The organism is Allobosea psychrotolerans (assembly GCF_002917105.1).
GTDB lineage: Bacteria > Pseudomonadota > Alphaproteobacteria > Rhizobiales > Beijerinckiaceae > Allobosea > Allobosea psychrotolerans.
Genome location: NZ_PQFZ01000004.1, coordinates 54584 through 437212, shown reverse-complemented (window position 1 = coordinate 437212; position 382629 = coordinate 54584). Strand labels below are relative to the sequence as shown.

Here is a 382629-nt window from a genome sequence, read left to right as displayed (position 1 = left end):
GAACGTCGAGGCGATCCTTGGATACGTCGATGCCGACGAAAACAGCGAGAGCTTCATCCATGACCCATCCTTGCAAATGCGGGCTCGGGCCCAAGCGGCTGTCCGGGTTCGGGACAAAAAGGCGGAAGCCGCACCTCGCTCATCCACGGGCTCAACTCACCCAAGGGGGGACCGGGCTGACTTCCGCCTCAAACCTCGCCGGTACAAAACCGACTGGCAAATCAAAGATACAAGGGGGCGCCGTGCCTTACCCGGCTGGCGTCGTGTTCGGTTAGTCGGAAAGCTCACAGCGCCACCTCATCCGTCTCGGCTTCGCCGATCCACCTTCTCCCGCGAGGGGAGAAGGGAAAAGGGCGCCTCTTTCTGAAGCCGCGGGAGAAGGTTCCCCGCGCTCTTTCACCCTGACTACTTGAACCCACCCAGGAACGCATCCAGACAGCCGCCGATCGCCTCGATCGCGTAGCCGCCCTCCTGCACCACCAGCGTCGGCAGGCCGAACGCCTTCACCTTCGCGCCGATCGTGCCGAAATCCGTCGCGTCGAGCTTGAGCACGCCGATCGGGTCGTCCTTGTGGGCGTCGTAGCCGAGCGCGATCACCAGCGCCTCGGCCCCGAAAGCCTTGATCGCCGCGCCGGCCCTGTCGACCGCCGCCGCCATCGCCTCTCCTCCCGCGCCATGGTCCAGCGGCAGGTTGAGGTTGAAGCCCTCGCCGGGACCGTTGCCGGTCTCGCCGGCATAGCCGGTGAAGAAGGGATAGTAGTTCGCCGGATCGGCATGGACCGAGATCGTCAGCACGTCGTCGCGACGGTAGAAGATCTGCTGCGTGCCGTCGCCATGATGGGCGTCGACATCGAGGATCGCGACCTTGCCGAAATTCGAGCGCAGGCGCTGCGCTGCGACAGCCGTGTTGTTGATATAGCAGAAGCCGGTGGCGCGGTCGGCGCGGGCATGGTGGCCCGAGGGGCGGCAGAGCGAATAGACCGCGCGCTCGCCGGACAGGATGGCGTCGGCGCCGGCAACCGCCGTCTCCGCCGAGCGCAGGGTCGAGGTCCAGCAATGCTCGCCGACCGGGACCGAAAGATCGCCGAGATACCAGCCGAGTTGGCCCATGATCCCGGTCGGCCGGCAAGGCGGCCGGACGGATTCGTCGGTGCGCCCGCTCCAATAGGGGAAGGTGTTGGGCCAGGCTTCCGGACCCCGCTCGGGCAGCTCCAGCCAGCGCGGCCAGAGCGTCTCGAGGAAGCGCACGAAGCCCTCGCTGTGGACGGCGAGAATCGGGTCGGTGCCGCTGGCCGCCGGCTGCTCGGGCGTGATGCCGTGCTTCCTCAGCGCGCCGAGCAATTGCGCCGTGCGCTCGGGCAGGTCCTTGGGCGCCACGATCTTGCCGAAGCGCATATATTGCTGCGGGTCATGAAGCGACTGGTCGGGGTGATAGAAGGCGCGCATGCGTGAGACGGTCCCTGGAACGAGCGAAGGCGGGATAGTTGAGCAGAGGGGACGGATGCTAGCAAAGCCCGCGCCGTGCCGTCAGGCCGTAACGACGCTGCCCCGCCCTGCACCAGTCGAGGGGTTCGCCCGGCATCAGGCTGGGCCGGCCGATGAGCCAGGGCACGCGGCTCGCCGCGACAGGCTTCGAACAGCGGTTGCCCTGCGCGAAGCCACAGCCACGGCCGCCGCAGGGAAAGCCTTGCTCCCGCCAAATGCCACGAAAAGCATCACGCGCGTCCAAGCCAGGCCGTTACGGCGTCGGTTTCGGCGCAATCAGCGCTGCGAATTCGGCGGCGAGTTCGGCGACCTCGTAGCGGCCGGGCCGATACCAGTCGGTCGAGCCGTTCAGCGCACCGAGCAGGAAATTGCGCAACGCCTCGGGCGCGCGCTCGGCCGGCAGCACATCCGCGGCCTGCATCTCGGCGACAAGCTCGCGCCAGACCTCCTCATAGGCGCGGCGCACCCAGCGCACGCTGTCGGGCGCGGGCGACGCGCCGAAGGTGAAGGTCTTGATGCTGGCCGAGGTGTAGTCGCCATGGCCGTGGAGCGCGGTGAGATGCGCGCCGATGGCCGCCTCCAACCGCTCGCGCGGCGTGGCCTTGGCATGCGCGGCCAGAGCCGCGACGACCGCCTCATGGACGAAGCGAACGCCGTCATTGACCACCGCCTCGACGATCTCCTCCTTCGAGGCGAAATGGTAGTAAAGGCTCGCCTTGCGGATGCCGACGGCCTCGGCGATCTCGCGCAACGTCGTCTGATGGTAGCCGCCCGAGCGCAGAAGACGCGCGGCAGTGTCGAGGATGAGCCGGCGCGAACCGCCTTCGACGGGCTCTCGGGCTGCTCGTTCGACCGCGACGCTCATTCAGCCCCCCTGTCATTCCGGGGCTTCGCGCAAGCGAAGAACCCGGAACCCACGACCGGGCGTAACCCCGCCGCCCTTCGAAATCTGCTCGTCCGGGGCCGTTCCTCGCGGTTTGCCCAGTCGTGGGTTCCGGGTTCGGCCCTGCGGGCCGCCCCGGAATGACAAAGGGCTTTCACAGCCGCTTCGCGACCTCTTCCAGCATCACCTCGGTGGCGCCGCCGCCGATCGACTGGACGCGGGCGTCGCGGGTCATGCGCTCGATCGTGCTTTCGCGCATGAAGCCCATGCCGCCATGGAACTGCAGGCAGGCATACATCACCTCGTTGACCAGTTCGCCGCAATAGGCCTTGACCATCGAGACCTCCCTGGTCGCGTCAAAGCCCTGCGCATCGAGCCAGGCCGCGTGATAGACGAGCTGGCGGCCGGCCTCGACCTTGCCGGCCAGCGTTGCCAGCTTCTGGCGGATGGCCTGCTTGTCCCAGAGCGGCGCACCGAAGGCCTTGCGGGTCTTGACGTAATCGAGGGTGAGATCGATCGCGGCCTGGGCCTCACCGATCGCCATGGCGCCGATCACCGTGCGCTCGTTCTGGAAGTTGCTCATGATCGCATAGAAGCCGCGTCCCTCCTGGCCAAGCAGGTTCTCGGCCGGGATGTGGCAGTCCTCGAAGACCAGCTCGGCGGTGTCGGAGGAGCGCCAGCCATGCTTGTCGAGCGCGCGCGAGACGCGGAAGCCCGGCGTGCCCTTCTCGACCAGGAAGATCGAAACCGACTGCGACGGTTTCGCCGCGAGGTCGGTCTTGGCGGCGACGCAGTAGAGATCGGCATGGACGCCATTGGTGATGAACATCTTTGCGCCGTTGAGCACGTAGTGGTCGCCCTCTCGCCGCGCCGTGGTGCGGATGCCCTTCACGTCCGAGCCGGCATCGGGCTCGGTGACGGCGACCGCGACGATCTTCTCGCCGGCGATGATGTCGGGCATGAATGTGTCGCGCTGGGCTTGGCTGCCGGCATTGAAGATATGGACCGAAGCCATGTCGGTGTGGACCAACGCCGTGATGGCTACGCCCGAGAAGGTCGAGCGGCCGAGCTCCTCGGCCAGCACCACGGTCGCCAGCGTGTCCATCTCCGAGCCGCCATATTCGCTGGGGTAGCGGATGCCGAAGAAGCCGAGCGCGCCCATGCGCTTCAGCACCTCGCGCGGCACGAAGCCAGCTTCCTCCCAGGCCAGCCCATGCGGCTTGATCTCGGTCTCGACGAAGCGGCGGACCTGGTCGCGCAGCGCCTCATGCTCCTCAGTGAAATAGGGCGAGCGGCGCGGCGCTTCGCTGCCAGCCTTGATCGTCCCGGCTGCCGTCATGGTCTGTTCTCCCCGCGCTTGACCTGTGCGCTTCAATCCGCCTACCTAACGGACGGTAGGTGAATGAGATGGCGAGATCAAGCCATTCCCACCACCAGCCCTCATCCTGAGGAGCCGCGGCACGCGGCGTCTCGAAGGATGTTCCAGGAGGCTCTGGTGCGCGCTGGAGCATCCTTCGAGACGCAGCCTTCGGCTGCTCCTCAGGATGAGGGCTGAGGGAGGCAATCGCCAGCAATGGCCGGGGAAGACATGACCGAGACCAGCAAGGCGAGCAGCACGCCCCCTCCCCCGCTTTCCGCGATGCTCGCCACGCTGCGCGAACGCCATGCGCTCGTCGCCGCAGGCGGCGGCGACAGGATGCGCGCCCGCCACGAGCAGCGCGGAAAAATCATGGTGCGCGAGCGCATCGATCTCCTGCTCGATCCGCAGACGCCCTTCCTCGAACTCTCGCCGCTCGCCGCCTGGGGGCTCTATGGCAACGAGGTGCCGGGCGCCGGCATCGTCACCGGCATCGGCATGGTGCAGGGCCGTGCCTGCATGCTGATCGCCAATGACGCGACGGTGAAGGGTGGCTCCTTCTTCGCCGAAACCGTGCGCAAGCATCTGCGCGCGCAGGAGATCGCCGGGGAGCATCGCCTGCCCTGCCTCTATCTCGTCGACTGCGGCGGCGCCTATCTCCCCGAGCAGGATCGCGTCTTCCCCGATCGCGACCATTTCGGCGGCTCCTTCTACAACCAGTGCCGGATGTCGGCGGCGGGCATTCCGCAGATCTCGCTGGTCTTCGGCGGCGCCACGGCGGGCGGGGCCTATATCCCGGCGCTGTCGGACGAAGTCATCATGGTCAAGGGTACCGGCCGCATCCATCTCGGCGGCCCGCCGATCGTTAAGGCGGCGATCCATGAGGTGGTGGACGGGGAGACGCTGGGCGGGGCCGAGATGCACACGCAGATCTCCGGCGTCGCCGACCATCTCGTGCTGACGGAAATGGAAGGGCTGGCCAAGCTGCGCGAGATCGTCGGCGCGCTCGGTGATGCAGGCAGGCTGGCCGAGCCGCCGCATGAGCCCACCCCGCCCAGGCTCGACCCGGCGGATCTCGTCGATCTCGTGCCGACCGACCTGCGACGCCCCTACGACGTGCGCGAGGTCATTGCCCGCATCGTCGACGACAGCGCCTTCAACGCGTTCAAGCCCGACTATGGCGCGACGCTGGTGACGGGCTTCGCCCGCATCCACGGCCATCCCGTCGGCATCATCGCCAATAACGGCGTGCTGTTTTCCGAAAGCGCGGTGAAGGGCGCGCATTTCATCGAGCTCTGCGACCAACGCCAGATTCCGCTGATCTTCCTGCAGAACATCACCGGCTTCATGGTCGGCACAGAGGCCGAGCGCGGCGGCATCGCCAAGCATTCGGCCAAGCTGGTCTATGCCGTCTCGAATGCGCGCGTGCCGAAATACACCGTGCTGATCGGCGGCTCCTATGGCGCGGGCAATTACGGCATGTGCGGGCGCGGTTTCCGCCCGCGCTTCCTGTTCTCCTGGCCCAATGCCCGCATCGCCACGATGAGCCCGGAGGTCGCGGCCAATGTCGTGACCGAGCTGCGCCGGCAGTCGCTCAAGGGCGCTACCGACGAGGTCGCGATCGCTGCGCTCGACGCCAGGACCCGCGCCCAGTTCGAGGAGCAGAGCGACCCCTATTACGCCACCGCCCGGCTCTGGGACGACGGCATCATCGAGCCGGCGCAGACGCGCGACGTGCTCGGCCTGTGCCTCTCGCTGGCCGCGGGCGAGCCGCGCGATACCTCGCCCCGCCCTGTGTACAGAATGTGATGGTGATGCTCAGGAACCTTCGCTGTCATTCCGGGGCATCGCGCAGCGATGAACCCGGAACCCATGACCGGGTGCGCCGGTCCTCCGGCCATCGGCCAAGCCTCGCCCGGTCGTGGGTTCCGGGTTCGGCCCTGACGGGCCGCCCCGGAATGACAGGGGCGCGCTGATGTTCGACACCATCTTGATCGCCAATCGCGGCGAGATCGCCTGCCGCATCATCAAGACCTGCCGGCAGATGGGGATCCGCACCATCGCAGTGCATTCGCAGGCAGACCGTGAGGCGCTGCATGTGCGCCTTGCCGACGACGCCGTGGATATCGGCCCCGCACCCGCCCGCGAGAGCTATCTGCGCGCCGACAAGATCATAGCGGCGGCGCTCGCCACCGGCGCGCAGGCGATCCACCCCGGCTACGGCTTCCTGTCCGAACGGCTCGACCTGATCGCCGCCTGCGAGGCCAACGGCATCGTCTTCATCGGGCCCTCCAGCGCGGCGATCGACGCGATGGGCGACAAGATCCGCTCCAAGCAGATCGCGCGTGATGCCGGCGTGCCCGGCGTACCCGGCTATGACGGCGCCGACCAGTCGCCGGAGGTCTTGCGCAGGGAGGCGCTGCGCATCGGCCTGCCGGTGATGGTCAAGGCCTCGGCCGGCGGCGGCGGCAAGGGCATCCGCAAGGTCGAGCACGAGGACGAGCTCGACGGCGCCATCGTCGCCGCCGCGCGCGAGGCGCAGGCCGCCTTCGGCGACGGCCGGCTGCTGATCGAGAAATTCGTGACGCGGCCGCGCCATGTCGAGGTGCAGGTCGCCGGCGACAGGCACGGCAGCATCGTCCACCTGTTCGAGCGCGACTGCTCGGTGCAGCGCGCCAACCAGAAGCTCCTGGAGGAAGCGCCGGCGCCCAATCTGCGGCCGCAGACGCGCGCGACCCTGCACGAGCATGCGCTCAGGCTCGCGCGGGCGATCTCCTACGACAATCTCGGCACGGTCGAGTTCCTGGTCGATGCGCAGACGCAGGCCGTGTTCTTCCTGGAGATGAACACCCGCCTCCAGGTCGAGCATCCCGTCACCGAGGCGATCACCGGGCTCGACCTGGTGGAATGGCAGATCCGGATCGCGGCCGGCGAGACGCTGCCCTTGGCTCAAGCGGACATCACCTGCACCGGCCATGCGATCGAGGCGCGCTTGACCGCCGAACGCGCGGATGAAGGCTTCCGGCCCGATACGGGCAGGATCCAGCTCTGGCGCGAGCCGGCAGGCCTGCGCATCGACAGCGGCGTCACGGCGGGCAGCGAGGTCTCGTCGCATTACGATTCCCTGCTCGCCAAGCTGATCGCGCATGCGCCCGGCCGCCCAGCCGCCATTCGCAGGCTCGCTGATGGCCTCGACCGCCTGAGCGTGCTCGGACCCGGCACGATCCGGCCCTTTCTCGCGGATGCCTTGCGCCAGCCCGCCTTCGCCATGGGCGAGGCGACGACGCTGTTCATCGCCGAGACCTGGCCCGGCGGCTGGACGCCCCGGCCTGTCGACGCGGCCAAGCGCAATGCCGTCGCCGCGGCGATCTGGCTCACCGCCAACAGGCCGACCCAAGGCAGCGCCCCCTGGAATGCACTTGCCGGCTTCAGGCTGCTTGCTCCGGCGGGACGCCCCGCCACGGCGCATCTGTCAGTCCAGCTGGGAAGGCAAGCGACGCAGCTTGCTGTCGAAACGCAAGACGGCTTCCTGCGCGTGGCCGGCCCCGGCAGCGTGCATGACGTCACCGTCAGCAAGGCCGGGCCGGATCGCTGGAGCGTCACGATCGACGGTGTGAACACGGCCGTGGATGCGGCCTGCGACGCGGAGGGGGTGTTCCTTCGCTACGGCGATTTCGAGGGCCGCGTCGGGATCGCATTGACTGTGATCGCTGCTGCAGCCGAGCGCGGTGCGAGCGGCGAGACCGGCGACACGCTGCGCGCCAGCATGCCGGGCACCGTCGTCTCGCTTCATGTAGCGGAGGGCGACAGCGTCGAGGCCGGGCAGATCGTCGCCGTGCTGGAATCGATGAAGCTGTTCATGGAGCTGAAGAGCCCGGCTTCAGGCACCGTCAGGCGATTGGGCACGCGGGCCGGCGCCACCGTCGCGGCCGGCGACATGCTGATCGCGATCGAGAGCGCCTGACCGGCACGGAGCTTGAAAGAACGCCGCCCATAGAGCCCATAGAAAGAGGGGCCGGTCTGCACCGGCCCCGTCCCGCCCGACCCGGCCGAAGCTGCGGCCGGGGCCGTTCAGGATCGTTTGGCTGGATCAGTTGCAGCCGCAGCCATGGCCACGTCCGAGGCCGCCGACGACCGCCTTGACCGGGGCGACGACGTTCACCTTGTTGCCGTTGCCGACATTGTTGGCGACGTTGTTGCCGCCGAGGACGCTGACATTGTTGAGCACGCTCACCTTGGAGATGCTGGTCTAATACTCGCTGGCGAGCGCATCACCACCGACACTGCACCCCGCATCGTCGCGGTACCGACCAAACCCGCCTAAGGAGCCCATGCCTTACTGGCGTCGACCTCTGAGAGGCGCGCGGCTGCCAATGAACGCCCGAGAACGCCGACGCTTCGTAACAAGGCCAAAGCCAACAAAACCGCCCTTTCGGGGCGGTTGCGGATACTTGCGAAGGTTGGATGGTGCCGCTTGAGGGATTCGAACCCCCGACCCCCTCATTACGAATGAGGTGCTCTACCAGCTGAGCTAAAGCGGCGACACGCGAGGCGTCTACCAGCCCTGCCGATTCTTGGCAAGGCGAAGCCGGAGATGATCGCCGCCCGGTTCAGGATTTCCGCAGTTTTTCCGTCTCGGGCTTTTCCTGGCCGAGTGCGACGATGCCACGGCGGATGGCGCGGGTGCGGGTGAAGTGCTTGTGCAGCGTCTCGCCGTCGCCGAAGCGGATCGCCCGCGTCAACACCGAGAGGTCCTCGCTGAAGCGGCCGAGCATCTCCAGCACCGCCTCCTTGTTGTGCAGGAAGACGTCGCGCCACATCGTCGGGTCGGATGCCGCGATGCGGGTGAAATCGCGGAAGCCGCCGGCGGAGAACTTGATCACCTCCGACTGCGTCACCGCCGCCAGATCCTCGGCCGTACCGACGATGTTGTAGGCGATCAGATGCGGCAGATGGCTGGTGATGGCGAGCACGAGGTCGTGGTGCTGCGCGGTCATGATCTCGACCAGCGCGCCCATGCCCTCCCAGAACTGGCGAGTGCGGGCAATCGCCGTCGCATCCGTGCCCTCGGGCGGGGTCAGAATGCACCAGCGATTGAGGAACAGGCTCGGGAAGCCCGCGTCGGGGCCGGAATTCTCGGTGCCGGCGACGGGATGAGCCGGGACGAAATGCACGCCCTCGGGCAGATGCGGCATGACCGCCTCGACCACCGCGTTCTTGACCGAGCCGACATCGGAGAGGATCGCGCCGGGCTTCAGCGCGGGCGCGATTTCGGCTGCTACAACACCGCAGGCTCCGACCGGCACGCAGAGAATGATGTGGTCGGCATCGCGGACGGCCTCGAGTGCCGTTTCCGCGATCTCATGGCCGAGGCCGAGTTCGCGCGCCCGGGCACGCACGGCCTCATCGCGATCGGACAACACAATCCGTCCGGCAAGGTTGAGCTCCTTGGCCGCATGCGCGATCGAGGAGCCGATCAGGCCGATGCCGATGATGGCAAGGCGGCCGAAGATCGGCTCGCTGCGGCGCGGCGCAAAACTCTCGGAGGAGGTCGTCATGCCTTGCCCGCGAGGAAATCGGTGAGCGCCGCGACGACGAGGCGGTTGGCCTCCTCCGAGCCGATCGTCATGCGCAGCGCGTCGGGCAGGCCGTAAGCCGCGACGGCGCGCAGGATCAGCCCGCGCTGGGTCAGGAAGGCGTCGGCTTCCCTGGCGGTCTTGCCGGGCGTCGCCGGGAAATGGATCAGGATGAAATTGCCGACGGAGGGTGTGACCGAAAGCCCGAGCTTCTCCAGCTCGACTGTCGTCCAGGCGAGCCATTTGTCGTTGTGCTCGATGGCCGAGGCGACATGGGCCTCGTCGGCGATCGCCGCGGCGCCGGCCTCGATCGCCGCGCCGTTGACGTTGAACGGGCCACGGATGCGGTCGAGCGCATCGACGACATGGGCGGGACCATAGAGCCAGCCGAGCCTGAGATTGGCGAGGCCGTAGATCTTGGAGAAGGTGCGCGTCATCACGACGTTCTCGCTCTCCGCGACCAGTTCGAGCCCCGAGGCATAGTCGTTACGGCGGACATATTCGGCATAGGCCGCGTCGAGCACCAGCAGCACATTGCCGGGCAGGCCGGCATGCAGGCGCTTGACCTCGTCGAAGGGCAGATAGGTGCCGGTCGGGTTGTTGGGGTTGGCGAGGAAGACGATCTTCGTCTTCGGCGTCACCGCCGCGAGGATGGCGTCGACATCGGCGGTGAAGTTCTTCTCCTTGACGACGACGGGCTTGCCGCCCGCGGCCAGGATCGCGATGCGGTAGACCAGAAAGCCGTGCTCGGTGAAGACGCCTTCATCGCAATCGCCGAGATAGGCCTTGGTGATGAGTTGCAGCAATTCGTCGGAGCCGGTGCCGCAGAGGATGCGGTTGGCATCGAGCCCGTAGCGGCCAGCGATCGCCTCGCGCAGCTTGGTCGAGGAACCGTCGGGATAAAGCTCGAGCTTGCCGGCAATCGAGCCGTAGGCCGCGACCGCCTTGGGGCTCGGGCCGAGCGGGGTCTCGTTCGAGGAAAGCTTGTGCAGCTTCACGCCGGCAGGCGCTGCGGACTTGCCCGGCACATAGGCCTGGATATCGAGGACGCCGGGGCGGGGCACGGGGCGGGAGGCGGCATTGGCCATGACGGTCGGAACCTTGCGAAAGACGGCTTTGAATCAGCGGACGGATTTGACGGCGAAGCGGGCGGCGTGGCTGCCGATCTCGGAAAAATCGCTGAGGCCGGCAGGCTCCAGCGCCTTGCGGATCGCGCTCTGGTCGACTTCGCCGGAGGCGGCGACCAGGAGCGAGAGATGCGAGCCGTCGGCGGCCGAAGCCGAGACCTCGGCCAGATGCTGGGCTAGCCCTGAGCGCAAAACCTCGGACCAGCGCTCGACACGCGCCGCGTAGAGCACGATCTCGCGCACCGCGGCATCGGCCAGGGGCTTGGCGACGCAGTAGACCGGCGTGCCGGCCGGGTGGTCCGGCCGCTCGATGAAGGGCAGGCGCGCGATGATCTTGGGCGCATCGCTGCCGATCAGGTCGCGCCACCAGATGCCGGCGCTGGCGCCCTGGTCCATGCGGAAGATGCCGAGATCGCCGGCCGAGTCGGCCACCGCCTTGATGACGGCGCGCGCATCCTCATGCGTGACGAAGGGCACGGTGAAACCGAAATGGAAGCGGGCGGAATCGCGCATCGCCGCGTCTCCGCCCGAGACATCGGCATGGACGGAATAATGCGCCTGCACATAGGTGAAGGTCGCGATGATGATGCGCCAGATGCCCTCGATCGTGTCGAGCGGCAGCAGGCCCTTATGGCGCAGCGCCAGGCGCTTCATCATGTCGGCCTCGCGGCCGGGACGGAAGGCCGAGCCCGAGACTTGCGTGTTCTTGATCGCGATCAGCGTCTCGATGATCGAGGAGCGTTCCATCAACAGCGCATGCATCTCGCTGTCGATGCGATCAATCTCGGCGCGCAGATCGGCAAGGGTGGTCGGAGCGGCTTCGGTCATGATGGCTGCGCGATCGGAGGGACAGCCCTCATCCTGAGGAGCCGCGGAAGCGGCGTCTCGAAGGATGGTTCCAGCCGGAACTGGAGCATCCTTCGAGACGCAGCCTTAGGGCTGCTCCTCAGGATGAGGGCTTTGGGTTCTGCTTAGGCTCTTAGAGCCGGATGATTTCAGATGGAATCACAAAGTGATCCGATCTGAAATCTGAATCCGTCTCTCAACCAAGAGCGCGAACAGGATCAATGCGAAAAGCCGGTGCCCAGTTTTTCGCATCCTGCTCTTGCGCCGTCGCGGGGCCTTGGCGAAGCCGCCGCGCACATCCGCGCATTGACAGAATGCTTGCATCGCGGCATCGCTAGGGTTCGATCTTTCGAACAAGTTGACCGGCAAGACAAATCATCCTGTCAAAGCGGACGATGATGAGCGATCTCTCCCCCAGCCTCGCAGATCCGTTGAAGGAGGCCAACGAGCCTTCGAGCCTGGTCGCGCGCTTCGGCCCGGACACGCCGTTGCTGATGGATTGCGGCGTCTCGCTCGACCATTGGCAGATCGCCTACCAGACCTATGGTTCGCTGAACGCATCCCGGTCCAACGCCATCCTGGTCTGCCACGCGCTGACCGGCGACCAGCACCTCGCCAACCGCAACCCGATCACCGGCAAGGGCGGCTGGTGGACGGCGATGATCGGGCCAGGCAAGCCGATCGACACCGAGCGCTTCTTCGTGATCTGCTCCAATGTGATCGGCGGCTGCACCGGCACGACCGGCCCGGCCTCGACCAATGCCGCGACCGGCAAGCCCTGGGGCCTGCAATTTCCCGTCGTCACCATTCGCGACATGGTGCGCGCCCAGCGGCATCTGATCGACGCGCTCGGCATCGAGACGCTGTTCTGCGTCGCCGGCGGCTCGATGGGCGGCATGCAGGTGCTGCAATGGGCGGCAAGCTATCCCGAGCGGGTGTTTTCGGCGTTGCCCCTTGCGACCGGCGCCAAGCATTCGGCCCAGAACATCGCCTTCCACGAGGTCGGCCGGCAGGCGGTGATGGCCGATCCCGACTGGCGCGGCGGGCGCTATCTCGAAGAAGGCACGCGCCCGGCCAAGGGCCTGTCCGTCGCCCGCATGGGCGCGCATATCACCTATCTCTCGGAGCCGGCGCTGCACCGCAAATTCGGCCGCAAGCTGCAGGACCGCGAGGCGCCGACCTTCTCCTTCGATGCCGACTTCCAGGTCGAAAGTTACCTCCGCTACCAGGGCGTCAGCTTCGTCGAGCGCTTCGACGCCAATTCCTATCTCTACATGACCCGCGCCATGGATTATTTCGATCTCGCCGACGACCATGGCGGCGTGCTGGCAAAAGCCTTCGCAGGCACGAAGACGCGCTTCTGCGTCGCCTCCTTCACCTCCGACTGGCTGTTCCCGACGGCGGATTCACGCGCCATCGTGCATGCGCTCAACGCCGCCGGTGCGTCGGTCTCCTTCGTCGAGCTCGAGAGCGACAAGGGCCATGACGCCTTCCTGCTCGAGGAGCCCAACCTCTTCGCCACGACGCGCGGCTTCATCGGCGCGGCGGCACGGGCAAGGGGAATTTGATGGCTGATGCCTTTCACCGTCATTCCGGGGCGGCCAGAAGGGCCGAACCCGGAACCCACGACCGGGCGAGCCCTAACGACCGGTCGGCCGTATTCGTCGTGCCCCGTCGTGGGTTCCGGGTTCTTCGCTGCGCGAAGCCCCGGAATGACATGGAAAGCGCGCTATGGCCCTGACCGATCTCCAGACCAACCGCATCGACCTGAAGCTCGTCGCCGAGATGGTGACCCCGGGCTCGCGCGTGCTCGATGTCGGCTGCGGCGATGGCGAATTGCTGGCCCTGCTGGCCGATAGCCGCAATGTCGATGCGCGCGGTATCGAGCTCTCGCGCGAGGGCGTGGCCAGTTGCGTCGCGCGCGGCCTCGCCGTGATCCAGGGCGATGCCGACACCGACCTCGCCGATTATCCCGACGACAGCTTCGATTATGTGATCCTGTCCCAGACCATCCAGGCGACGCGCAATCCACGCCTCGTGCTGGAGCAGATGCTGCGGATCGGCCGCCGCGCCATCGTCTCCTTCCCGAATTTCGGGCATTGGCGGATGCGCTCACAGGTCTTCTTCATGGGCCGCATGCCGGTGACGGAGTCCCTGCCCTATGCCTGGTGGGACACGCCCAACATCCATTTCTGCACGATCCGCGACTTCATGACGCTCTGCGACACGATCGGTGCGGAAAAGGAGCGCGCCGTCGCCCTCGACGCCGCCGGCGGCAAGGTCGGCGTCAGCGCGCCCTGGTGGTTCTGGAACCTGTTCGGCGCACAGGCGGTGTTCCTGCTGAAGCGGGGATAGTCCACCTCGTCATGCTCGGGCTTGCCCCGAGCATCTCCTGTCAGAAATCCCCGGGTCGCCGCTGCGCGACGCCCCGGGGATAACGCGGCTTTCGCCGCGTCAGTTCAGCGCCACGCCGGGCGGCCGCTTCTCCTTCACGGCCGCAACGTCGCCCAGCATCAGGCTGGTCGGGCCGACCGTGACGGGCACGGTCTCGCCGTCATGGACCTTCCCGGCCAGCAGCAACTCGGCCAGCGGATCCTGCACCGACTTCTGGATCACGCGCTTGAGCGGGCGCGCGCCATAGGCCGGGTCGTAGCCCTTCTCAGCCAGCCATTCGCGCGCATCGGCCGAGAGCTCCAGCGTGATCTTGCGATCGGTCAGGAGCTTGGCGAGGCGGGTCATCTGGATATCGACGATCGCGCCCATATCCGCCCGCTGCAGGCGGTGGAACAGGATGATGTCGTCGATGCGGTTCAGGAATTCCGGCCGGAAGGCCTGCCTGACCACACCCATGACCTCGTCGCGGACCGCGTCTGAATCCTCGCCCTCGGGCTGGTTCACCAGATACTCCGAACCAAGGTTCGAGGTCATGATGATCAGCACGTTGCGGAAATCGACCGTGCGGCCCTGGCCGTCGGTCAGGCGCCCGTCGTCGAGCACCTGCAGCAGCACGTTGAAGACATCGGGATGGGCCTTCTCGATCTCGTCGAACAGCACGACCTGATAGGGCCGGCGCCGCACGGCTTCCGTCAGCGCCCCGCCCTCCTCATAGCCGACATAGCCGGGAGGCGCGCCGATCAAGCGCGCGACCGAGTGCTTCTCCATGTATTCGGACATGTCGATACGCGCCATCGCGGTGTCGTCGTCGAACAGGAACGCCGCCAACGCCTTGGTCAGCTCGGTCTTGCCGACGCCGGTCGGGCCCAGGAACATGAAGGAGCCGATCGGCCGGTTGGGATCCTGCAAGCCGGCGCGGGCACGCCGAACTGCCGTCGCGACGGCTTCGACCGCCTCGCGCTGGCCGACGACGCGTGCCGCCAAGGCATCCTCCATGTGCAGCAGCTTTTCCTTCTCGCCCTGGAGCATGCGATCGACCGGCACGCCGGTCCAGCGGCTGACGATCTGGGCGACGTGGTCGGCCGTGACCGCCTCCTCGACCATGCCCGACGTGTCGCCGATGGCCTCGATCTCGCCCAATAGCTTCTCGAGCTGCGGAATCTCGCCATAGGCAAGCTCGCCGGCGCGCTGATACTCGCCCTTGCGCTGGGCCTGCGCGAGTTCGTTGCGGGCATTGTCGAGCTTGGTCTTGATCTCGGCAGCCTGGCCGAGCTTGTCCTTCTCGGCCTTCCACTTCGCCGTGATCGTGGCCGAGCGGGTTTCCAGGTCGGCGAGCTCGGATTCAAGCCGTTTCAGCCGCTCCTTCGATCCGGCGTCGCTCTCCTTCTTCAGCGCCTCCTGCTCGATCCTGAGACGCACGATCTCGCGGTCGATCGAGTCGAGCTCCTCGGGCTTGGAATCGACCTGCATGCGCAGCCGCGCCGAGGCCTCGTCCATCAGGTCGATCGCCTTGTCGGGCAGGAAACGGTCGGTGATGTAGCGGTTCGAGAGCGTCGTCGCCGCGACCAGCGCCGAATCCGTGATGCGGACGCGGTGGTGCTGCTCGTATTTCTCCTTCAGGCCGCGCAGGATCGAGATCGTGTCCTCGACCGAGGGCTCATCGACGAAGACCGGCTGGAAGCGGCGGGCCAGCGCGGCGTCCTTCTCGACATATTTGCGATACTCGTCGAGCGTGGTCGCGCCGACGCAATGCAGATCGCCGCGCGCCAGGGCGGGCTTCAGCAGGTTGGAAGCGTCCATCGCCCCATCCGCCTTGCCGGCGCCGACAAGCGTGTGCATCTCGTCGATGAAGAGGATGACGCCGCCATCGGCAGCCGAGACCTCGTTCAACACCGCCTTCAGCCGTTCCTCGAACTCGCCGCGATATTTCGCGCCGGCGATCAGCGAGCCCATGTCGAGCGCGAGCAGTTCCTTGTCCTTGAGGCTTTCGGGAACGTCGCCATTGACGATGCGCAACGCCAGCCCTTCGGCGATCGCGGTCTTGCCGACACCGGGCTCGCCGATCAGCACAGGGTTGTTCTTGGTCCGGCGCGACAGCACCTGGATGGTGCGGCGAATCTCCTCGTCGCGGCCGATGACCGGGTCGAGCTTGCCCTCGCGCGCCGCGGCGGTGAGGTCGCGGGCGTATTTCTTCAGCGCGTCATAGCTCTGCTCGGCCGAAGCGGAATCGGCAGTGCGGCCCTTGCGGATCGCCTCGATGGCAGTGTTGAGCCCCTGCGGATTGACGCCAGCCTTGGCGAGCGCCTTGCCGGCCTCGGAATCCTTCTCAATGGTTAGCGCCAGCAACAGCCTCTCAACCGTGACGAAGCTGTCCCCCGCCTTCTCCGCAGCCTTCTCCGCCGTGTCGAAGACACGGGCAAGGCCAGGCGTCAGATGCGGGCCCGAGGCGCCACCGCCCGAGACCTTCGGCAGCTTGGCGAGCGCCGTGTCGGTGAGTTGCAGGGCAAGCTTCGCGTCGCCGCCCGCGCGCCCGATCAGGCCCGCCGCCATGCCCTCATTGTCGTCGAGCAGCGCCTTGAGCAGATGCTCCGGCGTGAATTGCTGGTGGCCTTCGCGCTGCGCGATGGTCTGCGCCGCCTGCAGGAAACCCTTCGACCTGTCGGTGTACTTCTCGATATTCATTCCGTTTTCTCCGCCCGCCGGCGCGCCCCGTAGCGACGCTGTCCGGCTGCCTTTCGTCAGGATAGGACTCCCCCGGGGACGCCCTTCCCGACAGAGATAGGTGTGGCATCCGCGCAACGTAAGAGGGGATCGGACGCTAAGCATTGACGGCGATCAAATCGCGAGGGCAGCTTCGGCTCATGGCGGGCACAAAACGGCAGCAGGCGATTCGCAAGGCGCTGCGGGCGCTCGCGCCCGGCATCCCGCTATCGGACGCCGAGGCCGTCCTGGCGCTCGCCGAGCGCCGCCACATGAAGGACTTGCCGCCCGCGACCGCGCTCTGGCTCGCACTGGGCAGCCATATCCGCCATGTCCATACCGATTACGAGCAGTTGCTTGCCGACGGCTATGAGCGCGAGGCGGCGCGCTTCTTCGTCGCCGACGAGACCGACGCGGTGCTTGCGGGCTGGGGCTGCCAGCGTTCCGTGAGCGAAGGCGGAGAGGCGGAGGAGGAGGCGCTCAAGGAGCGCCTGCAGCGGTGATGATCGAACCGATGCAAGGATTTGATCTGTCATGCCGGCGCTAAGCCGTTAATCTGCCGCATCACGAGCCTTTGGACCCATCTTCATGCGCATCGCCTCGCTCTATCGCTATCCGGTCAAGGGGCTGTCGCCCGAACGCCTGCCTCGCGCCGCCCTGACGAGAGGCCAGTATTTTCCGGGAGACCGCCTGTTCGCGATCGAGAACGGTCCCTCCGGCTTCGACCCGGCCGAGCCGGTCCATCAGCCCAAGATCAAATATCTGATGCTGATGCGCAACGAAGCGCTGGCGCGACTGCGCACGCGCTATGACGACGCCAGCGGCGATCTCGTCATCGACCATGAGGGCGAGCAGGCGCTGCGCGCCAGCACGGTCACCACTGAGGGGCACGAGCGCATCACGGCCTTCTTCGAAGCGTTCATGCCCGACGAGCTGCGCGGCACGCCGCGCTGGCTCGGCGCGCCGGAGGGCTACCGCTTCACCGATTCGCCGAAGGGCTTCGTCTCGATCATCAACCTCGCCAGCATCGCCGAGCTGGAAAGCCGTGTCGGCGCGCCGCTCGATCCCTTGCGCTTCCGCGGCAATGTCATGGTCGAGGGGCTGGCGCCCTGGGCCGAGTTCGACCTCGTCGGGCAGGAACTCGCGACGAGCTCGGGCGCGCGACTGCGCGTGACCAAGCGGATCGTCCGCTGCGCCGCGACCAATGTCGATCCGCAGACAGGCTTGCGCGACCAGCAGATCCCCAAGGCGCTGATGGACGCCTATGGCCATGCCGATTGCGGCGTCTATTGCGAGGTTCTCGAAGGCGGCGTGCTGGCGGAGGGTGAAGCGTTGAATCTTGCACCCGCACCGGCGCAGCCGGTTCTGTAGCATCGGCTTGTCCCGAAGACCGGTTCCCACTTTTCGGGCCGATGCTCAGGCATCGCCTGACGACATGAAAAAGGGGCCCTCGCGGGCCCCTCAATCCTACAGCGAAGTGAGGGCAAGCCTCACTCCGTGATGTTGTCTGCGTCCGATCCGAGCGCATCCATCACCTCGCGCGGCGAACGGCGACGGCCGCGCGGGCGCTTGGCGGTGGCCTCGACGGCCGGAACCTCTTCCGCAGACGCCGGCGCGGGCGCTACCGCGACAGGCGCTTCGACAACCGCGGCCGGAACCCTGACCGGCGTGGTCAGGAAGGACGGCAGCGCGCCGGAGACATCGTCAGCCGGCTCGGCTTCGACCTCGCGACGGGGGCGGCGCTCGGGGCGCGGTGCGCGCTCGGGACGATCCGTGCGCTCAGGGCGATCCGCGCGCTCGAAGCGACGCTCGCTTGGCGCCGGAGCCGCGACCACCTCGGGCTGCTCGGACGACACGACCGGGATATCGGAGCGCGGCGCATCGGGACGCGGCGCGTAGCCACCCTGATTGCTCTGGCCGCCCTCGGGACGGTCGAACCTGCGCTCGCCACGATCATTGCGATCATTACGGTCGAAGCGGCGATTGCCGCTACGGTCGTTGTTCTGGCGATCGTTGTTCGGACGGTCCTGCTGATTGCGGGGCTGCCGATCGAAGCGCTGGCCGGTGTTCTGCTGGCCCTCGCCCTGATCGCCGTCATGGCGCGGCGCGCCATGGCCGGAGTAGCTGTTGCCGTTCACACCGGCATTGCGGGTGTCGGGCTGCTGGCCACCTGGCTGGAAGGACTGACCATCGTCATCCCCATCCTCTTCGCCTTCCTCGGAATCATCGACGAAGCCGCGATTGGGCGGGAAGCTGTGGCCGAACTGCTGCGACATCTGCTCCTGGGCGGCGAGCAGGATGCGGTAATAATGCTCCGCATGCTGGAAGTAGTTCTCGGCCGCCACCGGGTCTCCGGAGGATTGCGCGTCGCGCGCCAGCTGCAAGTACTTCTCGGCAACATGCTGCGCAGTGCCGCGAACCTTGACGTCCGGCCCGTTCGACTCATAGCCGCGCTGCAACGGATTGGGAGTTTTCCGATTGCCGCTATTGTTGCTGCTATTATTATTGTTGTTACGGCCGCGCATACGCCGGTTCTGACCTGGTCTCATTCGCGTCTGTCTCGCGCTCTGTGTTCAAAGCAACCGTTGGATCGTCATGCGCGCTCCGGCGCACAGCGGGTTGCGACGCTGCACCGGGTGGAGTTGACCTGAAGGGGCGATACGCCGTTCCTGGTCTTCACGCGCTCTTTCCAAAAGGGCCTCTCCGCCCCATGAGCCGATGGGCGTCTTGACGCCTTCGGATGTCTAATCTGGTCTGTCAGTCACGTCGATCGTCGGACGCTTCCGGAAGCTAGGCCTTGCCACTGAGGGGGCTGGCCAAGGCTCGGTTCTGACAACACCAGCTTCGGCTGCGACCTACATAGCGGTTTTCCTGCCCGCCTCCAAGCAAATTCGCACGAATGCCTGTGCATATCATTCAAGCGTGAAGATCAGAGCCCGCGGATGCCCGCCAAGATCGCGCCGCGAGCCGCGATGGATCAGCCCGACGGCTGCCATGATCGCGACCACATCCGCCTCCTGACCAGCGCCGATCTCAAGCACGACCGCACCTCCCGGAGCAATCCGCGGGGGCAGGCCGGCGGCAAGCGCCCGATATGCGACGAGCCCGTCCTCCCCGCCATCGAGCGCGCGCAACGGGTCGTAGTTCCTGACGGAGGCATCCAACCCGGCGATGTCTCCGGCCGGGATGTAAGGCGGGTTCGAGACGATGAGGTCGAAGCGTTCGCTCAAACCGGCCATCCAGTCACCCTGGCGGAAGCGCGCGCGCGCGCCGACGCCATTGCGCTCGGCATTGCCCGCAGCCGTCTCGCACGCCTCCTCCGAGAGATCGACGCCGACGCCGCGCGCCGCCTTGCACTCGCTCAGCAAAGCGACCAGCAGGCAGCCCGTGCCGGTGCCGAGATCGAGAATCGAGATGGCCTGATCGCGGCGCTCCGCCAGCACGCCAAGCGCTGCCTCCACGATCGTCTCGCTGTCGGGACGCGGCTCCAACGTTGCCGGCGACAGGCGAAAGGGCAGGCTCCAGAACTCCCGCTCGCCGAGAATGCGCCAGACCGGCTCGCCCGCCAGCCGCCGCGTCGCGAAATCATCGAGCCTGCCGAGCATGGCGACGTCGAGTGGCTGGAGCGCATCGAGATCGGCGTTCTCGCCCATCGCCGCCTCGACCAGGATGCGCGCATCCAGCGCCGCCGTCTCGACGCCGGCCGCGCGAAGACGCGCGGCGAGATTTCGCCGCGCGTCGAACATGTTGGGTCCTTTGTCGTCTACGCCAGGGGCGTCGCCGTTCACATGCCTTCCATGCGCTTGCGCATGCAGATCGCCATCTTCTGGCGGATGGCGGAGCGGCTCTCGCGCGTGCCGCGCATCTCCATCTGGCAGAGTCGGCGCGCCTGGCTCTGCGTCATGGATTTCCCCAGCGGAGCCGAGGGGCCCGCCGTCATGCGGCGAAACGTGCGTTCCTGCGCCTGCCCCGCGCTTGCGATCGTCAATGTCATCATGCCCGCCAGGGCGATGCTCGAAACGAGTTTGATCATGGTTGCCTCCCGCCGATATTTGATTTGGTACCAGATCAACGCCTGAGGGCCGCGGAGGTTTCATCGCCATGCTCAGGCGCCGTTTTCGGTGGCGAGCAACCTCGCCTGCTGCTCGGCCGTCAGCGCATCGATGATCTCGTCGAGCACGAGCCCCTGCATCATCTCGTCGAGCTTGTAGAGCGTCAGATTGATGCGGTGATCGGTGACGCGCCCTTGCGGGAAATTATAGGTGCGGATGCGCTCGGAGCGGTCGCCGGAACCGATCTGGGAGCGCCGGTCGGCGGCACGGTCGGCATCGGCGCGGCTGCGCTCGATGTCGTAGAGCTTTGCCCGCAGCAATTCATAGGCGCGGGCCTTGTTCTTGTGCTGGGAGCGCTCGTCCTGGACCACGACCGCGATGCCGCTGGGAAGATGGGTCAGGCGGACCGCCGATTCCGTCTTGTTGACGTGCTGGCCGCCGGCCCCGCCGGCCCGCATCGTGTCGATGCGGATTTCGTCGTCCTTCAAGACGATGTCGACATCGCCCGCGAGCGGCAGCATCGCCACCGTCGCCGCCGAAGTGTGGATGCGCCCGCTCGTCTCTGTATCGGGCACACGCTGGACGCGGTGCACGCCGGATTCATATTTCAGCTTCGCATAGACGCCCTTGCCCGAGATCTCGGCGATGACCTCCTTGAAGCCCCCGACCGTGCCCTCGCTTTCCGACATGATGTCGACGCTCCAGCCCTTCTGCGCGGCATAGCGCTGATACATGCGCAGGAGATCGCCGGCGAAGAGCGAGGCCTCGTCGCCGCCGGTGCCGGCCCGGATTTCGAGGATGACGCCGCGCTCGTCGGCGGCATCCTTGGGCAAGAGCGCGATCAGGATCTCGCGGGCGCGGGTCTCGATCTCACTGCGCGCGGCGTCGCGCTCCTCATAGGCCAGATCGCGGAACTCGGCGTCGGTAGCAGGATCCTCGATCAGCGCCTGCGCCTCATCCAGCGTCGTGAGCGCCTGCCGCCAGGCGGCGATGGCGGCCACCACCGGATCGAGTTCGGAGAGCTCCTTGGCGAGTTCGACGGTCCGCACCGCATCGGTCGCGCTGTTGATCTCGGCCATGGCGGCGGCATGGCGCGCCATGATGGCATCGAGACGGTCTTGCGGAAGCTGAAGGGACATAACGGAACTCGGACAGGTGACAACGTGAGGGTTCGGGCGGCGAAAGGCGTCGCTAGAGGCCGTTATGAACCATGGGGCCGATGTGATGAGGTCAAAACGACGGAGATGGGAGGAGCATCGCGCCGCCAATACGTCCGTATCGGCAAGCGATGCGACGCTGCAGCTCCGTCGTTTTCACCTCACCCGTAGGGCGCGGCGCTTTTGCGCGACTGCGGCGTCGTTCTTCGTAGCAAACCGGAAGGTTTGCGTCCTCGAACTCCTGGCATTCGCGCAAAATCGCCAGCGTCAAATCGACTCCATGGCTCATAACAGCCTCTAGACCGGAACCTTGAATTCGGCGGCGAGCGCCGCCAGTTGCGGCCGCAGGCTGGCGACGCCGTCCGGCGAGGCCAGCATCCAGTCGAGCCGCTCGCGCAGCCTCTCCACGTCGAGCGCGCGCAGCATTGCCTTGACCGGGCCGATCGAGGCCGCCGACATCGAGAAGGCGCGGTAGCCGAGGCCGATCAGCGCCATCGTCTCCAAGGGCTTGCCGCCCATCTCGCCGCAGACCGTCACCGGGCAATTCGCCTCGGAGGCGGCCTCGACGATGCTGCGCAGCGCCCGCAAGGCGCTCACGCTCAGCGGATCGAAACGGTCGGCCACACGCTTGTTCTCGCGGTCGGCCGCGAACAGGAACTGCATCAGGTCATTGGTGCCGATCGAGAGGAAATCGGCCTCGCGCGCGATTTCCGCCAGCTCGAAGAGCAGCGAGGGCACCTCGACCATGACACCGAGCTGGAGGCTGAGCGGCGGCGCATGGCCTTGCTTGGCCAGCATCGCCTGCTCGCGCCGGACAATCATGCGGGCGCGCAGGAACTCGTCGACCGTCGCGATCATCGGCAGCATGATCTTCATGTCGCGGCCGGCGCCGGCGCGCAGCAGCGCGCGCAGCTGCGCGCGCAGAAGCCGCGGCTTGTCCAGGCCGATGCGGATGGCGCGCCAGCCCAGGGCCGGGTTCTCCTCCTCGACGCGCTCCATATAGGGCAGCACCTTGTCGCCGCCGATATCGAGCGTGCGGAAGGTCACGGGCCGGCCTTGCGCCTGGTCAAGCACGGCGTTGTAGAGGGCCTGCTGCTCGCTGGTCGTCGGCATGTGCTCGGCGACCATGAATTGCAGTTCGGTGCGGAACAGGCCGATGCCCGAGGCCGCCGTCGCCTCGATATTGGGCATGTCGACGAGCAGCCCGGCATTGATCTGGAGCAGGATCGGGACGCCGTCCTTGGTGACGGCGGGCATGCTCTTGAGCTTGCGGTACTGCTCCTGCTTGCGGGCGCGCAAGCGCGCCTTGTCCTTGTAGGCGTTCTCGACGTCGGGCTGCGGCCGGATCTGGACCTCGCCTGCCTGACCGTCGACGATGACGGCATCGCCCGGCTGGACGAGTGCGGTCGCGTTGACGATCTCGCCGACGGCCGGGATTCCGAGCGCGCGCGCAACGATGGCGATATGGCTGGTGGGGCCGCCCTCCTCCAGCACCAGGCCGCGCAGATTGGCGCGGTCATAGTCGAGCAGCGCCGCAGGGCCCATCGAGCGCGCGATCAGGATGGCGTTCTCGGGCAGCTCCTCGCGGGCGACGCCGTTGGCCTTGCCCATCAGCGTGCGCAGCAGGCGGTTGGCGAGATCGTCGAGATCGTGCAGGCGCTCGCGCAGATAAGGGTCGGTCTGGCGCAGCATCTTGGCGCGCGTGTCGGACTGGACACGCTCAACGGCGGCCTCCGCCGTCAGGCCGGTCATCACGACCTCGCGCATGCGCCTGAGCCAGCCCTGGTCATGGGCGAACATGCGGAAGGTCTCGAGCACCTCCCTGTGCTCGCCGGTATGGGCGACGTCGCCGCGCTCGAGCAATTCATCGATCGAGGTCCGCATCTCGGCGATCGCGGCTTCGAGCCGCTTGACCTCGCTCGCCGGATTCTCGGCGATCAGGTTGGTGATGGCGACGCGCGGCTCGTGCAGCACGGCGTGGCCAAGGCCGACGCCATCGGCAAGCGAGACGCCGATGCCATGGATCGGGCGGTCGAGGCCGATCGAGGCGCCGGGCGGCGCGAGCGATTTCAAGCCGCCGGCCGCGATCATCTCCGCCATGATCATGGCGGTGGTCTGCAGCGATTCGATCTCCTCCTCGCTGTAGAGCCGCGTCGCGCGGTTCTGGATGACGAGGACGCCCATGACCGCGCCGCCGCGCAGGATCGGCACGCCGAGGAAGGAGCGGTAGATCTCCTCGCCCGTCTCGGGGCGGTAGGAGAAGGCCGGGTGGTTTTGCGCGTCCGACAGCGCCAGCGGCTCGGCCTCGCGCGCGATCAGGCCGACGAGGCCCTCGCCGGCGCGCATCAAGGTGAGATGGACCGCCTCGCGGTTGAGGCCCTCGGTGGCATAGAGTTCGAGCGAGCCGTCCTCACGCAGGACGTAGACCGAGCAGACCTCGGCGACGAGATTGCCTGCGATCAGGACGACGAGCCGATCCAGCCGCTCCTGCGGGCTGATCGACGCTGCCATCACCTCGCGGAGGCGGCGCAGCAGAACGCCTGGTCCTCCGAGAGCGCCTCGCATCAATCCCAGCCCTCCGCCCGCCTCCTCAGCCATTGCGGCCGATGTCCATCGCAGACCTGACACCTGTCGTGGCCGAGTCGCAAGCGAACCTCGGTTCCAGCCGCTTCTAGCGAGGCAAGGGCCTGTTCGGCAAGGGCTGTGCGCCGGGGCAAGGCCTTATCTTCGGCAAATCGTCAGTTCGGGGGAAAGAGCACGATGCAACAAAGTGGGAAACGGTTTTTCGCATTGATCCTGCTCTCACTTTCAGATGAGAGACGGATTCAGATTTCAGACGGGGTCGCATTGTCACTCCCCCTGAAATCATCCGGCTCTAGGCTGGTCCAAGCCCGGCTCCGTTGCTCGCCGGCGTGGCGGCGACGGCGGGTTTCACCGAAGCCCCGCCTTTCGGCTTCGCCGCCGGCGGGGCCGCCTCCAGAGCCGTTTTCCGAACCGTTTCCCCCTGGCCTGGGCCCTCCATCTCGGGTTGGGGCGCCGGCCTCACGACCTGCAGTCTGGGCGCCGCTTTTTTCGACGCGCTGCGCTTTGGCCCGGATTTCGGAGCGTTGTCCTGGATGGGCGCCTCGATGCCCGAGAGCGCATCGAGATAGCACTGCGTCCACCAGCCGATATCGGTCGCTTCGATGATCTCGTAGAGGCGCTCGAACCGGCGAATCCGCTCGGATTTTGGCATCGCGAGCGCGGTGCGGATCGCCTCGGCGACCTCATGGGTGTCATAGGGGTTGACGATCAGCGCCTCGCCCATCTGCTGCGCCGCGCCGGCAAAGCGCGACAGCACGAGCACACCGGGATCGGCGGGATCCTGCGCGGCAATATACTCCTTGGCGACGAGATTCATGCCGTCGCGCATCGGCGTCACCAGCCCGACCTGGGCACGCCGGTAGAACCCCGCCAGCGCATTGCGCGAATAGGCCTTCTTGACCACGCGGATCGGCGTCCAGTCGAACTCGCCGAGCGCGGCGTTGAGGCGGCCCGCGGTTTCGTCCGACTGACGGTCGAGCTCGGCATATTCGGGCACGTCGCTTCGCGAGGGCGGCGCGATCTGCAGCAAGCCGACCCGGCCACGATGTTCGGGATGGCTGCGCAGGAATTGACCGAACGCCTCGAGCCGCTGAACGATGCCCTTGGAATAATCGAGCCGGTCGACGCCGATGACGAGCTTGCGGGCGCCCAGCGATTCCCGGGTGGCCTTGATCGGACGCGTCGCTGCCCGCTCGGAGGCCGCGGCGAGCTTGCGGAAGGCCTCGACATCGATGCCGATCGGGAAGGCCTGCACCGTGGTTTCGCGGCGGCCCATCCTGACCTTGCCGCCCTCCACCCTCGCGCCGCAGAGCGAGACCAGGCCGCTGATCAGATTGCGGACATCGACCTGCGTCTGCACGCCGACGAGATCATAGGCGCCCATCGTGCTGATCAGCGTGGCGCTGAAGGGCAGCGCGCCGAAAACCTCCGCCGGAGGCCAGGGAATGTGATGGAAATAGCCGATCCGGTTGGTCACGCCGCGCCGGCGCAGCTCGGCGGCCAGCGGGATCAGGTGATAATCGTGGATCCAGATCAGATCATCGGGCTTCAGCAGCGGGATGAGCGCCTTGGCGAAGCGGCGGTTGACCGCGAGATAGCCTGCATAATCCGTGCGCGAGAACTCGGTCAGGCCGAGCCGGTAATGCATATTGGGCCAGAGCGCACGGTTGGAGAAACCGAGATAATAGGTCTGGCGCTCGCTCTCGCTGAGATCCGTGACCGCATAGGTCACCTTGCCCCGCTGAACCGTGCGGACAGCCTGGCCACCAGGGGCGTCGCTGACATCCCCGCTCCAGCCGAACCAGAGCCCGCCCCGTTTCTCCAGCGCCTCGCGCAGCGCCACCGCCAATCCCCCTGCCGCCACTTTCTCGTGACGATCTGGAATGGTGACGCGATTCGAGACGATGACGAGACGCATGGCGCGACAGCTCTCCTTTTTGAATTGCGACCGGTCGCCAGAATTTCGACACCGGTGGCAGGAACAGAACGCGGCTGAGCACGTAATGTTTCCGAGGCCTCCGTCTTCGCAGATGGCGAAGCGGTGGCAACGTCACGTCGAGAACGTGACGGTAACGGGAAGCTGGACAATAAATGTGGCGAGTTCGCGAACCGAGTCGCGATCCGCCAGGCATGGCGGCGTTTCGGCACAAGGAATTCTCAAGGTGAAGGGCCGTGTTTTCGCCCGACTCATGGCTCAGACAGATCGAGATCTCGCGCAGATAGACAAAGATGATGACACTGGCAGAAACTGAATTGCTTCACGATATCCACGACATCGATCCCGCGGAGGCCGAGATCGCCCTGTTTCTCGACTTCGATGGTACGCTTGTCGAAATCGCGCCCGTGCCCGACGCCGTGCAGCTCGACCGGCAGGTCGCTCCGGCGCTGGGGTTCCTGCGCGACTCGCTTGGGGGAGCGCTGGCGCTCGTCTCCGGCCGGCCCGTCAGCTTTCTCGATGAGATTCTCGCGCCCTACCGGTTCGATGCCGCGGGGCTGCACGGCGCGCAAATTCGGGTCGGTGACGAGATCCGTTCGCAGTTCGCGGTGCCCGACGCGATGCGCGAGGCGACCCGCGATCTGGTGCGCTTCGCCAACAGCCATGTCGGCATCATCGTCGAGGACAAGCACATTTCCATTGCCGTGCACTGGCGGCTGGCGCCCACGCTGAAGGACGAAGCACTGGATCTGATCCGCACGATTGCTGCTCGCATGGGGCCGGCCGTCCGGCTCCAGGAAGGCAAGTCGGTGGCGGAACTGGTTCCCGCCGGCGCCAGCAAGGGCGGCGCCATCGTTCAATTGATGCAGAGCGCACCCTATGCCGGACGCAGGCCCGTCTTCATCGGCGACGACATCACCGACGAAGCCGGCTTCAAGGCGGTGAACGCATTGGGCGGGCTCTCGATCCGGATCGGCGATGGCGAGACTTGTGCCGCGCACCGCATTGCCTCGCCGACCGCCCTGCGCACGATCCTTCTCACCGCGGCAGAACACGGCCGTCTGACCGCTTCCAGCTTCTCATAAGGTTACCGATGACAGTTTCGACGACGATCGCGGGACGGAACTCCGTCTCGCTCGACCTCGGCGTGATCGGCAATTGCACGATCGCCGCGCTGATCGACAGGCGCGCCCGCATTGTCTGGGGCTGTTTTCCGCGCCTCGACCGCGACCCGGTATTCTGCGCGCTGATCGACAACCAGCCGGACGATGACGGGGCGATGCCGAAGAAGGGCGTCTTCGCGATCGAGCTGGTCGGGATGACACGCTGCGAGCAGAATTATCTCGACAACACCGCGATCCTGTCCTCCGTCCTTTCGGACGATCACGGCAACGCCATCGAGATCCTCGATTTCGCGCCGCGTTTCGTGCGCTTTGAGCGCTTCTTCCGGCCGCCGCAGCTGGTGCGGCGGGTCAGGCGGATCTCGGGCCGGCCGCGCATCCGCATCGTGCTGAAGCCCTGCCTGGGCCTCGGCGAAGAGCCCGACGAGATCACGCGCGGCTCCAACCATGTCCGCTTCGTCGGCGCCGACCAGACCATCCGCCTGACCACCGACGCGCCGGTCTCCTATGTCGTCGACAGCATCCCCTTCGCGGTCGACCGGCCCTTCTCCTTCTTCATCGGCTCGGACGAGGCACTGCGCGCCGAAATCGAGACGACTTCGCGCGAATTCCTGGACAAGACGACCGATTACTGGCGCGACTGGGTGCGCTCGCTCTCGATCCCGTTCGACTGGCAAAAAGAGGTGATCCGCGCCGCGATCACGTTGAAGCTCTGCTCCTTCGAGGAGAGCGGCGCGATCGTCGCCGCGCTCACCACCTCGATCCCGGAGGCGCCCGGCACGCAGCGCAACTGGGACTATCGCTTCTGCTGGCTGCGCGACGCCTATTTCGTCGTCCATGCGCTCAACCGTCTGGGCACGACGCGAACGATGGAGGATTATCTCGGCTTCATCACCAATATCGTCGACACCTTCACCGAAAGCGGGGCCGAGCATCTGCCGCCGCTCTACCCGATCACGCGCAGCGGGGCGCTGGACGAGTTCGAGGCCCCCAATCTCTCAGGCTATCGCGGCCACCAGCCGGTGCGCTTCGGCAATGGCGCGGCGACACAGATCCAGAATGACGGCTATGGCGCGGTCGTGCTCGCGGCGACGCATTCCTTCTTCGACCAGCGCCTGATCCAGCCCGGCAAGGACATGCTCTTCGCCCAGCTGGAGCGCATGGGCGAGCTCGCCATCACCTATTTCGACAAGCCCGACGCCGGCCCCTGGGAGCTGCGCGAAAGGCAGGTGGTGCACTCCTTCTCCAGCGTGATGTGCTGGGCCGCCTGCGACCGCCTCGCCCGCATCGCCGGCACGCTCGGCCGGGCCGACCGCAAGGAGTATTGGAGATCCGAGGCCAAGCGCTTGAAGGGCATCATCGGCGAACGCATCTGGAACGAGGAGAAGGGCCATTTCGTCTCGACCTTCGACGGAACGGAGCTCGACGCGACGCTGCTGCTCTTCGCCGAGCTCGGCTTCGTCAAGGCCGACGACCCGCGCTACATCGCGACCGTCGAGGCGATCGGCCGCGATCTCACGCGTGGCGACCTGCTGCTGCGCTATGCGACGCAGGATGATTTCGGCTTCATGCACACCGGCTTCCTGATCTGCGCCTTCTGGTATGTCGATGCGCTCTTCGCCATCGGCCGGGTCGACGAGGCCAAGGAGCTGTTCGGCCGCATCCTGAAACGGCGCAACAGCTTCGGCCTGCTCTCGGAGGATGCCGACCTCACTACGGGCGAGCTCTGGGGCAACTTCCCGCAGACCTATTCGATGGTCGGGCTGATCAACTCGGCGATGCGGCTCAGCCGCAACTGGGAAGAGGCGTTCTGAGCCCGCACGTGCCGGATCAGCGCGGCGAACCGAAGCGGAAGGCGACCGGAATCACCGCGTAGACCATCACCAGTACCATCGGCGGCACGGCCACTGCCGTGACGCCGAGAGTCGGCCAGCCCTGGGTGAAGGGCGCAAGCGCCGCCAGCAGCAGATTGATGGCGGCATAAGCGCCCAGCGTCGCTACAATCAAGAAGCGCAGCCGCGCTACGAGGCGCGACAGGACTGCGGTATGCGAGGTCGAAGAAGGTGAGCCCATCGGGCAACTCCATTCATAACGAAACGTATCGTTTCTATTTGTTGATCTAAACGGGCCGTTTCGTTATGTCAAGGAGCGAGTGATGAACGCGCCGGCCTGACCGCAGCGCGGAATTTACCTGCATAGTGCCACGGCTCGAACGGCCGGCCGGCTCCCGCCTGTCCGCCACGCTAGACGGTGGTGGTCGCGCCTGCGGAAGGTGGAACGATGGAACCGAAAACGAAGCGCCGAGCCTCGATCGGCGCACGACGCAGCCCCGAGACAGAGGCGGCCGTGAAGGCAGCGGCCCGGGAGCTGCTGGCGGAGAAGGGCTATGCCGGCTTCTCGATCGAGGAGGTCGCGCGACGCGCCGGCGCCGGCAAGCCGACGATCTACCGTTGGTGGCCAAGCAAGGCCGACCTCTTCATCGCCATCTATGGGGCGGACAAGGACGCCGCAATCCCGGTGCCGGACACGGGATCGCTTCGTGATGATCTCCTGCTCTACACGAAGGATCTCTGGCGCTTCTGGCGCGAGGATACGGCGGGGCGCGTCTTTCGGGGGCTGATCGCCGAAGCGCAGACCAGCGAGGGCGCACTCGCCGCCTTGCGCTTCAAGTTCATGCCGGAAAGGCTGGCTTCACCCCGCAAAATGTTCCTGCGGGCTGCCGAGCGCAGCGAGTTCCCAGCCGACGAGATCGACGACCGTCTCGAACTCTGGGTCGGCTTCAACTGGCTGCATGTGCTGACCGACCGGCTAAGCGAGAACGAGCCCTCGTTGCCGCACAAGATCGCCCTGCTCTGCCGTTGAGCGTCGCTCACTCCATCCTGGCCGCGGTCCGCATCACCGCCAGCGCCAGGACCTGCGCGGCGGGAACGATGCTCTCGACCTCCAGGAACTCGTCAGGCGTATGGGCCAGGCCGCCGATCGGACCGACGCTGCACAGTGTCGGACAGCCCTGCGCGGCGGTGAAGCCCGAATCGGCGCAGCCCCCGGTGAACTCGGCGGCGACGCTGATGCCGAAGCCCGCCGCCGCATCGCGATAGGTCTCGAACAGGACAGCCGATTCGGGCGAACGCTCCAGCGGCACGAATTCGCCCTTGACGGTCAGGGCGCCGGTCGCGCCCGGCACCACAGGCGTCTCGACGATGGTTCGGATCGCGCCTACCAGCTCGTCGCGCTGCGCGGCCGTGACATAGCGCAGGTCGATCTCGCACCAGGCATGGGGCGCGATGGTGTTGACGGTCTGGCCGCCGCCGATCAACCCGACATTGACGGTGACGCCGCGCTCCAGATCAGTGAGGCCCTGGAGCCTGGGGATCTTGTGGCCGAGATCGACGATGGCCGAGACGCCCTTGTCGTAATTCGCGCCGGAATGGGCGGCCTTGCCGGTGAACTCGGCGCGCATGAAGACGCCGCCCTTACGGCCGGAGGTGATCGACTGCTTCTGGTCGCGGCTGAACTCGGTACCGGCCGGCAGGCGGCTCGGCTCGGCATTGAAGACGCAGCGCGCCTCGCGAGCAGCGGCCTCGATGATCGGCCGCGAGGATGGCGAGGCGATTTCCTCATCGCTCGTCGTCAGCATGAGAAGCGGCGCGGAGAGGCCGCCGCATTCGGCGAAGGCGGCGGCCACGAAAGCCTCGATGACGAGGCCGGCCTTCATATCGGCAACGCCTGGCCCGTAGGCCCGGCCGCCCTTGATGGTGAAGGGCCGGCGCGTCGGCTCGCCTTGCGGGAAGACGGTGTCGCGATGGCCGAGCAGCAGGACCGGGCGCTGGTCATTGGCTGACGGATTGGGCAGGCGCGCCTTGACGGCGTCGCCATAGCGGGCATCCGGCACGATCTCGACAGACAGCCCGTTCGCCTCATGGAAGCGCGCCAGAACCTGCCCTGCCCGGTCGACGCCGGCCTTGTCGTAGGAGCCTGAATCGGTGTCGACCATTTCGCGCAGCAGCGCGACCATCGCCTCCTTGCGGCTCGCAAGCCAGGCCGTGACCTTCGCTTCCTCAGGCGTCAAATCGCTCATCGCTCATACTCGCAATCGTTCCAGACGGGACAATGTCCCGAGCTTAATCAAGGCCGGCGCGCAGCGATAGGATCTCGAGGCGTCCGATCATATCCCCACTCAAACCCGCGCCGACATCGCCGCGCTGGACAGCCACCACCACATCCTCGAGCCGCAGGCGACCTGGCTGCGCCGAGCGATCAGCGCCGGGCTTCCATCGCCATGCGCAGGGCAAAGCCCGCGAGCACGGTGCCCATCAGCCAGCGTTGCACCAGGGACCAGAACGGCCGCGTCCGCAGAAACAGAGCGATGCTGCCGGCAGAAAGCGTGATCAGCGTGTTCACGCTGACGCTGACCGCGATCTGGATGAAGCCGAGCATGATCGACTGCGCCAGCACGCTGCCGGCGGCGGGATCGATGAATTGCGGCAGCAGCGCCAGATAGAACACCGCGATCTTGGGATTGAGCAGGCTGGTCAGGAAGCCCATCGCGAAGAGCTTGCGCGGGCCATCGGGCGCGAGTTCGCGCACATGAAAGGGCGAGCGGCCGCCGGGCTTCAGCGACTGCCAGGCGAGATAGAGGAGATAGACGACGCCCGCGAGCCGCAGCGCGTCATAGGCGAACGGCACCGCCAGGACGAAGGCGGTGATGCCGAAGGCGGCGCAGAACACATAAAACAGAAAGCCGAGCGCGATGCCGCCGAGCGAGATCAGGCCGGCGCCGGGGCCCTGCGAGATCGAACGCGAAATCAGGTAGACCATGTTCGGACCTGGCGTCAGCACCATGCCGAAGGCCAGGAGCACGAAAGCAAGCAGGTTGTGAATCTCGGGCATGAAACCGCTCCAGCAATGGCGCGCACAATGCCCGCATCCGGACGGCCCCGACAATCATCCGGCGACGCGCCCCTCTCATGCAGCGCAAGCGTAACCTGCTCGGGTCGCGCGCGGAGCGACGCTGCCGAGGCCTGCTCAGCCAGGCTTGGCGGGGCAGTCGATCGCGCCCGCGCCGGCCGGCAAGCGGAGCAGCGGCAGGCGGGCGCCGACCTCGCCGGGGAACAGGCCCGCGCTGACGAAGCCGCCGGCGGCATCAGGGTCGAGCGAGGCGACGACGAGGCCGACCAGAGGCTGCTCGACCGGGACATAGCGCGAGCCGGCCGGCAAGGTGACGGGCGCAGCGTCGCGCTCCGCCTTGGTCGAGACGCCGCCTTCGGGATTGATGGCGCGGGGGTCGACCTGCCGGCGCGCCGTCACGGTGAAGGCTTCCGCGCCCGACACCGTCGCGGGAGCCATCAGGATGCAAGAACGGATGCCGCGCCGCGCCAGCGCCTCGCGCACCGGCGCCGTCGCTTCGCCATCCGCGAGCCAGTAGCCGGCCGGGCGCGGGCGCACCACGGTCGGCTCGATATGGCGGGCGTCGATGAAAGGCACCGCGGTCGGGCGCGGCGCCGCCGTCACCGGATCGACCAGCGGCACGAAGCCCTGGACCACCGGGACGCGATGCGCAACGACGAGGTCCGCATGCGAACGCGCCGCCTCCTGGCGGCCCTCGGCAACGGCACGCCGCAGCCGGGCAGGATCGGCAGCCGCTGCCCGCAAGGCGCCGATGGCGGCAAGATAGTGAGTGGCGACACGACGCTGGAAGCCTTGCGTGCCGATGCCGACGCCGCGCGTCTCCAGCAGGATCGACACCGCGCCCATCAATCCGAAGGCGTTGCGCGCGATGCCGGCCGCATTGCCGCCGGTCGCGACGGTCTTGTCCTCCGGCCTGGCGTTCGGAGAGGTCTGATAGACATAGGCCGTCAGCCCGGCGCTTGCAGCCGCGGCCTCGATCGCAGGCAGGAAGAGCTGGTCGGCCAGCGCGGTGGCGCGCGCCGGCACCAGCGGATGCGTCGCGCGCATATAGACGAAGTCCGTCGCATGCAGCGCCTCGAACTTGGCGAGCCAGCGGCCGCCGACCGTGAACTCATGCGCGTCGATGACGAGGTCCGGCGGCAAGGTCGCAACCGCCGTCTGCAGGGCGCGGGTTTCGGGCAGGGTCAGGAGCAGGTGATCGCGGTTCGGGTCGGCCTTGGCGGCGGTGTCGCGCGTGAAGGCCGCGGCGCCGTCGGGATTGGAGCGCGGCACGATGACGATGGTCAGCGCCCGCGTCAGCTCGGCGAGCTCGCCGCCCGCGGCAAGGTCCTTCGCCAGCGCCAGCATCGCCTCGCCGCCCGCCGGCTCGTTGCCGTGATGCTGCCCGATCAGCCAGACCACCGGCCGGTCGGCGGGCTGGTTCCTGGCCGCCTCCTCCAGGCTGCGGGCACCCTCGGCCGTGAACAGAAGATAGGGAATGTTGCGGCCTTCGAGCGAGCGGCCGAGCGAACCGATACCAAGATTGGCGGCATTGCCCAGCGCCGCGATGAAGGCCTCCATCTCGGCCTGGGTGGTGAAGCCGGCAGCCTCCCGGCCCGGATCATAGCTGCGGGCGCGCGCCTGCGCGAAGAAGGGCGAGCGCAATGTCACCGGCACATCGGCATAGCGCGCAAGCACTGCCGGCGCCTGCCGAAGCTCGCCCTTTGCCGGGGCCTCCTGCGCCAGCGCCGCGGCAGTGAAGGCGAGGCCGAGCGAGATGGCGGTCAGGATACGAAGCACGGCTGAAGCCTCCGCAAGCGCCCGCAACGCTGGCAGGCAGCCGTCATCCTGCCGAGTTGGTGGGCGACTTCAAGCGAAGATCGCCCGCGGCTTCTCCGGCTCCAGCCAAGCGGCCTGTTCGTCGCCTCAGATCTTCCCGTCATAGGCGCGCCGCGCGATCCGGCAGGCCAGCACGGTGAATGCAGAGCGGCCAAGCGCGGCCTCGACTTCCCGTTCGAGCGCCCCGGCGTCGTCGACCCAGCGACCGACACCGCCGAGCGCCTGCGCCACGGCCGGGAAATCGCTGCCGGAGAAATCCACCGCCGCATTGGGGCGCTGGCTCGCGCGCTGCTTCATTTCGATCAAGGCGAGGCTCTCATCGACCAGGACGACGATGACGACGGGCAAGCCCAGCTCGCGCGCGGTCGCGAGCTCGCCCAACCCCATCTCCAGCCCGGCATCGCCGACGAAGGCGACGACCGGCGTCGTGGGCCTGGCGAGCTTGTAGCCGAGCGCCAGCGGCACAGCGCAGCCCATGGTGCAAAGCCCGGTCGATTGCAGGATCGCGTGCGGGATGTCGGTCTGCCAGATCTGAGAGAGCAGGATGCGATGGGCGCCGGAATCGATGGTGATGACGGTGTCTGCCGGCGTCGCGGCGCGCACCGTCTCGAAGACGACATCGGGTCCCCAGGCGGCCGGGGAGGCGAAGCTGTCGCGCAGCGCCTGCCGCGCCGTCGTCGGTTCGCCGCCCGGCCAGACATGGCTCCTGGCCGGTGCGACGCTCAAGCCCGACAGGCTGGCCGCGATGTCGCCGACGATGAGATGGTCGCTGCGATGCACGCCATGGAGCATCGCCTCGGCGACGATGTCGATGATCTGGGTTCCAGGCGAGAACGGATCGCGCCAGTTGAGGCGCATCTCGATTGGATCATAGCCGGCGAGCACGATCACATCCGCGGCCTTGACCAGCGGCAGCAGCAGCTTGTCCGCCTTGGGTGAGAGGCCAGCCCCGCCAAGCGAGAGCGGATCGCTCTCGGGCAGCACGCCCTTGGCCTTGTAGGTGGTGATGACGGGGATGTCGCGGTCGCGCGCGAAATCGGCGACCACATCGGCCGCGCCCTGGTTGACGACATCGAGACCGGCGATGATCAGCGGGCGCTCGGCATTCGCCAGAGCCCCGCGAGCCGCCTCCAGGCCCGGCCCCTCGGCCGGCCGCACCGGCAGAGGCAGCGGAGCCGGCGGGCGCGCGGACGCCTTGGCGGGCCCTTCCGCCACGCCGATCGGCACATCGATATGGACCGGGCCGGGCCGGCCCGACAGCGCGATGGCGAGCGCCTTCTCGACGACGAGGGCGGCGGTCTCAGCCGTGGCGCGGAAGCTCGCCTTGACGATCGGACGCAGCAGCGCCTGATGGTCGAAGACCTGATGGGTGTAGCTCTCGGCCTCGGCCGTGTCGACGCAGCCGGTGACGAAGATCAAGGGCACACGGTCCTGCAGTGCATTGGCGACGACATTGGCCGCATTGGCGACGCCCGGGCCGAGCGTCGCGTAGAACAGGCCCGGCGCGCCCGTCGCATGCCAGACGCCCTCGGCCATGAAGCCGGCCGCGTTCTCATGCTTGACCAGAATAGGCTCGATGCCGGCCGCACTGAAGGCCTCGACCAGCGCCAGGACCTCGCCGCCGGGAATGCCGAAGGCGTGGCGGATGCCAGCCTGAGCGAGGCCTCGCGCGATCAGCTCCGCGCCGGTGGTGATCGTCTCTGAGTTGGGCATGCATGGCCATCCATCTGTGGCGCAAGCGAGGGCGCCCGCGCTAGGGTCTTCCAAATCGGGCTCTACACCATCATTGGCACGTCAAATCTGCGTGACCGGCGGGCGCGGCCCAGCGTCACAGTGCCTCGAGCAGCATCAGATCGGTGTCGTGCGGTGTCGCCCCGGCGGCGGTCAGCATGGCGTGAACTTGCCCGCGATGATGGGTTTGGTGGTTGAACATGTGCATGACGAGCAACGCTTTCGGCCTGGTGAACTCACGACGGGCCATGCCCGAGACCCAGGTCAGATCGCCAGCAAGCCAGTCCGGCGAGAGCGTCGCGGCCCATTCGCCGATCAGCGCATCCGTGACTCGCCGCTCGGCAAGGAGTTCGGACCATCCCTCGATCATCCGGGCCGACTCGCTGCCCGGAACCGACGGCTTCGGCGTGCCGGCGAAACGCGAGAGCCACATCCGGTCGCCCCAGAGCAGATGGCAGAACGTGGCATGGATCGAGTTGAAGAAGGCTCCGCGATTCTGCCGGCGCGCCTCGTCGGTGAGCGACGCTGCGGCGGTATAGAGATTGTCGTTCTGCCAGGCGTTGTAGCGCGCCATGGTCTGGACGAAGGCAGGGTCGATCATCGCGCAGGCCTTTTTCAAATGATGTTGGCTTCCTTCAGCGGCCTGCCCTCGACGATGCGCTCATGGCCGAGGTCGGCAAGGTCGAGCGTGCGATAGCTGCCATGCAGGATATGCTCGGCAAGTCCGCGCCCGACTGCCGGCGACTGCTGCAGGCCGTGGCCGGAGAAGCCATTGGCGAGATAGAGATTGGGCACGCCGACTGCCGGGCCGATGATCGCGTTGTGGTCGAGCCCGTTCATGTCATAGGGCCCCGCCCAGGCGCGGCCGGGCCTGATCTGCTCGAAGGCCGGGATGCGATGTGCCAGCGCCGGCCAGACCGTCTCCTCGAAGAAGGACCAGTCGACGTCCTCGACGCCCGGATCGCTCTCGATCCATTCCTGGTCGGCCTCGTTCGCCGGCGAGGAGCTGCCGATGAAGAGCTGCCCCTCGCCGCCGCGCTTGCCCTCGGGCCGGCACCAGACGCCGGTGGTGTCGATCAGCAGCGGGCAGTTGTCGACCTCGCCCTTGCAGGTGAAGGAGAAGACATAGCGCTTCATCGACTTGACCGGGATCACCACGCCGGCCGTGGCTGCTAGCCGCGCGCCATGGGTACCCGAGGCGTTCACCACCGCGCCGCAGGCAATGCGGCTGCCATCAGTGAGCTCGACGCCGGTGACGCGACCGCCTTCGACGCTGTAGCCGGCGACCTCGCCCTGGCGGTATTCGACGCCGAGCGAACGCGCCTTCCTGCGGAAGGCCTGCAGCAGCGCCCAGCCGTCGAACCAGCCTTCGCCGCTGACGCCATAGGTGCCGCAGACAAGGTCCGACGTATTGAGCCAGCCGAATTTGCTGCGCAGCATATCCGCAGCATAAAGCGCGATATCCGCGCCCTCGGCGGCTTGGAGCGCCTGGTTCGCGGAGAGGATCGGGGCGCCCTCGTCGCCCCCGAGATAGAGATAGCCGCCCTCATGCAGATCGATGACGGGCGTCTCGCCGTCGACCGCGAGATGGGTGCCGAGATTGCGCAGGAAATCGATGCCGAAGAGCGAGATGCGGATGTTGACCGCGCTGGAATATTGCTGGCGGATCGAGGCCGCCGACAACGCCGAGGCGGCCAGGCGATAGGTCGGGTCCTTCTCGACCACCACCACCTTGCCCTTGAAGCCGGGATCGGCGGCGAGGTGATAGGCGACGGAGGAGCCGATCGCGGCACCGCCGCAAATCACGACATCGGCGCTTTCGGACGAAGACGACATGGCTGTCCCGCGGAGCATGGCCGCGATGCATTGCGACCGAGGTTGGTGAATTCAGCGCATGAATGACGCGACAATGACGCCTTGTCGAGGGCTGTCGTCGCAGGCCTCGCAAAGCAATCTCGGTGCCACCGAGCAAAGCCCCGGCAGCCTCCGAGCGCAGACGCGCCGGCAGCCGACTCTCGTCAAGACGTCAGAGCAGGATCAATGCCAAAACCGGTTCCCACTTTTTCGCATGCTGCTCTGGCTCACGCACCGCATTCGCCGAGCAGCCAGTCGCGAAAGGCGATCACCGCCGGCAAGCCGGCCTTGGCCTCGGGATAGACCAGATAATAGCCCTCGGAGCCGGTCACCGGCCGATCGACGGGGATGACGAGCGCACCCAGGCGCAACTCCTCCTCGACGAGGAAGCGCGGCACGATGGCGAGCCCCAATCCTGCGACCGCGGCCTGCGAGACCATGGCGAACTGCTCGAAGCGCGGCCCCATCAAGGCGCGCTCGGGAGGCAGGCCCTGCTGCTCCAGCCAATTGGCCCAGGCGCGCGGCCGCGTCGATTGCTGCAGCAGGGGCGCGCGCAGCATGTCCGCCGGCTCCGCCAGGCCAAGCCGCGCCACCAGGGACGGCGCCGCGACGGGGATGATCTCCTCGCCCATCAAGCGGTGCAGCCTGGCGCCGGCCCAGACGGGGTCGCCGAAATGGATCGCGGCGTCGACCTGTTCGCGCGCGAAGTCGAAGGGCACCAGCTTGGTGGTGAAGTTGATCGTGATGCCGGGATGCGCCTCGATGAAGCGCGACAGGCGCGGGATCAGCCAGCGTGTGCCGAAGGTCGGCAGGATCGCCAGATGCAGTACGCCCGCCGCGCCGCGAAAGGCCATGGCCGAGACGGTGGCCGCGGCCAGCCGCGACAGACCGTCCCGGATCTCGGCCGCATAGGCGCTGCCCGCCGGCGTCAGGCTGACGCGCTGCCTGACGCGCTGGAACAGGCCGACGCCGAGAACCTTTTCGAGATGCGCGACCTGCCGGCTGACAGCGCCTTGCGTCAGGTTCAACTCCTCGGCGGCGCGCGTGAAGCTGCCATGCCGGGCCGCCGCCTCGAAGGCGGCGAGCGCCGAGAGCGAAGGCACCGAAAGCCGGCCCGGGACGATGTCGAAGTCCATGAGAAACTCTCATCAAGTCGTGAGAACATATCGATTGCCCATGCGGGGTGGAAGAGGGCATTCTCCGCTCTTCCGGCGCGGCGGCTCGAAGTCCCGCGCCGCTTGGCGTGTTTCGCTAGGGCAGGATGCGAAAAAGCGGGAACCGGTTTTTCGCATCCTGCCCTGACTTTTAGATGAGAGCCGGATTCAGATTTCCGGCTCTAGCGACGGGTTTGGAATTCACAGATGGCTTCATCTTTGCCGCAAGACGCGCTGGCGCTGCTCAAGCGCCTCGGCGTAACCGACGCCGCCTTCGCCAAGGCAGGCCTCCCCGCCCATTCGCCGATCACGGGCGAGGCTGTCGCCACGCTCCGCGAGACGAGCCGCGCCGAGGCCGAGGCCGCGATCGGCCGGGCCCAGGCCGCCTATCTCGCCTGGCGCAAGGTGCCGGCACCGCGCCGCGGCGAGTTCGTGCGCCTGCTCGGCGAAGAACTGCGCGCTGCGAAAACCGATCTCGGCCTGCTGGTGACGCTCGAAGCCGGTAAGGTCGTTTCCGAGGGCCTCGGCGAGGTCCAGGAGATGATCGACATCTGCGATTTCGCCGTCGGCCTCTCGCGCCAGCTCTATGGCCTGACCATCGCGACCGAACGGCCGAACCATCGCATGATGGAAACCTGGCACCCGATCGGCGTCTGCGGCGTGATCTCGGCCTTCAACTTCCCGGTCGCGGTCTGGTCCTGGAATGCCGCGCTCGCCTTCGTCTGCGGCGACAGCGTCGTCTGGAAGCCCTCGGAGAAGACCCCGCTGACCGGGATCGCCGTGCAGGCGATCGTCGAGAAGACGATGAAGCGCTTCGGCCCCGAAGCCCCGGTCGGTCTCTCCGAGATCCTGATCGGCGGCCGCGAGATCGGCGACATCCTGGTCAGCGACCATCGCGTGCCGGTCGTCTCGGCCACGGGCTCGACCCGGATGGGCAAGGAGGTGGGCCAGAAGCTCGCCGCGCGCTTTGCCCGGGCCATCCTCGAACTCGGCGGCAACAATGCCGCGATCGTCGCGCCCTCGGCCGATCTCGACATCGCGCTGCGCGGCATCGCCTTCGCGGCGATGGGTACGGCCGGCCAGCGCTGCACCACGCTGCGCCGCCTGATCGTGCATGAGAGCGTCTATGACGCGCTGGTTCCCAAGCTGATCAAGGTCTACGGCTCGGTCAAGATCGGCGATCCGCGCGAGGCCGGCGTGCTGGTTGGACCGCTGGTCGATGAGGCCGCATTCAAAGGCATGCAGGCCGCGCTCGCCGAGGCCAAGGCTGCCGGCGGCAAGGTCCATGGCGGCGAGCAGGTCACGGTCGGCGCAGGCGGCTTCTATGTCCGCCCTGCCCTGGTCGAGATGCCTTCGCAGACCGGCCCGGTCGAGCGCGAGACCTTCGCGCCGATCCTCTATGTGATGAAGTACAAGACGCTCGACCAGGCGATCGCGCTGCAGAACGCGGTCGGCGCCGGCCTGTCCTCCTCGATCTTCACGCTCGACATGCGCGAAGCCGAGATCTTCGTCTCGGCCGAGGGCTCCGACTGCGGCATCGCCAACGTCAATATCGGCCCGTCCGGCGCCGAGATCGGTGGGGCCTTCGGCGGCGAGAAGGAAACCGGCGGTGGCCGCGAGGCCGGCTCCGATGCGTGGAAGGCCTATATGCGCCGCGCGACGAATACGCTCAATTACGGCACGACATTGCCGCTGGCGCAGGGCGTCAGCTTCGATGTGGATGCGTGACGATTTGAGCTAGGGAACCACGCCGTCATTGCGAGCGTAAGCGACGCAATCCAGGAGCGGCAGCGCTCTACGTCCCCCTGGATTGCTTCGTCGCTTCGCTCCTCGCAATGACGGTGAGCAGCGAACAAGAGGGAGACACACCATGGCCGAAGCCGCTCGCAGCCACTCCACCAGCCACAAGCTGGCCGAGTTCACCTGGGACGACGCCTTCCTGCTCGACGAGCAATTGAGCGAAGATGAGCGCCTGATCCGCGACACCGCCCGCGATTTCGCGCAGGAGAAGTTGCAGCCGCGTGTCTCGGAAGCCTATCTCAACGAGACCACCGACCGCGCCATCTTCAACGAGATGGGCGAACTCGGCCTGCTCGGCGTGACGGTGCCCGAGGAATATGGCTGCGCCGGCGCGAACTACGTCTCCTACGGGCTCGTCGCCCGCGAGGTCGAGCGCGTCGATTCCGGCTATCGCTCGATGATGTCGGTGCAGTCCTCGCTGGTGATGTACCCGATCTATGCCTATGGCGACGAGAACCAGCGCAAGAAGTACCTGCCCAAGCTCGGCTCGGGCGAATGGGTCGGCTGCTTCGGCCTGACCGAGCCCGATGCCGGCTCCGATCCGGCGGGCATGAAGACCCGCGCCGAGAAGGTCGCTGATGGTTACAAGCTGACCGGCTCGAAGATGTGGATCTCGAATTCGCCGATCGCCGATGTCTTCGTCGTCTGGGCGAAATCGGCGGCGCATGACAACCAGATCCGCGGCTTCATCCTGGAAAAGGGCATGAAGGGCCTCTCCGCCCCCAAGATCGGCGGCAAGCTCTCACTTCGTGCCTCGATCACCGGCGAAGTCGTGATGGATGGCGTCATCGTCCCCGAGGAGAACCTGCTGCCGAATGTCTCGGGTCTCAAGGGTCCATTCGGCTGCCTGAACCGCGCCCGCTACGGCATCTCCTGGGGCGTGATGGGCGCCGCCGAGGATTGCTTCCACCGCGCCCGCCAATACGGGCTCGATCGCAAGCAGTTCAACAAGCCGCTGGCCCAGACGCAGCTCTACCAGAAGAAGCTCGCCGACATGCTGACCGAGATTTCGCTTGGCCTGCAGGGCTCGCTCCGCGTCGGGCGTCTGCTCGACGAGGGCAAGATGGCCCCGGAGATGATCTCGCTGGTGAAGCGCAACAATTGCGGCAAGGCGCTCGACATCGCCCGTCAGGCCCGCGACATGCATGGCGGCAACGGCATCTCGATCGAGTACCAGGTGATGCGCCATGCGGCCAATCTCGAGACGGTGAACACCTATGAGGGTACGCATGATGTGCATGCGCTGATCCTCGGCCGGGCGATCACCGGCCTGCAGGCGTTTTTCTGAGACGCCATCCACGTCATGGTCGGGCTTGACCCGACCATCTCTCCCAGAACCAGACTCCCGCAGAGATGGTCGGCTCAAGGCCGACCATGACGGTCCGGATCAAGCCTGATGTCCCCATCTCCCCCTCTCGCCGGCCTGCGCGTCCTCGAACTCGCGCGCATCCTTGCCGGTCCCTGGATCGGCCAGCTTCTGGCCGATCTCGGCGCCGATGTCGTCAAGGTCGAGGCGCCCGAGGGCGACGACACCCGCAAATGGGGGCCGCCCTTCGTCGAGGGCGTCGGTGACGAGCATCTCTCGGCCGCCTATTTCCACTCGGCCAATCGCGGCAAGCGCTCGATCACGGCCGATTTCCGCAGCTCGGAAGGCCAGGCGCTGGTGTATCGCCTCGCCGCCCATGCCGATGTCGTGGTCGAGAACTTCAAGGTCGGCGGCCTGGAGAAATACGGGCTCGACGCCGCCGCGATGCGCGCAGCCTTCCCGCGCCTGATCTATTGCTCGGTCACGGGCTTCGGCCAGACCGGCCCCTATGCGCCGCGCGCCGGCTATGATTTCCTGGTGCAAGGCATGGGCGGGCCGATGTCGGTGACCGGCGAACCGACGGGCGCGCCGATGAAGGCGGGCTATGCCGTTGCCGACATCTATACCGGGCTCTACGCCTCGGTCGGCATCCTCTCCGCCCTGCGCCGGCGTGACCTGACCGGCGAGGGCGCGACGCTCGACATGGCGCTGCTCGATGCCCAGGTCGCCGTGCTCGGCAACCAGGCGATGAACTATCTCGTCTCGGGCAATCCGCCGGCGCGGCTCGGCAATGCGCACCCGAACATCGTGCCCTATGACGTCTTTCCCGTCGCCGACGGCCATATCATCATCGCCACCGGCAATGACGGGCAGTGGCGCAAGCTCTGCGACGTGCTGGGCGGCACCGAGCTCGCCAACCACCCGGACTATGCCGACAACAAATCCCGCGTCGTCAATCGCGTGCCGCTGACGATTGCACTCCACGCCCTGACCCAGCGCTACGGCAAGGCTGACCTGCTGGCGGCGCTCGAGGCGGTCGGCGTGCCGGCGGGGCCGATCAATTCCGTCGACGAGGTCTTCGCCGATCCGCAGATCATCGCGCGCGGCGTCAAGGTCGACTTGCCCAGCGCCGCCGCCAAGGGCGGGACGATCCCGACCGTCGCCTCGCCGATCGTGATCGACGGCGTCAGGCAGGTGGCGGGACGACCGAGCCCACGGCTCGGCGAACATCACGACGACATCCTGAACGACCCGGCCTGGGGAGGGCCGCACCATGGCTAATCGCACAGGCGGGCAGATCCTCGTCGACCAATTGCTGATTCACGGCGCGACCGACGCCTTCTGCGTGCCCGGCGAAAGCTACCTTGCCGTGCTCGACGCGCTGCATGATGCGAGCCTGAAGGTCACCATCTGCCGGGCCGAAGGCGGCGCCTGCATGATGGCCGAGGCCGCCGGCAAGCTGACGGGCAAGCCCGGCATCTGCTTCGTGACGCGCGGCCCAGGCGCCACCAACGCCTCGCCCGGCATCCATATCGCCGACCAGGATTCGACGCCGCTGATCCTCTTCGTCGGCCAGATCGAGCGCGGCATGCGCGAGCGCGAGGCCTTCCAGGAGCTCGACTATCGTGCCGTCTTCGGCACCATGACGAAATGGGCGACCGAGATCGACGATGCCGCGCGCATCCCAGAGATCATCAGCCGCGCCTTCCATGTCGCGACCGCCGGCCGGCCCGGCCCGGTGGTGATCGCGCTGCCCGAGGACGTATTGACCGACCTCGCCGATGTGGCCGATGCGCAGCCCTATCAGGTCACCGAGACGCACCCCTCCCTGCTCCAGACCATCGATCTGCAGAAGCGGCTCTGGGCGGCGAAGTCGCCGGTGGCGATCCTCGGCGGCTCGCGCTGGAGCCCGCAGGCGATCGAACGCTTCACCCGCTTCGCCGAGCGTTTCGACCTGCCTGTCGCGGTCTCCTTCCGCCGGCAGATGCTGTTCCCGGCCGACCATCCGAACTTCGCCGGCGATCTCGGCATCGGCCCCAACCCCAAGCTGCTGAAGCGGATCAAGGAGAGCGATCTCGTCCTGCTCGTCGGCGGACGGCTCTCGGAGATGCCGAGCCAATCCTACACGCTGTTCGGCATCCCCGAGCCCGGCCGGCCCTTGGTGCATGTCCATCCCGATCCCGAGGAGCTGGGCCGCGTCTACCGGCCGTCGCTGGCGATCAACGCCTCGCCGACCGCCTTCTGCGCCGCGCTGGAGACGGTGCATCCGCCGCAGGAGATCCCCTGGGCCGGGGCCGCGGCGGAAGCCCATGAGGCCTATCTCGGCTGGACCGAGCAGCCCGCGCCGGTGGCCGGCGCCTTCCACCCCGGCGAGGCCGTGACCTGGCTGCGGCGCTACCTGCCCGACGACGCGATCCTGTGCAACGGCGCCGGCAACTACGCCACCTGGGTGCACCGCTTCCACCGCTTCACCAAATTCGCGACGCAGCTCGCACCGACCTGCGGCTCGATGGGCTATGGCGTGCCCGCCGCCATCGGCGCCAAGCGGCTGTTTCCGGAAAGAACGGTGGTCGCCTTTGCCGGCGATGGCTGCTTCCTGATGAACGGGCAGGATTTTGCCACCGCGGTTCAGTACGATCTGCCGGTCGTCGTCGTGGTGATCGACAATGGCATGTACGGCACCATCCGCATGCATCAGGAACGCGAATATCCCGGCCGCGTTTCGGCGACGGAATTGAAGAACCCGGATTTCGCCGCCTATGCCAAGGCCTTCGGCGGCCATGGAGAACGCGTCGAGACCACGGCCGAGTTCGGTCCCGCCTTCGAGCGCGCGGTCGCCAGCGGCAAGCCGGCAATCATCCACTGCCTGCTCGATCCGGAGGCGATCACGCCGGCGAAGTCGCTCTCGACGATCCGGGCCGAGGCTTTTGCCGAACAGGCGCGGAAGGGCGCGTAGTCCTCCCCCTGAACCTCAGCCCCTGAACCACATCCGGCGCAGCAGGCCATCGCCCCAGACCAGGCGGTGGAACAGGACCGCGCCGAGATGGATCAGGCCGAGCACGATGAGCAGGTCGAAGACCCGCTCATGCAGGGATAGCATCATCTCATAGGTCGCCTTGTCCGGGCCGATGAGATGAGGCACCGCGAACCAGCCGAAATACAAGGTCGGGATCTGGATCGGCGCGGCCGAGACCATCAGCATCCCGGTCAGCGGCAAGGCAGCCAGGCAGAGATAAAGCCCGCCCTGGACGGCGCCGGCCGCAAGCCGCTGCCATGGTTCGGGCCGCGTCGGCGGCGGAGCCGGCAAGGCGAGACGCAAGGCAAGCCGCAGCAGCACGAAAACCGCGACCGTCAGGCCGATGGATTTGTGCAATTGATAGAGCTCGAAGCGGCCGACGAGGTCGCGCGTCTCATCGCCCATCAGCCTGGCGAGCACGAACTGGAGCGCGATCAGCAGCAGGGTCAGCCAGTGCAGGGCGATGAGCGCGGGGTGCCATCGCATTGGACGGCCTACCTCCGCAGCCGTCATCGCGAAAGCTGCCCCTTGATCGCGATCTCGACCAGATCATCGACGACATTGACGTCCCGTCCGATGCCGAAGGCGGGACGCATGAACGAACCGCTGGCGTGGAAAGGCAGCTTTTCGCCACGCCGCGCCTTGTCGAGATCGCCATCCACCACGGCATCGACCATGATGGGATGGGTGACTGAGCGGATGGTGAGCTGGCCGCCGATCTGCAGGCTGCGTTCGCCTGTTCGGATCACGCTGGCGGAATTGAAGCTCGCCGTCGGGCTATGGGCGGAATCCAGCATGCTCTCGCCGGTGATGAAGCCGTCCATCAGCGCCGAGCCCGCCTTGATCGAACCGGTTTCGATCGTAACCCTGATCCGGCTCTTCTCGGGCTGGTCGAAATCCAGCGCCAGCGTGCCGTCATAACGTTCGAAACGGCCCGTGGCGACGACTGCGCCGAAGCGGCGTGCAACGAAGCTGATCTCGGTCGAAGCGCGGTCGAAGCGCCATGTCGCCTGCGCCGCGGCAGGTCCGGCAAGGAACAGAGCGAAGATCGCAACGGATAAGCGGTATAGCATGGCCGCGATCTATCGCGCCTATGATGGCCGCGCCATGGTGGCGTGCCACCGCACACGCAAAGGTGATGCTGGAGCCGTTTCCGATCCGATTGGATCGTTCAGTAGCTCCAACTCCTTGCTTTAGCGCGTTTTCGTCACGCGACCCGGTGCCTACTTCGTCTAAAAGCGCTCTACGCCTCCGCCGCGGGCGTGCTCCGCTTGGCGATGACTCCATCGAAGGTCGACTGGATCGCACGGGCCAGCGTAATGGTCGCGATCCCCTGGAAGATCAACTCGATCGCCAGGAAAGTGCCGAGCACCCAGAGGGAGGATGCCGGCCACTGGATCATGATCAGCACGCCAAGAACCAGCGAGAGCAGGCCTGAGACGAGGATCATGCTCCAGGAGGGATTGGGCCGCGTCTGGAAGGCGATCACGATGCGCAAGATGCCTGTCGCAAAGAGCGCGGCGCCGACGAATAGCGTCAGCGATGCCGTGGCCGCCAGCGGATTCGAGAAGGTGACGATGCCGACCACGAGATAAAGCAGGCCGATCAGACCGTGCAGCAAACGGCTCCGCCAGCCGCCATGGCGGACCGCGTCGGCCACCAGCACGATGCCCGCCACGAGCACCATCGCGCCAAACCAGATCGCGCTGGCAATGCTGAGCGCCGCCGTCATCAGCAGGCCGAGGACGCCGAGCACGACAAGCGAGACACCCGCCGCCAGGAGCCAACCCGACTTCTGTCGCAACGAAACCAGTTTCGTACCGAATGACTCTGTTGCCGGTCGATTGGTCGTATCGGGCATTGAACCCTCCCCTGTTTCGCAGAAAGCGTATCGCACGTTACGCGGTGCGAAGCCCAACAGCTAACGACCCATACCGATCGGGCAATCCGTCGGGACAGAACTGCGCCGCTTAGCCCAGCCTGGCCGCCACCAGCTTGCGCAATCCGCGTAAATCCTTGACGAAGCCGCGAATACCCTCGGCCAGCTTCTCCGTGCCCATGGCGTCCTCGTTCATGGCGAAGCGGAAGGCCTTCTCGTCGAGGACGATCCTGCCTCCACCGGGAGAGGCCACGTGCGGCGAGGAGGCCGGCGACAGCTTGCGCGGCAGATCGCCGGTCGCCGCGGCCAATTCGTCGAGCAGGCCGGGTCCGATCGTCAGCCGGTCGCAACCGGCCAGCGCCTCGATCTCCCCGGTGTTGCGGAAGGAGGCGCCCATCACAACGGTCTTGATCCCGAACGCCTTGTAGTAAGCGTAGATACCCTTCACCGAGACGACGCCTGGATCGGTCTCGGCCGTATAGGGACCGCCACCCGCCTTGACGTGCCAGTCGAGGATGCGGCCGACGAAGGGCGAGATCAGGAAGGCCTTGGCGTCCGCGCAGGCGACTGCCTGAGGCAGAGCGAAGAGCAGCGTCAGATTGCAGTCAATGCCCTCGGCCTGCAGCACCTTGGCGGCCTGGATGCCTTCCCAGGTCGAGGCGATCTTGATCAGGATGCGGTCGCGCTCGATGTCGCGCTCCTGATAGGCGGCAATGATGGTGCGCGCCTTGTCGATCGTCGCCTGCGTGTCGAAGGAGAGATCGGCGTCGACCTCGGTCGAGACCCGGCCGGGCACGATCTTGGTCAACTCCGCCCCGAAGGTGACGGCGAGCCGGTCGCAGACCGCATGCACGGCCTTCTCGCCACCGCCGGCCTTCTTGCCCCAGCTGATCGCCTCGTCGACGAGATGGGCATAGGCCGGGGTTTCGACCGCCTTCAGGATCAGCGTCGGGTTGGTGGTGCAATCGACCGGCTTCAGCCGGCGGACCGCCTCGATATCGCCGGTATCGGCGACGACGGTCGTCATCTCGCGGAGCTGGTCAAGCTTGGAAGCGGTCATGATCGGTTCCTGGCAGTCTTCGGCTTAAGGCTAACGCCCGCAATGTGACGTCTGTTCGGCAGTCTGGCGAGGGGGATGAAGCATTTCCGGCATGCATCCCTTGTCGCTCCCGGGCTTCGCCCTCGGGTCCGACCTCCAGTCGGCCCAAAGACAAACTCGGCGAAGACCCCGGAGACCACGACCGGGTGAGCACTTTTCCAACGCATCGGCAAACGCCGCACCCGGTCTTGGGTTCCGCGGTCTTGCGTCCCGGGTTCGCGCCGTAGGCGCGCCCCGGAATGACAGCGCGCTCAGCTCTTGACGGCGCCCGCGGTCAATCCGCCGACCATGTTCTTGCGGAAGCCGTAATAGATCACCGCAGGGGGGATCGCATAGAGCAGGCCCGCCGCCATCAGCAGGTTCCACGGCGCGTCGTCCGCCGAGAGGAACAACCCCAGCCCCACGGCAAGCGGAACCGCCTTCTCGTTGGACAGCAGCAGGAAGGCGTAGAGATACTCGTTCCAGGCCAGCAGCAGCGCATAGATGCCGATGACCACCATCGAGGGCTTCATCAGCGGCAGATAGACCAGCCGGAAGAGCTGCAGCGAGGTTGCGCCGTCCATGATCGCGGCCTCGTCGAGCTCCTTGGGAAGCTTGTCGGAGGCCTGTTTCAGCACCCAGATCGCATAGGGCGAGGCCAATGCGACCATGGCCAGGATCAAGGCGGCTTGCGTGTTCAGCAGGCCGTAGGAGCCCATCGCCTTGTACATCGGAATGGCGAGAAAGGCGGCCGGGATCAGATAGGTTGCCAAAGCGAGGTTCATGATCGTGCGGCCGCCCCTGACCTTGAGGCGGGAGATCGCGAAGGCGGCGAAGGTGGCGATGAACAACGTGAGCAGCCCGGTCGTGATCGCGATGAAGAAGCTGTTGAACATCTGCCGCCAGAAATTCGTCAGGTAGTAGTGCTGCTGCTGGAAGACGATCTGGAAATTCTGCAGCGTCGGCTTGGCCGGCCACAATGTGCCCGCCAGCATCGCCTCCTGGCTGGAGATCGAGAGCACGAACAGGTGGTAGATCGGCAGCAGCGTCCAGAGCAGGACGGGAATGGCGATCAGGATCAGCTTTCCCTCGTCGAGAGCCTTTTTCATCATTCGGCTCCCTTCGAGAGACGCTTCACCATGAAATAGACCATCGGCAGGATCAGCGGCATGGCGACGATGATCGAGGCGATGCCGAGATCGAGATTGTTGTTGCGCATGTAGCGGATGCCGAGCGTCGAAAGCACGTGGTTCAAATCGCCGGGACCGCCGCCGGTGAGCAGGTAGACGCTGTTGAAGTCGCCCAGCGTCCAGATCATCGAGAGCATGGTCGAGGTGACGTAGAGCGTCGCCAGCGAGGGCCAGGTGATGAATTTGAATTGCTGCCATTTGTTGGCGCCGTCGACGCTGGCGGCCTCATAGAGATCCTGGGCGATGGCGAAGCGCCCGGTGATCAGGATCAACGTCCAGAACGGCAGCGACTTCCAGATATGGACCATGATCGAGCTGGCGAAGGCCAGCGTCGGATCCGTCAGCCAGCCCGGCCCTTCGACAATGCCGAACAGGTGGAAAAGCTGCTGGTTGATCATGCCGTTCTCGGGGTTGAGCATGACCCGGAACGAGAGAATGGTCGGAATCGACGGCACGGCCCAGGGCAGGATGAAGATCACCAGGACGATGCGAACCCAGGCGCGCTGGGCCACGAAGAAACCCGAGAGCCAGAGCGCGATCAGGAATTTGAGGTTCACCGCAATGAACAGGAAGACGATGGTGTTGACCACCGTGCGAATGAAGATCGGGTCGGCGAAGAGCGCGCGATAGGAATTCCAGTTGAGGCCGAGCCAGAGGCCGTAAGCGACGGGGTAGACCACCATCACGAGGAAAACGAGGACATAGGGCGCCAGCATGATCGCGCCCCAGAGAGCACGGTCACGGGTATGTCCTGAGACCGCGTCGCTCGCTGCCGCGACCGGTGCGGCCATCGTGGTCGCTGTCATAACCTACTCCCTCGGTCTCGCCGTCATATTGGGACGGGTCGGCGCCCCGCGGCTCTTGCGGCCGCAGGGCGCCTGTTCGTTAGGATCGGCGGCGTCAGCCGGCGATCTGCTTGATGCGGGCGATCATCTCGTCCACTGCAACGTCAGGCGCGATCTTGTCCTGAACCACGCGATTCACCGCCTTGGCCCAGACGTTCTCGGCGTTCACGGTCGTGAAGTTGTAGTTGTAGACGAACTGGAACGGCACGGTGCCATCGCTGTACTGCTTATGGACGATCGCGCGATGCGGATCCTTGCCGTCAGTCCAGAACGGGCTCTTGGCGCCCGCGATCGTCGTCGGGAACCAGCGACCGACCGAGCCTTCGACGAAGGGACGCAGATTTTCGTCCTTGAGCAGGAACGCCATGAATTCCTTGGCGCGCTTCTTGTTCTTGGCGTCGGCGAAGATCACGGCCGTCTTCACCGCAGCGAGGTTCGGCATGACGCCGCCATCGGGCTTGAGCGGGAATTCGGCGGTGCGGATGTTGTCCTCGTAGTTCTTCTTGGCCTGGGCGCGCTGCTCGGCGGTGAGCGCAGGGTTGTTCATGTCGTCGAGATGCTTGGCGGCGATCGAGATCGTCGCGTTGTGCGTCAACACGGTCGTGCGGTTGTGGAAGGCGACGTTGTTGTCGGGATCCAGCCAATTGACCGAGGATGGTGGCGTGCAGCCGCGCTGGAAGATGTTCGCATAGGACTTCACCGCTTCGATCATCGCCGCCTTGTTCTTGGGCTGGTCGAGCACGATCTTGCCGTTCTCGTCGACCACCTGCGCGCCATAGGCGTTGGCGAAGGTCAGGAAGCTGTAGAAGGTGTCGGACGCCGCGATGCCCATGGGATGGCCGACGCCGTAGATGCGCTTGCCCTTGGCGCGCAGCGAGCCTTGGACCTTGTCACACCAGAAGTCCCAATAGCCGTTCCAGCCCTTGGGAATATCGCTTTCCTTGAAGCCGGCCTCCTCCAGCATGTCCTTCCAGTAGGTGATGTGCATCATCTGCTGTTCGACGGGGAAGGCGTAATAGGACTTCTTGCCGGTCTTGTTGTTCATCAGGAAGGTTGTCGCCAGCGCCTGCGGCTGGAACTCGGCCTTCATCGGCTCGATCACGTCGGTGACGTCCTCGAGCTTGCCGTCAAAGGCCCATTTTCCGGTGGTGCGGAAGTCGTAGGTCGTGCAGAAGCCGACATCGGGCGGCGTGCCGGCCTCGATGGCGCCGACCGATTTGGTCACGCAATCCTCGGTCGCGTAGAGTGATAGATCGACCTTGACGCCGGTCGCCTTCTGGAACTTGTCGACGACGGCCAGCAGCGCGTCATCCTCGCCCTTGTAGAAACCCTTGGTGAACCAGACCGTGACGGTCTCTTGCGCGAGCGCCGCGCCGGACCAGCCCGCGGCAATCGCCGCGAAGGCCGCGCCGGTGACGAGACAACGAACCGATTTCATCGATAACCTCCCATTTAAAACGTTTAATGCCGACGATTTAGGACGTCTTGTCGAGGACACTAGTCGAAAAGCTGGGACAAACAAGCCGTTGCAATGCGGGAAATTCGGGCAGCCCCCATCACCGGCGCGGCGCAGCGGAGGATCGCTGGCGCTTTCATGGATATGTCATATAGGGGGCCTAACGGCCCTGACGGACCCGGCCGGGTCGAGGCCCATGGGAGGCGGCGATGCGCGCCAACATCTTGATCGTATTGGCTGCCGCAGGCGCGCTCGCCTCCACAACGGCGCTGGCCGCGGAGGGCAAGCTCGTCCTCTACACCAGCCAGCCCAACACCGACGCGCAGCAAACCATCGATGCCTTCAAGGCGCTCTATCCTAAAGTCGAAGTGAGCTTCGTGCGCGACGGCACGCCGCGGGTGATGGCGAAGCTGCGCGCCGAGATCGAAGCCGGCAGCCCGCAGGCTGACGTCCTGCTGATCGCCGATTCGGTGACGATGGAGGGCCTGAAGCAGGAGGGCCGGCTGCTCGCGCATGATGCAGCCGATGTCTCCGCCTATCCGGCCGGTATCCACGACCCGCAGAAGATGTGGTTCTCGACCAAGCTGATCACCACCGGCATCGTCTACAACAGCAAGGCTGCGCTGAAGCCGACGAGCTGGACTGACCTGACGAAGCCCGAGGTCAAGAACCTGCTCGCCATGCCGAGCCCGTTGAACTCGGGCGCCGCCCTGATCCACACCATGACGCTGGCCGGCAACCTGCCTGGCGGCTGGCGCTATTACGAGCAGCTGAGGGACAATGGCGCGCTCGCGGCCGGCGGTAATGGCGACATCCTGCGCCAGGTCGCCACCGGCGAGAAGCTCTACGGCATGATCGTCGACTTCATGCCGATCCGCGAGAAGGCCAAGGGCGCGCCGGTCGAGTTCGTCTTTCCCCGCGAAGGCGTCTCCGCCGTCGGCGAGCCGGTCGCGATCCTGAAATCGACGAAGAACCCGGAAGCCGCGAAAGCCTTCGTCGATTTCCTGATCTCCCGGGAAGGCCAGGCGCTGGCGCTGCGCCAGGGCTATGTCGCGGCCCACCCCGATGTCGCGCTGCCGGCTGGCTACCCGACGCGGAATGCGATCAAGTTGATGCCATTCGACGCCGCCCAGGCGCTTGCCGGCGAGGCCGCAGCGCGCAAGCGCTTCAGCGCGATCTTCGAGTGAGCCCGGCGTGACGCGCAACCCGCCTCCCACGCAATGACGCTGATCGCCCGCCCCGGCTGGCAGCACGACGCCGTGCGCCCGACCTGGCCAGGTCTGCGTCTGCCTCTGCGCCTGCCGGAGGGGCTTGGGCTGCCGACGGCTGTCACGCTCGCCGCCCTGCTGCTCGGCGCCCTGCCCTTCCTGCGGCTCGCCATCGCCGCCCTTGCACCGGGCTGGCGGTTCGCTCCCGACGCCGCGCTGGAACAGATAGGCAGCCGCGCCGCGGTCAATGCGACGCTCCATACACTGGAGACAGCGGGTTTCTCCGCGCTCGCAGCCTTGCTGATCGGCGGCGCTGTCGCGCTTGCGCTCAGCATCACCGACCTGCGCCATAAGCGCCCCCTCGCCTTCTTCTTCGTGTTCTCGATGATGATCGCGCCGCAAGTCGCAGCTCTTGCATTTCTGAGCCTGTTCGCGCCGCACTCGCCGATCCTGGGGGCGCTTGGCCTGTCGCCCGCCCCAGGCACGCCAAACCCGCTGCTCGGGCGCGGTGGCATCATCCTCGTCATGGCGCTGCATCATGCGCCGCTGGTCGCGATCACGCTCTGGACCGGCCTGCGCAGCGTGCCGCATTCGCTGGTCGAGGCGGCGCAGATGGAAGGCGCGGGACCGGCGACGATCGTCGCGCGCATCCTGCTGCCGGTGCTGCGGCCGCAGATCATCGCCGCCGCGCTGATCGCCTTTGTCGCCGGCATCGGCAATTTCGGCATTCCGGCGCTGCTAGGACTGCCGGTGAACTACCTGACGCTGCCGACGCTGATCTATCGGCGGCTGGCGAGCTTCGGACCGGCCGGACTGTCCGACGCCGCCGCGCTTTCCCTGCTGGTCGCCCTGGTCGCCGGTTGCGGCATCCTGGCGAGCGTGCTGGCGACACGGCGCGCCGGCGGCAAGGTCGAGATCGAGCGGCCGCTGCAGCCGTTCTGGACGCTCGGGCGCGCGCGGCCGCTGGTTGCCGGCGCACTGTGGACGCTGCTGGCGCTGAAGCTCGGCCTGCCTTTCCTCGCGCTGCTTTGCGAAGCGCTGACGCCGGCGCTCGGCGTCGCCCTGTCCTGGCAGAGCCTGACGCTGGATAAATTCACCGAAGTGCTGCTGCGCCAGGATGTGACGATGCGAGCCTTCCGCAACTCCTTCCTGTTCGCCGGCGCGGCCGCCCTGCTGCTCGCGCTGACCTCGATCGGTTTCGCCTATGCGCTGGAGCGGCGGATGGGCAGGTTCAGGCGCGTCGTCGAGCTCGTCATCGAACTGCCCTATGCCCTGCCCGGCGTCGTGCTCGCCATCGCCTGCATCCTGCTCTTCCTGAAGCCGTTGCCGCTTCTCGGCGTGAGCCTCTACGCCACGCCTTTCATCATCATCTTCGCCTATCTGGCGCGCTTCCTGCCGCTGGCGCTGAAGGCGCCCGTCGCGGCGATGGCGCAGATCGAGGCGCATCACGAGGAGGCGGCGAAGCTCGACGGCGCGAGCCTCTGGCAGATGCTGCGCTTCGTCGTGGCACCGATCCTGGCTCCGGCGGCAACCGTCTCGGGCCTGATGGTCTTTCTCGTCGCCTTCAACGAGTTGACCGTCTCGGCGCTGCTTTGGTCCTCGGGCACCGAGACCCTCGGCGTCGTGCTGTTCAGCCTGAAGGAGGCGGGGCTGGCCGGCGAGGCGGCGGCGGTCGCGATCAGCGCCTCCCTGATCATTTTCGCGGTGATGCTGGGACTTGACCTGTGCGGCAAGCGCTTGCCCTGCAACGTGCTGCCCTGGCGGATCTGACGGAGCCCCCGACCGATGACACGGTCCAAGCCGGCCTCGCCCTGTCGAAGCGCTCCAGCGGGTGAAACAAATGCGACCGACAACCGCAGGTTAATCAGACATTTACCCTGGTTGGCCAGTTTCGGCCGGAGCAGGAAAACGCCCTGCTCCCTGGACAACCGAGCTGGTATGCCGCCTCGAACCATGACGAGGTGCCAGTACGCGCCGTAAGGATTCTGCGCCGATGAAGTACCGCGCCGCTGATCGTCGCAAGTCCGAGCCGGTCGCCGATATGCGCAAGCTTCTCATCGTCGAGGATTCGAAGACGTTCTCGAAGGCGCTGCGCAAGCTTCTCGCCGAGGAGACGGGGCTCTCCGTCGTGACATGCGCATCGCTGAACGAGCTGCACGAGGTCGTCACCGAAGAGCCCGAGGCCTATGGCATCGCGGTGGTCGATCTGAACCTGCCGGATGCGCCCGACGGTGAAGCGATCGACTTCACGGTCCAACGCGGCATCCCGACCATCGTCTTCACGGGAAGCTTCGACCTGCAGACGCGCAGCCGGATCATGGAGCGCGACGTCATCGATTATGTCCTGAAGAACAACGAGTTCGCGCTGGACACGCTGGTCACCGCGGTCAAGCGCGCCTTGTCCAACCGCGAGATGCGCATTCTCGTCGTCGACGACCTGACCACTGCGCGCAAGCACCTCGCCAGGATGCTGGCGGTGCAGCAGTACTCGGTCATCGAGGCCGGGTCCGGCGCGGAGGCATTGTCGCTGATCGAGGCCAATCCCGACATCCAGATCGTCGTTTCCGACTACAATATGCCCGATATCAACGGATACGAACTCACGCGCAAAATCCGCCGCATGGTCGGACCGGACAAGCTGCGCGTGATCGGGGTTTCATCCACGACCGACATCGCCGTCTCCGCCGGTTTCCTGAAAGCCGGGGCCAACGACTTCATTTCGCGGCCGTTCATGCCTGAAGAGCTGCAATGCCGGATCGCAAACAATGCGGACACGCTCCTGCAACTGAAACAGCTGCAGGAACTGGCGTCCCGCGACTATCTCACCGGTCTCTTCAACCGTCGGCATTTCTTCGAGAACGGCCCGAAGCTCATCAAGACCGTGCAGGCGCGCCCTTCGAGCACGGTCGCGGTTCTCGATATCGACCACTTCAAGCAGCTCAACGACACGCACGGTCATGACATCGGCGACCGGGTGCTCGAATTGGTCGCCCGTTGCCTGAGGGATGCGGTCGAAGGCACCGGCAACCTGCTTGCCCGCCTCGGAGGCGAGGAGTTCGTCATCCTGTTTCCCGGAATGGCCCCGACCGCCGCGATGCGCTTCAGCGATCACCTCCGGTTGGATATCTCGCATGCAACCTTGCAGATCGGGGCCGAGACGATCTCCGTCACAGCCTCGATCGGCGTTGCCGAGGCCGATCCGGCGGATCGTTTCGATCATTGCCTGCGCAGCGCGGACCAGGCGCTCTACGCGGCAAAGCAGCAAGGCCGGAACCGGGTCTGCCTTGCCGCTGGCTGACGCCTCGGTCCAAGGAAAATGCGATTCTATCCCTCGACCAAGGCGGGCCGCGGTGCCGCTGCGGCGGGTTGTTCGCCCATCAGCAGCGCCCGCGACGCCTTTGCCTCGCGCACGACGAAATCGACGATGGCGCGCACGCGGGCGACATCCTTCAGATCGGCATGGACCAGGAGCCAGAAGGACCGCGTGATCGAGACAGTCTCGGGCAGGACCGGCACGAGGCGCGGCTCGCCTTCGGCCATGAAATGGTGGATCACGCCGATGCCGGCCCCGGCGACGACCGCGTTCATCTGTGCCAGCACACTCGAACTCTGGACCTGGGCGCGCAGGCCCTTGGCGACCTCGTCGAGATAGTCGAGCTCGGGCGTGAAGATCAGGTCGTCGATATAGCCGACGATGCGGTGATCGAAGAGATCTTCCGGCTTCTCGACCTTCGGCATCGCGTCGAGATACTCCCGCGCGGCATAAAGCCCGAGCCGGTAGTCGGAGAGCTTGCGCGCCACGACCTTGCCCTCCTTGGGCGGGGCAAGCGTGATCGCGACATCGGCCTCGCGCTTCGACAGCGAAAGCAGGCGCGGCATGGCGATGAGCTGGATCTCGAGGCCGGGATAGGCGCTCGCCAGCTTGGCCAGGCGCGGCGCCAGGAAGGTGGTGCCGAAGCCGTCGGGCGCGCCGATCCGGACCGTGCCGGCGAGCGCCATGTCGGCACCGCCGATATCGCTCTGGATCGCCAGCGCCTCGGTCTCCATACTCTCTGCCTTGGCCAGGAGCCGCTCGCCATGGGCGGTGAGCGTGTAGCCCTGCGGCCGGCGCTCGAAGAGCTTGGCCTTGAGCGCTTCCTCCAGCGAGGTGATGCGGCGCGAGACCGTGGCGTGGTCGGCCCCGAGCCGGCGCGCCGCCGCCGTCAAACGGCCCGAGCGCGCGACCGCCAGGAAGAAGCGCAGGTCATCCCAGTCGAACCGCTCCAAAGGCGCTCTCCCCGATATTCGCTTTTCCGCACGGCATCCTATCCATCGTCGCTATAGCCGTGCGCAAACGAGAATGGTAGGGGTGACACCGGTCTCAGGACATCACCATTCGTAGGGAGGGCGCGATGCGTCAGGTTGGGCATTTCATCGGCGGCAAGCATGTCGCGGGCACTTCGGGCCGCACTGCCGACATCTATCAGCCCATGGACGGAAGCGTCATCGGCCAGGTCGCGCTGGCCTCGGCCGCCGAATTGCGCGCAGCCGTCGAGAACGCAGCCGCCGCCCAGCCGAAATGGGCTGCGGTCAACCCGCAGCGCCGCGCCCGCGTGCTGATGAAGTTTCTCGACCTGATCGCGCAGAACAATGACGAGCTCGCCGAATTGCTCGCCCGCGAGCACGGCAAGACCATTCCCGACGCCAAGGGCGACATCCAGCGCGGCGTCGAGGTGGTGGAGTTCTCGCTCGGCGTGCCCAACCTGATGAAGGGCGAGTTCACCGACGGCGCCGGCCCCGGCATCGACATCTATTCGCTGCGCCAGGCGCTCGGCGTCTGCGCCGGCATCACGCCATTCAACTTCCCGGCGATGATCCCGCTCTGGAAGCTCGGCCCCGCGATCGCCTGCGGCAACGCCTTCATCCTGAAGCCCTCCGAGCGCGACCCCGGCGTGCCGATGCGGCTCGCCGAACTCTTCATCGAGGCGGGCGGACCTCCCGGCATCCTCAACGTCGTCAATGGCGACAAGGTCGCGGTCGACGCGATTCTCGACGACCCCGACATCAAGGCGGTCGGCTTCGTCGGCTCGACCCCGATCGCGGAATACATCTATGCCCGCGGCTGCGCGGCCGGTAAGCGGGTGCAGTGCTTCGGCGGCGCCAAGAACCACATGGTCATCATGCCCGACGCCGACATGGACCAGGCCGTCGATGCGCTGATCGGCGCCGGCTACGGCTCGGCCGGCGAGCGCTGCATGGCGATCTCGGTCGCGGTTCCCGTCGGCAAGGCCACCGCGGACGAGTTGGTGAAGCGCCTCATTCCGCGCGTGGAAAGCCTCAAGATCGGCCCCTCGACCGACACCGCCGCCGATTACGGCCCGGTCGTCACCAAGGCGGCGATGGAAAAGATCAAGGCTTACGTCGATGTCGGCATCGAAGAGGGCGCCAGCCTCGTCGTCGACGGGCGCGCCTTCAAGATGCAGGGCTACGAGAACGGCTTCTATGTCGGCGGCTGCCTGTTCGACAACGTCACCAAGGACATGCGCATCTACAAGGAGGAGATCTTCGGGCCGGTCCTCTCCGTGCTGCGCGCAGAGACCTATGACGAGGCGCTGAAGCTGACCAACGACCACGAATACGGCAACGGCACCGCGATCTTCACCCGCGACGGCGATGCGGCGCGCGACTTCGCCTCCAAGGTCCAGGTCGGCATGGTCGGCATCAACGTGCCGATCCCGGTACCGCTGGCCTATTACACCTTCGGCGGCTGGAAGCGCTCCTCCTTCGGCGATCTCAACCAGCACGGCCCGGACTCGATCCGGTTCTACACCAAGACCAAGACCGTGACGGCGCGCTGGCCCAGCGGTATCAAGGACGGGGCGAGCTTCGTCATTCCGACGATGAGCTGAGCGGACGCGCGGAGGCGGCGATGACGCGATTGCCACAGGTTCAGACGATGATGCTCGTCTTCCTGTGCTGCGCGCCTGATGCCATGGCACAGCCGGACTTTGATGGTCCGGCGATCGTCGCCTCCGATGCGAGCCGCTGCACCCCGGACAGGATCGCCCAGGCACCGCTGAGCGAGCCCGAGACCAACGCCTGCCGCAAGCTCTGGCAGGACGCCGTCGAGATGTCGCGCCGGCGCGCAGTGCTCGCGCAAATGCGGGCACAGCGCGAACGGGCGGAGATGATCGAGACCGCCCGCCTGCTGGCAACGCGCAGCGCCGTGGCGAAACGGCCACCGGCCACGCTCGAAACCTTCCTCAGCGACGGCCTGCTCGCCTATGGCGATGTCGTCGTCATCGAGGGCGGCCCGCGGGTCTTCGTCGGCCGCCCCGGCGACAGCCCCGACATCAGGGATTTCGTCTCCCTGGCCTCGCCGCGCTCTCCACACAGGAGGCGCGCGGCGCAATATGAAGGCGCGCTTCCCGAAGGCAGGAGCCTGCAACTCGGCGAAGCGCCATGGAAACCGCCCAGCCGCCAGGAGCGCCAGCCTTGACGCCGTTCTCGCTCACTGAAGACCAGATCGCCATCCAGGAGATGGCGCTTGGCTTCGCCACCGACACGCTGGCCCCCAACGCCATGCGCTGGGACGAGGAGAAGCATTTCCCGGTCGCGGAAATGCGCGCCGCCGCCGCGCTCGGCATGGGCGGCATCTACATCAACGAGGATGTCGGCGGCTCCGGCCTCTCGCGGCTGGATGCTGCGCTGATCTTCGAGGCGCTCTCGACGGGCTGCCCGACGGTCGCGGCCTTCATCTCGATCCACAATATGTGCGCCTGGATGATCGACCGCTACGGCTCCGACGACCAGCGCAAGAGCTTCCTGCCAAAGCTGTGCACCATGGAGCATCTGGCGAGCTACTGCCTGACCGAGCCTGGCGCCGGTTCGGACGCGGCAGCCCTGAAGACCAGGGCGGTTCGCGATGGCGATACCTACGTCCTCGACGGGCAGAAGCAGTTCATCTCGGGCGCCGGCGTCTCCGACATCTATGTCGTGATGGTGCGTACCGGCGAAGCCGGCCCCTCGGGCATCTCGACCGTGATCGTCGAGAAGGGCACGCCGGGCCTCTCCTTCGGGGCCAACGAGAAGAAGATGGGCTGGAACGCGCAGCCGACTCGGGCCGTGATCTTCGAGAATTGCCGCATTCCCGTCGCCAATCGGATCGGGCCGGAAGGCATCGGCTTCAAGATCGCCATGGCCGGGCTCGATGGCGGGCGGCTCAATATCGGCGCCTGCTCGATCGGCGGGGCTCAGGGAGCGCTCGACAAGGCTCTGGCTTACGCGCAGGAGCGCAAGGCCTTCGGTTCGCGCATCGCCGATTTCCAGGCGCTGCAGTTCAAGCTTGCCGACATGGCGACCGAGCTGGAAGCGGCGCGGAGCTTCCTCTGGCGAGCGGCCGCCTCGCTCGACGCCAAGGCGCCCGATGCGACGAAACTCTGCGCCATGGCCAAGCGGGTCGCCACCGACACCGGCTTCGAGGTCGCCAACCAGGCGCTGCAGATCCATGGCGGCTATGGCTATCTCGCCGATTACGGCATCGAGAAGATCGTGCGCGACCTCAGGGTCCACCAGATCCTCGAAGGCACCAACGAGGTGATGCGGATGATCGTCGCGCGCGGGCTGGTTGGACGCGCGAAGGGGAATTGAGCCTATGCAGCTAACGGCCTCACGCGCTTCTCGATCATGCGGCCGGACGCCTGCCGCGCGACCCGCAAATCATAGTCGCTCTGCAGTGCCATCCACATCTCCGGCGACGTGCCAAAAAACTGCGCTAGCCGCAGCGCGGTGTCGGCCGTGATCGCCCGCTCGCCCTTGACGATGCCGGCGATGCGGCTGACCGGCGCGTCGATATCGCGCGCGAGCCGGTTCTGGCTGACACCGAGCGGCCTCATGAACTCTTCGAGCAGAACCTCGCCGGGCGGGATCGGCGCGAGCAAGATCTCCTCCTTCCCCGTCGAGAGCAGCGGGGGCGACAGGGTCGCCAAGGGTTCAGTGATAGTCGACGATTTCGACGTCATGCGCCTCGCCCTCCTTCCAGATGAAGCAGATTCGCCATTGATCGTTGACGCGGATCGAGTGCTGTCCTGCCCGATCGCCCCGCAACGCCTCCAGCCGGTTTGCCGGCGGCACGCGCAGGTCATCAAGCCTGGCAGCGACATGCAGCAGCAACAGCTTACGCCGGACCGCGCGCTCGATCGCGGCGAAACGCCGGACAGGCCTGTCGTGAAACAGGAGTCCGGCTTCCTTGTGAGCAAACGATCGGATCAAAGCCTCGGAAAAATATTCCGCACTGAGTATTCCGTCAAGAGGAATGAAAGGGTACGACCATGACCAGAATCGCCTTCATCGGCCTCGGCAATATGGGCGGCCCCATGGCCGGCAATCTCGTCAAGGCGGGGCAAATGGTCAGCGCCTTCGATCTGGCCCAGAGCTCCAAGGACGCCGCCGCCGCGCTCGGCGTCGGGATCGCCGGCTCGGCCAAGGAGGCGGTCGCTGAAGCCGACATCGTCGTCACCATGCTGCCGGCCGGCAAGCATGTGCTCTCCGTCTGGGCCGACATCCTGCCCTCGGTGAAGCCGGGCGCGCTGCTGATCGATTCCTCGACCATCGATGTCGAGAGCGCCCGCAGGGCGCATGCGCTGGCGGCCGAGCACGGCTGCCTCTCGCTCGACGCACCGGTCTCCGGCGGCGTCGGCGGGGCCAAGGGCGCGACGCTGACCTTCATGGTCGGCGGCGCGGACAACGCCTTCGCGCTGGGGGAACCCATTCTCAAGGCAATGGGCCGGCGCATCGTGCATTGCGGCGACGCCGGCAACGGACAGGCCGCCAAGATCTGCAACAACATGATCCTGGGCATCTCGATGATCGGCGTCTCCGAGGCCTTCGTGCTGGCCGAGAAGCTCGGGCTCTCGCATCAGGCGCTGTTCGACGTCGCCTCGACCTCCTCGGGCCAATGCTGGTCACTGACGACCTATTGTCCCGTGCCTGGCCCGGTGCCGACCTCGCCTGCCAACAACGAATACAAGCCCGGCTTCGCCTCGGCCCTGATGCTCAAGGACCTGAAACTCTCGCAGGAAGCCGCACAGGCAGCCGGCGCCTCGACGCCGCTCGGGGCCGCCGCCGCACAGCTCTACGGCATCCATAATGCCTGGGGCGAAGGCGGCGCCGATTTCTCCGCCATCATCCACCTTCTGCGAGGGCGCAACCTTTCGTGAAGCGCGCTTGCTTTTCGTGAAGCGTGCTTGCGCGGCCCCGTGACGAGCAGCTAGGACGGAAGCCATGAACGATGCTTCCAACCGCCGCGAACGCTCGGCCCAGACCGGCTTCGCCACCAGCCATCTCGATCGCCGGGCCGATCTGCGCGACAAGCCGGATGCGATCGCAGCACTGCGCCATCGCTCCGATACACGGCTGACCGTGCTCGCGGGCGAGATGCCGGTGCTGAAGCGGCTCGAGGGCGAGGCGCTATCGGTCTGGTTCAGCCATGGCGAGACCGAATTGCTCGGCGCCGGGCTGGAAGAGGCCTTTCTCGGGCTCGACCCTGACGGCGCGCCGCGCTTCGCACGGTTGATCGACAAGGCGCTGGCCGACCCCCTGCGCGAACGGCCTGAAGTGCTGCTGACCGATCTGCGCTCGGTCGCGCTGAAACGGCTCGTGCCCGCCCATGAACTCGGCCCGCTCGGCGAGGGCAAGGCGCTGCTCGACTGGCATGCGCGCCACCGCTTCTGCGCGCAATGCGGCGGCCCAAGCGAACTCGACTCGGCCGGCTGGAAGCGGCATTGCACGGCCTGCGGCGCGCAGCATTTCCCGCGCACCGACCCGGTCGTGATCATGCTCGCCACGCGCGGCGACAAATGCCTGCTGGCCCGGCAGGCCCGCTTCGCGCCCGGCATGTATTCCTGCATCGCCGGATTTATCGAGCCGGGCGAGACCTTCGAGGATGCGGTGCGCCGCGAGACCTGGGAGGAGGCGGGCCTGCGCACCGGCACGGTGCGCTACATCGCCTCGCAGCCCTGGCCATTTCCCGGTTCGCTGATGATCGGCTGCCTGGTCGAGGCCCTCAACGACGACATCGTGCTCGACGGCATGGAGCTGGAGGCCGGGCGCTGGTTCTCGCGGGCCGAGGCTCTGCAGATGCTGGAGGGCAATCACCCCGAAGGCTTCACCAGCCCCCAGCATCTGGCGATTGCCAACACGATCCTCAGGGCCTGGGCCGTGGAGGGGGAAGAGGTGAATGGCGAGTAGCGAGTGGCAAATGCGCCCTGCGCCCTATTCGCCACTCGCTATTCGCCGTTCGCCTTTTTACTCGCCCGCCTCCGTGAAACTCTCCCGGAAGGCGTGCGCCGGGTAGACGCCGAGGATCTTCATCTCCTTCGAGAAATACTCCAGCTCCTGCAACGCCCGCTTCAGATGCGGATCGTCCGGATGGCCCTCGACGTCGAGGTAGAACATCGTCGCGGAGAAATGCCCATCGACCATGTAGCTTTCGAGCTTGGTCATGTTGATGCCGTTCGTCGCGAAACCGCCGAGCGCCTTGTAGAGCGCGGCCGGGATGTTGCGGACGCGGAAGACCAGGGTCGTCACCGTCTTCGCCGGGCCCTGGCGGGCGAATTCCGGATATTTCGACAGGATCACGAAGCGTGTGGTGTTGTGCTTCTCGTCCTCGATATCCTCCATCAGGATCTCGAGGCCATAGACCTCGGCGGCGATGCGCGGCGAGATCGCGGCACGGGTCAGGTCGCCGGCCTCGGCGACCTGCCGGGCGGACCCCGCCGTATCGGCCGCGACCTCGGCCTTGAGGCCGAGCTTGCGGATCATCTTTCGGCACTGGCCGAGCGCGTGAATGTGGCTCTGCACCGTCTTCAACGTGGCCAGCGTCGCGCCTTTCAGCGCCATCAGATGGAAGCGGATCGGCAGGAAGTGCTCGCCAATGATGTGCAGCCCCGAACGCGGCAGCAGATGGTGGATGTCGGCGACGCGGCCGGCGATCGAATTATCGATCGGGATCATGCCGTAGCGCGCCGTGCCGTCGCTGACTGCCGCCAGCGCGTCCTCGAAGGTCGCACAAGGCAGCAATTCGCAATCGGGGAAGACCTGCAGGGCCGCCTGCGACGAGAAGGCGCCGGGTTCGCCCTGATAGGACACGATGAGAGGCATGAAACTCTAGGCTCCGGCGCGGGCTGACAGGATCGCGCGGGCGCGGTCCAGATCATGGGGGGTATCGACGCCGAGCGGCACGTCGTCAACGACGATGATGTCGATGCGCATGCCGTCCTCGATGGCGCGCAATTGCTCCAGCCGCTCGCGCCTCTCAAGCGGCGAGGGCGGCAGCGAGACGAAGCGGTCGAGCGCTTTGCGGCGATAGGTGTAGAGGCCGATGTGATGATAGAGCGGCCCTTCCCCGCCCGGCGCGGTGACGCGGGTAAAGTAGAGTGCGCGCATGCGCCCGGGCGCGATCTCGCTGCCGATCGCCTTGACGACGCTGGGCTCGGTCTTCTCGTCCTCGCGCGTGATGATCGCGGCGAGCGTCACGATATCCACAGCCGAATCCGAGAGCGGCCCGACCGAGGCTGCGATCACGCGCGGATCGATGGTGGGCAGGTCGCCCTGAACGTTCACGATGACATCGTGCCGCCCCTGGGGATCGAGGATGTCGGCCGCCTCCTTGATCCGGTCCGAGCCCGAGGGATGATCGGCGCGGGTGAGCACGGCGCGGCCACCGGCCTTCTCGATCACGTCGACGATGCGGGCCTCGTCGGTCGCGACGGCGACAGGGCCGATGCCGGCCTCCATGGCGCGGCGCCAGACATGCACGATCATCGCCTCGCCATGGATATCGGCCAGCGGCTTGCCCGGCAGACGCGTCGCGGTCATGCGGGCGGGAATCAGGATCAGCGGGTCGGACATCGGGGCAGGCTCGGCTGGGCCGCAGGGGGTACGGCGGGAAGCGTCAAAAGGTCTCAAAGCGGAGGGTGCTTATACGAGTTGCATTGCAGCGCGCAAAGCGGTTAAGCAACGCTCGGGTGTCGGCGCTTCCAGGCCCCGGCCAAAGTGCTGTCTTGCTTCCCGCGCTACCTGCGTCGGTGGGCCGAGGGTTCGGATACGATGGATATCGAAACCAACAAGATCGCCGGAGCGGTTCTCTCCACTTTGCTCGTGGTGATGGGACTCAGCATGATCTCCGGGATCGTCTTTACGCCTCACAAGCCGGCGGTGCCCGGTTTCGACCTGCCGAGCGAGGAACCCGCCGCGGCGGGTGGGGCGGCTGCACCCGCAGCCGACGAGCCGATCACGGTGCGTCTCGCCAAGGCCGATCCGGCCAAGGGCGAGAAGGCCGTCGGCGCCTGCAAGGCCTGCCACAGCTTCGACAAGGGCGGCCCCAACAAGGTCGGCCCGCATCTCTACGACGTCTATGCCCGCCCCAAGGGTTCTGTCGAAGGCTTCGGCTACTCGGCCGCGATGAAGGGCCGGGCCGGTGAGAAATGGGAGGCCGAGCAGCTCGACGGCTTCCTGAAGAACCCCAAGGCCTATATGCCCGGCACGATCATGGCCTTCGCCGGCCTGAGCAAGCCCGATACGCGCGCCGACGTGATCGCCTATCTCGACACGCTGTCGGATTCGCCCAAGGCGCTGCCGAAGTAATCCTGCGTAAACCAGACGCATCGGGGACGATATCGAGCCGGGCCGTCGCGCCCGGCTTTTGCTTGTCGTCACCAAGTCATTGTCGTCACCAAGTTCTCATCGTCACCAAGTTCTTGCCGACGCCACGCTCTTGCCGTCACCATGACGGCAAATCCGGCAATTGCTGGCGTCCGCGCCCATGCACGACATAATGCACCGGCGAATCGAAGGGAGATCCGAGACTATGGCGATGCGCATCACCCGCCGCAGGCTGATCGAGGCCGGAGGCGCCCTGGCGGCAAGCGCGAGCCTGCCTGCGCTTGCCCTCGCGCAGGAGCCGGAAATCCATGGCCTCTCGACCTTCGGTGAGTTGGCGCTGCCCGCCGATTTTCCCTATTTCGCCTATGTGAATCCCAAGGCGCCCAAGGGCGGCACGCTGACGATGCAGATCAAGCGCGCCGGCGGCAACCAGGGCTTCGACACCTTCAATACGCTCAACACCTTCGTGCTCCAGGGCGACGGCGCGGCGGGCATGGACGCCTGCTTCGACAGCCTGATGGCGGGCTCGGGCGACGAGCCGGGCTCGCTCTACGGCCTCCTGGCCAAAAGCGTGGCGATCTCGCAGGACAAGCTGACCTATCGGTTCCGGCTTCGGCCGGAGGCAAGGTTCCATGACGGCACGCGGGTGACCGCCTCCGACGTCGCCTTCAGCATGAATCTGCTCAAGAGCAAGGGACACCCCTCCTTCCGCCTGACCTTGAACGAACTGGTCTCGTCGAAAGCCGAGGGCGACGACATCGTCGTCGTTCAGCTCTCCCCCAAGCGCAGCCGCGACCTGCATCTCATCGTCGCCGGCCTGCCGGTGTTCTCCGAAAAATACTGGTCGACTCGCAATTTCGAGGCATCGACGCTGGAGCCGCCGCTCGGCTCGGGCGCCTATAAGGTCGGCCGCTTCGAGCAGGGGCGCTTCATCGAGTTCGAGCGCGTGCCGGATTACTGGGGCAAGGATCTGCCCGTGAATATCGGCACCAATAACTTCGATCGGGTGCGCTGGGAGTATTTCCGCGACCGGCAGGTCGCGTTCGAGGCCTTCAAGAGCGGTATCATCACCTTCCAGGAGGAGTTCACCTCGCGCATCTGGGCGACAGGCTACGATTTCCCCTCGATCAAGGAAGGCAAGGTCAAGAAGGAATCCCTGCCCAAGACGGAGCCGATCGGCTCGCAGGGCTGGATCTTCAATCTGCGCCGCGACAAGTTTTCCGACCCGCGTATCCGCGAGGCGCTGGGGCTGTGCTTCGATTTCGAATGGACCAACAAGAACATCATGTTCTCGTCCTTCAGCCGGATGACCTCCTATTTCGAGAATTCCGACTGCAAGGCCGTCGGCAAGCCTTCGGCCGAGGAACTCAAGCTGCTTGAGCCGTTCCGCGGCCAGGTGCCCGACGAGGTCTTCGACGAGCCCTTCCTGCCGCCGGTCTCGGACGGCTCGGGTAGCGACCGCAATCTGCTGCGCCGGGCCGACGAGATGCTGCGCGCCGCCGGCTGCAAGCGCGAGGGCAATGTCCTGAAGCTGCCCAATGGCCAGCCCTTCGAGATCGAATTCCTCGATTCGCAACCGGCGCTGCAGCCGCACACGCAACCCTTCCAGGCCAACCTCAAGCGCCTCGGCATCAATGCGACCTCGCGCATCGTCGATGCCGCGCAATATCAGCGCCGCCTCGACGAGTTCGATTTCGACATCATCAGCCGCGCGCTCACAGGCAGTTCGATCCCGAGCGACAGCATGCGCATCGTCTATGGCTCCGAGGCCGCCAAGACGCGGGGCTCGCGCAATGCCGCCGGCATTGCCCACCCCGCCATCGACGCGATGATCGAGAAGATCGGGCAGGCCCACAGCTATGCCGAGGTCGTCATCGCCGCCAAATGCCTGGACCGGCTGCTGCGGGCCGGGCGCTACTGGATTCCGATGTGGTGGAACGCCCATGAGTGGCTGGCCTATTGGGACATGTTCGACAGGCCGCAGACCAAGCCGAAATACTCCTCCGGCGCGCCGGGGATCTGGTGGTACGACGCCGAAAAAGCCAAACGCATCGGGAAAGCCTGAACATGGCGATGCTCATGCAGGGCCATGTCACGGGAGCTCCGAATCTGCTCCTGCGTCTCGAAGGCGCCCTGCTCGGCGGGCTCAGCGTCTGGCTTTTTGCCCGCACGGGCGTTTCGTGGTGGGTCTTCGCAGGGCTTATCCTGGCGCCTGATCTCGCCATGCTCGGCTATCTCTCCGGCCCCCGGCTGGGTTCCGCCATCTACAACGCCGCCCATTGCCTGATCGGCCCGGTCCTGCTGGGCGTTGCCGCCACGGCTTCGGGATCCACCATGATGCTGGCCCTGGCCTTGATCTGGGCCGCTCATGTCGAGTTCGACCGGGCGCTGGGCTATGGACTGAAATATGCTACGCGCTTCGCTGACACTCATCTCGGCGTTATTGGCCCAGCCAGAAGGACCGAGTGAACCAGCATGCTGAGCTATATCGCGAGACGTATCGCCTTGATGGTGCCGACGCTGTTCGGCATCCTGCTGATCTCCTTCATCATCGTGCAGTTCGCGCCCGGCGGGCCGGTCGAGCGCGTGATCGCGCAATTGCAGAATCCGGCGGCCGGAAGCGCGTCGGATCGCGTCGGCGGCGGCCAGGGCGGCGATGCCGGCGCGCAATTGGGCGGTGATTCGAATTCCGCCTATCGCGGCGCGCAGGGGCTCGATCCCGCCTTCATCAAGGAGCTCGAAAAGCAGTTCGGCTTCGACAAGCCGGCGCATGAGCGCTTCCTGAAAATGCTGGGCGACTACATCCGCTTCGATTTCGGGCGCAGCTATTTCCGCGATGCGCCCGTGCTGCAATTGATCAAGGAGAAGCTGCCGGTCTCGATTTCGCTCGGCCTGTGGATGACGTTCCTGTCCTATGCGATCTCGATCCCGCTCGGCATCCGCAAGGCGGTGAAGGACGGCTCGCGCTTCGACACCTGGACCAGCGCAATCGTGATCGTGGGTTACGCGATCCCCGGATTCCTTTTTGCGATCCTGCTGATCGTGCTCTTCGCCGGCGGCTCGTTCTGGCAGATCTTTCCGCTGCGCGGGCTCCATTCGGAGAACTGGGCGCAGCTCAGCCTGTTCGGCAAGACCATCGATTATCTCTGGCACATCGCCTTGCCCGTCACCGCGATGGCGCTGGGCGCCTTCGCCACCTCCACCCTTCTGACCAAGAACTCCTTCCTCGACGAGATCAGGAAGCAATACGTCCTGACCGCCCGGATGAAGGGGCTCTCCGAGCGCGGCGTGCTCTATGGCCACGTCTTCCGCAACGCCATGCTGATCGTGATCGCCGGCTTCCCCGGCGCCTTCGTGCACGCACTCTTCGCCGGCTCATTGCTGATCGAGACGATCTTCTCGCTCGACGGCTTGGGGCTGTTGTCCTTCGAGGCGATCGTCAACCGCGACTACCCGGTCGTCTTCGCCAATCTCTACATCTTCTCGCTGATCGGCCTCGTCGTGCACCTCATCACCGACCTGACCTATACCTGGGTCGATCCCCGCATCGATTTCGAGACGCGGGAGGCCTGAGGCAATGAGCGACACGCTGATCGACGCGCCGCCGCCAGCCTTGCGCAGCCATGCGCCGCTGGCCCCGCCGGAGGCAAACCAGGGCTGGCTCAAGCTCTCGCCGATCAACCGGCGCCGGCTTAACAACTTCAAGGCCAACAGGCGCGGCTGGTGGTCGCTCTGGATCTTCCTGACGCTGTTCGTACTCTCGCTCTTCGCCGAGTTCATCGCCAACGACCGGCCCTTGATCGTACGCTACAAGGGCGAATGGCTGTTCCCGGTCGCGGTGAACTACCCTGAGGAGAAGTTCGGCGGCTTCCTGGCCACGACCGACTATCGCGACCCGGTGATCGCCAAGGAGATCGCGGCCAATGGCTACGCTGTCTGGCCCCTGATCCGCTACAGCTACCAGACGCATAATCTCGATCTGCCGGTCCCTGCACCGGCCCCGCCGACCTGGCTGCTCAAGGACGAGCAATGCCGCGTCATCGCCGAGCGCAGCGGCGGCACGGGCTGCCGCGACCTCGAATGGAACTGGCTCGGCACCGACGACCAGGGCCGCGACGTCATCGCGCGATTGATCTACGGCTTCCGCATCTCGATCCTGTTCGGATTGATCCTGTCCTCGATTTCGTCCGTGATCGGTATCGCGGCAGGCGCCATCCAGGGTTATTTCGGCGGCTGGACCGACCTGATCTTCCAGCGCGTCATCGAGATCTGGACCTCGATCCCGGCGCTCTACCTGCTGATCATCGTGGCGGCGATCATCACGCCGAGCTTCTTCGTTCTGCTCGGCATCCTCCTGCTGTTCTCATGGGTCGCGCTCGTCGGCGTGGTGCGGGCCGAGTTCCTGCGGGCGCGCAATTTCGAATATGTCCGCGCCGCGCGTGCGCTCGGCCTCTCCAACCGCGCCATCATGGTCAAGCACCTCTTGCCCAATGCAATGGTCGCGACGCTGACCTTCCTGCCCTTCATCCTGAACGGCTCGATCACCACCTTGACCTCGCTCGACTTCCTCGGCTTCGGTCTGCCGCCCGGCTCGCCCTCACTCGGCGAATTGCTGGCGCAGGGGAAATCGAACCTGCAGGCGCCATGGCTGGGCCTCTCGGGCTTCGTCGTGATCGCGCTGATGTTGTCGCTGCTGATCTTCATCGGCGAGGCCGTACGCGATGCGTTCGACCCGAGAAAGACGTTCGCGTGACCCCCGCCCCCCTCCTCTCCGTCCACGATCTCTCCGTCGCCTTCCGCCAGGGCGGGCGCGAGACGCTGGCCGTCGACCGCGTCTCCTTCCAGATCGCCAAGGGCGAGACGCTCGCCATCGTCGGCGAGTCGGGTTCGGGCAAATCGGTCTCGGCGCTCTCGATCCTGAAGCTCTTGAACTACCCCTCCGCGCATCACCCTTCCGGCAAGGTGATGTTCAACGGCCAGGATCTGATCGCGGCCGATGAGGATGCCATGCGCAAGGTGCGCGGGAACGACATCACCATGGTGTTCCAGGAGCCGATGACCTCGCTCAATCCGCTGCACACGATCCAGCGGCAGATCGGCGAGATCCTCGAGCTGCACAAAGGCCTGCGCGGTGACAAGGCGCGCGCCCGCACGCTCGAACTCCTGGCGCTGGTCGGCATCCGCGATGCGGAAAGTCGCCTGGAGGCCTATCCGCACCAGCTTTCGGGCGGGCAGCGCCAGCGCGTGATGATCGCGATGGCGCTCGCCAACGAACCCGAACTGCTGATCGCCGACGAGCCCACGACCGCACTCGACGTCACGGTTCAGGCCCAGATCCTCAAGTTGTTGAAGGAGCTTCAGGGCCGGCTCGGCATGGCGATGCTGTTCATCACTCATGATCTCGGCATCGTCCGGCGCATCGCCGACCGGGTCTGCGTCATGCTCAAGGGCCAGATCGTCGAGCAGGGACCGGTCGACGAGATCTTCGGCAATCCCCGGCACGACTACACCAAGCGGCTGCTCGCAGCCGAGCCGAAGGGCCGCCCGGCGCCCGTCGCGGAGGGCGCCGCCACGCTGCTCGAGGCCGGACCGATGAAGATCTGGTTCCCGATCAAATCCGGTTTCCTGCGCCGCACCACCGGGCATGTGAAGGCGGTCGACGGCATCGCGATCAAGGTGCGCGAGGGCGAGACGCTCGGCGTCGTCGGCGAATCCGGCTCCGGCAAGACGACGCTCGGCCTCGCCATCCTGCGCCTGATCTCGTCGGAGGGGCCGATCGTCTTCCTCGGCAGCCGCATCGACGGGCTCACCAGCGCCGCCGTCCGGCCCGAACGCCGGGATCTCCAGGTCGTCTTCCAGGATCCCTACGGGTCGCTCTCGCCGCGCATGTCGGTGGCCGAGATCGTGGCCGAAGGCTTGACCGTGCAGCAAACCGGGCTGAGTTATGCCCAGCGGCGCGAGATCGTCGCCCGGGCCCTCGATGATGTCGGGCTCGATCCGAGCGCGATGGACCGCTACCCGCATGAATTCTCCGGCGGCCAGCGCCAGCGCATCGCGATCGCGCGCGCCATGGCGCTCGACCCGAAATTCGTCGTGCTGGACGAGCCGACCTCGGCGCTCGACATGTCGGTTCAGGCGCAGATCGTCGAATTGCTGCGCGATCTCCAGGCCAGGCGCAAACTCGGTTATCTTTTCATCAGCCACGATCTCAAGGTCGTGCGGGCGCTCTCGCACCGGGTGATGGTGATGCAGAACGGCAAGGTCGTCGAGGAGGGGCCGGCCGAAGAGATCTTCGCCCGGCCTCGCGAGGCCTATACCCAGGCCCTGCTCGCAGCGGCGCTCAACCTCGAACCCGTCGGCGTCGCCGCCGTGAAGGACTGAGCATGGCTCGCGCCATCCTGATCGTGCTCGATTCCGTCGGCTGCGGCGGAGCGCGGGACGCACATCTCTACGGCGACGAGGGTGCCGACACGCTGGGGCATATCGCACAAGCCTGCGCGGATGGCAGGGGTGATCGCGCGGGCCTGCGCAAGGGGCCGCTCAAATTGCCCAATCTGGTACGCCTTGGCCTTGCCCATGCCTGCGAAGCCTCCACCGGCAGACCGCTCGCCGGCATCGTCAAGCCCATCGCTCCCGAAGGCCAGTATGGCTACGGCGTCGAGATCAGCCAGGGCAAGGACACGCCGTCCGGCCACTGGGAGATCGCCGGCTGCCCCGTGCCCTTCCAATGGGGTTATTTCACCGCGCTGGAGAATTCCTTCCCGCCCGATCTGGTCGCAGCAATCGTCAAGCAAGGCGCCCTGCCCGGCATCCTCGGCAACAAGCATGCGTCGGGCACCGCAATCATCGACGAGCTCGGCGAGGAGCACATCCGGTCGGGCAAGCCGATCTGCTACACTTCGGTCGATTCCGTGCTCCAGATCGCAGCTCACGAGGAGCTGTTCGGACTGGAGCGGCTCTACGAGCTCTGCCGCAAGACGCGCCTTCTCGTCGACCCGCTGAAGATCGGCCGCGTGATCGCAAGGCCCTTCCTGGGGACGGCCGAGGATGGCTTCAAGCGCACCGGGAACCGCAAGGATTTCGCCATCCCGCCACCTGACGAGACCCTGCTCGACCGGCTGGCGGCGCAGGCGCGCACGGTCATCACCGTCGGCAAGATCGGCGATATCTTCGCCCATCGCGCGACCGGCGAAGAGATCAAGCCCTTCGGCAATGCCGCGATGTTCGAGGCCGCGCTGAAGGCGCTGGAGCGCCTGCCCGATGGCGGGTTCTGCTTCGTCAACCTCGTCGACTTCGACAGCGAATACGGCCATCGCCGCGACGTGCCGGGCTATGCCGCCGCACTGGAAGCCTTCGACGCGGCACTGCCGCTTCTGGAGGCTAGGCTGAGGCCGGGCGATATCGCGATGATCACCGCCGATCATGGCAACGATCCGACTTGGCCGGGCACTGACCATACGCGCGAGCACACGCCGATTCTCGCCTTCGGCCCTGGCGTAGCTCCGGGTTCGATCGGCCGGCGCGAGAGTTTCGCCGACATCGCGGCGACGCTGGGAACCTGGCTCGAGATCGGCGCGGTGGGGCCGGGCCGCCCCTGGTAGCGCTCAGGCCGCCGCGACCAGAGTACAGAACGCTGCGACCTCATGGCGGATGCTGTGTGCCTGCGCGGCAAGTATATCGGCCGCCTCTTGCAGCTGTTCCGCCGCATCATGTGTGCGCACCGTCATCAGCTCGAAATTGCCGACGACGTCGACGCCACGCCTGGCGCCCTCGAATGAAAGCTGGACCTGGCGCGCGATCTCCGCGGTCGCGCGATCCTGCTCATGGACCGCGACCGCGATCGCCTCGGCCACCTTCTCGACTTCGCCCATGGCGCCAACGATGTCGCGGATGGCCTTGAGCGAGCGCTGCGAGGCGATCTGCATTGCATGGATCTGGCCTGAGACTTCGTCGGTGGCGCGAGCGGTCTGCGCCGACAATGTCTTCACCTCGCTGGCGACAACCGCGAAGCCGCGCCCCATCTCACCGGCGCGCGCCGCCTCGATCGTGGCGTTCAGCGCCAGCATGCTGGTCTGCGCCGCGATGCCGCGAATGATCTCGACGACGGCCCCGACATTCTCGCTGTTGCGGGCAAGGTCCTCGATTTCATCGCTGGCGCGGCGCGCGAGATCGGCTGCGTTCTTGGAACCGTCGGCGGAATGCGTGACGTTTCGGCCGATCTCACCGATCGATTCCGCGAGCTGACCGCTCGCATTGGCGAGCTGATCGATGCCGCGCGTCGTCGCGCCCGCGGCCTCCGAGACCAACGCCATCTGCTGGCGCGCCTGATCCGACGTGCCGGTCAGTTCGCGCGACCCGCCCTGCATGGTCTCGGCCGAGCGATCGAGCACAGCCATGGCCCGCTCCATCTGGGAGCGGAAGTTCTGGACGATCTCGCGCAGCGCCTCCGCGCGCCGCCCGAGTTCTTCCGCCTGGCGCTTTTCGCGTTCGCCCGCCATCCGCTCGCGCTCGGCGATTTCGTTGGCGCGCTGCAAGCTGTTTTCGTTGGTCGCGAACATGCGCCCCAGGATTACGGCAAGTGCCGCCAGGAACACGGTTTCGATGATGACGATCACAGCGTGCAACAGCACGCGCAGGAGGCTGCCACCCTGATAGAACACGGCCGACGGCAAGATATATTGCAGGGCGAGGTGGTGCAGCGCGGTCAAGGCGGCGCCCATCATGATGGGGCGCCAGTCGCAGAAGCCGGCGAGCAAGGCCAGCACCGCGAAATAATACATATGCGTATCGGGCTGCCAGGGATGGCCGGCGAAGCTGTAGACCAGCATCGAGACCTGACCGATCAGCACCAGCGCAATGACGAGCTGCGTGACGATGGCGACGCCGTGGCGCAGATAGAGCAGCAAAGCACCCACAGCCAGCAATAAGGCACAGGACGCAGGCAGCAGGATGTTCCCGCCGCGGAACCCGATGCTCAACGCCAGGATCGGAACGTGCAGGAATGCGAGGCCTAGCAGCACGCGCGCGACGGCGACGCGAATGCCCGTCAAGGTCCAGATCATAGGGATGGTTCCATGGACACGCGGGAATCGAGACAGCCGGCGAGTCCAGCGAGCGCCAGCATGAGCAGGGCGCCTCGCGGTCTGGCCGCCTCGGCACCGGCCTCGGCCACGATCACGATGAAAGGTGAAATGCCACCACGCAGGACGCGATGCCCGGCCGCGAGGCTTCGCGCCATCGCGTCCTGCTGCGGCAGCCATGGTGGGAAGATGATCGCCTGCGGCACGGCCCGACCGATCGAGGCCTGAGGCAAGCTGAGCACGGCAGCAAGGCTGACAGCCATGAGAGCCAGCGCCACGATGCAGCCATCCCGCAGCGCCGCAGCCCGCCCGCTATTGGCGGAGGCTCCGATCAGGCTTCCCGATGTCATGGGACGTAAGTCTCTCCGGAGGCGGCAAGGTTTCTGCGCGTTTCCGGATGAACTGGGGCCACTACCGTAAAGTTTTACTTAAAGATGAAGGCAAGGCCTAACCGCGTTGGTTCTGAGCGCTTCCGTTTACAGTTTTTAAGAGGTTGAGGATTACAACTGTAGATAGTATTTAAATACCGGAAGGCGCATCCCATGTGGACCTCAGCAAACCGGTTCCGTCGGAACGAAGCCGCCACGAGCGCCGTCGAATTCGCGATGGTCGCGCCAGTCCTGCTTCTGATGATCTTCGGCATCATCGGTTACGGCTATGTTCTGGGCATTTATCACGGCATCCAGCAAGTCGCCTCCGAAGCCGCTCGCGCCTCCGTTTCCGGTGTAACCGATGCCGAACGCGCCCAGATCGCGCGCGCTTTCGTCACGGCCAACGCATCCTCCTATGCTTTCCTCGATCCGACCAAGGTGACCGTGACGACGGCCCAGAGCGGCCCGCCGCAGCAGACCTTCTCGGTCGCGGTCGCCTATGACATGTCCGGCACGCTCTTCCAGAGCCTCGCCTCCCTCGTCTCACTGCCACCACCTACGGTTGTGCGCCAAGCTGTCATCCAGCGCGGCGGCTACTGACCCAGATCCTTGCTCTCGCCCCTCGCAGGAGGCCGTGATGAATCGCAGCTTCAAAGCCTTTGCCAAGAACGAGCGCGGTGGTGCGGCTCTGCTCTTTGCTGCCGGAATCTTCGTCCTTTTCGGCTTTGGTGCGATGGCGGTCGATGTCGGCAGCTTCTTCTATGAGAAGAGGCGGCAGCAGACCGCCAACGATCTCGCGGCACTTGCAGCCGCGGCGGATCTGCCGCGCGCCAAGGCTGCTGCGCAGGCCACCGCCGGCAGCAACGGCTACCCGGCCAACACCGTCCTGACCGTGCAGACCGGTATCTACAACGCCGACGCGACCATACCGGTCAGCAACCGCTTCACGCCCAGCACGGGAACGACCGCCAACGCCGTCAAGGTCGAGATGCGCGGCGTCACGCAGATGCTGCTCGGCCGCGTTCTCGCGGCCAGCCCGTCAAGCACGGCCCAGGCCAGCACGACGCTGGCGAGCTTCTCGAGCGGCGATGTGCCGATCGGCAGCAGCGCCATCGCGGTGCAGGATGCGCAGGCCGCCTTCGCGGTCGGCTCGCGGCTGGCGCAACTGGACGGCGGTCTCCTGAACAGCCTGCTCAGTTCGCTCCTGGGCAGCAGCGTCTCCCTTTCCGTGATGGACTACAACGGGCTGGCACAGGCGCGGATCGACCTGTTCACATTCTCCAAATACCTGGCGGTGCGCGCGAATCTGTCGGCCGTGACCTATGACGACGTGCTGAAGGCCAATGTGAAACTCGGCGACGTGCTTTATGCCGCCCAGCAGGCCGCACGCGACAACAGCACCAGCAGCGTGACGGCAAACAACGCGCTCTCGCAGCTGGCCGCGGCGACGGCCAACTCGACGCAGCGCGTCGACCTGACCAAGCTCATCTCCTTTGGCCCCGCGGGCCAGACAGCGCTGTCGCTGCCGGGGCAGATCGTGGCTTCGCTTACGGCGCTGGACCTCGTCTCGGCGGTCGCCCAGATTTCCAATGGTACGCGCTCGATCGACACGGGGCTGTCCATCAACATCCCCGGCCTCGCGGCGGTCTCGCTGAAGCTCGCCATCGGCGAGCGGCCAGTGGGTACGAGCCTCGTCAGCGTCGGACGGGCGGGCGCGACCGTCCACACCGCCCAGACCCGCCTGATGCTGACGATCAACCTCGTCGGCAGTGGACAAGCCTCGCTGGTAAGCCTGCCGCTCTATCTCGAGCTCGCAGCCGCGACCGCGAAGCTTACGAGCGTCCAGTGCACCCCCGGAGACGTCACCACCTCCCGCGTCACGCTCGGCGTGACACCGGCCGTGGTCGACGCCTGGATCGGGCAGGTCTCGCTGACGGATTTCAACAACTTCAGCACGGCGCCGAACCCGCCCGCCGCCGTGGTCCTGAACGTCCTTGGACTCAAAGTGACGCTGCGGGCGCATGCGACCATGACGAACCTGGCCGAGACGCCGGTGAGCTTCACCTATCCGGAGATCCTGCGCGGCGACAAGCGCACGACCTCGACGCAGGATTTCATCGCGACCTTGCTGTCACGCCTCTTCGGCGATCTCGTGGTCCGTCTCGACCCGCTGGGACTGGACCTCGGCGGCGTCGGCAACCTCGTCAGCGGCATCGTCACGGCGGCGGCGACCCCGATCGACCAATTGCTCACCAGTGTGCTCGGAACGCTCGGCATCGGCCTCGGCCAGGCCGACAGCTGGGTTACCGGCGTACGCTGCGGCGGCTCCCTGCTGGTGCGCTGAAAGGACTCGTCAGGCCCTCAACCTGTCCTTGATGCGTCGCATCAGCCCGTCGCGCACCTCGCGATAAGCCTCCAGCACCTGCTCGCGCGAGCCCTGCACGACCGTGGGGTCGATCGTCGGCCAATATTCGACATCGGCAGCAACCGTGCGCGTCAGATTGAGCGCCTTATGGTGAGCCTCCGGCGAGAGCGAGATGATCAGGTCGAAATTCAACCCCTCCCACTCTTCCAGCTCCTCGATCGATTTCGGCTTGTGCTTGTGCGCGTCGATGCCGATCTCGTCGAGAACCGTGAGCATGAAGCCGTCGACCTCGCCCCGTCTGGCCCCGGCCGACTGGACATAGATCGACTTGCCGAAGAAGTGCTTGGCCATCGCCTCGGCCATGGGCGAACGCACCGCGTTCTGCGCACACATGAACAGCACGCTCTGAACCTTGCGCGAGGCGGCGGGCTCCACCCTCCCTAGCCCTTCCAGTGCAATGCGTAGATCAGCGTGAAGAGCCGCCGCGCCGTGTCGAAATCGATTTCGACCTTGCTCGCGAGGCGGTCCACCAGGATGTGCGCCGCCTCGTCGTGAAGGCCGCGCCGGCCCATGTCGATCGACTCGATCTGCGAGGGCGTGGCGGTGCGGATGGCGGCGTAGTAGCTCTCGCAGACCAGCGCATAGTCCTTGATGATGCGCCGCAATGGCGTCAGCGAGAGGTGATGCGCGACGACGGGAACGCCATCTGCCTGTCGGACGTCGAAGACCAGCCGGCGCTCGACCAGCGCCAGATGCACCAGATAGGGCCCGCCATCATGGCCGGGAAGCGCGAAGCGATTGCGCTCGATCAGATCGTAGATCGCGACCGCGCGCTCATGCTCCTGATCCGGAGAACCGCGCCCAAGCGAGGCTTCGTCGAGCGTGACGCCGATCAGGCATTTCGTCTCCGACATGCAGTCTCCGATCGGACCGGACGGCCTTAGAGCCTGTCCCGAAACTTTACTCCGGCGGCCGCCTGAGCGAGTTTCGAAACGGACTCTTAAAGCCGGATCAATGCGAAAAGCCGGTTCCCACTTTTTCGCATCCTGCTCCGGCTCTTTGTTTCAACGCGTTTTCTTCACGCGAACCGGTGCCCACTTCGCTCGAAAACGCTCTGGGACATCGATTCACAGATTCAGTCTGATCGTCACGGAACGACCATGCGCCTGCAAGCCCTCGGCTTCGGCGAGCCGGACGGCAGCCGGCGCGAGCGCGCGCAGCGCCTCGGGCCCGCATTGCAGCAGCGAGGTCCGCTTCATGAAGTCGAGGACGCCAAGCCCGGAAGAGAAGCGGGCCGAGCGCGCCGTCGGCAGGACATGGTTGGGCCCGCCGACATAGTCGCCGATGGCCTCGGGCGTATGGCCGCCGATGAAGATCGCGCCGGCATTGCGGATCCTGGCGGCAAGGCGCTCGGGCTCGGCCGTCATGATCTCGAGATGCTCGGGCGCGAGGCGGTCGACCAGCGGGATCGCGGCCTCCAGATCCGCGACCAGCAGGACCGCGCCGTAATCAGCCCAGCTCTTGCCTGCGATCTCGGCGCGCGGCAGCGTTGCAAGCTGCCCTATCACCGCCTTCTCGACCTCGCCGGCCAAACCGGCATCGTCCGTCATCAGGATCGACTGGGCCGAGACGTCGTGCTCGGCCTGGGCCAGCAGGTCGGCGGCGATCCAGTCAGGATTTGCCGAACCGTCCGCGATGACCAGAACCTCGGAGGGACCGGCGATCATGTCGATGCCGACCTGGCCGAAGACGCGCCGCTTGGCTGCGGCGACATAGGCGTTGCCCGGGCCGACGATCTTGGAGACCGGGGCGATCATCGCCGTGCCATAGGCGAGCGCGGCAACGGCCTGCGCGCCGCCGATGCGATAGACCTCGTCGACGCCGGCGAGCCGCGCCGCGGCCAGCACCAGCGGGTTGGTTTCGCCGCGCGGGGTCGGCGCAACCATCACCACCCGATCGACACCCGCGACCTTGGCCGGAACGGCGTTCATCAGCACCGAGGACGGGTAGCTCGCCGTGCCGCCCGGCACATAGAGTCCGACCGCCTCGATCGCGCTCCAGCGCCAGCCGCTTGCGACCCCGGCCTCATCCGTGAACCAGGCATCCTGCGGCTTCTGACGCAGATGATAGGCCTCGATGCGCGCGCGCGCCGTTTCCAGCGCCGCAAGTTGCTCGGGCGGGCAGGCCTTGACGGCGGCATCGATCTCCGCCTCGGAGACGCGCAGCGTCTGCGGCGTCAGGTCGAGCCCGTCGAAGCGGCTGGTATACGCGATGAGCGCTGCGTCTCCTTGGGCGCGGACCTCGGCGATAATGTCGGCGACGACGCGATCGACCTCCTCCGAGACCTCGCGCTTGGCGCCCAGCAGGTTCTGGAAATCCTGCTCGAAGCATGCATCCCTGTCGTCGAGCCTGATCGGCATCGCAAAACCTTAAGAGCTATGGCGTGGAAGAGGTCAGGCGCCGTTGGGATGGTCGGGGGTCGCGACCGCTTCCCAGACCGGGCCGAGATCCTTCATCTGAGCTTCGATGCATTCGACGGCGAGCCGGATAGCGGCGCCGTCCGAGAAGTGCAATGTGACGTCGCCAGCCGGGCCGTCGCGCTCGTCGAAGGTGATCGCCAGCAGATTCAGGACCGTGCCCGGGGCGGCAGTGTCGATCCCGGTGCTGCGGGCCGTGGTGACCCGCTCGAAATGCAGCGCGGCGAGACGCCGCCGACGCTGCCCGGCCTGCACGCCCGCCCAGTCGAACCGGCGCGCCGCGAGCGCGAAACGCTTTTCGCCTGGAAGATAAGCGATATCGGCCACCTTCAGGACAGCATCCTGGAGATGAGCGGAGAGGATCGCCAGATCGTCGGTGTCGAGTGCGATCAGCTTCAGCGGGTCTGCGGCGTCAATCGGCATCGCGATGTTCTGGCGAGGCCGCGCGGTAACGTCAACTGCTGATGCGTTCGACAACGGCGCCGCAGCGCGTCAGCTTCGCCTCGAGCGCCTCGAAACCGCGGTCGAGATGGTAGACGCGGTTGATCGTGGTGTCGCCTTCGGCGGCGAGGCCGCCGATGACGAGCGAGACCGAGGCGCGCAGATCCGTCGCCATCACCGGCGCGCCGGTGAGCTTGGCGACGCCCTCGACATAGGCGGCATCGCCGTCGAGCCTGATCTTGGCGCCCAGCCGCGCCAGCTCCTGCACGTGCATGAAGCGGTTCTCGAAGATGGTCTCGCGAATGCGCGAGGTGCCCTTGGCCCGTGTCATCAGCGCCATGAACTGTGCCTGGAGATCGGTCGGGAAGCCAGGGAAGGGGTCGGTGTCGACATCGACGGCGTTCAGCGCCTGGCCGTTGCGGCGCACGCGGATACCCTCATTGGTCGAGCTGATCTCGACGCCCGCCTTGGTCAGGACGTCGAGCGCCGATTGCAGCAGGTCTGGCCGCGCGCCCTCGAGCAGCACGTCGCCACCCGTCATCGCGACGGCCATGGCATAGGTGCCGGTCTCGATACGGTCGGGCAGGACCGCGTGATGGGCGCCGCCGAGGCGGGCGACACCGGTGACGACGATGCGCGAGGTGCCGGCCCCCTCGATCTTGGCGCCCATCTTGACGAGGCAGGCGGCAAGGTCCGTCACCTCCGGCTCGCGCGCGGCATTCTCGATGACCGTCGTGCCATCGGCCAGCACGGCAGCCATCAGCGCGGTATGGGTGCCGCCGACCGTCACTTTCGGGAAGACGATCTCGGCTCCCTTGAGGCCCTTGGGCGCCCGCGCCAGGGCGTAGCCGTTCTCGATGGTGATCTGCGCGCCGAGTTTCTCCAGCGCCATCAGCAGCAGATCGACGGGGCGCGTGCCGATGGCGCAGCCGCCGGGCAGCGAGACCTTGGCCTCGCCCATGCGCGCCAGGATCGGGGCGATGACCCAGAAGCTCGCACGCATGGTCGAGACCAATTCATAGGGTGCGCAGGTATCGGTAATCTGGCGCGCCGTCAGCGAGATGGTCTGGCCGCTTTCGGCCGACTGGCCGATGCGCTTGCCCGCGACCGTCCGATCGACCCCCTGATTGGAGAGGATGCGCGACAGCGCCGTGACGTCGGAAAGGCGCGGCACATTGACCAGCGTCAACGTCTCGTCGGTCAGCAGGCTTGCGATCATCAGCGGGAGAGCGGCGTTTTTCGCCCCCGAGATCTGGATATTGCCATTGAGGCGCTGGCCGCCGGTGATGCGGATCTTGTCCATCGTGATGACCTGCTGGCCTGCCGCCGCGAAACGCAGGGCTTGCGCATGAATAATAAGAATCAGGACCGGGAGGTTTCGGCCTGGGCTTGCGATACCGGTTCCTGCGCTTTCGCCTCATCCGTGCGGCGAGCGCGAGCCTGAGCCTTGCGGCGCTTCAGGTTCTCACGGAGAGCGGCGGCCAGGCGCGCTCTCTTCTCGTCTTCTGCGGATGGTGGGCGGTTCACGGCATCAACTCGGCATCAACGTTTCAACGCTCGGATCACGGCGAATTCGCGGCGCATCGTTAGCCGTGGTTGTGGTTTTGAACAAGCGGGAGCGCGCGGCAAGACGTAAGCCCGCCGCCGGCCTTGTCCCGTTTTGCGACAGCTCTGCGTGCCGCAGCAGCTCATCCCGGCTTGTCCCTTGGCTTCGTATCGGGCTTCGCGCGGGACGATACGCCCCCTGAAAAGGAAACGATCCACCACGATCGGCAAGCCGCGAGAACGAATGTTCCGCCCTCGCGAGAACGCGCGCCCGAATCTTTCCTTCGCCGAGCGTGCGCGCCCGGCAGCACATGATTTGCTCAAGGCGAGGACGCGATCGGGATCTGTTCCACATCGTTCAAGGCCTTGTTCACGACACCGGGTCCGAGTTGACGATACGGAATAAAGCTTAACGAAATTAACCATTTCGACGGGATCTTGTTTACAGTTTCTTAACTTCAACTACCTTGACCGGGCGTTCTCGACGCGCGGCAAGCGGGAGGTCAGCGGCATGTTCCAGTCTCTTTCATCAGTTCCGAAGACTGGTTCCGTGACGACGCTGGACAGTTGCGACGTCATCGACGCCATCCGGCATCAGGCCGGCTTCCTGCCCGAGGTGCAGATCGACTACGAACCCGACATCCTGACCTTGTGGGTGACGATCCGGCCGGAGCTGAAGCCGGTTTTCACGCTTCAGCTGCTCGACAGCCTGGGCAAGATTCAGCGTGCGATCTTCGCGCTATGGGGTGCGCCGGACCAATATCACCGCGCTCCGGTCCGCTTTCTCGCCTTCCGCGGAACGGGCCCGTTCTTCACGCTCGGCGGCGATCTCGACTTCTATCTCGACTGTCTGGCCAAGAATGATCGCGCGGCGCTGGCCGAATATGCGCGGCTCTCGATCGAGGGCGCGGTCTGGAACGCCAGCGGCCTGAACGGCCTCGTGGTCACGCTCTCGACCATTCATGCCAAGGCGATCGGCGGCGGCATCGACGCGCCGCGCTCCTGCAACATCATGATCGCCGAGGAGCAGGCCTCGTTCGTCTACCCCGAAATCAAGTTCAACCATTTCCCGATCACGGCGGTCGCGATCCTGTCGCGCCGCATGGGGCCGCGCGCCGCCGAACAGATGCTGCTTTCCGGCGAGGAGCTCAGCGCCCGTGATTTCATGGCGGCGGGCGGCCTCGAGGCGGTCGTCCCGACGGGAACGGGCGAGAGTTGGATCCGCAAATACGCCGCCGATTCCTTGCCCATGCATGCCGCCAAGACCGCCCTGTTCTCGGCCTTCAACCGCCGTGCCGGCGATCTGAAGGAGGAGCTGGAGCATCTCGGGGAGATCTGGACCAACTGCATGCTGCGGCTGAACCCTAGCGCGATCTCGAAGCTGCAACGCATCGCTCAGACGCAGGACCGCATGCTCGCCCGCGTCTACCAGCGCCCACCTGCGGTTGCAGTCAGCCCTTAGAACGGTCTCCAAGTCTGTATCGAGGCCGTATGCGGCCGCTGCGAATTCGGAGAACACCCACACCAAACATTTACTTCTGCCGCCATAAAGCATTTAAACGGAGCGACTTGTGGCGAGAGATGCGCGATCTCCGCTTGTCGCCGTAAAGGGCGGGAGCGATGGCGGAAGCCCTCAGGCGATCAGCGGATGGCGGCTTGAGCGATCCGGGCAAGGACTTCGACCTGCCCGGCTATCGCCTGCTCGTCAGCTCGCTCTTCTCGTCGCCGGCCTCGATCGTCCCTGGCGGGATCGCCGGCATCCTGACGCCCTTTCTGTGCTGGCTCTCGAGCGACAAGCACCTGTTCCTGAATCTGACCGTTCTGGTCGCGCTGATCGTCTCGCTGCGACTGATGACGGTGATCTCCTATCGCCGGAAGGATCATTCCGAGGACAGCCTGCGCGAAACGCGGCGCTGGGATCGCGAGTATTTCTTCGGCGCCACCGCCTTCAGCGCGGTCCTCGGCTATAGCTGCTATGCCGCGCTGGCCCTGACCGACGACGCGGCAGCGCATATCACCTCGGTCGCTTCGACCATCGCGCTCGCCTCGGGCTATGTCTCGCGCAATGCCGGGCGGCCGAAATTCGTCGCGGTGCAGATCCTGACCTTCTGCATTCCGATGGCTGTGGGCCTGATCCAGGCCCATAATGTCTACTATCAGTATATCGGCTATTTCGCCTTTCTGTATGTCGCGGCCAATATCGCGATCACCAACTCGCTGCATCGCAACCTGCTCGCGCTGAGCGACGCGACCAAGCAGTCGAAGGCCCTGGCCTCGGCGCTGCATTCGCAGAACCTGACCCTGGATGCCGCCCTCAACACGATGATCCACGGGCTTGCGATGTTCGACCGCGATCTGAAGCTCGCGGTCAGCAACGCGCCCTATCGCGCGCTCTACGGCATTCCCGAAACGCTGGCGCTGCCGGGCACGCCATTGACCGCGATCGCCCGTTTCCTGATCGAACGCCAGATTATCGGCGCCGAGCAGGTGCGCGACGTCAGGGGCGCGCTCGTGGCGGTGCAGGACATGCAGCAGACGATGACCCGCGAGCTCCAGACCCGGGGCGGCCGCGTGCTCGTCATCACCATCGCGCCCGCGGCCGAGGGCGGCGTGCTGATGCTGACGGAGGACGCGACCGAGCGGAAGGCGACCGAGGCGCGCATCGAGCAGATGGCGCGCTTCGACGAATTGACCGGGCTCGCCAACCGCTTCGAATTCAACAACCACATCACCGAGGCCTTCGGCCGGCTGGAGCGCACCGGCGAGGCCTTCGCCCTGCTCTATGTCGATCTGGACGGCTTCAAGCAGGTCAACGACAATCTCGGCCACGATATCGGCGATCGCGTGCTGAGCGAAACGGCGAGCCGGCTGAAGAGCACCATTCGCGGCGGCGACCTGCTCGCCCGCTTCGGCGGGGACGAATTCCTGCTGATCCTGCCCTCGGCCAGCCACGCCGTCGTCACCAATATCGCGCAGCGCATGATCGACGCGATGTCCAAGGTCTTCCACCTCGACACCAAGAGCGTCTACGTCACGGCCAGCGTCGGCATCGCCATGGCGCCCCATGATGGGGCGACGCCGGTCGATCTGCTGCGGCACGCCGACACCGCGCTCTACAAGGCCAAGGCCGCCGGCCGCAACACGCTGACCTTCTTCAACCCGGCCATGGCGGAGGAGATGCTCGACCGGCACGAGATCGAAGTCGATCTGCGCAAGGCCTGCGACGATGGCGCGCTCGAACTCTATTACCAGCCGATCATCGACCTGAAGACGCATGAGATCGTGACGCGGGAGGCGCTGATGCGCTGGCACCACCCGACGCGCGGCATGATCCCGCCCGGCGTGTTCATTCCGATCGCCGAACAATCCGGCCTGATCGCGGCGATGGGGAACTGGGCGATCCGTCAGGCCTGCAAGGATGCGGCGCAATGGGGCAACGAGATCGGCGTCTCCGTCAACATCTCGCCGCTGCAGTTCCGCGAACCGCGCCGCATCGTCGAAACGGTGAAGGACGCGCTGATCACCTCTCATCTCGGCTCGCACCGGCTGACGCTGGAGGTGACGGAATCGCTATTGATCGAGGACAATAAGAGCACGCTGGCCGTCATCGACGAGCTCAGGGCACTCGGCGTGCGCTTCGCGCTCGACGATTTCGGCACCGGCTATTCCTCGCTCGCCTATCTCTCGACCTACCCCTTCGCGCAGGTGAAGATCGACCAGAGCTTCACCCGCAACGTCCATACTAACGAGGCCTCGAAGGCGATCATCGAGGCGGTCTGCCAGCTCGCGCGCCGGCTCTCGATGAATGTCGTGGTCGAGGGCATCGAGACCGAGCAGCAGCGCATCGCCGTGCAGTTGCTCGGCGCGCAGCGGGCCCAGGGCTATCTCTTCGGCCGGCCGGAGCCGCTCTCGGCGTTCTTCCCCGACAAGGGCCGCAAGATCGCCTGAGTGCAGCTCTGACGCTCTTGCGAGTCGCGCGGCCTTGATTCCGGCGGTCTCGCGACGCATCAGCAGTTCCAGGAGCATTGCTCTCAACTTTTGGAATCGACCAGGTTGCTCGCATTCGGACGGCACCGTCCGAATGCGAGCAACCTGGTCGAGCGGATCGGGAGGAGCGGCGTGAGCACGACCACAGCAACAGCGCCGGCACCTGCGCCGCTGACGCCCGATATCTGCGTGATCGGGGCGGGTGCGGCCGGGCTGTCGCTCGCCACGGCCGCGGCTGCGTTCGGCGTGCCTGTCGTCCTCGTCGAGCACGGCCGGATCGGCGGCAGCCATCTCAATGCCGGCGGCGTATCGGCCAGGGCGCTCAGTGCAGCGGGCGCGCGGGCGCTGGCCGTCCGGGAGGCCGGGCGCTTCGGTATCTCGGCCGGCGAGCCGCAAGTGAACTACGCGCAGGTCCACGATCATGTTCGGCGCGTCGTCGCCACGATCGCCCCCAATGATTCGGCGGAGCGTCTCGGTGCGCTCGGTATTCATGTCGTCAGGAGCGAGGCACGCTTCATCAGCCGCAGCACGATCATGGCCGGCAACCAGGCGATCAAGGCGCGGCGCTTCGTGATCGCGACCGGCTCGCGGCCGGCCGCTCCGCCGCTTCCCGGGCTCGACGCGGTCCCGTTCCTGACGAGCGACAGCCTGTTTTTGCTGACGCGCCGGCCCGAGCGCCTGCTGGTTCTCGGCGCCGGATCGACCGGTGTCGAGCTCGCGCAAGCCCTGGCTCGGCTCGGCAGCACGGTCACCATCGTCGAGACCGGGGACCTTTTGTCCCATGTCGATCCCGAGGCCGCGCTGATCTTGCGCCGCGCGCTGCTGCGCGACGGCATAACGCTGCACGAGCAGGCCAGGGTGCTGCGTGCAGAGACGGTCAAGGGCGGCGTCAGGCTGGTGCTGGCGGGCCCCGAGGGCGGGGCCGACCATAAGCTCGACGGGACGCATCTTCTGGTCGCGACGGGGCGCGCCCCCAATATCGAGGCGCTCGACCTCGAACTTGGCGGCATCGCCAGCGACGCCGGGGGCGTGATCGTCGACAAGGGGCTGCGCACCGGCAACCGCCGCGTCTTCGCGATCGGCGATTGTGCCAGCGGGGCAGGCGGCGGGCTGCACTCCACCCATGCCGCGCATGACCAGGCGGGTCTCGTCTTGCGCAGCGCCTTGTTCCGCCTCCCGATCAGGACCAAGGCAATAGCGATCCCGCGCGTGACCAATTGCCATCCCGAGCTCGCCAGCGTCGGCCTGTCCGAGGCGCAGGCGCGCAGGCGCAGCGCTGCGATCACCATCCTGCGCTGGCCTTATGCCGAGAACGACCGCGCCCAGGCCGAGCACGAGACCGATGGCTTCGTGAAGCTCGTCGCCGACCGACGCGGCCGCGTCCTCGGCGCCACCATCGTCGGTCCCGGTGCAGGCGAGCTGATCGCGCCCTGGTGCATGGCCGTGCGCAAGGGCCTGACGGTCCAGGACATGGCAGGGCTCGCCTTGCCCTATCCAACCTTCTCGGAGGCCTCGAAGCGGGCGGCGATGTCCTTCTACGCACCGCTGGCGGCAAAGCCCGGAATCCGCCGGCTCATCGGCTTTCTCAGCCGTTTCGGCTAAGCTCCGATTCAATGCAGCAACCTGATCTCGACACGTCGCAACTCTCGGTCAGCCTGCCGCGCAGCCTGACGCGGCTCGGCCTCTCGGCCAAGCTGCTGCTTTTGACCGTGCTGTTCGTGATGCTCGCGGAAATTCTGATCTATTTGCCGTCGGTCGCGAATTTCCGACGCAACTGGCTCAACGACCGGCTCGCCGCGGCCCAGGTCGCGGTGCTGGTCCTGGAAGGCGCTCCCGATGAACGCCTGCCCGAAGAGAGCGAAGCCCGGTTGCTGATGGGGGTCGGCGCGCGCGCCATCGCCGCCCGCGTTGGGGGAGCACGCCGCCTGCTCAGCCTCGACTCGATGCCGCCCACGGTCGCCCGCAAGGTCGATCTCCGCGATGCAAGCTGGATCACCGCTCTGAAGGAGGCCGTCGAGATTCTGGTGGCCCCGCCGCACGACATGCCGATCCGCGTCATCGGCGAGGCCATGGGCGGGGCCGACTTCGTCGAGATCGTCATCGACGAGGCGCCGCTGCGGCGCGCGATGCTGGTCTTCTCCGGCAACATCCTGCTGATCTCGCTGCTGATCTCCGTCCTGACGGCGGGGCTGGTCTATCTCGCGCTGAACTGGATGATCGTCGGACCAATTCGCCAGCTCGCCGCCAATGTGATGGAATTCGAGGCCGATCCGGAGAATCCGCACCGGATCATCCAGCCGTCGCGGCGCGCCGACGAGATCGGCGAGGCCGAACGGGCGCTGGCGCGCATGCAGATGACGCTGGCCGGCGAATTGCGCACCAAGAAGCATCTCGCCGAGCTCGGGCTGGCCGTCAGCAAGGTCAATCACGACCTGCGCAACATGCTGGCCTCGGCGCAGCTGATGTCCGATCGGCTGGTCGACACCCGCGACGCCAAGATCAGGCGCTTCGCGCCGCGCCTGATCGCGACGCTCGGCCGGGCGATCGATTTCTGCCAGGCGACATTGGCCTATGGCCGCGCAGCGGAGGCGACGCCGCTGCTGCGCGAGATTGCGCTGCGCCAGCTCGTCGCCGAGCAGGCGGAGATGCTCGGCCTGCCCGAGAACAGGCAGCTCAGCTTCGTCAACGAGGTTCCAGCCGAACTGATCGTCCGCTGCGACCCCGACCAGATGGCGCGCGTCCTGCTCAACCTGATGCGAAACTCGGTACAGGCGCTGACGCGGGAAGGAGCCGAAAGCGAGGGCCAGCCCATGCTGACGGTCAAGGCGCAGCAGCTCGGCGGCTCGGTGCTTCTGCGTGTCACCGATAACGGCCCCGGCGTGCCCCAACGGGCAAAGGCCAACCTGTTCCAGGCCTTTCGCGGCTCGGTGACGCCAGGCGGGACAGGGCTTGGCCTCGCCATCGCCGCCGAACTCGTCAGGCTGCATGGCGGCACGATCGAGCTCGAGCCCTCGGAGACGGGGGCGGTGTTCAAGGTGACGCTGCCGGCGCGCAAGCAGAACGGGAATTGAGCGCGGCGGCCGTAGCGGCCATTGCAAGCGCCACGACGAGGGCTACTGGCTCGCCCAGACCACCCGCGCCATGAAAGCGATCTCGCTCAGGCCCAGTACCCGGTCGGCTTGCTCGGGATTGAGCGAGGCGAGCTCGACGGTCCTGGCGGTCTGGCGCCTGAGCTGCTTGACCAGGACCTCGCCTTCGGCCGTCTTGACCACGACGCGGTCGCCACGCCGCACCGTCGCGTTCGGCGAAACGATGATGGTGTCGCCGTCGCGATAGAGCGGCAGCATCGAATCACCGGCGATCTCCAGCGCATAGGCCTTCTCGTCGGCGACACCGGGAAAGGCGACCTCCTCCCAGCCGGCGCCGACGGGAAAGCCATCGGCGTCGAAGACGCCGCCCGAGCCCGCCTGGGCGAAGCCGATCAGGGGAATGGTGCGTGAGGGCGCCGGCCCGCGCCGCATCACCACGCTCATGAATTCATCGAGCGAGGCGCCGGTCGCGGCCAGGATCTTGGCGATCGATTCGGTCGAGGGCCAACGTTCGCGGCCATCGGGCCCGACACGCTTGGAGCGGTTGAAGGTGGTCGCGTCGAGCCCGGCCTTGCGGGCCAGCCCCGAAGCCGTGAAGCCATAGCGCTGGGCGAGCGCATCGATGGCGCTCCAGATCTGCTCATGGGACAGCATCGCGGAGGCCTCGTTCCAGATGTTGCCGTTAGGCTGGGACATAAGAACCTTAGGAATAGGAAGTACGCCCTACCCGATAAGATTCCAATCCGCTTCTCGCGGAAACGCGGGACAGGATTTGCCCAATCCTCATGCCATCCGCGAGAGCCGGGTCGAAAAACCGGTTCCCACTTTTTCGCATCCTGCTCTATGTCGTGACCCGTGCGAATCCAGCGAGGCTGTGCGTGCCGCTCATCTACAAGATCTGCCCCGAGGCATTGTGGCGCGAAGCCGAGATGTCGGGCCGTTTCATTGGCGCGCCGATCGATCTCGCCGACGGCTACATCCATTTCTCGACCGGAGCGCAGGCGCGGGACACCGCGGCGAGGCACTTCGTTGGCCAGCGCAACCTGCTGCTGATCGCGGTCGACGCCTCACGCCTCGGCGAAGCCTTGCGCCACGAGCCCTCGCGCGGCGGGGCTCTGTTTCCCCATCTCTACGCCCCGCTCGATCCCAAATCCGTCCGCTGGATCGCGCCGCTTCCGCTGGCGGCCGACGGCACCCATCGCTTTCCGGAGGATGTCGCGTGATCGGCGCCCTGTTCAATCTCGCCCGCCCGCTGATCCACCGGCTCGACGCCGAGACGGCCCATCGCATGACGATCGCGGCGCTCGCCGTCGCGCCGGCATTGAAGCCCGCCGCCGACGACCCGGTCCTGGCGACGCAGGCCTTCGGCCTCTCCTTCGCCAACCCGGTCGGACTCGCGGCCGGCTTCGACAAGCATGCCGAAGCGGTGGACGGCGCGCTGGGCCTGGGCTTCGGCTTCGTCGAGGTCGGCGGCGTCACGCCTCTGCCCCAGCCGGGCAATCCGCGCCCGCGCGTCTTCCGATTGACGGAGGACGAGGCGGTGATCAACCGCTACGGCCTCAACAGCGAGGGCATGGAAGCGGTCGCCGCGCGACTCCAGGCGCGGCGCGGCCGTGGCGGCATCGTCGGCGTCAATCTCGGAGCCAACAAGGACTCAGCCGACCGCTCCGCCGATTATGCCGTGCTGGCGCGGCGGCTCGCGCCCGTCGCCGACTTCCTGACGATCAACATCTCCTCGCCCAACACGCCGGGCCTGCGCGATCTGCAGGCCGAATCGGCGCTCGACGACCTGATCGCGCGGGCGCTGGCCGCGCGGGACGAAGCGGCGAAGAGTGCCGGCCGGGCTACGCCCATGCTGCTCAAGATCGCGCCGGATCTAAGCCTGCCCGAGCTCGACGGCATCGTCGCTGTGGCGCGCAAGCGCGGCATCGACGGCATGATCGTCTCGAACACGACGGTGGCCCGCCCGGCAACCCTGCGCAACGCGGCGAAGGCCGAGACCGGCGGCCTCTCTGGCAAGCCGCTCTTCCTGCCTTCGACCAGGCTGCTCGCCGAAACCTTCCTGCGCGTCGAGCGTCAGTTCCCGCTGATCGGCGTCGGCGGCATCGATTCGACCGCGACCGCCTTCGCCAAGATTCGGGCCGGCGCCGATCTCGTGCAGTTCTACTCGGCCCTGGTTTTCCACGGGCCGGCGCTGGTCGCGACCATCAAGGCCGGCCTCACGGCCGAGGCCCGCAAGACGGGCGTCGGCAGGCTCAGCGCCCTTGTCGGACGCGATGCCGCCGCGATCGCGCGCGGCGAAACGCTCGCAGGCTAGAGCGTTTTCGAGCGAAGTGGACACCGGTTCGCATGAAGAAAACGCGTTAAAACAAGGAGCTAGAGCATCTCCGCGATTTGGAGAAACGCGGAAATGCTCTAGACGTGGGAACCGGGTTTTCGCATCCTGGCCCAGACGTCAGATGACGATGGTCTGAACCACGCCGTCATTCCGGGGCAGGCCGCAGGCCTGAGCCTGGAACCCAGAACCGATGCCCTCGACCTTTGAGGCTCGCCATGCGCGCGCATGATCGAGACCCCGCATCGGCTCTGGGTTCCAGGCTCGATCCTTCGGATCGCCCCGGAATGACGGCGGTGTTTTCCGAGTCAAATCATCCGGCTCTAGCGCCGGGAGGCGAACAGGCGCGAGAGCAGCCAGAGCGGCACCACGATCAGCGCACCGGCGATGACCCATTGCCCGACCTCGCGGACGGCTCCGAAGCCGAGATCCCCGAGCGAGCGGATGAAGCGCGCCACGACCTCGTAAAGCCCGCGCGGCGACAAGCCGAGAAACGCCATAGCCGCGCCCACAAGCAGCGAGATGAAGATCAATCGGACCAGAACGCTGAGCACGGAGCCGCCGAGAAAGCGTTCGATATTGCCATTCGCCATCGCGAAAAATCCCCCAGACACGAACCGATCAGACCACCGCCCGGTTGAACCGGGGCTGAATGCCGATGCGGCCCGCTTTCACGCCACAATCATATCGTCGCGGATGCGCCTGCCGTCGCCCAGGCCGTGCCGGCGATCTTGGAGGCGGCGATCACGGCCTGCGTGCGGCTGTCGACGTTGAGCTTGGTCAGGATCGCGGAGACATGCGCCTTCACCGTCGCCTCGGAGACGCCGAGCTCATAGGCGATCTGCTTGTTGAGCAGCCCCTCCGACAGCATCATCAGCACGCGCACCTGCTGCGGCGTCAGCGTCGAGAGCCGGCGCACCATGTCGGCGACCTCGACATCGACCGGCGAGGACAGGTCGACGCCCGGCGGCGTCCAGACGCTGCCGGCAAGCACGGCGCGGATCGCCTCGCCCATCTGCTCGACATCGGCCGTCTTCGGCAGGAAACCGAGCGCCCCGAACTCGATGCAGCGGCGGATCACCGTCGGCTCGTCATTGGCCGAGACCACGATGACCGGCACTTCAGGATGGTCGGCGCGCAGGAAGAGCAGGCCGGAGAAGCCCTGCACGCCCGGCATCGTCAGGTCGAGCAGGACGAGATCGGCGTCGGCCCCTTGCGACAAGGCCTCGGTCAGCGACTCCAGCGAGCCGACCTCGCTGACCTCCGCGCCCTCCAGCGCATGCGACACCGCCTGGCGCAGGGCGCCCCGGAACAAGGGATGGTCGTCCGCGATCACGATCCGCGTCGAAGGCTGCTTCGTCATCGCGCATATCCTTGTTCGTCTGCCGGTCGCGCATACTGCCTCAGGCATGACCGCGATCTCAAGCACACCGGCCTGCTGCTGTCGCAAGGCCGGCGCGCGATCATCAAGGCTCTGAACCAGATCGGCGCATGTTGCAATGCAATCAGGAGACGGCCTTTCGGCTTAGCTCCTGCCGGTTTCGGCTCAGCCTCCGGCCGGCAGGAGCCGTTCCAGCGCCTCGATCCGGTCAGCCTCTCCAGGCGGCTTGTCCCAGCGGATGCGGTTGATGCGGGGAAAACGCATGGCGAGCCCGGATTTATGCCGGGTCGAGCGCTGCAACCCCTCGAAGGCGACCTCGAAGACGAGGCCGCTGGCTGCGTCATGCGTGACCTCCCGCACAGGGCCGAAGCGGTTCAGCGTGTTCTTGCGCACATAGCGGTCGATCTCGACCAGCTCTTCATCGGTGAAGCCGAAATAGGCCTTGCCGACCGGCACGAGCTCCTGCCCCTCCGGACTCTCGCGCCAGACGCCGAAGGTGTAGTCGGAATAAAACGAGGAGCGCTTGCCGTGGCCGCGCTGGGCATACATCAGCACGCAATCGACCAGCCGCGCCTCACGCTTCCATTTCCACCAGTAGCCCTTGGGCCGGCCGGGCAGGTAGGGCGAATCGCTGCGCTTGATCATGCAGCCTTCGACGGCTTCCGCGTCAGTGCCTGCGCCGGCGGCAGCCGGATCGGCGCGGGCGGCGGCAAGGTCGTCCCAGCTTTCGAAGGGGACGACCTGCGAGAGATCGAAGCGCGCGCTGCCGAGCCTGCCGAGAAAAGCCTCCAGCCGGGCGCGGCGCTCGACCAGCGGCAGCTCGCGGATATCCTCGTCGCCATCGAGCAGCAGGTCGTAGACGCGGATATGGGCGGGGAATTCCGCCAGCATCTTCGCTGTCACCGTCTTGCGGTTCAGGCGCTGCTGCAAGGTGTTGAAACTCTGGACCGCGCCGTCGCGCATCACCAGCAACTCGCCATCGAGCGCGCCGTCGAGCGTCAGCGCCTCGACGAGATCGGGAAAGGCGCCGGCAATGTCCTCGCCGGTGCGGGAATAGAGCCGCGTCAGGCGCGAGCCGTCCGGCCTCGTGCCGCTGACCGCCTGGACGCGGATGCCGTCCCATTTCCATTCGGCGCCGAAATCGGCCGGGTCGAGCTTGCCGAAATCGCCCTCCTCGACCGGGTGCGACAGCATCACCGGCCGAAACGGCGCGGGATCGCTGGCTTCCGGCCGCGGCGCCCTGCCCTCGAGCCAGGCGAAGAGCCCGGTATAGGGCGGCTCCAGCCCATGCCAGACCTGCTCGACCTCGTCGGCCGGAACGCCTCCAAGGCTGGCGGCGGCGGTCTTGGCCAGGCGCGCGGAGACGCCGATGCGCAGCGCGCCGGTGATCAGCTTGAGCAGGGCCCAGCGCCCGGTCTCGTCGAGCGCATCGAGCCAGCCGGCAACGAGGCGGGGAAGATCGGTCTTGCCGGCCTCGCGCAGGCCGGCGACGACATCAGGCAGATGCGGCACGTCATTGGCGCCGTGCCTGGCCGGCCACATCAATGCGACCGTCTCCGAGAGATCGCCGACATAGTCATAGGACAGCGCAAACAGGACCGGGTCGGCCCGCTCGGCGATCAGCGCGCGAATCAGGCCCGCCTTGGCATTGCGGAAGACCAGCCCGCCCGTCATCGCCGCCAGCGCCAGGCCACGATCGGGATCGGGCGTCGTGCGCAGGTAATCGGCGATCAGGGCGAGCTTGGCGTTGCGGCGCGGCTCATAGGCCAGGCGGTCGAGCAGCCAGGCGAAGCGGTTCATCGCGTCGCGCTCCCGCCACGGCCGGCAAGTGTGGAGATGTTGCGCTGCATCGTTCAGCCACCATTCATGAAGGAAACCTTACCGACGAAGGCGTATCTGGGGGGACGATGCCGATGCGCGCCGCGATGCGGTTCCTTGCCTTGAATCTCTTCGCAGCGACGATGTTGGCCGGGGCCACCGCACAGGCGGGAACCTTCTCCTGCCGCGAAACGCCGATCGTGCAGCCTGTCGCCTCGCTCTCGGCCCTCTCCGCACGGATCGCGAAGGGTCCTTCGCTGACGATCCTGGCGATCGGCTCCTCCTCGACCGAGGGCATCGGCGCCTCCGCCAAGGACAAGACCTACCCGGCCCGGCTCAAGGCGCTGCTCGGCAAGGCCTGGCCCAGTCTCCCGATCGAGATCGTCAATGCCGGCATCGGCGGCGAGACCGCTCCGCAGACGCTCACCCGCCTGAAGACCGCGCTCGGTGCGCGCCGTTACGACCTGGTAATCTGGCAGGTCGGCACCAACGACGCCGTCAATGGCGGCGATCTCGGCGCCTTCAAGACCATGGTCGGCGACGGCATCGCCATGGTGAAGCAGGCGGGGGTGAGCCTTGCCCTCCTCGATCCGCAGTTCTTCCCCGGCATCCGCGAGCCGGAGCGCTATCGCGATTTCGTCTCGGCCATCGCCAACACGGCGCGCGGCCAGAACGTGCCTGTGTTCACCCGCTACGACGCCATGCGGGAATGGTATCGCAACGACGCCCAGGCCTTCACCAGCGCATTGTCCTCCGACGGCTTCCATATGAGCGATGCCGGCTATGACTGCCTCGCCCGCGACATGGCGACCGCGCTCGTCGGCATGACCGCGCCCGCGCGCGCCGTGATGGCGCAGACGGCCCGCTAACCTCATCCTAGAGACTGTTCGGACATTCCAGCCCTCATCCTGAGGAGCCGCGAAGCGGCGTCTCGAAGGATGCTCCAGATGGTTCGGGAGCCTCCTGGAACATCCTTCGAGACGCCATTCCCAAGGGAATGGCTCCTCAGGATGAGGGCTGGAATGTCCGAACAGTCTCTCAACCGGCGACGGCATTGTCCGCCTCCCCGGCCGGCTCGGCCTCGCCTTCGTCGCCATAACCGACCAGATGCAGCGGCTTGGCCTTCAGGCCAACCGTGCCGCACCAATGCACCAGCGCATCGGCCTCGCCATGCGTGACCCAGATCTCACCGGCCTGGACCTCGCGGATGGTCGCCTGGAGAGCGTCCCAATCGGCATGGTCGGAAATGATCAAGGGCAGTTCGACGCCCTTCTGCCGAGCGCGCGCCCTGATCCGCATCCAGCCCGAGGCGAAGGCGGTGACGGGATCGGGAAATTTGCGGGCCCAGAGATCCTGGACCGCGCTCGGCGGGCAGATCACGATCTCGCCGCCCAAGGATTTCCGGTCGGTCGCGGCGACCTTGCGGATCTCGCCCAACCTCGCCCCCTCCGACAGGTAGAACTCCGTCAGCGCTTCCATCGCGCCATGGATGTAGAGCGGTCGCTCGAAGCCGGCCTCGCGGATCAGCGCCATGACGCGCTGCGCCTTCCCCAGCGAATAAGCCCCGACGATATGGCTGCGCTCCGGAAAGAGCCGGACGGATTCCAGCAATTTCGCCACCTCCAGATGCGCCGGCGGATGCCGGAACACCGGCAGGCCGAAGGTCGCCTCGGTGATGAAGATGTCGCATGGCACCGGCTCGAAACCGGCGCAGGTCGGGTCGCGCTCGCGCTTGTAGTCGCCGGAGACGACGATGCGCAGGCCCCTGGCCTCGACCACGATCTGGGCCGAGCCCAGCACATGCCCGGCCGGCACGAAGCGGAAATCGACCGCGCCGATCCGCGTCACCGCGCCGGGCACGCCCTCCTGCCGCTCGCCCGTAAAGCCTTCGCCATAGCGCAGCGCCATGATGGCGAGCGTCTCGGGCGTCGCCAGCACCGCGCCATGGCCGGCGCGCGCATGATCGGAATGGCCATGCGTGATCAGCGCCCGCGCCACGGGGCGCAGCGGATCGATATGGATATCGGCCAGCGGGCAATAGAGCCCGGCCGGCGTCGGGATCAGCAGTTCCGAAGGGCGCAGGTTCTGGGAGCGCTGTCTGGCCAGTGTCATTCTCCTCAGATAGACCGACGCGCATGATCGAAAAGGGTTCCGCCACGCATTCCGCCAGTTCGGGCGATCCGACGCTGGATCGCCGCTACGCCTGGGCGGAGGCTGCGCTCAAGGAGGGCGATGCCGCAGCCTGCGTCGAGATCCTCGACCAGACCTTGGCGCAAGCCTACCACTTCACCGCCGCCTGGCATCTCTACGGGCTGGCGCAGGAGGCGCTCGGCCGCAATGAGGACGCCGCCACCGCCTGGCGGCAATGCCTGACGCTCGACCCCAACGACCATTTCGGCGCAAGGCTCGACCTTGCCCGCATCGGCGCGCTGTCGGCGGAGGAGGCGACCTCGGAGAATTTCTCCGGCGTGCTGTTCGACGGCTATGCCGAGCGCTTCGACAGCCATCTGGTCGAGACCCTCCGCTACAACGCCCCTGCCCTTCTGCAGCAGGCGCTCGCCCGCATCTGTCAGGAGGCCGGCAGGCCCTTCCGCTTCGAGACCGTCTACGATCTCGGCTGCGGCACCGGGCTGATGGGCGAGGCGATCCGGACTGAGACCGGTTTCCTCGCCGGCTGCGATCTCTCGCCGCGCATGATCGAGCGGGCGCGGGTCAAGCTGCAAGGCGACGGCACGCCGCTTTACGACAAGCTCGCGGTCGCCGGCCTGACCGGCTTCCTGGTGAGCCGGCCGGACGCCTCGACCGACCTCGTCATCGCGGCGGATGTCTTCGTCTATCTCGGCGAGCTCGCGGCCGCCTTCGCCCAGAGCGCGCGCGTGCTGAAACCCGGCGGCCTCATCGCCTTCACCGTGCAGAGCCATGGGGGCGAGGGCGTGATCGTCGGAGCCGACCGGCGCTTCGCCCATGCGGAGGGCTGGCTGCGCGACAGGCTGGCCGAGGCGAAGCTGAAGCCGCTGCTGGTCGAGGCCGCCAGCACAAGGCAGGATCGCGGCGTGGCTGTCCCCGGGCTGATCGTGGTAGCGCAGCGGGGCTGAACGCGGACGAGACTGCTAGCATCGCCGGATTTCGCGCTATTATGCGGATGAATGAAGGAGACAGCCGGATGGACGTCCCAATCGGAGAGCGCTGGCAATCTTTCGTCGCAGCTGCGGTCGAGACGGGCCGCTATGTCTCGGCCAGCGACGTCGTCACCGAGGGGCTGCGCCTCGTGCAAGAGCGCGAGGAGCGTTTGCAGGCCCTGCGCGAAATGGTCGAGGAATCCATCGCACGTGGCGGCTCGCATACCGGCGAAGACGTCGCTGCAGCCATAGAAGCGGCACTGGACGAGATCGACATCGCCGCACCAAGCCGCTGATGCGGCAGCTTCGATATAATGACGCAGCGCGAGATGACCTTCTCGCGATAGCGTGATATTTTCGCCTGAGCAGCGGCAACAGCGAAATTGCACGTTCATTCGTAAGCAGCTTACGAATTCAGTGCGAGAAGATCGCAACCTTGCCGGGAACGATTGGACGGACTCGCTCCGAACTTCGATCGGACCTTCGAAGCTTTGCCTTCAAGGGCTATGTCATCCTCTTCCGGTATGTCGAAGACACGGTCGAGGTCGTCAATATCCTCGAACGCCATCGCGATATCGCAGCCGAATTCAAGACCGAGCAGCCTTGACGCCCGCCATTCCCCTTTCGTTCTCCTGCTGCACGCTCTATCTCTGGAGCGCATGGCCGTGCCCTCCCCGCTCCCACCCGCCTTCTCCGCCTGGTTCGCCAGCCGCGGCTGGAGCGCGCGGCCGCATCAGCTTGCCCTGCTCGAGGAAGCGCGCGCCGGGCGCTCGACCCTGCTCGTCGCGCCGACCGGCGCCGGCAAGACGCTCGCCGGCTTCCTGCCCTCGCTGGTCGAGCTCACCGAGCGCGGGAGCGAGCGCGAGGGACTGCATACGCTCTACATCTCGCCGCTGAAGGCGCTCGCCGTCGACATCGCCCGCAATCTCGACATGCCGATCGCGGAGATGGGCCTCCCCATCAAGGTCGAGACCCGCACCGGCGACACCTCGGCGGCCAAGCGCACGCGCCAGATGGAGCGGCCGCCCGATATCCTGCTGACGACGCCGGAGCAATTGGCGCTGCTGGTCTCGCATCGCGACGCAGAGCCTTTCTTCGCAAGCTTGCGCCGCATCGTGCTCGACGAACTGCACGCGCTCGTCACGTCGAAACGCGGCGACCTGCTCTCGCTCGATCTCGCCCGGCTGCGGACGCTTGCACCGCAGGTCAGCGCCGTTGGCCTCTCCGCGACGGTGCGCGAGCCCGCCGATCTGCAGCGCTTCCTTGGGGGGACGCAGACCCCGGCAGGGCTCGTTACCGTCACCGGTGGGGCGAAGCCGCGCATCGGCATCCTGCAGACCGCAAGCCGGCTGCCGCTGGCGGGCCACACCACCGGCCACGCCATGGGCGAGATCTACAAGGCGATCGGCCGGCACAAGCTGACGCTGGTCTTCGTCAACACGCGCATGCAGGCGGAATTCGCCTTCCAGGCGCTGTGGAGCATCAATGACGACAATTTGCCGATCGCGCTGCATCACGGCTCGCTCGACGTCGCGCAGCGCCGCAAGGTCGAGGCGGCGATGGCGGCGGGCAAGCTCAAGGCCGTGGTCTGCACCGCCACGCTCGATCTCGGCATCGACTGGGGCGATGTCGATCTCGTCGTCAATATCGGCGCGCCCAAGGGGGCGAGCCGGTTGATGCAGCGCATCGGCCGTTCCAACCACCGCATGGACGAGCCCTCGCAAGCCCTGCTGGTGCCTTCCAACCGCTTCGAGCTGCTGGAATGCAAGGCCGCGCTCGATGCCGTGGCGGAGGCCGCCCAGGACACGGCCGAACCGCGCATCGGGGCGCTCGACGTGCTGGCCCAGCATGTGCTCGGCGTCGCCTGCTCCGACGGCTTCCAGGCCGGGGCGCTTTATGAGGAGGTCCGCACCGCCTCGCCCTATGCCGGGCTGACGCGGGCCGATTTCGACGCGGTGGTCAACTTCGTCGCGACCGGGGGCTACGCGCTGCGCTCCTATGAACGCTTCGCCAAGCTGCGGCAGGACAAGGCCGGGCTTTGGCGCGCGAGCCATGCCCGCGTGATCCAGCAATACCGCATGAATGTCGGCACCATCGTCGAATCGACCATGCTCAAGGTCCGGCTCGGCCGGGCGCGAGCGGCTAAGCCCGGCCAGCCCTCCCGGATCACCAGCGGCGGCCGGATGCTGGGCGAAATCGAGGAGTATTTCGCGGAGACGATGACGCCGGGCGACACCTTCGTCTTCGCCGGCGAGGTGCTGCGCTTCGAGGGGATCAGCGGCAATGAGGCGATCTGCTCGCGCGCCCCGCCCGGCACCGACCCGAAGATCCCCTCCTATAATGGCGGCAAATTCCCGCTCTCGACCTTTCTGGCCGCCCGGGTCCGCGCCATGCTGGCGAACCCCAGGGAATGGGCCGCGCTGCCCGAGGAGGTCTCGTCCTGGCTGCATGCGCAGCGCTTGAAATCGCGCCTGCCCAAGCCCGGCGAACTCCTGGTCGAGACCTTTCCGCGCGGCGGCAAGTTCTACCTCGTCGCCTACCCCTTCGAGGGGCGGCTGGCCCATCAGACGCTCGGCATGCTGCTGACGCGGCGGCTGGAGCGGGGGCGGATGCGGCCGCTCGGCTTCGTCTGCAATGACTATGGCATCGCTGTCTGGGGGCTCGGCGACATGACGGCCGCGATTGCGGGCGGGCGCTTAAGCCTCGCAGAGCTCTTCGCGCAGGACATGCTCGGCGACGATCTGGAGGCGTGGCTGGCCGAATCGGCCCTGATGAAGCGCACCTTCCGCAGCTGCGCCGTCATTGCGGGGCTGATCGAACGGCGCTTTCCCGGCCAGGAAAAGAGCGGCCGCCAGGTCACGATGTCGACCGACCTGGTCTATGATGTGCTGCGCCGGCACGAGCCCGAGCATGTGCTGCTCAAGGCCGCACGCGCCGACGCCGCCACGGGCTTGCTCGACATCCAGCGGCTTGGTCAGATGCTGACACGAATCAGCGGCCATATCGTGCATCAGCCGCTGGACCATGTTTCGCCGCTCAGTGTCTCCGTCATGCTCGAGATCGGGCGCGAGGCGGTCTATGGCGAGGCGGCCGACGAAATCCTGGCGGAAGCCGAAGCGATGCTGATCGAAGAGGCGATGGCGTGACCTTGGTGGCAGGATCTTGGCTGGCCCAATCCGGGACAGTGCAGACGCAAGGATCGACTCCGGCCTTCATGCTGGGGCGATTGGCGCTCGTACCCGATCTCTCGGGTGCCCTCTGGCTGCCCGACGAGCGCACGCTCGTCGTCGCCGACCTGCATCTGGAGAAGGGCTCGGCCTATGCGGCGCGCGGCGTCTTCCTGCCGCCCTATGATTCGGCAGCGACGCTGGCTGCGCTCGCGGCCGCGATCCTGCGCCACGCGCCTGCCCGCGTGATCGCGCTCGGCGACAGCTTTCACGATATCCACGCCGAAAGCCGCATCGCGCCCGGCAACCTCGCGACATTGCGCCAGCTCCAGCAGGGCCGCGACTGGCTCTGGATCACCGGCAATCATGATCGCGAGATCGGCCCCGCCATGGGGGGCGAGACGGTGGCCGGCATCGAGATTTCCGGCGTCGCCCTGCGCCACGAACCCGACCGCGACGAGGCCGGTTTCGAGATCGCCGGCCATCTCCACCCGGCCGCGAAAGTCAGGATGCGCGGGCGCGCCTTGCGGCGGCGCTGCTTCGCCTTGTCGCCGCGCCGCTGCATCATGCCGGCGATGGGCGCCTATGCCGGCGGCCTGAACCTGCGCGACGCCGCCTTCCGGCCGCTTTTCCTGGAGGGCCTGAGCGCCCATCTGCTCGGCGACGGCCGGCTCTTCCGCATTGATGAGCGGTTGCTGTTAGCTGATTGAGCTTCCCGGGTTGCATAGGCCGGGAGCTTGTGGCATCAGGACGCCGCTTCGGAACGACGCCCGCTCTGGCAATCGCTTCTCGCGACATGCTGGACGCTTCAAGGCCCATCGATCCTGCTGCGGTAGCTCAGTGGTAGAGCACTCCATTGGTAATGGAGAGGTCGAGAGTTCAATCCTCTCTCGCAGCACCAGCCCATCCCCTTGATGCGGCAAAGAAAATCAGAGAAACAACGGGTTAGGTCGCTTCTGTTGATACACAGAGGCGATACACGTGGCTCCCTACCGGGGAGCCGGCGGGATCCGCCCCGCGCACCGCCAAATGCGATTGGGTGAGGGACGTAGCCCCCACGACCGCCATCAACGCAGATTTGTTGCCAGCCAGCCGGCGGCTGCCAGAAAGGAGAATAGCGACAACCACCCGCAGACATGAGCGGCTCGAAACGTGCCATTGACCTTCTGCCCAAGCTCTTTGAGCTTCTTCGCCAGTTCGGCTTGAGTTTTAGCTCGTTCCTCCTCGTGCTGCCCGACAATGCCGAGAACCACGCCAACGTAGAACTTGTCTTGCTCGCTCCTCATGCGGGCGAGTTGGCCATGAGTTTGAAAGTTGAAGTAGACGAAGAGAGAACATAACGCCGCAAGCACGAGACCGGCAGCAAAACCTGACGCGGAAAGTCCAAGTATCCACATTCGTTCGGGGCGCGGCAACGAGCTGACGCCAAGGAAAACGGAAAGAGCTGGGAGCGAAATAAGACCGCCAGCGTTCAACACGTACAAGTTCGTCACAAGTAGCTTGGAATACTCTACCGCGAACTTCTGATACTCGACGGCCGCTTTCTCCCATGGTTCGGCGGCAGCGCGAGTTTCGCGCAGGTAGCGAGTCCACTTCTCGAAATGGGCGTCCTCGGCTCCGTCTGACATTATTCCTCACGAGGTCGCGGGTACGTCGGCCGCCTTCAAGATGCGGTGGGCTTGTATCCTGCTGATCCCCAGCGTCTTGGCAATCTCTGACGGTCCCTTGCCTCCGTCCGGAGGCTCCGCGCGCTGTCTGCGCCGATCCTGCGCTTGCCGCGTGTGCAGACCTCAGCTTCTTTGGCTTTGGCAATGCCGTAGCGCTGGCGAAACTTGATGAAGCCCCGCTCAATCTCCGCCACCATCCCTGGGACCGTCAGCACGGTCCTGCCGGTGTCTCCCTTGGTCAAGACATGGGGCTCCAGAACGATGAGTGAAGGGGCATGGGGGAACTTCGGCTTCGCTTTAGCGAGGAAGCCACCTGGGATTTTTCGGCCAAATATCGGCCTTAAATACATATCTGCTGTGCCAAGGCCTCAAGCTCCGCGCATACCTGTGACATCCATCTTGTCTGCGGAATGGCGTTCGCTTGCGCATCCCGCAGAAAGCGTCCCGGCCGGGCTGCACGGTAGCGCTTTCCGGCCAAGGCCATGGTTGCTGCGTTGAACTTTTGAGCCCCGTCCTTCTGCTCATGCGCGATCCGATGCCTTATAGCGCCAAAGTGGGCCAACCGTTGTTGAGCGGAGGCCAAGATGTTCTCAAATCGGCTATTTCTGAAATTGCCAGCCGCCCTGCCAATCACAGAACTGACGTTGTGCCAAAGAACGTACTGGCGGCCGTTCAATAACGCGGCTTCGGCATCAGAGATTTTGCTGTGGTATGCGCTTCCGGGGAGAAGTGGTTCCTGCCCTGCGGAATGCTCGTAACCACACATCAACCGCAAAAATGCCTCTTCAAGAAAGCTCTCCCAAGCCACAAAAACCCGGAGATAGGCGAGCTCGTATGCAAGCTCGACGTCAGTAAGAGTAATTAAAAGTCCATTTTGTCCACGCAAAGCTAAAGCAGCCTCTAAGCGCTGAACAAGCGCAAGTGACGCCACGATCTGCGCCGAAAAATCTGCGTCAAATCTCGGCAAACGCCTAGGCATTACCGAAATGCGTGTGAGTACAACGTCTCAAGTCGAATTCGGCGAGGACGTATATTATCGGTTTGACTCAAGCATGCCGTAATAAAATTACGGAATTGCTCTACTATCTGACCATCTTTATCTTTCGCCGCTTCAACGACGTGCGAGAGCTCGCGTACGGCTTCTTGGAGTCCGTCCATATCAGCACGCGTCAAGTGCCCAGTTGCAGGGGACGCAAGCTCCACCCCCGGAAGTCCGAACATTCTATGAGCCACCGCTGCAAACAAACTGTAGAATAAAGGCCCTCGTCTAAATTCGGTAAGAGAAATTATATCACCAACACTTTCGTTTATAGCGTCAATTACAGTTTTAAATCTTCGTTCCACAATAATTTTTTCATTAAAATTATCGTCGTTTGTCCTATAATAAATATCGATCGACTTCTTCTTGTCTTGCAATCCATTCATTATCGCAATCATTAATTCACTTGTTAGCTCAACCTCCTGCATTCGAGCGATAGCTTGCTCGCTGAAAATCTTACGGGTACGCCAAAATTCGAGGTGTTCGAAAGAGAGGCCAAATGCTGATCTCTTGAACTCTCCAAAGAACTGCCCATTTCGCAATTCTTGCGCGTTCAACTTGACAGAGTGAGTGTTTAGCCGAGCAAAAATTCGCAGTATGTCGCTATCATCAACCCCATAAAAAACCTCACAAATGAACGAAAATTGATGGATCGCGTCCTTCTGATCCTGATCTAACTCGCTGAAGCGCTTACCAATCGCAGGGCTTTCGATATTCTTAGACAGCGCGAAGCCATCATTGACGTACGACAGAACAGCGGAGAGGCGTTGCTGGCCGTCTACGACCTCACGTATCATGCCTTTTTTGGCGTCCTGAGCGACCCGCAAATATATCGGGGGCACCGGCAGCCCAAGCAAAAGCGTGTCGATCAGATAAGACTGCGCGGGTCGGCCCCAAACTCCCCTTCTTTGAAACTTTGGGGAGATGACAAGAGTATCGATAGCCTTCCACTGCATGAAGTCCAACGTCGTGTAATTGCTGCGTTCTGGCTTCTTCATGCTCGCTTACCAACCTTAGGGTTCGTTCTCGTCCGACCATACCGGCGGATATGGCTCTGCGGCAATGACCGCTCATGCCGATGCGACAGACCGTTGCCGCGAGCATTGGCTTAACGCATCGCATGGAGGCCGAGCGGCGGCGGGGTAACTGCCGATTAGCTTCGGCTTAGCAACTCGGAACTGCGGCAAACTGCGTTGCCCCCACGGGTGATACACAGACCGCAGCTCGACCTACCGGAAGCAACTGAAACGCCTACGCTTTCTCTCCGCTGCTGAGAGTTCAATCCTTTCTCGCAGCAGCAGGCCTCCGGGCTTTAACCCCTTGAAATCGCAAATATCGCTTGATTTCGGGCACTTATGCCCATTCCATTACCGCAAAAAGGGGCGCGATACGCGCTTTCGGGACCACGCCTATGTCAGGCCGCCGGCGGCAGCATGACGACCGTGCACCGTAAGGTTCGCGAGTTGGCGGTCATCGTGACCACCAAGCGCGGGCGCCACCCGCATCCCGTCGATGTTGAAATTCTGGACATGGCGTCGGCGACTGCCGATGAGGCCGAATTAAGGGAATTCGCTGACATCTTGGGAGACACGATCTCATTCGCATCGCGATCACCGATCCAAGCGATGCGCGAGCGGGCGTAAAACGCCTTTCGCGACACGTGCTTCAAGGCGCTCGTGAGCATCCGGGCGTGACGCAGCACAGCGGGCGATTTACGCCATGAGGCCCGCCGGTGCAGATCGGCGGGCCTCATGACATCCTCGGGTAACCCAGTATCAGAGACTAATCCGCCCCTTGATGCTCGCCTTGATCTGAACGGAAATTACGCGATACAGCCCCTGCCACCAACGTTCAGGGATACCGCTCTCCCATTCGAGACGGACTTCTTGCCCGCTTTGCTGGTCGTTAATATGCAGCGATCCCCTACTGTATGCATCACTGGAGCCGCGGTTGTTGCGGAGCGTATTGATGATGCTGGATAGAGCGAGGTTAGGATTCGAGACGCGAGGAACAGCCGGCTTCCTAGATTTAGGAACCCTACCCTGTGGACCTGCAACTCGACCGCGACTTGGCGTCTTCATCATGGACGGATGTCTCTCAGAACGTGCCGCGGACACGAATGCCTCACGTGGCCGGTTGATCACCGGCTCCTGATGTCAGCCCAACTCGGTTTGATGCCCCGTGGACGCCTCGGCGTTGTGTCCCGCCTCGCTTCGTCCGGTTGCGACCAGAAAAAACGCGAGCGACTTCCCGGCGTCACCGTCTCCGGAGTGCACCGCTAGATTCGCCTCGATCCGTCTGGAAACTCTTTTGCGGGTGTCGATAGGCGTTTCCGCCGTCGTCACGCGACGGTTGATATCTAGTCCCGGATAGCGCTTTCCGTCAAGGATTAGGGTCGCGCAAACCCTGTGGACACGACATCTGGTAGGCTGAGGGCGTCACGCGGATAGGCTATAGAGCGTACCCTAAGACTTGGAAATCATGAGAGAATTCCGCGAATGCTGCGGGATCACATCACCGCGGCCAAGAAAAAATGATTCGCAAGCTGAAACGTGGCGATGTCATGCAGTAGAAGCAGTATTACACGGAGCGCTGTCAGCGCTGCTCACTCAATCCCGCCCTCACCATAGCGCCGCTCAAAGCCCCGGCCATCCTTTTCGCCATTCAGGATGCGCGTCATCAGGCCAAGTGAGTGGTTGAGCGGATCCAACCCGAGATAGACCGCGCTGCCAATCGGCACCTCCGCTGCCCATGTCCGCACCTTGTGTTCGAACGCCTTTACCTCGCGCTGCATTTCCTCGATCTTGCCCGTATCGAGTGAGCGCTTCGATCTCTGGACCATCACTGATCGTCGCCAACGTCATCGCGAGGCGCCCTTGCCCCCTCAGAGAACACCGCGCGTAGGAAGCCCCGCGGCACTGCTTTGTCGGCGTCGGCAAGCAGCGCATGGAAGTCGTGCAGGAGCGCCCGCAGAGCCTGCCGCTCGCTGCCGTGTTCCTCGACCAGCTCGATCAGTTCCCACTCGATCGCGTCGCGACCATCCTCAATTTCGGCTGGCTTGGCTGACATCTCCCACTCCTCGCGAATGAGAACAAAATAGGAACATGATCTGACCGCGAGTCAAGATACTGATGCGCTCATCAACAGATCGGCCGCCGCGAAATCCACCCACTACACTACCGAAATAATTTCCTTAAATAATTGATTTACAATACTTATTTTGAATTCAATTCTCTCCCGCAGCACCAGCAAATCCCCTTTGAAATAGCTGGTACCTTTGACGCCACGGGCTTGCGTCCATTGCCTGCCCCCTTTGAGCGGCCCGGCTTCGACCGGCATGGTCGACTCGATCTGGTCCCCTTTTCCGCGCCGCCGGAGGTTGGAGCTTTCCAGCCTTTGTCACGGTGGCGGGCCGGGAGCGCCGCTGGGGCTCTGCCATGAGATCGGCGGCCTCTAGCCGATGGCGCCATGTGTCCGATGCGGCTTTGCGGTTGAGGAAGTCTTCAGCATGCCGGCATCCTGCCGCAACGACAGGTCGGAAATTTACAAGCTGCGCGCTATGGCCGACAAGACTACGTCTCCAGCCGGGCGCTTTCAGGCATGTCGATCATCCCATCTTCGGTCTTACGTCTGCTCGACCGTCTGCGCGCGTCCTATACGGCCGAGCAAGCGCGCAGCCGCATGAGCCATAAGGTGGACCTGGCGCCCCAGCGGTCCCTGCGCTCAGCGCGCGAGACCGATGCTGCCAGCATCGCCTCGCTCTGGCGGCAGCTCCACGCGGTCGGTGTCGCGACCGAAGCCGCTGAGCCCGTTCTGGCGGACACGCAGACGCTCGCTGACGCCGCGCGTTACAGCGCGAATATCGAGGCGATGATCGGGACGCTGAAGCTGCCGGTGGGTGTCATCGGTCCGCTCGTGATCAACGGCCTCAACGCCAACGGCGCCTACTACCTGCCGCTGGCCACCACGGAAGCGGCGCTGGTTGCCTCCTATGCGCGTGGTGCGGCGGTCGCGACAAAGTCGGGCGGCGTGACGACGGCTCTGTTGAACGAGGGCGTCCTGCGCAGCCCCGGCTTCAAGTTCGCCGGTCTCGTCGATGCCGGCCTGTTCGTGGAATGGGTGACGCGCAATGTCGACGATCTCCAGGCGGCGGCGGAGGCGACGACGCGTCACGGCAAGCTCATCTCGCTCGAGCCGATGATCGACAACGACATCGTCTTTCTGCTCTGCCGCTACACCACCGGCGATGCCGCCGGCCAGAACATGGTGACGATCGCCACAGACGCGCTCTGCCGCCGGATCGAGCAAACCTGCCCCATCAAGCCCTTGCACTGGTTCATCGAGGCCAATTTCTCCGGCGACAAGAAGGCCTCCTATCTCGGCCTGCTCACCGGCCGCGGGCGGAAGGTCAGCGCCAGCGTCATCATTCCAGGCCCGCTCGTCGAGAAGCACCTGCATGTCAGCGTCGACCGGATGATGGCCTATGGCGAGATGGCCAATCTCGGCGCCCTGCTCAGCGGGCAACTCGGCGCGCAGGGGCACTATGCCAACGGGCTGGCAGCCTTCTACATCGCGACGGGGCAGGACGCCGCCTGCGTCTCCGAGTCGGCCGTCGGCTTCACCCGGATGGAGCGGCGCGGCGCAGATCTCTTCATCTCCGTCACGCTGCCCAACATCCTGGTCGGTTCGGTCGGCGGCGGCACCGGCTTGCCGAGCCAGTCGGCGGCGCTCTCGCTGCTGGGACTGAAGGGCACCGGCCACGGCGCGGCGCTGGCGGAGGTCGCAGCGGCTTTGTGCCTGTGCGGGGAGATCTCGATCATGGGTGCGATCACGGCCGGGCATTTCGCCTCCGCCCATGACAAGCTTGCGAGGCGCAGGTGAGCGCCGGCCTATCGGGCGAGCAGACGCTGCCCCTGCTGCACCGGCTCTGGATCTACCAGGCCGAGCGCTTCCCGCTGGCGAGGACCTCGCTCCTGCTCGTGGTCTTCACCGCGGCGAGCATCAGTGTCTCCGCCCATCTCGGCGGGCGCACGCTGCCCGCCTGGCCGGCCTTCGCGACAGCCTTTCTGGTGACCTTGATCATCTTCTTCCAGCTGCGCGCCTGCGACGAGGTCAAGGATGCCGAGGATGATCGCCGCTTCAGGCCGGAACGCCCGGTGCCGCGCGGCCTCGTCAGCCTGCGCCTGATCGTCAATCTCGGCATCGCCGGTGTCCCCGTCGCGGCGTTGGTGACGGTGCTGTTTGCGCCAGCGCTGATCTGGCCGCTGGCTCTCGTCTGGGCCTGGCTTGCGATGATGAGTTTCGAGTTCTTCGCGCCAGACTGGCTGAAGGCGCGGCCCTTCCTCTATCTCGTCTCGCATATGGCGATCATGCCGCTGATCGACCTGTTCGTGACCGCCTGCGAATGGCTGCCACGCGCCGGTGCGCCGCCGCCGGGGCTCTGGCTCTTCCTGGCGCTCAGCTTCGTCAATGGCTGCGTCCTGGAGATCGGCCGCAAGCTCTATGGTCGTGGGAATGAGCGACCGGGCGTGGAGACCTATTCCGCCCTGCTGGGCCCCGGACGCGCCGCCCTGGCCTGGAGCGCCTGCGCGCTCCTGGCCTATGGGCTCCTGCTCGGCGTCGGCCATGCGGTCCAGGCCTTCCTGCCCGTCGCCGTCGTCGGCACGGTCGCACTCGTGGCGACGCTGGCCTGCGCCCTTCGCTATGCCCGCAACCCCGTTGGCGGCACGCAGAAGACGGTGGATGCGATGGCCGGCCTTTGGGTGCTGGTCTGTTATGGCGCGGCGGGCTTCGCGCCGCTGCTGGCCGGAGGCAGGATGTGAGCAGCTTCATCCTTCAGGCGCATGAGGCAGGCGATCCGGCTGTCGCCGGCGGCAAGGCCGCAGCGCTTTCGGCGCTGACGCAGGCGGGTTTCGACGTTCCGCCCTTCCTGGTGATCCTGCCCGAAGGCGCGTCCGCGCGCGGCCTCAAGGCGGAGACACGCAAGGGGCTCCAGGCCGCATTGCCGGGTATTGGACCCGGCCCGTTCGCCGTTCGCTCGTCGGGACGCGAGGAGGATGGCGCGAGCCATTCCCACGCCGGGCAGTTCCTCTCCCTGCTCGACATGGCCGAGCCCGAAGTCGCGGCCGCCGCGCTGAAGGTCTGGCGCTCGGGCAGCACCGACAGCCTGAAGGCCTACCGCGCCTCGCGCGGCCTCGATCCGGAGGGCGGCGCGCCCGCCATCATCGTGCAGCGCCTGGTCAAGGCGCGCGCGGCCGGCGTCGCCTTCTCCGCCGATCCGGTCGGCGGCCGGCGCGATCGCTTCGTCATCTCCGCCATCGCCGGCCTCGGCGACAAGCTCGTCGGCGGCGAGGCGGATGGCGACGACTATGTGGTCGACGCTGCGACCGGCACCATGCTGGAGGGGCCCCGGGACGGCGTGCTCGGCAGCGCGGACATCGCCGCGCTCGCCGGGCTGATCGCACGGGTCGCCACCGCGAGAGGCTCGGCCCAGGACATCGAATGGGCGTTCGAGGGCGAGCGGCTCTTCCTGCTGCAGGCGCGCCCGATCACGACCCAGCTGCGGGACCCGGCCTTGCCGGACCCGGCTGTGACGATCTTCGACAATTCGAATATCGTCGAGAGCTATCCGGGCCTCGTCTCGCCTTTGACCTACAGCTTCGCGCAATACGCCTATGCCCGCGTCTACCGGCGCTTCGTCGCGCTGCTCGGCGTCTCGCCCGTGCGAATAGCCGAGAGCGCACCGATCTTCGACAACATGCTCGGACGGGTGGACGGGCGGGTCTATTACAACCTCGTCAACTGGTATCGCGCGCTGGCCTTGCTGCCGGGCTTCAGCCTCAACCGCGCCCATATGGAGACGATGATGGGCGTGAGCGAGCCGTTGCCGGCCGCGATCAGCGCCAGCATCGGACCGGGCCCAGTGCGCGGCTTTGCCAAAGCGGCCGAATACGCCCGGATGGGCCGCGCGGGCCTGGGCCTCGCCGTCGAGGCGCTGCGGCTGAAACGGACGATCAGGGGCTTCTATGCCAGGCTCAACGGCGCGCTGCGGGTCAAGCCCGAGACCATCGCAGCCATGCCGCTCTCGGCGCTGGCGACAGAGTATCGCACGATCGAGGCCCGGCTGCTCGACCGCTGGGACGCGCCGCTGGTCAACGATTTCCTCTGCATGATCGCCTTCGGGGCCTCGCGAAAGCTGCTGGAGCGCTGGTGCGGGCCCGACGGCGTCGAGATCCACAACGCGGTCATGATCGGACAGGGCGACATCGTCTCGGCTGAACCGGCCCGGCGCATCGCGACCATGGGTGCGCTGGCTGCAGGCAAGTCGCAACTGATCGCCGCCTTGCAGCGTGGCGATCTGACGGCCAGCAAGGCCGATGCTGCTCTGGGGCGCGAGATCGATGCCTATCTCGCCAAATTCTCCGACCGTTGCACGGAAGAGCTGAAGCTGGAGAGCATCACGCTCGACCAGGACCCCGCGCCGCTGCTCGCAGCAATCGCCGCTGCCGCCCTGACGCCGCGCGCAGCCCATGCCCAGAGCGGCGATGGCATGGCGGCGCTGGAGCGCATCCTGAAGGATCGCCCGATCCGGCGCAGGATCGCACGCCTGATGCTGGGCTGGGCACGCGACCGGGTCCGCGACCGCGAAAACCTGCGCTTCGAGCGCACCCGCATCTTCGGCCATGCCAGGCGCGTGCTGGTCGCCATGGGGCAACAGCTCGCCGCGCTGGATGCGATCGAGGCGCCGCGCGACGTCTTCCTGCTGACCGTCCCCGAACTGCTCGGCGCGATCGAAGGCTTCGGCACGACGGCCGACCTCAAGGGTCTCGTCACGATCCGCAAGGCCGAGATGGCGCGGGCGACTGAGCGACGCGATCCGCCGGAGCGTGTCACCGTGACCGGCCCCGCCGGCCTCAGAGCGGACGGCGAGGCCGCCTCGGAGCCGATACGCACCGATGCATCGGAGACTGTCCGCAAGGGCACGGGCTGTTCGGCCGGCACGGTGCGCGCCAGGGCACGATTGATCCGCGACCCGCGCCGCGAAGCGCTTGTCCAGGGCGAGATTCTGGTGGCGCGGCACACCGATCCCGGCTGGATCGCCGTGTTCAGCAATGCCTCGGCCATCGTCGTCGAGCGCGGCAGCCTGCTGTCGCATTCGGCGATCGTGGCGCGCGAGATGGGCATCCCCTGCGTGGTCGGGCTCAAGGGCGCGCTCGACTGGATCGTCGATGGCGAGATGATCAGCGTCGATGGCGCTTCGGGCGAGGTGGGGAAGGCCGATGGCTGAGAGCGAAATCGCCGGCAAGGCCTCCTTCGAGGCGATCCGCTATGCTCAGCTCTGGGAGGATGCCGATGTGCTGACCGCCGCGCTCGGCACATCGCCCGGCGCCACGCTGGTCTCGATCTGCTCGGCCGGCGACAACGCGCTCGCCATGCTGACGCTCGACCCGGCGCGCGTCGTGGTCGTCGACCTGTCGCCGGCGCAGATCGCCTGCCTGCGCATCCGCATCGCGGCCTATCGCAGGCTGGATCATGCCGCGTTTCTGGAACTGATGGGCTCGCGCCCGAGCGATCGACGCGGCGACCTGCTGGACCGTGTCACGCAAGACCTGCCGGAAGCGGAACACGCGTTCTGGGCTGCAAGGCGGCCGGACGTCGTCGCCCACGGTCTGGGCGGCGTCGGCAAGTTCGAGCGCTATTTCCGGGTGATGCAGCGCTACCTGCTGCCGCTCGTCCATTCCCGCGAGACGATCGCTGCGATCTTCCAGCCGGGCAAGAGCCGCCAGGAACGCGAGCGCTTCCTCGATACGCGCTGGAACAGCTGGCGCTGGAACCTGCTGCTGCGCGGCTTCTTCTCGCGCTTCACCATGGGGCGGCTCGGCCGCGACCCCGCCTTCTTCGACCATGTCGAGGGCAGCGTCGCCGACCATGTCGCCCGCCGCATCCGCCACGCCGCGGTCGATCTCGACCCGGCCCTGAACCCCTATCTGCGCTGGATCCTGACCGGGAGCCATGGCGAGGCGCTGCCGATGGCCTGGCGAGCGGAGCATTACGAGACGATCCGCGGCCGGCTCGACCGGCTCGACATCCGCCAGGGCTCGCTCGAGGCCTTCGTCTCGACCGGCGAAAAGGCCGACGGCTTCAACCTCTCGGATATTTTCGAGTACATGAATCCGCAGGTTTTCGAGACCGTCTATGGCAGCGTCGTCGCTGCCGCCCATCCGGGCGCGAGGCTGGTCTACTGGAACATGATGGCGCCGCGCCGCCTGCCGCCGGCCCATGCCGAGCGCATGCTGCGCCGGCAGGACCTCGAGGCCTCGGGCAAGGCGGCCGACAAGGCGTTCTTCTACTCCGACTTCGTCGTCGAGGAGGTTCGGGCGTGAGCGTGGCGGTGAACCTGCTGCTGGTCGCGGGCTCGATCTCCGCCATGCTCGGCCTCCTGGCCGGGGTGAAATGGCTCGGCCGCCGCCATGGCCTGTCGGTCGAGCTGCAGCGCAAATGCGTGCATATCGGCACCGGGCTCTATGCGCTGACGCTGCCGCTCACCTTCTCCGAGCGCTGGCCGGCCGTCCTGCTGATCGGCCTGTCGCTCATCGTCCTGCTCGGCTTGCGCCTGCGCCGTTTCGCCGGCGACGGCATCAGCTCCGCCGTCCATGGCGTCGCCCGGAAATCCTATGGCGAGCTGTTCCTGGCGCTCAGCGTCGGCTTCCTGTTCTTCGCCTCGCAGGGGCAGCCGGTGCTCTACGCGCTGCCGATCCTCGTGCTGACGCTTTCGGACGCGGCCGCCGCGCTCACCGGCACGCGCTATGGCCGCAAGCATTTCCAGGTCGAGGCCGGGACCAAGACCTGGGAGGGCGTCACCATGTTCTTCCTGGTCACCTGGATCCTGGCGCTGATCCTGCTCCTGCTGATGACGGAGATGGACCGATCCAAGGTCGTGCTCTTCTCGGTCATGATCGCGGCATTTGGGGCGCTGGTGGAGGCCGATTCCTGGCGCGGCTTCGACAATCTCTTCGTGCCGATCGGCATCCATCTCCTGCTCGCCAATAATCTCGGCACCGAGCCGCTGGCGCTGGGCCTGCTCGTCCTGGCTTTCCTCGCCACGCTTGTCTTCATGTTGGCCTTCGCGCCGCTGCTCGGTCTGACCAACCATGCCGCGCGGGCCTATGCCGTGCTGGTCTTCCTGATCTGCTCGGTGACGGCGCCGCACAACGCGATCCTGCCCGTCGCAGCCGTCTTCACGCATATCCTCGCCCGCAATACGCGGCCATGCCGATCGCCCTATCCCGACCTCGACCTCATCGCCGCGTTGAGCGGAACGGCGCTGTTCTGGCTGTTCCTGGGCGACTATACCGGCCAGAACGCGCTCAACGCCTATAATCTCGGCTTCGCGGGCGCGGCGATCGGGTTCCTCGCATTGCTGCCGCGCCGGCTGATGCTGCTGAGCGCGGTCGGCGTCCCCGCAATCGGCGCGATCCTGTTCCTCGTCGCCTCGGCCAATCCGGCCCATAGCCAATGGCACGGCCCGCTCTGGCCCTGGGCACTGGGGTCGATGGCGCTGTGCTTCATCACGATCGCGACCTTGCCGGCCCGGTTCGACCGCTACCGCGCCGCACGCGTGATGGCGCTCTCGCTCGCCGTGCCGCTGACCCTGTTCCTGGCCAAGCTTGCGACGAGGACGCCGACGCTATGACGGAAACCCCCATGGAATGCGCGATCGAGGGTGCCTCCTGCCTGATCTTCAGGGACGCGCCCTCCTGGGAGGGGCGCCGCACGGCCAGCATCGGCCGTTTCCGCTGCGACAGCGCCATGGCGGGCCGCGATCTGCTCGCCCGCGCCGCGGCCGATCTGGCGACTGAGGGCTTTGAGGCGCTGATCGGCCCCATGGATGGCGACACCTGGCACAGCTACCGGCTGGTGACGGAGAGCGACGGCTCGCCGCCCTTCCTGATGGAGCCGGTCAGCGGCGCCTTCGACGCGGAAGCCTTCACGACGGCGGGCTTCGCGCCGCTGTCGGGCTATGTCTCGACGCGGACGACGCTGGATGCGGCGATCGCACCCGAGGCGGTCTCGATCGCGGGTGTTTCGGTGAAGCCGTGGGACGGCAGCGACGCTGCCGGGCTTGTGCGCCAGCTCTACGCCATGTCGGCCGCCGCCTTCCGCAACAACGCCTTCTTCAAGCCGCTCGCCGAGGACGGCTTCCTCAAGCTCTATGAGCCCGTCATGCCGCTGGTCGATCCGCGCTTCGTGCTGTTTGCGCGCAACGAAGCGGGCGCCTTGATCGGCTTCCTGTTCGGCATGCCCGACCGGCTCGAGGGCGCGGCGCCCAGGACCATCATCCTGAAGACCTATGCCAGCGCCCAGCGCGGCGTCGGTCATCTCCTGGCCGACCATTTCCACCGCTCTGCGCGCGAGGCTGGATTCACGCAGGCCATCCATGCGCTGATGCATGTCGATAACGTCTCGCTGGAGCGCAGCGCCCGGCACGCCGGCACGGTCTTCCGCCGCTACGCCCTGCTCGGCCGCCTGTTGGACGCTTGAGCGCATGAACCTGCTCGAGCCTTTCCTGCGGAATGCCGAGCAGCATGGCGACCGCAGCGCGATCGTGGCGGGAAACGGCGAGCGGACCAGCTTCGCCGACCTCATCGGGGCATCGTCGGCGCTGGCCTCGACCTGGCGCCGCGCCGGCATCGGCCGGGGTGACCGCGTCCTGATCGCCATGCCGCTCGGACCTTCGCTCTATGCAGGCCTGGCCGCGCTCTGGCGGATCGGCGCGGTGGCGGTGCTGCCGGAGCCGGCGCTTGGCCTCGCCGGCTTGCGTCACGCCGCGCGCGCGACCGCCCCAAAAGCCTATCTGAGCTCCGGCTGGTTTCGCGCGCTGCGATATCTCGTGCCGGAGCTCTGGCCGATCAGGCTCATGCTGACGCCCGACGATGCAAGAGTTTCGGGCGAACCGCTGGAAGCGCTGACGCCCGAGCATCCGGCCCTGATCTCGTTCACCAGCGGCTCGACCGGCCGCCCCAAGGCGATCCAGCGCAGCCATGGCTTCCTTGCGGCGCAGAGCGCCGTGCTGGCCGATCTGCTGGCGCCGAAGCGTGAGGACGAGACCGACCTCGTCGCCTTCCCGGTCTTCGTCGTCGCCAATCTCGGCCTCGGCGTGACCTCGGTGCTGCCAAGCTGGAACCTGCGGCGCCAGGACCGCGCTGAGGCCAGCCTCATCGCCGAGCAGATCTCGACCCAAGGGGTGACGCGCGCCCTGCTGCCGCCGTCGATCTGCGAAACGCTGGCGCGCGCCGATGCGCCGCTGAGGCTGGACGCGGTCTTCACAGGCGGCGGACCGGTGTTTCCCGACCTCCTGGAGCGCCTCTCGGCAAAAATCCCCGAAGCCGGGATCGTGGCCGTCTACGGCTCGACCGAGGCCGAACCGATCGCCCATCTACACCACCGCGATATCGGTCCCAACGATTGGAGCGCGATGAAATCAGGCGCAGGCCTGCTCGCGGGGTGCCCGGTCGACGCCGTCCAGCTCGCGATCCTGGACGATGAGATCGTGGTCACCGGCGATCACGTCAACAAGGGCTATCTCGACCCGGCCGACGATGCCTCGACCAAGCTGAAGCGCGCCGGCCAGGTCTGGCATCGGACGGGCGATTCCGGCCATCTGGATGCAAAGGGCCGCCTTTGGCTCTGTGGCCGGCTCGATGGCCGCGCCGGACAGCTGCTGCCCTTCGGCATCGAGGCCGCCTCCCGCTTCTGGCCGGGCGTGCGCCGCAGTGCGCTCGTGGAGATCGGCGGGCGGGCGCAGCTCGCGGTCGAGGGCGATCAGGACAAGATGCCGGTCTGGACGCGAGCCGCAGCACAGATCGGGGACGTCCGTGTGGTCGGGATGGACGAGATCCCTCTCGACAGGCGCCACAGGTCGAAGGTCGACTATGTCGCGCTTCGCGCCAAATTGCAGGGGCTGGCAAAATAGCCAATTCGCCCCCCTCTCACTGCGTCAGCTTAATCCCTTTGAAATCGCCGAAGACCCTGAGCGCGCGCGCGATCTAACCTAACGGCAGTTATTTTAGCGGCGACCCTTGAAAGCACAAATGACGTGCTTTATGTCTTTGGGATGAGCGGACGCTTCCAATCGACCATGAGCTACACGCTGTCGCCCTCACCCGAGGACGATCGCGCTATCCGCGCCACGCTCGACGACTACGGCGTGATGATGGGCTTGCTCGACGAAATCGGGCGCGAACGCGGGGCAAGCTCCAACCTCGTTGCACTGCATGAACAGGCCTATGCGCCGATCCGGGAGAAGACCCGTCTGCCGGCGCGGCTCGTCACACTGGGCCTGCGCGACCATGCCAACCGCCAGGGATCAGGCGCCGCAATCGACGACTTACCGCTGGACGGACGTCTCTACGCAATCAAGAGCCCGACGCATCTCAGCCTTTCCACCGTCGAGGGGCGTAGGCTGATCCCCTATGCCGTAGCCGGTTACGAACCGGGCTGGTTCGACCACGCCGAAGCCCGCCTCGTCCTCAAGGATGGCAAGACGCTGATCCTCGTCGGCATCGCCACCGCCACCAGACCCAAGGAGACCAATATGGCCACCGAAGGAATCCTATCGCGCATCGGACGCGTCATCGCAGGCCTCGCCCATGGCGCGGCCGACACGCTCGAAGGCGCAAACGCGACCGCCACCGTCGAGCAGTCGATCCGCGAGATCGACGCCGTTGCCGAGGAAGCCCGGGTGAGCGCCGGCAAAGCACGCGCCGAGGAGCATCGCATCAAGGCCAAGATCGCCGAAATCAACGACGAGATCGACGATCTTGCCGGCAAGATCGAAACCGGGCTCGCCAGCGGCCGCGAAGATCTGGTCAAGCCGGTCGTCGGCCTGCAGATCGATCTGGAGGCGCAGCGTTCAGCCCTTGAAACCGCGCTGGCCGAGGTCTCCGACCGGATCGAGGAGGCTGGCAAGGCGCTCCAGGCCGTCGCTTCGGCACGGCAGGACGCCGTCGCTCGCCTGAGCGCGCTCAAGAAGAGCAAGGGCGCAGCCAGCGCACTCGAGGGCGAAAGCGCCTCGGTCCGCAATGAGCACCGTCTGGCCCGATCGCTCGACGCCATCTCGCGTGTTACCGGCGTCCCCGGCCGCCCGGCGACCGGCGCCTCCGAGGTCGAGGAACTGGCTCGCCTGCAGCGCGAGAAGGCGATACAGGACCGCCTCGACAGCTATAAGGGAAGCCGAGGCTGATGGACGCGCTCGCGGGAGCCGGCACTTATCCCTTCGCGATCGCGGCGCTGATCCTCGTCGGCCTCGTCGCCGTCGAGCTCGTCGCGATGCTCGTCGGGATGTCGGTTTCCGCGTTCGTCGATCACGGCTTGTCCGGACACGCGATCGATGGGCATGCCGAGCATGGCCCGCTGGGGGCGTGGATGTCGTGGCTCAACGCCGGCGGCGTCCCGCTGCTGGTTCTGATCATGATATGGCTGGCCTGCTTCGCCATCGCCGGCTTCGCCATCCAGGGCATTGCGCAGGCTGTCTTTGCGATGCTGCCGACGCTCGTTGCGAGCCTCGGCGCGCTGGTGCTGGCCACTCCCGCAACGCGGACATTGTCGCGCTGGACGGCTCGCATCATTCCCCGTGAGGAAACCTCCGTCGTCAGCCAGGCCGAGTTCATCGGGCTGACCGGAACCGTCGTGCTCGGCCCGCTCGATCAGGGCATGCCCGGCCGGGTTCGCGTCAGGGACGCCCATGGCAATGTCCATCTCCTGCGAACGAAGGCTGCCGGGTCGCATATCATCGCGCTGGGTGCAGTCGTGCTCATCGTCGATGGAACGGGCGGTCTCTTCGAAGCTATTCCCGCGCCGATGGAGCTCGGCGCGGACAATTCATTGAAACCCGGGGCGACACAGTCATGAACTACGTCTCCATCCTCACCATCGCCGGCACGGCGGTCGCCCTCATCGTCGGCATCGGCGTGGCGATGGCTGCGCTCTACCGGCGCTCGACCCGCGACAAGGCCTATGTCCGCACCGGGCTCGGCGGCAAGCGCGTCGTGCTCGACGGCGGCTCGCTGATCTTGCCGATTTTTCACTCCTATGCCTGGGTCCAGCTCAGCACGCTTCGCCTCGAAGTCCAGCGCTCGGAGGCAGAATCCCTGATCACGGCCGACCGGATGCGGGCCGACATCACCGCCGAATTCTATGTCCGGGTGAAGCCCGACGAGGAGAACATCGCGCTCGCCGCCCAGACGCTGGGCGACCGTACCAACGATGCCGACCTGCTGCGCAAACTCGTCGAGGCCAAGTTCGTCGACGCGCTGCGCTCGGTCGCGGCCACGATGACGCTGAAAGACCTCCAGGAGAAACGCGCCGACTTCGTCAAATCGGTGCAGGAGGCCGTCGCTGCCGACCTGCAATCGAACGGGCTGGAGCTCGAAACCGTCTCGCTGACGCGGCTCGACCAGACCGACATCAAGCATTTCAACGAGAACAACACCTTCGACGCCGAGGGCCTGACCGCGCTGACCCGGATCACCGAGACGCGCCGGCGCGAACGCAACGACGTCGTCCGCGAGACCGAGGTCACGATCGCGGCCAAGGACCGCGAGGCCGCCCTGCAGCGCCTGACGATCCAGCGCGAGCAGCGCGACGCCGAGCTCAGCCAGGAACGCGACATCGCCAACAAGACCGCCGAGACGCGCGCCGAGAAGGCGCGGGCCGAACAGACGGCCCGGCTCTCGGAAGAGACCGCGCGCCTCGACGCCGAGCGCGGCATCGCCAAGAGCGAGGCCGAGGCCAAGCAGGCGACGGCCACGGCACGGATCGAGGCCGAGAAAGGCATCGCCCAGAGCGAGGCTCTGGCGAAGCGGGCGACGGAAACGGCGCGGATCGACGCCGCCATCGCCATCGCCGAGAAAAGCGAGGCAGAGTCGCAGGCCAAGGCGAAGGCTGAATCCGCCAAGGCCGACGCCGTCACGGCCGAGGAGCAGGTCGAGACCGCCCGCGCCGTCGAGATCGCCGAGCGCGCCAAGCAGATCGCGGTCATCGACGCCCGCCGCGAGGCCGAGCGCGACGCCACCCGCGTCACGGTGAACGCCCAGGCCGAGCGCGAAGCCGCCGACAACCTCGCAAAGGCGCTGCTCACGCAGGCGACCGCCGAGGCCGACGCCAACAAGATCAAGGCCGGCGGCATCATCGAGCTCGGCGAGGCCGAGGCCAAGCGCGAACGTGCCCTGAATGAGGCCCGCAACGCATTGTCGCCGCAGATGGTCGATTTCGAACTCACGAAGCAGCGCATCGCGATCATCCCCGAGGCGCTCGAACAGGCGATGAAGCCAATCGAGAAAATCTCGGACATCAAAATCTTCAGCGCGGGCAACCTTCTGGGTGCGATGAACAACAGTTCGCCGGGGCAGAGCGGCCAGAGCCCGATCTCCGACCTCAGCAGCCAGCTGCTCAGCTTCGGCGCACAGAAACCGATCATCGACGAGATTCTGGCGCAAGCCGGCTTCCGCGGCGGCGATCCGGTCGATGCGCTCCTGGGCGCGACCCAGAAAAGGAATTCAGAGACGCAGGCTATCGAAGAGGCCGGTGACTCCATCCAGTCTAAGAATTAGCGATCTGGGCTGCTGCCAGCTTCATGGACACCGAGATTGGGTGTTTCATGAAGCCGGACTGGAACGTCCCACAAGGGCTGAAATTGCTATCGGTCGTCTATCGCTCAGAGCACCTGTTGGTGAAGGTCGCGCATCGCGCGAGCGCGGCCTGCGTCGTGACGTTCGACTCCTATACCGACACCGCCGATCTTGAGCGCCGCGCCTTCGGCGAAGAGTTCTTCGCCCAAAACCGGATCTCGGCCATCCATGTCGTGAACGGCAGGAACCGCTGGTATCACGAGCCCGACTGGAGGGAGGCGATCGACGCGGTTCGCAAGGCCGCGTCCGGCTATGCTCGCCTCGTCACCTATGGCTCGAGCATGGGGGCCTATGCCGCGCTGCGCTTCGCAGATCATATCGGGGCATCGACCGCGCTGGCTCTCTCCCCGCAATATAGCCGTGACCCTCGCAAGGCGCCGTTCGAAGATCGCTGGCCCGAGCAGAGGCGTGAAAAGTGGCTGCCCGAGTTATCGGGGGCCCTGTCGGCGAAAGTGCCTGTCGTGTTGGCCTACGATCCCGCCATGACATCCGAACGACTGCATGCAGAACATATCGCACGTGAAATGGTCGTGGAGAGGCTGGCATTGCCTCATGCGGGGCATGCCATGGCTGCCCATCTATCGGAATGCGGGCTTCTTGCGGAGCTGGTCCTTGAGGTGATTCGGGGCTCGGCTGACCTGACAGCGCTTGGGCGCCGTGCGCGGACAAGGCGGAAGCAATCACAGCATTACCTGATTGCACTCTCCCATGCGGCGCACCGAGCAAAACGCAATGAGGTTGCAGTGGCGATCGCGCGGAGAGCGGCCGAAATCGCCCCCGACAGGAATCTTGGCTGGCATTCCCTCGGCTATCTGCTCTCGAAGCTGCAAAAGCACGAGGAGGCGCTGGTGGCTCACCACAAGGCGGCGGAGCTGGCTCCCAACGTCGCTGCGGTTCAACTGCGCTTCGCCGCGGCGCAGCAGGACAGCGGGGACTATGATGGAGCCCTGCGAACACTGCGTTCGCTATCGGACAAGCCGATGACGCCGGAAGCCAGGCGAAAGCTCGCCACCATGGCCTTCCATATTCGTGTGCTGCGCGGTGTCGGGCGCGTCCGCGCCGCGCTCCGCACCCGGTAGCCGCCTGGCCCCTGGAACGGTGGCCTCGCACCGACCGATGCGACGTTTCGTCAGCCCGGTTTGAGGTAGCGACCCTTCTTCAGGAAATCGATGATCAGCTCCGCCGAGCGCTCGATTGCAACCCTGTCCGTATCGAGGTGGATTTCGGGTTCTTCGGGCGGTTCATAGGGGCTGTCGATCCCGGTGAAGTTCTTGATCTGCCCGGCGCGGGCCCGTTTGTAGAGCCCCTTGGGATCGCGCCCCTCCGCCACCGACAGCGGCGCGTCCACGAATATCTCGATGAATTCGCCGGGTTCCAGGCACTCGCGCGCCATCCGGCGTTCGGCGCGGAAAGGCGAGATGAAGGAGGCGAGCACGATCAATCCGGCATCGACGAAGAGTTTGGCCGTCTCGGCCACCCGGCGAATATTCTCGACGCGGTCGACCTCCGTGAAGCCGAGATCGCGATTGAGCCCGTGGCGGACATTGTCGCCGTCGAGGAGATATGTGTGGCAGCCCAGCGCGAAGAGGCGCTGCTCGACCAGATTGGCGATCGTCGACTTGCCTGAACCCGACAAGCCGGTGAACCATAGAACGACCGGCCGCTGGCTCTTGGCCTGGGCGCGCCGCTGCTTGTCGATATCGACGGGCTGCCAATGGATATTGGTCGCGCGCCGCAGCGCGAAGTCGACCATGCCGGCGCCGACCGAGTGATTGCCGACACGGTCGATCAGGATGAAGCCGCCGGTCGTCCGGTTCTCGGCGTAAGAGTCGAACGCGACCGGCTCGCGGGTCGAGATGTTGACGACGCCGATCTCGTTCAGGCCGAGGTCCTTTGCGGCGAGGTGCTGGAAGCTGTCGGCATCGACCTTGTATTTGATCTCGGTGACGCTGCAGAGGACGGTCTTGGTGCCGATCTTCAGCAGATAGGGACGCCCCGGAATGAGATGGTCGTCATGCATCCAGATGAGATGTGCCGCGAACTGGTCGGCGACATCAGGCCGCTGATCCGCGTCGCTCAGCACATCGCCGCGCGACACGTCGATCTCGTCGTCGAAGGTGATCGTCACGGCCTGGCCGGCCTGGGCCTCTTGAAGATCGCCGTCATAGGTCGAGATCGAGCGGATCGTGGATGTGCGCCCCGACAGGGAGGCGACGACCTCATCACCCACCGCAACGCTGCCGCTCGCGATCGTGCCGCTATAGCCGCGGAAGTCCATATTCGGCCGGTTGACCCATTGAACGGGCAGGCGGAACGGGTGATGGCGCGCCTCGCGTGCGATGTCGACGGCTTCGAGATATCCGAGCAGGCTCGGGCCGGCATACCAATCGAGATTGGCGCCTCGGCCGATCACATTGTCGCCGAGCCTGGCCGAAACCGGGATGGGCTTGACCGTCTCGAAGGAGAGGTCACGGGCGAACGCCTCGTAATCCGCGACGATCTCGTCGAAACGCGACTGGGAATAGCCGACGAGATCGATCTTGTTGACCGCCAGGACGACATGCCGGATCCCGAGCAGGGATGCGATGAAGGAGTGCCGGCGCGTCTGCGTCAGCACGCCCTTTCGGGCATCGACGAGAATAATCGCAAGATCGGCATTGGATGCGCCGGTCGCCATGTTGCGTGTGTATTGCTCATGGCCCGGCGTGTCGGCCACGATGAATTTTCGCTTGGCCGTCGAGAAGAAGCGATAGGCGACATCGATCGTGATGCCCTGCTCGCGCTCCGCCTCCAGCCCGTCTACGAGCAGGGAGAAATCGATCTCCGCCCCCGCGCCGCTGCCTGACTTCGACTCGCGCTCGAGCGTCGCCACTTGATCGTCGAAGAGCAGCTTGGTGTCGTAGAGCAGCCTCCCGATCAGTGTCGACTTGCCGTCATCGACCGAGCCGCATGTCAGAAAACGCAGCAGGTCCTTGAGCTGGGTCGGGTGGGGCAGCGGCGGCGCAGCGACGGGAAAGGCGGGCTCGTACATCAGAAATAGCCCTCGCGCTTCTTCTTCTCCATCGATCCGGCCTGATCGTGGTCGATCAGCCGGCCCGAACGCTCGGAGGTGCGCGCGACCAGCATCTCCTGCACGATCTCTGGAAGCGTGGTGGCGCAGGACGGCATCGCCGCCGTCAACGGATAGCAGCCGAGCGTCCGGAAGCGGATGCTGCGAAGCTGCGGCTGCTCGCCCGGCAGCAGTGGCAGGCGCTCGTCATCGACCATGATGAGCTGGCCGCCGCGCTCGACGACCGGCCGCTCCGCCGCGAAGTAGAGCGGCACGATCGGGATGCTCTCCCGCATGATGTATTGCCAGATGTCGAGCTCGGTCCAGTTCGAGAGCGGGAAGACCCGGATCGATTCGCCCTTGTCGATCCGCGTATTATAGAGGTTCCAGAGTTCCGGCCGCTGGTTCTTGGGCTCCCAGCCGTGATGTTGCGTCCGGAACGAGAAGATCCTTTCCTTCGCGCGGCTCTTTTCCTCGTCGCGCCTGGCGCCGCCGAAGGCCGCGTCGAAGCCGTGCTGGGTCAGCGCCTGCTTCAGGGCATCGGTCTTCATGATGTTGGTGTAGACGGAGGAGCTGTGGCTGAACGGCGTCACGCCGGCATCGCGCCCTTCCCGATTGAGCGCGACCAGGAGCTCCATATCCGCCCGCTTCGCGGCTGCGTCGCGGAAGGCGATCATCTCGCGGAACTTCCAGCCGGTATCGACATGCAGGAGGGGAAAAGGCGGCCTCGAGGGGTGGAAGGCCTTTGCCGCGAGATGCAGCATGACAGACGAATCCTTGCCGATGGAATAGAGCATCACCGGCTTGCGGAACTCGGCCGCGACCTCGCGCATGATGTGAATCGATTCAGCTTCCAGCGCGTCGAGATGGGTCATCGCCTCCCTGCTCCGGAGAGCGCCTGGTCGCTCCTGTCTGCGGGCCGATGCGGGCGGCGAGGTTCTCGGCATGACGGTCAAGCTGGAGGATCCAAGGCGCTGGTGAGGAGGCATAGTTCGCGGTCACGGCCCGAACGGATGGGCTGGTGGCGACGCTCGAAAAACGGTGTCACCGCCATGCCTGTGGACAGGCTGCGCATCGTGTCTTAACGCGGAATCGTTGGCGTTCAAGGATCGCCCCTGCAATTATCGGGCTTACATGCACGATCGTCCCCCCGCCTCCGATTCAGCCAGCGGCCTGGCCGCAGCGGGCCCCCTGTCGAAGCCGGGCGCATTCTGGAACAAGGCCACGTCATGGCTCTATCGGCCGGCGCCGATCGTCGAGCGGCGCAGCCCCGGTGAGTTCGTTCCCTGCCATCCGCAGCCGTTGCGGAAAGATCCCAATTTCGTTCAGATCGTGCTCGGCGCGCGCCATAATCTGATCGGCGGGTGGATGGCTGACCATTATCGCTCCGGAATCGACAGCTTCCGTATCGCGCGCCGGCAGATCGTCGTCGTCAACTCGCCCGAACACATCAAATACGTCCTCGTCACGCGACACGCCAATTTCGAGCGGAAGAGCCCGCAGATGCGGCGGGCGCTCGAAGCCTTGCTGGGGGACGGTCTCTTCATCAGCGACGGCGATGTCTGGAAGAAGCGCCGCCCCCTTGTCGCGGACATCGTCCACAAGCGCCGCCTGCCGGAATTCGGCCAGACGATGGAGGATGCCGCCCTCTCCGTCGCCGATGAATGGGCCCGTCTGCCGGAGGGGACGGAAGTCGAGCTGACCGAAGAGATGGGGCGCCTCACGGCGGCCATCATATCCCGCGCGGTCTTCGGCAAGAGCATCGCCCGCGAGGCGGCGCAACAGGTCGTCGACGGCTTCAGCACTTACCAACGCGCCGCCGATTCATTCAATCTCGGCTATTTCCTCGGCGCTGATGAAGGCTGGCCCGCCCTTGGCGGCAGAAGACGACGCCGGGCGATCGCGATGGTGCACGGCGTGGTCGAGAGCGTCGTCAACGCCCATCTCGCCGGCGAAGGCGATGCGGGCTCGATGGTCGATCTGCTGATCCGCCGCAACCAGCGAAGCACTGCCGCCCCGCTGGACGTCACCGCCCTGCGCAACGAGGCGGCGACGATCTTCATGGCAGGGCATGAGACGACCGCGACGACGCTGACCTGGGCCTGGTACCTCCTGGCGAACGCGCCATGGGTGGCGCAAAAGCTCCATGAGGAAATCGAGGCGGTTTGCGGCAGCCGCCCGCCGACATTGTCGGACCTGCCGCAGCTAGGCTGGTGCCGCGCGGTCATACAGGAGGCCTTGCGCCTCTACCCGCCCGTGCCGCTGCTGCCGAGACAAGCGATCGAGGCCGACAGGATCGGCCATATCGCCGTCGAGAAATCGGCGCTGATCATGATCGCGCCCTGGCTGCTGCACCGCGCGGTCGATCTCTGGGACAAGCCGAACCATTTCCTGCCGGAGCGGTTTCTCGAGGGCGCCAGTATCAACCCCTTCGCCTTCATCCCCTTCGCGGTCGGGCCGCGGATCTGCCCGGGCATGAATTTCGGCCAGGACGAAGCCACGCTCTGCCTGGCCATATTGGCGCAACGCTTCACCGTGACCCCGCGCGAAGGCTACAAGGTCGAGCCGGTCTGCCGGCTGACGCTTCGCCCCAATGGCGGGCTGCCGGCGCGCGTGATGCGGCGTCCGACCGCCCGCCTCATGTGACGATGGGATCTGCCGGCATGCCCTTCATCCTCGGCCCGGACGACGCCCCGCTCGCCGATATCGCGCAGCTCAAGGCCCGGATCGGACCGACCATCCTGAAGCATCTTGATCAGCGGTAATCTCTGGATGATTCCATCGGACCGATCGCATAATCGATGGCTCTTGCCCGCCCGGCCGGAGGAGGTCCGATGCCCGCAACTCCAGGGGTGAAGGTCGCCGTCATCTCCGGCGGGTCGAGCGGAATAGGCCTGGCCTGCGCCCATTGTCTCCTGACGCGAGGCTACCAGGTCGTGCTGCTCGCGCGCGACATGGACAGGCTCCAGGATGCCCGGGCGGGGCTCGGACCGGATTTCGCGGCCTCCGTCGAACTCATCCCCACCGATGTCGACGACCCTGCATCCTGTCAGGCGGCGATCGAGACCGTCACGCATCGGCATGGGCGCATCGACTGGCTCATCACCTCGGCCGGCATCGTCGAGCCGGGGATGTTCCTCGATCTCGATCTCGCCGCCCACCGGGCGCAGATGCAGACCAATTATTTCGGCACGCTCCATCTGGTCCAGGCGGCAGCCCCCGTGATGCGACAGACGGGCGGCAGGATCACGCTGGTGTCGTCGGGGGCAGCCTTCCTCGGCATTGCCGGCTACAGCGCTTACGCGCCAGGCAAATTCGCGGTTCGAGCGCTGGCGGAGATCCTGCGCCTGGAACTCGAACCCGAGGGCATTGTGGTCAGCGTCGCCTTCCCGCCCGATACCGAGACGCCGCAACTCGAACGCGAGAGGCGAAATCGCCCCCCGGTGACACGCCTGGTTTCGGAGAAAGCGGGGGTGATGACGGCCAAACAGGTGGCCGAAGGCATCATCAGCCGCGCGGAGACGGGCGCGTTCGTCTTGACCCTGTCAGGGCCGATCGCATTCCTGGCGCGGTTTCATAGCCTCTACGGGCCGCTCTTTGCCTGGCAGCAGCGACGCCTGCTGAAACGCCTTGGGTTGCAGCGAGCCTCATCCGGATAAACCGCTTCGAGCCGGAGCACAGCAAAGCTCCTATCGCAATGGAATGGTCTATGAGCGCCTGAATGATATATATTTGTTATGGCATCACGAAATCAGCGAGCACCTTCCTCTATCAGCTGACGGAAGAAACCTTTCGTTCCGCCGGTCGAAAAATCGTACGACTTGGACCGCCGCTCAGGACGAGCGACTCCGTCGAAAACTACTTCAATTTCATCAATGTCAATCTTCTGAGCCAAATCCGAGAGCTCGCGAAAGGACGCGATGTCGTCCTGAAAACACATGGGCCGCCACTGGCGGGAATCGCCGAGCTCATCGCCTCCGGGCATATTCTTGCGAGTTCATCGATTCGAGATCCGCGCGAGATCGCATTGTCGATGATCGACCACGGCCACCGCTCGCGACAATGGAAGAGCGCTCGCTTCTCCGAGTTCGTCCATGTCGATGACACGCTGAACGCCCTCGATATCCAGATCGGCATTTTCCAGAGCTGGGCGAACATAGAGGGCGTCAAGATCTTCACATACAACGATATCTGCTACGACAGCGCGTCGGTTGTAACGGGCGTCGCGAGCCATATCGGCGCGGAGGTCGATGCCGACAAGGTTCTGAATAAATTCAAAAGCAAAACAACGATCGGGCAGTTCAGCAAAGGCAAGGCGCTGCGGTACACGGAGATGAGCTCGGAAGACCAGGACATCTTTCTCGAACGATATGCCGATCTCTATAAAGCGTTCGAATTCGAGACCGCGAACGCCCGCCGGGTCGCGGAAGAGCAGAAGGGGCGCGCCCTGCGCCCGTCGGGCGAGCTGATTCAGCACCTGATCAATTTCAGAAGGCGGTTCCGCATCTGACTTGATTGCGATGGCGCGGATCCTCCTCAGATCCGTTGTACGCCAGACGGATCGGGCGGCTGCTCTATCCCAGCACGCGATCATAGACCGCCTTCATCCGCTCGGCGTAGCGCTCGGAGGAAAAGAACTCCGCGCGTTTGCGCCCACGGCTGGACAGCTCGGCGCGCAGATCCGCATCCGCGTCGATCGCCTTGATGGCATCGCGGATGTCCTCGATCTTGTAGGGGTTGACGAACAGCGCAGCATCTCCGGCAACCTCGGGCAGGGAGCTCGTATTCGATGTGATCGTCGGCGTCCCCAGCAGCATCGCTTCCAGAACCGGCAGCCCGAAGCCCTCATATAATGACGGGAACAGCACCGCCCGCGCACCACGGATCAGCGACAGGAGCGACGCCAGGGGAACATAAGGCAAGCGCTGGACGCGACGCTCCGGCTTGATATGCGTGCCATCGAAGCGCCAGCTCAGGAGGCGCTCGTCCTTCAGCGCTTCAAGGTCACGCTCATATTGCCAGCCAAGCCCGCCCACGAGCACGAGGGGCCGGGTCGTCCCTGAAGCCGCGAAGGCCTCGACCATGCGCGAAATGTTCTTCTTCGGCTCGACTGCTCCCAGGAAAAGAAAATAGTCCTTGAAGTCCAGCCCGTAGCGATTGCCGATATCGCGCGCCGCATCGTCATCCGAGATCGATAATGCGGCCGGGTCCAGTGAAACGGACTGCCACGTATTGGTTATACGATCCTCCGGAACATCAAAAAACTCAAGCACATCCCGCCTCGTAAAATCCGATACCGTAACGATATGATCAGCCTTGGCGACGATATGCTTGATCATATTATAAAAATATTTCTTATTATCGAGCGTTGAATAAGGCAATCTCAACGGAACTATGTCATGTATAGTATAGACATTAGCTGAATTCTTTACAAAAGCCGGCGTCGGACGCGTCGCGTGAAACAGATCATGGCGCCCCTCAGGCACGACCGCCATGCGCCGGCCGAAGCGATTGAAATGCAGATAGGACCGCTCCCATAGCCGCACGGCGCCATGCATCGGATGCCGCCTTTCGGCGGCTGCGCCCGAGCTCGGATCGAGGACGATGCGCGGCGCGGGCAATCGCTGCGCCTTCGCCCCGCCGGGGACACCGATCGTCCAGTCGACCGCGCGACCTGCCCATTGCAGCGGATCGATCGCTTTCGGATCGACGACATCGCTCAGGGCGACCTCCGACAGCAGAGGATTCCGACGGTTGACCGCACGGTCGATGCCGATCAGCAGCTCGACATCATGGCCGAGCCCGCTCGCCGTATGGGCCAGATTGCGCGCATAGGTGGCTATCCCCGTGCCCTGCTTCAGGGTCAGGGCGTGGGCTTCGAGAAGGATGCTCTTTGACACCGTTAGCCGCCTCTTTGCGCTAGATCACGTCGCAGTCAGGTGAATTGTCCAGAACTCTTCGTCGCGCGCAGGAAGGCAGCTTCCTGCGTCGGGGAATGCGGCAAGCTTCGAGAGAGGCGCCTGCGCCCTCTGTCGCGCTGCCAGCCAAACGCCTCTGGCTTAGCCTCTCTCAGCGACGCAGGATCTCCTTCAGCGAGACATCAGCGAGAGCGCCGACTTCCTGCACCACGCAATCGACCGCATCGTCGATCTGCTGGTCGCTATGCGTTGCATTGATGAAGAAGCGCAGCCTCGCGGCCTTCTCCGGAACTCCGGGCGGCACGATCGGGAAGGCGTTGATGCCCTTGGCAAGCAGCCGCTCGGCAAGGACCAGGGTCGCAACCGTCTCGCCGATGATGATCGGAATGACGCCAAAGCCCCAGCTCGCGCCGGTGTCGAGCCCGGCCGCCACGGCGCGCGCATGGAAGCGTTGCGACTGGCGCTGCAAACGCTCGACACGCTCCGGCTCGCGCTCCATCAGTTGAAGCGCCACGGTGGACGCGACGGCTGCCGGCGCCGGCATGCCCACGCTGTAGACGAAGCCGGGCGCCTGATGCTTGAGCAGATCGACCACCGCCTCGCAGCCCGCGACATAGCCGCCGCAACTGACCAGCGTCTTCGAAAGCGTACCGAGCCAGAGATCGACCCCGTCCGGCGCCACCTGCTGATGCTCGAAGACGCCGCGTCCACGCGTGCCGAGGACGCCGAGCCCATGAGCGTCGTCGATCATCAGCCAGGCGGAGAAGTCCTGCTTGATGGCGATCAGGCGGCCGAGATCGGGGCCGTCGCCGTCCATTGAAAACAACCCCTCGCTGACGATCAGCACCCGCTCGAAGCGATGGCGGTCCGCCGCGAGCATCGCTTCGAGCGCGTCGAGATCGTTATGGGGGAAAAGCCGTCGCGTGCAGCCCGCGAGCTGCGCGCCGACCACGACGCAGTTGTGGATGAGGGCATCATGGACGAGCAGGTCCTTCGGCCCGAGCAGGGTCGCAATCGTCGAGACCGCCCCGGCATGGCCGGACACGAAAGCGATGCAGTCCTGCGCCTCGTAGTTCCGCGCGATCGCCCGCTCCAACGCGCGATGGACGCTGCGCTCGCCCGCGCTGATCCGGCTGGCGGACACCGAGCTGCCGAACTCGCCCGCCGCTTTCGCGATGGCCTGGGTGATCTCGGGATGCCCGTTGAGGCCCAGATAGTCATAGGAGGCGAAGTTGACGACGGGCTTGCCTTCGATGACGGAGACCGCACCGGCCCTGACATCGTGCTGTCGATAATAGGGGCTTTGCAATCCCGCGAAGGCTGCGAAGCCGCGTTGGAATTTCATCTGCTGATAGAGCGGGTGGTCTTCGAAGGCGACGCTGTATTGCCTCGCAGGCCGGCTCGGACGTGCAGGGGTCGCTGGGGCAGCCTTCGGGGCCTCGCTCATCCGCGCCAGCAGATCCGCCAGGGCATCATCAGACAATGGATTGCCGTCACTAGGGATCATCGTGCGACACCGCGGCTCGACTTGCGAACCATCTGCTCGAGCTGGCCCGCCTCCTCTTGAGATAATTCCATCGTCGAATGCACGCTCGCAAGTCTGACGATCGTCGACTGCATGCTCTCGCCCGTGGGTTCTTCAACCTCGTCCTGGGCCTGATTGAGCTGCCCCACGATGGCGGCGGCCATGTCGCCGAGGTTGCGGTCGCCGGCCCCGACCACCGCAATCTGCACGCCGATCGCCGTCTCGAGCGCCATATGGAGTTCCAGCGCCATCAGCGAATCGAGGCCGAGCTCGGCCAGGGGGCGCGCGAGGTCGATCTTGCTTTCCGCCATGCGCAGGATCTCCGCCACCTCGCGCCGCAGGATACCGGTGACGATCTCGATCGCCTCTTCCCGGCTCTTGCCATGAAGGTCGGAAGCCAGTTCCTCGGTCTGGCCTCGCCTGGCCTCGCTGTCGAGAAAACCCAGATCGATGAAAGCCGCGCTCCTCAACAAGGCCAGCTTCTCGGCTCCGCCCCCCTGGGCGATGCCGGCCAGGAATTGAACCGGCTCGATGCTGTTGCCGAGGCTCAGCAGCCGCCCCAGATGCGCAAGCGCCTCGAAGGAGCGCATCGGGACGACTCCGGTCGTCCGGCGCAGGCGCTGTCCGAGCTGCTTGTCGCGCGCGATGATCCCGACATCCGAAATCGCGCCCCAGCCTATCGCCAAAGCCGGCTTTCCAAGCTCGCGGCGGCGGCGCATGAAGCCTTCGAGGAAACCGTTGGCTGCGACATAGGCGGCCTGCCCCGGGCTGCCTACCAGCGTCGTCGCCGAGGAATAGGCCACGAAGACATCGAGCGGCTGATCGCGGGTCGCCTCGTCGAGATTGACGATGCCGTCCACCTTCGTTCGCAGGACGGCCTGGAGGCGCTCGGGCGAGAGATTGGCGATCAGCCCGTCATCGAGATGCACGGCGGCGTGAACGACGCCGCGAAGCGGGCCGTGAGCCTCGGTCAGCCGGGTGACGGCCTCTCGCACCGCTGCGGCGTCACCGACGTCCAGCGCTTCGACGACGACCTGTACGCCGCTCGCTCGCATCTCGGCCAGAAGCTGAACCAGCGCCTCTTCGACCACCCCGCGCCGGGACAGCAATGCGATATGCGAGGCCCCCTTCCGTGCCAGCCATTGCGCCGTCGCAAAGCCGAGACCTGCTGTCCCGCCGACAACGGCATAGAGGCCCGGGCGCACCTTATAGGACAACGAGGCGATATCGACGCGCGCCGCCGATGGCGGCCTGATGACGATCTTGCCGACATGCTCGGAGGCCTGCATGCTCCGGAACGCCGCGCCGACCTCGTAGGATTCAAAGCTCCGATAGGTGAGCGGCCGCAAGGCGCCGCTTCGGAACGCCTCGGAGAGCTTCGACATCATCTCGCGAACAAGGCCTGGATCGGCGGCGAGCAGCTCATCGAGATCAACGCCGCTATAGGCGATGTTGCGCAGGAAGGGCCGCAGCGCGAGCTGCGTATTGTCCAGGAAGTCGCGCTTGCCAAGTTCGAGAAAGCGGCCGAACGGCTTCAGCAGCTTGAAGCTGGCCAGCATGGCGGAGCCGGCCAAGGAATTGAGTACGACATCGACGCTCCCGACATGCTCCCGGATGGCGCCTGCGAACCGCTCCTGCCGCGAATCGAAAACCTCATCCGCACCGGCGGCCTTGGCGATGGCGCGCCGCGCTTCGTTGCTCGCCGTTCCAAGAACCCGCGCCTGATGCAGCTTGGCAATCTGGATGGCCGCAAGACCGACGCCGCCGGCCGCGCCATGCACCAGCACATCCTCTCCCGGACGGATATGACCCCGCTCCACGAGGGCGTACCAGGCGGTCGCGAAGACGACGGGGATCGTCGCCGCCGCCTCCAGATCGAGCGTGTCGGGAACCGGGAAGAAATGCCAGTCCGGGCAAACGATGTGGGAAGCGAAGGCGCCTGCTGCAAAGCCCATCACCGCATCGCCCGGGCGGTGTTGCGTCACCCCAGGCCCAACCCGCAGGACCCGCCCAGAGCATTCGAAGCCGAGTGCGGCGCGCGTCAGTCCGGCGCCGAGCAGATCGTCGTCCAGAACGCCGAGGCCGACCATCACGTCGCGATAGTTCAGGCCCGCCGCGACGACCTCGACCTCGATCTCGCCATCCGCCGGCGCGCGGCGCGGCTGTCTGTGCCACTCGAAGCCGTCCAGCCCCACGCCGTCGGCGAAGTGCAGCACCGCGCGCTCGTCCTGGCCAAGGGGCGTGTCGCTGACCAGGCCGCGCCTGATGCGATTGACCTCGATACCGGTCGCCGTGATCCGCAATTCGCGCTCGGTATCATCGAAGGACAGGATCTCGCTGACGCGCGCAGCCGCTGAGGCGCTTTCGACATCGACCAGCCGCAGATCGATCTCCGGAAACTCATTGATCGCGACGCGCATGAACGCCCAGACGCCGGCATCCTCGCCGGCATGGTCCATGGTGCCGACGCGTGCAGCCTCGGTCAGGACGATCATTCGGCAGGGGCGCTCGACATCGCCCAGAAGCTTCAACAGCGCGGCCAGGGCCTCGATGCGGGCGGCAAGCCTGCCGCAAGGCGCCGCATCGGGCGCCTCCGGCGCGACCACGATCGTCGCGGGCTCGCCCGCCGGCAGCGCGGCGAGCCAGGAGCCCAGCGCGTCGAGCTGGTCCCGGTCAAAGACTTCGGCCGTCACCAGCCCGAATCGAGCACGCAGGTCACCGCCGGCCGGCTCGGCCACGATCGCGACGTGGTCCGGCTTCGCCTCGGGGGCCTGGCGGCGGCCCGCCCGAGCGCTGGCCAGATTGAGGCTCCCCTCGCCGACCTGCTGCGTGACGATGTCGGTGGCGCGGGCCGCCTCGAGACGCTGCTGGAGCGTATCTGGAGCAGCGCGACTGGACCCCTCCCGATCCTGCCAGACGGCAGGGGTCGAGGCACCGAGCAGGAATGCCAGGTGCACATCGTCGCTGGGCTCCGCGAGCAGGATCGGCGCAGCTTCGCTCAGAAGGCCGAGTGCACCGCTCACTGCCGCATCATTCGTCGCGTGGTACGGCGAGAGCGGCATGCTGAAGCTGATCAGGGCGTCGAACCCCGCGAAGACTCTCTTCTCGCTACCGTCGAGAACGAGAATATCGAAGAGACTGCCAACTCCGGGCCAGTGTCGTTGCTCTTCGGCCCTTGCCGCGTTCGCGACGGCGAGCGTCACGGAAATCCTGCCCTGCTGCACCAACCCGACCAAGGCTTCGATGAGACCACCATTCCAGTCACCGGCCACGAGAACCCGCAGCTTTCGCGGAGCCGACGCCGTCCACGCCGCGAGCGCGCCTGCAACAGCGCGGCGCAACGGGACCGAGATGGTGCACAGGCTCCACTGATCGTAGGCGAAGCTTGAAGAGCGCAGCCCTGGCTTGCCTGTCCGCAGAAACGCCCCGGCTTCGCTCAGCGCCTGCGCCGCAAGCCGTATCTCCCGGTTCGCACGGGGGAAGCGCTGCAGCAGCGTGCCGAGGATCACCTCCGGGGACGGCATGGCGAAGACCTGCGACAGGCGGGCTCCGTCGACCGTGCTTTCCAGGCCGCCGGCCATCGCCAGAATGTCGCGCGCCATTCCAAGGAGAGGCTGAGCCGCTGGCGCCACGGTGCGATCGGCCGCGATAGCCTCAAAGCTGTTGTCGCCGCCGGCCGGGAGCAACTCCTGGCAGTGCGTCCACGCCAAGGATATGGAGAAGGCCTTGAGCAGCAATCCGATCTGCCGGATGTCTTCCGGCCGGCTCGTGCCCTCGTCTTCCTCAAGGATCCCGGTCGCTGGCAGCGAAAGCGCGCCGAGCGCGATGCTTTCGTCCCGAAAGGTCCGTTCCGCCATGAACGGCTTGACCAGATGCACCGACCGGAAGACCGCCTCCTCGATGGAGGCGACGAGGGTGCCTTCCGTGTCGAGCAGAGCTACCGAGAGAGTCTTGAAGCGCTCCGTTTCCCTCAGCAGCTTCGTCACCGAATGGGTTATGGCCGTCCCCGGCTTCCAGACGCGGATCTGCCGGAAACGGATCGGCAGATAGGCCTTGCGTTCGCCGTCCCGCTGAGGTCGCGCCAGGAACAGGCCGTGGAAGCTCCCATCCAGCGAAATCGGATGCAGAACATGCAGGTCGTCATAGGCGCCGACACCGCCCGCTGGAACGATCATACGGCTCTCGCCGACGGTCTCATCCCTATGCGTGGAGGTGACGATGCGGAACCGCGGTCCGTAACCCAAGCCGGCACGCTCGGCCGCCGCGTAGATTTCCGCCGCTTCGCTATGGATGGGTTCCACGACTTTCGGAATCTCAGGCTGCAGCGTCCCGGCGAGGCCCGGCACGCGCCGGAGCGTTCCGCGGGCGTGCAGGAGCCAATCATTGCCTGCGAAGCGCCGCCTGCTCCAGATCTCGACGGTTTCGGTATGCTCGAAATAGCGGGTCGAAACCTCGCGGGTCTCGTCATCGCCAAAGGTCATCGCCCTGGTGATGTCGAACTCGCCGAGCTCGAGCGGGACCGATCCCATCATGTCGGTGCCGGCAGCCAACGCCATCTCGATCAGCGCGGCGGCAGGCAGGACGACCCCGCCATCGACCCTGTGATCGTCGAGGTAAGGCAGCAGAACCGGATCGAGCAGGTTGCGCCATTCGAGAGAGCCATCCGACACGCGAGCGCCGAGGAGCGGATGCAGCGGCTCGCTCGCGATCAGGCGGCCATGGGCGCTCAGGGCCTCCGAAGTCGCCTCGAAGCGATATTCCCCCATCTGGAAAGGATAGGGCAGCAAGGGTTCGATGCCGCGAGGCGCATCGCCGAAGACGGCCGCCATGTCATGCTTCAGCCCATGGGCCGCGATCCGTGCCGCGATGCCCCGGATCGGGTCCCGCGCGGCCGGATCGCTCGCCGACAATGTCTGCAGCAGCGGGTTCTGCACGTCCCGCGCCCGCAAGATATCCGAGATCGGCCCGAGCAGGATGGCGCGCGGCGCCAGCTCGATGACCGCAGCCTCGGGGTAAGCGGCCAAAGCCGCTTCCACCGCGTCGACGAAACGAACGGGACGGCGGATATTGTCCCACCAATAGCGCGCATCGAGCTCGTCATGAGCCAGGGACCGACCGGTCACGGTCGAGTAGAGCGGCGTATTCGCTGCGGAGGCGGCGAAGCCCGACAGATCCTCGACGATTTTCGCTTCCACGCCGTCGAGCGCTCTGGAATGGAAGGGGTAGTCGACATTCAGCAGCACGCTCGCCACCCGGCGCTGCCGCGCCAATTGGGCGATGGCGGCAATCTGGTCGGCCGGGCCCGAGACGGTCACCGAGGCCGCGCTGTTATAGGCGGCGAAGTCGACGGCCGATGCCCCTGCCCCGTCGATCAGATCCTGAACCGACGCCGGATCGGCCGCCAGCACCAGCATGCGCCCCATGCCGCGCACGAATTCCTGGTGCTCGCTCCTGATCTGCAGGATGCGGAGCGCATCGACCCTGGAGATGAAGCCGCAGCACTCGGCAGCGGCGATCTCCCCGACGCTGTGCCCGATCGCGGCCAGAGGCTCGACGCCATACTGCTTGAGAACGGCCGACAGGGCCGACTGGACGGCGAAAATCAATGGCTGAGCGACAGAGGTCTGCTCGAGTTGCTCCACTGAGACGCCGTCGCGGAGACGCTCCGCGAGCGACCAGCCCGCAAGGGGCTGGTAGAGACGGTCGATCTCGTCGATCTCCCGCCGGAAGGCCGCGTTGCTCTGATAGGCGAGCCTGCCCATCTGCGGGTATTGTCCGCCATTGCCGCTGAAGACGAAGATTGCCCGGCGCGGCGCGCCGTGGACGATCGCGCTCAAGGCTCGACTTTGCTGCAGTGTCCCCGCGCCGAAGGCGCGTAGGGCGTCGGCCGCGTCGTGCGTCGCGTCGCCCAAAGGCGACAGCGGGATTGCCAGCCGGTGCGGCATGAGTTCGTGCTGATAAGCGAGAGCAGTCGCGACCTGCGGCGCCTCGAGCCCCGAAGCAAGCCCCCCCGCAATCTGATGCGCACGAAGCTGCAAGCCCTCCGCTGTGCTTGCCGAGACGAGCAGCACTTCAGCCTCGCGTTTCGGCAGCGGTCGCGCCGCGATGACCTTCGCGACAGAGGCCGAACGAAGGATCGCATGACCGTTGGTGCCGCCGAAGCCGTAATTGCAGACGCCTGCGAAGATGCTGCCGTCGCGGGCTGACACCGGCAGCGCGCCGGTGATCGGCGTGAGGTTCAGCCCCTCGAAATCGATTGCACCATGCCGGCTGCGGGCAAACAGGGACCGTGGCACCACGCCGTGCTCGAGCGCCATGCAGGCCTTCAAAAGCGCCGCCAGCCCCGAGGCCGCTTCCAGGTGGCCGATATTGGACTTGACCGAGCCGATCGGCAGGGGAGCAGACCGCCGTTTCCCCAGCCCCTGGCCTATCGCGGCAGCTTCGATGGGGTCTCCGATCTTCGTTCCGGTGCCGTGCGCCTCGACGAAAGCGAGGTTTTCGGGGTCTACCTGTGCGGCCGCATAGACATCCTCGATGAGCTGCTGCTGCGATTGCTGCGAAGGCAGCGAAATGCCGTTCGTGCGGCCATCGGAGTTCGTCGCGGCCGCGACGACGACGCTGCGCACACGCCGGCCTGGCACGGATGCGTCGGACAATCGCTGAAGAACCAGAACAACCGCGCCTTCCGAGCGAACATAGCCGTCAGCCTCGTCGGAAAACGGCCGGCAGAGCCCGGTCGGCGACAGCATGCGCGCCTGCGAAAAGCCGATGAACGGCACCGGCGAAAGCAGCATATTCACGCCGCCGACGATCGCCATGTCGACATCGCCGGCGCGCAGCGCGGCCATCGCCTGCGCGAGCGCGACGAAGGAGGAGGAGCACGCCGTGTCGACGGTGAAGCTCGGCCCCTTCAGATCGAAGACATAAGATACCCTGTTTGCGAGGATCGACAGGGCATTGCCAGTCATGAAGTGGCTGCCGATCACCGCCGGATCGAACGCCCCCACGCTTTGATAATCGGCGGCCGATGCACCGACGAACACGCCCACATTCTGACCAGCCAGGGACGAGGGCGGCAAACCTGCATCCTCAAACGCCCGCCATGTCGCGCAGAGCAGCAGGCGCTGCTGCGGATCCATCTGCTGCGCCTCTCGCGGCGAAATACCAAAAGGAATGGGGTCGAACGCAAAGGCGTCGTCGATATAGCCACCAGCAAACGTATAGGAGAAACCGGAGGTCGGCTTGCCAGGTCTCAGGAAGCGCTCGACGTTCCACCGCCCATGGGGACGCGGTGAAATCACATTACGCTCTGCCAGTAATAGCTTCCAGAATTCTTCGAGAGATTTCGCGCCCGGAAGTATACAGGAGGCGCCGATAATGGCGACCTCTTCGGCAGGCGACTGGATTGAACGAGGCATGAAGTTTCCGAGCTGTCCTGACGTCTCTCTCAACCGCAACCGATCGGTCGCTCCCGTCCCGACATTGACCAGCCGTCAAACTGACCGATAAGCAAATCACCGGCCAATGACAATCCGCGAAAAAGGGGCTTCTCTCAACCGACGGTTTTCTTCACGGACGGCAATGCCCGCTGGGGTCGATCGTCCCTCTCAATCGTTTGAATGAATGACGAGAGCGACGCGAAATACTCGCCCCACGTGTAAGGAGAAAACTCCCGGGAGAGGCGTATCGGCGCCGCATCGTCATCCAGGAAGCGCAGAATCGCCTTTTCCCAGCCAGGGCCGTCGATCGGATCGACGAAAACCGTCGCGGGATGGGCGACTTCGCGATGCGCAGGGATGTCGGACGCCACCACGGGCGTACCGAGCGAGGCGGCCTCGACAACCGGCAAGCCGAAGCCTTCGATGAAGGACGGCATGAGCAAGGCGAGGGCACCGCTGATCAGCCGCTTCAGCGCCGGTGTCGAGAGGCCGCTGACGATGTGAATATGCGCGCTGACCGCGCCCGAACGCTGCATCCCGTCGCGAATCTGCTGCCCCTGCCAGCCCGAGGCCCCTGCGACGACCAGGTGAGGCGTCGATGGTCCGAGCTTGCGATGGAGACGCTTCCAGACCTCGAGCAGCATTGCATGGTTCTTGCGCGGCTCGATGGCTCCGCACACCACGAAGTAAGCAATACCGGCAAGCGCGGGCTCCGGGTCGGGCGACTCGCGGAACAGCGTCGGCACGGGCAATGGCAGCGCCAGCGTCGGCAGCGCATGCGCTCCCCGGCGGCCCAGTTCCGCCTGGACGGCGGCCTGCGCGGTGCGGGTCGTGACGATCACGCCCGCAGCGCGTCGCGCCGTTTGGTCGACCATGGCGGAGTGCCCCTTCGCTGCGGTCGCCGACACGTATTCCGGCGTTTCCAGGGGAATCACGTCATGCAGCATGAAGATCGGCCGAATGTCGGGACGGCGGTCCAGCCAGCGCAGCAGGAGCGGAAACGCGAGCCCTATCTGCCCGACATTGACATAAACCGTACCAGGCTTGAGCGCGTCGACCACGCTGTCGCCCCATTCAAACCCTGTCGCCCGCAGCAACGACGTCATCCTTTGCGCGAGAGCAAGGGAACTGCCCGGAGGCCGCCGCAAGGGAACCGCCTGGCCTTGCAGGCGCAGCTTCAGATGCCTCCAGGCTTCGTCCTCGTCATGCCGCTTGTTTTCGGACCAAAGCTCCTCCAGCCGAGTCAATCCGCGCAGAACGCGCTCTCGTGGAAACGCCCGGACACCCCAGGCCGTCGGAAGCAAGGCGCAGCACTCTTCACGCGAATCCTGGAAGAAATGGCGGGCATAAGCGAGTTCCACCCGGTCGATCCCGCGAGGGGTCAGCGACAACGGTCCGAGGAACAATCGTGTCGCATCATATGCGATCGGCACAGTGCGGTCCTAGTTTACGGTGGGCTGAACAGGGTTGAGGGCGATATGGATCATGTCTCAGGAATACGGGCATGAGCTGCAGCATATTCGTCGTGGTTCGTGCGCACCACGACACCCTTGAAACGGTCGCCATGCTCGGGGATAGGTGGCTTCGATATTTCCGCCAGCACAGCAGCCATCCTTGATTCGGATCCATAACAGCCTTGTAGCCAGTGTCGAGCGGCAGGCGCTGACCTGGCTGGTCAGGCGCATTCCTGCGCGTGTCACGCCCGACAGCCTGACCGCCTTTGGTGTCTTTGGGGCCTTCGTGAGCTTCGTCGGCTACGCGCTGACGGCCTGGTCTCCCGCCTTTCTTTGGCTGGCCTCGCTTGGCCTGCTGTTTCACTGGTTCGGCGATTCGCTCGACGGCAGCCTTGCGCGCTTCAGGAAGATCGAGCGGCCGAGATACGGATATTTTCTCGATCAGACGATCGACGTGATCGGCAACCTGCTGATCTGCGTGGGGATGGGGCTGACCGCCTATGTTCGCATGGATGCGGCGCTGCTCGCGATGGCGGGCTATCACGCCTTGTCGATCTACTCGCTCGTGCGCGCCTGCGTTTCCGGAGAATTCCACGTTTCGCTCGCCGGGACGGGGCCGACCGAGACGCGGCTGCTCATCGTCATGATGAACACGATGATCTTCTTTTTTGGCGCCCCGCTATTCATGGTCGGTGGGATTGCGATGACGTGGTGCGACATCACCGTGATCCTGATGACCGCCGGCTATTTCATCACATTTGTCTATTTCCTGGTAAGCTACGCTCGCAGGCTTGCTCGGGAGGAAGGCGTCGACTCCGAGACCGCGTCGAAAGGCATGCACAGCTAAGAGCGATGTCCGATCCACCTGGATCGTTCAATTGCTGAAAGCCTTTGTTTTAGCGCGTTGCCTTCACGCGAACCTCTATCCGCTTCGCTCGGAAACGCCCCAGCTAGCCATAATAGGAAATATACTTCCGGACATAGTCCTCCCAGGTGACCCGCTCGCCGCGGACAAGGTATGTCTTCCGGGCATCGGCCCATTTGACTCCAAGGGCGGCTGCGACCTTCGGGTGGACAGGAACCTGTAGTCGGCGCAGCGAATCGAGCGAGCCCGGCAGCCAGAAATGCAGGGAGAGGCCGAGCTCTCGGGTCACGTATTTCGCCAACATCTTCATGATCGCGCCATTCGGATGGGCCGTGGTGTAGAACACCTGCCTGCTCCTGAAATTCTCGAGAATATAGGCCCCGATGCCGGCGGCGAATTTGCGGTCCATCTCCTCCAGGCGGCGCTCTTCAAACATGTGCAGGCGCTTGAAATCGATGACCCGTTCGATCTGCAGCGACTCATAGGCCTTGAAGCGGCGTTCATGGTCGGGAATTTCCCTTCGCAGGCGCGCCAGCAACCCGTCGAAATAGGTGAACTCGAAATTCGGGAGATCGCGATTGCGCGCCAGCTTGTCGTCCGGCCCGTTGAAGGCGTCGAAGGGCCAGAGCGAGGCAAAGCGAACGCATGGGTAACGCAAGGTCGGCAACTGTTCCGGCACATGGTCGCGCAGCGGATACTGCTCCCATTCCCGGATATCCTGGACAAGCAGCATGTCGCACTCTTCAAGGTCGCGCTTGCCCTGCTCGTGCAGATTGGCCGGCAACTCCATGTAGTGGTGCTTCACCGAGAACTGGCGCGAGAACCCGGAATGGCTGCGCAGCGCCTCCGCCAGCAGGTTACCCTGGCAATTGCCGAAGATGACGATCCGCTTCCGCGTCGGATGACGCACGGGCCGCGGCTCACCTCGCTCCGACAGGGAGGGCATCGTGACCTGCGGCGACAGCCTGCGCATGTCGATCGATCTCAGCAGGAGCGAGGCATTGCGGAAATGCCGTAGCCGGAAATCGATCGTGCGCGGGACCCCGACATCCATGCTCAGATCCATCGGCACGCCGAACGCGAACGAGACATGACCTTTCGCGAGATCGCCCGCGTTGAACCTGCCGAGGCCAAGAGGGATGCCGTCGCGGGTGCTGACGGCGATTTCGAGAGCCGGGTCCGCCTGGCGCCGGGCCCCCTTGAGGTCGCAGGTCAGATCGACGCGATAAGTCCCCACCGGAAGCCGCAATATCCCCGAGCTGCGGCCGAGCTTCAGCCGGCTGATCGAGAGCGGAGACAGGCTCACACCGCCGGGACGCGGCAAGGTGCGCAGCCGCCCCAGCAGCCGCCAGGCCTCGATCGCCGCAGGCAGGGTGTCTGAGGGATCGCCCGGCGCCTCGCTGTGCAGCGTGACGTCGAGCATCGTCAACCAGGCGTTTCCGAAATGGGTGAAGCGGAACTCGAAGGGTGCATCCGCCCCGCCCTCGATGCTCAGCTCCAGCGGTACGTCGAACGTCACGCTCTGCTCGCCACTGCGCAGATCCGCCGCGGTAAAATCGCGCCACGCACGCAAGATCCGGTTTTGCGCGACGACCTCGAGGCCGAGCACGGGGTGATCGCCTTGCAACGGCATCCGCACCCCGCAGCGGAAGGAGATACGATACCGCCCCTGCGAAAGCCGCAGGAACGGACCATAGAGAAAAGCCTGCGCCGGAATCAGCAGGAGGACCGAAACGGCGCCATTGGCCCAGCGCCGCGCCGGCTCGCGCACTTCCATCGACGCAAGCAGCGGCCGCGCATCGGCAGGCCGACAGTGCTGATCCGACTCCTGCGTCATTCCGGCTGCCGCCGTCGCGCCCATCGCCTGTTCCGCCAGATTTGATCCTGCAACCGCATGTCGTCTAACATCACTTGCAAGCGTATGCAGCGGGCGACCAGAAGCTTGTCGATGTTGACCACAGATCCGGACGCGCTTCACTCGACCAGCCACCGTTTACATGCCAATCGCGTGCCGAGGGCCTTACCGGACGGCTCCACGGCGGCCGATCGCCAAACCCCGCCCCCTCGGCAGCCGGCGATGTTTGCTTTCAAGACAGGGTGAGATGCGCGGATTTTCGTCCCTTGCGGAGGTGCTGCAGCACCAGGCCGTCCAGCGACCCGATATAGCTGCGGTAACGGTCTATTCCGACCGACCGGGTGAACGGCCATCGCTGACCTTTGCCACGCTCCATGCGCAGGCCGCGTGCCTGGCGGAGCAGCTGGCCGCGCAGACCGCGCCCGGAGACCGGGCCTTGCTGATCTTTCCGTCCTGCCTGGAATTCGTCGTCGCCTATTTCGCCTGCCTGATGGCCGGGGTGGTGGCGGTGCCGATGATGCCGCCGCGCCGCAATGCAAATCACGATGCGAGTGCGGCCATCATGGCCGATTGCACGCCGCGCCTGGCGCTCAGCCTGGCTGCGGACCCCGACCCGCGTGGCACATTGCGGGAGCGCCTGGCCGAGCGAGGCATACGCCACGTCCCGGTCTCACTGGCGTCGGAACCGACCGTTGCCCCAGGACCGCTGCGCGGCACCACGGAGCTCGCCTTCCTGCAATACACCTCCGGCTCCACCTCGACGCCCAAGGGCGTCATGGTCAGCCACAGGAACCTGCTCGACAATCTCGAGATGATGCGCAAACGCCTCGGCAATCATACGGATTCGGCGCATGTCAGCTGGATCCCGCTCTATCATGACCTCGGCCTCATCATGAACCTGCTGCAGCCGATCTATCTCGGCGCGCCTTGCGTCCTGATGACCCCTTCGGGCTTCATGCATCGGCCGCTGAACTGGCTGCGGGCCATCCATGAACACGGTGCCGAAGTCGCCGCCGCCCCGAACTTCGCCTATGATCTGTGCGTCGATCGCTTCCGCCAGGAGCAGATGGAGGGCGTCGATCTCAGCGGCTGGAAGATTGCCTTGAACGGCGCCGAGCCGGTGCGCGCGGCGACGCTCGCGCGCTTCGCCGCTACCTTCGAGCCCTATGGTTTCGACGCTCGCGCCATGCGCCCCGCCTATGGCCTCGCCGAAGCCACCCTCTTGGTCAGCGCTGCGGACCGCGGAGCCGAAGCGCGCATTCGCGAAATCAGCGCCAGCGGTTTGAAGGCCGCTCGTGTCGCCCCGCCCGAACATCCAGGCGATATCTCCCGGATCGCGAGTTGCGGTTCCGCCATGGCCGGCTTGTCTTTGGCCATCGTCGATCCCGAAACGAGGCGCCGGCTGCCGCCGGGCCAGATCGGCGAGATCTGGCTTCAGGCTGGTTCGGTCGCCTGCGGCTATTGGGGGCGGCCAGCCGAAAGCGAAGCGAGCTTCCGGGCCCGCATCGAGACGGATTCGGAGCCTCCGGCCGAGCAGGAAGACAACTGGCTACGCACCGGGGATCTCGGCCATCTCGACGCCGATGGCGAACTCTATGTCGCCGGGCGCCTGAAGGATGTGATGATCGTCAGAGGGGTCAATCACTATCCGCAGGACATCGAGGCGACCGTCGCTACAAGCCATCCAGCCCTGCGGCGGGACCATGCCGCGGCCTTCGCCATAACCGATGATGTCGGCAACGAGCAGATCATCGTCGTCCAGGAAGTCGAACGGACGCAGCGGCACTCGCTCGCGGAAGCCGAGGTGGCGTCTGCCGTACAGGCGGCCGTGGTGAACAATCACGACATCGCCTTGCACAAGATCATGCTGATCCGGCCGGGAACCTTGCCAAAGACGACCAGCGGCAAGATCCAGCGCAGCCTCACAAGGCAGCGCTGGCTGGATGGGGAGCTGGAACCTTGGAGCAGCGCCGACCAGCTAGCCGATCAGCCAGCGGATTCGCATTGACCTCGAGCGCCGATCGCCGCAGTCGCGGTTACGAACCCGACCTCACTCGCTGACAGGATCTTCATGCCATCGGATTCCGAAATCGAGCAACTCTGCACATCATGTCTGGCTGGGATGCTCGACATCGACGAGAGCGCGATTCTGCCCTCGACGACATTCGCCAGCCTGGGCCTGGATTCAGCTGCGGCTGTCCATTTCGTCCTGGAAATGGAGCAGAGGATGGGGATCGAACTCTATCCGGGCGTCACCCATGACTACCCGACCATCGCGGAATTCGCCGCCTATCTCGGCCAGCGTCTCGGGCCCTCGTAACGTTGGTTCCTAGATGCATTGCGCGAAAAAGTGGGTACCGGTTTTTCGCAAGAGCAATGCTCTAAGTTTCTGGAAACGATCACGTCGCATTCGGACGAAACCGTCCGAATGCGACGTGATCTATGCTGCGCTTGCCGTGCTTTCCGCCGACGCTATGCTGGCGCGGTCTCCCGACGAGCGACGGACTGAAGTTCCGCAGTCGACTGGCCCGCGAGGCTAGAGGCTGTTAGGGACGACGCGTTTTTCGAGTGGATGGACAGGTGTCATGGCGGAGGCGGGCGTGCACGGGTCGGCGCATATGGGCAATCCGGATGACATCATCCCGCGCGACATCCGTTTCGGCATTCTCGAGAACGCGCAGCGGCACTGGCTGGACGGCGACATCATCAAGACGGTGCTGATCGACGGCCTGTCGATCTTCTTGCCGGAGGGGGAGCGCTTCTTCATCCGCTCGCTGAAGCATTACGGGCCGAAGATCGCCGACCGGGAGCTTGCCGCAGAAATCAACGGCTATGCCATCCAGGAGGCCTTCCACACCCGCGAGCACGAGGAATACAACCGGGCCATGACCGCGCTCGGCTACGACGTGGAGTCAATGGAGAAGCCGATTCGCCTTGGCTTCGAGGTGGTCAAGAATCCGCTGCATCGGCTGGCGATCACCTGCGCGATCGAACACATGACGGCCACGCTGTCGAGCCTGACGCTCCGCCATCCGGAATTGCTGGACAATGCGGCGCCGGCCTATCGGCGGCTGTGGATGTGGCATGCGCTGGAGGAGCTGGAACACAAGGCGGTGGCGCTCGATGTGCTCAAAGCCGCCACGCCCGACATGTCGCGCTGGCAGCGCTATCTGGTGCGCGTCCTGGGGATGAACGCCACTCTGTTTCCCTTCCTCGTTCTCTTCCTGAGGAACGTCCCGATCTATGCGAAGGCGGATGGCGTGAAGACCGGGCTTCGCTTCTGGCTGCGCTTCATCTGGGTGACGCTGGTCGCGCCCGGCTACTGGCGGCGCTGCATGCCGAATGTGCTGCGCTACTACCTGCCGGGCTTCGATCCGCGCAACAGCGACGATGCCGAACTCATGCGCAAGGGCCGGGAGTGGCTCGCCAACGACATGCCGCCGGGGCGCGCGGCTGCGCCTGCAAATCCGGCCGTCTGAGAGGCCGGTCATGGCGAGCCGCATGTTCTCCGGCATGCTGGAGGCAATGGACAGGGGCGCCTTCCCCAGGGCGCGCAAATGGCTGTGGCGGCGCCTGTATGACATGCTCGCCCGCTCATGGCGGGACCACGACTGGCGCTTCATGAATTACGGCTTCCTGCCCGCTGAGGCGATGTTCCCGCTGAAACCGGGAGACGAAGCCGACCGCCCCTTCATCGGACTTTATCACCAGGCCGTCTCAGGACTGCCGGTCACTGGCTCGCATGTCCTCGAGGTCGGCTCCGGTCGTGGCGGAGGGGCTCGCTATATCGCACTTTATCACGCGCCCGCCTCAGTGACCGGCCTCGACTATTCGCCGGCGACGGTGCGCCTTGCACAACGGCTTAACCGGGACACGCCGGCGCTCACCTTCCAGACGGGCGATGCCGAGCGGCTGCCCTTCGCCGACGGTTCGATGGACATCGTCGTCAACATCGAATCCTCGCATTGCTACGGCAACGTCGCCGCCTTCGCGCAGGAGGTCGGGAGGGTGCTATCCCCGGGCGGCTGGTTCACCTTCGCCGACATGCGCGGCAAGGCATCGCTTCCGGAGCTCGACCGCCAGCTCGCGGCATCGGGATTGACCTTGAGGGAAGACCGAGACCTTTCGGCCGGCGTCGTTGCCGCCCTCGACGCGGCCGATCTGCGCAAGCGCGAGCGCATTGCGAAAGCGCGCCTGATGCGAGGCTTCATCGCGGAATTCGCCGGAGCGAAGGGCTCGATTCTCTACAACGAGCTGACTGGGGGCGGAGTTGTCTATGTCGCGCGCCGCTATCAGAAGACCACTTCGTCTTTGCCGGCACATTAAAAACCCGCAGCAAGGCCAAACCGGAGTTCCATCGCCGCTGGCGATCCATTTCGGCTATTCCGCCATTTGGACGATTGCGAGCCTGCCGCACTCAGTGTCGTTCTGACCCCATCTGAGGCTGCGAGGGCGCGGCCGCATCCGCCGCCTCGAAGGTCTTGAGCGTTTCATCGTAGCGGGGATGCAGGGTGCCCATCCAGCGGTCCCAAAACGAAAACGTATGCCCGAAATTGAACCGGAACGTTCCATGATGCTGGTCGTGGAACACGGTGCTTGCGAGCGGCCAGGGCGCGCGTCCGGCAGGCGAAGCAAAGTGCTCGTAGCCCGCATGGCCCAGCATGCCGCTGACTTGATCATAGAGCTTTTGCAGGACCAGCATCTGCCAGGGGATCGGCAGGACGAAGACGACGAGTGCGTAATAGGCCTGGTTCAGCAGAGCTTCGACGAAGCTTTCGTGATGATTGCTCCAGACGGTCGGCGCCACGCTCTTATGGTGCAGGGCGTGGAAGCGATAGAACGGCTTGCGGTGCAGGAGACGATGAACCCAGTAGAACCAGGCATCGTACAGCACGACCGAAGCGAGCAGCATCAGCGGACCCGACCACCAGGAGAGCTCGAGCGGGGCGATCGTCCAGCCTTGCTGCTGGGCGAAGAGGCCGGACACGAAACAGGTCGTCAGCGTCAATATCGACACCGGCGCCTGCCTGAGTTCCTGCCATTTGCGCGTGTTCACGCGATCCTTCTGAATGCGCCGCTCGGGATGGCGCGCGTTCATGATCTCGAAAAACAGGCCGGTCAGCAGCATCACCAGCACGATGGCGCCGACGACGATGGCAAAGAGCGAGAGAAACTCGATGAGAAGCGTCACGGTTTGAATGTGCCTCTGGCAATCTGCTCTTCTGCAATCAAGACTAGCCATCCGCAGGAGCGGTCGCCACCCCTCGAACCAGGGAATGTGCTGAACGCGTAAGCAAAAAACGCGGGATTGCTCCGTTCTGGAGACGAACTCGCCTGATCGACACGACCACCGCTCACTGTCCGAAAAACCATAAATGACCTCAAGGGTCCTGACGCGGGCAGGCCCGACCATGTCCTTGACAACGACATCTCCGAAGCCGATGCAACGCGCCGATCACCTGCTGGAGCGCTGAGTGCCCGCGACATCGCCACAGTGTCGGTTATCTCCGTAACAACAGCTGCAGGCCGAGTGGCCGCGCGATGAGATTTGCGTTCGAGCTATGGAAAAGCTGACGAACATGGCGTTGCCCCCGCATTCGGCCTCGGCGCCTATTCTGCCCGGGGCGATCCTCTCGCTTGCCGATCTCTGCGATAGCGACCGCTATCATGTCGAGCGCGCCTGCCGAGCGGCGACCCAGACAGCCTATCTCGGCGACCACATCGTGCTGGCGCGCGTCCTGGGGCGATACAAGGCCTTTCTCGACCCGCGCGACCGCGGCTTTGCCGCCCATCTGATGCTCGACGGCTACTGGGAGATGTGGCTCACTCAGTTCTTCGCCCGGTCGCTCAAAACCGGCATGCATGTCGTCGATGTCGGAGCAAATTTCGGCTATTACTCCCTGCTGATGGCCGATCTCGTCGGCCCATCGGGCAGCGTGGTCTCGGTGGAGCCCAACCCGGCGGCGGCGCAGATGCTGACGCGGTCGCTCGAGCTGAATGGATTTGCAGGCCGCAGCACCGTCGTCACGGCCGCTGCCGGCGCCGGCGAAGGCGTGGGCCGGTTGCGGGTGCCGGACGGCGAGCCGAAGAATGCAACCGTCATCGTCGACAGTGCCGTGACGGATGGCGAGCTCGTAGCCGTGCGCAGCCTCGACGCGATCCTGGCGGAGGCTCCGCGCGTGGATTTCCTCAAGATCGATACGGAGGGTGCCGAAGAGGACGTCACTCTCGGTCTCAGCCAGACGATCGCGCGCTGGCGCCCGCGCATGATTCTCGAGTTCAATCCCGGACGCTGCCGCGACCCGCAAGGATTGCTCACGCGGCTTCGCAACGCCTATCCTGTCCTGCAGCAGCTCGGCTATGATGCGGAAGTCGCTCCGGCCGGAGATGCCGAGTTGCTCGATCCGACCAACGGCGAAGACCGCCTGCTTTATCTCGAGCCCACAACGTCACTTTAGCAGGCCGCGCGATCACCATCGAACCGCCATGGGTCACATAACGCCCTGTGCCGCGGCGGAGTGCGTGAGTTCGACCTGCCCGAGCGCGACACGCCCCTCGATCGCCCCCTCTTCGGTGCGAATGTGGAACTCGACGGGATGCTCCGGCTCAGCGACCGAAAAGCTGAACTGGGCTGCGAAGATGCCTTCCCGACGCGGCCGCATGCGGGCCTCGCCAAGCAAATTCGGGCCGAAAGCCGAGACCTTGAGCGGCAACCCGATCGCTTCCTTGGTGAAGCCCAGCGTCAGCTTGGCGCTCCAGCGCCCGGCGGAGAGATGTAGATAGGGGCCGTAATAGAGAACACGTGAACCGCCCGTCGCATCCGCGACCAGCGGCGCCTCCTCGTCTGGCCTGTCGCCGGCAAAGAAGACGCGGTGAGGCCAGATCGACTTCAACGGCACGCCGGGATCGTGAAGATGCGCGACTGCGTTCTCCAGCACGAGCGTGACGATGGCCTCCTCGCTTTCGGACAGGGGACGCGCGCCTGAAGAATGAGGCGGCAACGGCCCAATGGATGCGAGCAGCGGCTCCAGGACGTCGCCTGGAAGCACGACGCCAAGATGACGTGCCATGGCGCCGAGCAGTTGCCTCGGCTCCAGCCGATCGGACGTATCGAGAATCAAGGCCCTGCGCCGCTGCAGGCAATCGGTGAGCAGCGCGACGCTCGCGCCAACCGTTCTGACGGCTTCAAGCACCGAACCCTGATGATGTTCCAATTGATGACAGACAGCAGCGGCGCCCGACGTCGTGAAGGCGACGATCGGCATCTGCTGTGCCAGCACCGCGTCTCGCAGCGAGCGAGACGGGAACTGCGAGCAGACGAGCGCGGTCGCGCTCAAGCCCTGCTCGCAGGAGTCGAACCGGTCGATCCAACGATGCTCAAAACCCGGATTCACCGTTTGCAGAAGCAGGCCAAGGGCCTCGAAACCCCAGGCCGTAAACTGGCCCGGCATGCCCAGCGCTACAATCGCCATGCTGCCAGAACCGAAACCGGCCCGCCCCCGACGCGTGATGGTTCAAAGTGTCGCATAGATCGCGCAAGCTAAATCGAGATCGTAGAATACCCGTCCCCGCCCCTGCTTGAGAACGAGCGCCGAACTGCAGAATTCCTTGGCGAATTCCATTGAATGGATCGCCATCAGCATGGCCCTGTCTTTTCGTTTCACGAACAATTCATCGTGGCAGCGCTGCTGAAAACGCCTGTCGCCGACCAATATGACCTCGTCGATCAGATAGCACTCGAAATCGATGGCGAGGGAGAGTGCAAACGCCAGCCGCGCGCGCATGCCGTCCGAATAGAAGCGGACCTGGGTGAAGAGCTGGTTCCCCAATTCGGTGAAGTCGGCGACGTACTCGACGGTTTCCTTGAGCGGCGCGCCATAGAGCGTGGCGATGAACCGGCTGGTGTCATAACCCGTCATCTGCCCCTCGAACCCACCGCCGAGCCCCAGTGGCCAAGACATGTTGAGCCCGCGGTGCACGCTGCCATGGGTTGGCTTTTCCACCCCAGCGAGAATTTTGATCAAGGTCGACTTGCCGGCGCCGTTGCGGCCCAGAACGGCCATGCGCTCACCGATACCAACACTGAAGGAGATGCCATCCAGCACACGGCGGGGGCCGTGCTCGGTTTCGAACTCCTTGATGACATTGTCGGCCCGCACGGCCCGGGCGGAACCTGTCGCGCCGGCGCCACGGAGGTTGGCGAGCCCGCCTGCCGAAGGCGCCGCTTCAGGGTTGATGTGCACGGACATTATCGATGAGGGAGCGCAGGATCGTGAAGATCGAAAAGCTCAGCACGATGGAGATGGCGATCCAGAGAAGGCGTTTCGGCTGGCTCGGATAGTCGGCGGCATGAGGCTCGACGACGCGCTCCAGATAAAGCTGCTGCCGCTGGGCGTCCATCCGAGCGGTTTCGAGGGCCGCGAGCGCCGAGGCCAATGCGCGATCCGCAAATTCCCGTTCGAGCACCAAGCGCTCATAGTCCGCGATGATCGGCGCCAGCGCTTGAGCCGAGCCTCCGATCTGCCGCTTTTCCTCGACGATCTGCTGGTCGATCGCCTGGATGCGATTGCGCAGATTGGATATTTGCGGCCCTTGCGGCGAGCTACGCAGTGCCTCCGCCAGCTGTGCGCTGGCCTGAGCGACCTCGAACGACAATTTGCCGATGGTTTCCAGGAGATTCTGGGAGGACTTGGCCGGATCGACTGTCCCGGCCCGCGTCCGGAACGCCGTCAGCTCCTCGCGCCTGTCGAAGGCACGGGCCTTTGCCGATTCGACCTCGCTTTCGGCGGCCCGGATCGTATCGCGACGGGCGCGCTCGTTCAGCCGGTTGATCAAAGCTTCGGAACCGACGAGCAGCACTTGCGCGATCTTGACGGCATCGTCGGGCCGGAAGGCCTGGACGACGAGCGTGCTGATACCGGTGGCGCTATCCTGCTTGATCGAAATGAAATCGAGATAGCGCTCGAACATCTTCTCCTGCAGGTCGCGCGAGAACCAGCCTGGGAAGCGCCAGAGTGGATCGGCCTCCGGTCGCGCCATGAGGGCGCGCAGATCAGCATCCCGCACCAGCAGCGCAACCGCGTCACGCGAGCGCATGAATTCATGAACGGCGCCGGATTCATCCGAGGCGCGCTGTGTCCCGGATGTCGGGATCAGGCTGCTCAGCTGGTCGACATTGGCCCGGCTCGGGCTGCGGACGACGAACTGCGCCTCGGAGGTGTAGCGGTCGGCGGCGATGACACCGAAATAGAGCAATGCGAGCACGCTTGGCAGCACGAATGTCAGCAGCATCAGCGCGCGCCGGCGCAGCCAGAGGAGCCATCCCGGCCGTTCAATCTCAAGCGGCACGCCCAAATCGCCGCCGCCGGAACGCAGCGGCACGAGCTCGACATAGTCCGGGACGATTTCCCGAGGAACGAACTGCGACATCGCCGGCTTCTGCTCTCCGCCCGAGGATGCTAAATAGCAGGCAGACTCGTGGATAGGAATGCCGAATCGATGTTCCCGACCGCTGCAGCCTTGGGCTATGCGATGAGCCCGGAAACGAGGTGGCGGCAAGGTGGCAAGGTGTCGGCATGAGGCAGCGGCTGGAGAGGCTCTCGCGCCGGCTGCGGCCGGCAGCGTATGCTGCGTGGGCGCCGGCCGCCAAACGCTTCCGGATGCCGATGGCGCAAGGGGCGGCTGAAGCCGGCGCGGCACCGGCGCTCACCCTGCAGCCGAAACCCGCGAGCGTCCGATTGACCCGGAGCAAGCTCGCCTTCCTGCTCATGGTCGCACTGCCCACGATATTCTCAGCGCTGTATTTCGGCTGGATTGCATCGGACCGGTTCATCTCTGAATCGACCTTCGTCGTCCGTTCCGCGAAATCGCCGATTGCGGGAGGCCTCGGAGGCCTTCTGCAGATGGCGGGCATCTCCGGCTCGCAGGACAACTCCTATTCGGTTCAGGAATACATGCTCTCGCGCGACGCGGTCTCGGCGCTGTCGCAGCGCCTGCCGCTGCGCGAGATGTTCGACCGTCCCGGCGCGGACTTCGTCGCTCGCTATCCCAACCTGCGCTATGGCAAGAGCGAGGAAGAGCTGTTCCAGTACTACAAGTCGCGGGTTGAAGTGGTCCATGTCACGGCGACGGGCCTGACGACATTGAAGGTCCAGGCGTTCCGTGCGGACGACGCGCTGGCGATCAGCCGGACCCTGCTCGGGCTCGGCGAGGAACTGGTCAACCGCATGAACGAGCGCATTCGCACTGATGCGATCCGCTTCTCCGAGGCGGAAGTAGCGCGCGCGCAGGAGCGCCTGGTCGAAACGCAGATCGCGATCACTGAATTCCGGAATCGCGAGCTCATGCTCGATCCATCGAAGAGTTCGCTGATCGTGGCCGAACTGATCGGCAGGCTGTCTGCCGAGCTTGCCGCGGTAACGGCGCAACTTCGCGAGGTCGAGGCGTCTTCGCCGAGCTCGCCCCAGATCCCCGGCCTACAACGCCGGATCGCCGCGCTAGAGGGCCAGATCACGCTCGAACGCCAGCGCGTTTCCAACGCCTCGGACGGCCTGGCTGAAAAGATTGCGGGCTATGAGAGGCTCAACCTGCAGCGGGAGTTTGCGGTGAAGGCGCTGGCATCGGTCGTGGCGAGCCTCGAACTCGCGCGCAACGAGGCCAGACGCCAGCAGCTTTACCTCGAACGCGTGGTGGAGCCTCACGCGGCCGACAATTCCGAACAGCCACGCCGCCTGCGCAGCGTATTGGTGACCTTCGCCGGAAGCCTGCTGCTATTTTTCGTCGCGTGGCTGATTTTGGTCGGATCGCGGGAGCATGGCCTTGCAAGGCGCTGAACCCGACTTCGCTCCCCAGCGCGTTTCGTTCATGCGTTCGCTCGCGATCCAGGCTCGGACGATGAATGCGCTCGCCGTGCGGTTCATGGTTACGCGCTATGGTCGAGAGAATGTAGGCTTCCTGTGGGTCATTCTGGAGCCGATGATCTTGTGCGTCGGCGTTATGGTGATCTGGTCATTCTTGAAGGGATCGATAGAACACGGCGTTCAAATCGTGGCATTTGCATTCAGCAGCTACATGCCGCTCACCTTACAGAGACATGTTTCGAGTTCTGGCGTATTTATGCTTAGGTTGAGCAAAGCTATATTACTTAACCATAGATATATCACGCATATCGATTCGCTGACGTCGCGAATGTTCATGGAATTCATCGGAACGAGTGCGGCCTGCCTCGTCATTTATACGATACTCCTGGCGATCGGCCTGATCGAACCCGCTTATGACTTGGGTACCATGCTAATTGGCTGGCTTATGATGGGCTGCATTGCCACGGGATTCGCCTGCATCTACGCAGGAGCGTCCGAATGCTCAGAGGTCGTTGAAAAATTTTTCCAACCTGTCCAGTATTTCCTGCTTCCCGTATCGGGAACATTTTTCATGGTGGATTGGCTTCCGTCCAATTTGCACCAGTATATCACCTATGTTCCAACGGTTAATGCGTTCGAAATGTTCAGGGCCGGACTTTTCGGCCCAAACGTCACGACGCATTATTTTGTGCTCTACGGATTTTCCTGCGGCGCCATCATGATTGCCGTAGGCTTGCTGCTCATCGAATGGGTGCAAGATAGGGTGCAGGCGTGACCTTGCCGTATAGTTCACTACATGTTCTTTTGCTTCCACACGTCAGCTAAATTTTACGCTTCGGAAAACAGAATTTTGTAGAAGCCGGCCGTGAGCTTCGCCTATCCTGAGCAGAATTTCCAATGAAGCTTGGCACACAAAGCGAGGCATTCAATCAAGCTATGGCACGGCAGACGCAATCCATATTTGTTGCCGACGACATTGTTGTCGTCACCGGCGGCGCCGGTTTTATCGGGTCCAATATCGCAAAACATCTCTCGGAAGCCGGAGCACGTGTCGTTGTTTGCGACCGCCTGGGCCATGGCGAGAAGTGGCGCAATCTGGTCGGCGTTTCCCTCCATGACGTCATTCGGCCCGAAGCTCTGCAGAGCTATCTTTCGTCTCTCGCTGACAAGATTCCTGCGATCATCCATATGGGCGCGATATCGTCCACGACGGAACAGGACGTCGATCGTATCGTCCGCGACAATCTCCGCGCGACACTGGATTTATGGGATTGGACCGGCGCGAATGGCACGCGCTTGGTATACGCCTCATCCGCAGCGACCTATGGCGATGGCGCGATGGGATTTCGCGACACCATCGATCTTGCCTATCTGAGCGCACTGAAGCCGCTCAATGCCTATGGCTGGAGCAAAGCCGCCGTCGACCTCCGAACGGCCAAAGAACACGCGCAGGGGCGTGAGCGGGCACAGTGGGCCGGGCTCAAGTTTTTCAACGTTTACGGCCCGGGCGAGGATCACAAGGGCGAGATGCGCTCGGTCATCAACAAGATCATGCCCAAGATACTGGCGGGGGAGACGATAGAACTCTTCAAATCGCACAAATCCGGTTACGAGGATGGCGGCCAGAAGCGTGATTTCGTTTACGTCAATGACTGCGTCGCGATGGTCGATTGGCTGCTGGCCAATCCCTCGATCAACGGCCTCTTCAACGTCGGCTCCGGCACGGCCAGAACATTCCGTGACCTCGCGACAGCGACGTTCCACAGCCTCGAACGCGAGCCGCGCATTCGCTATGTCGATATGCCGGAGGTTCTGCGCGGCAAGTATCAGTACTTCACCGAAGCCGATATGAGCCAGACGCGCGCGGCCGGCTTCATCGGAGGCGGCACGTCTCTCGAGGCCGGCATCGACGCCTATGTCCGGCAATGGACGGCCGCCCGCTAGCGAGTTCACCTGTTACGGCTGTCCTGCGACAGCCTTTCGGTACGCCCGCGCGGCCAGCCGCACTTGGATGAGCACGATGAAGAAACTGAGCCGGCAACTCCGCGAGCTCATGGTCCCGCGGGAGAATGCCCTCCTTCTGGCGCAAGCCGACGCGGCGCGAGACGATGGGGCGTGGTCGAAAGGTGCCGAGTTGTACCGCCAGTTCGTCAGGCTGCATCCAGACCGAAACGGCCTGTGGATGCAGTCTGGCCACTGCCTGAAGGAAATGGGCCGTTGCCGTACGGCGCTCTTCGACTATCTGGCCGTGTCACATGAGGAGGATAAGCCGGAGGCCGATTTCCACGCCGGCGTGCTGCTGAAGCACACGGGCAATTCCGCGGCGGCAAAATGGGCTTTCGCGCGCAGCGCTGCGCGTGGCCACGCGCTGTCTGTCTCCGAGCTCGACCGGCTGGCCCGCGGGGAGACGGTCCTGCGCCGGGGCTTCTTCGAGCGTGCGGTGGAGACCGGCGAGGACGAGACCCGCATGCTCGAGCGGCTCTTTGCTCTCGAACTCGCGCCATTGGATTGGCGCCGCCTCGCGGCGGCTGCGGAGGATGCCGCGATCCGCGGCTTTACCGAGCCCGCGCAGCTCTTGGCGGATCTCGCGCTCGTCATCGGGGGCCCCGTCGCCGAACGCCAACTGCCTTACAGGACGATCCTCAGCGCCAGCGGCCTCTGGGGGGATCGATACGCGCGGCACCTTCAATCTCCCGCCTTCGCATCGATGAAGCCTGCGGAGGCGCTGGGGCGGTTGATCGACACGCTCGACTTCGACACTCCGTTGGCTGATCACCGCTTCGGCGGCGGCAGTCTCGCCAGCCAGGACGCCGACCTGATCAGCGTCGTCGAAGCCGACGGCGGCGAGGACGTGGCCAGACTCCAGCAGGCTGCCGCCGCCATAGCCGTCATCAAGGACCGGCTGTTCGGGGAGAAGGACGACTGCGCCTCTGGCCTCGTCGAAGCGATCATCACGCTCTCGGCCGCGTTTCCGGCCAAGGGCAGGCCGGTTTACGCCGCCTTGCCCGAGCAGGGCGGCTACAGCCTTGCCGCGATCCTGCGGAGAGTCTGCCTCAACGCCACTGCCGCGATCGCGGATCGTCTGGCGGCCCAGCTGCGCATCGCACCGGCGGCAGTGGTGGCCAGCTTCGCCGTCCCGACCGCACGCGCGACTTTGGCGACCTGCGCAGCGAGCGACACTGTGCCGGCCGTCGTCGCGATCGAGGCGCGCAGCGACGATCCGGCAGCTCAACAGAAGCTGTCCGACCTGGTCGCTCTTGGATTGATCCCGGATAGCGGATCGGGGGCCGCCGAGCGTTTGCTGGCGCTGGCCGAGCAAGGTCGACAGGCGCCGATGGAATACTGGTTCTCGGTCAGCGCGCCGACGACCCCGCCCGCGCTGGTGGGCGAGATTGCGATCCGTGTCGCGAACGCTCTGAAGCGGCGCGGAGCAGCGGCACAAGCGCTGCTCTGGACCGAGCGCGCCGCGGCCGCCGTGCCGGAACTCTACACGATGGATCTCGGCATCCAGCGCAAGACCAACGGCGATTTCGCCGGCGCCGTCAGCGCCTTCTCCTGGGTTCTAACCAATGCGCCAGCTCATGAATCGGCGACTTGGGAACTTAATTCCGTCGTCCGCGAATGCCTGAATCCGCGTGAGATCGCCGACTTGGTGAAGCAGCATCCCAGCTTTGGCACTCTCTACCTTGCGACCGAGGAGGAGGAGCGGCGCAAGCGCGCGGAGGCGAATGCCCGCAGCGCACCCACCAAACTCGCCGCAGTGCTCGACATCGTCGATCTGCGCGACACGCTCGATTTCGGGGCGGAGCGGCTGGAATGCCACCAGATCGGTTGGCTGCGCAGCGAGGTCGGCGGGAAGAGCTTTCCGCGTCTCGTCGGGGTGGTCGCGATCAGGCTCTGCCATGTCACGCGCGACCCGCCCCAGCGCCTGCGCCTTCGGTTCGACGGCAAGACGATCGACATCGTCGCGCCCTCTCCAAGTGGTGTCGACAGCAATGGCGTCGGCAAATATTATTTCAACAGCTGGGTCGATACGCGCGACCTGCCCCGCGGTCCGGCGCGCTTGCAGGCCTATGTCGAACAGAAATCCTCCGGCTACAGCATATTCGAGGAGACGGTCGTCATCGACGATCTGAAGCCTGGGGAGGACTATGACCGCTCCGACGCCTTCGTGCCATCGCCCAGCGAGGTCGAGCCCGGTGCAGGACTGGTCGACCGCGTGCTGGCGACGCCAGCGACGGCGCGCGAGGCTACGCGCTCGGCCTTCGACCGCCCGGTCAAGCGCGTGCTGGTGATGCGGCTCGACCAGCTCGGCGACCTCTCCGCCTCGATGCCGGCGATCCGCCGACTCCGGGAGGTGTTTCCCCAGGCTCGCTTCGAGGGGCTGGTGACGCCGGTCAATGCCTACATCCTGCGCACCAGCGGCCTGTTCGACGAAATCTTCACCGTCGATTTCACCTATGATCACGGCACGCGCCGACGCTGGCTCGGACGCGGAGCCCATGGCGAGATCAAGCGGCGCTATGACGCAACGCCGGTCGACATCGCGATCGATCTCTCGCCTGGCGACGATTCACGGCCGATCCTGACCCTGATCAATGCGCGCTACCGGGCCGGCTTCAAGCCGCATCGCTTCGATTTCCTGGATTTCGGCATCGACCTGCTGACGCGCGACCCCGTCAACCGCAAGGAGGCGGTCTCGCACACGGCGATGATCAGCGCCTTCGTCGAGGCGCTGGCGACGATGTTCAAGCCGCCGCCGCCGCGCTTTCCCGCCGCCACCGAGCTGCTGCGCCATCTCGAGCCGCTCGGGCTCAAACCGCGGGACTACATCGCCATCCATGTCGGCGCGCGCCTCGCGATCAAGCGCTGGCCACTTGGACACTACATCGCGCTCGCCGGACTGCTGCGTGCCGAGACCGGCCGCGACATCGTGATGTTCTCGGACGATCCCGTACCGGAGGAGCAGATGGCGGCGATTGGCGCGATCGGCGGCATCCAGCTCAAGGCGGGACGCACGGAGTTCGACATCTTCGACGCGCTCATCTCCAACGCCGCGGTGTTCATCGGCAACGACACCGGCCCCAAACACCTTGCATCGATGCGCGGTGTGAAGACCGTCAGCGTGCACATGAACCAGGTCAACTGGAACGAATGGGGCCAGGACGGCGAAGGGCTGATCGTCTCGAAGCGCATCCCCTGCTGCGGTTGCGGTATCGAGGATCCGAGCGAATGCGGAAAGGCCATGGCCTGCCTCGACGGGCTGACCCCGCGCGAGCTTGCGGATGCGGTGGGGCGGGTGTTGCAAGCCTGACGGGCGAGACAAGGAGGCCTGACGTCGAGCTGCGCGCCTCGTCGCGGCTGAAGGCGCGCCAATCCGCCTGCGCTTGGCGATAGGTCCAGGCTCCGCCATCCACTACCGCAACCGCACCGGTATGGCCTGACCAGGCTCCCGATGCTCCGGCGGGACCGAGACAGCGCGCTCCCGGCGCCGCGCTTGCCTCCGGGCTCCACCGCCCGATGGGCGAGCGCACCGATGATCTCAAGCGCATCATTGCGGGCCACATGCCTCTGCGCGTAGCCAGCGGCGATGTAGGGTGAATCGAGATGGTGTTGCCAGACATAACCACCTCCCGCCTCACGCGGAATATACGTTTAAATTCCTAATATCGAGATACAATTCCATTCTTGCACCGCGCCCTGCAACCGGACTACACGCCATGCGGGCGGACCGAATGACGAAGCGGGGACCGATGCTCGATTTTTCCAGCCGGCGTGTGCTGATCGTCGGCGACGTGATGCTCGACGTCTATTGCGAGGGCTCGGTTGCGCGGGTCTCGCCGGAGGCGCCGGTGCCGGTCGTGCTGATGTCGGCCGAGCGGCACGTGCCGGGCGGCGCGGCCAATGTCGCTGCCAACGTTGCAAGCCTCGGCGCCTGCGCGCATCTGGTTGGAGTGGTTGGCGCAGACGCCGATGCCGAGTTGCTGCGCATGATGATGGCGGCCCAGTTTCCCGCCGTCTCGCTCGCCGAGATGGTGACGGCCGCGGGACGCCCGACGACGACCAAGACGCGCATCATCGGCAACAAGGCCCAGGTGGTGCGGCTCGACCGCGAGCAATCCGCGCCGCTGGAGCCGGCGGTCGAGCAGGCGCTTCTCGCCCATGTCGAGGCAGCGCTGCCGCATTGCGACGTCGTCGTCCTCTCCGATTACGCCAAGGGCGTCTGCACGGACGCGGTGATCCGAGGCGTGATCGCGCTGGCGACGCAGGCGAAGAAACCGCTACTGGTCGACCCCAAGCGCCGCGATTTCTCGATCTATGCCGGGGCGACGATCATCAAGCCGAATCTCAGGGAGCTGGAGGCGGCGACGCAGCCGACCGACGCGGGCGATGAATCAGTCGAGCGGGCCGCGCGCGCGGCCACGGCGCTGACCGGAGCGAACATCATCGTCACGCGCTCGGAACGCGGCATGTCCTATATCGGCGCCGACGGGCCGGCCCTTCATATCCCGACAGCCGCGCGCACCGTGTTCGACGTCTCCGGCGCGGGCGACACGGTGATGGCAGCGCTGGCGGTGGCCCTGAACCCGGCCGAGCCCAGCGATGGCGCGGCGCATGCGCTGGCCATCGCCAACGCCGCCGCTGGCATCGTCGTCGGCAAGGCGGGGACGGCAACCGTGAGCACGGCCGAGATCGCGGCCGAGATGGCACGCCCGGCGCTCGCAGGCGGCTCGGCCGCCAAGATCGCGACGCGCACCCAGGCGCGCGCCCTCGCCGCCGCCTGGCGCGCCCAGGGCCTGGTCGTCGGCTTCACCAATGGCTGTTTCGACCTGCTCCATCCCGGCCATGTGCAACTGCTCGAGCGCAGCGCCGAGGCTTGCGACCGCCTGATCGTCGGGCTGAACACAGACGCCTCTGTTAGCCGGCTTAAGGGTCCATCGCGCCCGGTCCAGCGCGAGGCGGCGCGTGCGCGCGTGATGGCCGCGCTCGGCATGGTCGCTCTCGTGGTGCTGTTCGATGAGGACACGCCGGCCGAGATCATCAAGGAGCTCCTGCCGCAGGCCCTGATGAAGGGCGCGGACTACACGGTCGAGACCGTGGTGGGGGCGGATACGGTGATGGCCCATGGCGGCCGCGTCGTGCTGATCGACCTCGTGCCCGATGAGTCGACAACCGCGCTGGTGCGCCGGGCGACGATCAAGCCCAACTCCTAGCGCCAGGGGCGGAACCTATTCAGCGGAGAGGATCTTGGACGACTATGGCAAAAGAAGCGCCGTCTTCTTCGACCGCGACGGTGTCCTCAATGTCGATCATGGCTATGTCGGCCGGGTCGAGCAATTCGAATGGATCGAGGGGGCACGCGCGGCGATCGCACGGCTCAATCGGCTCGGCTTCCTGGTGTTCGTCGTCACCAATCAGTCCGGCGTCGCGCGCGGTTATTATACCGAAGCGGACGTAGGGACGGTCCACGCGCATATGGCAGCCGAGCTCGCCGCGATCGGCGCTCATATCGACGCCTTCCATTATTGCCCCTTCCTGCCGGGGGCGAGCGTGGAGCGCTACGATCGCGATTCCCCCTTGCGCAAGCCGGCGGCCGGCATGCTTCTCGAGTTGATCAAGCAGTTCGAGGTTGATCGCGCGAGCAGCTTCATGGTCGGCGACAAGAGCAGCGACATGGCCGCGGCCCAAAATGCCGGCGTCGAAGGATTGTTGTTCAAGGGCGGCGATCTCGACGCCTTCGTCGCGGCCCATCTGCGCAGCAAAGGCCATATCGCATGAGCGTCGCCGCGCTACGGCGATGGTTCGTCGAGCAAGCCCTGCCGCTCTGGGGTAGCGCCGGCTTCGACGCGCACGAAGGCCAGTTCGTCGAGCAGCTCGCCTTCGACCGGACGCCGCTGCTCGACGTTCCGCGGCGCGCTATGGCCCAGGCCCGGCAAATCTATGTGTTCGGGCTCGCGCATGAGCGCGGCTGGTTCCCGGGCGGCGACCGGCTCGCCGAGGTCGGCTACCGCCAATTGATCGCGCGCTATGGCCTGGCGGGTGGGACGCGAGGCTGGGCGTTTTCGGCCGACCGGAGCGGCCGCATCATCGATGCGAGGCGCGATCTCTATGCCCAAGCCTTCGTGCTTCTGGCGCTTGCTGCCGTCAGGCGGCTCGGCGGCGGCGCAGAGCCGCTCAGGCTCGCCCGCGAGACCCTCGCATTCATGGATGCCGAGATGGCAGCCCCGACTGGAGGATATCTGGAGGCGGTGCCGGGGCCTGCCGCTCCGCGCCGGCAGAACCCCCATATGCATCTGCTGGAAGCTTTTCTCGCATGGCAGGCGGTGGCGCCGGATGAGGGCTTCGACGACCGCGCCTGGGCGATCATCGACCTGCTCGAGCAGCGTTTCCTGGCTCATGGCGAAAACGACGTCGCGCTCGTCGAATGTTTCGACGAGCGGCTCGCACCGCTTGGCGGGCCGGACTACGCTTTCGAACCAGGCCATCACTTCGAATGGGTCTGGCTGCTCTCCGAATGCACGCGGCTCACGGGCCGCGGCCACCCGGAGCTGGCACAGGCCTTGTGGTCGAGCGCGTTGCGGTTTGGGTTCCGTGCCGACGGAGCGATTCTCGACGCCGTCACGATCTCCGGCAGGAGGCTCGACAGCGGGGTTCGGCTCTGGCCTCTTACCGAAGCTCTGAAAGCTTGCGCTTCCCGGCTTGCCGTGCCTGCAGGCGCGGTCGCTCGTGAGCCTGACGAGATTGCCGAAACCTTGCTTGCCACCTTCCTGCGTCCGGCGCAGCCAGGACTCTGGCTGGATCATTTCGACTCCAGCGGCAGATTGACGAGAGACAATGTGCCCAGCAGCTCATTATACCATCTGTGCTGCGCGCTTTCGCAGTTCTGATGATATTCAGCGCCCATTCGAGGCATCAAGAAACGATTGGCATTTTAGTAATCATATTCGCCAAAGGCGTAGCGACTGTAACCCCTTGGCGATGCGGCAAGTCCACACTTCGCAACGAACTTGTTCGCGGCTGATCGCCCTCATTTGCAATTGGGCGGATCGGTGTTAGTCGCCGAGTGTGGTGGGGGATTGGCTTGGTGCGGGTCGGACTTGTCGCAATTGTGTCTACACTCTCGCTTGCAGGTTGCAGCAGCCTGCCCGCGAGCGGTCCGTCGACATCGGACATCACCTCGCAGACCGAGACGGAGCTGGGCCGCTCGTTTGAACTGGTCGATCTGGCGCCGGCCGCACTCGCAACGTTGAATGCCCGTGCAGTCGACAGTTTCAGCGGCAGCTTCCGTGATCGCAGCGTCATAGCGGAATCACGAATCGGCATCGGCGATTTCATCGCCGTGACGATCTGGGAGGCCGGTGCCGGCGGCCTGTTTTCCGCGCCGTTGACGACCGACCGTTTCACGCCGGGGTCGCGTACCGCGACGATCCCCGAGCAGGCCGTCGCCCGCGACGGAACCATCTCCGTGCCCTATGCCGGCCGCGTCAGAGTGGCTGGCAAGACCGCCGCGGAGGTCCAGGAGACGATCGAGGAGCGGCTCGCCGGCAAGGCGATCCAGCCGCAGATCCTGGTCACGATGAGCAAGCAGATCAGCAACACCGTCGCCGTCACCGGCGAGGTTGCATCAGGCGGCCGCATTCCGCTGTCCAACAAGGGCGACCGGGTCCTTGAAGTGATTGCCGCGGCCGGCGGCATTCGCGCGCCCGTCAACGAGACGGAAGTCCGCCTGACGCGGGGCCCGCGGACGCTCGCTGTCCCGATGATCACGATCGTCAACAATCCCAACGAGAACATCTATCTCCGCGGCGGCGATACGCTGACACTGGTGCGCAACCCGCGGACCTTCATCGCCGCGGGCGCGACCGGCCGCAACGCCGAGATCCCATTCGAGGCCGACGCCATGAACCTCGCCCAGGCGCTGGCTAAAGCCGGCGGCCTGCTCGACTTCCGCGCCGATCCCGAAGGCGTGTTTCTATACCGGTTCGAATCGTCGGAGACGCTTCGGCGCATCAAGCCGGACAGCCCGCTCCTCGGCCATGGCCGGCAGGTCCCGGTCATCTATCGCGTGAACCTGCGCGATCCGAACGGGCTCTTTGTCGCGCAAGGGCTGCGCATGCAGCGCGGGGACATCCTCTACGTCTCGAATGCGCCGCTGACGGACGTGCAGAAGGCGTTCTCGATCTTCCAGAGCCTGGCATCGCCTGCGGTGCAAGGCGTCAGCATTGCCTCCGGATACCGATAACAGCTCAACCGTCCCGAGCCCGTGCGAGGGGCTTCAGGAGTTGCTCAGCACCGCGACGGCATAGACGCAGGTCCGGTCGCTCTCGTTCTTGAAGACGCAATCGCTGGGAGGGCCGAGTTCGAGGCAATCGCCTTCCTTCATCTCGTGCCGCGTCTGCCCTTCCACGAAGACGAGCTCACCATCCAGCACCCAGATCAGCTGGCGCATGAAGGCGTAGGCCGAGGCGGGCATCGGCACCTCCTTCCCGGCCGGCAATTCGATGCGCACCAGGTCGAGCGGCAGGTCCGAGCGCGGCGAGACATGGCGGCGCACATAGCCGGTCTGCGGATCGACCCATAGCGGCTGATCGGCCTTGCGCAGCAGCCGCCCCTGCTGCATCTCCGCCCGCGCCATCAGCGTCGACATGCTCAGGCCGAAGGCTCCGGAGAGCTTGCCGAGCAAGGTCGCCGTCGGGCTGCTCTCGGCCCGCTCCACCTTGAAGATCATGGCGCGGGATACCGACGCCTTTTCGGCGAGGTCGGACAGCGACCAGCCCCTGCCCTCCCGTTCGATGCGAATGCGAGCGCCAATGCGCTGATCGATGCCGTCAGCTTTCACCATGCGTGATCCTATAGTGGACGGATCCGCAAAATCAAAAGCGGGCCGCGCTGTATCAGGGCGCCTCCGCAGGCCCTCGTCCCGTGCTCACGAAGTGATCACGTCCGATGCCGGATGTCCTGTCCTCGAATGACGAATGACAACGTTGTCATGAAAGGTCGATCCTGCTAGAGGCAGGCTCGCCGGGAGGAGCACCCAATGATGCAGTCGATCATCGATGGCGGACGCATGGATGGCGAAAGCATGCGTCTCGACGCGAGCTTGCGCGGCGTGCCCTTCGCCCAGCCGGTGTCACCGCAGAACCTCATCGAGGCGGGCCTGCGTCCGGGCCATGGCGAGCTCTCGCTGCCGGCCCTGACGCTGGACGAAGCGGCGCTTGCCTCCAACCGCGAGATCTTCTTCCGCTATCTCGCAGCCCATGGCGCGCTGGTCGCGCCGCACGCCAAGACGCCGATGTCGCCCGAGATCGTCGCGGAATTGCGCCAGGCCGGCGCCTGGGGCGCCTCCGTCGCCAATCTCCAGCAGGCGGCCGTGCTGATGCAGGCCGGCGAGCCGCGTCTCCTGCTCGCGAACCAGATCGGCGGCATCGCGGCCGGCCGGCGCCTGGGCGCGCTGCTCGCCGCCTATCCGCAAGTCGAGATCAGCGCCTTCGCCGATTCACCCGCCTCCGTCGCCGGTCTCGCCCTCGCCGCCGAAACCGCCGGCCGGCAGGGGTTGCCGGTCCTCGTCGAGATCGGCGCTGGGCGCGCCGGCGCACGCGATGCGCAAGCCGTCGAAACGGTCATCAGCGCGGTCGGCGCCTCCAAGGGGCGGCTTCGCCTCGCTGGCGTCGCGACCTATGAGGGCGCCGTCGCCGGCCCGGATCCCGTCGCGACCCAAGCCGCCATCGCCACGCTCATGGAGCGCACCATCGCGGCTTTCGCCCGCATCCGCGCCATCGAGCCCGAGGCCCCCTTGCTGATCAGCGCCGGCGGCTCGGCCTATTTCGATCTCGTCATCGCGGCGCTTTCGCCGGTGGCACAGGCGGATGGGCGAGCGAGCCTGCTCCTGCGCAGCGGCGCGATCTTCTTTTCCGACCACGGCATCTACGCCCGCGCCTTCGCGGCGCTCGACGCGCGCGGCGGCCTGGTCATGGGCGGCGAGACGCTGTCGGCATCCGAAAGCTTCCGCCCGGCGCTGCGGCTCTGGGCCGAGGTGCTGTCGCGGCCGGAGCCCGGGCTCGCCATCGCCGGTTTCGGCATGCGCGACGTCTCCTTCGACCAGGGCCTGCCGCGATTGCTGAGCGTCCATCGCGACGGGGCTGAGCTTGCGGGCATTGCGGGCGTCACGGTCGAGCGGTTGAACGACCAGCACGCCTTCCTCTCCCTGCCGGCCGGCTGCGATCTCGCTGTCGGCGACATCCTTTGCCTGGGCATTTCCCATCCCTGCACCTGCCTCGATCGCTGGCGGGCGGTCTTCGGATTGACGCAGGACGGCACGGTCGGGCGCGTGCTGCGCACGCATTTCGGCTGAGCGGCGAGGTGCGGCGATGAACTTCCAGCAGCTCTGGCGCTATCAGGACCAGCTCGTCGAAGGCACGCTGATCACGCTTGCGCTAACGCTGATCGCGGCCTGCGCCGGCCTCGTCATCGGCCTGCTCGGCGCGGCGCTCTTGCGCAGCGGATCGCGTCCGGTCCGCCTCGCGATCCGCAGCTATATCGAAATCATCCGCAACACGCCCTCGCTGATCCAGATCTTCCTGATCTTCTTCGTGCTGCCGAGCTTCGGCCTCAAGCTGCCGGCCTTCGAGGCGGCGGCCGTGGCGCTCAGCCTGTATTTCGGCGCCTACGCCATCGAGATCGTGCGTGCGGGGCTGGAGTCGATCCCGCCAAGCCAGATCGAGGCCGGCCAGTGCCTCGGGCTGACGCGCTGGCAGGTCTTTCGCCATGTCGTGCTGCCGCCGGCGCTGCGCAATGTCTATCCGGCCTTCACCAGCCAGTTCACCCTGCTGTTGCTGGGCACCTCGCTCGCCTCCCAGGTCGCGGCCGGGGAGCTGTTCCACGCCGGCAGCTTCATCGAGAGCCGCACCTATCGCAGCTTCGAGGTCTATGCGGTGATCTGCGCGATCTATTTCGCGATGGTGATGGCGTTCAAGGCGGTGTTCGCCGCCATCGGCCTCCTCACCTTCCGCTGGCCGGTCAGGCGCTGAGGAGCCCGGAATGCGTTCCTTCAGCCTTATCGACCTGGTCTCCCTCGTCTACGCGCTGCAGTGGACGGTGCTGCTCGTGCTGTTGGCGCTCGCCTTCGGCGCGCCGCTCGCGCTCCTGCTCGCAACCGCGCGCACCAGCCGGTTCGCGGCCTTGCGCTGGCTCGCCGCAGCCGTGATCCAGCTCATCCAGGGCGTGCCTCTGCTTGGCCTGCTGTTCTTCTTCTATTTCGGCATGCCGGTCTTCCTCGACCTGCAGGTGCCGGCGCTCGTCGCCGTCGGCATCGCCTATACGCTCTATACCGCGGGCTTCCTCGGCGACATCTGGCGCGGCGGCATCCAGGCGGTGAAGCCGGCGCAATGGGAGGCCGGAGCATGCCTGGGCCTGAGCAGCTGGCAGCAGTTCCGCCACATCATCGGCCCGCAGGCGCTGCGGCTCTCGCTGCCGCCGACGGTCGGTTTCCTCGTGCAATTGATCAAGGGCACCTCGCTCGCCTCGATCGTCGGCTTCGTCGAGCTCGCCCGCGCCGGCCAGGTCGCGAGCGCGGCGACCTTCCAGCCGCTCCTCACCTACAGCGTCGTGGCCGCGATCTACTTCGCGCTGTGCCTGCCGCTGACCTTGTGGTCCCGTTCCCTGGAGGCTCGCCTCAATGGCGCTCGTTGAAATCCGCGATGTCCGCAAGAGCTTCGGCCAGGTCGAGGTCCTGAAAGGAGTCTCGCTCGATGTCGCGGAAGGCGAGATCGTCACGATCATCGGCCGTTCGGGATCGGGCAAATCGACGCTGCTGCGCTGCATCAACGCGCTGGAAACCGTCAATTCCGGCACGATCACGGTCGAAGGCCGGCGCGTCTCCGCTGGCATGGCCAATCTGCGCCAATTCCGCCAGCGCGTCGGCATCGTCTTCCAGGCCTTCAACCTGTTCCCGCATCTGAGCGTCGAGAAGAACATCACGCTGGCGCCGCTGCTGACCAAGAAGATCGGCAAAAGCCAGGCCCGCGCGCTCGCCCAGGACGTGCTCGGCCGGGTCGGGCTCTCCGACAAGATCGACGCATGGCCGGAGCAGCTTTCGGGCGGCCAGCAGCAGCGCGTCGCGATCGCCCGCTGCCTGGCGATGGCGCCACATCTGATGCTGTTCGACGAGGTGACCTCGGCGCTCGACCCCGAGCTCGTCGGCGAGGTGCTGAAGGTGATGGAGGACATGGCGCGCCAGGGCATGACCATGGTCCTCGTCACCCATGAAATGGGCTTCGCGCGCAATGTCGCGAACAAGATCGTCTTCATGCATCAGGGCAAGGTCTGGGAGGAGGGTCCGCCGGAGAAGCTCTTCGCTGCCCCCCAGACGCCCGAGCTGCGCAGTTTCATCAACTCGGTGAAGTAGCCGGTCCCCAAGGCTGCAACGAGCCCTCAGAGGAGAAGAGCATGACCCTGTTCAAGACCATGATGGCGGCATTCATTGCCGCAGCGACCCTGGCCGCCCCCGTCGCCGCCAGGGCCGACAAGCTGCAGGACGTCCTCAAGGCCGGCAAGCTGCGCGTCGGCATCCTGACCGACGCCGCGCCCTGGGGCTTCAAGGACGACAAGGGCGAGATCGCCGGCCTCGACGCCGACCTCGCCAAGCTCGTCGCCGGCGACCTTGGCGTGAAGCTCGAGCTCGTTCCCGTTACCGGCGCGGCGCGCATCCCGAGCCTGCTCTCCGACAAGATCGACGTGCTCGTCGCCGGCCTCGGCGCCACGCCCGAGCGCGCCCAGCAGATCATGTTTTCGCAGCCCTATGCCGTGGTGAATCTCGGCGTCTACGGCCCGAAATCGATCCCCGCCGCCACCGGCAAGAAGCCCGACAACCTCAAGGGCAAGACGGTCGCCGTCGCCAAGGGCACGACGCTCGATCTCTGGCTGACCGACAATGCGCCCGAGGTGAAGGTCGTGCGCTTCGAGGATACGCCGGCTGCCATCGCAGCCTATCTCGCCGGCCAGGCCGATACCTTCGCCGAGAACAGCGCCATCGCCATCAAGGTGATGGAGCAGAACCCTGCCAAGGAGGTCGAGATGAAGTTCGTCATCCGCCAGTCGCCAGCTCATATCGGCGTGCGCCAGGGCGAGCAGAACCTGCTGAACTGGCTCAACACCGCGATCTTCTCCAACAAGCTGAACGGCAAGCTCGGCGCGCTGCAGCTGAAATGGTTCAAGGAAGAGCAGTCCCTGCCGACGCTCTGAATGTCCAGCCGCCGCCCGGCTTTCGTCGGGCGGCGCCTGCTCCGAAGCCGCTGCCGGTTCGGCAACCGCCGACCGGCGGCGCATCAAGGTGCCCCATGCATACCGGCCTTTTCCACGAGCTCGACTTTGCCGCCAACGGCAAGGCGCTCGGCTATCTCAGCATTCCCTTCTCGATCGACCGCTCGCCCTATTTCCAGGTCAAGGTGCCGGTCTGCCGCATCCGCAACGGCGAGGGCCCGCGCGTCCTCTTGATGGCCGGCAACCATGGCGACGAATATGAGGGCGAGATCGCTCTCACCCAGTTGATCCGGCGCCTGGCGCCCGAGGCGATGCGCGGCGAGCTGACGATCCTGCCTTTCACCAATTCGCCGGCGGTGATGGCGGCGCGGCGGCGCTCGCCGCTCGACGACGGCAATCTCAACCGCGCCTTTCCGGGCGACGCCAGCGGCGTGCCGACCAGCCGGATCGCGCATTTCCTGGAGACAGAACTATTTCCACGCCATGACGTGGTGTTTGACCTGCATTCGGGCGGCACTTCGATGGCGCATCTGCCTTGCGCCTTGATCGAAAAGCAGGGTTCGCCGGAGGTTCTTGCCCGCGCGCTGGCGCTGATGGACGGGCTCGGCATGCCCTTCGGCTTCATCGCGGAGAACGGCGCGGAGGCGCCGACCTCGATGGCGGCCGCCGCTCGTGCCGGGGCGATCGGCATTTCGGGTGAGTTTGGCGGCGGCGGCACGGTGACGCCGCAAAGCATGGCGCTGACCCGGCGCGCCATCGACAGATTGCTGATGGCGCTCGGCAGTATCGCCGAGCCGGTATTGGGCCCGCATCAGCCAATCGAACACACGATGACGCTGCTCGCCTTGCAGAGCCACACGCAAGCGATCTACGCCACGCGCCGCGGCTGGTTCGAGCCGCGCGTCGATTGTGGCGCGACAGTCGAGGCCGGCGATCTGGCAGGCTGGTACCACGACTTCGGGCGGCTCGACCTGGCCGAGGAGGAGCTGCGCTTCGCCGCCTCAGGCATCGTGATTTCGCGCCGCCTGCACACAGACAGCGAATCGGGCGATTGCCTGATACAGGTCGGGCGACGCTTGGATCGCGCCGCCCTGGGTCTCGGCTAAGCGGCAGGCGATCGGGGAGGCTCGATGACGGAGGCGGCGGCGCCACGGCCGAATTACGACGATGTCGTGCGCGTGCGCGCCGACCAGGCGATCGCGCCGCGCCCCTCCGCCCGCCCTCCCCGCATCGAGGCGGTCGCGCGCCTCGCCGGGGTCTCGCCGATCACCGTCTCGCGGGCCCTGCGCCAGCCGGAGAAGCTGACCGAGGAGACCCGCCGCAAGGTGCTCGAAGCCGTCGCGCAGACCGGCTATGAATCGAACCCCCATGCGCGGGCGCTGCGCTCCGGCCGCTCGACGCTCGTCGCAGCCTTCATCTCCAACATCCTCAGCCAACCCTTCGGCCTGGCGATCCAGGGGCTGGCGGCCGAGCTCGAGCCCGAGGGCTATGAGCTGATGATCGGGCAGACCTCCTATTCCTATGCGAAGGAGGTCGCGATGATCCGCTCGCTGCGCTCCCTGCGGCCGGCGGCGGTGATGTTCACCGGCGTCATCGAGCTCGAGGACAACCGGCAGGCGCTGCGCGAGCTCTCGATCCCGGTCGTCGAGACCTGGGCCTATCCGCGCGATCCGATCGACATGCTGGTCGGCTTCTCCAATGTCGATGCCGGCGCCATGGCAGCCGAGCATCTTGCGGCACGCGGCTATCGTCGCCTCGGCTTCATCGGCCGCGCCGGAGGGCGCGGCGCCCTGCGGCTGCAAGGGTTCCGGGCGGCGGCGGAACGGCTTGGCATTGCGATCGCCCGCGAGGTGACGGTTCCCGAAGTGATCGGCATCACTGACGGCCGCGCGGCGCTGCGCCGGCTCGTGGAGGATGGCGAACAGGTCGAGGCAGTGTTCTGCGCCAACGACCTCTTGGCGACGGGCGCCCTGATCGAGGCGCGCGCGCGGGGCCTCGGCATCCCCGGCGACCTCGCCATATTGGGCTTCGGCGACAATGACGCCGCCGCCGAGATCGCGCCGGGCCTGACCACGATCAGCATCGACGCCTACAGCATCGGCCGGCGCGCCGGGGCGCTGCTGCGCGAAAGGCTCGGCGGCGTTGCGCCGCAGATGCCGCAGCAAGCTATCGACCTCGAATTGATCCTGCGCGGGAGTGTCTGACACCCGCCTCCCTCGCCCGATTGTTGGGCATGGCCCTGCCTGATTTTTCCTTGGGGAACCAGATTCGGCCGGGATGGCTTTTCCCTGGCCAGCGGCCTGCGCCCGATGTTTCGCCATCGGCGAAGGCCCCCCGCGCAGCGCATTTCCCTCGCGCCGGCAGCGGTTGACTCGCCCCGATCGATCCTGCTGTCTGCAGGCCAGCGCGACGATGCGCGATTGGCAAGGGATGGTGCTGTCGTTGAGCGTCCAGGACAGTTCGACCGGCTCGGGAGCGCCGGGGGAGACCCGCAAGACACTGGAGATCGCGCTCGGCCGTCAGATCCGCGCGATCCGGCGCTCGCATGATTTGTCGGTTGCCGATCTCGCCGCGGCTGCCGGGATCTCGGCCGGCATGCTGTCGAAGATCGAGAACGGGCAGATCTCGCCGTCGCTCAATACGATCGCGGCCATCGCCGCCAGCGTCAACGTGCCGATCAGCACGCTCTTTGCCGCCTTCGAGGAGAAGAGCGACTGCTCCTATGTGCCGGCCGGCAAGGGGGTCAACATCGAGCGGCGCGGCACCAAGGCCGGGCATGTCTATGAGCTTCTGGGCCATGCGCTGGGCGGCGACGTGGTGGTGGAGCCTTATCTCATCACGCTGCGCGAGGACGCCTCGCCCTTCACCGGCTTCCAGCATGCCGGCGTCGAGTTCATCTACATGCTCAGTGGCGAGGTGGTCTATCGGCACGCCGAGGGGCGCTATCGCTTGAAGCCGGGCGATGCGCTCTTGTTCGACTCGGGCGCGCTACATGGGCCGGAGGAGTTCGTGCAATTGCCGATGACCTATCTGTCGATCATCGTCTATCCGCGCCAGGCGCCCTAGTTTTCTTGACAAGAACTTTTGTTTCTTGACAGGATAGCGACCCATGCTAGGACTCTCGCCATGACGGGAGGGTCACATGTGCGGGATCGTCGGCTTATTCATCAAGGCTCCGGAGCTTGAGCAAGATCTAGGCCGGCTCCTCTCCGCCATGCTGGAGACGATGAGCGATCGCGGGCCCGACAGCGCGGGCTTCGCCATCTACGGCGCGGACAAGGCCGATCTCGTCAAGCTGACGCTCAGCCATTCCGACCCAGCCGCGCTGGAGCGTGTTGCCGGCGCGCTCGACACCCATCTCGGCTATCCCGCGGAGCGGACGATCCGCTCCAACCATCTCATCGTCTCGGTCCGCCGCGCCGACGAGGAGCGCGCGCGTGCCTTCGCAACTGGTGCGGGCCTACGCGTCGTCGGGGCCGGCAAGCGCATGGAGATCTTCAAGGAGGTCGGGCTTCCCATCCAGGTCGCGGAGCAGTTCGGCCTGGCCGGCATGTCGGGCACGCACGGCATCGGCCATACCCGCATGGCAACCGAATCCGCCGTGACCACGAACGGCGCCCATCCCTTCTCCACCGGGCGGGACCAGTGCCTCGTCCATAACGGCTCGCTCTCGAACCACAACTCGGTGCGGCGCGAGCTGACGCGCGAAGGCCTGTCCTTCGAGACCGAGAACGACAGCGAGGTCGCCGCCGGCTACCTGACCTGGCGCATGCGCGAGGGTGCTTCGCTGCGCGAGGCGCTGGAGGAGAGCCTCAAGGCGCTGGACGGTTTCTACACCTTCGTGGTCGGCACCGAGAACGGCTTTGCCGTGCTGCGCGACCCCGTCTCCTGCAAGCCGGCGGTGATGGCGGAAACCAGGGACTATGTCGCATTCGGCTCGGAATACCGCGCGCTTGCCGGCCTGCCCGGCATCGAAAGCGCCCATATCTTCGAACCCGAGCCAGCCAAGGTCTACGCCTGGGAGCGCGCCTGATGCCTGTCGTCGATCTCGCAATGGTGCCGCTGCGCTCGCTGAACGCGGATCTGCACAAGCTGCCCCAGAACACCAATGAGACGCATTGGACGATCAGGAATCCCGGCGGCAAGCATGCTCTGGCGGTCGGGCTCGACGCGCCGGTGACCGTCGAGATCGAGGGGCATGTCGGCTATTATTGCGGCGGCATGAACAAGGAAGCCACGATCGTCGTCACCGGCAATGCCGGGGTCGGCGTCGGCGAGAACATGATGTCGGGCGAAATCCGCATCAAGGGCGACGCCAGCCAGGCGGCCGGCGCCACCGGCCGGGGCGGCCTTCTCGTCATCGAGGGTGACGCCTCGGCGCGCTGCGGCATCTCGATGAAGGGCATCGACATCGTCGTGAAGGGCTCGATCGGCCCGATGAGCGCCTTCATGGCGCAGGAGGGCAACCTCGTCGTGCTCGGCGATGCCGGCGAGGCGCTGGGCGATTCCATCTACGAGGCCAGGCTCTTCGTGCGCGGCGCGGTCAGGAGCCTCGGCGCCGATTGCGTGGAGAAGCCGATGGAGGCCGCCGACCGCGCAGCGCTGGCCGGCGTCATCGCGCGCGCGGGCCTCAGCGACGACGTCTCGCCGGACGAGTTCAAGCTCTACGGCTCCGCCCGCACCCTCTACCATTTCCACGTCGACAACGCCTCGGCGTATTGAGCGAGCTCCCCATGACCGCGTCACTCAAGCCCATGCCGGCTGCGCCGCTTAGCGACATGCCAGCGACCGCGCAGACCACGCCGCGCTTCTCCGCGACCTTCGACCCGCATACGATCTCGGAGATCCAGCGCGCCGCCGCGACCGGCATCTACGACATCCGCGGCGGCGGGGCGAAGCGCAAGCTGCCGCATTTCGACGACCTGCTGTTCCTGGGCGCCTCGATCTCGCGCTACCCGCTCGAAGGCTATCGCGAGAAATGCGGCACCGATGTCGTGCTCGGCGCCCGCTTCGCCAAGAAGCCGATCCATCTGAAGATCCCGATCACGATCGCCGGAATGAGCTTCGGCGCCTTGTCGGGACCAGCCAAGGAAGCGCTCGGGCGCGGTGCGACGATCGTCGGCACTTCGACGACGACGGGCGATGGCGGCATGACCCCCGAAGAACGCGGCCACTCGCAAACGCTGATCTATCAGTACCTGCCCTCGCGCTACGGCATGAACCCGGATGATCTGCGCAAGGCCGACGCGATCGAGATCGTGATCGGCCAGGGCGCCAAACCCGGCGGCGGCGGCATGCTGCTCGGCCAGAAGATTTCCCCGCGCGTCGCCAGGATGCGCAACCTGCCGGAAGGCATCGACCAGCGCTCGGCCTGCCGCCACCCGGACTGGACCGGCCCCGACGATCTCGAGATCAAGATCGAGGAGCTGCGCGAGATCACCGATTGGGAGAAGCCGATCTATGTGAAGGTCGGCGCGAGCCGGCCCTATTACGACACGGCGCTCGCCGTGAAATCCGGCGCCGATGTCGTGGTGCTCGACGGCATGCAGGGCGGCACCGCGGCGACGCAGGAGGTCTTCATCGAGAATGTCGGCCTGCCGATCCTGGCGGCCATCCGCCCGGCCGTGCAGGCGCTGCAGGATCTCGGCATGCATCGCAAGGTCCAGCTCATCGTCTCCGGCGGCATCAGGACCGGCGCCGATGTCGCCAAGGCGCTGGCGCTGGGCGCGGATGCTGTCGCGATCGGCACCGCGGCGCTGATCGCGCTCGGCGACAACGACCCGCGGCTGGAGGCAGAATACGCCAAGCTCGGCACCACCGCCGGCGCTTATGACGACTGGCATGAGGGGCGCGACCCCGCCGGCATCACGACGCAGGATCCCGAGCTCGCCGCACGTCTCGACCCGCTCAAGGCCGGGCGCAGATTGGCGAATTATCTCTCCGTCCTGGCGTTGGAAACGCAGACCATCGCGCGCGCCTGCGGCAAGAGCCATGTCCATAATCTGGAACCGGAGGATCTCGTGGCGCTGACCGTGGAAGCCGCCGCCATGGCGCGCGTGCCGCTGGCCGGCACCAACTGGATTCCCGGCAGCGCCGGGTTCTGAAGCCGCAGACGGGGCCGTCCAACGAGGCGGCCCTTATCGTTTGAAGAATGGGGAACTGAATGACCGTCGATCTCGCGGCCGCCGCCAAGGAGCGCGGCATCAAGTATTTCTTGATTTCCTACACCGATCTGTTCGGCGTCCAGCGCGCAAAGCTGGTTCCCGCCGGCGCTATCAACGGCATGGCGAAGAGCGGCGCCGGCTTTGCCGGCTTCGCGACCTGGCTCGACATGACGCCGGCCGACCCTGATCTCTTCGCCGTGCCCGACCCCGACAGCCTGATCCAGCTGCCCTGGAAGCCGGAAGTCGGCTGGCTCGCCGCCGATCTGTGGATGAATGGCCAGGAGGTCGCGCAGGCCCCGCGCAACCTGCTCAAGCGCCTGGTCAAGGATGCCGCCGCCCAGGGCTATACGATGAAGACCGGCGTCGAATGCGAGTTCTTCCTGACCACGCCCGACGGTCTCCAGGTCTGCGACGTCGCCGACAAGCTGACCAAACCCTGCTACGACCAGTCGGCCCTGATGCGCCAATACGACGTCATCGCCGAACTCTGCGACGCGATGCTGGCGCTCGGCTGGAAGCCCTATCAGAACGACCATGAGGACGCGAACGGCCAGTTCGAGATGAATTGGAATTTCGGCGATGTGCTCGTCACCGCCGACCGCCATTCCTTCTTCAAATACATGGCGAAATCGATCGCCGAGAAGCATGGCCTGCGGGCGACCTTCATGCCGAAGCCATTCCTGAACCTGACCGGCAGCGGCTGCCACGCCCATGTCTCGGTCTGGAACGGCGAGCGCAACCTGTTCGAGGACGAGGCCGGCGAGCTCGGCGTCTCGCAGCTCGGCTATCACTTCATCGGCGGCGTGATCCATTCGGCCGACGCGCTCTGCGCCCTGTTCAACCCGACGGTGAACTCCTACAAGCGCATCAATGCGCCGCGCACGACCTCGGGCGCGACCTGGTCGCCCAACACCGTGACCTATTCCGGCAATAACCGCACCCATATGATCCGCATTCCCGAAGGCGGGCGGTTCGAATTGCGGCTGCCCGACGGCGCGGCCAACCCCTATCTCCTGCAAGCCGGCATCGTCGCCGCCGGCCTCGACGGCATCCGCAACAAGCGCGATCCCGGCAAGCGCCTCGACATCAACATGTACACGGACGGCCACCTGGTCGAGGGCGTCAAGACGCTGCCCCTCAACATGCTCGACGCGCTGCGCGCGCTCGAAGCCTCGGAGGTCCTGAAGGAGGGCCTTGGCGCCTTCGTTCCCGCCTATCTCAAGCTCAAGCACCAGGAATGGAACGATTACGCACGCCATCTCACCCAGTGGGAGCGTGACGTGACGCTCGACTGCTGAGACGGAAGCGGCTTTCGCAAGCCGCGCCGTCAGGCGCCGACCTTGGCCAGCACGTCGGCGCGCAGGAAGCGCTCGATGAACAGCATGAACAGCACGGAGGGAACGAGCAGGATCAGCGCCGTGATCGAGGCGACCTGATAATTGCCGCCCATCGCCGCGTTGTAGAGCAGGAGCGGCAGCGTCGTGACCTGCGGTACGCCGACGAAGAAGGTGCCGGTGAATTCGTCGAGCGACTCCAGGAAGACGAAGATGCCGCTGGCGATGATGCCCGGCGCGGCCAAGGGCAGCGTCACCGTGAAGAAGGCGCGCAAGGGCGAGGCGCCGATATTGCGGGCGGCGAGTTCGAGATCCTTGTCGACCGCGGCGAAAGCCGCCGCCGCGATCCAGACGGAATAGACCAGGCCATGGGCGGCATGGACGAGGACGACGGCGAAGACCGTGCCGTTGATGCCGATCTGGTAGAACACCCGCGCGACGTTGATGTAGATCGCGACCGAGGGAAAAGCCTGCGGCAGCAGGAACATCACCATGAACAGCGCCCGCATCGGCAGCTTCAGGCGCGCCAGCGCATAGCCCGCGGGAATCGAGAGTGCGAGCGCGACCACGACCGTCAGCACGGCGATCCAGACCGAGGTGCCGAGCGAAGCCATCGCGTCGCCGGTCGGACGGAAGACCTGCTCCCAATAGCGCGTGCCATAGGTCACCGGCAGCTTGAACGGCGTGTACCAACGCTCGGCGACCGACCAGAGCGCGAGATTGGCCAATGGGCCGATCAGCACGAAGGCGAAGGCGGCGAGCAGGGCTGCGGCCAGCGTCGCCCGGGCTGTCGAGGCGAGGCGGATCATGGCGCTGCCTCCTTCGACAAGCCGCGCTTGAGGTAGAGGATCGCGGCGCCTGCGCTGATCAGATAGGTGATGACGCCGAGCGCATTCGCCGTGGCGTAGTCGCCATAGGAGTTGATGCGGAAGGCCATGTCGACCGTGAGCATGGTCGGCTGCGAGCCCGCGACCATCATCGGCACGGAGAGCACCGAGAGCATCGTCACAAAGGACAGCACGAGCGCCACCAGCAGCGTCGGCATCACCTGCGGCAAGGCCAGTTCGACGAGCACGCGGACACGCGAAGCGCCGAGATTGCGGCCGGCCTCAAGCGTCGCCCGGTCGATCGAGGCGAGCGCGCCGGCAAGCAGCAGCGCGACGAAGGGGGTCTGCTTCCAGACGAAGGTCGCGATGATGCCGCGCCAGTCGAGATAGCTCACGGCGCTCAGCGGCTCCATCAGCCCGAGCGAGACGAAGGTGTTGTTCATCAGCCCGTTCTTGGCGAGGAAGGTGCGCATGCACTGCGCCGCGACGATGAAGGGGATGAACAGCGGCCAGCGATAGAGCGCCTTGAGCGTGCCGACGATCCAGGGATTCTCGCCCAATGTCAGCGTGCCGGCGATGACGATCGCGGCAAGCGCGGTCAGCCCGCAGGAGGCCAGGACGATCACCACCGTGAAGACGATGTCGGTCGAATACAGCTCATAGGCCTTGGCGAACCAGTCCAGCGTCAGCGAGCCGTCCGGCTTGGTGAAGGCCGAGATCAGCGAGAAGCCGAGCGGGTAGAGGAACAGCGCAGCGACGAGGAGAAGGCCGGGCGCGATGAGGATCAGCGCCAGTTGGCGTTGGGAGAGCATGGACAGGCGCCGATCGCGAGGATGGGCGGCCCGGCGTCAAGCCGGGCCGGTGGTGGATTCGACCGTCAGTTCGAGACCTTCTTCTCGTAGCCTTCGAGGATGTCGTTGAAGTAGGGCGCGATCGGGAAGGACTTGGCGTTCTTCGAGAGATCGCTCGGGGTGATGTCGGTGAAGAGCTTGTTCCAGGCCGCCTGGTCGAGCTTGCCCTCGAGGTTCTTGGCGTCGATGCCCGGATACCAGTTGAACTTCTTGACGATGCCGTCGGCCTGCACCTGCGGGCTGGTGGCGAGCGCGATGAACTCCTCGGCGAGCTTGCGGTTGGCGGTCTTCTCCGGCACCGCGTAATACATCGGCTGGCCCGGCATGCCCGGCGAGGCGAGCTTGAGCTTCATGTTCGGCGGCAGCTTGCCGTCGGCCTGCCAGGAATAGAACATGTCGACCCAGACCGGCCCCATCGCGATCTCGCCGCGGTTGAGCATGTCGAGCGTGCCGGCATTGCCCGGCGTGATGACAACCGACTTGTTGAACTCCTTCAGATCGGCGAACGCGCCGTCCCAGGACGCCTTCACGGCCGGATCATAAGGGCCCTTGATCAGCTTGTCGGCGTCGCCGCCGAAGGCGTAGACCCAGCCGGCTACGAAGGCGACGCCGGACATGCCGCCCTTGATGCCGTTATAGCCGAACTGCTTGGGGTTCTTCTTGGCCCAGTCGCGCAGCTCCACGAAAGTGCTGGGCGGGGATTTGAGCAGATCGGCATTATAGGCGAGCGCGGTCTGCGACTGGAACATCGGGATGACGAAGCCCGAGACGTCGGCGCCCAGCGCGTTCTTCGCGGTGTCGCTGGAGACGAGCTTCGCGGTGTCGACCTTGTCGGTGTATTTGGCGAGCAGGCCTTCCTTCACCATCGTGCCGGCGGCCTTCTGGTGGATGACGACGACATCGAAATCGGTCGTCGTCGCGCTCTTCTGCGCATCGAGCTTCTCATAGATTTTCTGCGAGCCGGAATCGCCGGCGCCGGTGCCGACGGACACGACCTTCACGCCGGGATGGGACTTCTCGAACATCGGCCCGAGATAGTCCTTCACATAGTCGACCATGTTCTGGTCGCCGGCGGTGGCGACGTTCAGGGTCTGGGCCGAGAGCGGCGACGCCGCCATCAGTGCCGCGAGCGAACAGGCAATGGTGAGGATGCGCATGGGTCTGACTCCTTGTTGGGTAGAACGCGGTCAGGCGGCGATCGTCCCGGCCTCGGATGCCGGGAAGATGTGGAGGCGCTGCAGCGGGATGCGCAGGCCGATCTTGGTTCCGAGTTCGTGGCGGTTGGCATCGTCGACCGTGATCTGGCGGCCTGCCGCCTCGACCCGGTAGCGATAGACACCGCCTGGATAAGCGCGCGCGGCGATCAGCCCCGGCACGATCAGATCGCCGGTCGAAGTCGCGTCGCTGGCGTCAAGCCGCGCGACGTCGTCGCGGAAATAGGCGACCGCTTCGCCGCTCGGCAAAGCGCTCGATACTCCGTTCGCGAGGCTCGCCGTGGCCTCGCCTGCGCTCAAGCGAGCACCCTGCTCCGAGCGCTCGACGCGCAATGGCAGGACGTTCTCCGCGCCCATGAAATTGGCGACGAAGGCGGTCGCCGGGCGGTCATAGACCTCCTCGGGCGTGCCGACCTGCGCAATCCTGCCCGCCTGCATGATGACGAGCCGGTCGGCCATGGTCATGGCCTCCTCGCGATCATGCGTGACATGGACGGCGGTCAAGCCAAGACGCTGCTGGATCGCCCGGATCTCATGGCGCATCGTCATGCGGATCTTGGCGTCGAGATTGGAGAGCGGCTCGTCGAGCAGCAGGATGCCGGGGTCGATGGCGAGCGCCCGGCCGAGCGCGACGCGCTGGCGCTGGCCGCCCGAGAGCGCGGTGACCTTGCGGTTCTCATAACCGGCAAGACCGAGGAATTCGAGCATGGCGGCGACCTTGGCCGCGATCTCCGCCTTGGTGGCGCCGCGCAGCTTCAAGCCGTAGCCGATGTTCTGCAGCACGGTCATATGCGGCCACAGCGCATAGGACTGGAACACCATCGCCATGCCGCGCTTCTCCGGCGGCAGGGAGGCGACATCCTTGCCGCCGACGATGATCGAGCCGGATTCGACCGGCACGAAGCCACTCAGCGAGCGCAAAAGCGTGGTCTTGCCGCAGCCCGACGAGCCGAGAAGCGCGGTGAAGCTGCCGGGCGTGAAATCGAGGCTGACACCGTGCAGCACCCGCGTGCCGCCATAGGCGACATGAAGGTCGCGCACGGCAATGGCCGCGCCGCTTTGCGGCCCGTGCTGCAATTCCGTTGGCAAAACGCCGTCTCCCTTGCCGCGATCTTTTTCAGAATGATTGGAACATCTCTTCCAATTTCTGATACGCTTGGAATAAATATAACGCCCGTCTCCGGCCGTGTGCAATAGGTTTGTGAACCTCTGATGACGCCCCCGATCCACTCCATCTGGCTGCTGCCGAAAACCGAGGACGAGACGCTGCTGGCGGAGGTGGTCGCGGAGCTGTCGCGCCGCTTCGGCACACCGCTCTTCGCGCCGCATCTGACGGTGAAGGGCGACACCGACCTGCCCATAGCGGCGCTCGAAGCCGCGATCGCGGAGGCGGCCGGCGCGGTCGCGGGGTTTGCCGAAGAGATCGCCGCGATCGAGACGAGCGAAGCCTATTTCCGCTCGTTCTATGCGCGCTTCGCGGTCAGTGCGCCGCTGGCGCGATTGAAGCAGCGATTGGACGCGCGGGCGGCTGAGGCCTTCATGCCGCATGTCTCGCTGCTCTACGGACCGGTCGCGCCAGAGCTGAAGGTCGCGGCGGCAGAGGAGGTCGCGCGCAGGCTGAAAGGGCGAGCCATCAGCTTCGACCGGCTCTGCGTGGTGCGCTCGGGCCAGGATATCCCCATTGCCGACTGGCGCGTGATTGCGACCGCACGGCTGGGCTGAAGCGGCCGCCGGCTCAGCCCGGCGGGATCAGTGTCACGCCCGAATTCGCGAAGTCGAGCGTCACCAGCATGCCCTCGGCCAGCATCGGACGGGCGCCGTACTGCACCACGAAGAGATCGGCCGCCTCGGTCTGGACGATGATGTCGAGATGGTTGCCGAGATAGGTGCATTTGCGGATCGTGCCGGGCAGCCCCTCCCCCGTCGCCTCCGACAGGATCAGGCTCTCCGGCCGCACCGCGATCCGGGCCGGCCCCGGCCCAAGCCCACGCGCCGGCAAGGAGACGCTGGCCGAGCCGATCGCGACATCGGCGCGCCCCTCGGCAACCGAACGGATCGTCACATCGATCAGATTGGCGTCGCCGATGAAGTCGGCAACGAAGGCATTGGCCGGCTCCTCATAGAGCTCGCGCGGCGCACCCTCCTGCGCGATGCGCGAATTCGACATCACGATGATGCGGTCGGAAACGGCGAGCGCCTCCTCCTGATCATGGGTGACATAGGCGACCGTCAGGTTGAGGTTCTGCTGCAATTCGCGGATCTCCTCGCGGACCCGGCGGCGCAGTTTCGCGTCGAGATTGGAGAGCGGCTCGTCGAAGAGCAGCACCTGCGGCTCCAGCACCAATGCGCGCGCCACCGCGACGCGCTGCTGCTGCCCGCCGGAGAGCTCCGAAGGGTAGCGGTTCTCGAAACCTTTCAGGCCGACGAGCGCGAGCTTCGACAGCGCCATCTCGCGCGCCACATCCTTGCCCAGCCCCTTCACGGTCGGGCCATAGGCGGCGTTCTCCAGCACGCTCATATGCGGAAACAGTGCATAGGACTGGAACACCATGCTGACGTCGCGATCAGCGGCCGAGAGCCGCGTCACATCCTTGCCGCCGATCAGGATTTGCCCCGCGCTGGCGATCTCGAGCCCGGCGATCATGCGTAGCGTCGTGGTCTTGCCGCAGCCGGAGGGGCCAAGCAGGGTGACGAGCTTGCCCGCCTCGATGGCGAAGCTGACATCGTCGACGGCCGTCACCGCGCCATAGCGCATGCTGACATTGCGGAACTCGACGGATGCGGGGCCGGCCTTCGTCAACTTGCTGCTCCTTGACTGATAGGACCGGAGACCGAACCGGAGAGTGCGACGGCCTTGTGCCGGCCAACTTGGCGCCGGCCGAGCTTGCGTTCGCCGACGCCGAGCTGGATCAGTCCGATGCCGGCAGCCATGACCACGATCAGCACCGAGGAATAGGCGATGGCCAGGCCGAACTCGCCGGCCTCGACCCGGCCGACGATATAGGCGGTGGCGAGGTTGTACTCGGCCGAGACCAGGAAGATCACCGCGCTGACGGCAGTCATGCTGCGCACGAAGCTGTAGACCAGCGCCGCGACCAGAGCCGGGCGCAGCAGCGGCAGCACGACGCGCCAGAGCGTGGTGAAGCTGCGGGCGCGCAGCGTCGTCGAGGCCTCGTCCAGGCTCTTGTCGATCTGCGACAGGCCGGCGATGCCGGAGCGCACGCCGACCGGCATGTTGCGGAAGACGAAGGCGATGATCAGGATCAGCCCGGTGCCGGTGATCTCGATCGGCGGCACGTTGAAGGCCAGGATATAGGCGACGCCGAGCACCGTGCCGGGAATGGCGAAGGAGAGCATCGTCGCGAATTCCAGGGTGCCGCGCCCGCCGAACTTCTGCCGGGTCAGAAGATAGGCGGTGAGCAGGCCGATCAGCGCCGTCAACGGCGCCGAGATCGCCGCGACCTTGAGCGTCGTGAAGAACGAGTTCCAGGCCGCGCCCTCGAAGAAGAGTCCGCGACTGAAATCGATCGCGAAGCCAGTGCGGTAATGCTCCAGCGTCGGCGTGTAGTCGCGGCCCATCGTCTTGACGAAGCCGCCGACGAGGATGACGAGATAGATCACCAGCGTGAGCGCCACCCAGGGCAGGACGGCCAGCCCCGCAAGCCAGGTGACGCGGCGCGGCAGCGGCGTCGGCAGGCCGGCATCGCCCTTGCCCGTCACGGTCGTGTAGGACTTGCCGCCGAGCCAGCCCTGCTGCAGCCAGAAGGCGCCGAGCGTGAAGGCGAGCAGCACCATGGCGAGCACCGCCGCCTGGCCCTGGTTATAGGCCGCGCCGACGACGGCGAAGAAGATCTTGGTCGAGAGCACCTCGAAATTGCCGCCGAGCACCAGCGGATTGCCGAAATCGGCCATGCTCTCGACGAAGCCGAGCAGGAAAGCGTTGGCGATGCCGGGTCGCAGCAAGGGCCAGGTCACGGTCGAAAAGGTCTGCCAGCGGCCGGCCCCCAATGTCTGCGAAGCTTCCTCCAGGCTCGGGCTGATGCCCTGGACCACGCCGATCAGCACGAGGAAGGCGATCGGAGCGAAGGCGAGAACCTGCGCCAGCAGCACGCCGGGCAAACCGTAGATCCAGCGCGAGCGCGGAATTCCGAACCAGTCCGCCATGATCCCGGTGAAGAAGCCGGAGCGGCCGAAGAGCAGGATCAGCGCGAGCCCGATCACGAAGGGCGGCGTGATGATCGGCAGCACCGTCAGCGCCCGCATCAGGCGCTTGCCGGGCATCGCCGTGCGCTGGAGCAGCAGCGCGCAGGCAAGACCGAGCAAGGTCGTGATCACCCCGGTCAGCACGGCCAGGATCAGCGTGTTCCAGGCAACGCCGCAACTCGTGCCACCGGAGACGCAGCCGAGCCCCCAGATCGTGGCGCTGAAGAACCTGTCCGAGAAGGCCGAGAGCGCGACATGGCCGTTCTGATCGACCAGCGCGCTCTTCAGGATGACCATGACGGGCCAGAAGATGAACAGCCCGATCAGCAGGACGACGATGCCGATGGCCGAGGTGGTAAACAGGTCGCCCCGGCAATAGCCGCGATAGGCCAGGCCGTGGCAGGTCAGGAGCAGCAGCGAGAGCACGGTCAGGAAGGCGCCGCCGCCCATGCCGGCCTGCGCGACATCCGCGCCGAACAGCGCCGTGGCCCAGCCGGCGGCCGAGCCCTTGAGGACGATGCCGAAGCCCTGCAGGAAGAAAACCGCGAGCCCCGCGCCACCGGCCGCGACGAGTACACGCGCCACCTTGCCGGGGTCAGCGCTTCGCCAGAACACGGTCGCTGCCAGCAAGGCCACACCGACCGGCAGCAGCCAGGGCGCCTCCCCGGACAAGGCGAGCGCGAGCGCGCTGCCCGCCTTGCCGAGCGGATATCCGGAGAGCCAGCCGAACTGCGTCAGGCTCATGCCCTCGGGCAGATACCAGGGCAGCACGGCATAGCCGAGCCAGCCGATCAGGAGCACGAGTTGCGTGGCGCGGCGCATCGTCAGCCGTCTCCGCCCGATGGCCCGTCGCCTACTTCGGCAGCGCCTTGACCTCGCGGTCCCATTTGGCGAGCAGCCGCGTGCGCTCGGCCGAGGAGCCGTATTTGACGAAGTCGTAGTCGATCAACTTCATCTCCGACATCTTCGGCGATTGCGGCGGCACCGGCGCATTCTTGTTCGACGGCACCTGATAGGATTTCGCCGGGCCGGCGAGCCCCTGCGCGGCGGGCGTCAGCGCCCAGTCATAGAACTTCCTGGCGTTGTCGAGATTGCGCGCGCCCTTGACGATCGACATCGAGCCGATCTCGTAGCCGGTGCCCTCGCAGGGCGCGACCGGCTTGATCGGATCACCCTGCACCGCGAAGACGACGGCGTCGTGGATGAAGACGATGCCGACGGCTGTCTCGCCCAGGCTCGTCGCCTTGGCCGGGGCCGCGCCCGATTTGGTGTACTGGTTGACGTTCTTGTGCAGGGCCTTGAGGTAGTCGAAGGCCTTGTCCTCGCCCATCAGCTGGACCATCGTCGCGAGCAGGTTATAGGCGGTGCCCGACGAGTTGGGGTCGGCGACCTGGACGTCGTCCTTGAGCTTGGGGTCGAGCAGGTCGGCCCAGCATTTCGGCTCGGCCATGCCCTTGGACTTGATCTGCTGGGTGTTGAAGCCGAAGCCGAGCGCGCCGGCATAGATGCCGATCGAGCGCTGCTTGGCGGCCTTCCATTGCGAGATCGCCCAGTCGTTCAGGCCCTTGTTGGCGGGCGATTCATATTCCTGCGTCAGCCCCTCCTCGGCCGCCTGAAGATGCGGGTCGCCGGTGCCGCCCCACCAGATGTCGCCACGCGGATTGGCCGATTCCGCCTTGAGCTGGGCATAAATCTCGCCCGCCGATTTGCGCGTCATCGCAACCTTGATGCCGGTCTCCTTCTCGAAGGCAGTCGACATGGCGCGGCACCATTCTTCCTGCACGCCGCAATACATCACCAGCGCACCTTGCGCCTTCGCTGGAGAGGCTGCCAACGGCGAAGCGGCGGCAACAGCGGCGAACACTCCGGCGGCAAGCCAGGATTGGGTCTTCATGGTCGTCCTCCCTGGTCGAACGTTTCGTTCGTTGTTTTGTCGTTGGCTGAACTCTGACGGCTTTCGCGCAAAGATCAACGGATCAGTTGCTGGCTAAGAAATTCCGCTGATCGCCTTCACCGCGCCGGCGAGCGCCGGCGTGCAGCACAGGACCGGGTTGCCCTTGGCGACGGCGTCCCCGGTGAAGAAATCATTGAGCACAGCACCGGCCTCGCCCGCGATGACGACACCCGCCGCGACGTCCCAGGCATTGATATGCAATTCGACATAGGCCTCGGTGCGGCCGTTCGCGACATGGCAAAGCCCAAGCGCACCGGAGCCGGAGCGCTTGATCGATGCGCCTGCCGCCAGGCCGCGCCCGACCATGGCGAGATAATCGGCGGCGGGAATGCGCGTCGACCAGCCCATCTCGACATAGGCTCGCGTGATGTCGCCAGCCCCCGAAACCCGGATCGTCTGGCCGTTCATCGTGGCGCCATGCCCGCGCCGGCCGAGATAGACCTCGTCCAGGGCCGGAGCCGCGATGATGCCGAGCTCCGGCACGCCTTGACTCAGGAAGCCGATCGAGATGCACCAGTTGCGGTCGCCGCGCGCGAAGTTCGAGGTGCCGTCGATCGGGTCGATGATCCAGACCGCGTCGGAATTCTCGCCGCCACCCTCCTCGCCGATGACCGCATCCGAAGGGAACAGCACGCCGAGGCGCTGGCGCAGAAAATCCTCGACCGCGCCATCGGCGACGGTGAGCCAATCCTGCGCGCCCTTCATGGTGACGCCGAGGCTGTCGCGCTTGCGAAAATAGTCGAGCGCCATCCGGCTCGCCTCGGTGACGAGGCCGAGCACGGCATATTGGCGCCGGTCGAGTTCGGCGGGCGACATCGTCAATTCGCCTCCAGCGCAACGGCAACGGGCTTGCCCGTGCGCGCCGACTCCGTGGCGGCATCGGCCAGGATCTGGGCCTTGAGGCCGTCGAGACCCGAGGGCCTTGCCGCCGTGCCGCCCCGGCAGGCTGCGATGAAGGCCTCGAGCTCGGCGCGATAGGCCGCCGCATAGCGCTCGAGGAAGAAGTTCTGCACGGGATCGGCGCGGAAGCCGGCAACGGTTGCACTCTCGACCGTGGTCTCGTGGATATTGCCGGCGCGCAGCATGCCCTTGGAACCATGCACCTCGATGCGCTGGTCATAGCCATAGGTGGCGCGCCGAGAGTTCGAGATCTGCGCGATCCTGCCCGAGGCGGTCTTCATCAGCACGGCAGCGGTGTCGACGTCGCCCGCCTGCCCGATCTCCGGATCGACCAGCGCCGAGCCCAGCGCGAAAACCTCGACCGGCTCCTCGGCCAGGAGGAAGCGCGCCATGTCGAAATCATGGATCATCATGTCGCGGAACAGCCCGCCCGAGCGCGCGACATACGCGACCGGCGGCGGCGAGGGATCGCGCGAGATCACGCTGACGATCTCGATGGCGCCGGCCTCGCCTGCGCGCAGGCGCCGTTCAAGCGCCGCGAAGCTGGGATCAAAGCGGCGGTTGAAGCCGATCATCAACGGCTTGCCGGTCTGCGCGACCTGCTTCAGGCAGCGACGGATGCGCTGTGCATCGAGATCGACCGGCTTCTCGCAGAACACCGCCTTGCCGGCCGAGACGGCCGCTTCGATGAGATCGGCATGGGTGTCGGTCGGCGTGCAGATCAGAATGGCGTCGATGCTGGCGTCGGCCAGAATGGCGTCGATGCCGGCGACATGCGCGCCCGTCACCGCCGCCAGCGCGGAGGCCGCCTCGTTCGAGGCATCGGCGACCGCGACCAGCGCGGCATCGGCCCGCGCGGCGACATTCAGTCCGTGAATGCGGCCGATCCGCCCGGCGCCCAGCAATCCAAATCGCATCGTCGTCATTGTCCTATGGTCAAGCTTCGTGTCGTCGGGCCCGCATCAATCATGCGCACCCAGAATCGTCTGGTCGAAATCGATGTTGGAGCCGGTCATCAGTCCCGATTCTCCCGACGCCAGATAGGCAACCGCCTTGGCGACCTCGCGCGGATCGATCAACCGGCCGAAGGGCTGCTTGCGCGCCGCCTCGTCGAGCCAGCCATCCCTTGCATCGTGGCGCAGCCGCATGATCGCGTCCTCGCCCGGCGTCGCCATCCAGCCGATATTGAGGCCGTTGACCCGGATGCGCTGATCGAGCAGGCCGAAGGCGGCGTTCCTGGTCAAAGCGGCGAGCGCCGCCTTGGAGACGCTGTAGGCAGACAGGAAGGGCTGGCCGCCATGGGCCGACATCGACTGGATGTTGACGATCGCGCCTTCGATGCCGAGCCGCGCCATCGCCTCGGCCGCATCCTGGATCAGGAAGAAGGGCGCGCGCAGATTCACCGCCATGATGCGCTCATAGAGCTCCGGCGTCGTGTCGAGGATCGTACCGCGATCGGTGTCGCCTGCGGCATTGACCAGGATGTCGATGCGCCCGAAGGCGGCCTCGGCTGCCGGCACGATCGCCTTCACCGCGTCGAGATCGGCGAGATCGGCCTCATGAAAGCGGACATCGCAGCCCGCGCCACGCAGCGAGGCCGCCACGGCTTCGCCGCGCACCCGGTTGCGGCCGGTCAGCAGCAGGCCGGCGATGCCGCGCGCCGCGAATTCGCGCGCGATCGCCTCGCCCAGCCCCTGGCTACCGCCGGTCACGACGGCGATCTTGCCCGTCAGATCCCTGCTGAAGGCATCACGGTTCAACACCTGGCGTCACGCTCCCATGCGCATCATTTTGATATGAGCGGATTGTTTTTCTCGTAGATTGGAATAAACATTCCGCCCGCCGGCTTACGAAGTCAAGGCCGCGCCCAAGCGGGAAACGCATGCCAGCCGAGCCACAGCCAGCCTCGCCGATCAAGGATTTCGACGGCTTCGTCGCGCTGCTGCGCCAGCGCCGGCCGACGCTGCCGAAGCGCCTGAAGCAGGTCGCCGACCACGCCCTCGCCCATCTCGACGACATGGCCTTCGGCTCGACGGCGCAGATCGCCGAGCGCGCCGGCGTGCAGGCCTCGACCCTGGTGCGCTTCGCCCAGGCGCTCGACTATTCCGGCTTCAGCGAGATGCAGGAGGTCTTCCGCTCACGCCTGCGCCGCCAGGTCGTCGACCATCGCGAGCGGCTGGCGGCACTGCGCGGCACGCAAGCCGCTACAGGCGGTGCCGTGGCGCTGCTGGAAGGCTTCGTCCATGCCAGCGAAACCTCGCTGACGCAGGTCAAGGCCGCGATCCGGCCCGCCGATCTCGACGCCGCCGTGACCCTGCTGGCCGGAGCCCGGACGATCGTGCTGGTCGGCGCCAGACGCATGTTCCCGATCGTCTCCTATCTTGCCTACGCCTTCGGCAAGCTCGGCATCCGCGCCGTGCTGGTCGACAATGTCGCCGGGCTGGGCCCCGAGCAGGCGGCAATCGCCGGCCCGGGCGACGTCGTGCTCGCGGTGAGCTACGCGCCCTATGCCGCCATGACCGTCGAGATCGCGGCAGCCGCGCATCGGCGCGGCGTGCCGGTGCTCGCCCTGACCGATAGCGCGCTCAGCCCGCTCGCGGAGAATTGCCGCCTCTGGCTCGAGGTCGCCGAGGCCGATTACGGCGCCTTCCGCTCGGTCGCCGCGACTTTTGCGGTGGCGATGACGCTGGCCGTCGCGACCGCCGAGAAATCCGGCCTCTCGGCCGACCCAGACCTCGATCGATAGAACGCAGAGTTCACATGCCGACAGCCGCCTCCGACACGACGCTCGACGTCATCGCCATCGGCCGCTCCTCGGTCGATCTCTACGGCCAGCAGATCGGCGGCCGGCTGGAGGATATGGGGACCTTCGTCAAGGCCGTCGGCGGCTGCCCGACCAATATCGCCATCGGCACCGCGCGGCTCGGGCTGAGATCGGCGGTGATCACCCGCGTCGGCGACGAGCAGATGGGCCGTTTCATCCTCGAGCAGCTCGAACGCGAGGGCGTCGAGACGCAAGGCGTCGTCACCGATCCCAAGCGCCTGACGGCGCTGGTGATCCTGGGCGTGCGCGACGAGAAGACCTTTCCGCTGATCTTCTACCGCAGCGACTGCGCCGACGCGGCCCTGCATGAGAGCGAGATCAACGAGGCCTTCATCGCCTCGGCCAAGGCGATCGTCGTGACGGGGACGCATTTTGCGCTGCCCGACGCCGCCGCGGCACAGAAAAAGGCGATCCGCTTCGCCCGCAAGCATGGCCGCAAGGTCGTGTTCGATGTCGATTACCGGCCCAATCTCTGGGGCCTGGCGGGCCATGCCGCCGGCGAGGAACGCTATGTCCGCTCCGACACTGTGACGCGGCATCTGCAGGAGATCCTGCCGGACTGCGACCTGATCGTCGGGACCGAGGAGGAGCTCCACGCCGCCGGCGGCTCCGAGGATACGCTCACCGCCATCCGCACGATCCGCAGCTTGAGCCCTGCGACCATCGTCTGCAAGCGCGGGCCGATGGGCTGCGTGGTCTTCCCCAGTTCGATCCCCGCCTCGATCGAGGACGGCATCAAGGGGCCGGGCTTTCCTGTCGAGGTCTATAATGTGCTCGGCGCCGGCGATGCCTTCATGTCCGGTTTCCTGCGCGGCTTTCTGCGTGACGAGCCGATCGAAACCTGTTGCGCCTGGGCCAATGCCTGCGGCGCCTTCGCGGTCTCGCGGCTGCTCTGCTCGCCGGAGAGCCCGACCTTCCCCGAGCTGCACTATTTCCTGAAGCATGGCTCGGAGCATCGCGCGCTGCGCCACGACGCCGAGATCAACCACATCCATTGGGCAACGACGCGCCGGCCCCAGCCCGCCGGCATCATGGCGCTCGCCATCGACCATCGCGCCCAGCTGGAGAACATGGCCGATGCGGTGGGCGCACCGCGCGAGCGTATCGCCGCCTTCAAGACGCTGGCGGTCGCGGCCGCCGCGCGTGTCGCGGCCGGGCGGCCCGGCTTCGGCATGCTGATCGACGGCACGCATGGCCGCGAAGCGCTGTTCCGGGCCGGCGACCACGGCTTCTGGATCGCGCGCCCGCTCGAACTGCCCGGCTCACGGCCGCTGGTGCTCGAGACGGACGCGACCGGCTCGCTGGGAGCGACGCTGGCGGAATGGCCGGTGGACCACATCGCCAAATGCCTGTGCTTCTATCACCCGGACGATCCGGCCGAGCTCAAAGCCGCGCAGGAGGCCGTGCTGAAGCGCGTGGCGCTGGCCTGCCGGCAGGTCGGGCGCGAATTGCTGGTCGAGATCATCGCCTCCAAGCACGGTCCGCTGCATGACGACAGCACGGCGCAGGTGCTGGAACGGCTCTACGCCATCGGCATCCGGCCCGATTGGTGGAAGCTGGAAACCCAGCCCTCGCCCGCCGCCTGGCAAGCGATCGACACTGTGATCGCGACGCACGATCCCTATTGCCGCGGTGTGCTGCTGCTCGGGCTCGATGCACCGGAGGACATCGTCATGCAGGCCTTCCGGGGCTCGCGGGGTGCCGCCTCGGTCAAGGGCTTCGCGGTCGGCCGCACCATCTTCGGCGAGGTGGCGCGCGCATGGCTTTCGGGCACGATCGATGACGAGACCGCGACGGCGCGGATGGCACAGAACTTCGGCAAGCTGGCCGCTGCCTGGGAAAGCCGGTGAGGAGACAGCCGATGGCGAAGATCAGACTCACCATGGCGCAGGCGCTGGTCAAGGCGCTCGCGGCGCAGAAAACGGTGATCGACGGTGAGACTCTGCCGCTCTTCGGCGGTGTCTGGGCGATCTTCGGCCATGGCAATGTCGCGGGCCTCGGCGAGGCGCTGCACGCCGCGCGCGACACGCTGCCGACCTACCGCGCCCATAACGAACAGGCGATGGCGCATGCGGCGATCGCCTTCGCCAAGGCCTCCCGGCGGCGCCGGATGATGGCGGTGACGAGCTCTATCGGCCCCGGCGCGACCAATATGGTCACCGCCGCCGCAGTCGCCCATGTCAATCGCCTGCCGCTCCTGCTGCTGCCGGGCGATGTCTTTGCCGGACGCCGGCCGGACCCGGTGCTGCAGCAGATCGAGGATTTCGGCGACGGCACGGTCTCGGCCAATGACTGCTTCAAGCCGGTCTCGCGCTATTTCGACCGGCTGACCCGGCCCGAGCAATTGATACCGGCCTTCGAACGCGCCATGGCGGTCCTTACCGATCCAGCCGAATGCGGGCCGGTGACGCTTTGCCTGTGCCAGGACGTGCAGGCCGAGGCCTTCGATTATCCCGAAGGTTTCTTCGCCGAGCGCATCTGGACGCCGCGCCGCCAGCGCCCGGACGAAGCCGAGCTGGCTGAAGCGGCCGCGCTGCTCAAGGCCGCGAAAAAGCCCTTCCTCGTGGTCGGCGGCGGCGTGCTCTATGGCGAGGCCGAGGCCGAACTCGCTCGCTTCTGCGAGGCGCATGGGCTGCCGGCGGCCGAAACGCAGGCCGGCAAGAGTGCCCTGCCCTTCGACCATCCGCTCAATCTCGGCGCGATCGGCGTCACCGGGACCGGCGCAGCCAATGCCATGGCGGAAGAGGCCGATCTCGTGCTCGCCGTCGGTACGCGCCTGCAGGACTTCACCACCGGCTCCTGGTCGCTCTTCGCCAACCCCGCCTGCCGCATCATCGGGCTGAACGTGCAGGCCTTTGACGCCGGCAAGCAGCGCGCCCAGCCGCTCCTCTGCGATGCCCGCGCCGGGCTCGCCGAGCTCGACGCGGCACTTGCAGGCCATCGCGCGCCCGAGACCTGGACGGCGCAGGCGAAGGCCGCAAAGACCGACTGGCTCACGACCGCCGCGCGCTACACCACTGCCGGCAACGAGACTCTGCCGAGCGATGCCCAGGTGCTGGGCGCCGTGCAGCGCTGGAGCAAGCCCTCCGATGTCGTGGTCTGCGCCGCCGGCGGCTTGCCGGGCGAGCTGCACAAGCTCTGGCAGGCCGGCGCGCCCGGCGGCTACCACATGGAATACGGCTATTCCTGCATGGGTTACGAGATCGCCGGCGGGCTCGGCGTCAAGATGGCCGATCCCGCCCGCGAGGTCGTCGTCATGCTCGGCGACGGCTCCTATCTGATGATGAACTCCGAGATCGCCACCTCGGTGATGCTGGGGCTGAAGCTCACCATCGTCGTGCTCGACAATCGCGGCTTTGGCTGCATCAACCGGTTGCAGGGCGCGACCGGCGGTGCCCCCTTCAACAACCTCCTTTCCGACAGCCGCCACGAGACGCTGCCGGCGATCGATTTCGCCGCCCACGCCGCCTCGCTCGGTGCGGTCTCGCGCAAGGCGGCAAGCCTTGCCGAACTCGACGCGGCGCTGCGCGAAAGCCGAGCACATGACCGCACCAGCGTCGTCGTGATCGACACCGACCCGATGATCTCGACCGATGCCGGCGGGCATTGGTGGGATGTCGCGGTGCCCGAGGTTTCGACGCGGGCCGAGGTCGCCGAGGCTCGCCAACGTTACGACGACGCACTCAAGGCGCGGCCATGATCGAATACCATCGTCATTGCGAGCGAAGCGAAGCAATCCAGGGGGGGGGCGTGGGACTCCTGGATTGCTTCGCTTCGCTCGCAATGACGGGGCCCCCTGCCTCTCTCTGATCACCTCGCAGATTACGGAACCAACGACATGCCTATCCGCATCGGCGCCAACCCCATCGGCTGGTCGAATGACGACCTGCAGGAGATCGGCGGCGCGACCTCGCTCGAAACCTGCCTGGATGAGGCCCGCGAGGCCGGTTTTGAGGGCATGGAACTTGGCCATAAATTCCCGCGCGAACCCGCCGCGCTCAAGGCCGCGCTCGCGCCCTTCGGCATGGCCTGCATCTCGGGCTGGTACTCCGCTGAATTGCTGCTGCGCGATGCCGATGAAGAGATGGCGCATCTGCGACCGCATCTCGATCTGCTCAAGGCGATGGGCTCGAATGTCCTGGTCTTCGCCGAGACCTCGAACGCGATCCATGGCGACCGCAGCAAGCCGCTCTCGCAGCGGCCGATGCTGGCGGCGGGCGACTGGGCTGAGTTCGGCCGGCGGATCACCGAGGTCGCCGAGCGCACCCTCGCTGAGGGCGTCCGGCTGGTCTATCACCACCACATGGGCACGATCGTGGAGAGCGAGGCCGATATCGACGCCTTCATGGCGGCAACCGGCAAGGCCGTGCATCTCCTGCTCGACACTGGTCATGCGAGCTGGGGTGGGGCCGACCCGGTCGCGCTCGCCGCGCGCTATCGCGACCGGATCAGCCATGTCCATGCCAAGGATGTGCGCAAGGGCGTGATGGAGCAGGCCAAGGCCGGAGACTGGAGCTTCCTTGATGCCGTCCTCGGCCAGGGCAGCGAGCTCGGCGTCTACACCGTGCCCGGCGACGGCATGGTCGATTATCCCGCCGTCTTCCGCGCCCTGCCCGGTTATTCCGGCTGGGTCGTGGTCGAGGCCGAGCAGGATCCTGAGAAGGCCCATCCCCTGACCTATGCCAGGAAGGGCGTCGCCCATCTGAGGCTGAGCCTGAAGGAGGCCGGGCTCGCCTGAGCCGGAGCACATCATGTCGAAACTGCTCGTCAAACCCGCCGCAGCCGATTCGCAGGGCCGCATCCACAACGTCACGCCGGCATCGGCCGGCTGGGATCATGTCGGCTTCGAGGTCTACAAGCTCGTTGACGGCCAGAGCCTGTCAAAGGAGACGGGCGATCGCGAGGCCTGCATCGTCCTGCTCGCGGGCAAGGTCGCGGCCAGCGCGGGCGGCACGGAATTCGGCACGATCGGCGGCCGCAACTCCCCCTTCGAGCCCGACCCCTGGTCGCTTTATGTGCCGGCCGGAACGTCCTGGACCGTCACGGCCGAAGGCGCCTGCGAAGTGGCGGTGTGCTCGGCCCCGGGCAAGCCGGGGCTCAAGCCACGCGTCATCGCGCCCAGCGATGTCGGCTGCCTGACGCGCGGCCAGGGCACGAACACCCGCCATGTCCGCAACATCCTGCCGGAGACCGAACCTGCCGAAAGCCTGCTCGTGGTCGAGGTGATCACGCCCTCCGGCTCTTGGTCGAGCTATCCGCCGCACAAGCACGACCGGGACGCACTGCCGCGGGAATCGCTGCTGGAGGAGACCTATTACCACCGCCTCTCGCCGCCGCAGGGTTTCGCCCTCCAGCGCGTCTACACCGACGACCGCTCGCTCGACGAAACGCTCGCGGCCGAGGATGGCGATGTCGTGCTCGTGCCCAGGGGCTACCATCCGGTCGCCGCGCCGCATGGCTACGAGCTGTATTATCTCAACGTCATGGCGGGGCCGAAGCGGGTCTGGAAATTCGCCAACGACCCCGCCCATGAATGGATGCTGGAGAGCTGAGCCAGGCCGTCTGGAAACCTCCTGAGCCCTCATCCTGAGGAGCGCTCCGCAGGAGCGCGTCTCGAAGGATGCTCCAGGAGGCTCCCGAACCATCTGGAGCATCCTTCGAGACGCCGCTGTGCGGCTCCTCAGGATGAGGGCTGGAGTTTCCAAGCGATCTCTGAGCGAAGCGGCTCCACCCGGCAAGGCCACAAGGAGCGAGCCAGATCCCGCCCCAAGCGCCTTAGTTCACCCTGCGCTTTTCGAGCTTCCGCGCCAGCGTCCGGCGATGCATTCCCAGCCGCCGGGCGGTTTCGGAGATGTTGAAATCCGTCTCGACCAGGGTTTCGTGAATACGCTCCCATTCGAGATTCTTCAGCGAGGTCGGCCGCTGCGAAAGCGGCACCTCCGCATTGCCGGTCGATTTCTCGAAGGCCGCCTCGATATCGTCGCCATTGGACGGCTTCGCGAGATAGTGGCAGGCGCCGAGCTTGATCGCCTCGACCGCCGTGGCAATGCTGGCGAAACCGGTCAGCACCACGATCTTCATCAATGGATCGTGCCCGTGCAGCAGCTTGATGCATTCCAGGCCGGAGCCGCCGGCGAGCTTAAGGTCGACGACGGCATAGCCCGGGGACGCGGTCGCCAGCAGGTCCGGCAGGCCGGCGACGCCGTCGCAGGACAAGACCAGATAGCCGCGCCTCTCGAAGGAACGGCGCAAGGCGCGCGCGAAGGAGGGATCGTCCTCGACGATCAGGAGCGTGCGTTCAGGCTGCATCGGCGGCTCCCGGAGAGAGGCTCGCCAGCGGCAGCGCCAGCGTGACATGGGCGCCGCGGCCGATGCGGTTGCGCGCCGTCACCGTGCCGCCGAGCTTGCGCAACACATTGACGACGAGAAAGAGCCCGAGCCCGCTGCCGGGGCGCTGCTTGGTCGAGCGATAGGGCTGGCCGAGCTCGGCGAGGATCGTCGGGTCGAAACCCGGCCCGGCATCGTCCACCGCGATGAGCAGTTCGTCGCCACGGCGACCAATGGTGACTCCGACCCAATGCGGCGAGGCCTCGAGCGCATTGTCGAAGACGTTGAAGATGACCTGCTTCAGGGCCGGGTCGGAGACGATGCTGTCGTCAGGGCTGAAGCGATTGTCGTAGTCGAGCGCGATGGGTGAGCGATGCGAGCGCCACTCCGCGACCAGGCCATCGATGAAATCATTGACCGTGGTCTTGACCGGACCCTCGCCGCGCGCCTCGCCGGAGGACATCAGGATGCCGGTGACGATCGATTTGCAGCGCTCGATCTGGCTCTGCATCTCGCCGATCTCCTGGACGAGATCGGGATCGCTCCTGAAGGCGGGCATGCGCTGCCAGTCGTTGAGAATGACCGAAAGCGTCGCCAATGGCGTGCCGAGTTCATGGGCTGCGCCCGACGCCAGCAGGCCCATCCTGACGATATGGTCTTCCTCCGCCGCGCGCTGGCGCAGATCGGCGAGGTGAAAATCCCGGATGCGCAGGTTGCGGTTGATCCGCGCGATGAAGAAGACAAGCAGGCTCGCCGCCAGCACGAAGCAGACGAACATGCCCTGGATGTGCAGCGTCAGGAGCTCTCCCGCCAGTTCCGGCGGCAGCACGAGCGGCCGGTAGAAGACAATCAGCCCGATGAAGCAGCCGCTCGCGACGACAACCAGCAGCCTGGCCGCCCAGACCTCGAGCAGCACGGCGCCGAGCGCGATCTGCAGGAGGTAGAGCGAGATGAAGGGATTGCTCGCACCGCCGCTGAGATAGAGCTGGATCGTCAGCGCCGTGACGTCGAGCAGCAACTCGGCGACGAGCTCGCCATGGTTGATCTCGGTGTTCTGCCGATGGCGCAGCAGGCTGACGACGTTGAGGCCAACGAGGAACAGGATGATGCCGACCATCTGCGGCACCGGCAAGGCGATGCCGAACCAGAGCTGCACGATCAGCATGGCCAGCACCTGCCCGCCGACGGCGAACCAGCGCAGCTGTACGAGCAACAGCAGGTTTTTCCGGCTTGTGGTGTTTTGAACGCTAATGCTCGTTCTCCACTGCGCGCCGAAGCCGGCACTCGCCGCGAATGACGAAGGCTGCCGCCGCGGCGAGCATGAGCGCCAACGCAAACCAAGTCAGCGCATAGACGAGATGATTATTCGCAAAGCGCAGCACTGTCAGCCCACCGACGGGAAAGCCCGCCGGATCGGGGGTCGCATCGGCGTCGACGAAATAGGGCGCGACCTCGCCAAGGCTGCGCTCGCCGAGTCCGCGCGCTGCGGCGATCGCGGCGACATCGCGTGAATACCAGCGATCGGCGGCGGGATCGTTGTGGCGCAGGAAGCCGCCTCCAGGTTCGCTCAGGCGCAGGAGGCCCGTGACCCTGACTTGCGCCACTGGGACCTGGCCATTCAACGCAGAGGCCGGCCCGCTCAATTGACTGCGCTGGTCCGGCGTGACGAAGCCGCGATTGACCAGCACCGTAAAGCCCGCATCGCTGCGCAGCGGCGTCATCTGCCAGTAGCCGCCGCCGCGCTCCGTCACCGCCTGCACGAAGGTTGCGCGATCCTGCTGGAAGGATCCGCTCAGCCGCACCCGCCGGTATTCATCGGCCGCGCTCGCCGCCCAGCCCGCCGGGCCGGGAGCGGGCACCGGCTGTGCATGGATGCGGCTCTCGACGCGGGCGATCAGCGCCTGCTTCCAGCCGAGGCGCTGCACCTGCCAGATGCCGAGCGCCAGGAAGCCCAGAATCCCGATGAGGGCGGCAATGCCGAGACAAACGAGCAGGCCCATCGAGCGCGGCCCGCGGCCCCGCCCGCTCGCCATCCGCTCGTCATCGTCAGAAGCGCGCTCGCCCGGCGTGGCAGGCAGCGCCTGCCGCCTGGCCGGGCGCGTCACGGCATCTGGCTCATATCGTGTCCGGGCATCATGTTGGTGTTGAGGTGGTACATCACCCAGAGCGAGCCGGTGAGCGCGATGACGACGAGGATGATCGTGAAGATCAGCGCCAGCATCGTCCAGCCACCTTCCGAACGGCCGTTCATGTGCAGGAAGAAGACCATGTGCACGACGATCTGGACCACGGCGAAGGCCATGATCACGAGCGCCGTCGCCTGCTTGTTGTCCAGGACGTTGTTCATGACCAGCCAGAACGGGATCGCGGTCAACACGACCGAGAGCAGGAAGCCGGTCAGATAGCCGCGAAACGAACCATGCGCCTGGGCGTGATCGCCATGACCGCCGTGATCGCCATGCGCTTCGGAGCTCATCGCAGCATTCCCGTGAGATAGACGAAGGTGAAGACGCCGATCCAGACGACGTCGAGGAAGTGCCAGAACATGCTCAGGCACATCAGGCGGCGGCGGTTGGCCGCGATCAGCCCGTGCTTGGCGACCTGCACCATCAGCGTCACCAGCCAGATCGTGCCAAAGGTCACGTGCAGGCCGTGGGTGCCGACGAGGGTGAAGAAGGCCGAGAGGAAGGCGCTGCGCTGCGGCGTCGCGCCGATCTCGATCAGGTGGTGGAACTCGTAGAGCTCGATGCTGAGGAAGGCGAGGCCGAACAGGCCGGTGACCGCAAGCCAGATCTGGGTCGCGGCGACGCGGCCCTTCTCCATGGTCAGCATGGCGAAGCCATAGGTGATCGACGAGAGCAGCAGCATCGTCGTGTTCAGAGCGACCAGCGGCAGCTCGAACAGGTCCTTGGGCGAGGGCCCGGCGGCATAGTTCGCGCCGAGCACCCCATAGATCGCAAACAGCATCGCGAAGATGAGGCAGTCGCTCATCAGATAGATCCAGAAGCCGAGCGCGGTGCTCGAGCCTTCCGGGTGGTCGTGCTCGTCCTTCAGGTAGAAGACGGTCTCGGCGTTGGCAGCCTCGGCGTCGTGCCGCGCGGCGATATCGGCTGTCGTCATGGTTCAGGCTCCCGCGCCGGCCAGGAGGCGGGTCCGCTCCGCTTCCGTGCGCACCACCTCCTCGACAGGGATGTGGAAATCGCGGTGATAATTGAAGGTGTGGGCGATCGTCACGACGAGCAGCGCCACGAAGCCGAGCGCGGCCAGCCACCACATGTACCAGATCAGGCCGAAGGCGACGGCCATGCTCAGCCCGGCGAGGATGATCCCGGTCGGCGTGTTGCTCGGCATATGGATCGGCCTGTAGCCGTCGAGCGGGCGCTGATAGCCGCGGCGCTTCATGTCCGCCCAGGCGTCATTGTCATGGATGACCGGCGTGAAGGCGAAATTATAGACCGGAGGCGGCGAAGCGGTCGCCCATTCCAGCGTCCTGCCGTCCCAGGGGTCACCGGTCGTCTCGCGCAGCTTGTCGCGCCTGAGGATGCTGACGCCGATCTGCACGAGGAAGGAGACGATGCCGAGCAGGATCAGGACGGCGCCGAAGCCCGCGATGACGAACCAGATCTGCAGGGACGGGTCGTCGAAGACACGCATCCGGCGCGTCACCCCCATCAGGCCCAGGATGTAGAGCGGCATGAAGGCGAACCAGAAGCCCACCACCCAGAACCAGAAGGAGAGCTTGCCCCAGAACGGGTCGAGCTTGAAGCCGAAGGCCTTGGGCCACCAGTAGACGATGCCGGCGAAGAGCCCGAAGAGCACGCCGCCGATGATGACGTTGTGGAAATGGGCGACCAGGAACAGGCTGTTGTGCAGCACGAAATCGGCCGGCGGCACCGCCAGCAGCACGCCCGTCATGCCGCCGACCGTGAAGGTCAGCATGAAGGCGAGCGTCCACATCATCGGCAGCTCGAAGCGAATGCGGCCGCGATACATCGTGAAGAGCCAGTTGAAGATCTTGGCGCCCGTCGGGATCGAGATGATCATCGTCGTGATCCCGAAGAAGGAATTCACGCTCGCGCCAGAGCCCATCGTGAAGAAATGGTGCAGCCAGACCAGATAGGACAGGATGGTGATGACGACGGTGGCGTAGACCATCGAGGTGTAGCCGAAGAGGCGCTTGCCCGAGAAGGTCGAGGTCACCTCCGAGAAGATGCCGAAGGCCGGCAGGATCAGGATGTAGACCTCCGGATGGCCCCAGATCCAGATCAGGTTCACATACATCATCGGGCTGCCGCCGAAGTCGTTCGTGAAGAAGTTGGTGCCGACATAGCGGTCGAGCGAGAGCAGCGCGAGAACCGCCGTCAGCACCGGGAAGGCCGCGACGATCAGGACGTTGGTGCACAGGGACGTCCAGGTGAAGACGGGCATCTTCATCATCGTCATGCCCGGGGCCCGCATCTTCACGATGGTGCAGACGAGGTTGATGCCCGACAGCAGCGTGCCGATACCGGCGACCTGCAGTGCCCATATGTAATAGTCGACCCCGACATCGGGGCTGTAGCCGATGCCCGAGAGCGGCGGATAGGCGAGCCAGCCGGTGCGCGCGAACTCACCGACGAAGAGCGACATCATGACGAGGACGGCGCCCGCCGTCGTCATCCAGAAGCTGAAATTGTTGAGGAACGGAAAGGAGACGTCGCGCGCGCCGATCTGCAGCGGCACGACGAAATTCATCAGCCCGGTGACCATCGGCATCGCCACGAAGAAGATCATGATCACGCCATGGGCGGTGAAGACCTGATCGTAGTGATGCGCGGTGAGGTAGCCTTCCGAGCCGTTGAAGGCCATGGCCTGCTGCAGGCGCATCATGATCGCGTCGGCGAAGCCGCGCAGGAGCATGACGAGGCCGAGCACCATGTACATGATGCCGATCTTCTTGTGGTCGACGCTGGTGAACCATTCGCGCCAAAGATAACCCCAGAGGCGGAAATAGGTCAGCGCACCGACAACCCCGATGCCGCCGAGCACCACGGCAGCAAAGGTCACGAGCAGGATCGGCTCGTGCAGCGGGAACGACTCCAGCGTCAACCGGCCGAAGATCATCTTGAGGAGAGCGGAAGCGTCAGGCAACGGACTATCTCGCTTCAGGAATTGGATGGGCGGCCCGGGCCGGAAAGCAGCAGCGAGTCCAGACGACGGAGCGAGAGATCGGGCAGGGGCAGGCCGGCGCCGCGGATCGCGGTCGAGGTCGAGGTCGAAGTCCCCTTGGGCGGGACCGGCGTCATCGGCGCCGGCGCTCGCGCCTGCATCGCTGCGGCCTCCTCGATGGTGCAGACGCTGAGCACGTAGCTCGGCTCCGCGCCGAAGACCGCACCCCGGCGGGCATATTTTTCATAGGAGAGCGGCAGCGTATTGGCGATGCCGGCCAGGCCGAGCCCGCCCTTGGCATCGACCGCGGCCATCTCGTTCATGCACATCTTGCCGGGCTCGACGCACATGTTGAGGATGGCGTTGAAGAGCTTCGGATCGACATTCGCATAGCGGCGCACCGGATCGTTCTCGCTCGGCCGCTCAAGTTGGAGATAGGTGGCACGGTCGAGCGCCCCGTCAGCCGCCTTCGCCTGCGCGATCCAGCCGTCGAAATCGGCGTCAGTCAGCCCGTGGAACGCGAAGCGCATGCCGGAGAAGCCGGCGCCGCTATAGTTCGCCGAGAAGCCCTGATAGCGCCCCGGCCGGTTGATCACCCCGTGCAACCGCGTCTGCATGCCGGCCATCGCATAGATCTGGCCGGCAAGCGCGGGAACGTAGAAGGAGTTCATCACCGAAGACGAGGTGATGCGGAAGCTGATCGGCCGGTCGACCGGGGCTGCCAGCTCGTTGACCGTCGCGACCCCGTATTCGGGGTAGATGAACAGCCATTTCCAGTCGAGCGCAACGACGTTGACCTCGAGCGGCTTGGCCGTCTGCGGGACGGGACGGCCGGCCGCGATGCGCCCGAGCTGGCGATAGGGATCGAGCAGATGAGTGCCCATCCAGGTCAGCGCGCCCAGGCAGATGATGATCAGCAGCGGCGCCGACCAGATCACCAGCTCGAGCCCGGTCGAGTGATCCCAGTCGGGCTCGTAGCGCGCCTCCTTGTTGGAGTGCCGATAGCGCCAGGCGAAGAAGACCGTGAGCGCCATCACCGGTATGATGATCAGCAGCATCAGGATGGTCGAGATGACGACGAGGTCGCGCTGCTGCGCAGCCACATCCCCCGCCGGCGCGAGCACGACGAAATTGCAGCCGCCCAATAGCGCGAGCAGCGGCAATACGGCGATGATCCGGAAACGGCTCACGGCACCAACCTGTCAGCGTTAATCTGTCAGGATGAGCGCTAGCGGCTGAGCGTCAAGCGGAACATTGGACAATTTGCCCAATCCTCGCCTAGCCTGTCATCGGTCAGAAGGGCATGAGTGAGAAGCGGACTGCCGTCAGGCTGCGGGCCGGCGGATCGCCAAACGATGCGAGCTCGGGCGCACATGTCAACGACACCAACGACAGCGGAACGCGACGCCAGGATCATCAACGCGCGCCATAGCGAGATCAATCCCGGCGAGATCGCGATCGGCGTCGTCATCGGCCGGACCTCCGAGTTCTTCGACTTCTTCGTCTACGCGATCGCATCGGTGATCGTGTTCCCCAAGCTCGTCTTCCCCTATTTGGATCCGCTGACCGGCACGCTGTATTCCTTCGCCATCTTCGCCCTGGCCTTCGTGGCGCGCCCGCTCGGCACCGTCATCTTCATGGCGATCGACCGCGCCTATGGCAAAAGCGCCAAGCTGACGATCGCGCTGTTCCTGCTCGGCACCTCGACCGTGGCCATCGCCTTCCTGCCGGGCTACGGGCAGATCGGCGCTGCCTCGATCTGGCTCCTGGCGCTGGCGCGCATCGGCCAGGGCATCGCGCTCGGCGGCACCTGGGACGGGCTCGCCTCGCTGCTCGCCCTCAACGCCCCCGACAAATATCGCGGCTGGTATGCGATGATCCCGCAGCTTGGCGCACCGCTCGGGCTCATCGTGGCGAGCGTGCTGTTCGCCTTCTTCGTCGGCAATCTCTCGGCCGAGGATTTCTTCAGCTGGGGCTGGCGCTACCCGTTCTTCGTCGCCTTCGCGATCAATGTCGTGGCCCTGTTCGCCCGGCTGCGCATGGTCGCCACGCCGGACTACCAAAAGCTGTTCGAGAACCGCGATCTCCACCCCGCACGCATCCGCGACACGCTGCGCAGCCAGGGCGGCAGCGTCCTGATCGGCGCCTTCGCGCCGCTGGCGAGCTTCGCCATGTTCCACATGGTCACGGTCTTTCCGCTGTCCTGGGTCTTCCTGTTCACGCAGGAGGGGCCGGCGCGCTTCCTGATCATCGAAGCCGTCGGCGCCGTCTTCGGCATCGCGGCGATCGTCGCCTCCGGCCTGATCGCGGACAGGATCGGGCGGCGTTCCCTGCTCGGGGGCTGCGCGGTGGCGATCGCCGTCTTCAGCGGGTTCGCGCCGCAATTGCTCGATGGCGGCGTGATCGGCGAAACGGTCTTCATGGTCGTCGGCTTCGTGCTGCTCGGCCTCTCCTTCGGCCAATCCTCCGGCGCCGTCGCCTCGAGCTTCGCCCCGGGCTTCCGCTATACCGGCTCGGCGCTGACCTCCGACCTCGCCTGGCTCTTCGGCGCGGGCTTCGCCCCGCTCGCGGCCCTCTTGCTCTCGACACAGTTCGGCTTGATTTCCGCGGGTGCCTATCTGCTCTCGGGCGCCGCCTGCACCTTGGTCGCGCTGCGCCTCAACCAGAGATGGGAAAGGCGCAAGCCAGAGGTTTCTCAAGGCTGACCAAGCCATCAACTCAGCAGAACCGGCCGTATCCACTTACGAAACGCCGGTTCCCGCCCCAAAAACGTCCCGATATTCGCCAGGATCTGGCCGCACTTCATTCAATCCCGGTTCATTGCGCCGCCTCGAGACTGCAGCGCTCTGACTTGTCCTTGCCGGGAGGGCGCAATGCCTGGACTCCATCTCCTCCGCCTGGCGGTCGTCGCGCTCTGCGTCACCATCGGTCTTGGCTCCAGCATAGGTATTGCCCCCAGCCAGGCCCAGCAGCTGGAAAAGCGGATCGCTCTGGTCATCGGCAACGGCGCCTATCAGGCGAGCCCGCTGACGACACCCGCCAATGATGCCGGCCTGATCGCGCAGACCCTGCAAGCCGCCGGCTTCGATGTCGTCGGCGCGCGCGACCTCGACACCGCGACGCTGCGCTCCTCGCTGCGCGAATTCCTGGACAAGGCGAGCGCGTCGGGGCCCGACACCGTCGCGCTGGTCTATTTCGCCGCCAACGGCCTGCAGTTCGAGGGCGAGAACTATCTCGTCCCTGTCGATGCGCGGATCGCGCGCGACGCCGATGTGCCGCTCGAGGCGGTTCGGTTGAGCGACCTTACCAAGCCGCTGGCGGCTCTGCCCTTGAAGGCGCGCATCGTCGTGCTCGACGCCGCCTATGCCAATGGCTTCGCCAGATCCGGGCAGCCCCTCGCCGGCGGCCTGACGCTGGTACAGCCGGACCCCGGCACATTGCTCGCCTTCAACGCCGCGCCAGGCACGATCGGCCCCGAGAACAAGGGGCCCTATGGCGCCTATGCGACCGCCCTTTCCGAGATGATCAAGGAGGGCGGCCTGCCGCTCGACGACCTGTTCGAGCGCGTCCGCCTGCGCGTCGACGCCCTGACGCACGGCGCCGAACTGCCCTGGCATGCCTCGCGCGTGCAGGCGCCGTTCCTGTTCTTCGAACGCACCCAGGCCGCCCCGCAGGCGCAGGCCGTCCGCTTTTCCGAATTGCGCTCCAGGCCGATCCGCGATTTTGATGCCGGCGACGCCTATCTCGCGGCCTTGGCACGCGATACGATGCGCGGCTATCTCGATTTCCTGGCCGCCTATCCCAGCGACCCGCTCGCCAAGCGCGTGCGCGCCATCATTGCCGCGCGCCGCGAGGCCGCGACCTGGCGCGAGAGCGCCTTCGCCGACACACCCGATGCCTATTGGTCCTATCTGCGGCGCTATCCGCGCGGCCCCCACGCCTATGATGCGCGCCGTCGCCTCGCCCATTTCGCGGCCGTTCTGGAGCCGCCGGCCGCCTTCGCCATGCTCGCCTATGACGTCGCGCCGCCCCCGCCGGAGGAGGTCGTCTATGTCGAGCGCCCGGTCGTCTATTTTGCGGACCCGGTCTACGATCTGCCGCCTCCGCCGCCGGTGCCCGTGTTCTTCCTGCCGCCGCGGCCGGCCTATTTTGTCGACCTGCCTCCGCCTCCGCCGCCCGCCGGCGCCTTCGTGCTGCCGATCCCGGTCTATCATCCGGTTCCGACCTGGATCGAGCGTCCAGCCTATGTCGCCCCGCCGCCGCTCAATGTCGTCAATGTCAACATCCACAACACGGTGGTGATCAACCAGGCCAATCAGACGGCGATCGTCACCAATCCCGCCGGCCAGCAGGTTGCCCCCATCCCGGCCAATCTGTTGCCCCCGCAGCCGGCTGCACCGACGCCCCAGGGCAACGGCCCGTCCAGTTTCATCCAGGCGCATCCGGTCGCGAGCGCCGCGATAGCCGCCGCTGCCGTCGCATTGCCGGCCGCCGCCGCGCTGCACGGGGCGGGACAGCGAACAAGACCCGCCAATGCCCCGGGCCAGCCGCCGGTTGCGGCACCCCAGGCAGCCGCACCGAACCCGGCTGCGCCGATCAACAACGCCCTGTCCGGCGCTCGCCCCCAGCTGCCTGCTCAGGCCGCGCCCACTCAGGCTGCCCCGGCCCCGGCCGCCAATCTGCAGCCGCAAGCGCAGCCGCTTCGCGGCGCCCGCCCGCAGCCGCAGCGCCCCGGCCAGGCTCCGACCCTGCCCGTTGTTCCGGGAGCGCAACCACTGCCCGCTCCCAACGCGCCCCCCGCCGTTGGCCGCAACACGCTGCCGCAAGCCCCGGGCGTGGCGCAGATACCGCCCGTCCCGGCGCACGGCGCACAGCCGGCACCCAACGCCGCTGTTCCTGCACAGGCTAACCCGCAGGCTGTACCGCCTGCCGCTCCAGGGGCACGGCCGCTGCCCACGCCGAGTGCTCCTGCCACGGCCGGCCGCACCGCACCGCCGCTAGCCCCGGGAATGGCGCAGACGCCGACCGCCCCGGCGCACGGCACCCAGCCGGCCGCCAACGCCGCTGTTCCTGCACGGGCCAACCCGCAAGCTGTACCGCCCGTCGCTTCGGGAGCGCGGCCGCTGCCCACGCCGAATGCCCCTGCCACTGCCGGCCGCACCGCACCGCCGCAAACCCCGGGCGTGGCGCAGACGCCGACCGCCCCGGCGCACGGCACCCAGCCGGCCACCGCCGTCCGGCCCTCGCCCGTCTCGCCTCCCCAGGCCGTGACGAACGATGCAGCAGTTCAGCGCCAACAACAGGCCGCTCAGCAACGCGCCCAACAAGCTGCCCAGCAGCAGGCGGCCCAGGCCGCCGCGCAGCAACGTGCCCAGCAAACCTCTCAAGAGCAGCGCCAGCAGCAAGCGGCGCAGGCCGCGGCTCAACAACGCGCCCAGCAGGCCGCGCAGCAACAGCAGCGCCAGCAGCAGGCAGCCCAGGCCGCAGCTCAGCAGCGCGCCCAGCAAGCCGCCCAGCAGCGGCAGCAGCAAGCGGCTCATGCCCAGCAGCAGGCCGCCCAACAGCAGGCCGCCCAGCAACGCGCCCGGCAGGCGGCTCAGCAAGCCGCCCGTCCGCACCCTGCGGCGCAGCAGCAGAAGCGGCCGAACTGCGGGCATCCCGGCGAGCCGGTCTGTCACTGATCAGGTCGAGCGCGCGGCGGGAAGCTGGAGGACGGACCGGCCTCATGCCTCGGGCTTGACGCTCCAGCTCATCGCCCGGCTTTCGCCGGGCGCCAGCAGCAGGATGCCGGGCTTCTCCGTGAACTCGCCATCCCAGCCCAGCGGGCTCGCCATGCCGAACCAGGGCTCGATGCACAGGAAGGGCGCGCCATCGGGCTTCGACCAGATGCCGAGATCGCGATAGCCTTCCCACGAGACCTTGATGGCCCGCGCCGTGCGCCCGGCCTCGTCCCTTGCGATGAAGCGGACGGAGCGGCTGGCGAGTGAAGGCAGGATCAGCGCGTCCTTCGCGAACAGCTCCGGCGACAATGGCAGGACACGGCCCTGCAGGGGCAATGGCACCCGCGCATCGAGCAATCCGTCGGTCAGCAGGACGGCGCTTGCCTCCTCCGGCGGCTCGGATTCCAGGATCTCGAACTCCAAGGCATGGCGCTCCTTGGGCACGCCGGGCATGAGCGGCCAGTTGAAGGCGGGATGCGCGCCGACGCTGCAGGGCAGCACGACATCGCCCGGATTGGTCACGCGCGTCGTCACGCTCAGCGCGCCGTCAGCGATCGCGTAGGTCAATTCCAGGATGAAGCGGAACGGATAGATGGATTGCGTCTGCGCATTCTCGCTCAGGCGCAGCACCGCGCGCGCCTCGCTTCGCTCGACCCAGTCGAACAGGCTGTCACGTGCAAAGCCGTGCTGGGTCATTGTGTAGTCGCGACCCTGATATCGCAGCCGGCCCTCCGCCAATCGCCCGACGATCGGGAACAACACCGGAGAGTGGCGCGGCCATTGCGGCCCCGCCTGCCAGAGGAGCTCGCCCTCCTGCGCGCCCCGCAGGCTGATCAATTCCGCGCCGTCCGGCTTGATGGTTGCCGACAGCGTCGCGTCGCCGATGCTGTGGCTTGCTTGCGACGGTTGCATGCGGGTCTCCTCGGTCCTGTCGGGCAGCGCGCATCCGGCATGCGCGCAAGCAGCATTCCTAGAGCATTGCGAAAGAACTCGGCTACTCTGCCACCGGCATCGCATGGCCGCGCGCACGCCTGGCGATCCAAGACATGGAGCTTTGAGGGGAGAGATGGGCACGGTTCGCTACGAGACGGAAAACGGCATCGCCCGGCTGGTCCTCGACCAGCCGCAGAAGATGAACGCCATGAGCTATGAGATGTGGGCGAGCCTGCCGGGCCTCGTCGCCCGCGCGGAAGCCGACCGCGAGGTGCGCGCCATCGTTGTCGCCGGCGAGGGCGGGCGCGCCTTCTGCGCCGGCGCCGACATCTCGCAATTCGGCGAGAAGCGCGACAGCGCCACCGAAACCCGGGCCTATGACGAGGCCTATCTGCAAGGCTGCGCCGCGCTGGTCCATGCCGCCAAGCCGACGATCGCGCTCATTCGCGGCATCTGCTTCGGCGGCGGCTTCGGGCTGGCGATGAGCTGCGACCTCAGGCTGGCGCGGGCCGATTCGCGCTTCCGCATTCCCGCCGCGCGGCTCGGCCTCGGCTATGCCTATGAGGGCGTGCGCATGCTGGTGGCCAAGCTCGGCTTCGGCCCGGCTTCCGACCTCCTGCTCAGCGCCCGCATCATCGCTGGCGAGGAGGCGCTGCGCCTGGGCGTCGTCACCGCGCTCTGGGGCGCGGAGAGCTTCGAGCAGGAGGCCTGCGACTACCTCGCGCGGATCGCGGGCAATGCGCCGCTGACCTTGCGCGCGCTCAAACATGCGCTGAGCGAGCTCGCCCGCCCCGAGAGCGAGCGTGACATCGCCGGAGTCGAGGGCTCCATCGCGGCCTGCTTCAGCAGCGCCGATTATCGCGAGGGCCAGCGCGCCTTCAAGGAGAAGCGCGAGCCGGCCTTCACAGGGGAATAGAACCCGCCCCACCGCAACAAGGATCACTCGCATGGATCTGAAACTGAGCGGCCGCCGCGTCCTGATCACCGGCGGCTCGAAAGGCATCGGCGCGGCCTGCGCGAAAACCTTCCTGGCCGAGGGCTGCTCCGTCGTCCTCGTCGCGCGCGACGCTGAGCGCCTCGCGGCCACGGCCACGGCCCTGGGTGAGGCCAACCGCGTCGCGCGCTGCGCCGCCGATCTCTCGGTCGCGGCCGAGCGCGAGCGCGTCGCAGCCAGCTATCCCGATATCGACATCCTGGTGAACAACGCCGGCGCGATCCCCGGCGGCGGGCTGCTCGACCTGTCCATGGAAAGCTGGGAGCAGGCCTGGGCGCTCAAGGTGATGGGCTATATCCATCTGACCAAGCTCTACCTGGCGGGGATGAAGGAGCGGAAGGCCGGCATCATCGTCAACATCATCGGCGGGGCCGGGCGCAGCCCGCGCTATGACTATGTCTGCGGCGGCAGCGGCAACGCCGCATTGATGGCCTTCACCAGCGCCGTCGGCGGAAAATCGGTCGATTGGGGCGTGCGCGTCTTCGGCATCAACCCCGCGCAGACCCGCACCGACCGGATCATCTCGCTGAGCAAGCGGCGTGCGGCGACTTTGCTCGGCGACGAGGCGCGCTGGGAGGAGATGCTGACAAACCTGCCATTGGACCGGCTGATCGAGCCCGAGGAGATCGCCAACGCCGCCGCCTTCCTGGCCTCGCCGGCCTGCGGTTATGTCAGCGGCACGGTGCTCGATGTCGATGGCGGCGGGGCGTTTCGGGCGTGACGGGGCGTTTCCCGCCAGGCGGCGAGAACTGCCTCGCGGATCAATACTCGGCGTAGATCTCGATGATAGTGTCCTCGGGATCGCGGAAGAACAGCGTGCGGTGCCGCCAATTGGGCAGATCGGTCGGCTCCCTGAGAATCGGCACGCCCTTGGCGACCAGCTCCGCATGGCAGGCATCGACCGCGGGAGGCGCCACACGAAAGGCAAGCTGAACCGCTGCCGATCCAGGCAGCGTCTTGCCATCATCGCAGACGCTCCACACGCCGCGCGGCCGCAGCGCAAGCAGCGCGGCGCCGACGCGAAAGCTGACCCAGTTCTCAAGGTCGACCTCGATCGGAAACTGCATGATATCGCGGTAAAACGCGCGCGTTTCCGCCATCTTGCTGCACAGGATGACGGTGTAATCGAGGGTGCCTATCCCGCCCAGGCTCACTGCGATGCTCCTTGATCTGCGCTCAGCCGACGCGGTTCAAGCGCCCACCCGCCAGCGGCTGCGGTACGCCGGTCGTGCCGGGCAGGCTGAGCGGCAGCCCCTTGACCGAGCGGATCGCAAGATAGGCGAAGGTCTGGGCTTCCAGCGCATCGCCATCCCAGCCCGCCGCCTCGACCGGCTCGACGGGAACGCCGAGGCGGCTTTCGAGCCGCGCCATGAAATGCCGATTCAGCCGTCCGCCGCCGGTGACGAGCCAGCGCCTGGGCACGCCAGGCACATGGCGCAGCGCGGCGACGACGCTCTCGACCGTGAAGGCTGCGAGCGTCGCGGCGCCATCGGCATCCGGCAAGGCCTCAACCACCTGGGCACGGCGGTGGAAATCGTTGCGGTCGAGCGATTTCGGCGCGGGACGGTCGAAATAGGGGTTCTGCATGAAGTCTGCGACAAGATCCTGCCGCACCTGCCCGCTGGCTGCGAGCGCACCGTCCGCATCGTAGCTGCGGCCCTGCCGGCGCAGCACGAAATCATCGAGGATCGCGCTCGCCGGGCCGGTGTCGAAGGCAATCACGGTCTCGCCGTCGATATAGGTGACGTTGCCGACGCCGCCGAGATTGAGGACCATGACCGGCTGCTCCAGCGCCTGCGCCAATGCCCTGTGGTAGAGCGGCGCGAAGGGCGCGCCCTCCCCGCCGGCCGCGACATCGGCATGGCGGAAGCGATCGACGGTGGCGATGCCGAGCGACCGTGCCACGGCCGGCCCGTCGATGAGCTGGCGGGTGAAGCGCTGTTCGGGCCGGTGATAGACGGTCTGGCCGTGCAGGCCGACGAGATCGATCGCGGCGGGATCGAGCTGCTGCTCGGCGATGAAACGCTCGACCGCGGCGAGATGGTCGGCGGTCACCGCCGCCTCCAGCTCGACAAGCGGCTCCGTCAGCGCGCGCTCCGCCTCGGCGACCAGCGCCTGCAAGTCCCGCCGCGTGCTGTCGCGATAGGGATAGGAGGCGCCGGCGCCGAAGCGCGGCGTGTCCTGGCCGTCGCTGGTGACGATCGACACGTCGATGCCGTCCATCGAGGTGCCGCTGATGACGCCGATGGCGGTGAGGGTGGTCTTGTCGTGCAGCGTCACTATGTTCGCCATCCTCGGTTCGAACGCGGCGTCATTCCAGAATCGAACGCCTCAATCCCCCGGCTGGGCGCCCTCGTAGCCGCCGATGATGACGAGGTCGGATTTGCCGGCCTGGGCGAGGTACTTCACCGCCTCCTGGTATTCCGGCGAATCGTAGCAGGCACGCGCCGTCGCCTCGTCCTTGAACTCGATGACGACGTTGTGCTTGCGACCCTCGCCGCGGGCGAGCTTGTAGTCGCCGCCGCGCACCAGGAACTTCGCGCCGTATTTGGCGAAGGCGATCGCGTTCAGCGCGCGGTAGCTGTCATAAGCGGCGGTGTTCTCGACATCGACACGCGCGATCCAATAGCCCTTCGCCATGGCTTCAAACCCCCTCGACCACGACGATGTCGAGTTCGCCGGCGCCTTCGCGCAGCTTGCGCGCCTCGGCATATTCCGGGGAGTTGGCATAGGCCTTGGCCGAGGCGAAATCGGCGAATTCGATGACGATGTTGCGAGCCCGGCCCTCGCCTTCGGCCACCGTCATCTGGCCGCCGCGCACAAGCGGCGTGCCGCCATATTGTTTGATCGCTTCGGAAGCCTTGGCGGCATAGGCCGCCCATTTGGTCGCGTCGGTAACCTTGGCGCGCGCCACGACATATCCCTTGGGCATTTCCGTATCCGTCTCTGGGTGGTTCGGTTGGAGCGCGCGAGCTTATGAGGCCGCGGCGATCTCGTCCATGATCGCAGCGGCCGCTCCACGCGGGTCTGCCGCGCGGATGATGGGACGCCCGATGACGAGGTGGTCGACACCGGCGCGGATCGCTTCGCCCGGCGTCAACGTCCGTTTCTGGTCGCCTGCTGCGCTGCCGGCAGGGCGGATCCCTGGCGTCACGATCAGCATGTCGGCGCCGACGATGTCGCGCACGATCTCGGTCTCGGCCGCGGAACAGACGATGCCGTCGATGCCGGTGGTGCGGGCCTGCTCGGCGCGCAGGCGCACGAGATCGCGCACGGCGAGCCCATAGCCGGCATCGCGCAGATCGCCATCGTCATAGGAGGTCAGGGCCGTGACCGCGAGAAGCTTCAACGCGGCCTCCGCCCGCCCCTCGACCGCGCCGCGCATGGTCTGCGGATAGGCGTGCACGGTGAGGAAATCGACCCCGAGATTGCTCAGCGACTGCACGCCTTCCGTCACCGTATTGCCGATGTCGTGCAGCTTCAGGTCGAGAAAGACCTTCTTGCCCTCGGCCACCAATTGCTGGGTGAGCTGCAGGCCGCCGGCGAAGGCCAGTGCGTAACCGATCTTGTAGAAGCTCGCCTCGTCGCCGAGCTGCGAGACGATGCGATAGGCGTCCCAGATCGTCGGCACGTCGAGCGCGACGATCATGCGGTCGCGAATATCGTTGATCTTCTGCGTCATTGGCCAGCCACCTCCTCCATCGCGCGCCAGGCGTGGTGCACGATTCGTGTCGCGGCGTCGAATGCGAAAAGATTGCCGCCGCCGCCAGGCTGATCGCGTTTGCGCGCTATCGGCTCCGCCCCGAGATGGCAGAGCAACAAGGTGCCGACACCGCCATGCCCGACGAACAGGGTATCACCCTCGCCCGGTTCGGCCAGCACGGCCTCGACCTCGCGCAGGATACGCGCCTGCGCATCGACCGCCCGCTCCCAGCCGCGAATGCTGAGCATCGGCGAGGCGAAGAAGGCGTCGGCCATGGCCTCGAACTCCGGCGGCGGCAGATAGCCGGTCGCCGAGCGGTCGTTCTCATGCATGGCGTGACGGATCTCGACGGCAACGCCGAGCGTCGAGGCAATGCATTCCGCAGTCTCGATCGCCTTGCGTTCGCCCGACGATACGATCCGGCGCGTGGCGCTGAGAAACGGCGCGCCCGCGAAGGCTTGCGTTCGCGCCAGGCCGAGCGGCGACAAGCCCCAATCGGGCACAGGAACCGCAGGGTCGATCTGGACCTGCGGATGGCTCAGATAGCGCGCGGTCGCCATGCTGGCGCTCAAGCCGCGTCGCGCATCACCTGCTGGAACACCTGCGCCCAGACATCGCTCGTCTGCGCGCCCGAGACCGCGAGCTTGCCGTCGATGATGAAGAAAGGCACGCCGGTGACGCCGACCTTCTGGGCATGTGCCTCCAGCCCGATGATGGTCTCGCGCAATTCGTCATTGGCGAGCTCGTCGCGGGCAGCCTGCTCGTCAAAACCCTGCTCGACCGCGATCTCGACCAGCGTCTCCAGATTGCCGATGTCACGGCCTTCCTGGAAATAGGCCTTGAACAGCGCCGCCGTCATGTCGCTGCCACGCTGTACGGTCGAGGCGGCGGCGATCAACATATGCGCCATGCGCGTGTTCACGCTCCTGGTGACCTTGGCCCAGTTGAAGGTGACGCCGCTTTCAAGCGCCGCCTCCGAGAGCCTGACCTCGATCTCCTTGCGCTTGCCGGGGCCGAACTTGGCGTCGAGATAGGCCGTACGGTCCATCCCCTCCGCCGGCATGTCCGGGTTCAGCTCATAGGGCAGCCAGGTGATGGCGACGCGGTCGGTCAGGCCATGCGCCTCGAGCGCCTTTTCCAGCCGCGCCTTGCCGACGAAGCACCAGGGGCAAACGACGTCCGAGACGATCGCGATGGGCATCTTCTCTTGCATGGCGGTGTCCTCGATTAGATCCTTCGTACCGAGCCGGCATAGCGAGCAACGACAGCGTCGGAGGTCAGCAATGTGATTCCCTCGACCATCGCCTGGGCAATCAGGATGCGATCGAAAGGGTCCTTATGGATCGGCGGCAATCCCTCGACCGCGATGGCATGCTCCCCGGCAATCGGCAACTCACGATAGCCGTGTTCGATAAGACCGCGCCGTAGCAGACGCACATCCGCTGAGAAATCGTTGCGCCCAAGACCCGCCTTGATCGCGATCTCCCACAGACTCGCAGCGCTGAAGAACAGATCGTTCTCGGGCGCCTCGATGGTCGCCAGGGCCTCTTCAGAAAGCCTGTGCGGCTCGCCCGCCGCCCAGAGCAGGAGATGGGTATCGAGCAGAAATTTCATGATCTCCCGCTGAAGAGCGCCTCGATGGCGTCGCCTGCCATGCTGTCAAAATCATCGGGCACACGCACTTGCCCCAGCATGAAACCGATGCGCTTCACCGGGCGGACATCGGCCGCATCGAGCGGAACGACCTTGACCATGGGCTTCCCGGCCTTGGCGATGATGAAAGCCTCCCCCTTTGCAGCCCGCTCGACCAGCCGTGAAAGATGCGTCTTCGCCTCGTGAATGTTCACGGTGTCCATCGGCCGCTCCTGAACTTAGTCAACCGGACTTAGTTTACTTCCTTCCGCCGCGATACGAAAGGCGACCTCGGCCTATTTCGGCGGATAGCGATGCCGCGCACCAAAACGATCCTCGGCAAAGGCCTCCGCGCCGGGTGCCTCGCAGCCCGAGAGAAAGGCGGGGCCGACCGGAATCTTGCCCGCCCCGCCAGGGATGTCGAGGATATAGGTCGGCTGGCACAGCCCCGAAAGATGGCCTCTCAGGCTCTTGACCAGCGCCTGCCCCTCCTCCAGCGAGAGCCGGAACTGTGCGGTGCCGGGCGCGAGATCGGGATGGTGCAGGTAATAGGGCTTCACCCGGCTCTCGACGAAGGCCCGCATCAGGGCGGAAAGCGTCTCGACATCGGCGTTGACGCCCTTGAGCAGGACACTCTGGCTGATCAGCACATGGCCGGCATCAGCGAGGCGGGCAAGCGCGGCGCGGGCGGCATCAGTGAATTCGCGTGGGTGGTTGGCATGGACTGCGATGTAGCTCGCCTTGCCCGGGACACGAAGCGCGCGGGCATAATCCGCCGTGACACGCTCGGGCTGGACCATCGGCACGCGGGTGTGCCAGCGAGCGACCTTGATATGCGCGATCCCGGCAAGCCGCGCCGCGATCTCGCGGACGCGCCTGGCGGAGAGGATGAGCGGGTCGCCGCCCGTCATGATGACCTCCCAGATCTCTGGCCGGGAGGCGAGATAGGCCAGCGCCGCGTCGAGCTTCTCGCCTGTCAGCGCGTCGCCCCCCGGCCCGACCATCTCCCGACGGAAGCAGAAGCGGCAATAGACCGGGCAGGCGTGGACGAGCTTGAGCAAGGCGCGATCGGGATAGCGATGCACCACGCCCTCGACCGGGGAATGCGCTTCGTCGCCGATCGGATCGGCCAGTTCCTGCGGCAAGGTGACGAGTTCGGCCGCATCGGGCACGAATTGCCGCGCGATCGGGTCGGCAGGGTCGGCTGGGTCGATCAGAGCCGCCATGGCCGGCGTCACGGAGACGGCGTAGCGCCGGGCGACGGCATCGAGCGCGTCACGGCTTTCGGGCGCAACGAGCCCCTGCGCGATCAGCGCATCGATGCTCCGCATGGGCGTATGGGCGTTCATGCCTGCGTCCTGCCCGGTTCCGCCACCGGCGTCCAGAGCACATCCTCGATCCGCCGCGCGCCGGTGCAGAGCATCACCAGCCGGTCGAAGCCGAGCGCGATGCCCGAAGCCTGCGGCATCCCGGCGAGCGCGGCCAGGAAATCCTCGTCGATCGGGTAGCGCTCGCCATAAATGCGCGCCTTCTCGTCCATGTCGGCCTCGAAGCGCCGGCGCTGCTCGGCCGGGTCGGTGAGTTCGCCGAAGGCGTTGGCGAGCTCGACGCCGCAGGCATAGAGCTCGAAGCGCTCGGCCACCCTGCCGTCGCCGGGCTTGGGCCGCGCCAGCGCGGCCTCGGAAATCGGATATTCGCACAGGATCGTGGCGCGGCCTTGGCCGAGATGCGGCTCGATCCGTTCGGACAGGATGCGGCTGAAGATGTCGGACCAGCTGTCATCCGCGACCAGCCTGATGCCGGCCGCGATGGCGGCCTTGGCCAGGGCGCTGCGGTCAGTCGCGCCGTCCGGCCCGATCGTCGCCAGCAGGTCGATGCCGGCATGGCGCGCGAAGGCGTCGTGCAGGGTCAAGCGCTCAGGCCCCGTAAAGGGATCAGCCACCACGCCGCGCCATTGCAGCGACGTGGCCCCGGCGGCGTGCGCGGCCTCGGCCAGCAGCGCGGCGCTGTCGATCATCAAGGTCTCATAGTCCTCGCCGGCCCGATACCATTCCAGCATGGTGAATTCGGGATGGTGCAGCGCCGTGCGCTCGCGGTTGCGGAAGACGCGGGCGAAATCGAAGATCCGCCGCTCGCCCGCCGTCAGCAGCTTCTTGGCGGCGAATTCGGGCGAGGTGTGCAGGTAATAGGGATGGCTCGCGCCGGCATCGTCGATCAAGACCGTCGCGAAGCCGTGCAGATGCGTCTCGTTGCCCGGCGAGCGCTGCAGGATCGCCGCCTCGACCTCGACGAAATCGCGCGCCTCGAACCAGCGCCGGAGCGCGCTCTTGATGCGACCGCGTGCCAGCAAAGCGTGCCGCCGGTCCGCATGGATGTCCGGCCGCCAGAAGGGCGGAGCTGCGTCGTTCATAGGATCTCGGGTCAAAGCGTCTGACAGCTTCCGTTTCGGCGACGAATGCGGTAGTTGCGCGGCAACGAATTTCGAATAGCGCGCGAAGGCGCCGCGCACCAGCAAGGACATCTCACGTGGTCAAGGTCATCGCTTCATCCGTCCGCAAGGGTAACGTGCTCGAACTCGACGGGCATCTCTGCTCGGTTCTCTCGGCCGAGAGCTTCTTCCCAGGCAAGGGCACCCCGACGACGCAGATCGACATGCGCCGCATCTCCGACGGCACCAAGATGACGCAGCGCTACAAGACGACCGAGCAGGTCGAGCGCGCCTATGTCGAGGATCGCGACTTCACCTATCTCTACCAGGACGGCGAGCAATACGTCTTCATGAACCCCGAGACCTTCGACCAGATCAATGTCGATGGCGACGTGGTCGGCGACATGGCGCCCTATCTGCAGGAAGGCATGAAGGTCTCGCTCTCGGTCTTCGAGGACAAGGCTGTCGCGATCGAGCTGCCGCAGCGCGTCACCGTCGAGGTTGCCGAGACCGAGCCGGTCACCAAGGGTCAGACGGCCTCCTCCTCCTACAAGCCCGCGATCCTGGTCAACGGTGTGCGCACCGCCGTGCCGCCGCATATCGGCCCCGGCGTCCGTATTGTCGTGATGACGGCCGACGGCTCCTATGTCGAGCGCGCCAAGGACTGATCTCAAGTGAGGTTTGTTCGCCTCCGGCCCCTGTAAACGGCGCGGCAGCAACTATATTCGCGATGCGACGGGCCCATCCGGGCCCGTTTTCGTATCCGAGGATGATCTGATGCCACTGACCGCCCGCTCCGCCGCGCTTGCCGGCTTCACCCAGACGCTCAAGGCGCTCGACGCCATCCTCGACAAGATGGTCGCGCAAGCCACCGAGCGGAAGATCGACCCGGCGGTGCTGCTGTCGTCGCGACTATCGCCCGACATGCTGCCCTTCACGCGCCAGATCCAGCTTGCCTGCGACTTCGCCAAGAACGCCGCGGCGCGCGTCAGCGGCGCCGAGAACCCGAAATTTCCCGACGAAGAGACCACCGTCCCCGAGCTCAAGGCGCGCATCGCCAAGGTGCTGGCCTTCGTCGCGGCCGCCGACGATGCCGCGCTGGATGCGGGCCTCGCCAAGGACGTGACCTTCCCGCGCGGTCCCTCCGCGACGGTGACGATGAAGGGCGAGACCTATCTCACGCGCTTTGCCGTGCCGAACTTCTATTTCCACGCCACGACCGCCTATGCGATCCTGCGCGAGAACGGCATCCAGATCGGCAAAAGCGACTTCCTGCACGGTGTTCTCGACGCCTGACCGTTAGGGGGGGCGAGATGTGGCCGCGCGATGCGATGCGGATCGAGCGCGCCACGGCCGGCGACGCCGCCGAGATCGCAGAACTCTATCTTGCCTCCCGCGCTGATGCCCTGCCGTTCCTGCGGCGCGTCCATAGCGATGCTGAGACGCGCCGCTGGGTTGCCGACACGCTTTTGACGACCCGCGAAACCTGGATCGCCAGATCGGGCGAGAGCATCGTCGGCGTCCTCGCCTTGCAGGGCGAGGACCTCGACCAGCTCTACCTGCTGCCGGGCTGGTATCGCCGCGGCATCGGTTCGCTGATGCTCGCCAAGGCCAAGGAGCTGAGCCCGACGCGGCTCACGCTGTTCACCTTCCAGCGCAATGCCCGCGCCCGCGCCTTCTACGAAGCTCATGGCTTCCACATCGTCGAGATGAGCGACGGGACAGGCAATGAGGAGGGTGAACCGGACATCCTCTATGAATGGCGTTCGAATCGATGCTGACGCAGCCCTTGAAACCGCCGCATTGCTCTCCCATATGAGGATCACGGCGATGTTGAGGGCGTTCCACTGCCCTCCGGCGCCGATGAAGACGGCCATGAGCCGAACGTTTGACGCCGGATGTACGCGCACCCGTTCAGGACATGGCCGTTGGTTCTTCCAGGGCCCGTAGCGGATATCCGCTGCGGGTCTTTTCGTATCAGCCCCGCAGGAACTCGTTGTTCAACCGCTCCTCGCCGAGCGTGCTCGCCGGGCCATGCCCGGGCAGGAACTGGACGTCGTCGCCCAGCGGCAGGAGCTTGGCCTTGATGCCGGCGATCAGCGTCTCGTGGCTGCCATAGGGAAAATCAGTGCGGCCGACCGAGCCGGCGAAGAGCGTGTCGCCCGCCAGCAGGAAGCGCAGATCCTTCTGGAAGAAGGTGACATGACCTGGCGTATGGCCCGGCACATGCGCAACAGAGAAGGTGACTTCCCCGACCGCAACCTCATCGCCCTCAGCGAGCCAGCGCGTCGGCGTCACCGGCCTGATGCCACGCATGTCGAAGCGCAGGCCCGAGGTCGGCAGATCGTCGAGCAGGAACTTGTCCGCCTGATGGGGACCGACGACCGGCACCGACAAGGCGTCGGCGAGATCGGCCGCGCCGCCGGCATGGTCAATATGGCCATGCGTCAGCCAGATCGCGACAGGCGTCACCGAAAGCTCGTCCAAGGCGCGCTGGATCTGCGGGACATCGCCGCCGGGATCGACGATCGCAGCCTGCATCGTCTTGGTGCACCAGACGATCGAGCAATTCTGCTGGAACGGCGTCACCGGCACGACGGCGATGCTGAGCGGGGCGGTCGTATCGCTGGTCATCCATCACCTCGTGGCTGCTCAAATCAAAAACCCGGCGGTGACATATCGCAGAGCCGCAGCGCGACGGCCATACTCCAAATGCCGCCTTGCCAAACCCATTCGCCACGATGCGTTTCGAGGGCGAGGCGATTACGAGATGAGTTGGGATGCACGATGAGGCACCGGCCCGGCCGCAGCCACAGCATTTTAGCAAGAGCAGCTAAGTTTCCGGCTCTCCGATAGGGCAGGCTATCCGCCATGGTACGAGATCGCACAGAACGGGATTATCGCGCGCGGGTGGCCCGTGCGGTTGCGGCCATAATCGGCAATCCGACGGCCGACCTGCATCTCGACGAGCTGGCACGCCTCGCGCATTTCTCGCCTTTTCATTTTCACCGCGTCTATACCGGCGTGGTGGGTGAGACGGTGACCGCCACGCTTCGTCGCGTCCGGCTGGCTCTCGCGACGCGCCTCCTGGCCAGCTCCGACGACAGCGTCACGCAAGTGGCGCTGACTGTCGGCTATGACAGCCCGCAAGCCTTCACCCGCGCCTTTCATCAGTTCACCGGGCAGTCGCCGCGCGCATTCCGGCAGCAGATGAGGCGCACGATCCTCACTGTCGACGGGGTGGCCGATAACGACGGCAATGATGCAGCCACGCCGACCGTGAAGATCGTCGAACGACCGGCGCAACGGTTGCATGCGCTGCGACATGTCGGGTCGTTCGCGACCATTCCTCACACGCATCGGCAGTTGCGCCTGCGCGCCGGCACGCGAGCCATCTCGGAGAAATGGGGCGCCTCCTTCGGCAATCCCCGATACGCCGACCGTTTCAGATACTACGCCGCCATCGCCACGCCCGATCCCTGGCCAGAGGATTCCGACGTCGAAACGCTCGCGATTCCCGGCGGCCGCTATGTCGTGCATCGGCTGATGGGTCCCTACACCCGCATCAACGCCGCTGCGCAGGCCATCTACACAAGATGGATGCCGGGCAGCGGCTACGAGCCCGACGACCGGCCCACGCTGGAGCATTATCTCGATACGTCGTCGCGCGGGATCGCACCCGCCGCCCTGCGCACCGACCTGTTCATCCCCATCCGCGACGCGAGCCCGCCATGAACCTCCGCCGTCTCTTGTCCTGCCTCGCTTTTAGCCTTGCGGCCTCGCTCGCCCAGGCCGCCGGGTTCAAGCCCGTCGACATCCCCGCCCAAGGCGCGCTCCAGCCGCTCAAGGGAGCGGTCTGGTATCCATGCAGCCAGCAGCCGAGCGAGGTCCGGTTTGGGCCTTTCGCCATGTCCGTCAGCATGGACTGCCCGCTCGCGGGTGAGAAGCATCCGCTCGTCGTGATCTCGCATGGCAGGACCGGCAGCTTCCTGGGACATCGCGATACGGCAGAGGCTCTGGCAGATGCCGGCTTCATCGTCGTCGCCATCAATCACCCCGGCGACACCAGCCGGGACAAGAGCCGAACCGGCGAGTTCTCGGTCTTCGTCGAGCGGCCGGCCGACATCAAGCGCACGCTCGACTACATGCTCGGCTCATGGCCCGATGCGGCCAGGATCGATGCCGGGCGGATCGGATTCTTCGGCTTCTCCCGGGGCGGCTATACCGGGCTCGTCGCCATCGGCGCCAATCCGTTATTCGGCAAGCGCCTGAGACTCTGCGAGGGCAAGAGCGACCCGCTCTGCGAGCAGGTCCACGCGGGACAGCTTGCTGAGCTCAGCCATGACCCGCGCATCAAGGCGGCGGTCATCGCCGATCCGCTCAGCGTCTTCTTTACGGGGGAGAGCTTCAAGAACGTGCGGGTGCCGGTTCAGCTCTGGGGCTCCGAGCGCGGCGGCGACGGGGTGACCCCGGCGAGCGTCGCGGACATAGCCAGCCTGCTGCCGACAAAACCCGATTTCCACGTGGTGCCGGGCTCCCAGCATTTTTCCTTTCTGCCGCCCTGCCCGGCGGAGCTCGCCCAATCGGCTGCCGATCTCTGCGGCGATCAGCCCGGTTTCGACCGGGCCGCTTTCCATGCCGATTTCAACGCCGGCGTGCTCGCCTTCTTCAAGGCGCAGCTCGGCTAGCGGCTGCTAATGAACCCTGGGGCCGATAGACCGAACGCCAGTCAGCGCTTGCCGCAGCGATCGGCGAGCAGCACGCGGTATTCGGCAAGCTCGGTATCCATCAAGCCGACATTCTGTTCGCGCTGGGCGCCGCTCTGGCAGGTCGCGAACACCGCGCGCGCGCTCTGCAGGAAGCCGACATGCTCGCGCCAGGTCCGGCATTGCGTCGCCTGATCGGCCGTGGCGACCGCCTGCAATCGCGTCAGCTGGCGGCGCAGCGCGCCTTCGTTCTGGAACAGGTCGCGCGAGCAGGTCGCGGGCGCACCCGCCCGCCCCTGCGCCAGCGCCTCGCCTGCCGTGGCGAGCACGGCAAACCCGAGGCATGCGGCGGCCACCCCCCTCATCCGAGGTTCAGCTCCTTGAAGAAGTCGTTGCCCTTGTCGTCGATGACGATGAAGGCCGGAAAATCCTCGACCTCGATGCGCCAGACCGCCTCCATGCCGAGTTCGGGGTATTCCAGAACCTCGACCTTCTTGATGCAGTCCTGCGCGAGCCGCGCTGCGGGACCGCCGATCGAGCCGAGATAGAAGCCGCCATGCGTCTTGCAGGCTTCCCGAACCGCCGCGGAACGGTTGCCTTTGGCGAGCATCACCATCGAACCGCCGAAGGACTGGAACTGGTCGACGAAGGAATCCATCCGGCCGGCCGTGGTGGGCCCAAACGAGCCCGAGGCCATGCCGTCAGGCGTCTTGGCCGGGCCGGCGTAATAGACCGGGTGGTTCTTGAAATAATCGGGCATGCCCTGCCCGGTCTCCAGCCGCTCGCGGATCTTGGCATGGGCCGAATCGCGCGCCACGATGATCGTTCCGGTCAGCGAGAGCCGGGTCTTGACCGGATATTGCGACAGCGTCTTGAGGATCTCGCTCATCGGCCGGTCGAGATCGACCTTCACGACATCGCCGCCGAGCGAGGCATCCTCGACCTCGGGCAGGTACTTGGCCGGGTTGGTCTCCAGCGCCTCGAGATAGATGCCGTCCCGGGTGATCTTGCCCTTGGCCTGACGATCGGCCGAGCAGGAGACGCCGAGCCCGATCGGCAGCGAGGCGCCATGGCGCGGCAGGCGGATGACGCGGACGTCATGGCAGAAATACTTGCCGCCGAACTGTGCGCCGACGCCGAGCGACTGCGTCAGCTTGTGGACCTCTTCCTCCATCTCAAGATCGCGGAAGGCGTGACCGGAGGGCGAGCCCTTGGTCGGCAGCGCGTCGAGATATTTCGTCGAGGCGAGCTTGACGGTCTTGAGGTTCTGCTCGGCCGAGGTGCCGCCGATGACGATGGCGAGGTGGTAGGGCGGGCAAGCCGCGGTGCCCAGCGTCAGGATCTTCTCCTTCAGGAACGCCATCATGCGGTCCTTGGTCAGGAGCGAAGGCGTCGCCTGGAACAGGAAGGTCTTGTTGGCTGAGCCGCCACCCTTGGCGACGAAGAGGAATTTGTAGGCGTCCTCGCCCTCGGCATAGATGTCGATCTGTGCCGGCAGGTTGGTCGCCGTGTTCTTTTCCTCGAACATCGAGAGCGGGGCGACCTGGGAATAGCGCAGGTTGCGCTTGAAATAGGCATCGGCGACGCCTTCGCCGAGCGCCGCCTCGTCATCGCCATCAGTCCAGACCTTGCGGCCCTTCTTGCCCATGATGATCGCTGTGCCGGTATCCTGGCACATCGGCAGTACGCCGCCGGCCGAGATGTTGGCGTTCTTCAAGAGGTCGTAGGCGACGAACTTGTCGTTCGAGGTGGCCTCGGGATCGTCGAGGATTTTCGCCAGCTGGGCGAGATGGCCCGGCCGCAGCAGATGGTTGATGTCGATGAAGGCCTGCTCGCTGAGCTGGCGGATCGCCTCGCGCGAAACCGTCAGAACCTCGCGATCGCCGAGTTTCTCGACCGAGACCCCTTCGCTGCCCAGCTTGCGATAAGGCGTGGCGTCGTCGCCGAGCGGGAAGAGATCGACATGCGTATAGGCCATGGACGGAGGCTCCGAGGCGGGTTGGCGCGCCACGCTCAGAACCAGCTCAGCGCAACGCCATTGTGCATGGCGTCATAGCGGCTTGGCGCACGCTGTCCAAGCCTAGAGGCTGTTAGGGACTCTGAGGACGATTTGATGAGGTCAAAACGGTGGAGATGGGAGGAGCATTGCGCAGGCGATACCATCGGTATCGGCAAGCGATGCGACGCTGCAGCCCCGCCGTTTTCACCTCACCCGAAGGGCGCGCCAAATCAGCCCCAGAGTCCCCAACAGCCTCTGGCTTCAAATGGTTCCAGTCAGGCCGCCTTCGCAGCCGACTCCGCCAGGATCGCGTAGATCGCGGCCGGGTCGCGGGCCTTGCGGATCTGCTCCAGCACGGCATGGTTGCGCAGCACGCGGGCAACGCGGGCGAGCGCCTTGAGATGGTCGGCGCCGGCGCCCTCGGGCGCAATCAGCACGAAGATGATGTCGACGGGCTGGCCGTCGAGCGCGTCGAAATCGACCGGCTTCTCGGCGCGGGCGAACAGCCCGACCAGCCTGTCGATGCCGGGCATCCGTCCATGCGGAATCGCGATGCCATCGCCGATACCGGTGGAACCGAGGCGCTCGCGTTGAAGCAGCGCCTCGAAGAGCTCGCGCTCAGGCAAGCCGGTGATCGTCGCCGCGTGTTGGGCGAGTTCCTGCAGCGCCTGCTTCTTGCCATTGGCCCGCAGTGGCGAAATCACCGCTGCCGGTGTCAGGAGATCGATCAGCGTCATGCGCCAGTCCATGCATGTCCCGTGCCGGGCCGGAGAGCCGTGCGGCGCGAGTCAGATTTGAAAGCCGGGGAGCCTCCCGCTGGCCTTACGACAGCGACGCCGGGGGATCGATCCACCCGATATTGCCGTCGCGCCGGCGGTATACGACGTTCATCCGGCCATTGCCAGCATGGCGGAAGATGACGACGGGCGCGCCGGTCAAATCGAGTTCGGCGACTGCGTCGCCAACCGTCATGACATGGAAGGATTTGGTGGATTCGGCCACGATAACCGGGTGATCTCCGGCCATATCGAGCTCGATCTCCTCGAGATCGTCGTCCGGCGCCGCAATCACATAGCTGGGGATTTCGATGCCGGCGTCGCGGCCATTGGTCGAAGCCGAGCGATCCTTCAAGCGACGCTTGTAACGACGCAGCCGTTTCTCGATGCGTTCGGCCATCTTGTCGAGGCTGGCATAGGCGTCATGCGCCGTACCCGAGGCCTCGAGCGTGATCCCGGAGGACAGATGCAGCACGCCGTCGGTCTTGAACGCCGTGCCGTCCTTGGCGACGGTGACGTGACCTTGATAGCCGCCCTCGTAATATTTGCTGAGTGCGGCGGCGACGCGAGCCTCGGCCTGGCCGCGAAGGGCCTCGCCGACATCGAGATTCTTGCCGGAGATTCGCAAGCTCATGGAGTGCTTCCCCTTATGTAGCCATGGCCAGTAGCCGACCATCTGTAGGAGGTAAGAACGGGGTCACGGGTATGTCAATGCGTCAGTCGGCTTTCATGACCGGCATGTCCATAAGGACGGGCGAGACAGAAAATGTGCACGGAATCGCCGCATCCGAATGGAAGAATGATCCAGCCTGACACAGCGGCCTCATCATCACAGTCTCACCTTGGGACGCGGCTCGACTTGCGTGATGCCGCACCGGGAGCTCACGAACGCACCGAGGCGAAAAACCGCGGACGGCGGCTCAGCGGCTGCCCATCGCCATCGCGACCTTCTCGCGGCGGCGCTCCATCGATGAGGGAATGCGCAGCGATTCACGGTATTTCGCGACGGTGCGCCGCGCGATGTCGATGCCACCCGCCTTGAGCCTGGCAACGATGGCATCGTCCGAAAGCACGTCAGCCGGCGTTTCGTCATCGATCATCTGCTTGATGCGGAAGCGCACGGCCTCGGCCGAATGCGCCTCGCCATAGCCGGTCGCGGCGATGGCGGCCGAGAAGAAGTACTTCATCTCGAAAACGCCGCGCGAGCAGATCAGATATTTGTTCGAGGTCACGCGCGAGACGGTCGATTCATGCATGCCGATGGCGTCCGCCACTGTCTTGAGGTTCAGCGGCCGCAGATGCTCGACGCCATGGGCGAAGAAGCCGTCCTGCTGGCGCACGATCTCGCTGGCGACCTTCAGGATGGTGCGGGCGCGCTGCTCCAGCGAGCGCGTCAGCCAGTTCGCGGTCTGCAGGCATTCGGCGATGAAGGCCTTGTCCTCATCGCTGCGCGCGGCCCTGGAGACGCGGGCGTGATAGGTCTGATTGATCAGCACGCGCGGCAGGGTGTCGGGGTTGAGGTCGACCAGCCAGGAGCCGTCGGGCGCCGAGCGGATGAAGACGTCGGGCACCACCGTCTCGGCCGTCGCGCCGCCGAAACCGCGCCCCGGCTTGGGATCGAGCCGCCGGATCTCGGCGACCATATCGGCGATATCCTCGTCATCGACGCCGCAGATGCGCTTCAGCGCGGCGAAATCACGCTTGGCGACGAGATGGAGATTGGCGACCAGCGCCTGCATCGCCGGATCGAAACGGTTGCGGTCGCGCAGCTGGATCGAGAGGCATTCGCAGACGTCGCGCGCCGCGACGCCTGACGGATCGAAGCCCTGGACGATGCTCAGGACGCCTTCGATCCGCGCCACCGTGATGCCGAGCCGCTCGGCCATCTCCGTGACCGGTTCGCAAAGATAGCCCGAATCATCCACCGCATCGATCAGATGCCGGCCGATGATCCGGTCCGCCGGGTCGGTGACTGCCAGGTCGAGCTGGGCGCTGAGATGGTCATGGAGGGACGCCTCCACCGTCAGCCCGCTCTCGAAACCGTCGGGTCCTTCCTCGAAGGAGCCACCGGAGCCGCCATAGGCGCCGCCGATGATCGGCAGGGAATCGGCGCCGCGCGTGTCGAGCCGCGCCACGCTGGGCTGCTCGCCCTGGAAAACGTTGTCGAGGCCGGTACCGAGCCGGTTTTCCATGCCTTCCTGGCTGTTCAGGCTCTCCGAACGGGCAAAGGTCTCGGCATCGACGGCGAGCGGCCCGTCGCCGCCATTGGCGCGCAGCGGCCCCTCCGTCACATCGTCGCGTTCCAGCAACGGATTCCGCTCGAGCTCGCCCTCGACGAAGCTCTGCAGCTCCAGATGCGACAATTGCAGAAGCTTGATCGCCTGCAGCAATTGCGGCGTCATCACCAGGGACTGGCCCTGGCGCAGCTCCATGCGCGGCATCATCGCCATTGCGCTCGTAACCCTTTCATGCCAGCGCGCCATTTCGGCACGCTTCTTGCCTGTGGCTAGAGCCTAGCCGCGCGAACGCGGCGCGTCAAAGCCCTTGCCCCAGCATTGAGCAGGGAAGTTAATGCGCTGCAGCATGAAGCCGCGATTGCGGCAGAATCACCTGGATTCGGCGGCTCAGAGCCGGAAATCCTCGCCCAGATAAACCCGGCGGACATCGGGATTGGCGATGATCTCGGCCGGCGAGCCTTCCGTCAGCACGCGGCCGGAGTGGATGATATAGGCGCGGTCGACGAGGCCAAGCGTCTCGCGGACATTGTGGTCGGTGATCAGCACGCCGATGCCGCGATCGGTCAATTGCCGCACCAGCGCCTGGATGTCGCCGACCGCGATCGGGTCGATGCCGGCGAAAGGCTCGTCGAGCAGGATGAAGGAGGGCTTGCCGGCAAGCGCGCGCGCGATCTCGCAACGCCGCCGCTCGCCACCCGAGAGCGCGATCGAAGGTGCCTTGCGCAGCCGGGCGATATTGAACTCCTCCAGCAGCTGGTCGAGCTGCCGCTCGCGCGCCTTGCGGTTGGGCTCGACCACTTCGAGCACGGCGCGGATATTGTCCTCGACGCTCAGGCCCCGGAAAATCGAGGCCTCCTGCGGGAGATAGCCGATACCGAGCCGGGCGCGCTGATACATCGGCAAATCGGTGATGTCGTTGCCCTCGAGCGAGATGACGCCGAGATCGGCGGGGACGAGCCCGGTGATCATGTAGAAGATCGTGGTCTTGCCGGCGCCGTTGGGGCCGAGCAGGCCAACGGCCTCGCCCTGGCGCACGAACAGGCTCGCCTCCGAGACGACCGTGCGCCCGCCATAGCTCTTGCGCAGCCCGCTGACGGCCAGCACGCCCGGTCCGCCGATCGCCGCTGCGACGGGCGCGGTGTCGGCCTGCTCGCGCGCGCCGAACAAGCCGCGGATGCGGCCAAACAGGCCCGGCCCGCCACGCGCCATCACGGTCTGAGAGATATCGGTTTGCGGCGTATCGGAAATGGTCACTGCGAGCGCTGGCCTGGTCTGGGAACGGAGAGGGGCCGGCGCCCCGTGAGCTGGTCGTTACGAAGCGGTTCTTAGTTCGTCGGCGTGGCGGGGCGCGCACCGCCGGCGGCCGGCTTGGCAGGCGTGGTCTTGCCGGCCTCGGTCGAGTTCGGCACGAAGAAGCCCTGCACGCGGCCGCCGGTGTTGGTCTCGACATTGGCGATGCCGGTGACCGTGTTGTAGGTCAGCTTCTCGCCGCGCGTGATGTTGGGACCGTCGTTCAGCGCAACATTGCCGGTCATGATCACGACATTGTGGGCACGGTCGAAGACCGCATTGTCCGAGGTCGCGGCCTGAGTCTTGGAGACCACCGTGACCGGCCCCTTGCATTCGATGCGCTTGATGCTGCTGTCATTCGCGTTGCCGCCGGCCGACGGCGCACCGGCGGGTGCGGCGGCAGGCGCTGCGGTCGAAGCCGTCGCCTTCGCGGCTCCAGCGCCACCCTGCTGACCGTTGCGCCCCTCGTAGAACACGGTCATCACCGTGCAGCGTACCGTCGTTTCACCCTGCACCGCCACGACATTGCCAGTAAAGACGGCGCGATTCTCCTTGTCGAGCACATCGAGCTTGTCGGCGTCGATCTTGATCGGCTCCTTGCTGTCGCCGCCGAGCCCGCCGAGCGCCGAATCGCCGCCGCCGCGGGCCTTCTTGCCCTGCGCCTGGGCGGCCCCGGGGACCAGCGCCCCAAAGGCAAGCGCGACCGTCAGGACAAACAGGGCGGTCTTGCCGGCCAAGGCGGCCTTGCTGGCCAGGGCAGTCTTGCCGATCGTTCCGGGAAGCTTTGACGCTTGGCGCATGTCACTGTCTCGTTTCGGTGTCGGGAAGGCCAGCGGGCGACGCCGCCGCGCCGTCTGCCGGAACAACCTGGCGTGGCGCCAGCAGTTCCGGCGCCGGCGTGCTGCCTTGACGTTCGGGACCGGCGAGCGTGCCGGCCGGAGCATTCACGATAACCGCACGGACGTGTCCCTGGAAAGCGATCAGCGCACCATTATCCTTCACATCGAGCGTATCGGCATCGATGGTGGTCGTTCCGAGATTGACCTTGACCGGCTCCTTCGAGACCACCGTGCCGCCTTTGAAGTCGATATCGGCGGTGCGCATGTGGATGTCATAGCCGGTTTCGGTGCGGACATGGACGTCATCGACGAGCTGGAGCTTTTCCTTCTGCGTATCGAACAGGCCCGTCCGCGAGCTCACCGTGACCCAGCCTTCGCGTTCCATCTGGATCCGGGCCTTCAGCATCATCAGCTCGACCTGCGTCGGGTTGCGGATATCCTGCAAGGCGGCCTCGGCGTTGACTTCATAGGGCCGGTTATCCTTGCGGTAGCCGGAGAGCTTGGGCGTCTCCATCTTGACCTTGCCATTCGAGATGCCGACCGCGCCGAGCGACACATTCGCCAGGCCGCGCAACGGATTCAGGAACGGCGCCACGACCAGGCCGAGCACCGCGACGACCGCCATGATCGGGATGGCACGACGCAGCAGGCGCACCAATAGCGTATGCCGGCGCGCCGCCTTGAAGGCAGCCAGCCGGTGGGCGGCGTCCCCTGAGGACGGCCCAGTCCAGTCATTCGATGTCATCGCCACAGTCATGCCCCGCGCAATGGCAGTCGCTAACGGCTTTTTCGTGTCACCAGCCTGGCGGCATCGCGCCCCTCGCGCCGCCTGGCATTGCTCCAGACAGACGCTGGATGACGTAGAATTTGTCAAGTATGCGCGAAGATATCGTTTTCCGCCCAGCCGGCGAGATCGAGCTCGGCGCGATGGGGCAGGAAGCCGAAACAGGCCTGCGCCAGCTCGGTGCGCCCCTCCCGCGCCAGCATCGCATCCAGCCGCGCCTGCAGCGCGTGCAGATGCAGCACGTCGGACGCCGCATAGGTGAGCTGCGCCTCGCTCAGCGTGTCGGCGCCCCAATCCGAGGATTGCTGCTGCTTCGACAATTCGATTCCCAACAGCTCCCGGACCAGATCCTTCAGGCCATGCCGGTCGGTATAGGTGCGCGTCAGCTTGGAGGCGATCTTGGTGCAATAGATCGGGCCGGTAACGATGCCGAAGGCCTGGCGCAGCACGGCGACGTCGAAGCGGGCGAAATGGAACAGCTTCAGCACCGACGGATCGGTGAGCAGGCGGATCAGGTTCGCAGGCTTCTCGCCGCCTTTCAGAATCTGCACGACATCGGCGGTGCCGTCGCCGCGCGAGAGCTGCACCACGCAGAGCCGGTCGCGATGCGGGTTCAGGCCGAGCGTCTCGGTATCGATCGCGACGCTGGGGCCGGCGACGAAGCCGTCGGGCAGGTCACCACGATGGAAACGGATGGTCATGGCGCAAACCTCGCTCTGAGGCGCAAGCGCCCCGTGAAACCTGACTGACGCATTCCCTGCGCCGGCCGCTCCGCAGCTAGCGGCGCGGCCAGCGCCATTCAAGCCTTTTCCGCGTTAACCTTCTATTCACCATAAACTTCCTTCGACCGCCGGTGCATGCAAGAACGGCAGGATCGGAGCCTCGCCATGTCCCTTTTCCGCCTGCTGACCGATTTCGACGGACGCATCGGCCTCAGCCGCTTCTGGCTCGGCAGCGCCCTGGTGGCGCTGATGCTTCTCGCGATCCAGCATGGCGCGCCGCATCTGGCCGGCCGGCATGCCGACCCGATCATCGCCTTCGCCAATGCCTTTGCCCTGTTTCCCTGGGCCGCGCTGGCGGCCAAGCGCTCGACCGATCGCGGCGGCACGGCGCTGTTCGGCATCCTGCTGGTCTGCGCGATGGTGCTGCCCGGCCAGCTCAAACCGTTCCTGTCATCCTATGCCTGGGGGCCTTCGCTCGACACGATCGCGCTGCTTGCCTGGCTGGTCGCTCTCGTCGATCTGGGAATGCTGCCTTCCGCCCATGACGACGAGCGGGTTGCGGAGGCCGCGGCCGATGCTAAAGCGAGAGCATGGACCAGCAGCTCGACACACCCCTCCTCGCCTTCGACCCAACCGATCCCGTCGCCCTGACGCAGGCGCTGGTGCGCTGTCCGTCGGTGACGCCGGCGGAGGGCGGCGCCTTGGCGCTGCTCGCGACCGTGCTGGCTTCGGCGGGTTACAGCGTGCACCGCCCCGTCTTCAGCGCAGACGGGATGCCCGATATCGAGAACCTCTATGCCCGCATCGGCACGGAGGGACCCGTCCTCGTCATCGCCGGCCATAGCGATGTCGTGCCGGTCGGCGATGCCGAGGCCTGGACGCGCGATCCCTTCGGCGGGGTGATCGTCGACGGCGTGCTCTATGGGCGCGGCGCCTGCGACATGAAGGGCGGCCTCGCCGCCATGATTTCAGCCGCCTTGCGCTTCCGCCGCGACAATCCGCAGGCCCCCGGCTCGATCGCCTTCCTGATCACCGGCGATGAGGAAGGCCCCGCCATCAACGGCACGATCAAGCTGCTGGCCTGGGCGCAGAGCCGGGGCGAGCGCTTCGACCACTGCCTGCTCGGCGAGCCGACCAATCCCGCAAGCATGAGCGACATGATCAAGATCGGCCGGCGCGGCTCGCTGACCGGCAAGCTCACGGTCAACGGCAAGCAGGGCCATGTCGGCTACCCCCACCTCGCCGACAATCCGATTCGCGGCATGGTGCGGCTGCTGGCGGCGCTCGACGCGACACCGCTCGACGGCGGCACGACGCATTTCGACCCGAGCAATCTCGAGGTCACGACGCTCGATGTCGGCAATCCCTCGAGCAATGTCGTGCCGGCCCAGGCCAAGGCCGTGTTCAACATCCGCTTCAACGACAGCTGGACCCCGGAGACGCTCGCCGCCGAGATCGAGCGGCGATTGCGCGAGGCGGCCGGCAACCTGGTGCGGTACGAACTGGCCTTCCAGCCGACCAACGCCGTCGCCTTCCTGACCGAGCCTGGCCCCTTCGTTACCATGGTCGCGGATGCGGTCGAGGCCGAAACCGGCAAGCGCCCGGCGCTGTCGACCACTGGCGGCACCTCCGACGCCCGCTTCATCAAGAACTATTGCCCGGTGGTTGAATACGGCGTCGTTGGCCAGACCATGCACCAGATCGACGAGCGCGTCGCCGTCGCCGACCTGACGGCGCTGGAGCGGATCACGCACAGGCTGCTCGACAGCTATTTTGCACTGCAACATAAGCCTTGACCGCCCCGGCCGGCGTGCCAATATGAGACTTAGACGAAAGTCTAAGGTTGAATGTTGGAGTGTCGGCCATGGCGCTTGCTGCCGATGATGTGGCGCGCTCTCTGCGCGGCTCGTGGCGTCTGATGTCGCAAGGCGCCAAAGCGCTTCCCGAACTCGATTTGTCGAGCGCAGGCTTCCTGCGCTCCTATGGCGCAGCCGTGCTGACGCTGCCGGCGATGGTCGCGGTGCTCGCGGCCGAACGGAGCATCGCCGGGCTTCCCAACAGCGATGGCCTGTTTCATTCGGCGCCGTTGGTGATCGCCGTCATCGCCTCGCAGGCGGCCGCCTTCCTGTGCGTGCCGGCGCTGCTCGTCGCGCTCGCCCCGCATCTCACGCGCTCCCCTGCCCTGTCGGGCTTCATCATCGCCTGGAACTGGACGGAGATCCTCTCGGCCGGCCTGCTGGCGGTTCCGGCCGCGGTGCATGCGATCGGCTGGTCGACGCCCGAGATCGCCGCGGTGCAATGGCTCGCCTTCGCGGTGATCGTGGCGCGGCTGCGCTACGCCGCCGCCAAGGTGACGCTCGGCGCGGAGCATGGCCTCGCCTTGACGATCGTCTGCGCCAGCTTCCTCGGCCAGCTCGGCCTCGCGCGGCTGCTGGGGCTGTGGGGGTTTTAGCGTCGGCGAACCTGGCTCGGAAACACGCCTAAGAGGCACAAAGCCCAAGATCACGTTTCCGCACAATGCTCTAGTAATCCACGCCCGCCAGATAGAGCCCCGAGGGTGGCGCCAGCGCCGCGCATTGCGAGCGGTCGCGCGCGGCCAGGACCTTGCCGAGCTTGTTTTCCGGCCAGCGCCCGGCGCCCACCATCTTCAGGCAGCCGACCATGGAGCGGACCTGATGATGCAGGAAGGAGCGCGCATGGACATAGGCCACGATCTCGGCTCCCTCGCGCCGGACATCGAAGCGGTCCAGCGTTCGCATCGGGCTGTTGGCCTGGCATTCGGCCGCGCGGAAGGTGGTGAAGTCGTGATGGCCGAGCAGGGCCTTGGCCGAGCGGTCCATCGCCTCATGATCGAGCCTGACCGGAACATGCCAGAGCCTGTCGCGATCGAGCGTCGGCTGGGCGCGGCGGTCGAGGATGCGGTAGATGTAGTAGCGCCGCTTCGCCGAGATGCGGGCGTCGAAATCGTCGGGCACGATCTCGGCGCTGACGACGGCGACAGGCAGGCGCTTCAGCCGCGCATTGGTCGCATCGCGCACGACGTCGCTGCGCCAGTCCTTGTCGAGATCGACATGGGCGACCTGATGCGTCGCGTGCACCCCGGCATCGGTCCGGCCTGCACAATGCAGTCGCACGGCGTGACCACAGAAGCCTTCGATCGATTCCTCGACGCTCTGCTGCACCGACGGCCCGTTGAGCTGGCGCTGCCAACCCGAGAACGGCGTGCCGTCATATTCGATGACGAGCTTGTAGCGCGGCATCAGAGCTCGATGCCGAAAAGTGCTTGGCGGGTTTCGGACGACATCATGCTCACAACTCTACAGCATTTCCGCGTTTCTTCACGCGAACCAGTGTCTATTTCGCTCGAAAAAGGCTCTAGAGCTTCGCGCCGGCCATAAGCTTCGTCCCGCGCAGGAATTCCGCCCCGGTCACCGGCCGCCCGCCGGCGCGCTGGACCTGCAGCAGCTTCACCGCGCCTTCCGCGCAGGCGACCGTGCCCTCGCCGTCGAGCAAGGTACCCGGCTCGGCCGCCCCGCCCGCCAGTGCCGTGCGCAAGATCTTCAGCCGCTCCGGGCCCTTGCCGAGATCGACTTCGGCGAACGCGCCGGGAAAGGGCGAGAGACCGCGCACGAGGTCATGCACCTGCTTGGCCGGGCGCGCCCAGTTCAACTTCGCCTCGGCATTGCCGATCTTGGCGGCGTAGGTCACGCCCTCCTCCGGCTGCGGCGTAAAGCGCAAGCCGCCGCGGCCGAGCGCCGCCAGCGCGCGCACCATCAGATCCGCTCCGAGCGGCGCCAACCGGTCGTGCAGTTCGCCGGCCGTCATGTCCGGACCGATCGCCAAGCTCTCGACCATGCCGACAGGCCCGGTATCGAGGCCTGCTTCCATCTTCATGACGCAGACGCCGCTCTCGGCGTCGCCGGCCATGACGGCGCGCTGAATCGGGGCCGCTCCGCGCCAGCGCGGCAGCAGCGAGGCGTGCAGGTTCAGGCAGCCGAGCTCCGGCAGATCGAGGATCGCCTGGGGCAGGATCATGCCGTAGGCGACGACGACCGCGACATCCGCCTGATGCGAGGCGATGGTCTCGACCGCCTCCTCCGACTTCAGGGTCTTGGGTGTGAAGACGGGGATACCGAAGCGCTCGGCGGCGCGCTGCACCGGCGAGGGCTTGAGATCGAGCCCACGCCCGGCCTGCGCCGGGGCGCGGGTGTAGCAGGCCACGACCTCGTGGCCCTGGCCGATGATCTCGGTCAGGGTCGGCACGGCGAAATCGGGCGTGCCCATGAAGATGACGCGCAAACTCATACGCTGAACATGACCCCAACCCTAGCCTTTGCGCTCACGCCGCGCTTTCGCGCTTGGCAACCTTGGCGAAGCGCTTGGTCACGCGCTCGCGCTTCAGCCGCGACAGATAATCGATGAACAGCACGCCGTTGAGATGGTCGACCTCATGCTGCAGGCAGGTGGCGAGCAGGCCCTCGGCCGCGATCTCCTGGCTCTTTCCGTCCAGATCCATATAGCGCAGCTTGATCGAGGCGGGCCTTTCGACCTCCTCGTAATATTCGGGGATCGAGAGGCAGCCCTCCTCATGGACATTCGTCTCCTCGGACGTCCAGATCACCTCCGGATTGACGAAGACCATCGGGGCCTTCTCCGCCTCGTCGCTCTTCGAGAGATCGATCGTCACGATGCGCTTGGGCACGCCGATCTGGATCGCGGCGAGCCCGATGCCGGGCGCGTCGTACATCGTCTCCAGCATGTCGGCGGCGAGCGACTTGATCTCGGGAGTGATCGTATCGACCGGCGCAGAAACCTGACGCAGGACGGAATCGGGCAGGATGACGAGTGGACGAATGGCCATGGGGGCTCTGCGCGGAATTTTTCGAGGTTGCCGCGACATAAGCACTTGTGCGCAAGCGGTCAAACTGTTCCGCTTTCGTTCGAAATCATCACCCGAATCTGCTAGGCTGTTTCAATGAAAGAGATCGCCTTCATCCTGCTCGACCGGCCCGTGACCTGGGCCGAGGCCGCGCTCGGCTTCGCGGGCTTGAGTCTCCTGCTGCTCGTGCTGGTCGTCGTCTCGTCCTGGCGCGGCGCCTCGCGGCGCGCGCTCGAGGCCGCCATGGCGGCTGAGCGCGCCCGCGAGATGGACGACAAGGTCGCCGAAATGAACCGCAACCAGGCGGAGCTGTCTGGCCGCCTGCAGTCGATGGCCGAGATCCTCTCGACGCGACAGGGCGATCTCGCCCGCCTCGTCGCCGAGCGGATGGATGGCTTGCGCCAGCAGGTCGGCGCCGGGCTGGAGCAGAATGTCCGCCAGACCTCCGAGAGCCTCGGCAAATTGCAGGAGCGGCTCGCCGTCATCGATTCCGCCCAGAAGAACCTGACCGACCTCACCTCCGAGGTGGTGACGCTGAAGGACGTGCTCTCGAACAAGCAGGCGCGCGGCGCCTATGGCCAGGGCCGCATGGAGGCGATCATCCGCGACGGGCTGCCTGCCGCCTTCTTCGCCTTCCAGCCCCAGCTCTCCAACGGCAAGCGGCCCGACTGCATGGTGACCTTGCCCGGCGACGGGCGCGGGCTGGTGATCGACGCGAAATTTCCGCTGGAAAGCTTCACCCTGCTGCGCGAGGCGCGCGGCGACGAGGCGAGGAAGGCCGCGGGCGTGCGTGTGCGCAATGATGTCGGCGTGCATGTGAAGGACATCGCCGAGCGTTACTTCCTGCCGGGCGAGACGCAAGACCTGGCCCTGCTCTTCGTGCCGTCGGAATCGATCTATGCCGACCTGCACGAGCATTTCGACGATGTGATCCAGAAGGCGCATCGCGCCCGGATCATGATCGTCTCGCCCTCGCTGCTGGCGCTCGCGATCCAGCTGATGCAGTCGCTGGTGCGCGACGCCCGCATGCGCGAGGAGGCGCAGGTGATCCAGTCCGAGGTCGGCAAGCTGCTCGCCGATGTGCGCCGCCTCGGCGACCGGGCCGAGAAGCTCGACCAGCATTTCCGCCAGGCCCAGGAGGATGTCTCCGGCATCCGCACCTCGGCCGGGAAGATCGCCAGCCGCGGTGAGAGGATCGGCGCGCTTGAGTTCGACGACGCCAAGACAGCCGAGCCGGCGCTGCCCTTCGCCAAGGGGCTGGCGCTGAAGGCCGCGGCGGAGTGAGCCTGGCTTCGCCGGCGCGCTGAATTTACCTGAGCAGCCGGAGCAGCACCTTGTGGAATTCCTCGGGAGCCTCGACCTGCGGGGAATGGCCAAGCTCGGGGAATTCGACGAGCCGCGCATCGGGAATGGCCTTGGCAGCCTCCCGTCCAAGCTGTTGATAGAGGCCGAGGGTCTTCTGCAACTCGGGCGTGGCGCGGTTGGCTCCCGGAGCGGTGCGGTCCTTGCCGCCGATCATCAGGGCCGTCGGCACCCGGATATTCGGGAAATCATGGACGACCGGCTGGGTGAAGACCATGTCCGAGGTCTGCGCCTGATTCCAGGCAACCGCCTGCTTGCCGTCGCCGGCATACATTCCCGCGAGCATCGCGACCCATTGGTCGTATTCGGGCTTCCAGTTGCCGTTGTAGTAGAAGCGCTGCTGGTAGGCCTTGATGCTCTCGAAGCTCGTCTTCAGCTCGCCCTGAAAGGCTGCGTCGAGCGTGGCATAGGGAACGCCCTTCGCCTGCCAGTCCTCAAGCCCGAGAGGATCGACCAGCACGAGGCGCTCGACAGTTCCAGGATACATCAGCGCGTAGCGCGCCGCGAGCATGCCGCCCATCGAGTGCCCCACGACGATGGCGCGCTGAATGCCGAGCTCCTTCAGCAGCCCGGCCGTATTGGCCGCCAATTGCTGAAAGCTGAACTGGTAGCCCGCCGGCTTGGATGATTTGCAGAAGCCGATCTGGTCGGGCGCCACGACGCGGTAACCGGCCTGCGTCAGGACCTTGATGGTCGCGTCCCAGGTTCCGGCGCAGAAATTCTTGCCATGCAGGAGCATGACGGTCTGACCATTCGCCTGGCCGCTCGCCGGAATGTCGAGATAGGCCATCTCGAGCGGCTGACGCTGCGAGATGAAGCCGTGGACCTTGACCGGATAGGCGTAATCGAACCCTTCCAGCCGGGCCCCATAGGCGGCAACGCCCGTTTGCTGGGCGCTGGCCGGCGCCGCCAGGGCAAGCAGAATGGCGGCGGCGGTGGCGATACGCATGGGGCGTCCTTCCGTCAAAGATGCGGACGCCCTGATAGTCCGCGAAAGCCCGCTCGGCTTCCGCCATCTCGCCCAGCCCGGATCACGATCTGCGGAGCGAACGCTGCGGAAGGCCGGAGCGCGTTGACGGATCGCGGACAGGCTCAGCCGCGGTTCAGTGCCGCTGAGAGCTCCGGCTTCACATTCAAGGTCTGGAACACCACGCAATAGCGCTCGGTCAGCTTCAGCAGCGTGTCGAGCTTCTCCTGCGGAGCGTCGGTCTCAACATCGAAGGAGAGGCGGATCGCCTTGAAGCCGACGGGCGCGTCCTTGGCGACGCCCAGCGTGCCGCGGAAATCGAGATCGCCCTCGGCCCGGACAGTGCCCTTCTTCAATTCAATCTCGAGCGCGGTCGCGACCGCCTTGAGCGTTACGCCGGCGCAGGCGACGAGCGCCTCGAGCAGCATGTCGCCGGAGCAGAGCTCGGCGCCGGAACCGCCGGTCGCCGGGTGCAGGCCGGCCAGCGCGATGGCGCGGCCGGTCTCGACCTTGCAGGCGATGTGCTGGTCGTCGAGCTCGCCCCGCGCCTTCAGCGTGATGACGGCCGCATCGGGCGTCTCGCGATACTGGTCCTTGAGCGGTGCCTGGAGGGCGCGCAGGGCTGTGACATCCATGGTTTCAACCTTCTTGGGGACAAGCGACGATGCCCGTCGCAGATAGTGCCGCCGACCGGATCAGGCCAGAGCATTGCGCGAAAAAACGGGTACCGGTTTTTCGCTTGAGCAATGCTCTAAACTCTCAGAATCGATCACGTTTCTTGCATTCGGGCGATTCCGTCCGAATGCAAGAAACGTGATCTGAGGCTGCCGGCGCGGGGGCTGCACCCTACCACCACATCCCCGCCGTCTCGGCGGTCTTGTGCTGCTGCGGCTCCTCGTCCCGCAGCGAACGGTCGAGCGTGCGCAAAACCTCGCGCTTGCTCGCTTCGAAGGCGGGCGAGAGCCGGTCGCGCGGGCGCGCCAGCGGGTTGTCGAGCTCGTCGAAGATGCGCCCGGGCTTGGGCTGCATCACGATGATGCGGTCGGCCAGGGTCACCGCCTCCTCGACATCATGCGTGACCATCACCACGGTCGGCCGGCTTTCCTCCCAGAGCGCCAGCAAATGGCCGTGCAGGCTCGCGCGCGTCGTGGCGTCGAGCGCCGAGAACGGCTCGTCCATCAGCAGCAGCTTGGGCCGCGTGATCAGCGCCCGGGCGATGGCGATGCGCTGCTGCTGGCCACCGGAGAGCTCGCGCGGCCAGCGCTTCTCATAGCCGGCGAGCCCGACGCGGACGAGCGCATTGGTCACCAGCCCCTCGCGCTCGAAGGCGGAGAGATGCGAGAGCCCGAAGGCGACATTGTCGGCAACGCTGAGCCAGGGAAACAATCGCGGCTCCTGGAAGATCACGCCGACATCGGCGCGCGGCTCCAGGATCGCCTCGCCATCGAGCAGGATGCGCCCGGCGCTCGGCCGGTCGAGGCCCGCGATCAAGCGCAGCAACGTGGTCTTGCCGCAGCCGGAGCCGCCGACGAGGGCGAGGATCTCGCCCGCCGCCACGCTGGCGGTGATCGCCGACAAGGCGCGCGTGCCGTCGGCATAGGTTTTCGAGAGGGTCTCGAAGCTCAGCATCGGGGATGCCTTTCAGAGCGTGTCGCGGCCGAGATCCTGCCAGGCGAGGAAAGGCCGCGTGATGGCGAGCAGCAGCCCGTCGGCCAGCTTGCCGAGCACGGCGAAACTGATGATGGCCGCGATGATGGTGTCGGGGCGGCCGAGCTGCTGGCCGTCCACGAGCAGGTAACCGAGGCCCTCGCTCGCGCCCATGATCTCGGCGGCGACCACGAACATGAAGCCGAGGCCTAGCCCTGAGCGCAGCGAGGTGAACCAGGCCGGCAGGATCGCCGGCAGCAGCACGCGCCGGACCATGGCGAGCCGGCCGAGCCGGAAGACGCGGCCGACCTCGACGATCCGGCGATCGATGCCCTGGATCGCCGCCGCCACCCCGAGATAGACCGGGAAGAACACGCCGACCGCGATCAGCGCGACCTTCGAGGCCTCGAAGATGCCGAACCACAGGATGAAGAGCGGCACCCAGGCGATCGAGGGGATCGCACGCAGCGCCTGCAGCGTCGGATCGAGCAGGCCGCGCGCAACAGGCAACGCGCCCGTCAATGCGCCCAGCACCGTGCCGACGCCTGCGCCCAGTCCGAAGCCGGCGGCGACGCGCCAGAGCGTCGCCGTGACATGGGTCAGGAGCTCGCCCGAGGCCGCCAGCCCCCAGAGCGTCCGCCCGACCACGCTGGGCGGCGGCATCAGGCGGCCATTGGCGATGCCGGCCCGGACCAGCAGCTCCCAAAGCGCGGCGAGCGCGATCGGCAGCAGCCAGCCGGCGAGACCGAGGCGACGAGAGCTGGGGCGACGAGCGCTGGCGCCGGGCGAGCCCGTCGTTTTCGCCTGCGTCGCGGCCGCGATCTCCAGCGTGCTCATCGCGCCTCGACCGCCTCAGTTGGTCGCAGCGAAGCGCCGGTCAAGCAGGTCGTCGACGACCGCCTTGATGTCGGTCGTCGCGGGCAGCACGCCGGCTTCCTTCAGGGCGAGGCCGGCGGCGATGATCGTATCGGCCTGCGCCTGGCCGATGCTGGAATGCGTCAGCTCGGTGCGGGTGAGCTGGCGCGCGATCACGGCATCCGAGAGCTTGGTGTAGTCGATCAGCGTCTTCTTCAGCTCCGCCGGGTTGGCGAGCGCATAGGCGCGCGCCTCCTCATAGGCGGCGGTGACCTTGCGCACGAGGGCCGGATTTTCCCTGGCGAAGGCCTCGCGGACATTGAGGATGCCCCAGGTGTTGTCCTGCGCCTTGCGGTGGAAGAGTCTTGCGCCGCTCTCGACCTCGGCCGCCGCCATCAGCGGGTCGAGCCCGGCCCAGGCGTCGACATCGCCGCGCTCCAGAGCAAGCCGACCATCGGCATGCTGCAGCAGGACGAGCTTGACGTCCTTCTCGGTCAGCCTGGCCTCGGCCAGCGCCCTGACCAGGAAGATATGCGGGTCGGTGCCGCGCGTCACGGCAACGCGCTTGCCCTTGAGATCGGCGACCTTGCTGATCTCGCTCCTGGCGCCAGTGACGAGGGCGGTCCATTCCGGCCGCGAATAGACATAGATCGACTTGATCGGGTTGCCGTTGACCTTGCCGATCAGGGCGGCGGCACCTGCGGTCGAGCCGAAATCGAGCGAGCCGGCATTGAGGAATTCGAGCGCCTTGTTGGAGCCGGCCGACTGGACCCAGCGCACCGCGATGCCCTCGGGGGCGAGCGCCTTTTCGAGGATGCCGCGCTCCTTCAGCACGAGGCTGACGGGGTTGTAGGTCGCGTAGTCGATGCGGATTTCCTTGGGGGCCTGCGCAAAGGCGGATGGGGCGCCCAGAGCGAGCGAGGCGGCGGCGAAACCGGCGATGGCGAGGCGGCGGGTGATAATGCTCATGATCGATCCCTTGTTGCGATGACGCGCAGGGATCGGAGCAGACTCGCAAGCCTGCCCTTGGCCCCGACGCTTTAGCTGCATTTATTTCGCGCCCGCAAGCTGCTGGCTCAAATCGGCGCGTATCCGTCTTTTAGGTCCGCTCGTTCTGTTTGTCAAACACGACATCTTGTGATGTTGAATTGTAAATTACACATGTTGGTAATGTATAATTTATCTGCTTTGCGAATCCCGCCGGCATGTTAACGAGCGGAATGGGCCGAGGCCGCATGGCCCGGAATCGAGGGTGAGCCGCCGTGTCCGTCGCCGATCAGCCGCGCCTCGCGCTCGCCGAGGTGCTGGAGAACCCCGCCCGGGCCGTCGCGAACCTCATCGCCCGATTGGGCAAGCCCTCCACCGCAGAGATGCGCCAGGCGCTGGTGGCGCATCTGCGCGGCGTGCTCGAGGAAGGCCACGCCTCGGCCAAGGATCTGCTCGCCGGCCCGCGCAACGGATTAGCCTGCGCCGAGCGCATCTCCGCGACGATGGACGGGATCATCGCCTGCCTGCATATCGCGGCGAGCGAGCATTTCTACCAGGCGGTCAACCCGTCGCAATCCGAGCGCATCGCCGTCGTCGCGGTCGGCGGCTATGGGCGCGGCACGCTCGCGCCCGGCTCCGATGTCGACCTGCTGTTCCTGTTCCCGCACAAGCAGACCGCCTGGGGCGAGAGCGTGGTCGAGGCGATGCTCTACCCGCTCTGGGACCTGAAGCTGAAGGTCGGCCACTCCGTGCGCTCGATCGATGACTGCATGCGCGAGGCGCGCGCCGACATGACGATCCGGACCGCGCTGCTCGAAGCGCGTTTCCTTATCGGCGACAGATCGCTCTTCGACGAGATGGTGCGCCGCTTCGGGGCCGAGGTGGTGGAGGGCACCGCTCCGGCCTTCACCGAGGCCAAGCTCGCCGAGCGCGAGACGCGCGTGCGCCGCGCCGGCACGTCGCGCTATCTGGTCGAGCCCAACGTCAAGGACGGCAAGGGCGGCCTGCGCGACCTCAACACCCTGTTCTGGATCGCGAAATACGCCTATCGCGTCGATGATGTCAGCGAACTGGTCGCAGCCGGCCTGTTCGACCGCAAGGAACTCGTGATGTTCCAGCGTTCGGAGGAGTTCCTCTGGCGCGTGCGCTGCTGGATGCATTTCATCACCGGCCGGGCCGAGGAGCGCCTGTCCTTCGACCTCCAGCGCCAGGTCGCCGCCGCGATCGGCTATGCCGGGCGCAGCGGCCAGGCGCCGGTCGAACGCTTCATGAAGGCCTATTTCCTCGTCGCCAAGGATGTCGGCGATCTGACCGCCATCGTCTGTGCGGCCCTGGAGGCGCGCCAGCAGAAGCCGCGCGCTTCGCTCTCGCGCCTGCTCGGCTCGTTCGCCAAGCGCAAACGCGTGCGCGCCCTCGGCCACCCCGACTTCACGCTGAAGAGCCAGCGCCTCAACGTGATCGACGACAACGCCTTCCGGCGCGATCCGGTCAACCTGCTGCGACTCTATGAGATCGCCAGCCGCGACGACATCGCCATCCACCCCGACACCAGCCGGCTGGTGACACAGTCGCTGCGCCTGGTCACCGCGCAATTGCGCCACGACCCCGAAGCCAACCGCATCTTCCTGGAGATCCTGACCGGGCGGCGCTCGCCGGAGCCGGTGCTGCGACGGATGAACGAGTCGGGGCTGCTCGGGCGCTTCATCCCGGATTTCGGCCGCGTCGTCGCGATGATGCAGTTCAACATGTATCATCACTATACAGTCGACGAGCACCTGATCCGCTCGATCGGCGTTCTGGCGGAGATCGATGCCGGCGTTCTCGAAATCGAGCATCCGCTGGCCAACGAGATCATGCCGACGGTCGCCAACCGCCGCGCGCTTTATGTCGCATTGTTCCTGCACGACATCGCCAAGGGCCGGATCGAGGACCACTCGATCGCCGGCGCCAAGATCGCCCGCAAGCTCTGCCCCCGGCTGGGCTTGAGCGAGGCGCAGACCGAGACGGTCGCCTGGCTGGTCGAGCATCATCTCGACATGTCGACCGTCGCCCAGAGCCGCGATCTCGGCGACCCCAAGACGATCGAGACCTTTGCCGCGACCGTGCAGACGCTGGAGCGGTTGAAGCTCCTGCTCATCCTCACCGTCGCCGACATCAAGGCGGTCGGCCCCGGCGTCTGGAACGGCTGGAAGGGCCAGCTCCTGCGCACGCTCTATTATGAGACCGAGATCGTGCTCGCCGGCGGCTATTCCGTGATCGAGCGCAAGGCCCGCGTCGAGAAGAAGCAGGATGCGCTGAAGGAACAGCTCGCCGATTGGCCCGAGACCGAGCGCAACGCCTATCTCGCCCGCCATTATCCGCCCTACTGGATCAAGACCGACCTCGCCCGCCAGGAGAAGCACGCCCGCTTCCTGCGCCAGGCCGAGAGCGAGGGCCGCACCACAGCGACCGCCGTCGAGACCGACCAGTTCCGCGGCATCACCGAGCTCACCATCCTGGCGCCTGACCATCCGCGACTGCTGGCGATCGTCACCGGAGCCTGCGCAGCCGCCGGCGGCAATATCGCCGACGCGCAGATCTTCACCACCACCGACGGGCTCGTGCTCGACACGATCTCGATCTCGCGCGCCTTCGACCGGGACGACGACGAACTGCGCCGGGCCGAGCGGATCGCGGCCGCGATCGAGCGCGCGTTGAAGGGTGAGATCAAGATCGCGGATCTGGTGGCGCAGCGCCGCGCCCCGCCGCCGCGCGGCCAGACCTTCCAGCTCGCGCCCGAGGTCATCATCGACAATGTGCTCTCGGCCCGCCACACCGTGCTCGAGGTCTCGGGGCTGGACAGGCCCGGCCTGCTCTACGATTTGACTACCGCGATCGGGAAGCTCAACCTCAACATCGCTTCGGCCCATATCGCCACTTTCGGCGAGAAGGCGGTCGACGTGTTTTACGTCACCGACCTGACGGCGGCGAAGATCGTCTCGACCGCGCGCCAGCTCACCATCCGCAGAGCGCTGCTCGACGTCTTCGCCTTCGATCACGACAAGCCGGCTGCAGCCAAGGCCAAAGCGCCCGCACGCGCTTGATTTCGCTGGCGACAAGTCCGATATCGGCCCGGAACGCCGTTGCGCCCCTCGCGTGCGCGGGCCCCCGATCCGCCTGGGATTGCGATCTATTTGGAATTGGATGACGCCATGACGCAGAAGCCTGCGAAAGAAGAGCCCGAGATCGATACCGCGACCAGCGAGGAACTGGCCAATGAAGCCGCCTCCAATGCCGAGGCCAATCTCGCCCGGCTGGAATCGGAGCGCGACGACTTCAAGGACAAGCTGCTGCGCACGCTCGCCGACATGGAGAATTTGCGCCGGCGCACCGAGCGCGAGATCTCCGACGCCAAGGCCTATGCGGTGACGAGCTTCGCCCGCGACATGCTGGGCTCGGCCGACAATCTGCGCCGCGCGCTGGAGAGCGTGCCCGAAGCCGCACGCACGGCAGCCGAAGCGGCGCTAGCCGCGCTGATCGAGGGCGTCGAGCTGACCGAGCGCGACCTGCTGAAGACGCTGGAGCGTCACGGCGTGCGCAAGATCGACCCGCAGGGCGAGAAGTTCGACCCCAACCTGCATCAGGCCATGTTCGAGGCGCCCGATGCCGAAACACCCAAGGGCATGGTCTCAAAGGTCGTGCAATCGGGCTACAAGATCGGCGAGCGCGTGCTGCGGCCGGCCCTGGTCGGCGTCTCCGCCGGCGCGCCCAAGCCGCAGGAACCTTCGACCCCGGACACCTCCGGCAGCACTCCGTCCGGCCACTGAGCCGTGCTCGAAGCCGCCGGCGTCGCCGTCTTTGCATTGACCGGCGCGCTGGTCGCGACCCGCAAGGGCATGGACCCGTTCGGCTTCATCCTGCTCGCGACGGTGACCGGCGTCGGCGGCGGCACGCTGCGCGATCTTCTGCTCGGGCGCATCGTCTTCTGGGTGCGTGATCCTGCCGATGTCCTGGTCTGCTCGGGCGTCGCGCTTGCAGCCTGGGGCACCGCCTATTTCAGGCCCGGCATGCTGGATGGCTGGGCCGGCAAGCGCCTGCTGATCTGGGCCGACTCGGCCGGGCTTGCGCTCTTTGCCGTTGCCGGCACGCTGAAGGCGCTCGATGTCGGCATCTCGCCCCTGTCAGCGATCGCGCTCGGCGCAATGACCGCCTCCTTCGGCGGCATCCTGCGCGACATCCTGGCCGGCGACCGGCCCATGGTGCTGTGGAGCCGCGATTTCTACGTCACGGCCGCAGCCGCAGGGGCAGCGATGACCGCGCTTCTGTCGAGCCTGGTGATCGAACCGGTCATCGTCATGCTTGTCGGCATCGTGACCACCTTCGGCCTGCGGGCTGGGTCGATCCTGTTCGGCTGGTCGTTCCCGAACCTGCCGGGCTCCGGATCGTCCTGACGGCGTCAATCATCATTGCGAGGAGCGAAAGCGACGAAGCAATGACGGAGGGTGTCACTCTGGCTTGGTCACGCGCCGCAAAGTCAGATTGATCCGCCCGCCTTGCGGCAGCAGGCTCGAAGAGCCGGCCAGGATGCGGTCGATGCCGTGATAGGCGAGTCTGGCCTCCCCCCCGAACAGCAGGGCATCGCCCGAGGCGAGCTTCAGCGACACCGTCTTGCCGCCCCGCTGCGTGCCGCCGATGCGGAACATGGCGGTGTCGCCCAGCGACAGGGACAGCACCGGCGCCTCGAAATCCTGCTCGTCACGATCCTGGTGCAAGCCCATTTTGGCGCTCGCCTCATAGAAATTGACCAGGCAGGCCTCGGGCGGATGCGGATAATCCGCGAGTTCCCGCCAAGCCTGCGTCAGCAGCGCCGGCATGGGAGGCCAGGCCAGGCCCGTCTCGGGATGGAGCGGCTGGTAGCGGTAGCCGCGCTCGTCGGAAACCCAGCCGAGCGAGCCGCAATTGGTCATCCGCACCGAGAAGGGTTTTCCGGTCCTGGGCATGCGCGGGGAGAAGAAAGGCGCCTGCCGCGCCACCTCGCGCAGATCGGCGACGAGCGCGACCTGCGCCTCGGCCGGGAGATAGCCCGGCCAATGGACCACGCCGGGCGCGATCGGGAGGCGCGTCATGCCAAGATGCTCAGAGACTGTCGAGCCCGAGCACATCGGCCATGGAATAGAGCCCAGGCTTGCGGCCCCTGCCCCAGAGCGCGGCCTTGATGGCCCCTTGTGCGAAGAGACTGCGATCCTCCGCGATGTGGGAGAGCTCCAGCCGTTCGCCGGTTCCCGCGAAGATCACCTTGTGGTCGCCAACCACAGTGCCGCCGCGCAGCGCCGCGAAGCCGATCGTGCCGGGCTGGCGCGCGCCGGTGTGGCCGTCGCGCACGGCGACGCGGGTCGCGGCCAGATCGACCGCCCGGCCCTCTGCGGCCGCCTCGCCCAGCATCACGGCGGTGCCCGAGGGCGCATCGACCTTCATGCGGTGGTGCATCTCGACGATCTCAATGTCCCAATCCGTGCCGAGTGTGGCCGCGACCTTGCGCACGAGGCCAGCGAGCAGATTGACGCCGAGGCTCATATTGCCGGAGCGGATGATGGCGGCATGGCGGGCGGCGGCCTCCAGCTTCGCCAGATGCTGCGGCTCCAGGCCGGTGGTGCCGACGATATGGGCAATGCGTGCCTGCGCGGCGAGAGCAGCGAAGGAGACCGTGGAGTCGGGCGTCGTGAAATCGAGCACGCCCTCGGCCTCGACGAAGGCCGGCAGGGCCTCGTCGGTGACATCGACGCCGCAGACCGGCAAGCCGGCGAGCAGGCCGGCATCCTGACCGACCACACCCGAACCCGGTCGCTCGACGGCAGCCGACAGGACGCAGCCCGGAGTCTCATGGATGGCTTTGATCAGCATCCGGCCCATGCGCCCGGCGGCGCCGACGACGACAAGACGCATGTCGCTCATGAGGAGAACTCCGGAAAGCAGGTTGGCCTATCCGCCCGCCTATAGGATGAATCGGACAGGCGCGACACCCAAAACCCGGCTCCAACGAAAAACGGCCGGGTTGCCCCGGCCGTCCTATCATTCGGTATCGTTGGATCAGGCTTCGGCTCAGGCCGCGGCCTGGATCCCCGAGAGCTTCCAGGCGCCGCCGCGCTCGCGCAGGAAGGTCCAGTGTTCGGTGACCTCCTGGGGAATGGTGGCGTTGCCATCGACGACCTTGCCGCTGGCGCGCTCATACAGCGCGTTGATCAGGCTGAAGCGCATCGCGACCGTGGCGTAGTCGGCATCGCCCTCGCGCCAGGCTTCCGCAAGGTCGCCCTTCAGCAGCTTCACCTCGGAGACGCGGTCGACAAGGCCCTTCTTGGCGTTGCCCGAGAGATCCTCGTCGAAGTAGCCGAACATCTCCGGCGTGACGCGCTGGCGCAGGCCAGCCTCGTCCTCATTCGAATAGGCCGCGTTGACCTCAGTCAGCAGACGCTCGAAGGCGTTGAAATCCTCGCCCGTCAGCTGGATCGGCTGGGTCTGCGGCGCGGCGGAGCCGCCGCCCATCATGCCCATGCGGGCGGCCTGGTTCTGGGCCTGCGGCTGGTAAGCCTCGCGCGGCAGCGGCGCACCGGCGCCGGCGAGTTGCGGCTCGGAACGGCGACGGAAGAAGCGCAGGGCCAGCCAGATCAGGCCGCCGATCAACGCGATCTGCATCAGGAAGCCGAAAACACCGGCAAGCGAGGCCAGGCCGCTGAAGAAGCCGGAGCCCGACAGCATGCCGAACAGCCCCGCGCCGAGCAGGCCGGCGCCGAGACCCATCATCAGGTTGCGCGCCATCGAAGGCCTGGCAGCCTGAGCGGCGGCTGCGCCGGCAGCGCCCGCCATCGGAGCGGCAGGCGACGGCGTCGCGCTGCGCTGGAAGGGCTGCGCCCCGTTGGGGGCCGTATCCGTGCGCGACGGCGCCGATTCGGTGCGCGAGCCGCGGCTGCCGAAGCTCTTGCCACCGCCAGGCCGCGCCTCGGCGACCACGGGGACGATCAGCAGCGCACCAGCGAGAAAAGCGATGGCCCGGCCACGCCGGGCGAGCGAAATCAAAGACATGGTTCCTCCCGGAGCCCGCCTCGGGCTCTCTTGCAGCCAATATGGTCGGCCATCATTGCGGTTACAAGACCGATTTCGCCAAGTATCTACGACTAAAGTCGTAGATCGCTCCAGCAAAGGATTTGAGAGCCATCTGGAGTCGTGCTAGTTTCGCCCTGCTTGACCGGCCCGGCCGGCAGCGGAGGGATCGAGCCATGCGCAGGATCTCATCGGGACTGGTTCCGGCGCTGCTGCCGCCTTGGTCGCTGCAGGGTTGGTCACCGCAGGCTTGTTCACCGCGGCCTTGGCCTGCGGCTTTGGCCTTGTTGCTCTTGCTCGGCGCGTCGGCCCGGGCCGAAGACCGCGCCATACCCTTCGATCCGCCGCGTCTGGCGCAGTCGCCCGAACCGCTCTGCTACTGCTGGAGCGAGGGCCGCAAGATCGCCGAAGGCGCCATCGCCTGCATCAGGACGACACAGGGGCGGCGGTTGGCCGCCTGTGGCCGGGTCATCAACATGATGTCCTGGGAGGTCACCGAGAACCCCTGCCCGGAAAGCTAAAGTATCGGCCCGAAAAGGGGGAACCGGTTTTCGGGACAAACCGACGCATAGTCAAAGCTCCAAAACGAAAGCGCCGCCAGGCGTTTTCCCGGCGGCGCTCGTCAAAGGCTCTTGTGGTCCATTCGACTCGAGACTGACGTTTGTCAGAACGCTCCCAGCACGATTGCCATCATGAAAATGAAGGCCGCACCCATGACCAAACGGTCGAGACGTAGCGTGAGGCTCATCACATCCTCCTGTGTCATTGACCTGTCGCAAGGCTAGCAGAACTGGCGAAGGCTGCAAGGGGGCGGCAAGGTGACGAGAAGGGGGCGGAGCCAAGAGTATGGCTAAAATTTGATTAAACCATTGAATTGTTTTGGGGACAGTTTCGGTTAGCGGATTGGTTCAACACGCGTTTCCAGCGCCTTCGCGGCCGCGATGACACGATCATCGGCGCCGAACCCACTCATCACCTGAATTCCGACCGGCAGGCCGCGGGGGCCGCGCATCACCGGGATCGTCAGGCATGGCACGCCGAGCAGGGTCCAGAGCCGGTTGAAGCGGGCATCGCCGGTCGAGGCCAGTGTGTCGGGCGCCTCGCCCGGGGCGGCATAGCTCACCACGACATCGACCTGGCCGAAGAAGGCGCGGGCCGCATCGCGGCCACGCCGCGAGATCCGGCGCGCCTCGTCGTATTGCGCCGGCGTGACGCTGCGGGCGCCGTCGAGATAGGCGCGCAGCTTCGGCGCGATCTGCTCGCGATGCTCGGCATACTCCCAGGCCAAAGCCTGCGTCGCCTCGTAGCCCTGCAGCGGCACATGGGCATGAAAGGCCTCCGACAGGGCCTGCGGGCTTTCGAGCTCGACGATTTGCGCCCCGGCGCCGGTCGCGATCTCGCAGAAGCGTTGCAACGCCGCCTCAGCCGCCGGCTCGGGCGCGCCGGCAAAATCCTGCCGGGTCACGCCGATGCGCAGGCCCTTCAGCTCCGCCGCTGTGGCATCAAGCTCGGGTCGGCCCGTGATCGTGGCAAGCGCCAGGCCGAGATCATCGGCGCTTGCCGCCATCAGGCCCAGCGTATCGAGCGACCAGGAGAACGGCTTCACCCCGACCATCGGCAGCAGCGCATAGGACGGCTTGATGCCGGCCACGCCGCAATAGGCGCTCGGCCGGATCACCGAGCCGCCGGTCTGCGTGCCGATGGCGAGCGGGATCATGCCGGCTGCCACGCCCGCAGCCGAACCTGCGGAGGACCCGCCGGGGCTCGCGCCAAGGTCATGGGGATTGCGGGTCGGTGCCGGATCGCTGGCGGCGAAGGCCGTGGTGTGGGTCTTTCCGGCGACGGTCGCGCCAGTCGCCTTCAGCATCATCACGACGGCAGCGTCGGAGCGCGGCCGCCAGCCCTCATAGATCACCGAGCCCATCTGCGTCGGCAGATCGGCTGTATCGATGATGTCCTTGACCCCGCAGGCGATGCCGGCGAGCGGACCTGTCCCGGCGGCAAGCTCGGCCGGTCGGCTGGCGAAGGCCAGAATGGACGACTCGGACTCAGCGATCCGCGCGGCGCTCAGCGCCAGCGCGCCTGCTGCCGTGATCTCGCCCGCCGCAATCCGGCGCAGGATGTCGCGCAAGCTCTGCATGCTATTCTCCAATGACCTTGACGATGAGGGCCGTCCCTTGCCGCGCGAGCGGGATCGCGAGGAAGGCTGCGCCCGCCGCGCAGGGCCAGGCGATGACGAAGGCGTGCAGCCATTGCGCCACGAAATCCGGCGGGAAGCCGAGATTGAGGTAGGTCACCAGCGCCGTCATCAGGAAGGCCATGACGCCGGCCATGAGCACGGGAAAGATGAAACGGGCCTTGCCTGTCATGGATGATGATCCCCGGAACCTTTCATGCTGTCTCGCATGCGGCATGCCAGCCGCACCAGCCTGCTTTCCGGCATGGCCGCCTGCGGCGATCTCGCAGCTCATCGCCTCCCTATCGCCGGCGCTTGCACCTTCGTGGCGGGCCAATAGCGGCGTCAGATGACCTTTGGAGAGGCTTCGACAGCACCTTAAGCCCCTGTTAACCGCAGCGCCAAAGTTAATCCAGCTGTTGCGTGGCGGGCTCAGGCGGTTGAGAAACCGTTCACCAAACGGGTCGCATTTGATCGGTCATGCGACGCGTTCACCTCACCCTCATCGCTCTTGGCGTGATCGGCGCCGGCCTTGCCGGCTGCGGAAAATTCCAGAAGCCGCAGCGTGCGGCCTGGCGCGACCAAGCCGAAGCGGAGTGCCTGGCCTCGCGCCAGGTGCAGCTCTCCTCCTATGTCAGCCTGCGCAGCAAGCCGATCGACGGCCCCGGGACCTGCGGCATGGAAAAGCCGCTGAAGGTCGCAGCCTTCGCCAATGGCGGCATCGGGCTGACGAGCTCGGCCACGCTTGCCTGCCCTGTCGTGGCGACCACCGACAAATGGCTCGCCGAGGTCGTCCAGCCGGCCGCCCAGAACGTTCTCGGCGCGCAGGTCATCGAGATGCGCGCCGGCTCCTATTCCTGCCGCGCCATGAACAACGGCACCGGCACCAGCCGCACCTCCGAGCACGCCTATGGCAATGCGCTGGACGTGTTCTCCTTCCGGCTCAATGACGGGCGCAACATCACGGTCAAGGACGGCTGGCGCGGCTCGCCGGAGGAGCAGAACTTCCTGCGCGAAGTGTTCGTCGGCGCCTGCGAGAACTTCTCGACCGTTCTCGGGCCGGGTTCGAACGTGTTCCACTACGACCATATTCATATCGACCTGGCCCGGCATGCCAAGGGCCGGCACATCTGCAATCCGGTCATCAAATACACCCCGAACTACAATCTGCCGCCGCCGGATCCGGCGCGTCCGTATCAGTCGGTGCAGCGCGGGCAGCAGCGCGACGAGATCGGCGCACTCATCGCCGGCGGTCCTATGCTGCGCCAGCCGGGCGACGGCTTGCGGCCGCCGGGCTCGGTGCAGGGCGGCTATCCCGTCGCGACCAACCGCAGCGGCCAGAGCCTCGATACGCAGAGGCGCTTCATCGAGGAGCCCGCAAGCGAGCCGCTCAACCAGTCGCGCTACCGGCCGCAGCCGCTGCCGAGCGAACAGCGCGGCCCGCTGACGCTGCCGGGCTCGGTGCCGCCGACGGAAGAGATCATCGTCGGCGACGATGAGGGCACCGGCGTGCTCGACCAGGAAGGCATGGAGCAGGCCAAGCCTGTGATCACGCCGCAGAACGATCCGTTTGCCTATAGCTCAGGACGGACGCAGCGCCGGTAAGCTGAAACCAGGCCTCCGATTGACCGCGCCACGTCATTGCGAGCAGGAACCGAAGCAATCCAGTCTCATGGAGCGCTATGCCCCACTGGATTGCTTCGTCGCTGCGCTCCTCGCAATGACGGGAAAGGCCATTCAGCGCGACACCAGCACCTGCCGGCACTCGGCTGGCAACGCATCGAGCGACATCGGCGGCTTGGGCTTCGGCGCCGGGCCGGTGCGCGGCTTCTTCGGCGCGAAGAAGGCGGTGCGCTGGCGCTCGATCCAGCCCGAGAGCTCCTCGCCGCAGCCATCGCCGAAATTGGGCGGCTCCTGCCCCTGGCAGCCCTCCATTCCCGCCGGGCAGACCATCCGGACATGGAAATGGTAGTTGTGGCCCCACATCGGCCTGACCTTGTTGAGCCAGGTGCGGTCGCTCCCAGCCTCGCGGCAGAGCGCCACTTTCAGCGCCGGGTTGACGAAGATGCGCTCGACGCGCGGCTCGCTGGCGACGGTCCTGATCAGCTTGGTCTGCGCCGGCGTCCAGTTCTTCGGATCGATGTCGCGCCAGTCGGCGCGGGCCATGTTGACGGCCGGCATGTTCTCGCGCTCGTTGCGGTCCAGCCGCGCCCTGGGCATCGGCGTCAGCCAGAGATCGGCGTCGAGGCCGATCTGGTGCGAGGCATGGCCGGTCAGCATCGGCCCGCCGCGCGGCTGAGAGATGTCGCCGACCAGGATTCCAGGCCAGCCATTGATCCTCGGCACGTCGTGGGCGAGCTTTTCGAGATAGTCGATCAGGACCGGATGGCCCCAGTTGCGGTTGCGGTTGAGCCGCATCACCTGCCAGCTCGGGCCGTCGACCGGTAAAGCGGTCGCGCCCGCCAGGCAGCCGCGCGCGTAGGAGCCGATGGCACGGGCGCGCATATCCGCCGGCGCGGTCTTCTGGCCAAAAAGCGCGCGCGCCGCATCGGGAAAAGCCGCGATATTGGCAGCGCGGCGCCGCGCCTCCTCATCGGCCGTATCCTGCGCATGGGCGAGGGCGGGGACGACGATGCCCGAGAGCAGGACGAAGACGGCGGCGATTCGACGATTCAGGACGCGCATGGGCTGAGAATCGGCGCGTTGCCCCCCAAAGGTCAAGGCCGGACGCAGGCGCAAATGCCGGTGGACAAGTCCCGGCCGAGACGGCAGCCTTGCGGGCAAGCAGCAAGCGGGCGGCACGTCCCGCATCCCTGCGTCCAGGGAAGGACCACATATCATGACCGATTTCACGATCGACCGCCGCGCCATGCTCGGCGCGCTTGGCGCGGGCTTCGCCCTGCCGCAGGCCGCTTTCGCTCAGGCGCCTTGGCCGCAGGGCCGCACGATCAAGCTCATCGTACCGTTCCCGCCCGGCGGTGCGACCGATATTCTGGGCCGGCTCGTGGCCGACAAGCTCGGCCATGCCTGGAGCACGAATCTCGTCGTCGAGAACCGGCCGGGCGCGGGCGGTAATATCGGCGTCGACGCGGCGACGCGGTCGGAGCCCAACGGCGACACGCTCTTGATCTGCTCAGTCGGGCTCGTCGCGAACCCGTATCTCTACGCCAAGGTCAATTACGACCCGATCAAGGACCTCAGCCCGATCACCATGGTCGCGATGGTGCCGAACCTCCTCGTGGTCAGCAAGGGGCTCCCGGTCAAGGACACCGCCGAGCTCGTCGCCTACGCCAGGGCCAATCCCGGCAAGCTTAGCTACGCCTCCTCGGGCGTCGGCACCTCGATCCACCTCGCCGGTGAATTGTTCCAGAAGCTGACCGGCACGAAGATGGTGCATGTGCCCTATCGCGGCTCGTCTCAGGCGATCCAGGATCTGATCGGCGGGCGCGTCGACCTGATGTTCGACAACATCACCTCGGCCCTGCCGCAGGCGCGGGCCGGCTCGATCCGCGGCTTCGGCGTCACCACCGCGACACGCTCCCCGACAGCCCAGGAATTCGCGCCGATCGCCGATGTCGTGCCCGGCTTCGACGTCTCGTCCTGGTTTGCACTGTTTGCACCGGCGAAGACGCCCAAGCCGATCATCGACAGGGTCCAGTCCGACACCAAGGCCGCGATCGCGGATCCCGGCGTCCGCGCCAAGATGGATCTGCTGGCGGCCGAGCCCGTCGGCAATACACCGGCGGAGCTCGCAGCCTTCGTGCAGTCCGAGCAGAAGAAATGGGGCGACCTGATCAAGGAGGTCGGAATCAGGGCCGAATAGGCGCGCCATCCACGGAACTTGCGGGGTGAGGCTGACGTTCTCCTGCCATATCCCGCCGATGCAGGCCGGCGGGCCTCCTGGAGAAGGAACGTCCCATGTCCACCCTCGTCATCATCCTGGTGCTCCTGCTGCTGCTCGGCGGCGGAGGGTATTACGGCCATCGCAGCTACGGCACGACCGGCCTCGGCGGCGTGCTTGGCCTCGTGCTCGTCATCGCCGTGATCTTGTGGCTGCTCGGCGCGATCGGCGGCGTGCCCGTACGAGTCTGACCGACACCGCTCCGCTGGTGGATCAGGCTGACGCAGAGGCTTCCCAGACGGCCACAGCGGCAGCCAGATCCTCCAGGGAGGCGCCGACCGATTTGAACAGCGTGATCTCGCCCCCCTCCGCCGCGCCCGCGATGCGGCCATGGCAAAGATCGGCCAGCGTGCCGGCAATCCTGTCGGCGCTGTAGCTGCCCTCGGCGATCGCGACGGCGACATCGCCGCCCTCGTCGATCGCTTTCCTGGAGTCGACGATGACGCGGGCCCGGTTCAGTGCCTCGGCGTCGGCCTCGCGCATCTGCATGGTGAAGGCGCCGATCAGGTCGAGATGCGCGTCGCGCTTCAGCCATTTGCCCTGGATCAGCGGCTCGCTCGCATTGGTGGCGCAGGAGATGATGTCGGCCGTGCGCGCCTCGGCCTCGAGATCGGTGACCGCGCGGGCCTCGATACCGTCACGCGCAAGCTCCTCCACCACTGCAATGGCGGCTTCGGGCCGGCGCGCCCAGATGGCGATATCGGTCAGCGGCCTGACCGCGCGATGCGCCTTGACCAGGAAGGGCGCAAGGCTGCCGGCGCCGACCATCAGCATGCGGCTGGCGTCCGGGCTGGCCATGTAGCGCGCAGCCAGCGCCGAGGCCGCCGCCGTGCGCCACAGCGTCAGGCGATTGCCGTCCATCACCGCCAGGGGCTGGCCGGTGTTTCCGTCCATCAACAGATAGGCGCCCATGACACCGGGCAGGTTGCGCTTGCCGTTGCCGAAGAAGACCGAGACGATCTTGGTGCCGATATAGGCCTTCTCGGCGCTGGGCGCGCTCCAGGCCGGCATGATCAGCAGCACGGCCGGGTCGCCATCGGGGCGCTTGACGTCGTAATGGCTGCGCGGCGGCAGGACAGCATCGCTACGGAAAGCGTCGTCGAGCGTGTCGATCAGGCCGGGGAACGTCAGGGCGGCGTCGATCTCGCCATTGTCGAAAAGCCGCATCACGCCCTACCGCTGGTCAGCGCCGGCAAGGCGGAATCGGGCACGGCGGCACGCAGCATCTGCGCCTCGCCGCGCAGCATCTCGGCCTCGCGGCGGTTGCGGCGGGCCGCCTTGCGGTGCTTGCCCTGGGCAATCCAGGAGGCGAGGCCGCCGATCAGGATACCGACTGCAATTGCCGCCAGAACGACCGCAAAGAGCGGCACGTCGAAGACAAACACCGGCGCGTCGCGACTGAACGGATCGAAGGACAGCGGAACCGATTTCCGGTTTGCGACGGAAAACAGCACGATCGCCAGCGCGACCGGAACCAGGATCAGGGCCTTGAAGAAGGATTTCATCGGAGTTCCTTTCAGCGGCTAGAGCCGGATCGACGCGAAAAACCGGTTCCCGCTTTTTCGCATCCTGCTCTAGCGCGAGCCCTCATCCTAGCGCGCCATTTCGGCGGAAATAGCGTCTCCAAGGATGTTTCAATCCGCCCTGGATCATCGGTCGAGACGCCGCCACGCGGCTCCCCGGGGCGCGGGCTGAGAGAGGCTTTACGCCTTGCCGTTCAGCCGCAGCCGAAGCTCCTTGCCGGTCTTGAAGACCGGGACGAACTTTTCCTCGACCTCGACCGCGTCACCCGTGCGGGGATTGCGGCCGACCCGGGCGGAGCGGGCCTTGCGGGAAAAGGCTCCGAAGCCGCGCAGCTCGACCCGGTCGCCGCGCGCCAGCGCCTTGACGACCTCGTCGAGGATCGCCGTGACGATGTTTTCGATATCGCGCTGGTAGAGGTGCGTGTTGCGCTCAGCGATGCGCTGGACGAGTTCGGATTTAATCATGTGTCCAATATAACCGCTTGTATCAACATCATTTTTCGACTGCAGGCTGCCAGAGCGCCAAGGGCGCGTCAAGACGCAAACCGATCGGTTGCTCGGCCGCGCGCGCGATGAGGCTCGCCACGGTTTCGAACCCGGCGGCACGCGCCAACGCCTCGCTGGCGCTCCATAGCCCGTAGGCGGACGATTCGCTGCGGCGGCGCCAATCGCGCACCGCAAGATTCTTCGCCACGCCCTTCTCGCGTTCGAGCCAGGCGATGGCTTCCGGCTCGCCGCCGATCTCGTCGATCAGCTTCAGAACCGCGCCCTGCCGGCCGGAATGCACCCGGCCGTCGGACACGGCCGCGACCTCGGGATCGCTGAGATGACGGCGTTCGCGCACCAGCCGCTTGAACCAGTCGTAATTGTCGTCGACGACGCTCTGGAGCGCGGCGCGCGCCTCCGGCGAGGTCGGCTCGAAACCATTGGGCGCGGCCTTCAGCGGGCTCGACTTGATCTCTTCGAGCTTCACGCCGACCGTATCGAGCAGGCGGCCCACATTGGGGAACTGGAAGAGCACGCCGATCGAGCCGACGAGCGAGGTCTGGCGCGCCACGATGCGATCGGAACCGAGCGCGGCGATATAGCCGCCCGAAGCCGCCAGGCCATCGACCACCGACACCATCGGCTTCTTCGCGGCCAGCCGGCGCAGCGCGTCGAACAAGGCCTCCGAGCCCGAAGTCGTCCCGCCCGGGCTGTTGATCCTGAGCAGCACGGCCGAAGCCCTGCTGTTCTCCAGCGACTTGATCAGTTCGAGCGTGCGCCTGTCGCCCGAGATGAAGCCGGAGATGGTGACGCGTGCGATATGGGCCTGCCTGAGCGAGCCGGGCGTGCGTCCGGTCCAGGCGAGGCCTGCGATGACGGCGGCGGCCAGCACGCCGAGCACGGCGAACAGCCGCCAGAGCGTCAGCTTGCGCCTGAGGCTGCGGCGGTCGGCGAGCAGATCGGCATCGGACGACATGAGGTCAGCGCTCCGGGTTTGCGGCCCCGTGATGTAGCCTCGCCATGCCGGGCGGGCAAGACGAAGCCGTCGACTTAAGCCGCGACCGTGGCGCGCGCCCGGTCCAGCGCCAGCAAGGCGAGCCCGCTCGCCACCGAGCGGAAGGCATCGCCGATATGGACACGGTTCGCCCCGAAGCGGCGGTCGAACAGCGCCCGCACGGCCGGGACGTGAGAGGTGCCGCCGGTCATGAACACGGCCTCGATCGCACCAGTGGAGACATTCGCCTCGCTCAAGGCCTTGTCGAGCGCCGTCTCGATCGCGCCGACATCGTCGGCGATCCAGCTGTCGAAATCGCTGCGGCGGATCGGGGCCTCGATCGTCACATCCATCTGGCGGAAGCTCAGCCTTGTCTCGTCGGCCCCCGAGAGCGCGATCTTGGCGGCCGAGACCGCGCGGTAGAGCTCGTAGCCGAGATCATATTCGATCACGGTCAGCAGATCCTCGAGCTTGCCGGGCTCGACCGCGTCGCGGATCAACGCCTTGAGCTCGGCCATGGTCTCGCGGCTTTTCATCAGCGAAAGCCGGTGCCATTGCGCGAAGGCGGCGTGGTAATGCGCCGGGATCGGCAGGAGCTTCTCGAAGGAGCGGTATTGCGTGCCCTTGCCGAGACGCGGCGAGATCGCGTGCTCGATGATGCGGTAGTCGAAGGTGTCGCCGGCGACGCCGACGCCGGCATGGGAGAGTGGGATCGCGGCGAGCCGCCCGGCTCCGCCGGGCTCGAAGCGCATCACCGAGAAGTCGCTGGTGCCGCCGCCGAAATCCGCGACCAGCATGGTCTGCGGCGTCTTCAGGTCGCGGGCATACCAGTAGGCCGCGCCGAGCGGCTCATAGGCGAAATCGACGGCGGGCATCCCGGCTTTGCCGTAGGAGGCGCGCAGCCGCCCGAGCGCAAGCTCCTCATCGGGTCGCTCGCCGGCGAAGACGACCGGGCGCCCTGAGACCAGCGGCGTTTCCGCGACGTCGTCGAGGCCGGCCACGAGATCGGTCAGGAACACGCCGATCAGGTCCTCGAGCTTGAACAGCTTGCCAAACAGCCGCGTCTCCTGGAAAGCGCGGCTGGAGAGATGGGTCTTCAGCGATTGCAGGAAGCGATGCTCCGTCGTCATGCCGAGTGCCATGTCGAGCGCATCGGGCCCGCTGACATGGGCGACATGGGTCTTGGGCGGCCGGCCCTCGCGCCAGAACATCAGGGCCGAGCGATAGGCGTCGACCGCGCCCTGCTTGGTCGCGAAGGAACGCGTCGTCACCGAGCCGTCGGCGCGCGCCAGGGCAACCACGCTGTTGGTGGTGCCGAAATCGATGCCGATCGCCGCAGTGGTCATGGTGAAGTCCTCAAGGGGCCAATGGCGAGTAGCGAATGGCGAGTGAGGAGGTCCACTCGCCATTCGCTACTCGCCATTCACTCGAAAAAGAAACAAAAGCCCGCGCGGATTGCTCCGCGCGGGCTGGTCTGATGGGCCGGCCGCTTTCGCGGCCGAAACCTCACTTCTTCTCGGTCGTCGCCTTCTTGAGGGCGGCGCCCAGGATGTCGCCGAGCGAGGCGCCGGAGTCGGCGGAGCCGTACTGCGCCATCGCCTCCTTCTCCTCGGCCATTTCCAGAGCCTTGATCGAGACCTGGATCTTGCGGGCCTTCTTGTCGAACAGGATGACGCGGGCGTCGACCTTTTCGCCGGCCGCGAAGCGCTCGGGGCGCTGCTCGGCACGATCGCGCGCGATTTCGGCGCGCTTGATGAAGGTGGTCATGTCGGTGCCGACGATCTTGACGTCGAGACCGGCTTCCTTGACCTCGATCACCTCAGTGGTGACGACCTGGCCCTTCTTGAACTCGCCGGCATCCACGAAGGGATCGCCGCCGAGCTGCTTCAGGCCGAGCGAGATACGCTCCTTCTCGACGTCCACATCGAGAACGACAGCCTGCAGCATGTCGCCCTTCTTGTATTCCTCGATGACCTGCTCGCCCGGACGGTTCCAGTCGAGATCCGAGAGATGGATCATGCCGTCGATATCGCCTTCGAGACCCAGGAACAGACCGAACTCGGTCTTGTTCTTGACCTCGCCCTCGACCACCGAACCGCTCGGATGGGTCTCCGCGAAGACCTCCCAGGGGTTGCGCAGGGTCTGCTTGAGACCCAGCGAGATGCGGCGCTTGACCTGATCGACCTCGAGGATCGCGACGTCGACTTCCTGCGAGGTCGAGACGATCTTGCCGGGGTGGACGTTCTTCTTGGTCCAGGACATCTCGGAGACGTGGATGAGGCCTTCGATGCCCGGCTCCACTTCGACGAACGCGCCGTAGTCCGTGATGTTGGTGACGCGACCCTTGAGGCGCGCACCGACGGGGTAACGGGCCGCAATGCCATCCCACGGATCGGCAAGCAGCTGCTTGATCCCGAGCGAGATGCGGTGCGTGTCCTGGTTGATCTTGATGATCTTGACCTTGACCGTCTGGCCGATGGTCACGACCTCGGACGGATGGTTGACGCGACGCCAGGCCATGTCGGTGACATGGAGCAGGCCGTCGATGCCGCCCAGGTCAACGAACGCACCGTATTCGGTGATGTTCTTGACGACGCCGTCGATGACCTGGCCCTCTTCGAGCGAAGCCACGAGCTCGGAACGAGCCTCGGCGCGGGTCTCTTCTAGGACGGTGCGGCGCGACACGACGATGTTGCCGCGGCGGCGATCCATCTTGAGGATCTCGAAGGGCTGCGGCTGGCCCATCAGCGGGCCGACGTCGCGGATCGGACGGATGTCGACCTGCGAACGCGGCAGGAAGGCGACAGCGCCGTCGAGATCGACGGTGTAGCCGCCCTTGACGGTGTTGAAGATGACGCCCGAGACCTTCTCGCGAGCCTCGAAAGCCTTCTCGAGCTTGACCCAGCTCTCCTCGCGGCGAGCCTTGTCGCGCGAGATGACGGCTTCGCCGAGCGCGTTTTCGATCCGGTCCAGATAGACCTCGACCTCGTCGCCGACCTTGATGTCCTGGTCACGGCCGGGGCCGTTGAATTCCTTGAGCGCGACGCGCCCTTCCGTCTTCAGGCCGACATCGATGATCGCCATGTCTTTTTCGATGGCGACGACGATGCCCTTGATGACGGAACCTTCGAGGGCTTCGTTCTGGCCGAAGGATTCCTCGAGCAGGGCGGCGAAATCCTCGCGGCCCGAATAGCTTTCTACGGCTGACATGTATTCTCCTGACGCCAGCTCGCGGATTCCGCAAAGCCGGCAAGCGCCGATTGGGTTTGTGCCACAGGCCGGACCTGTCCGTCGGCGCCTCCTTAAGAGGCCTGCCCGCTCTTCCCGCGCTCTGAGGCGCCGGGGCGAGAACGGGCGGCGCTTGGCCGCCGGCATCGATCCGCATCCGAACGGTCCGCCCCAAACACGAAACGGGAGCCGGCCGAAAAGGCCGCCCCCGGCTGTGATCGATCACGGCCCTTCGGACAGGCGCGATGTAGTGCAAAGCAGACGGCAGGGCAAGGGTTCTTGTCCGTTTCGCGCAGCGACGGCCAGGATGGAAAACCTTATAGTGAGGCTGCGCCTGACAGGAGACCGCCATGACCAGCGATCCCGACACACCCGACGACAGTAAGCTGACCCGCACCAAGCAGGCCTGGGCGCGGGCCGGGAAGTTCCTGACCGGACGCATCAGCCGGCCCGACAGCGAGCGGCTGCCGCCCGGCCAGCACCTGGTCAAGGATTGGCCGGTGCTCGACCTCGGCCTCCAGCCCGAGATTTCGAGCGCGAACTGGACGCTCGACATCGACGGCGCGGTCGAGAACCGATTGCACTGGCGCTGGGCGGATTTCATGGCGCAGGAGCAGGCGCACGAGACCTCTGACATCCACTGCGTCACGACCTGGTCGCGCTACGATAATCGCTGGCAGGGCGTGGCGACGCGGAGCGTGCTCGACCTCGCCCAGCCGAAGCCCGAGGCCGGCTTCGTCGTGCTGCACTCCCATGACGGCTACACCACCAATCTGACGCTCGCGGATTTCGCCAGCGAGGATGCGCTGCTGGCCCATAGCTGGGAGGGCAAGCCTCTGACGGGGGAGCATGGCGGGCCGGTCAGGCTCGTGCTGCCGAAGCTCTATTTCTGGAAGAGCGCAAAATGGCTGAAGCGGATCGAATTCGTCGAACGCAACCAGCCTGGCTTCTGGGAGGTCCGCGGCTATCATGACCGCGGCGATCCCTGGCTGGAGCAGCGCTACAGCGACGATTGAGAAGCGGAGACCGACCCATGTCCATCAAGGCCTTCGTCTTCGACGCCTATGGCACGCTCTACGACGTTCAGTCCGTCGCCGGCGCGACCGAGGCCGCCTTTCCCGGCCATGGCGAGACCATCACCCAGATCTGGCGGATGAAGCAGCTCGAATACACCTGGCTGCGCTCCGCCATGGGCGCCTATGCCGATTTCTGGGCGGTGACGCGGGATGCGCTCGCTTACACGCTCGATGTCCTGGGCCTGAGCGCGAGCGAAGCGGCGATCGCCGCCCTGGCCGAGGCCTACAACCACCTGGCGCCCTACCCCGACAGCCTCGCCGCGCTCAATGCGCTGGCGGGCAAGCGGCTCGCCATCCTCTCGAACGGCAGCCCGGCCATGCTCGATGCGCTGGTGCGCCATAGCGGGCTTAGCGAGCGTTTCGAGGCCGTGCTCAGCATCGACGCCGCGCAGGTCTACAAGCCCGACCCGCGCAGCTACCGGCTGGTCGAGGCGCGGATGGGCGTGAAGCCCGACGAGGTCGTCTTCGTCTCATCGAACGGCTTTGACGTCGCCGGCGCGAAGCATTTCGGCTTCAAGGTCGCGCGGATCGCGCGGGTTTCGCCCACAGCGCTGCATGCCGAGATCGCGAGCGCGGCCCCGATCCCGCCGAAGACCTTGTTCAAGGCGCTGCGCATGCAGGAGGAGCGGCTCGGCGAGACGCCCGATTGGGTGATCGGGTCGCTGGGCGAATTGCCGGCGCTGGTGGCCGGGCTTTGAAGGCCGCACAGCGCAGTGCACAAGGGCTTCGTCATCCCGGGCGACCGCGGGGTGCGGCGCCTGAACTCACGATGATGGAAGAATAGCGTCGGTCTTCCCGCCCTCCAGCGCGCTGCCGCTCTCGTCCTTGAGGTCGACGCCGGTCAGCGAGCGCTTGAAGGCCTGGTCGATCAGCCAGGCGAGCTTGAAGGCGGCAGCGTCGAAATCGAGTCCACCCGGGCGGATATTGGAGATGCAGTTGCGCGCGGCGTCGGTCAGGCCGGGCCGGGGCGCGAAGGTGAGATAGGCGCCAAGCGAATCCGGCGAGGAGAGGCCCGGCCGCTCGCCGATCAGCACCAGCGCCATGCGCGAGCCGAGTGCGTGGGCGGCCTCGTCGCCAAGCGCGACACGGGCCTGCGAGGCGATCACGACCGGCGCGAGCGCGAGCCCCTGCCGCTTCAGATGCGGCAGCAGCGCCGTGACGAAGAGGGCGGCATTCTGATGGATCGCGGTCGAGGACAGGCCGTCGGCGACGATGATGGCGAGATCGCTGGCGCCACGCCGCGCCGCCAGCACGCCGCGGCTCTCCTCCGACAGGCCACGGCCGAGATCGGGCCGGCGCAGATAATCGCCGCGCGAGCGGGCCGCGCTCTCGATCATCACCGTGTCGAGCGACAAGGCTGCAAGGTCCGCGGCCAGCCCCTCCGGACGGAAAGGCTCGTGCACCGCATCGCGCGCCTGCGCATGGGCGAGGCCGAAGCGCAGCACCTCGCGCGTCGGCAGCGAGGCGCCCGAGCGGCCAAGCGCGATACGGGCCGGCGTTAATTGCGCAAGCTCGGCCCAGCGCTGAGCCGTGGAGGCAGGCTTGTCGGGCGATTTCATGCGGCGCGGTCCTGCATGGCGGCGAGCAGGGCCTGCCCGCCCTGCCCCACGCTCAACTTTCCCGAGGGATCGGTGATGTCCATCCGCCTGAGCCAGGCCTCGAATTCCGGCGCGCGCTTCAGGCCGAGCACCTCGCGGATATAGAGCTGGTCGTGGAAGGAGGTCGACTGGTAGTTCAGCATCACGTCGTCGGCGCCGGGGATGCCCATGATGAAATTGACGCCGGCCGCCCCGAGCAGCGTCAGAAGCGTATCCATGTCGTCCTGATCGGCCTCGGCGTGGTTGGTGTAGCAGATGTCGCAGCCCATCGGCACGCCCATCAGCTTGCCGCAGAAATGGTCCTCGAGGCCGGCGCGGATGATCTGCTTGCCGTCATAGAGATATTCCGGGCCGATGAAGCCGACGACCGTGTTGACCAGGAGCGGCTCATAGGCGCGGCAGACGGCATAGGCGCGGGCCTCGACCGTCTGCTGGTCGACGCCGTGATGGGCATTGGCCGAGAGCGCCGCGCCCTGGCCCGTCTCGAAATACATGACATTGTCGCCGACCGTGCCGCGCTTCAGCGAGCGGCCGGCCTCCAGCCCCTCCTGCAGCAAGGCGAGCGTGACGCCGAAGGAGGCATTGGCTGCCTGCGTCCCAGCCACCGACTGGAAGACGAGATCGACCGGCACGCCCTGCTCGATCAGCGCCACCGAGCTCGTGACATGGGTCAGCACGCAGGCCTGCGTCGGAATCTCGAAACGGGCGATCAGCGCGTCGAGCAGGCGCAGCAGGTCGGCGATCGCACTCATGCTGTCCGAGGCCGGGTTGATGCCGATGACGGCATCGCCGCAGCCATAGCTCAGCCCATCCATGGTCGAGGCGAGGATGCCGGCGACATCGTCTGTCGGATGATTGGGCTGGAGCCGGACCGCCATGGCGCCGGGCAGACCCAGCGTGTTGCGGAAGCGTGTGACGACCCGGCACTTCCTGGCGACCAGGATCAGATCCTGGTTGCGCATCAGCTTGGAGACGGCAGCCGCCATCTCCGGCGTGATGCCGGGCGCAAGCCGGGCCAGCACCGGCGTCGTCGCCGCATCCGAGCAGAGCCAGTCGCGGAAGCCGCCGACCGTCAGCGAGGCGATCAGCTTGAACGCCGCCGCATCATGGCTGTCGACGATCAGGCGCGTGACCTCGTCCTCCTCATAGGGAACCAGCGCCTCATTGAGGAAGGTCCGCAGCGGCAGATCGGCCAGCGCCATGCGCGCCGCCATCATCTCTTCCATGCTGCCTGCGGCGAGGCCTGCGAGCTGGTCACCCGAGCGCAGGGGCGTCGCCTTCGCCAGCAACGTCTTCAAATCGGCGAAAACGTAACTCTGCCGCCCGACTGCCGCGCGATACGCCATGAAATCAGCCCTCATCCCTTGCAACATGCTAGAGCCGGATGATTTCAGATGGAATCACAGAGTGATCCCATCTGAAATCTGAATCCGTCTCTCACCAAAGAGCGAGAGCAGGATCAATGCGAAAAAGCCGGTTCCCACTTTTTCGCATCCTGCTCTTGCGGATATTGGCATGAGCAAACGCAGATGCAGCATTGCTGCCATCCATCGCCGCGATTAACGCTCCTTGTCCGGAGAGCGGGACGTTACCCGCCGCAGGATTTGGGAAACGTCATGTCGGCTCGCAGGACCATCGGCACCTTCGACTATGTCGTGATCGGGGCGGGCTCGGCCGGCTGCGTCGTTGCCAACCGGCTCTCGGCCGATCCGAGCAAGAAGGTCCTGGTGCTGGAGGCCGGCGGCAAGGACGACTGGATCTGGTTCCACATCCCGGTCGGCTATCTCTACGCCATCGGCAATCCGCGCGCCGACTGGCTGTTCAAGACCGAGCCTCAGGCGGGCCTGGGCGGACGCGCCTTGCCCTTCCCGCGCGGCAAGGTCGTCGGCGGCTGCTCGGCGATCAATGCGATGATCTATATGCGCGGCCAGGCGGCCGATTATGACGGCTGGCGCCAGCGCGGGCTCGCCGGCTGGGGCTGGGACGACGTCCTGCCCTATTTCCTGAAACATGAAGACCATGTCGCGCCGGGGACGGGCGAGCACCACAAGGCCGGTGGCGAATGGCGGGTCGAGAATCCGCGCGTGCGCTGGGACATCCTCGATGCCGTGCGCGATGCGGCCGAGGCGGCAGGCATCGCCAAGATCGCCGATTTCAACACCGGCGACAATGAAGGCTCCGCCTATTTCCAGGTCAACCAGCGGCGCGGCCGGCGCTGGAGCGCCTTTACCGCTTTCCTCAAGCCGGTGCTCGATGTCCGAGACAATCTCCGCATGGAGACGCGCGTCCTGGTCGAGCGCATCGTCATCGAGGATGGCCGGGCGAGCGCAGTCGAGTTCAGCCATGGCGAGGAGAAGCTCAGGGTCGAGGTGCGCGGCGAAGTCGTGATCAGCGCCGGCTCGTTCGGCTCGCCGGCGCTGCTGGAGCGCTCCGGCATCGGCGACGGCGCGCGCCTGCAGGCACTCGGCATCGACACGGCCGCGAACCTGCCGGGCGTCGGCGAGAATCTGCAGGACCACCTCCAGATCCGCCCGGTCTACAAGGTCGAGGGCGTGCGCACGCTCAACACCGACTATGCCAAGCTCTGGCGCCGGCCGCTGATGGCGCTGGAATATGCGGCCTTGCGCACCGGCCCCTTGACCATGGCGCCTTCGCAGGTCGGCGCCTTCGCCAAATCCTCGCCCGACTACGCCACCGCCAATCTCGAATTCCATTTCCAGCCGCTCTCGCTCGACAAATGGGGCGATGGCTTGCACCCGTTCGGGGCCTTCACCGCCAGCGTCTGCAACTTGCGCCCGTCGAGCCGCGGCAGCGTCCATCTCAAGAGCCCGACGCCTGAGGAGGCCCCGGCGATCTCGCCCAATTATCTCGACACCGATGAGGACAAGCGCGTCGCCGTCGATGCGCTGAAGCTCGCGCGCAAGATCGTGGCGCAAGCGCCGCTGGCGCGCTTCCAGCCGCAGGAGCACAGCCCCGGCGCAGCCGCGACCTCGGACGATGCGCTGCTGGAAGCGGCGAAAGGGCTCAGCACCACGATCTTCCACCCAGTCGGGACGGCGAAGATGGGTCGCGACGAGGATCCGATGGCCGTGCTCGACGAGCGCCTGCGGGTGCGGGGCGTGCGCGGCCTGCGCGTGATCGACGCCTCGGTGATGCCCGCGATCACCTCGGGCAATACGGCGGCGCCGACGATGATGATCGCCGAGAAAGGCTCACAGATGCTGCTGGAGGATGCAAAAGCAGCCTGACGCCATGATATGAAGGCTCATGCCTGATATGAAGGCTGCTGCCGGCTTGGTCCGGCATTCTGGAGCCGTCATGTCATCGCCGCCCGAACGCAGCCTGCCCGCCAAAATCCTGCTCGCCATCGCTCGAGGCGTGCTGACGATCCTCGTGCTGCTCGACGAGATCGCGCGACCGCTCTACCGGCCGCTGGCGGACTGGCTCGCCTCGCTGCGAATCGTCGCGCGGGCGGAAGCTGCGATCGCCCGGTTGCCGCGATTGGCCATTCTCGCCCTGCTCGCAATCCCCTTCGCGGTCGCCGAACCCTTGAAGATCGTCGGCCTGATCATGATCGGGCGCGGGCAGGTCGTGGCCGGCATCGTCATCCTCGCCGTGGCCTATCTCGCCAGCTTCCTGATCGTCGAGCGCATCTACCAGGCCGGGCGGGACAAGCTTCTGAGCTATCGCTGGCTGGCCTGGCTGATGGCGGCGATCGAGACCGTCCGCGTCAAGGCGCTCAGCTGGGTCAAGGCGAGCACGGCCTACCAATCCGCCATCCGGATCCGCGACGAGGCCAGGCGCTGGTTGCGGGGCTTGCGTGCCTGAGGGGCTGTTTGGAAACTCCGCGAGCCCACATCCTGAGGAGCCATTCCGCGAGGAATGGCGTCTCGAAGGATGCTCCAGGAGGCTCCCATGCAAGCTGGAGCATCCTTCGAGACGCCGCTGCGCGGCTCCTCAGGATGAGGGCTGGGGCCAGACGGGCTCGAAGCCATTCCGGCTCAGAACGTCACGTCGATCCGGCCCCGCAGCGCATGGTCGCCCGCGCCATTGCCCAAGGCGGCATTGTAGCCGAGACCCAGCGCGACATTGCCGGCAACACGCCAGGACAATCCGACCTCCGCAACCATCGCGTCGCGGGCCACCGGCGCGGCGTAGACCCGGAAGGGGCTAGCAGTTCCAGCGAAGGCCAGCATGGCGGTGGGCGTCGTCTCCCCGAAGGCGTGACGCCAGCCCAGCATAGCGCGGGCGAAGAGCGGCGTCGCGCCAAGCTGCGTTTCCGCGCGCAGGCCCACTATGGAGAAGCCGAGATTCTGGTCGCGGCCATTCAAGCGTAAGGCGGCCGCCCCGCCCTGCTCCACGCCGGAATCCGAATGCACGCTCACGGCGGCGATCTGGACGAAGGGCTCGAAGGCGACGGAGCCAAGCGGCAAGGCATAGCCGACCTCGACGAAAGCCTGGGCCATTGCCCCCTGGCCGTCGAAATGCAGCACATCGGAAAAGCCGCTCAGCCCGACGAAGCGCGTCAGGTTGGTCTGGTTCCAGGCATAGGCGGCGCCGGCGCGCAGATTGACAGCGCCAAGACGCGCCCCGCCATACAGCGCGGCATGGACGGCGTCCTGCGTGCCGTCCGAACGGCGCTGGTCGATATCGAAACGGGTGCGGGTGAAGCCGCCGGCGACGCCAACGCGCCAGGGCGTCTCGCCGCCGGAATCGAGCTCCGCGCCAAACAGCATGCCGCCGCCGCGCCGGTCGAGCGAGGCCGCATTGCCGTCGCTATTGCTGCGGCCCTGCGCACCGATCGCCTCGCCCCAGAGCTGGAAGCGTCGCGTCTCGAAGCCGGGTGCTGGCAATGCCGCCATGCGCGGCCGGCCCGGCGCATCGGCCGAGAAGGCGCCGGTCACCGTGCCGGACGGAGACGACGAGTACGGCGCGCGCAGGCGGTTCATGATGGCGTCGCGCACGAGATGGCTGGTCTCGATCGCGACCGATACGGCCTGCGCATGCGCCTCGCCCGACAGCGCGTCGAAACCTGCTCGTGCTTCCGCCAGCGTCGATGACACCAACGCGTCATAGACGCGATTGCCCGTCCCCAGCGCTTCGGCAGCGCGGCCGGCGCTCGCCTGGTTGCGCGTCACAGCCGCGTCCGAAAAGGTGACCGCATTGCGCGCCAGCGTCAGCGCCACCTCCCTCGCGTCGTAACTCAGCGTCGGCGTCAGGAAGGCGAAATTCGAGGTCACGCCGGAAAACTGCCCGCTGACACCGCCCTGTGCGGTCAGGATGACATAGCGGGTCGAGAGACCGTAACTACCCGGCGCCGCCAGAAGCTGGACCTGGCCGCCCGACAAGGTCGCGGTTCCCGTCGCCGCGACCAGGTCGGATGCGCCGGCCGCATTGAGCTCGACCTGATAGGTCGAGCCGGCCGCGAAGGCGACATTCCCGGCAACGTTGAGCGTGCCGATGGAATTGCCCGGCGCGACCGTGCCCCCGTTGGCGATGACGACGCTGCCGACCGTGCCGGAGCCGCCAAGCGCGCCGCCCGACACGGTGATGGCGGAGCCAGTCAGCGAGCCATTGACGACAAGGAGCCCGCCGAGCACCGAGGTCGGGCCGGTATAGCTGTTGGTCCCGGTCAGGATCAGCTTGCCGGAGCCCTGCTTGGTCAGCGTCCCCACCCCGGAGATGTTGGCGGCGAAGGTGGCGCTGTCGGTGAAATTCGCGACGATGGCGCCGTCATTCTGGATGAAAGGCGTGTCGATGGCGCCCGCCAGGCCGCCATTGCCGAGATTGAGCACGCCCAAGGCGCTGATCTCAATGCCGGCCGCGGCCTTAACCAACCCGCCATCCGCAACCGTGAGCACGCCGGCATAGTCGCCACCGCAGCCGCAGCCGGGAGAGCCGATGACCAGGCCGTTCGTCGCGTTCAGGACCGAGCCTGCCCCTGTCACCAGGACGCTCGCGGTGGGAAAGCCCAGGCTGGGATCGGGATCCGAACTGATCTGGACGAAGCCAGTCGCGTTCACGACACCGCCCGCGGAAATAACGAGACGACCGGAGCCGCCGAAGCTGAAGTTGCCGACGAACAAGCCGTTATCGACGTTCCAGGTCGACCCAGGACCCGTCACCGTCACGACCGGCGCGATAATGTCTCCCTCGATGCCCGCGCCGCCCTTGCTGTTCATCACCGCGCCGCCGCTGATCGTCAGCGTTGCGGGCGTGAGGCTGGCGACAACCGTGAGGCCTTCGACAGTCACGGTCGAGCCCGCGCCCGAGACCTCCATCGCCGCTTGGACGATCAGGAAGCCGGCCGGATCCACCATGTTCAAGGTGCCGCCATTGCTGACGCGCAACAGCCCGCCCAGCACCACGATGCCGCCGCCTCCGCCGGCCGGATTGCCGACGCTGAGCGAGCCGCCGCTGATGTCGAGCGTCGGGTTCGAGCAGCCGCACAGAAGCAGGAGCCCTTCGATGCTGCTCGTCCCGGTCAGGGTGAGCATTCCCGGCCCGTCCATAGAGAGCGAGCCCTTGCCGGAAATATTGCCGGAGAAGACGGTCGCGACGGCGTTGGAGCCGATCGACAAGGTGGCGCCATCGCCGATGACGACCTTGCCCGCCCCCGACAGCGAGCCGATCGTGGCCGTGAGCCCGGGCACATCCGTGACCTCGATCGTCGCGCCGGCAGCCGCGCTGTAATCGGAGCTCGCCGAGAACGCCGTGCCGGAATTGGCGATGAGCCGACCCTGCATGACGCTGGTCGCACCGGAATAGGTGTTGTTGCCGGAAAGGCTGAGGTCGCCGAGCCCCGTCTTGGTCAAGCCACCGCTGCCGACAAGGTCGCCGGTCAGCGTGAGACCATTGCCGTTGGTGTCGATTGTACCGCCGCCGGCATTGAATGTAACGGTGCGCGCCGAGTTCATAGTGACGGTGATGACGAGGCCACCGCCATTAAAGGTCAGCCCGCCGGCGACATCGCCGAGTTGGGCGTTATGACTGATCGAGATCCAGCCCTGATTGATCGTCGTGCCGCCATCATATGAGTTGTCGAGACTGGTCAGCATCAGCGTGCCCGCACCGGTCTTGACCAGCGAGCCGCCGACGCCGCTGATGGTGCCGCTGACAGTGGTCGAGGTGCCGTCGCCGCCGACCGTGAGCTCGTTGGCGCCGAGATTATAGGAGCCCGTTCCGGCGATCGAGCCGGCACTCAGGCGATTATCGCCGAGCGGGCCGGTGCTACCCGAGAAATCGGTCATCGCGCCGATATTCGTCACGATGGCGGCGGTGCCGGCCGTGCTACTGTTGAAGAACTGAAGGCTGTTGTTGTTGGTGATCCTGGCGCTGCCGGCCGTACTACTGTCGGAGAACTGAAGGTTGCTGTTATTGGTGATCGTGGCGTTGTCGGCCGTGCTACTGCCTAAGACTTGAACGGTGCCGTTGTTGATGATCGTTGCGTTACCGGCCGCGCTGTTGTTGGTGAAAGTCAGGAAACTCCGATTGACCAGGGTCTGCGCCTGGCCGGAATTGTTGACGATGCCCGCTCCGGTGAAGGTGACGCTGGCGGCAGGGTCGATCGTGATCGTGTAGGCCGGCGCGCTAGCGTTGAAGGTAAAGCCCCCGAGCGTCGCATCCGCACCGATTGTGATCGCGGACTGGCTCGTGGCATCGAAGAACGCCGTGCCGATCGGAACCGTCGCCGGCGTCCAGTTCGCGCCGGCGTTGAAATTGCCTGAGCCGGGATTGAGCTGCCAGGTCGCGTCCTGCGCGTGGGCCGAGCCCGCACAAAGCAACGCCGAGCCCAGCGACGTGCCCGCCAGCAAAGCCAGCATGACGAAGCGGCGGCGATACGCGCCGCGCCCTTGGCCTATCGAACCCACGAAAGCGTCGCCCCCAAATCCCCGGGCGGCAACCTAAGGCAATCTTACTCTACGGCAATGGACAGCCATTCACAGGCTGGGGATCGACATTCGTCGCCGTGCCGCGCGACGGCCCTGGAATCGAACGCCCGGCATGCCGTCGCTTCGACATGCCGGAGCGAGCCAGCAGCGGCGGCGCGTTCAGACGATCTGGTTGCGCAGCGTCGTCTCGCCGCGCGCCAGCCGGCCGAGATTGTCGAGCAGGGTATCGACGACATTGCCCTCATAGGCCCGCGTCTCGCCGGCGCTATGGGGCGTGATGACGACCTGCGGCAGGCCCCAGAAAGGCGAGGATGGCGGCAGCGGCTCGTCATGGAAGCAGTCGAGCCCGGCGCCGGCCAGGCGGCCCTCGGTCAGGGCGGCAAGCAGCGCGACCTCGTCGACGACCTTCCCGCGTGCGACATTGATGAGGACGGCCGAGGGCTTCATCACGGCGAGCGCCTGGACGCCGATCAGCCCTTCCGTCTCGGGCGTCAGCGGGCAGGTCAGCGCGACGATGTCGGCCTGCGCCATGACCTCGTGCAACTGGTCGGGCCGGACGATCGCCTCGATATGCGGCTGCGGCTCCGGCTGGCGGCGCACGCCGATGACGCGGATGCCGAAAGCCGAGGCGAGCGCGGCCAGGCGCAGGCCGATGCGGCCGAGCCCGACGATGACCATGGTCTTGCCGCCGAGCTCGTCTTCGCGCCTGGCGCGGTCGCCGATCATCGGGCGCCAATGCTTGGCCGTCTGATTGTCGCGGGCGAGATGGATCTGGCGGGTCAGGGCCAGGACCAGCGCCATGGCGTGCTCGGCGACGGCCCGCTCATTCACGCCTTGCGCGCTGGCAAGCCTAATGCCGGCGGCGGCCAGGGCCGGCTTGTCGAACTGGTCGGTGCCGGCGCTGACCGACTGGATGAAGCGCAGCTTGGGCGAGGTGGCGATCAGTTCGTTGCGCCAGAGGCCGGAGACGACGAGGATATCGGCCTCGGCAGAGCGCGCCTTGAGCTCGTCGAGCGAGTTGGCCGAAAAGCTCCGGGCGGCGTGGCCACGCGTCGCGAACTCGGCCTGCAATTGATAGGCGGCATGGGAAAAGCCGATCGTCAGCTCATTGTCAGGCGGCAGCAAAGGCATGCGTCTCGTTCCTCGACAGTCATAAGGCATGGTCAGGTTATTGGGCATGGTCAGGTTATCGGGAGAGCGGCGCGCTGTCCCGGCGGTCAGCGCATGCAAGCTTCACGCTGGACCGGGGCCGGAGCTCGCAAAGTCCGTCAGTGCCGCCTCGAGCCTGGCCCATTCCGAAGCCTGCCCCGGCAGGCCGAAGCGCAGCCAGCGCGCATCGTTCCGGAAGCGGCGCAGATAGAGGCCATGTCGGCCAAGATGAACAAAGAGCGCCGGAGCATTGCCGGTTTCGAGCAGCCTGAACAGCGCCGTGCCGCCGACGATCCTGCCATGAGGCGCGAGCAGCGCATCGAGCCGGGCGGCATCGGCTGCGCGAGCGGCTCCCGCTTGCGCGAGCCAGGGGGAATCGGCCAGCGCCGTCGCCCCGACATGCAGCGCCGGCCCGGCCACCGCCCAAGGCCCCATCGCCGTGCGCAGGGCCCGGATCAAGGGCGGCTCGCCAATGGCGAAGCCGAGCCGCAAGCCGGCAAGGCCATAGCTCTTGCCAAAGGAGCGCAGCACCAATGTCGCGGGCGGCAGCTCGGGCAGGATGCTGACCTCCGGCGTGAAATCGGCGAAAGCCTCGTCGACGACGAGCAGGCCGCCGCGCGCGGCGCGTTGCGCCGCGACAATCATGAGCCGTTGCCGCGATACGACCCGACCATCGGGATTATTCGGATTGACCAGAACGATCGTCCGCGCCTCGCTCGCCTGGTCCAGATCCGCGACGGGACGCACATCCGCTCCGGCCTTGGCCCAGGCCTGGGCATGCTCGGCATAGGTCGGCCCCAGCACCGCGACCGGACCGGCGCCGGCGCCGGCGAGCCGCGGCAGCAGATCGATCAGGATCTGCGTACCGGGTGCCGCGACGATATCCGCGCTTTCGGGCACGCGATAGGCCGCGCGCGCCGCAGCCAGCAGCGCCGCCTCGTCATCGGCGCCCGGCAAGCGCTGCCACAGGCTTTGCGGCAGCGGCGGTAGCGGATACGAGATGGGATTGATCCCGGTGGAGAGATCGATCCAGGGCTCGGGCGCATCCGTAAACAGCGCCCGCGCCTGGGCGAGATCGCCGCCATGCCAGATGTCTCGCTCAATCACGATCGTTCCCGTCCCGCATGAGCCCACCCGACTCCTTGCTTCTGCTGCTGGCCGCACTCGTGAGCGAGGCTGCGCTCGGCTATCCCAAGGGCTTGTATGCGCGGATCGGCCATCCCGTCACCTGGCTTGGCGCGCTGATCGCGGCGCTCGACGACAGCCTGAACCGCGAGACCGCGTCTTATGCGGCACGCAAGGCCGCCGGGCTCGCCGCACTCGTCATCCTGCTCTGCGCCACCATCGCCTTCGCCTCGACCGCGGCCCGGCTTTGCCTCGCGCTCGGGCCGCTTGGCCTGCTGCCGCTCGCGCTTCTGGCCTCGACCCTGCTGGCGCAGCGCAGCCTCTACGAACATGTCGCTGCGGTCGCCGAGGGGCTGGAGCAGGGCGGGCTCTCCGCGGGACGCAAGGCGGTTGCGATGATCGTCGGGCGCAATCCCGAAAGCCTGGATGAGGCCGGCGTCTCGCGTGCCGCGATCGAGAGCCTCGCCGAGAATTTCTCCGACGGCGTCGTCGCCCCCGCCTTCTGGCTCGGCCTCGCCGGCCTGCCGGGCTGCGCACTCTACAAGGCGATCAACACCGCCGATTCGATGATCGGCCACAAGACCCCGCGCCATCTCGCCTTCGGCTGGGCAGCGGCCAGGCTCGACGACCTCGTCAACCTCCCGGCCTCACGGCTCACTGCGCTGCTGCTGGTCGCAGCCGCAGCCCTCGACCGGGGGGCCGACGCGGCCGGGGCCTGGAAGGCCGTGCGGCGCGACGCCCGTCGCCACCGCTCGCCCAATGCCGGCTGGCCGGAAGCGGCGATGGCCGGAGCGCTCGGCCTGCGCCTCGCCGGACCGCGCATCTATGGCGAAACCCGCGTCGAGGATGGCTGGATGGGGGACGGCCGCGCGAAGGCGACAGCCGCCGATATCAGGCGGGCGCTCAGGCTCTATCGCGGGGCCTGCCTGATGCTATGGGCCATGGCGGCGGTGGGCGTGGTGATCGCGATAGCCGCCTGAAAGCACTCAGAACTCGATCCCAGCCTGCGCCTTCACGCCGGCCGCGAAATGGTGCTTCACCAGCGTCATTTCCGTCACCAGATCGGCAGCCGCGATCAGCTCCGGCTTGGCGTTGCGGCCGGTGACGACGATGTGCAGGTCCGGGCGGCGCGCGGCGAGCGTCGCGACCACCTCGTCCAGGGGCAGATAGTCGTAGCGCAGCGCGATGTTGAGCTCGTCCAGCACGATCAGGCGGATGGTCTCGTCGGCCATCAATTCCTTCGCCTTCTCGAAGGCGCGCCGGGCCGCAGCGATGTCGCGGGCCTTGTCCTGCGTCTCCCAGGTGAAACCTTCGCCCATGCTGTGCCAGGCAATCTGGTTGCCGAAGGCATCGAGCGCCTTGCGCTCGCCCGTCGCCCAGGCACCCTTGATGAACTGGACCACGCCGACGCGCCAGCCATGGCCGAGCGCACGCAGGATCAGCCCGAAAGCGGCCGTCGATTTGCCTTTGCCCGGCCCGGTGTTGACGATCAGAAGGCCCTTCTCGATCGTCTTGCCCGCGACCTCGGCGTCCTGCACCGCCTTGCGCCTCTCCATCTTGGCCTTGTGGCGGGCGGCCTCTTCAGCATCGATCGTCATGTCACGTCACCTGCATCTCACTTTACCTGCATCGCAAGTCCAGCGACCATGAAGACCACGTGCCCGGCCTCAGCCGCAAGGCTCTGGTGCAGGCGGCCGGCCTCGTCGCGGAAGCGCCGTGCCAGGGCATTGTCGGGCACGATGCCGAGCCCGACCTCGTTCGAAACCAGCACGACGCGGCCGGAGGCTTCAGCACATGCGGCGATGAGCTCGGCGCCCGCGGACGCCGTATCCCGCTCCGCCAGAATCAGATTGGTCAGCCACAAGGTCAGGCAATCGACCAGGATCGGGCGCCCTGCCGGTACGGCCCGGAGCGCCTCGGGCAAAGCGAGCGGCGCATCGACCGTGAGCCAGTTGCCGGAGCGCCGCGCCCGATGCTCGGCGATGCGCGCGCGCATCTCGTCGTCATAAGCCTGGGCGGTCGCGATATAGATCCAGGGCGCGGGCAGCGCCTCGATCAGCGCCTCGGCATGACGGCTCTTGCCCGAGCGCGCGCCGCCGAGAACGAGGGTGAGATGGGGAGTTTCCAAGAGCCCTTTCCTCCGGCGTCATGGTCGGCCCCGAGCCGACCATCTCCCGCAAGAGATTCTCGGGTCTGCGCGGAGTTTATCCTTGGGCCGATCGAAGATCGGACCCGAGGGCTTCGCCCGAGAATGACGGCGCAGTGCATTGCACAGCACCGCTCATATGGCTAATGATCATCCGCGACGGTGCCCCGACAACGGGGTGAAAAGGGAACGCGGTGCGATACCGCGGCTGCCCCCGCAACTGTAAGCGGTGAGTTCTGCGCCATCGGCCACTGGGAGCGATCCCGGGAAGGCGGCTCAGGACGTCGAGATCCGCGAGCCAGGAGACCTGCCGTCGTCGTTCCGCAATCCAACAGGCCGCCGGCGGGGCGGCCAGGAGAAACACGATGAACAGCTCCGCTTCGCTTTCGACTTCCGCCGGCGTTTCCGAACGCGCCAAGGCCGCACTCGTCGCCCTGCTGCTCGGCAGCGTGCTGATCTTCACGGTCGGCTTCGCGCATTCGAGCAGCGTCCACAACGCCGCCCACGACACGCGCCACACGCTCGCCTTCCCCTGCCACTGAGGGGATCGAACATGGTCAATCGCGTTCTCACGGTCAGTCTCCTGGCCGGGCTTCTGGCTGGGCTCGTCATCGCCGCGCTCCAGCACGTTACCACCACGCCGCTGATCCTCAAGGCGGAAACGTATGAGGCGGCGATGCGCGCCGCCGCGCCGTCTTTCGCGTCCTTCGACGGGCAGGCCCGCGTCATCCTCGCCCATGGTCCCGCCGGCGACGCCGCCGGCCATGACCATGCCGAATGGAAGCCGCAGGACGGCTTGCAGCGCACCGCCTTCACCACGCTGGTCACGGTCGCGACCGCGATCGGCTTCGCCGCGCTGCTGCTCGGCGCCATGATCGCGGCGAATGAGACGATCGACGACAGGCGCGCGCTCGCCTGGGCGGTCTGCGGCTTCCTCGCCTTCGGCCTCGTCCCAGCGGCGGGGCTCGCGCCGGAATTGCCCGGCAGTGCTGCGGCCGAACTCTTGCCTCGTCAGATCTGGTGGGTCGCGACGGCGCTGGTCACGGCGGGAGGGCTCTTCGTCTTCCTGCGCATGGAAGCCGGCTGGCTTAGGGCCCTGGCAGTGCTCGCCATGCTCGTGCCGCATCTGATCGGCGCGCCGCATCCGGCCGCGCCGGAGAGCAAGGTTCCAGCCGAGATCGCGGCGCATTTCACCGCGCTGTCGCTCTCGGTCCAGGCCGCGCTCTGGCTCGCCACCGGCCTGGCTGTCGGCGTGATCTGGCCAAGGATGACACGCAAGGATTTGGCGACGCGACGCGCGGCCAAGGCCTGACGCCTCGCGCGCTTCTTCCTGAGAAGAGCGCGCATCTCGAACACGGAGGCGTTTGCATGCCCGAGGCCGATCTTACCATCCATGTCTGCACCGTCTGCCGGCGCGTGCGCGAGGACCTCGCCGAAGGTTACGACCAGCCGGGACTCGGCCTTGCCACCGCGCTCGGCGAGCGGCTGGCCGGCAAGGCCGGGATCACCGTCGCGGCGGTCGAATGCCTCGCCGTCTGCAAGCGCCCTTGCACCGTCGCCTTCGCGGCGAACGGCAAATGGACCTATCTCGTCGGCGATCTCGACGCCGAGACCCATCTCGACGATATCGTCGGCGCGGCGGAGAGCTATGCCGCCAGCGCCAACGGCATCATTCCCTGGAAAGAGCGACCCATCCCCTTCCGCAAGGGCGTGGTCGCGCGCGTGCCGCCGCTGAGCCTGCGGGAACCGGGCCTGCGCGAACAAGGATCGACATCATGAATGCCTCCCTGGCCAAAGTGCCTTGCACCATCATCACCGGCTTCCTGGGCGCCGGAAAAACCACGCTGGTGCGCCATCTGCTCGAGAACGCCGGGGGCAAGCGCCTCGCCGTGCTCGTCAACGAATTCGGCGATCTCGGCTTCGACGGCTCCTTCCTTGCCGGCTGCGGCATCGAAGGCTGCACGGAAGAGGATGTGGTGGAGCTGCCCAATGGCTGCATCTGCTGCACGGTCGCCGATGATTTCGTGCCGGCGCTGGAAAAGCTGCTGAACCGCCCGAACCCGCCCGAGCACATCCTGATCGAAACCTCGGGCCTGGCTCTGCCCAAGCCCCTGGTGACGGCCTTCAACTGGCCGGCGATCCGCTCGCGCGTCACGGTCGATGGCGTCATCGCGGTGGTCGACGGGCCGGCGGTGGCCGAGGGTCAGTTCGCCGACGATCCCGAGGCAATGGCTGCTCAGGCCGCGCAGGATGCATCGGTCGAGCACGACAACCCGCTGGAGGAGGTCTTCGAGGACCAGATCCTCTGTGCCGACCTGATCCTGCTCAACAAGAGCGATCTCGTCGATGCAGAAGCCAGGGCCCGCGTCATCGCCGAGATCAGGGAGCATCTGCCCAAGGCGATCAAGATCGTCGAGACCTCGCATGGCAGGGTCGAGCCGGCGTTGATCGTGGGGCTGAACGCCGCCGCCGAGAGCGATCTCGCGGCGCGCCCCTCGCATCACGGCGAGGGCGAGGACCACGACCATGACGATTTCGACTCGGTCTCGCTGCCGCTGCCGGCCGGTCTCTCGCCCGAAACACTCTCAATCCGCATGACCAAGGCCGCCGAGGCCGAGGGTGTGCTGCGGCTGAAGGGCTTCACCGCCGTGCCGGGCAAGCCGATGCGCCTCGTCGTGCAGGGTGTCGGCCGCCGCGTCAGCCATCATTTCGACCGGGCCTGGGGCGCCGACGAGGCGCGCGACGGCCGGCTCGTCGTGATCGGCCTCAAGGGCTTCGACCGCACCGCCGTGGAGGCCGCGCTCGCGGGCTGAACACGCCATGCACCTTCTCCCGACCAGCGAGATCAGGCTCGACGACGGCGAAGACGCCGTCGACCTCGCCTTGCCGCCGGGAGATGTGCTGGTCCTGTCCTATGCCGACAGCGATCTCTCGGCGATCGCGGTCGCCGCCGGCATGACTGCCGGAGCAAGCGGGCTCGATGTCCGACTCGCTTCGCTCAGGCGGCTCAAGCACCCGCTTTCCGTCGACCTGCTGGTCGAGAAGACGGCGGCAAGGAGCCGTTTCGTGCTGGTGCGCTGTCTCGGCGGGCTGGACTATTGGCGTTACGGCGTCGAGCAGCTGACCGAGACCTGCCGGCGCGAAGGCATCGGGCTTGCCGTGCTGCCGGGCGACGACCGGCCGGATGCGCGCTTGGCGGAGCACGGCACCGTGCCGGCGGAGTTCGCGGCCGACTTGCTCGGCTATTTCCATGCCGGTGGCGGTGCCGAGAACATGCGGCGGTTGCTCGGGCGGATCGGGGATTATCTCGAAGGTCACGGCGCCCCCTCATCCGGCCCTTCGGGCCACCTTCTCCCGCCAGCGGAGAAGGGCGAGGCGGCGCCGGCTCTTTCCTTCTCCCCGCCCATCTCGGGCTTGCCCGAGATGGGCAACCCTGAGTGTCAAAGTCGGCAACAACCGACTTTGATGGGGAGAAGGTGGCAGCGCGAAGCGCTGACGGATGATGGCGCGCACGACCTTTCCGAAGTGCCTTCCCTTCCTCCTCTTCCGCTCCCCTCGCTCTTCGCGCTCGGCGCGGGCGCAACTCCCATCCCGTGGCGCGAGGCGCTCGCCGCCCTCCCCGCTGACGCTCCGCTCGTCCAAGTCCTGGTCTACCGCTCGGGCGTCAGCGCCGGCGACACGGCGATGGCCGAGGCGATCTCCACCGCCCTCGCCGCACGCGGCCACGCCCCGCTGATCCTGGCGCTCACCAGCCTGAAGGACCCCACTGTTGCGGCGGAACTCGCGGCGCTGATCGCCCTGCGCAAGCCCGCGCTGATCGTCACCACCACCGCCTTCTCGGCTCGCGAGGGCGGCGATTTCGTGCTCGACTCCGCAGATTGCCCGGTGCTGCAGGCCGTACCCGTCGGCAGCGCGCGCGAGGGCTGGAAGGCTTCGCCGCGCGGTTTGTCGGCCGTCGATCTCGCCATGCAGGTGGCGCTGCCCGAATTCGACGGCAGGCTCGGAACCATCCCCGTCGCGTTCAAGGCCGAGGTCACGGATGCCGCGACCGGCCTCGTCATCCGCCGCCTCCTGCCCGATCCCGAAGGCATCGCAGCACTGGCCGATCTCGCCGCCGGCTGGATCGCGCTCGCGGCCAAGTCAGTGGCCGAGCGCAAGCTCGCGCTGGTGATGTCGGACTATCCCGCACGTGGCGGCCGGACCGGTTTCGCAGTCGGGCTCGATACGCCTGCGAGCGTGGCTGCGATCTCGGAGCTGCTGGCGGAAGCGGGGTACGCTGTCGCCGCCCGTCAGTGCGAGGATGGGCCTGCGCTCATGACGGCGCTGACCACCGGCCCAGCCGGTTTCACCGTCCCGCTCGGCGCCTATCGTGCCTGGCTCGACGGCATTCCCGCGGCTGCCCGCGACGCACTCATCGCCGCCCATGGCGAGCCTGAGCCGGACGGCGGCAGCTTCCGCTTCCGCACCGTCCAGGCCGGCCATCTCACCATCGCGCTGCAGCCGCCACGCGATGCCACGCCCGACCGCAAGGCACGCTATCACGATCCGGACGCCCCGCCGGGCCATGCCTATCTCGCCTTCTATCTTGGCTTGCGCGCGACCCTGCGCATCGACGCGCTGATCCATCTCGGCACGCATGGCACCATGGAATGGCTGCCGGGCAAGGCGGTCGCGCTCTCGCCCTCCTGCTGGCCGCGCCTGATCACCCAGGGCCTGCCAGTGATCTATCCCTATGTGGTCGATGATCCCGGCGAAGCCGCGCCCGCCAAGCGCCGGTTGTCGGCGATCACGCTCGGCCATCTGCCGCCTGAACTCGCCGAGACCGGGGCCGGCGGCGAGGTGGCGCTGCTGCGCGATCTCGTCGAGGAGTTCTCGCAGGCGCAGGTGATGGATCCGCGCCGGGCCGAGATCGTCGCCCGTGAGATTCGCGAGCGGGCTGAAGCCAGCGGGCTCAGCGAGAGCTGTGGCGTCACGCCCGCCATGGAGATGAGCGAAGCGCTGACCCGGCTCGACGCGCAGCTCTGCGACATTGCCGAATTGCCCTTCCGCGACGGGCTGCACATTTTCGGGCAAGCGGCACACGACCCCGCCTCCTCCGAGGCCGAGCGGACAAATCTGCTGCGCGCGCTCGATGGCCGCTTCGTGCCGCCCGGTCCCGCCGGCTCGCCGCATCGCGGCCGGCCCGATGTGCTGCCGACCGGGCGCAACCTCTCGACGCTGGACCCGCGCGCGATCCCGACACGCGCTGCGGCAAGGCTGGGCGGTCTCGCCGCACAGGCCGTGATCGCGCGCCATCTGCAGGAGCATGGCGACCATCCACGCCGGATCGTGATGGATCTCTGGGCCTCGCCGACCCTGCGCTCCGGCGGCGAGGATATCGCGCATGCGCTCGCCCTGATGGGCGTCGAGCCGCTCTGGGACCATGCCTCGACGCGGGTGACGGGGTTTTCGATCATCCCGCAGGCGAAGCTGACGCATCCGCGCCTCGACGTGACGATCCGCATCTCCGGCGCCTTCCGCGACACGTTTCCGGGCCAGATCGCCCTGCTCGACGCGGCTGCGCGGGCGGTCGCATCCCTCGACGAACCCGACGACTGGAACGAGCCCGCCGCCGCGCGTCGCCGAGGTGAAGCAGGCGCGCGTATTTTCGGAGCCGCGCCCGGCCGCTATGGCGCGGCGATGGCCGACCGCGCCCTCGACGGCGACTGGACGACGCGCGACGAACTGGCCGAGGCCTATCTCGCCGCTTCCAGCCATGCCTATGGCGGGGCGGAGGGCGCGGCGACAGCGGATGCGGGTTTCGCGGAACGGATCAGGGAGGCGCAGGCCTTCATCCATGTCAGCGACACGGCCGGGCGCGACATCCTGGAAGCCTCGAGCGCGGCCGACGTCATCGGCGGGCTTGCGGCGGCGGCCAAATCACTCGGCGGCGATCCCGCGCTCTACAGTCTCGACTCCTCAAACCCCGAGGCGCCGAAGGCCCGCACCCTGGCTGAAGACATCGCCCGCATCGTCCATGGCCGCTTGACGCATCCGCGCTGGATCGCGGCGCAGCTCGCCCATGGCTGGCGCGGGGCGGCGGAACTGGCCGAGGCCGTCGACACGCTTTTCGTTTTCGCGGCGAGCACGGATGCCGTCGCGGATGGGCTGTTCGATGCCGTCTTCCAGGCCTATTGCGCGGATCCGGCGATCTGGAGCGCGCTGGAGACGGCAAACGCGCCGGCCGCCAACGCCATCCGCGCCCGGCTGAGCGATGCCGAGCGGCGCGGCCTGTGGACGAGCCGGCGCAATTCGGTCGCGGCCTTTCTCGCACGGGCTGCGGAATGAGCGCGCTCCCGCATGCATCTGTGCCCCCGGCGACGCTGCGGCGCGGCTGGTGCCCGAGCACGCTGAAGCCGATGGAGACCGGCGATGGCTGGCTGGTGCGGCTGCATCCGCCCGGAGCCGTGCTGACGCCCGCGCAGCTCATTCGCATCGCCGCCCTGGCGCGCGAACATGGCAACGGGCTGATCGAGATTTCCGCGCGCGGCAACATGCAGTTGCGCGGAGTGACGGCTCAGAGCCACCCGGCGCTGGTAGCCGCGCTGCTGGGCGAGCACCTCGTCGACGAGCATGGCGGCGACGGTCCGCAGCGCCTGACGCTGATCTCGCCATTGGCGGGAGACGGCGAGATGATCGATGCGGCCGCGCTGGCCGAGGCGATCGAAGCGCGCGGGCGGCTCGTTCCCGGCCTGCCCGCCAAATTTTCGATCATCGTCGATGGCGGAGGAGCGCTCGCGCTCGACTCCCTCGCCTGCGATCTGCGCCTCCTGGCGATCGCAACCGACCGCATCATCATCGGCCTACCTGACGCCTCATGGCGCGGCCCGATCGCAGTTGCCGATGTAGTCAAGGCCGTCGAGACGATGCTGCGTCGCTTCGCCGGGCATCACGCGCAGGCGCCGGAGGCGGTCCGCCGCCTGCGCGATCTGCCGCCCGAGGCGCTCGCCGCCCTCTGCGGCCTGCCCGAAACCGTTGCTCCACCGCCTCGCCCGGCCCCCCACCGTGCCGGCCGGTTCGCGCTCGGCAGCGGTAGCTTCGCCGCCATCGCCGCCCTGCCCTTCGGCCGCTGCGACGCCGCCACGCTGGAAGCCCTTGGGCACGCCGCCAGGGCGCAAGGCACGCGCGCCTTGCGCCTCTCGCCCTGGCGAGGCCTCGCCTGCCTCGGCCTGAGCGAAGCCTCTGCCCAGGCCTGGCTCGGCGAGGCCGACGGCTTGGGGCTGATCACGCGGGACGAGGATCCGCGCCTCTCGGTCCAGGCCTGCGCCGGCAAGCCGGCCTGCCTGCGGGCCGAAACCGAGGCCATGAGCGATGGTGCGCGGCTCGCCGAGGCGGCCGCGCCGCTCTTGGCCCGGGGCGTGAGCCTGCATGTCTCGGGCTGCGCCAAATCCTGCGCCCATCCGGGTGCCTCCGACCTCACTTTGGTCGGCCGGGGCGGGCACTACGACGTGGTTCTTAACGGCACGACGCGCGATCAGCCCGTCGCGACGCTTGACCTTTGCGGCATCCTGCGGCGTCTGCAGCCGGGACAGGATCTTTTCGCCCGCCTGAGTGCGGCGGCTTCAGGATATGAGAGTTTGAGCACGCGTTACGACTATATCCAGGATGGGGCCGCAATCTATAAGCGCTCCTTCGCGATCATCCGGGCCGAGGCCGATCTCTCGCGCTTTTCCGGCTCCGCCGCGCGCGTCGTGGTGCGGATGATCCACGCCTGCGGCATGACCGACCTGCCCGACGACGTCGAGATGTCCGAGGACTTCACGAATGCAGCCGAGGCGGCGCTGCGGGCCGGCGCGCCGATTCTCTGCGACGCCAAGATGGTCGCCAATGGCGTGACGCGGGCCCGCCTGCCGGCGCGCAACGAGGTGGTCTGCACGCTCGACGATGCGCGCACGCCCGGCCTTGCCGTCGAGTTGGGCACGACGCGTTCGGCCGCCGCGATGGAATTGTGGCGGCCACAGCTTGCCGGGGCGCTGGTGGTGATCGGCAATGCGCCGACCTCGCTGTTCCGGCTGCTGGAGATGCTCGATGCCGGCGCGCCCAGGCCCGCCGCCGTGATCGGCATTCCGGTCGGCTTCGTCGGCGCGGCGGAATCGAAGCAGGCCTTGGCTGGGGATGGCCGCGTGCCCTTCCTCGTCGTACATGGACGGCGCGGCGGCTCGGCGATGGCGGCAGCCGCCGTCAACGCGCTGGCGCAAGAAAAGGAATAAGCCGGTGACCTCAGAACCGGCCAATCCTGCTGCTGGAAAGACTCTGCTGTTCGGCGTCGGCCTCGGCCCCGGCGATCCGGACTACATGACCCTGCGCGCCCGCGATATCATCCTCAAGGCCGACCGGCTGGTGCATTTCTGCAAGCGCGGCCGGCGCGGCAATGCCCGCGTCACGGCCGACGCCATCGTTGCGCCCGATGCGGCACGCGAGATCGAGCTCGCCTTCCCCGTGACGATCGAAGCCCATGTCGGCGAGGCCGGTTATGACGAGCCGATCGCGACCTTCTACGAGGAAGCCGCCGCCCAGCTCGCGGCGGAGATGGAGGCAGGGCGGAGCGTCGCCGTGCTGTGCGACGGCGACCCGTTCTTCTACGGCTCCTTCATGCATCTGTGGCGGCGCCTCGCCCATCGCTTCCCGACCGAGGTCGTGCCCGGCGTCACCGGCATGGCCGGAGCCTGGGCCCGGGCGGGAGCGCCGATCACCTGGGGCGACGACATCATGACCGTGCTGCCGGGCACGCTCCCGGAAGCGGAGCTGACGCGCCGGCTGGTCGACACCGACGCCGCCGTGATCATGAAGCTCGGCCGCAACCTGCCGAAGGTGCGCCGTGCGCTGAGGACAGCGGGGCTGATCCACCGCGCGATCTATGTCGAGCGCGCCACCATGGCCGAACAGGTCGTGCTGAAGCTCGGCGACAAGCCCGATGACGAGGCGCCCTATTTCTCGATGGTGCTGGTGCCGGGCGAAGGGCGACGGCTGTGAGCGGCTCGCTAACCATCGTAGGCTTGGGCCCCGGCGAGGCGCATTGGCTGACGCCGGCCGCACAGGCCGCGCTCGATGCCGCCAGCGACCTCGTCGGCTACGGCCCCTATCTCGACCGCATCCCGGAGCGAGCCGGCCGGACCAAGCACGGCTCCGACAATCGCGTCGAGATCGCGCGCGCCGAGCATGCCTTGCGACTGGCGGCTGAAGGACGGACCGTCGCTGTCGTCTCCGGCGGCGATCCCGGCGTCTTCGCGATGGCGGCGGCCGTGTTCGAGGCGCTGGAGGCGGGCGATCCGACCTGGCGGGCGCTGACGATCACGGTCGAGCCCGGCATCACGGCGATGCTGGCGGCTGCGGCCAAGGCCGGCGCGCCGCTCGGCGGCGATTTCTGCGCGATCTCGCTCTCGGACAATCTCAAGCCCTGGGAGGTCGTCACGATGCGGCTCGAAGCCGTGCTGGCGGCCGATTTCGTGATCGCGCTCTACAACCCGATCTCGAGGGCGCGGCCCTGGCAGCTCGGCGCCGCGCTCGAGCTCGCGGCACGGCACCGCCCGGCGGCGACGCCGGTGATCTTCGCCCGCGCCGTCGGGCGGCCGGATGAGAATCTGCGCGTGCTGCCGCTATCGCAGGCTGTCGCGGCTGCCGCTTTCGCCGACATGGCCACCCTGGTGATGATCGGCGCGTCCTCGACGCGGCTGATCGCGCGGCCAGGCCAGGCCGCGATCGTCTATACGCCGCGTTCGGTGACGAAGAGCCCCTGCGCCACCAGCCAGGGCAGGATCTGATCGATATGCTCGACAACCTCGACATCCGGCTTCGGGGGCCGTTCGACCATGATCACCGGCAATGCGAGCCGGCGCGCGGCGATAAGCTTGCCGGCCGTGGCGTCACCGCCCGAATTCTTGGTGACGAGGATCTCGACACCCTCGCGGCGCATCAGATCCTCTTCGTCATCGGCATGGAAGGGCCCGCGCTGCTGGATCACGGTGACGTCGTGCAGCGGCAGGCGGTCGCCGATCGGCTCGATGACCCGGACCAGATAGCGATGGCGCGGCGCGTCGGCGAAGACCGGAAGTTCGAGGCGGCCGACGGTCAGGAAGACGCGCTTCGGCTCGTTCCCCAAGGCCTCGACCGCGCCCTGCATGTCGAGCACGGAGCGCCAGCGATCGCCGGGGCGCGGTACCCAGGGCTTGCGGCGGATCGCGATCAGCGGCACGCCTTCGGCCTTGCAGGCGGCCTGCGCATGGAATGGCATGATCGCGGCAAAGGGATGCGTCGCATCGACGACCGCGATGATCCGCTCATCGACGAGATAGCGGCGCAAGCCGTCAATGCCGCCGAACCCGCCGACGCGGACGGGGAGATTCAACGGCCTGGGATCGGCAGTATGTCCGGCCAGGGAGATGATGGCGCGAATTTCGGGAGCCTGCTCAGCCAGATGCTGATCAAGTGCTGCCGCTTCGCTCGTGCCACCGAGGATGAGGACGGTCATGTCGGCATTTTTGCCTGAAACGGCCGGGCTGTCGAGCGTGGAGACGCCGCCGCCCTGGCTGACGCTCGTCGGCCTGGGTGAAGACGGCCGCGCCGGCCTGTCGTCGGACGCAATTGCCGCGATCGAGAACGCCGAGATCGTCTTCGGCGGCGAGCGCCATCTTGCCCTGATCGGCTCGGTTCCCGGCGAGGCGCGGGCTTGGCCGCAGCCCTTCCGCAATGCGCTGCCGGCGATCCTGGCCGAGCGTGGCCGCAAGGTCTGCGTACTGGCGACCAGCGACCCGTTCCATTACGGCATCGGCGCCGGCCTCGCCCGCGCGGTGCCGGCCCATGAGATGCTGGTGATCCCGCAAATCTCGTCCTTCGCCATGGCCTGCACGCGCATGCGCTGGCCGCAGGAGGAGTGCGCCTTGGTTTCGCTGCATGGGCGGGCCCTGCAGCGCATCATCCCGCATCTGCAGCCGAATGCGCGCATTCTGGCGCTGTCATGGGACGCCTCGACGCCGGGAGCCGTCGCCAGCCTGCTGACCGAGCGGGGACTGGGCGCGAGCCGGCTCGTGGTGCTGGAATCGCTCGGCGGGCCGCAGGAGCGCATCCGCGCGACCCGCGCCGACGCTTTCGCACTCGACGGCATCGTGCCGCTCAACATGATCGCCGTGACGGTGGCGACTGCGCCCGATGCCCGCATCCTGCCGCTGGCACCGGGGCTGGACGAAGACTGGTTCGCCCATGACGGGCAGATCACCAAGGCCGATATCCGCGCCATCACGCTCGCCGCGCTCAGCCCTCGCGCCGGCCAACTGCTCTGGGATGTCGGGGCGGGCTCGGGCTCGGTCTCGCTGGAATGGTGCCTGCGCCATCCCCGCAATCGCGCCGTCGCCTTCGAGGAAAGGCCGGAGCGCGCCCAGCGGATCGCCCATAACCGCGTCGCACTCGGCGCTCTGCCGGTCGAGATCCTCGGCGCCGCACCGGCCGCCTTCGCCGGGCGCAAGCCTCCGGACGCCGTCTTCATCGGCGGCGGCGTCGGGGATGACGGCGTGTTCGAGCAGGCCTATGCCGCGCTGAAATCCGGCGGGCGGCTCGTCGCCAATGTCGTGACGCTGGAAGGCGAAGCACGATTGGCGGCGCTGTTTGCAGCCCATGGCGGCAGCTTGCGGCGCATCGGGCTTGCCCATCTCGACACGATCGGAACCCTGCATGGCTGGCGCCCGGCCATGCCGGTGACGCAATGGCGGGTGGTGAAGCCGTGAATCGCGGCCGCCTCATCGCCGGCATAGGCCTGCGCCCCGGTACGAGCGAGGCCGATATCCGCGCCTGTCTCGATCATGCGCTGGCGACTGCGGGCCTCGCCGGGGAGCTCATCCCACGTTTCGCGACGCTCGCGGCGCGCAGCGCCGAGCCGGGGCTGCTGGCACTGGTGAAGGAGCGCGATGCCGAACTCGTCGCCATTCCCGACGAGGCGCTGAAAGGCTTCGAAGCGGCCTGCGCGACGCGCTCCACGCGGATCGCCTCGCTCTATGGCGTCGGCTCGGTGGCGGAGGCCGCCGCGCTGGCCGCAGCAGGTCCCGGCAGCGTCCTGGTGCAATCGCGCATCGCGACCGCCCGCGTCACCTGCGCCCTGGCGAGGAGCGCCTCATGACCGTGCATTTCATCGGCGCCGGCCCCGGCGCGCCCGATCTCATCACATTGCGAGGCCGCGACCTGATCGCAGCCTGCCCGGTGTGCCTCTATGCCGGCTCGCTGATCCCCAGGGCGATGCTCGACTGGTGCCCGAAGGGTGCCCGCATCATCGACACCGCCCCGCTCGACCTCGACGCCATCATCGCGGAGATGGCAGGCGCCCATCTTGCCGGGCAGGACGTGGCCCGGCTGCATTCAGGCGACCTCTCGATCTGGAGCGCCTGCGGAGAGCAGATGCGCCGGCTCGACGCGCTCGCCATCCCCTATAGCGTGACGCCGGGCGTGCCGGCCTTCGCGGCGGCCGCCGCGAGCCTGAAGCGCGAACTGACGCTGCCGGGCATCGCGCAATCGCTGGTTCTCACCCGCACCTCGGGCCGAGCCTCGGCGATGCCCGAACGGGAAAAGCTCGCGACTTTCGCGGCATCGGGCGCGACGCTGGCGATCCATCTTTCGATCCATGTCATCGATCAGGTGGTAGCGGAACTCACGCCCTTCTACGGCGCCAAATGTCCTGTCGCGATCGTGTTCCGGGCGTCCTGGCCCGATGAACGCGTGCTGCGCGGGACGCTGGCTGCGATTGCCGAGCAGGTCCGATCCGCGGGGCTGGAGCGCACCGCGCTGATCCTGGTCGGACCGGCTTTGGGCGCGGAGGATTTCGGCGAGAGTGCGCTTTACGCGACGGGTTACGATCGACGGTTCCGGCCGGGGGGCGGTATATGAAAACCGCGCCTTCACCCCACCTTGCGGAACGGCGTGCGGGCCGCCAGCCCGCCCTCGCGATCGAACACCGCGATCTCCAGTTCGGCGTCGGCCACGCCGAGCGATTGGGCGGCGTTCGTCCAGGCATGGGCCGCGACGACATCGGCGAGCTTCAGGCCCACGCGCTGCGCACGTTGCAGCACCTCCAGCGCCGTATTGGCCTGCGGCACCCAGGCGGCCAGCGCCTCCTCGCCGCCAGCCTCTCGCACCCGCTCGGAGAGCCAGGCGAAATCGACCGGACCGGCGCGGGAATGCAGATCGAGCATGCCTTGCCCGAGCTTGACCATCTTGGCGAAACCGCCCGCCACCGTGACGCGCTGGACGGGATGCTTGCGCAAATATTTCAGCATGCCCCCGGCGAAATCGCCCATGTCGATCAGGGCCTGCTCGCCCAGCCCATGCAGGCGCTGGATCGCGGCCTCGGAGGTCGCGCCAGTCGCGCCCGCAACATGGGTCAGCCCCGCTGCGCGGGCGACATCGATGCCGCGATGGATCGAATGGATCCAGGCGGCGCAGGAAAACGGAATCACGATGCCGGTCGTGCCCAGGATCGAGAGACCGCCGACGATACCCAGGCGCGGGTTCATGGTTTTCTGCGCGATCGCCTCGCCGCCGGGGATGGAGAGCGTGACCGTGACGTCGCGCGGGCCGCCGGTCGAAGCCTGGGCGTCGGCCAGTGCCTGCCGGATCATCTCGCGCGGCATCGGGTTGATCGCGGGCTCGCCCACGGCCAGGGGCAGGCCGGGCAAGGTGACGGTGCCGACGCCTTCTCCGGCATGGAAGACGATGCCGGCGCCGGCGGCGGCCGGGCCAACCCGCGCGATCACGGTCGCGCCATGAGTCACGTCGGGGTCGTCGCCCGCATCCTTGACGATGCCGGCTTGCGCCCCCTCGACGAGCAATCCATGCCGCGCCAAAGCGAAGGCCGGGCGCTGGCCGCCGGGCAGGGTGATCTCGACGGGATCGGGGAAGTCATGCGTGACCCAGCCGATATAGGCGGATTTGGCGGCAGCAGCCGCGCAGGCTCCCGTCGTCCAGCCGCGCCGCAAAGGGCCTTTTGGCATCTCGTCCATGAACGCCTGCATAGCGCAGGCGTAGGCGTGCGTCAGCGGCGGGAGACATCAGCTTTGCAAGGAGCCTGCCCATGACCGCGCGCGGCCTGATCATCGCCGCGCCGCGCTCCGGCTCGGGCAAGACCACGATCACGCTCGGGCTGCAGCGCGCTCTGGTGCGGCGCGGGCTGATCGTGCGCGGGCTGAAATGCGGACCGGACTATATCGATCCGGCCTTCCATGCCGCTGCGACCGGAGCGCCCAGCGCCAATCTCGATTCCTACGCCATGCCCGACGCCTTGCTGCGCCAGATCGCAAGGGATGCGGCAGGTCGCGCCGACATCGTCGTCGCGGAAGGCTCGATGGGCCTGTTCGACGGCGTGCCGGGCGAGGCGGGACACACTGGCGCCAGCGCCGACATCGCAGCAGCGATGGGCTGGCCGGTGGTGCTCGTCATCGACGTCTCCGGCCAGGCGCAATCGGCCGCCGCGATCGCGCTCGGCTGCATGCATTACGATCCGCGCATCACCATCGCCGGCGTCATCCTCAACAAGGTCGCGAGCGAGCGCCACCGGCGGCTCGTCGGCCAGGGCATGGCGCGCATCGGCCTGCCCGTGCTCGGCGCCTTGCCGCGCGAAGCCAGCCTGATCCTGCCCGAGCGGCATCTCGGATTGGTACAGGCCGGCGAAACCGAAGACCTGTTCGCCCGGCTCGATGCGCTGGCGGACGCGATCTCGGCTGCAGTCGATCTCGACGCGGTGCTCGCTGCTGCCGGGACGACGACGATCGCCGCGCCGCTCGCGCCCGCCCTTGCCCCGCCCGCGCCTGCCCTGCCAGCGCCGGGCCGGCGCATCGCCCTTGCACGCGACGCCGCCTTCAGCTTCGTCTACCCGCATGTCGAAGCCGGCTGGCGCGCGGCGGGGGCCGAGCTCCTGCCGTTCTCACCACTCGCCAACGAGCCGCCGCCCGAGGATTGCGACGCCTGCTGGCTGCCAGGCGGCTATCCCGAGCTGCATGCGGAGCGGATCGCGGGCGCAGCGCGCTTCCTCGACGGCTTGCGCAGCTTCGCGCAGACGCGACCGGTCCATGGCGAGTGCGGCGGCTATATGGTGCTGGGGCGCTCATTGGTCGATGCCGAGGGTGTCACTCACGCCATGGCCGGACTGCTCGGCGTCGAGACCAGCTTCGCCAGGCGCAAGATGAATCTGGGCTACCGCCGCGCCGTCCTCCAGGCAGACGGGCCGCTGGGGCACGCCGGCCAGGCGCTCACGGGCCACGAGTTCCACTACGCCACGATCGTCGCGGCCGGAGACGATGCGCCCTTCGCCATGGTCACCGATCCGCATGGCTCGGCGCCCGCCCCCGCCGGCAGCCGACGCGGCCATGTCACCGGCTCGTTCTTCCACGCGATCGCGTTGGCGCCGTGAGCGCGCCGCCGGTCTTCGACGCAGGTTTCGCGCAGCAATTCGCCGCGCTCCTGGCATGGCGGCGCGATGTCCGGCGGTTCCGGCGCGAGCCGCTGCCCGACGAGCTGATCGACAGGCTCCTGGCGCAGGCCGAGCTTTCGCCCTCGGTCGGCCATTCCCAACCCTGGCGCTGGGTCCGGGTGCGCGACGAGGCGCAGCGCGAGACGGCGCGGAACAGTTTCCAGCGCTGCAATGCCGATGCGCTCGGTGACTATGAGGGCGAGCGGGCGCGGCTCTATGCCAGCCTCAAGCTCGAAGGCATGCGCGAGGCGCCCGAGCAGATCGCGGTGTTCTGCGACCATGGCACCCAGCAAGGCCATGGGCTTGGGCGCCGGACCATGCCCGAGATGCTGGATTATTCCGTCGTCGCCGCAATCACGCAGTTCTGGCTCGCGGCGCGGGTCGCGGGCGTGGGCGTCGGCTGGGTCTCGATCCTGGAGCCCGACGCCGTGCGCGAGGCGCTCAATGCGCCGCCGGAGTGGAAGCTGATCGCCTGGCTCTGCATCGGCTGGCCGGAGGAGGAGAGCGACGTGCCCGAGCTCGTGCGGGTGGGCTGGGAGAGCGGGCGGTAGAGCGCGCGGTCATCCCGCGCGCGCTGCGGCACGACGTACTGCTGCGCAGATGCGGGACCGCGAGAGGAGAAGGAGCCTCTTTCTGAGAGCGATCCCGTGTCTGCGCCGCGGCATTGCATGCCGCAGCGCGCACGGGATGACACCCATCCTTAAAGCGCCACCTTGAACGCCGCTTCCGTCTTGCTGGTGATCTCCTCCAGCGTGACGCCCTCGGCCAGTTCGATCAGGCTCATGCCGCCGCCATTCTCGTCGATCGTGAAGACGCCGAGATCGGTGATCACCATGTCGACCACGCCGGCCCCGGTCAGCGGCAGGTCGCAAGCCTTGAGCAGCTTGGCCGATTCCGAGCCGTCCTTGTTCTTGGCGACATGCTCCATCACCACGACGACCTTCTTGACGCCGGCGACGAGGTCCATGGCGCCGCCCATGCCCTTCACCACCTTGCCGGGGATCATCCAGTTGGCGAGGTCGCCATTCTGGGCGACCTGCATGGCCCCCAGGATCGAGAGGTCGATATGGCCGCCGCGGATCATGCCGAAGGAGTCGGCGGAGGAGAAATAGCTCGTCGTCGGGAGTTCGGTGATGGTCTGCTTGCCGGCGTTGATCAGGTCGGGATCCTCGTCGCCCTCATAGGGGAAGGGGCCCATGCCGAGCATGCCGTTCTCGGACTGGAGCTGAACCGAAACCCCCTCTGGGATGTAGTTCGAGACCAGCGTCGGAATACCGATGCCGAGATTGACGTAGTAGCCGTCCTTGAGTTCCTTCGCGGCGCGGGCTGCGATCTGTTCACGGGTCCAGGGCATGTCTCGAACTCCTTAAGCCGCGCGCTTGCGGGTGGTGCGCTGCTCGATGCGCTTGGCCGCATTGGTGACGTGGACGATGCGCTTCACGAAGATGCCCGGCGTATGCATGTGATCGGGATCGATCTCGCCCGCCGGGACGAGATGCTCGACCTGCGCGATGGTCAGCCGCGAGGCCGAGGCCATCATCGGATTGAAGTTGCGCGCCGTCTTCCGGTAGACGAGATTGCCTTCGGTATCGCCCTTCCAGGCATGGATCAGCGAGATGTCGGCGAAGAGGCCGCGCTCCATGATGTAGCGCTCGCCGTCGAAAACCCGCTCCTCCTTGCCTTCCGCGACCAGCGTGCCGACGCCGGTCTTGGTGAAGAAGGCCGGAATGCCCGCTCCGCCGGCGCGGATGCGCTCGGCCAGCGTGCCCTGCGGGGTGAATTCGAGCTCGAGTTCACCGGCGAGGAACTGCTGGGCGAAGAGTTTGTTCTCGCCGACATAAGACGAGATCATCTTCTTGATCTGCCGGGTCTCGAGCAGGATGCCGAGGCCCGCGCCGTCGATGCCGGCGTTGTTGGAGATGAAGGTCAGGTCCTTGGCGCCGCTCTCGCGCACCGCCTCGATCAGGATATCGGGAATGCCGCAAAGGCCGAAGCCGCCGGCCATGAGGGTCATGCCGTCCTTGATGGCGCCGGCGAGAGCCGCCTTGGCGTCAGGAAAAACCTTCTTCGACATCGCGTTGCCTTTGCCGCTGGAATGACTGGCCGGAGGGCTTGCTAAGCACTAGCCGAGCGCGAGGGGCGGTTGCAACATGAGGTAGACTAAAGGCGCGCAGCCCCCCTCCCAAAAGGAGGGGGGCTGCGCGTCGCATTGCCGGCCTCACGACGCCGGACAGGCCGCGCCGCTATCCGCCCAGGCCTGCATCAACGCGCCGAACTGGGCGTTGGTGCCCGGCGCCGGCTCGCGGCCGGGGCCTGGATTCCAGCCCCAGAGCACCAGCGTGTCGGTGGTGACGTGCTTGACGATGGCCGCGAGGTCGCGGCCGCCATTACGGCTCTGGTCCTTGAGCTGCAGGCAGATCTGGCCCAGCGTCTTGCCCTCCCAGGCCATCGAGGCCGGGGCGAGCGCCCAGTGCCCGTCGCCGGGCATGCGGGCGGGATCGTAGTTCTGCTTGCCGTGGCAGGTGGCGCATTCCAGGCCCGGCGCGCCATGGCCGTCCTTGCCGCGGACCACCACGGGCTGGTGCAGGCGGCGCGCATCGGTCTGGCGCGGGCGCTCCGTCGCCGGATGGCAGTTCATGCAGCGCGGATGCGTCAGCACCTTGCCGATCTCGCCAAACAGCGCGGCCGAGCGCGCCTGCTGGTTGGGGATGCTCGAGAAGCTCGCGGCATCCTGCAGGGGCGGGCCGCGACGCTGCGGCGCGGATTGGGCGAAGGTCAGCGCCGTGCCGCCGAGGCCGAGCGCCAGCGCCGCGGCGCTCGCGAGGAGGAGAGGCCGCATCAGACCGTTCCTCCAACCATCGGCAATTGCCGGGGCCGGACCTGCCCCAATCGCGCCAAGGCATTGGCCACCGCCGGCCCGATCGGCGGAACGCCGGGCTCGCCGACGCCGGTCGGCTTCTCCGTCGAGGCGATGATCGTGACCTCGACCGCCGGCATCTCGTGGATACGCAGCGAGCGGTAGCTGTCGAAATTCGTCTGCACCGGCTTGCCGGCATCGAGCGTGATCTCGCCATAGAGCGCATGACCGATGCCGAAGCCGATGCCACCCTCCATCTGGGCGCGGATGACGTCGGGATTGACCGCGACGCCGCAATCGACCGCGCACCAGACCTTGTGGACCTTGGGCTCGCCATCGCTCCCGAGCGAGACCTCGGCGATCTGGGCGACGAAGGAGCCGAAGCTCTCGACCACCGCGACGCCACGCGCCCTGCCCTCGACGGAGTTGGGTCCGTTCCATTTGGCGAGCTCGGCCACCGCCTTGAGCACGCCCATCGCGCGCGGCTCCTTGCCCATCATGGCAAGCCGGCCCGCGACCGGGTCCAGCCCGGCAGCCTGCAGCAATTCGTCGACGAAGCATTCGACCGCATAGGCCGTGTGGGTGTGGCCGACCGAGCGCCACCACAAGGTCGGCACGCCGACCTTGGCGGTGTGCACCTCGCAGGCGAAATCGGCGATGTCGTAAGGCAGTTCGTTGGCGCCCTCGACCATGGTCGAATCGATGCCGTTCTTCACCACCATCGCCTCGAAGGGCGTGCCGAGGAAGAAGGACTGGCCGACGATGCTGTCGGTCCAGGCCGCGATCTTGCCGTCCTTCACCGCGCCACGCAGCTTGTGCAGGAAGAGCGGGCGGTAATAGCCGCCGGTGAGATCGTCCTCGCGCGTCCAGACAAGCTTGACCGGGCGGTTGGGGCCGATCGCCTTGGCGACCATGGCGAGCTCGGCCGCCAGATGCTGGCTGACCTGGGCGCGGCGGCCGAAGGAGCCGCCCGCCAGCATGGTCTCGAGCCTGACCTTGTCCTGGGGCAAGCCCAGCACGGCCGCGATGGTGGCGTGTTCGGTCGTCTGGAACTGGCTGCCGAAGCGGGCGAGCGCCTGGGTTCCGTCCCATTCGAGATAGCCGTCGAGCGGCTCCATCGGCGCATGCGCCAGATAGGGGAAGACGAACTCCGCCTCGACCACCGTGTCGGCCTTGGCGAGCACGGCTTCGGCATCGCCATGCTTGCCGACGACGGTGCCCGGCGTGCGCGCCAGCGCCCGGTATTCGGCGATGAGCTCGCGGCTGCCGCGCTTCTCGGCGGCGCTCTCGTCCCAGGAGACCTTCAGCGCCTCGCGTCCCTTGATCGCGGGCCACATGCCCGTGGCATAGACTGCGACACCGGAGCCGATCGGCTTGACGTCGACCACACCCTTGACCTTCAGCGTCTCGGCAGCGTCGAAGCTCGCCATCTTGCCGCCGAAGCGCGGCGGGCGGGCGACGACGACCGTCAGCATGCCCGGCGTATGGATGTCGATGGTGAACTGGGCCTTGCCACGCGCCTTGTCGGCGCTGTCGAGGCGCTTGACCGCGCCTTCCCTGCCGATCAGGCGGAAATTCGCCGGCTGCTTCAGCGACACGGTCTCGGGCACGGGCAGCTTGGAAGCGGCCCCGGCGAACTCACCGAAGCGGCCCTGCTTGCCTGTGGGATGCTTGAGCACGCCCGCCTCGACGGTGATCTCACCAGCCGGGACCTTCCAGGCCTCGGCTGCCGCCTGCACCAGCATGGCGCGCGCCGTCGCGCCGGCCTTGCGCATCTGCTCGAAGGAATTGGCGATGGCCGAGGAACCGCCGGTGCCCTGCACGCCGAAGAGGAGGTTGGCGTAGAGCTTGACGTCGGCCGGCGCATGCTCGGCGCGCATTTGGCCCCAATCGGCGTCCATCTCCTCGGCGACGAGCGTGGTGAGGCCGGTGAACGGCCCCTGGCCGAACTCGATATGCTTGATCAGGACGGTGACCGTGTCGTCGGCGGCGACGCGGACGAAGGCGTTGGGCGCGAGGACGGCTGCGCCGCCCGCGGGGCGCGCGGATTGCGCCCTGGCAACCTCAGGCAGATGCAGCCCGATGACGAGAGCGCCGGCCCCGGCCAGGAGCGCGCGGCGCGAGAGAGCGATGTCGTGAGCGGTCATGATCAGACCTCCAGCGAGCGGGCGGCGCTATGGATCGCGGCGCGGATGCGGGCATAGGTCGCGCAGCGGCAGATATTGCCGTTCATGGCGAGATCGATGTCCTGGTCGGTCGGCTTCTTGTTCTCCTTGAGCAGGGCGACCGCGCTCATCACCTGGCCCGACTGGCAATAGCCGCATTGCGGCACGTCGCCGGCGGTCCAGGCGGCCTGGACGGCTTCGGCCTCGCGGCCGGAGATCGCCTCGATCGTGGTGATTTCGGCGCCGGCCACGGCGGAGACCGGCGTCACGCAGGAGCGCAGCGGCTTGCCGTCGAGATAGACGGTGCAGGCGCCGCATTGCGCGACGCCGCAGCCGAATTTGGTGCCGGTGAGGCCGAGATTGTCGCGCAGCGCCCACAGCAGGGGCGTGTCGTCGTCGATATCGACGCTATGCGTCGTTCCGTTGACCTTGAATGTATGGGCCATGGCTGCCTCGCGGATGGCATGAACTCAGGAAAGACCGGGCCTGACAAAATGCGGGTCTGCGCTGCGGATGAAGGGTCGATCTTGCTCGCCTGATCTGACATATCGGAGATCAGGCGGATCACCCGTCCGCGCAGAGCAAATTGGACTCGATGGACAAATCCAGTCTAATGAGGACTGTCGCTCAAACCTTGGAATTCGTCAAGATCGAGAATGCCTGATCGCCACGATTGTTCCGCCGGGTTCCCGGATGACGCCACGACCCGCATCGACCAGATCGCGGATGCGGCCCTGCGCCGTTTCGCGCGCTATGGTTTCAAGCGCACCTCGATGGACGACATCGCCAAGGAGGCCGGCCTCGCCAAGGCGACGCTCTATCTGCATTTCAAGGGCAAGGACGACGTCTTCCGGGCGATGATGCTGCGGACCGGCCAGCGGGTCGACGCCCGCTGCCAGCGCGTGATGACGATGGCGGCCCCATTTCCGGAGCGGCTCGCGGCGCTGCTCGACGCGCATTTCGGCACCGGCTACGCCTGTTTCGGCGCGGGCGAGCACCTCGTCGAGCTCAAGGCCGTGATGACGAGCGTCGCCAGCGCCGAGGTGCAGGCGTTCGAGAGCATCTTCACGCGTCATGCCACCACGCTCCTCGAAAAGGCGGAAGCCGCGGGCGAAATCAGCCTGTCGCGCAGCGGGCTTTCGACGGCCACCTTCGTGGCGACATTGATGCAGGCCGCAGCGGGCGCGAAGGTCGGCGCCAAACTCTCGTGCGAAACTTACGGGGCCCGCCTGCGCGATCTCGCATCGATCTTCGCCGCCGCCCTGGCGCCGACGGGCCGGGATTGAGGGTTTTCATCTCCCGCCTTAGCCAAACGTCGTAATTCGCGTCGAAACCGCCGCAATTACCGGCAGAAGCCGCCGTTGACACTCGCTCGCGGCGCAGTGCAGCATGACTGCAAGGGGAAACGTAACAAGAAGAAAGAATACGATGGCACGCTCTGGCAATTGCCATGGCTGACGACATCATTCTGTCGACGGCGGGACTGACCAAGGACTTCGGCGGCTTCAAGGCCGTCAGCGGCGTCGACCTCAAGGTCCGGCGCGGACATATCCATGCGCTGATCGGCCCCAACGGCGCCGGCAAGACGACATGCTTCAATCTGCTGACCAAATTCCTCAGCCCGACCAAGGGCGCGATCGTCTATAACGGCCGCGACATCACGCGCGAGAAGCCCGCCGAGATCGCGCGGCTCGGCCTCGTGCGCTCCTTCCAGATCTCAGCGGTGTTCCCGCAGCTCAGCGTGCTGACCAATGTGCGCATCGCGCTGCAGCGCAAGCGCGGCGACTCGTTCGATTTCTGGCGCTCGGAGAAGGTGCTGGCCGGGCTCGACGAGGAGGCGATGCGCCTCCTCGATGCGGTCGGGCTCGGTGCCTTCGCCGGCCTGGCGGCGGCCGAGCTCAGCTATGGCCGCAAGCGCGCGCTCGAGATCGCCACGACGCTGGCGCTCGATCCCGAAATGCTGCTGCTCGACGAGCCGATGGCCGGCATGGGCCGCGAGGATGTCGAGCGCATCGAGGCCCTGATCCGCAAGGTCTCGGTCAACCGCACCATCCTGATGGTCGAGCACAATCTCTCGGTCGTCGCCTCGCTCTCGGACCGCATCACGGTTTTGGCACGCGGGCAGGTGCTGGCCGAGGGCGACTATTCCGCGGTCTCGAAGGATCCGCGCGTGATCGAGGCCTATATCGGCTCGGGGGGCGACCATGCTCACTAGGACGACGGCGGCCGGAGCGCCCACGGCCGACACAGCTCCGCTGCTCAAGGTGCGCGGGCTCGAAGCCTGGTATGGCGAGAGCCATGTGCTGCACGGCATCGATTTCGACGTTGCGCCGGGCGAGGTGGTGACGCTGCTCGGCCGCAACGGCGCCGGCAAGACGACGACGCTGAAATCGATCATGGGGGTCATGAACAAGCGCCGGGGCTCGGTCGTGCTCGAGGGCACGGAGACGATCGCCCTGCCCTCGCGCGCCATCGCCCGGCTCGGCATCGGCTATGTGCCGGAGGAGCGCGGCATCTATGCCAGCCTCAGCGTCGAGGAGAACCTGCTGCTGCCGCCGCAAGTCAGGCCGGGCGGGCTCTCGCTCGAGCAGATCTTCGAGCTCTTCCCCAACATCAAGGAGCGCTTGAAGAGCCAGGGCACGAAGCTCTCGGGCGGCGAGCAGCAGATGCTGGCGATCGGCCGCATCCTGCGTACCGGCGCCCATCTCCTCCTGCTCGACGAGCCGACCGAGGGGCTGGCCCCGGTCATCATCGAGCAGATCGGGCGCACCATCGCGCGATTGAAGCGCGAGGGCTTCACCATCATCCTGGTCGAGCAGAATTTCCGCTTCGCCGCGACCGTCGCCGACCGGCACTATGTCGTCGAGCAGGGCAAGGTCATCGACATGATCCCCAATGACGAGCTCGATGCCAATATCGACAAGCTCCACGGCTATCTCGGAGTCTGAAGCCACACAGAAGCCAAGACCAGGCACTTCACCAACAAGAACAACGTCGAAAACGACATTCACTCCAGGGAGAGAACCATGATGAAACTCAAGACCATTCTGGCCACGACGGCGCTGGCGACGCTGATGGCGAGCCCGGCACTCGCCCAGCAGATCTCCGTCAAGGCCGGCGTGCTGAACGACCGCTCCGGCCTCTATGCCGACCTCTCCGGCGAGGGCTCGGTCATCGCCGCGCGCCTCGCAGTCGAGGATTTCAAGGCCGCAGAGAAGGGCATCAAGGTCGAGATCGTCTCGGCCGACCACCAGAACAAGCCCGATGTCGGCTCGACCATCGCCAGGCAATGGTATGATCAGGACGGCGTCGATCTGATCCTCGACGTGCCGACCTCCTCGGTGGCGCTGGCGGTCAGCCAGATCACCAAGGAGAAGAACAAGATCCACATCAATTCCGGCGCTGCGGCCTCCGACCTCACCGGCAAGGCCTGCACGCCCAACACGATCCACTGGACCTACGACACCTATGCGCTGGCCCAGGGCACTGGCGGCGCGATGGTCAAGGCGGGCGGCGACAGCTGGTTCTTCCTGACAGCCGACTATGCCTTCGGCCATGCGCTGGAGCGCGACGCCACCGAGGTCATCACCAAGAATGGCGGCAAGGTGCTGGGCGCGGTGCGCACGCCGTTCCCGGGCACGGATTTCTCCTCCTTCCTGCTGCAGGCGCAGGCCTCGAAGGCCAAGGTCATCGGGCTCGCCAATGCCGGCGGCGACACCATCAACTCGATCAAGCAGGCCGGCGAATTCGGCATCGTCGCCGGCGGCCAGAAGCTCGCCGGGCTCCTCGTCTTCGCCTCCGACGTGCATGCGCTCGGCCTGCAGACGGCGCAGGGCCTGGTGCTGACCGAGGCCTTCTACTGGGACACCAACGACCAGACCCGGGCCTGGTCGGAGCGCTTCGCCAAGCTCAACAACGGCAAGAAGCCGACCATGGTGCAGGCCGGCGTCTATTCCGGCCTGCTGCACTATCTCAAGGCGGTCGAGGCCGCCAAGAGCAAGGACACCGCCACCGTCATGGCGAAGATGAAGGAGATGCCCACCGACGATCCGCTCTTCGGCAAGGGCACGGTGCGCGTCGACGGCCGCAAGATGCACGACATGTATCTCTTCGAGGTCAAGAAGCCGTCGGAATCGAAGGGGCCCTGGGACTACTACAAGCAGCTCGCCGTGCTGCCGGCCGACAAGGCCTTCCGCCCGCTCTCCGAAAGCGAGTGCCCGCTCGTCAAGAAGTGAGCCTCCGGAAACCCGGCGGAGCCGGGTTTCCACTCCTCCGGCGTCATTCCGGACAAGCCGCCCTTGGGTCCGGCCTTCGGCCGGCCCAAGGACAAGCTCCACGGCGCCGATCCGCAATCCATCCTAGAGCTGTCGCTTCCTTCGATGGATTCCGGATTTCCGCTTCGCTCCGCCCGGAATGACGGCCGAGGTCCCGACAAGACCTTCGACGTCCAAACGATCGAGCCACTGAATGTTCGAGCTTCTCGGAATCCCGCCACAAGCGCTGTTCGGCCAGGTCCTGCTCGGTCTGATCAACGGCTCGTTCTACGCCATCCTCAGCCTCGGGCTGGCGGTGATCTTCGGATTGCTCAACATCATCAACTTCGCCCATGGCGCGCAGTACATGATGGGCGCCTTCGTCGCCTGGATGTGCCTGAATTATCTCGGCATCAATTACTGGGCGGCGCTCCTGCTCGCGCCCCTGATCGTCGGCGTCCTCGGCGTGCTGATCGAGCGCTTCCTGATCGCCAGGCTCGCCAATCTCGACCATCTCTACGGGCTGTTGCTGACCTTTGGGCTGGCCCTGATCATCCAGGGCCTGTTCCGCAACAACTACGGCTCCTCGGGCCTGCCCTACCAGATTCCCGACGCGCTCAAGGGCGGGCAGAATCTCGGCTTCATGTTCCTGCCGAACTATCGCGGCTGGGTCGTTGGCGCCTCGCTCGTGGTCTGCCTCGTGACCTGGTTCATGATCGAGAAGACCAGGCTCGGCGCCTATCTGCGCGCCGCCACCGAGAACCCGACCCTGACCCAGGCCTTCGGCATCAACGTGCCGCTCCTGGTGACGCTGACCTATGGCTTCGGCGTCGCACTCGCCGCCTTCGCCGGCGTGCTCGCCGCGCCGATCTATTCGGTCAATCCGAATATGGGCGCCGATTTGATCATCGTCGTCTTCGCGGTCGTCGTGATCGGCGGCATGGGCTCGATCATGGGCGCGATCGTCACCGGCTTCGGGCTCGGATTGGTCGAGGGCCTGACCAAGGTGTTCTACCCGGAAGCTTCGGCCACGGTCATCTTCATCATCATGGTGCTGGTGCTGCTGGTGAAGCCCGCCGGTCTGTTCGGGCGGGCGGCGTGATGGCCGCGCTCCCAAACTCTGCGAGGATGTGACCATGGCTGACGTTCTTTCCGTCGAGGCGCCGGCCGGCGCGATTGCACTGGCCGAGACGAGCCGGAGCACCGAGCGGCTGCACCGGGCAATCTTCATCGGCCTCGCCGCGGTGCTGCTGGTCGCGCCTTACCTGGCCTATCCCGTCTTCGTGATGAAGGTGATGTGCTTTGCGCTGTTTGCGCTCGCCTTCAACCTGCTGCTTGGCTATGGCGGCCTGCTCTCCTTCGGCCACGCCGCCTATTTCGGCATGTCGAGCTATGTCTGCGCCTATGTCGCCAAGAACTGGGGCCTGACGCCGGAGCTCGCCATCCTTTCGGGCGTGCTGGTCTCGGCCGTGCTGGGCCTGGCCTTCGGGGCGCTCGCAATCCGCCGGCAAGGCATCTATTTCGCCATGATCACGCTGGCGCTCGCCCAGATGGTGTTCTTCTTCTCGCTGCAGGCGCCGAAGTTCACCGGCGGCGAGGACGGCATCCAGGCGGTGCCTCGCGGCAAGCTCTTCGGCCTGATCGATCTGACCGGCGACAGAGCTCTCTACTACGTGGTCGCGGTCATCTTCATGGCCGGGCTGCTACTGATCTACCGCATCATCCACTCGCCCTTCGGCCAGGTTTGCAAGGCGATCCGGGACAACGAGCCGCGCGCGATCTCGCTCGGCTACCGCGCCAACCAGTACAAGCTCGCGGTTTTCGTGCTCTCGGCCTCCCTCGCCGGGCTCGCCGGAGCGACCAAGGCGATCGTCTTCCAGCTCGCCTCGCTGACCGACGTGCATTGGTCGATGTCGGGCGAGGTCGTGCTGATGACGCTGGTCGGCGGGCTCGGCACCGTCTTCGGGCCGATCGTCGGGGCGCTCGTCATCGTCTCCATGCAGAACTATCTCGCGAGCCTGGGCGCCTGGGTCACGGTGGTGCAGGGCGTGATCTTCGTGGTCTGCGTGCTGCTCTTCCGCGAGGGCATTGTGGGCGTGATCGCGAAGAAGATCGGGCGGCCGCTGTAGAGCATTGCGCGAAAAAGTGGATACCGGTTCTTCGTGAGGAGCAATGCTCTGAACGCCAGGAATCGATCACGTCCTTCGCATTAGGACGGAACCGTCCGAATGCGACGTGATCGAGAGCGTTACCGCCCGCGCATCAGGAAGGCCGTGACGGCGGCGCGATCGGCCTCGTCGTCGAGGCCCTGCGGGCTCATCCAGCCGCCCTTGAACATCGCATCGGGGTCGGCAAGATAGGCGTTCAGGCGGGCCTCGTCCCAGATGATGCGCTTGGCGCGCGCCGCCTTGAAGGCAGGCGAGTAGTCGAAGCCCTCGGCCGAGCCGACGACGCGCCCCTTGAGCCCGGCCAGATGCGGCCCGGCCATGCCCTGCTTGGCGGGATCGAGGCTGTGGCAGGACTTGCAGGGCTCGAACAGCGCCTCGCCGCGCGCCAGATCCTGCGCCGCGGCAACCCCGGCCGAGAGCGCGAGCGCCGCAGCCGCGACGATGGTCGGCGCGTATGTCACGCCTGTTTCACCGTCTGGATGCGCACGAGCCGGTCATTGCCACTCTCGCCGCCCCAGGCCTCGCCGGAGCGGCCATCCATCTGGCGGACATTGGCGCCGGCCTTGTCGCTCGGGAAGCTGTTGAAAGCCTCGGTGACCGGATCGAAATGCACGATGGCGTTGGCGCTGAAATCGGTCAGCCAGACCTTGTCGGCATCGTCGACATAGACCGAATAGGCGCGCGGCTTGTCGCCCGGCAGTTTCCAGGTCTTCCAGCTCTTGCTCAGCGTGTCGTAGGCCGAGACATTGCCGGAATTCCATTCGCTGACCCAGACCCGGTTCTTCGAATCCGACCAGACGCGGCGCGCGCCCTGTCCGGGAGTCGGCGGCTCGACCACCGTGACCTGGGCCGTGCCGGTGTCGATCCTGGCGATGTGGTTGCCGGCGAGCGAGGCGTACCAGACCTCGCCCGAGGGCGTCAGGGTGATACCATAGGCGCCCGCCCCGCGCGGCGCGTCCCAGACCTCCATCTTGCGCGTCCTCGGATCGAAGCGGCCGATGATGCCGTTCTGGCCGGTGAACCAGAGGATGCCGTTCGTGTCGAAGACGCCGGTGTTGAGATTGGCACGCGCCCGGCCTTCCGGCAGCTTGAAGAGCTCGACCTCATGGGTCTTGTCGTCGACGCGGGCGATGGCGTTCTGGCCGCCCTCCGTCACCCAGGCCGCGCCATCGGGCCCGCGGATGACTCCATGAGGTGCGGCGCCCCGTCCGAGTTCGACCACCTTGAGCTGGCCGGAGCGTGGATCGAAACGCCCAAGCGTGCCATTGCGCTGGCCGCAGACCCAGATCGTGCCGTCGCCGGCATCGGTGACGTCGCGGGCGCCCTTGATCGCGGGAATATCGAAATAGCTGACAGCGAATTTCGTCTCGGTCGTCTCGGCTGCGATCGCGGCGGTCCGGCCGATCAAGGCAGGGGCGGCAAGCCCGGTGAGGCCGAGCTGGAGAAAGGAACGGCGCAACATGGAGCGTCTCCTTCGTCAGGCAGAGGCTAGAGCAACGTCCGACCTCGCTGGATCGTTCGATGGCTCCAATCTTTTATTTCAATGCGCTTTCTTCGAAAACGCTCTGGGATAGCGCTTGGCTCCTTGATTAAACCGACATGATGGTGAAACCGGGACGATGCAACTTGCACTGCCCGGGCTCGCGCAGCTTCAGCGGATCAGCTTCGCCGCGGCGCGGAACTGCGGATGCGCCGCCGTCCTGAGCCATTCGAATACCACCATCTCGGTGGTGACGATCTCGGCGCCATGGCGCGCCATGCGCGCGATCGCAGCCTCCTTGGATTCAGGCGCGCGCGAACCGATCGCATCCTGCACCACGGCAACGCGGCGGCGATGCTCGAGCAGGCTCAGAACGGTCTGGCCGACGCAGACATGCGCCTCACAGCCGCAAATGACGAGCTGCGCATCGCCGGCCAGCGCCTCGAGGAAGGCGGGTTCGGCGCAGGAATCGAAGCTCATCTTGGCGATCACGGGGCCGGCGCCCGCGAGCTCCGGCACCGTGCCACCGAGCCCGGCCGGATTCTGCTCGGTCATCAGCACCGGCACCGCCAACAGCCCGGTGGCATCGACCAGGCGCCTGGCGTTTTCGACCAGGCGCGCACCGTCATGGATCGCCGGCATCAGGCGTGCCTGGAAATCGATGACCACGAGGATGGCGTCGGTGGCGGAAAGCAGGGTCATGACTGCGTCTTTCAACAGCGGTTTCGTATGTGCACACCGAAGAACCGCTCGGCGCCACCATGCTAGAGTATTTCCGCGTTTCTCCGAAGCGCAGGAAATCTGCGAACCGGTGCCCACTTCGCTCGAAAATGCTCGACCGTCACGCCCGGCCGGACACCACAAAGGGAAAAGGAAACGCCATGCCACAGATGATCTTCGTCAACCTGCCCGTGAAGGATCTAGACGCCTCGGTCGCCTTCTTCACGGCGCTCGGTTTCTCGTTCAATCCGCAATTCACCGACGAGACCGCGACCTGCATGGTGATCAGCGACACCATCTTCGCGATGCTGCTGACCCATGAGAAATTCCTCAGCTTCTCGCCCAGGCCGATCGCCGATACGAGCCAGGCGGTCGAGGTGCTGACCTGCCTCTCCCGCGACAGCCGGGCTGATGTCGACGCCATGGTCAAGGCGGCGCTGGCTGCCGGCGGCACGACCTACAGGGAGCCTCAGGATCACGGCTTCATGTATGGCCACGGCTTCCAGGATCTCGACGGCCATGTCTGGGAGCTCATGTGGATGGACCCCGCCGCCGTGCAGGGGTGAGCTTCCCCTTCTCCCCTCGCTGGGGAAGGACAGCGCGTCAATTCCCGCCCGCCGCGCGCTTGGGCACACCGGCGAGCCAGGCGCCCATCTCCCTGGCCCAGAACTTCGCGAGCCCCGTCGTGCCATGGCCGCGTGTGTCCTCGCTTGCCGGAATCAGCAGCAGCCTGCCATTGGCGAGGCGCTTCAGTTCGCGCTCCATGATGCCGGTTTCGGGCGGGTTGCGCTCGTCATCGGCAGAGTTGATCGCCAGCAGCGGCGCCTTGATCGCGCCCAGGCCCTGGGAGGCGTCGTAGTCTCGCGAGGAATCCCACTGGTAGAGGAAGTCGTTGGCATCGGCGCTGAAGGCGGCCTTCAGGCGCTCGTCGAGCAGTGCGTCGGCAGCCTCGCGCGTCGGCGCCAGCTTCTGATAGGCGAGCGTGCCGCCGCTGGTGGCGATACCGAAGAAGACATTGGCCGTGCGGAAAGCCGGCGGCTGCACAGTGTATTCGCCGCCCTTCCATTCCGGATCGTTGCGGACGGCGTCGATGATCATGCGCCGCATCATCCAGTTGCGGCTCGACATCGGCGTCGGCTGCGAAGCCATCGGCACCAGCGCGTCCATGAAATCGGGATGCCTGACGCCCCAGAGCCAGACATGCATGCCGCCCATCGAATTGCCGAGCACGAGCCGGACATGGCGCAGCCCCAGCCCCTCGCTGACCAGCTTGTGCTGGGCTGCGACCATGTCCTCGTAATTATAGCGCGGGAACTTTGCCTTCAGTGCGTCGGAGGGCTTGGAGGAGGCCCCGGCACCAATCGAATCCGGCAGGATGATGAAGTATTTCGCCGCATCGAGCGGCTGGCCCGGGCCGAATAATTCGCCCGCGAAGACCGGCGTCAGCAGGCTCGCCGCCGAGCCCGCCGTGCCGTGCAGGATCACCACAGGCTCACCCGCGGGATCGCCGATCGTGGCGTAGCCGAGCTTCAGCTCGGCCAAGGTCTCGCCGCTCTGAAAACGGAAATCCTTGGCCACCCAGACGCCGCGCTTAGGCGCGGGATAGTCGGCCGCGGAGGCCGCCATCGCGACGATGGACAGGATGAAGGCCGCAGCCGCGCGACGCGGCCAGCTTGCGATGGTCATGATGGGCACCTTCGTTGTCGCCGCCACGGCTTGCCGCCGGGCGATCCTCCCTTGATCGAAGGATCGCGCCGAACACGGGACGAGGCAAGGGACGGCGTGCAACGCTCTTCCGTTCTCCCATCAAAGTCGGCTGTTGCCGACTTTGACACTTTCGGTTGCCCATCTCGGGCAAGCCCGAGATGGGGCGGGAGAAGGTGGCGCGCAGCGCCGGATGAGGGGGCGCCGTGCCCTGTCAGGTTGGCGTCGCGTGCAGCCAGACGGAGAACTCACAGCGCCCCCTCATCCGTCTCGGCTTCGCCGAGCCACCTTCCCCCGCCAGGGGGGAAGGGAAACGCGCGCGAAATTCCCGCCGGCGTTTCCGCTGCGGAGAGGGGCTAGCGGAGCGCCGCGAGGCGCGTGCTTGTCGTGCTGCGCATCCGTTGTGCCAGGATGCGGTGCGGAGGGATTGAGCCGCCCTCAGCCGCGCTTGACGGCCGTCTCGGCGATCTCGTGATGGCCGATGGCGCGTTCGAGGCCGTCAGGCCCACGCACGCGATACTGCTCTTCCTTGTTGTCGCGCAGCGGCATCACGCGCAGGATCTCGTAGAGGCCGAGCCTGGCCTGATTGGCGAAACCTGGTTCGAGATTGACCAGATCACCCGGCTTGTATGGCTGATTGGCCATGTCATCATCTCCCCTGAGACGGATTGAGGCGTTGGAGCAGGTTGCGCGACGCAGCGCCGCAACAGCATCGACTTGTCCCGAAAACCGGTTCCCACTTTTCGGGCCGATGGCCGAGTTATCTTGCATCGGCTTGTCCCGAAAACCGGTTCCCACTTTTCGGGCCGATGCCTAGAAATCGGCAGGTGTCAGGCGGTGATAGCTGGCCCGGTGCCGCGCATAGGCGTTCGCGGCCGCCTTCAGGATCCTGTCCCGGTTCCGATCGAAGACATCGAGCACCTGCGCCTGACTGTCATCGATGCCGGAGCCCAGCTTGCGCAGGGCATCCATCTCGATCTGGAACGTGATCTCCAGCGAGGCATCCGAGCCCCAGAAGCTGACGCAGGAACGCCCTGCGTCGAAACTACGGACCGGGTTTGGAAAATTCAGTGCCATGATCGGCCTGCTTTCTTGCGGTTGCCTGTCACGACCAGCTTCACGACGCCAGCGCCGCAACCTGCTGATCCACGGTCCGGAAGCGCGGCTGAGCCAGAGCGCGCGGGCCACCGATGACCGGCGCAAGCGTGCGCCGAACGCAGCGAGAGCCCGCTCCACTGTGTATGTGCGCCGTCGGCTCCCGAGGGGCTCAAGCAAGCTGATCGTTTTCTCAAGGACGGTTAGGCCAAAACAGATCAACCGCAAGGCGGCTTGTTCTCGACGACCGTCCCTCGGACATGGGGAAGGCAGCCGCCCATTGTAAGGGCCGCGCAATAATAAGGCGTGAGCTTCGCAAACAAGACCCGGGCTTCTTGAACAAGATTTGGGCCTCGCGAACACGATTTTGACTTCGTGGGGCCGGCCGGTCGAACTGCAACAGCTCTTCAGCATTCTGCCCTGCCTGCCGAAGGATCCGGCAATCATCGGCAAGGATTGGTCTATCGGCCCACGCCCGCTCGGCCGCAAGGTCGTCTTCATCCGAGATCGGACCAAGCGAGACTGCGATGGAGCATCACCGAAGCCATCCCGCGAAGCCGCTGCTTGCCGCCACCCTGCTCGCATTGGCGACGCAGGTCTCGGCGACGCGCACCTCGACGGCCCAGACCCTTCTTCAGGAGCGACAGATGACCACCACCGTGCAAGCCAACGCCGCGGCGCGCGAGACCGCGCCGCATCCCTACGTCGGGATGTGGGTGACGGCCGACGGCCATATCCGGCACGAATTGCTGCCGAATGGCCGCTATGACGAGGACAGGGGCAACCGCAAGAGCGCCTATCGCGGGCGCTACAGCATCACAGGCGAGCATATTGACTATGTCGACGATACCGGCTTCACCGCCGACGGCAATTTCGTCGACGGCGTGCTGTACCATGCTGGGATGGTGTTACGGCGGGAACGCTGAGGCAGCGGGGCTTTGATCTGGCGCCGGCCTGTCCCGAAAACCGGTTCCCACTTTTCGGGCCGATGCTCCAGTTCTTTGTTCTGACGCGTTTTCTTCACGCGAACCGGTATCCACTTCGCTCGAAAACGCTCTAGCAGGACTGGCCGGTCCGCTATGCAGCGGCGGCACGTCCCGCCTCTGGCGCATGGCATGCCCCAGCCTTACAAGTCTGCCATTCTCCCAACGCACGGGCAGGCCGAGTGACGATGGACAAACGGGTCGAGACGGCGGCGCATCCAGCGCCCCTTACCCATGAGGATATTCGCAGCATCCTGTTCGGCATCATGCTCGCCATGTTGCTGGCGGCGCTGGACCAGACCATCGTCGCCACCGCGATGCCGACGATCGGGCGCGAGCTCAACGATGTCACGCATCTGCCCTGGGTCGTGACGGCCTATCTGCTCGCCTCGACAGCGGTGACGCCGCTCTACGGCAAGCTCGCCGACATCCATGGCCGGCGGGTGACGCTGCTCTCGGGCATCGTCGTCTTCGTCGTCGGTTCCGTGGCGTGTGCGCTTGCTCCGAACCTCTGGCTCCTGGTGATAGCGCGCTTTGTCCAGGGTCTCGGCGGCGGCGGGCTGATCGCCCTGGCTCAGACCATCATCGCCGACATGGTCTCACCCAAGGAGCGCGGCAGATATCAGGTCTATTTCGCCGCCGTCTTCATGGCCTCTTCCGTGCTCGGCCCGGTTCTGGGCGGGATCATCGCCGAGGCGCTGCACTGGTCGGTGATCTTCTGGATCAACCTGCCATTGGGGCTCGCCGCCTATTGGATGACGAGTTCGGCCTTGAAGCGGCTGCCGCGCCACGAGCGACCGCACAAGCTCGACGTCGCCGGCGCATTGCTGATGACCAGCGCGACGATGACACTGCTGCTCGCGCTCTCCTGGGGTGGCACCTATTACCCCTGGGCCTCGGCCCGGATCATCGGACTCGTGGCCTTCTCGGTCGTATTGTGGGCCGTCTTCGCCTGGCGGCTGCGGACGGCAGCCGAGCCGCTGATCCCGCTCGACCTCCTCGCCAATCCAGTGGTGCGGATGGGTACGATGGCCGCCGGCTTCGGCATGGGCACCTTCATCGGCCTGACGATCTATCTGCCGCTCTATTTCGAGACGGTGGCGGGGATGAGCGCGGCCGCCTCGGGCCTCGGCCTCCTGCCGCTCACCTGCGGCACCGTGATGGGCGCGACCTTGTCGGGCCGCTCGCTGACGCGATTGACGCATTACAAGCGCGTGCCGATGGCGGGGCTGAGCGTCGCGACATTGGGCGCGGCGCTGCTGACGATCTATGCCGGGCAGATGCCGCTCCTGCCCTTCTCACTGACGCTGGCGGTGATCAGCCTGGGGCTCGGCACCATGCTGCCCGTGGCGACGGTCTCGATCCAGAACGCGGTGCTGCCGCATCAGCTCGGCACAGCGACCGCGATCGCGAATTTCTTCCGCCAGATCGGCGGCGCCCTGATCGTGGCGGTGTTCGGCGCGATCGTGCTCGGCGGCGTCGGCGGGGCCGGCGTCGGGCTCTCGCCCGAGGCGCTGAAGCTGGGAACGGTCGATCGCGCGACGATGATCGAGCTGTTCCGTTATGTTTTCGCAGCGACCTGCTTCGGCTTCGCGATGGCGCTGCTGCTGATGGTGCGGATGAAGGAACTGCCCCTGCGCGGCAGCGCGGTGGAAGCGGCCAAGGCGGCCGGCGGCGAATAGCCGGAACAGTCGCCGTCCCCCGCGCGTTCGCCACGAGCCCGCCACATCGCCGCGGCAGGTTTCGTCACGCCTTCACGCAGGAGCATCCCATGTCCGATCTCGTCGTCATCGTCTATCCGACCGAGGCCCGCGCCGAGGAAATGCGCCAGAAGATCGTCTCGCTGCAGAAGGAATACCTGATCGAGCTCGGCGACGCCGCCATCGCGGTGATGCATGAGGGCGGCAAGATCAAGTTGAACCAGTTGCTCAACACCACCGCGCTCGGCGCGGTCTCCGGCTCGTTCTGGGGTCTGCTGATCGGCGCGATCTTCCTGATGCCGGTGTTCGGCGCGGCGCTGGGCGCGGCATCGGGCGCGCTCGGCGGAGCATTGACCGATTACGGCGTCAATGACGGCTTCATGAAGGAGCTCGCCGCCAACCTCCAGCCGGGCAATGCCGCGCTCTTCCTGCTGATCAACAAGATGACCGCCGACAAGGTGCTCGACGCCGTCAAGGGCACGGGCGGCGTGGTGCTGAAAACCTCGCTCGACCATAGCCGCGAGCAGCAATTGCGCGATGCCCTGGCGGGAACGCCGAAGACGCCGGCGGCCGCTCCTGCCCCGGCTCCGGAAGGCGCGGGCGCGCCTTCGCCGGTGGGGTGAGGCACCAGCCTCTCACATCAGTCCCGGGCGGCCTGAGGGAGGCCCGGGATCCGAAGCGCGTCATGGTCGGGCTTGCCCCGACCATCCTAGGCACCAGCGCACTCTGGTCACGAGATTCTCGGGACAAGCCCGAGAATGACGGCAAGGGTTGCGATCAGTCGCGCAGCAATTCGTTGATGCCGGTCTTCGAGCGCGTCTGGGCGTCGACCGTCTTGACGATGACGGCGCAGGAGAGCGAGGGGCCCGGCGTGCCGTCCGGGAAGGGCTTGCCGGGCAGCGAGCCCGGGACCACCACTGAATAGGGCGGCACCTTGCCGATATGGATCTGGCCGGTGGCGCGGTCGACGATCTTGGTCGAAGCCGAGAGGAACACGCCCATCGAGAGCACCGAGCCCTCGCCGACAATCACGCCCTCGACCACCTCGGAGCGGGCGCCGATGAAGCAGTTGTCCTCGATGATCGTCGGGTTGGCCTGCAGCGGTTCGAGCACGCCGCCGATACCGACGCCGCCCGAGAGATGGACGTTCTTGCCGATCTGGGCGCAGGAGCCGACCGTCGCCCAGGTATCGACCATGGTGCCGCTGTCGACATAGGCGCCGATATTGACGAAGGACGGCATCAGCACGACGTTCGGGGCGAGGAAGGAGCCCTTGCGCGCGGCGGCCGGCGGCACGACGCGGAAGCCCGCGGCGCGGAAGCGGTTCTCGCCCCAGCCCTCGAACTTGGAGGGCACCTTGTCCCAGAACACGCCTTCGCCGGGGCCATTGGCGATGATCATGTTGTCGGTCAGGCGGAAGGAGAGCAGCACCGCCTTCTTCAGCCATTGATGCACGACCCACTCAGCGCCGATCTTCTCGGCCACGCGGGCCTCGCCCGCATCGAGCAATTCGATCGCCTGTTCGACCGCCTCGCGGACCGCACCCTTGGTGTTGATGCCGATCTCGGAGCGAGCCTCCCAGGCGGCGTCGATGGTGGCGGCGAGATCGGTCAGGGACATGGCGGCGCTCCGGCGGGCGAAAAAGTCGCGCGGAGCGATGGCGGATGAGGGCGGCGGCGTCAAGGCGCAAGGACATATGCGGGAACGCCAGGCCCGAATACCGGTTAAGCTGTCGCCACCATGCCCAACGCACCGGAGGGGACCATGAAACGCATCGCCTTGTACTTGGCCTTGTGCTTGCTGCCGACCATGCCGCTCGAAGCCGCGCTCGCGCAATCGCGTCCTTCAACCACGAACCGCCCCTGCAGCGTCAACCGCCAGAGCGTCGCGGCGAACGGGGCGATCGTGCTCGGCACCGGCGGCTATACCTATGACCGCTTCGTCGCCAACCGCAGCTTTTGCGAGTTCGACGAGGGGATAGAGCCCGCCTGGGTGCCGAGCCGCGACACGCCGAGCTGCTTCATCGGCTATCGCTGCAAGAGCCGCGACCCGGTCTGGTTCGACTGACGCGCGGCTGTTGCTTTCGCCACCAGCCTGGCTTCTGGTCGCCGCAACCATGGGAACACCGGCGACGAAAGCGCCAGACAGGATTCGTGCATGCGCCTCTGGATCAGGAACCCGCTCGGCATCGTCGCGGACAAGGCCGGCGGCGGGATCATCGTCGACGGCGCGATCATCGCCGAGCTCGTGCCGGCGGGCGGGTCCCCTGCCCTGCCCGTCGATGCGGTCTTCGACGCCTCGCGCCATGTCGTGCTGCCCGGCCTGATCAACACGCATCACCATTTCTACCAGACGCTGACGCGAGCCCATCCGGCCGCGATCGATCGCGAGCTGTTTCCCTGGCTGACCGCACTCTATCCGCTTTGGGCGAGACTGACGCCCGATGACCTGCGCTTGGCGGTCCGCGTCGCGCTGACGGAGCTTTTGCTCTCAGGCTGCACCATGGCGGCGGACCATCATTACCTCTATCCGAAGGGGCTGGAGAACGCCGTCGACATCGCGGTCGAGGAGGCGCGGGCTCTGGGCATCCGCGCCACGATCTCGCGCGGCTCGATGAACCTGTCGCAGAAGGATGGCGGGCTGCCTCCCGACTCCGTCGTCCAGGATGAGGAGACGATCCTGACCGACAGCGAGCGGGTGCTTTCCCTGTTTCACGATCCCGCGCCGGGCAGCATGATCCAGATCGCGCTTGCACCCTGTTCGCCATTTTCGGTGACGCCGGCGCTGATGAAAAAGAGCGCCGAGCTGGCAGCGCGCTTCGATGCGCCGCTGCACACCCATCTCGCCGAGACCAGGGACGAGGACGCCTATTGCCTGGAAGTCTATGGCAAGCGCCCGCTCGACCTGCTGGAGGAGACCGGCTGGATGCGGCCAAAGACCTGGCTGGCGCATGGCGTGCATTTCAGCTGCGAGGAATGCGAAAAGCTGGGAGCCGCCGGCGTCGGCGTCTGCCATTGCCCGACCTCGAACGGCGTGCTGGCGTCGGGCTTCTGCCGGACGCGCGAATTGGAAGCGGCCGGGGCGCCGCTGGGCTTGGGCGTCGACGGCTCAGCCTCCAATGACGGCTCCAACCTGATGGAGGAGTTGCGCCACGCTTTGCTGATCAACCGCCTGCGCTATGAGAGCGCCGCGGCTGTTACCGCGCGCGACGTGATCCGCTGGGCGACGGAGGGCTCGGCGCGCTGCCTCGGGCGCAGCGATATCGGGCGGATCGCACCTGGCATGCAGGCGGATCTGGCGCTGTTTTGCCTCGACGAATTGCGCTTCTCCGGCGCGCATGACCCGGTCGCGGCGCTGGTGCTGTGCGGCGCGAACCGGGCCGACCGGGTGATGGTCGCCGGCGCCTGGCGGGTGATCGACGGGGCCGTGCCGGGGCTCGATCTGGCGGCGCTGCGCCGCTCGCATGGAATGGCGGCAAAGCGTTACGCCTGAGAGACGGGTTACTCGGAATCTTGACGCATTTCTCGGCTTGATTCGGTGCGGATCACGGCCAAGGGAGTCAGGTGCCATGAAGCTCGGTTTGATCGCAGCATTTGGGTTGGCTCTTCTCGGCAGCGGCTGCGTCACGATTGCCGAGCGACGCGCGCTCGACGAGGAGCGCTGCCGCTCCTACGGCTTCCGCCCCGGCACCGACGGCTATGCGAATTGCCTGCTCCATATCGAGCTCGACCGCTCGGCCAGCCGCAGGGTCTGGGTCGAGCGCGACTATTATGGCCCCTATTACGGCTACGGCTTCGGCTACGGTTTCCGGCGCTGGTGACAAGGCGCTCCGGGTCCCTGTTTTGATGCGTTTTCTTCACGCGAACCGGTATGCACTTCGCTCGAAAACGCCCTAGCTCGCGGGCGGGATTTCGCGCTCCAGCCTGAAATCGCGCAGTTGCGGCAGCCTGGCATGCAGCCGGTGCAGGAAGCCGGTCAACTGCGCCTTTTCCTCCGCCGTGAAGCCTTCGAGCAGCAAGCGCTCGCGGGCGGTGGCGAGCGCGATCAATTCGTCATGCAGGGCATAGCCGCTCGGCGTCAGTTCCAGCACCTGCCGGCGGGCGTCGCGATCGTCGGGGCGCTCAGTGACATGGTGGGCGGCGACCAAGGTCGCGACGCTGCGGCTGACCGCACCCTTGTCGAGCCCGATCACCTCGCAGATGCGCTGCGCCGCGATCGCCGGCTCGATGGCGAGCTGCGAGATGACGCGCCATTCGGTGACGCCGACGCCGAAGCGCTCAAGATAGAGCCGTGACGAGCTGCGCGACCAGGTATTGGAAATCGCGGTCAGGAAATAGGGAACGTAACCGCCGAGATCGAGAACATCCCGCTCCGGGCCGGCAGCGGCCTTGTGGCGCTTCGTCGAGGGCATGGCGCATCCAGAGACATCAGGCCCGGTATCTCACACGCCGCTGCGGGATGCGGCAAGCGCCATGAGCCGGCGCATCGCGTAGAGCCCGCCTGGCTGCAGAGCCTATCCTGGCCGACGCCTTGCATGCGCGCAGGCCCGCCATACGAGGAAGCCCGTGGCGCGGGCGCCGATGCCGGGCATACTGCGCCTCGCGACCAAATCATCTGCCTGATCCAAGATCTCTTGTCTGACCCAAGACGTCCTATCTGACCAAGGAACCAGCCCATGCCGACCCCTGCCTACGACATCGTCATCCGTGGCGGCACGCTTGCGACGGCGACGGATGTGTTCAAGGCCGATCTCGGCATCCGGGCCGGGCGCATCGCCGCGATCGGGCTCGACCTGCCCACCGGGACGCAGGAGATCGACGCGAAGGGCAAGCTGGTGCTGCCCGGCGGCGTCGACACCCATTGCCATATCGAACAGCTCTCGGGCAGCGGGCTGATGAGCGCCGACAATTTCGAAACCGCGACGCGCTCGGCGGCTTTCGGCGGCACCACCTCGGTGATTTCCTTCGCCGCCCAGCATCGCGGCGCCAACCTCGCCAGCGTGGTCGAGGACTATGCGGCCCTCGCCAAGAAAGGCGCGATCATCGACTACGCCTTCCATCTGATGGTGGCGAACCCCGACGAGCAGACCGTCACTCAGGATCTGCCGGCGCTGATCCGCGCCGGGCACCGCTCGGTCAAGGTCTTCATGACCTATGACGCCGTGCAGGTCGATGACGGGCAATTGCTCGACGTCCTGATGGCGGCCCGCTCGGCCGGGGCGCTGGTCTGCGTCCATGCCGAGAACCACGGCCTGCTGAAATGGATGGGCGAGCGCTTGATGAAGCGCGGCTACACTGCGCCGAAATACCATTCCGTCAGTCATCCCCAGGCGGCCGAAGTCGAGGCCTTCCACCGCCTGATCGCCTTCTCGGAACTGCTCGACCAGCCGATCTGCATCTTCCACGTCTCGACGGCCGAGGGCGCCAGGGTGATCCGCGAGGCGCGCGGGCGCGGCGTCAAGATCTATGCCGAGACCTGCCCGCATTACCTCTTGATGACCGCCGCCGAGCTCGACAAGCCCGGCATCGAAGGCGCGAAATGGATCTGCTCGCCGCCGCAGCGGGGTTCGAACGACCAGGAGGCGCTGTGGCAGGCGCTGGCGCTCGGCGACCTGCAGATCCTCTCCTCCGACCACGCGCCCTACCGCTTCGACGAGACCGGCAAACTGAAATACGGCCCCAATCCCGGCTTCAAGCAGATCGCCAACGGCATGCCGGGGCTCGAGATGCGGCTGCCCGTATTGTTCGACGCCATGGTGAGCAAGGGCCGACTCGGGCTGAAGAAATTCGTCGAACTGACCTCAACCGCCCCGGCCCAGATCTACGACCTGCCGGGCAAGGGTTCGCTCGCCATCGGCATGGACGCCGACATCGCGATCTGGGACGCCGACCGCAAGGTCGCGCTCGCCGACAACCTGCACGACAACACCGGCTACAACCCCTTTGCCGGCCGCACCATCACCGGCTGGCCGGAGACCGTGCTCAGGCGCGGTGAGGTCGTCGTCACGCAGGGCGCGCTGAAGGCGCAGCCCGGCTCGGGCCGATTGATGCTGCGCGAGGCCGGCGAGGCCACCCGCCCGACCGGGATGCTCTCGCCCGAATTCGACCCCGCGCGGAATTTCGGCGCCAAGCTGTATTGATGCAGGACACCGCCGACACAGCCCATTCGGACGCGGCACTCATCCTGAGGAGCGCTCCGCAGGAGCGCGTCTCGAAGGATGTTTCAGCGGTCTCCGGAGCCTCCTGGAGCATCCTTCGAGACGCCGCTTCGCGGCTCCTCAGGATGAGGGCTTAAGAAACATCGCAGGCAAGTTACTCAGCAATCGGAGCCCCCATGGCCGGCACCATCTTCGTCATCAATCCGAACTCGACCGAGGCCGTCACCGCCGGCATCGACCAGGCGGTCGAGCCGCTGCGTTCAGTCGACGGCCCCAAGATCGCCTGCCTGACACTGACCGAGGGGCCTGCGGGCATCCAGTCTCAGCGCGACGCCGACAGTGTCGTCGGGCCGCTGCTGAAGCGGGCCGCCGGGCTGGAGAACGAGGCGGCGGCCTTCGTCGTCGCCTGCTTCAGCGACCCCGGCATGCATGCGCTGCGCGAGCAGAGCCGCCACCCGGTGCTCGGCATTGCGGAATCGGGCGTGTTCCAGGCCCTGACGCTCGGCCAGCGCTTCGGCGTGATCGCGATCCTGCCGAGCTCGATCCAGCGGCATCTGCGCTATTTCGGCGCCATGGGCGTGATGGGGCGCTTTGCCGGCGATCTCTCGATCGGGATGGGCGTGACCGAGCTCAGCAATGCCGAGAAGACGCTGGAGCGCATGACCGCGACCGGCAAGACGCTGCGCGACACACATCATGCCGACGTCATCGTGATGGGCTGTGCCGGCATGGCGCGCTTCCGCCGGCCGCTGGAGGAGGCGCTTGGCGTGCCGGTGGTCGAACCGACCCAGGCCGCGGCCGCGATGGCCGTAGGGCGGGTGCGGCTCGCCGCAGCCTAGGAGCAGGATGCGAAGACGTGGGCACCGCTTTTTTCGCATCGATCCGGCTCTCACTTTCAGAGGAGAGCCGCGCCCAGGCGGAATTCTTGCCAGACCACGGGAACCGGAACGGCGCAGCGGCGTTGCATTGCCGCCGCTTTCTCCCGGAGGTCTCGCCGTGGATCAGGATCGCATCGTCCAGATCGCCAGGGCCATGTGCCGCGCCGCGCGCATGGACCCGGACAAGCCGCCCGCGATCCAGGCTATCCGTGAAGACATGCGATTTGCGCAGACCGACGCGGGCGAGTCTCTTTTGCCTGCCTGGCGGTATTTTCAGCCGGAAGCGGCCGCCTTCGTCGCGCGTCACCGCCTGCGGACGAAGACGGCCTGAACGCAGACGCGCAGCAGGAAGGTGCTACTCCTCTGCCTCGTCCAGGCGCATTTCGAAGGCCAGCATCGCATCGGCCAGCGCCGCGAGCTCGGCGTCGCGCTCCGGGCTCTCGGGCGAGGCGCTCAACTCCTGGGCGCGCTCCTGGGCGCGCTGATAATCTTCTTCGGTATGGACGACGATCGGCTGCTTCATCCTCACAATCGGCACTGCGATTGTGGCGCCTTCATGAGCGCCGCCACAATCTCCACGACACCCCGCGCCACGACGCCCCGCCGGCTATTCCAGGCATAGGAACAGTCTATTAGCCCGGCGAATATCTCCTGACCTATGGTTGACCCCGCAGCATCCGCCTCGCTCGCCAGGGCAATGGCGGCACTGAAAGTCCGCGGCCAAACCCGCCAGAGATGAAGCGGCGCGCCGAGAGGTCCGGCACCATAAAAACAGGGGACAAGATCGATGGCACGGTTGGGATTGGCATCACTCATGGGCGGCATCGCCCTGGCGCTGCTGGGGCTCTCCGCCCCGCCGGCACGCGCCGGCAAGGCCGACGACACGCTCAATGTCGCCTTCGCGCTCGAGCCCGAGGCGCTCGACACCTACAAGATCGCCGGCCGCGAGGGGCTGATCCTGTCCCGGCACATCTATGACGGCCTGCTCTACAAGGATCTCGACACCGGCGAGATCAAACCGGCGCTGGCCAAGGCCTGGCGCTTTACCGACCCGATGACGATGGAGTTCGATCTCCGCGAGGGCGTGACCTTCCACAACGGTGCGAAGTTCACCGCCGACGACGTGGTCTACACGCTCAACACCGTGCTCGACCCGAATTACGGCACGCGCTTCCGCATCGCCATCGACTGGATCGAAAGGGTTGAAAAGGTCTCGGAATTCCAGGTCCGCATCAAGATGGCGAAACCCTTCGCCGGCGCGGTCGAGATGCTGGCCGATGCGCTGCCGATCTATCCGGCCGCCTATTTCAAGGAGGTCGGCTCGGCCGGCATGGCGGCCAAGCCCGTCGGCACCGGCCCCTACAGGCTCGTCGAGATGACGCCGGGCATCCGCTACGCCTTCGAGCGTTTCGAGGCCCATTACGCCGGCAGCCCCAAGGGCAGGCCGGCGATCGGCAAGATCGTCGTGCGGACCATCCCCGAGCTCAACACCCAGTTCGCCGAGCTCCTGGCCGGCAAGCTCGACTGGAGCTGGCGCATCCCGCCCGACCAGGCGGCGCGGCTCGCAAGCCGCATCCAGATCGTCAACGGCCCGATCATGCGCATCGCCTATGTCGGCCTCACCGTGGCCGCCAAGGCCAAGGACTATCCGACCAGGAACCTGCTGGTGCGCCGCGCCATCAACCATGCCGTCAACCGCGAGGCGATCGTGCAAGCCTTCGCCGGCGGCGCCTCGCAGGTGCTGAACGCTGCCTGCAACCCCAAGCAGTTCGGCTGCGCGCAGGATGTCGCGACTTACGCCTATGATCCGGCCAAGGCCAAGGCGCTGCTGAGCGAGGCCGGCTTGCCCAACGGCGTCGATATCGAGATGGTCTTCGCGGCCATGCCGCGCCCGGTCGCCGAAGCAGTCGCCTCCGACCTCGCCAAGGTCGGCATCCGGGTGACGCTGAACGAGCAGCAATATGCGGCCGGCGTGCAGAAATGGCGCGCGGGCGAATTGCCGGCCTTCTTCACCAATTGGGGCAGCTACGGCACCGGCGACGTCGCCTTCATCATCTCGAACTTCTTCGGCGGCGGCGCCGACGACCTCGTCCAGGACAAGGAGGTGATCGATCTCGTCACCGTAGCCGACACCGCGCAGGACCGGGCTCTGCGCCAGGAGAACTACGCCAAGGCGCTGAAGAAGATCGCCGACCAGGCCTATTGGCTGCCGATGTACGACTTCAACATCAATTACGGCCTGTCGACGGCGCTCAACTTCAAGCCGCACCCCGACGAGTTCGCCCGCTGGTGGCTGTCGAGCTGGAAGTAGGGCCGGCTCGCCGCCGGCCCAAACGACATCGAGCGTCATTGCGAGCGTAAGCGAAGCAATCCAGGGGCGGCAGCGCTCTACGCCCCCTGGATTGCTTCGTCGCTGACGCTCCTCGCAATGACGTAAGCAGGCCTGTCTGGACTGACGGCGCGACTGGTCATCGCGACAGCTTGAACCTCAAAACAGCCTCTGGATGGAACCGCCATGCTGCCCTTTCTCGCGCGTCGCCTGATCGTCGCCGCCCTCGTCGCGCTCGCTGTGTCGATGGTCGCGTTCGGGCTGATGTTCGTCGCCGGCGATCCCGCGGTGGTGCTCGCCGGCCAGGCCGGACGAGCCCAGGATGTCGAGATGATCCGGCAGGCCTATGGGCTCGACCGGCCGCTGCCGGTGCAGTTCCTCGGCTGGATCGGCCGGGCGCTGACGGGCAATTTCGGCACGAGCCTGTATTTCAACCTGCCGGTCGCCACGATCATCGGCGAGCGCCTGCCGGTGACGCTGATGCTCGGCAGCGTCGCCTTCCTGCTCGCCATACTGGTCTCGGTGCCGCTCGGCATCGCCGCCTCGCTCAAGCCCGGCGGCCTGCTCGACCGCGCAGCCCTGCTGCTCGCCGTGCTCGGACAGGCGATTCCGAGCTTCTGGCTCGGACTGATCCTGATCGTCGTCTTCGGCGTCTGGTGGGGCCTGGTCCCGATCTCGGGAACGGAGAGCTGGCAGGGCTATATCCTGCCGGTCATCGTGCTGAGCTATTACGCCATGCCGGCGCTGATGCGCCTGACGCGAGCCGGCATGATCGAGGTGCTCGGGGCCGATTATATCCGCACCGCCCGCGCCAAGGGGCTGGCGCGATTGCGCATCCTGATGGTCCACGCGCTGCGCAACGCCGTGCTGCCCCTGGTTTCGCTGGCGGCGGTACAATTCGGCATGATGCTCTCGGGCTCGATCGTGATCGAGAGCGTCTTCGCCATCAACGGGCTCGGGCGCCTCGCCTGGGAATCGCTGCTGCGCAGCGACCTGCCGGTGGTGCAGGCAATCATCCTGATCCTGTCGCTGATCTATGTGACGCTGACGACCGCGGCCGATCTGGTCAATGCCTGGCTCGATCCTCGCCTGAGGAGCGCCTGATGACGGTGCTCGACCTCGACAGCCGCATCCTGCAACGGCGCAAGCTCTGGCGGCGCATCAATCGCAGCACCGGCATCCATCTCGGCGGCGGGCTCCTGGCACTGATCGCCGCCATCGCGCTGCTTGCCCCCCTTCTGGCGCCGCATGATCCGATCGCGCAGGACCTGACGCGCCGGCTGCTGCCGCCTTTCTGGCAGGCCGGCTCCGACCCGGCGCATTGGCTCGGCACCGACAATCTCGGGCGCGACTATCTCTCGCGACTGATCTTCGGCGCGCGCGTCTCGCTCGGAATCGGGCTCGGCGTGACGCTCTGCGCCGGGCTGATCGGCACGATGCTCGGGCTGCTCGCCGGCTATTTCGGCGGGAAGACCGATATGCTGATCAGCTTCATCATCACGACGCGGCTGTCCCTGCCGATCGTGCTGGTCGCGCTCGCCGCCGTCGCGCTCGGCGGCGCCTCGCTGCAGACATTGGCGATCGTGCTCAGCCTCCTGCTCTGGGACCGCTTCGCCGTGGTGGTGCGTTCGGCGACGCAAGGGCTGCGCAACCGCGAATTCGTCCAGGCCACCGTCTCGTTCGGCGCTTCCAGCCTGCATGTCATGCTGCGCGGCATCCTGCCCAACCTGCGCAACACGCTGATCGTGGTGGCGACGCTGGAGGTCGCCAATGTCATCCTGCTTGAGGCGGCGCTGTCGTTCCTGGGCCTGGGCGCACGGCCGCCGACGCCGTCCTGGGGGCTGATGATCGCCGAGGGACGCGAGCACATCCTGTTCGATCCCTGGCTGATCGCCTTGCCCGGTTCGGCGCTCTGCCTGCTCATCCTCGCCGTCAATCTGCTCGGCGACGGCGTGCGCGACGCACTCGATGCCACGAGCTCCTGAACCCGCCCCTGCTGCTCCCGAAAGCGAGCGGCACGCGCCCTGCATGGGCAGCCCGAGCTTGACGCGCGGCTCAAGCTGCGTTGCCATCCCGTTTCGCGGTGGCGGCACGGCTGTGCGCGGCGGCGTCCAGGCCAGGCCGAAGGGAGAGTTCGTGACGGCAAAGCGCCCGAAACTGCATCACCTGAACTGGAATCTCCTTCACACCTTCCTGGTGATCGTCGAGGAGCGCAGCATCACGCGTGCCGCCGACCGGCTCTTGGTGCGCCAGCCCTCGGTCAGCGCCGCGCTGCAGCGCTTGGAGGAGACGCTCGGTGGCCAGCTCGTGCAACGCGACAGCCGCCGCTTCGTCCTGACCAAGCGCGGCGAGCTCCTGCACAAGGAATGCGTCGACATCTATCGCAGCGTCGCCCGCATCGGCGAAAAGCTCTCGGAAGAGCATGACGAGCTGACCGGGCTCGTGCGCGTCCAGCTGATCACGCATATGGTGCTGCCTGCCTTCGACCGGGCGCTGTCATTGATGAGCCGCCGCCATCCCGGCGTCACCGTGCGGGTCGAAGTCGCGAGCAGCCAGGACATCGTCCGCTCCGTCTCGCAAAGGCTGAGCCCCTTCGGCTTCTGCCTGTTGCCCAACCCGCTCGCCGGGCTGAATTGCCGCCATCTGCTGCGCGAGGAGTTCGGCATCCTGTGCGGGCGCGACCATGCGCTCCATGGCCGGGCCGGCGTGCCGCTGCACGAGCTTGCCGACGAGCCCTTCATCGCGCTCGCCTGCGGCCAGGACGGCGCGCTCGAGCCCATGGTCTCGCTGCGCGAAGGCGCGGGGCTGGGCAGCCGCACCGTCGGCGCGAGCCCCAATCTGGAGGAGGTCGCGCGCATGATCGCGGCTGGCATGGGCATCGGCATCCTGCCGCTCGCCTCGGTGCAGGACGCGATCGACACCGGCACGCTCTGGAACCTGTCGGGCGCAGGCGGGGAACTCGGCGCCGATCTCTATTTCGTCAGCAGCCCGGCCATGGGGCTCAGCGCGGCCGAGCTCGCCTTCCAGCGCCTGTTCGAGGACATGCTGGAGGCCGAAAGCGCACCGCCCGAGATCATCGACAACCCGCTGATCGCGGGGCTGGCGCTGCCGCTGGCGTGAAGCGTCGCGTTTTCTCTCGGAACAACACCCGTCATGATCGGGCTTGACCCGATCATCTCGTAAACCAGAGCGCTCTGGTCATGAGATTCTTGGGGCGCGAGCCCGAGAATGACGCCCCAGGATGGATCCCGGATTGCGGCTTCTTCCCTTCTCCCCTCGCGGGAGAAGGCGGATCGGCGCAGCCGAGACGGATGAGGGGGCGCTGTGAGTTTTCCGTCTGACTGAACACGACACCAGCCGGACAGGGCACGGCGCCCCCTCATCCAGCGCCACTTCACTCGAAAACGCTTTAGCGGTCCGCGCGCTCCAGCACGCATTGCAGCAGCACGTTCAGCCCCGGCTCCAGATCCTCGCGCGTGCAGAGCTCGCCATTATTGTGGGTGATGCCGCCCTGGCAGGGGGCGAAGATCATCGTCGCCGGCGCATGACGGGCGATGTAATAGGCGTCGTGCCCGGCCTGGCTCAGTATATCCATGTGGCGGTAGCCGAGGGCCGCCGCCGAGTCGCGGACCTGATCGATCAGCTCCTGCGCGAAGATGCGCCCGCCCCATTTCCAGATATCGAGAATCTCGACGCCGCAATCGGCTTTTGCTGCCGCCTCGAAAGCGGCGCGGCGCATGCGCTCGGCCATCACCTCCGAGGTCACCGGGTCGGGATGGCGGACATCGCCGACGGCCTGGGCCCAGTCGGAGAGGATGCCCGGCTTGTTGGGCCAGGCGACGAGCCGCGCGGCGGTGGCCTTGCCGCCGCTGCCGGCATGGTCCCAACCGAGATCGTCGACCGCCACGAGGAAGCGCGCGCCGGCAAGCAGCGCGTTCTTGCGCCGCTCCATCGGCCAGGGGCCGGTATGGGCGGTCTCGCCCTTGAACTCGACCAACATGCCTGTCGACGGGAAGCCGCCTGTGACGACGCCGAGCTGCATGCCCTCGCGATCGAGGATCGGGCCCTGCTCGATATGGAACTCGAAATAGGCGTCGAAGGCGTGGGGCTTGTCCTCCATCTCGCCGAGATAGCCGATGCGCGCGAGCTCCGCGCCGATCGTCTTGCCGTCCTCGTCGGTGCGCCCGCGCGCCCAGTCAAGCGCATAGGCGCCGGTGAAGGCGCCGGAGCCGACCATGGGCGGCGAGAAGCGCGCGCCCTCCTCATTGGTCCAGTTGACCACCTCGATCGGCCGGCGCGTGCGGTGGCCCAGCGCATCGAGGGTGCGGCAGACCTCCAGCCCGGCCAGCACGCCGGCGATGCCGTCGAAACGGCCGCCATTGAACTGGGTGTCGAGATGGCTGCCCATCACCACCGGCGGCAGGCTCTCCTCGGTTCCGCTCCGGCGGGCGAAGATGTTGCCGATGCCGTCGACGCGGACGCTCAAGCCGGCCTCGCGGCACCAGGCGACGAACTGATCGCGCACCTCCTTGTCGGAATCCGACGCCGCCAGGCGCGACAGGCCGCCCGGGCGGCCCGGGCCGATCTCGGCGGAGCGCTCGATCGTCGTCCAGAAACGTTCGATGTCGATGCGGGCGTCGCTCGGCACAGGCATGGCAATCTGCTCTCGGATATGCGTTTCGGCAGGATATCGCTCGCCGGACAGGTTGGGTCACCGTCCAGGCAAGGATAGTTGGCGAGCGCCCGGCCTCTGGCAAATAGATATTGGCTATGCCTGATATCCGGGGCGGCGCGGCTCCCTGCAAAAGCAGCGAGCCCTAGCCGACCCGCTGCAGCGCCTCGCCGACCCGGTTCAGAACCCCGATCTCGCGTTCGGACAGGGCGTCCTCGCTCGGCTCCGGGCGCGAGCAGAACCTGACCAGGACCAGGCGGCTTTCGGGGTCGACCCAGAGCCATTGCCCATGGATGCCGACGCCGCAGAAGGCGCCGCGCGGATTGCCGGTAAGATACCAGCAGGAGCGGTAACGCCCGTCCAGGAACATGTCCCAGAAATTGCCAGTCTCCCAGGCCCGGCGATCGCCTTGAGTGCGCATGTCGGCGACCCATTCGGCGGGGACGACCTGCCTGCCGTTGCGGGCCCGCCCACCATCGAGGACGAGCTGGCCGAACCGCGCCAGATCGCGCGCCGTCGCGCAGATGCCGCCGCTGGCGCGGGCGGTTCCGGCGCGATCGACCGTGACATAGGCCGCCCCGCTCGCGCCCATGGGCCGCCACAGGCGCTCGGCAAGGTAGGCGTGATAGGGCGTGCCGGTGGCGCGCTCGATGACCAGGCCGAGCATGTCGGCATTGGGCGAGGCGTAGTAGAAGGCCTGGCCGTGCTCGGCAGGGCTGCGGTTGAGCGAGGTCATGACCTGCTCCAGCGTCTCCGGCGTTTCGCCGGGACGCGCCGGATTCCACAGCATCGCGCGGCGATAGCGGTCGAACAGGCCGGTGGTGTCGAGATAGCTCTCCTCGAAATCCAGTGCGACGGTCATGTCGAGGAGGTCGCGCACGGTCGCGCTCGCATAGGCGCTGCCGGTGGGCGCGGCGACGTAATGCGAGACCGGCGCGGCCGGATCGAGCTTGCCCTCGCCGACGGCGATGCCGGCGAGCATGCCGGTGACCGATTTCGAGATCGAGAAGACGGTGTGCGGCCGGTCGGGGTCGAGATGCGGCGCATACCATTCGGCGACGACCTCGCCATCGCGCATGGCGACGAGCGCATCAGTGCCGGAGCCTGTCAGATGCTCGCGCAAGGCAAGCCGCCGGCGGTCGGGATAGTCGACCTCGATCCCCTCAAAAAGCGCGCTTCCGGCGTCGGGCTCGGACAGGCCGCTCTCGCTGATCACCGCCGTCGGCACCAGCCTGTCCAGGTTCTGGAAGCTCCATTGGCAGAAGGGTGCGGTCCGCCAGTTCGCGAGCGTCGCCCTCTCCAGCATCGCCGTCTTGGGCGCCATTTTGGGATCGATAGGGGTCATCGGACCATCCAGCATCATGAAATGGCCCGAGAGCGCGGCAGGCGCATCCGGGCACCGTCGGCGTCACAGAGACCGGAAGGAGGCTGCACTGTCGATGTCAATAATCGCAGCCCCGCAGCGGAAAAGCTGGGGCGGGCCGGCGTCACCGCATCGAGGCTCATTGCATGTAGAGGCGGACGGTGTCGCGCGCCGCGCCGATCTCGTCGCAGATCCACTCGTCGAGCAGTTTGACCTGCCGCCGCCGGCGCATATCCGGCGGGCGCACGAGATAGTAGGACGCCCCCGTCGGCACCGCCTTGCGCATGGGTGCGACGAGCCGGCCGGTCTCGAGCGCCTCATGGGCGAGCACGACATCCGTCATCGCGACGCCAAGCCCGGCCTCGGCTGCGCTGAGCGCCATGTCGAGGGCGTCGAAATCGAGCCCCTTGCGCGTGTCCAGCGGGTATCCGGCCTTCTCCGACCAGGTCAGCCAGTCCTGCCTGTCGGGCAGCGGGTGCAGCAGCGTCGCCCGCTCGAGATCACCGTCGGGGCAATCGCTGCCCGACAGATAGCCCGGCGCGCAGACCGGCAGGATCCATTCCGGATAAAGCTCCGTGGCGCAGTCCTGCGGCCAGTTGCCGATGCCGTAGCGGATGCCGAGATCGGCGTCGGTGTCGTTCAGCGTCATGTCGTTGAGGCGGGTCTGGACATTGACCTTGATCAGCGGATGCTGGGCCTGGAAGGCGCGCAGGCGCGGGAAGAGCCAGCGCAGGGCGAAGGTCGGCAGCACCTTGATCGTCACCGCGTCGCGGTCGCTCTGGAAGGGATCGACGGCGCGGGCGATGTGGTCGAAGGCCTCCTTGACGCCCATGGCGAGGCGCTGGCCGGCATCGGTGATCTCGAGGCCGTTATGGGTGCGGATGAAGAGCGGCGTGCCGAGCTGCTCCTCCAGGATGCGCACCTGGCGGCTGACCGCGCTTTCGCTGACATGCAGGGACAAGGCCGCCTTCTTGATGCTGAGCTGGGCCGCGACGACCTCGAAGCAGCGCAGGGCGTTCAATGATGGCAGACGGCGTGTCATGACGGTTTCCAGCCTTTCAGGCGCCGCAACATCGCATGACGAGCCGGCTTTTGTCTCGCCATCGACGCGCCGCAGGGGCCAGCCCGCTCATCGGATGTCCATGCGCGGGTCGAGCGCATCACGCAGCCCGTCGCCGACGAAGTTGAAGCTGGTGACGGCGAGCGTGATCGCCAGCCCCGGCAGGATTGCAAGCCAGGGCGCGCTGGTCAGGTAGATCTGGGCGTTGTTGAGCATGTTGCCCCAGCTCGCCACCGGCGGCTGGATGCCATAGCCGAGGAAGCTGACATAGGATTCGAGCAGGATCGCCTTGGCGACGTTGAGCGTGGCCGCGACCACGATCGCCGCCATCGCATTGGGCAGCAGCGAGCGGAGCATGACGCGCCAATCGGAGGCGCCCATGGCCTTGGCCGCGACCGCGTAATCCTGCTCGCGCAGCGAGCGGATCTGGCCCTCGACGATGCGGGCGACGTTCATCCAGGCCGTCGCGGCGACGAGCAGCGTCATCGAGACCAGGCTGGGCTCGACCAGCGCCGCCAGCGCCAGCAGCAGGAAGATCGTCGGGAAGCACAAGACCGCATCGACGAAGCGCATCAGGAGCGAACCGATGATGCCGCCGTAATATCCGGCGACCGTCCCGATCGTGGTGCCGGCGACCACGGCGATCACCATCGCCATAAAGCCGATGGAGAGCGAGATGCGCCCGCCCATCATCAGGCGCGCGAGGATATCGCGGCCGAGTTCGTCGGTGCCCAGCCAATGCGCGCCCGAGAGCGGCCAGGCGAAGCGATGCATCACGTCGATGCGGGTGTCGTCGAAAGGCAGGAGATAGGGGCCGAAGAAGGAACCCAGGAACAGCAGGATGATCGTCACCGCCCCGGCCATGGCGAGCTTGTGCCGGCGGAAGCGGCGCCAGGCGGCGTTCTCGGCAGGCGGCGGCGCCAGGGCGGTGTCGTCGAGCAGCGTTTGCATGGTCGCCATGATTCAGCCCATCCGGATGCGCGGGTCGGCGACGGCATAGAGCATGTCGGCCAAGAGCGAGCCGAGCAGCACCATGACGGCGGAAAACATCAGGATGCCCATCACGACCGGGTAATCGCGGTACTCGATGGAATCGAGGAAGAGCCGGCCCATGCCCGGCCAGGTGAAGACGGTCTCGGTCACCAGCGCGCCGCCGAGCAAGGTCGGGAATTGCAGCCCCGCCAACGTGATCATCGGCAAGAGCGCGTTGCGCGTCGCATGGCCGCGCAGCACCTGGCGCTCCGGCAGGCCCTTGGCGCGCGCGGTGCGGATATAGTCCTGGCCGATCACCTCCAGCATGGCCGAGCGCATGAAGCGGGCCCAGATCGCGGTCTCGACCAGCGCCAGCACCAGGGCCGGCGCGATGAGATGGTGCAGGAGATCGAGCGGCGAGCCGTCCCCGATCGTCTGGCGGTTGCCGGCCGGCAGCCAGCCGAGCTGGACGGAGAAGAGATAGATCGCGATCAGCCCGAACCAGAAGGTCGGGATCGAGAGCGCGACCATGGCGCCGATCGTCGCCAGCGTGTCGAACAGGGAATAGCGCCTGGTCGCGCCGAGGATGCCGATCCAGCAGCCGAGCCCGATCGCGATCACGGTCGAGACGGCCATGAGCTCGAAAGTCGCGCGCAGATGCGAACCGATGACGGCGGAGACGGGAGCGCCGTCGCGAAAGGACAAACCCCAATCGCCGCGCAGCATTCGCCAGAGCCAATCGAGATATTGCGCTGGTAGCGGCCGGTCGAGCCCGAGCTGGCGGGTGATCCGATCGAGATCCTCCTGCGACATCTGCGAGGAGAGCGCGAATTGCGACAAGGGCCCGCCCGGTGCCAGGTGCAGGATCGCGAAGCCGATCATCGAGACCAGCGCCAGGAGCAGCAGGCACTGCCCCAGGCGCTGCAGGAGATAACGCCCCATCTCAGCGCGCCCGCAGCATCACGAGGCCCAGTACCAAGACCGCATGTTCCAGCAGTTCGACGAGCAGTTGATGTTGGAGGCGAAGCCCTGCAGACCGTCCTTGAGCCCCTCCGCCATCACGGTCTGGTAGATCGGCAGCAGAGCGAGATCGTCGCGGATGATCTGCTGGATGCGGCCATAGGTGGCCTTGCGCGCCGCCTGGTCGAACTGCGTCGCGCCCTGCGCCAGGAGCGTGTCGACTTCGGCGTTCTGGAACTGGCAGGTATTGAGGCCGCTGCCGCCCTTGGCGGGAATGGCCTTGCTGCTGAAGCGCGGCGTCACGTCGGGGTCGCTGCCCTGCATGAAGTTCGAACCGACCATCACCGACTGGAATTTCGACTTCTGCCAGAACTCGCCCCAGATCACCGCAGCGGGCATGTTGCTGATGCGCATGGCCGCGCCGACGGCCTGCCAATCCTGCGCCAGCAATTGCTGGGACTGTTCGCGGCCGGGATTGCCGACGGTCGTGGAATTGGTGAATTCGAGCCTGACGCCACCCTTGGCGCGGATGCCGTCCGAGCCGCGCACCCAGCCTGCCGCGTCGAGCAGCGCTTTCGCCTTGGCGGGGTCGTGGCGATGGACCGGCAGCGTGTCGGCATAGGCCCAGGATTGCTGCGGCAGGAAGGATTCCGTCGGCACCGGCAGGCCGTAGTAGAGCGCATCGATGCGCGCCTGCTTGTTCATCGCGAGATAGAGCGCCTCGCGCACCGCCTTCTCGGTGAAGGGGCCGTATTCGAGATTAAGCGCGATATGCTCGACGAAGGCTGTCGGCGAGAGCGAGACCTTGCGGCCGCGCAGGCCTTGCGCCTCCCTCACGAAATGCGCCGAGATACCGGACAGCCCGAGATAATCGACCTGCCCGGTGCGGAACTGCGTGTAGAGCATCGTCAGATCGGGGATGTATTTGAAGACGACGCGTTCGAGATGCGGGCCTTGCCCGTGATAGGCGGGGTTCGCCTGCAGCAGGATATGGTCGCCCGCCACCCGCTCGCCCCAACGGAAGGGACCGGTACCGACCGGCGCGCTGTTGAAGGGTGCGGTGTTGGGATCGCTCGCCTTCTCCAGGATGTGCCTGGGCACGATGAAGGTCAGCGCCAGGATCGAGAGATAGGGCGAATAGGGGCTTTCCATGCGCCAATGGATCTCGTCGGGCGCGACGATGCTGATGTCCCGGACGAGGCCGTGGCCGACGCGGTTGCGGACACGGAAGCCGGGATTGTTGATCAGATCGAGCGTGTATTTGACGTCCTCGGCCGTAAACGGCGTGCCGTCATGCCATTTCGCGTCGCTGCGCAGCTTGACCTTCCAGACCAATCCGTCGGCTGACAGACCGCCATTCCCAAGCGAGGGCACCTCGCGGGCGAGATCGGCGACCAGCTTGCCCTGGGGGTCGATGTACCAGAGCGGGCTGAAGACCTGCCACCAGACGCCCTGATCGACCTCGCTGCCGGGCATCAGCGGGTTGAAGACGGTCGGCTCCTGCGAGATGCCGGCGACGACCTGGCCGCGCGGGCCTGCGGGTGGGCGCGCCTGGGCGAAACCCGATGTGGCGCGCCCGAGCCCGAGTGCCGCTCCCGCGCCGAGCGCGATCACTCCCCGCCGCGTCGGGCTCGCGACGTCCGAATTCCTGCTGGCCATGGTCTTTATCCCCTTGTGTTGAACGGGCTGTGTTCAGCCTCGACGATGATTGAGCGCAGCGCTCAGGCAGCGGGGCGCAGCGTCTCCCGCTGCGGCGACAGATCCGCAGTGGACACACCGAGCGCGCGCAGCCCCTCCGGCAGATCCCGACCGAACATGATTGCTGCGATCGCCTGCCCCATGGCCGGCGAGGTCAGGATGCCGCAACCGCCCTGCCCGGCGAGCCAGAAGAAGCCCTCGGCGTCGGCGGCGCGAGCCCCCGCGACAGGGTTCTTGTCGGCGGTGAAATTGCGCAGGCCCGCCCATTGGCTGAGCGGACGCCCGACCCTGAAGCTGGTGTCCTGCTCGATATTGTAGATCGCCTGTGCGACGTCGATATCCTCGGGGTGGACATCGCCCGGCTCGGTTGCGACCGAATCGGCGAGGCTGCCCATCAGGCAGCCGGTCTCGGGCTTCACATACCAGCGGTAGTCGACATTGCTGACATGGGGCCAGGCCGCCGTGCCGAGACCTGCGGGCGAGGCGAAGGTGAAGGCAGTGCGGCGGTGCGGGACGACGCCGAGCGGCGCCACCCCGGCGAGCCCTGCAACCTGATCGACCCAGGCGCCCGCCGCATTGAGCAGGAGCGGCGCGTGCAGCTGCTGGCCATCGAGCGAGACCAGCCATTGGCCTCCCTTGCGCTCGATCGCGGCGATGTTGGCGCCGGCGAGCAATTGCGCGCCCCTGGCCTTGGCGCCGCGCAGATAGCCCTGGAGCAGCGTGTTGACGTCGATATCCATCGCGTCGGGCTCATAGATTCCGGCATCGACATGCTCGGCGACCAGGGCCGGGAACAGAGCCAGCGCCCCGGCCCGGTCGAGATGCTGCGCCCGGGCTCCGACCGAGACCAGATTGTCGTGCAGGCGCCAGAGGGACTGCTCCTGCCGGGCCCGGGCGACGGTCAGGCAACCGCGCGGCGTCAGGATGCGCTCCTCGGCGAAGCCGGGCGGCGGGCTTTCCAGGAAAGCGCGGCTCGCCTGGGCCAGGCGCCGCATCGTGCCGGCGCTGATGCCGACGGTGAACTGCGCCGCAGTGCGGCCGGAGCTGTGATAGCCGAAATGCGCCTCGCGCTCGATCAGGACGACAGAGCCTTGACCGGACAGGAAATAGGCGGCGGACGCGCCGGCGATCCCTCCTCCGATGATGATGACATCCGCCTGCATCTCGCTTCTCAACCTTTCTCGTGGCGCAGCCTGCTTTTCTCGCGGCACGACCTGCCTCCCCGGCAGGGCGGCCTGTCGGCGCAGCCGGCTCGCCATGCCGCAAGGAGGTCACCGCCCCCACTCGTTGTCGATGACAATTAATCGAAGCCGACCGCGCAAAAACCGAGGCCAGCCCCCGAATTCCTCGGCCCCCGCCTCCAATTATTGAAATCGACACGGCCGGCATCCGGCGTGATCCCTGAGGCCATACGACCCTCACGGATAGGCGGATAGCGACCATGCCCGATTTGAAGACCGCCCCACATTCGAAGACCGCCCCAAGCGGCCGCCGCCGGATCTCGTCCGGCAGCGAATTCGAGCGGCGCTACAGCTACAGCCGCGCGGTGGTGGTCGGGCCGCATATCATGCTCTCCGGCACGACCGGCTACGACTATGCGACGAGCACGCTGCCGGCAGGCGCACGCGAACAGACGCTGCAGCTTTTCACGAATGCAGCGACGGCCTTCGCCCAGGCCGGTGCGAGCCTGACTGACGTCGTACGCGTGCGGATGTATATCTCCGGTGCGGAACACTACGAGACCGTGATGGCGGTCTTCGCCGAGACCTTCCGCGGCATCGACCCAGCCTGCACCACGGTCGAGGCCGGGCTGTTCGACCCGGCGATCGTCGTCGAGATGGACATGGACGCCGTCAGCGATGCCGGCGCTTAGTCTCTATTCGCATGTGCCCGACGATGTGATCGCGCAGATCGGGCCGCGGCCCTGCGCCTTTCCCCATCGGGTCGATGCCGTCATCATCGGCGGTGGCATCGTCGGGGCGTCCTGCGCCTATGAATTGTCGCGGAAGGGCCTGAGCGTCGCGCTGGTCGAGCGCGACAAGATCGCTTCCCAGCAGTCGGGCCGCAATTGGGGCTTCGTGCGTACGCAATACCGCGACCCGGCCGAATTGCCGCTGGCGGTCGAGGCGCTCTCGATCTGGCCGACGCTGGAACGGGAGCTTGGCCGCGAGATCGGCTGGCGCCGCAGCGGCTGCGTCTTCGTCGCCGAGAACGAGGCTGAGTATGAGACCTTCGCGCAGTGGCAGGCGGCGACCAGGGAGATCGCCAGGGATGCGCGGATGCTGAATTGCGACGAGGCCCGCGACTTGCTGCCGGCGCTCGCGAGCAAGGTTCCCGGCGCGCTCTTCACGGCCTCGGACGGACAAGCCGAGCCAGCGCTGGCGACGCTGGCGCTTGCACGCGCCGCCGAGGACAAGGGCGCCCTCATCCTGGAGGATTGCGGCGCGCTTGCCATCGAGACGACGGGCGGGCGCATCACCGGCGTACTGACCGAGCATGGGCTGATCGGCTGCGCGACCGTGGTCTGCGCGGCGGGCGCGCAGGCGCATCGCTTCCTCAAGCCGCTCGGCCTGACGCTGCCGCAGCAGATCGTCCGCAGCACGGTCTCGCTGACCGCGCCCGTGGCGGAATTGAGCGCGCCCTGTTTCTGCGGCTTCGGGCTCGGCCTGCGCCAGCGGGCGGACGGCTCCTGCATCCTCGCCGCCGATTCCAGCTCCGATATCGATGTGACGCTCGATTCGATGCGCGCCGCCGGCTATTTCCTGCCCGAACTGCTCAGGCACCGCAAAGGCTTCGCCCTGCGGCTCGGCCGCCCCTTCATCGACGATGTCCATGCCCGCATCGCCCTGCCGGAGCATGAGCGCCTGGTCACGCCGCGGCGCCCGCGGATTCCCGCCAATGCGCAAAGGGCCGCCGATACGGCCGGGCTGTTCGCGCGCCTGTTCGAGGGCGCCGGCCAGGCCCGGATCGTGAAATCCTGGGCCGGGCAGATCGATGTGCTGCCGGACGCGCTGCCCGTCATCGACGCGCCACGGACAGTTCCCGGCCTGATCGTCGCAACCGGGTTCTCGGGCCACGGCTTCGGCCTCGGCCCCGCCGTCGGCCGCCATGTCGCCCGGCTTGCCGCGGGCGAACAGGCCGGTGAGGCGATCCTGCCGTTCCCGCTCGATCGCTTCGTCAAGGGCGCCTATTCGCGCCCGCACGCGCCGCTTTGACCAATCGCCGCACGGAGATCGCCATGATCCATGAAAGCCCGGCCTTTTACCAAGCCGTCGCCGACAGGCTCCCGCTTCCGACCAAGGCCTTCATCGATGGCCGCTTCGTCGCGGCGAAGTCGGGCGCGGTGATCGAGACGGTCAACCCGGCGACTGGGCAGGTTCTCGCGGCCGTCGCCCATTGCCAGGCCGAGGACGTCGACCGCGCTGTGGCGGCCGCGCGGCGCGCCTTCAGGAGCGGCGTCTGGTCGCGCATCGCGCCCGAGGCGCGCAAGGCCGTCCTGCTGCGTTTCGCCGAGCTGATCCGCGCCAACAGCACCGAACTCGCCGTGCTCGAAAGCCTCGACAGCGGCAAGCCGATCAGGGACTGCCTGAATGAGATCGCGATCGAGGTGCCCGACACCTTCCAGTGGTATGCCGAGCTGATCGACAAGAGCTTCGGCAAGGTCGCGCCGACCGGCGAGCAGGCCTGCGCGATGATCGTGCGTGAGCCGATCGGCGTCGTGGCGGCGGTGCTGCCCTGGAATTTCCCCTTGCTGATGGCCGCCTGGAAGCTGGCCCCGGCTTTGGCCAGCGGCTGCTCCGTCCTCGTCAAGCCAGCCGAGCAGACCTCGCTATCGATCCTGCGGCTGGCCGAACTCGCCGAGGAAGCCGGCATACCCGCCGGCGTGCTCAACATCCTGCCGGGGCTGGGCGAAACCGCCGGGGCGGCAATCGGCCGCCATGGCGATATCGACGCCGTCTCATTCACCGGTTCGACCGAGGTCGGGCGGCTGTTCCTGCGCTACGCCGCCGACAGCAACCTGAAGTCGATCGGGCTCGAAATGGGCGGCAAGAGCCCCTTCATCGTCCTCGACGACGCCGAGTTGTCGCCTGAGATGATCGACAACGCAGTCATGGCCGCCTTCTGGAATGGCGGCCAGAACTGCTCGGCAAATATGCGCCAGATCGTCGATCGGTCACGGCAGGAAGAGTTCCTCGATCGCGTCGTCGCACGCGCCAAGGCCCTCGTCATCGGCGCACCGCTCGACCCCGCAACCGAGCTCGGCCCGCTGATCACCCGGGAGCATCGCCGCCGCGTGCTCGACCATGTCGAGAGCGGCCATCGCGAAGGCGCGAGGGCGGTGCTCTCGGGCTCAGCTTTCGACAGCGATGCGCCGGGCAGCTTCCTGGGGCCGACGGTCTTCGCCGATCTTGCCCCGGGGATGACGATCGCGCGGGAAGAGATTTTCGGGCCGGTGCTCGGCGTGATGCCGGTCGACGGCATCGAGCAGGCGCTCACGGTCGCCAATGGCAGCGAATACGGGCTGCATGCGACGGTCTACACCAGGGATATCGACCGGGCCCTGTTCATGGCGCGGCGCTTGGCCTGCGGCACCATTGCGGTCAACGGCTTCACCGAAGGCGACCTGAAGACGCCGTTCGGCGGCTATAAGCGCTCCGGTTCGCTCGCGCGCGACAAGGGCACGGAGGCGATGGCCCAATATCTCCAGACGAAGACGATCTGGATCAGCCTCGACGGCAAATACACCTCGATCCCCGGCTGAGCCCGGCGCGCGAACGCAGCTACTTTATACAATAACGAATTTTATCGTGCTTGTAGGCTGTCCCGTTGGTCATCACAGTGCTAGCTGTCGCATAGAGGCTAGCTTTCGGGGGAGGTGCCGCGTGAACGTTCAGAACTCCGCACTCGGCGCGCCGGTCGAAAGAAAAATTCCAAATCCGATCGACAAGCATGTCGGAAGCCGTGTCCGCATGCGCAGGATGCTTTTGAAGGTCAGCCAGGAGCGGCTCGGCGATGCGCTCGGCCTGACCTTCCAGCAGATCCAGAAATACGAAAAAGGCACCAACCGCATAAGTGCCAGCCGCCTGCAGCAGATCGCCAAGGTGCTCGACGTGCACGTGTCCTTCTTCTTCGAAGGCGCCCCTTCCGGTGACATGCCCGATGGCCGCTTCTCGGCCGCCGCCTCGACGGCCTATGTCTCCGACTTCCTGACGACCAGCGAAGGCGTGCAGCTGACCAAGGCCCTGATGCGGATCAAGAGCGACCGCGTCAGGCGGCGCGTCGTCGAGTTGGTCGAGGCGATGGCCGAGGACGACGACGGGAGCACCTGAGCGTTCGAACGCAAGAGCACTGTTTTAGCGCGATTCCGAGCGAACCGAGGTCCGCTTTCCTCTAAGACGCGATAGCAGCGCCAAGTCCTTACCGGTCGAGCGAGCTCTGGCCACGAATCCCGCCGGCGGCCAGCGAAGCCTGTGCGCCCTCAAGTTTCGCGAGCTCGATCTCGACCTCTTTCTGGGCGCGCTCCAGGATGCTGCAGAGCAAGGGGCTTCCGAGGATATTCGCTGCCGCCGCCAGTTTCGGAATATCCTTCGCGAGGATCGTCAGCGCCTGAGCCTTGGCCTTGTCCTTAGCCTTCGTCATAAGCGCGCCTCGAACGCAAACAGCGGCGGGAATTTAGAGCAGGATGCGAAAATCCGGGAGCCGGTTTTTCGCATCCTGCCCTAACTTTTCGATGAAAGACCGCTTCAGACTCAGCTGGGATCACTTGGTGATCCCAGCTGAAGTCATCCGGCTCTCGAGAGGCAAGCTGGATAAATCTACGAGGCCAGCCTCGTCACCGCTCCCGGAGTGAAGAAACTCATTATTTTCTTGCGCTCCATGTAGTGTTCTATCTCGGCGGGACTGACGAATTCCTCGCGGAACCAGGGATATAGCGAGGCGTCGAAGGACTGCACGACCCAGTCGATCGTCTGCCGGATATGGCGCAGCTCGGCCGCCTGCGGGTGGTAGGCGAGCCAGATATCCCGCCGGAGGGCGAAGTCCTTGGCGACATGGACGAGCCCGCTCGAGACGATGGGCGCATAGGTCGGCAGAGCCGTCACGCCCCAGCCGCTCAGTGCCGCCACGAACTGGGCGGAGCTGATATCGACCCGCATATTGACGAAGCGGCGCTTGTCCTCTCGGGTCATTTCCTCCTCGACCCTCTCGCTCCTGATCTGCGGAGCCTCGATCTCGACGAAGTGGTAGTCGGCGATGTCAGCCTTGCTGGCCGGCGCTCCGTATTCCTCGACATAGCTCTGCGCCGCATAGAGGACGACGTGGAGATAGCCGATACGCCGGACGATCAGATTGGGGTCCGTCGGCTTGTCCAACTGGATCGCCAGGTCGACCTCCAGCTCCGAGATGTTCGGCGCCGTCATCGAGCATTTCATATCGAACTGGATGTCGGGATGGGCCCGACGCAGATTGCCGAACATCGGCGTCAGCCAGAAGGCGCCGAGGCCCTCGGTGATGCCGACGCGCGCAGTCGGCTTCAGGTCCCGCCTGCCCCGCATCGAGAGCGCGCCGAAGACCTTGGCCTGCTTCTGGATTTCCTCCGCCGCCGCAATCAGGCGCTCACCGGTCTTGGTCAGCGACACGCCGGCGGCCGAACGGTGGAACAGGACCGCACCGGTCTGCGCTTCGAGGTCCATGATTCGGCTGCGGAGCGCCTTCGCGGAGTGCCCGGTCGCCGCAGCAACGGCGCGGATGCTGCCAAGCCGCGCGAGTTTCAGAAAGATTCGAATGTCGTCCCAATTGAAATTCACCTCATTCCCACCCGGGGGGTGAGAACTTTTGGAAACCACGTGCCTCATTTTCGACTTATCCCCGACTCCAGAGATTAAGGTTAATCTAACCTTGTTGCGTACCTAGTTCCTCGTATCCAGAAGGATTTGCGTCATGGGGTTCCACTATTCGCTGAAGGAGCACTTCAATATTGCGCAAACTCAGCGCAATTTCCGCACGCTCGACTACACGAAATACGGGCGTGGATACACGACGTTCAGCCCGACAAAGGGAATCATCGACTATTCAATGAGAATGGCAAGCGCCGATATACCCGGCCTGTCAACTCTTGAGCGGGTTATGAACGTGTTTCAGCATAATCCGGATACGATTTCAGCTTTCTCGCGCGGCTGGTCTGACGACCCCAAGGCCACGCCGATCGGTATCCTGGCGCATCTGCCGCTGAATCAGGCTGGCGCGCGTGCGCTCTTCACCGGCGCACTGGACACCGCCAACCCCGATCTGAAGTTCATCTGCCGGCCCAGCGAACGTGCCGCCGTGCTCTACTTCTGGTTCATCTACCTCCCGGAGGGTCAGGGCGGCGGCATCTCGCTCGTGATGGAGCGCATGACCAGCGACAAGAACCGGGGCCTGCCGGTCTTCTGCAAACCGGCGAACAGGAAGGCTCAGACCTTCTTCGAGAAGATGGGGTTCGTCATGGGCGCAGCCTATGACGGGTTGAAATCCTACCAGCTGATGAGCTGCGCCCTGCCCGACCCTGCCGCCGGCCGCAGGCCCTATGACAACTTCATTCCGGGCCTGAACGCCGGCACGAAGAAGACCTCCGTCACCGTCGTGCACTCCGCCGACGACCTCCTCAAATGCATTGCCATTCGCGGAGCCGCCTATGTCGAGGACCGTAGCGTTCCCTATGCCGAGGACGTCGACGGCAACGACTACACGGCGACACATCTGCTCGGCTATGTCGGCGACGAGCCGGCGGGCTGCATCCGGCTGCGTTACTGGGCCGACTTCATCAAGATCGAGCGGCTTGCTGTCCTGCCGCGCTGCCGGGGCGGCCTGGCGCTCGATCTGGTGCGGGCGGCGCTCGCCTTCGGCCAGGACAAGGGCTATCGGCGCTTCTACGGGCAGGCCGCCTTCCCGGTCTCGAAGATCTGGGAGCGCTTCGGATTCAAGCGCCGCCCGGGCTCGGGCCTCTCCTATCTGACCGACGAGGTCTATTACGAGATGGACCTCGTCACCGAACCGTCAGACCGGCGGCTTACGCCCGATTCGGGCGCCGCAGTGCTCGTCCGACCGGAAGGCCAATGGGACCGTCCCGGCCCGCTGGAAGCCAGGGCGGAGACCCCCGATCTCCCCGATAAATCCCTCGGTTCCGGCGAATGGATCCCGGGTGTGAGCCCGACCACGCTCTATCCCGACAAGGATATCCCCGGCTGCGTCAATCCCTTCTACGGGGAGTCCCCCTCCTGCGGGACAGATTCCTGGCCACCCCTGATCTACGGACGACTACAAGGAGTGAATGATGCCGCCGACTGACATCACGCAGCCGACAGCGATCTCCGAAGCCGAGATCGATGCAATGATCGGGATGACCGAATATCTCATCGAGGAAGCCGTCAAGGTGAGCGCGGTTGCAACCGCACTGCTGGGCCTGGCGAAGGGGGAGCTGCTTGCCAGCAAGATGATCCTGAGAGGCGAGGTCGCCTCTCTGAACGGACGCGCGGCCAGATTGATGTGACGCGAAACCCGCTGCGAGATCCGCAGCGGGTTTTCGCATGACGCCATCAGGACAGCGGTGCGACGAGAGCAGGATGCGAAAAAATGGGAACCGGTTTCTCGCATCCTGCTCTCGCTCTTAGATGAGAGCCGGATTCAGATTTCTTCCGGCTCCAGGACCGCGCCGGGGTTCAGGATGCCGAGCGGATCGAAGGCGTTCTTGATTCCGGCCATGAGTTCGAGCGTCTCGGGTTGGGTGGCCCGGCGCAATGCGCCGACAAGGGAACGGCCGACGCCATGCTCGGCCGTGATGCTGCCGCCGAACTGGCTGACGATCTCGAAGATGCAGGCATTCACGCTCGCGGCCAGCGCCGCGAAGGCCGCATCATCCTGGAACCCGCCCTTCCCGAATAGCAGAATGACGTGGATGTTGCCGTCGCCGACATGGCCAACGAAGAGGGGCTGCGCGGTCGGGAAGCGCTCCGCAGCGGCGCCCTGCACCGCTGCGATGAAGCGGGGAACATCCGCAGTCGCGACGCTGGTGTCGTGCGAGACGCTCGGGCCCGCGCGCTTGTTGGCTTCCGAGACGGCGAAACGCAGATGCCAGAGCGCCTTGGCCTGGGCGCCGCTCTGCGCGACGACCGCATCGCTCAACACACCGGCATCGAAAGCGAGCGCCAGCGCGCGCGTCAGAACCTGCTCCATGGCGGCATCCGACGCGCTGTCGGCGATCTCGATGAAGACATACCAGGGATAGCGGCCACCGAACGGGAGCGCCGCCCCGCCGAGGAGATCGAGCGTCAGGCCCATTTCGGCATCGCACATGAGCTCGAAACTCGAGATCCGCTCGCCGGCAACCTCACGCAGCATGGCCAGCAGCCGGATCGCTGCCGTCGGATCCGGGATTCCGCAGAGCGCGGTCGCGCTTGCCTTCGGACTGGCGAAGAGCCTGAACGACGCCGCGGTGATGACGGCCAGGGTGCCTTCCGAGCCGATCAGCAGATCGCGCAGCGCATAGCCCGCATTGTCCTTGCGCAGCGGCTTCAAGCCGTGGATCACGGCGCCGTCGGCGCGCACATATTCGAGACCGAGCACGAGGTCGCGCACCGTGCCGTAGCGGATCACGTTGATGCCGCCGGCATTGGTCGCAACGATGCCGCCGACCTGGCAGGAGCCCTCGCTGCCCAGGCTCAGGGGAAACAGCCGGTTGGCCTTGGCCGCCTCCTGCTGAAGCTGCGCCAGCACGCAGCCCGCCTCAGCGGTCACGCTGTCGCCCTCCGTATCGACCGAGCGGATGCGGTTGAGCCGGCCCAGCGAGAGCACGGCGCATCGGCCGCTCGCATCGGGCGTAGCGCCGGCGGACAGGCCGGTGTTGCCGCCTTGCGGCACGATCGGCGTGCGCGTCGCCGAGGCCCAACGCAGGATCGTCGAGACCTCCGCGACGGAGCGCGGGCGCAGGACCGCCAGGGCGCGACCACGCCTGCGGCCGCGCCAGTCGCCGAGGTACGGCGCCATCTCCTCGGGCGCAGCCAGCACGCAGGACGGGTCGAGCCTCCCGGCGAGCTCGGCGAGCGGCGACATCGGATCAGACCGTACCGGCATCGACGATGAAGTTCTGGCCGGTGCACATGCGCGCGGCGTCCGATGCGAGGAAGAGAACCATCGCCGCGATATCCTCCGGCAGGATCTCCCCCTTGATCGCCTGGGCCTGCTGGGCAGCTTCCCATTTGTCCGGCGTGACCCAATGCATACGCTGGCGCTCGGTCATCACCCAGCCGGGCGTGACGCAGTTGACCCGGATGCCATCAGGCCCCAGCGCCCGCGCCAGCGAGCGGGTGAAGCCGAGCACCGCTGATTTCGCGGTCGTGTAAGCGATCATGTGGGGAGATCCCTTCATCCACGAGGTCGAGCTCAGATTGATCAGCGCGCCGCCGCCAAGCGCGCGCATATCGGGAGCAAGCGCCTGGGCGACGAACATCATCGGGCGCAGATTCACCGCGAAACGGTCGTCCCAATATTCTGATGTCACGGTCTCGAAGGCATGACGCTCGTCATGGCCGGCATTGTTGACGCCGATCGAGAACGGGCCGCAGGCCTCGCGCGCCGCCATGATCGCTCCTTTCGTCGCGGCGATGTCGCGCAGATCGACGGGCTGGAACGAGACCGTTCCGCCGGCCTCAGCCAACTCCATAGCCAGAGCTTCGCCGCGCTCGCGATCCTGGTCGAGAAAGGCGACCCTGGCCTTCTGGCGAATAAGCGCCACGACGATCGCCCGACCGATCCCGTCTGCCCCGCCGGTGACGAGCGCGGCGCGGCCGGCGAGATCGGGATAGATCGCCTGCGCGCTCATGCCGCGAATTCCGAAGCCGGCAGGCCGGGAACATCGACCGGCAACGTGAACAGGCCACCGGAGAAAGGCGCCTCCGCCAGGATGCGCGACGGCAAGCGGACGCGCGCGCTGGTGATGAACAGCGTCTTCAGATCGTCGCCGCCGAAGGCGACGCTGGTCGGGCGCGGAATCGGCAGGCGGACCTCGCGCGCCAGCACTCCGTCAGGCGCGTAGCGGTGCAGGCACCAGCCGTCCCAGACCGCGCACCAGACGAAGCCTTCGCTGTCGACGGCAAGACCATCGGGGCGGCCGATGGTGGCATCGATCTCGGCGAAAACGCGGCGACGCGCGAGCTGGCCCGTCTCCATGTCGAAATCATAGGCGTAGATGCGGCCCGGCGCGGAATCGGCGAAATAGAAGGTCCGCCCGTCCGGGCTCCAGTCGAGGCCGTTGGCGACGGTCAGGCCGCTTTCCCGGCGCTCCCAGGTGAGATCGGGCGCGATCGCATAAAGCGAGCCGCTGGTGCGGCTGGCATCGAGCCGCATCGTTCCGGCCCAGAGACGCCCGCGCCGGTCACATTTGCCGTCATTGAAACGGTTATCGGGAATCTCGGCCTCCGGATCGACCAGGGGGCTCAGCGCGCCGCTGGCGAAATCGAAAGCCTCGAGCCCGTCCTGCGTCAAGGCGACAAGTCCGCCGCCGCGGCGCTCGACCACCGCGCTGACCAGGCGCGGCAACATGACCTCCTCATTGGCCCGCGTCGCGGGGTCGAAGCGGTTGACCGAGGGGGCGAGGATATCGACCCAGTAGAGCCGCTTCTCCCGCGCCGACCAGACCGGTCCTTCCGCCAGATGCGCGCCCCAGGGCAGCACGCATTCGACCTGCGGATCGGTGGCGCGGCCAGACCGCGTGCTCGGCGTGATGTTCATCGGCGTGGCGCCGACATTGCCGGAAATCTGCCGGCCGGCGGCCATCAGATCACGCCCGGTGACGTGGAGGCGCTCGCTGGTCAGGCGCGAACTCGGCCCGAACACGCCGATCGCGGCGACCGCACGGCCGGTATGATCGAAGATCGGCGCGGCGACCGAGGAGACGCCCGCGACATGCTCCTCGAGCGAGACCGCATAGCCGCGCGCCCGCGTCAGAGCGAGATCGGCAAGCAGCGCGTCCTCCTGCGTGAAGCTGGCCTCGGTGAAGCGCTCGAGCCTGATCCGGTCGAAGATGGCGCGCTGCTCGTGCGGCTGGGCGAAGGCGAGCAGGGCCTTGCCGCCGGCCGTGCAATGCAGCGGCGCGCGCCGGCCGATCTCGATGCGGAAGCCATAGGCGCCACCGCGGCTGCGCTGGTCGATATAAAGCACCTCGTCATTGTCGATCGCGCAGAGCGCCGCCGTCTCTCGGGTCTCGTCGGCGAGGCGTTCGAGCACGGGAGCAGCGGCGCCGCGCAGATCGAAGGATTCCCAGACGCGGTGCGCCAGCTCGAACAGCCGGTGCCCGAGCCGATAGGTGTTGTCGCTGTCCTCCTGGCGGATGAGCCGGAACAGCACCAGCGTGTTGAGCAGGCGCGCGAGCGTGCCCTTGGGCAGGCCGGTCGCAGCCTGAAGATCCTTGAAACGCGGTGGCGCAGGCGCCTCCCCGATCACGTCGAGCAGATAGAGGCCCTTGGCCAGGGCTGCCGCGCCGATCGGAACGTCGCGTTCGTCCGGTTTCAGGACGTGCGCTTCGCCCGCACTTGTGCCGCCTCTTCGATCATGCGGTCGAACGTCCATCGCGGTTCATATCCCAGTTCAGTCCGAATCCTGGCGTTCGACGTCCGATAGAAGACGCCGCTGCCCGGCAGGTCGATGGTCTTCAGGGGAAGCCCCGTCAACTCCGCCATCCCCGGCAAAGCTGCGGCAAAATCGGCGGGCTCGGTCGCACCGAGATTATAGGTCCGGCCGGCCGCCGCCTCATGGTCGAGCGCGAGCAGGATGCCGTCCACCATGTCGCGGGTGTCGGTAATGTGCATCTGGAAGGGGCGGCCCGCCTCGTTGCGCGACAGCACGAGCGCCTCGCGGCCGTCATCGGCCTGCTTCAACACGGCGACGGCGGCCATGTTGCCGAAGCTCTCCTGCTGCCGGATCTTCGGATGCAGGAAGAAGCGCGGGCCGGAGAAAACGCTCTCGGGATCGAGCAGTTCGGCCGCATCCTGCGTATGCGAAAAGCGCAGGATCGTCGCGGGCACGACGCTGACGCGCTCGAAAAAGCGCACGAGCTCCTCGCCCAGGAGCTTGGTCAGGCCATAGGGCGAGCGCGGCTTCAGCGGGTGATCTTCGTCGAGCGGCAGATAGTCGGGGACGGTCTCGGGATAGACCTCGCCGGAGCTGGCGAAGACGAGGCGACGCGGCTTCACGCGCGCGGCCTCCTCCAGCAGCACGCGCGTGCCCTCGACATTGGCGCGGAACAGCCTGTCGCCGTCAGCCGGCAGCCAGGACATGAAAGCGCCGAGATGGAGGATGGCCTCAGCGCCGCTCACCGCGTCCGAAGCTGCGGCCCGGTCGTCGAAGCCGCCGAGCACGTCGCGATAGGCGGGGTGCTCGATCCCGGCCGGGCGCAGGTCGAAGCCCGTGACCTCGCGGCCGGCATCGAGCAGGCGCCGAACCAGTTTCGAACCGACGCGACCGGCGCTGCCGGTGACGAGAATCCGCGCCGCGACGGTCACCGGATCGCCTCCTGCGTCACCGCGTCGAAGACGTGCAGCCGGGCCGGATCGAAGGAGAGCGTCAAGCGCTCGGCGAGCGGCCGGCCGTCAGGATTGATCAAGCGCGCGATCAGGGCAGTGCCGCGGCCATCCTCCTCGGCGGCCGCATGCGGCGCCTGCCCGACCCGGTTTTCCGGCGGCAGGTCGACATAGACATATTGCTCGCTGCCGAGGCTTTCGACCAGCCGCGGCTGGACCTCGAAGCTGACCGGGCCCGGCCCAGCCGAGATATGTTCCGGCCGCAGGCCGAAGACGGCATCCCGCCCCGCAAGCGTCGAGGCATTCGCTACCAGCAATGGCACCTCCTGGCCGAAGAGGCAGGCCTTGGCGCCATTCCCGGCCGAGGTCACGGGAGATTGCAGGAAATTCATCCCCGGCGAGCCGATGAAGCCGGCGACGAAGAGATTGGCCGGCTCGCGGAACATCGTGTCGGGATGGGCGATCTGCTGGATCTCGCCATCCTTCATGATGACGATGCGGTCGGCCATCGTCATGGCTTCGGTCTGGTCATGGGTGACATAGATGGTGGTGACGCCGAGGCGCTTGTGCAGGGCGCTGATCTCGGCGCGGGTATGGACGCGCAATTTGGCGTCGAGATTGGAGAGCGGCTCGTCCATCAGGAAGGCGAGCGGCTCGCGCACGATGGCGCGCCCGAGCGCGACGCGCTGGCGCTGACCGCCCGACAATGCACGCGGCCGCCGATCGAGCAGATGGTCGATGCCGAGGATTTTCGCGGCCGCGGTGACGCGCCGGTCGATCTCGCCGGCTTCGGTGCCGCGCATCTTCAAGCCGAAGCCCATGTTCTTGCGCACGGTCAGATGCGGATAGAGCGCGTAGTTCTGGAACACCATGGCGATGTCGCGATCGCCCGGCGCAAGGTCGGTGACGTCGCGCTCGCCGATCGTGACCTTGCCGGAAGAGGCCTCCTCGAGCCCGGCGAGGATCTTCAGCATGGTCGACTTGCCGCAGCCGGAGGGGCCGACCAGGACAACGAACTCGCCGTCGGCGATATCGAGGGAGAAATCCTTGAGAACGGTGAGCCCGCCATAGGATTTCGTGACGTGCTCGATGCGTATGCCGGCCATGGTCGGTCCTGGTCCTTACTTGTCCGAGCCGGCCGTGAGGCCGCCGACGAGATAGCGTTCGAGGAAGAGGTAGATCAGCAGGATCGGCAGGGCGACGAGGATCGAGGCGGCCGATATGTCGCTCCAGTTGCTGACATATTCGCCCTTCATCGTGGTGATGCCGAGATTGGCGGTCCAGTTCGTCTGGGCGTTGGTCAAGAAGGTGCGCGCATAGGCGTAGTCCGACCAGGACAGCACGAAGCCGTAGAGCGCAGTCGCCGCCAGGCCCGGCGCCGAGACCGGCAGGATCACCCGGACCATGGCGCCGAGCGGCGAGCAGCCATCGACCATCGCAGCCTGTTCGAGCTCGCGCGGGATCGTGTCGAAATAACCCTTCAGCATCCAGGTGGTGAAGGGGATGATCAGCGTCGCATGCGCCAGGATGATCGACCACAGGCTGCCGATCAGCTCCAGCTGCCTGAAGATGCCGAAGAGCGGGATGACCAGCAGCGTCGCCGGCAGCATTTTCGCGGTCAGGATGAACAGGCCCAGCGATTGGCCGCCGCGGAGCTTGAAGCGCGACAGGCTGTAGCCCGCCAGCACCGACACCGTCATCGACAAGGTGACGGCGCCGATCGCAGCCAGCGCCGAATTGCCGAGCCATTGCAGGATCGGCCGCTCCGCCAGGATCTGGGCGAAGACGCCCCAGCGCGGCCTGTCGGGCCAGAATTTCGGCGGCAACTGGCGCAATTGGTCGGGCTCGGAGAGCGCGGTGACGACGAGCCAGTAGATCGGGAAGACCAACAGCGCGCAGGTGAGGATCGCCGTGGCGTAGAGGAGGACGCTGTCGAGGCGGTTTCGTTTCATGGCCTCGTCCTCACATCGTGTCCGGCGCGCGCGCGATCATCAGCCGGCTGGCGATGACGCAGACGATCAGGGTGATGACGCCGATGGCCGAGGCGTAGCCCATCTTGAAGAAGCCGAAGGCCTGCTCATAAGTCATGATCGAGAGGCTCTGCGTCGCCTTCAGCGGGCCGCCGCCGGTCAGCACGTAGATGATCGAGAAGTCGCGGAAGACCCAGAGCATCACCAGCACGAGCGTGACGCCGAGCACCGGCATCAGCGAAGGGATGGTGATGTTGAGCAGGCGCTGCCAGGCGCTGGCGCCATCGACGCGGGCAGCGTTGTAGAAATCCTCCGGGATCGACTGGAGCCCGGCCAGCAGCATGATCGAGACGAAGGGATAGCCCTTCCAGATCATGACGACGCAGACGACGGCGAAGGAGGCGCTGGGTGAGGAGAACCAGTTGATCGTGGTGTCGACCAGGCCGAGCTTGATGAAGATCCAGTTCATCAGGCCAAAGGAGGAATCGAACAGCCAGGCGAAGATCACGACGGCGATGACCTCGGGCACGGCCCAGGGCAAGGCGACGAGGAGGCGAGCCAGGGCCTGGCCCTTGAAGCGGTTGTTGACGAGGAGCGCGGTCGCCATGCCGAGCAGGAAGCAGCCGGTGCTGACGATGACGACGAGCTTGAAGGTGACCCAGCAGGCGTTCCAGAAATCCTCGGAGGCGAAGAGGCGCTCGTAATTGGCCGTGGTGAAGGGCCGGCGCGGCTGGTCGAGCCTGGCGATGTTGACGTTCTGGAATGAGAGATCGACCGAGACGAAGAGCGGGTAGACGATGATCAACCCGATCAGCAGCACCGCCGGCGCGAGCAGGAGATAGCCGAGCCAATGCCGCCGGCTCGGGCGCGCGAGATCCAGGATTGCGGCTCTGGGCATGGTCGGGGCTTCTCCCTGTCGAAGCGTGTGGCGCGACATACCCCCTCTCCCCTTGCGGGAGAGGGTTGGGGTGAGGGGTCGCGCCGCCCTCGCGGGTTGGCGGATCGCAGAGCCAACCAGACAGCGCACGGCCACCCCTCATCCGCCCCTTCGGGGCACCTTCTCCCGCAAGGGGAGAAGGGAAGTTCACTGCTTCTGCAGCGCCTCGGCCTTCCGCTGCATCGTCGCTGCCACGATTTTCGGATCGAGATCCTGGATGATCATGCGCTGCGATTCCTCCATGACCATCTTGGCGAACTCGTTGAAGACGAGCTCCAGGCCCTTGGGGATACGGTCGACCTTGGCGTCGGCCGCCGCCTTGGTCGCCTGGACCAGCAGGTCGAAATGCGGCGTCTCCTTGGAAGCGGCCGAGACGTCGGCGCGCGGGCTCGGCGGCGGCGAGGCGCCCAGCGTCGCATAGCTGCTCTGGAACTTGTCGGAGGTCGCGATCTGGATGAAATCCCAGACCAGCTTCTTGTTGTCCTTGGGGATGTCGCTGGCGATGCCGAGCACGTTCGAGGAACCGCCGACAGGCGGGCTGAACGGCGACATGGCGAGCTTGATCTGGTCCTTGGCCTTGCCCTTCTGGATGATCGGCCAGAGCCAGGGCCCGTCCGTCTTCAGGGCGATCTTGCCATCGGCGAACATCTGGCGGACCTCGCCGGCAGCGAGATCACGCGGCGTCAGGCTGTCCTTGACGATGGTCTTCCAGCGGGAAAGCCCCTCGACCATCTGCGGCGTGTCGATCGTCACCTTGCCGGCGTCATTGGTCCAGCGCCCGCCGGCGTCGAGCGTGTAGTTCATCATCTCGCTCATATACTGGCCGCCGCCGCCCTTGGTCTCGTGGCCGGTGCCGAACTGGTCGATGATGCCGTCGCCGTTCAGGTCCTTGGTGAGCTTGCGCGCGGCCGCCAGGAACTCGGCGTAGGTCTTCGGGACCTCCAGCCTCTCCTTCCTGAGCATCTCCTCGTTATAGGCGAGGAAATAGCCGAAATAGAGCATCATCGTGCAGACGGTCTGCTTGTTGAAGACGCAGGTGTCCTGGCCGGCCCAGCCCTTCATGTCGAGCTTGGCGTCCTTGATGTAGCCGTCGAGCGGCTCCAGCCAGCCGTTGTCCGCGAATTTCTGGAACTCGAAGGAAGCAAGATGGACGATGTCGGGCGGCTTGCCGCCGGCGAAGAGCGTCGTCATCGTGTCGGCATAGGCGCCGCGCTCGACCTTGGTCCATTCGATCTTGACGCCTGGATGGGTCGCCTCGAACTCCTTGATGACCGAGCCCCACCAATCGCCAACGCCGCGCTCATCCTTCTGCCAGGAGACGAATTTGAGCACCTTGCCCTGGGCGAGAGCGGCGCTCGATGCGAACCCCGCCGTCAGCGCCAGGGCGACCGCGGCAGCAGATAGAAACAACCTTGTCCTCGGCATGACGTGACCTCCCCGGTCCTATTTTGTTCTTAGTGTTTGCGCAGAAGCTCCAGCGCGGCCTTGGACGGCTCGACGCCCAGGCCCGCGCCTGTCGGCAAGCTGTAGAGGCCCTGCCGACAATCCATGTCGCCGACGAGCAGGCGGCGATTGGGTTCGAAGATCGAGTGCTGGTATTCGTGGCACTCGACCGCGGCCAGGGCCGAGCTGGCGTGCAGGCTCGCGGCCAGGAACAGCCCGATGCCGATCGTGGCGTGGGGAATGAGCTTGAGATGATGCGCCTGGGCGTAAAGGCCGATGCGCATGAACTCGGTGACGCCCTTGTGCCCCATCTCGGGCTGGACGATCGCGCAGGCGCGGCGCGCCACGCGCGGCACGAGGTCATAGACCGTGCGCCACTCCTCGCCCGCCGCAATCGGTGTCGCGACGCGGGCGGCGACGAGGCTGAGGCCGTCGATATCCTCGGGCTTGACCGGCGCCTCGGCGAACCAGAGGCCATGCGGCTCCATCGCCTTGATGAGCGCGACCGCCTCCTCGCCGCCATGGACCCAATGCATGTCGCAGGCGATGCGCGCTGACGGCCCGAGCCGCGCGCGCAAGCTCTCCATCTCCGCGACCACACCGTCATCGGCGACGGGCGCGGCGAATTTGAAGCTGTCGAAGCCCTGCGCCCGCCACTCAGCCGCAAAATCGGCGCGCTCGCCGCGCGTCGGCCTGGGCAGGCCGGAGATATAGGCCGGCAGGCGCTCATGGCGCTGCCCGCCGAGCAGCTTGACCAATGGCAGGTTTGCAAGCCTGCCGCAGATGTCCCAGAGCGCGATGTCGATCGCCGCCAGCGCGTCGCAATAGAAGCCGCCGGTATAGCCGCGCACCCGCATCAGATCGTAGAGACCGTCATGGATCACGCAGACATCGCGCGGATCGCGGCCGATGACGAAAGGTCCGAGCAGATCGTCGATGATCGCCATCGCGGCGCCGGGTGCGACGATGCCATAGGTCTCGCCCCAGCCGACCGCGCCGCCCGTCGTCTCCACGCGCACGACCACAGTACGGTCGACCACGGGATAGACGGTGCGGTTGCCCTTGCGCACGACATAGCCGCGCGCATTGACGGTCTCGCCCTCGCGCAGCGCGCCGAGATAGGGCACGTCGCGCGGGATGGTGATCGAGAAGACCTCGACCTTGGCGACCCGCTCGCTCATCTCCGCGCTCCGGCGACACGCATGCCGGGTGGAGCCGTCGCCTGCATCAGATCGCCCGCCGCATCGAGCCAGGCGTCGATCTCGGCGAGGTCATGGGCGTCCATGTCAGGCACCTTGGCGCGCACGACCCGGTTGCCGAGAACCCCGCGCCGCGACAGCACATGCTTGGTGAAGGCCATGCGGAAATTCGCCTGGATCACCAGCAGCGGCAGCGTGCGCATATAGAGTTCGCGGGCACGAGCGATCTCGCCGGCGCGGAAGGCGCGGTCCATCGCGACATGGACATCGGAAAGCTCGACCGCCGGCATCGCGCCGCAGACACCGCGATTATATTCGTCGATGAAGTAGCGCGCCCCGCCGCCGCCGATCACGCCCTTGAGATGGGCAGGCTTGCCGGCGATGAGCGCCGAGATCGCCAGCCCCGAGGGCAGCGTCTCCTCCTTGACATAAGTGATGGCGCGGTTGCCGCGGACGATGTCGAGGATCGTCTCGGGCTTCAGATCCGAGCCGCGCGGCGCCGGCGCGTTCTGCAGGACGATCTCGAGGCCGGGCACCGCGTCGGCGATGCCCCTGTAGAAGGCGGCGACGGCCTCGAAGCCGGCGCCGACGCTCCTGGGCGCCTGGATCATTACGGTCGAGACACCGAAACCCATCGCCTCCCGGGCATGGCCGACCGCCTCCGCGACGCTGGCGGCGCTGGCCCCCGCGACGATCGGAACCCTGCCGGCGACACGCTCGACCACGACCTTCAGCAAAGCCGCCCGTTCCGCCGCAGTGAGATCGTCGACCTCGCTGGCGAAGCCGGGGAAGACGACGCCGTCCACACCGGCGCCAAGCGCGAAATCGGTGACCCGCGCCATGGCGGCGGCATCGATGCCACCTTCCGCCGTGAATGGCGTCGGCAGCACCGGAAGGATGCCCTGCAACACGACCTAACCTCCCGTTGATCCATATGTTGGATCGATTGTTATTGTATATGGATCGTAGTTTGCGCCCCCGATCAGGTCAAGCCGCGTCACGGCGGTCCCCGGCAGCCTCGGCGACAGGAGCGTCGTCGAGGCTGCCGAAGCCGAGGTTGCGATTCGAGGTTGGCGATGGGGAACGCGGGAGGCCACGCAGAGGGCGTCGGCGACAGCGCGTTGCTTGCGCTCGGAACCGCGCCGTTATTCCGGGGCGACCGGAAGGCAGCCCGGAAGGACGCGGAAGGCGGGAACTCAGTTAGAGAAGGGGCAGAGGGATTCTCAGCGGCGTTCCGCCGTCATTTGGCGCGTTCCAGGACCTTTGCGAAATCACGGTCGAGCGCGGCAAGCGCGCTATCGATCCTGCCGCGCCGCTCCTTGCTCCATTGCTCCTGCTGCGCGAGCTTCTGCTTGGCCAAGCCCAGCATGCGCGCCATCTCGGCAGGCTGCGGCCCGCCGGCGGTGGCACGGTTGCGGACAATGGCGACGGGATCGAGCGTGGCGCGAAACTCCGCCTCGCTCAGCGGCAACTCCGAACCCGTCACATTCATCTCCTTCAGCGTGGCCTTGTAGATCCGCTGGGCTTCCGCATAGGGGAAATCCGTGGGCCGGATAGTGTTCGCCTTGGCGTAGTCGACGACTTCGGAGGCGAAGTGATGGCCGACGCGGAAGGGCAGCTTGTATGTGCGCATCAGCACATCGGCGATTTCCTGGGAGGCCGTCCAGTCGCTGTTGAGCTCCTCGAGCGCGCGGGCGGGATCGATGACCAGCCCGTTCAGGATCCGGTCCCAGCCATCGAGCATCGCAATAGCGCCGGTGATCACCGCGGCATTGTCGCGTACGCTCTTTGCGTCGCTCATGCCGGGCGGGATGTTGTGGGCCTGGATGACGCGCCCGATCCCCGAGGTGATCACGCTCGAGGCCTGGCTGCGCGTGCTGTTGAGCAGGCCGGGATTGCGCTTCTGTGGCATGGCGCTGGAGACATAGGTGTTGCCGTCGCCTTCCGCCAAGAGGATCCAGGGGCGCGGCTGTGCATATTGGGTCATGACGTCCTCGATGAAGGCGCCGGCATGCAGGGCGATGCTGGTGGCGAGCGCGCCGACCTCGACCGGCATTTCGGCGGCGGCGATCTGGGCTGCGTCATAGGCATTGTCGACCGTCTCCGCGAAGCCGAGATAGCTCGCCATGCGGTTCCGGTTCAGCGGCCAGTTGGTGCCGTTCAGCACGGTCGTGCCCATCGGCGAGCGGTCCAACCGGGCGAAAGCCTCGCGCAGGCGCTGCGCATCGCGATCGAGCCCCGCGACATGGCCCAGCAGGTAGTGCCCGTAGCTGTTGGGCTGGGCGGCGACGCCGTTGGTGTAGTTCGGCACGATGGTGCCGGCATGCTTCTCGGCGAGCCGGACCATGGTGGCCGTGACCTTGCGCAGCCGCTCGTCCAGCCGCAGCAATTCGTCGCGCATGATCGCCGCACGCACGGTTGCGAGCATGTCCTGGCTCGAACGGCCGGCATGCAGCAGGGTCGCCTCGACGCCGGCGGCTTCGATCAGCAGCGGCTCGAAGGTGATGACCAGCGTCGGCCGCTTGGCGCCGGGCTTCTCCGCCGCCTTGAGCATGCTGTCGAGGCCCGCCGCGATCCGTGGCGCGAGGGCGGGGTCGAGCAGCCCCTCATCCGTATTGATGACGGCGCTCGCCTTGTTGATCTCGCCCAGCCAATAGAATTCGTCGTGCTTCGGCGCCGACTGCGCGTTGGCCGGGGCCGCGCAAGCAACAGCCAGCAGCACCGCAAAGGCCGTTCTTGTTCCGAGCATGGTTCTTGTCCTCCCTAGGCTATCACACCCAGACCGCATTCCGCTCCGGTCGCGCGACCAGGGCGCGGTTCGGAGTGGAAGCTACAGCCTCTGGCGAATGTGCCAAAGAGAGTTCCGCCCTGCCCGGGCGAAAAGCCTATACGGCGGGCAGGCGCTGACGTGCGATCGCGGCATGGAAGCGCGCGCCGAAGATCAGGCCCTCATCGTTGAAGTCGTAGGTCGGGTTGTGCAACGGGGAGGACGCCTCGCCATTGCCGACGAAGGCGAAGCAACCCGGCACATGCTCAAGGAAGCGAGCGAAATCCTCCGAGCCGGTCATCGGCTCGCGGGCCGTCGTCACCGCCGCATTGCCGAAGACGCCACGCGCAGCGGTGAAGGCCTCCTCGACCAGGGCCTCGTCGTTCAGCAGCGGCACGAATTCGCGCGTATAGGTCATCTCGGCGGTGACGTTGTAGGACAGCGCGGTGCCCCGGGCGATGATGCCCATCTGCTCTTCGATCCTGGCGCTGATCTCCGGCCGGAAGCTGCGCGCATCGCCAAGGATGCGGGCGAGGCCCGGAAGGGCGTTGCGGGTGCCGTCGGTCAGCAATTCGGTGACGGAGACGACGCCGATATCGGTCGGGCTCAGGCGGCGCGAGACGATGGTCTGGAGGTTGGTGACCAGCGCGCAGGCGGCGACGAGCACCTCATTGCCCATCTGCGGACGTGCCGCATGGCCGCCGACGCCCTTGAGCACGATCTCGAAATTATCCTCGGCCGACATGATCGGCCCCGCCTTGGTCTGGAACTGCCCGATGGCGAGGCCGGGCATGTTGTGCAGCCCGAAGATCTCCTCGAAGGGGAACCGTTCCAAGAGCCCGTCGGCGAGCATGGCGAGCGCACCCCTGCCCCATTCCTCCGCCGGCTGGAAGACGAAGCGCACGGTGCCGTCGAAGCCGCCTTGCTCCGCCAGCATTTTCGCGGCGCCGAGCAGCATCGCGGTGTGCCCGTCATGTCCGCAGGCATGCATCACCCCCGGCGTCCGGGAGCGATGGGCATGGTCGCCCTGCTCGGCGATGCGCAACGCGTCCATATCGGCCCGCAGCGCGATCGCCCGGTTGCCCGTGCCGCATGTCAGCGTGCCGACGACGCCGGTGCCGCCGACACCTTCCGCGACCTCGCTCAGGCCGAATTCGCGCAGCTTGGCCGCGACGAAGGCGGCTGTGCGGTTCTCCTCGAAGCCGTGCTCGGGATGGGCATGGAGATCGCGCCGCCAGGCGGTCATCTCGGCCACCAGCGCGTCATGATCGAGCCTCGTCATTGCGGTCCTCCATCCTGCGTTTCGCCGTCATAGGGCGTGGCGCGCATCGAGGGCCGCCGGCAGAAATCGTCATGCCAGGCGGTGAGCCGCGGCGCGCGCGTGCGGAACCCGGGCAGGTCGCGGAATTCGAGCCAGGCCAGCGCCGTTGCCAGTGCGATCTCACCGATGGTGATCCGCGCCCCGAGCTCGACTTGCGTTTCCAGATGCTCATAGGCTTCAAGCAGCTTCATTGCCTGCCCCTGCGCCAAGGGCGGGTAGCGCAGGGCTTCCGGGCGCCGCAGCGTCTCCCAGCGCAGCGCGATGCCTGCATCGCAAAGGCCCTGAGCCAAGGCCTGCAAACGCAGCGCCTCATAGCGCGCCGGCCCTTCGCGCGGGATCAGCCTGCCTGTGCCGGCGAGCCGGTCGAGATAATCGCAGATGACGACCGAATCGAAGAGTGCACCGGCATCCGGCGTCAGCAGCACCGGCACTTTCCCCAACGGATTGGCCGCAAAGACGGCATTGTTGCGGTTGGTCGGGCTGGTCTCGTGATGGACGACAGCGATGCTGTCGGCGAGCCCGAGTTCATGGGCGCTGACCAGCACCTTGCGGGCATAAGGCGAATGGCTCTGGTACAGCAGCGTCAGGCTGTCGGGCATCACGCCACCTTGCCCGCGACCTCGGCCGGCGTCAGCCCGACGAGCTCGGCATAGCGTTCAGGATCGGTCGCACCTTCCGTGTTGATCACCAGCACGCGCGACGAGGTGTCGAGACCAAGCGCCGACCGGATGGCCGGATCCGCTGCTGCGCGCATCAGCCCGGCCAGGCCGGCGCAGCCGCTCTCGCCGGCGACGATAGCGGGATCCCCTGCTCCGGGGCGGGCCAGGCGGTTCATCGCCGCGACCGCATCCGCATCCTCGACCGTCATGAAGGCGTCCGCGACCCGCGACAGCACGCGCCAGGCGATGGGGGACGGCTCGTAGCACTCCAGCATCGCCATGACCGTGGGCTCGCCATGGGCCACCTTGACCGGCCGGCCGGCGCGGGCGGCTTCGACGATGCAGGCGGCGCGGGCCGGGTCGACCACGGTGAAGACCGGCCGCTCCTCGCCCAACACCAGCGCCAGATGCGCGGCCACCGCCGCTGCGATCCCGCCCACGCCGGCCTGGACGAAGACATGGGTCGGCTTGGAGGGAAGCTGCTGCAAGGCCTCGCGCACGAGCGCGGTGTAGCCCTGCATGACGAGGCCGGGGATGCGCTCATAACCGTCCCAGGACGTGTCGGAGACGACAATCCAGCCTTTCTCCCCTGCAATCCGGGCGGCCTCGACGACAGAATCGTCATAGGTTCCGGCGACGCGCATGATCTGCGCGCCGAAGCGGGCTATCGCCGCGATCCGCTCCTCGCTGACGCCGCCATGGACGACGATCACCGCCTTGGCCCCGGCGAGCTGCGCGCCCTGCGCGACCGAGCGGCCGTGATTGCCGTCGGTGGCGCAGGCGAAAGTCATGCCCGCGGCGACGGCGCGAACCTCCGGCTCCCGGAACGCATCCTCGCCCAGGCTCCGGCCAAGCCGCATTTCGGCGGCCTCCAGCACCAGCCTGATCACGGCATAGCCCCCGCCCAGCGCCTTGAAGCTGCCGAGCCCGAGACGATGGCCCTCATCCTTCACATGCAAGGCCCCGATGCCCAATTCGGCTGCAAGCCCCAGCAAAGCATGGAGCGGCGTCACCGCATGGTCGCTGCGCGCAGCGAGATGGCGCCCGATCGCGTCGGCTCCCGCGCCGCCGAGCGTCTCGGCATCGACGGGCGCAAGCCCGCTGCGGTAATCGGCATGCTGGTTGAGCAGGAACATCGCGACCTCGCTTGAATGGGGTCTCGAAGGAATATTGCAAGCGGCGCGAAAAAGGCGCTGCAATCCGAGGCGCTCGATGCAAGTTTGTTTCGTGGCAAGTTTGTTTTGTAGGATCGCCGTGCCCGAGAATCCGACCCATCCGCTCGATGCCTTCGACCGGGCCATTCTCGCGATCCTGCAACAGGACAACACCACCCCGCAGCGGGTGATCGGCGAACGCGTGAACCTGTCGGCGCCGGCCGTGCAGCGCCGGATCCGGCGGATGGAGCAGTCCGGCGTCATCCAGGCCAATGTCGCGATCGTCGATCCCACCGCGCTCGGCCATCCCATCACGATCTTCGTCGAGGTCGAGCTCGTCAGCGAAACCGCCGGGGACATCGACGAAGCCAAGCGCCGCTTCCTGGCCGCGCCCGAGGTGCAGCAATGCTATTATGTGACGGGTGATGTCGACTTCATGCTCGTCGTGCTGGTGCCGAGCATGGCGGCCTATGAGGCGCTGACGCGCCGGCTCTTCTTCGACAACGCCAATATCCGCAAGTTTCGCACCTTCGTCGCCATGGACCGCGTCAAGGCGGGCCTTGCCGTCCCGGTGACTTAGACTCGCCCCGCCTTGTGCCGTTCGCACCAATGCGCGGCCCGCTCCTTGAGCCGCCCAGTCCGGATATAGGGATCGTCCTCCTCCAGCCGCTCGAGCGCCTCGAAGGAGAAAGCCTCGGCCCCGTGCTCGGCCCAGCATTGCTGTAGGGCTTTGTTCGGGTGGCTGCCGAAGCGCAGCGTGAACCAGATTCGGTTCTGGATGGTGCTCAGCTCGGCGCATGCGCCGATCCAGGCCTCTCCCGACGCCGCGCAGCGGATCAGATAGATTCCGCTGATGAGCTTGCGTTCCTTGTAAGCGGCAACGGCCGCCTTCCTGTCCTCGGCGCGCATGCCGCTCTCCTTCACCAGTCAAAATCCCGCGCTCAATATCACCCGGGTGATATTGACATAGAGTATTTTTACCCGGATATAAAGTGAGAAAACTCGGAAACCCGCCATGTCCAACGATCCCGCCATATCCTGCACCGCCTTCGAAGGGACCCGACGGCTGGCCTCGGGCTCCCTGAGCGAGGTCGCCGCCGCGGTGAAAGAGGCGGTCGATGGCGGCTCGCTCCTGCCCCTGCTCGTCTTCGACGATGCCTCGGGACAAGCGATCGATTTCGATCTGCGCGGCACCCAGGCCGATGTGATCGCGCGCTTGCCCGCGCTCGCCGCGCGACTGGCGCCACCGCAGGCCCAGCCCCTGCAGACGCAGGAGGAGACGGCGGCCGGACCGCGCGGCAAGGGCCGCCCGAAACTCGGCGTGATCGCTCGCGAGGTGACCTTGCTGCCTCGGCATTGGGACTGGCTCGCCGCGCAGCAAGGCGGCGCTTCAGCAACCTTGCGGCGTCTGGTCGAGCAGGCCAGGCGCGCCGGCGGCGCGAGCCAGCAGCGACGGATGGCGCGGGAAACGGCCTATCGCTTCATGTCGGCGATGGCCGGCAACCTCGCCGGCTTCGAGGAAGCGGCGCGCGCATTATTTGCCGACGACCGGCGCCGCATGGAAGCGCATATGGCGACCTGGCCCAAGGACATCAGCGGCCACACGCTGCGCCTGGCCTGGGGCAAGCACGTCCCGTCGACCGAACTCTGAGGAAAGGCTCGCCGGGCCATGCCCTATGTCGAAACCAACCGCCTCACCATCGCCTATGAAAGCTTCGGCCCGGTCGATGGCGAGGTGATCCTGCTGATAGCAGGCCTGGGCACGCAGATGCTGCGATGGAGTCCGGAGTTCTGCGACAGGCTGACAGTGCAGGGCTTTCGCGTGATCCGGTTCGACAATCGCGATGCCGGCCTGTCGACGCATCTGCGCGACCATCCCGCCCCGGATTTCGCCGCCCTGTCGGCGGCTGCCGCCAGCGGACGGCCGTTTACGGTTCCCTATGCGCTCGATGACATGGCCGGCGATACGCTCGGCCTGCTCGACGCGCTGGGAATAAAGCAGGCCCATCTGGTTGGCCGCTCGATGGGCGGGATGATCGCGCAGATCGTTGCGAGCACCTATCCGCATCGCATCCTCTCACTCGCCGCAATCATGTCCGCCACCGGCAATCCCGAGCTTCCCAGGGCGGCGCCGGAGGTCATGGCGATGCTGATGCGACCGGCACCGGCCCCTTCAGTGGACCTAGAGGGATATCTCGCCCACAGCCTTGCCTTCGCGCGTCGTATCGCCGGTCCGGGCTATCCCTTCGACGAGACGGCCCATCGCGCACTCATCATGAGCGAGCTGGAACGGTCCTATGATCCAGCCGGTACGAGCCGCCAGATCGCCGCCATCGCCGCGACCGGCGATCTGCGCCCGCGCCTGAGCCGCATCACCGCACCGACCCTGGCGGTGCATGGCGCCGATGATCCCCTGGTCCCAAAGGCGGCCGGCGAGGATATCGCGGCCTCGATCGCCGGCGCCCGCCTCATGATCATCGACGGCATGGGCCACGACCTGCCCGCGCCACTTTACGACAGGGTGGCTCGGGAGATCGCCGAAAACGCGCACAGCGCTCGGCCGCAGAAGGCTTGAAGGACAGCACGCCGGAATGCCGCCGATCGCCGACAAATGCGAAGCGCCCCCGCCTGTGTTGTGAAGCGGACACACTGCGCAACAAGCGGCATCGCAGGCGTTTCACCCTCTATGCGCGTATTCGGCTGGTCGATAAGCCCGCCTCCTGAGGCCCGCCGGAGGCGGGTATGGGGAGATACCGTTCATGCTGACACGTCGCCTCTTTGCCTTGGCGTTGACGGTAGCCCTCGCCGGCTGCGTAACGAGTGTGCCTCCGCTCTCGGTCGATGAAATCAAGACATGGAAGGTGGTCTCGGTCGAAGGCATCGTCGCACCCGTAGCGCGTTCCGGCTGGATGTCAGTCGCGCACGACTTCAGGAAGCTCAAAGGGCTGGAGATCATCGTCAAGCCGAGCGAGGAGCGCGGCCTCCCCCAGCAGATCATCGAGCCCGCCCTGCCGCTCGAAGAGTATCGCGCCTACGTCGCCAGCCAGTTCTCCCAGCGCGTGAAGACCTCGTTCACCGGGCCGCTTCAAGGCCAGTTTCACGGAACACGGCCCGTGCGCATCGTCGTCTCGATGCACGACGCCCTGATCCTCGACGGCAATGCGCGCTTCGGGGCGATCCTGCTATCGGGACAGTCCGGCGATGAGAACACGTTGACCGCAAGCATCGACGTGATCGACGCCCGAACCGGCAAGACGCTGCTGACCTTTCCCCAAAGCATCACGAGAGGGACGGGTGGCAGCCTGGGCCTCGCTTTGAGCGGCGGGCCGATCATCGAAAACGACCCCATGGTTCGCATGCTGAACCAACTCCACGAGCGCTTCACCACGTGGCTGCTCAAGCGAGCCTAGAGCGTTTTCGCGCGAAGTGGACACCGGTTCGCGTGAAGACAACGCGTTAAGACGAAAAGCTAGGGCCGTTGAACGATCCAATCGGATCGGAAACAGCTCTAGCTCCCCGAGCTGGAACCAGCACATCCCAGCCCCTTCGAGGCCTTGCATCTCCCACGGAAAGAGCGCCGCTTTCCCTCACGCGCCGCCTCGATGAAGCCTAGAGGCTGTTAGGGACTCTGGGGATGATTTGGTGAGGTCAAAACGCCGGAGATGGGAGGAGCATTGCGTAGGCGATACCCTAGGTATCGGCAAGCGATGCGACGCTGCAGCTCCGCCGTTTTCACCTCACCCGTAGGGCGCGGCGATTTTGCGCGACTGCGGCGTCGTTCTTCCTGGCAAACCGGAAGGTTTGCGTCCTCGAACTCCTAGCATTCGCGCAAAATCGCCAGCGTCAAATCAGCCCCAGAGTCCCTAACAGCGTCTAGCGATGGACCCCGGTAAAACTTGGGTCTAGGGTGCCTCCGGTCGGGGGACGAAGCGGCCTGGCATTTCGAACATCGTGAGGATTTTGCAAGGGAGCGCCTTTCGGCAAGCGGCCTCCTTCTTCGCGCGCTACCATCGCCGCATATGCGTAGCCCCAGGCGGATCTCATGAATCAGCAGAGCCGCACCGACACGATCGAAGCCGCCCGAAAGGCTGCGAGCCTGCGCCCTTCCGAGCCGAGCGCCTCGAAGGCGTCGCCGGACGGCCACGGCCTGGTCGTCGGCATCGGCGCATCGGCCGGCGGGCTCAATGCGTTCAAGGCCTTCCTGACGAGCATGCCGCCGGAGAGCGGCATGAGCTTCGTGCTGATCCAGCATCTGGCGCCCGACCATAAGAGCATGCTGACCGATCTTTTGGGACAGGCGACCGGCATGTGCGTGCTGGAGGCGCAGGACGGCGTGATCGCGGCGGCAAACACGGTCTATGTCATTCCGCCTGACGCCACCCTGATCCTCCGGGACCGTCGCTTGCGGGTCTCCAAACCCGCACCGCCGCGCGCCTTGCGCCGGCCGATCGATACGTTCTTCACCTCGCTTGCCGAGGACCAGGGCGAGAACGCCGTCTGCATCGTGCTCTCGGGCACCGGCAATGACGGCGCGCTCGGCCTGTCGGCGGTCAAGGAGCATGGCGGCCTGACCTTGGCGCAGGCGGAGTTCGACCAGACCGCGATGAGCGGCATGCCGCAAAGCGCCACGGCGACCGGCTTCGTCGACGAGGTGATGCCGGTCGAGCAGATGCCGGCGCGCCTGCTCGACCATCAGCGCCATCTCTGCGTGGTCGCATCGCGCAAGGACGATGATGGAACACGGCGCGACGCAGGCCGACATCTGGCTGCGATCAGCGCCCTGCTGCGTGTCCAGATCGGCCATGACTTCGTCCACTACAAGGAAAAGACCCTGGTTCGCCGCGTCCAGCGCCGCATGCAGGTGCTGCGGATCGATGAAGTCCCGGCCTACATCGCCCGTCTGCGCGACGATCCGGCCCAGATCGACCTGCTCTTCCGCGAACTCCTGATCGGGGTGACCCAGTTCTTCCGCGACCCGGAGGCTTTCAAGGCGTTGCAGGCCGCCTTGGCGCCGAAGTTTGCCGGCGACCAGCGCGACAACGACACGGTCCGGATCTGGGTGCCGGGCTGCGCCACGGGGGAGGAGGTCTATTCGCTTGCCATCCTCGTGCGGGAGATCATCGCGCAGCAGCCGAGCGCGGTGAGAGTCCAGATCTTCGGCACCGATATCGACAATGCCGCGATCGCCTTCGCCCGCCAGGCACGCTACCGCAAGATCACCGGCTTGACGCCCGAGCACCTGGCGAAATGGTTTTCACCCGATGGCGACGCTTATTGCCCGGTGAAGCTGATCCGCGAGATGTGCGTGTTCTCGACCCACAGCGTCACCAAGGATCCGCCCTTCTCCAAGCTCGACCTGATCTCCTGCCGCAACCTTCTGATCTACATGAATGCGGCCCTGCAGGATCGCGTGCTGAAAACCTTCCACTACGCGCTCAAGCCCGACGGCATGCTGTTTCTCGGGCCGTCGGAAAGCATGACGCGCCAGAGCAGGCTCTTTGCCGACAGCGACAAGAAGCACCGCATCTTCCGGCGCGAGGATGCGGCCGCGACCTTGCCGGAGGTCGCGCTGCATGTACCATCTTCTGCCATCCGGGCGCCGCCATCCGCCGGGCCGGCGGCCAATCCGGGAGAGGACCGGATCGACAAGAGCGCGCGCCGGATGCTCGAGAAATACTCCCCCGCCTATGTCGTCATCGACAGGCACCACGACATCCTGCGCTTTTCCGGCGGCGAGGCCGGGCATTATCTCGAGCCGTCCTCGGGGGTGGCGAGCCTCAACCTCTTCGGCATCCTGCGAAAGGCCTTGCGGCCGGTGGTGCGCAGCGCGCTGCAGCAGGCGCTCTCCAGGAAGGCGGCGGCGGTGCATGAGGCCGTACCGATCAGGATCGACGGCCAGAGCCGGGCCGTCACCGTCATCATCGAGCCGCTCGCGGAGGGCGGGCTATGCGTCGTCGCCTTTCGCGATGACGGCATTCGCGCCCTCAACCGGAGCCGGAAGGCGACGAGCGCAAGCGAGACCGCAGCCACGACCGCCATGGAGCAGGAGTTGCTGACGCTGCGGATGCAGCTCCAAGCCGCGATCGACGAATTGGAGACGGTCAACGAGGAGAGGCGGATCGCGGCGGAAGAATATCAATCTGCCAATGAGGAGCTGCAGTCATCGAATGAGGAGCTGGAAACCTCGAAGGAGGAGATGCAGTCGATCAACGAGGAGCTTCAGACCGTCAATGCCGAGGTGGTCAGCAAGAACGAGACGCTGACGCATCTCAACAGCGACCTGAAGAACCTGCTCGACAGCACCGAGATCGCCACCAGCTTCCTGGACAGCGATCTGCGCATCAAAAGCTTCACGCCGAAGATGACCGATATCTTCCATCTGCGCGACAGCGATCGCGGGCGCCCGATCACCGACATCACCTCGCTGCTCGGCTATGACGAGATCGAGGACGATGCGCGCCAGGTCCTGCGCACACTCTCGGTCGTCGAGCGCGAGGTCCAGATCAAGCACCACGGCATGAGCTTCCTGATGCGGATGCGGCCCTACCGCACCATGGACAATGTCGTCGATGGCGTGGTGATCACCTTCATCGACATCAATGAGCGCAAGAAGGCGGAAGAGACGCAGGATCTCCTGGTCCGCGAACTCAACCATCGGATCAAGAACCTGTTCGCGGTCACCAATGGCGTGGTTTCGCTCAGCGCGCGCTCGGCCGGCACACCGCAGGACATGGCCAAGGCGATCCGGGGCAGGCTCGAGGCCCTTGCGCGCGCGCATGAACTGATCATCCCGGCACTGGGCGGGGGCGGCGAAGCGATCAAGACTGGCACGACGCTCGATGCGCTGGTGACGGCGATCGCATCGCCCTATCGCGAACAGGACGGCGATCGGGAGCGCGTCACGGTCGACGGCCCAAGCGTCCCGCTTGGCGGGCAGGCGGTCACCAGCCTTGCGCTGGTTCTGCATGAGCTGGCGACGAACGCCACAAAATACGGCGCTTTATCGTCCCCGAACGGTCATATCGCCATCTCCTGGTCGGTTGAGAAGGGTGCTCTGTCGCTGATCTGGGAGGAGCGCGGCGGGCCGACGATCGCTGGTGCGCCGGTTGGGCAGGGGTTCGGGAGCCTGCTCGCACGCCGCAGCATCGAGGGCCAGCTCGGAGGCGTGCTCGTCTATGATTGGAAGGCGGAGGGGCTGATCGTGCGCCTGTCGACGCCCATGGAACGATTGCTTCAGTAAAATCGTTTAATCTGCAAGCGCTCACGATTGGAGCAGGAGTCCTGCCTTGCTCCATACCTTGCCCCTGCTACCGGCGATCCTGATTGTCGATGATGAGCCGTTCATCGCTCTCGATCTTGCCATGGCAGTCGAAGATGCGGGCTGTCTTGTCGTCGGGCCGGCAGGAAGCGTGGGCGAAGCTCTCGGGCTGCTCGCATCGAGCCGCGTGACGGCCGCCATCCTCGACGTGAATTTGAGCGACGGCGACGTGACACCGGTCGTCGAGATCCTGGTCGCGCGCGGCATTCCGCTGATCTTCCAGACCGGCGCCGGACTGCCACCCTCATTGAAGGCGCGCTATCCCGAGCTTCTCGTCTACGCCAAGCCCGTCATGTCCGAGCGGCTCGTGGAAAAGCTGATCGGACTGATCCCGCAGGTTTGATCCAGCCGCCTCAAAAAGGTTGACCCAGCCCCGCGCAGAGGCCGTCGCGAGACGAACCCTGTGATGCAAATTGCGGCCTTGATGCATTTGGTGCGAAGGCCTGCCTGAAACATGATGTCGAAGGCAAAATCCCGATTTTATTTTTGTATCTCAAGTTTCTTCTCTAAAATACTTTTGATTTTAACCGACGATCCGGCGCATCTTGAAAATAAAAACGCGGAACATTTCTATAATCTGCGTGTTTTAAAGCCACCTGACCAATTCGCGGGGTATCCATCCCGACTGGTTCATGCGAAGGATTACTTCCATGCTGAAGACATTTGCCCTGATTTCCGCAATGGCCATCGTTCCTGCGACGGCTTTTGCACAGAATGCTCCGGCAGCCGGCGGCGCGGTTGGTGGCGCGGCGACCGGAGCGATTGGCGGCGCGATCGTCGGCGGCCCGATTGGTGCCGTCGTCGGCGGTGTCGGCGGAGCGGTGGTCGGCGCGATCATCGGTGATCAGACGCCGCGGTTCCAGACCTATGTCGTGGAGCAGCGCCGCCCGTCCTACACCTATGCCGAGCCGGTCATCGTCGGCGCGACACTGCCGAATGAAGGCGTCACCTACTATGAGGTGCCGCGTGAATATGGCGAGACCAATTATCGCTACACGGTGGTCAACAACCGCACCGTACTGGTCGATCCCAGGACGCACCGCATCGTGCAGGTCATCCAGTAAGCCGGATCACCTGACCTGGATCCGCCTGACCAGGAGTGATCGCGCTCACGCGCAGCCGCTCCTCTATCCGGGTCACAGGCCTGCTCCAGCGATGGGGTGGGCCTTGGCCCGTTCGATGCGCACTTTCGACGCGCGCTAGAGCAATTCCGATCCAGTTGGATCGTTCAATCGCTCGAGATCTTTATTTTAATGCGTCTTCTTCACGCGAGCCGGTATCCGTTTCGCTCGAAAACGCTCTGCCTCGCGCAACGATGCCGCTCGTGACGGGCTTTGCCCCGCGACATCCGCGCCATTGAAAGCCGTCGCCGACCATTGCCGCATCGCTCGACAGCCCTGTCGCGCGATCGCCGGCGATGTGACAGAGGAGGCCAAGATGGCGCTCGAGCAGACCCGCGTGCAGATCGTACCCAAGCCTTGGGGATCGACCGATCTCTTGCCGTGGAGCGAGGCTGGACATGACGGCGTCGCGATCGGCGAGCTCTGGTTCCAGCGGCGCGACCCCGCTGCACCTGAGCCTGCCTTGCTGCTCAAATTGCTGTTCACGCAGGATGCCTTGTCGATCCAGGTGCATCCGGATGATGCGCTCGCGCAGGCGCTGGGCCAGGCCCACGGCAAGACCGAGGCCTGGTACATCCTCGCCGCGACACCGGAGGCGATGGTCGGCGTTGGACTGACATCCGTCCTCACAAGCGAGCAATTGCGCTGCGCCATCGCGGACGGCTCCATCACCGAGCACCTGCAATGGCGCAAGGCCGTCAAGGACGACGTCATCTTCGTGCCGGCAGGAACGATCCACGCGATCGGCGCGGGCCTCGTGCTCGCGGAGATCCAGCAGCGCAGCGATACGACGTTCCGCCTGTTCGACCATGGCCGCGCGCGCGAGCTCCATATCGAGCGGGGCGTCGCCGCCGCCCATGCCGGGCCTGCGGAGAACCAGGCGCCGCCCGAGCGCCTGAGCGACACCAGGACCCTGCTCGTCGCGAGCCCCTATTTCGTCCTCGAACGGCTCGATCTTGCGGCAGGCTCGGCCTGGGAGCTGGACGCCAGGCACGAGACCTGGCTGGTCGTCATCGCCGGTAATGCTCAACTGGGACCATCCCAGGCAGGCGTCGGCGAGGGCTGCTTCATCGAGGCGCAGACCATGCGCATCGAGGCAGGGCGCGACGGGCTGACCTGTCTCGTGGCCTATGAGGCCGCCAAGCCGAGCCACGACCTTCTGCGTGCGCTTGCAGCAAGCGCACCTGCATCGGGCAACGCCGCTTTCCAGCCGCCCTTGCCCCACCCCGCGCTCGCGGGTCCACCGATCCCCGTCACGGAGGCACGACCATGAGCCCGCTTCACCGCATCGCCTTCATCGGCAACTCGCTCCCGCGCCGCTGCGGGATCGCGACCTTCACCACCGATCTGCAGCAGGCGGTCGCGTCGTCGGGGGCGGGTGTGGACACGTCCGTCATAGCCATGAACGACCATGGTCATGGCTATGACTACCCGCCTTCCGTCCATTGCCAGGTGCGCGACGAGCGGCTCGAGGATTACGCCCGCGCCGCCGATTTTCTGAATGACGGCCGGTTCGACGTCGTCTCGCTCCAGCACGAGTTCGGGATCTTCGGCGGTGAAGCCGGGAGCCACATCATGGCGCTGCTGTCGCGCCTGACCGTGCCGGTCGTCACCAGCCTGCATACCGTCCTGTCCGCGCCGACCGCGGTGCAGCGCGACGTCATGGAGCGGATCATCGACGCCTCGGCGCGGGTCGTGGTCATGGCCGAGAAGGGGCGCGACTTGCTGCGGAGCGTCTACCGGCTCCCCGCCGACAAGATCGAGGTCATCCCACACGGCATTCCCGCCTTCGCCTTTCTCGAGCCTGACGAGGCCAAGGCCAGGCTCGGCTTCAGCGGCCGCTCCGTCATCCTGACCTTCGGCCTCTTGTCGCCCAACAAGGGCATCGAGGTGATGATCGACGCGATGCCCTCGATCCTGCGCCGCCGCCCCGACGCGGTCTATGTGGTTCTGGGCGCGACGCATCCCAATCTTGTCCGCGAGCAGGGCGAGGCCTACCGCGCCAGCCTGATGAATCGCGTGCGCGAGCTCGGCGTCGAGGATCACGTGGTCTTCCTCGACCAGTTCGTCGACCAGGCGACGCTGCTCGGCTTCATCTCGATGTGCGATGTCTATGTCACGCCTTATCTGAACGAGGCGCAGATGACGTCCGGGACGCTGGCCTACAGCTTCGGGCTGGGCAAAGCGGTGGTCTCGACACCGTACTGGCACGCGCAGGAACTGCTCGCCGACGGGCGCGGCATCCTGGTGCCGTTCGGCGATGCGGTTGCCATCGGCGACGAGATCGCCGGCCTGCTGACCGATGACGATCGACGGCAGACGATGCGGCTGCGCGCCTATGCGAGCAGCCGCTCGATGACATGGGAACGCACTGCCAAGCGCTATCTCGCGGCGTTCGAGACGGCGCGCCGGGGGCGCCTGCTGACTGTGGTCGCGGGTGTGGCCCAGGCAAAACCTTTGCCGCAGAGCGCCGCGCCTCCCGAGATGCGGACCGGCCATTTCCTGAGCATGTGCGACGATACCGGCCTGTTCCAGCACGCCGTCCATTCCGTGCCCGATCGCACGCATGGCTACTGCGTCGACGACAATGCCCGGGCACTGCTCCTCGCCTGCGTGCTGAACAGCACGGGTGAGCCGCGCCTGCCGGAAGCGCTGACGGCGCGTTTCGCCTCATTCGTCCAGCATGCCTGGAACCCGGATACGCGGCGATTCCGCAATTTCATGAGCTTCGACCGACGCTGGCTCGAGGATACCGGTTCGGAAGACAGCCACGGACGCACACTCTGGGCACTAGGCGAATGCGCGCGCAGCGATATCAGCCCGTCGCGCCGGCAATGGGCTGCCGCCCTGTTCGCGCAAGCCTTGCCCGTGGTCGAGGAGTTCACCTCGCCCCGCGCCTGGGGCTTCGCCTTGCTCGGCCTGGACGCCTATTGCGCGATTGCCGGCGCGCCGGCGACGGCGATCTGGCTGCGCACGCTGCTGGCAGACCGGTTGCTCGGCCTGATGTCGACGGTCGAGACGCCGGACTGGGTCTGGTTCGAGGACGGATTGTCCTATGACAATGCGCGCCTGCCCCAGGCCCTGATCGCGACCGGCGTTTCGATGAAGGTTCCGGCCTATGTCGAGGCCGGCTTACGCTCGCTGCGCTGGCTTACGGGCCTGCAGACCACGCCGGCTGGTTTGTTCAGGCCGGTCGGCTCGGACAGTTTCGGCGACAAGCGCTGTGCGCCCAAAGCCTTCGACCAGCAGCCGCTGGAAGCGACCGCGACGATCTCCGCCTCCCTTGCCGCCTGGCGCGCGGAGGGCGATCCGCAATGGCGCGCCGAGGCCGCACGGGCCTTCGCCTGGTTCCTGGGACACAACGACCTCTCGTCGCCCTTGGTCGACCTCGACACGGGGGCCTGTCGCGACGGCCTGCATCGCGATCGACCGAATGAGAACCGCGGCGGCGAATCCGTGGTATCCTATCTCATCAGCCTCGCCGAGATTCGCCAGCTAGCCCGCATCAGCGGGGATCGCCCGAAACTGGCGCCGCTTCGGGCCTTGCACGCCTGAGCCTCCGGCGAACATGCACAAACAGACTGGGGTCGCCTTGTCCCAATCCACCTTCCTGAACCGGCAGGCCCTGTATCTGCGCCCCGACCCCGCCAGGGTCGTGGTGCGCCGGTTCGGACCCCAGGCGGAGCCCAAGGATCTCAACCATACCGATCGGATCCGGGCGAACCACATCGTCGAGCGGGTCCTGTCGCTCGATGCCGCGACGGCCGAGAGCCTGCTCGCCGAGGTGCTGGAGAATTTCAAGGGCCGGCATCGCAACCTGCTGGAACGGTTCGAGGCCCGCGCCGACGAGATGGAGGAGGCCTTCGCGACGCATCGCGCCTTCAGCCAGGTCCAGCGCCGGCTGGTCGGCTCCTATTTCCTGCATGAATATTCCTTCGAGGCGGCGGCGCTGTTCAATCCGAGCATCGTCTCGCATCCAGACCAGTCCGGCGCGCCCCCGGGCGGGCGCCGCTTCATCCTGAGCGTTCGCGCCGTCGGCGAGGGGCATATCTCATCCCTGACCTTCCGCGCGGGCTCGATCGCAGCCGACGGCAGCGTCAGCATCGACCCGACATCGCGCCTGGCTTCGATCGCGACCTTGCGGAACCGGATGGCGCGCCTCGACGGCGAGGATGTCGAGGTCACCTTCTCCACCGACGGCGACATCAGCGAGCGGGTGATCTTCCCCGTGACCGCAGCCCAGTCGAACGGCATCGAGGATGCGCGCTTCGTCGCCTTCGAGGAGGACGGCAAGATCGTGTTCCGCGCGACCTACACGGCCTATAACGGCCGCGGCATCCGCTCCGAACTGATCGAGACCAGCGACTTCCTGTCGTTCCGGATGTCGCCGCTAAGGGGCTCGGCGGCCGTCAACAAGGGCATGGCGCTGTTTCCGCGCAAGATCAATGGCCGCTACGCCATGATCGCACGGCAGGACAGCGAGAACCTCTACCTGATCTATTCCGACGATCTCCTCACCTGGGAGAGCGGCGGGGTCGCGCTGCTGAAACCGCAATTCCCCTGGGAATTCATCCAGATCGGCACCTGCGGCTCGCCGATCGAGCTCGATGAAGGCTGGCTGCTTTTGACCCATGGCGTCGGCCCGGTCCGGAAATATGCGATCGGCGCGGTCCTGCTCGACAAGGCGGACCCATCGAAAGTCCTGGCGCGCTCGCGCGAGCCCTTCGTCCGGCCCGAACCCTCCGAGCGCGAAGGCTATGTCCCCAACGTCGTCTATACCTGCGGTGCGATACGCCATAACGACCAGATCATCCTGCCCTATGCCGTCTCCGACACCTTCTGCAATTTCGCGACGGTCAGGATCGCCGCGCTCCTGCAAGCCATGGAACGCCATGATGCGGGAACGGGCCTGTGATGGCGACGAAACGCTTCCAGCAGGGCGGCTCGGACAATTCGCCCCTCCATCGAGAAGGGCATCGATTCGCATTGCTTTCGATATGATTCAGCTTGATCTCGGTAGCCAATTTCGACGTCAATTCGAATCCTGATAGCGTCGAAATTTGACTTACTGAGCTTATTCGACTAGGTTGCCTGTGCCGATATTTGTCTGGTTGGCTGTTTTTTCTCGCGCTTCGGCGCGTCTCTGGCGAACTCCCTTTCGAAATCGTGCCGAACCCGTTGCGCATCCGCGTGTCGGTCGACGAATATTATCAGAAGGAGAGTTCACCATGGCCACTGGCACAGTGAAATGGTTCAATTCCACCAAGGGCTTCGGCTTCATTCAGCCGGATGACGGCAGCCAGGACGTGTTCGTCCATATCTCTGCCGTCGAGCGCGCCGGAATGCGCGAGATCGTCGAAGGCCAGAAGCTTGGCTACGAGATGGTCAAGGACAATAAGTCCGGCAAGATGTCCGCCGAGCAGCTGCAAGCAGCCTAACCGCCATTCAACCTCGCCGGCGACCACGGATGTCCTGGCATCGCGACGAGGATGAAGAACAGGAAAAGGCCAGGCTCACGCCTGGCCTTTTTCATAGCAGCGGCGCTCACGCCCTGTTGCGCCGAATCTTGACCGATGGGATTCCACCGTGGACATCGACGTTACGCCAAAATCCGGTGCAGCAGCCTGGCTGCTGACTGACCTGCTCGGCCGGCCCATGGGGCATGTCGCGGAAGAACCTGCCGGCGAATTCAGGATTCATCCGGCTGGCCAGGCGCTGCTGACGATGAAGACGATGAAATGCGGCCCCTTCAAAACACTCGATGATGCCTTGGCCGAGATCGAGCTCTTTACCCGAGGCACCTGCAGGCGAGTGTTGGGCGGCGATCCGCCTGATGGCGAGGCCTAGGTTCATGTCCGATCCAGTTGGATCGTCCAATTGCTCCAGGTCATTGCTTTAACGCGTTTTCTTCAAGCGAGCCGGCATCCACTTCGCTCGAAAGCGCGCTAAGCAGGACGCCGCTTGACCGGAGTGCCTGCCGGCAGCTCGATGAGCTTTGCCTTGCGCGAGGCCTTTGCCTCCTCCGATACCGGCATTGTCGATAGCGCCTCGTCGATATGGCGGCCTGCGACGGCCCGCGCCTTCAATTGCTGGCGTTTGCGGGTGACATTGCCCGGCGCATCTGCCGGCTGCGACGGATCCATATCGTGGGCGATCGCCGGGTTGCCCGGCTCGGTTGCCTGATCAGCGGGAATTGAGCGGATAATCTTGGTCGCAATAGAATTGGTCATTTGGAGTGAACGATCGACGCGCTGGTTTGTTCCGGTTTTGGCGGAAGCCCTGCGCCCGCCGAATTGATGCGAGATCGGCGCCAGGAGCTGCTAAGCTCAGAAGCTGCCAGGATTTTCGAGCCGCCGCCGGACGTTCGCGGGCGACCCACGCCCTGCCAGCCTCTCGACCAGGGTCGCCGCCTCGCGCGAAGCCCGGGTTTTCAGAAAGCCTCAATCATGCTCATCGGCACGCCCACAGCCCTGTTCGCATGACCGCCCCATGGTGGCAGGCGGGCGTGATCTACCAGATCTATCCGCGCTCCTTTCAGGACACGGATGGCGACGGCATAGGCGATCTCAAGGGCATCGCGCGGCGGCTCGACTATCTCGCCGGCTTTGGCATCGACGCGATCTGGCTCTCGCCGATCTACCCCTCGCCGATGGCCGATTTCGGCTATGACGTCGCCGATTATTGCGGGGTCGATCCATGTTTCGGCACGCTCGCCGATTTCGACGACCTGCTGGACCAGGTCCATGCGCGCGGGCTCAAGCTCCTGCTCGATTTCGTGCCGAACCACAGCTCCGACCGGCACACCTGGTTCGTCGAGAGCCGCGCCTCGCGCCTCAACCCGAAACGGGACTGGTATCTCTGGCGCGATCCTGCGCCCGATGGCGGGCCGCCCAACAACTGGATCAGCGATTTCGGCGGCTCGGCCTGGGAATGGGACGAGGCCACCGGGCAATATTACTACCACGCCTTCCTGAAGCAGCAGCCGGACCTCAACTGGCGCAACCCGGCCGTGCGGGCGGCGATGCATGAGGTGATGCGCTTCTGGTTCGACCGCGGCGTCGACGGTTTGCGCATCGACGTGCTCTGGCACCTGATCAAGGCGGCGGATTTTCCCGACAACCCGCCCAATCCGGACTATCGCCCCGCCATGGGCGAGATGCACCGGGTGCTCCAGCTGTACTCGGCCGATCAGCCCGAGATCCATGCGATCGCCGCCGAGATGCGCGCCATCGCCGACGGTTATGGAGCGAGAGGGCCAGATCACGTCGCATTCGGGCGGAATCGCCCGAATGCGAAAAACGTGATCGATTCCTGGGGTTTAGAGCATTGCTCCAGCGAAAAACCGGTGCCCGCTTTTTCGCGCAATGCTCTGGGCGAGCGCCTGCTGATCGGCGAGATCTACCTGCCGGTCAGTCGTCTGATGGACTATTACGGCGGAGCCCAGGCAGGCGTGCAGCTGCCTTTCAACTTCCAGCTGATCGATGCGCCATGGCAGGCGCGCGCTCTTGCCGCCCTGATCGCCAATTATGAGGCTGCGCTGCCGCCGGGCGGCTGGCCGAACTGGGTACTCGGCAATCATGATCGTTCGCGCATCGCCAGCAAGCGCGGCGAAACCCAGGCCCGCATCGCTGCGATGCTGTTGCTGACGCTGCGCGGCACGCCCACGCTCTATTACGGTGACGAACTGGGCCTGAGCGATGTTCCAATCCCGCCCGCGCAGCTCCGGGACCCTCGCGAATTGCGCGAGCCCGGGCTCGGCCTGGGCCGCGATCCGGTCCGGACGCCGATGCCGTGGGACGCCGGCGCGCATGCCGGCTTCAGCACGGTCTCGCCCTGGCTGCCGCTCAATGCCGACTGGCCGATACGCAACGTCGCGGGGATGGCAGACGAGCCCGCCTCGATCCTGACGCTCTATCGCCAGTTGCTGGCGCTCAGGCGCGCATATCCGGCATTGGCGGTCGGTGATTTCGGTCTGCTGGACTCCGAGGGCGATGTGCTCGCCTATGAGCGCCGCTACGCGGCGCAACGCTTGATCGTGGCGCTCAATCTAGGGGGGAGCGAACAGCGCCTGACGCTGCCGCCTTGGGCCAGCGGGCACCGGCTGATCCTGTCGACGCGCGGCGAGGCGCCGCTTGTCGAAAGCCATGTGCTGCGGCTGCGGGCGGATGAGGGCGTGATCCTCGCGACCTGATCGCGATTTTCAGAGCGTTTTCGAGTGAAGGACGACGATGTGCGTATCGCCATGCTGGCGCCGATCTCCTGGCGCACCCCGCCGCGCCATTACGGTCCATGGGAATTGGTGACGAGCCTGTTGACCGAGGCGCTGGTGGCGCGCGGCCTCGACATCACCCTGTTTGCCACCAGGGACAGCTGGACGGCGGGCACGCTCGCCGGTGTCTGCCCGGCCCCCTATTCCGAGGACCCCGGCATCGATGCCAAGGTCTGGGAGATGCTCCATGTCGCCCATGTCTTCGAGCGCGCCGGCGAGTTCGACCTGATCCACAACCAGGCCGATTTCGTGCCCCTGGCCTTCTCGCGACTGGTCGAGACGCCCGTGGTGACGACGATCCACGGCTTCTCCTCCGAGCGCATCCTGCCGGCGTTCAAGGCCTATGAGGACCGTGTCCACTATGTCGCGATCAGCGCTGCCGACCGGCACCCGGATCTGCGCTATGCGGCGACGATCCATCACGGCATCAGGCTGGAGGACTTTCCGTTCGATCCGGTGGGCGGCGAGGACCTGCTCTTCTTTGGCCGCATCCACCCCGACAAGGGCGCAGCCGAAGCGATCGACGCGGCTCGCCAGGCAGGCAGGCGGCTCGTCATGGCCGGCATCGTCCAGGATCAGGGCTACCACGCCGACCATGTCATGCCAGCGCTCGATGGCCGCTCAGTGGATTATCTCGGCCCGATCGGCGGAGAGCTCCGCACGAAAACCCTGGGCTCGGCGCGGGCGCTGCTCCACCTCATCAATTTCGAGGAGCCCTTCGGGCTCTCGGTGGTGGAGGCGCTCGCCTGCGGCACGCCGGTCATCGCCTCCAGGCGCGGCTCGATGCCGGAACTGATCGAGCATGGCGTGACCGGCTTCCTGGTCGACAGCGTCGATGAAGCCGTCGAGGCGGTCGGCCGCATTGGTGAGATCGATCGCGCCGCCTGCCGGGCATCGGTCGCCGCGCGCTTCACGGTGGATCACATGGCGGATCGATACTGGGAGCTCTATCGATCGCTCCTGGCCTGACGGCCCGGCCTCGCGAATAAGGCCCATCCCCCCGGGCGCTGCCTTGTGGCCAGCGATCGGGACATCGGTCGTCAAAGCCTGACAACAATGCCCTTGCATGCTCACGGCGAACCTCCGGCATGTCGCGAGGCGCGGTTTCGGCCTCGCGACACAGGACTAAGCCGCTCGCGCCGCAGCCCCTGCCGCGCGAGCGGCTTAGTCCCCTGGCGCATGCCGTGCACCAGTCAGAACCAGGCGCTTCGGCCTTATGCTCCGCAGGCCCACTTCTATGGGATGATGACCGTCAAGTAAGGGCTGGCCGGCTTGTCATGTGGAGCGGCGATCGCTGGCACCTTGTTCGAAACCGGCTTCAGCGACTTCAGATAGCTTGCCAGCGAGTCTGCGTCCTGCGGGTTCAGCCTGCCGTAGGAATGCCAGGGCATGACCGGTGCCAGAACCCGGCCGTCCGGGCGCTCGCCTTTGGTCACCGCCTTGATGATGTCGGCCTTCGACCATTTGCCCAGCCCTGTCTCCGGATCGGGCGTCAGGTTCGGTGGGTAGAAGATACCGACATTGGGGATCTGGAAGCCGACATCTCCCCCGGCGACGAAGCGGGAATGGTCGGGCTTGCCGAGCATCTGGCCGGGCGTGTGGCAGCCGCCGCAATCCATGATCGTGACGAGGTATTCGCCTCGTTTCGTATCGGCATGCCCCGTGGCCGAGAGGCTCGCCAGGGCAATGGCAGCGGCAAAGGCAAGTCGATACATCTCGCTTCTCCCTGAAAGGCGGCAAATCTACGTTCTCTGACGATGAAACGGTTCGGGTGTCGGACGGTCAGGCCGCCCGCTCGAGCGTTTCGGCTCGATGCCCGGCGGCGAAGGCCTCGATTTCGGTGAGCAGGCGATCGACGCTGGAGTCCTCGGCAGCGAGCAAGCCGGCCATTCGCCTGGCCTGCTCCGCGAAGCTGGCATCGGCCAGGACATCCTGAACCGCGCGTGCGATTTCGGATGGGCTCGCTGTCGGGTCCAGACGAATGCCGACCCGATGATATTCCACGCGGGCGGCGTTATCGTTCTGGTCGCGCCCCATTGGCATCACGACCAGGGGAACGCCGTGACGCAGCGCGCGCAGGACCGTGCCGTGTCCACCATGGGTCACGACGACCTGTACCGATGGCAGGATCGCTTCATGCGACGCGCTGCCGAAGATGCCGACATTGTCCGGTGCTTCGATTGCGAGCTGCTCCAGCGCCTTGCCGAGCGTCACGACGGCACTGACCGGGAGTTGGCCGAACGCGGCAACGATACGGCGCAAGACTTCGTCCTGCCCCTGATGCGTGGTGCTGAAGGAAACCAGCGCTCTCGGGCGCGTGCCGTCGCCGATTGCCCGGTGCCCGGAAGCGGCCACCCAGCTCGGCTCCTCGAGGAGAGGGCCGACATAGCGGACATGGTCCGGCATCTGCACGACTGGAAAGTCGAAGCTGCGGCTGGTCGCGAGCAGGCAGCGCCCGGCGCTGGCAGTCTGATCGAGGACGCGCGCCAGCGGGGCGAGGCCGAAATGGGCGCGGGCGGCGTTGAGGGTGGGCAACGCCTGGTTCCACAGCGCCTCGCCGGCGGCCGCTACTTCCGCATCGCGTGCGCGTTCGGCCGCGTTTCCGGCGGGTTGGAAGCCTGGCCCGAAGGGTGGGTGGCCGGGCAGTGGTGACAAGGAGATGTTTGCCGCCAGCAGCACGAGGGGAACTCGGGAAACCTCCGCGGCGAGCATGCCGCCGAAGAGTAAATCCGAGCCGATCATCAGATCGGCCGGCTTGAGCGCCAGCGCATCCAGAATATCGAGCGCATAATCCTGAGCCGGGCCGACGAAAATCCGATCGGTCCATTGCCGAAACGCAGCGATCGGATCCGCGATATCCCGATCGCGCACGAAACAGCTCGCAGGGCTGCGATCCGGCCGGTTGGGAGCGCGGGTCCAGGGCTGGAAGCGCGCTCCGGCCGCGATTGCCTCGGCCTTCATGGAATCGTCGGCGATCAGGCGAACATCATGGCCGCGGGCCACAAGGCCTCGCAAGGCGGCGATGAACGGCGGCACATTGCCGCCGCCTTCCCATCCCGTCACCAGTATGCGCAGACGCGCTTGAGGGTTCGACAACTGTGCCATGTGGGAGTTCCTGCACTTGAACCGGAAATCTAGCGAACGGCGTCCTCGCGGAGCAGCCGTTCCACCGCCTCGATCATCAGCCTGCTGGCCTCGCTGGCTGAGTGGTTTTGATTGCGACGCAACAGGTGCCACACCCACACATCCGTCAGCGCCAGCAGTTGCGCGAGGCGGTCCGCTCTCGATGGAGGAGGTAGCTTGTCCAGCCAGAGCGCGAACATCTCCTCGATCCACGCGCGGTGACCGCTGCGGCCGCGCGCGAGGATCGCGCCGAACTCGGGAATGCGCGCCTCTTGGCTGAGCGTGCGGACGACGATGTCGCCAGCCTGTTCGTAGTCCTGCATCAGGACGGTGATGATCGCCGCGACGGTTTTTCCGGGGTTGCGCCAGCGCCGGGTCCGGATTTCCGCGTCGAGCCCATCGGCCATCGCGCTCAGCACGCCGGCCTTGTCGCCGAACCGTCTGATCACGGTCTGTCTGGTCGTGTTGGCCGCCCTGGCGATGTCGTCGAGCGTGATGTCTTCAAACCAGCGCTCGCCCAAGAGGTGCCTGAGGGCGGCCAGAATCTGTTGCTCGGTGTCCTGCACGGCATGAGCGCGCGCAACCTGATGATAAGCACGGGGCGACATTGTTGAATTCCATTTTCAAGTTACTCAATGTAACATGAAATTTGCGCACGTCAATGTGCCAACGGATCGGCCGATAATGCTTCCTGGAGGCTATGTGAGGCGAGGATTGCTCGGACTCTCGGCTGCTCAGTCAGGTTTCTCGACCAGATCTGCCGAGATGCGCGCCCTGTGTCCAAACGCTTGCCGAGCGGGTCCGGCATCGCCAGTCAGATGGCGGCGGCCAGCCGTGCTTGCTCCCGTCGCCGTTTGAACAAAGTCAGGCCGATGATCGTGGCGCAAGCGAGAGCATTGGCTCCGAAGACCGCTGCCATCGTCCAATCATAAGCAGCCAGGAGCGCGTATATGACCGTGGTCAGGTGCGAGATCGCGAAGATGCTCCAGGTCGCGCAGGAAATGGCGCGCGCGCCGTCGGGGTCCTGAATGATGCGCAGGATCTGCGGCAGGTAGGCGAGAGCCCGGACGGCGTTGCACAGCGTAAACGCGGCTGTCGCGAGTTCAGCGGCTGTCATGGCAAGCCCCTTGTGACGAAAGAGAAGGCTCAGCGGCGGCCAGCCGCGGCAGCCAGGCTCGTGCCGAGGTCGGTGTAGAGTGCGATCGCTTCGGCATCCCGCCCGTCGCGGCATGTAACCCGTGCGCTGAGGAGCTTCATCGCGGCATCGGCCACGAGCTGGGGCGGAAGGCTTTGATCCTCGCCATGCTTTTCGATCAGGCCGAAGGCGAGCAGATCATGCGCGGCGCAGGCCTTAGCCGCCGCGCTGCCGGCAAGAGCCGCGGAGAAACCAGGCAGACTCTGCATCAGCACCACGAAAACCACGCCAAGAAACCGTCGGCCGGACATGACACACCTCCTGAACCTGTCTCCCGGATAGCCGCTCAGCCGCCGGATTTGACGGGCGCGGACGTCTTGTCCGGATTGGAAGCCGGCGATGGAATGGCTCCGGCTCCCTTCCCATGGGACTGATTGACCACATCGCCTGTCACGTCGTTCAGGCAGACCGTCTGGAAGATCGAATATCCCTTGGGGCAGACGTCCTGGACGCCCTGCGCGAAAGAGAGGCTGGGCACCGATAGGAGGCCGAGCAGGCATGCCGCGATGCCGCAGGCTTGTCCGGAGCGGCGGGGGATGCTGCGCGCGTTCGATGAGGAGACCATGGTCGCTTTCCTTCTTGTCGGTTGCGGGCGTTGGCGTTGAAAGGGCCGGCCGCTTGCGCGCCGCGCGGCGGCTTCGGTCGGCCGTGGAGGGAATCCAGATCAATTGAGCGCCGCTGCGACCTTGGCGATCCCAGCCTTGGCGCAGGTTTCGTCCTTGTCGCCACCAGGGGCGCCGGAAACCCCGACGGCGCCGATCGTCTCGGTGCCGGCCTTGATCGGCACGCCGCCGCCGATGGCAATGACGCCCGGAATCTGGCGCAGCGCGGCAGCGTCGCCGGCGGCCGTCGCTGCGGCGAACTCCAGCGAGGTCTGGTTGCGGGTTCGCGCCGTGTAGGCCTTCATGCGGGCGAACTCGACGGTATGCGGCGCGGTGCCGTCGCCGCGCAGAGCCGCCGCGAGCTGACCGGCCTTGTCGACGACGACCACGCTGACGCGGAACGAGGTCTTGGCGCATTCCTCGACGGCGCCAGCGATGATGGCCTGCGCCATGGCCGTGGAGATGTTCTTTTCCATCTGGGGCGCTTGCGCATGGGCCAGCGCCGGCAGGCAAAGCGCGGTGAACACGATCAACGATGTCATCTTCATGAGACAGGCTCCGGCCGGCATCGTTTCCGCGCTCGGCATTGCGGTTTCAGGGAAGGTTCGGCGCCTCGACATCAGTCGAGGCCCCATTTCGTCTTGATCGCGGCGACGGTGCCGGCCGCCTCCAGCTTGGACAACGATCTGTCGATCTTCATCAGCAGATCGGCGTCGCCCTTGCGCACCGCGAAGGCGAGATGGCCGACGAGAATGGGCTGGTAGCTCGCCACCGTGCGCAGGCCGGTATCGCCGCTCATCCGCAGCAGGAAATTCGCCTGCAGCCCGTTGTCGACGAGGCCCTCGACGCTGCCGGCCTGAAGCTTGGCAATCGATTCCGGCGGCGTCGCCGAAAGCGAGATCTCGGCGCCGGCATCTTCGAGCGGTTTCACATAGGAGCTGCCGCGCGACGTCGCGATCTTCATCCCCTTGAGATCGGCGACCGATTTGAAGGCAGCGTTGTTCGATGCCTTCACGATCAGGACGTCGCGGTAGCTGCCATAAGGATGGGTGAAGTCGACGACCTTCTGGCGCTCGGGCGTAATGCCGAAGGAGCCCGCGATGGCGTCGATCCGCCGCTCGATCAGCGCCTGCTGCAATTCACCGAAGGGCATCGCCTGGAACTGCAGGCTGAGGCCGGCATCGGCGCTGACTGCCTGCATGATCTCGACGGCGAAGCCTTCGGGCGCCTTCGTCTCCGGATTCAGGCCGGATGCGGGCTGACCGGCCGGCGTGATGCCGACCTTGAACAGCGTCTGGGCCTGGGCGGTCGGCGTTGCGGCCCAAAGGCCCACGACGAGAGCCCCTGCGATCCCGGTCTTCATGATGTCATCCTCGCTTGCTGGAGCAGATGCTCCGATCGCCAGGACGATAAGCGCCGCCATCAGGCCGCAACATTATCCGCAGGTGCCGCCGGCGGACGCGTCATGGGCGGGCGGATCGACTACCAAGTCATTGTCATTGAAGAAGGAAAAACAAAGGCGGCGCACCACCGCCGGTGCCGGCACCTCGGTATCAGCCGCTAGGCATCAGGCTTCCGCTACGGCATTCTTGTCGTCCTTGCGGGAGGCCGACATGCGCAACCGACGCGAACTCTTGATCATGACAGCTTGTGCCGCCGCGTCCCGGGGCATCGCGGCGACGCCGGGCCGGGTCAGGCGCATCGGCTGGCTGACGGCCCAGCCGGCGGCAAGCCTCGTGCCCTATCTCGACGCATTGCGGGAGGGCCTCGTGGAGCAGAAGCTCGTTCCCGGAGAAGGCATCGAAATTCTCTATCGCTATGGCGACGACAGGATGGATCGCGTTCCGGCACTGGCACGGGAACTTGTCGAGAGCGGCATCGAGCTCCTCATGGTGCAGGGCGCAGCGATCCCGGACGTGCTCAAGTTGGGGCTGCCCGTCCCTATCATTTTCGTCACGAGCGCCGATCCGATCTCCGCCGGCTTCGCGAAAAGCCTCTCCCAACCTTCTCGCGATTGCACCGGCGTCACCTTCATGGCCTTCGAGCTGCTTGGGAAGCGGCTGGAACTGCTGAAGGAGATCATCCCGGGTTTGGGCCGCGTCGCCGTGCTCGGCAACCCGCATCATGCAGGCTCAGATATCGAGCGCGCCTCCTCCGAGGAGGCCGGGCATCGTCTCGGGATCGCCATCGATTTCATCGCCACGCCGAACAGCGGTGCGGTGCTGGCGGCTCGTGCCGATCTCGCCGGTCTTCGGCCGGACGCGATCTCGCTATTGCCCGATGGCTTCGCCATCGCGCATCGCAAGGCGATCATGGCGGTCGCGAACGAGGAGCGCATTCCCGTCATCTCCGGCTGGCCGGTCTTCGCCCAGGCCGGCGCGCTCTGCACCTACGGGCCGCGGCTCTCCTTGATCTATCGTCGCATCGCGTTTTTCGTGGCGCGGATTCTCGCCGGCGCCAGGCCGGGTGACCTGCCTGTCGAGCGCCCGACGCAGTTCGAGCTCATCCTGAACCAGGCGGCAGCGCGCTCCTTCAACCTCACCTTCTCGCGCGCGATCCTCGCCCGCGCGGACGAGGTGATCGAGTGAAACCAGTTGATCGGCGCAGCTTCGTGCATCCCGGACATTTCATCCGGAGGCTGGGGCATCGGCTGTCGATCAAGGTCGCCGCAGCGATCGTGGGCGTCGCCGCGCTCGTGCTGGTCTGCGCCGGCGGCATGAGCTTGTGGCTCGTCCTCGGCGCCCAGATGAGGACGGTGACGGCGCTGCATCAGTTGCAGGCCGCGACGGCGGCTGAACGCATCCTGCGCTTCGTCGACGAGCTCGAATCGCATCTGCGCTGGCTGATCGCGCCGTCCTGGTCGAGCACCAATGAGGACGACCGCCGGATCGACGCGCTCAGGACCTTGCGGGCACTGGCGCCGGTCAGCACGCTGCGCCTGCTCGATCCGCAAGGCCAAGAGCAACTGCGCGTGTCCCGCTTGGGGCCGGATGTCGCGGCCTCAGGCGCGGATTTCGGCCGGACGGATGCCTATCGAGCCGCACGGCGGCAGGGGCGCCATGTCGGCCCGGTCTATTTCCAGGACGGCTCGGAGCCCTACGTCACTATCCATCTCGGCGGCGCCTCGGCCAGGCAGGGCAGCGTGGTGGCGGACGTCAATCTCAAGCTGATCTGGGACATCGTCGCGGCAAGCCACATCGGCGAGGCCGGCCGCATGCTGCTGGTGGACGATGCGGGGCGCCTGATCTCGCATCCCGATATCAGCCTGGTCCTGCGGCGCGCCGACGTCTCGGCCCTGCCGCAGGTTCAGGCCGCGCTGGCATCGTCGCCATCCGGTGATGGGACCTCCCTCGTCGCCGGCCGCGATCTCGAGGGGCAGAAGATTCTGTCGGCGCATGCCCGCTTGCCGTCGCTCGGCTGGAGCGTCGTCACCGAATTGCCACGGGCCGAGGTGCTGGCGCCGGTCTATGCCTCCATCCGCCTGTCGATCGTCGCCTTGCTCGGCGGGCTCACGGCGGCGATCGTCTGCGGCGTCCTGATCGCGCGACATATGATCCGGCCGATCGAGACGCTGACGGCCGGCGCGGCCAGGATCGGCGCCGGAGCGCTCGACCATCGGATCACGATTGCCGGCTCCGACGAGTTCGCGGAACTCGGCGAGCGGTTCAACGAGATGGCCGGCAGCCTCCAGGCCGAGCGGGCGACGCTTGAAAACAAGGTCGCGCAACGGACGCAGGAATTGGCACGCGCCAATCAGGCGAAGTCGCGTTTCCTCGCCAGCGCCAGCCACGATCTGCGCCAGCCGCTCCATGCGTTGAGCCTTTTCGTCGATGAGTTGCACGCGAACCCGACCAGGGAACGGCGCGCGCGCCTCAACGACAAGCTCGCCGAGGCCGTCGACAGCCTCAACGGCATGTTCGACGCGATCCTCGATACCTCGAAGATCGAAGCCGACGCGATCAAGCCCGCCTTGTCGCGCTTTCCTGTCGCCCCGCTCTGCGATGCCCTGCGCGTGCTCTTCGCACCGGCCGCCTCGGCAAAGGGCCTGGAGCTGGAGATCGGCAGCAGCGGCCTCTGGATCGAAAGCGACGCCTTGCTCCTGCAGCGCATCCTGCAGAACCTGATGGCGAACGCGATCCGCTATACGGATAAGGGCCGTGTCGCACTTTCCTGCAGCGACCACGACGGTCAGTTGACGATTGCGGTCACGGATAACGGCCCGGGCATCCCCACGGAGATGCAATCCGACATCTTCGGAGAGTTCTTCCGGGCGCCGACTCCCGGCCAAAGCGGTGAGCGCGGGCTAGGGCTGGGGCTCTTCATCGTCGCAAGCTTCGCGCGCTTGCTGAACCATACGATCGGCCTGGATTCGGCGCCGGGCCGTGGCTCCACCTTCGCGATACGGGTTCCGATCGTTTCGCCGGTCGCCGAGCCGCTGCCGGCGGGCGGTCTCCAACGCCATGCCTCCTTCGGCCAGGGGCGCCATGCGGCGGTGCTGGGCGATGATCCGGCCGCACGTGACGCAGCCACCGGCTTGCTTCGGTCGTGGGGTTTTGACGTCCGGGAGGCGGCATCGCCGGCCGAACTGGAGAGCGCCCCTGTCGATCTCCTCATCGCTGATGCCGACGGCATAGCCGCCGGCGGCGTGATCGCGACGATTACCGCGATACGGGTCCTGCGGCCCGCTCTACGGATCGTCCTGCTTACGGGACAGACGGGTGCCATCCAGCCTAGGGAGGCCTGTGCCGACATCGACATGCTGCGCAAACCCGTGCTGCCGATCGCCCTGCGCGCCGCCGTCACGAAAGCGATGGCCGGGCCTGCCGGGCCATGAAGGGAGACGGCGCGCTCAGGCGATATCCGGCAATTGCCAGCCATAGCGGGCGATCGTGAGCGCGGCCTCAGTGCGGTTGCTGACCTGGAGCGCCCGCATCAGCGCCGTGACATGATGTTTTACCGTAACTTCGGCGATCGAGAGCGTGCGGGCGATCGCCTTGTTGCTGCGGCCGCGCATCAAGAGCGCCAGCACATCGAGCTGTCTTTCCGTGAGGCCGAGCTCGGCCGGCGTCGGCGGACGCTCCGGCGCGGCCGCGAGGGCCTCCTTCGGCCGGGACGGCCAGGCTTCCGGCGGAATATAGATGCCGCCGGCCATGACGAGACCGAGCGCGCCGACCATGACCGAGCGGGCCGCCGATTTCGGGATGAACCCGACGGCACCAGCATCGAGCGCCGCGGCCATCACATCGGATTCCGTGCTGCTCGACAGGACGACCACCGCGGTCCCCGGGTGACGCGCGCGGATCGTCTTCAGGAGATGAAGGCCGTCACCGTCCGGCAGGCCGAGATCGAGGATGACGAGCTGCTTCTCGGGATCGCCTTCGGCAAGCTCCATGGCCTTGCGGGCAGAATCTGCCTCGTCAATGACCGCGTCCGCCACGATCTCGGCCAGGATGGCACGAAGCGCGTCGCGAATGAGGGCGTGGTCATCGACAAGAAGGATATGCATGACGGGGTTCAAATTGCCCCAGCCATGCCGTTGCGACAATCGCCCTTCGTTCAGCTTCAGCTTTTTGACACGTCACGTCCGGCTGGCTGGGAATCCCGAGCTCGGCGACGGAAGCGCTGCTCACGGAATGTCCGCTCAAACGGCTGCGTTAGGAATGCCTTTGTGAGCTGCGCGATAATCGGCAGCGTCATATCCTTATCATTTGATATTGTCGGGCGGACGGGACAATCGAGCGGCGCCGGCACTCGATGGAGAAAAACATTCTTCTTCACAGAGGTAAGGCGCCCCCAAAGGCGGTCCATTTTGTCTGTGGAGAGACAAAATTTCTGCGCTCAACCTCGAAGTGTTGCGGCAGACTTTTCAACACAATCGGCGCGAATCGGAACCGCATCACTTGAGCGGCGCGGCAGGTGATGGGCTCTCGCGACATCCGAGAGCTCCGTAAGCACGAACATCTGTTGGGGCGGCGGCTGGGGCGCGCAGCATCCGCCCTCACAATTTACTAATTAAATCAGTCGTTTGGCACAACAAAACTGGCGGACAGGGCGGGATTCGAACCCGCGATACGGTTTCCCGTATACACACTTTCCAGGCGTGCGCCTTCAACCACTCGGCCACCTGTCCGGCGCGCTGCTTATGACCGCCGAGCCGGCTTCTTTCAAGGGCTGATCGCAAGGCTTTTCACAGTTCGCGCGAATGAGGCGCTCGCGCCCGTTGCAAAGACCTGTCGGAATGGGCACATCCGAGGCTGGGGCTGGCCCCGACCCCGGCATGCGGGCTCGGTTGCGCGCGAGGGAGCGATGGTGCGGTTTCTGCTGCGGCTGCTGGGCTATGTCCTGATCCCGGCCGGCTTTGTCTCTCTCGTCATCGACGGCGCGCGCTCGATCGCCAATTCGGCGCTACAGTTCACCCCACTCAGCGCCACGCTCTCGGCCCTGCTCGGCGAGCGCTACCAAGCGCTGCAGCCAGCGATCGAGCGCAATCTCCACCCGCTGCTCTGGGACCCTGTCCTGCTCAACCTCATGCGTTCGCCGACCGCGCTGGCCGCACTCCTGCTGGGCTTCCTGCTGCTCAGGCTCGGCGCGCGGCCGGAACCGACGATCGGCATCGTCACACGACGGTGAAGCGCCACGCGCGGATCCATGCCTGTCGAAATCGCGCCCGCATGCCTATCTTGGTGGCCGACAGTAAGTTTCAGGGAGCCCAAGATGTTCTTCCAGCGCAAAAAGACCGTCCTGCCCCAGGCCGATGAGGCCCTGCCCGGCCGGCCGCAGGCGATCGCGACGGCCGAGCGGCATTTTCTCAGCAAACGCCCGCTGCAGGGTCCCTATCCCGAGGGGCTCGAGACGGCCGTTTTCGGCATCGGCTGCTTCTGGGGAGCGGAGCGCAAGTTCTGGCAGATCGAGGACGGCATCTGGGTCACCGCGGTCGGCTATACCGGCGGCCTGACCCAGAACCCGAGCTATGAGGAGGTCTGCTCGGGCATGACCGGGCATAACGAGGTCGTGCGCGTGGTCTATGATCCCGCCAGGCTGCCCTATGAGATGCTGCTCAAGACCTTCTGGGAGAATCACGACCCGACCCAGGGCATGCGCCAGGGCAATGACATCGGCACGCAATATCGCTCCGGCATCTATGTCACCACGGCCGCGCAGCGCGAAGCCGCCGAACGCTCGAAGGCCGAATACCAGCAGGCGCTGAGCCCGCGCGGCTATGGCCCGATCACCACCGAGATCCTCGACGCGCCGGAATTCTACTTCGCCGAGGACTATCACCAGCAATATCTCGCCAAGAACCCGGCCGGCTATTGCGGATTGGGCGGCACCGGCGTCGCCTGCCAGATCGGCGTCGGAGTCGAAGCCTGACGAAAACGCCGTTCCGGCAGCCGACTGACGCGTAGCGCTTTGATCTTGCATCGGCTTGTCCCGAAAACCGGTTCCCACTTTTCGGGCCGATGCTCTGGAGCGAGGCCCCGCAGGCTTGCCTGCGGGGCCTCTTCACGTCATGGCAGGCGGAGAGAGGACATCAGGGGGCACAGGATGGCACAGCATCAGACCGAAGCGGAGACCGCAGCCGATTTCACGCCATCAGGTCCTGAGCGCGCCCTCGAGACCTTCCTCTCGGCCAGTCGCTGGCTGCTGGCGCCGTTTTATGTGCTGCTCGTCGTTGCGCTTGGCGGCCTGCTGGTGAAGGCGCTGCAGGAGGCCTGGCACTTCATCAGCCATGTCTTCTCCGCCACCGAATCCGACGTGATCCTCGGCGTGCTCTCGCTGGTCGACCTGACCTTCACGGGCTCGCTGATCGTCATCGTGATCTTCTCCGGCTATGAG

Annotated in this window: 353 protein-coding genes, 3 tRNA genes, 2 pseudogenes and 2 riboswitches (1 of these 360 running past the window's edge); of the genes and pseudogenes, 173 read left to right on the top strand and 185 right to left on the bottom strand. The window is 66.3% G+C overall.

Annotated elements, in window-relative coordinates:
• Positions 1-405: 405 nt before the first annotated feature.
• The 3 genes from CYD53_RS10080 to CYD53_RS10070 all read right to left on the bottom strand — a co-directional run bounded on the left by CYD53_RS10080 (position 406) and on the right by CYD53_RS10070 (position 3707).
• Positions 406-1446 carry a histone deacetylase family protein gene (locus CYD53_RS10080; protein WP_103717918.1) on the bottom strand — a complete coding sequence of 347 codons (1041 nt, stop codon included), beginning with the start codon at positions 1444-1446 and terminating at the stop codon, positions 406-408.
• A gap of 292 nt (positions 1447-1738) precedes the next feature.
• Positions 1739-2350, bottom strand: a complete 612-nt coding sequence (locus CYD53_RS10075; protein WP_103717917.1) for a TetR/AcrR family transcriptional regulator — start codon at positions 2348-2350, stop codon at positions 1739-1741.
• A 172-nt stretch (positions 2351-2522) separates the two neighbouring features.
• Positions 2523-3707 (bottom strand): acyl-CoA dehydrogenase family protein, encoded by a 1185-nt coding sequence (locus CYD53_RS10070; RefSeq protein WP_103717916.1) that lies wholly within the window; start codon positions 3705-3707, stop codon positions 2523-2525.
• Positions 3708-3956: 249 nt separating this feature from the next.
• Here CYD53_RS10070 and CYD53_RS10065 point away from each other — a divergent pair, with 249 nt between their 5' ends.
• Together CYD53_RS10065 and CYD53_RS10060 are read left to right on the top strand one after the other, a co-directional pair.
• The gene (locus tag CYD53_RS10065) at positions 3957-5534 is read left to right on the top strand and encodes an acyl-CoA carboxylase subunit beta (RefSeq protein ID WP_342751684.1); all 1578 of its coding nucleotides are present in this window, start codon (positions 3957-3959) and stop codon (positions 5532-5534) included.
• A 166-nt stretch (positions 5535-5700) separates the two neighbouring features.
• The gene (locus CYD53_RS10060) at positions 5701-7689 is read left to right on the top strand and encodes an ATP-binding protein (protein WP_103717914.1); all 1989 of its coding nucleotides are present in this window, start codon (positions 5701-5703) and stop codon (positions 7687-7689) included.
• 126 nt (positions 7690-7815) lie between these two features.
• On the opposite strand, the gene CYD53_RS30210 is transcribed toward CYD53_RS10060, so the two are convergent.
• From CYD53_RS30210 to CYD53_RS10040, 5 genes are all read right to left on the bottom strand, one after another.
• Complete coding sequence (locus CYD53_RS30210) at positions 7816-7959, bottom strand: hypothetical protein (protein ID WP_181011790.1); 144 nt, start codon at positions 7957-7959, stop codon at positions 7816-7818.
• Between the two features lie 231 nt (positions 7960-8190).
• Positions 8191-8266 (bottom strand) — tRNA-Thr (locus tag CYD53_RS10055).
• A gap of 69 nt (positions 8267-8335) precedes the next feature.
• Positions 8336-9283, bottom strand: coding sequence for a prephenate/arogenate dehydrogenase family protein (locus tag CYD53_RS10050; protein WP_103717913.1), 948 nt, complete (start codon positions 9281-9283; stop codon positions 8336-8338).
• The gene (locus tag CYD53_RS10045; protein WP_103717912.1) at positions 9280-10389 is read right to left on the bottom strand and encodes a pyridoxal phosphate-dependent aminotransferase; all 1110 of its coding nucleotides are present in this window, start codon (positions 10387-10389) and stop codon (positions 9280-9282) included. The genes CYD53_RS10050 and CYD53_RS10045 overlap by 4 nt, the downstream gene beginning before the upstream one ends.
• Before the next feature lie 33 nt (positions 10390-10422).
• Positions 10423-11256: a chorismate mutase gene (locus CYD53_RS10040; protein WP_103717911.1), complete on the bottom strand. Its 834-nt coding sequence runs from the start codon at positions 11254-11256 to the stop codon at positions 10423-10425.
• A gap of 416 nt (positions 11257-11672) precedes the next feature.
• On the opposite strand from CYD53_RS10040, the gene metX reads away from it, so the two are divergent.
• On the top strand, positions 11673-12842 hold the full coding sequence (metX, locus tag CYD53_RS10035; protein ID WP_103717971.1) for a homoserine O-acetyltransferase MetX: 1170 nt from the start codon (positions 11673-11675) through the stop codon (positions 12840-12842).
• 163 nt (positions 12843-13005) lie between these two features.
• Positions 13006-13629: a methionine biosynthesis protein MetW gene (metW, locus tag CYD53_RS10030; RefSeq protein ID WP_103717910.1), complete on the top strand. Its 624-nt coding sequence runs from the start codon at positions 13006-13008 to the stop codon at positions 13627-13629.
• A 99-nt stretch (positions 13630-13728) separates the two neighbouring features.
• Here metW and clpB read toward each other — a convergent pair whose 3' ends face one another.
• Positions 13729-16350: an ATP-dependent chaperone ClpB gene (clpB, locus tag CYD53_RS10025; protein WP_103717909.1), complete on the bottom strand. Its 2622-nt coding sequence runs from the start codon at positions 16348-16350 to the stop codon at positions 13729-13731.
• Positions 16351-16529: 179 nt separating this feature from the next.
• Here clpB and CYD53_RS10020 point away from each other — a divergent pair, with 179 nt between their 5' ends.
• The gene (locus tag CYD53_RS10020) at positions 16530-16871 is read left to right on the top strand and encodes a DUF2293 domain-containing protein (RefSeq protein WP_103717908.1); all 342 of its coding nucleotides are present in this window, start codon (positions 16530-16532) and stop codon (positions 16869-16871) included.
• Positions 16872-16956: 85 nt separating this feature from the next.
• Complete coding sequence (locus CYD53_RS10015) at positions 16957-17739, top strand: MOSC domain-containing protein (protein ID WP_103717907.1); 783 nt, start codon at positions 16957-16959, stop codon at positions 17737-17739.
• 119 nt (positions 17740-17858) lie between these two features.
• Here the strand turns inward: CYD53_RS10015 and CYD53_RS10010 are convergent, their stop codons facing one another.
• From CYD53_RS10010 to otsA, 6 genes are all read right to left on the bottom strand, one after another.
• The gene (locus tag CYD53_RS10010) at positions 17859-18893 is read right to left on the bottom strand and encodes a DUF4167 domain-containing protein (protein WP_181011789.1); all 1035 of its coding nucleotides are present in this window, start codon (positions 18891-18893) and stop codon (positions 17859-17861) included.
• Between the two features lie 387 nt (positions 18894-19280).
• Positions 19281-20114: a peptide chain release factor N(5)-glutamine methyltransferase gene (gene prmC, locus CYD53_RS10005; RefSeq protein WP_103717905.1), complete on the bottom strand. Its 834-nt coding sequence runs from the start codon at positions 20112-20114 to the stop codon at positions 19281-19283.
• A 38-nt stretch (positions 20115-20152) separates the two neighbouring features.
• Positions 20153-20401: a hypothetical protein gene (locus tag CYD53_RS10000; RefSeq protein WP_146055872.1), complete on the bottom strand. Its 249-nt coding sequence runs from the start codon at positions 20399-20401 to the stop codon at positions 20153-20155.
• A gap of 72 nt (positions 20402-20473) precedes the next feature.
• Positions 20474-21559 (bottom strand): peptide chain release factor 1, encoded by a 1086-nt coding sequence (gene prfA / locus CYD53_RS09995; protein ID WP_103717903.1) that lies wholly within the window; start codon positions 21557-21559, stop codon positions 20474-20476.
• 315 nt (positions 21560-21874) lie between these two features.
• A complete protein-coding gene (gene ptsP, locus CYD53_RS09990; protein ID WP_103717970.1) occupies positions 21875-24142 on the bottom strand; it encodes a phosphoenolpyruvate--protein phosphotransferase in 2268 nt (755 codons plus the stop codon).
• A gap of 310 nt (positions 24143-24452) precedes the next feature.
• Positions 24453-26078 carry an alpha,alpha-trehalose-phosphate synthase (UDP-forming) gene (gene otsA, locus CYD53_RS09985; protein WP_210202318.1) on the bottom strand — a complete coding sequence of 542 codons (1626 nt, stop codon included), beginning with the start codon at positions 26076-26078 and terminating at the stop codon, positions 24453-24455.
• A 311-nt stretch (positions 26079-26389) separates the two neighbouring features.
• On the opposite strand from otsA, the gene otsB reads away from it, so the two are divergent.
• Complete coding sequence (gene otsB / locus CYD53_RS09980; RefSeq protein WP_425428277.1) at positions 26390-27181, top strand: trehalose-phosphatase; 792 nt, start codon at positions 26390-26392, stop codon at positions 27179-27181.
• 8 nt (positions 27182-27189) lie between these two features.
• On the top strand, positions 27190-29031 hold the full coding sequence (locus tag CYD53_RS09975) for a glycoside hydrolase family 15 protein (protein WP_103717902.1): 1842 nt from the start codon (positions 27190-27192) through the stop codon (positions 29029-29031).
• Between the two features lie 16 nt (positions 29032-29047).
• Here the strand turns inward: CYD53_RS09975 and CYD53_RS09970 are convergent, their stop codons facing one another.
• A complete protein-coding gene (locus tag CYD53_RS09970; RefSeq protein WP_103717901.1) occupies positions 29048-29290 on the bottom strand; it encodes a hypothetical protein in 243 nt (80 codons plus the stop codon).
• Between the two features lie 207 nt (positions 29291-29497).
• On the opposite strand from CYD53_RS09970, the gene CYD53_RS09965 reads away from it, so the two are divergent.
• On the top strand, positions 29498-30079 hold the full coding sequence (locus tag CYD53_RS09965; RefSeq protein ID WP_103717900.1) for a TetR/AcrR family transcriptional regulator: 582 nt from the start codon (positions 29498-29500) through the stop codon (positions 30077-30079).
• 7 nt (positions 30080-30086) lie between these two features.
• Here CYD53_RS09965 and CYD53_RS09960 read toward each other — a convergent pair whose 3' ends face one another.
• The 7 genes from CYD53_RS09960 to CYD53_RS09930 all read right to left on the bottom strand — a co-directional run bounded on the left by CYD53_RS09960 (position 30087) and on the right by CYD53_RS09930 (position 38664).
• A complete protein-coding gene (locus tag CYD53_RS09960) occupies positions 30087-31295 on the bottom strand; it encodes a M20 family metallopeptidase (protein ID WP_103717899.1) in 1209 nt (402 codons plus the stop codon).
• A 179-nt stretch (positions 31296-31474) separates the two neighbouring features.
• Complete coding sequence (locus CYD53_RS09955; RefSeq protein ID WP_103717898.1) at positions 31475-32107, bottom strand: LysE family translocator; 633 nt, start codon at positions 32105-32107, stop codon at positions 31475-31477.
• Positions 32108-32242: 135 nt separating this feature from the next.
• Positions 32243-33904, bottom strand: coding sequence for a M14 family metallopeptidase (locus CYD53_RS09950; protein WP_146055871.1), 1662 nt, complete (start codon positions 33902-33904; stop codon positions 32243-32245).
• A gap of 126 nt (positions 33905-34030) precedes the next feature.
• Positions 34031-35656, bottom strand: coding sequence for a thiamine pyrophosphate-binding protein (locus tag CYD53_RS09945; RefSeq protein ID WP_103717896.1), 1626 nt, complete (start codon positions 35654-35656; stop codon positions 34031-34033).
• 115 nt (positions 35657-35771) lie between these two features.
• Positions 35772-36275: a DinB family protein gene (locus CYD53_RS09940; protein WP_103717895.1), complete on the bottom strand. Its 504-nt coding sequence runs from the start codon at positions 36273-36275 to the stop codon at positions 35772-35774.
• A gap of 14 nt (positions 36276-36289) precedes the next feature.
• A complete protein-coding gene (locus CYD53_RS09935; protein ID WP_103717894.1) occupies positions 36290-37510 on the bottom strand; it encodes an NAD(P)/FAD-dependent oxidoreductase in 1221 nt (406 codons plus the stop codon).
• Positions 37511-37755: 245 nt separating this feature from the next.
• Positions 37756-38664, bottom strand: coding sequence for a LysR family transcriptional regulator (locus CYD53_RS09930; RefSeq protein WP_103717893.1), 909 nt, complete (start codon positions 38662-38664; stop codon positions 37756-37758).
• Positions 38665-38889: 225 nt separating this feature from the next.
• Here CYD53_RS09930 and amaB point away from each other — a divergent pair, with 225 nt between their 5' ends.
• From amaB to CYD53_RS09910, 4 genes are all read left to right on the top strand, one after another.
• Positions 38890-40410, top strand: a complete 1521-nt coding sequence (amaB, locus tag CYD53_RS09925) for an L-piperidine-6-carboxylate dehydrogenase (RefSeq protein WP_103717892.1) — start codon at positions 38890-38892, stop codon at positions 40408-40410.
• A gap of 142 nt (positions 40411-40552) precedes the next feature.
• Positions 40553-41770 (top strand): acyl-CoA dehydrogenase, encoded by a 1218-nt coding sequence (locus CYD53_RS09920; protein ID WP_092170025.1) that lies wholly within the window; start codon positions 40553-40555, stop codon positions 41768-41770.
• A gap of 108 nt (positions 41771-41878) precedes the next feature.
• Complete coding sequence (locus CYD53_RS09915) at positions 41879-43069, top strand: CaiB/BaiF CoA transferase family protein (protein WP_103717891.1); 1191 nt, start codon at positions 41879-41881, stop codon at positions 43067-43069.
• Entirely contained in the window at positions 43062-44744 is a 1683-nt protein-coding gene (locus tag CYD53_RS09910) for a thiamine pyrophosphate-binding protein (protein ID WP_103717890.1), read from the top strand. The genes CYD53_RS09915 and CYD53_RS09910 overlap by 8 nt, the downstream gene beginning before the upstream one ends.
• A 15-nt stretch (positions 44745-44759) precedes the next feature.
• Here CYD53_RS09910 and CYD53_RS09905 read toward each other — a convergent pair whose 3' ends face one another.
• The 7 genes from CYD53_RS09905 to CYD53_RS09875 form a co-directional block, all read right to left on the bottom strand.
• Positions 44760-45290, bottom strand: a complete 531-nt coding sequence (locus CYD53_RS09905; protein ID WP_181011788.1) for a cytochrome b — start codon at positions 45288-45290, stop codon at positions 44760-44762.
• Positions 45291-45313: 23 nt separating this feature from the next.
• A complete protein-coding gene (locus CYD53_RS09900; protein WP_103717888.1) occupies positions 45314-45877 on the bottom strand; it encodes a YceI family protein in 564 nt (187 codons plus the stop codon).
• 170 nt (positions 45878-46047) lie between these two features.
• Complete coding sequence (locus tag CYD53_RS09895) at positions 46048-46665, bottom strand: HdeD family acid-resistance protein (protein WP_103717887.1); 618 nt, start codon at positions 46663-46665, stop codon at positions 46048-46050.
• Between the two features lie 109 nt (positions 46666-46774).
• Positions 46775-47743 carry a transaldolase gene (gene tal, locus CYD53_RS09890; protein WP_103717886.1) on the bottom strand — a complete coding sequence of 323 codons (969 nt, stop codon included), beginning with the start codon at positions 47741-47743 and terminating at the stop codon, positions 46775-46777.
• Between the two features lie 290 nt (positions 47744-48033).
• On the bottom strand, positions 48034-48870 hold the full coding sequence (locus CYD53_RS09885; RefSeq protein WP_103717968.1) for a carbohydrate ABC transporter permease: 837 nt from the start codon (positions 48868-48870) through the stop codon (positions 48034-48036).
• A complete protein-coding gene (locus CYD53_RS09880; protein WP_181011794.1) occupies positions 48870-49742 on the bottom strand; it encodes an ABC transporter permease subunit in 873 nt (290 codons plus the stop codon). The genes CYD53_RS09885 and CYD53_RS09880 overlap by 1 nt, the downstream gene beginning before the upstream one ends.
• A gap of 109 nt (positions 49743-49851) precedes the next feature.
• Complete coding sequence (locus CYD53_RS09875) at positions 49852-51234, bottom strand: ABC transporter substrate-binding protein (RefSeq protein ID WP_103717884.1); 1383 nt, start codon at positions 51232-51234, stop codon at positions 49852-49854.
• A 227-nt stretch (positions 51235-51461) separates the two neighbouring features.
• On the opposite strand from CYD53_RS09875, the gene CYD53_RS09870 reads away from it, so the two are divergent.
• The 3 genes from CYD53_RS09870 (at position 51462) to CYD53_RS09860 (ending at position 55758) form a co-directional block, all read left to right on the top strand.
• The gene (locus CYD53_RS09870; RefSeq protein ID WP_103717883.1) at positions 51462-52439 is read left to right on the top strand and encodes an ABC transporter substrate-binding protein; all 978 of its coding nucleotides are present in this window, start codon (positions 51462-51464) and stop codon (positions 52437-52439) included.
• 33 nt (positions 52440-52472) lie between these two features.
• Positions 52473-54230, top strand: coding sequence for an ABC transporter permease (locus CYD53_RS09865; RefSeq protein ID WP_103717882.1), 1758 nt, complete (start codon positions 52473-52475; stop codon positions 54228-54230).
• Positions 54231-54453: 223 nt separating this feature from the next.
• Positions 54454-55758 carry a diguanylate cyclase gene (locus CYD53_RS09860; protein WP_103717881.1) on the top strand — a complete coding sequence of 435 codons (1305 nt, stop codon included), beginning with the start codon at positions 54454-54456 and terminating at the stop codon, positions 55756-55758.
• Positions 55759-55784: 26 nt separating this feature from the next.
• Here CYD53_RS09860 and CYD53_RS09855 read toward each other — a convergent pair whose 3' ends face one another.
• Positions 55785-56726 carry a LysR family transcriptional regulator gene (locus CYD53_RS09855; protein ID WP_103717880.1) on the bottom strand — a complete coding sequence of 314 codons (942 nt, stop codon included), beginning with the start codon at positions 56724-56726 and terminating at the stop codon, positions 55785-55787.
• A 125-nt stretch (positions 56727-56851) separates the two neighbouring features.
• Between CYD53_RS09855 and CYD53_RS09850 the strand changes: the two genes are divergently transcribed.
• The 3 genes from CYD53_RS09850 to CYD53_RS09840 are packed head-to-tail and all read left to right on the top strand — an operon-like array spanning position 56852 to position 60089.
• Positions 56852-58348 carry a CoA-acylating methylmalonate-semialdehyde dehydrogenase gene (locus CYD53_RS09850; RefSeq protein WP_103717879.1) on the top strand — a complete coding sequence of 499 codons (1497 nt, stop codon included), beginning with the start codon at positions 56852-56854 and terminating at the stop codon, positions 58346-58348.
• Positions 58349-58368: 20 nt separating this feature from the next.
• Complete coding sequence (locus tag CYD53_RS09845; protein WP_146055870.1) at positions 58369-58938, top strand: hypothetical protein; 570 nt, start codon at positions 58369-58371, stop codon at positions 58936-58938.
• Positions 58902-60089 carry an isobutyryl-CoA dehydrogenase gene (locus CYD53_RS09840; protein WP_103717877.1) on the top strand — a complete coding sequence of 396 codons (1188 nt, stop codon included), beginning with the start codon at positions 58902-58904 and terminating at the stop codon, positions 60087-60089. The genes CYD53_RS09845 and CYD53_RS09840 overlap by 37 nt, the downstream gene beginning before the upstream one ends.
• A 2-nt stretch (positions 60090-60091) precedes the next feature.
• Here CYD53_RS09840 and CYD53_RS09835 read toward each other — a convergent pair whose 3' ends face one another.
• A complete protein-coding gene (locus CYD53_RS09835) occupies positions 60092-60379 on the bottom strand; it encodes a HigA family addiction module antitoxin (RefSeq protein WP_425428276.1) in 288 nt (95 codons plus the stop codon).
• A gap of 52 nt (positions 60380-60431) precedes the next feature.
• Positions 60432-60710 (bottom strand): type II toxin-antitoxin system RelE/ParE family toxin, encoded by a 279-nt coding sequence (locus tag CYD53_RS09830; protein ID WP_103717875.1) that lies wholly within the window; start codon positions 60708-60710, stop codon positions 60432-60434.
• A 59-nt stretch (positions 60711-60769) separates the two neighbouring features.
• On the opposite strand from CYD53_RS09830, the gene mmsB reads away from it, so the two are divergent.
• Complete coding sequence (gene mmsB / locus CYD53_RS09825; protein WP_103717874.1) at positions 60770-61657, top strand: 3-hydroxyisobutyrate dehydrogenase; 888 nt, start codon at positions 60770-60772, stop codon at positions 61655-61657.
• Positions 61658-61721: 64 nt separating this feature from the next.
• Positions 61722-62687 carry an NAD(+) diphosphatase gene (gene nudC / locus CYD53_RS09820; protein WP_103717873.1) on the top strand — a complete coding sequence of 322 codons (966 nt, stop codon included), beginning with the start codon at positions 61722-61724 and terminating at the stop codon, positions 62685-62687.
• A gap of 57 nt (positions 62688-62744) precedes the next feature.
• On the opposite strand, the gene CYD53_RS09815 is transcribed toward nudC, so the two are convergent.
• Both CYD53_RS09815 and CYD53_RS09810 read right to left on the bottom strand, forming a co-directional pair.
• Complete coding sequence (locus CYD53_RS09815; protein ID WP_103717872.1) at positions 62745-63599, bottom strand: prephenate dehydratase; 855 nt, start codon at positions 63597-63599, stop codon at positions 62745-62747.
• 6 nt (positions 63600-63605) lie between these two features.
• Positions 63606-64349 carry a 3-deoxy-manno-octulosonate cytidylyltransferase gene (locus CYD53_RS09810; RefSeq protein ID WP_103717871.1) on the bottom strand — a complete coding sequence of 248 codons (744 nt, stop codon included), beginning with the start codon at positions 64347-64349 and terminating at the stop codon, positions 63606-63608.
• 198 nt (positions 64350-64547) lie between these two features.
• Between CYD53_RS09810 and CYD53_RS09805 the strand changes: the two genes are divergently transcribed.
• The 7 genes from CYD53_RS09805 (at position 64548) to CYD53_RS09775 (ending at position 72703) form a co-directional block, all read left to right on the top strand.
• Complete coding sequence (locus CYD53_RS09805; protein ID WP_103717870.1) at positions 64548-65084, top strand: c-type cytochrome; 537 nt, start codon at positions 64548-64550, stop codon at positions 65082-65084.
• A gap of 223 nt (positions 65085-65307) precedes the next feature.
• Entirely contained in the window at positions 65308-67167 is a 1860-nt protein-coding gene (locus CYD53_RS09800) for an extracellular solute-binding protein (RefSeq protein WP_181011787.1), read from the top strand.
• Positions 67168-67169: 2 nt separating this feature from the next.
• Positions 67170-67571 (top strand): DUF4260 domain-containing protein, encoded by a 402-nt coding sequence (locus tag CYD53_RS09795; protein ID WP_245928165.1) that lies wholly within the window; start codon positions 67170-67172, stop codon positions 67569-67571.
• A 6-nt stretch (positions 67572-67577) separates the two neighbouring features.
• Positions 67578-68675: a microcin C ABC transporter permease YejB gene (locus tag CYD53_RS09790; protein WP_103717869.1), complete on the top strand. Its 1098-nt coding sequence runs from the start codon at positions 67578-67580 to the stop codon at positions 68673-68675.
• Positions 68676-68679: 4 nt separating this feature from the next.
• Positions 68680-69855, top strand: coding sequence for an ABC transporter permease (locus CYD53_RS09785; protein ID WP_103717868.1), 1176 nt, complete (start codon positions 68680-68682; stop codon positions 69853-69855).
• Complete coding sequence (locus CYD53_RS09780) at positions 69852-71483, top strand: ABC transporter ATP-binding protein (protein WP_245928164.1); 1632 nt, start codon at positions 69852-69854, stop codon at positions 71481-71483. Before CYD53_RS09785 ends, CYD53_RS09780 begins: the two co-directional genes overlap by 4 nt.
• 2 nt (positions 71484-71485) lie before the next feature.
• Entirely contained in the window at positions 71486-72703 is a 1218-nt protein-coding gene (locus tag CYD53_RS09775; RefSeq protein WP_103717866.1) for a phosphopentomutase, read from the top strand.
• A gap of 3 nt (positions 72704-72706) precedes the next feature.
• Here the strand turns inward: CYD53_RS09775 and CYD53_RS09770 are convergent, their stop codons facing one another.
• Positions 72707-74164 (bottom strand): methyl-accepting chemotaxis protein, encoded by a 1458-nt coding sequence (locus CYD53_RS09770; protein ID WP_181011786.1) that lies wholly within the window; start codon positions 74162-74164, stop codon positions 72707-72709.
• Positions 74161-74532: a hypothetical protein gene (locus CYD53_RS30205; protein WP_181011785.1), complete on the bottom strand. Its 372-nt coding sequence runs from the start codon at positions 74530-74532 to the stop codon at positions 74161-74163. Before CYD53_RS30205 ends, CYD53_RS09770 begins: the two co-directional genes overlap by 4 nt.
• Before the next feature lie 192 nt (positions 74533-74724).
• Between CYD53_RS30205 and CYD53_RS09765 the strand changes: the two genes are divergently transcribed.
• Positions 74725-75153, top strand: a complete 429-nt coding sequence (locus tag CYD53_RS09765; protein WP_103717864.1) for a TadE/TadG family type IV pilus assembly protein — start codon at positions 74725-74727, stop codon at positions 75151-75153.
• A gap of 37 nt (positions 75154-75190) precedes the next feature.
• Positions 75191-76897 carry a pilus assembly protein TadG-related protein gene (locus CYD53_RS09760; RefSeq protein WP_181011783.1) on the top strand — a complete coding sequence of 569 codons (1707 nt, stop codon included), beginning with the start codon at positions 75191-75193 and terminating at the stop codon, positions 76895-76897.
• 9 nt (positions 76898-76906) lie between these two features.
• Here the strand turns inward: CYD53_RS09760 and CYD53_RS09755 are convergent, their stop codons facing one another.
• From CYD53_RS09755 to murA, 5 genes are all read right to left on the bottom strand, one after another.
• Positions 76907-77311, bottom strand: a complete 405-nt coding sequence (locus tag CYD53_RS09755) for an arsenate-mycothiol transferase ArsC (protein WP_103717965.1) — start codon at positions 77309-77311, stop codon at positions 76907-76909.
• A 47-nt stretch (positions 77312-77358) separates the two neighbouring features.
• Positions 77359-77832 carry a UPF0262 family protein gene (locus CYD53_RS09750; protein WP_103717862.1) on the bottom strand — a complete coding sequence of 158 codons (474 nt, stop codon included), beginning with the start codon at positions 77830-77832 and terminating at the stop codon, positions 77359-77361.
• A gap of 213 nt (positions 77833-78045) precedes the next feature.
• Positions 78046-79338 (bottom strand): histidinol dehydrogenase, encoded by a 1293-nt coding sequence (gene hisD, locus CYD53_RS09745; RefSeq protein WP_103717861.1) that lies wholly within the window; start codon positions 79336-79338, stop codon positions 78046-78048.
• 33 nt (positions 79339-79371) lie between these two features.
• Complete coding sequence (locus tag CYD53_RS09740) at positions 79372-79818, bottom strand: DUF2948 family protein (RefSeq protein WP_092170104.1); 447 nt, start codon at positions 79816-79818, stop codon at positions 79372-79374.
• Positions 79819-79849: 31 nt separating this feature from the next.
• A complete protein-coding gene (gene murA / locus CYD53_RS09735; protein ID WP_103717860.1) occupies positions 79850-81139 on the bottom strand; it encodes a UDP-N-acetylglucosamine 1-carboxyvinyltransferase in 1290 nt (429 codons plus the stop codon).
• A 792-nt stretch (positions 81140-81931) separates the two neighbouring features.
• Between murA and CYD53_RS09730 the strand changes: the two genes are divergently transcribed.
• The 4 genes from CYD53_RS09730 to CYD53_RS09715 all read left to right on the top strand — a co-directional run bounded on the left by CYD53_RS09730 (position 81932) and on the right by CYD53_RS09715 (position 88439).
• Entirely contained in the window at positions 81932-82843 is a 912-nt protein-coding gene (locus CYD53_RS09730) for an enoyl-CoA hydratase-related protein (protein WP_181011782.1), read from the top strand.
• 158 nt (positions 82844-83001) lie between these two features.
• Positions 83002-85329 (top strand): putative bifunctional diguanylate cyclase/phosphodiesterase, encoded by a 2328-nt coding sequence (locus tag CYD53_RS09725; protein WP_103717858.1) that lies wholly within the window; start codon positions 83002-83004, stop codon positions 85327-85329.
• Between the two features lie 171 nt (positions 85330-85500).
• Positions 85501-86970, top strand: coding sequence for a dihydrolipoyl dehydrogenase family protein (locus tag CYD53_RS09720; RefSeq protein WP_245928163.1), 1470 nt, complete (start codon positions 85501-85503; stop codon positions 86968-86970).
• A gap of 11 nt (positions 86971-86981) precedes the next feature.
• A complete protein-coding gene (locus CYD53_RS09715; RefSeq protein WP_103717857.1) occupies positions 86982-88439 on the top strand; it encodes a sensor histidine kinase in 1458 nt (485 codons plus the stop codon).
• 42 nt (positions 88440-88481) lie between these two features.
• Here the strand turns inward: CYD53_RS09715 and CYD53_RS09710 are convergent, their stop codons facing one another.
• A complete protein-coding gene (locus CYD53_RS09710; protein ID WP_103717963.1) occupies positions 88482-89111 on the bottom strand; it encodes a S24 family peptidase in 630 nt (209 codons plus the stop codon).
• Positions 89112-89335: 224 nt separating this feature from the next.
• Between CYD53_RS09710 and CYD53_RS09705 the strand changes: the two genes are divergently transcribed.
• Positions 89336-89680, top strand: a complete 345-nt coding sequence (locus CYD53_RS09705) for a DUF952 domain-containing protein (protein WP_342751683.1) — start codon at positions 89336-89338, stop codon at positions 89678-89680.
• The gene (locus CYD53_RS09700) at positions 89677-90774 is read left to right on the top strand and encodes a quinone-dependent dihydroorotate dehydrogenase (RefSeq protein WP_103717855.1); all 1098 of its coding nucleotides are present in this window, start codon (positions 89677-89679) and stop codon (positions 90772-90774) included. The genes CYD53_RS09705 and CYD53_RS09700 overlap by 4 nt, the downstream gene beginning before the upstream one ends.
• 341 nt (positions 90775-91115) lie before the next feature.
• Here CYD53_RS09700 and CYD53_RS09695 read toward each other — a convergent pair whose 3' ends face one another.
• The 3 genes from CYD53_RS09695 to CYD53_RS09685 form a co-directional block, all read right to left on the bottom strand.
• Positions 91116-91385: a DUF6460 domain-containing protein gene (locus CYD53_RS09695; protein ID WP_103717854.1), complete on the bottom strand. Its 270-nt coding sequence runs from the start codon at positions 91383-91385 to the stop codon at positions 91116-91118.
• Between the two features lie 89 nt (positions 91386-91474).
• Positions 91475-92155, bottom strand: a complete 681-nt coding sequence (locus CYD53_RS09690) for a response regulator (protein ID WP_103717853.1) — start codon at positions 92153-92155, stop codon at positions 91475-91477.
• Positions 92156-92338: 183 nt separating this feature from the next.
• A complete protein-coding gene (locus CYD53_RS09685; protein ID WP_103717852.1) occupies positions 92339-93973 on the bottom strand; it encodes a cisplatin damage response ATP-dependent DNA ligase in 1635 nt (544 codons plus the stop codon).
• 113 nt (positions 93974-94086) lie between these two features.
• On the opposite strand from CYD53_RS09685, the gene CYD53_RS09680 reads away from it, so the two are divergent.
• Complete coding sequence (locus CYD53_RS09680) at positions 94087-94860, top strand: SGNH/GDSL hydrolase family protein (RefSeq protein ID WP_181011781.1); 774 nt, start codon at positions 94087-94089, stop codon at positions 94858-94860.
• A gap of 169 nt (positions 94861-95029) precedes the next feature.
• Here the strand turns inward: CYD53_RS09680 and CYD53_RS09675 are convergent, their stop codons facing one another.
• Entirely contained in the window at positions 95030-96103 is a 1074-nt protein-coding gene (locus CYD53_RS09675; RefSeq protein ID WP_103717850.1) for a ligase-associated DNA damage response exonuclease, read from the bottom strand.
• A gap of 23 nt (positions 96104-96126) precedes the next feature.
• Between CYD53_RS09675 and CYD53_RS09670 the strand changes: the two genes are divergently transcribed.
• The 6 genes from CYD53_RS09670 to CYD53_RS09645 all read left to right on the top strand — a co-directional run bounded on the left by CYD53_RS09670 (position 96127) and on the right by CYD53_RS09645 (position 101178).
• Positions 96127-97086, top strand: a complete 960-nt coding sequence (locus CYD53_RS09670) for a class I SAM-dependent DNA methyltransferase (RefSeq protein ID WP_103717849.1) — start codon at positions 96127-96129, stop codon at positions 97084-97086.
• A gap of 68 nt (positions 97087-97154) precedes the next feature.
• Complete coding sequence (locus CYD53_RS09665; protein ID WP_103717848.1) at positions 97155-97406, top strand: type II toxin-antitoxin system ParD family antitoxin; 252 nt, start codon at positions 97155-97157, stop codon at positions 97404-97406.
• A gap of 65 nt (positions 97407-97471) precedes the next feature.
• The gene (locus CYD53_RS30680; RefSeq protein WP_342751687.1) at positions 97472-97717 is read left to right on the top strand and encodes a type II toxin-antitoxin system RelE/ParE family toxin; all 246 of its coding nucleotides are present in this window, start codon (positions 97472-97474) and stop codon (positions 97715-97717) included.
• A gap of 52 nt (positions 97718-97769) precedes the next feature.
• Positions 97770-100256 (top strand): ligase-associated DNA damage response DEXH box helicase, encoded by a 2487-nt coding sequence (locus tag CYD53_RS09655; protein WP_103717847.1) that lies wholly within the window; start codon positions 97770-97772, stop codon positions 100254-100256.
• 5 nt (positions 100257-100261) lie between these two features.
• On the top strand, positions 100262-100987 hold the full coding sequence (gene pdeM / locus CYD53_RS09650; RefSeq protein WP_425428279.1) for a ligase-associated DNA damage response endonuclease PdeM: 726 nt from the start codon (positions 100262-100264) through the stop codon (positions 100985-100987).
• Positions 100988-101103: 116 nt separating this feature from the next.
• Positions 101104-101178 (top strand) — tRNA-Thr (locus CYD53_RS09645).
• Between the two features lie 166 nt (positions 101179-101344).
• Here CYD53_RS09645 and CYD53_RS09640 read toward each other — a convergent pair.
• The 3 genes from CYD53_RS09640 to CYD53_RS09630 all read right to left on the bottom strand — a co-directional run bounded on the left by CYD53_RS09640 (position 101345) and on the right by CYD53_RS09630 (position 103981).
• Complete coding sequence (locus CYD53_RS09640) at positions 101345-101905, bottom strand: hypothetical protein (protein ID WP_103717845.1); 561 nt, start codon at positions 101903-101905, stop codon at positions 101345-101347.
• A 379-nt stretch (positions 101906-102284) separates the two neighbouring features.
• A complete protein-coding gene (locus CYD53_RS09635; protein ID WP_146055869.1) occupies positions 102285-102875 on the bottom strand; it encodes a hypothetical protein in 591 nt (196 codons plus the stop codon).
• Positions 102876-102922: 47 nt separating this feature from the next.
• Entirely contained in the window at positions 102923-103981 is a 1059-nt protein-coding gene (locus CYD53_RS09630) for a DUF262 domain-containing protein (protein WP_103717843.1), read from the bottom strand.
• A 435-nt stretch (positions 103982-104416) separates the two neighbouring features.
• On the opposite strand from CYD53_RS09630, the gene CYD53_RS09625 reads away from it, so the two are divergent.
• Positions 104417-104626, top strand: coding sequence for a hypothetical protein (locus CYD53_RS09625; RefSeq protein ID WP_103717842.1), 210 nt, complete (start codon positions 104417-104419; stop codon positions 104624-104626).
• 962 nt (positions 104627-105588) lie between these two features.
• Here CYD53_RS09625 and CYD53_RS09620 read toward each other — a convergent pair.
• The 3 genes from CYD53_RS09620 to CYD53_RS30200 all read right to left on the bottom strand — a co-directional run bounded on the left by CYD53_RS09620 (position 105589) and on the right by CYD53_RS30200 (position 106322).
• Positions 105589-105825, bottom strand: coding sequence for a hypothetical protein (locus tag CYD53_RS09620; RefSeq protein ID WP_103717841.1), 237 nt, complete (start codon positions 105823-105825; stop codon positions 105589-105591).
• A complete protein-coding gene (locus tag CYD53_RS09615; RefSeq protein ID WP_103717840.1) occupies positions 105825-106052 on the bottom strand; it encodes a hypothetical protein in 228 nt (75 codons plus the stop codon). Before CYD53_RS09615 ends, CYD53_RS09620 begins: the two co-directional genes overlap by 1 nt.
• A 102-nt stretch (positions 106053-106154) precedes the next feature.
• Positions 106155-106322 carry a hypothetical protein gene (locus tag CYD53_RS30200; RefSeq protein ID WP_181011780.1) on the bottom strand — a complete coding sequence of 56 codons (168 nt, stop codon included), beginning with the start codon at positions 106320-106322 and terminating at the stop codon, positions 106155-106157.
• A 261-nt stretch (positions 106323-106583) separates the two neighbouring features.
• Between CYD53_RS30200 and CYD53_RS09610 the strand changes: the two genes are divergently transcribed.
• From CYD53_RS09610 to CYD53_RS09560, 11 genes are all read left to right on the top strand, one after another.
• Entirely contained in the window at positions 106584-107864 is a 1281-nt protein-coding gene (locus tag CYD53_RS09610) for a hydroxymethylglutaryl-CoA reductase (RefSeq protein WP_103717839.1), read from the top strand.
• Positions 107861-108805 carry a UbiA family prenyltransferase gene (locus CYD53_RS09605; protein ID WP_210202316.1) on the top strand — a complete coding sequence of 315 codons (945 nt, stop codon included), beginning with the start codon at positions 107861-107863 and terminating at the stop codon, positions 108803-108805. Before CYD53_RS09610 ends, CYD53_RS09605 begins: the two co-directional genes overlap by 4 nt.
• The gene (locus CYD53_RS09600; protein WP_181011779.1) at positions 108802-111270 is read left to right on the top strand and encodes a PEP/pyruvate-binding domain-containing protein; all 2469 of its coding nucleotides are present in this window, start codon (positions 108802-108804) and stop codon (positions 111268-111270) included. The genes CYD53_RS09605 and CYD53_RS09600 overlap by 4 nt, the downstream gene beginning before the upstream one ends.
• Positions 111263-112366 carry a BtaA family protein gene (locus tag CYD53_RS09595; protein ID WP_103717837.1) on the top strand — a complete coding sequence of 368 codons (1104 nt, stop codon included), beginning with the start codon at positions 111263-111265 and terminating at the stop codon, positions 112364-112366. Before CYD53_RS09600 ends, CYD53_RS09595 begins: the two co-directional genes overlap by 8 nt.
• Positions 112363-113676 carry a diacylglycerol/polyprenol kinase family protein gene (locus tag CYD53_RS09590; protein WP_103717836.1) on the top strand — a complete coding sequence of 438 codons (1314 nt, stop codon included), beginning with the start codon at positions 112363-112365 and terminating at the stop codon, positions 113674-113676. Before CYD53_RS09595 ends, CYD53_RS09590 begins: the two co-directional genes overlap by 4 nt.
• Positions 113673-114524: a hypothetical protein gene (locus CYD53_RS09585; protein ID WP_146055868.1), complete on the top strand. Its 852-nt coding sequence runs from the start codon at positions 113673-113675 to the stop codon at positions 114522-114524. Before CYD53_RS09590 ends, CYD53_RS09585 begins: the two co-directional genes overlap by 4 nt.
• A 4-nt stretch (positions 114525-114528) precedes the next feature.
• On the top strand, positions 114529-115956 hold the full coding sequence (locus CYD53_RS09580; RefSeq protein ID WP_181011778.1) for an AMP-binding protein: 1428 nt from the start codon (positions 114529-114531) through the stop codon (positions 115954-115956).
• 141 nt (positions 115957-116097) lie between these two features.
• Complete coding sequence (locus CYD53_RS09575; RefSeq protein WP_103717833.1) at positions 116098-117225, top strand: PspA/IM30 family protein; 1128 nt, start codon at positions 116098-116100, stop codon at positions 117223-117225.
• Complete coding sequence (locus CYD53_RS09570; RefSeq protein ID WP_103717832.1) at positions 117225-117893, top strand: OB-fold-containig protein; 669 nt, start codon at positions 117225-117227, stop codon at positions 117891-117893. Before CYD53_RS09575 ends, CYD53_RS09570 begins: the two co-directional genes overlap by 1 nt.
• The gene (locus CYD53_RS09565) at positions 117890-119593 is read left to right on the top strand and encodes a flotillin family protein (RefSeq protein WP_103717831.1); all 1704 of its coding nucleotides are present in this window, start codon (positions 117890-117892) and stop codon (positions 119591-119593) included. Before CYD53_RS09570 ends, CYD53_RS09565 begins: the two co-directional genes overlap by 4 nt.
• Before the next feature lie 23 nt (positions 119594-119616).
• Complete coding sequence (locus CYD53_RS09560; protein WP_146055867.1) at positions 119617-120750, top strand: tetratricopeptide repeat protein; 1134 nt, start codon at positions 119617-119619, stop codon at positions 120748-120750.
• A gap of 50 nt (positions 120751-120800) precedes the next feature.
• On the opposite strand, the gene cysN is transcribed toward CYD53_RS09560, so the two are convergent.
• Together cysN and cysD are read right to left on the bottom strand one after the other, a co-directional pair.
• A complete protein-coding gene (cysN, locus tag CYD53_RS09555) occupies positions 120801-122702 on the bottom strand; it encodes a sulfate adenylyltransferase subunit CysN (RefSeq protein ID WP_103717829.1) in 1902 nt (633 codons plus the stop codon).
• Complete coding sequence (cysD, locus tag CYD53_RS09550; RefSeq protein WP_245928160.1) at positions 122702-123595, bottom strand: sulfate adenylyltransferase subunit CysD; 894 nt, start codon at positions 123593-123595, stop codon at positions 122702-122704. The genes cysN and cysD overlap by 1 nt, the downstream gene beginning before the upstream one ends.
• 259 nt (positions 123596-123854) lie before the next feature.
• Between cysD and CYD53_RS09545 the strand changes: the two genes are divergently transcribed.
• The 3 genes from CYD53_RS09545 to CYD53_RS09535 all read left to right on the top strand — a co-directional run bounded on the left by CYD53_RS09545 (position 123855) and on the right by CYD53_RS09535 (position 127230).
• A complete protein-coding gene (locus CYD53_RS09545; protein ID WP_245928159.1) occupies positions 123855-125366 on the top strand; it encodes a cytochrome P450 in 1512 nt (503 codons plus the stop codon).
• A gap of 188 nt (positions 125367-125554) precedes the next feature.
• Positions 125555-126379 carry an SDR family oxidoreductase gene (locus CYD53_RS09540; RefSeq protein ID WP_181011777.1) on the top strand — a complete coding sequence of 275 codons (825 nt, stop codon included), beginning with the start codon at positions 125555-125557 and terminating at the stop codon, positions 126377-126379.
• A gap of 62 nt (positions 126380-126441) precedes the next feature.
• Positions 126442-127230 (top strand): hypothetical protein, encoded by a 789-nt coding sequence (locus tag CYD53_RS09535; protein WP_103717827.1) that lies wholly within the window; start codon positions 126442-126444, stop codon positions 127228-127230.
• 64 nt (positions 127231-127294) lie between these two features.
• Here the strand turns inward: CYD53_RS09535 and CYD53_RS09530 are convergent, their stop codons facing one another.
• From CYD53_RS09530 to CYD53_RS30855, 5 genes are all read right to left on the bottom strand, one after another.
• Entirely contained in the window at positions 127295-128620 is a 1326-nt protein-coding gene (locus tag CYD53_RS09530) for a glycosyltransferase family 4 protein (RefSeq protein WP_103717826.1), read from the bottom strand.
• A gap of 169 nt (positions 128621-128789) precedes the next feature.
• Entirely contained in the window at positions 128790-130121 is a 1332-nt protein-coding gene (locus CYD53_RS09525) for an aminotransferase class I/II-fold pyridoxal phosphate-dependent enzyme (RefSeq protein ID WP_245928158.1), read from the bottom strand.
• Between the two features lie 20 nt (positions 130122-130141).
• Positions 130142-137581 (bottom strand): type I polyketide synthase, encoded by a 7440-nt coding sequence (locus CYD53_RS09520; protein WP_103717824.1) that lies wholly within the window; start codon positions 137579-137581, stop codon positions 130142-130144.
• A 134-nt stretch (positions 137582-137715) separates the two neighbouring features.
• Complete coding sequence (locus CYD53_RS09515) at positions 137716-138963, bottom strand: glycosyltransferase family 4 protein (RefSeq protein WP_146055866.1); 1248 nt, start codon at positions 138961-138963, stop codon at positions 137716-137718.
• Positions 138964-139085: 122 nt separating this feature from the next.
• The gene (locus CYD53_RS30855; protein WP_281261255.1) at positions 139086-139214 is read right to left on the bottom strand and encodes a hypothetical protein; all 129 of its coding nucleotides are present in this window, start codon (positions 139212-139214) and stop codon (positions 139086-139088) included.
• On the opposite strand from CYD53_RS30855, the gene CYD53_RS09510 reads away from it, so the two are divergent.
• Positions 139181-139903, top strand: coding sequence for a CDP-alcohol phosphatidyltransferase family protein (locus CYD53_RS09510; protein WP_103717822.1), 723 nt, complete (start codon positions 139181-139183; stop codon positions 139901-139903). The genes CYD53_RS30855 and CYD53_RS09510 overlap by 34 nt on opposite strands.
• Positions 139904-140006: 103 nt before the next feature.
• Here CYD53_RS09510 and CYD53_RS09505 read toward each other — a convergent pair whose 3' ends face one another.
• Positions 140007-141758, bottom strand: coding sequence for a WcbI family polysaccharide biosynthesis putative acetyltransferase (locus tag CYD53_RS09505; protein ID WP_146055865.1), 1752 nt, complete (start codon positions 141756-141758; stop codon positions 140007-140009).
• 265 nt (positions 141759-142023) lie between these two features.
• Here CYD53_RS09505 and CYD53_RS09500 point away from each other — a divergent pair, with 265 nt between their 5' ends.
• The 4 genes from CYD53_RS09500 to CYD53_RS09485 all read left to right on the top strand — a co-directional run bounded on the left by CYD53_RS09500 (position 142024) and on the right by CYD53_RS09485 (position 146102).
• The gene (locus CYD53_RS09500) at positions 142024-143784 is read left to right on the top strand and encodes a fatty acyl-AMP ligase (protein ID WP_103717820.1); all 1761 of its coding nucleotides are present in this window, start codon (positions 142024-142026) and stop codon (positions 143782-143784) included.
• A 63-nt stretch (positions 143785-143847) separates the two neighbouring features.
• Positions 143848-144096 (top strand): acyl carrier protein, encoded by a 249-nt coding sequence (locus CYD53_RS09495; protein ID WP_103717819.1) that lies wholly within the window; start codon positions 143848-143850, stop codon positions 144094-144096.
• A gap of 265 nt (positions 144097-144361) precedes the next feature.
• Positions 144362-145255, top strand: a complete 894-nt coding sequence (locus CYD53_RS09490; protein WP_103717818.1) for a metal-dependent hydrolase — start codon at positions 144362-144364, stop codon at positions 145253-145255.
• A 10-nt stretch (positions 145256-145265) separates the two neighbouring features.
• Positions 145266-146102 (top strand): class I SAM-dependent methyltransferase, encoded by an 837-nt coding sequence (locus CYD53_RS09485; RefSeq protein ID WP_181011773.1) that lies wholly within the window; start codon positions 145266-145268, stop codon positions 146100-146102.
• A gap of 91 nt (positions 146103-146193) precedes the next feature.
• Here the strand turns inward: CYD53_RS09485 and CYD53_RS09480 are convergent, their stop codons facing one another.
• Complete coding sequence (locus CYD53_RS09480) at positions 146194-147189, bottom strand: sterol desaturase family protein (protein WP_210202315.1); 996 nt, start codon at positions 147187-147189, stop codon at positions 146194-146196.
• A gap of 166 nt (positions 147190-147355) precedes the next feature.
• On the opposite strand from CYD53_RS09480, the gene CYD53_RS09475 reads away from it, so the two are divergent.
• Positions 147356-148234 (top strand): FkbM family methyltransferase, encoded by an 879-nt coding sequence (locus tag CYD53_RS09475; RefSeq protein WP_181011772.1) that lies wholly within the window; start codon positions 147356-147358, stop codon positions 148232-148234.
• Between the two features lie 33 nt (positions 148235-148267).
• Here the strand turns inward: CYD53_RS09475 and CYD53_RS09470 are convergent, their stop codons facing one another.
• Genes CYD53_RS09470 through CYD53_RS09460 form a run of 3 tightly spaced genes read right to left on the bottom strand, consistent with a single transcriptional unit; the run spans position 148268 to position 151205 of the window.
• Complete coding sequence (locus tag CYD53_RS09470; protein ID WP_146055864.1) at positions 148268-149248, bottom strand: hypothetical protein; 981 nt, start codon at positions 149246-149248, stop codon at positions 148268-148270.
• A 42-nt stretch (positions 149249-149290) separates the two neighbouring features.
• Positions 149291-150025 carry an ABC transporter ATP-binding protein gene (locus CYD53_RS09465; protein ID WP_103717813.1) on the bottom strand — a complete coding sequence of 245 codons (735 nt, stop codon included), beginning with the start codon at positions 150023-150025 and terminating at the stop codon, positions 149291-149293.
• On the bottom strand, positions 150003-151205 hold the full coding sequence (locus CYD53_RS09460) for a KpsE/RkpR family capsule polysaccharide export protein (protein ID WP_103717812.1): 1203 nt from the start codon (positions 151203-151205) through the stop codon (positions 150003-150005). Before CYD53_RS09460 ends, CYD53_RS09465 begins: the two co-directional genes overlap by 23 nt.
• A gap of 236 nt (positions 151206-151441) precedes the next feature.
• On the opposite strand from CYD53_RS09460, the gene CYD53_RS09455 reads away from it, so the two are divergent.
• The 4 genes from CYD53_RS09455 to CYD53_RS09440 all read left to right on the top strand — a co-directional run bounded on the left by CYD53_RS09455 (position 151442) and on the right by CYD53_RS09440 (position 157949).
• The gene (locus CYD53_RS09455) at positions 151442-152608 is read left to right on the top strand and encodes a KpsE/RkpR family capsule polysaccharide export protein (RefSeq protein ID WP_210202314.1); all 1167 of its coding nucleotides are present in this window, start codon (positions 151442-151444) and stop codon (positions 152606-152608) included.
• On the top strand, positions 152589-153410 hold the full coding sequence (locus tag CYD53_RS09450) for an ABC transporter permease (RefSeq protein WP_103717810.1): 822 nt from the start codon (positions 152589-152591) through the stop codon (positions 153408-153410). Before CYD53_RS09455 ends, CYD53_RS09450 begins: the two co-directional genes overlap by 20 nt.
• A gap of 200 nt (positions 153411-153610) precedes the next feature.
• Entirely contained in the window at positions 153611-154579 is a 969-nt protein-coding gene (gene rfaD, locus CYD53_RS09445) for an ADP-glyceromanno-heptose 6-epimerase (RefSeq protein ID WP_210202323.1), read from the top strand.
• 76 nt (positions 154580-154655) lie between these two features.
• A complete protein-coding gene (locus CYD53_RS09440; RefSeq protein WP_181011771.1) occupies positions 154656-157949 on the top strand; it encodes a glycosyltransferase family 9 protein in 3294 nt (1097 codons plus the stop codon).
• Positions 157950-157992: 43 nt separating this feature from the next.
• Here CYD53_RS09440 and CYD53_RS30980 read toward each other — a convergent pair.
• A pseudogene (locus CYD53_RS30980) lies at positions 157993-158187 on the bottom strand (DUF2793 domain-containing protein); the annotation flags it as partial.
• Positions 158188-158388: 201 nt separating this feature from the next.
• Here CYD53_RS30980 and rfaE1 point away from each other — a divergent pair.
• The 4 genes from rfaE1 (at position 158389) to CYD53_RS09415 (ending at position 162878) form a co-directional block, all read left to right on the top strand.
• Positions 158389-159849, top strand: coding sequence for a D-glycero-beta-D-manno-heptose-7-phosphate kinase (gene rfaE1 / locus CYD53_RS09430; RefSeq protein WP_103717807.1), 1461 nt, complete (start codon positions 158389-158391; stop codon positions 159847-159849).
• A gap of 34 nt (positions 159850-159883) precedes the next feature.
• Positions 159884-160414, top strand: a complete 531-nt coding sequence (locus CYD53_RS09425) for a D-glycero-alpha-D-manno-heptose-1,7-bisphosphate 7-phosphatase (RefSeq protein WP_245928155.1) — start codon at positions 159884-159886, stop codon at positions 160412-160414.
• Positions 160411-161523 carry an AGE family epimerase/isomerase gene (locus tag CYD53_RS09420; RefSeq protein ID WP_103717805.1) on the top strand — a complete coding sequence of 371 codons (1113 nt, stop codon included), beginning with the start codon at positions 160411-160413 and terminating at the stop codon, positions 161521-161523. The genes CYD53_RS09425 and CYD53_RS09420 overlap by 4 nt, the downstream gene beginning before the upstream one ends.
• Positions 161524-161720: 197 nt before the next feature.
• On the top strand, positions 161721-162878 hold the full coding sequence (locus tag CYD53_RS09415; RefSeq protein WP_103717958.1) for a polysaccharide biosynthesis/export family protein: 1158 nt from the start codon (positions 161721-161723) through the stop codon (positions 162876-162878).
• Positions 162879-162911: 33 nt separating this feature from the next.
• On the opposite strand, the gene CYD53_RS09410 is transcribed toward CYD53_RS09415, so the two are convergent.
• Positions 162912-163478 (bottom strand): helix-turn-helix domain-containing protein, encoded by a 567-nt coding sequence (locus CYD53_RS09410; protein WP_103717804.1) that lies wholly within the window; start codon positions 163476-163478, stop codon positions 162912-162914.
• A 198-nt stretch (positions 163479-163676) separates the two neighbouring features.
• On the opposite strand from CYD53_RS09410, the gene CYD53_RS09405 reads away from it, so the two are divergent.
• From CYD53_RS09405 to glnT, 12 genes are all read left to right on the top strand, one after another.
• On the top strand, positions 163677-164987 hold the full coding sequence (locus tag CYD53_RS09405; protein WP_245928154.1) for an alanine racemase: 1311 nt from the start codon (positions 163677-163679) through the stop codon (positions 164985-164987).
• 16 nt (positions 164988-165003) lie between these two features.
• Entirely contained in the window at positions 165004-165663 is a 660-nt protein-coding gene (locus CYD53_RS09400; RefSeq protein WP_103717803.1) for an amino acid ABC transporter permease, read from the top strand.
• A 10-nt stretch (positions 165664-165673) separates the two neighbouring features.
• Positions 165674-166324, top strand: coding sequence for an amino acid ABC transporter permease (locus tag CYD53_RS09395; protein WP_103717802.1), 651 nt, complete (start codon positions 165674-165676; stop codon positions 166322-166324).
• Positions 166311-167039, top strand: coding sequence for an amino acid ABC transporter ATP-binding protein (locus CYD53_RS09390; protein WP_103717801.1), 729 nt, complete (start codon positions 166311-166313; stop codon positions 167037-167039). Before CYD53_RS09395 ends, CYD53_RS09390 begins: the two co-directional genes overlap by 14 nt.
• A gap of 41 nt (positions 167040-167080) precedes the next feature.
• Positions 167081-167875, top strand: a complete 795-nt coding sequence (locus CYD53_RS09385) for a transporter substrate-binding domain-containing protein (protein WP_103717800.1) — start codon at positions 167081-167083, stop codon at positions 167873-167875.
• 95 nt (positions 167876-167970) lie between these two features.
• On the top strand, positions 167971-168999 hold the full coding sequence (locus tag CYD53_RS09380; protein ID WP_103717799.1) for a M14 family metallopeptidase: 1029 nt from the start codon (positions 167971-167973) through the stop codon (positions 168997-168999).
• A gap of 24 nt (positions 169000-169023) precedes the next feature.
• Positions 169024-170097, top strand: a complete 1074-nt coding sequence (locus tag CYD53_RS09375) for a LacI family DNA-binding transcriptional regulator (protein ID WP_103717798.1) — start codon at positions 169024-169026, stop codon at positions 170095-170097.
• Between the two features lie 208 nt (positions 170098-170305).
• Complete coding sequence (locus CYD53_RS09370) at positions 170306-170959, top strand: helix-turn-helix domain-containing protein (RefSeq protein WP_103717797.1); 654 nt, start codon at positions 170306-170308, stop codon at positions 170957-170959.
• A 76-nt stretch (positions 170960-171035) separates the two neighbouring features.
• Entirely contained in the window at positions 171036-171926 is an 891-nt protein-coding gene (locus CYD53_RS09365) for a class II glutamine amidotransferase (RefSeq protein WP_103717796.1), read from the top strand.
• Positions 171926-172615: a GltB/FmdC/FwdC-like GXGXG domain-containing protein gene (locus tag CYD53_RS09360; RefSeq protein ID WP_103717795.1), complete on the top strand. Its 690-nt coding sequence runs from the start codon at positions 171926-171928 to the stop codon at positions 172613-172615. The genes CYD53_RS09365 and CYD53_RS09360 overlap by 1 nt, the downstream gene beginning before the upstream one ends.
• Before the next feature lie 56 nt (positions 172616-172671).
• The gene (locus CYD53_RS09355; protein WP_210202322.1) at positions 172672-173997 is read left to right on the top strand and encodes an FMN-binding glutamate synthase family protein; all 1326 of its coding nucleotides are present in this window, start codon (positions 172672-172674) and stop codon (positions 173995-173997) included.
• 59 nt (positions 173998-174056) lie between these two features.
• A complete protein-coding gene (glnT, locus tag CYD53_RS09350) occupies positions 174057-175355 on the top strand; it encodes a type III glutamate--ammonia ligase (protein WP_103717793.1) in 1299 nt (432 codons plus the stop codon).
• Between the two features lie 29 nt (positions 175356-175384).
• Here glnT and CYD53_RS09345 read toward each other — a convergent pair whose 3' ends face one another.
• From CYD53_RS09345 to CYD53_RS09330, 4 genes are all read right to left on the bottom strand, one after another.
• Complete coding sequence (locus CYD53_RS09345; protein ID WP_103717792.1) at positions 175385-176200, bottom strand: ABC transporter permease; 816 nt, start codon at positions 176198-176200, stop codon at positions 175385-175387.
• A complete protein-coding gene (locus CYD53_RS09340; RefSeq protein WP_103717791.1) occupies positions 176197-177030 on the bottom strand; it encodes an ABC transporter permease in 834 nt (277 codons plus the stop codon). Before CYD53_RS09340 ends, CYD53_RS09345 begins: the two co-directional genes overlap by 4 nt.
• A gap of 65 nt (positions 177031-177095) precedes the next feature.
• On the bottom strand, positions 177096-178226 hold the full coding sequence (locus tag CYD53_RS09335) for an ABC transporter substrate-binding protein (RefSeq protein ID WP_103717790.1): 1131 nt from the start codon (positions 178224-178226) through the stop codon (positions 177096-177098).
• A 30-nt stretch (positions 178227-178256) separates the two neighbouring features.
• The gene (locus CYD53_RS09330) at positions 178257-179372 is read right to left on the bottom strand and encodes an ABC transporter ATP-binding protein (protein WP_245928153.1); all 1116 of its coding nucleotides are present in this window, start codon (positions 179370-179372) and stop codon (positions 178257-178259) included.
• A 123-nt stretch (positions 179373-179495) separates the two neighbouring features.
• Here CYD53_RS09330 and CYD53_RS09325 point away from each other — a divergent pair, with 123 nt between their 5' ends.
• Positions 179496-180005, top strand: coding sequence for a 2'-5' RNA ligase family protein (locus CYD53_RS09325; RefSeq protein ID WP_103717789.1), 510 nt, complete (start codon positions 179496-179498; stop codon positions 180003-180005).
• Between the two features lie 13 nt (positions 180006-180018).
• On the opposite strand, the gene CYD53_RS09320 is transcribed toward CYD53_RS09325, so the two are convergent.
• The 6 genes from CYD53_RS09320 to CYD53_RS09295 form a co-directional block, all read right to left on the bottom strand.
• On the bottom strand, positions 180019-181038 hold the full coding sequence (locus CYD53_RS09320; protein WP_103717955.1) for an ABC transporter ATP-binding protein: 1020 nt from the start codon (positions 181036-181038) through the stop codon (positions 180019-180021).
• Positions 181039-181079: 41 nt separating this feature from the next.
• Positions 181080-183308: an ABC transporter permease gene (locus CYD53_RS09315; RefSeq protein ID WP_103717788.1), complete on the bottom strand. Its 2229-nt coding sequence runs from the start codon at positions 183306-183308 to the stop codon at positions 181080-181082.
• A gap of 31 nt (positions 183309-183339) precedes the next feature.
• On the bottom strand, positions 183340-184380 hold the full coding sequence (locus CYD53_RS09310; protein WP_103717787.1) for an ABC transporter substrate-binding protein: 1041 nt from the start codon (positions 184378-184380) through the stop codon (positions 183340-183342).
• Between the two features lie 93 nt (positions 184381-184473).
• Positions 184474-185256: an inositol monophosphatase family protein gene (locus CYD53_RS09305; protein ID WP_103717786.1), complete on the bottom strand. Its 783-nt coding sequence runs from the start codon at positions 185254-185256 to the stop codon at positions 184474-184476.
• Positions 185257-185258: 2 nt separating this feature from the next.
• Positions 185259-186257, bottom strand: coding sequence for an inositol 2-dehydrogenase (iolG, locus tag CYD53_RS09300; RefSeq protein ID WP_103717954.1), 999 nt, complete (start codon positions 186255-186257; stop codon positions 185259-185261).
• A gap of 45 nt (positions 186258-186302) precedes the next feature.
• On the bottom strand, positions 186303-187100 hold the full coding sequence (locus tag CYD53_RS09295; protein WP_103717785.1) for an SDR family oxidoreductase: 798 nt from the start codon (positions 187098-187100) through the stop codon (positions 186303-186305).
• A 122-nt stretch (positions 187101-187222) separates the two neighbouring features.
• Here CYD53_RS09295 and CYD53_RS09290 point away from each other — a divergent pair, with 122 nt between their 5' ends.
• The 5 genes from CYD53_RS09290 (at position 187223) to iolB (ending at position 193716) form a co-directional block, all read left to right on the top strand.
• Complete coding sequence (locus tag CYD53_RS09290; RefSeq protein WP_103717784.1) at positions 187223-188086, top strand: MurR/RpiR family transcriptional regulator; 864 nt, start codon at positions 187223-187225, stop codon at positions 188084-188086.
• 14 nt (positions 188087-188100) lie between these two features.
• Positions 188101-190014, top strand: coding sequence for a bifunctional 5-dehydro-2-deoxygluconokinase/5-dehydro-2-deoxyphosphogluconate aldolase (locus CYD53_RS09285; RefSeq protein WP_103717783.1), 1914 nt, complete (start codon positions 188101-188103; stop codon positions 190012-190014).
• 11 nt (positions 190015-190025) lie between these two features.
• Positions 190026-191864, top strand: a complete 1839-nt coding sequence (gene iolD, locus CYD53_RS09280) for a 3D-(3,5/4)-trihydroxycyclohexane-1,2-dione acylhydrolase (decyclizing) (RefSeq protein WP_103717782.1) — start codon at positions 190026-190028, stop codon at positions 191862-191864.
• A gap of 138 nt (positions 191865-192002) precedes the next feature.
• Positions 192003-192902 carry a myo-inosose-2 dehydratase gene (gene iolE, locus CYD53_RS09275; RefSeq protein ID WP_103717781.1) on the top strand — a complete coding sequence of 300 codons (900 nt, stop codon included), beginning with the start codon at positions 192003-192005 and terminating at the stop codon, positions 192900-192902.
• A 13-nt stretch (positions 192903-192915) separates the two neighbouring features.
• Positions 192916-193716 carry a 5-deoxy-glucuronate isomerase gene (gene iolB, locus CYD53_RS09270; protein ID WP_103717780.1) on the top strand — a complete coding sequence of 267 codons (801 nt, stop codon included), beginning with the start codon at positions 192916-192918 and terminating at the stop codon, positions 193714-193716.
• A 223-nt stretch (positions 193717-193939) separates the two neighbouring features.
• Here iolB and CYD53_RS09265 read toward each other — a convergent pair whose 3' ends face one another.
• From CYD53_RS09265 to cyoA, 7 genes are all read right to left on the bottom strand, one after another.
• Complete coding sequence (locus CYD53_RS09265; protein ID WP_103717779.1) at positions 193940-194473, bottom strand: response regulator transcription factor; 534 nt, start codon at positions 194471-194473, stop codon at positions 193940-193942.
• Positions 194463-195704 carry an ATP-binding protein gene (locus tag CYD53_RS09260; RefSeq protein WP_245928152.1) on the bottom strand — a complete coding sequence of 414 codons (1242 nt, stop codon included), beginning with the start codon at positions 195702-195704 and terminating at the stop codon, positions 194463-194465. The genes CYD53_RS09265 and CYD53_RS09260 overlap by 11 nt, the downstream gene beginning before the upstream one ends.
• A gap of 34 nt (positions 195705-195738) precedes the next feature.
• Positions 195739-196524, bottom strand: a complete 786-nt coding sequence (locus tag CYD53_RS09255) for an SURF1 family protein (protein ID WP_103717778.1) — start codon at positions 196522-196524, stop codon at positions 195739-195741.
• 68 nt (positions 196525-196592) lie between these two features.
• Positions 196593-196967 (bottom strand): cytochrome o ubiquinol oxidase subunit IV, encoded by a 375-nt coding sequence (gene cyoD, locus CYD53_RS09250; protein WP_103717777.1) that lies wholly within the window; start codon positions 196965-196967, stop codon positions 196593-196595.
• Entirely contained in the window at positions 196964-197611 is a 648-nt protein-coding gene (gene cyoC / locus CYD53_RS09245; RefSeq protein ID WP_103717776.1) for a cytochrome o ubiquinol oxidase subunit III, read from the bottom strand. The genes cyoD and cyoC overlap by 4 nt, the downstream gene beginning before the upstream one ends.
• Positions 197612-197614: 3 nt before the next feature.
• Positions 197615-199594: a cytochrome o ubiquinol oxidase subunit I gene (cyoB, locus tag CYD53_RS09240; RefSeq protein ID WP_425428278.1), complete on the bottom strand. Its 1980-nt coding sequence runs from the start codon at positions 199592-199594 to the stop codon at positions 197615-197617.
• Positions 199595-199635: 41 nt separating this feature from the next.
• On the bottom strand, positions 199636-200829 hold the full coding sequence (cyoA, locus tag CYD53_RS09235; protein ID WP_103717774.1) for a ubiquinol oxidase subunit II: 1194 nt from the start codon (positions 200827-200829) through the stop codon (positions 199636-199638).
• Positions 200830-201012: 183 nt separating this feature from the next.
• Between cyoA and CYD53_RS09230 the strand changes: the two genes are divergently transcribed.
• Positions 201013-202344, top strand: coding sequence for an MFS transporter (locus CYD53_RS09230; protein WP_103717773.1), 1332 nt, complete (start codon positions 201013-201015; stop codon positions 202342-202344).
• A 168-nt stretch (positions 202345-202512) separates the two neighbouring features.
• Positions 202513-205320: a caspase family protein gene (locus tag CYD53_RS30675; RefSeq protein WP_103717772.1), complete on the top strand. Its 2808-nt coding sequence runs from the start codon at positions 202513-202515 to the stop codon at positions 205318-205320.
• A gap of 42 nt (positions 205321-205362) precedes the next feature.
• On the opposite strand, the gene CYD53_RS09220 is transcribed toward CYD53_RS30675, so the two are convergent.
• Positions 205363-206271, bottom strand: a complete 909-nt coding sequence (locus tag CYD53_RS09220; protein WP_103717771.1) for an aldose 1-epimerase family protein — start codon at positions 206269-206271, stop codon at positions 205363-205365.
• A 154-nt stretch (positions 206272-206425) separates the two neighbouring features.
• On the opposite strand from CYD53_RS09220, the gene CYD53_RS09215 reads away from it, so the two are divergent.
• Both CYD53_RS09215 and CYD53_RS09210 read left to right on the top strand, forming a co-directional pair.
• Positions 206426-207208: an enoyl-CoA hydratase gene (locus CYD53_RS09215; RefSeq protein WP_103717770.1), complete on the top strand. Its 783-nt coding sequence runs from the start codon at positions 206426-206428 to the stop codon at positions 207206-207208.
• A 31-nt stretch (positions 207209-207239) separates the two neighbouring features.
• Positions 207240-208007 (top strand): short-chain dehydrogenase/reductase, encoded by a 768-nt coding sequence (locus CYD53_RS09210; RefSeq protein WP_103717769.1) that lies wholly within the window; start codon positions 207240-207242, stop codon positions 208005-208007.
• A gap of 40 nt (positions 208008-208047) precedes the next feature.
• Here the strand turns inward: CYD53_RS09210 and CYD53_RS09205 are convergent, their stop codons facing one another.
• From CYD53_RS09205 to epmA, 11 genes are all read right to left on the bottom strand, one after another.
• Positions 208048-208440, bottom strand: a complete 393-nt coding sequence (locus tag CYD53_RS09205; protein WP_103717768.1) for a VOC family protein — start codon at positions 208438-208440, stop codon at positions 208048-208050.
• A gap of 22 nt (positions 208441-208462) precedes the next feature.
• Complete coding sequence (locus CYD53_RS09200) at positions 208463-209578, bottom strand: anhydro-N-acetylmuramic acid kinase (protein WP_103717767.1); 1116 nt, start codon at positions 209576-209578, stop codon at positions 208463-208465.
• A 39-nt stretch (positions 209579-209617) separates the two neighbouring features.
• Positions 209618-209926, bottom strand: a complete 309-nt coding sequence (locus CYD53_RS09195; RefSeq protein WP_103717766.1) for a DUF1330 domain-containing protein — start codon at positions 209924-209926, stop codon at positions 209618-209620.
• A gap of 4 nt (positions 209927-209930) precedes the next feature.
• On the bottom strand, positions 209931-210218 hold the full coding sequence (locus tag CYD53_RS09190) for a DUF1330 domain-containing protein (protein WP_103717765.1): 288 nt from the start codon (positions 210216-210218) through the stop codon (positions 209931-209933).
• Positions 210219-210260: 42 nt separating this feature from the next.
• Positions 210261-210968 carry an orotidine-5'-phosphate decarboxylase gene (gene pyrF / locus CYD53_RS09185; protein WP_103717764.1) on the bottom strand — a complete coding sequence of 236 codons (708 nt, stop codon included), beginning with the start codon at positions 210966-210968 and terminating at the stop codon, positions 210261-210263.
• On the bottom strand, positions 210965-211549 hold the full coding sequence (locus CYD53_RS09180) for a histidine phosphatase family protein (RefSeq protein ID WP_103717763.1): 585 nt from the start codon (positions 211547-211549) through the stop codon (positions 210965-210967). Before CYD53_RS09180 ends, pyrF begins: the two co-directional genes overlap by 4 nt.
• An 8-nt stretch (positions 211550-211557) precedes the next feature.
• Positions 211558-212202 (bottom strand): DsbA family oxidoreductase, encoded by a 645-nt coding sequence (locus CYD53_RS09175; protein WP_103717762.1) that lies wholly within the window; start codon positions 212200-212202, stop codon positions 211558-211560.
• Between the two features lie 14 nt (positions 212203-212216).
• Positions 212217-212603 carry a type II toxin-antitoxin system VapC family toxin gene (locus CYD53_RS09170; protein WP_103717761.1) on the bottom strand — a complete coding sequence of 129 codons (387 nt, stop codon included), beginning with the start codon at positions 212601-212603 and terminating at the stop codon, positions 212217-212219.
• Positions 212600-212845, bottom strand: a complete 246-nt coding sequence (locus tag CYD53_RS09165) for a type II toxin-antitoxin system Phd/YefM family antitoxin (RefSeq protein ID WP_103717760.1) — start codon at positions 212843-212845, stop codon at positions 212600-212602. Before CYD53_RS09165 ends, CYD53_RS09170 begins: the two co-directional genes overlap by 4 nt.
• A gap of 72 nt (positions 212846-212917) precedes the next feature.
• Entirely contained in the window at positions 212918-213970 is a 1053-nt protein-coding gene (locus CYD53_RS09160; protein WP_103717759.1) for a lysine-2,3-aminomutase-like protein, read from the bottom strand.
• A complete protein-coding gene (gene epmA / locus CYD53_RS09155) occupies positions 213967-215031 on the bottom strand; it encodes an EF-P lysine aminoacylase EpmA (protein WP_103717952.1) in 1065 nt (354 codons plus the stop codon). The genes CYD53_RS09160 and epmA overlap by 4 nt, the downstream gene beginning before the upstream one ends.
• Before the next feature lie 116 nt (positions 215032-215147).
• Between epmA and efp the strand changes: the two genes are divergently transcribed.
• The 3 genes from efp to CYD53_RS09140 all read left to right on the top strand — a co-directional run bounded on the left by efp (position 215148) and on the right by CYD53_RS09140 (position 216830).
• Positions 215148-215717 (top strand): elongation factor P, encoded by a 570-nt coding sequence (gene efp / locus CYD53_RS09150; protein ID WP_103717758.1) that lies wholly within the window; start codon positions 215148-215150, stop codon positions 215715-215717.
• A 109-nt stretch (positions 215718-215826) separates the two neighbouring features.
• Positions 215827-216345, top strand: coding sequence for a DUF1993 domain-containing protein (locus CYD53_RS09145; protein WP_103717757.1), 519 nt, complete (start codon positions 215827-215829; stop codon positions 216343-216345).
• 17 nt (positions 216346-216362) lie between these two features.
• Entirely contained in the window at positions 216363-216830 is a 468-nt protein-coding gene (locus tag CYD53_RS09140; RefSeq protein ID WP_103717756.1) for a GNAT family N-acetyltransferase, read from the top strand.
• A 196-nt stretch (positions 216831-217026) separates the two neighbouring features.
• Here the strand turns inward: CYD53_RS09140 and CYD53_RS09135 are convergent, their stop codons facing one another.
• Complete coding sequence (locus CYD53_RS09135) at positions 217027-217683, bottom strand: MBL fold metallo-hydrolase (RefSeq protein ID WP_103717755.1); 657 nt, start codon at positions 217681-217683, stop codon at positions 217027-217029.
• Positions 217684-217920: 237 nt separating this feature from the next.
• Between CYD53_RS09135 and CYD53_RS09130 the strand changes: the two genes are divergently transcribed.
• Positions 217921-218784 (top strand): AraC family transcriptional regulator, encoded by an 864-nt coding sequence (locus tag CYD53_RS09130; RefSeq protein ID WP_103717754.1) that lies wholly within the window; start codon positions 217921-217923, stop codon positions 218782-218784.
• Positions 218781-219737 carry an alpha/beta hydrolase family protein gene (locus CYD53_RS09125; RefSeq protein WP_103717753.1) on the top strand — a complete coding sequence of 319 codons (957 nt, stop codon included), beginning with the start codon at positions 218781-218783 and terminating at the stop codon, positions 219735-219737. The genes CYD53_RS09130 and CYD53_RS09125 overlap by 4 nt, the downstream gene beginning before the upstream one ends.
• A gap of 41 nt (positions 219738-219778) precedes the next feature.
• Here the strand turns inward: CYD53_RS09125 and CYD53_RS09120 are convergent, their stop codons facing one another.
• The 9 genes from CYD53_RS09120 to CYD53_RS09085 all read right to left on the bottom strand — a co-directional run bounded on the left by CYD53_RS09120 (position 219779) and on the right by CYD53_RS09085 (position 228381).
• The gene (locus tag CYD53_RS09120) at positions 219779-220111 is read right to left on the bottom strand and encodes a hypothetical protein (protein ID WP_103717752.1); all 333 of its coding nucleotides are present in this window, start codon (positions 220109-220111) and stop codon (positions 219779-219781) included.
• Positions 220112-220116: 5 nt separating this feature from the next.
• Positions 220117-221733 (bottom strand): fumarate hydratase, encoded by a 1617-nt coding sequence (locus CYD53_RS09115; RefSeq protein ID WP_103717751.1) that lies wholly within the window; start codon positions 221731-221733, stop codon positions 220117-220119.
• Positions 221734-222029: 296 nt separating this feature from the next.
• Complete coding sequence (ptsN, locus tag CYD53_RS09110) at positions 222030-222491, bottom strand: PTS IIA-like nitrogen regulatory protein PtsN (protein WP_103717750.1); 462 nt, start codon at positions 222489-222491, stop codon at positions 222030-222032.
• 85 nt (positions 222492-222576) lie between these two features.
• Positions 222577-223164, bottom strand: a complete 588-nt coding sequence (hpf, locus tag CYD53_RS09105; RefSeq protein WP_103717749.1) for a ribosome hibernation-promoting factor, HPF/YfiA family — start codon at positions 223162-223164, stop codon at positions 222577-222579.
• A 286-nt stretch (positions 223165-223450) separates the two neighbouring features.
• Positions 223451-224980: an RNA polymerase factor sigma-54 gene (rpoN, locus tag CYD53_RS09100; protein WP_103717748.1), complete on the bottom strand. Its 1530-nt coding sequence runs from the start codon at positions 224978-224980 to the stop codon at positions 223451-223453.
• Positions 224981-225154: 174 nt separating this feature from the next.
• Positions 225155-225976, bottom strand: a complete 822-nt coding sequence (gene lptB, locus CYD53_RS09095; protein WP_103717747.1) for an LPS export ABC transporter ATP-binding protein — start codon at positions 225974-225976, stop codon at positions 225155-225157.
• Between the two features lie 116 nt (positions 225977-226092).
• Positions 226093-226857 carry an LptA/OstA family protein gene (locus CYD53_RS09090; RefSeq protein WP_181011770.1) on the bottom strand — a complete coding sequence of 255 codons (765 nt, stop codon included), beginning with the start codon at positions 226855-226857 and terminating at the stop codon, positions 226093-226095.
• Position 226858: 1 nt separating this feature from the next.
• A complete protein-coding gene (lptC, locus tag CYD53_RS29885; protein ID WP_181011769.1) occupies positions 226859-227641 on the bottom strand; it encodes an LPS export ABC transporter periplasmic protein LptC in 783 nt (260 codons plus the stop codon).
• Between the two features lie 125 nt (positions 227642-227766).
• Complete coding sequence (locus tag CYD53_RS09085) at positions 227767-228381, bottom strand: ribonuclease D (protein WP_103717745.1); 615 nt, start codon at positions 228379-228381, stop codon at positions 227767-227769.
• 186 nt (positions 228382-228567) lie between these two features.
• On the opposite strand from CYD53_RS09085, the gene CYD53_RS09080 reads away from it, so the two are divergent.
• From CYD53_RS09080 to CYD53_RS09070, 3 genes are all read left to right on the top strand, one after another.
• Entirely contained in the window at positions 228568-229053 is a 486-nt protein-coding gene (locus CYD53_RS09080) for a DUF805 domain-containing protein (RefSeq protein ID WP_103717744.1), read from the top strand.
• Positions 228993-230198 carry a succinyl-diaminopimelate desuccinylase gene (gene dapE / locus CYD53_RS09075; RefSeq protein WP_103717743.1) on the top strand — a complete coding sequence of 402 codons (1206 nt, stop codon included), beginning with the start codon at positions 228993-228995 and terminating at the stop codon, positions 230196-230198. The genes CYD53_RS09080 and dapE overlap by 61 nt, the downstream gene beginning before the upstream one ends.
• A 68-nt stretch (positions 230199-230266) precedes the next feature.
• A complete protein-coding gene (locus CYD53_RS09070) occupies positions 230267-230854 on the top strand; it encodes a hypothetical protein (RefSeq protein ID WP_103717742.1) in 588 nt (195 codons plus the stop codon).
• A 70-nt stretch (positions 230855-230924) separates the two neighbouring features.
• On the opposite strand, the gene truA is transcribed toward CYD53_RS09070, so the two are convergent.
• From truA to CYD53_RS09055, 3 genes are all read right to left on the bottom strand, one after another.
• Complete coding sequence (truA, locus tag CYD53_RS09065) at positions 230925-231662, bottom strand: tRNA pseudouridine(38-40) synthase TruA (protein ID WP_103717741.1); 738 nt, start codon at positions 231660-231662, stop codon at positions 230925-230927.
• Between the two features lie 115 nt (positions 231663-231777).
• On the bottom strand, positions 231778-232707 hold the full coding sequence (gene fmt / locus CYD53_RS09060) for a methionyl-tRNA formyltransferase (RefSeq protein WP_103717740.1): 930 nt from the start codon (positions 232705-232707) through the stop codon (positions 231778-231780).
• A gap of 34 nt (positions 232708-232741) precedes the next feature.
• Positions 232742-233263: a peptide deformylase gene (locus CYD53_RS09055; protein ID WP_210202312.1), complete on the bottom strand. Its 522-nt coding sequence runs from the start codon at positions 233261-233263 to the stop codon at positions 232742-232744.
• Positions 233264-233377: 114 nt separating this feature from the next.
• Between CYD53_RS09055 and CYD53_RS09050 the strand changes: the two genes are divergently transcribed.
• Positions 233378-234565 (top strand): DNA recombination protein RmuC, encoded by a 1188-nt coding sequence (locus CYD53_RS09050; protein ID WP_103717738.1) that lies wholly within the window; start codon positions 233378-233380, stop codon positions 234563-234565.
• A gap of 25 nt (positions 234566-234590) precedes the next feature.
• On the opposite strand, the gene CYD53_RS09045 is transcribed toward CYD53_RS09050, so the two are convergent.
• The 5 genes from CYD53_RS09045 to CYD53_RS09025 form a co-directional block, all read right to left on the bottom strand.
• Entirely contained in the window at positions 234591-235592 is a 1002-nt protein-coding gene (locus CYD53_RS09045; protein ID WP_103717737.1) for an alpha/beta fold hydrolase, read from the bottom strand.
• A 143-nt stretch (positions 235593-235735) separates the two neighbouring features.
• Positions 235736-236245 (bottom strand): OsmC family protein, encoded by a 510-nt coding sequence (locus CYD53_RS09040; protein WP_103717736.1) that lies wholly within the window; start codon positions 236243-236245, stop codon positions 235736-235738.
• A 211-nt stretch (positions 236246-236456) separates the two neighbouring features.
• A complete protein-coding gene (locus tag CYD53_RS09035) occupies positions 236457-237239 on the bottom strand; it encodes an ABC transporter ATP-binding protein (RefSeq protein WP_103717735.1) in 783 nt (260 codons plus the stop codon).
• Between the two features lie 12 nt (positions 237240-237251).
• Entirely contained in the window at positions 237252-238094 is an 843-nt protein-coding gene (locus CYD53_RS09030; protein ID WP_103717734.1) for an ABC transporter permease, read from the bottom strand.
• 15 nt (positions 238095-238109) lie between these two features.
• Positions 238110-239081, bottom strand: a complete 972-nt coding sequence (locus CYD53_RS09025) for an aliphatic sulfonate ABC transporter substrate-binding protein (protein ID WP_103717733.1) — start codon at positions 239079-239081, stop codon at positions 238110-238112.
• Positions 239082-239132: 51 nt separating this feature from the next.
• Positions 239133-239210, bottom strand: a riboswitch (SAM riboswitch).
• Positions 239211-239416: 206 nt separating this feature from the next.
• Here CYD53_RS09025 and CYD53_RS09020 point away from each other — a divergent pair.
• The 3 genes from CYD53_RS09020 (at position 239417) to CYD53_RS09010 (ending at position 243529) form a co-directional block, all read left to right on the top strand.
• Positions 239417-242182, top strand: a complete 2766-nt coding sequence (locus CYD53_RS09020) for a [protein-PII] uridylyltransferase (protein WP_103717951.1) — start codon at positions 239417-239419, stop codon at positions 242180-242182.
• A gap of 108 nt (positions 242183-242290) precedes the next feature.
• A complete protein-coding gene (grpE, locus tag CYD53_RS09015; protein ID WP_103717732.1) occupies positions 242291-242905 on the top strand; it encodes a nucleotide exchange factor GrpE in 615 nt (204 codons plus the stop codon).
• 3 nt (positions 242906-242908) lie between these two features.
• The gene (locus CYD53_RS09010) at positions 242909-243529 is read left to right on the top strand and encodes a trimeric intracellular cation channel family protein (protein ID WP_103717731.1); all 621 of its coding nucleotides are present in this window, start codon (positions 242909-242911) and stop codon (positions 243527-243529) included.
• Between the two features lie 54 nt (positions 243530-243583).
• Here the strand turns inward: CYD53_RS09010 and CYD53_RS09005 are convergent, their stop codons facing one another.
• The 3 genes from CYD53_RS09005 to CYD53_RS08995 form a co-directional block, all read right to left on the bottom strand.
• Positions 243584-244204, bottom strand: coding sequence for an alpha-ketoglutarate-dependent dioxygenase AlkB family protein (locus CYD53_RS09005; protein WP_103717730.1), 621 nt, complete (start codon positions 244202-244204; stop codon positions 243584-243586).
• A gap of 10 nt (positions 244205-244214) precedes the next feature.
• Positions 244215-245021 carry a 4-hydroxy-tetrahydrodipicolinate reductase gene (dapB, locus tag CYD53_RS09000; protein ID WP_103717950.1) on the bottom strand — a complete coding sequence of 269 codons (807 nt, stop codon included), beginning with the start codon at positions 245019-245021 and terminating at the stop codon, positions 244215-244217.
• 156 nt (positions 245022-245177) lie between these two features.
• Positions 245178-246155, bottom strand: a complete 978-nt coding sequence (locus CYD53_RS08995) for a Tim44 domain-containing protein (RefSeq protein WP_103717729.1) — start codon at positions 246153-246155, stop codon at positions 245178-245180.
• Between the two features lie 302 nt (positions 246156-246457).
• On the opposite strand from CYD53_RS08995, the gene CYD53_RS08990 reads away from it, so the two are divergent.
• On the top strand, positions 246458-246694 hold the full coding sequence (locus tag CYD53_RS08990) for a hypothetical protein (RefSeq protein ID WP_146055861.1): 237 nt from the start codon (positions 246458-246460) through the stop codon (positions 246692-246694).
• A 374-nt stretch (positions 246695-247068) separates the two neighbouring features.
• On the opposite strand, the gene CYD53_RS08985 is transcribed toward CYD53_RS08990, so the two are convergent.
• Positions 247069-248313 carry an amidase gene (locus tag CYD53_RS08985; RefSeq protein ID WP_103717727.1) on the bottom strand — a complete coding sequence of 415 codons (1245 nt, stop codon included), beginning with the start codon at positions 248311-248313 and terminating at the stop codon, positions 247069-247071.
• Between the two features lies 1 nt (position 248314).
• Positions 248315-248542, bottom strand: coding sequence for a DUF2798 domain-containing protein (locus tag CYD53_RS08980; RefSeq protein WP_103717726.1), 228 nt, complete (start codon positions 248540-248542; stop codon positions 248315-248317).
• A 287-nt stretch (positions 248543-248829) separates the two neighbouring features.
• Here CYD53_RS08980 and CYD53_RS08975 point away from each other — a divergent pair, with 287 nt between their 5' ends.
• Positions 248830-249954, top strand: coding sequence for an extensin-like domain-containing protein (locus tag CYD53_RS08975; RefSeq protein WP_103717725.1), 1125 nt, complete (start codon positions 248830-248832; stop codon positions 249952-249954).
• 132 nt (positions 249955-250086) lie between these two features.
• Here CYD53_RS08975 and mepA read toward each other — a convergent pair whose 3' ends face one another.
• Complete coding sequence (gene mepA / locus CYD53_RS08970; protein WP_103717724.1) at positions 250087-251034, bottom strand: penicillin-insensitive murein endopeptidase; 948 nt, start codon at positions 251032-251034, stop codon at positions 250087-250089.
• 154 nt (positions 251035-251188) lie between these two features.
• On the opposite strand from mepA, the gene CYD53_RS08965 reads away from it, so the two are divergent.
• Positions 251189-252172, top strand: a complete 984-nt coding sequence (locus CYD53_RS08965; protein WP_103717723.1) for a Bug family tripartite tricarboxylate transporter substrate binding protein — start codon at positions 251189-251191, stop codon at positions 252170-252172.
• A 95-nt stretch (positions 252173-252267) separates the two neighbouring features.
• The gene (locus CYD53_RS08960; protein ID WP_103717722.1) at positions 252268-252441 is read left to right on the top strand and encodes a DUF3309 family protein; all 174 of its coding nucleotides are present in this window, start codon (positions 252268-252270) and stop codon (positions 252439-252441) included.
• A 22-nt stretch (positions 252442-252463) separates the two neighbouring features.
• On the opposite strand, the gene lhpI is transcribed toward CYD53_RS08960, so the two are convergent.
• The 6 genes from lhpI to rpsA all read right to left on the bottom strand — a co-directional run bounded on the left by lhpI (position 252464) and on the right by rpsA (position 258463).
• Entirely contained in the window at positions 252464-253417 is a 954-nt protein-coding gene (gene lhpI, locus CYD53_RS08955; RefSeq protein WP_103717721.1) for a bifunctional Delta(1)-pyrroline-2-carboxylate/Delta(1)-piperideine-2-carboxylate reductase, read from the bottom strand.
• Positions 253417-253755 (bottom strand): LapA family protein, encoded by a 339-nt coding sequence (locus CYD53_RS08950; protein ID WP_103717720.1) that lies wholly within the window; start codon positions 253753-253755, stop codon positions 253417-253419. Before CYD53_RS08950 ends, lhpI begins: the two co-directional genes overlap by 1 nt.
• Positions 253756-253953: 198 nt before the next feature.
• Positions 253954-254238 carry an integration host factor subunit beta gene (gene ihfB, locus CYD53_RS08945; RefSeq protein ID WP_092170498.1) on the bottom strand — a complete coding sequence of 95 codons (285 nt, stop codon included), beginning with the start codon at positions 254236-254238 and terminating at the stop codon, positions 253954-253956.
• A 28-nt stretch (positions 254239-254266) separates the two neighbouring features.
• Positions 254267-255235 (bottom strand): signal peptide peptidase SppA, encoded by a 969-nt coding sequence (gene sppA, locus CYD53_RS08940; RefSeq protein ID WP_103717719.1) that lies wholly within the window; start codon positions 255233-255235, stop codon positions 254267-254269.
• 74 nt (positions 255236-255309) lie between these two features.
• Positions 255310-256599, bottom strand: coding sequence for an Hsp70 family protein (locus CYD53_RS08935; RefSeq protein WP_103717718.1), 1290 nt, complete (start codon positions 256597-256599; stop codon positions 255310-255312).
• 160 nt (positions 256600-256759) lie between these two features.
• The gene (rpsA, locus tag CYD53_RS08930) at positions 256760-258463 is read right to left on the bottom strand and encodes a 30S ribosomal protein S1 (RefSeq protein WP_103717717.1); all 1704 of its coding nucleotides are present in this window, start codon (positions 258461-258463) and stop codon (positions 256760-256762) included.
• Positions 258464-258831: 368 nt separating this feature from the next.
• Here rpsA and CYD53_RS08925 point away from each other — a divergent pair, with 368 nt between their 5' ends.
• On the top strand, positions 258832-259497 hold the full coding sequence (locus CYD53_RS08925) for a sulfite oxidase-like oxidoreductase (RefSeq protein ID WP_103717716.1): 666 nt from the start codon (positions 258832-258834) through the stop codon (positions 259495-259497).
• A gap of 17 nt (positions 259498-259514) precedes the next feature.
• On the top strand, positions 259515-260255 hold the full coding sequence (locus CYD53_RS08920; RefSeq protein WP_103717715.1) for a haloacid dehalogenase type II: 741 nt from the start codon (positions 259515-259517) through the stop codon (positions 260253-260255).
• Positions 260256-260321: 66 nt separating this feature from the next.
• Here the strand turns inward: CYD53_RS08920 and eutC are convergent, their stop codons facing one another.
• Both eutC and CYD53_RS08910 read right to left on the bottom strand, forming a co-directional pair.
• Positions 260322-261116: an ethanolamine ammonia-lyase subunit EutC gene (gene eutC / locus CYD53_RS08915; RefSeq protein WP_103717714.1), complete on the bottom strand. Its 795-nt coding sequence runs from the start codon at positions 261114-261116 to the stop codon at positions 260322-260324.
• A complete protein-coding gene (locus tag CYD53_RS08910; protein WP_103717713.1) occupies positions 261113-262501 on the bottom strand; it encodes an ethanolamine ammonia-lyase subunit EutB in 1389 nt (462 codons plus the stop codon). Before CYD53_RS08910 ends, eutC begins: the two co-directional genes overlap by 4 nt.
• A 270-nt stretch (positions 262502-262771) precedes the next feature.
• Between CYD53_RS08910 and CYD53_RS08905 the strand changes: the two genes are divergently transcribed.
• Together CYD53_RS08905 and CYD53_RS08900 are read left to right on the top strand one after the other, a co-directional pair.
• Complete coding sequence (locus CYD53_RS08905) at positions 262772-264403, top strand: GMC family oxidoreductase (RefSeq protein WP_103717712.1); 1632 nt, start codon at positions 262772-262774, stop codon at positions 264401-264403.
• Between the two features lie 70 nt (positions 264404-264473).
• A complete protein-coding gene (locus tag CYD53_RS08900) occupies positions 264474-264983 on the top strand; it encodes a hypothetical protein (protein ID WP_103717949.1) in 510 nt (169 codons plus the stop codon).
• A 173-nt stretch (positions 264984-265156) separates the two neighbouring features.
• Here CYD53_RS08900 and CYD53_RS08895 read toward each other — a convergent pair whose 3' ends face one another.
• From CYD53_RS08895 to cobD, 3 genes are all read right to left on the bottom strand, one after another.
• Positions 265157-269026 carry an autotransporter domain-containing protein gene (locus CYD53_RS08895; RefSeq protein WP_146055860.1) on the bottom strand — a complete coding sequence of 1290 codons (3870 nt, stop codon included), beginning with the start codon at positions 269024-269026 and terminating at the stop codon, positions 265157-265159.
• Between the two features lie 180 nt (positions 269027-269206).
• Complete coding sequence (locus tag CYD53_RS08890; protein ID WP_103717710.1) at positions 269207-270178, bottom strand: D-2-hydroxyacid dehydrogenase; 972 nt, start codon at positions 270176-270178, stop codon at positions 269207-269209.
• 102 nt (positions 270179-270280) lie between these two features.
• A complete protein-coding gene (gene cobD, locus CYD53_RS08885) occupies positions 270281-271303 on the bottom strand; it encodes a threonine-phosphate decarboxylase CobD (RefSeq protein ID WP_103717709.1) in 1023 nt (340 codons plus the stop codon).
• 17 nt (positions 271304-271320) lie between these two features.
• Here cobD and cbiB point away from each other — a divergent pair, with 17 nt between their 5' ends.
• A complete protein-coding gene (cbiB, locus tag CYD53_RS08880; protein ID WP_103717708.1) occupies positions 271321-272301 on the top strand; it encodes an adenosylcobinamide-phosphate synthase CbiB in 981 nt (326 codons plus the stop codon).
• 6 nt (positions 272302-272307) lie between these two features.
• On the opposite strand, the gene cobO is transcribed toward cbiB, so the two are convergent.
• Both cobO and cobU read right to left on the bottom strand, forming a co-directional pair.
• Complete coding sequence (gene cobO / locus CYD53_RS08875) at positions 272308-272919, bottom strand: cob(I)yrinic acid a,c-diamide adenosyltransferase (RefSeq protein WP_103717707.1); 612 nt, start codon at positions 272917-272919, stop codon at positions 272308-272310.
• 17 nt (positions 272920-272936) lie between these two features.
• On the bottom strand, positions 272937-273449 hold the full coding sequence (gene cobU / locus CYD53_RS08870; protein WP_103717706.1) for a bifunctional adenosylcobinamide kinase/adenosylcobinamide-phosphate guanylyltransferase: 513 nt from the start codon (positions 273447-273449) through the stop codon (positions 272937-272939).
• 161 nt (positions 273450-273610) lie between these two features.
• Positions 273611-273796, top strand: a riboswitch (cobalamin riboswitch).
• A 36-nt stretch (positions 273797-273832) separates the two neighbouring features.
• Between cobU and CYD53_RS08865 the strand changes: the two genes are divergently transcribed.
• The 9 genes and pseudogenes from CYD53_RS08865 to cobJ all read left to right on the top strand — a co-directional run bounded on the left by CYD53_RS08865 (position 273833) and on the right by cobJ (position 283267).
• The gene (locus tag CYD53_RS08865; protein ID WP_103717705.1) at positions 273833-274009 is read left to right on the top strand and encodes a CbtB domain-containing protein; all 177 of its coding nucleotides are present in this window, start codon (positions 273833-273835) and stop codon (positions 274007-274009) included.
• Positions 274010-274020: 11 nt separating this feature from the next.
• Positions 274021-274779: a CbtA family protein gene (locus CYD53_RS08860; RefSeq protein WP_103717704.1), complete on the top strand. Its 759-nt coding sequence runs from the start codon at positions 274021-274023 to the stop codon at positions 274777-274779.
• A 56-nt stretch (positions 274780-274835) separates the two neighbouring features.
• On the top strand, positions 274836-275246 hold the full coding sequence (locus tag CYD53_RS08855; protein WP_103717703.1) for a DUF1636 family protein: 411 nt from the start codon (positions 274836-274838) through the stop codon (positions 275244-275246).
• Complete coding sequence (gene cobW / locus CYD53_RS08850; RefSeq protein WP_103717702.1) at positions 275243-276280, top strand: cobalamin biosynthesis protein CobW; 1038 nt, start codon at positions 275243-275245, stop codon at positions 276278-276280. Before CYD53_RS08855 ends, cobW begins: the two co-directional genes overlap by 4 nt.
• A gap of 7 nt (positions 276281-276287) precedes the next feature.
• Positions 276288-279794 (top strand): cobaltochelatase subunit CobN, encoded by a 3507-nt coding sequence (locus CYD53_RS08845; protein WP_245928150.1) that lies wholly within the window; start codon positions 276288-276290, stop codon positions 279792-279794.
• Positions 279791-280930, top strand: a pseudogene (cobG, locus tag CYD53_RS30670) (precorrin-3B synthase); the annotation flags it as partial. The gene CYD53_RS08845 and the pseudogene cobG, both read left to right, overlap by 4 nt.
• Before the next feature lie 153 nt (positions 280931-281083).
• Entirely contained in the window at positions 281084-281716 is a 633-nt protein-coding gene (locus CYD53_RS30665) for a precorrin-8X methylmutase (protein WP_245928171.1), read from the top strand.
• An 85-nt stretch (positions 281717-281801) separates the two neighbouring features.
• A complete protein-coding gene (locus CYD53_RS08835; RefSeq protein ID WP_245928170.1) occupies positions 281802-282479 on the top strand; it encodes a precorrin-2 C(20)-methyltransferase in 678 nt (225 codons plus the stop codon).
• Entirely contained in the window at positions 282476-283267 is a 792-nt protein-coding gene (gene cobJ, locus CYD53_RS08830; protein ID WP_103717699.1) for a precorrin-3B C(17)-methyltransferase, read from the top strand. The genes CYD53_RS08835 and cobJ overlap by 4 nt, the downstream gene beginning before the upstream one ends.
• On the opposite strand, the gene CYD53_RS08825 is transcribed toward cobJ, so the two are convergent.
• Positions 283210-283974: a cobalt-precorrin-6A reductase gene (locus CYD53_RS08825; RefSeq protein WP_103717698.1), complete on the bottom strand. Its 765-nt coding sequence runs from the start codon at positions 283972-283974 to the stop codon at positions 283210-283212. The genes cobJ and CYD53_RS08825 overlap by 58 nt on opposite strands.
• Here CYD53_RS08825 and cbiE point away from each other — a divergent pair.
• The 3 genes from cbiE to cobM are packed head-to-tail and all read left to right on the top strand — an operon-like array spanning position 283973 to position 286373.
• A complete protein-coding gene (gene cbiE, locus CYD53_RS08820; RefSeq protein ID WP_103717697.1) occupies positions 283973-285223 on the top strand; it encodes a precorrin-6y C5,15-methyltransferase (decarboxylating) subunit CbiE in 1251 nt (416 codons plus the stop codon). The genes CYD53_RS08825 and cbiE overlap by 2 nt on opposite strands.
• Positions 285220-285612, top strand: a complete 393-nt coding sequence (locus CYD53_RS08815; protein WP_181011768.1) for a cobalamin biosynthesis protein — start codon at positions 285220-285222, stop codon at positions 285610-285612. Before cbiE ends, CYD53_RS08815 begins: the two co-directional genes overlap by 4 nt.
• A complete protein-coding gene (gene cobM, locus CYD53_RS08810) occupies positions 285609-286373 on the top strand; it encodes a precorrin-4 C(11)-methyltransferase (RefSeq protein WP_103717695.1) in 765 nt (254 codons plus the stop codon). Before CYD53_RS08815 ends, cobM begins: the two co-directional genes overlap by 4 nt.
• An 11-nt stretch (positions 286374-286384) precedes the next feature.
• On the opposite strand, the gene CYD53_RS08805 is transcribed toward cobM, so the two are convergent.
• A complete protein-coding gene (locus CYD53_RS08805; RefSeq protein WP_103717947.1) occupies positions 286385-287485 on the bottom strand; it encodes a cobalt-precorrin-5B (C(1))-methyltransferase in 1101 nt (366 codons plus the stop codon).
• 71 nt (positions 287486-287556) lie between these two features.
• Between CYD53_RS08805 and CYD53_RS08800 the strand changes: the two genes are divergently transcribed.
• Both CYD53_RS08800 and bluB read left to right on the top strand, forming a co-directional pair.
• The gene (locus CYD53_RS08800; protein WP_103717694.1) at positions 287557-288891 is read left to right on the top strand and encodes a cobyrinate a,c-diamide synthase; all 1335 of its coding nucleotides are present in this window, start codon (positions 287557-287559) and stop codon (positions 288889-288891) included.
• A complete protein-coding gene (gene bluB / locus CYD53_RS08795) occupies positions 288888-289502 on the top strand; it encodes a 5,6-dimethylbenzimidazole synthase (RefSeq protein ID WP_103717693.1) in 615 nt (204 codons plus the stop codon). The genes CYD53_RS08800 and bluB overlap by 4 nt, the downstream gene beginning before the upstream one ends.
• Positions 289503-289651: 149 nt before the next feature.
• On the opposite strand, the gene CYD53_RS08790 is transcribed toward bluB, so the two are convergent.
• The 5 genes from CYD53_RS08790 to CYD53_RS08770 form a co-directional block, all read right to left on the bottom strand.
• On the bottom strand, positions 289652-290305 hold the full coding sequence (locus CYD53_RS08790; protein ID WP_069689839.1) for a 3-oxoacid CoA-transferase subunit B: 654 nt from the start codon (positions 290303-290305) through the stop codon (positions 289652-289654).
• Between the two features lie 12 nt (positions 290306-290317).
• Entirely contained in the window at positions 290318-291025 is a 708-nt protein-coding gene (locus CYD53_RS08785) for a CoA transferase subunit A (protein WP_103717692.1), read from the bottom strand.
• Between the two features lie 144 nt (positions 291026-291169).
• Complete coding sequence (locus CYD53_RS08780; RefSeq protein ID WP_210202311.1) at positions 291170-291790, bottom strand: Isoquinoline 1-oxidoreductase subunit; 621 nt, start codon at positions 291788-291790, stop codon at positions 291170-291172.
• The gene (locus CYD53_RS08775; RefSeq protein WP_103717691.1) at positions 291790-293955 is read right to left on the bottom strand and encodes a xanthine dehydrogenase family protein molybdopterin-binding subunit; all 2166 of its coding nucleotides are present in this window, start codon (positions 293953-293955) and stop codon (positions 291790-291792) included. Before CYD53_RS08775 ends, CYD53_RS08780 begins: the two co-directional genes overlap by 1 nt.
• A gap of 2 nt (positions 293956-293957) precedes the next feature.
• Entirely contained in the window at positions 293958-294419 is a 462-nt protein-coding gene (locus tag CYD53_RS08770; RefSeq protein WP_103717690.1) for a (2Fe-2S)-binding protein, read from the bottom strand.
• A 210-nt stretch (positions 294420-294629) separates the two neighbouring features.
• Here CYD53_RS08770 and CYD53_RS08765 point away from each other — a divergent pair, with 210 nt between their 5' ends.
• The 6 genes from CYD53_RS08765 (at position 294630) to CYD53_RS08740 (ending at position 300355) form a co-directional block, all read left to right on the top strand.
• A complete protein-coding gene (locus CYD53_RS08765; protein WP_103717689.1) occupies positions 294630-295259 on the top strand; it encodes a TetR/AcrR family transcriptional regulator in 630 nt (209 codons plus the stop codon).
• A 164-nt stretch (positions 295260-295423) separates the two neighbouring features.
• Positions 295424-296188, top strand: a complete 765-nt coding sequence (locus CYD53_RS08760) for an ABC transporter ATP-binding protein (RefSeq protein ID WP_103717688.1) — start codon at positions 295424-295426, stop codon at positions 296186-296188.
• Positions 296178-296921: an ABC transporter ATP-binding protein gene (locus CYD53_RS08755; protein ID WP_103717687.1), complete on the top strand. Its 744-nt coding sequence runs from the start codon at positions 296178-296180 to the stop codon at positions 296919-296921. The genes CYD53_RS08760 and CYD53_RS08755 overlap by 11 nt, the downstream gene beginning before the upstream one ends.
• Positions 296922-297002: 81 nt before the next feature.
• The gene (locus CYD53_RS08750; protein WP_103717945.1) at positions 297003-298208 is read left to right on the top strand and encodes an ABC transporter substrate-binding protein; all 1206 of its coding nucleotides are present in this window, start codon (positions 297003-297005) and stop codon (positions 298206-298208) included.
• Positions 298209-298440: 232 nt separating this feature from the next.
• The gene (locus CYD53_RS08745; RefSeq protein WP_103717686.1) at positions 298441-299328 is read left to right on the top strand and encodes a branched-chain amino acid ABC transporter permease; all 888 of its coding nucleotides are present in this window, start codon (positions 298441-298443) and stop codon (positions 299326-299328) included.
• 34 nt (positions 299329-299362) lie between these two features.
• Positions 299363-300355 (top strand): branched-chain amino acid ABC transporter permease, encoded by a 993-nt coding sequence (locus tag CYD53_RS08740; RefSeq protein ID WP_103717685.1) that lies wholly within the window; start codon positions 299363-299365, stop codon positions 300353-300355.
• Positions 300356-300474: 119 nt separating this feature from the next.
• On the opposite strand, the gene CYD53_RS08735 is transcribed toward CYD53_RS08740, so the two are convergent.
• From CYD53_RS08735 to CYD53_RS08725, 3 genes are all read right to left on the bottom strand, one after another.
• Entirely contained in the window at positions 300475-300855 is a 381-nt protein-coding gene (locus tag CYD53_RS08735; RefSeq protein ID WP_103717684.1) for a c-type cytochrome, read from the bottom strand.
• Positions 300852-301856 (bottom strand): Vgb family protein, encoded by a 1005-nt coding sequence (locus CYD53_RS08730; RefSeq protein WP_245928149.1) that lies wholly within the window; start codon positions 301854-301856, stop codon positions 300852-300854. The genes CYD53_RS08735 and CYD53_RS08730 overlap by 4 nt, the downstream gene beginning before the upstream one ends.
• A 189-nt stretch (positions 301857-302045) precedes the next feature.
• A complete protein-coding gene (locus CYD53_RS08725; protein ID WP_103717683.1) occupies positions 302046-302576 on the bottom strand; it encodes an isochorismatase family protein in 531 nt (176 codons plus the stop codon).
• A 179-nt stretch (positions 302577-302755) separates the two neighbouring features.
• Here CYD53_RS08725 and CYD53_RS08720 point away from each other — a divergent pair, with 179 nt between their 5' ends.
• Entirely contained in the window at positions 302756-303160 is a 405-nt protein-coding gene (locus CYD53_RS08720; protein ID WP_103717682.1) for a VOC family protein, read from the top strand.
• A 37-nt stretch (positions 303161-303197) separates the two neighbouring features.
• Here CYD53_RS08720 and CYD53_RS08715 read toward each other — a convergent pair whose 3' ends face one another.
• The 3 genes from CYD53_RS08715 to CYD53_RS08705 all read right to left on the bottom strand — a co-directional run bounded on the left by CYD53_RS08715 (position 303198) and on the right by CYD53_RS08705 (position 305375).
• Positions 303198-304280 carry an alpha/beta fold hydrolase gene (locus CYD53_RS08715; RefSeq protein WP_103717943.1) on the bottom strand — a complete coding sequence of 361 codons (1083 nt, stop codon included), beginning with the start codon at positions 304278-304280 and terminating at the stop codon, positions 303198-303200.
• A 456-nt stretch (positions 304281-304736) separates the two neighbouring features.
• Complete coding sequence (locus CYD53_RS08710; protein ID WP_103717681.1) at positions 304737-304943, bottom strand: hypothetical protein; 207 nt, start codon at positions 304941-304943, stop codon at positions 304737-304739.
• 168 nt (positions 304944-305111) lie between these two features.
• Entirely contained in the window at positions 305112-305375 is a 264-nt protein-coding gene (locus tag CYD53_RS08705; protein ID WP_103717680.1) for a DUF1488 family protein, read from the bottom strand.
• 665 nt (positions 305376-306040) lie between these two features.
• Here CYD53_RS08705 and CYD53_RS08700 point away from each other — a divergent pair.
• The 3 genes from CYD53_RS08700 to CYD53_RS08690 all read left to right on the top strand — a co-directional run bounded on the left by CYD53_RS08700 (position 306041) and on the right by CYD53_RS08690 (position 308699).
• Positions 306041-306319, top strand: a complete 279-nt coding sequence (locus CYD53_RS08700; RefSeq protein WP_103717942.1) for an Atu4866 domain-containing protein — start codon at positions 306041-306043, stop codon at positions 306317-306319.
• Between the two features lie 245 nt (positions 306320-306564).
• Complete coding sequence (locus tag CYD53_RS08695) at positions 306565-308058, top strand: MDR family MFS transporter (RefSeq protein ID WP_103717679.1); 1494 nt, start codon at positions 306565-306567, stop codon at positions 308056-308058.
• A gap of 89 nt (positions 308059-308147) precedes the next feature.
• Positions 308148-308699, top strand: a complete 552-nt coding sequence (locus tag CYD53_RS08690; protein WP_103717678.1) for a DUF1269 domain-containing protein — start codon at positions 308148-308150, stop codon at positions 308697-308699.
• A 154-nt stretch (positions 308700-308853) separates the two neighbouring features.
• On the opposite strand, the gene dapD is transcribed toward CYD53_RS08690, so the two are convergent.
• Positions 308854-309696, bottom strand: a complete 843-nt coding sequence (gene dapD, locus CYD53_RS08685) for a 2,3,4,5-tetrahydropyridine-2,6-dicarboxylate N-succinyltransferase (RefSeq protein WP_103717677.1) — start codon at positions 309694-309696, stop codon at positions 308854-308856.
• A gap of 144 nt (positions 309697-309840) precedes the next feature.
• On the opposite strand from dapD, the gene CYD53_RS08680 reads away from it, so the two are divergent.
• The 3 genes from CYD53_RS08680 to CYD53_RS08670 all read left to right on the top strand — a co-directional run bounded on the left by CYD53_RS08680 (position 309841) and on the right by CYD53_RS08670 (position 311896).
• Positions 309841-310143, top strand: coding sequence for a hypothetical protein (locus CYD53_RS08680; protein ID WP_103717676.1), 303 nt, complete (start codon positions 309841-309843; stop codon positions 310141-310143).
• 90 nt (positions 310144-310233) lie between these two features.
• Positions 310234-311568, top strand: a complete 1335-nt coding sequence (locus tag CYD53_RS08675) for an 8-oxoguanine deaminase (RefSeq protein ID WP_103717675.1) — start codon at positions 310234-310236, stop codon at positions 311566-311568.
• A gap of 76 nt (positions 311569-311644) precedes the next feature.
• On the top strand, positions 311645-311896 hold the full coding sequence (locus CYD53_RS08670) for a hypothetical protein (RefSeq protein WP_103717674.1): 252 nt from the start codon (positions 311645-311647) through the stop codon (positions 311894-311896).
• Between the two features lie 72 nt (positions 311897-311968).
• Here CYD53_RS08670 and CYD53_RS08665 read toward each other — a convergent pair whose 3' ends face one another.
• Positions 311969-312487, bottom strand: coding sequence for a MarR family winged helix-turn-helix transcriptional regulator (locus CYD53_RS08665; protein ID WP_103717673.1), 519 nt, complete (start codon positions 312485-312487; stop codon positions 311969-311971).
• Positions 312488-312751: 264 nt separating this feature from the next.
• Here CYD53_RS08665 and hydA point away from each other — a divergent pair, with 264 nt between their 5' ends.
• The 3 genes from hydA (at position 312752) to CYD53_RS08650 (ending at position 315442) form a co-directional block, all read left to right on the top strand.
• Positions 312752-314215, top strand: a complete 1464-nt coding sequence (gene hydA, locus CYD53_RS08660; protein WP_103717672.1) for a dihydropyrimidinase — start codon at positions 312752-312754, stop codon at positions 314213-314215.
• 194 nt (positions 314216-314409) lie between these two features.
• Positions 314410-315072: an aspartate/glutamate racemase family protein gene (locus CYD53_RS08655; protein WP_103717671.1), complete on the top strand. Its 663-nt coding sequence runs from the start codon at positions 314410-314412 to the stop codon at positions 315070-315072.
• A gap of 157 nt (positions 315073-315229) precedes the next feature.
• The gene (locus CYD53_RS08650; protein ID WP_103717670.1) at positions 315230-315442 is read left to right on the top strand and encodes a hypothetical protein; all 213 of its coding nucleotides are present in this window, start codon (positions 315230-315232) and stop codon (positions 315440-315442) included.
• A 24-nt stretch (positions 315443-315466) separates the two neighbouring features.
• Here the strand turns inward: CYD53_RS08650 and CYD53_RS30195 are convergent, their stop codons facing one another.
• On the bottom strand, positions 315467-315634 hold the full coding sequence (locus CYD53_RS30195; RefSeq protein WP_175525563.1) for a hypothetical protein: 168 nt from the start codon (positions 315632-315634) through the stop codon (positions 315467-315469).
• Positions 315635-315925: 291 nt separating this feature from the next.
• Here CYD53_RS30195 and CYD53_RS08645 point away from each other — a divergent pair, with 291 nt between their 5' ends.
• From CYD53_RS08645 to CYD53_RS08630, 4 genes are all read left to right on the top strand, one after another.
• Positions 315926-317422: an ABC transporter substrate-binding protein gene (locus CYD53_RS08645; RefSeq protein WP_210202309.1), complete on the top strand. Its 1497-nt coding sequence runs from the start codon at positions 315926-315928 to the stop codon at positions 317420-317422.
• Between the two features lie 204 nt (positions 317423-317626).
• A complete protein-coding gene (locus CYD53_RS08640; RefSeq protein WP_103717668.1) occupies positions 317627-318544 on the top strand; it encodes an ABC transporter permease in 918 nt (305 codons plus the stop codon).
• On the top strand, positions 318544-319425 hold the full coding sequence (locus CYD53_RS08635) for an ABC transporter permease (protein WP_103717667.1): 882 nt from the start codon (positions 318544-318546) through the stop codon (positions 319423-319425). Before CYD53_RS08640 ends, CYD53_RS08635 begins: the two co-directional genes overlap by 1 nt.
• Before the next feature lie 151 nt (positions 319426-319576).
• On the top strand, positions 319577-320560 hold the full coding sequence (locus CYD53_RS08630; RefSeq protein ID WP_103717941.1) for a LysR family transcriptional regulator: 984 nt from the start codon (positions 319577-319579) through the stop codon (positions 320558-320560).
• 289 nt (positions 320561-320849) lie between these two features.
• Here the strand turns inward: CYD53_RS08630 and CYD53_RS08625 are convergent, their stop codons facing one another.
• From CYD53_RS08625 to CYD53_RS08595, 7 genes are all read right to left on the bottom strand, one after another.
• Entirely contained in the window at positions 320850-322094 is a 1245-nt protein-coding gene (locus CYD53_RS08625; protein WP_103717666.1) for a Zn-dependent hydrolase, read from the bottom strand.
• Positions 322095-322257: 163 nt separating this feature from the next.
• The gene (locus tag CYD53_RS08620) at positions 322258-323457 is read right to left on the bottom strand and encodes a serine hydrolase domain-containing protein (RefSeq protein ID WP_103717940.1); all 1200 of its coding nucleotides are present in this window, start codon (positions 323455-323457) and stop codon (positions 322258-322260) included.
• 157 nt (positions 323458-323614) lie between these two features.
• Complete coding sequence (locus CYD53_RS08615) at positions 323615-324517, bottom strand: LysR substrate-binding domain-containing protein (protein WP_103717665.1); 903 nt, start codon at positions 324515-324517, stop codon at positions 323615-323617.
• 87 nt (positions 324518-324604) lie between these two features.
• Complete coding sequence (locus CYD53_RS08610) at positions 324605-325495, bottom strand: ABC transporter permease (protein ID WP_425428274.1); 891 nt, start codon at positions 325493-325495, stop codon at positions 324605-324607.
• Between the two features lie 3 nt (positions 325496-325498).
• On the bottom strand, positions 325499-326449 hold the full coding sequence (locus CYD53_RS08605; RefSeq protein WP_103717664.1) for an ABC transporter permease: 951 nt from the start codon (positions 326447-326449) through the stop codon (positions 325499-325501).
• A gap of 18 nt (positions 326450-326467) precedes the next feature.
• Positions 326468-328126, bottom strand: a complete 1659-nt coding sequence (locus tag CYD53_RS08600) for a peptide ABC transporter substrate-binding protein (protein WP_103717663.1) — start codon at positions 328124-328126, stop codon at positions 326468-326470.
• A 62-nt stretch (positions 328127-328188) separates the two neighbouring features.
• Positions 328189-329328, bottom strand: coding sequence for an NAD(P)/FAD-dependent oxidoreductase (locus CYD53_RS08595; RefSeq protein ID WP_103717662.1), 1140 nt, complete (start codon positions 329326-329328; stop codon positions 328189-328191).
• 278 nt (positions 329329-329606) lie between these two features.
• On the opposite strand from CYD53_RS08595, the gene CYD53_RS08590 reads away from it, so the two are divergent.
• The 4 genes from CYD53_RS08590 to CYD53_RS08575 all read left to right on the top strand — a co-directional run bounded on the left by CYD53_RS08590 (position 329607) and on the right by CYD53_RS08575 (position 333495).
• Positions 329607-330038: a Rid family hydrolase gene (locus CYD53_RS08590; RefSeq protein ID WP_103717661.1), complete on the top strand. Its 432-nt coding sequence runs from the start codon at positions 329607-329609 to the stop codon at positions 330036-330038.
• The gene (locus CYD53_RS08585; protein ID WP_103717660.1) at positions 330025-331380 is read left to right on the top strand and encodes an NAD(P)/FAD-dependent oxidoreductase; all 1356 of its coding nucleotides are present in this window, start codon (positions 330025-330027) and stop codon (positions 331378-331380) included. Before CYD53_RS08590 ends, CYD53_RS08585 begins: the two co-directional genes overlap by 14 nt.
• Before the next feature lie 23 nt (positions 331381-331403).
• Complete coding sequence (locus tag CYD53_RS08580) at positions 331404-332927, top strand: aldehyde dehydrogenase (RefSeq protein WP_103717938.1); 1524 nt, start codon at positions 331404-331406, stop codon at positions 332925-332927.
• Positions 332928-333135: 208 nt separating this feature from the next.
• Complete coding sequence (locus CYD53_RS08575; protein WP_103717937.1) at positions 333136-333495, top strand: helix-turn-helix domain-containing protein; 360 nt, start codon at positions 333136-333138, stop codon at positions 333493-333495.
• An 88-nt stretch (positions 333496-333583) separates the two neighbouring features.
• On the opposite strand, the gene CYD53_RS08570 is transcribed toward CYD53_RS08575, so the two are convergent.
• Positions 333584-333805 carry a hypothetical protein gene (locus CYD53_RS08570; protein WP_103717659.1) on the bottom strand — a complete coding sequence of 74 codons (222 nt, stop codon included), beginning with the start codon at positions 333803-333805 and terminating at the stop codon, positions 333584-333586.
• Between the two features lie 176 nt (positions 333806-333981).
• A complete protein-coding gene (locus CYD53_RS08565; RefSeq protein ID WP_103717658.1) occupies positions 333982-335019 on the bottom strand; it encodes a LysR family transcriptional regulator in 1038 nt (345 codons plus the stop codon).
• A gap of 271 nt (positions 335020-335290) precedes the next feature.
• Between CYD53_RS08565 and CYD53_RS08560 the strand changes: the two genes are divergently transcribed.
• Together CYD53_RS08560 and CYD53_RS08555 are read left to right on the top strand one after the other, a co-directional pair.
• Complete coding sequence (locus CYD53_RS08560) at positions 335291-336490, top strand: GNAT family N-acetyltransferase (RefSeq protein ID WP_103717657.1); 1200 nt, start codon at positions 335291-335293, stop codon at positions 336488-336490.
• Positions 336477-336692 (top strand): hypothetical protein, encoded by a 216-nt coding sequence (locus tag CYD53_RS08555; RefSeq protein WP_146055858.1) that lies wholly within the window; start codon positions 336477-336479, stop codon positions 336690-336692. Before CYD53_RS08560 ends, CYD53_RS08555 begins: the two co-directional genes overlap by 14 nt.
• Positions 336693-336826: 134 nt before the next feature.
• Here CYD53_RS08555 and CYD53_RS08550 read toward each other — a convergent pair whose 3' ends face one another.
• From CYD53_RS08550 to CYD53_RS08485, 14 genes are all read right to left on the bottom strand, one after another.
• On the bottom strand, positions 336827-338251 hold the full coding sequence (locus tag CYD53_RS08550; protein WP_181011766.1) for an FAD-binding oxidoreductase: 1425 nt from the start codon (positions 338249-338251) through the stop codon (positions 336827-336829).
• 4 nt (positions 338252-338255) lie between these two features.
• Positions 338256-339020, bottom strand: coding sequence for an SDR family NAD(P)-dependent oxidoreductase (locus CYD53_RS08545; RefSeq protein ID WP_103717654.1), 765 nt, complete (start codon positions 339018-339020; stop codon positions 338256-338258).
• Positions 339017-340765 (bottom strand): SMP-30/gluconolactonase/LRE family protein, encoded by a 1749-nt coding sequence (locus CYD53_RS08540; RefSeq protein ID WP_103717653.1) that lies wholly within the window; start codon positions 340763-340765, stop codon positions 339017-339019. Before CYD53_RS08540 ends, CYD53_RS08545 begins: the two co-directional genes overlap by 4 nt.
• Positions 340705-341697, bottom strand: coding sequence for an NAD-dependent epimerase/dehydratase family protein (locus CYD53_RS08535; protein ID WP_103717652.1), 993 nt, complete (start codon positions 341695-341697; stop codon positions 340705-340707). The genes CYD53_RS08540 and CYD53_RS08535 overlap by 61 nt, the downstream gene beginning before the upstream one ends.
• A complete protein-coding gene (locus CYD53_RS08530) occupies positions 341694-342821 on the bottom strand; it encodes an ABC transporter ATP-binding protein (RefSeq protein ID WP_103717651.1) in 1128 nt (375 codons plus the stop codon). The genes CYD53_RS08535 and CYD53_RS08530 overlap by 4 nt, the downstream gene beginning before the upstream one ends.
• Before the next feature lie 15 nt (positions 342822-342836).
• On the bottom strand, positions 342837-343667 hold the full coding sequence (locus tag CYD53_RS08525) for a carbohydrate ABC transporter permease (RefSeq protein WP_103717650.1): 831 nt from the start codon (positions 343665-343667) through the stop codon (positions 342837-342839).
• Between the two features lie 10 nt (positions 343668-343677).
• Positions 343678-344583, bottom strand: a complete 906-nt coding sequence (locus CYD53_RS08520; protein ID WP_103717649.1) for a carbohydrate ABC transporter permease — start codon at positions 344581-344583, stop codon at positions 343678-343680.
• Between the two features lie 186 nt (positions 344584-344769).
• Positions 344770-346047, bottom strand: a complete 1278-nt coding sequence (locus tag CYD53_RS08515; RefSeq protein ID WP_103717648.1) for an ABC transporter substrate-binding protein — start codon at positions 346045-346047, stop codon at positions 344770-344772.
• Between the two features lie 29 nt (positions 346048-346076).
• Positions 346077-347246, bottom strand: a complete 1170-nt coding sequence (locus CYD53_RS08510; protein WP_103717647.1) for a mandelate racemase/muconate lactonizing enzyme family protein — start codon at positions 347244-347246, stop codon at positions 346077-346079.
• Complete coding sequence (locus CYD53_RS08505) at positions 347243-348175, bottom strand: dihydrodipicolinate synthase family protein (protein ID WP_103717646.1); 933 nt, start codon at positions 348173-348175, stop codon at positions 347243-347245. Before CYD53_RS08505 ends, CYD53_RS08510 begins: the two co-directional genes overlap by 4 nt.
• Before the next feature lie 329 nt (positions 348176-348504).
• Positions 348505-350013, bottom strand: coding sequence for a lyase family protein (locus CYD53_RS08500; RefSeq protein WP_210202308.1), 1509 nt, complete (start codon positions 350011-350013; stop codon positions 348505-348507).
• 136 nt (positions 350014-350149) lie between these two features.
• Positions 350150-351313 (bottom strand): M20 aminoacylase family protein, encoded by a 1164-nt coding sequence (locus CYD53_RS08495; protein WP_103717644.1) that lies wholly within the window; start codon positions 351311-351313, stop codon positions 350150-350152.
• On the bottom strand, positions 351310-351939 hold the full coding sequence (locus tag CYD53_RS08490) for a glutathione S-transferase family protein (protein ID WP_103717936.1): 630 nt from the start codon (positions 351937-351939) through the stop codon (positions 351310-351312). Before CYD53_RS08490 ends, CYD53_RS08495 begins: the two co-directional genes overlap by 4 nt.
• 11 nt (positions 351940-351950) lie before the next feature.
• The gene (locus CYD53_RS08485) at positions 351951-353147 is read right to left on the bottom strand and encodes a diaminopropionate ammonia-lyase (RefSeq protein WP_103717643.1); all 1197 of its coding nucleotides are present in this window, start codon (positions 353145-353147) and stop codon (positions 351951-351953) included.
• Positions 353148-353265: 118 nt separating this feature from the next.
• Here CYD53_RS08485 and CYD53_RS08480 point away from each other — a divergent pair, with 118 nt between their 5' ends.
• The gene (locus tag CYD53_RS08480; protein ID WP_245928148.1) at positions 353266-353745 is read left to right on the top strand and encodes an Lrp/AsnC family transcriptional regulator; all 480 of its coding nucleotides are present in this window, start codon (positions 353266-353268) and stop codon (positions 353743-353745) included.
• Here the strand turns inward: CYD53_RS08480 and CYD53_RS08475 are convergent.
• Positions 353742-354074, bottom strand: coding sequence for a GIY-YIG nuclease family protein (locus tag CYD53_RS08475; RefSeq protein ID WP_103717641.1), 333 nt, complete (start codon positions 354072-354074; stop codon positions 353742-353744). The two genes, CYD53_RS08480 and CYD53_RS08475, sit on opposite strands and share 4 nt — an antisense overlap.
• Positions 354075-354180: 106 nt before the next feature.
• Between CYD53_RS08475 and CYD53_RS08470 the strand changes: the two genes are divergently transcribed.
• The 10 genes from CYD53_RS08470 to CYD53_RS08425 all read left to right on the top strand — a co-directional run bounded on the left by CYD53_RS08470 (position 354181) and on the right by CYD53_RS08425 (position 367042).
• Positions 354181-354816: a DUF2239 family protein gene (locus CYD53_RS08470; protein ID WP_103717640.1), complete on the top strand. Its 636-nt coding sequence runs from the start codon at positions 354181-354183 to the stop codon at positions 354814-354816.
• A gap of 18 nt (positions 354817-354834) precedes the next feature.
• A complete protein-coding gene (locus CYD53_RS08465) occupies positions 354835-355740 on the top strand; it encodes an alpha/beta fold hydrolase (RefSeq protein WP_103717639.1) in 906 nt (301 codons plus the stop codon).
• A gap of 184 nt (positions 355741-355924) precedes the next feature.
• Positions 355925-356575 (top strand): hypothetical protein, encoded by a 651-nt coding sequence (locus CYD53_RS08460; protein ID WP_103717638.1) that lies wholly within the window; start codon positions 355925-355927, stop codon positions 356573-356575.
• Between the two features lie 632 nt (positions 356576-357207).
• Positions 357208-360405, top strand: a complete 3198-nt coding sequence (locus CYD53_RS08455) for a chemotaxis protein CheB (protein ID WP_103717637.1) — start codon at positions 357208-357210, stop codon at positions 360403-360405.
• A 46-nt stretch (positions 360406-360451) separates the two neighbouring features.
• Entirely contained in the window at positions 360452-360826 is a 375-nt protein-coding gene (locus CYD53_RS08450) for a response regulator (protein ID WP_245928147.1), read from the top strand.
• A gap of 307 nt (positions 360827-361133) precedes the next feature.
• Positions 361134-361547, top strand: coding sequence for a DUF1236 domain-containing protein (locus CYD53_RS08445; protein ID WP_103717636.1), 414 nt, complete (start codon positions 361134-361136; stop codon positions 361545-361547).
• A 373-nt stretch (positions 361548-361920) separates the two neighbouring features.
• Complete coding sequence (locus CYD53_RS08440; protein ID WP_146055857.1) at positions 361921-362877, top strand: class I mannose-6-phosphate isomerase; 957 nt, start codon at positions 361921-361923, stop codon at positions 362875-362877.
• Positions 362874-365159: a glycosyltransferase family 4 protein gene (locus tag CYD53_RS08435; protein ID WP_103717634.1), complete on the top strand. Its 2286-nt coding sequence runs from the start codon at positions 362874-362876 to the stop codon at positions 365157-365159. Before CYD53_RS08440 ends, CYD53_RS08435 begins: the two co-directional genes overlap by 4 nt.
• 13 nt (positions 365160-365172) lie before the next feature.
• Positions 365173-366519 (top strand): glycoside hydrolase family 130 protein, encoded by a 1347-nt coding sequence (locus CYD53_RS08430; protein ID WP_245928146.1) that lies wholly within the window; start codon positions 365173-365175, stop codon positions 366517-366519.
• Between the two features lie 313 nt (positions 366520-366832).
• Complete coding sequence (locus CYD53_RS08425) at positions 366833-367042, top strand: cold-shock protein (RefSeq protein WP_069689777.1); 210 nt, start codon at positions 366833-366835, stop codon at positions 367040-367042.
• A gap of 106 nt (positions 367043-367148) precedes the next feature.
• On the opposite strand, the gene CYD53_RS30505 is transcribed toward CYD53_RS08425, so the two are convergent.
• Together CYD53_RS30505 and CYD53_RS08415 are read right to left on the bottom strand one after the other, a co-directional pair.
• The gene (locus tag CYD53_RS30505; protein ID WP_210202307.1) at positions 367149-367457 is read right to left on the bottom strand and encodes a hypothetical protein; all 309 of its coding nucleotides are present in this window, start codon (positions 367455-367457) and stop codon (positions 367149-367151) included.
• A gap of 92 nt (positions 367458-367549) precedes the next feature.
• Positions 367550-367834, bottom strand: a complete 285-nt coding sequence (locus CYD53_RS08415) for a hypothetical protein (RefSeq protein WP_103717631.1) — start codon at positions 367832-367834, stop codon at positions 367550-367552.
• Between the two features lie 248 nt (positions 367835-368082).
• Between CYD53_RS08415 and CYD53_RS30500 the strand changes: the two genes are divergently transcribed.
• Positions 368083-369795 (top strand): alpha-amylase family glycosyl hydrolase, encoded by a 1713-nt coding sequence (locus CYD53_RS30500; protein WP_210202306.1) that lies wholly within the window; start codon positions 368083-368085, stop codon positions 369793-369795.
• A gap of 24 nt (positions 369796-369819) precedes the next feature.
• Entirely contained in the window at positions 369820-370842 is a 1023-nt protein-coding gene (locus CYD53_RS08405; RefSeq protein WP_210202305.1) for a glycosyltransferase family 4 protein, read from the top strand.
• A 266-nt stretch (positions 370843-371108) separates the two neighbouring features.
• Here the strand turns inward: CYD53_RS08405 and CYD53_RS08400 are convergent, their stop codons facing one another.
• From CYD53_RS08400 to CYD53_RS08365, 8 genes are all read right to left on the bottom strand, one after another.
• Entirely contained in the window at positions 371109-371588 is a 480-nt protein-coding gene (locus tag CYD53_RS08400; RefSeq protein WP_103717630.1) for a c-type cytochrome, read from the bottom strand.
• Positions 371589-371655: 67 nt separating this feature from the next.
• Positions 371656-373110 carry a glycosyltransferase gene (locus tag CYD53_RS08395; protein ID WP_245928145.1) on the bottom strand — a complete coding sequence of 485 codons (1455 nt, stop codon included), beginning with the start codon at positions 373108-373110 and terminating at the stop codon, positions 371656-371658.
• Positions 373008-373604 (bottom strand): TetR/AcrR family transcriptional regulator, encoded by a 597-nt coding sequence (locus CYD53_RS08390; RefSeq protein WP_103717628.1) that lies wholly within the window; start codon positions 373602-373604, stop codon positions 373008-373010. Before CYD53_RS08390 ends, CYD53_RS08395 begins: the two co-directional genes overlap by 103 nt.
• A 206-nt stretch (positions 373605-373810) precedes the next feature.
• Positions 373811-374113 (bottom strand): hypothetical protein, encoded by a 303-nt coding sequence (locus CYD53_RS08385; protein WP_103717627.1) that lies wholly within the window; start codon positions 374111-374113, stop codon positions 373811-373813.
• Positions 374114-374142: 29 nt separating this feature from the next.
• Positions 374143-374442 (bottom strand): hypothetical protein, encoded by a 300-nt coding sequence (locus CYD53_RS08380; protein WP_103717626.1) that lies wholly within the window; start codon positions 374440-374442, stop codon positions 374143-374145.
• 35 nt (positions 374443-374477) lie between these two features.
• Positions 374478-374756 carry a hypothetical protein gene (locus CYD53_RS08375; RefSeq protein WP_103717625.1) on the bottom strand — a complete coding sequence of 93 codons (279 nt, stop codon included), beginning with the start codon at positions 374754-374756 and terminating at the stop codon, positions 374478-374480.
• A gap of 99 nt (positions 374757-374855) precedes the next feature.
• Positions 374856-375341 carry a GlcG/HbpS family heme-binding protein gene (locus tag CYD53_RS08370; protein ID WP_103717932.1) on the bottom strand — a complete coding sequence of 162 codons (486 nt, stop codon included), beginning with the start codon at positions 375339-375341 and terminating at the stop codon, positions 374856-374858.
• Positions 375342-375412: 71 nt separating this feature from the next.
• On the bottom strand, positions 375413-376156 hold the full coding sequence (locus tag CYD53_RS08365) for a substrate-binding periplasmic protein (RefSeq protein WP_103717624.1): 744 nt from the start codon (positions 376154-376156) through the stop codon (positions 375413-375415).
• A 250-nt stretch (positions 376157-376406) separates the two neighbouring features.
• Between CYD53_RS08365 and CYD53_RS08360 the strand changes: the two genes are divergently transcribed.
• Together CYD53_RS08360 and CYD53_RS08355 are read left to right on the top strand one after the other, a co-directional pair.
• Complete coding sequence (locus CYD53_RS08360) at positions 376407-377381, top strand: ABC transporter substrate-binding protein (protein ID WP_181011765.1); 975 nt, start codon at positions 376407-376409, stop codon at positions 377379-377381.
• Positions 377378-379627: an ATP-binding protein gene (locus tag CYD53_RS08355; RefSeq protein WP_146055856.1), complete on the top strand. Its 2250-nt coding sequence runs from the start codon at positions 377378-377380 to the stop codon at positions 379625-379627. Before CYD53_RS08360 ends, CYD53_RS08355 begins: the two co-directional genes overlap by 4 nt.
• A 15-nt stretch (positions 379628-379642) precedes the next feature.
• On the opposite strand, the gene CYD53_RS08350 is transcribed toward CYD53_RS08355, so the two are convergent.
• Positions 379643-380299, bottom strand: coding sequence for a response regulator (locus CYD53_RS08350; RefSeq protein ID WP_103717931.1), 657 nt, complete (start codon positions 380297-380299; stop codon positions 379643-379645).
• A 534-nt stretch (positions 380300-380833) separates the two neighbouring features.
• Positions 380834-380923: transfer RNA gene (locus tag CYD53_RS08345), tRNA-Ser, on the bottom strand.
• 176 nt (positions 380924-381099) lie between these two features.
• On the opposite strand from CYD53_RS08345, the gene CYD53_RS08340 reads away from it, so the two are divergent.
• The 3 genes from CYD53_RS08340 to CYD53_RS08330 form a co-directional block, all read left to right on the top strand.
• Positions 381100-381423: a hypothetical protein gene (locus CYD53_RS08340; protein WP_103717621.1), complete on the top strand. Its 324-nt coding sequence runs from the start codon at positions 381100-381102 to the stop codon at positions 381421-381423.
• An 84-nt stretch (positions 381424-381507) separates the two neighbouring features.
• The gene (msrA, locus tag CYD53_RS08335; protein ID WP_103717620.1) at positions 381508-382164 is read left to right on the top strand and encodes a peptide-methionine (S)-S-oxide reductase MsrA; all 657 of its coding nucleotides are present in this window, start codon (positions 381508-381510) and stop codon (positions 382162-382164) included.
• A gap of 174 nt (positions 382165-382338) precedes the next feature.
• A protein-coding gene (locus CYD53_RS08330; protein WP_103717619.1) for a TIGR00645 family protein crosses the window boundary here: on the top strand, positions 382339-382629 show its 5' portion. 276 nt of this gene lie beyond the right edge of the window; 291 of the gene's 567 nt are visible here — the first part of the coding sequence; its start codon is at positions 382339-382341; its stop codon lies beyond the right edge, outside the window.

Bases quoted from the DNA above. Each gene is read 5' to 3' on its own strand.
- amaB (WP_103717892.1), top strand. From the start codon at position 38,890: ATGGCTTCATCTTTGCCGCAAGACGCGCTGGCGCTGCTCAAGCGCCTC.
- CYD53_RS09175 (WP_103717762.1), bottom strand. From the start codon at position 212,202: ATGCAAGAGAAGATGCCCATCGCGATCGTCTCGGACGTCGTTTGCCCC.
- CYD53_RS09090 (WP_181011770.1), bottom strand. From the start codon at position 226,857: ATGCGCCAAGCGTCAAAGCTTCCCGGAACGATCGGCAAGACTGCCCTG.
- CYD53_RS10065 (WP_342751684.1), top strand. From the start codon at position 3,957: ATGACCGAGACCAGCAAGGCGAGCAGCACGCCCCCTCCCCCGCTTTCC.
- CYD53_RS30500 (WP_210202306.1), top strand. From the start codon at position 368,083: ATGACCGCCCCATGGTGGCAGGCGGGCGTGATCTACCAGATCTATCCG.
- CYD53_RS09665 (WP_103717848.1), top strand. From the start codon at position 97,155: ATGGACGTCCCAATCGGAGAGCGCTGGCAATCTTTCGTCGCAGCTGCG.
- CYD53_RS09585 (WP_146055868.1), top strand. From the start codon at position 113,673: ATGACGGAAACCCCCATGGAATGCGCGATCGAGGGTGCCTCCTGCCTG.
- CYD53_RS08640 (WP_103717668.1), top strand. From the start codon at position 317,627: ATGCTGCCCTTTCTCGCGCGTCGCCTGATCGTCGCCGCCCTCGTCGCG.
- CYD53_RS08560 (WP_103717657.1), top strand. From the start codon at position 335,291: ATGAACGTGTTTCAGCATAATCCGGATACGATTTCAGCTTTCTCGCGC.
- CYD53_RS09130 (WP_103717754.1), top strand. From the start codon at position 217,921: ATGGTACGAGATCGCACAGAACGGGATTATCGCGCGCGGGTGGCCCGT.
- CYD53_RS09805 (WP_103717870.1), top strand. From the start codon at position 64,548: ATGGATATCGAAACCAACAAGATCGCCGGAGCGGTTCTCTCCACTTTG.
- CYD53_RS08445 (WP_103717636.1), top strand. From the start codon at position 361,134: ATGCTGAAGACATTTGCCCTGATTTCCGCAATGGCCATCGTTCCTGCG.
- CYD53_RS09455 (WP_210202314.1), top strand. From the start codon at position 151,442: ATGGCGCAAGGGGCGGCTGAAGCCGGCGCGGCACCGGCGCTCACCCTG.
- rpoN (WP_103717748.1), bottom strand. From the start codon at position 224,980: ATGGCGATGATGCCGCGCATGGAGCTGCGCCAGGGCCAGTCCCTGGTG.
- CYD53_RS10075 (WP_103717917.1), bottom strand. From the start codon at position 2,350: ATGAGCGTCGCGGTCGAACGAGCAGCCCGAGAGCCCGTCGAAGGCGGT.
- dapE (WP_103717743.1), top strand. From the start codon at position 228,993: ATGGACCAGCAGCTCGACACACCCCTCCTCGCCTTCGACCCAACCGAT.
- CYD53_RS30200 (WP_181011780.1), bottom strand. From the start codon at position 106,322: ATGCCGGTCGAAGCCGGGCCGCTCAAAGGGGGCAGGCAATGGACGCAA.
- CYD53_RS09450 (WP_103717810.1), top strand. From the start codon at position 152,589: ATGGCCTTGCAAGGCGCTGAACCCGACTTCGCTCCCCAGCGCGTTTCG.
- metX (WP_103717971.1), top strand. From the start codon at position 11,673: ATGAGCGATCTCTCCCCCAGCCTCGCAGATCCGTTGAAGGAGGCCAAC.
- CYD53_RS08715 (WP_103717943.1), bottom strand. From the start codon at position 304,280: ATGACCATCGCAAGCTGGCCGCGTCGCGCGGCTGCGGCCTTCATCCTG.
- clpB (WP_103717909.1), bottom strand. From the start codon at position 16,350: ATGAATATCGAGAAGTACACCGACAGGTCGAAGGGTTTCCTGCAGGCG.
- CYD53_RS09360 (WP_103717795.1), top strand. From the start codon at position 171,926: ATGCCTGTCGTCGATCTCGCAATGGTGCCGCTGCGCTCGCTGAACGCG.
- CYD53_RS09085 (WP_103717745.1), bottom strand. From the start codon at position 228,381: ATGACCATCCGTTTCCATCGTGGTGACCTGCCCGACGGCTTCGTCGCC.
- CYD53_RS08770 (WP_103717690.1), bottom strand. From the start codon at position 294,419: ATGGCCCATACATTCAAGGTCAACGGAACGACGCATAGCGTCGATATC.
- CYD53_RS09390 (WP_103717801.1), top strand. From the start codon at position 166,311: ATGGCGCTCGTTGAAATCCGCGATGTCCGCAAGAGCTTCGGCCAGGTC.
- CYD53_RS30205 (WP_181011785.1), bottom strand. From the start codon at position 74,532: ATGACATCGGGAAGCCTGATCGGAGCCTCCGCCAATAGCGGGCGGGCT.
- CYD53_RS08920 (WP_103717715.1), top strand. From the start codon at position 259,515: ATGTCCATCAAGGCCTTCGTCTTCGACGCCTATGGCACGCTCTACGAC.
- CYD53_RS08900 (WP_103717949.1), top strand. From the start codon at position 264,474: ATGTCATCGCCGCCCGAACGCAGCCTGCCCGCCAAAATCCTGCTCGCC.
- CYD53_RS08555 (WP_146055858.1), top strand. From the start codon at position 336,477: ATGCCGCCGACTGACATCACGCAGCCGACAGCGATCTCCGAAGCCGAG.
- CYD53_RS08575 (WP_103717937.1), top strand. From the start codon at position 333,136: ATGCGCAGGATGCTTTTGAAGGTCAGCCAGGAGCGGCTCGGCGATGCG.
- CYD53_RS09565 (WP_103717831.1), top strand. From the start codon at position 117,890: ATGAACTACGTCTCCATCCTCACCATCGCCGGCACGGCGGTCGCCCTC.
- CYD53_RS30505 (WP_210202307.1), bottom strand. From the start codon at position 367,457: ATGAACCTAGGCCTCGCCATCAGGCGGATCGCCGCCCAACACTCGCCT.
- CYD53_RS08780 (WP_210202311.1), bottom strand. From the start codon at position 291,790: ATGCGGCCTCTCCTCCTCGCGAGCGCCGCGGCGCTGGCGCTCGGCCTC.
- CYD53_RS08950 (WP_103717720.1), bottom strand. From the start codon at position 253,755: ATGAAATCCTTCTTCAAGGCCCTGATCCTGGTTCCGGTCGCGCTGGCG.
- CYD53_RS08785 (WP_103717692.1), bottom strand. From the start codon at position 291,025: ATGTCGAAGAAGGTTTTTCCTGACGCCAAGGCGGCTCTCGCCGGCGCC.
- CYD53_RS09560 (WP_146055867.1), top strand. From the start codon at position 119,617: ATGGACACCGAGATTGGGTGTTTCATGAAGCCGGACTGGAACGTCCCA.
- CYD53_RS09695 (WP_103717854.1), bottom strand. From the start codon at position 91,385: ATGGCGAATGGCAATATCGAACGCTTTCTCGGCGGCTCCGTGCTCAGC.
- ptsN (WP_103717750.1), bottom strand. From the start codon at position 222,491: ATGACGCTGATCGATCTCCTGACACCGGCAGCGGTGATTTCGCCACTG.
- CYD53_RS09910 (WP_103717890.1), top strand. From the start codon at position 43,062: ATGGCTAATCGCACAGGCGGGCAGATCCTCGTCGACCAATTGCTGATT.
- CYD53_RS08645 (WP_210202309.1), top strand. From the start codon at position 315,926: ATGGGCGGCATCGCCCTGGCGCTGCTGGGGCTCTCCGCCCCGCCGGCA.
- ptsP (WP_103717970.1), bottom strand. From the start codon at position 24,142: ATGCGAGGCGCTCTCGGAGGACCAGGCGTTCTGCTGCGCCGCCTCCGC.
- CYD53_RS08765 (WP_103717689.1), top strand. From the start codon at position 294,630: ATGCCTGATCGCCACGATTGTTCCGCCGGGTTCCCGGATGACGCCACG.
- CYD53_RS08730 (WP_245928149.1), bottom strand. From the start codon at position 301,856: ATGTTGCGCCGTTCCTTTCTCCAGCTCGGCCTCACCGGGCTTGCCGCC.
- mepA (WP_103717724.1), bottom strand. From the start codon at position 251,034: ATGCGCGTCCTGAATCGTCGAATCGCCGCCGTCTTCGTCCTGCTCTCG.
- CYD53_RS09025 (WP_103717733.1), bottom strand. From the start codon at position 239,081: ATGAGCATTATCACCCGCCGCCTCGCCATCGCCGGTTTCGCCGCCGCC.
- CYD53_RS09160 (WP_103717759.1), bottom strand. From the start codon at position 213,970: ATGAACGCCCATACGCCCATGCGGAGCATCGATGCGCTGATCGCGCAG.
- CYD53_RS09960 (WP_103717899.1), bottom strand. From the start codon at position 31,295: ATGAGCGATTTGACGCCTGAGGAAGCGAAGGTCACGGCCTGGCTTGCG.
- CYD53_RS09050 (WP_103717738.1), top strand. From the start codon at position 233,378: ATGAAAGAGATCGCCTTCATCCTGCTCGACCGGCCCGTGACCTGGGCC.
- CYD53_RS08760 (WP_103717688.1), top strand. From the start codon at position 295,424: ATGGCTGACGACATCATTCTGTCGACGGCGGGACTGACCAAGGACTTC.
- CYD53_RS08690 (WP_103717678.1), top strand. From the start codon at position 308,148: ATGTCCGATCTCGTCGTCATCGTCTATCCGACCGAGGCCCGCGCCGAG.
- CYD53_RS08755 (WP_103717687.1), top strand. From the start codon at position 296,178: ATGCTCACTAGGACGACGGCGGCCGGAGCGCCCACGGCCGACACAGCT.
- CYD53_RS08825 (WP_103717698.1), bottom strand. From the start codon at position 283,974: ATGACCGTCCTCATCCTCGGTGGCACGAGCGAAGCGGCAGCACTTGAT.
- CYD53_RS09725 (WP_103717858.1), top strand. From the start codon at position 83,002: ATGGCGGAAGCCCTCAGGCGATCAGCGGATGGCGGCTTGAGCGATCCG.
- CYD53_RS09885 (WP_103717968.1), bottom strand. From the start codon at position 48,870: ATGAAAAAGGCTCTCGACGAGGGAAAGCTGATCCTGATCGCCATTCCC.
- CYD53_RS08540 (WP_103717653.1), bottom strand. From the start codon at position 340,765: ATGGACGTTCGACCGCATGATCGAAGAGGCGGCACAAGTGCGGGCGAA.
- CYD53_RS09900 (WP_103717888.1), bottom strand. From the start codon at position 45,877: ATGCTATACCGCTTATCCGTTGCGATCTTCGCTCTGTTCCTTGCCGGA.
- CYD53_RS08985 (WP_103717727.1), bottom strand. From the start codon at position 248,313: ATGCAGAGCTTGCGCGACATCCTGCGCCGGATTGCGGCGGGCGAGATC.
- CYD53_RS09170 (WP_103717761.1), bottom strand. From the start codon at position 212,603: ATGAAATTTCTGCTCGATACCCATCTCCTGCTCTGGGCGGCGGGCGAG.
- dapD (WP_103717677.1), bottom strand. From the start codon at position 309,696: ATGTCCCTGACCGATCTCGCCGCCACCATCGACGCCGCCTGGGAGGCT.
- CYD53_RS08845 (WP_245928150.1), top strand. From the start codon at position 276,288: ATGCACCTTCTCCCGACCAGCGAGATCAGGCTCGACGACGGCGAAGAC.
- CYD53_RS09845 (WP_146055870.1), top strand. From the start codon at position 58,369: ATGACGCGATTGCCACAGGTTCAGACGATGATGCTCGTCTTCCTGTGC.
- CYD53_RS09610 (WP_103717839.1), top strand. From the start codon at position 106,584: ATGTCGATCATCCCATCTTCGGTCTTACGTCTGCTCGACCGTCTGCGC.
- CYD53_RS09865 (WP_103717882.1), top strand. From the start codon at position 52,473: ATGACGCTGATCGCCCGCCCCGGCTGGCAGCACGACGCCGTGCGCCCG.
- CYD53_RS09480 (WP_210202315.1), bottom strand. From the start codon at position 147,189: ATGGTCGGGCCTGCCCGCGTCAGGACCCTTGAGGTCATTTATGGTTTT.
- CYD53_RS08485 (WP_103717643.1), bottom strand. From the start codon at position 353,147: ATGTTCCTGCTCAACCAGCATGCCGATTACCGCAGCGGGCTTGCGCCC.
- ihfB (WP_092170498.1), bottom strand. From the start codon at position 254,238: ATGATTAAATCCGAACTCGTCCAGCGCATCGCTGAGCGCAACACGCAC.
- cbiE (WP_103717697.1), top strand. From the start codon at position 283,973: ATGTCGGCATTTTTGCCTGAAACGGCCGGGCTGTCGAGCGTGGAGACG.
- CYD53_RS09955 (WP_103717898.1), bottom strand. From the start codon at position 32,107: ATGCCCGAGATTCACAACCTGCTTGCTTTCGTGCTCCTGGCCTTCGGC.
- CYD53_RS08600 (WP_103717663.1), bottom strand. From the start codon at position 328,126: ATGGCCAGCAGGAATTCGGACGTCGCGAGCCCGACGCGGCGGGGAGTG.
- CYD53_RS09740 (WP_092170104.1), bottom strand. From the start codon at position 79,818: ATGCCGATTGACGCCGCAGACCCGCTGAAGCTGATCGCACTCGACACC.
- CYD53_RS09715 (WP_103717857.1), top strand. From the start codon at position 86,982: ATGCAGCAACCTGATCTCGACACGTCGCAACTCTCGGTCAGCCTGCCG.
- CYD53_RS09180 (WP_103717763.1), bottom strand. From the start codon at position 211,549: ATGGCGACCGCGCGCTATCTGAGCCATCCGCAGGTCCAGATCGACCCT.
- cbiB (WP_103717708.1), top strand. From the start codon at position 271,321: ATGAGCCCACCCGACTCCTTGCTTCTGCTGCTGGCCGCACTCGTGAGC.
- CYD53_RS08725 (WP_103717683.1), bottom strand. From the start codon at position 302,576: ATGACCCTGCTTTCCGCCACCGACGCCATCCTCGTGGTCATCGATTTC.
- lhpI (WP_103717721.1), bottom strand. From the start codon at position 253,417: ATGCGGCTTTTCGACAATGGCGAGATCGACGCCGCCCTGACGTTCCCC.
- CYD53_RS08705 (WP_103717680.1), bottom strand. From the start codon at position 305,375: ATGGCACTGAATTTTCCAAACCCGGTCCGTAGTTTCGACGCAGGGCGT.
- cysN (WP_103717829.1), bottom strand. From the start codon at position 122,702: ATGTACGAGCCCGCCTTTCCCGTCGCTGCGCCGCCGCTGCCCCACCCG.
- CYD53_RS09810 (WP_103717871.1), bottom strand. From the start codon at position 64,349: ATGTCCGACCCGCTGATCCTGATTCCCGCCCGCATGACCGCGACGCGT.
- CYD53_RS09965 (WP_103717900.1), top strand. From the start codon at position 29,498: ATGGAACCGAAAACGAAGCGCCGAGCCTCGATCGGCGCACGACGCAGC.
- sppA (WP_103717719.1), bottom strand. From the start codon at position 255,235: ATGTCGTCCGATGCCGATCTGCTCGCCGACCGCCGCAGCCTCAGGCGC.
- hydA (WP_103717672.1), top strand. From the start codon at position 312,752: ATGCCGACCCCTGCCTACGACATCGTCATCCGTGGCGGCACGCTTGCG.
- CYD53_RS08380 (WP_103717626.1), bottom strand. From the start codon at position 374,442: ATGTCCGGCCGACGGTTTCTTGGCGTGGTTTTCGTGGTGCTGATGCAG.
- CYD53_RS08475 (WP_103717641.1), bottom strand. From the start codon at position 354,074: ATGCGCGCCGAGGACAGGAAGGCGGCCGTTGCCGCTTACAAGGAACGC.
- CYD53_RS09475 (WP_181011772.1), top strand. From the start codon at position 147,356: ATGGCGTTGCCCCCGCATTCGGCCTCGGCGCCTATTCTGCCCGGGGCG.
- CYD53_RS08590 (WP_103717661.1), top strand. From the start codon at position 329,607: ATGCCCGATTTGAAGACCGCCCCACATTCGAAGACCGCCCCAAGCGGC.
- CYD53_RS08350 (WP_103717931.1), bottom strand. From the start codon at position 380,299: ATGCATATCCTTCTTGTCGATGACCACGCCCTCATTCGCGACGCGCTT.
- cobW (WP_103717702.1), top strand. From the start codon at position 275,243: ATGAATGCCTCCCTGGCCAAAGTGCCTTGCACCATCATCACCGGCTTC.
- CYD53_RS09895 (WP_103717887.1), bottom strand. From the start codon at position 46,665: ATGCCCGATACGACCAATCGACCGGCAACAGAGTCATTCGGTACGAAA.
- CYD53_RS09640 (WP_103717845.1), bottom strand. From the start codon at position 101,905: ATGTCAGACGGAGCCGAGGACGCCCATTTCGAGAAGTGGACTCGCTAC.
- CYD53_RS08855 (WP_103717703.1), top strand. From the start codon at position 274,836: ATGCCCGAGGCCGATCTTACCATCCATGTCTGCACCGTCTGCCGGCGC.
- CYD53_RS08500 (WP_210202308.1), bottom strand. From the start codon at position 350,013: ATGCTCGGAACAAGAACGGCCTTTGCGGTGCTGCTGGCTGTTGCTTGC.
- CYD53_RS08495 (WP_103717644.1), bottom strand. From the start codon at position 351,313: ATGACGAGGCTCGATCATGACGCGCTGGTGGCCGAGATGACCGCCTGG.
- CYD53_RS09920 (WP_092170025.1), top strand. From the start codon at position 40,553: ATGGCCGAAGCCGCTCGCAGCCACTCCACCAGCCACAAGCTGGCCGAG.
- CYD53_RS08695 (WP_103717679.1), top strand. From the start codon at position 306,565: ATGGACAAACGGGTCGAGACGGCGGCGCATCCAGCGCCCCTTACCCAT.
- CYD53_RS08425 (WP_069689777.1), top strand. From the start codon at position 366,833: ATGGCCACTGGCACAGTGAAATGGTTCAATTCCACCAAGGGCTTCGGC.
- CYD53_RS10070 (WP_103717916.1), bottom strand. From the start codon at position 3,707: ATGACGGCAGCCGGGACGATCAAGGCTGGCAGCGAAGCGCCGCGCCGC.
- CYD53_RS09405 (WP_245928154.1), top strand. From the start codon at position 163,677: ATGCAGTCGATCATCGATGGCGGACGCATGGATGGCGAAAGCATGCGT.
- CYD53_RS08865 (WP_103717705.1), top strand. From the start codon at position 273,833: ATGAACAGCTCCGCTTCGCTTTCGACTTCCGCCGGCGTTTCCGAACGC.
- cysD (WP_245928160.1), bottom strand. From the start codon at position 123,595: ATGACCCATCTCGACGCGCTGGAAGCTGAATCGATTCACATCATGCGC.
- CYD53_RS09790 (WP_103717869.1), top strand. From the start codon at position 67,578: ATGCTGAGCTATATCGCGAGACGTATCGCCTTGATGGTGCCGACGCTG.
- CYD53_RS09905 (WP_181011788.1), bottom strand. From the start codon at position 45,290: ATGCGATGGCACCCCGCGCTCATCGCCCTGCACTGGCTGACCCTGCTG.
- CYD53_RS10045 (WP_103717912.1), bottom strand. From the start codon at position 10,389: ATGGCCAATGCCGCCTCCCGCCCCGTGCCCCGCCCCGGCGTCCTCGAT.
- cyoD (WP_103717777.1), bottom strand. From the start codon at position 196,967: ATGAGCTCCGAAGCGCATGGCGATCACGGCGGTCATGGCGATCACGCC.
- hisD (WP_103717861.1), bottom strand. From the start codon at position 79,338: ATGCCGATCAGGCTCGACGACAGGGATGCATGCTTCGAGCAGGATTTC.
- CYD53_RS08365 (WP_103717624.1), bottom strand. From the start codon at position 376,156: ATGAAGACCGGGATCGCAGGGGCTCTCGTCGTGGGCCTTTGGGCCGCA.
- CYD53_RS08635 (WP_103717667.1), top strand. From the start codon at position 318,544: ATGACGGTGCTCGACCTCGACAGCCGCATCCTGCAACGGCGCAAGCTC.
- lptB (WP_103717747.1), bottom strand. From the start codon at position 225,976: ATGGCGCGTGGCGGGCCGGGCCTGTTTGGCCGCATCCGCGGCTTGTTC.
- CYD53_RS08975 (WP_103717725.1), top strand. From the start codon at position 248,830: ATGCGACGCGTTCACCTCACCCTCATCGCTCTTGGCGTGATCGGCGCC.
- CYD53_RS08800 (WP_103717694.1), top strand. From the start codon at position 287,557: ATGACCGCGCGCGGCCTGATCATCGCCGCGCCGCGCTCCGGCTCGGGC.
- CYD53_RS09345 (WP_103717792.1), bottom strand. From the start codon at position 176,200: ATGATCCGCCTCGCCTCGACAGCCCGGGCGACGCTGGCCGCAGCCCTG.
- CYD53_RS08670 (WP_103717674.1), top strand. From the start codon at position 311,645: ATGAAGCTCGGTTTGATCGCAGCATTTGGGTTGGCTCTTCTCGGCAGC.
- CYD53_RS09975 (WP_103717902.1), top strand. From the start codon at position 27,190: ATGACAGTTTCGACGACGATCGCGGGACGGAACTCCGTCTCGCTCGAC.
- rpsA (WP_103717717.1), bottom strand. From the start codon at position 258,463: ATGTCAGCCGTAGAAAGCTATTCGGGCCGCGAGGATTTCGCCGCCCTG.
- CYD53_RS09570 (WP_103717832.1), top strand. From the start codon at position 117,225: ATGGACGCGCTCGCGGGAGCCGGCACTTATCCCTTCGCGATCGCGGCG.
- CYD53_RS09800 (WP_181011787.1), top strand. From the start codon at position 65,308: ATGGCGATGCGCATCACCCGCCGCAGGCTGATCGAGGCCGGAGGCGCC.
- CYD53_RS08465 (WP_103717639.1), top strand. From the start codon at position 354,835: ATGCCCTATGTCGAAACCAACCGCCTCACCATCGCCTATGAAAGCTTC.
- CYD53_RS09860 (WP_103717881.1), top strand. From the start codon at position 54,454: ATGAAGTACCGCGCCGCTGATCGTCGCAAGTCCGAGCCGGTCGCCGAT.
- CYD53_RS09545 (WP_245928159.1), top strand. From the start codon at position 123,855: ATGCACGATCGTCCCCCCGCCTCCGATTCAGCCAGCGGCCTGGCCGCA.
- CYD53_RS09335 (WP_103717790.1), bottom strand. From the start codon at position 178,226: ATGCGCATCCTCACCATTGCCTGTTCGCTCGCGGCACTGATGGCGGCG.
- iolD (WP_103717782.1), top strand. From the start codon at position 190,026: ATGGCGAAGATCAGACTCACCATGGCGCAGGCGCTGGTCAAGGCGCTC.
- CYD53_RS09340 (WP_103717791.1), bottom strand. From the start codon at position 177,030: ATGCTCTCCCAACGCCAACTGGCGCTGATCCTCATCGCGCCCGGCCTT.
- CYD53_RS09220 (WP_103717771.1), bottom strand. From the start codon at position 206,271: ATGCAACCGTCGCAAGCAAGCCACAGCATCGGCGACGCGACGCTGTCG.
- CYD53_RS09230 (WP_103717773.1), top strand. From the start codon at position 201,013: ATGTCAACGACACCAACGACAGCGGAACGCGACGCCAGGATCATCAAC.
- CYD53_RS08460 (WP_103717638.1), top strand. From the start codon at position 355,925: ATGCTGACACGTCGCCTCTTTGCCTTGGCGTTGACGGTAGCCCTCGCC.
- CYD53_RS09765 (WP_103717864.1), top strand. From the start codon at position 74,725: ATGTGGACCTCAGCAAACCGGTTCCGTCGGAACGAAGCCGCCACGAGC.
- lptC (WP_181011769.1), bottom strand. From the start codon at position 227,641: ATGACATCGAATGACTGGACTGGGCCGTCCTCAGGGGACGCCGCCCAC.
- CYD53_RS09500 (WP_103717820.1), top strand. From the start codon at position 142,024: ATGCGCGGATTTTCGTCCCTTGCGGAGGTGCTGCAGCACCAGGCCGTC.
- CYD53_RS08400 (WP_103717630.1), bottom strand. From the start codon at position 371,588: ATGTATCGACTTGCCTTTGCCGCTGCCATTGCCCTGGCGAGCCTCTCG.
- otsB (WP_425428277.1), top strand. From the start codon at position 26,390: ATGATGACACTGGCAGAAACTGAATTGCTTCACGATATCCACGACATC.
- CYD53_RS09070 (WP_103717742.1), top strand. From the start codon at position 230,267: ATGGCGCTTGCTGCCGATGATGTGGCGCGCTCTCTGCGCGGCTCGTGG.
- CYD53_RS09315 (WP_103717788.1), bottom strand. From the start codon at position 183,308: ATGCGCCGCGCCACGCAACTCGTGCTCCTGATCGGCTGGCTCGGCTAT.
- CYD53_RS08935 (WP_103717718.1), bottom strand. From the start codon at position 256,599: ATGACCACTGCGGCGATCGGCATCGATTTCGGCACCACCAACAGCGTG.
- CYD53_RS09410 (WP_103717804.1), bottom strand. From the start codon at position 163,478: ATGGTGAAAGCTGACGGCATCGATCAGCGCATTGGCGCTCGCATTCGC.
- CYD53_RS08720 (WP_103717682.1), top strand. From the start codon at position 302,756: ATGCCACAGATGATCTTCGTCAACCTGCCCGTGAAGGATCTAGACGCC.
- CYD53_RS09285 (WP_103717783.1), top strand. From the start codon at position 188,101: ATGCCGACAGCCGCCTCCGACACGACGCTCGACGTCATCGCCATCGGC.
- CYD53_RS09440 (WP_181011771.1), top strand. From the start codon at position 154,656: ATGAAGAAACTGAGCCGGCAACTCCGCGAGCTCATGGTCCCGCGGGAG.
- CYD53_RS09630 (WP_103717843.1), bottom strand. From the start codon at position 103,981: ATGAAGAAGCCAGAACGCAGCAATTACACGACGTTGGACTTCATGCAG.
- metW (WP_103717910.1), top strand. From the start codon at position 13,006: ATGGCCCTGACCGATCTCCAGACCAACCGCATCGACCTGAAGCTCGTC.
- CYD53_RS09490 (WP_103717818.1), top strand. From the start codon at position 144,362: ATGGCGGAGGCGGGCGTGCACGGGTCGGCGCATATGGGCAATCCGGAT.
- CYD53_RS08550 (WP_181011766.1), bottom strand. From the start codon at position 338,251: ATGTCGCCGCTCGCCGAGCTCGCCGGGAGGCTCGACCCGTCCTGCGTG.
- CYD53_RS09040 (WP_103717736.1), bottom strand. From the start codon at position 236,245: ATGGATGTCACAGCCCTGCGCGCCCTCCAGGCACCGCTCAAGGACCAG.
- CYD53_RS09870 (WP_103717883.1), top strand. From the start codon at position 51,462: ATGCGCGCCAACATCTTGATCGTATTGGCTGCCGCAGGCGCGCTCGCC.
- CYD53_RS09795 (WP_245928165.1), top strand. From the start codon at position 67,170: ATGGCGATGCTCATGCAGGGCCATGTCACGGGAGCTCCGAATCTGCTC.
- CYD53_RS08910 (WP_103717713.1), bottom strand. From the start codon at position 262,501: ATGGCGTATCGCGCGGCAGTCGGGCGGCAGAGTTACGTTTTCGCCGAT.
- CYD53_RS30675 (WP_103717772.1), top strand. From the start codon at position 202,513: ATGCCTGGACTCCATCTCCTCCGCCTGGCGGTCGTCGCGCTCTGCGTC.
- CYD53_RS08370 (WP_103717932.1), bottom strand. From the start codon at position 375,341: ATGAAGATGACATCGTTGATCGTGTTCACCGCGCTTTGCCTGCCGGCG.
- CYD53_RS08360 (WP_181011765.1), top strand. From the start codon at position 376,407: ATGCGCAACCGACGCGAACTCTTGATCATGACAGCTTGTGCCGCCGCG.
- CYD53_RS09880 (WP_181011794.1), bottom strand. From the start codon at position 49,742: ATGGCCGCACCGGTCGCGGCAGCGAGCGACGCGGTCTCAGGACATACC.
- CYD53_RS09785 (WP_103717868.1), top strand. From the start codon at position 68,680: ATGAGCGACACGCTGATCGACGCGCCGCCGCCAGCCTTGCGCAGCCAT.
- iolG (WP_103717954.1), bottom strand. From the start codon at position 186,257: ATGCGATTTGGATTGCTGGGCGCCGGGCGGATCGGCCGCATTCACGGA.
- iolE (WP_103717781.1), top strand. From the start codon at position 192,003: ATGCCTATCCGCATCGGCGCCAACCCCATCGGCTGGTCGAATGACGAC.
- CYD53_RS08375 (WP_103717625.1), bottom strand. From the start codon at position 374,756: ATGGTCTCCTCATCGAACGCGCGCAGCATCCCCCGCCGCTCCGGACAA.
- CYD53_RS09045 (WP_103717737.1), bottom strand. From the start codon at position 235,592: ATGCGTATCGCCACCGCCGCCGCCATTCTGCTTGCCCTGGCGGCGCCG.
- mmsB (WP_103717874.1), top strand. From the start codon at position 60,770: ATGACCAGAATCGCCTTCATCGGCCTCGGCAATATGGGCGGCCCCATG.
- CYD53_RS08520 (WP_103717649.1), bottom strand. From the start codon at position 344,583: ATGCCCAGAGCCGCAATCCTGGATCTCGCGCGCCCGAGCCGGCGGCAT.
- CYD53_RS09255 (WP_103717778.1), bottom strand. From the start codon at position 196,524: ATGGCGAGCGGGCGGGGCCGCGGGCCGCGCTCGATGGGCCTGCTCGTT.
- eutC (WP_103717714.1), bottom strand. From the start codon at position 261,116: ATGAAATCGCCCGACAAGCCTGCCTCCACGGCTCAGCGCTGGGCCGAG.
- rfaE1 (WP_103717807.1), top strand. From the start codon at position 158,389: ATGCTCGATTTTTCCAGCCGGCGTGTGCTGATCGTCGGCGACGTGATG.
- CYD53_RS30195 (WP_175525563.1), bottom strand. From the start codon at position 315,634: ATGAAGCAGCCGATCGTCGTCCATACCGAAGAAGATTATCAGCGCGCC.
- CYD53_RS08545 (WP_103717654.1), bottom strand. From the start codon at position 339,020: ATGAGCGCGCAGGCGATCTATCCCGATCTCGCCGGCCGCGCCGCGCTC.
- CYD53_RS09215 (WP_103717770.1), top strand. From the start codon at position 206,426: ATGGGCACGGTTCGCTACGAGACGGAAAACGGCATCGCCCGGCTGGTC.
- CYD53_RS08585 (WP_103717660.1), top strand. From the start codon at position 330,025: ATGCCGGCGCTTAGTCTCTATTCGCATGTGCCCGACGATGTGATCGCG.
- CYD53_RS09395 (WP_103717802.1), top strand. From the start codon at position 165,674: ATGCGTTCCTTCAGCCTTATCGACCTGGTCTCCCTCGTCTACGCGCTG.
- CYD53_RS09385 (WP_103717800.1), top strand. From the start codon at position 167,081: ATGACCCTGTTCAAGACCATGATGGCGGCATTCATTGCCGCAGCGACC.
- CYD53_RS09680 (WP_181011781.1), top strand. From the start codon at position 94,087: ATGCGCGCCGCGATGCGGTTCCTTGCCTTGAATCTCTTCGCAGCGACG.
- CYD53_RS09710 (WP_103717963.1), bottom strand. From the start codon at position 89,111: ATGCTGTCCCATGAGCAGATCTGGAGCGCCATCGATGCGCTCGCCCAG.
- CYD53_RS09760 (WP_181011783.1), top strand. From the start codon at position 75,191: ATGAATCGCAGCTTCAAAGCCTTTGCCAAGAACGAGCGCGGTGGTGCG.
- CYD53_RS09815 (WP_103717872.1), bottom strand. From the start codon at position 63,599: ATGCCTCTCATCGTGTCCTATCAGGGCGAACCCGGCGCCTTCTCGTCG.
- CYD53_RS09875 (WP_103717884.1), bottom strand. From the start codon at position 51,234: ATGAAATCGGTTCGTTGTCTCGTCACCGGCGCGGCCTTCGCGGCGATT.
- CYD53_RS08595 (WP_103717662.1), bottom strand. From the start codon at position 329,328: ATGCAGGCGGATGTCATCATCATCGGAGGAGGGATCGCCGGCGCGTCC.
- CYD53_RS09080 (WP_103717744.1), top strand. From the start codon at position 228,568: ATGTCCCTTTTCCGCCTGCTGACCGATTTCGACGGACGCATCGGCCTC.
- CYD53_RS08615 (WP_103717665.1), bottom strand. From the start codon at position 324,517: ATGACACGCCGTCTGCCATCATTGAACGCCCTGCGCTGCTTCGAGGTC.
- CYD53_RS10060 (WP_103717914.1), top strand. From the start codon at position 5,701: ATGTTCGACACCATCTTGATCGCCAATCGCGGCGAGATCGCCTGCCGC.
- prmC (WP_103717905.1), bottom strand. From the start codon at position 20,114: ATGTTCGACGCGCGGCGAAATCTCGCCGCGCGTCTTCGCGCGGCCGGC.
- CYD53_RS08925 (WP_103717716.1), top strand. From the start codon at position 258,832: ATGACCAGCGATCCCGACACACCCGACGACAGTAAGCTGACCCGCACC.
- CYD53_RS10040 (WP_103717911.1), bottom strand. From the start codon at position 11,256: ATGACCGAAGCCGCTCCGACCACCCTTGCCGATCTGCGCGCCGAGATT.
- CYD53_RS09035 (WP_103717735.1), bottom strand. From the start codon at position 237,239: ATGCTGAGCTTCGAGACCCTCTCGAAAACCTATGCCGACGGCACGCGC.
- CYD53_RS09655 (WP_103717847.1), top strand. From the start codon at position 97,770: ATGGCCGTGCCCTCCCCGCTCCCACCCGCCTTCTCCGCCTGGTTCGCC.
- CYD53_RS09115 (WP_103717751.1), bottom strand. From the start codon at position 221,733: ATGGCCTATACGCATGTCGATCTCTTCCCGCTCGGCGACGACGCCACG.
- tal (WP_103717886.1), bottom strand. From the start codon at position 47,743: ATGACCGCTTCCAAGCTTGACCAGCTCCGCGAGATGACGACCGTCGTC.
- nudC (WP_103717873.1), top strand. From the start codon at position 61,722: ATGAACGATGCTTCCAACCGCCGCGAACGCTCGGCCCAGACCGGCTTC.
- CYD53_RS09535 (WP_103717827.1), top strand. From the start codon at position 126,442: ATGATATATATTTGTTATGGCATCACGAAATCAGCGAGCACCTTCCTC.
- CYD53_RS10050 (WP_103717913.1), bottom strand. From the start codon at position 9,283: ATGACGACCTCCTCCGAGAGTTTTGCGCCGCGCCGCAGCGAGCCGATC.
- CYD53_RS08625 (WP_103717666.1), bottom strand. From the start codon at position 322,094: ATGCCTGTGCCGAGCGACGCCCGCATCGACATCGAACGTTTCTGGACG.
- CYD53_RS09580 (WP_181011778.1), top strand. From the start codon at position 114,529: ATGAACCTGCTCGAGCCTTTCCTGCGGAATGCCGAGCAGCATGGCGAC.
- CYD53_RS09595 (WP_103717837.1), top strand. From the start codon at position 111,263: ATGGCTGAGAGCGAAATCGCCGGCAAGGCCTCCTTCGAGGCGATCCGC.
- CYD53_RS09320 (WP_103717955.1), bottom strand. From the start codon at position 181,038: ATGCGCTATGGCGCGGTGACGGCCGTCGACGATGTCAGCTTCGCCATC.
- CYD53_RS08385 (WP_103717627.1), bottom strand. From the start codon at position 374,113: ATGACAGCCGCTGAACTCGCGACAGCCGCGTTTACGCTGTGCAACGCC.
- CYD53_RS10020 (WP_103717908.1), top strand. From the start codon at position 16,530: ATGGCGGGCACAAAACGGCAGCAGGCGATTCGCAAGGCGCTGCGGGCG.
- CYD53_RS09355 (WP_210202322.1), top strand. From the start codon at position 172,672: ATGCCAGCGACCGCGCAGACCACGCCGCGCTTCTCCGCGACCTTCGAC.
- CYD53_RS08510 (WP_103717647.1), bottom strand. From the start codon at position 347,246: ATGAGCGAGCGGGTCGCCAAGGTCGAGGTCTTCTCGATCACCATCCCG.
- CYD53_RS09970 (WP_103717901.1), bottom strand. From the start codon at position 29,290: ATGGGCTCACCTTCTTCGACCTCGCATACCGCAGTCCTGTCGCGCCTC.
- CYD53_RS09675 (WP_103717850.1), bottom strand. From the start codon at position 96,103: ATGACACTGGCCAGACAGCGCTCCCAGAACCTGCGCCCTTCGGAACTG.
- CYD53_RS09190 (WP_103717765.1), bottom strand. From the start codon at position 210,218: ATGCCCAAGGGATATGTCGTGGCGCGCGCCAAGGTTACCGACGCGACC.
- CYD53_RS09495 (WP_103717819.1), top strand. From the start codon at position 143,848: ATGCCATCGGATTCCGAAATCGAGCAACTCTGCACATCATGTCTGGCT.
- CYD53_RS09575 (WP_103717833.1), top strand. From the start codon at position 116,098: ATGAGCGGACGCTTCCAATCGACCATGAGCTACACGCTGTCGCCCTCA.
- CYD53_RS09055 (WP_210202312.1), bottom strand. From the start codon at position 233,263: ATGGCCATTCGTCCACTCGTCATCCTGCCCGATTCCGTCCTGCGTCAG.
- CYD53_RS09380 (WP_103717799.1), top strand. From the start codon at position 167,971: ATGCATACCGGCCTTTTCCACGAGCTCGACTTTGCCGCCAACGGCAAG.
- truA (WP_103717741.1), bottom strand. From the start codon at position 231,662: ATGCCGCGCTACAAGCTCGTCATCGAATATGACGGCACGCCGTTCTCG.
- CYD53_RS09200 (WP_103717767.1), bottom strand. From the start codon at position 209,578: ATGGCGAACATAGTGACGCTGCACGACAAGACCACCCTCACCGCCATC.
- CYD53_RS10000 (WP_146055872.1), bottom strand. From the start codon at position 20,401: ATGATCAAACTCGTTTCGAGCATCGCCCTGGCGGGCATGATGACATTG.
- CYD53_RS09940 (WP_103717895.1), bottom strand. From the start codon at position 36,275: ATGATCGACCCTGCCTTCGTCCAGACCATGGCGCGCTACAACGCCTGG.
- CYD53_RS09145 (WP_103717757.1), top strand. From the start codon at position 215,827: ATGCCACTGACCGCCCGCTCCGCCGCGCTTGCCGGCTTCACCCAGACG.
- CYD53_RS08530 (WP_103717651.1), bottom strand. From the start codon at position 342,821: ATGGCCGGCATACGCATCGAGCACGTCACGAAATCCTATGGCGGGCTC.
- CYD53_RS09540 (WP_181011777.1), top strand. From the start codon at position 125,555: ATGCCCGCAACTCCAGGGGTGAAGGTCGCCGTCATCTCCGGCGGGTCG.
- CYD53_RS09935 (WP_103717894.1), bottom strand. From the start codon at position 37,510: ATGTCGTCTTCGTCCGAAAGCGCCGATGTCGTGATTTGCGGCGGTGCC.
- CYD53_RS09620 (WP_103717841.1), bottom strand. From the start codon at position 105,825: ATGGTCCAGAGATCGAAGCGCTCACTCGATACGGGCAAGATCGAGGAA.
- CYD53_RS08435 (WP_103717634.1), top strand. From the start codon at position 362,874: ATGAGCCCGCTTCACCGCATCGCCTTCATCGGCAACTCGCTCCCGCGC.
- CYD53_RS08665 (WP_103717673.1), bottom strand. From the start codon at position 312,487: ATGCCCTCGACGAAGCGCCACAAGGCCGCTGCCGGCCCGGAGCGGGAT.
- CYD53_RS08995 (WP_103717729.1), bottom strand. From the start codon at position 246,155: ATGTCTTTGATTTCGCTCGCCCGGCGTGGCCGGGCCATCGCTTTTCTC.
- murA (WP_103717860.1), bottom strand. From the start codon at position 81,139: ATGGACAAGATCCGCATCACCGGCGGCCAGCGCCTCAATGGCAATATC.
- CYD53_RS08980 (WP_103717726.1), bottom strand. From the start codon at position 248,542: ATGACAGGCAAGGCCCGTTTCATCTTTCCCGTGCTCATGGCCGGCGTC.
- pyrF (WP_103717764.1), bottom strand. From the start codon at position 210,968: ATGACGCAGAAGATCAACGATATTCGCGACCGCATGATCGTCGCGCTC.
- grpE (WP_103717732.1), top strand. From the start codon at position 242,291: ATGACGCAGAAGCCTGCGAAAGAAGAGCCCGAGATCGATACCGCGACC.
- glnT (WP_103717793.1), top strand. From the start codon at position 174,057: ATGACCGTCGATCTCGCGGCCGCCGCCAAGGAGCGCGGCATCAAGTAT.
- cobM (WP_103717695.1), top strand. From the start codon at position 285,609: ATGACCGTGCATTTCATCGGCGCCGGCCCCGGCGCGCCCGATCTCATC.
- CYD53_RS08440 (WP_146055857.1), top strand. From the start codon at position 361,921: ATGGCGCTCGAGCAGACCCGCGTGCAGATCGTACCCAAGCCTTGGGGA.
- CYD53_RS08775 (WP_103717691.1), bottom strand. From the start codon at position 293,955: ATGACCGCTCACGACATCGCTCTCTCGCGCCGCGCGCTCCTGGCCGGG.
- CYD53_RS09520 (WP_103717824.1), bottom strand. From the start codon at position 137,581: ATGCCTCGTTCAATCCAGTCGCCTGCCGAAGAGGTCGCCATTATCGGC.
- CYD53_RS08905 (WP_103717712.1), top strand. From the start codon at position 262,772: ATGTCGGCTCGCAGGACCATCGGCACCTTCGACTATGTCGTGATCGGG.
- CYD53_RS09195 (WP_103717766.1), bottom strand. From the start codon at position 209,926: ATGGCGAAGGGCTATTGGATCGCGCGTGTCGATGTCGAGAACACCGCC.
- CYD53_RS08515 (WP_103717648.1), bottom strand. From the start codon at position 346,047: ATGCCGAGGACAAGGTTGTTTCTATCTGCTGCCGCGGTCGCCCTGGCG.
- CYD53_RS08340 (WP_103717621.1), top strand. From the start codon at position 381,100: ATGGTGCGGTTTCTGCTGCGGCTGCTGGGCTATGTCCTGATCCCGGCC.
- CYD53_RS09305 (WP_103717786.1), bottom strand. From the start codon at position 185,256: ATGTCGCCCGCCGAACTCGACCGGCGCCAATATGCCGTGCTCGGCCTC.
- CYD53_RS08455 (WP_103717637.1), top strand. From the start codon at position 357,208: ATGAATCAGCAGAGCCGCACCGACACGATCGAAGCCGCCCGAAAGGCT.
- CYD53_RS09125 (WP_103717753.1), top strand. From the start codon at position 218,781: ATGAACCTCCGCCGTCTCTTGTCCTGCCTCGCTTTTAGCCTTGCGGCC.
- CYD53_RS08700 (WP_103717942.1), top strand. From the start codon at position 306,041: ATGACCACCACCGTGCAAGCCAACGCCGCGGCGCGCGAGACCGCGCCG.
- CYD53_RS08525 (WP_103717650.1), bottom strand. From the start codon at position 343,667: ATGAAACGAAACCGCCTCGACAGCGTCCTCCTCTACGCCACGGCGATC.
- CYD53_RS09030 (WP_103717734.1), bottom strand. From the start codon at position 238,094: ATGAGCACGCTGGAGATCGCGGCCGCGACGCAGGCGAAAACGACGGGC.
- CYD53_RS09670 (WP_103717849.1), top strand. From the start codon at position 96,127: ATGATCGAAAAGGGTTCCGCCACGCATTCCGCCAGTTCGGGCGATCCG.
- CYD53_RS08655 (WP_103717671.1), top strand. From the start codon at position 314,410: ATGGCCGGCACCATCTTCGTCATCAATCCGAACTCGACCGAGGCCGTC.
- epmA (WP_103717952.1), bottom strand. From the start codon at position 215,031: ATGAACGACGCAGCTCCGCCCTTCTGGCGGCCGGACATCCATGCGGAC.
- dapB (WP_103717950.1), bottom strand. From the start codon at position 245,021: ATGCGTCTTGTCGTCGTCGGCGCCGCCGGGCGCATGGGCCGGATGCTG.
- CYD53_RS10010 (WP_181011789.1), bottom strand. From the start codon at position 18,893: ATGCGCGGCCGTAACAACAATAATAATAGCAGCAACAATAGCGGCAAT.
- CYD53_RS08580 (WP_103717938.1), top strand. From the start codon at position 331,404: ATGATCCATGAAAGCCCGGCCTTTTACCAAGCCGTCGCCGACAGGCTC.
- CYD53_RS08835 (WP_245928170.1), top strand. From the start codon at position 281,802: ATGACCCTGCGCGCCCGCGATATCATCCTCAAGGCCGACCGGCTGGTG.
- CYD53_RS09460 (WP_103717812.1), bottom strand. From the start codon at position 151,205: ATGTCGCAGTTCGTTCCTCGGGAAATCGTCCCGGACTATGTCGAGCTC.
- CYD53_RS09755 (WP_103717965.1), bottom strand. From the start codon at position 77,311: ATGTGTGCGCAGAACGCGGTGCGTTCGCCCATGGCCGAGGCGATGGCC.
- otsA (WP_210202318.1), bottom strand. From the start codon at position 26,078: ATGCGTCTCGTCATCGTCTCGAATCGCGTCACCATTCCAGATCGTCAC.
- CYD53_RS09470 (WP_146055864.1), bottom strand. From the start codon at position 149,248: ATGGCGATTGTAGCGCTGGGCATGCCGGGCCAGTTTACGGCCTGGGGT.
- CYD53_RS08565 (WP_103717658.1), bottom strand. From the start codon at position 335,019: ATGAGGCACGTGGTTTCCAAAAGTTCTCACCCCCCGGGTGGGAATGAG.
- CYD53_RS08470 (WP_103717640.1), top strand. From the start codon at position 354,181: ATGTCCAACGATCCCGCCATATCCTGCACCGCCTTCGAAGGGACCCGA.
- CYD53_RS08860 (WP_103717704.1), top strand. From the start codon at position 274,021: ATGGTCAATCGCGTTCTCACGGTCAGTCTCCTGGCCGGGCTTCTGGCT.
- CYD53_RS09685 (WP_103717852.1), bottom strand. From the start codon at position 93,973: ATGAACCGCTTCGCCTGGCTGCTCGACCGCCTGGCCTATGAGCCGCGC.
- CYD53_RS09770 (WP_181011786.1), bottom strand. From the start codon at position 74,164: ATGATCTGGACCTTGACGGGCATTCGCGTCGCCGTCGCGCGCGTGCTG.
- CYD53_RS09615 (WP_103717840.1), bottom strand. From the start codon at position 106,052: ATGTCAGCCAAGCCAGCCGAAATTGAGGATGGTCGCGACGCGATCGAG.
- CYD53_RS08750 (WP_103717945.1), top strand. From the start codon at position 297,003: ATGAAACTCAAGACCATTCTGGCCACGACGGCGCTGGCGACGCTGATG.
- CYD53_RS08430 (WP_245928146.1), top strand. From the start codon at position 365,173: ATGCACAAACAGACTGGGGTCGCCTTGTCCCAATCCACCTTCCTGAAC.
- CYD53_RS30855 (WP_281261255.1), bottom strand. From the start codon at position 139,214: ATGGCTGCTGTGCTGGCGGAAATATCGAAGCCACCTATCCCCGAGCAT.
- cyoB (WP_425428278.1), bottom strand. From the start codon at position 199,594: ATGATCTTCGGCCGGTTGACGCTGGAGTCGTTCCCGCTGCACGAGCCG.
- CYD53_RS08965 (WP_103717723.1), top strand. From the start codon at position 251,189: ATGACCGATTTCACGATCGACCGCCGCGCCATGCTCGGCGCGCTTGGC.
- CYD53_RS09265 (WP_103717779.1), bottom strand. From the start codon at position 194,473: ATGCAGCCTGAACGCACGCTCCTGATCGTCGAGGACGATCCCTCCTTC.
- CYD53_RS08675 (WP_103717675.1), top strand. From the start codon at position 310,234: ATGCGCCTCTGGATCAGGAACCCGCTCGGCATCGTCGCGGACAAGGCC.
- CYD53_RS09165 (WP_103717760.1), bottom strand. From the start codon at position 212,845: ATGGACACCGTGAACATTCACGAGGCGAAGACGCATCTTTCACGGCTG.
- CYD53_RS08570 (WP_103717659.1), bottom strand. From the start codon at position 333,805: ATGACGAAGGCTAAGGACAAGGCCAAGGCTCAGGCGCTGACGATCCTC.
- iolB (WP_103717780.1), top strand. From the start codon at position 192,916: ATGTCGAAACTGCTCGTCAAACCCGCCGCAGCCGATTCGCAGGGCCGC.
- cyoC (WP_103717776.1), bottom strand. From the start codon at position 197,611: ATGACGACAGCCGATATCGCCGCGCGGCACGACGCCGAGGCTGCCAAC.
- CYD53_RS08740 (WP_103717685.1), top strand. From the start codon at position 299,363: ATGGCTGACGTTCTTTCCGTCGAGGCGCCGGCCGGCGCGATTGCACTG.
- CYD53_RS09375 (WP_103717798.1), top strand. From the start codon at position 169,024: ATGACGGAGGCGGCGGCGCCACGGCCGAATTACGACGATGTCGTGCGC.
- CYD53_RS09140 (WP_103717756.1), top strand. From the start codon at position 216,363: ATGTGGCCGCGCGATGCGATGCGGATCGAGCGCGCCACGGCCGGCGAC.
- CYD53_RS09945 (WP_103717896.1), bottom strand. From the start codon at position 35,656: ATGCCCAACTCAGAGACGATCACCACCGGCGCGGAGCTGATCGCGCGA.
- CYD53_RS09840 (WP_103717877.1), top strand. From the start codon at position 58,902: ATGGAAACCGCCCAGCCGCCAGGAGCGCCAGCCTTGACGCCGTTCTCG.
- cobO (WP_103717707.1), bottom strand. From the start codon at position 272,919: ATGACGATCGATGCTGAAGAGGCCGCCCGCCACAAGGCCAAGATGGAG.
- CYD53_RS09850 (WP_103717879.1), top strand. From the start codon at position 56,852: ATGCGTCAGGTTGGGCATTTCATCGGCGGCAAGCATGTCGCGGGCACT.
- CYD53_RS08680 (WP_103717676.1), top strand. From the start codon at position 309,841: ATGAAACGCATCGCCTTGTACTTGGCCTTGTGCTTGCTGCCGACCATG.
- CYD53_RS08960 (WP_103717722.1), top strand. From the start codon at position 252,268: ATGTCCACCCTCGTCATCATCCTGGTGCTCCTGCTGCTGCTCGGCGGC.
- CYD53_RS09400 (WP_103717803.1), top strand. From the start codon at position 165,004: ATGAACTTCCAGCAGCTCTGGCGCTATCAGGACCAGCTCGTCGAAGGC.
- CYD53_RS09465 (WP_103717813.1), bottom strand. From the start codon at position 150,025: ATGTCCGTGCACATCAACCCTGAAGCGGCGCCTTCGGCAGGCGGGCTC.
- CYD53_RS08610 (WP_425428274.1), bottom strand. From the start codon at position 325,495: ATGGCGACCATGCAAACGCTGCTCGACGACACCGCCCTGGCGCCGCCG.
- CYD53_RS09420 (WP_103717805.1), top strand. From the start codon at position 160,411: ATGAGCGTCGCCGCGCTACGGCGATGGTTCGTCGAGCAAGCCCTGCCG.
- CYD53_RS08805 (WP_103717947.1), bottom strand. From the start codon at position 287,485: ATGGACGAGATGCCAAAAGGCCCTTTGCGGCGCGGCTGGACGACGGGA.
- CYD53_RS09505 (WP_146055865.1), bottom strand. From the start codon at position 141,758: ATGACGCAGGAGTCGGATCAGCACTGTCGGCCTGCCGATGCGCGGCCG.
- CYD53_RS08710 (WP_103717681.1), bottom strand. From the start codon at position 304,943: ATGGCCAATCAGCCATACAAGCCGGGTGATCTGGTCAATCTCGAACCA.
- CYD53_RS08745 (WP_103717686.1), top strand. From the start codon at position 298,441: ATGTTCGAGCTTCTCGGAATCCCGCCACAAGCGCTGTTCGGCCAGGTC.
- CYD53_RS08620 (WP_103717940.1), bottom strand. From the start codon at position 323,457: ATGACCCCTATCGATCCCAAAATGGCGCCCAAGACGGCGATGCTGGAG.
- CYD53_RS09290 (WP_103717784.1), top strand. From the start codon at position 187,223: ATGCCAGCCGAGCCACAGCCAGCCTCGCCGATCAAGGATTTCGACGGC.
- CYD53_RS09310 (WP_103717787.1), bottom strand. From the start codon at position 184,380: ATGAAGACCCAATCCTGGCTTGCCGCCGGAGTGTTCGCCGCTGTTGCC.
- CYD53_RS09775 (WP_103717866.1), top strand. From the start codon at position 71,486: ATGGCTCGCGCCATCCTGATCGTGCTCGATTCCGTCGGCTGCGGCGGA.
- CYD53_RS09370 (WP_103717797.1), top strand. From the start codon at position 170,306: ATGCGCGATTGGCAAGGGATGGTGCTGTCGTTGAGCGTCCAGGACAGT.
- prfA (WP_103717903.1), bottom strand. From the start codon at position 21,559: ATGTCCCTTCAGCTTCCGCAAGACCGTCTCGATGCCATCATGGCGCGC.
- CYD53_RS09365 (WP_103717796.1), top strand. From the start codon at position 171,036: ATGTGCGGGATCGTCGGCTTATTCATCAAGGCTCCGGAGCTTGAGCAA.
- CYD53_RS08790 (WP_069689839.1), bottom strand. From the start codon at position 290,305: ATGCCCTGGACCCGTGAACAGATCGCAGCCCGCGCCGCGAAGGAACTC.
- CYD53_RS09325 (WP_103717789.1), top strand. From the start codon at position 179,496: ATGACGCCCCCGATCCACTCCATCTGGCTGCTGCCGAAAACCGAGGAC.
- CYD53_RS09915 (WP_103717891.1), top strand. From the start codon at position 41,879: ATGTCCCCATCTCCCCCTCTCGCCGGCCTGCGCGTCCTCGAACTCGCG.
- CYD53_RS08415 (WP_103717631.1), bottom strand. From the start codon at position 367,834: ATGACCAATTCTATTGCGACCAAGATTATCCGCTCAATTCCCGCTGAT.
- CYD53_RS09930 (WP_103717893.1), bottom strand. From the start codon at position 38,664: ATGGACTTCGACATCGTCCCGGGCCGGCTTTCGGTGCCTTCGCTCTCG.
- CYD53_RS09210 (WP_103717769.1), top strand. From the start codon at position 207,240: ATGGATCTGAAACTGAGCGGCCGCCGCGTCCTGATCACCGGCGGCTCG.
- CYD53_RS09750 (WP_103717862.1), bottom strand. From the start codon at position 77,832: ATGTCGGAGACGAAATGCCTGATCGGCGTCACGCTCGACGAAGCCTCG.
- CYD53_RS09135 (WP_103717755.1), bottom strand. From the start codon at position 217,683: ATGACCAGCGATACGACCGCCCCGCTCAGCATCGCCGTCGTGCCGGTG.
- CYD53_RS09690 (WP_103717853.1), bottom strand. From the start codon at position 92,155: ATGACGAAGCAGCCTTCGACGCGGATCGTGATCGCGGACGACCATCCC.
- CYD53_RS09625 (WP_103717842.1), top strand. From the start codon at position 104,417: ATGACGACCGTGCACCGTAAGGTTCGCGAGTTGGCGGTCATCGTGACC.
- fmt (WP_103717740.1), bottom strand. From the start codon at position 232,707: ATGAGTTTGCGCGTCATCTTCATGGGCACGCCCGATTTCGCCGTGCCG.
- CYD53_RS08890 (WP_103717710.1), bottom strand. From the start codon at position 270,178: ATGCCTTTGCTGCCGCCTGACAATGAGCTGACGATCGGCTTTTCCCAT.
- CYD53_RS09485 (WP_181011773.1), top strand. From the start codon at position 145,266: ATGGCGAGCCGCATGTTCTCCGGCATGCTGGAGGCAATGGACAGGGGC.
- hpf (WP_103717749.1), bottom strand. From the start codon at position 223,164: ATGAGCTTGCGAATCTCCGGCAAGAATCTCGATGTCGGCGAGGCCCTT.
- CYD53_RS09005 (WP_103717730.1), bottom strand. From the start codon at position 244,204: ATGACGCGCCTCCCGATCGCGCCCGGCGTGGTCCATTGGCCGGGCTAT.
- CYD53_RS08390 (WP_103717628.1), bottom strand. From the start codon at position 373,604: ATGTCGCCCCGTGCTTATCATCAGGTTGCGCGCGCTCATGCCGTGCAG.
- msrA (WP_103717620.1), top strand. From the start codon at position 381,508: ATGTTCTTCCAGCGCAAAAAGACCGTCCTGCCCCAGGCCGATGAGGCC.
- CYD53_RS08605 (WP_103717664.1), bottom strand. From the start codon at position 326,449: ATGGGGCGTTATCTCCTGCAGCGCCTGGGGCAGTGCCTGCTGCTCCTG.
- CYD53_RS10015 (WP_103717907.1), top strand. From the start codon at position 16,957: ATGCGCATCGCCTCGCTCTATCGCTATCCGGTCAAGGGGCTGTCGCCC.
- CYD53_RS10080 (WP_103717918.1), bottom strand. From the start codon at position 1,446: ATGCGCGCCTTCTATCACCCCGACCAGTCGCTTCATGACCCGCAGCAA.